The sequence below is a fragment of the Methylobacterium sp. NPDC097929 genome, from assembly GCF_049543375.1.
Taxonomy (GTDB): domain Bacteria; phylum Pseudomonadota; class Alphaproteobacteria; order Rhizobiales; family Beijerinckiaceae; genus Methylobacterium.
Map to the genome: position 1 here is coordinate 1,275,990 of NZ_JBMVEP010000001.1, position 439,428 is coordinate 1,715,417.

Annotated in this window: 387 protein-coding genes, 5 tRNA genes and 14 pseudogenes; 192 read left to right on the forward strand and 214 right to left on the reverse strand. The window is 70.2% G+C overall.

Features of this window, described 5'->3' with window-relative positions; all coding sequences use genetic code 11:
• The first annotated feature begins 251 nt into the window (after positions 1–251).
• The 3 genes from ACPCJR_RS06040 (at position 252) to ACPCJR_RS06050 (ending at position 3,280) form a co-directional block, all read left to right on the forward strand.
• Positions 252–1,259 (forward strand): helix-turn-helix domain-containing protein, encoded by a 1,008-nt coding sequence (locus tag ACPCJR_RS06040; protein WP_391511493.1) that lies wholly within the window; start codon positions 252–254, stop codon positions 1,257–1,259.
• 341 nt (positions 1,260–1,600) lie between these two features.
• Positions 1,601–2,491: a hypothetical protein gene (locus tag ACPCJR_RS06045; protein ID WP_391511492.1), complete on the forward strand. Its 891-nt coding sequence runs from the start codon at positions 1,601–1,603 to the stop codon at positions 2,489–2,491.
• A gap of 228 nt (positions 2,492–2,719) precedes the next feature.
• A complete protein-coding gene (locus tag ACPCJR_RS06050; RefSeq protein ID WP_391511491.1) occupies positions 2,720–3,280 on the forward strand; it encodes a DNA-binding protein in 561 nt (186 codons plus the stop codon).
• 32 nt (positions 3,281–3,312) lie between these two features.
• On the opposite strand, the gene ACPCJR_RS06055 is transcribed toward ACPCJR_RS06050, so the two are convergent.
• Entirely contained in the window at positions 3,313–4,173 is an 861-nt protein-coding gene (locus tag ACPCJR_RS06055; RefSeq protein WP_391511490.1) for a universal stress protein, read from the reverse strand.
• A 319-nt stretch (positions 4,174–4,492) separates the two neighbouring features.
• Between ACPCJR_RS06055 and ACPCJR_RS06060 the strand changes: the two are divergent.
• From ACPCJR_RS06060 to ACPCJR_RS06070, 3 genes and pseudogenes are all read left to right on the forward strand, one after another.
• A pseudogene (locus tag ACPCJR_RS06060) lies at positions 4,493–5,988 on the forward strand (PAS domain-containing sensor histidine kinase).
• Entirely contained in the window at positions 5,978–6,586 is a 609-nt protein-coding gene (fixJ, locus tag ACPCJR_RS06065) for a response regulator FixJ (protein ID WP_391511489.1), read from the forward strand. Before ACPCJR_RS06060 ends, fixJ begins: the two are co-directional and overlap by 11 nt.
• Positions 6,587–6,803: 217 nt before the next feature.
• Positions 6,804–7,454: a helix-turn-helix domain-containing protein gene (locus ACPCJR_RS06070; RefSeq protein WP_391511659.1), complete on the forward strand. Its 651-nt coding sequence runs from the start codon at positions 6,804–6,806 to the stop codon at positions 7,452–7,454.
• Positions 7,455–7,506: 52 nt separating this feature from the next.
• On the opposite strand, the gene ACPCJR_RS06075 is transcribed toward ACPCJR_RS06070, so the two are convergent.
• Positions 7,507–8,364 carry a universal stress protein gene (locus tag ACPCJR_RS06075; protein WP_391511488.1) on the reverse strand — a complete coding sequence of 286 codons (858 nt, stop codon included), beginning with the start codon at positions 8,362–8,364 and terminating at the stop codon, positions 7,507–7,509.
• A gap of 297 nt (positions 8,365–8,661) precedes the next feature.
• Between ACPCJR_RS06075 and ACPCJR_RS06080 the strand changes: the two genes are divergently transcribed.
• Positions 8,662–9,126 carry a hypothetical protein gene (locus ACPCJR_RS06080; RefSeq protein WP_391511486.1) on the forward strand — a complete coding sequence of 155 codons (465 nt, stop codon included), beginning with the start codon at positions 8,662–8,664 and terminating at the stop codon, positions 9,124–9,126.
• Between the two features lie 60 nt (positions 9,127–9,186).
• On the forward strand, positions 9,187–9,585 hold the full coding sequence (locus ACPCJR_RS06085) for a GFA family protein (RefSeq protein ID WP_391511485.1): 399 nt from the start codon (positions 9,187–9,189) through the stop codon (positions 9,583–9,585).
• Between the two features lie 95 nt (positions 9,586–9,680).
• Here ACPCJR_RS06085 and ACPCJR_RS06090 read toward each other — a convergent pair whose 3' ends face one another.
• From ACPCJR_RS06090 to ACPCJR_RS06100, 3 genes are all read right to left on the reverse strand, one after another.
• On the reverse strand, positions 9,681–9,962 hold the full coding sequence (locus ACPCJR_RS06090) for a hypothetical protein (RefSeq protein ID WP_391511484.1): 282 nt from the start codon (positions 9,960–9,962) through the stop codon (positions 9,681–9,683).
• Positions 9,963–10,070: 108 nt separating this feature from the next.
• Positions 10,071–12,734 carry a cation-translocating P-type ATPase gene (locus ACPCJR_RS06095; RefSeq protein ID WP_391511483.1) on the reverse strand — a complete coding sequence of 888 codons (2,664 nt, stop codon included), beginning with the start codon at positions 12,732–12,734 and terminating at the stop codon, positions 10,071–10,073.
• A 104-nt stretch (positions 12,735–12,838) separates the two neighbouring features.
• Complete coding sequence (locus ACPCJR_RS06100; RefSeq protein ID WP_391511482.1) at positions 12,839–13,792, reverse strand: bifunctional enoyl-CoA hydratase/phosphate acetyltransferase; 954 nt, start codon at positions 13,790–13,792, stop codon at positions 12,839–12,841.
• A gap of 291 nt (positions 13,793–14,083) precedes the next feature.
• Between ACPCJR_RS06100 and ACPCJR_RS06105 the strand changes: the two genes are divergently transcribed.
• Both ACPCJR_RS06105 and ACPCJR_RS06110 read left to right on the forward strand, forming a co-directional pair.
• Positions 14,084–14,416 (forward strand): BON domain-containing protein, encoded by a 333-nt coding sequence (locus ACPCJR_RS06105; protein WP_391511481.1) that lies wholly within the window; start codon positions 14,084–14,086, stop codon positions 14,414–14,416.
• A complete protein-coding gene (locus tag ACPCJR_RS06110) occupies positions 14,413–15,228 on the forward strand; it encodes a universal stress protein (RefSeq protein ID WP_391511480.1) in 816 nt (271 codons plus the stop codon). Before ACPCJR_RS06105 ends, ACPCJR_RS06110 begins: the two co-directional genes overlap by 4 nt.
• A gap of 167 nt (positions 15,229–15,395) precedes the next feature.
• Here ACPCJR_RS06110 and ACPCJR_RS06115 read toward each other — a convergent pair whose 3' ends face one another.
• Positions 15,396–16,208 (reverse strand): universal stress protein, encoded by an 813-nt coding sequence (locus tag ACPCJR_RS06115; protein WP_391511479.1) that lies wholly within the window; start codon positions 16,206–16,208, stop codon positions 15,396–15,398.
• 229 nt (positions 16,209–16,437) lie between these two features.
• Positions 16,438–16,914, reverse strand: a complete 477-nt coding sequence (locus ACPCJR_RS06120; protein ID WP_391511478.1) for an Hsp20/alpha crystallin family protein — start codon at positions 16,912–16,914, stop codon at positions 16,438–16,440.
• Positions 16,915–17,181: 267 nt separating this feature from the next.
• Between ACPCJR_RS06120 and ACPCJR_RS06125 the strand changes: the two genes are divergently transcribed.
• Positions 17,182–17,853: a DUF4142 domain-containing protein gene (locus tag ACPCJR_RS06125; protein ID WP_391511477.1), complete on the forward strand. Its 672-nt coding sequence runs from the start codon at positions 17,182–17,184 to the stop codon at positions 17,851–17,853.
• 34 nt (positions 17,854–17,887) lie between these two features.
• Here ACPCJR_RS06125 and ACPCJR_RS06130 read toward each other — a convergent pair whose 3' ends face one another.
• The 5 genes from ACPCJR_RS06130 to ACPCJR_RS06150 form a co-directional block, all read right to left on the reverse strand.
• Positions 17,888–18,490 carry a cytochrome b gene (locus tag ACPCJR_RS06130; RefSeq protein ID WP_391511476.1) on the reverse strand — a complete coding sequence of 201 codons (603 nt, stop codon included), beginning with the start codon at positions 18,488–18,490 and terminating at the stop codon, positions 17,888–17,890.
• Positions 18,491–18,700: 210 nt separating this feature from the next.
• A complete protein-coding gene (locus ACPCJR_RS06135; RefSeq protein WP_391511475.1) occupies positions 18,701–19,537 on the reverse strand; it encodes a TetR/AcrR family transcriptional regulator in 837 nt (278 codons plus the stop codon).
• Between the two features lie 101 nt (positions 19,538–19,638).
• Positions 19,639–20,493, reverse strand: coding sequence for a pyrroline-5-carboxylate reductase (proC, locus tag ACPCJR_RS06140; RefSeq protein ID WP_391511474.1), 855 nt, complete (start codon positions 20,491–20,493; stop codon positions 19,639–19,641).
• Positions 20,494–20,559: 66 nt separating this feature from the next.
• A complete protein-coding gene (locus ACPCJR_RS06145; protein WP_110351983.1) occupies positions 20,560–21,066 on the reverse strand; it encodes a YbjN domain-containing protein in 507 nt (168 codons plus the stop codon).
• A gap of 336 nt (positions 21,067–21,402) precedes the next feature.
• A complete protein-coding gene (locus ACPCJR_RS06150) occupies positions 21,403–21,684 on the reverse strand; it encodes an accessory factor UbiK family protein (protein ID WP_391511473.1) in 282 nt (93 codons plus the stop codon).
• Positions 21,685–21,897: 213 nt separating this feature from the next.
• Between ACPCJR_RS06150 and ACPCJR_RS06155 the strand changes: the two genes are divergently transcribed.
• Both ACPCJR_RS06155 and ACPCJR_RS06160 read left to right on the forward strand, forming a co-directional pair.
• Positions 21,898–22,620 (forward strand): response regulator, encoded by a 723-nt coding sequence (locus tag ACPCJR_RS06155; protein WP_110351985.1) that lies wholly within the window; start codon positions 21,898–21,900, stop codon positions 22,618–22,620.
• Complete coding sequence (locus ACPCJR_RS06160) at positions 22,617–24,119, forward strand: ATP-binding protein (RefSeq protein WP_391511472.1); 1,503 nt, start codon at positions 22,617–22,619, stop codon at positions 24,117–24,119. The genes ACPCJR_RS06155 and ACPCJR_RS06160 overlap by 4 nt, the downstream gene beginning before the upstream one ends.
• Positions 24,120–24,176: 57 nt before the next feature.
• On the opposite strand, the gene ACPCJR_RS06165 is transcribed toward ACPCJR_RS06160, so the two are convergent.
• Complete coding sequence (locus tag ACPCJR_RS06165; protein WP_391511471.1) at positions 24,177–24,833, reverse strand: glutathione S-transferase family protein; 657 nt, start codon at positions 24,831–24,833, stop codon at positions 24,177–24,179.
• 333 nt (positions 24,834–25,166) lie between these two features.
• Between ACPCJR_RS06165 and ACPCJR_RS06170 the strand changes: the two genes are divergently transcribed.
• Together ACPCJR_RS06170 and rpsU are read left to right on the forward strand one after the other, a co-directional pair.
• Entirely contained in the window at positions 25,167–26,381 is a 1,215-nt protein-coding gene (locus ACPCJR_RS06170; protein WP_391511470.1) for a polyhydroxyalkanoate depolymerase, read from the forward strand.
• Between the two features lie 371 nt (positions 26,382–26,752).
• The gene (gene rpsU, locus ACPCJR_RS06175; RefSeq protein WP_110351990.1) at positions 26,753–27,061 is read left to right on the forward strand and encodes a 30S ribosomal protein S21; all 309 of its coding nucleotides are present in this window, start codon (positions 26,753–26,755) and stop codon (positions 27,059–27,061) included.
• A 107-nt stretch (positions 27,062–27,168) separates the two neighbouring features.
• Here rpsU and ACPCJR_RS06180 read toward each other — a convergent pair whose 3' ends face one another.
• Complete coding sequence (locus ACPCJR_RS06180) at positions 27,169–27,564, reverse strand: response regulator (protein WP_391511469.1); 396 nt, start codon at positions 27,562–27,564, stop codon at positions 27,169–27,171.
• A 276-nt stretch (positions 27,565–27,840) separates the two neighbouring features.
• On the opposite strand from ACPCJR_RS06180, the gene ACPCJR_RS06185 reads away from it, so the two are divergent.
• Together ACPCJR_RS06185 and ACPCJR_RS06190 are read left to right on the forward strand one after the other, a co-directional pair.
• Positions 27,841–28,626 carry a class II glutamine amidotransferase gene (locus tag ACPCJR_RS06185; RefSeq protein ID WP_391511468.1) on the forward strand — a complete coding sequence of 262 codons (786 nt, stop codon included), beginning with the start codon at positions 27,841–27,843 and terminating at the stop codon, positions 28,624–28,626.
• A gap of 149 nt (positions 28,627–28,775) precedes the next feature.
• Positions 28,776–29,567 (forward strand): TSUP family transporter, encoded by a 792-nt coding sequence (locus ACPCJR_RS06190; RefSeq protein ID WP_391511467.1) that lies wholly within the window; start codon positions 28,776–28,778, stop codon positions 29,565–29,567.
• 28 nt (positions 29,568–29,595) lie between these two features.
• Here the strand turns inward: ACPCJR_RS06190 and ACPCJR_RS06195 are convergent, their stop codons facing one another.
• The gene (locus ACPCJR_RS06195) at positions 29,596–30,642 is read right to left on the reverse strand and encodes a MaoC family dehydratase (RefSeq protein ID WP_391511466.1); all 1,047 of its coding nucleotides are present in this window, start codon (positions 30,640–30,642) and stop codon (positions 29,596–29,598) included.
• Between the two features lie 194 nt (positions 30,643–30,836).
• Positions 30,837–31,127 (reverse strand): YggT family protein, encoded by a 291-nt coding sequence (locus ACPCJR_RS06200; RefSeq protein ID WP_110351995.1) that lies wholly within the window; start codon positions 31,125–31,127, stop codon positions 30,837–30,839.
• 121 nt (positions 31,128–31,248) lie between these two features.
• On the opposite strand from ACPCJR_RS06200, the gene ACPCJR_RS06205 reads away from it, so the two are divergent.
• A tRNA-Ala gene (locus ACPCJR_RS06205) sits at positions 31,249–31,324 on the forward strand.
• Between the two features lie 295 nt (positions 31,325–31,619).
• Here the strand turns inward: ACPCJR_RS06205 and ACPCJR_RS06210 are convergent.
• The 7 genes from ACPCJR_RS06210 to ACPCJR_RS06240 all read right to left on the reverse strand — a co-directional run bounded on the left by ACPCJR_RS06210 (position 31,620) and on the right by ACPCJR_RS06240 (position 37,069).
• Positions 31,620–32,294: an FRG domain-containing protein gene (locus ACPCJR_RS06210; RefSeq protein ID WP_238307891.1), complete on the reverse strand. Its 675-nt coding sequence runs from the start codon at positions 32,292–32,294 to the stop codon at positions 31,620–31,622.
• Positions 32,295–32,421: 127 nt separating this feature from the next.
• Positions 32,422–33,609, reverse strand: a complete 1,188-nt coding sequence (locus ACPCJR_RS06215; protein WP_096486559.1) for a carbohydrate kinase family protein — start codon at positions 33,607–33,609, stop codon at positions 32,422–32,424.
• A complete protein-coding gene (locus ACPCJR_RS06220) occupies positions 33,606–33,959 on the reverse strand; it encodes a hypothetical protein (protein ID WP_096486560.1) in 354 nt (117 codons plus the stop codon). Before ACPCJR_RS06220 ends, ACPCJR_RS06215 begins: the two co-directional genes overlap by 4 nt.
• A gap of 3 nt (positions 33,960–33,962) precedes the next feature.
• On the reverse strand, positions 33,963–34,607 hold the full coding sequence (locus ACPCJR_RS06225; RefSeq protein ID WP_003604316.1) for a 7-cyano-7-deazaguanine synthase: 645 nt from the start codon (positions 34,605–34,607) through the stop codon (positions 33,963–33,965).
• On the reverse strand, positions 34,604–35,788 hold the full coding sequence (locus ACPCJR_RS06230) for a nucleoside 2-deoxyribosyltransferase (protein WP_166060432.1): 1,185 nt from the start codon (positions 35,786–35,788) through the stop codon (positions 34,604–34,606). The genes ACPCJR_RS06225 and ACPCJR_RS06230 overlap by 4 nt, the downstream gene beginning before the upstream one ends.
• Complete coding sequence (locus tag ACPCJR_RS06235) at positions 35,785–36,186, reverse strand: hypothetical protein (protein ID WP_096486562.1); 402 nt, start codon at positions 36,184–36,186, stop codon at positions 35,785–35,787. Before ACPCJR_RS06235 ends, ACPCJR_RS06230 begins: the two co-directional genes overlap by 4 nt.
• A 61-nt stretch (positions 36,187–36,247) precedes the next feature.
• Complete coding sequence (locus ACPCJR_RS06240; protein ID WP_244573364.1) at positions 36,248–37,069, reverse strand: hypothetical protein; 822 nt, start codon at positions 37,067–37,069, stop codon at positions 36,248–36,250.
• On the opposite strand from ACPCJR_RS06240, the gene ACPCJR_RS06245 reads away from it, so the two are divergent.
• Both ACPCJR_RS06245 and ACPCJR_RS06250 read left to right on the forward strand, forming a co-directional pair.
• A complete protein-coding gene (locus ACPCJR_RS06245) occupies positions 37,028–37,360 on the forward strand; it encodes a helix-turn-helix domain-containing protein (RefSeq protein WP_166060433.1) in 333 nt (110 codons plus the stop codon). The genes ACPCJR_RS06240 and ACPCJR_RS06245 overlap by 42 nt on opposite strands.
• A 376-nt stretch (positions 37,361–37,736) precedes the next feature.
• Positions 37,737–38,471: a type II toxin-antitoxin system PemK/MazF family toxin gene (locus ACPCJR_RS06250; RefSeq protein ID WP_238307890.1), complete on the forward strand. Its 735-nt coding sequence runs from the start codon at positions 37,737–37,739 to the stop codon at positions 38,469–38,471.
• A 300-nt stretch (positions 38,472–38,771) separates the two neighbouring features.
• On the opposite strand, the gene ACPCJR_RS06255 is transcribed toward ACPCJR_RS06250, so the two are convergent.
• Both ACPCJR_RS06255 and ACPCJR_RS06260 read right to left on the reverse strand, forming a co-directional pair.
• The gene (locus ACPCJR_RS06255) at positions 38,772–39,518 is read right to left on the reverse strand and encodes a hypothetical protein (RefSeq protein WP_166060434.1); all 747 of its coding nucleotides are present in this window, start codon (positions 39,516–39,518) and stop codon (positions 38,772–38,774) included.
• Between the two features lie 147 nt (positions 39,519–39,665).
• Positions 39,666–40,223, reverse strand: a complete 558-nt coding sequence (locus ACPCJR_RS06260; RefSeq protein WP_391511464.1) for a hypothetical protein — start codon at positions 40,221–40,223, stop codon at positions 39,666–39,668.
• Between the two features lie 378 nt (positions 40,224–40,601).
• On the opposite strand from ACPCJR_RS06260, the gene ACPCJR_RS06265 reads away from it, so the two are divergent.
• Positions 40,602–41,114, forward strand: coding sequence for a hypothetical protein (locus ACPCJR_RS06265; RefSeq protein WP_012455863.1), 513 nt, complete (start codon positions 40,602–40,604; stop codon positions 41,112–41,114).
• Between the two features lie 975 nt (positions 41,115–42,089).
• On the opposite strand, the gene ACPCJR_RS06270 is transcribed toward ACPCJR_RS06265, so the two are convergent.
• The 5 genes from ACPCJR_RS06270 to ACPCJR_RS06290 are packed head-to-tail and all read right to left on the reverse strand — an operon-like array spanning position 42,090 to position 45,739.
• Positions 42,090–43,370, reverse strand: coding sequence for an MFS transporter (locus tag ACPCJR_RS06270; RefSeq protein WP_012455864.1), 1,281 nt, complete (start codon positions 43,368–43,370; stop codon positions 42,090–42,092).
• Entirely contained in the window at positions 43,360–44,427 is a 1,068-nt protein-coding gene (gene arsB / locus ACPCJR_RS06275) for an ACR3 family arsenite efflux transporter (RefSeq protein WP_012455865.1), read from the reverse strand. The genes ACPCJR_RS06270 and arsB overlap by 11 nt, the downstream gene beginning before the upstream one ends.
• Before the next feature lie 7 nt (positions 44,428–44,434).
• Positions 44,435–44,860, reverse strand: coding sequence for an arsenate reductase (glutaredoxin) (arsC, locus tag ACPCJR_RS06280; protein ID WP_166060435.1), 426 nt, complete (start codon positions 44,858–44,860; stop codon positions 44,435–44,437).
• Positions 44,860–45,387: an arsenate reductase ArsC gene (locus ACPCJR_RS06285; protein WP_166060436.1), complete on the reverse strand. Its 528-nt coding sequence runs from the start codon at positions 45,385–45,387 to the stop codon at positions 44,860–44,862. Before ACPCJR_RS06285 ends, arsC begins: the two co-directional genes overlap by 1 nt.
• Entirely contained in the window at positions 45,380–45,739 is a 360-nt protein-coding gene (locus ACPCJR_RS06290) for an ArsR/SmtB family transcription factor (protein WP_166060437.1), read from the reverse strand. Before ACPCJR_RS06290 ends, ACPCJR_RS06285 begins: the two co-directional genes overlap by 8 nt.
• A 50-nt stretch (positions 45,740–45,789) precedes the next feature.
• Between ACPCJR_RS06290 and arsH the strand changes: the two genes are divergently transcribed.
• The 3 genes from arsH to ACPCJR_RS06305 all read left to right on the forward strand — a co-directional run bounded on the left by arsH (position 45,790) and on the right by ACPCJR_RS06305 (position 48,882).
• Positions 45,790–46,536: an arsenical resistance protein ArsH gene (gene arsH / locus ACPCJR_RS06295; protein ID WP_166060438.1), complete on the forward strand. Its 747-nt coding sequence runs from the start codon at positions 45,790–45,792 to the stop codon at positions 46,534–46,536.
• A 262-nt stretch (positions 46,537–46,798) separates the two neighbouring features.
• The gene (locus ACPCJR_RS06300; protein ID WP_003596795.1) at positions 46,799–48,139 is read left to right on the forward strand and encodes an anti-phage deoxyguanosine triphosphatase; all 1,341 of its coding nucleotides are present in this window, start codon (positions 46,799–46,801) and stop codon (positions 48,137–48,139) included.
• Positions 48,140–48,444: 305 nt separating this feature from the next.
• Positions 48,445–48,882, forward strand: a complete 438-nt coding sequence (locus ACPCJR_RS06305) for an EamA family transporter (protein WP_003596796.1) — start codon at positions 48,445–48,447, stop codon at positions 48,880–48,882.
• A gap of 167 nt (positions 48,883–49,049) precedes the next feature.
• On the opposite strand, the gene ACPCJR_RS06310 is transcribed toward ACPCJR_RS06305, so the two are convergent.
• Positions 49,050–51,638 carry a recombinase family protein gene (locus ACPCJR_RS06310; protein WP_003596798.1) on the reverse strand — a complete coding sequence of 863 codons (2,589 nt, stop codon included), beginning with the start codon at positions 51,636–51,638 and terminating at the stop codon, positions 49,050–49,052.
• A gap of 1,709 nt (positions 51,639–53,347) precedes the next feature.
• Here ACPCJR_RS06310 and ACPCJR_RS06315 point away from each other — a divergent pair.
• Positions 53,348–53,479, forward strand: a complete 132-nt coding sequence (locus ACPCJR_RS06315) for a hypothetical protein (RefSeq protein ID WP_276518062.1) — start codon at positions 53,348–53,350, stop codon at positions 53,477–53,479.
• Positions 53,480–53,569: 90 nt separating this feature from the next.
• Here the strand turns inward: ACPCJR_RS06315 and ACPCJR_RS06320 are convergent, their stop codons facing one another.
• From ACPCJR_RS06320 to ACPCJR_RS06360, 9 genes and pseudogenes are all read right to left on the reverse strand, one after another.
• Entirely contained in the window at positions 53,570–53,818 is a 249-nt protein-coding gene (locus ACPCJR_RS06320; protein ID WP_003596801.1) for a hypothetical protein, read from the reverse strand.
• 66 nt (positions 53,819–53,884) lie between these two features.
• A pseudogene (locus ACPCJR_RS06325) lies at positions 53,885–54,968 on the reverse strand (IS630 family transposase).
• 2,018 nt (positions 54,969–56,986) lie between these two features.
• Positions 56,987–57,466, reverse strand: a pseudogene (locus ACPCJR_RS06330) (hypothetical protein); the annotation flags it as partial.
• Positions 57,467–57,686: 220 nt separating this feature from the next.
• Complete coding sequence (locus ACPCJR_RS06335) at positions 57,687–58,571, reverse strand: 3'-5' exonuclease (RefSeq protein WP_318284237.1); 885 nt, start codon at positions 58,569–58,571, stop codon at positions 57,687–57,689.
• Between the two features lie 144 nt (positions 58,572–58,715).
• On the reverse strand, positions 58,716–60,797 hold the full coding sequence (locus ACPCJR_RS06340; RefSeq protein WP_238307887.1) for an AAA family ATPase: 2,082 nt from the start codon (positions 60,795–60,797) through the stop codon (positions 58,716–58,718).
• A 48-nt stretch (positions 60,798–60,845) separates the two neighbouring features.
• Positions 60,846–61,442, reverse strand: coding sequence for a hypothetical protein (locus ACPCJR_RS06345; RefSeq protein ID WP_238307886.1), 597 nt, complete (start codon positions 61,440–61,442; stop codon positions 60,846–60,848).
• A 269-nt stretch (positions 61,443–61,711) separates the two neighbouring features.
• A complete protein-coding gene (locus ACPCJR_RS06350) occupies positions 61,712–62,392 on the reverse strand; it encodes a metallophosphoesterase (protein WP_318284238.1) in 681 nt (226 codons plus the stop codon).
• A 523-nt stretch (positions 62,393–62,915) separates the two neighbouring features.
• Positions 62,916–64,190 (reverse strand): metallophosphoesterase, encoded by a 1,275-nt coding sequence (locus ACPCJR_RS06355; protein WP_166060446.1) that lies wholly within the window; start codon positions 64,188–64,190, stop codon positions 62,916–62,918.
• A 133-nt stretch (positions 64,191–64,323) separates the two neighbouring features.
• A complete protein-coding gene (locus ACPCJR_RS06360) occupies positions 64,324–65,301 on the reverse strand; it encodes a DUF6634 family protein (protein WP_166060447.1) in 978 nt (325 codons plus the stop codon).
• A 184-nt stretch (positions 65,302–65,485) separates the two neighbouring features.
• Here ACPCJR_RS06360 and ACPCJR_RS06365 point away from each other — a divergent pair, with 184 nt between their 5' ends.
• On the forward strand, positions 65,486–65,845 hold the full coding sequence (locus tag ACPCJR_RS06365; protein WP_166060448.1) for a helix-turn-helix domain-containing protein: 360 nt from the start codon (positions 65,486–65,488) through the stop codon (positions 65,843–65,845).
• A 68-nt stretch (positions 65,846–65,913) separates the two neighbouring features.
• Here ACPCJR_RS06365 and ACPCJR_RS06370 read toward each other — a convergent pair.
• The 3 genes and pseudogenes from ACPCJR_RS06370 to ACPCJR_RS06380 all read right to left on the reverse strand — a co-directional run bounded on the left by ACPCJR_RS06370 (position 65,914) and on the right by ACPCJR_RS06380 (position 69,336).
• Positions 65,914–66,380 (reverse strand): annotated as a pseudogene (locus ACPCJR_RS06370) (VIT1/CCC1 transporter family protein).
• 163 nt (positions 66,381–66,543) lie between these two features.
• Complete coding sequence (locus tag ACPCJR_RS06375; RefSeq protein WP_026105497.1) at positions 66,544–66,972, reverse strand: MerR family transcriptional regulator; 429 nt, start codon at positions 66,970–66,972, stop codon at positions 66,544–66,546.
• Between the two features lie 225 nt (positions 66,973–67,197).
• Entirely contained in the window at positions 67,198–69,336 is a 2,139-nt protein-coding gene (locus tag ACPCJR_RS06380) for a heavy metal translocating P-type ATPase (protein ID WP_003596824.1), read from the reverse strand.
• A 64-nt stretch (positions 69,337–69,400) separates the two neighbouring features.
• On the opposite strand from ACPCJR_RS06380, the gene ACPCJR_RS06385 reads away from it, so the two are divergent.
• From ACPCJR_RS06385 to ACPCJR_RS06395, 3 genes are all read left to right on the forward strand, one after another.
• A complete protein-coding gene (locus ACPCJR_RS06385) occupies positions 69,401–69,823 on the forward strand; it encodes a MerR family transcriptional regulator (protein WP_003596825.1) in 423 nt (140 codons plus the stop codon).
• A gap of 137 nt (positions 69,824–69,960) precedes the next feature.
• Positions 69,961–70,917, forward strand: coding sequence for a cation diffusion facilitator family transporter (locus ACPCJR_RS06390; protein WP_003596826.1), 957 nt, complete (start codon positions 69,961–69,963; stop codon positions 70,915–70,917).
• Between the two features lie 7 nt (positions 70,918–70,924).
• Positions 70,925–71,611: a hypothetical protein gene (locus tag ACPCJR_RS06395; protein ID WP_003596827.1), complete on the forward strand. Its 687-nt coding sequence runs from the start codon at positions 70,925–70,927 to the stop codon at positions 71,609–71,611.
• 59 nt (positions 71,612–71,670) lie between these two features.
• Here the strand turns inward: ACPCJR_RS06395 and ACPCJR_RS06400 are convergent, their stop codons facing one another.
• Positions 71,671–72,075: a flagellar basal body rod C-terminal domain-containing protein gene (locus tag ACPCJR_RS06400; RefSeq protein WP_003596828.1), complete on the reverse strand. Its 405-nt coding sequence runs from the start codon at positions 72,073–72,075 to the stop codon at positions 71,671–71,673.
• A gap of 525 nt (positions 72,076–72,600) precedes the next feature.
• Here ACPCJR_RS06400 and ACPCJR_RS06405 point away from each other — a divergent pair.
• Both ACPCJR_RS06405 and ACPCJR_RS06410 read left to right on the forward strand, forming a co-directional pair.
• Entirely contained in the window at positions 72,601–73,347 is a 747-nt protein-coding gene (locus ACPCJR_RS06405) for a response regulator transcription factor (protein ID WP_017484348.1), read from the forward strand.
• The gene (locus tag ACPCJR_RS06410; protein WP_003596830.1) at positions 73,344–74,675 is read left to right on the forward strand and encodes an ATP-binding protein; all 1,332 of its coding nucleotides are present in this window, start codon (positions 73,344–73,346) and stop codon (positions 74,673–74,675) included. Before ACPCJR_RS06405 ends, ACPCJR_RS06410 begins: the two co-directional genes overlap by 4 nt.
• Before the next feature lie 8 nt (positions 74,676–74,683).
• Here the strand turns inward: ACPCJR_RS06410 and ACPCJR_RS06415 are convergent, their stop codons facing one another.
• Positions 74,684–75,379, reverse strand: a complete 696-nt coding sequence (locus ACPCJR_RS06415; protein ID WP_012455875.1) for a YoaK family protein — start codon at positions 75,377–75,379, stop codon at positions 74,684–74,686.
• Between the two features lie 278 nt (positions 75,380–75,657).
• Here ACPCJR_RS06415 and ACPCJR_RS06420 point away from each other — a divergent pair, with 278 nt between their 5' ends.
• Entirely contained in the window at positions 75,658–75,921 is a 264-nt protein-coding gene (locus ACPCJR_RS06420; protein WP_003596834.1) for a hypothetical protein, read from the forward strand.
• A gap of 223 nt (positions 75,922–76,144) precedes the next feature.
• Here ACPCJR_RS06420 and ACPCJR_RS06425 read toward each other — a convergent pair whose 3' ends face one another.
• Positions 76,145–76,372 carry a hypothetical protein gene (locus ACPCJR_RS06425; RefSeq protein ID WP_003596837.1) on the reverse strand — a complete coding sequence of 76 codons (228 nt, stop codon included), beginning with the start codon at positions 76,370–76,372 and terminating at the stop codon, positions 76,145–76,147.
• A gap of 654 nt (positions 76,373–77,026) precedes the next feature.
• On the opposite strand from ACPCJR_RS06425, the gene ACPCJR_RS06430 reads away from it, so the two are divergent.
• The 6 genes from ACPCJR_RS06430 to ACPCJR_RS06455 are packed head-to-tail and all read left to right on the forward strand — an operon-like array spanning position 77,027 to position 83,756.
• Entirely contained in the window at positions 77,027–78,400 is a 1,374-nt protein-coding gene (locus ACPCJR_RS06430) for an efflux RND transporter periplasmic adaptor subunit (protein WP_003596839.1), read from the forward strand.
• An 11-nt stretch (positions 78,401–78,411) separates the two neighbouring features.
• Positions 78,412–81,660 (forward strand): efflux RND transporter permease subunit, encoded by a 3,249-nt coding sequence (locus ACPCJR_RS06435; RefSeq protein ID WP_003596840.1) that lies wholly within the window; start codon positions 78,412–78,414, stop codon positions 81,658–81,660.
• 5 nt (positions 81,661–81,665) lie between these two features.
• The gene (locus ACPCJR_RS06440; protein ID WP_003596841.1) at positions 81,666–82,019 is read left to right on the forward strand and encodes a hypothetical protein; all 354 of its coding nucleotides are present in this window, start codon (positions 81,666–81,668) and stop codon (positions 82,017–82,019) included.
• A gap of 27 nt (positions 82,020–82,046) precedes the next feature.
• Positions 82,047–82,589, forward strand: a complete 543-nt coding sequence (locus ACPCJR_RS06445; RefSeq protein ID WP_003596842.1) for a hypothetical protein — start codon at positions 82,047–82,049, stop codon at positions 82,587–82,589.
• 42 nt (positions 82,590–82,631) lie between these two features.
• Positions 82,632–83,573: a cation diffusion facilitator family transporter gene (locus tag ACPCJR_RS06450; RefSeq protein ID WP_003596846.1), complete on the forward strand. Its 942-nt coding sequence runs from the start codon at positions 82,632–82,634 to the stop codon at positions 83,571–83,573.
• Between the two features lie 12 nt (positions 83,574–83,585).
• Positions 83,586–83,756 (forward strand): hypothetical protein, encoded by a 171-nt coding sequence (locus tag ACPCJR_RS06455; RefSeq protein WP_003596848.1) that lies wholly within the window; start codon positions 83,586–83,588, stop codon positions 83,754–83,756.
• A 66-nt stretch (positions 83,757–83,822) separates the two neighbouring features.
• On the opposite strand, the gene ACPCJR_RS06460 is transcribed toward ACPCJR_RS06455, so the two are convergent.
• From ACPCJR_RS06460 to ACPCJR_RS06470, 3 genes are read right to left on the reverse strand one after another with little or no spacing between them, the layout of a single operon-like run.
• On the reverse strand, positions 83,823–84,188 hold the full coding sequence (locus ACPCJR_RS06460; protein ID WP_003596849.1) for a hypothetical protein: 366 nt from the start codon (positions 84,186–84,188) through the stop codon (positions 83,823–83,825).
• A gap of 32 nt (positions 84,189–84,220) precedes the next feature.
• Complete coding sequence (locus tag ACPCJR_RS06465) at positions 84,221–87,448, reverse strand: efflux RND transporter permease subunit (RefSeq protein WP_166060449.1); 3,228 nt, start codon at positions 87,446–87,448, stop codon at positions 84,221–84,223.
• A 12-nt stretch (positions 87,449–87,460) separates the two neighbouring features.
• Positions 87,461–89,188: an efflux RND transporter periplasmic adaptor subunit gene (locus ACPCJR_RS06470; protein ID WP_166060450.1), complete on the reverse strand. Its 1,728-nt coding sequence runs from the start codon at positions 89,186–89,188 to the stop codon at positions 87,461–87,463.
• Positions 89,189–90,080: 892 nt separating this feature from the next.
• Here ACPCJR_RS06470 and ACPCJR_RS06475 point away from each other — a divergent pair.
• On the forward strand, positions 90,081–91,592 hold the full coding sequence (locus ACPCJR_RS06475; protein ID WP_166273455.1) for a DUF2235 domain-containing protein: 1,512 nt from the start codon (positions 90,081–90,083) through the stop codon (positions 91,590–91,592).
• Here ACPCJR_RS06475 and ACPCJR_RS06480 read toward each other — a convergent pair.
• Positions 91,565–91,947, reverse strand: a pseudogene (locus ACPCJR_RS06480) (IS3 family transposase); the annotation flags it as partial. The gene ACPCJR_RS06475 and the pseudogene ACPCJR_RS06480 overlap by 28 nt on opposite strands.
• Positions 91,948–92,383: 436 nt before the next feature.
• Between ACPCJR_RS06480 and ACPCJR_RS06485 the strand changes: the two are divergent.
• The 5 genes from ACPCJR_RS06485 (at position 92,384) to ACPCJR_RS06505 (ending at position 98,430) form a co-directional block, all read left to right on the forward strand.
• Positions 92,384–92,794 carry a hypothetical protein gene (locus ACPCJR_RS06485; protein WP_166060452.1) on the forward strand — a complete coding sequence of 137 codons (411 nt, stop codon included), beginning with the start codon at positions 92,384–92,386 and terminating at the stop codon, positions 92,792–92,794.
• An 81-nt stretch (positions 92,795–92,875) separates the two neighbouring features.
• The gene (locus tag ACPCJR_RS06490; protein WP_096486602.1) at positions 92,876–93,286 is read left to right on the forward strand and encodes a FixH family protein; all 411 of its coding nucleotides are present in this window, start codon (positions 92,876–92,878) and stop codon (positions 93,284–93,286) included.
• Positions 93,283–94,764, forward strand: a complete 1,482-nt coding sequence (locus ACPCJR_RS06495; RefSeq protein WP_166060454.1) for an efflux RND transporter periplasmic adaptor subunit — start codon at positions 93,283–93,285, stop codon at positions 94,762–94,764. Before ACPCJR_RS06490 ends, ACPCJR_RS06495 begins: the two co-directional genes overlap by 4 nt.
• The gene (locus ACPCJR_RS06500) at positions 94,761–97,934 is read left to right on the forward strand and encodes an efflux RND transporter permease subunit (RefSeq protein ID WP_238307885.1); all 3,174 of its coding nucleotides are present in this window, start codon (positions 94,761–94,763) and stop codon (positions 97,932–97,934) included. Before ACPCJR_RS06495 ends, ACPCJR_RS06500 begins: the two co-directional genes overlap by 4 nt.
• 19 nt (positions 97,935–97,953) lie before the next feature.
• Positions 97,954–98,430 (forward strand): DUF411 domain-containing protein, encoded by a 477-nt coding sequence (locus ACPCJR_RS06505; protein WP_238307884.1) that lies wholly within the window; start codon positions 97,954–97,956, stop codon positions 98,428–98,430.
• Between the two features lie 93 nt (positions 98,431–98,523).
• Here the strand turns inward: ACPCJR_RS06505 and ACPCJR_RS06510 are convergent, their stop codons facing one another.
• Positions 98,524–99,183, reverse strand: coding sequence for an NYN domain-containing protein (locus tag ACPCJR_RS06510; RefSeq protein WP_238307883.1), 660 nt, complete (start codon positions 99,181–99,183; stop codon positions 98,524–98,526).
• Positions 99,184–99,662: 479 nt separating this feature from the next.
• Positions 99,663–100,064: a MerR family transcriptional regulator gene (locus ACPCJR_RS06515; protein WP_007557643.1), complete on the reverse strand. Its 402-nt coding sequence runs from the start codon at positions 100,062–100,064 to the stop codon at positions 99,663–99,665.
• Positions 100,065–100,164: 100 nt separating this feature from the next.
• Between ACPCJR_RS06515 and ACPCJR_RS06520 the strand changes: the two genes are divergently transcribed.
• The 4 genes from ACPCJR_RS06520 (at position 100,165) to ACPCJR_RS06535 (ending at position 104,787) form a co-directional block, all read left to right on the forward strand.
• The gene (locus ACPCJR_RS06520; protein WP_238307881.1) at positions 100,165–102,360 is read left to right on the forward strand and encodes a heavy metal translocating P-type ATPase; all 2,196 of its coding nucleotides are present in this window, start codon (positions 100,165–100,167) and stop codon (positions 102,358–102,360) included.
• Positions 102,360–102,872: a signal peptidase II gene (gene lspA / locus ACPCJR_RS06525; RefSeq protein WP_003607368.1), complete on the forward strand. Its 513-nt coding sequence runs from the start codon at positions 102,360–102,362 to the stop codon at positions 102,870–102,872. Before ACPCJR_RS06520 ends, lspA begins: the two co-directional genes overlap by 1 nt.
• An 88-nt stretch (positions 102,873–102,960) precedes the next feature.
• Positions 102,961–104,028 carry a L,D-transpeptidase family protein gene (locus ACPCJR_RS06530; RefSeq protein WP_238307880.1) on the forward strand — a complete coding sequence of 356 codons (1,068 nt, stop codon included), beginning with the start codon at positions 102,961–102,963 and terminating at the stop codon, positions 104,026–104,028.
• A gap of 36 nt (positions 104,029–104,064) precedes the next feature.
• Positions 104,065–104,787, forward strand: coding sequence for a cytochrome c biogenesis CcdA family protein (locus ACPCJR_RS06535; protein ID WP_238307879.1), 723 nt, complete (start codon positions 104,065–104,067; stop codon positions 104,785–104,787).
• 127 nt (positions 104,788–104,914) lie between these two features.
• Here ACPCJR_RS06535 and ACPCJR_RS06540 read toward each other — a convergent pair whose 3' ends face one another.
• Together ACPCJR_RS06540 and ACPCJR_RS06545 are read right to left on the reverse strand one after the other, a co-directional pair.
• Positions 104,915–105,238 carry a YnfA family protein gene (locus ACPCJR_RS06540; protein ID WP_003596966.1) on the reverse strand — a complete coding sequence of 108 codons (324 nt, stop codon included), beginning with the start codon at positions 105,236–105,238 and terminating at the stop codon, positions 104,915–104,917.
• A 90-nt stretch (positions 105,239–105,328) separates the two neighbouring features.
• Complete coding sequence (locus tag ACPCJR_RS06545; protein WP_158022301.1) at positions 105,329–105,541, reverse strand: efflux RND transporter permease subunit; 213 nt, start codon at positions 105,539–105,541, stop codon at positions 105,329–105,331.
• Positions 105,542–105,576: 35 nt separating this feature from the next.
• On the opposite strand from ACPCJR_RS06545, the gene ACPCJR_RS06550 reads away from it, so the two are divergent.
• A complete protein-coding gene (locus tag ACPCJR_RS06550; protein ID WP_017484334.1) occupies positions 105,577–105,759 on the forward strand; it encodes a hypothetical protein in 183 nt (60 codons plus the stop codon).
• Here ACPCJR_RS06550 and ACPCJR_RS06555 read toward each other — a convergent pair.
• Positions 105,684–106,247 (reverse strand): annotated as a pseudogene (locus ACPCJR_RS06555) (efflux RND transporter permease subunit); the annotation flags it as partial. The gene ACPCJR_RS06550 and the pseudogene ACPCJR_RS06555 sit on opposite strands and share 76 nt — an antisense overlap.
• A 12-nt stretch (positions 106,248–106,259) precedes the next feature.
• Positions 106,260–107,624 carry an efflux RND transporter periplasmic adaptor subunit gene (locus tag ACPCJR_RS06560; protein WP_238307878.1) on the reverse strand — a complete coding sequence of 455 codons (1,365 nt, stop codon included), beginning with the start codon at positions 107,622–107,624 and terminating at the stop codon, positions 106,260–106,262.
• 867 nt (positions 107,625–108,491) lie between these two features.
• Between ACPCJR_RS06560 and ACPCJR_RS06565 the strand changes: the two genes are divergently transcribed.
• The 8 genes from ACPCJR_RS06565 (at position 108,492) to ACPCJR_RS06600 (ending at position 118,459) form a co-directional block, all read left to right on the forward strand.
• Positions 108,492–108,962: a hypothetical protein gene (locus ACPCJR_RS06565; protein ID WP_017484333.1), complete on the forward strand. Its 471-nt coding sequence runs from the start codon at positions 108,492–108,494 to the stop codon at positions 108,960–108,962.
• An 85-nt stretch (positions 108,963–109,047) separates the two neighbouring features.
• Positions 109,048–110,787 carry an efflux RND transporter periplasmic adaptor subunit gene (locus tag ACPCJR_RS06570; RefSeq protein ID WP_238307877.1) on the forward strand — a complete coding sequence of 580 codons (1,740 nt, stop codon included), beginning with the start codon at positions 109,048–109,050 and terminating at the stop codon, positions 110,785–110,787.
• Positions 110,788–110,799: 12 nt separating this feature from the next.
• On the forward strand, positions 110,800–113,949 hold the full coding sequence (locus ACPCJR_RS06575; RefSeq protein ID WP_003596977.1) for an efflux RND transporter permease subunit: 3,150 nt from the start codon (positions 110,800–110,802) through the stop codon (positions 113,947–113,949).
• 18 nt (positions 113,950–113,967) lie between these two features.
• Entirely contained in the window at positions 113,968–114,333 is a 366-nt protein-coding gene (locus ACPCJR_RS06580; protein WP_003596978.1) for a hypothetical protein, read from the forward strand.
• A gap of 159 nt (positions 114,334–114,492) precedes the next feature.
• A complete protein-coding gene (locus ACPCJR_RS06585) occupies positions 114,493–114,735 on the forward strand; it encodes a hypothetical protein (RefSeq protein ID WP_003596981.1) in 243 nt (80 codons plus the stop codon).
• A 91-nt stretch (positions 114,736–114,826) separates the two neighbouring features.
• Entirely contained in the window at positions 114,827–115,204 is a 378-nt protein-coding gene (gene copM / locus ACPCJR_RS06590) for a CopM family metallochaperone (RefSeq protein ID WP_003596982.1), read from the forward strand.
• Between the two features lie 148 nt (positions 115,205–115,352).
• Positions 115,353–117,752, forward strand: coding sequence for a heavy metal translocating P-type ATPase (locus tag ACPCJR_RS06595; protein WP_003596983.1), 2,400 nt, complete (start codon positions 115,353–115,355; stop codon positions 117,750–117,752).
• A gap of 227 nt (positions 117,753–117,979) precedes the next feature.
• Entirely contained in the window at positions 117,980–118,459 is a 480-nt protein-coding gene (locus tag ACPCJR_RS06600) for a hypothetical protein (protein ID WP_003596984.1), read from the forward strand.
• A 375-nt stretch (positions 118,460–118,834) separates the two neighbouring features.
• Here the strand turns inward: ACPCJR_RS06600 and ACPCJR_RS06605 are convergent, their stop codons facing one another.
• The 9 genes from ACPCJR_RS06605 to ACPCJR_RS06645 form a co-directional block, all read right to left on the reverse strand.
• Positions 118,835–119,173, reverse strand: coding sequence for a DUF6527 family protein (locus tag ACPCJR_RS06605; protein WP_003596985.1), 339 nt, complete (start codon positions 119,171–119,173; stop codon positions 118,835–118,837).
• Positions 119,173–120,567 carry a ThiF family adenylyltransferase gene (locus ACPCJR_RS06610; RefSeq protein WP_238307876.1) on the reverse strand — a complete coding sequence of 465 codons (1,395 nt, stop codon included), beginning with the start codon at positions 120,565–120,567 and terminating at the stop codon, positions 119,173–119,175. Before ACPCJR_RS06610 ends, ACPCJR_RS06605 begins: the two co-directional genes overlap by 1 nt.
• Position 120,568: 1 nt before the next feature.
• On the reverse strand, positions 120,569–121,282 hold the full coding sequence (locus ACPCJR_RS06615; protein ID WP_003596987.1) for a multiubiquitin domain-containing protein: 714 nt from the start codon (positions 121,280–121,282) through the stop codon (positions 120,569–120,571).
• A gap of 144 nt (positions 121,283–121,426) precedes the next feature.
• Positions 121,427–124,858 (reverse strand): ATP-dependent helicase, encoded by a 3,432-nt coding sequence (locus ACPCJR_RS06620; RefSeq protein WP_003596988.1) that lies wholly within the window; start codon positions 124,856–124,858, stop codon positions 121,427–121,429.
• Entirely contained in the window at positions 124,845–125,477 is a 633-nt protein-coding gene (locus ACPCJR_RS06625; RefSeq protein ID WP_166060463.1) for a hypothetical protein, read from the reverse strand. Before ACPCJR_RS06625 ends, ACPCJR_RS06620 begins: the two co-directional genes overlap by 14 nt.
• Complete coding sequence (locus ACPCJR_RS06630) at positions 125,474–126,166, reverse strand: RNA polymerase sigma factor (RefSeq protein ID WP_238307874.1); 693 nt, start codon at positions 126,164–126,166, stop codon at positions 125,474–125,476. Before ACPCJR_RS06630 ends, ACPCJR_RS06625 begins: the two co-directional genes overlap by 4 nt.
• A gap of 483 nt (positions 126,167–126,649) precedes the next feature.
• The gene (locus ACPCJR_RS06635) at positions 126,650–127,126 is read right to left on the reverse strand and encodes a hypothetical protein (RefSeq protein ID WP_096486627.1); all 477 of its coding nucleotides are present in this window, start codon (positions 127,124–127,126) and stop codon (positions 126,650–126,652) included.
• A 1,351-nt stretch (positions 127,127–128,477) separates the two neighbouring features.
• Positions 128,478–129,290 carry a hypothetical protein gene (locus tag ACPCJR_RS06640; RefSeq protein ID WP_238307872.1) on the reverse strand — a complete coding sequence of 271 codons (813 nt, stop codon included), beginning with the start codon at positions 129,288–129,290 and terminating at the stop codon, positions 128,478–128,480.
• Positions 129,291–129,726: 436 nt separating this feature from the next.
• Complete coding sequence (locus ACPCJR_RS06645) at positions 129,727–131,181, reverse strand: tyrosine-type recombinase/integrase (RefSeq protein WP_238307871.1); 1,455 nt, start codon at positions 131,179–131,181, stop codon at positions 129,727–129,729.
• Between the two features lie 569 nt (positions 131,182–131,750).
• Between ACPCJR_RS06645 and ACPCJR_RS06650 the strand changes: the two genes are divergently transcribed.
• From ACPCJR_RS06650 to ACPCJR_RS06690, 9 genes and pseudogenes are all read left to right on the forward strand, one after another.
• Positions 131,751–132,422 carry a hypothetical protein gene (locus ACPCJR_RS06650; protein WP_238307870.1) on the forward strand — a complete coding sequence of 224 codons (672 nt, stop codon included), beginning with the start codon at positions 131,751–131,753 and terminating at the stop codon, positions 132,420–132,422.
• An 854-nt stretch (positions 132,423–133,276) separates the two neighbouring features.
• Entirely contained in the window at positions 133,277–135,430 is a 2,154-nt protein-coding gene (locus ACPCJR_RS06655) for a tetratricopeptide repeat protein (protein ID WP_391511463.1), read from the forward strand.
• Positions 135,411–136,362, forward strand: a pseudogene (locus ACPCJR_RS06660) (DegT/DnrJ/EryC1/StrS family aminotransferase); the annotation flags it as partial. The gene ACPCJR_RS06655 and the pseudogene ACPCJR_RS06660, both read left to right, overlap by 20 nt.
• 113 nt (positions 136,363–136,475) lie before the next feature.
• The gene (locus tag ACPCJR_RS06665; protein ID WP_391516798.1) at positions 136,476–136,673 is read left to right on the forward strand and encodes a hypothetical protein; all 198 of its coding nucleotides are present in this window, start codon (positions 136,476–136,478) and stop codon (positions 136,671–136,673) included.
• 653 nt (positions 136,674–137,326) lie between these two features.
• On the forward strand, positions 137,327–138,067 hold the full coding sequence (locus ACPCJR_RS06670; RefSeq protein WP_391511462.1) for a Crp/Fnr family transcriptional regulator: 741 nt from the start codon (positions 137,327–137,329) through the stop codon (positions 138,065–138,067).
• A gap of 191 nt (positions 138,068–138,258) precedes the next feature.
• Positions 138,259–138,501: a hypothetical protein gene (locus ACPCJR_RS06675; RefSeq protein WP_391511461.1), complete on the forward strand. Its 243-nt coding sequence runs from the start codon at positions 138,259–138,261 to the stop codon at positions 138,499–138,501.
• Positions 138,502–138,552: 51 nt separating this feature from the next.
• Positions 138,553–140,031 carry a methyl-accepting chemotaxis protein gene (locus tag ACPCJR_RS06680; RefSeq protein WP_391511460.1) on the forward strand — a complete coding sequence of 493 codons (1,479 nt, stop codon included), beginning with the start codon at positions 138,553–138,555 and terminating at the stop codon, positions 140,029–140,031.
• 233 nt (positions 140,032–140,264) lie between these two features.
• On the forward strand, positions 140,265–140,516 hold the full coding sequence (locus ACPCJR_RS06685; RefSeq protein ID WP_391511459.1) for a hypothetical protein: 252 nt from the start codon (positions 140,265–140,267) through the stop codon (positions 140,514–140,516).
• 1,233 nt (positions 140,517–141,749) lie between these two features.
• Entirely contained in the window at positions 141,750–143,261 is a 1,512-nt protein-coding gene (locus ACPCJR_RS06690; RefSeq protein WP_391511458.1) for a calcium-binding protein, read from the forward strand.
• Between the two features lie 408 nt (positions 143,262–143,669).
• On the opposite strand, the gene ACPCJR_RS06695 is transcribed toward ACPCJR_RS06690, so the two are convergent.
• Positions 143,670–144,386, reverse strand: a complete 717-nt coding sequence (locus ACPCJR_RS06695) for an integrase core domain-containing protein (protein ID WP_391516799.1) — start codon at positions 144,384–144,386, stop codon at positions 143,670–143,672.
• Positions 144,363–144,653 (reverse strand): annotated as a pseudogene (locus tag ACPCJR_RS06700) (DUF6538 domain-containing protein); the annotation flags it as partial. The pseudogene ACPCJR_RS06700 and the gene ACPCJR_RS06695, both read right to left, overlap by 24 nt.
• Before the next feature lie 479 nt (positions 144,654–145,132).
• On the opposite strand from ACPCJR_RS06700, the gene ACPCJR_RS06705 reads away from it, so the two are divergent.
• A complete protein-coding gene (locus tag ACPCJR_RS06705) occupies positions 145,133–146,383 on the forward strand; it encodes a glycosyltransferase (RefSeq protein ID WP_391511457.1) in 1,251 nt (416 codons plus the stop codon).
• A 163-nt stretch (positions 146,384–146,546) separates the two neighbouring features.
• On the opposite strand, the gene ACPCJR_RS06710 is transcribed toward ACPCJR_RS06705, so the two are convergent.
• The 9 genes and pseudogenes from ACPCJR_RS06710 to ACPCJR_RS06750 form a co-directional block, all read right to left on the reverse strand.
• Positions 146,547–146,915: a hypothetical protein gene (locus tag ACPCJR_RS06710; RefSeq protein ID WP_391511456.1), complete on the reverse strand. Its 369-nt coding sequence runs from the start codon at positions 146,913–146,915 to the stop codon at positions 146,547–146,549.
• 149 nt (positions 146,916–147,064) lie between these two features.
• Positions 147,065–147,805, reverse strand: a complete 741-nt coding sequence (locus ACPCJR_RS06715; RefSeq protein ID WP_391511455.1) for a TIGR02594 family protein — start codon at positions 147,803–147,805, stop codon at positions 147,065–147,067.
• A gap of 468 nt (positions 147,806–148,273) precedes the next feature.
• Positions 148,274–148,768 carry a hypothetical protein gene (locus ACPCJR_RS06720; protein WP_391511454.1) on the reverse strand — a complete coding sequence of 165 codons (495 nt, stop codon included), beginning with the start codon at positions 148,766–148,768 and terminating at the stop codon, positions 148,274–148,276.
• Positions 148,769–148,778: 10 nt separating this feature from the next.
• Positions 148,779–149,252 (reverse strand): hypothetical protein, encoded by a 474-nt coding sequence (locus tag ACPCJR_RS06725; protein WP_391511453.1) that lies wholly within the window; start codon positions 149,250–149,252, stop codon positions 148,779–148,781.
• A gap of 277 nt (positions 149,253–149,529) precedes the next feature.
• On the reverse strand, positions 149,530–149,835 hold the full coding sequence (locus ACPCJR_RS06730) for a phage portal protein (RefSeq protein WP_391511452.1): 306 nt from the start codon (positions 149,833–149,835) through the stop codon (positions 149,530–149,532).
• A gap of 148 nt (positions 149,836–149,983) precedes the next feature.
• Positions 149,984–150,280 (reverse strand): hypothetical protein, encoded by a 297-nt coding sequence (locus tag ACPCJR_RS06735; protein WP_391511451.1) that lies wholly within the window; start codon positions 150,278–150,280, stop codon positions 149,984–149,986.
• Positions 150,240–150,470 (reverse strand): annotated as a pseudogene (locus ACPCJR_RS06740) (P27 family phage terminase small subunit); the annotation flags it as partial. The gene ACPCJR_RS06735 and the pseudogene ACPCJR_RS06740, both read right to left, overlap by 41 nt.
• Before the next feature lie 318 nt (positions 150,471–150,788).
• Complete coding sequence (locus ACPCJR_RS06745; protein WP_391511450.1) at positions 150,789–151,037, reverse strand: HNH endonuclease; 249 nt, start codon at positions 151,035–151,037, stop codon at positions 150,789–150,791.
• A 377-nt stretch (positions 151,038–151,414) separates the two neighbouring features.
• Positions 151,415–151,492, reverse strand: a tRNA-Met gene (locus ACPCJR_RS06750).
• Between the two features lie 417 nt (positions 151,493–151,909).
• Here ACPCJR_RS06750 and ACPCJR_RS06755 point away from each other — a divergent pair.
• Positions 151,910–152,878, forward strand: a complete 969-nt coding sequence (locus ACPCJR_RS06755) for a Hint domain-containing protein (protein WP_391527221.1) — start codon at positions 151,910–151,912, stop codon at positions 152,876–152,878.
• A gap of 118 nt (positions 152,879–152,996) precedes the next feature.
• On the opposite strand, the gene nusG is transcribed toward ACPCJR_RS06755, so the two are convergent.
• From nusG to ACPCJR_RS06770, 3 genes are read right to left on the reverse strand one after another with little or no spacing between them, the layout of a single operon-like run.
• A complete protein-coding gene (nusG, locus tag ACPCJR_RS06760; RefSeq protein ID WP_391511448.1) occupies positions 152,997–153,665 on the reverse strand; it encodes a transcription termination/antitermination protein NusG in 669 nt (222 codons plus the stop codon).
• Between the two features lie 20 nt (positions 153,666–153,685).
• Positions 153,686–154,642, reverse strand: coding sequence for a DUF7146 domain-containing protein (locus tag ACPCJR_RS06765; protein WP_391511447.1), 957 nt, complete (start codon positions 154,640–154,642; stop codon positions 153,686–153,688).
• Positions 154,643–154,644: 2 nt separating this feature from the next.
• On the reverse strand, positions 154,645–155,277 hold the full coding sequence (locus tag ACPCJR_RS06770; protein WP_391511446.1) for a hypothetical protein: 633 nt from the start codon (positions 155,275–155,277) through the stop codon (positions 154,645–154,647).
• On the opposite strand from ACPCJR_RS06770, the pseudogene ACPCJR_RS06775 reads away from it, so the two are divergent.
• Positions 155,239–155,550, forward strand: a pseudogene (locus ACPCJR_RS06775) (integrase); the annotation flags it as partial. The gene ACPCJR_RS06770 and the pseudogene ACPCJR_RS06775 sit on opposite strands and share 39 nt — an antisense overlap.
• Positions 155,551–155,714: 164 nt before the next feature.
• Here ACPCJR_RS06775 and ACPCJR_RS06780 read toward each other — a convergent pair.
• Positions 155,715–155,799 (reverse strand) — tRNA-Leu (locus ACPCJR_RS06780).
• 146 nt (positions 155,800–155,945) lie between these two features.
• Positions 155,946–157,355 (reverse strand): 3-isopropylmalate dehydratase large subunit, encoded by a 1,410-nt coding sequence (gene leuC / locus ACPCJR_RS06785; RefSeq protein WP_391511445.1) that lies wholly within the window; start codon positions 157,353–157,355, stop codon positions 155,946–155,948.
• Positions 157,356–157,649: 294 nt separating this feature from the next.
• On the opposite strand from leuC, the gene ACPCJR_RS06790 reads away from it, so the two are divergent.
• Positions 157,650–158,621 (forward strand): 2-hydroxyacid dehydrogenase, encoded by a 972-nt coding sequence (locus ACPCJR_RS06790; RefSeq protein ID WP_391511444.1) that lies wholly within the window; start codon positions 157,650–157,652, stop codon positions 158,619–158,621.
• A gap of 14 nt (positions 158,622–158,635) precedes the next feature.
• Positions 158,636–159,499 (forward strand): AprI/Inh family metalloprotease inhibitor, encoded by an 864-nt coding sequence (locus ACPCJR_RS06795; RefSeq protein WP_391511443.1) that lies wholly within the window; start codon positions 158,636–158,638, stop codon positions 159,497–159,499.
• Positions 159,500–159,524: 25 nt separating this feature from the next.
• Here the strand turns inward: ACPCJR_RS06795 and ACPCJR_RS06800 are convergent, their stop codons facing one another.
• On the reverse strand, positions 159,525–160,277 hold the full coding sequence (locus ACPCJR_RS06800; protein ID WP_391511442.1) for a sulfite exporter TauE/SafE family protein: 753 nt from the start codon (positions 160,275–160,277) through the stop codon (positions 159,525–159,527).
• Positions 160,278–160,324: 47 nt separating this feature from the next.
• Complete coding sequence (locus tag ACPCJR_RS06805; RefSeq protein ID WP_391511441.1) at positions 160,325–160,567, reverse strand: hypothetical protein; 243 nt, start codon at positions 160,565–160,567, stop codon at positions 160,325–160,327.
• A gap of 138 nt (positions 160,568–160,705) precedes the next feature.
• On the opposite strand from ACPCJR_RS06805, the gene ACPCJR_RS06810 reads away from it, so the two are divergent.
• The gene (locus ACPCJR_RS06810; RefSeq protein WP_110353263.1) at positions 160,706–161,608 is read left to right on the forward strand and encodes a LysR substrate-binding domain-containing protein; all 903 of its coding nucleotides are present in this window, start codon (positions 160,706–160,708) and stop codon (positions 161,606–161,608) included.
• 14 nt (positions 161,609–161,622) lie between these two features.
• Here ACPCJR_RS06810 and ycaC read toward each other — a convergent pair whose 3' ends face one another.
• Both ycaC and ACPCJR_RS06820 read right to left on the reverse strand, forming a co-directional pair.
• Complete coding sequence (ycaC, locus tag ACPCJR_RS06815; RefSeq protein ID WP_391511656.1) at positions 161,623–162,270, reverse strand: isochorismate family cysteine hydrolase YcaC; 648 nt, start codon at positions 162,268–162,270, stop codon at positions 161,623–161,625.
• A 135-nt stretch (positions 162,271–162,405) separates the two neighbouring features.
• Positions 162,406–162,726 (reverse strand): annotated as a pseudogene (locus ACPCJR_RS06820) (SDR family oxidoreductase); the annotation flags it as partial.
• Between ACPCJR_RS06820 and ACPCJR_RS06825 the strand changes: the two are divergent.
• Positions 162,682–162,885: pseudogene (locus ACPCJR_RS06825) on the forward strand (LysR substrate-binding domain-containing protein); the annotation flags it as partial. The pseudogenes ACPCJR_RS06820 and ACPCJR_RS06825 sit on opposite strands and share 45 nt — an antisense overlap.
• A 334-nt stretch (positions 162,886–163,219) precedes the next feature.
• A complete protein-coding gene (locus tag ACPCJR_RS06830) occupies positions 163,220–171,598 on the forward strand; it encodes an ExeM/NucH family extracellular endonuclease (protein ID WP_391511440.1) in 8,379 nt (2,792 codons plus the stop codon).
• 97 nt (positions 171,599–171,695) lie between these two features.
• On the opposite strand, the gene ACPCJR_RS06835 is transcribed toward ACPCJR_RS06830, so the two are convergent.
• The 23 genes from ACPCJR_RS06835 to ACPCJR_RS06945 form a co-directional block, all read right to left on the reverse strand.
• Positions 171,696–171,977 (reverse strand): hypothetical protein, encoded by a 282-nt coding sequence (locus ACPCJR_RS06835; protein ID WP_391511439.1) that lies wholly within the window; start codon positions 171,975–171,977, stop codon positions 171,696–171,698.
• A gap of 63 nt (positions 171,978–172,040) precedes the next feature.
• On the reverse strand, positions 172,041–172,697 hold the full coding sequence (locus tag ACPCJR_RS06840) for a hypothetical protein (RefSeq protein WP_391511438.1): 657 nt from the start codon (positions 172,695–172,697) through the stop codon (positions 172,041–172,043).
• Complete coding sequence (locus tag ACPCJR_RS06845; protein ID WP_391511437.1) at positions 172,694–174,043, reverse strand: hypothetical protein; 1,350 nt, start codon at positions 174,041–174,043, stop codon at positions 172,694–172,696. Before ACPCJR_RS06845 ends, ACPCJR_RS06840 begins: the two co-directional genes overlap by 4 nt.
• A 198-nt stretch (positions 174,044–174,241) precedes the next feature.
• Entirely contained in the window at positions 174,242–175,405 is a 1,164-nt protein-coding gene (locus tag ACPCJR_RS06850) for a VWA domain-containing protein (RefSeq protein WP_391511436.1), read from the reverse strand.
• On the reverse strand, positions 175,402–177,729 hold the full coding sequence (locus ACPCJR_RS06855; RefSeq protein ID WP_391511435.1) for a DUF5682 family protein: 2,328 nt from the start codon (positions 177,727–177,729) through the stop codon (positions 175,402–175,404). The genes ACPCJR_RS06850 and ACPCJR_RS06855 overlap by 4 nt, the downstream gene beginning before the upstream one ends.
• 264 nt (positions 177,730–177,993) lie before the next feature.
• Positions 177,994–179,094, reverse strand: a complete 1,101-nt coding sequence (locus tag ACPCJR_RS06860) for an ATP-binding protein (RefSeq protein WP_391511434.1) — start codon at positions 179,092–179,094, stop codon at positions 177,994–177,996.
• Complete coding sequence (locus tag ACPCJR_RS06865) at positions 179,091–180,674, reverse strand: DUF5691 domain-containing protein (protein WP_391511433.1); 1,584 nt, start codon at positions 180,672–180,674, stop codon at positions 179,091–179,093. The genes ACPCJR_RS06860 and ACPCJR_RS06865 overlap by 4 nt, the downstream gene beginning before the upstream one ends.
• Positions 180,674–182,041: an SWIM zinc finger family protein gene (locus ACPCJR_RS06870; protein ID WP_391511432.1), complete on the reverse strand. Its 1,368-nt coding sequence runs from the start codon at positions 182,039–182,041 to the stop codon at positions 180,674–180,676. Before ACPCJR_RS06870 ends, ACPCJR_RS06865 begins: the two co-directional genes overlap by 1 nt.
• Positions 182,042–182,298: 257 nt before the next feature.
• The gene (locus tag ACPCJR_RS06875; RefSeq protein WP_391511431.1) at positions 182,299–182,607 is read right to left on the reverse strand and encodes a hypothetical protein; all 309 of its coding nucleotides are present in this window, start codon (positions 182,605–182,607) and stop codon (positions 182,299–182,301) included.
• Entirely contained in the window at positions 182,604–183,629 is a 1,026-nt protein-coding gene (locus tag ACPCJR_RS06880) for a hypothetical protein (RefSeq protein ID WP_391511430.1), read from the reverse strand. The genes ACPCJR_RS06875 and ACPCJR_RS06880 overlap by 4 nt, the downstream gene beginning before the upstream one ends.
• 42 nt (positions 183,630–183,671) lie before the next feature.
• Positions 183,672–184,646, reverse strand: a complete 975-nt coding sequence (locus ACPCJR_RS06885; protein ID WP_391511429.1) for a hypothetical protein — start codon at positions 184,644–184,646, stop codon at positions 183,672–183,674.
• A 29-nt stretch (positions 184,647–184,675) separates the two neighbouring features.
• Entirely contained in the window at positions 184,676–185,461 is a 786-nt protein-coding gene (locus ACPCJR_RS06890) for an OmpA family protein (protein ID WP_391511428.1), read from the reverse strand.
• A gap of 155 nt (positions 185,462–185,616) precedes the next feature.
• On the reverse strand, positions 185,617–186,603 hold the full coding sequence (locus ACPCJR_RS06895) for a trypsin-like serine peptidase (RefSeq protein WP_391511427.1): 987 nt from the start codon (positions 186,601–186,603) through the stop codon (positions 185,617–185,619).
• Positions 186,604–186,676: 73 nt separating this feature from the next.
• Positions 186,677–187,858: a hypothetical protein gene (locus ACPCJR_RS06900; RefSeq protein ID WP_391511426.1), complete on the reverse strand. Its 1,182-nt coding sequence runs from the start codon at positions 187,856–187,858 to the stop codon at positions 186,677–186,679.
• 70 nt (positions 187,859–187,928) lie between these two features.
• Positions 187,929–188,441: a hypothetical protein gene (locus ACPCJR_RS06905; RefSeq protein WP_391511425.1), complete on the reverse strand. Its 513-nt coding sequence runs from the start codon at positions 188,439–188,441 to the stop codon at positions 187,929–187,931.
• Positions 188,438–189,829, reverse strand: a complete 1,392-nt coding sequence (locus ACPCJR_RS06910) for a hypothetical protein (protein ID WP_391511424.1) — start codon at positions 189,827–189,829, stop codon at positions 188,438–188,440. Before ACPCJR_RS06910 ends, ACPCJR_RS06905 begins: the two co-directional genes overlap by 4 nt.
• A gap of 155 nt (positions 189,830–189,984) precedes the next feature.
• Positions 189,985–190,500 carry a hypothetical protein gene (locus ACPCJR_RS06915; RefSeq protein ID WP_391511423.1) on the reverse strand — a complete coding sequence of 172 codons (516 nt, stop codon included), beginning with the start codon at positions 190,498–190,500 and terminating at the stop codon, positions 189,985–189,987.
• A gap of 45 nt (positions 190,501–190,545) precedes the next feature.
• Positions 190,546–191,679, reverse strand: coding sequence for a DMP19 family protein (locus ACPCJR_RS06920; RefSeq protein WP_391511422.1), 1,134 nt, complete (start codon positions 191,677–191,679; stop codon positions 190,546–190,548).
• Positions 191,676–192,929, reverse strand: coding sequence for a hypothetical protein (locus ACPCJR_RS06925; protein WP_391511421.1), 1,254 nt, complete (start codon positions 192,927–192,929; stop codon positions 191,676–191,678). The genes ACPCJR_RS06920 and ACPCJR_RS06925 overlap by 4 nt, the downstream gene beginning before the upstream one ends.
• A gap of 302 nt (positions 192,930–193,231) precedes the next feature.
• Entirely contained in the window at positions 193,232–195,310 is a 2,079-nt protein-coding gene (locus tag ACPCJR_RS06930) for a caspase family protein (protein WP_391511420.1), read from the reverse strand.
• A gap of 288 nt (positions 195,311–195,598) precedes the next feature.
• Positions 195,599–195,862 carry a hypothetical protein gene (locus ACPCJR_RS06935; protein WP_391511419.1) on the reverse strand — a complete coding sequence of 88 codons (264 nt, stop codon included), beginning with the start codon at positions 195,860–195,862 and terminating at the stop codon, positions 195,599–195,601.
• 141 nt (positions 195,863–196,003) lie between these two features.
• Entirely contained in the window at positions 196,004–196,366 is a 363-nt protein-coding gene (locus ACPCJR_RS06940; protein ID WP_391511418.1) for a phage holin family protein, read from the reverse strand.
• Positions 196,367–196,418: 52 nt separating this feature from the next.
• A complete protein-coding gene (locus ACPCJR_RS06945; RefSeq protein WP_391511417.1) occupies positions 196,419–196,667 on the reverse strand; it encodes a hypothetical protein in 249 nt (82 codons plus the stop codon).
• 126 nt (positions 196,668–196,793) lie between these two features.
• Between ACPCJR_RS06945 and ACPCJR_RS06950 the strand changes: the two genes are divergently transcribed.
• Complete coding sequence (locus tag ACPCJR_RS06950; protein ID WP_391511416.1) at positions 196,794–197,099, forward strand: hypothetical protein; 306 nt, start codon at positions 196,794–196,796, stop codon at positions 197,097–197,099.
• Positions 197,100–197,329: 230 nt separating this feature from the next.
• Here the strand turns inward: ACPCJR_RS06950 and ACPCJR_RS06955 are convergent, their stop codons facing one another.
• Positions 197,330–197,500: a hypothetical protein gene (locus tag ACPCJR_RS06955; protein ID WP_391511415.1), complete on the reverse strand. Its 171-nt coding sequence runs from the start codon at positions 197,498–197,500 to the stop codon at positions 197,330–197,332.
• A 382-nt stretch (positions 197,501–197,882) separates the two neighbouring features.
• Here ACPCJR_RS06955 and ACPCJR_RS06960 point away from each other — a divergent pair, with 382 nt between their 5' ends.
• Positions 197,883–198,989 (forward strand): glycosyltransferase, encoded by a 1,107-nt coding sequence (locus tag ACPCJR_RS06960; RefSeq protein WP_391511414.1) that lies wholly within the window; start codon positions 197,883–197,885, stop codon positions 198,987–198,989.
• An 18-nt stretch (positions 198,990–199,007) separates the two neighbouring features.
• Here the strand turns inward: ACPCJR_RS06960 and ACPCJR_RS06965 are convergent, their stop codons facing one another.
• The 5 genes from ACPCJR_RS06965 to ACPCJR_RS06985 form a co-directional block, all read right to left on the reverse strand.
• Positions 199,008–199,679, reverse strand: a complete 672-nt coding sequence (locus ACPCJR_RS06965) for a hypothetical protein (RefSeq protein ID WP_391511413.1) — start codon at positions 199,677–199,679, stop codon at positions 199,008–199,010.
• 146 nt (positions 199,680–199,825) lie between these two features.
• The gene (locus ACPCJR_RS06970) at positions 199,826–201,658 is read right to left on the reverse strand and encodes a Hint domain-containing protein (RefSeq protein WP_391511412.1); all 1,833 of its coding nucleotides are present in this window, start codon (positions 201,656–201,658) and stop codon (positions 199,826–199,828) included.
• A 707-nt stretch (positions 201,659–202,365) separates the two neighbouring features.
• A complete protein-coding gene (locus ACPCJR_RS06975) occupies positions 202,366–203,346 on the reverse strand; it encodes a sulfotransferase family protein (protein ID WP_391511411.1) in 981 nt (326 codons plus the stop codon).
• Entirely contained in the window at positions 203,316–203,570 is a 255-nt protein-coding gene (locus tag ACPCJR_RS06980) for a hypothetical protein (protein WP_391511410.1), read from the reverse strand. The genes ACPCJR_RS06975 and ACPCJR_RS06980 overlap by 31 nt, the downstream gene beginning before the upstream one ends.
• On the reverse strand, positions 203,567–204,619 hold the full coding sequence (locus tag ACPCJR_RS06985; RefSeq protein WP_391511409.1) for a GNAT family N-acetyltransferase: 1,053 nt from the start codon (positions 204,617–204,619) through the stop codon (positions 203,567–203,569). Before ACPCJR_RS06985 ends, ACPCJR_RS06980 begins: the two co-directional genes overlap by 4 nt.
• Before the next feature lie 108 nt (positions 204,620–204,727).
• Here ACPCJR_RS06985 and ACPCJR_RS06990 point away from each other — a divergent pair, with 108 nt between their 5' ends.
• Complete coding sequence (locus tag ACPCJR_RS06990) at positions 204,728–205,048, forward strand: DUF6916 family protein (RefSeq protein WP_391511408.1); 321 nt, start codon at positions 204,728–204,730, stop codon at positions 205,046–205,048.
• A gap of 36 nt (positions 205,049–205,084) precedes the next feature.
• Here the strand turns inward: ACPCJR_RS06990 and ACPCJR_RS06995 are convergent, their stop codons facing one another.
• The gene (locus ACPCJR_RS06995; protein ID WP_391511407.1) at positions 205,085–205,678 is read right to left on the reverse strand and encodes a phage tail protein; all 594 of its coding nucleotides are present in this window, start codon (positions 205,676–205,678) and stop codon (positions 205,085–205,087) included.
• A gap of 667 nt (positions 205,679–206,345) precedes the next feature.
• Here ACPCJR_RS06995 and ACPCJR_RS07000 point away from each other — a divergent pair.
• Positions 206,346–207,476, forward strand: a complete 1,131-nt coding sequence (locus ACPCJR_RS07000; protein WP_391511406.1) for a hypothetical protein — start codon at positions 206,346–206,348, stop codon at positions 207,474–207,476.
• A gap of 88 nt (positions 207,477–207,564) precedes the next feature.
• On the opposite strand, the gene ACPCJR_RS07005 is transcribed toward ACPCJR_RS07000, so the two are convergent.
• Positions 207,565–208,428, reverse strand: a complete 864-nt coding sequence (locus ACPCJR_RS07005; protein WP_391511405.1) for an alpha/beta fold hydrolase — start codon at positions 208,426–208,428, stop codon at positions 207,565–207,567.
• 128 nt (positions 208,429–208,556) lie between these two features.
• On the opposite strand from ACPCJR_RS07005, the gene ACPCJR_RS07010 reads away from it, so the two are divergent.
• The 3 genes from ACPCJR_RS07010 to ACPCJR_RS07020 are packed head-to-tail and all read left to right on the forward strand — an operon-like array spanning position 208,557 to position 211,425.
• Entirely contained in the window at positions 208,557–209,609 is a 1,053-nt protein-coding gene (locus ACPCJR_RS07010) for an iron ABC transporter substrate-binding protein (protein WP_391511404.1), read from the forward strand.
• Positions 209,606–210,655 (forward strand): FecCD family ABC transporter permease, encoded by a 1,050-nt coding sequence (locus ACPCJR_RS07015; RefSeq protein WP_391511403.1) that lies wholly within the window; start codon positions 209,606–209,608, stop codon positions 210,653–210,655. The genes ACPCJR_RS07010 and ACPCJR_RS07015 overlap by 4 nt, the downstream gene beginning before the upstream one ends.
• Positions 210,652–211,425 (forward strand): ABC transporter ATP-binding protein, encoded by a 774-nt coding sequence (locus ACPCJR_RS07020; RefSeq protein ID WP_391511655.1) that lies wholly within the window; start codon positions 210,652–210,654, stop codon positions 211,423–211,425. The genes ACPCJR_RS07015 and ACPCJR_RS07020 overlap by 4 nt, the downstream gene beginning before the upstream one ends.
• A 93-nt stretch (positions 211,426–211,518) precedes the next feature.
• On the opposite strand, the gene ACPCJR_RS07025 is transcribed toward ACPCJR_RS07020, so the two are convergent.
• The 4 genes from ACPCJR_RS07025 to ACPCJR_RS07040 are packed head-to-tail and all read right to left on the reverse strand — an operon-like array spanning position 211,519 to position 214,769.
• Positions 211,519–212,277 carry a molybdopterin-dependent oxidoreductase gene (locus ACPCJR_RS07025; protein WP_391511402.1) on the reverse strand — a complete coding sequence of 253 codons (759 nt, stop codon included), beginning with the start codon at positions 212,275–212,277 and terminating at the stop codon, positions 211,519–211,521.
• Complete coding sequence (locus ACPCJR_RS07030) at positions 212,274–212,984, reverse strand: cytochrome b/b6 domain-containing protein (protein ID WP_391511401.1); 711 nt, start codon at positions 212,982–212,984, stop codon at positions 212,274–212,276. The genes ACPCJR_RS07025 and ACPCJR_RS07030 overlap by 4 nt, the downstream gene beginning before the upstream one ends.
• The gene (locus ACPCJR_RS07035; protein WP_391511400.1) at positions 212,971–213,591 is read right to left on the reverse strand and encodes an SAM-dependent methyltransferase; all 621 of its coding nucleotides are present in this window, start codon (positions 213,589–213,591) and stop codon (positions 212,971–212,973) included. The genes ACPCJR_RS07030 and ACPCJR_RS07035 overlap by 14 nt, the downstream gene beginning before the upstream one ends.
• Positions 213,588–214,769: an acyl-CoA dehydrogenase family protein gene (locus ACPCJR_RS07040; RefSeq protein ID WP_391511399.1), complete on the reverse strand. Its 1,182-nt coding sequence runs from the start codon at positions 214,767–214,769 to the stop codon at positions 213,588–213,590. Before ACPCJR_RS07040 ends, ACPCJR_RS07035 begins: the two co-directional genes overlap by 4 nt.
• Before the next feature lie 186 nt (positions 214,770–214,955).
• Here ACPCJR_RS07040 and ACPCJR_RS07045 point away from each other — a divergent pair, with 186 nt between their 5' ends.
• From ACPCJR_RS07045 to ACPCJR_RS07055, 3 genes are all read left to right on the forward strand, one after another.
• The gene (locus ACPCJR_RS07045; protein ID WP_391511398.1) at positions 214,956–215,243 is read left to right on the forward strand and encodes a hypothetical protein; all 288 of its coding nucleotides are present in this window, start codon (positions 214,956–214,958) and stop codon (positions 215,241–215,243) included.
• A gap of 140 nt (positions 215,244–215,383) precedes the next feature.
• Entirely contained in the window at positions 215,384–215,566 is a 183-nt protein-coding gene (locus ACPCJR_RS07050; RefSeq protein WP_391511654.1) for a hypothetical protein, read from the forward strand.
• Between the two features lie 3 nt (positions 215,567–215,569).
• The gene (locus tag ACPCJR_RS07055; protein ID WP_391511397.1) at positions 215,570–215,788 is read left to right on the forward strand and encodes a hypothetical protein; all 219 of its coding nucleotides are present in this window, start codon (positions 215,570–215,572) and stop codon (positions 215,786–215,788) included.
• Between the two features lie 249 nt (positions 215,789–216,037).
• Here ACPCJR_RS07055 and ACPCJR_RS07060 read toward each other — a convergent pair whose 3' ends face one another.
• Complete coding sequence (locus ACPCJR_RS07060) at positions 216,038–217,069, reverse strand: aldo/keto reductase (RefSeq protein WP_391511396.1); 1,032 nt, start codon at positions 217,067–217,069, stop codon at positions 216,038–216,040.
• Positions 217,070–217,397: 328 nt separating this feature from the next.
• On the opposite strand from ACPCJR_RS07060, the gene ACPCJR_RS07065 reads away from it, so the two are divergent.
• Positions 217,398–217,628, forward strand: coding sequence for a hypothetical protein (locus tag ACPCJR_RS07065; RefSeq protein WP_391511395.1), 231 nt, complete (start codon positions 217,398–217,400; stop codon positions 217,626–217,628).
• Positions 217,629–217,735: 107 nt separating this feature from the next.
• Here ACPCJR_RS07065 and ACPCJR_RS07070 read toward each other — a convergent pair whose 3' ends face one another.
• The 11 genes from ACPCJR_RS07070 to ACPCJR_RS07120 form a co-directional block, all read right to left on the reverse strand.
• On the reverse strand, positions 217,736–218,335 hold the full coding sequence (locus ACPCJR_RS07070) for a cysteine hydrolase family protein (protein ID WP_391511394.1): 600 nt from the start codon (positions 218,333–218,335) through the stop codon (positions 217,736–217,738).
• Positions 218,336–218,635: 300 nt separating this feature from the next.
• Positions 218,636–219,913 carry an efflux RND transporter periplasmic adaptor subunit gene (locus ACPCJR_RS07075; protein WP_391511393.1) on the reverse strand — a complete coding sequence of 426 codons (1,278 nt, stop codon included), beginning with the start codon at positions 219,911–219,913 and terminating at the stop codon, positions 218,636–218,638.
• Positions 219,914–219,944: 31 nt separating this feature from the next.
• Positions 219,945–223,175: an efflux RND transporter permease subunit gene (locus ACPCJR_RS07080; protein ID WP_391511392.1), complete on the reverse strand. Its 3,231-nt coding sequence runs from the start codon at positions 223,173–223,175 to the stop codon at positions 219,945–219,947.
• A gap of 299 nt (positions 223,176–223,474) precedes the next feature.
• Positions 223,475–224,827 (reverse strand): NTP/NDP exchange transporter, encoded by a 1,353-nt coding sequence (locus tag ACPCJR_RS07085; protein WP_391511391.1) that lies wholly within the window; start codon positions 224,825–224,827, stop codon positions 223,475–223,477.
• Complete coding sequence (locus ACPCJR_RS07090) at positions 224,824–225,549, reverse strand: NADPH-dependent F420 reductase (RefSeq protein WP_391511390.1); 726 nt, start codon at positions 225,547–225,549, stop codon at positions 224,824–224,826. The genes ACPCJR_RS07085 and ACPCJR_RS07090 overlap by 4 nt, the downstream gene beginning before the upstream one ends.
• Positions 225,539–226,459, reverse strand: a complete 921-nt coding sequence (locus tag ACPCJR_RS07095; protein WP_391511389.1) for an aldo/keto reductase — start codon at positions 226,457–226,459, stop codon at positions 225,539–225,541. Before ACPCJR_RS07095 ends, ACPCJR_RS07090 begins: the two co-directional genes overlap by 11 nt.
• 72 nt (positions 226,460–226,531) lie before the next feature.
• Positions 226,532–227,086 (reverse strand): 16S rRNA (guanine(966)-N(2))-methyltransferase RsmD, encoded by a 555-nt coding sequence (gene rsmD / locus ACPCJR_RS07100; protein ID WP_391511388.1) that lies wholly within the window; start codon positions 227,084–227,086, stop codon positions 226,532–226,534.
• A gap of 10 nt (positions 227,087–227,096) precedes the next feature.
• Complete coding sequence (locus ACPCJR_RS07105; RefSeq protein WP_391511387.1) at positions 227,097–228,992, reverse strand: pseudouridine synthase; 1,896 nt, start codon at positions 228,990–228,992, stop codon at positions 227,097–227,099.
• Between the two features lie 89 nt (positions 228,993–229,081).
• Positions 229,082–229,258: a DUF1328 domain-containing protein gene (locus ACPCJR_RS07110; protein ID WP_110352209.1), complete on the reverse strand. Its 177-nt coding sequence runs from the start codon at positions 229,256–229,258 to the stop codon at positions 229,082–229,084.
• 192 nt (positions 229,259–229,450) lie between these two features.
• Positions 229,451–229,654 (reverse strand): CsbD family protein, encoded by a 204-nt coding sequence (locus ACPCJR_RS07115; RefSeq protein WP_110352210.1) that lies wholly within the window; start codon positions 229,652–229,654, stop codon positions 229,451–229,453.
• Between the two features lie 120 nt (positions 229,655–229,774).
• Positions 229,775–231,871 carry a putative bifunctional diguanylate cyclase/phosphodiesterase gene (locus ACPCJR_RS07120; protein ID WP_391511386.1) on the reverse strand — a complete coding sequence of 699 codons (2,097 nt, stop codon included), beginning with the start codon at positions 231,869–231,871 and terminating at the stop codon, positions 229,775–229,777.
• A 259-nt stretch (positions 231,872–232,130) separates the two neighbouring features.
• Between ACPCJR_RS07120 and ACPCJR_RS07125 the strand changes: the two genes are divergently transcribed.
• A complete protein-coding gene (locus tag ACPCJR_RS07125) occupies positions 232,131–233,048 on the forward strand; it encodes an alpha/beta fold hydrolase (protein ID WP_391511385.1) in 918 nt (305 codons plus the stop codon).
• 4 nt (positions 233,049–233,052) lie between these two features.
• Here ACPCJR_RS07125 and ACPCJR_RS07130 read toward each other — a convergent pair whose 3' ends face one another.
• From ACPCJR_RS07130 to purD, 3 genes are all read right to left on the reverse strand, one after another.
• Positions 233,053–233,754, reverse strand: a complete 702-nt coding sequence (locus tag ACPCJR_RS07130) for an SDR family NAD(P)-dependent oxidoreductase (RefSeq protein ID WP_391511384.1) — start codon at positions 233,752–233,754, stop codon at positions 233,053–233,055.
• Between the two features lie 124 nt (positions 233,755–233,878).
• Positions 233,879–234,322 carry a nucleoside deaminase gene (locus ACPCJR_RS07135; RefSeq protein ID WP_391511383.1) on the reverse strand — a complete coding sequence of 148 codons (444 nt, stop codon included), beginning with the start codon at positions 234,320–234,322 and terminating at the stop codon, positions 233,879–233,881.
• Positions 234,322–235,614, reverse strand: coding sequence for a phosphoribosylamine--glycine ligase (gene purD, locus ACPCJR_RS07140; protein WP_391511382.1), 1,293 nt, complete (start codon positions 235,612–235,614; stop codon positions 234,322–234,324). The genes ACPCJR_RS07135 and purD overlap by 1 nt, the downstream gene beginning before the upstream one ends.
• Before the next feature lie 95 nt (positions 235,615–235,709).
• On the opposite strand from purD, the gene ACPCJR_RS07145 reads away from it, so the two are divergent.
• The 5 genes from ACPCJR_RS07145 (at position 235,710) to ACPCJR_RS07165 (ending at position 240,022) form a co-directional block, all read left to right on the forward strand.
• Positions 235,710–236,447: a hypothetical protein gene (locus ACPCJR_RS07145; RefSeq protein WP_391511381.1), complete on the forward strand. Its 738-nt coding sequence runs from the start codon at positions 235,710–235,712 to the stop codon at positions 236,445–236,447.
• A 176-nt stretch (positions 236,448–236,623) separates the two neighbouring features.
• Entirely contained in the window at positions 236,624–236,758 is a 135-nt protein-coding gene (locus ACPCJR_RS07150; protein ID WP_391511380.1) for a hypothetical protein, read from the forward strand.
• Positions 236,759–236,948: 190 nt separating this feature from the next.
• Entirely contained in the window at positions 236,949–238,523 is a 1,575-nt protein-coding gene (gene xseA / locus ACPCJR_RS07155) for an exodeoxyribonuclease VII large subunit (RefSeq protein ID WP_391511379.1), read from the forward strand.
• A 175-nt stretch (positions 238,524–238,698) separates the two neighbouring features.
• On the forward strand, positions 238,699–238,926 hold the full coding sequence (locus ACPCJR_RS07160; RefSeq protein WP_391511378.1) for a DUF4170 domain-containing protein: 228 nt from the start codon (positions 238,699–238,701) through the stop codon (positions 238,924–238,926).
• A gap of 151 nt (positions 238,927–239,077) precedes the next feature.
• Positions 239,078–240,022, forward strand: coding sequence for a ribose-phosphate pyrophosphokinase (locus ACPCJR_RS07165; RefSeq protein ID WP_110352219.1), 945 nt, complete (start codon positions 239,078–239,080; stop codon positions 240,020–240,022).
• A gap of 128 nt (positions 240,023–240,150) precedes the next feature.
• Here ACPCJR_RS07165 and greA read toward each other — a convergent pair whose 3' ends face one another.
• The 3 genes from greA to ACPCJR_RS07180 form a co-directional block, all read right to left on the reverse strand.
• Positions 240,151–240,612, reverse strand: coding sequence for a transcription elongation factor GreA (gene greA / locus ACPCJR_RS07170; RefSeq protein ID WP_391516796.1), 462 nt, complete (start codon positions 240,610–240,612; stop codon positions 240,151–240,153).
• A 54-nt stretch (positions 240,613–240,666) separates the two neighbouring features.
• Positions 240,667–241,653, reverse strand: coding sequence for an MDR family oxidoreductase (locus tag ACPCJR_RS07175; RefSeq protein WP_391511376.1), 987 nt, complete (start codon positions 241,651–241,653; stop codon positions 240,667–240,669).
• A gap of 90 nt (positions 241,654–241,743) precedes the next feature.
• Positions 241,744–242,343, reverse strand: a complete 600-nt coding sequence (locus ACPCJR_RS07180; RefSeq protein WP_391511375.1) for a hypothetical protein — start codon at positions 242,341–242,343, stop codon at positions 241,744–241,746.
• Positions 242,344–242,884: 541 nt separating this feature from the next.
• Here ACPCJR_RS07180 and fdxA (ACPCJR_RS07185) point away from each other — a divergent pair.
• The 3 genes from fdxA (ACPCJR_RS07185) to ACPCJR_RS07195 all read left to right on the forward strand — a co-directional run bounded on the left by fdxA (ACPCJR_RS07185) (position 242,885) and on the right by ACPCJR_RS07195 (position 245,434).
• Positions 242,885–243,223, forward strand: a complete 339-nt coding sequence (fdxA, locus tag ACPCJR_RS07185) for a ferredoxin FdxA (protein WP_110352223.1) — start codon at positions 242,885–242,887, stop codon at positions 243,221–243,223.
• Between the two features lie 466 nt (positions 243,224–243,689).
• Positions 243,690–244,283, forward strand: coding sequence for a CarD family transcriptional regulator (locus ACPCJR_RS07190; RefSeq protein ID WP_110352224.1), 594 nt, complete (start codon positions 243,690–243,692; stop codon positions 244,281–244,283).
• Positions 244,284–244,561: 278 nt separating this feature from the next.
• The gene (locus ACPCJR_RS07195) at positions 244,562–245,434 is read left to right on the forward strand and encodes an RNA polymerase factor sigma-32 (protein ID WP_110352225.1); all 873 of its coding nucleotides are present in this window, start codon (positions 244,562–244,564) and stop codon (positions 245,432–245,434) included.
• A 249-nt stretch (positions 245,435–245,683) separates the two neighbouring features.
• On the opposite strand, the gene ACPCJR_RS07200 is transcribed toward ACPCJR_RS07195, so the two are convergent.
• A complete protein-coding gene (locus ACPCJR_RS07200; protein ID WP_391516800.1) occupies positions 245,684–246,658 on the reverse strand; it encodes a LysR family transcriptional regulator in 975 nt (324 codons plus the stop codon).
• A gap of 486 nt (positions 246,659–247,144) precedes the next feature.
• Here ACPCJR_RS07200 and ACPCJR_RS07205 point away from each other — a divergent pair.
• The 8 genes from ACPCJR_RS07205 to ACPCJR_RS07240 all read left to right on the forward strand — a co-directional run bounded on the left by ACPCJR_RS07205 (position 247,145) and on the right by ACPCJR_RS07240 (position 261,576).
• Positions 247,145–247,221 (forward strand) — tRNA-Pro (locus ACPCJR_RS07205).
• A 46-nt stretch (positions 247,222–247,267) separates the two neighbouring features.
• Positions 247,268–247,344, forward strand: a tRNA-Arg gene (locus ACPCJR_RS07210).
• A 278-nt stretch (positions 247,345–247,622) separates the two neighbouring features.
• On the forward strand, positions 247,623–250,742 hold the full coding sequence (drmD, locus tag ACPCJR_RS07215; protein ID WP_391511374.1) for a DISARM system SNF2-like helicase DrmD: 3,120 nt from the start codon (positions 247,623–247,625) through the stop codon (positions 250,740–250,742).
• Positions 250,743–250,848: 106 nt separating this feature from the next.
• On the forward strand, positions 250,849–254,796 hold the full coding sequence (locus ACPCJR_RS07220) for a DNA methyltransferase (RefSeq protein ID WP_391511373.1): 3,948 nt from the start codon (positions 250,849–250,851) through the stop codon (positions 254,794–254,796).
• Complete coding sequence (locus ACPCJR_RS07225; RefSeq protein ID WP_391511372.1) at positions 254,789–255,595, forward strand: hypothetical protein; 807 nt, start codon at positions 254,789–254,791, stop codon at positions 255,593–255,595. Before ACPCJR_RS07220 ends, ACPCJR_RS07225 begins: the two co-directional genes overlap by 8 nt.
• Before the next feature lie 194 nt (positions 255,596–255,789).
• Positions 255,790–259,356, forward strand: a complete 3,567-nt coding sequence (gene drmA, locus ACPCJR_RS07230) for a DISARM system helicase DrmA (RefSeq protein WP_391511371.1) — start codon at positions 255,790–255,792, stop codon at positions 259,354–259,356.
• Positions 259,357–259,363: 7 nt separating this feature from the next.
• Positions 259,364–261,250, forward strand: coding sequence for a DrmB family protein (drmB, locus tag ACPCJR_RS07235; RefSeq protein ID WP_391511370.1), 1,887 nt, complete (start codon positions 259,364–259,366; stop codon positions 261,248–261,250).
• A 41-nt stretch (positions 261,251–261,291) separates the two neighbouring features.
• A complete protein-coding gene (locus ACPCJR_RS07240) occupies positions 261,292–261,576 on the forward strand; it encodes a DUF3768 domain-containing protein (RefSeq protein ID WP_391511369.1) in 285 nt (94 codons plus the stop codon).
• Positions 261,577–261,718: 142 nt separating this feature from the next.
• Here ACPCJR_RS07240 and ACPCJR_RS07245 read toward each other — a convergent pair whose 3' ends face one another.
• Both ACPCJR_RS07245 and ACPCJR_RS07250 read right to left on the reverse strand, forming a co-directional pair.
• A complete protein-coding gene (locus ACPCJR_RS07245) occupies positions 261,719–261,922 on the reverse strand; it encodes a hypothetical protein (RefSeq protein WP_391511368.1) in 204 nt (67 codons plus the stop codon).
• 345 nt (positions 261,923–262,267) lie between these two features.
• Positions 262,268–262,780 (reverse strand): DUF892 family protein, encoded by a 513-nt coding sequence (locus ACPCJR_RS07250; RefSeq protein ID WP_391511367.1) that lies wholly within the window; start codon positions 262,778–262,780, stop codon positions 262,268–262,270.
• 255 nt (positions 262,781–263,035) lie between these two features.
• On the opposite strand from ACPCJR_RS07250, the gene ACPCJR_RS07255 reads away from it, so the two are divergent.
• From ACPCJR_RS07255 to ACPCJR_RS07270, 4 genes are all read left to right on the forward strand, one after another.
• The gene (locus tag ACPCJR_RS07255; RefSeq protein WP_391511366.1) at positions 263,036–263,338 is read left to right on the forward strand and encodes a hypothetical protein; all 303 of its coding nucleotides are present in this window, start codon (positions 263,036–263,038) and stop codon (positions 263,336–263,338) included.
• 25 nt (positions 263,339–263,363) lie between these two features.
• Positions 263,364–264,431 carry a phosphoesterase gene (locus ACPCJR_RS07260; protein ID WP_391511365.1) on the forward strand — a complete coding sequence of 356 codons (1,068 nt, stop codon included), beginning with the start codon at positions 263,364–263,366 and terminating at the stop codon, positions 264,429–264,431.
• Complete coding sequence (locus ACPCJR_RS07265) at positions 264,428–265,114, forward strand: SDR family NAD(P)-dependent oxidoreductase (RefSeq protein WP_391511364.1); 687 nt, start codon at positions 264,428–264,430, stop codon at positions 265,112–265,114. The genes ACPCJR_RS07260 and ACPCJR_RS07265 overlap by 4 nt, the downstream gene beginning before the upstream one ends.
• A gap of 86 nt (positions 265,115–265,200) precedes the next feature.
• Entirely contained in the window at positions 265,201–265,455 is a 255-nt protein-coding gene (locus tag ACPCJR_RS07270; RefSeq protein WP_391511363.1) for a hypothetical protein, read from the forward strand.
• Here ACPCJR_RS07270 and ACPCJR_RS07275 read toward each other — a convergent pair.
• Positions 265,430–266,122 carry a hypothetical protein gene (locus ACPCJR_RS07275; protein WP_391511362.1) on the reverse strand — a complete coding sequence of 231 codons (693 nt, stop codon included), beginning with the start codon at positions 266,120–266,122 and terminating at the stop codon, positions 265,430–265,432. The genes ACPCJR_RS07270 and ACPCJR_RS07275 overlap by 26 nt on opposite strands.
• Positions 266,110–266,757 carry a hypothetical protein gene (locus ACPCJR_RS07280; protein ID WP_391511361.1) on the reverse strand — a complete coding sequence of 216 codons (648 nt, stop codon included), beginning with the start codon at positions 266,755–266,757 and terminating at the stop codon, positions 266,110–266,112. The genes ACPCJR_RS07275 and ACPCJR_RS07280 overlap by 13 nt, the downstream gene beginning before the upstream one ends.
• A 110-nt stretch (positions 266,758–266,867) precedes the next feature.
• On the opposite strand from ACPCJR_RS07280, the gene ACPCJR_RS07285 reads away from it, so the two are divergent.
• Positions 266,868–267,851, forward strand: coding sequence for a hypothetical protein (locus tag ACPCJR_RS07285; protein ID WP_391511652.1), 984 nt, complete (start codon positions 266,868–266,870; stop codon positions 267,849–267,851).
• Positions 267,852–268,097: 246 nt separating this feature from the next.
• On the opposite strand, the gene ACPCJR_RS07290 is transcribed toward ACPCJR_RS07285, so the two are convergent.
• The gene (locus ACPCJR_RS07290; RefSeq protein WP_391511360.1) at positions 268,098–269,270 is read right to left on the reverse strand and encodes a glycosyltransferase family 4 protein; all 1,173 of its coding nucleotides are present in this window, start codon (positions 269,268–269,270) and stop codon (positions 268,098–268,100) included.
• Positions 269,270–270,310, reverse strand: a complete 1,041-nt coding sequence (locus tag ACPCJR_RS07295; protein ID WP_391511359.1) for a glycosyltransferase family 4 protein — start codon at positions 270,308–270,310, stop codon at positions 269,270–269,272. The genes ACPCJR_RS07290 and ACPCJR_RS07295 overlap by 1 nt, the downstream gene beginning before the upstream one ends.
• A gap of 58 nt (positions 270,311–270,368) precedes the next feature.
• On the opposite strand from ACPCJR_RS07295, the gene ACPCJR_RS07300 reads away from it, so the two are divergent.
• The 7 genes from ACPCJR_RS07300 to ACPCJR_RS07330 all read left to right on the forward strand — a co-directional run bounded on the left by ACPCJR_RS07300 (position 270,369) and on the right by ACPCJR_RS07330 (position 278,210).
• A complete protein-coding gene (locus tag ACPCJR_RS07300) occupies positions 270,369–272,435 on the forward strand; it encodes an HAD-IIB family hydrolase (protein ID WP_391511358.1) in 2,067 nt (688 codons plus the stop codon).
• 23 nt (positions 272,436–272,458) lie between these two features.
• Complete coding sequence (locus ACPCJR_RS07305; RefSeq protein WP_391511651.1) at positions 272,459–273,295, forward strand: glycosyltransferase family 2 protein; 837 nt, start codon at positions 272,459–272,461, stop codon at positions 273,293–273,295.
• Between the two features lie 13 nt (positions 273,296–273,308).
• A complete protein-coding gene (locus tag ACPCJR_RS07310) occupies positions 273,309–274,451 on the forward strand; it encodes a glycosyltransferase (protein ID WP_391511357.1) in 1,143 nt (380 codons plus the stop codon).
• Between the two features lie 31 nt (positions 274,452–274,482).
• Complete coding sequence (locus ACPCJR_RS07315) at positions 274,483–275,406, forward strand: glycosyltransferase family 2 protein (RefSeq protein WP_391511356.1); 924 nt, start codon at positions 274,483–274,485, stop codon at positions 275,404–275,406.
• Positions 275,403–276,458 carry a glycosyltransferase gene (locus ACPCJR_RS07320; RefSeq protein ID WP_391511355.1) on the forward strand — a complete coding sequence of 352 codons (1,056 nt, stop codon included), beginning with the start codon at positions 275,403–275,405 and terminating at the stop codon, positions 276,456–276,458. The genes ACPCJR_RS07315 and ACPCJR_RS07320 overlap by 4 nt, the downstream gene beginning before the upstream one ends.
• Positions 276,459–276,498: 40 nt before the next feature.
• Positions 276,499–277,191 (forward strand): class I SAM-dependent methyltransferase, encoded by a 693-nt coding sequence (locus ACPCJR_RS07325; RefSeq protein ID WP_391511354.1) that lies wholly within the window; start codon positions 276,499–276,501, stop codon positions 277,189–277,191.
• A gap of 212 nt (positions 277,192–277,403) precedes the next feature.
• Entirely contained in the window at positions 277,404–278,210 is an 807-nt protein-coding gene (locus ACPCJR_RS07330) for a transposase (RefSeq protein WP_391511353.1), read from the forward strand.
• A 78-nt stretch (positions 278,211–278,288) separates the two neighbouring features.
• On the opposite strand, the gene ACPCJR_RS07335 is transcribed toward ACPCJR_RS07330, so the two are convergent.
• A complete protein-coding gene (locus ACPCJR_RS07335; RefSeq protein WP_391511352.1) occupies positions 278,289–279,254 on the reverse strand; it encodes a hypothetical protein in 966 nt (321 codons plus the stop codon).
• Positions 279,255–279,597: 343 nt separating this feature from the next.
• On the opposite strand from ACPCJR_RS07335, the gene ACPCJR_RS07340 reads away from it, so the two are divergent.
• From ACPCJR_RS07340 to ACPCJR_RS07390, 11 genes are all read left to right on the forward strand, one after another.
• Positions 279,598–279,966, forward strand: coding sequence for a DUF971 domain-containing protein (locus ACPCJR_RS07340; protein WP_391511351.1), 369 nt, complete (start codon positions 279,598–279,600; stop codon positions 279,964–279,966).
• 66 nt (positions 279,967–280,032) lie between these two features.
• On the forward strand, positions 280,033–281,775 hold the full coding sequence (locus ACPCJR_RS07345; RefSeq protein ID WP_391511350.1) for a fumarate reductase/succinate dehydrogenase flavoprotein subunit: 1,743 nt from the start codon (positions 280,033–280,035) through the stop codon (positions 281,773–281,775).
• A 41-nt stretch (positions 281,776–281,816) separates the two neighbouring features.
• Positions 281,817–282,050: a 4Fe-4S dicluster domain-containing protein gene (locus tag ACPCJR_RS07350; protein ID WP_015952121.1), complete on the forward strand. Its 234-nt coding sequence runs from the start codon at positions 281,817–281,819 to the stop codon at positions 282,048–282,050.
• A gap of 10 nt (positions 282,051–282,060) precedes the next feature.
• A complete protein-coding gene (locus ACPCJR_RS07355) occupies positions 282,061–283,026 on the forward strand; it encodes a HEAT repeat domain-containing protein (RefSeq protein WP_391511349.1) in 966 nt (321 codons plus the stop codon).
• A gap of 237 nt (positions 283,027–283,263) precedes the next feature.
• Positions 283,264–283,962 carry a Crp/Fnr family transcriptional regulator gene (locus ACPCJR_RS07360; RefSeq protein WP_391511348.1) on the forward strand — a complete coding sequence of 233 codons (699 nt, stop codon included), beginning with the start codon at positions 283,264–283,266 and terminating at the stop codon, positions 283,960–283,962.
• Positions 283,963–284,135: 173 nt separating this feature from the next.
• Positions 284,136–285,554, forward strand: a complete 1,419-nt coding sequence (locus ACPCJR_RS07365; protein ID WP_391511650.1) for an ABC transporter substrate-binding protein — start codon at positions 284,136–284,138, stop codon at positions 285,552–285,554.
• 5 nt (positions 285,555–285,559) lie between these two features.
• Entirely contained in the window at positions 285,560–286,468 is a 909-nt protein-coding gene (locus ACPCJR_RS07370; RefSeq protein WP_391511347.1) for an ABC transporter permease, read from the forward strand.
• 92 nt (positions 286,469–286,560) lie between these two features.
• Positions 286,561–287,421 carry an ABC transporter ATP-binding protein gene (locus ACPCJR_RS07375; RefSeq protein ID WP_391511346.1) on the forward strand — a complete coding sequence of 287 codons (861 nt, stop codon included), beginning with the start codon at positions 286,561–286,563 and terminating at the stop codon, positions 287,419–287,421.
• A 218-nt stretch (positions 287,422–287,639) separates the two neighbouring features.
• Positions 287,640–287,978 carry a ferredoxin FdxA gene (fdxA, locus tag ACPCJR_RS07380; protein WP_391511345.1) on the forward strand — a complete coding sequence of 113 codons (339 nt, stop codon included), beginning with the start codon at positions 287,640–287,642 and terminating at the stop codon, positions 287,976–287,978.
• A 28-nt stretch (positions 287,979–288,006) separates the two neighbouring features.
• On the forward strand, positions 288,007–288,780 hold the full coding sequence (locus ACPCJR_RS07385) for a ferredoxin--NADP reductase (RefSeq protein ID WP_391511344.1): 774 nt from the start codon (positions 288,007–288,009) through the stop codon (positions 288,778–288,780).
• Positions 288,781–288,961: 181 nt separating this feature from the next.
• Complete coding sequence (locus ACPCJR_RS07390; RefSeq protein ID WP_391516828.1) at positions 288,962–289,189, forward strand: hypothetical protein; 228 nt, start codon at positions 288,962–288,964, stop codon at positions 289,187–289,189.
• Positions 289,190–289,247: 58 nt separating this feature from the next.
• On the opposite strand, the gene sucD is transcribed toward ACPCJR_RS07390, so the two are convergent.
• Genes sucD through ACPCJR_RS07410 form a run of 4 tightly spaced genes read right to left on the reverse strand, consistent with a single transcriptional unit; the run spans position 289,248 to position 294,115 of the window.
• On the reverse strand, positions 289,248–290,153 hold the full coding sequence (sucD, locus tag ACPCJR_RS07395; protein WP_391511342.1) for a succinate--CoA ligase subunit alpha: 906 nt from the start codon (positions 290,151–290,153) through the stop codon (positions 289,248–289,250).
• Positions 290,150–291,304, reverse strand: coding sequence for a succinate--CoA ligase subunit beta (locus tag ACPCJR_RS07400; RefSeq protein WP_391511341.1), 1,155 nt, complete (start codon positions 291,302–291,304; stop codon positions 290,150–290,152). The genes sucD and ACPCJR_RS07400 overlap by 4 nt, the downstream gene beginning before the upstream one ends.
• Positions 291,301–292,749, reverse strand: coding sequence for an acylating sulfoacetaldehyde dehydrogenase (sauS, locus tag ACPCJR_RS07405; protein ID WP_391511340.1), 1,449 nt, complete (start codon positions 292,747–292,749; stop codon positions 291,301–291,303). The genes ACPCJR_RS07400 and sauS overlap by 4 nt, the downstream gene beginning before the upstream one ends.
• Positions 292,750–292,807: 58 nt before the next feature.
• A complete protein-coding gene (locus ACPCJR_RS07410) occupies positions 292,808–294,115 on the reverse strand; it encodes an MFS transporter (protein WP_391511339.1) in 1,308 nt (435 codons plus the stop codon).
• Positions 294,116–294,626: 511 nt separating this feature from the next.
• Here ACPCJR_RS07410 and ACPCJR_RS07415 point away from each other — a divergent pair.
• The 6 genes from ACPCJR_RS07415 to ACPCJR_RS07440 all read left to right on the forward strand — a co-directional run bounded on the left by ACPCJR_RS07415 (position 294,627) and on the right by ACPCJR_RS07440 (position 301,487).
• Positions 294,627–294,866, forward strand: a complete 240-nt coding sequence (locus ACPCJR_RS07415; protein WP_391511338.1) for a hypothetical protein — start codon at positions 294,627–294,629, stop codon at positions 294,864–294,866.
• 422 nt (positions 294,867–295,288) lie between these two features.
• Entirely contained in the window at positions 295,289–296,968 is a 1,680-nt protein-coding gene (locus ACPCJR_RS07420; RefSeq protein WP_391511337.1) for a GMC family oxidoreductase, read from the forward strand.
• Entirely contained in the window at positions 296,965–298,332 is a 1,368-nt protein-coding gene (locus ACPCJR_RS07425; protein ID WP_391511336.1) for an MFS transporter, read from the forward strand. The genes ACPCJR_RS07420 and ACPCJR_RS07425 overlap by 4 nt, the downstream gene beginning before the upstream one ends.
• Before the next feature lie 95 nt (positions 298,333–298,427).
• On the forward strand, positions 298,428–299,495 hold the full coding sequence (locus ACPCJR_RS07430) for a YeiH family protein (RefSeq protein ID WP_391511649.1): 1,068 nt from the start codon (positions 298,428–298,430) through the stop codon (positions 299,493–299,495).
• A gap of 170 nt (positions 299,496–299,665) precedes the next feature.
• Entirely contained in the window at positions 299,666–300,964 is a 1,299-nt protein-coding gene (gene soxC / locus ACPCJR_RS07435) for a sulfite dehydrogenase (protein WP_391511335.1), read from the forward strand.
• Entirely contained in the window at positions 300,951–301,487 is a 537-nt protein-coding gene (locus ACPCJR_RS07440) for a c-type cytochrome (protein WP_391511334.1), read from the forward strand. The genes soxC and ACPCJR_RS07440 overlap by 14 nt, the downstream gene beginning before the upstream one ends.
• Positions 301,488–301,523: 36 nt before the next feature.
• On the opposite strand, the gene xsc is transcribed toward ACPCJR_RS07440, so the two are convergent.
• Complete coding sequence (gene xsc, locus ACPCJR_RS07445; protein WP_391511333.1) at positions 301,524–303,299, reverse strand: sulfoacetaldehyde acetyltransferase; 1,776 nt, start codon at positions 303,297–303,299, stop codon at positions 301,524–301,526.
• A 168-nt stretch (positions 303,300–303,467) separates the two neighbouring features.
• Here xsc and ACPCJR_RS07450 point away from each other — a divergent pair, with 168 nt between their 5' ends.
• Together ACPCJR_RS07450 and ACPCJR_RS07455 are read left to right on the forward strand one after the other, a co-directional pair.
• Complete coding sequence (locus ACPCJR_RS07450) at positions 303,468–304,244, forward strand: IclR family transcriptional regulator (RefSeq protein ID WP_391511332.1); 777 nt, start codon at positions 303,468–303,470, stop codon at positions 304,242–304,244.
• A gap of 84 nt (positions 304,245–304,328) precedes the next feature.
• Complete coding sequence (locus tag ACPCJR_RS07455; RefSeq protein WP_391511331.1) at positions 304,329–305,507, forward strand: acetate/propionate family kinase; 1,179 nt, start codon at positions 304,329–304,331, stop codon at positions 305,505–305,507.
• A 212-nt stretch (positions 305,508–305,719) separates the two neighbouring features.
• On the opposite strand, the gene ACPCJR_RS07460 is transcribed toward ACPCJR_RS07455, so the two are convergent.
• The 5 genes from ACPCJR_RS07460 to ACPCJR_RS07480 form a co-directional block, all read right to left on the reverse strand.
• Positions 305,720–306,043 (reverse strand): c-type cytochrome, encoded by a 324-nt coding sequence (locus tag ACPCJR_RS07460; RefSeq protein WP_391511330.1) that lies wholly within the window; start codon positions 306,041–306,043, stop codon positions 305,720–305,722.
• A gap of 38 nt (positions 306,044–306,081) precedes the next feature.
• Entirely contained in the window at positions 306,082–307,305 is a 1,224-nt protein-coding gene (locus ACPCJR_RS07465) for a sulfite oxidase (protein ID WP_391511329.1), read from the reverse strand.
• Positions 307,306–307,366: 61 nt separating this feature from the next.
• On the reverse strand, positions 307,367–308,893 hold the full coding sequence (locus tag ACPCJR_RS07470) for a tripartite tricarboxylate transporter permease (protein WP_391511328.1): 1,527 nt from the start codon (positions 308,891–308,893) through the stop codon (positions 307,367–307,369).
• An 18-nt stretch (positions 308,894–308,911) separates the two neighbouring features.
• Entirely contained in the window at positions 308,912–309,475 is a 564-nt protein-coding gene (locus ACPCJR_RS07475) for a tripartite tricarboxylate transporter TctB family protein (RefSeq protein WP_391511327.1), read from the reverse strand.
• A 1-nt stretch (position 309,476) separates the two neighbouring features.
• Entirely contained in the window at positions 309,477–310,433 is a 957-nt protein-coding gene (locus ACPCJR_RS07480) for a tripartite tricarboxylate transporter substrate binding protein (protein WP_391511326.1), read from the reverse strand.
• Positions 310,434–310,569: 136 nt separating this feature from the next.
• Here ACPCJR_RS07480 and ACPCJR_RS07485 point away from each other — a divergent pair, with 136 nt between their 5' ends.
• The gene (locus ACPCJR_RS07485) at positions 310,570–311,451 is read left to right on the forward strand and encodes a LysR substrate-binding domain-containing protein (RefSeq protein ID WP_391511325.1); all 882 of its coding nucleotides are present in this window, start codon (positions 310,570–310,572) and stop codon (positions 311,449–311,451) included.
• 28 nt (positions 311,452–311,479) lie between these two features.
• Here the strand turns inward: ACPCJR_RS07485 and ACPCJR_RS07490 are convergent, their stop codons facing one another.
• The 6 genes from ACPCJR_RS07490 to ACPCJR_RS07515 all read right to left on the reverse strand — a co-directional run bounded on the left by ACPCJR_RS07490 (position 311,480) and on the right by ACPCJR_RS07515 (position 317,721).
• Positions 311,480–312,613: a metallophosphoesterase gene (locus ACPCJR_RS07490; protein WP_391511324.1), complete on the reverse strand. Its 1,134-nt coding sequence runs from the start codon at positions 312,611–312,613 to the stop codon at positions 311,480–311,482.
• Positions 312,614–312,648: 35 nt separating this feature from the next.
• Positions 312,649–313,650 (reverse strand): alpha/beta hydrolase family protein, encoded by a 1,002-nt coding sequence (locus ACPCJR_RS07495; RefSeq protein WP_391511648.1) that lies wholly within the window; start codon positions 313,648–313,650, stop codon positions 312,649–312,651.
• Between the two features lie 245 nt (positions 313,651–313,895).
• Positions 313,896–314,384 (reverse strand): cyanase, encoded by a 489-nt coding sequence (gene cynS, locus ACPCJR_RS07500; protein WP_391511323.1) that lies wholly within the window; start codon positions 314,382–314,384, stop codon positions 313,896–313,898.
• 130 nt (positions 314,385–314,514) lie between these two features.
• A complete protein-coding gene (locus ACPCJR_RS07505; protein WP_391511322.1) occupies positions 314,515–315,510 on the reverse strand; it encodes an ABC transporter ATP-binding protein in 996 nt (331 codons plus the stop codon).
• Between the two features lie 8 nt (positions 315,511–315,518).
• Positions 315,519–316,358, reverse strand: a complete 840-nt coding sequence (gene ntrB, locus ACPCJR_RS07510; RefSeq protein WP_391511321.1) for a nitrate ABC transporter permease — start codon at positions 316,356–316,358, stop codon at positions 315,519–315,521.
• A gap of 4 nt (positions 316,359–316,362) precedes the next feature.
• Positions 316,363–317,721, reverse strand: a complete 1,359-nt coding sequence (locus ACPCJR_RS07515; protein ID WP_391511320.1) for a CmpA/NrtA family ABC transporter substrate-binding protein — start codon at positions 317,719–317,721, stop codon at positions 316,363–316,365.
• A 207-nt stretch (positions 317,722–317,928) separates the two neighbouring features.
• Here ACPCJR_RS07515 and ACPCJR_RS07520 point away from each other — a divergent pair.
• Both ACPCJR_RS07520 and ACPCJR_RS07525 read left to right on the forward strand, forming a co-directional pair.
• A pseudogene (locus ACPCJR_RS07520) lies at positions 317,929–319,666 on the forward strand (sigma 54-interacting transcriptional regulator).
• 558 nt (positions 319,667–320,224) lie between these two features.
• Positions 320,225–320,416 (forward strand): hypothetical protein, encoded by a 192-nt coding sequence (locus ACPCJR_RS07525; protein WP_391511319.1) that lies wholly within the window; start codon positions 320,225–320,227, stop codon positions 320,414–320,416.
• A gap of 252 nt (positions 320,417–320,668) precedes the next feature.
• Here the strand turns inward: ACPCJR_RS07525 and trmFO are convergent, their stop codons facing one another.
• On the reverse strand, positions 320,669–322,093 hold the full coding sequence (trmFO, locus tag ACPCJR_RS07530; RefSeq protein ID WP_391511647.1) for a methylenetetrahydrofolate--tRNA-(uracil(54)-C(5))-methyltransferase (FADH(2)-oxidizing) TrmFO: 1,425 nt from the start codon (positions 322,091–322,093) through the stop codon (positions 320,669–320,671).
• Positions 322,094–322,309: 216 nt separating this feature from the next.
• Here trmFO and ACPCJR_RS07535 point away from each other — a divergent pair, with 216 nt between their 5' ends.
• Positions 322,310–323,458 carry an FAD-dependent monooxygenase gene (locus ACPCJR_RS07535; RefSeq protein WP_391511318.1) on the forward strand — a complete coding sequence of 383 codons (1,149 nt, stop codon included), beginning with the start codon at positions 322,310–322,312 and terminating at the stop codon, positions 323,456–323,458.
• 106 nt (positions 323,459–323,564) lie between these two features.
• Here ACPCJR_RS07535 and ACPCJR_RS07540 read toward each other — a convergent pair whose 3' ends face one another.
• The 3 genes from ACPCJR_RS07540 to uvrA form a co-directional block, all read right to left on the reverse strand.
• On the reverse strand, positions 323,565–324,539 hold the full coding sequence (locus ACPCJR_RS07540; protein ID WP_391511317.1) for a S1C family serine protease: 975 nt from the start codon (positions 324,537–324,539) through the stop codon (positions 323,565–323,567).
• 328 nt (positions 324,540–324,867) lie between these two features.
• Positions 324,868–325,809, reverse strand: a complete 942-nt coding sequence (locus ACPCJR_RS07545) for a transporter (RefSeq protein ID WP_391511316.1) — start codon at positions 325,807–325,809, stop codon at positions 324,868–324,870.
• Positions 325,810–326,372: 563 nt separating this feature from the next.
• Entirely contained in the window at positions 326,373–329,504 is a 3,132-nt protein-coding gene (gene uvrA, locus ACPCJR_RS07550) for an excinuclease ABC subunit UvrA (RefSeq protein WP_391511315.1), read from the reverse strand.
• Positions 329,505–329,913: 409 nt separating this feature from the next.
• On the opposite strand from uvrA, the gene ACPCJR_RS07555 reads away from it, so the two are divergent.
• Together ACPCJR_RS07555 and ACPCJR_RS07560 are read left to right on the forward strand one after the other, a co-directional pair.
• Positions 329,914–330,948 carry a methyl-accepting chemotaxis protein gene (locus ACPCJR_RS07555; RefSeq protein WP_391511314.1) on the forward strand — a complete coding sequence of 345 codons (1,035 nt, stop codon included), beginning with the start codon at positions 329,914–329,916 and terminating at the stop codon, positions 330,946–330,948.
• A 171-nt stretch (positions 330,949–331,119) separates the two neighbouring features.
• Positions 331,120–333,150: a methyl-accepting chemotaxis protein gene (locus ACPCJR_RS07560; RefSeq protein ID WP_391511313.1), complete on the forward strand. Its 2,031-nt coding sequence runs from the start codon at positions 331,120–331,122 to the stop codon at positions 333,148–333,150.
• Positions 333,151–333,270: 120 nt separating this feature from the next.
• On the opposite strand, the gene ACPCJR_RS07565 is transcribed toward ACPCJR_RS07560, so the two are convergent.
• Positions 333,271–334,476, reverse strand: coding sequence for an efflux RND transporter periplasmic adaptor subunit (locus tag ACPCJR_RS07565; protein WP_391511312.1), 1,206 nt, complete (start codon positions 334,474–334,476; stop codon positions 333,271–333,273).
• 173 nt (positions 334,477–334,649) lie between these two features.
• On the opposite strand from ACPCJR_RS07565, the gene ACPCJR_RS07570 reads away from it, so the two are divergent.
• Positions 334,650–337,796 (forward strand): efflux RND transporter permease subunit, encoded by a 3,147-nt coding sequence (locus tag ACPCJR_RS07570; RefSeq protein WP_391511311.1) that lies wholly within the window; start codon positions 334,650–334,652, stop codon positions 337,794–337,796.
• A gap of 148 nt (positions 337,797–337,944) precedes the next feature.
• Here the strand turns inward: ACPCJR_RS07570 and ACPCJR_RS07575 are convergent, their stop codons facing one another.
• The 4 genes from ACPCJR_RS07575 to ACPCJR_RS07590 form a co-directional block, all read right to left on the reverse strand.
• Positions 337,945–338,361, reverse strand: coding sequence for a response regulator (locus ACPCJR_RS07575; RefSeq protein WP_391511310.1), 417 nt, complete (start codon positions 338,359–338,361; stop codon positions 337,945–337,947).
• Positions 338,362–338,424: 63 nt separating this feature from the next.
• The gene (locus tag ACPCJR_RS07580) at positions 338,425–341,196 is read right to left on the reverse strand and encodes a PAS domain S-box protein (RefSeq protein WP_391511309.1); all 2,772 of its coding nucleotides are present in this window, start codon (positions 341,194–341,196) and stop codon (positions 338,425–338,427) included.
• Positions 341,197–341,469: 273 nt separating this feature from the next.
• Positions 341,470–342,231: a Crp/Fnr family transcriptional regulator gene (locus ACPCJR_RS07585; RefSeq protein WP_391511308.1), complete on the reverse strand. Its 762-nt coding sequence runs from the start codon at positions 342,229–342,231 to the stop codon at positions 341,470–341,472.
• 326 nt (positions 342,232–342,557) lie between these two features.
• Positions 342,558–343,418, reverse strand: coding sequence for a glycoside hydrolase family 25 protein (locus ACPCJR_RS07590; protein ID WP_391511307.1), 861 nt, complete (start codon positions 343,416–343,418; stop codon positions 342,558–342,560).
• 198 nt (positions 343,419–343,616) lie between these two features.
• Here ACPCJR_RS07590 and ACPCJR_RS07595 point away from each other — a divergent pair, with 198 nt between their 5' ends.
• Positions 343,617–344,069 carry a DUF488 domain-containing protein gene (locus tag ACPCJR_RS07595; protein WP_331287428.1) on the forward strand — a complete coding sequence of 151 codons (453 nt, stop codon included), beginning with the start codon at positions 343,617–343,619 and terminating at the stop codon, positions 344,067–344,069.
• A 58-nt stretch (positions 344,070–344,127) separates the two neighbouring features.
• On the opposite strand, the gene ACPCJR_RS07600 is transcribed toward ACPCJR_RS07595, so the two are convergent.
• Positions 344,128–345,369: an FAD-dependent monooxygenase gene (locus tag ACPCJR_RS07600; RefSeq protein WP_391511306.1), complete on the reverse strand. Its 1,242-nt coding sequence runs from the start codon at positions 345,367–345,369 to the stop codon at positions 344,128–344,130.
• Positions 345,370–345,704: 335 nt separating this feature from the next.
• Here ACPCJR_RS07600 and ACPCJR_RS07605 point away from each other — a divergent pair, with 335 nt between their 5' ends.
• The 4 genes from ACPCJR_RS07605 (at position 345,705) to pncA (ending at position 347,916) form a co-directional block, all read left to right on the forward strand.
• Positions 345,705–345,911, forward strand: a complete 207-nt coding sequence (locus ACPCJR_RS07605; RefSeq protein WP_391511305.1) for a hypothetical protein — start codon at positions 345,705–345,707, stop codon at positions 345,909–345,911.
• On the forward strand, positions 345,911–346,135 hold the full coding sequence (locus ACPCJR_RS07610) for a hypothetical protein (protein WP_391511304.1): 225 nt from the start codon (positions 345,911–345,913) through the stop codon (positions 346,133–346,135). The genes ACPCJR_RS07605 and ACPCJR_RS07610 overlap by 1 nt, the downstream gene beginning before the upstream one ends.
• A 96-nt stretch (positions 346,136–346,231) precedes the next feature.
• Positions 346,232–347,206: a quinone oxidoreductase family protein gene (locus tag ACPCJR_RS07615; protein WP_110352267.1), complete on the forward strand. Its 975-nt coding sequence runs from the start codon at positions 346,232–346,234 to the stop codon at positions 347,204–347,206.
• A gap of 83 nt (positions 347,207–347,289) precedes the next feature.
• Positions 347,290–347,916, forward strand: a complete 627-nt coding sequence (gene pncA / locus ACPCJR_RS07620) for a bifunctional nicotinamidase/pyrazinamidase (protein WP_391511303.1) — start codon at positions 347,290–347,292, stop codon at positions 347,914–347,916.
• 8 nt (positions 347,917–347,924) lie between these two features.
• On the opposite strand, the gene ACPCJR_RS07625 is transcribed toward pncA, so the two are convergent.
• The 3 genes from ACPCJR_RS07625 to pabB are packed head-to-tail and all read right to left on the reverse strand — an operon-like array spanning position 347,925 to position 350,798.
• A complete protein-coding gene (locus ACPCJR_RS07625; protein ID WP_391511302.1) occupies positions 347,925–348,782 on the reverse strand; it encodes an aminodeoxychorismate lyase in 858 nt (285 codons plus the stop codon).
• Positions 348,769–349,398: an anthranilate synthase component II gene (locus ACPCJR_RS07630; RefSeq protein WP_391511301.1), complete on the reverse strand. Its 630-nt coding sequence runs from the start codon at positions 349,396–349,398 to the stop codon at positions 348,769–348,771. The genes ACPCJR_RS07625 and ACPCJR_RS07630 overlap by 14 nt, the downstream gene beginning before the upstream one ends.
• Positions 349,395–350,798 carry an aminodeoxychorismate synthase component I gene (gene pabB, locus ACPCJR_RS07635; RefSeq protein ID WP_391511300.1) on the reverse strand — a complete coding sequence of 468 codons (1,404 nt, stop codon included), beginning with the start codon at positions 350,796–350,798 and terminating at the stop codon, positions 349,395–349,397. Before pabB ends, ACPCJR_RS07630 begins: the two co-directional genes overlap by 4 nt.
• A gap of 403 nt (positions 350,799–351,201) precedes the next feature.
• Here pabB and ACPCJR_RS07640 point away from each other — a divergent pair, with 403 nt between their 5' ends.
• The 6 genes from ACPCJR_RS07640 (at position 351,202) to ACPCJR_RS07665 (ending at position 355,123) form a co-directional block, all read left to right on the forward strand.
• Positions 351,202–351,465, forward strand: coding sequence for a type II toxin-antitoxin system RelB/DinJ family antitoxin (locus tag ACPCJR_RS07640; protein WP_391511299.1), 264 nt, complete (start codon positions 351,202–351,204; stop codon positions 351,463–351,465).
• Positions 351,452–351,733, forward strand: coding sequence for a type II toxin-antitoxin system YafQ family toxin (locus ACPCJR_RS07645; RefSeq protein ID WP_391511298.1), 282 nt, complete (start codon positions 351,452–351,454; stop codon positions 351,731–351,733). The genes ACPCJR_RS07640 and ACPCJR_RS07645 overlap by 14 nt, the downstream gene beginning before the upstream one ends.
• Positions 351,734–351,851: 118 nt before the next feature.
• A complete protein-coding gene (gene rimO, locus ACPCJR_RS07650; protein WP_391511297.1) occupies positions 351,852–353,198 on the forward strand; it encodes a 30S ribosomal protein S12 methylthiotransferase RimO in 1,347 nt (448 codons plus the stop codon).
• Positions 353,199–353,273: 75 nt separating this feature from the next.
• Positions 353,274–353,459 carry a hypothetical protein gene (locus tag ACPCJR_RS07655; protein ID WP_391511296.1) on the forward strand — a complete coding sequence of 62 codons (186 nt, stop codon included), beginning with the start codon at positions 353,274–353,276 and terminating at the stop codon, positions 353,457–353,459.
• Between the two features lie 11 nt (positions 353,460–353,470).
• Positions 353,471–353,884: a DoxX family protein gene (locus tag ACPCJR_RS07660; protein WP_391511295.1), complete on the forward strand. Its 414-nt coding sequence runs from the start codon at positions 353,471–353,473 to the stop codon at positions 353,882–353,884.
• A gap of 486 nt (positions 353,885–354,370) precedes the next feature.
• Positions 354,371–355,123, forward strand: a complete 753-nt coding sequence (locus ACPCJR_RS07665; RefSeq protein WP_391511294.1) for a class I SAM-dependent methyltransferase — start codon at positions 354,371–354,373, stop codon at positions 355,121–355,123.
• 1 nt (position 355,124) lies between these two features.
• Here the strand turns inward: ACPCJR_RS07665 and mazG are convergent, their stop codons facing one another.
• Entirely contained in the window at positions 355,125–355,967 is an 843-nt protein-coding gene (mazG, locus tag ACPCJR_RS07670; protein WP_391511293.1) for a nucleoside triphosphate pyrophosphohydrolase, read from the reverse strand.
• 812 nt (positions 355,968–356,779) lie between these two features.
• On the opposite strand from mazG, the gene ACPCJR_RS07675 reads away from it, so the two are divergent.
• Together ACPCJR_RS07675 and ACPCJR_RS07680 are read left to right on the forward strand one after the other, a co-directional pair.
• The gene (locus ACPCJR_RS07675) at positions 356,780–357,868 is read left to right on the forward strand and encodes a replication protein RepA (RefSeq protein WP_391511292.1); all 1,089 of its coding nucleotides are present in this window, start codon (positions 356,780–356,782) and stop codon (positions 357,866–357,868) included.
• Between the two features lie 697 nt (positions 357,869–358,565).
• Positions 358,566–359,090, forward strand: a complete 525-nt coding sequence (locus tag ACPCJR_RS07680) for a hypothetical protein (protein WP_391511291.1) — start codon at positions 358,566–358,568, stop codon at positions 359,088–359,090.
• Between the two features lie 82 nt (positions 359,091–359,172).
• Here the strand turns inward: ACPCJR_RS07680 and ACPCJR_RS07685 are convergent, their stop codons facing one another.
• Positions 359,173–360,591 (reverse strand): patatin-like phospholipase family protein, encoded by a 1,419-nt coding sequence (locus ACPCJR_RS07685; protein WP_391511290.1) that lies wholly within the window; start codon positions 360,589–360,591, stop codon positions 359,173–359,175.
• A gap of 505 nt (positions 360,592–361,096) precedes the next feature.
• Here ACPCJR_RS07685 and ACPCJR_RS07690 point away from each other — a divergent pair.
• The 3 genes from ACPCJR_RS07690 to ACPCJR_RS07700 all read left to right on the forward strand — a co-directional run bounded on the left by ACPCJR_RS07690 (position 361,097) and on the right by ACPCJR_RS07700 (position 363,931).
• Positions 361,097–362,146, forward strand: a complete 1,050-nt coding sequence (locus ACPCJR_RS07690) for an HpcH/HpaI aldolase/citrate lyase family protein (protein ID WP_391511289.1) — start codon at positions 361,097–361,099, stop codon at positions 362,144–362,146.
• Positions 362,147–362,264: 118 nt separating this feature from the next.
• Positions 362,265–362,603 carry a heat shock protein HspQ gene (hspQ, locus tag ACPCJR_RS07695; protein ID WP_391511288.1) on the forward strand — a complete coding sequence of 113 codons (339 nt, stop codon included), beginning with the start codon at positions 362,265–362,267 and terminating at the stop codon, positions 362,601–362,603.
• Between the two features lie 113 nt (positions 362,604–362,716).
• Complete coding sequence (locus tag ACPCJR_RS07700; RefSeq protein WP_391511287.1) at positions 362,717–363,931, forward strand: GGDEF domain-containing protein; 1,215 nt, start codon at positions 362,717–362,719, stop codon at positions 363,929–363,931.
• Between the two features lie 37 nt (positions 363,932–363,968).
• Here the strand turns inward: ACPCJR_RS07700 and ACPCJR_RS07705 are convergent, their stop codons facing one another.
• A complete protein-coding gene (locus tag ACPCJR_RS07705) occupies positions 363,969–364,151 on the reverse strand; it encodes a hypothetical protein (RefSeq protein WP_391511286.1) in 183 nt (60 codons plus the stop codon).
• Between the two features lie 297 nt (positions 364,152–364,448).
• Here ACPCJR_RS07705 and ACPCJR_RS07710 point away from each other — a divergent pair, with 297 nt between their 5' ends.
• From ACPCJR_RS07710 to ACPCJR_RS07720, 3 genes are all read left to right on the forward strand, one after another.
• Positions 364,449–365,696: an efflux RND transporter periplasmic adaptor subunit gene (locus tag ACPCJR_RS07710; protein WP_391511285.1), complete on the forward strand. Its 1,248-nt coding sequence runs from the start codon at positions 364,449–364,451 to the stop codon at positions 365,694–365,696.
• A gap of 12 nt (positions 365,697–365,708) precedes the next feature.
• Entirely contained in the window at positions 365,709–368,867 is a 3,159-nt protein-coding gene (locus ACPCJR_RS07715) for an efflux RND transporter permease subunit (RefSeq protein WP_391511284.1), read from the forward strand.
• Positions 368,868–369,239: 372 nt separating this feature from the next.
• Positions 369,240–370,466, forward strand: a complete 1,227-nt coding sequence (locus ACPCJR_RS07720; protein ID WP_391511283.1) for an HD-GYP domain-containing protein — start codon at positions 369,240–369,242, stop codon at positions 370,464–370,466.
• 20 nt (positions 370,467–370,486) lie between these two features.
• Here ACPCJR_RS07720 and speB read toward each other — a convergent pair whose 3' ends face one another.
• The 11 genes from speB to ACPCJR_RS07775 form a co-directional block, all read right to left on the reverse strand.
• Positions 370,487–371,548, reverse strand: a complete 1,062-nt coding sequence (gene speB / locus ACPCJR_RS07725; protein WP_391511282.1) for an agmatinase — start codon at positions 371,546–371,548, stop codon at positions 370,487–370,489.
• Positions 371,549–371,738: 190 nt separating this feature from the next.
• On the reverse strand, positions 371,739–372,056 hold the full coding sequence (locus ACPCJR_RS07730; protein ID WP_391511281.1) for a hypothetical protein: 318 nt from the start codon (positions 372,054–372,056) through the stop codon (positions 371,739–371,741).
• Between the two features lie 256 nt (positions 372,057–372,312).
• Complete coding sequence (gene coaBC / locus ACPCJR_RS07735) at positions 372,313–373,593, reverse strand: bifunctional phosphopantothenoylcysteine decarboxylase/phosphopantothenate--cysteine ligase CoaBC (RefSeq protein ID WP_391511280.1); 1,281 nt, start codon at positions 373,591–373,593, stop codon at positions 372,313–372,315.
• Between the two features lie 68 nt (positions 373,594–373,661).
• Complete coding sequence (locus ACPCJR_RS07740; RefSeq protein WP_391511279.1) at positions 373,662–373,940, reverse strand: type II toxin-antitoxin system RelE/ParE family toxin; 279 nt, start codon at positions 373,938–373,940, stop codon at positions 373,662–373,664.
• A 12-nt stretch (positions 373,941–373,952) separates the two neighbouring features.
• On the reverse strand, positions 373,953–374,180 hold the full coding sequence (locus tag ACPCJR_RS07745) for a hypothetical protein (RefSeq protein ID WP_391511278.1): 228 nt from the start codon (positions 374,178–374,180) through the stop codon (positions 373,953–373,955).
• A gap of 42 nt (positions 374,181–374,222) precedes the next feature.
• Complete coding sequence (gene ubiB, locus ACPCJR_RS07750; RefSeq protein ID WP_391511277.1) at positions 374,223–375,785, reverse strand: 2-polyprenylphenol 6-hydroxylase; 1,563 nt, start codon at positions 375,783–375,785, stop codon at positions 374,223–374,225.
• Between the two features lie 124 nt (positions 375,786–375,909).
• Entirely contained in the window at positions 375,910–376,689 is a 780-nt protein-coding gene (ubiE, locus tag ACPCJR_RS07755) for a bifunctional demethylmenaquinone methyltransferase/2-methoxy-6-polyprenyl-1,4-benzoquinol methylase UbiE (protein WP_391511276.1), read from the reverse strand.
• A 127-nt stretch (positions 376,690–376,816) separates the two neighbouring features.
• On the reverse strand, positions 376,817–377,224 hold the full coding sequence (locus tag ACPCJR_RS07760; RefSeq protein ID WP_391511275.1) for a dihydrofolate reductase: 408 nt from the start codon (positions 377,222–377,224) through the stop codon (positions 376,817–376,819).
• 154 nt (positions 377,225–377,378) lie between these two features.
• A complete protein-coding gene (locus ACPCJR_RS07765) occupies positions 377,379–378,122 on the reverse strand; it encodes an SDR family NAD(P)-dependent oxidoreductase (RefSeq protein WP_391511646.1) in 744 nt (247 codons plus the stop codon).
• A gap of 20 nt (positions 378,123–378,142) precedes the next feature.
• Positions 378,143–379,618, reverse strand: coding sequence for an amidophosphoribosyltransferase (gene purF, locus ACPCJR_RS07770; RefSeq protein WP_391511274.1), 1,476 nt, complete (start codon positions 379,616–379,618; stop codon positions 378,143–378,145).
• Between the two features lie 169 nt (positions 379,619–379,787).
• Positions 379,788–380,384: a CvpA family protein gene (locus ACPCJR_RS07775; protein WP_391511273.1), complete on the reverse strand. Its 597-nt coding sequence runs from the start codon at positions 380,382–380,384 to the stop codon at positions 379,788–379,790.
• A 360-nt stretch (positions 380,385–380,744) separates the two neighbouring features.
• Between ACPCJR_RS07775 and ACPCJR_RS07780 the strand changes: the two genes are divergently transcribed.
• Positions 380,745–381,971 (forward strand): hypothetical protein, encoded by a 1,227-nt coding sequence (locus ACPCJR_RS07780; RefSeq protein WP_391511272.1) that lies wholly within the window; start codon positions 380,745–380,747, stop codon positions 381,969–381,971.
• A gap of 22 nt (positions 381,972–381,993) precedes the next feature.
• Here ACPCJR_RS07780 and radA read toward each other — a convergent pair whose 3' ends face one another.
• Positions 381,994–383,421, reverse strand: coding sequence for a DNA repair protein RadA (gene radA, locus ACPCJR_RS07785; protein ID WP_391511271.1), 1,428 nt, complete (start codon positions 383,419–383,421; stop codon positions 381,994–381,996).
• Between the two features lie 286 nt (positions 383,422–383,707).
• Here radA and ACPCJR_RS07790 point away from each other — a divergent pair, with 286 nt between their 5' ends.
• Entirely contained in the window at positions 383,708–384,421 is a 714-nt protein-coding gene (locus tag ACPCJR_RS07790; RefSeq protein ID WP_391511270.1) for a hypothetical protein, read from the forward strand.
• A 462-nt stretch (positions 384,422–384,883) separates the two neighbouring features.
• On the opposite strand, the gene alr is transcribed toward ACPCJR_RS07790, so the two are convergent.
• The 13 genes and pseudogenes from alr to ACPCJR_RS07855 form a co-directional block, all read right to left on the reverse strand.
• Positions 384,884–386,065, reverse strand: a complete 1,182-nt coding sequence (gene alr / locus ACPCJR_RS07795) for an alanine racemase (RefSeq protein WP_391511269.1) — start codon at positions 386,063–386,065, stop codon at positions 384,884–384,886.
• The gene (locus tag ACPCJR_RS07800) at positions 385,996–386,808 is read right to left on the reverse strand and encodes a DUF29 family protein (RefSeq protein WP_391511268.1); all 813 of its coding nucleotides are present in this window, start codon (positions 386,806–386,808) and stop codon (positions 385,996–385,998) included. The genes alr and ACPCJR_RS07800 overlap by 70 nt, the downstream gene beginning before the upstream one ends.
• Positions 386,809–386,844: 36 nt before the next feature.
• Positions 386,845–388,332, reverse strand: coding sequence for a replicative DNA helicase (locus tag ACPCJR_RS07805; protein ID WP_391511267.1), 1,488 nt, complete (start codon positions 388,330–388,332; stop codon positions 386,845–386,847).
• Positions 388,333–388,700: 368 nt separating this feature from the next.
• Positions 388,701–389,273, reverse strand: a complete 573-nt coding sequence (gene rplI, locus ACPCJR_RS07810) for a 50S ribosomal protein L9 (protein WP_004446280.1) — start codon at positions 389,271–389,273, stop codon at positions 388,701–388,703.
• Positions 389,274–389,311: 38 nt separating this feature from the next.
• On the reverse strand, positions 389,312–390,340 hold the full coding sequence (locus ACPCJR_RS07815; protein WP_391511266.1) for a DUF2232 domain-containing protein: 1,029 nt from the start codon (positions 390,338–390,340) through the stop codon (positions 389,312–389,314).
• Positions 390,341–390,474: 134 nt separating this feature from the next.
• Positions 390,475–390,729, reverse strand: a complete 255-nt coding sequence (rpsR, locus tag ACPCJR_RS07820) for a 30S ribosomal protein S18 (RefSeq protein ID WP_110352301.1) — start codon at positions 390,727–390,729, stop codon at positions 390,475–390,477.
• A gap of 2 nt (positions 390,730–390,731) precedes the next feature.
• Entirely contained in the window at positions 390,732–391,205 is a 474-nt protein-coding gene (gene rpsF / locus ACPCJR_RS07825; RefSeq protein WP_110352302.1) for a 30S ribosomal protein S6, read from the reverse strand.
• Between the two features lie 247 nt (positions 391,206–391,452).
• Positions 391,453–391,965: pseudogene (locus ACPCJR_RS07830) on the reverse strand (AAC(3)-I family aminoglycoside N-acetyltransferase).
• Positions 391,966–392,003: 38 nt separating this feature from the next.
• Positions 392,004–392,378 (reverse strand): PH domain-containing protein, encoded by a 375-nt coding sequence (locus ACPCJR_RS07835; protein WP_391511265.1) that lies wholly within the window; start codon positions 392,376–392,378, stop codon positions 392,004–392,006.
• An 84-nt stretch (positions 392,379–392,462) separates the two neighbouring features.
• Positions 392,463–392,726, reverse strand: a complete 264-nt coding sequence (locus tag ACPCJR_RS07840) for a hypothetical protein (protein ID WP_391511264.1) — start codon at positions 392,724–392,726, stop codon at positions 392,463–392,465.
• Between the two features lie 271 nt (positions 392,727–392,997).
• Complete coding sequence (locus ACPCJR_RS07845) at positions 392,998–393,378, reverse strand: DUF6481 family protein (protein WP_391511263.1); 381 nt, start codon at positions 393,376–393,378, stop codon at positions 392,998–393,000.
• Between the two features lie 365 nt (positions 393,379–393,743).
• A complete protein-coding gene (locus ACPCJR_RS07850; protein WP_183570101.1) occupies positions 393,744–393,953 on the reverse strand; it encodes a cold-shock protein in 210 nt (69 codons plus the stop codon).
• Between the two features lie 511 nt (positions 393,954–394,464).
• Positions 394,465–394,728, reverse strand: a complete 264-nt coding sequence (locus ACPCJR_RS07855) for a hypothetical protein (protein ID WP_110352308.1) — start codon at positions 394,726–394,728, stop codon at positions 394,465–394,467.
• Between the two features lie 289 nt (positions 394,729–395,017).
• Between ACPCJR_RS07855 and ACPCJR_RS07860 the strand changes: the two genes are divergently transcribed.
• Both ACPCJR_RS07860 and ACPCJR_RS07865 read left to right on the forward strand, forming a co-directional pair.
• Complete coding sequence (locus tag ACPCJR_RS07860; RefSeq protein ID WP_391511262.1) at positions 395,018–395,533, forward strand: peptide deformylase; 516 nt, start codon at positions 395,018–395,020, stop codon at positions 395,531–395,533.
• 88 nt (positions 395,534–395,621) lie between these two features.
• Positions 395,622–396,092, forward strand: a complete 471-nt coding sequence (locus tag ACPCJR_RS07865; RefSeq protein WP_391511261.1) for a hypothetical protein — start codon at positions 395,622–395,624, stop codon at positions 396,090–396,092.
• 13 nt (positions 396,093–396,105) lie between these two features.
• Here the strand turns inward: ACPCJR_RS07865 and ACPCJR_RS07870 are convergent, their stop codons facing one another.
• Positions 396,106–398,271 carry a TonB-dependent receptor gene (locus ACPCJR_RS07870; protein WP_391511260.1) on the reverse strand — a complete coding sequence of 722 codons (2,166 nt, stop codon included), beginning with the start codon at positions 398,269–398,271 and terminating at the stop codon, positions 396,106–396,108.
• Between the two features lie 257 nt (positions 398,272–398,528).
• Here ACPCJR_RS07870 and ACPCJR_RS07875 point away from each other — a divergent pair, with 257 nt between their 5' ends.
• Positions 398,529–399,362, forward strand: a complete 834-nt coding sequence (locus ACPCJR_RS07875) for a DUF3750 domain-containing protein (RefSeq protein ID WP_391511645.1) — start codon at positions 398,529–398,531, stop codon at positions 399,360–399,362.
• Between the two features lie 18 nt (positions 399,363–399,380).
• Here the strand turns inward: ACPCJR_RS07875 and ACPCJR_RS07880 are convergent, their stop codons facing one another.
• Complete coding sequence (locus ACPCJR_RS07880) at positions 399,381–399,881, reverse strand: hypothetical protein (RefSeq protein ID WP_391511259.1); 501 nt, start codon at positions 399,879–399,881, stop codon at positions 399,381–399,383.
• 313 nt (positions 399,882–400,194) lie between these two features.
• Between ACPCJR_RS07880 and ACPCJR_RS07885 the strand changes: the two genes are divergently transcribed.
• The gene (locus ACPCJR_RS07885; RefSeq protein ID WP_391511258.1) at positions 400,195–400,686 is read left to right on the forward strand and encodes a GNAT family N-acetyltransferase; all 492 of its coding nucleotides are present in this window, start codon (positions 400,195–400,197) and stop codon (positions 400,684–400,686) included.
• Positions 400,687–400,771: 85 nt separating this feature from the next.
• Complete coding sequence (locus ACPCJR_RS07890; protein WP_391511257.1) at positions 400,772–402,163, forward strand: GntP family permease; 1,392 nt, start codon at positions 400,772–400,774, stop codon at positions 402,161–402,163.
• A 22-nt stretch (positions 402,164–402,185) separates the two neighbouring features.
• Here ACPCJR_RS07890 and ACPCJR_RS07895 read toward each other — a convergent pair whose 3' ends face one another.
• A complete protein-coding gene (locus ACPCJR_RS07895) occupies positions 402,186–402,563 on the reverse strand; it encodes a winged helix-turn-helix transcriptional regulator (protein ID WP_391511256.1) in 378 nt (125 codons plus the stop codon).
• Between the two features lie 110 nt (positions 402,564–402,673).
• Here ACPCJR_RS07895 and ACPCJR_RS07900 point away from each other — a divergent pair, with 110 nt between their 5' ends.
• Complete coding sequence (locus ACPCJR_RS07900) at positions 402,674–403,735, forward strand: SDR family oxidoreductase (RefSeq protein WP_391511255.1); 1,062 nt, start codon at positions 402,674–402,676, stop codon at positions 403,733–403,735.
• A gap of 13 nt (positions 403,736–403,748) precedes the next feature.
• Here the strand turns inward: ACPCJR_RS07900 and ACPCJR_RS07905 are convergent, their stop codons facing one another.
• Together ACPCJR_RS07905 and ACPCJR_RS07910 are read right to left on the reverse strand one after the other, a co-directional pair.
• On the reverse strand, positions 403,749–405,434 hold the full coding sequence (locus tag ACPCJR_RS07905; protein ID WP_391511254.1) for an aspartate ammonia-lyase: 1,686 nt from the start codon (positions 405,432–405,434) through the stop codon (positions 403,749–403,751).
• Positions 405,435–405,611: 177 nt separating this feature from the next.
• Positions 405,612–407,141 (reverse strand): alginate export family protein, encoded by a 1,530-nt coding sequence (locus ACPCJR_RS07910; RefSeq protein ID WP_391511253.1) that lies wholly within the window; start codon positions 407,139–407,141, stop codon positions 405,612–405,614.
• Positions 407,142–407,579: 438 nt separating this feature from the next.
• Between ACPCJR_RS07910 and ACPCJR_RS07915 the strand changes: the two genes are divergently transcribed.
• The 5 genes from ACPCJR_RS07915 to ACPCJR_RS07935 all read left to right on the forward strand — a co-directional run bounded on the left by ACPCJR_RS07915 (position 407,580) and on the right by ACPCJR_RS07935 (position 411,209).
• A complete protein-coding gene (locus tag ACPCJR_RS07915; RefSeq protein WP_391511252.1) occupies positions 407,580–408,488 on the forward strand; it encodes an amino acid ABC transporter substrate-binding protein in 909 nt (302 codons plus the stop codon).
• Between the two features lie 79 nt (positions 408,489–408,567).
• On the forward strand, positions 408,568–409,290 hold the full coding sequence (locus ACPCJR_RS07920) for an amino acid ABC transporter permease (RefSeq protein ID WP_391511251.1): 723 nt from the start codon (positions 408,568–408,570) through the stop codon (positions 409,288–409,290).
• On the forward strand, positions 409,291–409,983 hold the full coding sequence (locus ACPCJR_RS07925; RefSeq protein ID WP_391511250.1) for an amino acid ABC transporter permease: 693 nt from the start codon (positions 409,291–409,293) through the stop codon (positions 409,981–409,983).
• Between the two features lie 66 nt (positions 409,984–410,049).
• The gene (locus ACPCJR_RS07930) at positions 410,050–410,778 is read left to right on the forward strand and encodes an amino acid ABC transporter ATP-binding protein (RefSeq protein WP_391511644.1); all 729 of its coding nucleotides are present in this window, start codon (positions 410,050–410,052) and stop codon (positions 410,776–410,778) included.
• Between the two features lie 200 nt (positions 410,779–410,978).
• On the forward strand, positions 410,979–411,209 hold the full coding sequence (locus ACPCJR_RS07935; RefSeq protein ID WP_110352322.1) for a DUF6894 family protein: 231 nt from the start codon (positions 410,979–410,981) through the stop codon (positions 411,207–411,209).
• A 30-nt stretch (positions 411,210–411,239) separates the two neighbouring features.
• Here ACPCJR_RS07935 and ACPCJR_RS07940 read toward each other — a convergent pair whose 3' ends face one another.
• Complete coding sequence (locus tag ACPCJR_RS07940) at positions 411,240–411,437, reverse strand: hypothetical protein (protein WP_391511249.1); 198 nt, start codon at positions 411,435–411,437, stop codon at positions 411,240–411,242.
• A 201-nt stretch (positions 411,438–411,638) separates the two neighbouring features.
• Positions 411,639–412,199: a TetR/AcrR family transcriptional regulator gene (locus ACPCJR_RS07945; RefSeq protein ID WP_391511248.1), complete on the reverse strand. Its 561-nt coding sequence runs from the start codon at positions 412,197–412,199 to the stop codon at positions 411,639–411,641.
• 283 nt (positions 412,200–412,482) lie between these two features.
• Here ACPCJR_RS07945 and ACPCJR_RS07950 point away from each other — a divergent pair, with 283 nt between their 5' ends.
• The 12 genes from ACPCJR_RS07950 to ACPCJR_RS08005 all read left to right on the forward strand — a co-directional run bounded on the left by ACPCJR_RS07950 (position 412,483) and on the right by ACPCJR_RS08005 (position 427,904).
• Positions 412,483–413,649, forward strand: a complete 1,167-nt coding sequence (locus ACPCJR_RS07950; protein ID WP_391511247.1) for an efflux RND transporter periplasmic adaptor subunit — start codon at positions 412,483–412,485, stop codon at positions 413,647–413,649.
• Positions 413,646–414,776, forward strand: a complete 1,131-nt coding sequence (locus tag ACPCJR_RS07955; RefSeq protein WP_391511246.1) for an efflux RND transporter periplasmic adaptor subunit — start codon at positions 413,646–413,648, stop codon at positions 414,774–414,776. The genes ACPCJR_RS07950 and ACPCJR_RS07955 overlap by 4 nt, the downstream gene beginning before the upstream one ends.
• Positions 414,777–414,804: 28 nt before the next feature.
• Positions 414,805–417,864, forward strand: coding sequence for an efflux RND transporter permease subunit (locus ACPCJR_RS07960; RefSeq protein WP_391511245.1), 3,060 nt, complete (start codon positions 414,805–414,807; stop codon positions 417,862–417,864).
• A 294-nt stretch (positions 417,865–418,158) separates the two neighbouring features.
• Positions 418,159–419,493: an MFS transporter gene (locus ACPCJR_RS07965; protein WP_391511643.1), complete on the forward strand. Its 1,335-nt coding sequence runs from the start codon at positions 418,159–418,161 to the stop codon at positions 419,491–419,493.
• Positions 419,494–419,572: 79 nt separating this feature from the next.
• Entirely contained in the window at positions 419,573–420,772 is a 1,200-nt protein-coding gene (cyoA, locus tag ACPCJR_RS07970) for a ubiquinol oxidase subunit II (RefSeq protein WP_391511244.1), read from the forward strand.
• 37 nt (positions 420,773–420,809) lie between these two features.
• Positions 420,810–422,816, forward strand: a complete 2,007-nt coding sequence (gene cyoB / locus ACPCJR_RS07975) for a cytochrome o ubiquinol oxidase subunit I (RefSeq protein ID WP_391511243.1) — start codon at positions 420,810–420,812, stop codon at positions 422,814–422,816.
• A gap of 5 nt (positions 422,817–422,821) precedes the next feature.
• Entirely contained in the window at positions 422,822–423,457 is a 636-nt protein-coding gene (cyoC, locus tag ACPCJR_RS07980) for a cytochrome o ubiquinol oxidase subunit III (RefSeq protein ID WP_391511242.1), read from the forward strand.
• Positions 423,454–423,852 carry a cytochrome o ubiquinol oxidase subunit IV gene (gene cyoD, locus ACPCJR_RS07985; protein ID WP_391511241.1) on the forward strand — a complete coding sequence of 133 codons (399 nt, stop codon included), beginning with the start codon at positions 423,454–423,456 and terminating at the stop codon, positions 423,850–423,852. Before cyoC ends, cyoD begins: the two co-directional genes overlap by 4 nt.
• A 64-nt stretch (positions 423,853–423,916) precedes the next feature.
• On the forward strand, positions 423,917–424,621 hold the full coding sequence (locus ACPCJR_RS07990; RefSeq protein ID WP_391511642.1) for an SURF1 family protein: 705 nt from the start codon (positions 423,917–423,919) through the stop codon (positions 424,619–424,621).
• A 303-nt stretch (positions 424,622–424,924) separates the two neighbouring features.
• On the forward strand, positions 424,925–425,323 hold the full coding sequence (locus tag ACPCJR_RS07995) for a hypothetical protein (RefSeq protein ID WP_391511240.1): 399 nt from the start codon (positions 424,925–424,927) through the stop codon (positions 425,321–425,323).
• A 308-nt stretch (positions 425,324–425,631) separates the two neighbouring features.
• On the forward strand, positions 425,632–426,345 hold the full coding sequence (locus tag ACPCJR_RS08000) for a TVP38/TMEM64 family protein (protein ID WP_391511239.1): 714 nt from the start codon (positions 425,632–425,634) through the stop codon (positions 426,343–426,345).
• A complete protein-coding gene (locus tag ACPCJR_RS08005) occupies positions 426,342–427,904 on the forward strand; it encodes a phospholipase D-like domain-containing protein (RefSeq protein WP_391511238.1) in 1,563 nt (520 codons plus the stop codon). Before ACPCJR_RS08000 ends, ACPCJR_RS08005 begins: the two co-directional genes overlap by 4 nt.
• A gap of 174 nt (positions 427,905–428,078) precedes the next feature.
• On the opposite strand, the gene ACPCJR_RS08010 is transcribed toward ACPCJR_RS08005, so the two are convergent.
• Together ACPCJR_RS08010 and ACPCJR_RS08015 are read right to left on the reverse strand one after the other, a co-directional pair.
• On the reverse strand, positions 428,079–429,134 hold the full coding sequence (locus ACPCJR_RS08010; RefSeq protein ID WP_391511237.1) for an asparaginase: 1,056 nt from the start codon (positions 429,132–429,134) through the stop codon (positions 428,079–428,081).
• An 83-nt stretch (positions 429,135–429,217) separates the two neighbouring features.
• Positions 429,218–430,015, reverse strand: a complete 798-nt coding sequence (locus ACPCJR_RS08015; RefSeq protein ID WP_391511641.1) for an endonuclease/exonuclease/phosphatase family protein — start codon at positions 430,013–430,015, stop codon at positions 429,218–429,220.
• 197 nt (positions 430,016–430,212) lie between these two features.
• On the opposite strand from ACPCJR_RS08015, the gene ACPCJR_RS08020 reads away from it, so the two are divergent.
• The 7 genes from ACPCJR_RS08020 (at position 430,213) to ACPCJR_RS08050 (ending at position 436,590) form a co-directional block, all read left to right on the forward strand.
• Positions 430,213–431,118 (forward strand): N-acetylmuramic acid 6-phosphate etherase, encoded by a 906-nt coding sequence (locus ACPCJR_RS08020; protein WP_391511236.1) that lies wholly within the window; start codon positions 430,213–430,215, stop codon positions 431,116–431,118.
• Positions 431,115–432,122, forward strand: coding sequence for an SIS domain-containing protein (locus ACPCJR_RS08025; protein WP_391511235.1), 1,008 nt, complete (start codon positions 431,115–431,117; stop codon positions 432,120–432,122). The genes ACPCJR_RS08020 and ACPCJR_RS08025 overlap by 4 nt, the downstream gene beginning before the upstream one ends.
• A 100-nt stretch (positions 432,123–432,222) precedes the next feature.
• Positions 432,223–433,401 carry an N-acetylglucosamine-6-phosphate deacetylase gene (nagA, locus tag ACPCJR_RS08030; RefSeq protein ID WP_391511234.1) on the forward strand — a complete coding sequence of 393 codons (1,179 nt, stop codon included), beginning with the start codon at positions 432,223–432,225 and terminating at the stop codon, positions 433,399–433,401.
• A 59-nt stretch (positions 433,402–433,460) separates the two neighbouring features.
• Positions 433,461–433,724 (forward strand): hypothetical protein, encoded by a 264-nt coding sequence (locus ACPCJR_RS08035; protein ID WP_391511233.1) that lies wholly within the window; start codon positions 433,461–433,463, stop codon positions 433,722–433,724.
• Positions 433,725–433,860: 136 nt separating this feature from the next.
• Positions 433,861–435,741 (forward strand): glycoside hydrolase family 15 protein, encoded by a 1,881-nt coding sequence (locus ACPCJR_RS08040; protein ID WP_391511232.1) that lies wholly within the window; start codon positions 433,861–433,863, stop codon positions 435,739–435,741.
• A 103-nt stretch (positions 435,742–435,844) separates the two neighbouring features.
• Positions 435,845–436,093: a hypothetical protein gene (locus ACPCJR_RS08045; RefSeq protein ID WP_391511231.1), complete on the forward strand. Its 249-nt coding sequence runs from the start codon at positions 435,845–435,847 to the stop codon at positions 436,091–436,093.
• 86 nt (positions 436,094–436,179) lie between these two features.
• Positions 436,180–436,590: a PilZ domain-containing protein gene (locus ACPCJR_RS08050; protein ID WP_391511230.1), complete on the forward strand. Its 411-nt coding sequence runs from the start codon at positions 436,180–436,182 to the stop codon at positions 436,588–436,590.
• 184 nt (positions 436,591–436,774) lie between these two features.
• Here ACPCJR_RS08050 and ACPCJR_RS08055 read toward each other — a convergent pair whose 3' ends face one another.
• Positions 436,775–437,203: an HIT family protein gene (locus ACPCJR_RS08055; RefSeq protein ID WP_391511229.1), complete on the reverse strand. Its 429-nt coding sequence runs from the start codon at positions 437,201–437,203 to the stop codon at positions 436,775–436,777.
• A 162-nt stretch (positions 437,204–437,365) separates the two neighbouring features.
• Here ACPCJR_RS08055 and ACPCJR_RS08060 point away from each other — a divergent pair, with 162 nt between their 5' ends.
• Complete coding sequence (locus ACPCJR_RS08060; protein ID WP_391511228.1) at positions 437,366–438,382, forward strand: cation diffusion facilitator family transporter; 1,017 nt, start codon at positions 437,366–437,368, stop codon at positions 438,380–438,382.
• A gap of 172 nt (positions 438,383–438,554) precedes the next feature.
• On the opposite strand, the gene ACPCJR_RS08065 is transcribed toward ACPCJR_RS08060, so the two are convergent.
• Positions 438,555–439,428, reverse strand: an 874-nt coding sequence (locus ACPCJR_RS08065; RefSeq protein ID WP_391511227.1) for a hypothetical protein, incomplete at its 5' end; no start/stop codon positions are given.

The following is a 439,428-nucleotide window of genomic DNA, read 5'->3' on the forward strand; positions in this document are numbered from 1 at the left end:
CGATTGCCCATCCGCAGGACGTTAGGTATCTCTTAACCATTAAGACGAACAACCTAAGTAGTCTGGTTAAATCGCAGAAAATCCCGTGATCTACTCAGATACACTTGGAAAAATCCGGCACATCCGGGATATTCAGGCTGTATTTTCTTCAGATCGGGCTACAGCCAAAAAAAGAACCGGGCCGGCCTCCACTCGAAAGGTGGGGAATACGGAACCATGACGACGCGCTCCGACCCAGAGACTTGATCGAAATGTCGGCCATTCTTCACGAACGCTTCGAGGTACCGGCGGATCTGTCCGCGCTCGGCGAGGCCTGGGCCGCCGCCGTCGCGCCGATCTTCCAGGCCACCCTGACGGCCGGGGACCGCCCGCCCGGCGTGATCGCGATGGATCACTACCATCTCGGCGAGATCCTCGTCGGCGAGGTCCGGGCTCCGGCCAACCTCTTGGAGCGGACGCCGCGGATGGTCGCGCAGCAGGGGCTCGATCATCTGCTGCTGCAATTCTACCATTCCGGCACCAGCCGGGTCGAAACGGCCTGGGGCGAGACCGATGTCGGCCCGCGCCTGTGCGTCGTGTTCGATCTGGCCCAGCCCGTGACGATCGTGGCCGAACCGGTGCACGCGACGAACATCCTGCTGCCCCGCGCCCTCGTCGCCGAGACGGTGCCCAACGTCGCCGCCCTGCACGGCCAGGCCTTCGACTACGCCTCCGACCGCCTCGGCCGGCTGTTCTTCACCTGCGTGCACGAACTCGTGGAGGGGGCCGGGGCGCTGGAGGTCGGCCAGCTTCCGCATGTCAGCCAAGCGGTGGCGATGCTCTGCGGCGCCTGCCTGCGCGGCAAGGTCGTCGACCGGCCGCAGAGCGAGGTGCAGTCGAGCATCGCGATCCGGCAGCACATCGAGAAGAACCTCGGCTCGCCCGCCCTCAACGCCGAGGCGGTGGCCGCACGCTTCGGCCTCTCCCGCGCGACGCTCTACCGCCAGTTCTCCGCCGAGGGCGGCGTGCAGCGCTTCATCCGCGAGCGGCGTCTGCTCTGGGCCATGAAGATGCTGACGCAAACCGGTCCGGCGGGCCGGCCGCGCATCTCCACGGTGGCCTACACCACCGGCTTCTCCGACGAGAAGACCTTCAGCCGCGCCTTCAAGCGCCGGTTCGGCTTCCTGCCCCGCGAGACCGAGGCGGGCTCCAGCGTGTGGGGCAACCGGAGCGACACGCTGCCGGTCCTGGAATCGTGGCTCAAGCAGATGGCCGCCTGAAGTGGGGGAGGCTCGGCGCGGCGGAGACCTCGCCCGCCGCCGACCGGGGAAGGATCGTCTCGGCGAGCGCGCGATCGATCGGCGTGCAAAGCCGCGCCCCGCACTGGCCTCGGGGGTTGGGTCACCCCAATAACGCCTCTGTGAAGCGGGGGCACCACTCTCTCATTGCACGTCGGCGACGGTCGGATTAGCAATCCCGCCAGCCCTTATACTTGCCTTTTTCGACAAGCCGGCATGCGTCTGTCCGTCCGCCTCCGCGATGACGCTCTGCCCCGCGCGGCAGCGAATGCGGGGCTCCCCGTCGATCACGAAGCGGAGACCGATCGCGGGCTGGCCGGCCGGTGAGCGATCTCGCCGGCATCGTCCACCTGAGCGCCGAGGACATCCTGGCGCACCCGGATTTCCCGAGCGCGCGCCGGATCTTCGTCACCGAGCACACCAAGGTCTACGAGGTCGGCACCTTCCCCGGCCAATTCGGCGCCGATGTCGGGCGGGTGACGACGCTGGCCATCATCGTCTGCCTCCATGCCGGCTACGAGCCGGCGGACCGCGAGACCTGGCCGACCCTGAGCCGGCTGAAGGACACAGTGGCGCGCTTCGGCTTCGCGAGCCCGCGGCTGATCGACGACTTCGTCACCCGCCTCGTGCAGACCGGCCTTCTCACCCTGGAGCGCCAGCCGGACGACAACCGCGTCCGCCTCCTGTGCCCGACGGAGCCGCTCCTCGCCTGGGACCGCGAGTGGATGGCCGCCCATTACGCGCCGCTGGCGCATCTCTACCCCGATCCCGGCTACGACGCGCCCTTGCGCCGCGACGTCCGGTTCCAGGCGGCCCATGCCCGGGCGGCCATCGCCGCCTTCGACACGATCATCGCGATGACGTGGAGCAACCTGGAGATCGTGTACTTTCTCAGCAGTACGAGCGCGCTGATCTTCCTGCTGTCCTTCTTCGCCATGGGCGGGGCCGATCCCGCGAGCCGGATCCGCGAGAGCGATCTCGCCCGGCTCGCTCCCCGCTTCGGCATCTCCCGCAGCCATATGCGCAACGTCCTGGCGGCGGCGCGGGAGCGCGGCTTCCTGGTGCGCTCCGGGCCGCGCAACGCCTTCATCCACCTGACGCCGCGCTGGATGGCGGCCTTCGACCGCTTCATCGCCGACAGCCTCGTTCAGGGCGACCTGACCTACGCCCTCGCCCGGCGGGCCCTGGAGACCGGGGGCGAGCCGCTCGCTTGAGGCGCGGCGACACGAGACCGAGACGTCGGAGACCGAGACGTCGCAGGGGTCTGCGCGAACGCTCTCCCGCCGGCCCGAAGGTTCGATCGACGGCCCCACGACCTCTGCCGAGATTTTTCCCGCGTCTCTTCTTCGAGCTTTACGTCTCGACAATTGTTCGCGATTATGCATGTGCAGATTGGGAGTGCTCACGGAGCACGACACAAGCTCTCGAACATCAGGACAGGTATGTTGCGCAACCGCGTTCGGCGGCCGTTCACCGTCGAGGCCAAGTCGACGGGACAGAACCGCTTCGTCTCGATCCCCTCCAAGGTGCCGTCGGCCTCCTCGAAGCGCGCGGGCCAGGCCGCGGCGGCGATGCCCTGGCCGCCCTTCGAACCGGCCGAAGCCGGCGCCGCCTCCGGGGCCGAGGTCGCCGCGGAGCAGCGCCGGGTTCTCCCCAATCTCCTCGTCCCGGTCCCGCCGGAACCGGAGCCGGAGCCCGTCGTCGAAGCGGAGGTCTTGCCGCGCGTCCGCCGCGTCCCGGCCCCCGTCCCGGCCGGAGAGGCCCCGCGCCGCCGCGGCAGACCCCGCAAGGTGCCGATTGCCCCCGTCGCCGAGCCGGCGCTCACCGAGCCGCCCGTCGCCGAGCGTCCGGTCGCCGAACCTGCGCTCGCCGCACGGCCGCGCGTCGAGCCCGAGCCGAAGGCCCCGCCCGCCGTCGTCCGGCGGCGCATGGATCGCGAGGGCAGCGAGCGGCTGGGCCGGGCCGAGCGCTGGAAGCGGCGCCTGCCGCGGGCCTGCTGGTAGCTCTGCCCCCGCGACCGGGCCCATGGGGCCGGTCAGTGGGAGAGAAACAGCGGGGCCGGGCTGCTCTTGAGGAGCGAGCGCGTGACGCCGCCGAAGAAGAATTCCCGCACCCGGGAATGCCGGTAGGCGCCCATCACGATCAGTTCGGCCCCGAACCGGACGGCCCCGGCGCGCAGGGTGGCGGCGACGCTGTCCACGAGCGGCAGCGTGTCGACGCTGACCGTGACGCCGTGCCGGGCGAGGTGGGGCGCGAACGCGGTGCCCGGCATCGCGCCCTCGGTCTGCGCCTCGCCGAGGACCGCCACGATCTCCACCGCCTCGGCCGCGCGCAGGAGCGGCAGCGCGTCGTTGGCCGCCCGCACCGCCTGCGCGCTGCCGTCCCAGGCGAGCACGATCCGCCGCGCCGAGAAGGTCGCGTGCTGCGGCGGCACGGCGATGACCGGGCGCCCGCTGCGCAGCAGGGCCGTCTCGATCGTCTCGCGGTCGAGGTCGTAGCTGCTCTGCCCCGCATCCAGGATCGTGAGGTCGTAGAGGCGCGCCCGCTCCGCGAGGCGGTTCACGATCTCCGGGTAGGACAGGCTCGGCGTCTCCGTGGTGCAGACGATCCCGGCCAGCCCCGCCGCCCCGGCCGCATCCTGCGCGAGGGCACGCGCCAGCGCGTCGAGGCGGCGATCGACGATGGTCGTCTCCTTGCTGTCGAAATCGGCGAGCCAGCCGTCGTCGCCCGACAGGCGCCAGGAGGCCGACTGGACCGTCAGGTGGGCGCCGGCCGCCCGGGCCAGTCCCAGGCCGTAGCCGATGGCCGCCGAGGCCTTCTCGTAGCCGCTCTCGACGGTGCTGCCGACGAGGATGTCGCGCAGGCTGGCGAGCGGGGAAGGGGCAGTCTCGGACATGGGCCGTCTCCGGTCTGATCGGGATGCGAGGGTCGGCCGAACGCAGGCGGCCGGCCTTGATCCAGCGCAATGGACGGCTCCGGCGCAAGGCAGGAAGCGGCCCGGCGCGCGAAACCACCCCGTGCGCGAAGTCGATTCACGCGAAGCGCGAACGATCCGCTCGTAGAAGCGGGGAACATCTAGCGCGCGGTAATCGTATCCAACAGCACCACCTGTGGTATTGTTTCCCTGTCGAGGCTCTGCTCCCTCACTCGGGTTGGAAACGGTGACGAACGCCATCGATGTGATCGGCCTCGCACGGGCCGGAGACGCTCAGACGATGCTCGACGATCTCCGGCAGACGCTGGACGAAGTGGGACATTGCATCTGGTCGCTCGATCTTCCGACCGGGCAGGTCACCCTCTCGCCGACCTGCGGCCGGCTCCTCGGCGTGCCCGCCGAGCGCATCGCCACGTTCGCCGCCTTCCAGGCCCTGGTGCATCCGGAGGACCGTCAGGCCCGCTCCGATGCGATCGGGCGCGCCCTGGGGGAGGGCGGCGGCTACGAGGTCGAGTTCCGCGTCGTGCGGCCGGAGGGTGGCATCCGCTGGCTGCGCTCGCGCGGGCAGGTCCGGCTCGGGCCCGACGGACGGCCTGCGCGCCACAGCGGCGTGATCCTCGGCATCGACGAGCAGAAGAAGGCTGAGGCCGACCTGCGCGCCCGCGAGGCGCACATGCAGTCGATCCTCGACACCGTGCCGAGGCCATGGTCGTCACCGACGCGGACGGGCGCATCCACTCGTTCAGCACGGCCGCCGAACGCCTGTTCGGCTATCCGGCGGCGGAGATCGTCGGGCGCAACGTGAGCGTGCTGATGCCCGAGCCGATGCGCGGCGCGCATGCGGGCCATATCGGGCGCTACCGGCGCACGGGAGAGCGGCGCGTCATCGGCACCACCCGAGTCGTCACGGGCCGGCGGCGGGACGGCTCGACCTTCCCCGTGGAGATCACGCTGGGCGAGATGCGCTCGGGCGAGCAGGTCTTCGTCACCGGCTTCATCAACGACCTGACCCAGCACCAGTGGACCCAGGCCCGGCTGCGGGAGCTGCAATCCGAACTCGTGCACATCTCGCGCCTCAGCGCGATGGGCGAGATGGCCTCGGCGCTCGCCCACGAGCTGAACCAGCCGCTCGGGGCCATCGCCAACTACACCCATGGCTGCCGCCGCCTGCTGGCGGACCCCGATCCCGAGGCCATCGCCCGGACGCGGGAGGGGCTCGACAAGACCGCGGAGCAGGCGCTGCGGGCCGGGCAGATCATCCGGCGCCTGCGCGAGTTCGTCTCCCGCGGCGAGACGGAGAAGCGGATCGAGCCGGTCACGCGGCTGATCGAGGAAGCCAGCGCCCTGGCCCTGGTCGGGGCCGGCGAGCAGGGCATCACCGCACACTTCGCCCTCGACCCGCAGGTCAGCGCCGTGCTGGCCGACCGGGTGCAGGTGCAGCAGATCCTGGTCAACCTGATCCGCAACGCCCGCGAGGCCATGCTGCAGAGCGCGCGGCGCGAGCTGACGGTCGAGACGCGGACCCTCGGCCCGGGGAGCGTCGAGATCGCGGTGTCGGATACCGGCCCCGGCATCGCCGAGGAGGTCGCGGACCGGCTGTTCCAGCCCTTCGTCACGACCAAGCCCGGCGGGATGGGCGTCGGCCTCTCGATCTGCCGGTCCATCGTCGAGGCGCATGGCGGCCGCCTGACGGCGGAGCGCAACCGCACCGGCGGCGCGACCTTCCGGCTGACCCTGCCGACCGCGCGCGAGGGAGCGAGCCTCCATGCCGGCTAATCTCGTGCACGTCGTGGAGGACGATCCGGCGATGCGGGATTCCGTCGCCTTCCTGCTCGACACCTCCGGCTTCGAGGTCGCGCTCTATGAGGCCGGCACGGACCTGCTGGACCGCCTCGCGGCGCCCGCCGCGGGCTGCGTGCTCACCGACATCCGCATGCCCGGCCTCGACGGGCTGGAGCTGCTGCGCCACCTGCGCAGGGCCGGCCACACCCTGTCGGTGATCATGATGACGGGGCACGGCGACGTGCCGCTGGCGGTGGAGGCGATGAAGCTCGGCGCCTGCGACTTCATCGAGAAGCCGTTCGACGGCGACGCGCTGCTTCAGGCGCTGCGCGCCGCGATGGAGCGCGGCGGCCCGGCCGCGGCGGCCGACCCCGTCCTGCGGGCCTTTCTGCGCCGGGTGGCGACCCTGAGCGAGCGCGAGCGGCAGGTTCTCGACCAGTTGGTCGCGGGCGGCACGAGCAAGGAGATCGGCCGGGCGCTCGACATCAGCCCGCGCACCGTCGAGATCTACCGGGCCAAGCTCATGGCCAAGACGCAGGCCGGCTGCCTGCAGGAACTGGTGCGCTGGGCGGTGCTGGCCGGCCTCGTCTGACATTGGAGGAAGCGGGACTCCGGGCGGCGCCCGGGGCAGGGCGAATCCGCGGGATCGGGCGCCAAAAAACAACCCTACGTAGATTCCCTTACGCGTCCACCCGGACTGTCGGCGATGGTGGCGGGCGACAGGTTCGCCCTGGTCCGGTCGGTGTCTGCGATCGGCGGGAGTGGAGACGAGGATGCCCGACGCGATTGCTCCGACGGCCTTCCCGGCGATGAAGGCCGCCCCCCGCGCACCGGAGCTCACCGGCGGCTGCCTCTTCGCGGATTGCCCGGACCTGCCCGGGACGCCCTTCGCCTATCTGCGCGAGGAGGAGGTGCACGGCGAGGGCGAGGCGGCCGAGTTCGTCTACAGGGTCCTCGACGGGGGGGTGCGCACCCACCGGGTGCTCAGCGACGGGCGCCGGCAGATCACGGGCTTCCACCTGCCGGGTGATCTGTTCGGGTTCGAGCAGGGCCGGACCCACCGGCACACCGCCGAGGCCCTGTGCGAGGTCCGGGTCCTGATCTTCAAGCGGCGGCAGATCGAGCGCGTCGCGGCCGAGCGGGTCGAGGTGGCCTGCCGGCTCTGGGGCGTGGCGACCGACAGCCTGCGCCTCGCGGAGGATCTCGTGCTGCTGCTCGGCCGGCGCTCGGCGCTGGAACGCGTGGCGGCCTTCCTCCTCGAGATCGACCGCCGCCTGGGCCGGCCCGGCCACTTCGACCTGCCGATGACCCGGCGGGACATCGCCGACTATCTCGGCCTCACCCTCGAAACCGTCTCGCGGACGGTCTCGCAGCTGGAGAGCGAGCGGGCCCTGCTGCGCTCCGGCACCCGGTCGGTCACGCTCCAGCGCGGGCGCCTGCAGCGGCTGGTCGAGGCGTGATTCCCGTGTGATCCGGGCGCGCGTCGACGACCGGTCGGCCGGCGGCCCGGCGTCAATGGGCGAGGAAGAGCGGCACCGGGCTGCTCGCCAGGAGCGCCTGCGTCACGCCGCCGAGCAGCCATTCCTGCAGGCGTGAATGCCGGTAGGCGCCCATCACCAGCATGTCGGCGCGAAACAGGCCGGCCTGACTCCGCAGGGTCTGCGCGACGCCGCCCACGACCGGCAGGTTGTTCACGCAGACGTTCACGCCGTGGCGCGACAGGTGGGGCGCGAACTCGGTCCCGGCGGCGGAATCCGAGAGTTCCTTCTCGCCGACCACGGAGACGATCTCGACCGCCTCGGCCGCCCGCAGGAACGGCAGCGCGTCGTTGGCCGCCCGGGCCGCCTGGGCGCTGCCGTCCCAGGCCACCACGATCCGCCGACAGGCGAAGCCGTCGCAGCCCTGCGGGACCACGAGGAGGGGGCGCCCGCTGCGGAACAGAATCCCCTCGATCAGATCGCGGTCGAGATCGACCTCACGCGGCTCGGCATCCAGCACGGTCAGGTCGGCGAGGCGCGCCCGGGCGGTGAGCCGCGCCACGAGATTCGGATGGGAGAGGGCGGGGGCCTCGGTGGTGCAGGTCACCCCGGCCTGCGCCGCCTCCGCGGCGGCCCGCTCGGCCACCGCCCGCGCGACGGCGCCCAGGCGCCGGTTCTCCGCGGCGACGATGTCGTTGAGGACCCACCACCCCGATCCGCCGACCGCGGTCAGGCGGCGGGCGGCCGATTGCAGGGTGAGGTGGGCGCCCGCGGCGCCCGCGAGGGAGAGCCCGTAGGCGAGGGCGTTGCGGGGCTCGTCGTCGTGGCCCTCCTCGGTGACGCTCACGAGGATGTCGCGGATTCCTGCAAGGCCGGCCTCAGGCATCGTCATTCCCGTCTCTCCCGCATGTCCGGTCCACGGCCGGGAGAGTGCCGCAGCGGTCCGCGGACGCCTTGATCCAGCGCAAGTCGGGCAACGGCGGCGCGTCTCCCGGCCCGACGCGGCATGGCGGGATGCACGCCGTGACCGCAGACCGAGGTCCGCGCGGCGAGCGTCGGCCTGGAGGGCGCGCGGAAGCGATGGACGCCGCATCCGCCGATCGGCCATCCTGGGCCGGACGAGGACGTGCGGCGCCGCGATCCGGCAGCGCAAGGGCCTGGACGGCCCTTCGGGACACAGGAGCTTGGGATGGAGCTACGCGGCTGGGCGACCTTCGCATGGCAGGCCGATTACGGGCAGTTCTACCTGATCGACGGAGAGGATGAGGCCTTCCTGGCGCCCGAGACGATCACGCCCGAGATGGAGGCGCGCCGCGTCGTCGCCCCCGCGGCCGGCCTCGTGGTCTACACGGAAGGCTGCCTGCAACAGCACCTCCGCATCGCCCTCTACGATGCCGAGCCGGATCATCCGCCGTCCGAACCGATGAGCGGCAAGCCCTGGACGCAGGTCGAAACGATCCGGGCGCGCTTCCCCTCGCGACGCTTCACCCTGTCGAGCCCGTCGACGCCCTACCCGCTGCCCGGCGGGCCCCACTTCGTCCTCGACACGGAAGCGGTCACGGTCCGCGTCAGCTGGATGGAATTCCAGGGCAGCCGGGACGACAGCCTGCCCGTCGAGCCCGATGTCATCGAGATCGCGCTCTGGCCGAGCTGATTTTTCGCGGGACGGGACACGAGAACGGCCGAAGGGCCGACGGCGCGAGGGGAGGGACGGATGCGGGGAAGCTGCCTGTGCGGGTCGGTGCGCTACGCGATCGACCGGCTCGATCTGCCGATCACCCACTGCCATTGCGCGACCTGCCGCAAGGCCCATGCGAGTCCCTACGCCACCACGGCGGGCGTCCTGCGCTCGCATTTCCGCTGGCTCGAAGGGGCCGACAACCTGCGGGCCTTCGAGAGTTCCCCGGGAAAGATCCGCTGGTTCTGTGGGACCTGCGGAACCCACCTCATCGCGGACCGCCCGGCGCGGCCGCACGTGCTCGTGCGGGTCGCGACCCTCGACGCCGATCCCGGCCAGCGGCCGGAACGGCACATCTGGACCGCGCAGGCGGTGCCCTGGCTCGTCGACGACGCGGCGATACCGCACCATCCCGAATGGCCGCCGGAGCGCTGAGTGCGGGGCGCCCGTGTCGAAGCGGCAGCGCGCTCGAGGCCGGCACGAACGAAGCCCCGCCGCGGCCGGGCCGGGCCGTCGGTGGCCGGAGGTCCTTACTGGGCGCCGCCGTTGCCGCTCCCGCCGCCGCCGCTGCCCTGGGGCACGGCGCGCTCGGGCTGGTTGGCGTTGCCGCCCGCGGCGGAGTTGCGGGTGATCGTGTCCGCGCCGCTGGGGCCGCGCGAGACCGTGCCACCGCGGTCGCGGCCGCCGGTGACGCTGCCGTCATCGGTGCGCACGGTCCCCGGCCTGGACTGCGCCGTGGCCGGGAGGGACAGGGCGGTGAGGGTCGCGAGCGCCAGCCCGAGGGTGCCGGCGGTCATCAGGGCGGTCTTCATGAAGAATCCTATGGTTGCGTGCACGGGCAACCCGCCCCGGGACGGGGTTGTTCGCGCTCGGTCAGGTACCGCACGGTTCGCCGACCAGCGTTTCGCGTAAAATGAGGCTCAGCGCGGTTCGGGACCAGCCGCGGACCTGCCCCGCCGCTGGGCGCGGGCGCGCAGGGCCTTGTCGAGTTCCATCATCGGCAGGATCGAGAGGGCGAGGGCGGCCAGCCCCAGCCACAGGCCCGGCGAGATCGGCTCGATCTGCAGCACCTCGCGCAGGCCCGGGATGTAGGCGGCGGCGATGTGGAGCGACTGCGCCGCCACCACGGCCACGATCAGCCAGCGATTGTGGCGCAGCGGCACCCGGAAGGCGGAGAGCGTCTCGGAGCGGCAATTGAAGACGTGCACGTTCTCGAACAGCACCATGAGGAACAGGAGCCCGGTGCGGGCCGCCTCCTCGCTCCAGCCCTGCGACAGCGCGAGGGCGAAGACGGCGTAGGCGACCGCGCCCGTATAGAGCCCCGAGACCGCCGTCTCGCGCAGCATCAGCCGGTCGAAGATCGGCTCGTCCGGGCGCCGGGGTGGCCGGTCCAGCATCCCGGCCTCGCGCCGCTCGAAGGCCAGCGCCACGTCCTGGCCCCCGTTGGTGACGAGGTTCAGCCAGAGCAGCTGCACGGCGGTGAGCGGCACCGGCAGGCCGGTCGCCACCGCGAGCAGGAACAGCATGACCTCGGCCGCACCCGTGCTGATGAGCAGGTAGATCACCTTGCGGATATTGGCGTAGGCCGCGCGCCCCTCCTCGATGCCGGCCACCACGGAGGCGAAGTTGTCGTCGGTCAGCACGAGGTCGGCCGCGTCGCGGGCCACGTCGGTGCCGCCGCGCCCCATGGCGACCCCGAGATCGGCCCGCTTCAGGGCGGGGGCGTCGTTGACCCCGTCGCCGGTCATGGCCACGACGTGGCCGGCCGCCTGCAGCAGCTCGACGATCTCCACCTTCTGCGCCGGCTCGACCCGGGCGAACACGGCGGCCTCGGCAAGCCGCGCCTGCGCGGCCGGATCGCCCGCGGCGGCGCGCAGATGCCCGCCGGTGACCGCGCGGCCCTCCTCCCCGGCGATGCCGAGATCCCGGGCGATGGCGAGCGCCGTGGCCGCGTGGTCGCCGGTCACCATCTTCACCGCCACGCCCGCCCGGCGGCAGGCCGCCACCGCCTCCTTCGCCTCGGGCCGGAGCGGATCGATGAATCCGACGAGGCCCAGCAGCGTCAGATCCGACAGCTCGGATTCGAGCGCGGCGGCGTGCGCGTGGGCCTGTCCGCTCACCGGCCGGGTCGCGATCGCCAGCACCTTGTAGCCCTGCGCCGCCATCCGCTCGGCGGCGGCGAGGATGTCGGCGGCGTCAGGCCCCCGGCAGAGCGGCGCCAGGGCTTCCGCGGCCCCCTTCACGTGCAGGCGCAGGCCGTCGCCGTCCCGGTTGAGGCTCGCGGCGTAGCGGCGCTCGGCCGCAAACGGGATCTCGGCGAGCCGCGGACAGGCCGTCCGCAGGGCGGCCGGGTCGAGGCCGTCGGCGCGGGCGCGTTCGAGCAGGGCGATATCGACGCTGTCGCCGCTCATGCCCGCCGCGCCGAGGGAGGGGTCGACGGTCGCGTCGTTGCACAGCACGGCGGAGCGTTCGAGGGCGGCGAGCCCCTCGCCCGGGGGCGCGGCGCCGTCGCGGGCGACCTCGCCCAGGCCCGGCAGCCAGACGCGCCGGGCGGTGAGGCGGTTGAGCGTCAGGGTCCCGGTCTTGTCGGTCGCGACGACGGTGCAGGCGCCGAGCCCCTCCACAGCGGGGAGCTGGCGCACGATGACGTGCCGCCGGGCCATGCGGCGGCTGGCGATGGAGAGGGCGACGGTGACGGCGACCGGCAGGCCCTCGGGAATGACCGAGACGGCGAGCGCCACGGCGACGAAGAAGGTCTCGCGCAGGGGCGTGCCCGCCGCGACCTGGATCGCCATCATCAGGCCGACGAGCCCGAGCGTGATCAGCCCCAGAACCCGGCTGAAGCGGTCGAGGCGGCGCATCAGCGGCGGCTGGGTGGCCGGCTCCGCCAGGGCCTGGGCGATCCGCCCGATCTCGGTGTCGCGCCCCGTGGCGACCACGAGGCCCTCGCCGTGCCCGCGCCGCAGCGTCGTGCCGGCATGCAGCATGCCGAGCCGGTCGCCCAGGGCCGTCCCCTCCGGCGTGACGGCCCCGGCCCGCTTGTCCACGGGCAGGGATTCGCCGGTCAGCGAGGCCTCGTCGGCCTGCAGCTCGACCCCGGAGACCAGCCGCAGGTCGGCCGGGACGCGCTCGCCCGCCTCCACCAGCACGGTGTCGCCGGGCACGAGTTCGGCGCTGTCGATGCGCCGGACCGCGCCGTCCCGCCGGGCGCGCACGGAGGCCTGGATCGCGCGCTTCAGGGCGGCGGCGCTGGCCTCGGCCCTGGCCTCCTGGGCCGTGCCGATGGCCGTGTTGATGACGAGCACCAGGGCGATGAAGGCCGCGTCCTTGAGATCGCCGAGCGCGGCGGCGACGGCGGCCGCGGCCAGCAGGAGCAGGATCAGCGGGCTCGCGATCTGGGCCAGCACGATGCGCCCGAGCCCGCGCCGCGGCGGCTCCGGCAGGCGGTTCGGACCGTGGCGGCGCAGGCGCCGTGCCGCCTCGGCGCTCGTGAGGCCGCCCGCGCCGCAGGCCAGCCGGCGGCGCACCGCCTCGATGTCGAGGGCGTGCCAGCCCGCGGGCGGGGCGCCGTCGGCGTCGGGCAAGGGCTGGGGCTGGGGAGAGGACGGGCTCATGCCGCGAGGATGGAGCGCGCCGCGCGCCGCGCCATGATCCGGATCAACGTCCCCTCGACGCCCCTCCGACGCCCTCAGGCGGGCCGGCTGCGATGATGCGCCAGGAGCTGGGCGATGGCGCAGGACAGGACCCGGGCCTCCTCCCCGTCGGACCGGCTGGTCAGGACGATGGGCACCCGCGCGCCGAGGATCAGCCCGGCGGCGTCGGCCCCGGCGAGGTAGATCAGCTGCTTGGCCAGCATGTTTCCCGAGACGAGATCGGGGGCGACGAGCACGTCCGCCTGGCCGGCCACGGGCGAGACGATGTGCTTGGTCGCCGCCGCCAGCCCGGACACGGCGTTGTCGAGGGCGAGCGGCCCGTCGACGAGGCCGCCGGTGATCTGGCCGCGCTCGGCCATCTTGCACAGGGCGGCGGCGTCGAGGGTCGAGGCGATCCGGGGGGTGATGGTCTCGATGGCGGAGAGCACCGCGACCTTGGGCTCGGCCATGCCGAGGGCGTGGCACAGGTCGATCGCGTTCTGGACGATGTCGCGCTTGTCGTCGAGCGAGGGCGCGATGTTGACGCCCGTATCCGTCACGAAGAGCGGGCGGGGATGGTGCGACACGTCGAGCGCGTAGACGTGGCTCATGCGCCGCTCCGTCCTCAGGCCGGTCCCCTTGCGCAGGGCAGCCGCCATCACCTCCCCGGTATGGAGCGCGCCCTTCATCAGGGCCGCGACCTCGCAGGCGGCGGCGAGCGCCACCGCCGCCTCGGCCGCCGCGTGGCTGTGGGGGGCGTCGACGATCTCGATCCCGTCGAGGCCGACCCCGACCGATCCCGCCACCGCCCGGATCTTGCCCTCCGGCCCCACCAGCACCGGTTCGATCAGGCCCGCCTCCCAGGCCTTGATCGCCCCGACGAAGGAGACGGCGTCGCAAGGGTGGATCACGGCCATGCGGATCGGGTCGAGCCCCTGACCGCGCTCCGCGACGAGGCCGACGAGGGGGCGGCGGATGCCTGCGAGCGCGGTGGAGGCGGGCCGGGTCATGACGGGCTCCGGGTGCGTGTCTGCCGCGATGCTGTCCTGTCCCGGAGGCGGCGGCGTTGATCCACCGCAACCCAGGGCGGCATCGCTCTCGGACGCCTGTGGGTCCGGAGGAGGCGGGACCCTTGAGGTGGATCAAGGCGCTCCGGGGGCGGCGCGGCAGGATGGCTCCCGTCGGCCGGATCGGCCGGGACGGGCGCGCCGGACGATCCCGGGGCGGCGCGTTCCCGCGGGTCCGGGCGCGGCGCCGCGTGCCGGCGCCCCGCATCCCCGATCGAACCGAGGAGACGGGCGATGGACGACATCACCGTACGCCGGCACGTGCTCGCCGAGTTGCGGAACGCGCCCCTGATCGATGCGGAGCGGATCGGCGTCAGCGTCGAGAACGGCGTCGTGACGCTGACGGGCGATGTCCGGAACTTCGCCGAGAAATGCATCGCCGAGCGCGTCGCCTTCCGGGTTCGCGGCGTGCGCACCGTGCTCGGGCGGATCGAGGTCCGCTACCCGGAGGCGCCCGAGATCGGCGACGAGGCGCTGGCCCTGCGGATCGGGCGCGCGATGTCCGGCCTCATCGGAGATCCCGCCGGCGGAACGAGGCGCGCGACCGGGCTCGGGAGGCCGTCATGACACTCTCCAACATCGTCGTCTCGCTCGACCTCGGGGACGCGGCGACCGACCGTGTCCGGCTGGCCGCCGCCCTCGCCGAGCGGTTCGGGGCGACGCTGACGGGCGTGGCCGCGCGCGAGATCCTGGCGCCGATGCTCGCCGACGACACCCTGGCGATCGAGCGGATCTTCGAGGAGGAGGAACGTCTGGCCCGCGAGCAGATCGCGCAGGCCGGGACCCTGTTCGAACGGGCGGCGGGCGCGGCGCCGAGGACGGACTGGCACGCGGCGCTGGCCCCGCCGCTGAGCGTCCTCGTCGAGGGCGCGCGCAGGGCCGACCTCGTGGTCGTCGGCCGCCAGGGGCCGGCGGACGGCGATCCGGGCCTGCTGGCCGTGCCCTCGGGCGCCCTGCTGATGGCGGTCGGCCGGCCGGTGCTCGTGGTCCCGCCGGGCCTCGCGCGCCTCTCGGGCAAGCGGATCGTCGTGGCCTGGAAGGACACGCGCGAGGCGCGCCGGGCCGTGCACGACGCCCTGCCGTTCCTGACCCGGGCCGAGCGGGCCTTCGTGGTGGCCGTCGGGCCGGACGCGCGCCACGAGGGCGCCGAGGGCACGGCCGCCTATCTGGTGGGGCATGGCTGCGAGGCCACCACGCACCTGCTGCCGCGCCCGACCCTCGGCCCCGCCGACGCGCTGCTGCGCTTTTCCGAGCGCGAGGGAGCGGACCTGATCGTGATGGGCGCCTACGGCCACGGCCGCCTGCGCGAGTGGATCTTCGGCGGCGTCACCCGCGAGATGCTGCGCACGACCTCCGTCTGCTGCCTGATGAGCCATTGAGACCGTTTCCGGTCGATCGCTTCGGGTTTGGCCCCCCTCCGTCATCGCGAGGCGGAGCCGAAGCGACCCGGAGCGCGACCTGTCCGGAAGGGACGGAGCCCCGGATTGCTTTCGCTGAGCCTCGCAAGGACGAGGGAAGAGACCGAAGCGATCAAACGGAAATCGTATCAGTGGCTCATCAGGCAGCAGATCGGTGCCCCGGCCTGCAGGTCGCGGGTGACGCCGCCGAAGGCCCATTCGCGCAGGCGGGTGTGGCCGTAGGCGCCCGTGACGACGAGGTCGGCCCCGTGCTCCGAGGCCGCCTCGACCAGCACCGTCCCGACCCGCGCGCCGCCGCTCTCCCGCTGCAGGGCGGTGACGGGGACCGCGTGGGCCTCCAGGAAGCCCAGCACGTCCCGCACCTGTGCCGCCCCGTCGCCCTCGTCGACGGAGACGACGACGACCTGCGCCGCCCGCTTGAGGAAGGGCAGGGCGTCGCGAACGGCCCGGCGCGCCTCCCGGGTGTTCTTCCAACCCACCACGACGTGGCGCGCGTCGCAATGATCGACCTCCGGGGGCACGACGAGGACGGGCCGGCCCAGATGCATCACGGCGTCGCCCGGATCGACCGCGAAGAGCCCGGCGCCGGCCTCGTCCCTGCTCCCGACCACGACGAGGTCGGCCGCGGCGGCCTGGGCGATCAGGAAGGGCAGGGGGAAGTCGAGGTTCGAGCGCCACTCGACCCGGTCGCGCGGCCCGGCCGCCTCCTCGAAGGCCGCGTGCGCGCGCTTGAGATCCTGCAGCACGGCCTCGCTCGAGGCCGACAGGGCGAAGGCGCTGCCGGGCGTCGGGCCCACCGGCGGGACCGCGTAGGCCGGCGTCTCGGCGGCCACGCCGATGAGACGCGCCTGGAAGGCGTCGGCGAGGTGGCCGCTCAGCCGCACGCGGTCGCGCGCCTGCGGGCCGAGATCGACGGCCACCATGATGCTGGCGAAGGTCATGGCACATCTCCGATCTGGAGCGGGACGGCGCCGTGCCCGATCCGCTCGGATCGGGTTCCCCCCGGCCCTCGTTTCGGTGCGCTCCGGCCGCGCGGCGGCGGCCGGGGCCGGTCGTGAGGCGCCTCATACCCAATCCGGTTGGTCCCTTCGGGATGGCGGATCTGGGCTTCGCTCAGGCGCCGCGCGGGCTTGCCGATACGGCTCCCGCTTGGATCGAGCGTGAGCCGGATCAGGAGGCCTTGATCTCGATGCGCTTGGCCTCGGTGGGCTTCACCGCGGCCATGGGCAGCTTCACGGTCAGGACGCCCTTGTCGATGCTCGCCTCGATGTCCTCCGCCTTGATGCCCGCGGGCAGTTCCAGGCTGCGCACGAAGGCGCCGTAGGAGCGCTCGGTGATCCTGCGGGAATCCTTGGACCCGCTCTCCTGCCGCTTCTCGCCGCTGATGATGAGCGTGTCGTCGGCCAGCTCGATCTTGACGTCGTCGCGGGTGAGGCCGGGCAGTTCGGCCGTCACCTCGAGATGTCCGTCCTTCTCGACCACGTCCATGCGCGGCACGGCCATGTCCTGCAGGAGTTGCGGCAGGCCGGAGCGGAGATCGCCGAAGATCGCGTCGGCCCCGCGCTGCAGGGGGAGCATCACGGAGGGGCCGTTGGCCGAGGTTCCGTTGAAGCGGTCGCCGAGGGTGAGGAGAGATCTGAGATTCATGGACCGACTCCCGTCAGGCGGCTCAGCCCGAGCCGCCCGACGATCCTTAGCGCCGGGCCGCCGACCGAGCGTTGAGCTGGATCAAGCGCGCGCCGCCACGGTTCTCGACCACGGATCGAGCGTCCGTGCAGCGTATTCGATGATGTTCATGCGGGGAGAGAGGGCCGGAACATTGCCGATTCCGCCAAGGTTTCGGCGTCATACGCCCGCGCCGCAGATGGAAACCGGGGCTCGGGAGTCGTTGTCCGGACCGGGAGACCCGAACCCATGCATCGCCGTGACTTTCTGACGACCCTGCTGACCGCGACGGCGGCGCTGGCCGTCACCCGCACCGCCCTGGCCCAGCCGGGGCCGGGCGGCACCGTTCCGACGCCCGTCTACCTCGCCATGGCGACGAAGGGCGGCCTGTTCCTCGAGAACACGGCGCGCGACGCCCACGCCAAGACCCGCAACCCGCGGGTGAAGGCGTTCAGCCGGGCCGAGGTCACGGAGCAGGTCGATGTCGCGCGCAAGCTCGACCCCTATCTCGGCGCGGCCGGACCGATGGCGGCCGGGGCGCCTCCCGGACCGGGCGGGCTCGTCGGCGGCTTGGTGGCCGCGCCGCTCGCCGTCGCGGGAGCGACCGTGGGGGCCGTGGGCGGTGTGGTCGGCGGCGTGCTCGGCGCGCCTCCGCCCGGCGGCATGACCACGGACGAGCAGAAGGCGCAGATCCTCTCGCGGCTCTCCGGCATGCCGGGCGGCCCCGAATACGACGCCATGTTCGTCAACGCCTCGCTCCAGGGACACCAGGAGGCGCTCGCCATCCACGGCTCCTACGCGCAGGCCGGCGAGGACCCCGGGCTGCGCCGCATCGCGGCGAGCACGATCCCGCTGATCCGGCGGCACATCGCGCAGCTCTCGCGGATGCAGGCGACGATGGGCGGCGGCCGCGAGGGCTGAGCCCGCGCGGGCGCGACCGGCCGGGCTACGGGCCTCAGACCTCCGTCGCCCGGCGCGCATGACGCTCCGGATGCTGCTCGGGCAGCATCCGGTCGAGCAGGCCGTCCCGGCGGATCGCGACGTGCCACGCGGTGCTGGCGACGTGCAGCAACACCAGCGCGTAGACCGCCCATTGCCCGGCCAGATGCATCGACTGGAAGAGGGTGCGCAGCCCCTCGTTCTTCTCGAAACCGGGAATGGGGAAAAGGTAGAAGAACTGCGTCGTGCTGCCGTTGAAGGCGCTGAGCAGGAAGCCGCTCACTGGCATGAGCAGGAATACCGCGTAGAGCAGCCAGTGGCTCACCCGTCCGATCAGGGCGAGCCCCGCCGGCACGTTCGCCTCCGGCGGGGGCGGGTTGAAGGCGCGCCACAGCAGGCGCGCCACCACCAGCGCGAAGATCGTGATCCCGACCGACTTGTGGAACTGGAACAGGACCGGCTTGGCCGCCGCGTCCCGGGCGAGGCTCGTGGCCACCCAGGCCAGCGGCAGCACGGCGAGGACGAGGGCCGAGGTCAGCCAGTGCAGCGCCTGCGCCGTGCGGGTGTAGCGCGGCAGAGCGGAGGCCGGAGCGGCTCCGGGGGCGGTGGTCGTGGCCATGTCGGATGTCTCCCGTCGGTTCAGGAGATTTAACTCGTACAAGGCTTGGTTGCTTCGACCTTGCGCGAGATCACATTTCGCAACGCGTCACGGCGGCCCCGTCACCGTGGACGCAAGCCGCGGCGCAAACGATCTGTCTGCGCCTTGCCGCCGGGCAAGACCGGGCAAGACCGACCGGGCAAGACGGCCCGGCCGCCCTGATTGCGCCGCTCAGATCGCTGCGGCCGGGTCGCGCTCCTCGGCGTCGTCCGCCGGGGGTGTTCGGTCGCGGCGGGGGCGGCGCTCCATCAGGGCGCGGCCCAATGCGCGCAGCGGCGCCGTGAGGCGGCGGGCGTCGTCGGCACGCTCCATGAACGTCTCGCCGCGGCGGATCTCGCGGTCGAGCGTGGCCATGGTGCGGGCGAGCGCCGGATCCTCGTCCTCCAGCCAGACCTCGACGGTGCGGGCGAAGGCGATCACCGTACCCTGGATCTTGAGCCGGCCGAGCGGCCCCTCCGTGTCGATGCCGGCCGCCGCCAGCATGTAGCGGTGGGAATTGAGGGCAACGCCGTTGAGCGCCAGCATCGACAGGGGATCGCCGCGCAGGGCGAAGGCGATGCGCCGCAGGGCCGGCTTGTAGGGCGTCATCGCGTCGAGGCGGCGCATCAGCACGTCGAACAGGCGCTCGCGGGCCGGCTCGTCGGCAAGGTCGCTGCTGTCGGCCTCCAGCACGGCGCGGTCGATGATCCGCGACAGGCCGCCGAGCACGGCGCCCTTCGACGGGAACAGCTCGCGCAGTTCGGCAAGACTCAGGCCCGCCTCCCGGGCGATGTCGCCGACCTCGATGTCGTTCCAGGGCTGCTCGGCGGCCAGCCGCATCAGCGCCTCGACCGCGGCCTCGCGCGGGTTGGGCTTGCCCTTGCCCGCCGTCGAAGAGGCGGACTTGCCCGTGTCCGACTTGCCCGTGTCGGACTTGCCCGACCCATTCTTGGCCGCGTCGGGCTTGCTGGTGTCGGACTTGCCGGTGTCGGACTCGCCGCCGGATGTGGGCTCGGGGGCCGCTTCCATGATCCGTGCTCCGTGTTCGGTTCCCCCTTCATGTAGGGGCCGGGCGGCGGGCTTGAACCCGCGGCCGATCGCATCGCTCCCCGGAGGCGCGCCGCGCGGGCTCAGCCGGACAGTTCGCCCGCCCGGCGCCGGGCCGCCGCGACGGCCTCGCGCATGAGGCCGGGCAGGCCGCCCTCGCGCATCAGCACGTCGAGCGCCGCCGCCGTGGTGCCGCCCGGCGAGGTCACGTCCCGGCGCAGCTGCCCGGCCTCGCGGGCATCGGCGTCGAGCAGGGCGCCGGCCCCCGCCACGGTGGCGCGGGCGAGCTGCGCGGACAGCGCCGGCGGCAGACCCGCCGCCACGCCCGCCTCGGCCAGCGCCTCGGCCAGCAGGAAGACGTAGGCCGGCCCCGAGCCCGAGACCGCGGTCACCGCGTCGATCAAGGCCTCGTCCTCGAGCCAGGCGACGAGGCCGGAACGGGCCAGCAGCGCCTGCGCGCCGGCCCGCGCGGACGCCCCGACCTCGGGGCTGCCGACGGCGCCGGTCGCGCCCCGGCCGATGCTGGCGGGCAGGTTGGGCATGGCGCGCACCACCGCGCGGGCGCCCGGCAGGCGGCGCTTGAGGTCGGCGATGGTCTTGCCGGCGAGAATCGAGACGACGAGGGTGTCCGGGCCGATCCAGGCGCCCAGCGCGGCGGCCGCCTCGTCCAGCGCCTGCGGCTTGATGCCGAGCACCAGCGCGCCGGCCGGGCTCGCCGTCGCAGGATTGAGGCGCAAGGCCCGCTCGGCGCAGAGCGCGGCGATCTCGGGGGAGGGGTGCGGATCGACGATGCTCACCGCGGCGGGATCGAGCCCGCCCGCGAGCCAGCCCCGCAGCAGGGCCGAGCCCATCTTGCCGGCGCCGGCCAGCACCAGGGGCGTGGGGAAGGCGGCCTCGGGTTCGAGGCCGGGGGCGGGCGGGGCGTAATCCTGCGTCATGGCCCCTCGATCCCATCGCGAGCGCGCGGGATCAAGGGTGCTTCGAGAACGGTCTCGGGGCCGGGGTCAGGCCTCGCCCTCGGTCTCGAACAGCACCGCGTCCAGGGCCTCGCGGGCGCTCCGGCCGGCCCAGAGCACGAACTGGAACGCCTGGAAGTAGCGCTCGCAGGCATCGGTGGCCGTCTTCATCATCATGGCGCACTGCCCCTGCGTCGGAGCGATGCCGTCGGTGAGCAGGAGCGAGTGGCGGAACATCACCACGCTGTCGGACGACCACAGGTCGAAATGGCCGATCCAGAGCTGCTCGTTGACGAGGGAGACGAGCCGCAGGATCTCGGCCCGGCGCCGCTCCGGCACCTTCAGGTCGAAGGCGGCGGCCACGTGCAGCGCCTCGACCTCCTCGATCCACGTGAAGGCGACGTGGTACTCGGCCCAGCGCCCCGCCACCGAGACGGACATCTCGTCGGTCTCGATCCGGTCGAAGATCCAGTCGCGCAGCGAGGCGAGGCGCTCGACGACGTCGATGGGGTGCTCGGGCCGGTCGGTGTCTTCGATGAGGCTGAGCTGGGTCATGGCGATCCAAGTTGTCGGTCCGGTCGAGCGCATCGATCGGGCCGGCGGGCAAAGCAGGGCCGTGACGGGGTTTGCGGCAAACCCCGTCGAGCTCCGTCCTGCGGAGGGTTTCCATCAGATTTCACGGGCCCGGGGTTCGGTTCCACCTGTCCACCGGGGCGAATCAACTTCGCTCCGTTTATAGCCCGCGGCCCCCGCGGGCTTCAAAGCGTCGTCCCGGCATCAGCGGTGGGCAACGCGACTATCCACCGCTGCTTCCTGTGCAAAGAAATCCGGATTCCGCGTTTTCCCTCAGGGTGAGTCTTCGATGACTACCCGGCGACGTCGCGCCGCTGCTCAGACCGATTCCGTGCTGCCGGCGCCCCCCGCCTCGGCCCCGAGCCGGGCCTCCAGGGCGCTGACCCGGGCGGCCAGGGCGTCGTTCTGGCTGCGCAGGGCGGCCACGAGGTCGCGCAGCACGTCGACCTCCTCGCGGGTCGCCACGTCCATGTCGCGGATCAGGCGCTCGACCTGTCCCTTGAACATCGTCTCGGCCTCGCGGCGCACCCCCTGTGCCGCCCCGGCGGCGTCGGTGAACAGGCGGGCGACGTCGTCGAAAAGGCGGTTCGAGCTCTGCATGGGGGTCTCCTTCGGGTCTCCTCCCGCGCCCGAACCGGTCGAGCACGTCGTCCCGACATAAGAATCGGCGCCTGCCAGGGCAATCGAGCGACTTCCCGCCGGATCGGATTGTTACCGAGCATGTCCCGGGGCGCATGGGAAACGGGCGCTTACAATCGCGCGCCGCGCCCGTGCTTTCGGCCGGGGTGCGAGCGGGCGTAAGACTGTCGTGTCATGACCACGAACCTGCCGACGCCCCACATCCTCGTCGTCGAGGACGACCGCGAGATCAGCGCGCTGGTGGCGCGCTACCTGCGCGCCAACGACTGCCGGGTGAGTCTGGCCGGCGACGGGCGCGAGATGGACCGGGTGCTGGCCGATGCGCGGGTCGATCTCATCGTGCTCGACCTGATGCTGCCCGGCGAGGACGGCCTGAGCCTGTGCCGACGCCTGCGGGCCTCCTCGCAGGTCCCGATCCTGATGCTCACGGCGAAGTCGGAAGAGATCGACCGGATCGTCGGGCTCGAGATCGGCGCCGACGATTATCTCGGCAAGCCGTTCAACCCGCGCGAACTCCTGGCCCGCATCCGGGCGATCCTGCGGCGCAAGGGCGCCGAGCCGCAGGACGGGGACGGCGTGCGCCGCTTTCACTTCGCCGGCTGGACCCTCGACGTGGGCCTGCGGCAGGTGCTGAGCCCGGAAGGGGCGCGCATCGCCGTCACGGGGGCCGAGTTCGACCTGCTGCACGCGCTGTGCCTGCGCCCGGGCCGGGTGCTCTCCCGCGACCAGCTCCTCGACCTGACCCAGGGGCGGGCGGCCGGGCCGTTCGAGCGCAGCATCGACGTGCTGGTCTCGCGCATCCGCCAGAAGATCGAGCGCGACCCGCGCAACCCCGAGATCATCCGCACCATCCGCTCGGGCGGATACCTGTTCGCGCCGGAGATCGGCCGCTCATGAGCCCCGCACGAACCGCGCCCGAGCCAGCCGCCGGCGACGCCCCCGCGCGGCGCCGATCCGGGCCGCGCCTGCCCAGGCTCCGCACCCCGTGGCTCCGCACGCCCTGGCCGCGCCCGAAAAAGGCCGCCGGGCAGATCGCCCTCCTCGTGGTCGCGGCCCTGCTCGTCGCGCACGTTCTCGCGGCGGTCGCGGTGCTGGCCCTGCGCGAGCCCTGGCGGCCGGACGAGCGGCCGGGCGTCGCCGCCACCCGCCTCTCCACGGTGGCGCGCCTGCTCGACGCCGCCGAGCCGGACCAGCGCGAGGGCATCCTCCGGGCCGCCGCCCGCAGCCTGCCGACCCTGCGCCTCGCGCCCTGGGACGGCAGCGCGCCGCCGGCCGGGGCGAAGGCGGAGGAGCCGATCGAGCGTCACCCCCTGATCGAGCGCCTGCGCGACGGCTTCGGGCGCGCGCTGCCGGTGACCGACCTCGCCCCCGGCCGCAACCGCAGCGAGACCGGCCTCCAGATCGGGATCGCCACGCCCGCGGGCGCGCGGCTGCGGGCGGTCCTGCCGGACGATCACCCGCGCCCGCCGACGGAAGGGGTGATCATCTTCACCCTCGCCTTCCTGGGGCTCAGCCTCACGCTGCTCTCGTTCTGGGCCACGCGGGCGCTCACCGCGCCGCTGGCCGGGCTGGCGGCCGCCGCGGAGGCCTTCGGCACGGCCGAGGAGCCGCCGCCGCTTCCGAAGCGCGGACCGGAGGAGGTGCTGGCGCTGGCCCGCGCCCTCGACCGGATGCGCGCCCGCGTGCTGCGGCTGCTCGACGACCGCACGCAGATGCTCGCCGCGATCAGCCACGACCTGCGCACCCCGATCACCCGCCTGCGGCTGCGGGCCGAGTTCATCGAGGACGAGCGCGCCCGGGAGATGACCCTGCGCGACCTCGACCAGATGAACGGCCTCGTGGAATCCGCGCTCTCCTATGTTCGGGACGGGCAGGGGGCCAAGCCCGATTCCGAGACCTCGCTGATCGACCTCGCCTCGGTGGTGCAGACGGTCTGCGACGGATTCAGCGACATCGGGGCGGCGGTGAGCCTGGAGCGCAGCCGCCACGTGCTCGTGCGCGGGCGGCCCGACGACCTGCAGCGGGCGATCACCAACCTCGTGGACAACGCCGTGAAGTATGGCGGCGGCGCCCGGCTCTCCATGGAGCCGGCCGGGCAGGGGAGCGACGTGGCGGTGGAGGTGGTGGATGACGGGCCGGGCATCCCCGACGCCGAGCGCAGCGCCATGCTCCAGCCCTTCGTGCGCGGCGACCGTGCCCGCAACCTCGACGGGGCGACCGGCTTCGGCCTCGGCCTCTCGATCGTGCTCGCCATCGTCGAGGGCCATGGCGGCCGCCTGCGCCTGCAGAACCGGCCGGGCGGCGGCCTCTGCGCCCGCATCGAACTGCCGCTGGCCAGTTCGGAGCGCCCGGGCAGGGCGGATCGCTCCGGCAGGACCGGGCGCGCGGCCTCCTGAAGCTCCGCGTCCGGCCGGCGCTGCGTGCGCGACGACGCGGGCGCCTCGGAACGCCCTTCAGAACTCCATGTCGAGTTCCTCGATCTCCTCCGGCTCCGCCTCGGCCAGCGCCGCCCACTCGTTCATCAGGTCCCAGGCCAGGATCGTGTCGCGGTAGGTCGCGGCGGTGAAGGGGAGGGGCACGTCGTAGGTGCGGAAGCGCGTGCAGACGGGGGCGTACATCGCGTCCGCCAGCGTCGGCCGCGCGCCGAACAGGTAGGGCCCGCCGGAGCGCGACAGGCAATCCTCGAAGATCGCGCAGATGCGCTCGATGTCGCCCTTGGCGCCGTTGAAGATGCGGAAGCCGCGATGGAGGCTGCGCAGGTTCATCGGCAGGGCCGAGCGCAGGTTGACGAAGCCGCCATGCATCTCCCCGCAGACCGCCCGGCAGCGGGCGCGCTCCGCCGGCGCCTCGGGCAGGAGAGCCGCCTCCGGGCGGATCTCGTTGAGGTACTCGGCGATGGCGAGCACGTCCCACACCACGATGGCGCCGTGCTCCAGCCGCGGCACCAGGAAGGAGGGCGAGAGGTGGAGCAGTTCCGCCCGGGTCGAGGCGTCCGAGCCCGGCAGCACCTCGACCGCGAGGTCGAGCCCCGCCATCCGGCAGAGCAGCCAGCCGCGCAGAGACCAGGAAGAATAATTCCGGCTGGAGATCGTCAGCGTTGCCTCGGCCATGCCCTTCCTCCGGAGATCCGCCCGCCGGCGATGCGGCCGGAAGGGCGATCCAGGACTCGATTCAAGACTCGTGCCGGGTGCGCCGCGGGCCGGCGATAGAATTCTTCCACCCCGAGGCCCCCATGAAAAGTGATGCATCCACATCACAAGGGCGCCGTATGTACTTTTGATAGGTTGCGCCCAATCCTGAACGGCTTAGCCTGTTCAACCCGGGATCGCGGCGTGAGGGCGGCCGACGCGGTCCGGGGAAGCAAGGCGGACGAAGCCGGGCCCGTCCCGGACGTTCGCGAGAGGATGATGCGTGCAGGAGACTGTGCGCGGGAGTTGCGCCCGATGCTGTATCAAGCCTTCGATGTCCAGTCGGACATCGCCCGGCAGACCCGCCAATGGGGCCGCATCCTGCACGATGCTGCAACTCCCTGGATGCGCACGCCCTGGCACGACACCGCCAAGTGGTGGTCGGCGGGCGCGCGCATGATGATGCGCGCCGGGCTCACCTTCGCCCGTCCCGCCTACGGCATCCACGCGGTGCGGGTCGGCAACCGCGACGTGCCGGTGATCGAGGAGCCGGTGCTCGCGACACCCTTCGGCACGCTGCTGCGCTTCCGCAAGGACATCGACAGCCCCCAGCCCAAGGTGCTGGTGCTCGCTCCGCTCTCGGGCCACTTCGCCACGCTCCTGCGCGGCACCGTGCGCACGCTCCTGCCCGATCACGACGTCTACATCACCGACTGGCACAACGCCCGGGACGTGCCGCTCTCGGCCGGGCGCTTCGGCTTCGACGACTACGTCGATCACGTCGTGCGCTTCCTCGAGACGATCGGCGAGGGCGCCCACCTCATGGCCGTGTGCCAGCCCGCGGTGCAGGCGCTCGCCGCCACCGCGCTGATGGCGCACACGAAGAACCCGGCCCAGCCCCGCAGCATGACGCTGATGGCCGGCCCGGTGGATTGCCGCGTCAGCCCGACCTCGGTGAACGCGCTCGCCAATTCCAAGCCGATCGAGTGGTTCGAGCAGAACCTGATCGCCACGGTGCCGGGCCGCCACAAGGGCGCGGGGCGGCGGGTCTATCCGGGCTTCATGCAGGTGACCGCCTTCGTCTCGATGAACGCCAAGCGCCATTCGGACGCCCATTCCGACCTGTTCTGGCACTACGTCTCGGGCGATACGGAGCGGGCGCGGGCGGTCGAGAGCTTCTACGACGAATATTTCGCCGTCCTCGATCTCACCGCCGAGTTCTACCTCGAGACCGTCAAGACGGTGTTCCAGGACTACACCCTGGCGCGCAACGAACTCACCTATCGCGGCGAGCGGATCGACATGGGCGCGATCCGCCGCACGGCCCTGATGACGGTCGAGGGCGAGCGCGACGACATCTGCGCGGTCGGCCAGACCATGGCCGCCCACGATCTCTGCTCGGGGCTGCCGCCGCACATGAAGAGCCACCACCTTCAAGCCGGGGTGGGCCATTACGGCGTGTTCTCGGGCCGCAAGTGGGAGGCGCTGACCTACCCGCTGGTGCGCAACTTCATCGCCTCGCACGCCTGAAGCGACCCCTCTCCGTCCTTGCGCGGCCCAGCCGAACACGCGCGGGCGCGACCTTTCCGGACAGCACCGCGCCCTGGATCGCCCCGGCTTCGCCTCGCGATGCCGGGGTGGAATCCGCGGCGGCCAGCCGGGCACCGCCCGGTCCAAGGCCGGCAGGGCGCTTTCGAGAGGCTTTCGCGCACTTCCAACCCGGGCGCGCTTCGTGTATGCCGCGCGCTCAGGTGCAATTCTTTCGCACCGATTCGGCTGCCGTCGCGACGCCTCCCCCGGAATGCAGCCCGGGGATCGGGGCGCCTGACGGCTTTTTCCCGGTTCTGCCGGGGATCCGGGGCCGGTGCGGTTCGAAACAACAGATCCAGGGGTTGATTCCGTTGCAGGTACTCGTTCGCGACAACAACGTCGATCAGGCGCTCCGCGTCCTCAAGAAGAAGATGCAGCGCGAGGGCATCTTCCGCGAGATGAAGCAGCGCAAGGCCTACGAGAAGCCCTCCGTGCGCAAGGCTCGTGAGAAGGCCGAGGCCGTCCGCCGCGCCCGCAAGCAGGCCCGCAAGACCGCGATCCGCGAGGGCCTGATCGCCGCTCCGAAGCCGAAGCCCCGTACCGGCGCCCCGCGCCGCCCCGGCGCCCCGAGCTTCTCGCAGGCCGCTCCCGCCGCCGCTCCGGCGCCCGCCGCCTCCTGATTTCCGCGCCGGCCGCCCTTTCGGCGGCCCGCAGCGTCGGATACGAAAAGGCCCCGCCGGTTCGACCGGGCGGGGCCTTGTCGTTGGCTGGGCAGGGCGCCGCGTCGTCAGGCCGCCCGGGCGGTGAGCGTCGCGCGCTCGGCCTGCCGCAGCAATTCCAGCGGAAGCCAGGGCTTGCGCATGTAGACGGCGTGCGGCGGGATCTCCCCATTCCGCGCCTCGCGCGCCTCCGAGGTCACGACGAGCCGGACGTCCGGCCAGCGATCCTCCACCGTCCGCGCCAGCGCCGCGCCGTCCATCACCCCCGAGAGATGCGTGTCGGCGATCACCATCGCGACGGTGACGTCGTCGCGTTCGAGGATCGCGAGCGCGTCCTCGGCGCTCGAACAGGCGATGACGTCGAGATCGGTCTCCTCGATCAGGGCGGTCGCGAGGTCGCGGGCGGCCTCGTCATCCTCCACGACGAGCGCGACCGGGCTGTCGGCGGTTCGGGCGTGAGCCATGATGTCTCCCTGATGCTGTGCGAACGGGTCGAGAGCAGCCGCCCGGCAAGGGGCGCGCGGCGGCGGAATCGGCGGTGGCCGATCGATGCTTTCCCTGCGACAACAAGCGGAGGGATGTTCGGTTCAGGGACAATCGTACCGGATCTCCGGACCACGCCCTTAACGGATCGTTCACTTTGACGATCGAATTGTTACGATCCGGCGACGCGAGGCGGTCTGAACGGACCGAGCCTTGCATCTCCCGCCCCGGACCGCAAAGGAGGCTCTCGTCCCGCCATGTGCCGCTTCCTCGCCTATCTCGGTGAGCCGGTTTTCCTGAACGAGCTGGTTTGCGCGCCGACGCACTCGCTGGTCCACCAGTCGCTGCACGCGGCCGAGGCGAAGACCGAGACCAACGGCGACGGCTTCGGGATCGGCTGGTACGGCGAGCACGCCGAGCCCGGCCTCTACCGCGACATCTGCCCGGCCTGGTCGGACGAGAACCTCGTGAACCTCTGCCGTCAGGTCCGGGCGCGGACCTTCTTCGCGCATGTGCGCGCGGCGACCGGCACGGCCACGACGCGGGCCAACTGCCACCCCTTCGCCCAGGGCCGGCACCTGTTCATGCATAACGGCCAGATCGGCGGCTATCACCGGATCAAGCGGCGCCTGGAGGCGATGATCCCGGACGAGCTGTACGACACCCGCCGCGGCTCGACCGACTCCGAGGCGATCTTCCTGTTGGCGCTGGCCAACGGCCTCGACGCCGATCCCGTCGGCGCCATGGAGGCGACCTGCGCCACCGTGCGCGGCCTGATGCAGGAGGCGCGCATCAGCGAGGCCTTCCGCTTCACCGCCGTGCTCACCGACGGCGAGAGCCTCACCGCCTTCCGCTGGGCCTGCGACGGGCGCCCGCCGAGCCTCTATTATCGCGAGAGCGAGCGCGGCCTCACCGTGGTCTCCGAGCCGATCGACGGCTGCAAGGAGGGCTGGAAAGTGGTGCCCAAGGGCGGAACGCTGCGGGCGAGCCGCGGCACCCGCGCCCGCGTCACCCCACCGCGCGCGGAGCGGGCCGCCGCCTGAGACTTGTCCGGGCGGAGCAACCATGGTCATGGATTCGAAAGGACGAGTCCTTTCGCGGGTGCGGGGCTGAGGCCCTGCACATCGGCTCCGCCGACGTCAGGGCGCTGCCCTGACGACCCACCAGAGGGCTGAAAGCCCTTTGGAATCCCATGATGATCGAGTTCGAGACGGTCGCGGGCCTGTTCGGCGTGGCCGTGGTGGCGGGTGCCGTCGATGCCATCGCGGGCGGGGGCGGGCTGATGACGCTGCCGGCCCTGCTGCTGGCCGGGCTCGATCCCGTGAGCGCGATCGCCACCAACAAGCTCCAGGGCAGCGCCGGCTCGGTCTCGGCCACGATCGCCTTCGCCCGGCGCGGGCTGATCCGCTGGCGCGAGGCCGGACCCGCCGCGCTCGGCGCCGGCCTCGCCTCGGTGGGCGGCGCGCTCTGCGTCAGCCTGCTGCCGCGCTCCGTCCTCGACGCCCTGGTGCCGCTCATGCTCGTCGGCATCGCGCTCTACTTCGCGACCGCGCGGCGGATGAGCAACGAGGATGCGGCGGCGCGCATCACCCCCGGCCTGTTCGCCCTGACGCTGGCGCCGGCGGTCGGCTTCTACGACGGGGTGTTCGGCCCCGGCGCGGGCTCGTTCTACATGATCGGCTTCGTGACCCTGCTGGGTCTCGGCGTGGTGCGCGCCACCGCCCACACCAAGCTCTCCAACGCCGCGAGCAACCTGGGCAGCCTCGCCCTGTTCACCCTCCAGGGCGCGGTGATCTGGCCCGTCGGGCTCGCCATGGCGGTGGGCGCCTTCCTCGGCGCGCAGGCCGGCTCGGCGCTGGCCGTGCGCCTCGGCGCCCGGCTGATCCGCCCGCTCCTCGTCGTCATCGCCTGCGCGATGGCGCTGCGCCTCCTGTCGAATCCGGCCAACCCGTTGCGTCAGGCCGTGGCCGGGTTCTTTTCATAGGCTCGTCGGCCCTTTACGGGCGGACGCTTCAGCGCGGAATGAAGGCCCAATAGTCGAGATCGAGGATCACCGACGGGTCGTAGCCCTCACCCTGCTTGTCCGGATAGGCGCCGCAAGACTGGTTCTTGGTCGCCACGGTGCGCAGGCGCAGCGCGCCGAGATCGCTGCGGCCGGGCAGTTCGGCCGTCTCCAGCACCTCGGACCAAGCGTAGACCGTATCGCCGGCAAAGAGCGGGGCGACGTGCCGTCCGGCATTGATGCCGCCGATGGCAAACGCGTTGGCGAGCCCGTTGAAGCTCAGCGCTCGGGCGAGCGAGATGACGTGGCCGCCGTAGATCAGGCGCTTGCCGAACTTGGTCTCTTTGGTCGCCACCGCGTCGAAATGGACCTTGGCGGTGTTCTGGAACAGGCGGGTGGCGATCTGGTGCTCGGCCTCCTCGACGGTCATGCCGTCGACGTGATCGATCTTCTCGCCCACCGCGTAATCCGAGAAGCGGTGCGGGCTGCCCGCGAGCGCGGTGTCGTAGGCCGCAGGATCGAGCGGGGGCAGGGCGTGGGCGAGGTCGGCCGGGTTCACAACCTTGGCGAGGCTCGGCACGTGCTCCTCGGCGATCTTGGCCTCCGGGGCGCGCTTGCGCACGAGAACCCAGCGGCAATAGCTCAGCACGGTCCGGCCCGAGGCGTCGGAGCCGGTGGAGCGCACGTAGACCACGCCGGTCTGGCGGTTGGAGCTCTCCTTGAGGCCGATCACCTCGGAGACGGTGGAGAGCGTCTCGCCGGGATAGACCGGACGGTGGAAGCCGCCCTCGGCATAGCCCAGATTGGCCAGCGCGTTGAGCGAGACGTCCGGCACGGTCTTGCCGAACACGACGTGGAAGGTGAGCAGGTCGTCGAGCGGGCTCGCGGGATAGCCGATGGCCTTGGCGAAGGCGTCCGAGGACTGCACGGCGAAGCGCGGGCCGTAGAGGGCGGTGTAGAGCGCGACATCGCCCGTGGTGACGGTGCGGGGCGTGGCGTGGCGGATGGTTTCGCCGAGGCGGAAATCCTCGAAGAAGCGGCCCGGATTGGTCTTCATGGCTTGCGCGTCGCTCCCGTCACGGCTCTTCCTGGCCGGGGCGCCCATCCTGAATACGATATTCAGTCGAGGCCCTAACGTCCTGATTTGTCACCGGCTTTTCGGACGGGTCGGTGACCTTTCGAGAAGCCGGTGCGCCTCCGCCTTAGCAACGGGGCCGGCCCGCGCGCAATGCCGCGTGCCGCGCCCCGCCGTCAGAGGGCGATCTGGATGTAGAGGTCGGTGACGAGCTTCTGCACGAAGAGCAGCAGCAGGATCAGGATGATCGGGGAGATGTCGACGCCGCCGAGATTGGGCAGCAGGTTGCGGATCGGCCGCAGCACCGGCTCGGTGACGCGATAGAGGAACTCGCCGATCTGCGACACGATCGGATTGCGCACGTTGACCACGTTGAAGGCCACGAGCCAGCTCAGCACGGCGCTCGCGATGAGGACGTAGATGTAGAGCTGGATGATGGTGTTGAAGAGCCAGAGCAGGGCGTTCATGCGGGGGGTATCGGTCCTCGTCGCCCCGCACGTGCTCCGAGCGTCGGGACGCGGGCGCGGCGGGAAATTTCCGGAATTGACAGGCCGAAGCGGACAAGCCTACAAGGCCCTCGCCTCGGACGGGGCTGTAGCTCAGATGGGAGAGCGCCGCAATCGCACTGCGGAGGTCAGGGGTTCGATTCCCCTCAGCTCCACCACCAACTTTCGCTTGAAAATTGGTGTGTGGCATCAAGGACTTGGGGAGTGGTAGCTCCCGGAAAAATCCCAATTCCTCCCACGCTTCCGTTTCGCTAAATCCTAGGCGCGGTCCGGTTTTCGACAGGATATCCACAACACCCCCGCGCGGCGACGGCGGGCAAGCCTTGCTGTGCCTGACCCACGCCGTGCGCGTCGGTAGAGGGCGCGCCGGCCGGTGAATGTCGAAGCCTGCGCCGCCTTGGCGGGACCGCCGCCGTCCGGACCGGATGCTCCGAGGATTCCGAGCGGCGGGGGCTACAAGGCCGCGCCGAGCCCGATGCGGAGGCGGTACTGCCACGTCAGCGAGAGGCAGACGCCTTCGAGGCTGGCCCAGATGTGGGCCGCATCCACGCCGAGCTGGAACAGGTTGCGCTGGAAGACCGCGCGGGTGTCCCGCGGGATCTCGAAGCTGTTCTCCGCCATGCCGGGCGGCGTCCACGCCGAGGCCGGATCGGGGTGGGCCGAGAACAGGCCCTTCTGGCTCGCGATGCGGGGCGCCAGGGCGGAGGGCAGCAGGAAGCCGACCTCGGCGATCTCGAAGGGGCCGGGACCCCGCTCGGGGTCGATCATGGAACTGCCGCCCAGCGGGTGCGCGTACACGATGGCGTCCTCGTTCGCGGGCTGGCTGGCAACGGCGAAGAAGCAGGCGATGAGCGGATTGGTCGTCCAGTCGAGCAAGCGGGTCGGGAGACCGTAATGCTGACCCAGCGCCAGCCAGTCCCAATCCGTCGCCCCGGGCATCGCGACGTGCAGCCTGGCCTCGCGCTTGAAATCCTGGAACAGTTGCCGTTCGTGGCGCGGGTCGAACTCGGCGCCCCGGCCGGCGCTGGGCTTGCACTCGAAGGCCTTCGACGCGCAGCCGCGGAACACCCATCGTGAGTTCATGCGTGCCGCCAGGAAGGCGTGGAACGCCTGCCAGCGCTCCTGCACCGGACCGCCCTCTCCATCGCCGGACCCCAATGGTCCGGGCGGGGACGGCGTGCGCTCAGGCGCCCGCAGGCGCGCCGGGGCGGGCGGAAACCGAGGCGGCCTCAACGGGTGCCCTCCCGGCCGCCGATCACCGAAGGCATGCCATACACGTCCGGTAGAGCGCCGTGGCGAGATCGTGCGTCACCTCGCAGCCGCTTCCCGAGAACATCGTCAAATCCCCGCCGGAGGCCGTCTCGGCGAGCAGCACCACCGGCATGCCGTTGGCTTGCGCGTAGCCGACGTGAAGGTTCGTCCCGAGGTCGGCGACGTCGCCCAGGGCGAGGAGGGCCGAATGGGGCACGCGGGGCCGGGGCGGCCAATGCGCTCGCGTGGGTGAGCGGGGGCCGTCGTCCGCGAACGCCGTCTCCGTCCTGAACCCGAGCGCGTCGAGGTAAGCGGCCGCCTCGTCGAAGAGCCATCTTTGGGCCATGGTCCGGCGCGGTCCGGACAGGTAGACCCGGCAACCCGACGCGGGGCGCCCGGGCACCGCCTCCATCCCTTCGAGCTCGTCCGGCGGAGGCAGCGGCAACCGAGCCCCGTCGTTGAACCACGCCACGCAGCGGGACGCGAGGTCGGCCGCCCCCACGGCGTCGAAGCCACGCTCGCCCCAATAGTGCGCGAAGGCCGCGCAGAAGACGTCGCCGGCCCCGATCCTGAACCAGCGGCGGGCGGCGTACGCCGGCACCGGGATGCCGGGGGCGTCGCCCCGGTACACCGTGGCACCGCCGAACGCGTGGCGCGACACGACGAGCGTGGCGCCCTCGCGGGCCATGACGCCGGTCGCGGCGTCGCGCGGGTCCGGGAGCGGACCGAGCCGGACCAAGTCGGCATCCTGCACCACGTAGGCGAGTTGCTCCGTCGCCCGCGAGCCGGAACGCACGAAGGAGGACGCGGGGTCGGCGGAGCGTGGGTCGTAGACCGCCCGGCCGGCCGTGAGCCGGGCCGTGCCCTCCAGCATGCCGAACCCGAGCACGACGTCGCCGGTGACGGCCAGGTCGGCGTAGCGCCGGCCGGCCTCGGGAACCCAGCTCTTGCGAAGGGGATGCCAATACTCGAATTCGAGCCGCTCCCCGATGGCGACGATATCCGTCTCGACCTCGAAGGCGGCCATGGTCGCCCGGAGGTCGCCGGCCGACTCGGCGTAAGCATACGTGCTCAGGCGGGTGCCCGGGGACAGCGCGCTCACCGCCATGGCGGCGCGCGCGCCCGAACCGAACAGGCCGGCCCAGGCGGGGAACGCGCAGCTCTCAAAATATGTGCCGCCGACGACGTTCACGTCTCGGCCCTCGTGACCGTAACGGTGCAGCGCGTCGCGCCGACATCCTCGATGAGGGCCTCGAACCGCACCCCCTGGTCGAGGCAGCCGAGCAGGCTCACGAGGCCGCGGAACGCGGCGAGGGCGCCGACGGTCGCCCCGTCGGCGGTGCGGCAGACTGCGGTGCTGGCGCCCGCGCCGGCCACGAGGTCCACCTCCAACACGTCTCCGGCCTGCAGGCCGCGCGTGGCGTCGCGGCGGACACCGATCAGGTCGACCGTGAAGGTCAGGTCGCACTCGTCGGACCCTGTCCGGACCTGTCCCATGCCGTACGGCATGCGGCGGCGTTTGGGTGGGAGCCCTCCGCCCATTCGTCAACCCTCCGCCCGCGCCGCGTCCGGTCGGTCCGGGGCCGCGCGGGATGCCTTCACGTCGGACCGCAGGCCGAACGACCGCAAGGTCTCGCGATGCTTCTCGCATCCGCGGCACTGCCCGCAGGCATATTCCATGACGTGACAGGAGAATGTCGCACCGAGCGCCGAGGCGGGAAGGCCGGACGCCGCGAGAAGGGCCGGCCCGCTCAGGTGCCGTGCGGGCGCCACGACGCGCACCCCACCCTCCTGGAGCCGCATCAGTCGGTCGAGCGTCCGCAGGAATGGGGCGCGTCCGTCGGCGTGGACATCGGTCGCCACCGTTCCGATGAGGATCTCCGACAGGCCTTCCGCGACGAAGCGCATGCCTGCGAGGGTGACCAGGATCTGGTTGCGGTAGGGCCACCATTCGGGGGCACGCGCGAGCGCGGCGGGCTCCCCGCCGGCCAGGGGCCCGAGGCCAAGCCCGGACAGGTCGACCTGAAGCGTTTCGAGCCGCAGCCCGAACTCGGCCGCGATGGACGTCGCAGCCGCCCTTTCGCCCGCCGCCGGCCGCTGGCCGTAATCGACGAACAGGCAGGCGTCCGGCCTCTGCCACCAAGCGAGGGCGGTCGAATCGAGGCCGCCGGAAAACAGCAGAACCCTCATCGCAGCGAGGCCCACACGACCCGATAGAGGGCGGAGGCGAAATCGTCGACGACCTCGCAGCCGGTGCCGGCCAGCATGGTCAGGTGATGCTCGTCGAGGCGTTCGGCCAGCACGACCACTGGGATGCCGCGCGCCCGCGCATGTCCAACCTCGAAGATCGAGCCCGGGTCCGCCCCGTCGAGCAGGGCGAGCACGGCTTGGCAGCCGTCGAGCCCCGCGAGGTCGGCGGTGGCGAGGGCGACGGCGCCGCCCCCCGTGCCCACGTCGTGCAACGGCGAGAAGACAGACGCGCCGAGGGCGTGCAGCCGGTCCCGTGCCTCCTCGACGAGCCAGCGTTGGGCGATGTGGAAGAACGGGGCCGCGAGGTAGACGCGGCCGGGCTCCCCGCCCACGGGTGCGAGCGCCTGGTCGGCGAGGTCGGCGGCCGCGGGCAGCGGCAGCGAGCGCGTGTCGACGAAATGGTGGACCGCGCGCGACGCCAGGTCGGCCGCCGCCGCGGCGTCGAGGCCGCGCTCGCCCCAGTGATGCGCGAAGGCGGCGCTGAAGACGTCGCCCGAGCCGATCTTGAACACGCGGGCGGATCGATAAGCGGGCACCGCGACGGGGTCGCGACCAGGCCGGTGGACGGTCGCGCCCGAGCAGCCACGCTTGACCACGACCACGTCGGCCGCGTGCAGGGCGAGAACGGCCTCGCCTGCGGCCGGCCCCTCCTCGCCCGTCGCCCCCTCCGCCTCCCCCTCGTTCAGGACTACGGCCAGGGCCTCGGCCCGGGACCCGTTGGCGCGGAACGGGACAACGTCGTCGCCCTGCGGGTCGTGGACCGCCCGCTCCGCGGACACGACCGCGTCGCCCTCCACGAAGCCGAAACGCAGCACGACCCGCCCGTCGACCGAGAGGGCCGGGTGTCGCGTCGGCACGGCGGGCCGCAACGTGGCCGGCGACAGGGCATGGAAGTAGCCGAAGCTGATCTCCTCGGCGATGGGCATTACCGTCGCCGTCACCCCGCAGGCGTGCATCGAGCTCTCGACGTCGCGGGCCCAGCCTGCGAAGGCATAGGTGTGAAGGCTGCTGCCCGGCGAGAGCTGCCCGACCGCCGCGGCGGCGCGGCCGCCCGAACCGAACAGCCGGCGCCAGCGCGGGATCTCGCAGATCTCCAGGTAGGACCCTCCGGCGACGATCAACCCAGCACCGGTGCGATGGCGACGCGACAGAGGAGGCGGCCGACCTGCGTCACGGTCGCCGCGTAGCGGTGGTGGGTGCGCAGGCAACCGAGAAGTTCGTCGAGGCCTTCGACGTTCGCCAGCGTGCCGACCACCTGCCCGGCGGGGCGGGTACGGCACACGGCGGTCTCGAACGCACCCGCCCTGTGCAGCGCGACGTCCAGGACGTCGCCGATGCGCACGACGGCGACGACGTCGGCCCGGACCCCGGTCAGTTCGACGTCGTAACTGAGGTCGCAGGGCGAGCCCGTCGGCGCGTTCCCGCCCTCCGATCCGGCGGTCGAGCCCGGCGCTCCCGGCCCTGCACCGGCCGGCGCGACCAGGCGACGGCCCGAACTCTTCTTGCTGCCCCCCGACATCCCGCTTGCCCGGCCACTGGTGAAGGAGACCTGATTTCTTATCGGCCTCCGCCGTCGCCGGTCAAACCGGTCCCCGGCCGATGTTGCGCATCGCCCGCCACATGACGGCATCGACCAGCGACGGCTTCGCGTCCAGGGCCACGCAGAACTGCAGGAAGCGCCGTTCGAGCGCCTCGTAGTCCCGCGGGAGGCGGATCGGCCGCTCGAACAGGCCGATCAGGAGGCCTGCACGGATGATGTGAATGTCGAGGATGGCGACCTCGTCCGAGCCCAGCCAGTTCCGGGTGACCCACGAGGCGGTCTTCGGACCGACGCCGGGCAGGCGCATCAGGTGGCGTCGGAAGGCCAGGGCGTCGCTCGACGGCGGCGGATCGGTCTCGATCAGCGTCAGCGCGTCGGCGAGCCTGCCCGCCCTCTGCTTCGGGAAGCGGTAGCGCACCGACCTTTCGCCGATGCGGACCGGCCTGCGCAGGAGGGCCTCGATCTCATCGGCCCCAGGACGACGGCCAGGCTCGAAGATCCCATCCGCGGCCAGCGCGCGATGGACCGCGTGGTTGACCTCGGCCGTGATGCCGTAGCCCCCGAGCAGACAGAAGCCGATCTCGTGGGCCAGGCTGACCTCCCGCCCCACGAACCCGTCGACCGGCTCGCTGGCCCGACCGACCATGAAAGCCCAGAACGCGGCACTCGGCACCCATTCCGGGCGCCCCCACCGCACCCCCGGCATCAATTCGGCCTCCGGGTCCGCGGGAATCGTCGCGACCGACCGCGGCCTCCCGGACGTCTGAGCCTGCATCCTGCGTGCCTTGATTATTCGTTTCCATTCGATTTTATTGACTTCATGAGCGGAAGCAAGCGGGCGGCTGACGGCGGGGATGCGCATGCGCTGGCGATTGCCCTCGGTCGCGCGCGTCGAGAGCGCGGGCTTACGCAGGCTGCCCTTGCCAAGATCCTCGGCGCGAGCCAGGCGACCGTATCGAAGCTGTTGGCTGGGCAACATAAGCCTAGACCCGGGCTGCATCTCGCCGCGGTTCGGTTCATCGGTGCGCACCCGTCGGAGGATCCCGCGGCTTCCTCGGACCTGACGCGGCGCGTGGAGGCGGCTGCAGGTCAGTCGGTCGCGTTCCGAGCGCTCCTGGAGGCCGCGGTGGGGCTCTTGAATGAAAACGAATAGCCGCTCCGAGCGGTGCGGCAAGGTCGGGGACCGTCGTTCTCGGCGCCGGATGGAACGTGCCCCGGGACCAGGCCGAGGCGGCGCGCCCGGGCGGCGGGACCCGGCGCCTCGATGACGAGCGCGGGTGCCGCCCCCCCGGGCCGGGTCGCTCAAACCAAGGCACCCACGGCGGGCAGGCCCCGACAAGATCGCGGCGCCCGGGCGCCGGCGGCGCTCGGCCCCTTCGGCGTGGGATGACAATGGTCCGGCGTGCGGATACGGCGTCGGCCGAGGTGTTTGCCGACTTCGAACGGATCAGCTCGCCCTCGGCCTGCCCGACGCGACGTCGCCCGGGCTACGCCATCGCCTTCCCATCGGCAGGAGCATTTGTCTCGGGGTGCCCCACGCCTTTCGCATGTTCAAGGCCATGACGGATCTCGGCTTCGCCCAGGGCGAGGCGCTCGCCGTCGGCGGATTGATGGAGATTTCCCGGCATCCCGATACCCGCTTCAACGGCGAGGCTTGCCTCGACCGGCTGTGCGAGGGAGGCTTCGCCGAAGAGACCGCCGAGGCGGTGGCCAGCGCGTTGCGCCACTGCTTCCTGTCGGAAAAGGCCACCGCGCAGTACGAGCGGACCAAGCTGAAGACGGCGCTGGTTCGCGGCGGCATCGCCGCCGCGAAGGCGGACGCGTTCCTGACGACGCTGGAAGGTTCGGTCGTCACGCGCCGCACGGCCGAGGTCAGGCGGCCGGTTCCGCACGCTCCGAGCCCCGGCCGGGTCGTGATGTGCGATTTCACCTACCTCGTGAAGCCGGAGATGCAGAAGGAACGGCGGGCGATCGTCGTGTCCTCGCGCTCGGCCGGCGCCGCCGGGCGCTGCACGGTGGTGCCGGTGAGCAAGAGCCCGCCCCGGGAGAACAACACCCATCATTTCCGGTTCGAGCCGGGCACGTATCCCTTCTTCCACCAGACCGACCCGGTTTGGGCCGTCTGCGACCACATCTACACCGTTTCCTTGGTCCGGCTGTGGCAGGTCAACGTGAACCGCCGCCCGGCGCTGCCGTCCATCTCGCCCGCCGAGCTCGCCGGCATCCGAGCGCTCCTCGGAACCGTGCTAGGCCTCGATCATTGACCCGGCGAGGCGGATATGCGATATCCCTCTCACTTGCTGGAGGCGGGTCACACCGTCTTTTCAGCTGACCGAAGATGCTCGCCATCCGAGGTCGGGGTTTGCCCGCGGGTATTCCCCTCAAACGAAAGCCCCGCTCAGGCGGGGCTTTTTCGTTGGTGGTATGCGCTTCGAACGCACAACGACCGCCGTACACCCAAGCTGCGCTCCCTCCTGGCACACGTCACGGCCCGAGAGGCGAGAGCTTAAGCTTGGCGAGGGCCGGCCCTGCATCCGGGCGTCGGCGCCATCGGCCGACGTGGGCTAGGGCCGATCCGAGGCGGCACCCTGGCAGAACCGAACGAGGTCTGCAGGATCGACATCGTCGGACACGGCCCAGAACCAATCCAACAACTCGGGCAGCCACTGGCGGCCGATGCAGCAGCGCGTGCGTCCGGGCCGACTCAGGTCGAGGCGCGACAGGGTGCCGGCCATGACCAAGCGCCGCTCTCGATGGACCAGGACGTGAAGTTCGGCACCGCTGCACGCGATCCGAACTCGGGTCTCCGGCGTGCCGACGACGAGGGCGATCTCATCGCCGCGCATCGAGTCCTTCGCTCCAAGGGAAGCGGTGCACTCGGCGAGGAACCGAACGAGCTTCGGGCCCGTGAGGCGGGCTTGGCGCGCCGGGAACCGTGCGATGAAGGGTGAGCGCTCGGAATGCGACCGGCGCGGCGGTCCGAAGTTCCGCGGCGAGGTCTCGCCGGCGAACGCGCACCATGGCGCAGCCACTGCCTCCAGCACGGACAACCACTCTCCAACGAGGCAGTACCCGGTCGGCGGCGCCCCATCCCTCGCGGTCAAGGAGGCAACGAGCGTTCCCCGCACGATCAGGCGAAAGGCCCGCGCGCCCGCGGCGGTGACCAGGCCGCGGATGACCATGCCGGGAGCGATCTCGTGCTCGCTCATGGTTCCGTCGGCGGCCCGGCTGCGCGGCGGCGTCACGACCGAGAGCAGGGCGACGAGAGACAGGACGTGCAGGCGACGCGCGTCGCCGAACGAGGTGGTCATGTGCGCTCCGAATTCATGTTTGCGGTGGATGGTCGAACGGGCGGTAGGCCGCGGGCTTGCCGGGTCTCGATCTCCGCCAGCGCCCAGCCTTCTTGCGCGGGGAGCCGATGTGCGCGGCGATGGATTGGCCTTGCCATGGGCGGGCGATCAGACCCGACCCGGCCCGGCGGGATCGGACCTGCCTTTGCTGCGGGGCCTCTTCGCCGACGGGCTGTAATGCGTCCCGTCGAAGTCGACCCAACCGGCCTTGCGAAGCCGCCGCATCGCGGCCAGAAGGGAATTGTCGCGCGCCTCGGTCCGCTCGCCCCCGTCCCAGTCCCTCAGCTGTCCGAGCAGCTCCCGGGATGTCAGGGGCTTGCCTGCGCGCTTGACGAGGTCGTACGCAGCGGCGCTCACCCCCTTGAGCGGGCGGGGGGACCTCTTGGGCCGAGGACCGGCTTGCGGTGCCGCGACCTCCTTGGCGCCGGGCGGCACCTGCTGCGCAGGCTCCGGGGGTGGAGGCGGCGTGACAGCCTCGGCACCGCGCCCGATGGGCGCCAAAGCCAGCCAGTTCGCCAAGGCAGGGGGCACGGCCGCCGTTCCGGACAGGAAGGCGTCGATGACGACGCGCTTGAGCACGGGCTCCGCGTGGAGCCGCCAGTATTCCTCCGCCCGCTCCGCCGCCCAATCCGAGTCGCCCATGGTGCCGTACCTCCGTTGCGCCACACTAACCTCCGACGGTTACACGTCCACATGGATATCTAAGCGGGGTTCGAGGCGACGCGATTTATCCACAGGGAGTTTCGCGTCACGGCGGAGGGATGGCCACAGCGAATTGCAGAGATCCTGGTGGACGTGGGTCGGCCGCCGCCGAGGAGCAGGCGACAACATACCCGACCGCTTCCGCGCTCGGCGACGGAACCGTCGCCCAGGTCGCGGACCAAGTCGCCGCCTGGGCGGCGGCGTTGAAGGGGCAAGGCGCCTTTCCAGCCGGACCTCGTCCTGGCCGGGGCGACCCGACGAAGCTTCCGACGCGGCGTTGCCTTGACCGCTCCGTAGCGAGCTGAATCCATTGGCTCACCGTACGCAGTCCCATGGTCCGCGATGTTCCGCCCGTCCTCGATCTTCTTCGCAAACCGCAAGGTGCACGCCCTGCGCGCGCAACTCGCCAATGTCCGGCAGCCTATCGCCGAGGCGACCGCTCGACAGGTCGTCGCGCTGGCGTGGGGGTGGCAGTCCTGGAGCGAGTTGCTTTCGGCGCTTGAGACGCCCGGCACGCCCACGCCGCTCGACGAGGAACTCGTCGGCCCGGATGCCCGGGCCGGGGCCATGGGCCTCCTCAACACGCGTATCGTGGGACAGCGCAGCAAGAGTTCCAGCTGCGCTCTCCAGACCGTCGTCGGCCTGCCGCCGCCGGTTTGCCTATCGCTGAGCGCCTTCCTGCGCCTGACCGGACGTCATCCCGTCGGCACTTGGCTGACACCTGAAGCATACCGTGAATTGTATGAGGCGTCCGTCGCGCCGAGGCCGGATTGGGCCCTGGATCTCCTGGACCATCAGCGACGGTCGCGGGAGGCGCCGCAGCGGTTTCCGCTTCCGCCGGATCGACCACGCTGATCGAAGGGCTCCGACGTGCCGGTCACGTCGCCCGGGGCGGGCCAGCGGTTTCGGGCGGAACGGTCACGACTTGGATCGAGTGGTCGAGCCATCGCCAGCCCCCCCGCGAGCCGCGGATCGTGGCAAGCTGCCGAGATGGCCGGCCGGTCTGCCGGGTTCCGCTCGCGACCGACCGTACGGGCGTGGCTCATGCGCTGCTATACCCATATCGACGCCTCGCTGGCTTGAGACCTGCGCATGCGTCGTCGGCGAGGACGACGGCATCATCAGCGAAGCCAATATCGCGCGTGCGCGGCGGCGTCGCTGGGTGGCCTCGGCCTGTCGCTGATCGGCTGCGGACAGGAGACGGGCGCTGGCGGGCCGGCCGTGCGGGCGGATGACCGAAGTCGCGGTGTTCCACGTCGTGTGCATGGACGTGCGTCGCGCCCGCGGGGCGATGGCCCATGAGGGCGCACGGGATCACACGGATGCTGCGCACTGGCTGGTTTCGGTAAGCGCTCGGCCGCGGTGCTCCGATTGCTGCGGTTAGCAGACTTGAACACCAATCTAGCGACAAGGCGGCGGCAGCCATGCATCACACGAAACTGCCGAGATGCCGTTCTTCGTTTCGGTTTCCGGGCCCGGGCGTAGGAGGCCAGTTATCTACTGCAGGATCCTGAGGACACATAAACACCCAACATCAAAAAAACGCGCATGTACAGATAGATATCGCAGAGAGCAGACATTTGGGCGACCGGTCTCCGCTGGCTCCCAAGCGGAGGCTCGGGAGCCAGCGGAGACCGTTCGCCCAATTGCGAGATGTCTGCCAAAAATTATTCAAAGATCAATGACATCGGGCGATTTGCGAGGACTTGCGGTCGCCAGAGGCCGACGTGGACGGATCATTGCCGCCAGGAGTGTGGTGCCGAACCGGCCACCTCATTTGGTCAACCCGGCATTCCGGTGCCGAGCACCATTATTCTGCACTGAAGCAACCTAGAGCGAAGAAGGGGGGCCGTTTCGAAGGCGGCCCTTCGGCTTGGCTGCTGAAGCGAAGCACCTGTTCTTCGAGCCCGCCTCGGCCTCGCCGGGGATGCCGACCGCTTCCGGTCGTGTGCCCCACAAGGCGCCTGCCAAACCGACGTTCGCGAGCGCGAGCACCGCCAGAAGGGCATAGGCCAAATCGGGGCCGCCGTAGGTGAGGACCGTGGCCCCCAGCGACGGAGCAAGAGCCTGGGCGATCAGGCTCGGCCGGGCGAGCCGCCCCGCCAGAACCGGGTAGCGTTCCGACCCGAACAGGGCGAGCGGCACCGTGCCTCTCGCGATCGAGTAGATCCCGTTGCCGGCACCGTAGAGCACCAAGGCGATGCCGACCGCAGGAATGCCCACTGCCAGGATTGCCAGCCCGAGCGCCACGAGGGCCATGGCCACGTTTAGCGTCCAGAGCGGGTGGTGCCGCCCCTTATTGGCCATCTCGATAACGCGGGCTCCGACCTGGGACGGCCCGATCAGGGCGCCGTAGGATACGGCGGCGGCAAAGGCCACGCCGCGTGCCTGCAGCAAGGTAATCAGGTGGACCGAGATCAACGTCATCACGGTGCCGCCGAAAACCAACACGCCGGCCATCAGCGCGAAGGCGCGCCGTTCCCGCGAGGTGAGCGGCGCTTCGCCAAGGTGTTTTACGTCCCCGCCGTTAGCCAAGGCAGGCGCCTCAGGGATCAGACCGAGCACCAGGGGAAGCGTGACGAAGAGGTGCAGCCCGGCATAGGCAAGACATGTCGAGCGCCAGCCGACCTGCTCGACGAGAAGGGCCGAGAGCGGCCAGCAGACGGTGCTGGCGAACCCACCCCATAGGGTCAGGGTGGTGATGGCCGGGCGCGCCTCGTCGCCGTAGAGCCGGCCGAGGGTGGCGAAGGCCGGGTCGTAGAGGCCGCAGCCCATCCCGAGCCCAATGACCAGCCAGCCGGACAGGAACACCGGAAGGTTCGGTGCCAGTCCGATCACCAAGTGGCCACCCGCTAGCAGCAAGGCCGCCGATACAAGGACCGGCCGACCCCCGTGCCGGTGGATGGCGATTCCGACCCGGGGCGAGGCGATTGCCGCCACCAGCAGGCCGATGGACAGCCCCCCGACCACCCATGCGAGCGGCCAACCCGTGTCGGCGGCGATGGGCCCCGCCAGCACCGCCGGCAAGTAGAAGGACGAGCCCCAGGCGAGGATCTCCACCACGCCCAGGGCCGAGATGACGACGAGGCGGTTGTGGACCTCAGACCTCACGGGAGGCAGGCTTCAGCGCCGCTGCCTTGCCGGCCGCGCCACGCTCGTACCAGCCCTGCGAGCGGTTCACGATCCATACGACGGAAAGCATGACTGGGACCTCGATGAGGACGCCGACCACGGTGGCCAGCGCCGCGCCCGAGTTGAAGCCGAACAGGCTGATCGCGGCCGCCACCGCGAGCTCGAAGAAGTTCGAGGCGCCAATCAGTGCCGAGGGCCCGGCCACGCAGTGCTGCTCCCCGGCGACCCGGTTCAGGAGGTAGGCCAGCCCCGAGTTCAGGTAAACCTGGATGAGGATGGGGACCGCGAGCAGCCCGATGACCGCGGGCTGGGCCAGGATCTGCTCGCCCTGGAAGCCGAACAGCAGCACCAGGGTCGCCAGAAGTGCGGCGAGCGAGGTGGGCCCGAGCCTGGCGAGCAGCCGGTCGAGGGCGGCCCGCCCGCCGGAGGCCAGGAGGCCACGGCGGATCACTTGCGCGACGACGACCGGGATGACGATGTAGAGCGCCACCGACAACACCAGCGTCCCCCAAGGCACGGTGATGGCCGAGAGCCCGAGAAGCAGGCCAACGATGGGGGCGAAGGCCACCACCATGATGGTGTCGTTGAGCGCCACCTGGCTCAGGGTGAAGTACGGCTCGCCTCGGGTCAGGTTCGACCAGACGAACACCATGGCGGTGCAGGGGGCCGCCGCCAGGATGATGAGCCCGGCGATGTAGCTGTCGACCTGGTCGGCCGGCAGGTAGGGCCGGAACAGGGTGCCGATGAACAGCCAGCCGAGCGCGGCCATCGAGAAGGGCTTCACCGCCCAGTTGATGAACAGCGTCACGCCGATGCCGCGCCAGTGCCGCCCGACGTGGCGCAGCGAGGCGAAGTCGATCTTGAGCAGCATGGGGATGACCATGAGCCAGATCAGGACGGCGACCGGCAGGTTCACCTTGGCGACCTCGGCCGCGCCGACGGCGTGGAAGAAGCCCGGCATGACGTGGCCGAGCGCGATGCCGGCCACGATGCAGAGGGCGACCCAGAGGGTCAGGTAGCGTTCGAAGGTGCTCATGGTGTCCTCAAGCGGTGGCGACGCGGCGGCCGCGCTCGTCGACGACGCGCTCGCCGTCCTCCTTCACGAACTCCCCCTGCTGGTCCGGCAGGAGGTCGAGCACCGCCTCCGACGGCCGGCACAGGCGCACGCCCATCGGGCTCACCACCAACGGACGGTTCAGCAGGACCGGGTGCGCCTCGACCGCGTCGAGGAGCTGCTCGTCGGTCAGCGCCGTGTCGCCGAGGCCGAGCTCGGCGTAGGGCGTGCCCTTCTCGCGCAGGGCGTCCCGGACCGAGAGGCCCGCGCGGGCGAGCAGTTGCTTGAGGAGCGCCCGGCTCGGCGGCGACTTCAGGTACTCGACGACGTGCGGCTCGATGCCGGCATTGCGGATCATCGCCAGCGTGTTGCGGGACGTGCCGCAGGCGGGGTTGTGGTAGATGACGACGTCCATCACGCGACCTCCGGGCGGGCCGAGGTCGCGCCGGCCATCTGGCCGATCTCGCGGACCTTCGACGACAGGGCGACCTGGTCGAGGCTGCCGAGCGGCAGGGCGACGAAGGCCGCGATCCGATTTTTGAGGTAGCGCTGGGCAGTGACGAAGGCGCGCTTGCGCTCCATCTCGGAGCCTTCCGCCGCTGCGGGGTCCTCGATGCCCCAGTGGGCCGTCACCGGCTGGCCCAGCCAGTACGGGCACGTCTCGCCGGCGGCGTTGTCACAGACGGTGAAGACGAAATCCATGACGGGGACTTCGGGACCGGCGAACTCGTCCCACGACTTCGAGCGCAGGCCCTCGGTCGGGTAGTCGCTTTCCCGCAGGACCTGCAGCGCCAGCGGGTGCGGCTCGTCCTTCGGTTGGCTGCCGGCGGAGAAGGCGCGGAAGCGCCCGCCGCCCTCCTTTTTGAGCATGGCCTCGGCCAGAATCGAGCGGGCCGAGTTGCCGGTGCAGAGGAACAGGACGTTGTAGACTGGCTCAGGCATGGAGGGTGTCCCCGGTGGTGCAGTCGCAGGCGGCGAGCGCGGCGACGGCCGGGGCGCACACCTCGGGGTGGCCCTGGCAGCAGTCACGCATGAGGAACTGGACGAGGTCGGACAGGCCGGCGTAGGCGGCGCTGTAGATGACCGACTTGCCCTCGCGCCGGGAGGTGATCAGCCCGGCGTGCGAGAGCTCCTTCAGGTGGAAGGACAGGTTGTTGCCGGCGACGTTCACCGTCTCGGCGAGGACGCCCGCGGCGAGGCCGTTCGGACCGGCGGTGACCAGGGCGCGCACGACCCGGAGCCTATGCTCCTGGCCGAGGGCGGCGAAGGCGGCGAGGGCTTGCCGTTCGTCCATCGAATGACCTACATATCAACTATCGTTGAAACGTAGAGGAGTTAAACGCCTTGAACAAGCCCCAGCAGCCGTTCGCCGACGGGGTGCCGAACCTCTCCGAGGCGCATTTCGAGGTGCCGACCGAGGAACGGATGGCGGCGCCGACGCCGCTCGACCATGCGCCTCGGTTCCTCGTCCTCTACGGGTCGCTCCGGGAGCGTTCGTTCAGCCGCTTCCTGGCCTTCGAGGCGGCACGGCTGCTGGAGGCGATGGGCGGGGAGGTCCGCATATTCCACGCGGACGGGCTACCGCTGCCCGACGACGCGCCCGTCGAACATCCGAAGGTGCAGGAACTCCGGCAGCTCTCGATCTGGTCGGAGGGGCAGGTCTGGGTCAGCCCGGAGCGGCACGGCAACATGACCGGGGTGATGAAGGCCCAGGTCGACTGGCTGCCGCTGAGCGAGGGCTCGGTGCGCCCGACGCAGGGGCGGACGCTTGCGGTGATGCAGGTCTCGGGCGGATCGCAGAGTTTCAATGCGGTCAACAGCATGCGGGTGCTGGGGCGCTGGATGCGGATGATCACCATCCCGAACCAGTCGTCGGTGCCGATGGCCTACAAGGAGTTCGACGATGCCGGCCGCATGAGGCCAGGGCCGCTCTACGACCGGGTAGTGGACGTCTGCGAGGAGCTGATGAAGTTCACTCTCCTGACGCGTGGACGGGCCGACTACCTCGTCGACCGCTACTCCGAGCGTAAGGAGCGCGAGCCCGAGCGCTTCAAGGGCGTCGCCGCCGACATCGGGTTCGTGAAGCGGTAGACGGACCGTTCCCCCGTGGAGCGAGCCTCGGTCCCGGCCTGCGGATTGCGCTGTCAGCCTCCCTTACGGGCGTAGCGGCCCTTGTCCCGCGGCTCGAAACACCGACGGTGGAAGACCCGCACATCCAACTGCCGAGGCTCCTAAGAGGACGGAGGCGCCGTGTGCAAGGAACCGCGGCGGCATCGACGCTTTCCGTTGGTATTCAGCGCAGCCGAGAGGTACCGGCTGCCTGGATCGAGTTTAGCCGCGAAAGTGATTGCATATGGATTGGTACGACCGCCGCGAACCATGGCAGGCCCAGGCCGACGACGCCCGCGATGGGGCCGCCACCGATTACAGCCGGGTCATCCACTCCGCGTCGTTCCGGCGTTTGCAGGGCAAGACGCAAATCCTGAACCTCGGCGACAGCGACTTCTACCGGACGAGGCTCACCCATTCGCTTGAGGTCGCGCAGATCGCCGGCGGGATCGCGCGGCGGTTCGAGAAGGTTTATGCCGACCATTCCGCCCGGCAATACATCCCGGACCTCAGCATGATCCAGGCCGTGGGCATGACCCACGACCTCGGCCACCCCCCGTTCGGCCACGGCGGCGAGGTCGCCCTGAATTTCTGCATGCGCGGTGCCGGCGGTTTCGAGGGCAACGGCCAGACCCTGCGCATCCTGTCCAGGCTGGAAAAGTTCTCCAAGGCCGCCGGCGCGAACCTGATGCGGCGCACCCTGCTCGGGGTTCTGAAGTATCCCGTGCCCTTCAGCCTCGCGATGAACGCGGACATCCGCCCCGCCCTCCACGTCGGCCCGGAGTCGATCCGGATCATCGACCGCGAGGCCTCCAAGCCGCCCAAGTGCTACCTGGATTGCGAGCAAGACGTCGTCGACTGGATCCTCGCCCCACTCAGCGAAAAGGACCGCAACGCCTTCACCGAGGCCCGCGATCAAGAGGGCAAGCACCGCAAGCCCCTCCACAAGTCGTTCGATTGCAGCATCATGGACGTCGCCGACGACATCGGCTTCGGCATCCATGACCTGGAGGATGCCCTCGCCCTTGGCCTGGTAACGCAGGTGGATTTCGAAGCGCACGTGACCGAGGAGAAGAGCTCAAGTTTCCTCAACAGTCTCAAGGAGAAATACCCGGAGGAGTTCGGCAACAACGTCTATGAGGGATTCCTTGATCGGCTGTTCGGTGCCGGCGATACCCGGAAGAGGTGCATCGGCCGGATGGTCCATCACCTGATCACGAACTGCGTGATCGAGACCAGGGAGGAGTTCGACGAGCCCCTCGTTCGATATCGGGCTGCCATCGAAGCCGGAGCGAACACCTTCCTGGAAGCGCTGAAGGAACTGGTCCGGGAGGTCGTCATTCGCAGCCCGGGGGTCCAGCACCTCGAATTCAAGGGTCAGGGTATGGTCGTCGCGGTGTTCGAGGCCCTCGCCTCGGAGCCGAAGTCGTTCCTGCCGCGGTCGACCTACGAGGCGTACGAAAAGGCGCCTGACGGTCGGCGCGTAATCTGCGACCACGTGGCCGGCATGACCGACGCCTTCCTCATGCGCACTTACGAGCGCTTGTTCAGCCCGAGGATGGGTTCCGTGTTCGACCGCCTCTGACCGACCCGCCGCCCGGTTTAAGCGAGCAACCCGTGATTCCTTCCTGCTCCCGGCCCACGTCAACCCCAGATGCGTGAGGGCCTCACCGATGCCGAAGGGGCGGGCAGACCGGGACGACCTCCCTTCCGGCGCCGGCGGAATGCTGAGGCGGCAGCCTCGCCCCGCTCCATCTTGCCGGGGCGCGGCAGCGCTACGGCGCCGTGGATCATCGGCATCCGCATAAGACCGTCGAACAGCGTTGCATGTTGCTCGGTTCGGCGGCTGCTCGTCACGACCCCTTTCGTTTCCGACTTTCGGAGATGCCCATGAAAGCCGTGCTGGCCTCCTGGCAGTTCTGGGCGTTGTTCTCGGCGGCATTTGCCGCGCTGACGGCGATCTTTGCCAAGATCGGGATAGAGAACATCAACTCGGACTTCGCCACCTTCATCCGTACGGTGGTGATCCTGTGCGTCCTCGGCGCGCTTTTGGCCGGCACGGGCCAATGGCAACCACTCGATTCAGTTTCGGGACGAACATACCTGTTTCTTGTCCTATCGGGGCTCGCCACCGGTGGATCGTGGCTCTGTTACTTCCGCGCCCTGAAGCTCGGGGATGCCGCCCGCGTGGCGCCCATCGACAAGTTGAGCGTCGTCCTGGTGGCGGTCTTCGCGACCATCTTCCTCGGAGAACGCCTGACCGTCCCCAACTGGTTGGGCGTCGGTCTGATAGCGGCCGGCACGATCCTGGTCGCCTACAGGAGCTGAAGGCTGGCCGCGTGCCCTTTCGCCCGGAGGCGTACGCAGGATAGCGCCCGGGACGCCGCGACCAGCACGGGCGTTGGCCGATCGCCATCGAGCACTCTCTGCATTCGTTCCTGCGCCCAACGTCCAGACCCTTGACGCTCGCCGTCCAAGAACACGGCTGGCGGCGCCTAGGCCGCGTCCCTCTTCCGCCCGGCAGGCGACTTGCGTCGGCGCGCTCGATGGACGGCCGGGGCCACGCCGCCGTTCCTGGCGTAGCGCGAGCGCCTGGGTGACGGGCCCTGCCACTGCGCCGAACCCCGGAGCATATTGGCCAAGCGCCCGACATCCAAGTCATCGAGAAGCTCAGGGAAGCGCAGCGCCCATAGCTCCAGCAACCGGTCCCAACTTCCGCTGCGGACCAGCCGGCGCACGGAATTCGTGAGGTTCCGTTCGTCACCGAACCGCTCCGGCATCCTGCGCCATGAGAGGCCGGTCCGCAGCGCCAGGATCACCGCCTCCAGAAGCAGCCGGCCGGGAATGCCCGGGGTGCCCTTGAACGAGATCTCGATGGACGAATGCAACAGCGGCTTCGAGGCCAGCCATTGCTCGTCGGTGAGCGCATCCTGGCCATTCAGGGCGTGGAAGCGTGCGGCCGGCCCCCTGCGCTTGCGCCAATCATCACCGCCAACCTTCCAGCGCGCCCGCGCGGCCTCGACCGGACCGAGGTCCAGTCCGGCCACGAAGGAAGGGTCCGCCTCGCGAAGGAGGTCAATCAGGATCTGGTCCCCTGCGGCATAGACGAACCGCGAGAGTGCACGCCGCATCTCCAGCGCGTCGCCGAACGCCGCCGACAGCAAAGGCAGGCCCGTCCGGAGCCGGAGCAGGAGGGCGTCGACCAGAGCCCGCGTCGGGATGTGGCGCGAGTCATTCCTGTGGCCCGTGACGTCCGGGAGGTGCTTGGCGACGAGGGCCCAACGCGCGTCGTCGATCCGATAACCTCCGGTTGCCATAAGCCGCTGGGCGTCTTCGCGAAGGCGGACATGGCGTCCCATCGGCTGCTCGACATCGACATGGATCACGTCCAAGCTAACACCGGGCGAGCCGCAGCTCCCGTCCTCCTGTAGGAACGCCAAGAAGTCCAGGTGGATGGCCAGGCCCAAGGTCCCCGCCGGCCGGCCATCCCGTATGACCACCACCCGCTGGACGAGGCGGGCAAGGGCGGCGGAGACCTTCGCCTCCGCCTCCGTCAAGGCCCTGAATGGCACCCGCTCGATAAGGTGATCCAACGTGGCGGAAAGTGTTCGAAGCCTCTCACCGGCTTCGTCCACCTCGGGCAGTTCGGCGAGGCCCGCCGAACGGGCCTGAAGGTCTGCGAGCTCCCCCGTCAGCCGGCTCCTCTCCTCGGACAACAGGTCGGATGGATAGGTCGATTCAAGCTCCTTGACGAGCGCCCGGCGAAGCTGTTCGCGGGTGACCGCAATCTTACGCGCAACATCCGCACGGGCGGCGCGGCGGGCGGCGGAGGCCTCACGTAGCGAGCGGTCGACGGCAGCCGCGAAATCCTCCTCGCCGACGAAGGACCGCAGCTTGCCGCAAACGGCGGTGAGGACGGCGCGCTCCACGGTCTCGTGCATAACGGAGTGACGCCTCGCCGGGCAGCAGCCCCCGTCCGACCAGACGTTGCAGGTTAGCTGTCGACCACCCAAGGTGAACCGCTGGCCTTCGACCCCGGCGCAGTCGCACGTCGCCTTTCCGGCCAAGAAGTGGCTGTGCTCGAACTTCTGCTTCCCCCGGGGGCGTCGCTTCTCGTTGACAGCGAAAAACAGATCGTCTGGCACAATTCGAAGGTGATCGAAGTAGTTGCGCGTCATCTCGCTCGGATGCCGACGCTGGACGGTGACCTTCCCCGATTTGCGGTCGAACGTATTCAAGGTAAATGGATAGTACCATCTACCCGTATAGGCCAACTGGCCCAAAACGTTCGCAACGGTCGATTTCGTCCATCTGCAATCCTTCGTCGGTCCTGCAACCCCGCGTTCCTTCATGATCCGGCCGATGCTTCGGTAGGAAATTCCCGCGGCTGCCATTTCAAAGATTGAAAATATGGTCTTCTCTTCCTCGGGGTGACGCACGAGGAAGCCCCTTTCTTCGCCGTACCGATATCCGAAGAACGCACCGGAATGGGCGCCGCCCTGGGCAGCGTGCTGGAACCTGCCCATGCCCATGATCAGGGTGCGACGGTCCCGATCCGCCTCGGCCTTGAGTGCCGCTTCGATGACCTCCTTCTTGTTCAGTGCCTTGAAGTCGCCGGCGCTATGAAATTCCACGCCAAGCTCATTCAATTCCTCGCATACTTCGACCGCATCGTAAGTTTCGCGGGACCACCGGTCAAAGTCCTCAACCATGATGACTTTTATCTTGCCAGACCGACAGTCTTCGAGCAAACGCTGCAGGCTTTCACGATCACGCATTGATCGGGCACTTCGAGCAGGGTCGTCATACAGCACGTAAATCGCGTAACCAAGCTTCCTCATGTAAGCGGTTACAACCTTGACCTGACGCTCGATGCTCATCTCCTTCTGCTTATTAGACGAGTAGCGAGCGTAGAGGCCCACGGGCACAAGCTTGTCCGGTGGGCCGAAGCCGTCACGGCGTTCGACATCCAGGTTCCGTCGAAGGGCCAACCGGTCCAGAGGGCACAATGCCGTCGTATCGACCACCTGCCGCAGATCCACGGCGCCAGGCATCAGGTCGGTCGTCCGTTCACCGTGGGCCATCGCAACGCCGCTCCATGCGAAGAGAAGGGAGAATTGCTTGCCTGAGGACGCGATAGCCGGGACGTGCGCGGGTTCGCTTTACGTCCATCTCGGTGCGCCGGATGGCTTTCCTTTGACTCCGCCCGAGACCGTCACGTTCTCCTCGACGCACCTGGCCGGGTCGCAAGCGGTCATCCTTCCAGGCATCCCGGTAGCGACCGGCGTTCGAATCCATGCCGCGCGACGCCACGTACGCTTCGGCTCGCTCCCGCCGACAAGCGACTTCGGGCGCTTGGCCGTGATTTTCGTCTCTCCCGTCCACGGGGCCGGGTCTCCGCTGCACCATCGCGACGTGAATTTCGCATCCTGGCCGGAGCATTTCGCGTCACGGCGACATCTAATTCCAGGTCGCCCGCGTACAAGTCCCGACCGGCAACTTTCCTATTCTGTCCGCGCGCGACCAGCCTTTGGGCGTCCGACCGTTCGGCGGCCATCCCCACCAAGCCCTCGAACAATGCGTCTAAGACCGTGAGCGGCCGTCCTGAACTGGACGATTCGCCCCGAAACCTCTGGATGCCGAACGACATCGTTCGCTCCCCCTGTTCCATTGAAATTACCCCTGGATCGCGCATGGCGGCTGGCGTACGAGAAACGCGCGTCGGCCGCCCCTTCTGGGACGGCCGCGCCGCATCGACGAAACGTGGGTGAAGTCTCTAATTATACCGCAGGTATATACAACTGCAATACCGGAGGCCGATCCGGAACTCGTCGCCATGTGCGGCGACCGACGGGACGAAAGGGCATCGCGGCCGCACGCGGTGCCGAAGGTAGCCTGTCCAGTTGCAAGAGACCGTTTCCGTTCTCAATGAACCTCAAAGGTCGATGCGGAAGCGGTATGGCGCGTTACGACGCCGCGGAACCGCCACCTGACTTGCGATATCCGCGAGCGCCACCTCCGACCTTGTCGTCCCAGTCCCCGTTGCGAATGCTCCGTCGGTACGGGCAGGTGTCCAGGGCGTCGGCTTCGGTCCGTACCAAGCAGCCCGTGAAGGGCATTCACGACGTTTGCCGGGCGGCTAGGCTCGGAGCAATCGGCCTGCTCCTGAGGAGCAAAAGCACAGCCGCTGACCGAGATGACGTGGGAACCGATGGCCCCCAGGGCCATCCCGGAGAGCACTGACCCTATGCCTGTCGTCGGTGCTGCCGGGCCGTTGCCGAATTCCCCTTACCGAAGTTCCCGCAATCCACAGGTCGACACGACCATCCTGGTCCGGCGCGGCGAGGGTGATGGTCAAGCAGGCGGATCGGCGGTAGAATATACTGGCGATATAAATACGACGCTGGTGCCGCCAAGTGCCGATAGGGTTTGGCTGCCCCTGCGCCAGTGGTCGGACGGTATCGCGACGTCGAAGTCCCCCGGGCGGTAGGCTGCCCCGCCCTGCAGATCAACCGCACCGACCGCGAGCACATGGCCGCGACCGGTGTCAGACGATTTACGACTCCGGTTCCCCAGACACGAAGCGCACTCTAGCAACGGGAGTGAGACGATGAGGCACGCGAGTCCGCGCGACGTTGAGCAGGATAAGGCTCCGTCAAGCTCAACCGGAAGGGCCACACGCCGGCGCCTTCCGCCGACCAGGGAACGGTTGGGCAGGCTGAGGGCGGTATCAGATCGCGTCGTCGAATCCACCGAATACGATGAGGAGACCCAAGGAGCCTTCGTCGAGGTGATGGGTCCCGAACTGCTCGACGTCGCGTTCGACGAACTCGGGGACCTCGCCTTGGTCCGAGGCGAGCTATCGGACAGCTTGCGGCTGCATGTTTCGGCCCTGCAGCGTCTCGACGAGGAGGACCTTTGGTGACGCAGGGCCGAAGCTGCGCCAATCCTTCCTGAGGTCCAGGTGAGTTTAGCCCGCCGGCGCTCTCGGGAGGCGCCGGACACTTCGCCAACCCTACCCGGCGCGCGTCCGCTTGCCCAGCGCGCCGTCCCAGCCTGGGAGGCGCGCATAGGCGTCCTTGCCAACCCTCTGGAAGTATCGCTCGTATTCGACGCTGATCTCGATCTTCTTGCGCGGCATCCCCTCGGATAGCGCTTCCTTGACCAAGCGGCCGCCCTTCAGCGTCGTCATTCGCAGCCGAACCATGATGTCCGCAACCGACATGCTGCCTTGCGCAGGCAGGATCTCGTAGGCTTCGTGCATCACGCGATCCCAGAACTCCTCAGAACGCACGTGGTCCAAGCGCCGGCTAATACCAATCGGCATGGTTCATAACCGATAGGCCCATTCGCGCAGTCCGAGCGACATGATCATCCAAGGCTGTGCGACGAGCTTGTTCCAAGCCTCGCAGCATTGATCGAGGATGTCCTCGTAGGAGTCGAAGATCCGGTCGCCGAGCCAGTTCTCGCGCAGGAACTGCCAGACATTCTCGACCGGGTTGAGTTCGGGCGCATGAGACGGCAGCGTCAGCAAGGTGAAGTTGTCGGGGACGACGAGGTCGGCGGCGACGTGCCAGCCGGCGCCGTCGAGGATTTGGACGGCGTGCGCGCCTGGATCGACGGCGCGGCTGATTTCGGCCAGATGCGCGTTCATGGCCGGTGTGGCGCAGCGGGGCAGGACGAGACCGGCGTCCTTGCCCTTCTCGGGACAGGATCGCCCCGAAGATGTAGGCGGACGCCGTGCGCTGATCCTTGGGCGCCGTGGGCCGGCTGCCCTTGCGCGCCCACCGGCGCGGGACCGTGTTCTTCTGACCGACGCGGGCTCTCATCCTGAGGCTCTCGAAGGACGTCCTGCCACCAGAGTTCGAGCGGCGTGTCGACTGGCAGTTGGGCGCGGATCGCGCTCACGCGGGCGGGGAGGTTTTTTTAAACGCCGTCAGCGCCGCCGGGTCCTGCTGATGATGGCGCGGACGGGCCGACAGCTTGGCATAGCCCATCCGCTTCACCTCCCGTCCGACACTGCTCTCGTCGAGGCTGACGCCGAAGCGCGCGAACAGCCAAGCCGCCAAGTCCTTCAGCCGCCAGCGCACCACGCCGTCCCGTTGCAGGTCCGGCCCTTCCTCGATGGCAACCGCGAGCGCCTGCCGCTGGGCCGCGTCGAGCTTGAACCGCGGGCCGGGCTTCTTGCGCTCGATCAGGCCGTCCGGCCCGGCCGCGTTGAAGGCCAGCACCCAGTCGCGCACCGTCTGCAGGCCGACCGCGCCGATCCGCGAGGCCTGCGTCCGGCTCCCACCCTCGTAGATCGCGGCCAGCGCGAGAAGCCGCCGGCTCTGACCGGCATCGCGGCTCTTCCGCGCCAGACGTCGCAGGGTATCCGCATCGAAATCCTCGCGCAGATCCACGGCCTTCGACATGGCAAACCTCCTAGCTTGCCACATCGAATCACATCCGCCGCTTCCGCGTAAACCCGCGAGTCCTCACCCGTACCGATTGGTATTATGGGTACGCTGATTGTGCAGCAGAGATGCGGGACAATTTAAGCGCAGCAATTCCTGGTTGCCTCGCTCGTCGCCGGCTTTGCGCCGAAAACGGCCGTTTGCGGATCATTTTGGAACGAGACTTCGACTTTTCCGTCCCGTCGAGCGTTACGTGCCTGTAGGAAATGCGCACCCGCCGCCGCTCGCTGTTCACATCGTCTTCGGCGGCGGTCGTTGAACCTGCCAAGGTCGCCACACGAAATCGATCCCCGTAATTGCGGAGTTTATTCCATGACACGTACGTCTAAATTCAGAGCCTCACTCATCGCTGGCTTTGCTGCGCTCGCACTAGGCTTTGGCTTGGCAACAATCCCCGAACCGGCAGCCGCCCAAGGCCATGGCTACGGTCATTCCCGCGGTCATGGTGGCGGCTACGGCGGTCACGGTGGCGGCGGTCGGCACGGCTATGGCGGCGGACATCGCAGATCGTACAGTGGGCACGGCGGCGGTCGGCGACATGGCTATTCCGGTGGGCACGGACGCTCGGGTGGCGGCGGTCATCACAGGGGTGGTGGCCACTAGGGACACAAACTAGAAGCTTGATCCCGCAAAGATTGTCTTGAGCCCAAGCATTAGGCGAGGTTGGCGGGACTCAGTCATCGGATGACGGCAAATAGTTCGTTACTCAGAATAATTCTCCGACGTAACGAAATCCGATCCGGAAGCAAAGCACAGCCATGTTTTTTCTTCCAAATCCGAGCACAGGAGAATGATGTCGTGATGAAAAAGTCAGCAAGAGCAATGATCGCTGCGGCCTTTGCCGTATCTCCAACAGCAGTCTTCGCTCAGCATATCGATGTCAATCCGGGCGGGGTTCGGGTGGAAGGCGATAGCCACGGACGACGCGTTGTCGAAGAGCGTAGCGAGGGCGGCCATCATGAACCTCGCAGAGAGCACCACGAAGAGCGTCGAGAGGGACACCATGGCGATGCCCCGCGGGAACGTCACTGACGCCTTGAGATAAAAAGAGCTGTGAATAAGCGACGGGTGGCCATTACAGGTCGCCCCTCGTCTACATTTCAACGATATTGTCTAGGCCGACTAGCACAGATCAATTCAGTTGCTTCTGAAGCTGACGTACAAACAAGGGGAATTTACAGCTTAGCTGTGGCTATAAAATATATTTTTATTACTGTATAACTCTTCACCTTATTTGCTTTCTTCGAAGTCATGTGATGGAACGCTCCTGCCAAGCGCGCGGGCGAGGTGGGATGAAAACACCATTCAGCAGAGCCTGCCAGATCGCACCCGTGCGTTCAGGCGTTGGGCAAGGCAGAGGGCCTTGACCCGCTCAAACGAGTCTTCGGGAAGGGACGCGCAACGCAAAGGAGAAATAGTTATGGCTCGTCTTGGTAGGGTGAAGACGGCACTGAGTGACGGTCACGCTCGTCGGCAGCCTCGTGGCCATTCCGAGTGCGGCCCAGGCTCAAGGCCATCATGGCGGCCATGGCGGAGGACATGGGTTTTATGGCGGCCATGGCGGAGGCCACAGGTACTATGGCGGCCACGGTCGCACTTATGGGTATGGTGGTTTTGGCTATGGGCGCCGCTACTATAGCGGTCGCGGCTACCGCAGAGGACACGGACATTACGGCCATAGGCGGGGTTACTACGGGGTCCCCGTTGCAGCTGGATTGATCGGTGGCTTGGCGCTCGGTGGGCTCGTGGCGCACAGCCCATACTACGGCCACTACGGTTGTGGTTACGCTCCGAGCTTTGATTACCACTACGGTTACTGAGCACGGTCGAGTGTGCCTGCTATACTATTATTTGTCGTCGGGGCCGGATGCTCAACGGTAGATCCGGTTTCGGCTCAGTCTAATATCGATTTTGCGATCTAGTTGTGTCATCATCTGCGAGGCGACTTCTCATAGTCTTCATTTGTTCGTCGTCAGTGTCGCCCGGCTGAGCTCGACCGCAATGCTCAAGGCTTCGGTTGTCTGAAGCTGGGTTTGCGCGGTGATCACGTCTGAGCGAGCAGCGACACCGGCAGCGTACTGGTTCTGAGTGATCACGAGGCTGCTGTCGCCGTTCCCGTCCAGGACCAGCATCACGCCGAGGTCCCTGGCGCTCGCGGCACGGTCGAACAGGATCATCTGCCGTGCCTTCGGGCTCGCTTCCCCGGTCTCGGGCGCGCGCAGGTTGTCGACGACGGCCCGCAGCGAAAGGTCGATGATCTCGACGTTGCGCACGATGTCGCGCTCGATGACCTGCATGAGGTTCCTGGAGGTCTGCTCGGCCTTGTCCTAGGCATCGCGACGAAGATCGAGGAGCATCGATGCCGACACGATCAGCATGCTGATAGGTGCCAGGACCCCGAGCGCCACCCAAGCGCGGCTATGTTCAAGTGGTCGCGAGAGGCGCGGCAGGGTCATCGGCTGTTTCCCCTGGGCTTGCTGGCCGTTGCCCGATCGTTCGCACGCCAGCCATTACGGTCGATTTACCCCGATGGCTTTCGACGCCTTCGACTCACGCATGGCTAACGCCCGGTTTTATCGCGCACTCACGCCGGACCGGCGGATCCGGGCGCGGGACCTGCGTCCCGCCGCCCGCTCATGGCGCATCCCGAGGATTGGCTACCCCGCGACCCGGCCCTCAGGCCCCGAGCGAGCTCCGTCGCGCTCCGTGACAGGCGTCCGGACCAGCCACCACCGCACCCGACCCGGTCGTTCGACCCACATGCATCGGCGCGCGCGATCCAGTCCGTCGCCATTCCCGCGCGAAGGCTGCCAAGTGCGGACGGGCCGGCCCCTCCGCATCAAGGTAGCGCAGGAATCCCTCCACGGCTGCATCGTGGCCCGCGGCATCCGTCCTACCCGTCAGATGCGCCCAGCGCATGAAGATGACGTAGAGGTTCGCCACGTCGGTCTCGCAGTAGTCCCGCACCCGACTAAGTTCGTCGCGCGCGACCAATTCGGCGACGCAGGACCCGTGCTCGCCCATCTTGCCCGGTGCGCCGACCGCCGCCGCAGCCTCCTCCAGGGTGAGACGCGAGGCCGCCCCGAAGGATGAGATCGCATCCATGAGGTCGAGGTGCCAGTCCTGGGCGTAGCGCTGCCCGTAATTGGCCCAGCGCGTTCCGCGAAGAAACCATGCGGGGGCCGCGAGACCGTGCATCAACGAGCGGGCGAGGACCACCGGCATGTCGAACGCCCTGCCGTTCCAGGTGACGAGCCTGTACCGTCCACCCTCGAAGAGCCTCCAGAAGGCGCGCAGCAGACGTGCCTCGTCCCATCCCGGTTCGCCGCCGCTGCGACAGGACCGCAACTCGTAGGTCTCGACGCCCGTGCCCGCGTCGCGACCGACCCCCGCCTCGATCACCGAGATGGCGACGACCTGATGCCACATGGCCTTTGGAAACCGGTCGGCCGGCCAATCCGCGGGCGTCAGGGTCGGGTCCGGAACGGTCTCGATGTCCAGCATCATCAACGTGTCCGGGCTGCCCTCGTCGAAGTCGCGGCGGCGCAAGGGATGTCGCATGGTGTCGGGGCGCGCCTCCGCCCCGGGTGTGGCGGCGTCGAACAACGTCCGTTCCGCGAGCGGGCGACGGGCGGGTGAGCGCGACGCGGACGGGTCCCGGCATGCAATCGGTCGGCGTACGAAGGACGTCATGGCCTCTCCATTTCAGGTGTCGTGCGTGCGGCGGGCACCGCGGCCCGGACCGGCGCGGCGTCGGGGGGAGGCGGCCTTTCCCGAGAACAACGCCCGGGTGGCCGCGTCGTCGAGGTAGGCCGTGCGGAACAGGGCCTCCGCGATCCGTTCGAGGGCGAGGCGCTCGGTCCGCATGAGGTCGCACGCGCGCTCGTAGGCCAGCCGGAGCCGCTCAAGGACCGGGCGCATCAGCCAGGGCATCCGGGCCAGGTCGATGTCCTGGGCGGGGGCCAGGGACAGCAGCGGGAAATCGGCCGAGAACCCCCACGACGCCTCCATCGCCGCGGCGCATCGGGTCGCCTCGGCGAGATCCGAGACCGCGCCGGCGGAGACGTCGCCCAGGAGCACCTCCTCGGCCGCGCGGCCCGACAGGATCATCACCAGGGACCGTTCGAAGTCGCCCTCGGTCAGGGCTCCGTAGGCATCGACGAGCGCATGCTCGGTCAGGCCGCCGGTCGGGGCGATGGTTAGCGTCACCGGTCCGCTCGCGCCGCTGGCCAGGAGCGCGACCGCATGCCCGGCCTCGTGGACGGCGCAGCGCATCCGGAGCCCATCCCCGAGCGCCGGCGTCCCATCCGAGGAGCCTGCCAGGATGTCGTCCACCGTGAGGGTGCGGCCGGCCCGTCGCGCGCTGCCACGCGCCCGCCGCACCAGCGCCTCGACGTCGGCACCCGTCATGCCCCGCAGCAGCGGGACCACCGGCGCAAGGTCGAGGTCATCGGCGTCGGTCCCGAGATACTGGACCAGCATGCCGGTCAGCGCGTCGAGACCGGGAAGCTCGATCCGAAAGTGCCGTTCAAGCCGCCCCGAGCGCAAGATCGCAGGATCGATCCTCGAAGGATGGTTGGTCGTGCCGACGACGACGACCCCTTCGCGGCCGACGGCGCCGTCGAGGTGTTCCAGGAGGGCGTTGACGACCTGGCTGGAGTAGTCACGATGATGTTCTAAGAAAGTATTCCTATCACCAAAGGAGTCGAGCTCGTCGATCAGGACCACGCAAGGCGAGCGCCGCGCTTCCTCGAAGAACTGCCGCATGGCGCCCAGGGTATGGCCAAGATGTCCGTCACGGGAGCCCTGCCACTGCGCGAGGGAGCCCGGATGAAGCGGTAGGTTTGCACTTCGGGCCAGGGCCGCCGCGAACCGCGTCTTGCCCGTGCCGGGCGGCCCGCTGACGAGGACGGCCGATTCACAGGCCGCGAACGGGATGATCCCTTCCTGCCACGACCGTAGGTCCGCCACCAAGCCGAGCCCCCAATCCCGGGCGGCTCCGAGACCGAGCGTATCCTCAAGGCGGGGCGCGTTCGCGGTGCGCTGCCTCTCTCGCTGGCGCGAACGCCCGAGGCGCTCCAGGGCCTCGGATGCTCCACGACCCGGGCGGATACCGAGCCGAAGGTCGGCAGCGGCCCGGACCGACACGCAGTCCCCGAGCGCGGCGAGAGGCGGAACCTCGCCGGTCACCGCCTCGATCACCAGGCTCAGCACCTCGGCGTCGAGCGGAGCGACGAGAACCTCCCGGTCGACGGCGCGCAGGAAGTCGCGCGGCAGCGTCCTGGCGGGATCCGACGCGACGCCGATGAGCGGGACGCCGGCAACCACGGCCGCGCCGACGGTTTCGTTGCCGCGGTCGGGCCTATGCTCGCGCGAGGCCCCGTCACGCGCGAACACGACGACCTCCCGCCGGCTGCGGTCGTTCCAGGCCCCGCGCCCGCCCTCGCCATCCCGAACCCTCCATCCCAGTCCGAGGAGGCAGGGTCCCACGACGCACCGCATCGGCTCCACCCAATCCGGAGAGGATACGCGCACCAGTAGGACGGGGAAGCCGTCATCGGCCGCGGGAGGTCCTGCCGGAGCGAACGCGCGCCCCAGCATGACCGCGGCGGCCACGACGTCGGCGGCCAGCCGGGGCATGGGTGATGCCTCCCGCCGGCCGAGCGCGAGCGCGTCGAGCTCGGCTTCGTCCAGGCACCATGATGGATCCGGGCTCGCGGCTTCCTTCCGCAACGCCTCGACGAAGGCGCGCGCCATCGCGCAGGCCGCCTCGTTCGGTTCGGGCATGGCATCCTCCGGCTTCGCGTGGGACTTCGATGGTGAGGGGCCCATGGTTCAGCGGCGGCGAGGCTTGCGCATCCTCGGTCGCGCCCATCGCGCCGCGAGGCGCATGAGCCGGCGCTCGTCGGCGCTGCGCCGTGCCAGCGCGCGCAGGGCGTAGGCGATGACCGCCGGCGCGGTCGCGTCGCCGCGCTCGGCCATCAGCAGGAGATTGCCCATCACGAGATCCGACGCGACCGAAGCCGCGCCGCACGTGCGGACGTGACGGATCGCGAGCGCCGTGGCCGCGGCCGCGTCCCCGTCCCTTGCCGCGGACCAGCGTGGTTCGCCGAGTATCGACGTCGTCGCCAGCAGCCGCGCGAGGGCCGTTGCTTCCGCCCGGTCGAGGCGTCCGGGCGGGTACGTACGCCAAGCCGCCACCACGCCGACTTCGACCACGGGCGGCACGCCGCGCCGCGGGGTTCGGATCGCGTGCCGCAAAACCGAAGTCGAAACCACTCGGCCAGGCTCCGATGCCATGTCCACCTCCAGCGGCCCCGCCCGTTCCAAGGCGGTCAGCGAATCCGTCACGCTTTCGAAAAACTTGGCCCGTGCCCCCACGGGGAGCCGGAACGACCCGATGGGCGAATAGGCGGTCGCCGCGCTGCGCACGGGCTCGGTTTCACAGCGCCCAGCCCGGTTGGCCCGGCTGTTGGAATGCCCACGACGTTCGAGAATGCTTATATTATACCTGCGGTATATAAGACGATCAAGCCATTGCTGTCTTTGGCGGCCGGGAAAAGTCGTGGCGGCGGCAGCCCGAGGCGGGAAGTCAGCGATGGGCGCCGTACCGGCCCAACCTTTCCCGGCTCCCGATGCCCGTCGGCCTGTCCGGGGAGCTTGGTGCGGGCGGCCCTGGGCCGTAGGTCGACGTTCCCATCTCAGGCCTCGACCACCAAGGCTGGGTCGAAGGCATCGGCCGCATCCCACCGCCGCAAGGGATTGGCGACGACCCTGGTCCGGCCGATGCGGTAATCCGCCGGGGCGACGGCCCGGCCGTGGACCCAGAGCGTCGGCGCCCCCCAGGCGTGCATGACATCCTCCAGGTCCGAGGCATGCGAGGCTGCCAGCCAGGCGTCCCCGAGCCATCCCGTCCAGGCGTCGGGCAGCGAACGGCGTGAAGGCGCGAAGTGGGTGAGCACGACGGCGCGGTCCCCGGGGCGAACACCGGGCACGAGCGTCCCGGGTCCCCTCGCGACGTTCAGCGATTGACACACGATGCTGGTGAGGGCGTCCTCGATGTATCCCCGCGACCTTGCATGGGCCCCGAGGGCGTCGAGCGGCGACCACGGGCGCCCCCGCCGAAGCAGGACGCGCCGGCAATCCGCCCAGCTGTGGCGGGCCGCGACCCTGGCTAGGCGGCCCTCGAAGCTCCCTTCGAGGCACCAGTCGGTCCACAGGGTCGCCCCGACCACCACGGTCCCGCCGCCGGCCTCGGGACCGATGCGTACCGCATCGTCGGCGAGCAGGTGGATGCCGAGGTCCCGGGCGAGGTCCCGGCCGCGGGCGACCGCCTCCACCATGGGCGTCTCGGACCACAGCTCCGCGCTGCCCGCCACCATCAGGACGGGCCTGTTTCCCTGTCTGCCGTCCAGGGCGCGCGCCAACCAGTTCAACGCGACGTCCAGCCCTATGGCCACTCCGCCCGCCACCAGCAGGACGTCGAACTCGGGAAGCGGATCGGGGAGCCGGAACCCGGGATTGCGGTCGATGAGCAGGTCGGACAGGATCCAGAACCTCGCGTTCTCCCTTCGGCTCCCGACGGAGGCCGGTCCTGGACAGGCCGTCCGCACCTCGGGCGTCGGGTCGATCCGCGCTCGGGGCCGAAACGGAAGCGGCAACGGCTCCGGGACCTCGGCACCCGGAACACGACGAGGGGGGCGAACATGCCGCGTCATCGTAGGCCCCCGGCGGCCGCCGATCCCGTTCCGGTCGAGCCCTGGGAGCGGAACGGAATGGGATGCGGCGGAGGTGCTCCCCGGCATCCTAGCGCACGAGGCTCACGGGCGAAGTCCGGCAAGGGCGTCTCCATCGGTTCTCGGCTTGCGGGAGGCAGTCAGGGCGGGGCGGCCGCCCCGGGCGGTCTCAGACCTCGACGACCAGCCCGGGCTGGAAGCGCGGGTTCTCGCCGGGATATCCTCGCGGGTTGCAGAGCACGCGGGTCCCGCCGAGGCGGTAGTCGAACGGCGTATGGGTGTGCCCGTGGACCCAGAGCGAAGGCCGACCGGCCTCGATCAGGTCGTCCAACCGCGACGCGTAGGCGGCATTGAGCGGCTTGCCGAGGAACCGCGGCGCGACGCTCCCCGCCGCGGGAGCGTGATGCGTGACCACGACGTGCGCCCGCGTCGTCGCGTCCGCGGCGGACCGGAGCGCGGTTTCGAGGAAGCGGCGTGACGCGAGGTGCAGCGCGAGCGCCTCCTCCGGCCGGAACCGCCGCCACTCCGGCTTGCGGCTCCAGGCGATGAGGCGGTGATCGTTGAGGCCCACGCGTGCGTCCCGCATGGCGGGGACCCGCGTCGCCGGTCCGTCGAGCTCGTAATCCGTCCACAGGGTGCATCCCGAGACCACGACGTCGCCGAAGCGGACGGTGTCGTTCTCCAGGAGGTGAATTCCGGCCTCCATCGCGGCCGCGCGCCCCGCCTGCAACTCGTCCGGCAGGCATCGACGGTAGAATTCATGGTTTCCGGCCACGAACGCGACCGGCATATGCGGCCGGACCGTCGCGGCGAGCCACGCGATTGACTTGACGAGGCCCTCGCCGACGTCGCCGGCGACCACCGCGAGATCGGCCCTGGGGATCGAGGCTGGGGTCCATGGACTCCCGATGTCGATGTGCAGGTCCGAAAAGATCCATAGGCGCATCGGTTCTCCCTCGGTGTCGTCACCCGGAAGCCGCAGCCGGTCCGGCGCCCCGTCGTCGCTCCCGGCGGAGACGCCCGCCGGCTTAAGTTCCACCCGGGACCGCCACGCATAGGCGAACCGGGCATGGTGCGGTCCGCCCGTCCCGTCGGCGGCGAGACGGTCGAGCGCATCGGCGAGGAACGTCGCGGCAGCCTTTTCGCCGCGAAGCGCCAGCGCGAGCGCCGCGGTGGCGACCACGTCGACGTCGGGATGCGCCGGACCGCATCGTCCGAGGACCGCCCGGGCGTCGCGGAGCGCCGCCGGGGCGTCTTCCCATTCCGAGGCGGCCACGGAGGGACCGGACCCTTGGAGGGCAGCCGTCGCCGCAGCCAGCAACGGCTTGGCCAGATCGGGCGCGAGGGCGCCCGGCCCGACCGTCCGCCACAACCTGGTGAGGGACGTCGAACCGCCCGCCGCCGGCAGCGCCCAGCGACGTTCGCCTTGGGGGTGCACGGGCATCTCCTGACATCCTCGCATGGCCGCCCGGACAGGCGGCGAGGGCTCCCCCGCCCACATCTCGACGGGCGGGACCGGCTTCCGCCTTTCGAGCGAGGGAGGGGCGACCCGCCTCGACGGAAAGGGAGACGGTGCGCTACTGCAGGGAGGGACGCGGACCGGCGGGCCGTCCCAGGCGGTAGAGCCTGGAATAGGTGCGCGCCCAGGTACGACGGTCGGAAACGTAGACTTCCGAGGTTCGGACCCGGCGACCTGGGGGAAAGTCCGGATGGTGCGTGACGCGACCGACGAGCGCCGCGACCGGCCGCATCCCGAACTCCCATTCCTCAAGGACGGGGGCGGCGGCGAGTTCCTCCGCGGACGGGTATTCGCCGTCCTCCGCGGCGTCCAAGGCATCGGCAAGGTCCCGGAGCCGGTCCTGCGCGTCGCGGCGGTCCGCCTCGCCCATCCCGGCCAGGACGGGAGCGATCACGTCGCCGGGATGCCCCGGCATCGGGACCGCACCGGGTACGACCGCGTTCAGCACGCGAAGCGCAGCGCGAACGGACAGGGACGCGAGCAGGGATCCATGGGCCGGGGCGGCGGCGTCCCGCAGCGGAGCCGGCAGGCCGCGAGGGATTACGCGGATCGAGGTGTCGTCCAGGCCCGCGGCCGCCGCCGTGTCGCGCACGGTTCGGTCGGACGCTCCGAGTGAGGGGAAACCGCACCCCAGCAGCCAAGGGACGGCGGCATGCGCGGTCGCGCGCAGCATGGACACGGCCATGGCACGTTCGAGGACGGACGGTCCGACGGCGATCACCCTGGGACATTCCCCGAGATCGACCGGGCAGTCCGCCGCCCACCCCGGCGGCAGGTCGAGCACCACGAGGCGTCGCGCGGGATCGGCGGCCGTCTCCCGCGGGAAGTCCTCCGCGAAGGAGGGACCGTCCCTGCAAAGCTCGACAACGCGCAGCGTGTCCGGCACGCTGTCGAGACGAGGCAGCCGGGATTCGTGAGCGCCTACGACGCGCAGGAGCGTCGTGGCGGTGCCGACCGAGGCTGCGGCAAGGGCAATCAGGAAGGCGGCGTGCGTGCCAACGGCACGGCCATCGCCGCCGAACAGCGCGATGATCATGGCGGAACCCCAAAGGCGGAGAGCGGCCCTCCCGCTCGACAATCGGTCGGGCGGGGGCGGGCAGGCTGCGGTGCTTGTTGAAGACCCTAATTATACCTGTGCTATAAAAGTATTTCAAGCCTCGCCCGACGCGTCTCGGGGAGTGGACTTCGCCTCGGCTGCGGATTTCCCTCCGGACCGGACCGTGCCAGGGTACCTATGCCAAGCCGCCCGCCTGCTGGTCGGTCTCACCCAGCAAGAGCTTCACCTGCTGGCGCGCGTCTCGAAGAAGTCGATCAACGACTACGAGAACGGCTTCATCGCAATCCGGGTCGCGCTTGCGGAGCGTCTGGTCTCGGCCCTTCGCGACGCGGGCGCCCGTTTCATCGCGGGCGAGGGATACGTCGGCGTGGTCGTGAGCGGGCGGAGAACCGAGGCGGGCGTCCCGGCGGTTCCCTTCGGACAGGGAGTCCAGGAAGCCGGGATCGTCTCCGACCCGGGTCCCTCGGGCGGTTCCGCCAAGCCGCGCCCCGCCCGCGGCAGGCGTGGGTCGCAGGGGGATTGAGGCTCGAAATCCCTCGGTGGCGGTTCTCGGCGCGTTCCAGGCTCACCCCGTCCTGCCTTCGAGCCTCGTCACACGACCTTGCCGACGAGGCTCCCGATGCCTGCGGTGACGCCCACGGCGAGTGATCCCCGGAACGTCACCTGTACTGTACCGTCGCCCGCGGCACTGCGGCACCACCCGCCTTCGCCCCGAGGGCGCCGAGAATGGCGAGGAACACCAGCGAGGCCGCTACCTCCGTGTATTCGGGCCCGCGCTCGACGTAGATGCGAGCGAGATTTTGGCGCTTCGCCAGGGGTCGTCGGCGAGTTCGAGCCGCTCGCGGTCAGCCCGCTCGGTCTCGGACCGGGAATTGACCGAAGGGCACTTCCCGACCGCCATCGACATCGCGCCAGCCATCAGGATCTCCCCGTTTGTGCGTGGCGGACACCGCGACGCCGACGCTGAGGCTCGCGGTCGATACGGGTCCATCGTTGGCGCCAAGCGCCGCGACGCGAAGCCAGCCGGCACGGTCGATAAGGTGCTGTGCGGGTCCTATTTACGGCTACGGCGAGAACAGCAAGGGTCGGCAGGCCCAACGTGTTCATCCGAAAGACCTTTGACCGCAGCACGAGCTGAAACTTTCGTGGCGGATAAACCAGCGCTGCGTCATGGCCGACACGGCGCAAGCTTGCCCGGCTTTTCCTGAGCAGGTCCCGGATTCAGGAGATGCGGCCGTGCTCATGCGCGCACTGTCGATGGTCGGCCAGCGTCTCGATCACCCGACACTCCCCCACCCGACCGTGGCCACATGCCTCGACCATGCGCCGCAACTCTCCGCGCAAAGCCACGAGTTGCCCGATTCGACGCTCGACCTCGGCCATGTGTCGACGGGCGATGCCGTCCACCTCCGCGCAGGACCGGTCCGGCTCGGTGGACAGAGCCAGCAACTCGCGAATCGCCTGGATCTCGAATCCGAGTTCGCGCGCATGACGGATGAAATTGAGCCGGGATATCTCTGTCTCCAAATAGCGACGCTGCTTGCCCTCGGTGCGGGTCGGGGCCGGCATCAAGCCTGCTCCCTCGTAGTAGCGGATGGTTGGCACCTTCACGCCCGTGCGGCGCGACAGCTCTCCGATTGAAATGTTCATATCCCGGCCAAACCTCCAGTCCTTAGAGGTTGCACTCTCCTTCCTCCTCGATGGGAAGGGGGCACGAAAGCGGATGGCTCCGACGAACTGTCCGAACGCCATCCGTCACTCGACCGTTTTAAGCCGCCGCAGCCCATCCTTTTGACCTTGAAGCTTTGCGTGACGCTCTCCCGTTGATGACGTCGCACACGGATGGGACCTCCCATGGTGGGAACGTGAAGGGCCTCAGGCGCTCGATCTTCCCTCTCCAAGGAGCCGCAGCGCGTTTGCCGTCACCAGCACGGTTGCCCCGGTATCCGCCAGGATGGCAGGCCATAGGCCGGTGACCCCTAGAACCGTCGTGACCAGGAACACTGCCTTCAAGCCGAGCGCCAGGGCGATGTTCGTCCTGATGTTGAACAGCGTCCGGCGCGAAAGCTCGATCATCCGGGCGATGTCTGCGACGCGTCCGTGCAGGGCCGCCGCATCCGCCGTCTCAAGCGCCACGTCGGCGCCCCCACCCATCGCGATACCGACGTCCGCGGCCGCGAGCGCCGGCGCGTCGTTGATGCCGTCGCCGACCTTGGCCACCACGGCGCCAGTGGCTTGGCGCTCCCGCACGATCCGCTGCTTGTCCTCAGGCAGGAGCTCGGCCCACACCTCGATGCCGAGCGCGGCCGCCACGGCCCAGGCCGTCCGCGCGGTGTCGCCGGTCAGCATGATCGCGCCGACGCCGAGCGACGCAAGGCGGTCGACCCCCTCCCTCGCGTCGGACCTGGGCTCGTCTCGCATCGCGAGCAGCCCGGCTACCGCCCCGTTCGCGAGGAGCACGGACACGGTCTTACCCTCGCCCTGGAGCCCGGAGACCCGCTCCTCCTGATCGGGCGTGAACGGCACGCGCGCGCCGGCTTCCCTCGGCGAGCCAAGGAACAAGTCGAGCCCCCCGACCTTGCTGGCGATGCCCTTGCCGCCGAATGCCTGGGCCCCGAATGCCGGGGGCACCGGCGCTCCGGCCTCGGCGGCCTTGGCCAGCACGGCCCGGGCGAGCGGGTGCGAGGAGCCACCCTCAAGGGCGCCCGACAGCGACAGCACGTCCCGCTCGGACCTCCCGAATGCCACCACGTTCGTCACGACGGGCTTGCCCTCCGTCAGGGTTCCCGTCTTGTCGAAGGCGACCGTCGTCACCGAGGCCAGCCGCTCCAGGACGGCGCCGCCCTTGATGAGAAGCCCGCGCCGGGCCCCGGCCGAGAGGCCGGCCGCGATGGCCGCCGGCGTCGAGATGACGAGCGCGCAGGGGCAGCCGATCAGCAGGATCGCCAACCCCTTGTAGACCCAATCCCCCCACGCGCCGCCCGTGAGAAGCGGCGGGACCACCGCCACCAAGGTGGCCACCGCGACGACGGCGGGGGTGTAGACCCTGGAGAACCGGTCGATCAGGCGCTCGGTCGGCGCCTTCGCCTCCTGCGCTTCCTCCACCAGCTGCACCACCCGGGCGATGGTGTTGTCCTTGGCAGCCGCGGTCACCCGGACGCGGAGCGCCCCGTCGCCGTTGACCGTCCCGGCGAAGACTGCGTCGCCAGGCTCCTTGCGCCTCGGCACGCTCTCACCGGTGACCGACGCCTCGTCGACGTCGCTCCCGCCGTCGAGGATGGTCCCGTCCGCCGGGACGCGGTCACCCGGCCGCACCAGCACGGTGGCGCCGACCTTGAGGCTCGCGGCGGGCACAGATTCAGTCGTGCCGTCGCGTTCCAGCAGCGCCGTCTCCGGGACGAGACCGGTCAACCCACGGATGCTCGCCCGGGCTCGACCGGCAGCGACGCCCTCCAGAACTTCGCCGATCAGGAACAGGAAGACGACGGTCGCCGCCTCCTCGGTCGCCCCGATGACGGTCGCGCCGACGGCGGCGATCGTCATGAGCATCTCGATGGAGAAAGGCGTCCCATGCCGGGCGGCCAAGATAGCTCGTCGGGCAACCGGCACCAGCCCAACCGCCATGGCCGCGAGGAAAGCCCAGCGCTCGGTAATCGGCGCGACGTGCCCGAGCGCGTAGGCTGTCACCAGGGCCGCGCCGCAGGAAGCCGCCAGCAGGGCTTTCGGCGCCCTCCACCAAGGTGTCTCAGCGGTATCCCCCAACGCCACGGCGTCCGGGTCCTCGGCCCCGTAGCCGAGGCCGCGGACGGTGTCAGCGATCATTCTCGCATCGGTCCCGGGTCCGTGACGCACCGCGAGCGTCTCGGCGGCCACCGAGACCTGCACCTGCGCGATGTCGGGCAGGCGGCGCACGGCGGCCTCGACCTTCGCCGCGCAGGACGCGCAGTCCATGCCGGTCACCCGCAGGCGGGTCGTCGGGACGTCGGTCCTGTCCAGGGTCGCTGCTTCGGTCACGGCGGGTGCCTTCCTTGTGGTTAAGGCGACCCTACTTCCTCTAGCGACTAGAGGAGCAAATATCTTGAAGCCCATCGCAATCGGGGAATTGTCGCGGCAGGCAGCCGTGAAGGTGCCGACCATCCGATTCTACGAGGAGCGCGGACTCCTGCCGCGCGCGTCCCGAACGGAAGGCAACCGGCGGACCTACGGCGCGGCCGACGTCCGCAGGCTTCGGTTCATTCGGCACGCGCGTGAACTCGGATTTGAGATCGAGGACATCCGCGCGCTGCTCGATCTCGCCGAGCAGCCGGAACGCCCGTGCGGGGAGGTAGACGCAATCGCCCGCCGGCATCTCGCTGACATCGACGACCGGATTGCGCGGCTCACCGGGTTGAGGGTGGAGGTCCAGGCGATGCTGGATCAATGCTCGCGGGGCAGTGTCCGGGAATGCCGCATCGTCGAGGTGCTGGCCGATCACGGTGAATGCCTGCACGAGGTTCACTGATGCCTACGGCCACGCGGAATTGGATTTTATGCGCTCACCACGTTCGAAACCCCTTGCTCCTCCAGTCGCTAGAGGAATTAGGCGTGCCGCATATGTCGGACGCCCCGCCGAGGGCATGAAGCCGAGCGGATTTCCCAATGACCGGACACGCAGATCGCTCCGTCCGTGCCCTCCGTGACGGAGGTGGACACGAACACGGCCATTCCGGCAATGCTCAGGCATCCTTCGGTTTCGGAAGGGCCTTCGCCGTCGGCATCGGTCTGAACGTCGCCTTCGTGATCGTCGAGGCGGTCTACGGGTTCTTGAGCAATTCCCTCGCCCTCGTCGCCGACGCAGGCCACAACCTCTCGGACGTACTCGGGCTCGCCGTCGCCTGGGCCGCGGCCATTCTCGGGAAACGGGCGCCTAAGCCGCGCTACACCTACGGCATGAAGAGCTCCTCGATCCTGGCCGCCTTGTTCAACGCGGTCATCCTCCTCGTCGCCATGGGCGCCATCGCCTGGGAGGCCGTCCGGCGCTTCGGTGAGCCCGCACCGGTGGCCGGGACCACCGTGATGGTGGTCGCGGGCATCGGCATCCTGATCAACGGCATCAGCGCTTGGCTGTTCGCATCGGGGCGCGAAGGCGACCTCAACGTGAAGGGGGCCTTTCTGCACATGGCCGCCGATGCCGCCGTCTCGGCGGGCGTCGTCGTCGCCGGCCTGCTTATCGCCCTGACGGGTTGGCGTTGGCTCGATCCGGTGACCAGCCTACTCATCGCCGCGGCGGTCGTATGGAGCACTTGGGGACTCCTGCGCGACAGCGTGCGGATGTCGCTCGCCGCCGTGCCCCCCGGCATCGACCCTGACGCCGTGCGCGCGCATCTGCGGGGCTTGGAGGACGTCACGGCCGTCCACGACTATCACGTCTGGCCGATGAGCACGACCGAGGTCGCCCTGACGAGCCATCTCGTAAGGCCGGACGGCACGGACGACGCTTTCCTTATACGAGCCGCACGCGAATTGAGGGGCCGCTTCGGGATCGTCCACGTCACGTTGCAGGTCGAGACGAGCGAGACGACCGCCTGCGCCCTGGCCCCGGACGGCGTGGTCTGAACCTGCGATGCAAGCCTGGCTCTATACCCTCATCCCGGCAGCCGCCGCCGTCCTCGGCGCCGCGGTCGCCGTCAACATGCGGCCGGGACCCGTCTTGGTCAGCGCCATCCAGCACTTCGCCGCAGGCGTCGTATTCGCCGCGGCGGCGGGCGAGATCCTGCCTGACCTCAAGCATGCCGGATCGCCTTGGGCCACCCTGGTCGGCGGCGGCGTCGGTGTTGCCGCCATGCTCGCGGTCCGCACTCTGGAGCGTCGGGTGAAAGGACCAGTCGGTCTACTGACCGTCACCGGAATTGATATCTTGGTGGACGGGCTCGTCCTCGGCATCGCCTTCGCAGCGGGCGCCAAGGCCGGTTTCCTGCTTACGGTCGCCCTGACCATCGAGGTGCTGTTCCTCGGCCTGACCGTCGCGAACGAACTCGGCGAGGGCGGAACCTCGAAAGCCAGGGTGGTCGGCTTGACCGCCGCCCTCGTCGTCCTGCTGCCGCTCGGTGCGCTGCTCGGCGGCCCGGTCGCCACGCTGCCCGCGGCCATCCGCGGCGGCTTTCTCGCCTTCGGCCTGATTGCGCTCCTCTACCTCGTGACGGAGGAACTTTTGGTCGAGGCACACGAAACGGAGGACCGTCCATGGGTGACCGCGATGTTCTTCGCAGGCTTCCTGCTATTGCTCTTGCTCGATGAGCTTGTCGGTTGATGGCGCACGTGCCGGCCGCGTTTGATGCGTCATCACGAAAGGCTTTCGGGTCGATGACATCAGCTCTTCAGTAGCGCGAGCGTCTTTCCTTTCAGGTCGTCAAAGGTCGCGATAGTGCGCAGATTGGCCTCGTACGCTCGCATCGCAGAGCGAAGTTCGGACATCTCGACCGTAGGGCGGACATTGGGAAGCTTGAGGTTGCCGCCAGCATCGGCGGCGGGGTGTCCAGGACTATGAACCGTCGGGAATTCGGTCTTGTCGCGTACGATACGGATGGCCGGTGCCTCTTCGGTGTTGCCCGTGATCGGCTCGAACACTGCAATCTTGCGCCTATAGGGTTCGCCGTCTGGGGCGGACGCCGTGGAACGCGCGTTGGCAATATTCTCGACCGACACGCGCATGCGACCCTGATGTATGCGTAGGGCGGCAGACGCCAAGCTTGGCCCGGAAATGTCGTCCTTCATCGCCGCCAGCCTCCCTCTTGCCGGCATCCTGTCCCGGCGTGCACAAATTTGTTAATCAAATCTAATGAGTTAGAGTTAAAAAAAGGTTAATTCACGCCTCATGGTGTTAGAGTAATCCGAGCGCCGGCCCGTCCGAATTCAGGAGTATTCGGCGATGTCTTCGAACCACCGTTCAGCTCTTTTCCGGGAAATCGGGCGAACGAGCATCGGATCGCTCCATTCGCACCTCCGCGACAGCCGGATCCATAGGCCGATTTGTACTCACCCGGCATCGACCGCTTCTGACTTCAAAATTTTGATATCCTCGTAAATTACATTTAATTATGTATAGAGCATACTATCAAATCAAATTGGTCGTATTTTTGGTCGAGCAGTCGTATCGACAATATAAAATATGCAAAATTTATACAAGTGACTTCATTGACGTTCGTGGCCCACTCGATGAGAGTCCCCTGATGCGTTATCTGAATCTGACGGAGACTTTGTTCGCAATGGACCCCGCGGCGATGGATGAAACGGTGGCTGATGGAACGCGATGACAGGCCGGGAGCGGGCTGCGCACAGGAGCACATCCTCCTGATCGAAGACGACGACGGCATGCGGGTGTTGGTCACGCGACTCCTGAGGGAGAGCGGCTACCGCGTCACCGGTTGCCGCAGCGGCGCCGAGATGTGGTCGCTTCTGCCCGGGAAGTCGGTCGATCTCGTCTTGCTCGACGTGATGCTGCCCGGCGCCTCCGGCTTCGATCTGCTGCGGGCGCTGCGCAGCAAGGGCACCGTGCCGGTCATCATGCTCTCCGCCCGCAACGAGGAGGCGGACCGGGTACTCGGACTCGAACTCGGAGCCGACGACTACGTCGCCAAGCCGTTCGGCCGGCCGGAACTCCTTGCCCGCATCCGCGCGGTGCTGCGTCGGACCACCATCGCGCCGGCCGCCACCGCGGCGGAGAGGGCACAGGTTCTGACCTTCGCCGGCTGGCGGCTCGATTTGCGCAGCCGGCAGCTGACCGATCCCGGGGGGGCTGCCGTAGACCTCTCGGGGGCCGAGCACGACCTACTCATGGTGTTCCTAGAGCATCCCGGGCGCGTGCTCGGCCGCGAGCAGATCCTGGAGATGAGCCGCGGACGGCTCGCCGCCCCGTCCGACCGTAGCGTGGACACCCTGGTCAGCCGCCTGAGGCGCAAGCTCGAACCGCCCGAGGGCACGCTCCCCGTGATCAAGACGGTTCGCGGCTCCGGCTACATGATGGCCGCCAAGGTCGAGCGGGCGTGAAACAACTGGTCGATCTTGCCCGCAGCCTGGAGGGGCGCACCGTCGCCGTGCTGTTGCTGGCGGTACTCGTGGTCCACGGGGGCGCGTTGTTGCTGTACCGTCAGTCGGCGTCGGCCGCGGCCGACGAGGCGTTCGCGAACGAAGTGGCGCGACAGCTCGTCTTGGCGCGGGAAGCGGTACTGCGGCGACCGCCGGGGGAGCGCGGCATCGAGGCAAAAGCCCTCTCGTCGGGTCATTTCGAGATAGGCTGGGAGCGGGGGGAATCCGCCGAGACGGGCAAGACAGACCCCGCCTTGCGCGATCTGCGCGAACGCGTCCTGGAGATCGAGCCCGTGCTCGGCCCAGGTCTGGCGCTCGCCCTGGCGGCGCCGGACGAGCCGCTGCACCAACAGGACCTGCGCGGCGCCTTCCCGCTGCCGGACGGCAGTTTCCTGACCTTCCGGTCCGCCCATTCGCCTCACCTGGTCCACCTTGCACCCTGGGCGTACCTCGCCACCGCGATGGCGATCCTGGTCGGCGTCGCCGCCGTCGTGCTGGTGCACCGGATCGCCGGCCCGCTCAGGGAACTTACGCACGCCACCGTCCGGATCGGGCACGGTACGGTCGTGTCCGTGCCTGAGGTCGGACCGGACGAGACGCGCGGGATCGGTCGGGCGCTGAACGCGATGCAAGGGCGCATCCACCGCCTCGTCGCGGAACGGACGCAGGCTTTGGCGGCGGTCTCGCACGATCTGCGCACGCCGATCGCCCGGCTCCGTCTTCGCCTGGACAAGGTCGATGACCTTGCGGACCGCCGTGCCATGGCTGCCGACCTCGACGACATGCAGGCCATGATCGACGCGACGCTGTCGTACCTGCGTGGCGAAGCCGACCCGGAAGCACGGCAGGTCGTCAACGTGGCGAGCGTGCTGATGAGCGTCGCCGACGCCTCCGCGGACGTGGGCCGCGAGGTGGGCTACGACGGCCCCGGCCGGGCGCTGGCGTCGGTACGTCCCGTTGCCTTCCGCCGCGCGGTCGAGAACCTTGTCGACAACGGTGTGCGCTACGGGATCCGGGTCCGGGTCGGCATCGAGATCGAAGAGGCGACCCTGGTGGTGCGCATCGACGACGACGGCCCCGGCATCGCGCCGGAGGACGTCGCCCGGGCCTTCCAGCCCTTCACCAGGCTGGAGGGGTCGCGTAACCGCAACACGGGCGGGACGGGGCTCGGACTGACTATCGCCCGGCGCGCGGTCGAGGCGGACGGCGGCACGCTCGTCCTGTCGAACCGGCCAGAGGGCAGCCTGCGGGCCGAGATCCGCCTGCCGAGGGCGAAGGGACGCGATTGAGACGCGGCCTACCGGGCGGTCGCCGGTGCGTCGGGGTGCGCGTCCGGCTGCGCCGACCGCTCGTTCGAGACATAGCCGCTCCCAGGCAGTGCCACCGTGAGGATGATGCCTGCGACAGCCAGCGACGCGGACAGGGCCGCCGGAACGAGGAAGGCATCGGGACCAAGGGCCTTCTGGATGAAGCCGCCGGCGACCGCGCCAAGCGTCAGGCCCGCCCAAAGCGGTGCCTGGAGCCAGAACGACGGCGCGGGCTTGTGCAGGACCATGTTCGCCAAACCGGTCCCGAAACGTACGACGGTTCCGGTGACGTAGGTCAGGGCGAGGCTCCGCCCGGCCTCATCCTGCAGCGTCGCATTCAGCATGCCGAGGGCAAGGACGACGGGATAGGCATGAAGAGGAAACGCATCGGAAGCTTCCGGCAGGAGGTTGCCGATGGACAGCAGGACGGCCTGCGCGCCGAGCAGGACCGAAAGACGCCACCGCCCAGCCCAAGCCGCAACAAGGGTGCCGGCGAACGCACCGAAGCAGAACAGCGCGATGGTGCTGCCGAACCTGGTGACGCCCGACCAATCGAAGGAACTGGCCGCGACGCCGAACCGGGTCGTGTTCCCACTCATGAACGACATGAACAGTTGAGAGTGTTCCAGGAAGCCTATCGAGTCGGCCGAACCCGCCAGGAATGCCAGCGCGACGGCCAGGGGCACGCGGGTCTCGGGTCTCGACGGGAAAGATCTGTCCACTTGGCCACCTGTCGCTGCCGCGTCGGATCTCGCCGGGGTCGCGTTCGACCCGGCGTCCGGTCCTGCGGGGAGCCGGTAGGGATACGTCGACCCCATGGCCGAGGCTTTGCTCGACCTTGACGAAGTGTGTCGGCACGCGCGCCTGACACACTTCGTCACGAACGCGGCGAACGGCAGTCAAACGGGTCGGCTATCTCCACTCCTCAAGCGGCCGATGTGGCCGATGGAAGGGATACAGATCGATGAAGCGTACGCTTGCCGCCGTTCTCACCGCCGCGATGCTGGCCGGAGCGGCCACGCCCGCCCTCGCGGTCGACGGGCACGGCAACGCCTCCAATCCGGAGCGCAGCGTCCCGAACTCGGGCGACGTCTCCGGCGGACCCGCCCACCGTGACGATCCGCGGGTGCGGGAGGCGCAGGAGAAAGGCCCGGACGGCAAGCCCGCGCACCGCGAAGGCGACGGCCACGCGCACGGGCACAGCCAGGATAAGCCCGGCAAGAAGTAAGCTTCCCACGAGGTGACACGATGAGCGGGAGACGCGCGATGCGATTGCTGCCCCTGCTCGTCGTCTTCGCGCTCCTGGCAACGGGCCTCGGCTACGCGCTCGCGGCGTCCCCTTGCCCGGACGACTTTTCACGGTGCGATACAGCCCCCTCACGCATCGTGGAAACGCCCGCCTCGACGCAAGTCGGGGCGGGCGTCCGCCTTGGTTCGGTCGACCGAAACGTTCAGTCGTCGAACTCGCGGTGATCGTGGCGCTCAAAGCCGTGGCGGTTCTCGTCCCGGTCGTCGTGATGATGGCGACGAACCTCCACGTGGTCGTGGTCGCCGTGATGGTGGCGGCGCACCTCCTCATGATGGTGGGGAGGTGGTCCGTAGCCGTAATGTTGGGCCGACGCGGTCATGGGGACCGATGCGAGGGCAGCGGTCGTCAGGGTGATCAAGCGACGTTTCATGGACGAAAATTCCTTGCTGGTCGCACAAGGCTCTGCCGACGGCTTTGAACGGGGCGTGAAGCGACCATTCAGTATCCTCCGACCAGGGAAGCCTTCACCACAACGGGCGACCGCAGCTTGCGACACAGCCTCGGAATCGCAGATAAGGACGGTGATGACTTCGGCGCGGCGCCATATGAGCTTCGGAGCGATGACGGGGTGGTGGGCAACCGCCGCCCTCGCGCTCGTCCTGGCGCTGGCCATCGCGATGCCCGGCGCCGGTCTCATGGACGACCTTGTCTCTCACCAGGGCCGTCAAGGCCATGACAGGAGCGAACTCTCGCTCGTCCCGCATACGGTGTCTGGCCTGGATCATGCCTCCGACCCCGGGTCAGCCGACCACGTCCATTGCGGTTGCCACGTCGCCTTGAGCACGACCGTCGCCGGCGATGCCCCGCTCCCCGACGGAACGCGCCCCTCCTACGCCAGATTGTCCGAGAGGATGCCCTCGGTCTCTCCCGACCGCCTGCCAAGGCCGCCGCGCGCCTGAGGTGACGCCGCGAAGGCGGCGCGTCACGAACCCGGGTCCGACCGACCCGAGCCGTCTCCTCACGTCACCGACCGCGATTGTCCGGCATGTCCGTCATCGGCTTCCGGCACGCCCGAGCAGGCATCATGCGCATCATCCTGACCGCCCTCATCCTGGCCGTCGGCGTCCTCGTGGGCGCTGCGGTTCCCGCCGTCTCCGGCTTCGTCCAGGGGCTGTTGATATCGGCTGGCCTGCCGCCGACCGTCTTCAACCTCGCCAGCGGCCCCACCGCCGCGAATTCCGCCGAGGCTTCCCCCGGCGAGGCGGGCCACGCCGCGGGCGACGGACACGGTCACGGTCACGGCAAGCCGGCCAGTAAGCCCGGGGCCGAGCAGACCCAAGGCGAGCATGACCACTCCGAGGCCGAAGGCGAGGAAGGTCATGTCAAAATGACCGCCGAGCAGATCGAGAACCAGGACATCAAGGTGGCCAAAGCCGAGGGCGCCATGCTGTCTCGCCATATCCTGGTGCCCGGTACGATCACGCCCGACACCGACCGGATCGCGCGGGTCCCTGCCCGGGTCGTCGGCACCGTCGCCGAGATGCGCAAGCGCCTGGGCGACGCCGTCAAGAAGGACGAGGTCGTTGCCGTCCTGGATAGCCGCGAGGTCGCGGACTCCAAGAGCGAGTACCTCACCGCCTCGGTGAAGGCCGACCTGGAGAAGACCAATTTCGAACGGCAGCAGGCGCTCTGGGACAAGCGGATCTCGGCCGAGAGCGCCTTCTTGAATGCCAAGGCGGTCTATTCCGAGGCGACGCTGCGCCAGGATCTGGCGCGGCAGAAGCTGTCGGCGCTGGGGCTCGACGCGACGGCGGTGGCCAAGCTGGCCAAGCGCGACGAGACCACCCCGAACCTGTCGAGCCTGCGCCAGTACGAACTGCGCTCGCCGATGTCGGGGCGCATCGTCGAGCGAAAGGTCGACGTCGGCACCGCGGTGGGCAAGGAAGGCGACCCTTCCGACCTCTACACCGTCGCCGACCTCTCAACGGTGTGGATCGAACTTGCCGTTCCGACCTCGGAACTCGCCAAGGTCAAGGAAGGCGCGTCCGTCACGGTCGCGCCGGGCCAGGAGGGCGGCGTGCAGCACGAGAAGGGCAAGGTCGTCTTCGTCAGTCCTTTCCTCACCGCCGACACGCGTGCCGCCAAGGTCATCGTCGCCCTGCCGAACAAGGACATGGCCTGGCGTCCGGGCACCTACGTCACCGCCGAGGTCGAGATCTCGCGGGATGCCGTTCCGGTGAGCGTGCCCAAGGCGGCCCTCCAGACCGTCGAGGGCAAGCGCGTCGTCTTCGTCCGCACAGACGAGGGCTTCGAGAAGCGCGAGGTCGAACTCGGGCGCTCCGACGACGACGCCTACGAGGTCGCCTCGGGTCTCAAGCCCGGCGAGGCCATCGCCGTCGGCAACACCTTCCTCCTCAAGGCCGAGCTCGGAAAGAGCGAAGCCGACCACGCGCATTGAGGGGACGGGCCATGATTTCGAAGATCCTCGACTTCTCCGTCCACCAGCGCTGGCTCGTGCTGCTGCTGTCGCTGCTGGCGGCCGGATTCGGTGGCTATGCCGTGACCAAGCTGCCCATCGACGCCGTCCCGGACATCACCAACAACCAGGTCCAGATCAACACGACCGCGCCCTCGCTCTCGCCCGTCGACATCGAGAAGCAGGTCACCTACCCGGTCGAGACCGCGCTCGCGGGCATCAAGGGGCTGGAATACACCCGCTCGCTCTCGCGCAACGGCTTCTCGCAGGTCACCGCCGTCTTCGCGGAGAAGCTCGACATCTACTTCGCGCGCCAGCAGGTCGCCGAACGCCTCTCGCAGGTGAAGCAGGACCTGCCGCCCGGCGCCGAGCCCGCCATGGGCCCGATCTCGACCGGCCTGGGCGAGATCTACATGTGGTCGATCCACTACGCCAAGCCGGGCGAGCGCCAGGTCTCGGCCGCGGGTAAGCCCGGTTGGCAGCCGGACGGCAGCTACCTGACGCCGGAAGGTCAGAGCCTCAGGACGGAACTGGAGCAGACCGCCTACCTGCGCACGGTCCAGGACTGGATCATCCGCCCACAGATCAAGACGGTCCCGGGGGTCGCCGGCATCGACGGCATCGGCGGCTTCGAGAAGCAGTACCACGTCCAGCCGGACCCAACGAAGCTCGCCGCCCGCGACCTGTCCTTCGGTGACGTCGCCCGCGCCCTGGAGACGAACAACGCCAACCAGGGCGCCCGCTACCTGGAGGACAACGGCGAGGGCTACGTCGTTCGCGCCGCCGGGCGCCTGGAGAGCATGGACGAGATCGGCGACGTGGTCGTCGCCACCCGTGCCGGCGTCCCGGTGCGCATCCGGGACATCGCCGAGGTCCGCATCGGAAAGGACTTGCGCACCGGCTCCGGCAGCGAGAACGGCCAGGAGGTCGTGATCGGCACGGCCCTGATGTTGATCGGAGACAACAGCCGTAAGGTCGCCGCCGCGGTCGACGCACGCATGGAGCAGATCCGCAAGTCGCTGCCGCCGGGGGTCGAGGTGCAGACCGTCCTCGACCGTACCCGCCTCGTCGAAGCCACCATCAAGACCGTGGCCAAGAACCTGTCCGAGGGCGCCGCCCTCGTCATCGTCATCCTGTTCCTGCTGCTCGGCAACATCCGCGCGGCCATCATCACGGCGCTCGTCATCCCGGTCGCCATGCTGATGACCATGACCGGGATGGTCGAGGCGAAGATCTCGGCCAACCTGATGAGCCTCGGCGCGCTCGACTTCGGCCTGATCGTCGACGGGGCGGTCATCATCACCGAGAACGCCCTGCGGCACCTCGCCGAGAAGCAGCACGAACTCGGGCGGAGCCTCGACACCGAGGAGCGCCTGCAGACGGTGCGGGCCTCGGCCGAGGAGATGATCAAGCCCTCCCTCTACGGGCAGGCCATCATCATCCTGGTCTACGTCCCGCTCCTGACCTTCACCGGGGTGGAGGGCAAGATGTTCGAGCCGATGGCGCTGACAGTCATCATCGCGCTCGTGGCCGCCTTCGTCCTCTCGCTGACTTTCGTGCCCGCCCTGATTTCCATCGTCATCACCGGCAAGGTCACCGAGGAAGACAACTTCATCATCCGTGCGTTCAAGGCAGCCTACCGCCCGGTGCTGGCCGCTGCGGTCCGCGCGCCCGTCGCCTTCGTCGTCGGAGCGCTCCTGCTCCTCGTCGGTGCGGGAATCCTCTCCACACGCCTGGGCACCGAGTTCATCCCGCAGCTCGACGAGAAAAGCATCGCGCTCAACGCCACACGCATCCCCTCGACCTCGCTGACCCAGTCCCAAGCGATGCAGCTGAAGGTCGAGCAGGCCGTGTCAAAATTCCCGCAGGTTGCCTACGTCTTCTCGAAAACCGGCACGGCGGAGGTCGCATCGGACCCGATGCCGCCGAACTCGTCGGACACTTTCGTCATCCTGAAGCCTCAGGAGGAATGGCCCGACCCGAGCCTGTCCAAGGCGGACCTGCAGGAGCAGATCGAGAAGGCGGTCGGCGAACTCGCCGGCAACGTCTACGAGTTCTCCCAGCCGATCCAGCTGCGTTTCAACGAGCTCTTGGCCGGCACCCGCGGCGACCTCGCCGTGAAGGTGTTCGGCGAGGAGTTCGAGCCGATGCTCAAGGCGGCCAATCAGGTCGCCCAGGTGCTGCGCGGCATCACCGGGGCCGAGGACGTCAAGGTCGAGCAGACCGCCGGCCTGCCGTTCCTGGAAATCAAGATCAACAAGGCCGAGGCCGCCCGCTACGGGCTCAGCGTCGGCGCCATCCAGGAGGTCATCGGCGCGGCCATCGGCGGCAAGGATGCCGGCGTGGTGTTCGAGGGCGACCGGCGCTTCCCCATCGTCGTGCGCCTGAACGACAAGGTGCGCGAGGACCGCGAGGCATTGGAGAACATCCCGGTGCCGCTTCCTCCGGGGCTGAACGGACGGGCGAGTTCGGTCCTGCTCAAGCAGGTGGCGTCGTTCTCGGTGACCGAGGGGCCGAACCAGATCTCGCGCGAGAACGGCAAGCGTCGGGTCGTGGTGACGGCCAACGTGCGCGGCCGCGACATCGGCTCGCTGGTGGCGGAGGCGCAAGGAAAGGTCGCCGCACAGGTCCAGCTTCCGTCCGGTTACTACGTCACCTGGGGTGGCCAGTTCGAGAACCTCGCCTCCGCCAAGCAACGTCTCATGATCGTGGTGCCGGTCTGCTTCTTCCTCATCTTCCTGCTGCTCTACTCGGCGCTGGGCTCGCCCCGGGACGCCCTGCTGGTGTTCAGCGCGGTGCCCCTGGCCCTGACCGGCGGCATCGCGGCGCTGTGGCTGCGGGGCATGCCCATCTCGGTGCCGGCGGCGGTCGGGTTCATCGCGCTCTCGGGCGTGGCGGTGCTGAACGGCCTCGTGATGCTGACCTTCATCAAGCAACTCGTCGCCGAGGGACGGCCCAAGCGCGAGGCCATCCTCGAAGGCGCCATGATCCGGCTGCGGCCGGTGGCGATGACGGCGCTCGTCGCCTCGCTCGGCTTCGTGCCGATGGCCATCGCCACGGAAACCGGCGCCGAGATCCAGCGGCCGCTCGCGACCGTGGTCATCGGTGGCCTGATCAGCGCCACCTTGCTGACCTTGGTCGTCCTGCCGGCCCTGTACGCGCGCTTCGGCAGGGTCGAGACCACGGCAGCGGCTGAGCGCCCGGCGCCGTCGGTTCCTCGCCAACTCAAGGCGGCGGAGTAGCCCCGATGGGAAGGGTCCGGTCGGGCATGCTCGTGTGGTTCGGCTTGACCATGGCCGTTCAGGCCGAGCCGACCAAGATCGTCGGCATCGGTGCCGCCTCCTGTGCCCGGTTCGGCGCGGATGCCGCGGCGCAGCCAGCCATGGAGCGCGACTACTTCGCCTGGGCGCAGGGGTTCATGAGCGGCGCGCTGATCCGGGCGCCGGACGGGGTCGACGAGGGCTTGGACCTCGCGCCGCCCTCCATGCCCTTGGCCGCCCAGGCGGACTTCCTACGCACGTTCTGCGCGGCCAATCCGGCCACCGATTACTCGGACGCGGTTCGTGCCCTCTACCACCGACTGCGTGGACCCGCGTCCTAGGAACCGGGTCCGACGGGAGACCGAGCGATGAGGTGGCACCTGCGCGTCCTTCACGCGGCCGCATTCGCGGTCGTCCCGGCCCTCGCCGCCGATGCGGGCGAGGCGCCGTTCGGCCTTGCGTGGGGACCGCTCTCCGAAGTGCCCCGTCCGCTGAAGGTCGACCGCGAGGCGAACTTGACGGCCCTGTACTACCCGCAGGGTTGGCGGCCGGCCACGGGACCCGGGACGGCCGAGGTCATCCTGGTGATCTGCCGGACCGAGGGGCTGCAGCAGGTGGTCTGGGTCGGCGTGCCACTCTCCGGCGACGACCTCGCGAAAGCGCGTCGGGCCATCCACGACGAAGGCGTTCGCCGTTACGGCGAACCCGAGCCGGGACCGACGGCGGATGCGGAACTCTGGCCCGGTGGGCAGGCGCTGCTGGCCAGCCGCGAAACCGCGGACGGACGGCGCGAACTCGTCATGACGACGTTCGGCCCCGGATACCAGGCCTGTTCCGGGACGCACCACGTCGAGGCCGGGCATCCGGCTGGCGCACACGTGGCCGACCTGATCGGCGGAATCGCGCCCTGAAACCCGCGGTCGGACACATCATCGCAAACCTGGGATCGGCATATGGGACACGGACACGCACACGGCGGCGGCCATGGGCATTCGCACGGCGGCGGCATTCCCTCGGGCTCGGCTGCGGCCCGCAACAAGGGACGCCTCGCCTGGGCGCTCGGGCTGACCTTGACCTACATGTTCGCCGAGGTCGTCGGCGGCCTGCTCACCGGCAGCCTCGCGCTCCTGGCGGATGCCGCGCACATGGTCACGGACGCCGGCGGCCTCGCCCTGGCGTTGCTCGCCATTCACTACGCGGCCAAGGCGCCGACGGCGGGCAAGAGCTTCGGGTATATGCGCTTCGAGATCCTCGCGGCGCTCGCCAACGCCGTCGTGCTGCTCGGGGTCACCGCCTACATCCTCTACGAGGCCTATCGGCGCTTCGTGGAGCCGACCGAGATCCTCGGCTGGCCGATGATGCTGGTGGCGCTGGTTGGGCTGGGCGTGAACCTCGCCAGCATGAAGCTGCTGTCGGGCGGCTCGTCCGAGAGCCTCAACGTGAAGGGCGCCTACTTCGAAGTCTTTTCGGACATGCTGGGCTCGGTCGGCGTCATCCTCGCGGCCCTCGTGGTGATGGGCACGGGCTGGACCTGGGTCGATCCTCTCATCGGCGCCGGCATAGGCCTGTTCATCGTACCCCGGACCTGGCGACTGCTGAGCGAAGCCCTTCACATCCTGTTGGAGGGCACGCCTCCCGGCGTGGACCTCGCCGCCCTGAAGACCGAGATCGAGGCGATGCCGGGGGTGCGCCGCGCCTACGACCTGCATGCCTGGACGTTGACGTCGGGCTTCGACGCGATGAGCGGGCACGTGGTGGTCGACGACGTCGCCGGCGGGCCGGCGGTGATCCGTGCCGTGCGGGGCCTAATGAAGGAGCGGCACGGCATCGAGCACGTCACCGTCCAGGTCGAGGACGAGGCACTCTCCGCGGAGTTCCCGCACCTTCCCGTCTGAGGCGGCGCGGCCATGGTAGGCAAGAAGCTGGCCCGGGAAATCGAGAGATGGGAGTCCAAGCCGCGCGGCAGGCGTCGTGCCCGTCCGCACGTCAGAAGGCGGGCGGGACGCGACCTCGTCAAGGTGCTGGCGGTGTGCTTCCTGCTCCTGGGCTTCCTGGTGCTCCTGGGCCATTTGTCCTGACCCGGAGGTAGCCGGGCCGAGGCGGCCTGCGCGGAAGGAACCGCACGGGCCGCCCCACCGACGGCCCTACTGCTTCTCGAACCGCGCCTGGATGTTGTGCCCGTGCATCTTCGCGGACAGCACGACCTTCGCTCCCGCCGCCAGCGGGGCCTTAAGGTCGGCCATGAGCTTGTTCGGCGCCCCCGGCTTCAGGGTCAGCGTCTCCGTCTTGCCTCCGACCTGCACGAATGCCTTGGCCGAGAGGCCGGCGGTCTCGACCGGCTTGCCGTCCTCACCGGTCACGAAGAAGGTGATGCCGGTCTCGGTCGCGACGAACTCGACGGGATGTCCATCGGCGACCGTCGTCTGGCCGCCGTTCGGGCCGGCGGCGAGGCAGGGCGACGCGAGGGCGATGGCGACGGCAACGACGGCGAGGCGGAAGGGGGAGCGCATGACGATGTCCTTTCTCGGGGGTCGGGAAGGTCTCAGAACGCCTCGACGGGCGAACTTCTCGGTGCCTCGGGTGAAGCCTCGGGGCGGTGACGGGCCTCGTCCCGCAGCCGCTCCAGGGGCTTGCGGCCGAAGGTCAGGAACAGCACCGGGGTCAGCACGGTGTCGAGCAGCGTCGCACTGATCAGGCCGCCGAAGATCGTCACCGCCACGGGGTGCAGGATCTCCTTGCCCGGCGCGTCGGCGCCGATCATCAGCGGCACCAGGGCGACGCCCGCCGAGAGCGCCGTCATCAGGACCGGCGCCAGCCGCTCCAAGCTGCCGCGGATGACGAGGTCGCGCCCGAACGGCATGCCCTCGTGGATCGCCAGGTTCAGGTAGTGGCTGATCTTGAGGATGCCGTTGCGGGTGGCGATGCCGGTCAGCGTGATGAAGCCGATCATCGAGGCGACCGAGAGTGGCTGCCCGGCTATCCAAAGGGCGGCCACCGAGCCGATCAGGGCGAGCGGGATGCTGCCTAGGATGATCAGCGTGAAGACGACCGAGCGGTAACGGGAGTAGAGCAGCGCGAAGACCAGGGCGAGGGAGAGCAGCGACAGCAGGCCGATGGTCCGGCTCGCCTCTGCCTGGGCCTGGAAAGAGCCCTCCAGGCTCGTGGCGTACCCGTTGGGCAAGTTCGCCGCGGCGACCTTCTCCTGGATGGCCTGGACGATCTTTCCCATGTCGGAGCCGGGTTGGGTGTTGGCCTGCACGACGATGCGGCGCCGGGCGTTCTCGCGCAGGATCTGGTTCGGCCCGTCGGTCTCGCGGATGTCGGCGATCTGGCGGGCCGGCACCCAGCCGGACGGGGTCTCGATGAGGAGGTCGCCGAGGCGCTGGGTCGTGCGCATCGTGTCGGAGAGGCGCATCACCACGTCGAAGCGGCGGTAGCCGTCCACCACCCGCGAGACCACCTGCCCGTTCGACAGGCGGCTCAACTGCTCGACCAGGGCCGCGGGTTGGACGCCGTAGAGGGCCGCGCGGGCATAGTCGACGCGAATTTCCAACTGGGGGATGAGCACCTGCTTCTCGACCTGGAGGTCGGCGAGGCCGGGGATGTCCGAGAGCCGCGCCCTCGTGTCCTCGGCGAGCGCGCGCAGGGTGTCGAGATCCTCGCCGAAGATCTTGAGCGCGATCTCGGCGCGCACGCCCGAGAGCATGTGGTCGAGCCGGTGCGAGATCGGCTGGCCGACGTTGACGCTGACGGGCAGCACCGCGAGGCGCCCGCGGATGTCGGTGACGAGTTCGGGCTTGGGTCGCGACCCCGGCTTCAGGTCGATCTCAAGGTCGGAGGAGTGGACGCCTTCCGCGTGCTCGTCGAGCTCGGCCCGGCCGGTGCGGCGACCGATGGACTTCACGTCCTGCATCTCCAGGAGCAGCCGTTCCGCCACCAGTCCGATCCGGTTGCTCTCGGCCAGCGAGATGCCGGGGTTGAAGGTCATGTTGACCGTGAACGAGCCCTCGTTGAACGGCGGCAGGAAGGTGCGTGGCAGGAAGGTCGCCGCGAGCCCGGCCGCCGCCACCGCCAGACCGGCGACCGCCATGACCGGCCGGCCATGCCCGAGCAGGCCGCGCAGCAGGGCGGCGTTCCCGCGCTTAAGCCACTTGAGGAATCGGCTGTCATGCTCCTCCAGTCGCTTGAGGCCCGGCAGCAGGTAGTAGGCCAGCACCGGCGTCAGGGTGATGGAGACGAGGAGGCTCGCCAGGATCGAGACGATGTAGGCCTGACCCAGCGGGGCGAAGAGCCGGCCCTCGATGCCCGACAGGGCGAAGAGCGGCACGAACACCAGCACGATCACCATAGTGGCGTAGACGATGCCGGAGCGCACCTCGTTCGAGGCCTCTACCACGACTGTGAAGACGCTTTTGGGGTTACCCGCTTTACGGTTCTCGCCGAGTCTCCGAAAAATGTTTTCGACGTCGACCACCGCGTCGTCGACGAGTTCGCCGATGGCGATGGCGAGGCCGCCAAGGGTCATCGTATTGATCGACAGCCCGGCGAGGTGGAACACGACCGCGGTCGCCAGGATCGAGACCGGGATCGCCGTGAGCGAGATCGCGGTGGTGCGCACGTTCAAGAGGAAGGCGAACAGCACCACCGCGACGACGACGACGGCCTCCATCAGCACCGTCTCGACGTTGCGTATCGAGGTCTCGATGAAGTTCGCCTGCCGGAAGATGAGCTGGTCGGCGCGCACGCCGCGAAAGGCGCAGGCCTCGCCGACGGGTTCGGCCACGGACGGACCCGTCCGATCCGAGCTGCCCTTGCCCGCGTCGGGGCCGCAGGCGTTCAGGCTGGCGGTGATCTCCGCGAGGGCCGCCTCGACCTCGCGGGTGAGCCGCACCGTGTCGACGCCCGGCTGCTTCTCGACCGAGACCACGACCGCGGGCGCGCCCATGTAACCGGCATCACCCCGCTTCACCCGGGCCGCGAAGGAGACCTCGGCCACCTGCCGCAGGTAGATCGGTCGGCCGTTGACGGTGGCGACGACCATGTTGCGCAGGTCGTCGAGGCTCATGCTCCGGCCGAGGTTCCGGATCAGGTACTCGCGGGCGTACTGGTCGGTGAAGCCGCCGCCGGTGTTGGTGCCGAACTGAGCCAGCGCCGTCTCCAGTTGGCCGTGGGTGACGCCGAGCGCCCGCAGGGCCGTCGGCTGGGGCGCGACGCGGAACTGGCGCACCTCGCCGCCCATCGGGATCACCTGGGCGACGCCGGGGATCGAGAGCAGGCGTGGTCGGATGGTGAAGTCGGCGAGTTCCCGCAATTGCATCGGCGAGACCGTGCCGCCGTTGAGGGCGACCATCACGATCTGGCCCATGATCGAGGAGACCGGACCCATCATCGGGTTGACGTTTGGGGGTAGTTGCGGGCGCACCATCGCGAGGCGCTCGGCGACCTGCTGGCGGTTGCGGTAGATGTCGGTGCCCCAGTCGAACTCGACGTAGATCACCGAGAGGCCGACGCCGGACACGGAACGCACCCGGGTCACGCCCGGCAGGCCGTTCATCTGCGTCTCGACCGGGAACGTGACGAGCTGCTCGACCTCCTGGGGGGCGAGTCCCTCGGCCTCGGTCATGATCGTCACCGTCGGCCGATTGAGGTCCGGGAATACGTCGACCGGAAGCTTGGTCGCGGTGAAGGCACCGTAGATGACGAGCACCGCGGCGAGCGCCAGTACGAGGAGGCGGTTGCGCAGGGATTGCGTGACGAGGAGCGTGAACACGGGTTGGCCTCCTCAGCGGACCTGGTTGAGGAGTTCGGCGCCTTGGGTCACGATCCGCTTGCCCGCGGCGAGCCCGGAGACGACCAGAACCTGCCCCGCATCGAGCGGCTCGACCCGCACCTCGCGGGGCTCGAAGCGCTCCGGCGCGGTGTGCTCATAGACGATGCTTTGGCCGTTGCCGCCACGCACCACGCTCATGCGCGGAAGCGCCAACCCCTTCTGCTGTGCGTCGGTTGCGGCCAGCACGGTGACGAACTGCCCGGTCCGCAATTCCGACGGCGCGCCTTCGACGGCGAAGTGCATCGGCACGGCTTGGCTGCGGTCGGCGAGCCCTGCGCCCATGTAGGCGAGGCGCAGCATGCGACCGTCGGCAAGGCGGGCGGTGGCGTGCTGGCCGCCGGTGAGGGCGTCGAAGCTCAGCGCCTCGACCCAGAGGCGGGTCGGGTCGACGATCTGGAACACCTGCACGCCGGGGCTCGCCATCTGCCCGGCCACGGCGGTCGCCTCGGCGATCACGCCGTCGACCGGCGCCTTGAGTGCTTCGGGCTGCTGGCGGATTGTGTCGAGGGCGGCGCGGCGGTCGAGCAGACCCTTCAGCTCGGCCTGGGCGTCCTCCAGTTGCACCTGCGATACGGCGCCGCCCGGTGCGAGCTTGCGGTAACGTTCGACCCGTCGCTCGGTGACTGCGATCTGCTGGTCGAGTTCGCCCTGGCGTTGGCGCATGTCGGAGGCGTCGACCGCCTGCACCGGCGGCGTGACGTAGGCCAGCACCTCGCCCTTGCGCACCCGCGTGCCGAGCCGCGGGAAGATCCCGGATTCCGGCGGCGAGAGCCGGCCGCCGACCGAGGACTGCACGACCCCGCTGGCACTCGGATCGGGCACGATGCGCCCCGGCAGCTCGACGGTGCGGCGCATGATGTCGGAGGATGTCACCACCGTGCGCACGGCCAGTACCCTCTGGGTGGGCTTGGGCACGAAGATCGACCCGTCCGGTTGACGTCGCGCCAAGTCCTGTCCCCCCGGCGCCGGGGCGGCCATGATGGTGGTTTGCGATCCGGGGGCACTCCCGTGACCGTGCCCCTCGCCCGCGAAGGCGCGCGGCGCGAACGCGAGGGCGACGATGAGGGCGACGAGGGCAGTGGCCGGCAAGTAACGGCGCCCCTTCATCAGGAGCGTGACCGCGATGCCGAGAAGGAAGCCGGTGCCGCCGATGGCCAGCGGCAGCGGGTCGGCCTCCTTCAGGTGGCGCTGAAAGTCGTGGGCCGCGGCGAGGCCGGATGCCCACGCGGAGACACCCGCCTCAGACTTCGGCGGCGGTGCCTCCCGCACCGTCAACGTAACCGGAAACATGTCGGTTGAGCCTGCCGCGGTCACGGTGAAGAGCACCTCGTGCTCGCCGGGGTGCAGGCTCCAATGTGCATCGACCGCGTAGCTGCCGTCCGGCATGGGCGAGGCGGTGACGGAGCCGTCCGGCGTCTCGGCTCGGACGACGGCGTCCGTCACAGGCTCGTTGGTGCCCACACGGTCGAGGAACACGGCCAAGCGGCCGCTTCGGACGATGGCGACCAATTCGAGCGCGTCGGTGCTCGACGTACTGCGCGGCGCTGTAGCCGCCGCCGGAGCCTGCGCCTCGTTGCCGTGGTCGTGCCCCTCATGGGCGACGGCGAGCGTCGGCGCACCGGCCCAGAGGCCAAACGCCAGGAGAGCCGTCCGCAGGGCGGAGGCGTAGAGAACACGCATGGGATGATCGAGCCTTCGCGTAAAGGAGGCTGGCGGCTGTCGTTCACGGACAGCCGCTCAGGGCGCGCGTTGGAGCGCGGACCTCAGGCGAAGGTTCGAGGGGGTTTAGGAAGCGTCTCAGGAACCACGCTGTCGAACGTGACTTTGCGGACGCCAGCCAACGTTCGCTCGGGCTTCCAGGCAACCACGACGGTCAAGCAGTCCCAGCGCGCGAACGACGCTGGGCAGCAAAGGCCGCAAGGACCAGCCACCGACTCTTCGGCGCTTCGGTCGGCATGGCCCACCATGTCGTCAACCTGACCTGGCCCTCCAGTCACTTGGTACCCGACCGAGACGGACGTGTCGTGTCCGACGTGAAGCTCCCCCGCGTGCGAGTGTCCAGCACCCGCCACCGAAAAGGCGGCAAGCGACACGATCTGGAAGACCGTGAGCAACGAACGCCAAAAGGACCGGGTGGCCGACATGATACGGGGTGCATAGCACATCCACGCGGGCAGACCATGAGCTTTTTGGCGCTCAACGAGTGGCGCCCCGACGAAAGTCCTTGGATGTATCCGCCCCAACCGTTCGGTCCGGTGAGCGAGGTTCAAATCCGGGCACCGGCGGGGCCGGCCGCCGGTAGGGGGTTAGGTCCCGGCCGCCATTCCGGCCGCCTTAGTGTCAGGGGTGAGGTTGTTCGCGTGCAGGGCGCGACTTCGCCCGCCGGGCTTCCTGCTCGGAGGCCATGGCCTCCGTCACCGCGTACACTCTGGTTTCAGATTGGGAACAAACAAAGAACCTAGCGGTTGCGACTCTCGAAGCTGGGCTTAACGGGTCTGACTGGGCGTCGGACGCGATCCAGCCTCGCAAGATGGGTTCCATTCCAGGACCATCCCGGCTGCAGGAGGGGGGCGTGGCCAAGAACATCGTGGTCTTCTCGGATGGCACCGGCCAGGAAGGTGGCCTCCGCGAGGAACAGCGCCTCAGCAACGTCTACAAGCTCTACCGCGTCTGCCGGGTCGGGCCGGACAGCGGCATTGACCCGCGCGAGCAGGTCGCCTTCTACGACGCCGGCCTCGGCACGGACGGCTCGGCCCCGGGTTTCGTCGGTGCCTACCGCCGACTGCAGAAGCTGCTGTCCTCGGTGACCGGCCTGGGCATCACGAAGAACATCGCCGACTGCTACGAGTTCGTCATCAACCACTACGAGCCCGGCGACCGCATCTACCTGATCGGCTTCAGCCGAGGGGCCTACACGGCCCGTTGCGTGGCCAACGTTCTGTTCCTGTGCGGCGTCCCGACGAAAGTGCCGGGCGGAGACCTTCCACGCTTCCGCAAGGCGACGCGGGACATCGCGGATGAGGCGGTGATCAAGGTCTATGAGTACGGCGCGGGTTCACCGCGGGGCGGCGACTACGAGAAGGACCGGTTCGAGTTGGCGAGGCGATTCCGGCGCAAGTACAGGTCGGGTGACGACCTTTCCTCGAACGTGGCACCGCACTTCATCGGCGTGTTCGACACCGTCGCCTCGCTCGGCGCGACCGGACCCAAGTGGTGGGGCATCGCGGCCGGCCTGACGATCCTGGCCGTGCTGGTTGCAGCCGTGCCCGCCGTCCTGTCCGACCTAGCGTTCGGCACCGGCTACTGGCGCCCGTTCCTGGCCACCCTCTCGCTCACTGCGGCGTTCGTCCTCTGGCGTTGGCTGCCGACAGCGGTCAAGACCATCACCGACTCACCGGTGAACGGGAAGGCGCGCTGGCACATCGCGCAATGGCGCTCCGGGAACTACGACCAACTGCTGAGCGGCCATGTCGGCTATGCCCGGCATGCCCTCTCCATCGACGAGACCCGCGCCGACTTCCCGCGGGTCAGGTGGGGCAGCCGGGACGGGGTGCGGAAAAAGGTCCAGGGCGAGCCTGATCCGCTCATCCAGATGTGGTTCGCCGGCAACCACTCCGACATCGGCGGCAGCTACCCCGAAGCCGAGAGCCGGCTGTCCGACGTCGCCTTGCAGTGGATGGTGGAGCAGGCCACCAAGATCCCGGATCCGCTTCGGGTCGACGGGATGGTGTCCGGAGAGCCCGGTACCGGCCGGCTGCACCTGCATCCGGCGTCCGATGGTATGCAGCACTGCGAGGTCGCCGGCATGCACGACTCCATCGCCGGCATCCTTCCCCGCTGGCTGTCCCGTCGCATGGGATGGCTGGGATGGCCGGTGAAGGTCCGGGAGATCCCGGAGGATGCCCTGGTCCACCCGAGCGTCAGGGAAAGATTCGATCTGGCCGAGGTGACCCAATGTGATGGGAAAGGTCCCTATAGGCCGTTGGCGTTGGCGAACCACCGGGACTTCCGGACCGCTTATGCGCCGGGCTCGCCAAACCCAGGGGCAGCGAAATCCGGATACCTCATGCCTCGTCGTCCATAGCCCCGCTCATGCATTTCTTTGAGCAGGCGGTTCTCCAGAACGAGGTCGGCCACGACCTCCTTCAGCGCGCCCGCCTCGCGGCGCAGGTCCTTGACCTCATCCGCAGTTGCGGCACGGGCGTGTCGCCGGCAAGCCGCCGCTTGCCAGTTTCCAGGAACTCCATGGACCGGCCGTAGTACATTGACGAGACGATGCTCTCGCGCCGACACAGTCCGGCGATGCTGTCCTCACCGCGCAGGCCCTCCAGCACGATGCGGATCTTCTCCTCCGCCGATAACTGCCGGCGCGTGGCCCGGCGGATGTCCTTGAGCACGGTCTCTGCCGGCTTTTTCACCAGCCTGGATGACTGTTTCATCTTCGCTCCTGGGGCTACGATGAACCAGCCATCCTCCGTTCGTGCAGGGGCCTCAATCCGTCTCACGAGCGCTGACGGCGGACACATGGACAATGTGGGTCGTGTCTCCCGGCCCGACCTGAAGGTGCCGTTCACCACCGGCTACGCCGCGAATTAGATTCTCGAAAACAAGCATCTCGTACCGGGCATGGCGGTCTTGACCAAGCCATTCGCCGTCGACACGATGGCCGCCCGCATCCGCTCCATGATCTAGCCATCTAACGCAGAGCCGATCGGGCGACGCATAGTCCCCTAGGGCGTGATTCTCGACGACCGTAAGGCAGGCTACCCTCACAGGGTTGACCTTCCCATCGTGGAAAGCCTTATCCGGGCCAACTGCTACGTGCGGGAGGCCGGAAGGCTTTATGCTTACCCTAAAAACTGGCATCGTCGATTCGTGACGTTCTGGCTCGCCCTCTGGCGGCTGCTTCCGCTCCTGGCGGTTCTCAGCCTAGCCCTGACGCCGGTGACCGCCTCCGCGGCCGCCGCGGGCATGCACGCGTTCGCGACGGTTCAGGCCCGCGGCTCGCACGAGCCGATGCCCGCCATGGACCATGCCGGCATGGACATGGGCGGCATGAACATGGACGACATGCCCTGCTGCCCGCCGGAGAAGGCGGACAAGCCGGACTGCGCCAAGTCGGGCTGCCCGTTGATGGCGCTCTGCCTCGCCAGCGTCGCCTCTCTGCTGCCGATCGCGATCACCATCGCGGCGCCAAGCGCGACGCGTGCGGCACCGGCTTGGCCCGACACGGCGTCCTTCGCCAGCCTGCACGGGCCACCGCTACCCGAGCCACCCCGAGCCTGAACCCGATGCCGCCGGCGCTCGCGCCGGCACGGTGACACGCATCCGCGCGTCGCCATCCATCGTGTTCAGGAGATGAGATCCGTGACCAAGAACCCCTTCGCGCGCGCCGTGCCGGCCGCGCTGCTCGGCGCCGCACTGTCGGTGTCGACGTTCGCCCCGCCCGCCTTGGCAGACATCAAGGATTACCGCTTCGAACTCCTGCAGCAGGAGGCGAAGGTCGGCGAGGCCGTCATCGCCGTCCGGCTCGTCGACCAGCGGAACGGCAAGCCGGTGACCGACGCCGTGGTCTTCGCCAAGCGCCTCGACATGGCCCCCGACGCCATGGAGGAGATGGCCACCAAGGTGGAGCAGGTCCCCTCGACCGAGCCCGGCGTCTACCGCTTCAAGGCCAAGCTCTCGATGCAGGGCCGCTGGCGCCTGTCGCTGGCCGCCAAGATCCAAGGCGAGACCGGCACGGTCGAGGACAGGCTGGTCCTTCAGGCCGCGAGATGACCCGCCAGGCATGGTTCGCCGGCACCCTCGCCGCGCTCGCGGCGGGGGGCCTCGGCTACTGGGCCGGACAGCAGGACGGTCCCGTGCCGGCGCTGGTCGAGCGGGCCCGGCACGGCGTCGCCCGCTTGCTGCCCGCCGCGCAGGCGCCGGCTCCGTCCAAGCCCGCGTCCGGACCGGTGGTCTACTACCGGGACCCGGACGGGAAGCCCGCCTACTCGGCGTCGCCGATGGTGACGGCGGACGGCCGGGAGTTCCGGGCCGTCCGCGCCAGCGAGGACGTGCGCTTCGACGACGAGGACGGCGAGTCTATGCCCGCGGACATGGCCGGGCACGACGCGGAGCCGGTCGAGGCGGCCAAGCCCGGCGGCGACGCCCGGCGCGTCCTCTACTACCGGAACCCGATGGGGCTGCCGGACACCTCGCCGGTGTCGAAGAAGGACTCGATGGGAATGGACTACATCCCCGTCTACGCGGGCGAGGACGAGGGCGGCGTCGTGACGGTCTCGCCGGGCAAGGTCCAGCGCACGGGCGTGCGGACCGAGCTCGCGGAGCGCCGCGTCCTGTCGGTTCTGGTGCGGGCGCCGGGCAGCGTCGAGGAGGACGAGCGCCGCGTCTCCGTCATCGCCATGCGCACGGACGCCTTCATCGAGAAGGTCGAGCCGGTCACCACGGGCGACCACGTCCGCAAGGGCCAGCCGTTGCTGCGCCTGTTCGCGCCCGAGATCAACGCGGTCGCGGCCCAGTACCTGACCTCCATCGGCTACGAGGGCGGCCGTCGGCGCCTGGAGAACCTCGCCATCCCGCCGGAGGTCATCGACGAGATCGAGCGAACCCATAAGGTGCCACCCTCCATCACATGGTTCGCGCCCCGGGACGGCGTCGTGGTCGAGCGCAACGTCTCGGACGGGATGAAGGCCAAGTCCGGCGACGTCCTGTTCCGCATCGTCGACCACACTCGTGTCTGGGTGCTAGCCGACGTGACCGAGCGCGACTTGGCCGGGGTAGCGGAGGGGCAGAGGGCGACGGTCCGGGCGCGGGCCTTCCCGGACCGGACCTTCAGCGGGACGGTGACCCGGATCTACCCCCACCTCAACATGGAGACCCGAACCGCCCGGCTACGTATCGAGTTGCCGAACCCCGACGGCGCCCTGCGCCCGTCGATGTACGCGGACGTCGAGATCGCGACAGGCGACGCCAAGCCAGTGGTGGCGGTGCCCGACGACGCGGTCATCGACACCGGCGAGCGCCAGGTCGTGCTGCTCGACCACGGCGAGGGGCGCTTCGAGCCGAAGCCGGTGACGGTCGGCCTCCGCGGCCGGGGCTACGTCGAGATCCGCGAGGGGGTCACGGCCGGTGACCGCGTGGTTACCGCGGCGAACTTCCTGATCGACGCCGAGAGCAACCTGAAGGCGGCGCTGCAGGGCATGACCGCGCCCAAGGATGACCGGCAGGCGGCGAGCGCGGGAGGCACGCCGTGATCGCCCGCCTGATCGGCTGGTCGGCCCGCAACCTCGTCCTGGTGCTGATCGGGACCGTGTTCGCGGTGGCGACCGGCGTCCTGGCGCTCAAGACCCTGCCGCTCGACGCCATCCCCGACCTCTCGGACGTGCAGGCCATCGTCTACACCGAATACCCCGGGCAAAGTCCGACGACCGTCGAGGACGTCGTCACCTTCCCCCTCACGACCGCCATGCTGACGGTTCCGAAGGCGAAGGTGGTGCGCGGCTTCTCGTTCTTCGGGGTGTCCTTCGTCTACGTCATCTTTGAGGACGGCACCGACCCGTACTGGGCGCGCTCGCGCGTGCTGGAGTTCCTCAACGGTGCAGCGAGCCGCCTGCCGGTCGGCGTGACGCCGACCCTCGGACCCGACGCGACCGGTGTGGGCTGGGTCTACCAGTACGTCGTCGTCGCGAAGGAACGGACGCTCGCCGAGCTTCGGTCGCTGCAGGATTGGGTCATCCGGTTCGGGGCCTCGCGCGCGGAGGGCGTGGCCGAGGTCGCGGGCGTCGGCGGGTTCGTGAAGCAGTACAACGTCGTCGTGGACCCGAACCGGCTGCGCGCGCAGGGCATCAGCCTCAACAAGCTCCGGGACGCCATCCAGTCGAGCAACGCCGACGTCGGCGGGCGCACGGTCGAGCTGTCCGAGTTCGAGTTCATGGTGCGCGGGCGCGGTTACCTGAAGAGCGTCGCCGATATCGAGAACATCGTGCTCAAGACCGTGGGCGGCACGCCGCTGCGGCTCCGGGACGTCGCCCGGGTCGAGCTCGGGCCGGACGAGCGCCGCGGCATCACCGAGATGAACGGCGAGGGCGAGGTCGCCGGCGGCATCGTCCTGCAGCGCTTCGGCGCCAACGCACTCAACGTCATCGAGGGGGTGAAGGCGAAGCTCGCAGAGGTCGCGAAAAGCCTGCCGGCCGGCACCGAGATCCTGCCGGTCTACGACCGCTCGCAGCTCATCGACGCGGCCATCGACACCCTGCGCCACACGCTGGTCGAGGAGAGCATCGTCGTCTCTCTCGTCTGCATCGTGTTCCTGCTGCACGTGCGCAGCGCGCTCGTGGCCATCCTGATGCTGCCGGTCGGTATCCTGATGGCCTTCGCCGGCATGAGGGCGCTCGGAATTGGCGCCAACATCATGAGCCTGGGCGGCATCGCCATCGCGGTCGGCGCCATGGTCGACGCCGCCATCGTGATGATCGAGAACGCCCACAAGCACCTGGAGCGGGCGCCCCCGGGCAAGCCGCGGGTCGAGGTCCTCGTCGAGGCCGCTGCGGAGGTCGGGCCGTCCCTGTTCTTCTCGCTCCTCGTCATCACGGTGAGCTTCCTGCCGATCTTCACCCTGGAGAGCCAGGAGGGACGGCTGTTCGGGCCGCTCGCCTTCACCAAGACCTTCGCCATGGCGGCGGCGGCGCTCCTCTCGGTCACGCTGGTGCCAGCCCTGATGGTGCTGTTCGTGCGCGGGCGCATCGTCCCGGAGCACCGCAACCCGCTGAACCGGCTCCTGATCTGGCTGTACCGGCCTCTCATCGCCGGCGTTCTGCGAGCCCGACTCCTCACCATCCTGCTCGCCGTCGGCGTACTGGCCGCGACCGCTTGGCCGGCCCGGCAACTCGGATCCGAGTTCATGCCGGAGCTCGACGAAGGCACGCTGCTCTACATGCCGACGACCCTGCCGGGCATCTCGGTGACCAAGGCCGGCGAGCTCCTCGCCACCCAGGACCGCATCATCAAGAGCTTCCCCGAGGTGGCCTCGGTCTACGGCAAGGCTGGGCGCGCCAACACGGCCACCGACCCCGCGCCGATGGAGATGTTCGAGACGGTCATCGCCTTGAAGCCGAAGGCGGAGTGGCGCCCGGGCGTGACGCTCGCGAGCCTCAAGGCGGAGATGGACGCGGCCCTGCAGTTCCCGGGTGTGTCGAATGCCTGGACGCAGCCGATCCGCGCGCGCATCGACATGCTCTCGACGGGCATCCGCACCCCGGTGGGCGTGAAGGTGCTGGGCACCGACCTCAGGGCGATGGAGGGGGTCGCCCGCCAGGTGGAGACGGTGGTGCGGGCCGTGCCGGGCACGTCGAGCGCCTATGCCGAGCGGGTCATCGGGGGCTACTTCCTCGACATCACGCCGGACCGCGAAGCGCTCGGGCGCTACGGCCTGATGGTCGGGGACGTGCAGGACGTCGTCGCGACGGCCCTGGGTGGGCAGTCCGTGACGAACACGGTCGAGGGCCGCGAGCGCTACACCGTCAATGTGCGCTACCCGCGCGCCTTCCGCTCGGACCCAAGGGCCATCGCGACAGAGGTCCAGGTGCCGCTGCCGACCGGCGGCACGGTGCCGCTCGGTGAGGTGGCGAAGGTCGAGCTCACCCGAGGGCCGACCTTGATCCGCACCGAGAACGGGCATCTCGCGGTCTACCTCTTCGTCGACATCGCCGGGCGAGACCTCGGCGGCTACGTCGCCGAGGCGCGCAAGGCGGTGGCAGACGCGGTGCGGCTTCCCCAGGGCACGACCCTGCAGTGGAGCGGACAGTACGAGTACCTGGAGCGTGCGGAGGCGCGCCTCGCGGTCGTGGTGCCGCTGACGCTGCTGATCGTGTTCCTGCTGCTCTACCTGAACTTCCGGCGCCTGACCGAGACACTCATCGTGATGCTGTCGCTGCCTTTTGCCCTGGTCGGCGGGGTGTGGCTGCTCTGGTGGATGAGCTTCAACCTGTCGGTCGCTGTGGCGGTCGGCTTCATCGCCCTGGCCGGCGTCGCTGCCGAGACCGGGGTGATCATGCTGGTCTACCTCGACCACGCCCTCGACGAGGTCCGCGCCCAGTGCGAGCGCGAGGGACGCCCGCTCGCGCGCCCGGACCTGCGCCGGGCCATCATGGTCGGCGCGGTCGAGCGGGTCCGGCCCAAGATGATGACGGTCGTCGCCATCATGGCGGGCCTGCTGCCCATCCTCTGGAGTACCGGTTCAGGCTCCGAGGTCATGCAGCGCATCGCGGTGCCGATGATCGGCGGGATGGTCTCCTCGACTGCGCTGACCCTGGTGGTCATCCCGGCGGTCTACGCCCTGGTGAAGGGGCGGGGCCTACCCCCGGCCGGCGCGGTCCGCGAGGGGACGGATGGTGAGGCGATGCGGCTGCCGCAGGCGGCCGAGTGAGAGCGAACGGGAGATGACGATGAGGAGCGATGCGATGCCATCCAGACGTACCGTGCTCGTGGGTTTGGCGGTGGGGCTGGTGCTTGGACGGGGCGCCTTGGCGGAGGGGCCGCCGACGGTCGCGGTGACCAAGGACCCGAGCTGCGGCTGCTGCGAGAGATGGGTCACCCACCTGCGCGAGGCCGGCTTCACCGTCACCGTGACCGAGGGCCCGGTGAACCCGCTCAAGATCCGCCTGGGGGTGCCTCGCGAGCTTGCCTCCTGCCACACCGCCCAGGTCGGCGGCTACGTGATCGAGGGGCACGTCCCGGCCGGGGCGATCAAGCGGCTCCTCGCGGAGCGGCCCGAGGGAATGGGTCTGGCCGTGCCGGGCATGCCGGTCGGTTCGCCCGGCATGGAGGTCGAGGACATGCAGCCTGATACCTACGACGTCGTCCTGTTCGGGAAGGACGGTCGGTCGACGTTCGCGCGGTACCGCGGCGGGGAACTGGCCTGAGGCCACGGCGGATTCAGCGCTCGGGCATCGCCGCCGCCGGCGCGGCCGCCTTCGCCCCCGACTTGGGCGCGGGCTTCGGACGCTGATCCCACATCACGTAGCCGGCCGGCGGGTCGTACTCGTGCGGGCGCATGACGGAGGCCTGCCCCTCCGCGGTGACGAGCCCCGGGAACAGCGCCCTCTCGATATGCTCCCGGTAAGCGCGATCTTGTGCGGGGTGTGCGACAGGATGTGCTGCGAGTGGGTCCGGCCCGGGGGGCTGACGCTGACGAGCTTCTTGCCGGGAAAGCGCTTGGCGAACAGCTTGGCTGTCGCCGCCTGGTCCGTATCGGCGGTCAGGAGATATGCAGTATCCATGACATCCTGTACTACATCGTCATAGACGCTAAGCGCGAGATTGATGTCCGTCGCCTTCTCGGTCGGCTTCTGCCAAATGGAGCCGCAATCCCGGCACTTGGCATCTTCATGACTGAAGTGGCCAAGGACGGTCTCGACGCCGACCAGCTTGAGCGCCCGGACCAGGCGTTCATAGCGGATTTTCTTGCTGTGATCGCCCGGGTAATAGGCCGTGCAGAACACGACGCGGACGAGCTCCTCCGACTGGCGCGGGATGATCGACTCCCCCAGCTTCCAGAAGTTGCACCACTTCAGAAAGGGCTCTCCTAAATCATTGACGGAATGATACAAACTAAAGCCGTCGATGTAGAGTGCAGCCCGGATCCTGGATTTTCCCGCTTGACTATCCAGCTCCATGCACTCATATCCGATCCGTCAACGCTGAACGGTGCGCCGTCAGCAACCCATGGGCTCCGGCCCGTGTGAAGCCCACAGGTTCCAACCTGTGGGCTTCTTGGTTTCCGAGGCTGTTCTATTCTGAGTTCGCCTCGCGTGGTACTGTCTTTTTGTCTCTCGCGAGTTGACCGCGCCGGCCCTTCCGGCTTTGGCCGCCGGCATGGTATCCCCGGGCCTCGTAAGGTCGCGGTGGCAAGCCTGCGATGCTCGTCGGGCGGAACGGGGCGGTTCGCGTGGAACGCCATTCCTGGGGCCAGAGGAACGCGGGCCGCCGCCGTCGCATCAGGCCGCACGTCCGGACCGCCGCGCGCCGAGCCTTCGTCGCGATCACGGTCGCTGTCCTCGCCGTCGCGTGCTGCGGGTTCGCGGCCAAGGGGCTGTTCGCGAGCCGAGTGCTGATGACGCCCTACGTCGCTCGCTGACCCCCGCGCCCAGATCGCTCACGCGGGTTCACCCAACGGCGATAGCGCCTCGATGATGCGGCAGTCGGCGACCGACCCGCAGCCGCACTGGCCGATGACCTCGCGGAGTTCCGAGGCGAGCCGGGTCAGGTCGGCCAGCTTGCGCTCCACGTCGGCGAGATGGGCGCGGGCGATGGTGTCGACCTCGCCGCAGGAGCGATCCCGGTCGTCCGCCAAGGCGAGCAGGTCCCGGATCTGCTCCACGGTGAAGCCGAGGGCGCGACCGCGGCGGATGAAGCTCAGCCGGCGCAGGTGTTCGGGCCCGTAGAGCCGGTAGTTCCCGCTCGACCGCGCCGGCGGGGGCAGCAACCCGACCTTCTCGTACCACCGGACCGTTTCGACACGGGTCTGCGTGGCCTCCGCGAGGCTGCCGATGGTCATGGAAGAAGCGGTCCGCACGGCCTTGACCCTGTAGTGACTACAGGGTGCATGTAGGGGGCCTTCCCAGTCCGGACCAGGAGCCCGGCGAACGGAGCGCACCATGAGCCAGGCCGCCGGCGCGGACCGCACATCCTTCCCCACGAACGGTCCGCAGGCCCTGCGCTACAGGGTCAAGGGCATGGACTGCCCGACCTGCGCCGGGAAGATCGAGACCGCCGTCTCCCGGCTGCCGGGCGTCGCGGACGTGCGCGTGAACTACGGCAGCCAAGTCCTCGACCTCGCGCTCGATGAGGCTGCGACGCCGAGGACCGAATTGGAGGGGCGGATCGAGCGCCTGGGCTACGGCGTCGCGCTGCTCCCCACGGCCGCGGACTTAGCCATGGCCCAAGCCTCGGGCGGCGCCCCGCCCGCCGGGACCGCGGAGGAGCCTGAGCCGCCGCTCTGGCGGAGCCGGAAGGCGCGGCTGGGCATCCTGATCGGCGCCCTGTTCGCCGCCGGCTTCCTGGTCGAGCGGATCGCGCCGGGCCTGGCGGGCGAGTACGCCTACTGGCCAGGGGCGCTCGTCGGGCTCGCCTATTACGGCCGCCGCGCGGCCGTGGCGGCGTTGGCCGGCACGCCCTTCTCCATCGAGATGCTGATGTCGGTCGCCACCGCGGGGGCGCTCGCCATCCACGCCGCCGAGGAGGCCGCCATCGTCGTGCTGCTCTTCACGGTCGGCGAGATGCTGGAGGTCGTGGCGGCGGGCCGGGCGCGTGCCGGCATCAAGGCGCTCGCCGCCCTGGTGCCGAAGACCGCCCGCCTCGTCGACGAGGCCAATGGCACCATCCGCGAGGTGGCCGCTGCGTCGCTGGCCATCGGGCAAGTCGTGGTCGTGAGGCCGGGCGACCGTGTGCCTGCCGACGGGGTGATCACCGACGGCGCGTCGAGCCTCGACGAGTCCCCCATCACTGGCGAATCGGTCCCGAAGCCCAAGGAGGTCGGCGACCCGGTCTACGCCGGCAGCGTCAACGCCGATGGCGCGCTCCAGGTCCGGGTCACAAAGACGGCGGCCGACAACACAGTCGCCCGCATCCTGCACCTCGTCAAGGAGGCGCAGGCGTCGAAGTCGCCCACGGCGCGCTTCATCGACCGGTTCAGCGCGGTCTACACGCCCATCGCGTTCGCGTTCGCGGCCGCCGTTGCGGTCGTGCCGCCGCTGCTCGGCGCCGATTGGGGCACCTGGATCTACCGGGGCCTGGCGCTCCTCCTCATCGCCTGCCCCTGCGCGCTGGTGCTCTCGACCCCCGCGGCCATCGCCTCCGGACTGGCCGCCGGTGCGCGACGCGGGCTGCTCGTCAAGGGCGGCGCCGCACTGGAGGTCATCGGGCGGGTGCACACGGTCGCGTTCGACAAGACCGGGACGCTGACCGCCGGACGGCCGCGGGTCTCGGACATCCTGGTCTTCGCCCCGGACGCGTCGGAGCGCTCGCTTCTCGGGTTGGCTGCCGCGGTCGAGAGCGGAAGCGGCCACCCCATCGCCCGGGCCATCCTCGACCGGGCGAGCGCGGACGGGGTGCCGCTGCGCCCGACGCGGGACGCCCGCGCCATCCCCGGCAAGGCGGTGTCGGCCACGGTGATGGGTCAGACGGTGCTCGTCGCCTCCCCACGCCACGCCGCCGAGAGCGCGCGGCTCGGCCCCGAGGCCGAGCGCGCGGTCGCGGACCTGGAAGCCGGCGGCAAGACGGTGGTCATCGTCGTCCGCGGCGCCGAGGCCTTGGGCGCCATCTCGGTCCGGGACGAGCCCCGCGCCGACGCGGCGGCCGGCATCTCGGCCCTGCGGAAGCTCGGCGTCCGCAGCGTGATGCTGACCGGCGACAACCGGCGCACGGGCGAGGCGGTCGCGTCCGAACTCGGGCTCGACGTGAAGGCCGAGCTCCTGCCCCAGGACAAGCTCGCCGAGATCGCGGCCCTGAAGGCGGCGGCTCCGGTGGCGATGGTCGGCGACGGCATTAACGACGCGCCGGCGCTCGCCGCCGCCAGCGTCGGCATCGCGATGGGCGGCGGCACCGACGCGGCCCTGGAAACGGCGGACGCGGCGGTGCTGAACGACCGGGTGGGCGACGTGGCGGCGCTGGTCTCCCTCTCTCGGGCGACCCTGGGCAATATCCGCCAGAACGTCGCGATCGCCCTCGGCCTGAAGGCCGTGTTCCTAATGACGACCGTCGCAGGCATCACCGGCCTCTGGCCGGCCATCCTGGCCGACACCGGCGCGACCGTCCTGGTGACGGCCAACGCGCTCCGTCTCCTGAGGGCCTGATGATCTCCCTGTCAGGGTGGGCCGGCCGGGCGGCGACCGTGGCCGGGGTGGCGGGGGCCGCCGCGGCCATAGACCTCGTCGCCAAGGCGGTGGCCGAGGCGTGGCTGGAGGAAGGCGCCGTCAGGGGCGCACTGCCCTTCGTCGACCTGAGCCTGTCATTCAACTACGGCATCAGCTTCAGCCTGTTCCCGGCGCACGACCCGTCCTCCCTGGCACTGCTCCTCGCCATCCAGGGCACGCTCACCTGCCTCGTGGCCGGCTGGGCCCTGGCCGCGGGCGGCGGGCTCGAACGCCTCGGGCTCGCCGCGATAGCGGGCGGGGCCGCCGGCAACTTCGTCGACCGGCTCGTGGACGGCGTCGTCACGGACTACCTCGACCTGCACACCGGCGGCATCCGCTGGTTCACCTTCAATTTGGCGGACGTCTGGATCTCGACAGGCGTGGTGCTGCTGCTCCTCGACGGACTTCCCCTGCGGCGGAGGCATCGCAGCGCCGGGGATCCGATCCCGTAAGCGGCCCGCTTCCGCCGAACCACAGCCACGGCAACCTGTCATCAACCCTTCGAGCCCAGGCTCGGAGGCCGACCTCGGCGAGGCCGACATGCTGAAGACGACAACGTTCGGTCTGGCCCTCCTCCTGGCGCTGTCCGCCTGCCAGGACGGCCAGTACGCGGCCTCGACGCGTCACCTCGCGCCGATCCCGCCGGCGACCCTGGCCCTGATGTCGGCCAAGGGTGTCTCGCCGGCGGATCCGATCCTGATGCGGGCCTACAAGAAGGAGTCCGAGATCGAGCTCTGGAAGCGCGGCACGGACGGCAAGTACGCCCTCCTGAAGACCTACGCGATGTGCCGCTGGTCGGGTCAGCTGGGGCCCAAGACCCGGGAGGGGGACCGGCAGGCGCCGGAGGGCTTCTACGCGGTGACGCCCGCGTCCATGAACCCGAATTCGAGCCTTTATCTCTCGTTCAATCTCGGGTACCCGAACGAGTACGACCGCTCCCTGGGACGCACCGGCGCGCACCTGATGGTGCACGGCTCGTGCTCGTCGCGGGGCTGCTTCGCGATGACGGACGAGGTAATCTCGGAACTCTATGCCGTGGTGCGGGAGGCCTTCGCGGGCGGCCAGCGCGCCGTCCAGTTCCAGTCCTACCCGTTCCGCATGACGCCGGAGAACTTGGCCCGGCATCGCCAGGACCCGAACATCGCGTTCTGGAGGAACCTCAAGGAGGGGTCCGACCGGTTCGAGGTCACGGGGGCCGAGCCGGGCGTCGGCGTCGCCGATGGCCGATACGGGTTCGATGCCGGCGACGAGGCCACGGCCGGCGCGGTCGCGCGGAAGCAGGCGGATGACGAGCGGCAGGTCGCCGCCCTCGTGGCGAGCGGGACGCCGGCCGTCCGACTGGTGTACGAGGACGGCGGCCAGCACCGGTCGTTCCGGGAAACCATGGTCGCGGCCGGAGGCGGTCTCGGCGAGGTGAGCCGCCCCGAGGCTCTGGCCGCAGGGCCGCGTGAGGTCGCTATGCCGGCCGCGGGCCCAGTTGCTCTCGCCGGCAAGCGCGAGCCGGTCCGGGGCGCGGCGGCGCTCAAGCCGACGGGGCCCGGCGGGACCGAGGCGGAGCGCCAACGCCTTCTCAAGATCTTCGCCGCGGCCGGGGCCGGTCAGGAGTGACGATCCTGCGTCCATCATTCCGCCGGGGCTGAACCGATGGCCATCGACGCCTCAAGCGTGGGCTTCCTCGCGGCCTTCGCGGCCGGCGCCGTGTCGTTCCTATCGCCCTGCGTGCTGCCTCTCGTTCCGGGCTACGTGTCTTACGTCGCCGGGCAGTCGGCCGCCGGCGAGCGCGACAGCCTGCGCACGCTCGGCCTGAGCCTTTGCTTCGTGCTCGGGTTCACGACCGTCTTCGTCGCGTTCGGCGCGGGGGCGAGCGCGCTCGGCTTCGCCCTGCTCGCCCATCGCGAGGCGCTGAACCTCGCCTCGGGCTTGCTGGTGATCCTGTTCGGCCTGTTCACGGCCGGTCTGCTGCGGCCCGCCTGGCTGCAGCGTGAGCTGCGCTGGCACGGCGATCCGCCGGGTCGGGGGCCCGTCGCCGCCTATCTCCTCGGAACGGCCTTCGCCTTCGGATGGACCCCGTGCATCGGTCCCGTCCTCGGTGCCATCCTGGCAGTCACGGCCTCCTCGGCCTCGGGCAAGGGCGTCGCCCTGCTCACCGTCTACTCGCTCGGGCTTGGCGTGCCGTTCGTGGCGGCGGCCCTTTTCCTGTCAGGCTTCGTCGCGCGCCTTCGGACCCTACGCTGGTTCGGTCGTGCGCTTCAGCTCGTCGGCGGGGGCGTGATGGTGGCGATGGGGCTGCTGATGGTGACCGACCGCATGAGCGCCGTGGCTTCCCTCCTCGTGGAGGCCTTCCCCGTGCTTGGGCGGATCGGTTGAGGCATGGTCCTCCGCAGGCGTGCTGTTGAGCATGCGACTGCAGGCTGCCACGAGCGTGAGCCGGCCCTTGTTGAAGAACAAGATTCGGCACTATCCTGGGTAAGCCGCGCACATCGCCGCGAGGGCCTCAGGGGCGTGGGCCGAACAGGATCACCGTCATGCCGACGAGGCAGATCGCACCGCCCGTAACGTCCCATCGGTCCGGACGGTAGCCTTCCGCACCCCATAGCCAGAGGATGGCCGCCACGATGTAGATGCCTCCGTAGGCCGCATAAGCCCTGCCTGCCGCCTCGCTCTCGACTAAGGTAAGCAGGTAGGCGAAGAGCGCAAGCGATGCCATGCCGGGGAGCAACCAGAGGGGTGATCTGTCCAGGCGCAGCCAGGCCCAGAACGCGAAGCATCCAACGATTTCGGCGAGGGCCGCGCCCGCATAGGCGAGGAAAGTCGTCATTTCTGAGTGGTCTCGTTGCTCTTGAAGTCTGTCAAGCTTGCAATGCGAGGTCCGCGATCCTGATAGGACTGCCGCTGGTTCGCGTGGTGCTCACGGATACTGTTCGGCGACCTGCCGGAACAGAGCGGCGCCACCGTCGTCCTCGTCATGGCTGACCGGCGCCGTGGCGCGGGCGCCGCCGAAGCGCGCATAGAGGGCCGGAAGTACGACCAGGGTCAGCATGGTGGCGCTGATCAAGCCGCGGATGAACACGGTCGCGAGCGGCTTCTGGACCTCCGTGCCGGTCCCCGCCGCCAGCGTCACCGGGACGAACCCGAGCGAGGGCAACAAGCGCGGTCATGGCGTCCTTCAGGATGGCGATCAGCGCCGGCACGAAGGTCAGCGACAGGACGAAGGCGGCAACGAGCGCGATGATGACGGTCGGCGCCATCGGCTCGAACATCTTGCCCTCGACCCTGGCCACGCCCGGCACGGTCTTGATCTGCGGCCGGACGATCCATTCCTGGAAGGTCCGCAGGTAGGCGGCCTTCTCCAGCTCCGTCCTCAGCCCCAGTCCCTCAGGTGTCAGGTATATGTCGTCCGATTGCCAGCCCGGTTCGCCTAAACACGACGCCTTCCACGCGTCGGGCGCCGTGTAGCGCACGGTCCACATGAATATCTCGTCGAGGCCGGTCATGATCGGCCCCATATGAGGCTGGAATTCGGACGGCCGCCCCTCGCGCGCCTCGCCTAGGCGCTCCACCAACTGGCGGCGGGCGAAGTAGACCTTGACCTCGTCGGCGAAGACCGCCGTGACCTGGGAGAAGTCGTTACGCGAACGCAAACGGATGTATTCCGAACCCTTGATGCCGGCGAGCGTGGTCTCGACCGGTCAGGTCACCTGCTTCTCGATATCGAAGGGCGAGAGCGTGGGCGCGACGGTGTTGAACAGCACCTGGTTGCTGTTGATATCGGGCACGAAGTCGAGCCAGCCCTGTCGAACGGGGAAGGCGAGGATACGGGAGATCAGGTCCGGTCGCCCTCAGTCGTCGCCCGCTTCGGATTTGCGGAGCTCGGCCTTGAGGATGAAGGAGTTGGCAACCGCGATGGTGGCGCCCGACTTCAGTCCGGAGACGACCTCGTAGGAATCGTCGTCCGAGCGTCCGAGCTCGACCTCCCGCTTCTCGAAGCCCTCCTCAGTGCGCACGAAAACGACGCGCTCGCCCCCGACCGTCTGCAGGGCGGCCTTCGGGACGTGCACCTCGACCGCGTCGTTCGCGATCTCCACCCCGGCAGTGACGAAGGCGCCGGGGCGCCATGCAAGGTCAGGGTTCGGCAGGGCGACGATGACCCGCGCCGAGCGGGTGTCCGGGTTCAAGAACGGGCTGACGAAGACGACCTTGCCGTCGGCATGGCGGCCGCCGGCCTCATGGGCATGGGTGACAGCTACGGGTGCGCCCTCCCGAACCATGGCGAGCTCGTGTGTCGGCACCGACAGCTCGATCCATACGGTCGAGAGGTCGGCGACGGTGTAGATGTCGGCGGGGTCGCCCTTGCCGCCGACCGTCGTCCCGACCTCGACCTTGCGCTCGACGACCCGGCCGGCGAGCGACGAGCGGAGCTCGTACCGGCGCAGGGTGGATTGGTTCAGGGTGGCACCTTCTCGTTTCTGTGCGGCTGCGACATCGGTCGCGCTCAGCCCGAGGGCGGACAGCTTCTGGCTGGCGAGGTCGACGCGCAAGGTGGCTTCCGTGTAGGTTGCCCTGGTCCGCAGGTAGACCTGCTCCGACGAGATGCGCTTGTCCCAGAGCGCCTGCTGCCGGTCGAAGTTGGTCTTCTCCAGCTCGGCGCGTACCGAGGCGATGAGGTACTCGCTCTTGGCGTCGGCGACGTCACGGCTTTCGAGGACGGCGACGATCTCGTCCTTGGCAACCCGGTCGCCGAGGCGCTTGCGCATCTCCGTGACGGTACCCACGACCCGGGCCGGGACGCGCGCGATCCGGTCGGTGTCGGGGGTGATGGCGCCGGGTACCAGGAGGTGCCGGGCGAGCGTGCCGCCCTCGACTTTCACGACCGAGATGTTGAGCGCCGCCACCTCCTCGGGTCCCATCCTGATTGCGCCCTTCTCGGGGTGCTCCTCGCCCGGCTCGTACCCGTGCTTCCCGATCTCGTGGCCGTTCGTGGCCTTGGGGGTTCCCGGCTTCTTGACGTCGTCATCTCCGTCGGGCGGCGTCCCAGCCTTCGAGGGTTCATGGTTGGCGGTGATGGGTGGCACGATGATGGTGAACAGGTCTTTCGGCAGCCCGGCGGCGGCCAGATTGTCCTGGACGAAGCGGGCGACGGCGGGGACGGCTGCGCCTATGGCGATGCCGGTGGCCAGGAGGACCGCGAACAGGAGGATGCGCATGGGGGCCGCTCGACAAGGACGCCGGACGGCCCGCTTGGGCGGTCACGGTCGTTCCCGTTGGATCAGGTGATGGACGAACCGGCGCCGAGATGTGGGCCGGGCGAACGCGCTCTTGGGAGCGCGGCGTCACCTTACGCGCGGGGCGGTCTCGCCAGTCGGTCGGGAGTGACGGAGGTCGGAACCTCGGCCACCCAGGAAAAGCCCAGGCCGGCGAACTCCGTCGACGGCGTGACGTAGGAGGAGACTTGGAGAGGGGCCACCTGATGGCAGCCACAAAGGAGGCGGCAGGCCAAACCCGGATTGCCGGCCTCGGTGGGCATGGGCGTGACTAGCGTCCCCACATCGATTGCGTTGTGGTAGCGGCCGCCATGATCAGCAAGATCGTCGCCGGAGCCCGCAACGGTCGAAACGATGAACATGGCCAGGGCGAGCAAGAGCGCGCGGGCACCGAATGCGCACCACTCCTGCAACACGGCACAACGCCTATGCCAACCGCCGACACCCATCGAGGTTCTTATGCGCGATTTTGGTTTGTTCGCACAAGAACAACCATCACGCCCCGACCCTCCCAAATCGGGAAGCCCCACTACCCGCGGCACGTCATCAAAGAAAGCGCGTCCTGTTCCGTTACAAGATCGGATGCGGCGGCTGCACCAAGCCCATCACCTGCACCATCCAAGCCATCGAGCCGTGCGTTCAAGTCGGGATCGATTTGCGGGCCAATCTCGTGTCCGTGGCCGCGGATCCGGCTGAGCCGCTGCTCGCGGCAGCTTGAAATGCCGCAGCGGCAACCAAACCTTCATCCCCCCATTTTCGTTTCACATGCGGACATGGTCCCGCCACCGAAATCGGTGTAAGCCAGACCTCATGAGCCTCGACCGGCAAATCATGCGCCTGACGGCGGTGGTGATCCTCGCGATCATCGCCTACGTCGCGCCGTCTGCCGTCCAAGCCCACGACGGCCATGCCCACCACGGTCGTCATCAATCAACGACTCAGGCGAACGCAGCGCCTCCCGTCGCGACGAGGCCGATTACCCTCCCGTCCCGCATCGTCGGTGGCCCTGCCGAAACCCGGCTTGCGCTCGACGGACAATCCCCGGCAGCCGAGCCGCTGTCTTCGCTGCAGGCTGACGATGCCGGTGGGAGATGCTGCCCTGTCGGCTGCAGGGGCTCATGCTGCGGGACGATGGTATGCTGCCCGTCCGGCGTCGTCGCCGGCGCCGCGTCGCTTTCCAGGCCCCTGTCTGGGAACGTCGTGCTGATCCCGCACGACGTCGACGCCCGTTCAGGCGTCGACCCCGAGGCCCTGCCCGAGCCCCCACGAACCCTCGCGTGAAGTAGGGCGCGCCTGAGGCGCGCGACGCCCGGAATGCGCCCGCTATCGGCGCCGTCCGGACTTCCCGACGCGAGGATTCCTATTCATGTCGACCCGTTTTGCCGCCGCCTATGGCGTGGTGGCGCTGCTTGCTGCCGTCCTAACGGGGCCTGCGCTTGCCCACGAGGGCCACGACCACGGCGCCGTGCCGCCGCCCCTCTCGAAGACCATCGCGCCGCGCGGCGAGGCGCTTTCGGACGCCTTCGAACTCGTCGCCGTCCCGCGCGACGGCACCCTGACGCTGTTCCTCGACCGCTTCCGGACGAACGAGCCGGTGCCCGGCGCGACCATCGAGGTCGAGACGCCGGACGGTCCCAGGGTCGCGACCGCCACGACCGACGGCGGCTACGCGCTGCCGGTCCCGTGGCTGTCGAAGCCCGGCCGGCACGAGCTCCTCGCGACCGTCACGGCCGGGGACGCGGTCGATGTGCTGACCGTGGCGATCACAGTGCCCGACCCGAAGGTCGCCGCGGCCGCGGCGCCTGCCAAGCCGGCCCCGGCTCAGGCTGCCCTGGCGCGCGTCTCCGAGGTCGCCCACGGCATCAGGGAACGGCTGATGGCCAAGGACCCGGCCCTGGTGGCCGCGGTCGCCGTCGCCTTCCTGCTCGGCGTGCTCGTGACGGCGCTCGCACGCGGGCGCCGTGGCGCGCCGGCGGTGGCGCTGGTCGCCATCGGCATCACCCTCGTCCTCGGCACCGCCGCCTTCGCGCACGGCGACGAGGACCACGGCTCAACCGTTGAGGGCGCCGCCCTGATCGAGCCGCGCCAGACGACGCCGGCCTCGTCGGACCTCGCGCAGCGCCTGCCCGACGGCTCCGTCTTCGTGCCGAAGCCGACGCAACGGCTGCTGGTCCTGCGCACCATCATGACCGAGCAGGGCAGCTTCCACCGCTCGGTCGAGTTGCCGGGCCGCATCATCCCGGACCCGAACGCCAGCGGCGTCGTCCAGTCCTCGGTCGGCGGACGGATCTCGCCACCGCCGTCCGGCGTCTTCCCTCGCCTCGGCACGAAGGTTCGCAAGGGCGACGTGCTCGCCACGGTGACGCCGCCGGTCCAGGCCGTCGACGTCTCCGACATGCGCCAGCGCCAGGGCGAACTCGACCAGCAGATCGCCATCGTCGAGCGCCGGGTCGAGCGCTACCGGAAGCTCGCCACGACCGGCGCCGTCGCCACGACCCAGCTCGACGACGCGGTCGCGGAGCTCAATGGCCTGCACGACCGCCGCGCGGCCCTCGACAAGATCCGCCAGCAGCCCGAGGCCCTGGTCTCGCCCGTCGACGGCGTGGTGGCGCAGGCGACCGCAGTGGCCGGGCAGATGGCGGCGCCCGGCGCCATGGTCTTCCAGATCGTCGATCCAAACCGCCTCTGGGTCGAGGCCCTCAGCTTCGACGCTCTGACCGCGGCGCAGAACGCTACGGCCCGTCTCGCCGACGGACGGACCCTGAAGCTCGCCTACCAGGGCACGGGGCTCGCCGACCGCAACCAGGCCATACCGGTCCAGTTCGCGGTCCAGGGCGACGCCTCCGGCCTGCGGGTCGGCCAGTTCGTCACGGTGCTGGCCGGGACCGACACCGAGCAGGCCGGCCTGGCGCTGCCGCGCTCTGCCGTGGTGCGCACCGGCAACGGGCAGGACGTCGTCTACGAGCACACCACCGCCGAGCGCTTCGAGGCGCGGCCCGTTCGGGTCGAGCCGCTCGACGGCGGCCGGGTGCTCGTGGCCGAGGGGATCGGGTCCGGTAAGCGGGTCGTGACCCAGGGCGCCGAACTCCTCGACCAGGTTCGCTGAGGAGGCCGCCCGATGTTCACCTTCCTCGTCAGCCAGTCGGTCCGCAACCGCCTGCTCGTCCTCGCGCTCGCCGCGGTGCTGGTACTGTACGGCGCCTTCACCGCGACCAAGCTGCCGGTCGACGTCTTTCCCGACCTCAACAGACCCACCGTCACGGTCATGACGGAGGCGGAAGGGTACGCCCCCCAGGAGGTCGAGCAACTCGTCACTTATCCCATCGAGACCCGGATGAACGGTCTCCCCGGCGTGACCCGCGTGCGCTCGGTCTCGGGCGTGGGCCTGTCCATCACCTACGTCGAGTTCGACTGGGGGACCGACATCTATCGGAACCGGCAGCAGGTCGCGGAGCGCCTGTCCCTCGTCCAGGACCAGCTGCCCCGCGGCGTCACCCCTGTGATGGGCCCTGTCTCCTCGATCATGGGCCAGATCCTGCTGGTGGCGGTCACCAGCGAGACCGCGACCCCCATGCAGGTGCGCGAGGTCGCCGACTTCACCATCCGGCCGCGCCTGCTGACCATTCCGGGCGTGGCGCAGGTCATCCCCATCGGCGGCGAGGTGCGCCAGTTCCGGGTCAGCCCCAACCCAGCGGCGATGCGCGCGCTCGGGGTGACCAATGCCCAGCTGGAGACGGCGCTGGCGCAGTTCGGCACCAACGCCGGCGGCGGCTTCACCGATCAGAACGCCCGCGAGTACCTGATCCGGAGCATCGGCCGGACCATGAGCCTCGACGACCTGCGCAACCTCGTGGTCGCGACGGTCGCCGACACGCCTGTATACCTGCGCCAGGTCGGGGAGGTGTCCTTTGCCGCGAAGGTGAAGCGGGGCGACGCCGGCTACATGGCCAAGCCCGCGGTCATCGTCTCGGTCGAGAAGCAGCCCGACGTCGACACGGTGCGGCTGACCCGCAGCATCGAGACCGCACTGAAGGAACTCAACCCGAACCTGCCCGGCGGCATCAAGGCCGACCAAGTGCTGTTCCGGCAGGCAGACTTCATCGAGACCTCGATCCGCAACGTCGAGCGCGTCCTCGTCGAGGCCGTGCTGGTCGTGGCGGTGGTGCTGTTCGCCTTCCTGCTGAACGTGCGCACCACGGCGATCTCGCTGCTCGCCATCCCGGTCTCGGTGCTGACGACCGCGGTGGTGTTCCACCTGTTCGGGCTGTCCATCAACACGATGACGCTCGGGGGCCTGGCCATCGCCATCGGCGAGCTCGTCGACGACGCGGTGGTCGATGTCGAGAACATCTACCGGCGGCTCGGCGAGAACCGAAAGGCCGGCAACCCGAAGAGCGTGTTCCAGGTGGTGGTGGAGGCCTCGAACGAGGTGCGCTCCGGCATCGTCTACGCGACGCTGATCATCATCCTGGTGTTCGTGCCGCTCTTCGCCCTCTCGGGCATCGAGGGCCGGCTCTTCGCACCCCTGGGGCAGGCCTACATCATCTCCATCCTGGCGAGCCTGCTCACCTCCATCACCCTGACGCCGGTGCTGGCGTCGCTGCTGCTCCCGGGGCTCAGGAACCTTGAGGAGCACGACAGCCGCTTCCTCAAGCTGCTCAAGCGGGGCAACGCCGCCCTGCTGCGGGTCGCCTTCCGGCACAAGGGCTGGCTCGTCGGAAGCGTCGCCGTGGCGGTCGCCGCCGCGGGCGTCGCCGCCTGGAACCTGCCCCGGGCCTTCCTGCCTCCGTTCAACGAGGGCTCGTTCACGGTCAGCATGACCTTCAACCCGGGCATCTCGCTCGCCGAGAGCAACCGGGTCGGGCTGATCGCCGAGAAGCTGCTCCTGGACATCCCGGGCGTGAAGGCGGTGGGCCGCCGGACCGGTCGGGCCGAACTCGACGAGCACGCCGAGGGCGTCCACTCCTCCGAGATCGACGTGGCGCTCGACGAAGGTACGAAGCGTCCGAAGGAGGCGCTGGTCGCCGACATCCGCGGGCGCCTCGCCGCCCTTCCGGTGGCGGTCAACGTCGGCCAGCCGATCTCGCACAGGCTCGACCACATGCTCTCGGGCGTGCGGGCCGAGATCGCGCTCAAGGTGTTCGGCGACGACCTCGACGCCCTGCGGCGGGTCGCGAACTCCCTGCGCGACCGCATGGCCTCGATCCCGGGTCTCGCGGACCTGCAAGTCGAGCGGCAGGTGCGCATCCCGCAGCTTGAGGTGCGCGTCGACTACACCCGGGCGGCCCTTTACGGCGTCCAGCCCGCGGCCGTCGTCGAGCAGATCAGCCGCCTCTCCAACGGTCGGGTGGTCTCGACGGTCGTCGACGGCGTGCGCCGCTTCGACGTGGTATTGCGCCTCGCCGAGAACCGCCGGACGACGACGGGGCTGGGCGACCTCCTCCTGGAGACGCCCTCGGGCTGGGTGCCGGCGCGCCAGGTCGCCGACATCCGCGAGACCGACGGGCCGAACCAGATCCTGCGCGAGAACGCCCGGCGCCGCATCGTGGTGCAGGCCAACACCACGGCCGGCACCGACATGGCGACCGTCGTGGCCGCCATCCGCGAGGCGGTGGCGAAGGAGCCGATGCCGCCCGGCTTCTTCACCAGCCTGGAAGGCACTTTCCAGGCGCAGGAGGAGGCGAGCCGGACCATCGCGGCGCTCTCGGCGCTCTCTCTGGCCCTGGTCTTCGCCATCCTGTTCAGCCGCTACCGCTCGGCCGCCCTGGCGCTCATCATCATGGGCAACGTGCCGCTCGCCCTGATCGGCTCGGTGGCCGCGCTCTGGCTGGTGGGGCAGCCGCTCTCGGTGGCGTCGATGATCGGCTTCATCACGCTGACCGGCATCGCCGCCCGCAACGGCATCCTGAAGATCAGCCACTACCTGAACCTGTCACTGCACGAGGGTATGCCGTTCGGGCCCGACCTCGTGGTGCGCGGCAGCCTGGAGCGGCTGACCCCGGTGCTGATGACGGCGCTCTCGGCGGGCGTGGCGCTGGTGCCGCTGCTCTACGACGCCGCGAGCCCGGGCAAGGAGATCCTGCACCCGGTGGCGGTGACGATCTTCGGCGGCCTCGTCAGCGCGACGCTGCTCGACACCTTCCTGACCCCCGTCCTGTTCCTGCGCTTCGGCCGCAAGCCGCTGGAGCGGCTGCACGCCCTGCACGCCGAGGCGCCGGCCGACCCGTCCCCGGACGGCGCGCGACCGCGCCCGGCCGAGGCCTACTGACCCCCGAGGAGAACCAGCATGATCCTGCACAGACTGACCCTCGTCGCCGGCCTGATGGCGGCGACCGCGGCGTACGCCCACGAAAGCGCCGGCCAGCACGGCGGCCGGGTAGCCGACGCCGGGAAGTTCCACGTCGAGCTCGCTACCAAGGGCGAGACCGTCGACGTCTTCCTGTCGGACGGCGGCCAGAAGCCGGTGCCGGCCACGGGCTTCAAGGGCACGGCCATCCTCGTCGTCGGCGGCAAGCCGACCCGGGTCCCCCTGCAGCCGGCCGACGGCAACCGACTGACAGGGACGGCCCCGGTGGCGCTCGGGGACAGCCCGAAGGGCGCCGTGCAGCTCACCGCGCCCGACGGTGCCACGGCCAGCGGCAAGTTCGACTGAACATCGCCCCCTGTCGCGAGCGCGACCGGAAGGGGGCCTGAAGATCCCACGCAGGGATGCAGGGGGAGCCGCCCGAGGCGGGTGCCCGTGCCGGAGCCATCGGTCGACGAGCTGCACGCCGGCGACCGGCCAACCTCAATGAGCCAAGGAGTTCACCACATGAAAATCGCCGCTCTCGCCACCCTTCTGATGGCCTTCGGTGCGGCATCGCCCGCCTTCGCCGACGACCAGGGCAACGCGAACGCCGAGCAGCAGACGCAGCCCACGCCGAGCCGCGGCGGCACGGCGGGAGGGCCTGCCCACGACATGCGTCTCGGGGACACGGCCCCCGCGAAGTCCGGCGAGCGGATGGACCACGGACGTTCCGACGGAACGGCCACCAAGCCTCCCCACGGTCACTGAACGCCGCCGCGCCTCACGACGCCCCGTCGCGCCGGAGCGGACGTCCGTTCCGGCGCGACGGCATCCCACGCCATCGAAAAAGGTAACGACCATGAAAATCCCGAACACGCTCGCCATCGCCGCCATTCTCGGTCTCGGTTTGGCCGGTACCGCCCACGCGCAGGACATGAAGGACCACGGTTCGATGTCCTCCATGAAGCCGGACCCGAAGGACGACGCCTCGACCAAGGACTTCAAGGCCGCCGACATGGCCATGATGAAGGACATGGCCGTCGCTTACACCGGCAACCCGGACGTCGATTTCCGCACCCACATGATTCCGCACCACAAGGGCGCGGTCGCGATGGCCAGGGTTGCCCTGAAGCACGCCAAGGACCCGTCCACCAAGGCTATGGCCCAGAAGATCATCGACGACCAGGAGAAGGAGATCGGCGAGATGGAGGCGTGGCTGAAGCAGCACGCCAAGTAGGTCGGCCGCGCCCCGATCCGGGGCACCCATCCCGACGGGGACGCCCGCCGTCCCCGTCACCTGTTCGACGTCCTTGGACAGCCTCGGCCTGCTTCCCGTCACCGGAAGCCGGTGACCGAAGGCGATGCGAACCCACGGGAGCCAGGTCATGCCGCATAGCGTCCCCCCCTCGCACGAGCGCCACGGCCATCATGCCGGGCACGACCATGCGCAACTTGGGCACGGTGATCACGAGACCCAGGCTTCCGGCACCGGGACGGTCAAGGATCCCGTCTGCGGGATGACGGTCGATCCGCACGCCGCGAAGCATCGGGCCGAGCACGCCGGGCACCCGTACTACTTCTGCTCGAACGGATGCCGGACCAAGTTCGAGGCCGATCCGGTCCGCTACCTCGATCCGGGGCAGGCGAGGGTGGAGCCGGTGCCGGAGGGTACGATCTACACCTGCCCGATGCACCCGGAGGTGCGGCAGGTCGGCCCGGGAGGCTGCCCCATCTGCGGGATGGCGCTTGAGCCGGCCGTGGTCGGCGCCGACACCGGCCCCAGCGAGGAGTTGGTCGACATGACCCGACGCTTTCGGGTCGGGCTCGTGCTGACGCTCCCCGTCTTCGTCCTGGAGATGGGTGGCCACCTGTTCGGGCTGGCGGAACGCCTCGGGCAGCAAACCTCGAACTGGATACAGTTCGTGCTCGCCGCGCCTGTGGTGCTCTGGGCGGGCTGGCCGTTCTTCGTGCGTGGCTATCGTTCCGTGGTCTCGCGCAACCTCAACATGTTCACGCTGGTTTCGCTGGGGACGGGCTGCGCCTTCCTCTACAGCGTCGTCGCCACAGCTGCCCCGGGCCTGTTCCCGCAGGCCCTGCGCGGGCATGGCGGGGCCGTGCCTGCCTACTTCGAGGCGGCGGCCGTCATCACGGTTCTGGTGCTCCTCGGGCAGGTACTGGAACTTCGCGCCCGCGAGAGCACCGGCGGCGCGATCCGTGCCCTGCTCGACCTGACGCCGAAGACGGCCCACCGCATTCGACCGGACGGCTCCGAGGAAGAGACGTCCCTCGACGCCATCGCGGCCGGCGACCGGTTGCGGGTGCGCCCGGGCGAGAAGGTGCCGGTCGACGGCTTCGTCGCCGAGGGGCGGAGCTCGGTGGACGAGAGCCTGGTGACGGGGGAATCGATGCCGGTCACCAAGGCGGCGGGCGCCCCCGTGGTCGGCGGCAGCCTGAACCAGTCCGGGGCCCTCGTGATCGAGGCCACGAAGGTCGGGCGCGACACCATGCTGGCCCGCATCGTCCAGATGGTGGCCGAGGCCCAGCGCTCGCGCGCACCCATCCAGCGCCTCGCCGACCAAGTGGCCGGCTGGTTCGTGCCCGCCGTCATCGGCGTGGCGGTCCTCGCGTTCCTCGCCTGGATGGTCTTCGGGCCGGAGCCGCGCTTCACCTTCGCGCTCTTGGCCGCCGTCGCGGTGCTCATCATTGCCTGCCCCTGCGCGCTCGGGCTCGCCACGCCGATGTCCATCATGGTCGGCGTCGGACGGGGTGCCGGGGCCGGCGTCCTGGTCAAGAACGCCGAGGCCCTGGAGCGCATGGAGCGGGTGGGCACCCTCCTGGTCGACAAGACAGGCACGCTGACCGAGGGCAAGCCGGCGGTCACCCGGATCGTGCCTTCAGCTAGCTTCGATGAGGCTACGGTGCTGCGCCTCGCGGCGAGCGTCGAGCGGGCGAGCGAGCACCCGCTGGCCACGGCGGTCGTGCGGGCCGCGGAGGAGCGCGGCGTCGCGACCGCCGCCGTCGCCGACTTCGAAAGCCCGACCGGCAAGGGCGCGTTCGGCACCGTGGAGGGGCGCCGGGTTGCGCTCGGCAACGCGGCCTTCCTGCGCGAGCATGGCGTGGACGTGTCGGCATATGCGGCAGGGGCGGACGAACTGAGGCGAGACGGCGCGACCGCGATCTTCGCCGCCGTCGACGGACGGGTGGCGGGCGTCATCGCCATCGCCGACCCCGTCAAGGCGACGACCGCGGAGGCGCTGGCGGCGCTCCGGACCGAGGGCATCCGGGTGGTGATGCTGACCGGCGACAACCGCACCACCGCCGAGGCCGTCGCCCGCCGCCTCGGCATCGAGGAGGTCGAGGCGGAGGTGCTGCCCGACCGGAAGGCCGCCGTGGTCGAGCGCTACAAGGCGGCCGGGCAGGTGGTCGCCATGGCGGGCGACGGCGTCAACGACGCCCCCGCGCTCGCCGCGGCGGACGTCGGCATCGCGATGGGCACCGGCACGGACGTGGCCATCGAGAGCGCCGGCCTGACGCTGCTCAAGGGCGACTTGATGGGGATCGTGCGGGCGCGGCGCCTTTCGAAGGCGGTGATGGGCAACATCCGCCAGAACCTGTTCTTCGCCTTCGTCTACAACGCCGCCGGCGTGCCGGTCGCGGCCGGGGTGCTGTACCCGTTCCTGGGTATCCTGCTCTCGCCCGTCATCGCCGCCGCTGCCATGGCGCTGTCCTCGGTCAGCGTCATCGGCAACGCCCTGCGCCTGCGGACGGCCCGGCTCGATCCTTGAGGCTACGTGTCGGCCGAGCAGGGTCTGCGCGTGAGCATGATCGCGGCAGCACCATGGGTCCGCAGACCCGGCATGTGAGCCGCGCACGGGCCCCCGCGGCCTCGGGACGAAGCACAGAAAGGTGATCGTCCCCTCGCTCGCACCGGCCGGGGTCAATCTTGAACGGCGTGTGAGGCCAGGCCACCTGACGGGCCGCGCCTGCGGATGGGCGCCCTACGGAGAAGATCATGCCGCACCACGACACGACGGCCCTCTCGGGGGTCATTCAGCACGTTTTTGCCCATCGCTTCACGGTGGAGGCCGGCGGCGGGACGCATCTGGCCGATCTCGGCCCTAAGGGAGCGGAGGCCTTCCCGCTCGTGGCGGGCCTGCATGTGGACATCGAGGGCGAGCGTCGCCCGTCCGAGATCAAGGTGACGCGGATCGCAGCCGAGAGCCGGGAACCCGTGCACATCCAGCATAAGAAGCCTTGTCACCCGCCTGGCGATAAGCGACCGGACATGCCGGCCGACCCATCGCGCGTGCTGGAGGCGGTGAAGGCCGCGGGCTGGACCCCGTCGGGGGACCTTCGCCGCAAGCCGAAGCACTTCGAAGTTCTCGCGCGCCAGGCTGGCGGGGCGTGGGCCGAGCTTCACGTGGATTTCGGCGGGACGATCTACAAGAACAAGTCACCCGATCCTACGAAGTGGGCCGCTGCCCTGGCCTAACGGCTTCGACGGGGCGGCGCACGTGCGCCGCCCCGTTCAGAGTTCGTCCTGCCGCCGACGGCCGGGGATCACGCGTTCGGGCGGGCGGCGCTTATCCGGCCCTCGGCTTGGTCCGGACCGCAACGATGGAAGCGACATCCCTCCGCCGGTCAATTTTTCCGGCGTGATATGGCCGAGGCAACGGCCTCCAAGCGGCACCGTTCGTCGCAACGAGGGCCTCCTGAACGGCCCCATGTCCGGAATTCACCCCAGTCCGGCCAGCGGCGACCTAGCTCCGGGTCGACCTCACCTCCGTTCACCGCGGCGGAATCCTCCCCGCTCCGGAGGCGACAGGTTCGGCGTCGGCGGAACCGGCGCCGCGGCGGGCGAAGGCGGTCAGCACCAGTCGGTCCGGCCCTTCCTCAGCCAGAAGTGACTCTGGCATCCCACTTGACGCCAGACGCTCGGCGTCAGCGACGCGGTCCCGTCCCAGTGTCGGCGGATGCGCCAGCCCGGCCGGTCGCCGGGAACGAGCGAGAGCTTGATCGTCTCGCCGCAGCCGCACGGGCACCCGAAGGCCGCGAACCACTGATGGCCATCCTCACCCACGACGTAGACCGTGCGAGGCGCGGGCGTATCGGGCTCCTCGTCGACGAAATCCACGGTGTGACGCCCGAGGCGGCGGGCGACCCAGGACAGGGACGCCCGGAGCAGCGTAACGGGAAGTCCCGCCATCACGCCGCCCTCATGAGCATGTCGAGATGCGGTCGGTTCAGGAACGGCCTCATGTCGCCTCGACCGAGGTATCGCGCGAGCGCGTCGTCCGTGCCCTCTTCCGGCGCGAACTGCCAGAACCCGGCCGTCAGGCTTAGGGTCTGGACGGCGAAATCGCCGTTCGGGTCGAGCCGCGACGGATGCAGCCTCAGCAGCAACTCGACCACCGCGAGGCTGGAGAACAGGCCGTTCACCGCACCCACGGCCGGCCGCTCCTGCGGCACGCCGCGGATGTAGCCGCGCGCGAGGCGGTCCTCGTAGGCCGCGGGGTCCTGCCTCCTCAAACTTTCGGCCTCAAGCATCCCGTCCGTGTAGAGACCGCGCCCCCGGAGGCTGGAGCGCCCCGGCTGCAGGTAGTGGACCGACCCGCAGATCTGGTCGATGCCACCCTCGCCATCGGCGTCGAGCATCACCCCGATGTCCAGGTAGGCCAGGACGTAGAACGTCGCGAGGCGATTCAGCAGGTCGCGGCCCTCGACCCCGTCCATGCACCCGAACACGACGTCGCAGGTCGAAACGGCCCTGAGCGCGTCCGGTCGGGACAGGTCGCAGGGAAAGGCCTCCACCCTCGCACCGAGCCCGAGGCGTTCGACGAAGGCCGCCAGAACCTCCACCTTCGGCCGACCCACGTCGGCGAGCGTCGTGTTGACGATGCGGTTGAGGTTCTTGTCCTCGACCAGGTCGGGGTCGACCAGCACGATCTCGCCGACGCCGAGGCGGGCGATCTGGTCGACGACCGGACCGCCGGTCCCGGAGCACCCCACGACCCCGACGCGGAGGTGCCGCATCGCCTCGAACGTCGCGCGTCCGAAGGCTTGGGCGTGCCGCCGCGCGAACTCGGGAACGGCCTGGGCAGCGTGAACGGGGGGCCGGTGGAAGCGGAGGTCATCGCCGACGACGCCGACGTGGTCGAGCGGCGCGTGCGTGCCGTCCTCGCCATGGGCCCGGGCGATCATCGTCCCGTCCGGGACCATCACCGCGCTGAGGTGCGGCTGGCCGTCGTCGACCCAGGCATGGACCCCGCCGAACAGGTCGGCATCCGCGGCGTCGTCCACCTCGCTGAAGCGCAGGTCGCCGCCCGGATGGCTGTGGACCTTGGCCACGGCCATGCCGCGCTTCGCCGCCTCCGCGAGCAGGGGCTCCAGGTAGGCGGTCGGCCAAGTCACGCGCCTGTCGGTGCGCTCGCAGGCATGGTGCGGGATCGGGACGATCCGGTTCACGACGAATTTCGTCCGTCCGGGCGAGACGGCGCGCCCGCAGAGCATCAGGGCGACCGCCTCGCGGCCGTCGCCGGGGAAGAGGTGGGCGCAAAGCGCGGCGTGTTGCGCGCCGGTCAGGGCGAGGGTGGTGCGCATGTCAGGCGGCCCCCACTTCCTTGGCGAGGCAATGCTCAACCAGCGCGAGGTGCGTGCCGATGTCGTCGACGTCCGGGCGCCAGGGGTTCTCGCCGGTGCGGTGACGCGACCAACCCTGCCAGTGCTTGCCCTCGAAGGTGTCCCCGACCAGGGCGCGGATCGGAACCCCGTCGGCCCGGGCGAGCGGGGGGTGGAAGTAGAACATGTCGATCTGAGTCGAGGGATACCCCGGCAGCAGGCGCAGCATCAGGTCCGCCTTGGCCGGGGCGTACCCGGTGCGGACGGGATAGTCGCGGACGACGACGCGGGTGGCGCCCGCCTCCTGGATCGCCTCCCAGCGGTGGCCGGCCGCGTCGAGCGTCTCCTCGTCGCCTTCGGGAAGCGCGAAATCCCGGCGGCGGGGGAGCGGCTGCTCCCCCTCCGTCTGGTCGAGCGGCAGGGTGACGAAGCGCTCCTCGCCGCTGTCGCTCACGTGCACGACCTCGTCGAGGCCGATGCGCTTCAACTGGGCGCCGACCTTCTGGAAAATCTTCCAGCGATCCGGGTGCGCCTTGCCCGCGATAACGAGCAGGTCTCGGCCGGTGAGGTCCGGCAGCGGGTTCTCGTAGCTCTTCTTGTCGATGCGGAAGCCGTAGACCTTGACCGCGCGGACGCCGTCCTCGTCCGTGCGGGGGGCGTCGTCGTCGTGGTGGCCGTGGTTCTCGTTGGTGTTCATCCCGTTGCCTTTCGATCATCCCGGGAAGCCATCCTTCCCGGCCCGTCGAGGGGTTGATCGAAAGGGGCCGGCCAAGCCGGAAACGGCCGGGCCAAGTTTTTTTCGGCCGCGGGCCGAGCAGTCTGTTAGGGGCTCCGGGCCGCGCTACCGGCCCCACGCCAGGGGTCGCCGCACCACCGCCGAGCCGCCGGGAAGGCCGGGGCAGGCGAAGTGATGCGGGCAGCGCGGGCAGCGGGATCCCACGCTCGGGGCGAACAGTCCCGCCCCGATGCCGGACATGTGAGCGACGACGGCGGCACGAAGCTCGTCCCGCTTCTTCGGCGGGATCTCCACCGGTTGCCGGCTGCCGCCGGTGAGATGCACCGCCTCGACCACAACGGGTTCGCCGAACGTCACCTCCGCCGCGGCATCCAGGACGATGTACTCGATCTCCTTCAGCAGCGCCGACGGTGCCTTCCTCGTCGCGACGCGGCGCACGACGAGGCGTCCGTCCGCGTTGCGGACCACGTCGTGCGCCCTGGAAAGGACGCTTCCTCCCGCAACGGCCAGGCTCAAGGCCTCGGGAGGCAGCCTGCCTTCCTCGTCACGCAGGCCGAGGAGGAACCGCAGCATCTCGTCCGCGATGGTCCTGTAAGCCTCGGCGTGCCCGTGGTCGACCGGGCCGTGCTCGGTCCAGGCCGCGGCGAAGGCCTCGCCGAAGCCCTCCGGCTCAGCGCGCCCGGCGTCGAAGTTGCGGTCGAGCCAACGGACCGTCTCCGCCACGGCGTTGTGCATCCGCATGTACGGCGTCTCGTCGCGGCGTCCGCCCAGGCCGAGCAGGTAGGTGTAGAGGAAGCGCAGCCCGCATTTCCCGTAGGAATCGAGGTGCTGGTGGTCGAGCGCGAACGGCGTCTCCCATGTGATGGGAACGGCGGCCGGGCCGGATGGCGGCGGAGGCGACGGGAGCCGGACGAGTGCGGGCGGCCGGCCCAGCGTGGCGGCGATCCGGGCGTTGTAGTCGGACGGGTTCCGCTTCTTGGTCCCGCCGGCCATCATGGTGGACCGGTAGAGGCGCAGGTCGTCTCGCGCGCGGGAGAGCAGGACGAAGAAGAGGCAGGCCTCCTGCTCTTCGTGGCCCGTCAGGCAGGCCTGCGGGCCGGTGAGGCCGTCGCTGCCCTCGATCAGCGCGTCCGGCGGCGGGCAAGGCGGCGGCTTGGCCGTTCGCGGCAGGCCCGTCTTGATCATGCCGGGCGCATGGACGAGCTGGAACTCCAAGCCCTTGCAGGCGTGGATCGTCATGATGCGCACCGCGTCCAGTTCGAGGGCGGCGTCCGGGACGTGCCTGAGCGATTTCTCCTCGCCGAGGACGACCAGCCTCTTGATCCGGCGGAGCGCCTCGAAGGTCGGGAACTGACCCTCGACCGGCAATGACCGCAGGAAGTTCAGGAATTGCCAGATCGCAATGCCCGCCATCCGTTCGGGCAGGGTACCTGAGGCCGCGATCCTCCGGCCGATGCCGAGCCGGTCCAGCACCAGCGCGCTCGCGATGCGCCACGGAGGCGTCCGATCCGCGAAGCCCCCGCAGACCTCTCGCAGGCGCCGCAGCGGCGCCGTCGCCGAGGGGCCGAGGCCGGGGATGGCGTCGGCGGCGGCCAGCCAGTCGAGGGGCGGCCCTGAAGCGTCCCTCAGATGGGCGGCGACCGCGGCGACGTCGCCGAGCTCCATCTCGAACCCCGGCATCGTGGCGACGCGGACGAGCGTTGCGGCGCGGGGATCGTGGAAGAGTGCGAGCAGGCAGAGCAGCTCCTTCACCTCCGGCCGTTCGAACAGCGGCCCGAGGTAGAGGACCGGTACGTCCCGGGCGATCAGGCCTGCGGCGAACTCCGCGAGGCGGTCGTTGGTCGTGCACAGGACCGCCTGTTCGCGGTAGTCCACCCCCGCAGCCTTCGCCTGCGCCGCGGAGGCGGCCACCAGCGCGACCTCGTCGTCGGGGGTGCCGGCGTCGTGCAGCACCGGTTTGAGGCCGGACGCCCCCCTGTCGGGGGCTAGGCCGAGCGCGCCGAGCGGGCGGAAGGCGTCGACGCTCGCGGCGAAGCTCGTGAAGGTGTCGATGATCTCCTTGCGCGACCGGTAGTTGACGTCGAGCGCCCCGAGGGTCGCCCCGGGATAGTGCGCCCGGAACGCGGCCATGCTGGCCGAGGTGGCGCCCCGGAACCGGTAGATCGATTGGCGGGCGTCGCCGACGACCCACAGCCGCTCGCCCTCGTCGGCCGCCAGCGCCCGGATCAAGCGCACGGTGGCGAGGTTGACGTCCTGGTACTCGTCGACGAGCAGGTGGCGATGGCGGAGCGACAGCGCCTTGGCCACGTCGGGATGCTCGGCCGCAAGTCGCACGGGCCTCATGACGAGGTCACCGAAATCGAGGGCATCGGCCTCCGAGAGCAGCCTCTCGTAAGCCTCGTAGACGATGGCTTCCTCATGCGCCCGCGCCGCCCTCAGGCGCGTCGCGTCGTCCGTGGCGGCACGCTGCATCGCATCGGCCAATTCACGGTAGCGCACGTGGTCGACGAGTTCGTCCTTGGCGCGGGAAATGGCCGAGAGGATGTTCGAGAGATCCTGCACCGGGTCCCAGAGGTCCCGGTAATGCGCCAGCGGCAGGCTCGCCAGAACCCCCTCCAGCATCGTGATGGCCGTGGGCTTGTCGACGAGCTTCGGGCTCGCGCTTCGTCCGAGGCGTTCGTGGAAGCGGCGGATCACGTCCAGCCCGAACGCGTGGAAGGTGCCCGTCCAGACCGAGGCGGCCGCCTCGGGCCGCGACAGGGCGAGCCGATCCATCAGCTCGGCCGCCGCCTTGTTCGAGAAGGTCAGGACGAGGATTCCGTTCGGGTCGATCCCCTCGTCGACGAGGCTCTCGATCCTTCTGACCAACGTGCGGGTCTTGCCCGTCCCGGGCCCCGCCTGGAGCAGGTAGGGGCCGCCACGATGGGCGACCGCCGCATCCTGGCTCGGGTCCGGCCGCATCGTGGCCGCGGGGGCGGGGGCGGCGTCCGGCACGACGGGAAGCAGTAGCGCGTCCAGCAGTTGCTGGGTCACCACGTCCGGGCAGATGCCGAGCCGCCCGGCGATGTCGGCGACGCTCATCCCGTCTTGGTGATGGCGACGCGCGACGGCTCGCGGCAGCACCAGTTCGCGCGCGAACAGGTCGGCCTGGACCTCGCGGCGCTCCCCACGCCCGTAGTCGGCCAGCCGCTCGACGGCGCTGCCGCTCTCGGAGGATCGGCTCGGGTCGGTATGCGTGGTGACGACGGGAGCGGTCCCGCCGTGCATCACCACGTGCCCGAGCTCATGTCCGAGCAGGAGCGCATCGCCTCCGGGAGTGCCCGTCTCGCCGTACAGGATGCCCTTCGACTTCGGGTCGAGCCGTGCCCGGCCTCCGTTCAGGGAGACGTCGCCCGCGTGGACGGGCTGGTGCCAGAGGCCGTGGCCCTCAATGGCCCGCACGGCAAGGTCGAACGGCTGCCAGGGATCGGCTCCCTCGGCGACCATCTCGGCATGGATGCGGGCGGCCTGCTTCCGCCCCGCCTCAATCGGATCCACGTTCGGCCTCTGCCATCGCGAGCAGACGCCGCCGTTGATCCGCCGTCAGGCCCGAGCTCGCCACCGCCTCCTCGAAAGTCTGCTTCACGCCGACCTCCGGCTTGCCGTCGGCCTTGGCCATCGTTCCGGCCGGCATGGATGCGGGGCGCTCCAACAGGGCGATGACCGTGTCGACGCCATGCCCGACCTCGTCCGCGATGTCCCGGGCCAGCGCCTTGGGGAAGGACGCGGCCTCGATCAGGCCGTCCCGGACCTTGATCAGGAAGGCGGGGGTCACTCCGAGCCGGGCCGCGAGCCGTGGGAATGACGGGCCGGCGAAGCCCGCGAAGACGTCCGGCGAAGGCTCGACCACCGCGCCGGCCCGGGACTTCGCCGGGGGGCTGGCGATGCCTGCCTGGAAGCGAGCCCATGCCGACGACACGGTGCGCGCCGTCGCGGCGTCAGCCGCGGGGACCGGCCGCGAGGGTTCCAGCACCAACTCGACCGCAAGGTCGGTGAGCTCGCGGCGGAGGTCCGGGTACTCCTTCGTAAAGGCCTCCAACCGCTTCGGGGTGGGTTCGCCTTCCGCCGCGAAGGTCATGAGGATTTCTTGCGCGCGGTGCGAGGGGCTGGTCGTCATCGTCTCTCTCCGAGTTCCCGACGCAGCGTCTCGTACGCATTCCTGAGGCGATAACGTACCGCCCGGTCCGAGACGCCGCAAAGCTTCGCTATGGTCTCCGTGTCTTCTCCCTCGATGCGGTGGCCTTCGAGGAAGAGGGCTACGGCCTCCCGTTGAAGGGGTGGCAGACGGTCGATCGCGCGAAGCAGCTCGTTCCGGAAATGTTCTTTTTCCTGTTCGGACTCGTCGGCGGCGAAGGCTTGGCTGATACGGTTCGTCAGGTCCGGGACGGCATCACCTTCACCGTCGCCCATGTCTTCGATGTGGTCGGTCCCCTCCGCCTGGCTTTCGGAACGCCGCAGCACGCCGATGCGCAAGGCGGCCATAGCGCGGGCGAACCGCACCTCGAAGAAATCCAGCTTGATGCCCGGAGACTGCCTGTCCTCGACGAGGAGATCGACGAGGCGGTTGACGACCTCGGTCCGCAACTCCTCCGCGTCGTAGCGGCGGCTGGTCCGGATCGAGCCCTTCAGGGAGCGCTCGACCCTCTCGATCAACACCTCGAACAGTCTCTGGAAACGGGTGTCCGTGTTGTCGTGGCGTGTCGAGCGCAGCAGATGGACCAAGCATTCGCTCTCGACGTAGCCGGGCGCCTTGGGGTCCTCCGCCCGTGCCTCACGCACGATCCCATCCAGGTCGAGGGCGGCCAATCGGTCGAGGGCGGCTTCTATCGAAGGGGGGCGCACATACGGCTCTCCCTTCTTGGTTCGTCGGTTGAGCGGGGGAGCCATCGCGAAGTCGGGATCAAGCCATGGAAACGGGGATCGCCCGGCTCACGTGGCTACTTAGAGTGGCCGAAATTCGGCAGCGCCGACACGGTTGTGCAATGGCTTGGGGATCTTGCGCGCCTCCATGAACTCAATCGCCCCAGGATATCGAGGAGCGGAATGCCCGCTCCGGCGGGGACCGCGGGTTCGAGACGGCGGGCCTCGTATCGTCGGCGCCGACGCAGCCGATGATGGGCGCTCAAGGTGTCGCGGGCCGGCTCGGCGGAGTAGTCGCTACCCCGATCCAAATCAGGCTCATCCGACGCGCGGGGGCACGGCGGCAACCCTCTTCCCCGAGCGCGACCGTGAGGCGTCCGCCTCATGCCCGGGAGGGCGCAACCCGGCGCCCTCCCGACACGCGGTCTCCTACCGTCGCGGACTTGGCTCCCGCGGACCGCCGAGGGTGTGGACCCAGGGCCTCTCGGGGGGGCGCCGCGCCTTGGAGCCGACCAGCCTTTTGCGCTCCGACGGCGGCGGCAGGACCTTGACCGACGGCGGCCCGAAGAAGGCGAGTTGAACGGCCAGGGACGTGCCCATGGCGAGCTCCTGGTCGACGGCCGCCAGACGGAAGGTGCGCCCCGCCACCATCGCTTCGATCTGGCGAAGGTCGGCGGGGTCGACCACTGCGGCGACCTCGAAACGGCCGCCGGGATCCTCGCCATCCAGGAACTCGATCCACTCGTCGGACCGGTAGGCGAGGCCGACGACCATCAGGTCGGCCCCGGCAACCTTCGTCGGCGGATACAAGGGTTCGGGCACCCCCGGGCCGACGGCCGACGCGCCGGCGTCATCGGGCGTCTCCCGCGCTTCGCGTGCGGGATCTCGATCATGCTTCGTGTTCAATGACAGCTCCGCGCTGGCGACGCACGGCCGGTCGATGCCTGTCGGCTGGCGTCGTTCGAGCCGGAGCGGAACGGGGACTCTTGCCAAGGGCGGCGGGAGATGCGAATCCACTGCCCATGCGCCGAAGCGCCCGTTTCCGCCCTCGGCGGTTCGGGGTTGCTGACCGGGGTGCCTTTGGCCTCGTGAGGGCGCATCCCGGTCGATGGATCGCAAGGAGGCGTGTGTGGGCGGCTACCCGCACACGCCTACCTGCGCGACGGCGGTTCCGGCACGGTCATTCCCTTACTCCTGGTCGGCTCGGGCCGATGCGGCCCGGGCAGCGCCTTGTACCGCGAGCACGGCCCTGGGAGTCAAGTCTGGACCCCGCCTTTTACTGCAGGATCGGCCTGCGATCTGCTATGATCGCGAGATGATGCTCGATTGAAGCAGGACATCAGAGGGACGTCGAAGCATTCCAAGGATCGAATAGCCTATTCTTTCGGATTTGATATTGAAATATGAAAAAGATCAATCCGGACAGCCACTTATGCAGAATGCCCGACCAATGAGGCGACGGAAGGAGCAACGACGCAATCCTTGCCCCCTGCTCCGGCAATCCTTCGCTGGCGGGTGGAGGAAACCGCAGGCAGGCTTGGCACGGCCGCACCGGCCTCAAGGGCGATCCGCGTGTCGGAAGCGGGGCAGCTCCTGGTGCGCGATGTGGGCTTCGTCGGCCGCCGGTCCCATCCGGCCCAAGTAGCGAGGCGGCCAGGGCGACGGTGGCACATAGCCGTCTCCGGAGCGGCCGGTGCCGCGCGAAGGCGTCATATCCGGTTGGATGCCCGGCGCGCGATCCGGGGGGAGGGCCCGCGCTTAGCCCTGCGGGCCGTCTGCCGGGGGCGTGCCTTCCCCGAGCGGGGATACTTTTTCCGCCTGGTGGTTGCCGGACACCGTCCCGGCACGCTTTCTTCGGCTCCCGTGGTCGCCCGGAGCGCCTGCCGCGGGGGTCCCCAGGATGGTCGCGGCCGTGAGGCCCGTCAGCGGTCGGTCGTCTGGCCGCGCGCCGGCCCCATAGCCGACAACGGTCAGTGCAGCCGCGCAGATCGCCGTCGCCGCAAGGATCGTCATGAGGAGCCTCATGACGGCTCAACGGGCAATCAAGCTCGGCCGTTCCGTGGCCGCGGGGCAGACGCGTTCCGCCACGGCACGGACCAGTGCCTCGGACCTTGGGCGGGGCGCAGCGGGCTCCCGATGCACCGTGGCCGGCTCGCGTCCCTCCCGGAACCGGATCGGGCAGGGGCGGAGCGGTTCTTGAGACCGGATCGGCGGGTCAGGTGCCGACGCACGGTCGCGTAGCGGGAAGCGATTCCGGCTATCGACGTCCGGCGGCGGATGCGCTGCCCGTCGGCCAGGATGCCGTCGGCAGTTCCGGGACGGCGTCGCGACAGGACCTGGCAATCCTCCGCATGCCCCGATCCCGCCTGTTGGAGGCGGCCGGCGATGCCGGCGTACCCAGCGCCCGTTCGATGTCGACCAGTCGATCCGCCAGATCGGACAGGCGTCCGGCCAGGGCTTGGTCAGCCGGATGAGAGGCCGGGGACATCAGGTCGGACATCGTCGCGAGTTCGACGGCGGCCGCGTCGGGAACCGCAGCGGCGACCTCAAAGGTCGCCGCCAGCAGGATCCCGATGCGTAGGGTCTCAAGTGTCGGAAGCCCGCGGTCCATGGCGGCCTTCACGGATCGGCCGGGCAAAGGCACCCGGACCGGCAGCGTCCTCGCGGCGGCTTCGGTGCCGCGTCCCTGCAGGCCATGCTTGGGCGATGCGGCAGGCCCATGAGGCCGCCCCGCCCCGAACGTCAGGAGCCACGGGCGCCGCGCGCAGCAGTCGGATGCGTTCCGACGTTTCGCGCCGGACGCGAGCTCTCCGCCGTCAGCGTGACCGGCGGACCGCCTAGCGCGCCTGGCTTGCAGGGGGTCCCCTCCGGAGACCACGGCCACGTCGAGGTGGGTCCAGACGCCGCCCTCATGCAGGAAGCCGAGCGGGGCGACGAAGGCGACGTCGGCTTGGCCGCCGACCGCGGCCCGCGCGAGCGTCGCGGACATGTCCGCCCGGGATGCCGCCGCGTCCTCCATGGATGGACCGCAGGTCGGCCGCCCGATCTCGTGTCCGTCGATGACGGTCATGAACCGTCCTACGCACGCGAGCCCGCAGCTGGCCAGCAGCGCGGCGTAAAGAGCGGAACCATCGTCAGAAAAGAACCCCACGACCATTGCCACCTCCGTCAGTGCACGCTCGAACCTCGTCCCTCAGCGACGCTTATTTATACCATCGGTATAATATCTGCGACAAGGTGGAGGTGGCGCGGAGCCGACCCGAAGCCGCCATGAAGGTTACCGCAAACCTCCAGGATGCAGACAAATGACCTTGGGTCACGTCGCGTGGCTGGCAACGACCAGGCGCTTGCTCCCGGGACGAGGCCATCACGCGAGGGCGACGCCGATGGGCGAGGCGAGACTCGATGCCCATAACGGTTCCTTGGGGGGGACGGAGCAAGCCGGTCGCGCGGACGGTTGCCCGTGCGGATGCCGGATGCGCCTGCCCGCCCGTCGAAACCGCGCCCTACCTGGGATGCGCCCGCGGCCTGAGGGTCATCTCATCGCGGATCGGGCTGCCGTCCAGCGGGGGCAACTTGAGCTTGGCGATGGCTCGGCGCGCCGCGCGCATGTGCGGCCCCTCGCTGTACACGTCCAGGGTGATGCTGCTGCGCTTGTGCCCGACGATCGCGGAAATCATCTCGCCCGGCACCCCGGCCTGCTCCATGCGGCTGCTGAACCAGCGCCGGAAGGAGTGGAAATTCACCAGGGACCGCCGCTTGCCGGGCACCACCTCGTCGACCCCGACGCTTCGGCGGTATTCCGTGAACCGGTTCGAGGCCTTGAAGCTGCGCTCGCGCATCGAGCCGGCCTTCTTGACTGGGGGCCATTCCGGAAAAAGGTCGTCCTCGGGCTGCTTGCCGGCCGTTCGCCGGGCGACGAGTTCCGCCAGGTCGGGATGGATCGGGACGTAGCGGGCCGACGCCTCCTGCTTCTGAGGCTTGAACAGGAAGCAATTGTACGCCGTGTCGCGGACCTTCAGGTCGACGATGGCGTCGAGCCGCGCCCCGGTCAGCGCCCCGATCATCATCAAGTCTCGCAGCTTCGGCGGGGCGGGCCCGCGTAGCAGGTCCGCAACTTCACTGTCCTTGAAGGGCCTCTCCTTCTGGTCGTGCTTCTCCTTCGGGCCCTTGAGGCGGACGTTGGCGAACACGTTGCCCGACACGGCCGCCGTCCTCGGCACCATCCACTGCCAGTAGCCGGAGAGCCGGCCGATGTACTTGTTGAGCGTCACGTGGTGGAGGCCGGTCATCTCGACCAGCGCGTCGGCGAAGGCGTGCGCGCGCCTCACGTCGATCTCTTGTAGCGTGGCCGGGATGCGCTCGCGCTTGCACCATTCCTGCAGGAGGCGCAGCGCGCGGGCGTCGTCCGCCCGGGTCCGGTCCTTGACGAAGAGCTGCTTGCGGTAGTCCTCGTGCATCAGGTCGACGGGAGTCGCCCGACCGTGCGAGATCGCCGAGAAGAGCATGGCCTTCTCGGTCTGCTCGGGAAGCGCCTCCTCGACCTCGTTCGGACCTTCCTCGGGATCTTCGACCCTAACCCAACGCGCGTCCTTCCAGCGGATCTCCGCATGGCGCTCGTAGACCGCCTCCTGAAACTCCTGCCAATCCTCGGCACTGCCGTTCCGCTTGAGTTCCTCGGCGACCTTCGAGAACTCAACGGCGATCTTCATGTCGTCCACGCTGGGACGCCCCACCGCCTCCATGGCCTCCGCGATCCGCCGCTTGAAGCGCTCCACGTGCTTCCTCTTGAGCACGTTCGCCTCCCTGAGGCTGTCCGTGCCGAGATTGTGCACGAGCTTCGTGGCCCCGAGGGCGCGCCGCACCGGTACCGGAACCGAGACCGTGACCCGCCACGTGCCGCCGTGCAATTCCAGGTAAGCCTTCTTCGGGTCGGGCGTGCGGGCCAAGACGTACTCCATGCGGAGTCCAGCGCGGCGACGCTTCACTCCTGCCAAGCGGGATGCCGGGCACCTCAGACAGTCAATCGTCGGTCCGCTGCAGTGCCGATGATGGAGCGAGTACCTTGATCCAACGCTAACGCGTCGTGCTGCCGCCACCCGGTTCCGCCCCGGTCCGCAAACCGTTCGCCGTGCTATTCGTGGATGGTAAATTATACCGGAGATAAAAAACGATGGCCACCGCCCGGCGCGCAGCTCGGACCGATGCGCGTCGGCGAGAGCGAGCTCATGTCACTTCATGCCCACCGAATTACAGGGCCGATGACACGACCGGACCCGTCATGCCGGTGCTTTGCTCCCTTTTGGCAGGACGCATCACGCGCCGAGGGGCGCCTCGTGCACCGGGATATGGATGTGGGTTTCTCCGGAAGCCTCGGGACCGTGCCGACGCGGGTATGCAGCAGCGTCCACAGGGTCCGAGACCGGTTACGCGCTCTCAACCACGCCATCGTTTTTGCGGCGCGGGTAGCCTGGGCGTTCACGACTGCGAGTCTTGTTCCGTGCACCCTGTTCGCAACTTGGGGGGATACATGGACCAGCGGCTCCTGGCACAGCTAACCGGAATGGCCAACAAGCACGCTCAGGCGTTGAACGCCTTACCCGTTCGGGAACGCATGGAATACATGCGCTCGCTCGTCGGGTCGGCTGACTGTGCCTGGGCCGTGTTCCCGGACGGGGAGGGATCGGGCGTCCCGCACGTGATCCTCGTCAAGGGGAAGCGCGTGGGCCGGCGTATGGAGAAGTCCGGCCGGCTCAAGGGGAAGGTGACCGCGGTTCCATGCATCGACCGCTTCATGGCGGAGGCGTTGAACGATGCCTACGGCGACGGATCCACCACCTTGTCAGGAACTGCGCAACCCTCTCCTGAAGTCGCGGCCTTGCTGCGTGCGAACACGACCGAGATGCGCCGCCTCGTCGATGAGGCGAACCGAAACGGCGATCTGGTGAGGGACGGAAAGGTGACCGTGGAAGACCTTTTCCTCCGGGCCGACGTGGTGCACGCGGTCTGGTCGGACCCATCCTCTCCCGGTGGGGTCGGCAAGATGCTGGCCAAGGGCGAAGGCCGGCTCATGCTCATCAGCCAGGGCACCAAGGGCGTTCCCACCAGAGCTGTGGCCCTCCGGTTCCTCGACCGCATGCAGGCCGAGCAAGCTTGGCTCACTTACGGCGACGGACGCGGCGCGATGAGCCAGGCATCCTGAACCGGCCTTCGCGTTCGGCTTCACCCGTAGTCGCGGGCGAGCGGCGTGGCATTGCCGACCCGGGGTCACACGAGCCTTCGGCGCATGGGCTTGCGGTTCTCGCCGGGGACGAGGAGGCGGCATGACCTGCACGCGCCCGGGATCGAGGACGGTCGGCAGGCTTCGCGGTCTGCCACCCTCCTCAGGCGGACGAACCCAAAACACGAACACGGCGATGCGTTGTTCCGGGGACGGGTCTCTCGAAGCGTCGCCGCGCCGGCATCCGAGCCGGATGGAACCACGACGGACCGGGTCGAGCATGACCACGGGATCTGGCGGCGAAGGCCGCTGATCCACATCCGAGGCGGGGAACCCCTGGGGGTGGTAAGACGAGGCCCAAGGGTCCATAAATCCCACGGCCCTCCCAAGCCATCTCCCGACAAGTCACGGAGGGGAAAGAGTATTTTTTCAGTTCAATGGCTTAGCTCCGACCGGGGTAACGGTCCCCTCAGCTCCACCAGGTTTTCCCGCGAGGAAAACCGCATGGTGACAACGACTTATAAAACTTAAGCCCCGGGTCTTCGAGCCGGCCGGATCCGCGCAGGCGGTCGTTTCGGATCCGCCTCAGCGCTCGAAAAGATCGACAGATCCGTGTGATCGGCGCCTGCCGCAGGGCAGGATCACCCTTCCGGCTGAACCTCTCAACATTGGGCTCAATCTGCAGGACCGCCTTGGGGCGCGACCGACCGATCGACGAGAAGCCGCCGCAAGGCGGCTTTCGTCGTTTCCGGGGCTGCCCGGCGAGGCAGGCGCGCAGCGTTAACGATCCGTTAGCCATACAAATCTTAACTGTGTCCGGTGCAGGAAGGCCGGGCATGCTCGAACGTCGTACAAAGCGCGCAAGCGGGCTTCCCAGCGCCGCGCAGCCGGCCGATCGCTTCCTCGCCAAGGCGGCGGCGCATCGGGCGGCCGGCCGGACCGAGAAGGCGCGAAGCAACCTTCAGCGGGCGCTCGAGGCCGATCCGGGTCATGCGGGCGCGCATTTCGAGATGGGCGTGCTGACGAGCCGGACCGAGGCGCCGGGTCCGGCGGTGCCGCACTTCGTGGCCGCCCTGAGGGCCGAGCCCGACTATCCCGGCTACTGGCTGGCGCTGGCCGGCACGCTCCTCACCCTGAGCCGGTTCGCCGAGGCCGGCGCCCTGATGGAGCGGTTCCGGAAGCAGGGCCTTCCCGACGAGACGACCCGGCCGGTCTTCAAAGCCTTCCTCGACCAAGCCTTCGCCCTCGGGCAGGAACGCTACGGCGCCGGCGACCTCGCGGCCGCCGAAACCCTGGCGGAACTCGTCATCGGCCTGGACGAGACCCACGCGAACGCGACCCATCTCGGCGGAGCCGTCGCCGCCGGCAGGGGCCGCTACCAGCAGGCCTTCGACCTGTTCAGCATCGCGATCTACCGCGAGCCCGACAACGCGGGCTATTTCAGCAGCCTCGGCGCGCTCCTCGTCACCATGGGCGACTATGCCGGCGCGATCTCGGCCCTGGAGAAGGCCATCGATCTCGATCCGGCGCGCGCGCTCGCCCATTCGAACCTGTCCGGCGTCTACCAGCGCGTCGGTCAGCACGGCGGCGCGGTGATGCACGCGCGCCAAGCGATCCTGCTCGATCCCGGGCTTGCCGGCGCCCACAACAATCTCGGTTGCAGCCTGAAAAGCCTCGGCCGGCTGGCGGATGCGATCGCGAGCTTCGACCGGGTGCTGGAACTCGATCCCGGGCACGTCACCGCCCATTCCAACCGGCTCTTCGCCAAGCTCTACGCCGAGGGCGTTCCGCCCGCCGACTACGCCGCGGATGCGCGCCGCTTCGGCGAGCGCTTCGCCGAGCCGCTGCTGCGGCGGCGCCTCTTCGCGAACGACCGCGACCCGGAGCGGCGGCTTCGGCTCGGCATCGTCTCGGGCGACCTCTGCACTCACGCCGTCGCCCGGTTCATCGAACCGTTCCTGCAGCATCTCGACCGGACGCAGTTCGAGGCGCGCGCCTACATGACCCATGCCGGCGAGGACGCGGTCTCGGAACGCCTGCGCCTCCTGTTCGAGGGCTGGCACAACATCGCCGCCCTCGATGACGACGCGGCGGCGGATCTCATCGAGGCGGAGGCGATCGACGTGCTCGTCGATCTGTCGGGTCACAGCGCCGGCCACCGCCTGCTCGTCTTCGCCCGCAAGCCGGCCCCGGTGCAGGTGACCTGGATCGGTCACCCCGCGACCACGGGCCTCTCCGCGATCGATTACCGCCTCACCGATTTCATGATCGACGCCCCCGGACTGTCGGACACGCTCCACACCGAGACCCTGTGGCGGCTGCCAGGCTTCTCCGCCACCTATCAGCCGCCGACGAACCTTCCGCCCGCGCGCGAGCGCCTGCCGTTCGAGGTCAACGGCTTCGTCACCTTCGGCGTCACCAACCGTCTCGAGAAGATCGGCGACCGGGCGCTGCAGACCTGGGGCGAGATCCTGCGGGCGCTTCCCGAGGCGCGCCTGTTCATGGTCGTCGCCGACGTGGAGACACCCGAGATCAGGGAACAGGTGGAGGCGCGCCTGTCGCGGGCGGGCGTGCCGCTCGACCGGCTGGACCTGCATCCGCGCGTCCTGGCCGGCTATTTCGAACTCTATCACAAGTTCGACATCGCCCTCGATCCCTTCCCCTACAACGGTGGGACGACGAGCTGCGACACGCTGGCGATGGGAGTCCCCCTCATCGCGCTGGCCGGCACCCACGCCGCTGCACGGACGGGCATCGCCGTCCTGCGGGTGGTCGGGCTCGAAGATCTCGCGGCCGAAACGCCCGAGGACTACGCCGCCTGCGCCATCGCCCTCGCGCGCGATCCGGACCGCCTTCGGGCGATCCGCGCGGGCCTGCGCGAGCGCGTCTTCGCCAGCCCGCTCATGGATCACGCGCGCTTCGCTGCCGATGTGGGCGAGGCCTTCCGCGCCATGTGGCGGCGGTGGGTCGATGCGAACCGCCCCGCTTGAACCGACCGCTCCGGACGCGGGCCAGCCCGAGCGCCCGCTGCAGGCGACGCTGCGCCGGCTGGAGCGAGAATTCGCCGGCATCTTGAGTGCGGCCGAGCCGACGCTCGATGAGCCGGCGGACGCGACGGTCTACGTCACGCGCCCCTTCCTGCCGCCCATCTCGGCGTGCCGCAGGTCGCCCTGTTCAACAACGCCACGACCGCCCTGATCGTCGCCCTGCGGGCGCTCGAACTCACGGGCGAAGTGATCACCACGCCCTATTCCTTCGTGGCGACCTCGCACGCGCTGCTCCGGAGCGGCCTCACGCCGGTCTTCGTGGACATCGATCCGGTGAGCCTCAACCTCGATCCCGCCCGGATCGAGGCCGCCATCACGCCGCGCACCACGGCGATCCTGCCGGTCCACTGCTACGGGCAGCCCTGCGACGTGGAGGCGATCGCGGCGATTGCCGAAAGGCACGGGCTCAAAGTGATCTACGATGCGGCCCACGCCTTCGGCGTGCGTCACCGCGGCGGAAGCGTCCTCACTCATGGCGACCTGTCGGTCCTGAGCTTTCACGCCACCAAGGTCTTCAACACCTTCGAGGGCGGCGCCATCGTCTGCGCCGATCCGGCCATGAAAGACCGCGTCGACAAGCTCAAGAATTTCTGCCACGACGGCGAGACCTCGGTGATCGAGGTAGGCCTCAATGGCAAAATGAGCGAGTTGAACGCGGCGCTCGGCCTCGTGCAACTCCGGCACATCGACACGGCGCTGGCGCGGCGCAAAGCCGTCGATGCGGCGTACCGGGCGGGCCTGCAGGGCATCCCCGGCATCCGTTGCCTCGATACGCCGAGGAGGACGCGGCCAACGACGCCTACCTCACGATTCTGATCGGGCTCAACTACCCGATCGGCGGCAGCGGCAGCTTCGACGAGTTCGGCGTCTATCCGGTCTCAGTGATCCGCACGGGTGAAGAGGTGCGCGCCTACTATGCCGGGTGGACGCGCTGCGTCTCGGTTCCCTTCGACTCGGACGCCGCCTTCTCGAAGAGGCGATCGCGCATGTGCGCGGCCTCGGCTTCGCGCACCTCGCCCTCTGCGTCGATCGCTCGGCCGCCGCGCTCGATCTCTATCGGCGCCTCGGCTTCGTCGCGGACGGCGCGGCGGGCGAGACCCTGCAGCTCTCGCTCGACCTCGGGCCGCCCTGTCCCGGAACGAGCCCCCACGAACCTTGCCGAGAGGCCCGACCACGAACGCGGTGAAGATGGGCCCGATCTCCCACAACGCCGCCGTCACCGAGGCCGAGCGTCAGCACGGACACCGCTGCACCGACAGCCTCGACACGCTGGAACGCGATGCCGCCGCGGCGGGCTGGACGGCGGATGCGCGCGCTTTGAGCTGGGTCAAAACCTCCCGGTCCCATCCGCGATATGGAGCAAGCGTCTCCACCTGCCCTCCGCAGCAGCCGACGCGCAGACGGCTACGGTGATCGGATAGAGTACGCCCAAGATCGACGCCGCAGGCCTCGAAAAAGGACTGCACACTCCTGGCGAATACAAACGCGCCCCTCGAGAGCGACATATGGAATTGGAAACGACACCACTTATACGCGGAAAATACGCGAAGATTTGATCGAACGCATTGCATGATTTCTGAATTTTGCAGAGTACGATAGCGTACTTTCGAGACCGGCGATGCGAACCTCCAACCTGCGAAGTGCCGTGTGCCGGCGCGACATCCGTCCGGAGCCGGCGAACCTCCGGCCCATGCCGCGGTTCGGCCGATGGACGGCGCAGCCGGCGACCGGCCTCCTCGCGGGAACGGACGGTCCCGGTGCGGGCCTCGCGCCTTGGCCGGAGGAAGGCCCGCCGGCACCGGCGCGGAAGGCCGCGGCCGAGCGCGCGGGAAGCGCGTCATGACCGCCAACGAAGCGGCGGCGGACGGGGCCTTCGAACGCAAGCTGCGCGGCTTCGGGCCCCTACAGGACGCGGACAGGCAAGCCCTGGCCGCGATCGAGGCCGCCGCCCGGACCGTTGCGCCCGAAACCGACCTCGTCCGCGAGGGAGACCGGCCCGAGGGGATGGTGGTGATCCTCGACGGCTTCGCCTGCCGCTACAAGCTGCGGCGGAACGGAGCACGCCAGATCATGGCCTATCTCGTTCCCGGCGACAGCTGCGACCTCGCGGCCTCCCTCCCGCACCGGATGGACCATGCCATCGGCGCCCTTTCCGCCTGCCGCGTGGCACAGATTGCACCGGAGGCCGGAAGGGATCTGCTGCGGCGCCCGGCCATCGCCCGCGCCCTGCGGAATGCGGCCCTCGCCGAGGAGGCGACCCTGCGCGAATGGCTCGTGAACATCGGCCGCCGCTCGGCCGTGGAGCGCCTCGCCCACCTGTTCTGCGAGATGTACGTGCGCCTGGGCGCGGTCGGCCTGACGGAGGGTCATCGCTACGTGCTGCCGGTGACGCAGCTCGACCTTGCCGACACCACCGGCATGACCAGCGTGCACGTGAACCGCTCGCTCGGTGAATTGCGGCGCCTCGGGCTGATCGAGCGCAAGGGCAAGCGCCTGACGATCCTCGACCTGCCGCGCCTGATGGACATCGCCGAGTTCCAGGCGGACTACCTGCATCTGGCGCAACAAGCGGCCGTCTGAACGTCCCTCACGGAACGCCCGCTCCCCCGGTATCGTCCGGGTGCGAACCGTCCGTCATCGGATGGCTTCGAGGCCCGCCGAAGCCGGGCCGTGGCGCGGGCCGACGGGACGCGCCCCCCGAATGAGCCGGGCGCAGGCGGCCTCACCCACTGCGCCTGTCGAGCTCACTTCATCCTGCGGCGGAGCATCACATGTTCGTGATCCCCGAGCAGCAGAAGTTGCCGCTTCCGGCTGCGACGACTGGATTTCAGGGCCACGTCTTCGAGAACGAGAACCGCCCGCCAATGAAACCGGGAATCATGCACCGTCCCGCTCTTGAGAAGAACAAAATTGGCGAGAAAAGAAATCCCGTCATAACATTGATCATGTGCCAGTCATTGATCGAATTAAGACCCCTGAAATCATTGGCCGAGAGTATGCCCGCATGGCCGTGACGGCGCCGGCCTGCTTCATTCTTAAACGCAGAATTTTTCAGCAGGGCGACTATGCTTTCTTTACGGGACGACATCGCCGGCGCACAACTTGCAGCACTCAGCCGCTCGCAATCGATCATCGAATTCACGCCGGACGGCACCATCCTGACTGCCAATGCCAACTTCCTGGAGGCGACCGGCTACACGCTCGACGAGGTGAAGGGCAAGAAGCACGCGATGTTCGTGGAGCCGGCGGAAAGGGAGAGTGCCGCCTACCGCGCGTTCTGGGAGGATCTGCGCCGGGGCACCTTCCAGATGCGCGCGTTCAAGCGCTTCGCCAAGGGCGGGCGGGAGATCTGGATCCAGGCCTCCTACAACCCGGTGCTGGACAAGCGCGGGCGGGTGATCCGGATCGTCAAGTTCGCCACCGACATCACCCTGCAGCAGCAGCGGAGCATGGAGGCGGCAGCGCAGATCGCGGCGATCGACCGCTCGCAGGCGATCATCCGCTTCACGCTCGACGGCACCATCACCGCCGCCAACCCGAACTTCCTGGCCACGATGGGCTACGCCCTCGGCGAGATCGAGGGGCGGCATCACAGCCTGTTCGTGAGCCCGGAAGAGCGGGAGAGCGAGGCCTACCGCTCCTTCTGGCAGGCCCTCGGACGGGGCGAGTTCCGGACCGGCGAATTCCGGCGGATCGGCAAGGCCGGCCGCGAGGTCTGGATCTACGGCTCCTACAACCCCGTGCTCGACGGCGACGGCCGGCCCTGCGCCGTGGTGAAGTTCGCCAGCGACATCACCGCCCACGTTCGCGAGCGGATGCAGCGCATGTCCTCGCTGCGCGGCATCGAGTCCGATCTCGGCACCATCACGCAGGCGATGTCCGCGGTCAGCCGGCAGGTCGCGACGACTGCCGAGGCCGCCGTGCAGACCTCGGGCGACGTGCAGGCGGTCGCGGCCGGCGCCGAGGAATTCTCCGCCTCGATCGAGGAGTTGAACCGGCACGCCGGCGAGGCGTACCGGGCCTCCGGCGAGGCGGTCCGTCGCGCCGAGGAGGCGAGCGTCATCATCGGCAGCCTCACCGCGGCGGCGGAGCGGATCGGCACCGTCGTCACGGCAATCCGCACCCTCGCCGACCAGACCAACCTGCTGGCGCTCAACGCCACGATCGAAGCCGCCCGGGCAGGCGAAGCGGGACGGGGCTTCGCCGTGGTCGCCAGCGAGGTGAAGGCGCTCGCCACGCAGTCCTCGAAGGCCACCGAGGAGATCGGGGCGCAGATCGCGGGCGTCCAGCACTCGACCGGGCAGGCCGTGCAGGCCATCGATGCGGTCGCCGGCACGATCCGGCAGCTGAGCGAGATCTCGCTCAGCGTCTCGACCGCCGTGACCCAGCAGGCGGCGGCCACGAGGGACATGTCCGCGAACATGCAGGCGGCGGCCCGGAGCGTCGCCGTCGTGCACCGGACCATGGACGAGATCGCGCAGGCATCGCAGGAGGTCGATCAGTCCGTGCAGAAGGTTTCGAGCGCCGCCCTGGCCCTGGCCTGAGCCGGCCTTAGGACCGACCGGGCGGCCCGCCGGCCGCGGCGGCGAGCCTCTCCCCACGATCGGCTGCCCCGCGGTGATCGGGACGGCCCTGGCGCGCCGGATCCTCCCCCACGCGCGTTTCCGTCGGACGCGCGGGCCGGTGCGAGGCTGCGTTCTCCGCTTGCGCTCGCCGCCGGCGGGACTCAGCATCGGTCAGCCGGTTCCGGTGGATCAGCCGCGTGGAGTCCCAGCCCTTGACCGCTTCAGCACCCGCCGCACGCCGCACGGCCCTCGCCGCCCGCCTCTCGCGCGAGATGGAGCGGGCCGAGCAGCAGGGCTTCGGCACGTCGACGGTCTGGCTGACCCGCGAGGAGACCGATCTGATCTGCGCCGCGCTCGCACAAGATCCGGCGCCGAGCGCGACACGGCGCGGCTGGACTTCCTCGACCGCTGTGCGGCCGCGATGGGTGCACGGGACGGAGCGGAGCGCGGCTGGCAGCTGGTGATCGAACCGGACCGCCTGCTGCTCGGGGCCACGGCCGGGCCGCATGGCGGGTCTTTCGGCGGGTCTTTTGGCGCCCCCCTTGGACCGGGCGGACCTCATCCCTCCTGCCGCGCCGCCATCGACGAGCGCGTGGCCGAGCTGGAACGCGCGCGCAACGCCCCGGCGACGGAGGAACAGGGCGCTGCCCGCGCCGCGCGGGGCCGCCCTCCGTAGCGCCGGGCGCACCTGGAACTCGCCGCGCCGACCACCGAGCGGCAGGTCGGCGGCACGGCGCTGATAGCGGCTTTGGATGCGACGCGACGGGGTCCGGCAGTCTGGGCGGATCGTCACCGCGGCTCCCGACCTCACGATCAGATCGGTCCGGTCGGCGCCGACATCGAGATGATCGACGACGAATCCAGCGGGTACGAGGTTCGACGACCTGAATCGAGGGCGCATGCTGCGGCTCCGTCGTGGATGTCCGCAACCTCAACGCCGTCGGTATCAGCCAGAGTGAATCAGAGCCAACGTTGCACGCCGAAAGGTGGGCTCCTGAGTCCCACAAAGAAATCGTGTGCGCAATACATGACGAAACAGCGCACTTTCATGATTTACTTGCAACAAATAAAGCACTTTTGCCATAACTAGATCGCAATTATACGGAAATATAACGTATATCAACACCCAAAGCATCGACGCTTTGCTTGATAATCGAGAGTTTCTACATGTATTTAATTGCAAATATCGCCAAAATTCTACGCATTTTCGCCAACACCAGCACGCAATCTAAGGATTTGCTTGCTGCCGTGCGTGAGCGACACCCAAATGCGACCAAGAAGGAGATCGTTCGCGCCGCCTTCCCTGCTCGCTGCTCGGTTCGGCCAAGAGAACGCCTTCTGCAACGTGGAAACATTGTCGGCCACCTTGATAGTGCCGAGCATAGCACGCCGAGGCATGAGCGGCATCGACCAACCCAAACGTGGCCCGACTACTGCTATGAGGGGGCTTTTGTTCGCCACCATACAGACATGTCTCAAGAGGCTTAGCTGGCACAGCAGCTTGGGCCGCCCATGCCAATCGATATGGTTTCCAGAAAGTAATCCTTCGGCTCACCTAAGATATACAGAAAACAGATTTCCATTTAAGAGCACTAGCTAAGCAAGAAACATATTTTCGAGAATTAGGCTGTATCGCCTTTTTGTGACTTCTATCCTGGCGCCGTACGCACTGCGTTTGCTTTGGAGTTGCAAATACAATGGCTACGGTAAACATCTCCGGATCGAATGGATTTAACACAAATTCTTTCTGGATTGAAGACTCAGGCGACTCGCAGAACGAAACTTTCACGGGCTTACTCAGCTCTTCCGGCAGCCCGCTGGTCGGCCGTCAAGAGCAGACATACTCAACCTTCAGCTTTCTCAGCAACGGGTTGAGCTATCGCTACATTGGCGAGTTCACGATTACGGCGGACCGCGGCGTCCTGTCCGGCACGATCAGCGCACAAGGTTTCTACAGCCGGATCGAAGTGCTCTCGGGCACCACACCGATCGCCACGTATCAGGGCGATCCCCTCACGGTGAACTTCGGAACCAACAGCGGTCCCGGAATCCTGGGATTGCTCGGCGACCTCGTCGGCGGCGTCACCGGGCTTTTGTTCGGAGGAACCCAAGCCGAAAGCAGCTATGCCAACCTTCACTTGGCTGCCACGTCGAACCTGCCCGAGATCGCCTTTGCGGGCGGACTGGTGGCGACCGGCGGGATCGGACCCGATACCATCACGGGATCGATTGGGAGCGACAATCTCACCGGCGGTGCCGGCGATGACCTCCTCGTCAGCGGCGCCGGCAACGACCTGCTTGTCGGTCAGGCGGGAAGCGACTGGCTGTATGGCCAAGATGGAAATGATTACTTGTACGGCCAGGAGGGGAACGACTTCCTTTATGGAGGCGCCGGCAACGATTTCTTGACCGGCGGAGCGGGAGCGGATCTCCTCGACGGCGGTGCCGGGCTCGACTACGCCGGCTATGCCGAGGCTGCATCGGGCGTGGTCGCGCGCCTGGACACACCTGGCCTCAACACCGGCGAGGCTGCCGGCGATACCTACATCAGCATCGAGGGCTTGGTCGGCTCGCAGTTCCAGGACGTGCTCGTCGGTGACGATCAGAGCAACGTCCTGCTCGGCCAGGGTGCAAACGACTACCTCTACGGTCAGACCGGCAACGACTACCTCTACGGTGAGGATGGCAACGACATTCTGGTCGGCGGGAAGGGGGCGGATTACCTCGACGGCGGCGCCGGCTTCGACTTCGCCAGCTACGAGACGGCCGATGCGGGTGTGACCGTCCGGCTCGACCTCGGCGTGGGGCTCGCTGGCGAAGCGGCCGGGGACACCTACGTCAGCATCGAGGGAGCGGTCGGCTCGGTCTTTGCCGACATCCTCGTCGGCACGAGTGCGGGCAACTACCTGTATGGGGGAGGCGGCAACGACGCGATCTACGGCTTCGGCGGGTTCGATGAACTCTATGGCGGCGCGGGGGCGGATGGGTTCTACTTCCGCGCCGTCGACCTGCCCGGCGCCTTCGCCACGGTGCGCGACTTCAATGCGAGCGAGGGGGACGGTATCATCTTCCAGGGCGTGGCGCCGACGAGCCTGGCCACCTACCAGTCCGGCGCCGACGCAGTAATCCAGCTCGCGGACGGAACGGGCGGGGTGGTCGTGTCCAACACGACACTAGCGCAGCTCGAAGGCCATCTGTTCTTCGGCTGAAGCTAAGTCAGGCGACTTACGAAAGAGCGGCCAGCCCCTAACCAGAGGCTGGTCGCGAATGCAGCGTCACAAAGCAAAAGCTGGAGCCACATGCGAGCTTTCAAGCACCGGCTGAGACTCTCTGCGGAAGCTGGAAGCGAGGGCATCGACGTTGCCGGATTGTCCGGCGGGCACCAGTGATGCCACAGCAAACTGGCGCTCGGCACAATAGCATCAGGGAGACATTGGATCTACGCGCACCTTCGTTCCGGCTCCAGCGGACCTTCTCTTTTGCGGCTGCTTCAGAAAGCGACAGCCTGCATGACGCGCTCGTCGGCGGTTGGGACCTTCAGCCACAGGACGGCGCCGGGAAGGGCATAGCTGCCCTGTCGGTGGACCGAGCTGACCTTGCCCCCTGTTTACCCCCGTTCATAACCAGAGTCCGTTCTGGTTCTGGTCCTGTCGGGACCGGGTTGCAAACGCGTTCGGGTTGAGCCCCCCGAGGCTCGTGTGAGGGCGGCAGGTGTTGTCGTCCACCCGCCACGCCTCAATGAGGGTCCGGGCCGCCGGCAGGCTCCGGAAGGCGAGAAAGCTCTCACAGTGCTTGCGCCACTGGTCCACCGTGCTCTGAGACGGCTTCCGCTCTCTCGCCCAGCCGTCGAAGAGGTCCAACAGGTTGACGCTGGAAGAGGCTTTGGTCGCCTCCGGGAAGGCAGGGAAGCGGCCCGCCTCAGGGTCCGGAGAGTAGTCCCCTTCGGCCCGCCGGAGGTTCAGGAGCGAGGCTTGCCGGTCCGCCGACAGGAGTTGCTCTAGGAGGCGCACACGGCTCTCCGCGTCGATGATGAGGCCACGGCGCGACAGGAAGCCGTCAGCCACGGCCCCCAGCAACTCTTCCAGGCTCTCGCGCCGTCTCTCTGCTTCGCCCACTCCGATCTTGAGCCCCGCCCGGCCAAGGCCGAACCTGCCGAACTCGGCCTGTAGGTTCCGAGCTTCCCGATTGGCCCACCCTGCCACGGGGCCGGGGTCCTCCTCCGCGCGCTCGACTAGCGTCCGGTACGCCTCGCCAGCAAGCGCCACGGCCTCCTTGTGGGTGAGCCTTCGGGGGCCCTCGCGCACGGAGCGCCAGACTGCTCCGAGATAGGCCACAGCGACCGCCTGCCGCTCGCGCGCCTCTCGCGGGTCACGGGTGCGGAGCGACGTGCGGATGTCCTTGCGGCCGGGCGTGATGAGGATGTCCGCGGTCTCGCCGCCTACGGGGATGGCGAGGCGCATTCCGACTGCGCGCCCCGCAATGTCAGCGGGGATGCGTTGAACGAGCTGATGGAATGTGGGGCCGGGACGCTTTATCGGACGGGGCATCCGGAGGGGCATATTGCACATCGCTGTTGTACAGCGTGGCAATCCCAAACTCATTCAAAATCAGATGCTTATTACTGCTCAGTAGCTTAGCGGGCCGATGATACTTAGGAAAAAAGTAAAATAACTCAATGATTTCAATTCTGATCGGCATAGGTGCGGGAGGGCAGCCACCATTGCAGCCTAAGGGCTACTTTCTGCGGCTCTTGCACCATCCGGCGCCGATCGGCCCTTATCTCAGCACTCTCGCCTCATGGCATCCCGCAAGCGTGAAGCAATCTGCCCTGATGCGTCGGCCCCGTCGTCAGCCGGCAACCGCATTGCTCCTTCCCGAACTCGCCCCTACCCAGAGCCGACCGTGCGGGAGATCGACGAGGCCGTCGGACTTGAGACCATGGCGACGGGCGCCAGCGATGACGACCGCGTGGCCGAGGCGCCTTTCCAAATCACTAAAACTGTATCTCAATCCAAGTTGTTCTCCGACTATTATTTGAGCGGTAAAACCATTCCTCCAGAAAATATCTCAATGTTCCGTGATGAACATCTGCATGGTGGCGCTGGGCACTTACGGGGATGTTTTGCCCTTTCTGGCAATAGGGCACCAGCTGTCGCAGCGGGGGCACGATGTTTCGCTGTATGCACCCGAACCATTTCGACAATCGGCCATACGCGCCGGCCTCGACTTCGATGCGATGTGCACGGAGGCGGAGTATGACGAAGCATTGAGCGCTCCCGACCTCTGGCATCCCCTGCGCGGCCTCGCCCCTCTGTTCGAAATGATGGTCTCCCTGGCAGGAAGAACCATGCGGTGGCTGGAGGAAAGAGCTCGCGGACGTCCTGGCCTTATCATCGCCTCACCGAATGCGTTCGGCGCACGATTGGCCCAGGACAACAGCGGACTGCCCGTCATTACCGTCCACGTCACTCCGTTCTTGATCGAAAGCCGATACGCAGCCCCCAGGCTCCCGGGATTGCCGCTGCAGGCCCTCATGCCATCGCGCCTGCGGCATTGGTTCGGGCGCGGCGCGGACCGCGTCCTCATCGATCCCGTCAGCCTGCCGCCGCTCAACGACCTGCGCACCGACCTGGCTCTGCCGCCCGTCAAGCGCCTCCGATACTGGTGGAACAGCCCCTTGCGGGTGCTCCTGATGAGCCCGCCCTGGTACGTGCCGCCTCAAACGGATTGGCCGAGACAGGTGATGCAGGTGGGCTTCCCCATGGCCGATCGCCTTGGCGATGTTGGCGACCTTGCACCTTCGCTCGACGCGTTTCTCGACGCCGGGTCACCGCCGCTGATCTTCACCTACGGATCGGGGATGCGCCAAGGCGCGCGCTTCTTCGAGGTTGCCGTGGAGATCTGCAGGCGAATGCGCCGAAGGGGTATCTTGCTCGCTCGCGAAGCCGACCAAGTGCCGGCCTCGCTTCCTGCGGACGTGCTGCACGTCCGCTACGCACCGCTCAGCCTGCTCCTGCCCCGCAGCGCGGCCCTGATCCACCATGGCGGCATCGGAACCGTCGCGCAGGCATTGGCCGCGGGGGTGCCTCAGATGGTGGTGCCTGTCGCCTTCAATCACTTCGATGACGCGCAGCGCCTGTCTCGTCTGAGGCTCGGCGCCGTGCTGCGACCGCAGGCCTTCCGCCCAAGGCGCGCCTGCCGTGAAATCGAGAAGATGCTCGCCTCTCCAAGTATGATCGGCGCTCGCACGGCCGCCCATACCCGCATGGAAGCGGACGATGGTGTCGCGTCAGCCTGTGACGAGATCGAGCGCGTTGGCGCCCTGCTGTGACGGTCCGCAGGGGCCGCAGAAACAGGGCTTCATTCCCGGATCTTCGGCACCCCCCGCTCCACGCACGGCGCCCGCACCACCTCATCCGGCGTCTCCCGGGCGAAGGTCGTCAGCGGCCCGATGGTGATCTCGGATCGGGCATGCGGCCTCTCGCTCGGCGCGGTCACCACCGGGCTGATGCGCGTGCTCGGCCCGATGGAGAGGTAGGCCCTCGCGTCCTTGGCCGGCTTCCCGCTCGCGAGCATGCCGGCCAGGGGCCGACGCCTGCCTCCAGCATCATCTCGACGCGCCGCTGCGTCAGGAACAGCACCGCCATCGGATAGACCTTGCGGATGGCCTGGATGACGTAGGCCGCCACGATCGGCAGGAGGAGCGTCAGGATGGGCTCGCGCAGGGACACGGCAAGCGCCACGAGCCAGTCGCCCCAGGGCAGGATCACGGCCTTGTCGCCGACGGTGGCGACCTCGGCGGCGAGGGCAGGAGACGCGACACAGGCGAGCGCCAGCGCCGCGAGCAGAAGCACACGGGTCATGGTGATGGTCCTGATGGTGAAGGTGCGCGGCGGGCCCGGCCGGCGCGGGAAACACTGTTCAGATCTGGCAGCTTGAGCGTGCGCAGACGCCAGACGATGCTGTCTTGCCGTCGTGCCGAAGGCTCCCTCACGGGCTTAGCGGCAATCGGTCAGCGGGTCGGTGTACGCCCCCTATTCACCGACCCGCCGCTCTCACGCCTCGCTGAACCCCCGAGCGCGCCCCGGCGATCGTAGGCGGCAGCGTGTGCGGCGCCGGTAGCGGCATGTCGGCCGGCCAGCGAAACGCGGTGAATTCCTTGCGGGAAGGCGGCGACGGACCACGCATCGCCCTGGTTGCCGCCGAGCAGGAAGATCTGGCTCGCGTTGGCACCGACGACGAAGCCGACATCGCCCTGCCAGGACGAGTTGTCCCGCTTCTTCGTGGCGATGGCGTCCAGAGCCGGTTCCTTCAGCCCGACGCCCCAGGACTCGTAGGAGCGCGCCGCGAGGCTGCCCGAGGGCTTGTGCCCGGCCCTCTTCAGCATGGCGCCGACCGCCGCCGCGCACCACACCACCGAGTCCTGCGTGATGCCGGAGAAACCCGCATCGGCGAAGAGCTGCACGACGCGCGGGTTGCTGATTGCGCCCGCGCCCTCGCGCACCCCGAGTTCGCCCTCGGCCAGGACCAGCCAGCCGGGCTTGTCGGGCGCCTCGCGCCGCTCGCTGATGTCCGCCTTCTGCAGGGCAGCCTGTGTCTTCGGCCCGGCGATGCCGTCGGCCAACAGGCCGGCTGCGCGCTGGAACGCGGTCACGGCGGCGAAGGTGCGCGGTCCGGCATCCCCGTCCGCTCCCGAGGGTCCGAGGTCGTACCCGCGCGCCAGGAGAGCGCGCTGAATGTCAGCGACGGTCATGGTGTTCTCCGATGTCGAGGGAAGGGGTGGGTCGCCTACGCCTACTGGTGCGCGACCAAGAGTAGCGACACCCGAAGGGATAAATTGTTGGGATCTAGATTGACTACGAAGATACTCGGCCCACCACCGACTGCCCGGGGTCGATGATGCCAAAGCTTAAGGTCTCGCAGAACGAAAAAGACGGGCTTTGGACAGTCTTTTGTCAGGGCCTTGTCGTAACCGGCCTTACTCGCGAGGCCGCTCACAGCTTCGCCGAAGCCTATGAGCGTTGTTGGGTGGCGGTAAAAGCCCGGTCAGATCGAGCGCGCTCAAGACTGGCTCTGTGGCTTGGAAACTCGATTGTCATGCCGGATGCGCTGGCGACCATCGCTGCGGTGATCTGATCAAACTCCGCTTTGCACGACGTCTGAGCGACCTTCGGGATGGTGTCGGGCTCGGGCCGGGCGGCGCGCCGAGCGGGTCGTCAGTTCAGAGAGCGGCGGCGCGGGTCCACAGCGCGTCGAGCGCCGCGGCGTCGCAGCCGAGCAGCGCGCCCAGCTGTTCGGTGGGGGGAAGGCTGCGTTCGTAGGAGGTCGCCGCTGCCAGCATCATGCGCGCGCCGAAGCGCTGGCCATCCGCCTCGGGGATGTCGCCAAGGGCGTCTTCCAGCGCGTCGGGCAGCTCGCCGCGCGCGGCCCAGGCCGGCGCCTCGGCCTCCGTGATGGTGCCGTCGAGCGCGAGCGCCTGGGCGAACTGGCGGTCGGAGATGCCTTCCGGCGGCCCTAAGGGCGGGGCCACGAAATCCTCGATCTCGATGCGCCCGCCGTCGACAAGCTCGATCAGCGCATCGTGCTCGGCGTTGTCCGGTGACGGCAGGGTCAGGGTGAACTCGACCGGGCCCGTGAGGTTGCCGAGCATATCGCCGTCACCGACCCGCACCGCGACGACGCTGCGGTCGGACGTGGCATAGCGTGCCTGGATCATGGGGGACCTCCTACAGTTCGGCCGACAGCGTCACGCCGTCGGCCCGGGTGAGCGCGACGACGACGCCGGGGGCTGGGTCGGGACCGCGAAGGCGACGTAGCCGCCCTCGGTGTCGATGGCGCTGAAGCGGATGCTGGTGGGCGTGATGTTGGCGATGTTGGCGATGTTGGCTCGCGAAGGGATCGCTCTTGGTCCGGTCGGTGCGGTAATCTAGGTTGGTGATGTCGACCCGGATCCGCCCAATGTCCCGGCGCGCGCCATAGATCGCGAGAAGCCGAGCCGCCTCGGCCGCGGCGGCGGCCTGCTCCTGCAGGCAGGTCTCGAACACCATCTCCTGTGCCATCAGGTGGCGCGCCTTGATCCCGGCATCCTCGGCGACCGCCTGCCGCCATTCCAGCGCCAGGGCGGCCCGGCGCGCGGGGGCGACCGCACCCGCGATCTCGTTGTCCGAGAGCGCACGGCCGATCCGCCCGTAGCGCACCACCGCCCGGAAGGCCGGGACGCCGCGGCTGGCGTCCGACGGCGCAAGGCGCTCCAGATCGCCCCGTACCTACCACTCGTCGAACGGCGCGACCGGCGCGCCGGCCGGCGCCTCGAGCCGCCCGACATGGTAGACGCCGGCACCGTCCGGCACGATCCAGCCGCCGATGCTGCGCAGCACGTCCGAGACGGCCGCGAGCGCGGTCTGCTCACCGTCCGCGCATCGTCGGCGACCTCGACCGCGTCGAGGGGCATGAACTTGAATTCCATGGCAGGCCCCGTCAGGCGTCGACTTCGTCGGGATCAGCTGGCGCTTGGCCCGGATCGGGTTCGGCTGGCGCGGTGGGTTCGGCGTTCTGCGAACCACGGAACAGCTCATCGCCGCCGGGCAGCGGGTCGAGGTCCTCCAGGACCCGGACCTCGTTCTGCGTCAGCCAGCCCGCCGCGCCGCCCGAGCCGAGCGCCCTGGTGTAGTATTCGGCCCGGTCCTTGGCCGCGCCGCGCATCAGGCCTTGCAGCACGAAGTTCGCGTAGGCCGCGGGATCCTCGATCAGGTCGCGGTCGAGGGCATGCTCCCAACGTTTCACACAAGGGTTGAGCGTGTGGACGACGTGGGCGACGAGGAATTGCTCGGATGAGGTACAGGCCGATCGCCACCATCAGCGGGCTTTTCGCCTGCCCCTTCCCGGTCTCCAGCCAGCCCGACCGGAACCGCATCCGGCCACTGTCCTTGCGTCAGCCGAACAGCGAGCCGATCACGAAGCGATGCCAGGGCAACGAGTGGAAGGGCTCGCCCACCTTCGCGCCGGCCGTAATGCTCAGGACCGCCGGGAAGAACCCAAGCGGGTGGGCTGCCTTCTCCGGACGCCAGTGCAGCCCGCGCACCGGGCCGTCCCGAAGGTCGCGCAGGTGCCGCTCGGCGGCGTGCCTGACCAGTTCCCCCGCGAGGATGCGGCCGGCGACGACGTCCTGCGCCCAGGCGGTCGTCGGGTCAGCCGTTGGCGGCGGGCTTGATGTACTGGTCCGCCGCACGGGCCTGCCTCACCTTGCGCTCGACCTTGGCCACCTTCGCGCGGCGGACCCGTGCGAGACCCAACTCGGCCTCAAGCACGCGGATCGCCTCGTCGGCCTTCGTCATCACGGACCAGTAGGGGTTCCACTGGCCGGTCTTGGCCCGCTTCGCCGGCAGGATCGCGCCGTTCTCGACGACGTGCCGCGAGGCCCGCTCGAACTGGACGCGGAACTAGACGAGCCGCCCGATGGCGTGCCCGTTCTCCACTGCCAGGATGCCCCGGCCGGACATCTCGCGGACGATCGCACCCCACTGCTCCGACGCGAAGGCGAGGTCCATCTCGTCGGCGTAGATCTGGGACCAGTCCGGCTCGGGCGGCGTCCCGTCCCCTCCCTAAATCGCCGTCACCGTCATGGCTCATCCCCGTAGGGGATACTCGACATCCCCCCATTCCGTTTTTGCTCTCGGTGCGAAGGCAGGAGCCCTGACGGTCGCTGCTCCCCCTACCCGCCGGACTTTGACCGCCCCCTACCTCGGTCGGTTCCAGGGGTGATCCGGGTCGAGGGGCCGCCCATTCGCGTCGGAGCCGATCGCGTAGCCCCGAATCTCCTCCGCCTTGATGAGGCCGTCGTGGCACTCGGCGCAGGTGCTCTCCAGGTTCTCCGGGTCGGCGAACAGCGCCCGGTCACCCTTGTGCGGCACCTTGTGGTGCACCGTATCGGCCGGGACGACGAGACCGCGCTTGAGGTGGCGCTCGCACAGAGGCTGCTTGGCCAACTGCCCAGCCCGCAGTCCCGTCGTCGGCCGACGCCAGATCGCGAGACTGTAGAGGCTGTGCCACGTCTCCGCTTCGGGAGATCGTTGGTCGCGCCTGCGTCGGCCGCTCAATCGCCACCACCTCCGCCGCCACCATCACCACCGGAGCACGACGACCCGCTATCCGAATGGGACGACGAGACCGGGCTGCAGGAAGGCGAGTGGGCCGGGCTACTGTCGCTGATCGCAGTGTGCCCGTAGGCAACGGGATTGTAGCCGCCGTCGCCGCTCGAAGCAGACCGATCCCGGCTGGCCCACGCCTCACGGCGGCGCTCTTCCTCGCGACGCTTGCGGCCGAAGATATCGAACAGGCCCATGCGGCAGACCTCGCGGTGAAATGGTTGCGGCAGTCGGATACGAACCGACGACCTTCAGGGTATGAACCTGACGAGCTACCGGACTGCTCTACGCCGACATGGAAGACTTGGGTCAGTCGTGCCCTCAGAGGGCACGATCAGGGGGACCAGCCTCCAAAGTGGAAAAGCGGTGCAACCTGTCTCCGTCGCGGCTCCACATCGATCCCATCAGGGAGAGTTAAGCGGGGACATCTACTGATATCGATGAGACTGAAATTTGCAAGCGCTCATCGTTGAATGACTTCATCGTAGTTGCAATTTTATTCGCGCCTCGATGATTGTAAATCGATCGAAATACCTCCATCATTTCGCTTTGCACCCACAACCTGCATCTTCGAAATCAGTTGTGTGGCGAAATCGGCACAGACTCTTCTCACGTGAGCCGATACCTTTGCACAATGCGCTCCTCCGCGAATGCTGATGACGCGCGCCATCATAAGATCGTTTCACGCCGAACACTGTTCGAAAGAGGCCAAAATGTCTTCAGGTCCAGCGCCGTCGATTTCTACATCAAGACTGTATGTTGTTCAGCAGACACCGGGCACCGCCAATTACACGATCGTCGACGGGTTTCCTTTCGCATATACAATCACGGACGTTTCGGACGGCGCGGGCGACAACACTGCGCTTCTCGAAGCGAGCGGTAGGGATACCATTCAGCTCACAAGCGGTACTGGAGTTGGTAGCGGCCAGGGAACCTACCTGGGAAGAACCTCGAACCCCGGAGACATCTTCGCCTTGAGCGGCGGGCAAATCTCCCTCTTGTCGAACAACACCTACGCCAACGGAACAGTCGTCACGTTGACGACAGGATCGACCGTCCTCTGCTTCGTCACCGGCACTCTGATCCGCACCGCGCGGGGCGAGGTCGCGGTCGAGGATCTGCGCGTCGGCGATCGGGCCGTCACCGCCTCGGGCCTGCTGCGCCCGATCACCTGGATCGGCAACCGCGATCTCGATGGCGAGGGGACGGCGCTGCCGCACGATCAGCAGCCCGTGCGCATCCGCGCCGGCGCCTTCGGCCCGGGTCTGCCCGCCCGGGACCTGCGCCTCTCGCACGGCCATCCGGTGCTCGTCGGAGCCGACGCGAACGGCGAGGGCGGGGCGCTCGTGCCGGTCATGTGCCTGATCAACGGCACCACCATCGTCCGCGAGCCGGCAACGCAGGTGACCTACTGGCACGTCGAGCTGGATGCCCACGACATCCTGCTGGCCGAGGGCCTGGCCGCCGAGAGCTACTACGACATGGGCAGCCGCGTGTGGTTCGCCGGCGAGAACGGCCCGCTGACCGATCCGGACTTCGTGCCGGCCGGCGCCTACGGCCGCTGCCGCCCGGTGGCGGTGGACGGCGCTCCGGTCGAGGCGGCGCTGCAGCGGCTCGATACCGTGTTCGCTGAATATCTAAGCGAGCATTGCGGCTGGCCAGCACTTCAGGAAGGCCTCTGACCCAGCACGTTCCGCGGGACGATCATCGGGCGCGGTGAGGGGGAAACCATCCCCCTTGCCGCACTCGCTTCCGCCGCAGCGAAGGACAGCGTCGCTGTGGTGTGGCAGCGCGACTGTCTCAGACCGACTGGACGTGCGCGAGGTCGAGCATGATCGGCGACATGCGGCCGAACAGGCTCACCCCCACCCTGATCCGGTCGTTCGGCAGGATCGCCTCGACGGTAGCTGGAAAGCCTGCAAACGGCCCCTCACGCACGAGCACGCTCTGCCCGACGCTGATGCCGGTAGGTTGAGCAATATCAGCCTCGGCAAGCCGGTCGGCGAGGCGCTGAAGTTCGTCCGGATCGAGCCGGGCCGGGCGCATGACCAGGGATATGATGTTCCCCTCAGGGCCGTCCTCCGGCTCCGGATGAGAGACGATCTCCGCCACGCCGGTCCGTGAACGAGCCTCAGCGAGGTGGTCCGCGTCCCGAACGCCGATGAACACCGTGCGCATCAGCAGGGGCGTGGAGCGCACTACGCGGCGACCGCGGCGGACCACCACTTCGGAGAGGTGCGGCAGGTAGTAGTCGACCTGAGCCTCCTCCAGCGCCTTCAGCGCCCTCGTGCCCATCCGCGGCAGAGTGCGGGCAATGTGCCAGGATAGACCAGGGTCGATCTGCACGGCCGTAGCGCCGAGCACGGGCGCCGTGACGCTCGGAGCTGCAATTCGGACACCCGCAGCCTTTCGCTCGGCCCTGCGCTGCTTGCGCGCCCGTTCGCGCTGCTTCTTGCCGGCTCGGTTCATGCTGCTCCCCCAGTTCGTTCTCAGGCCACGATCTCGAACCGGCGGGCGCGCTTGGCGCTCAACTCGGCTTCCATCACGTCGGCCCAATCCGTCCCAATCTGCGGCGGCAGCTCCACGCGGACGGTGCGATCACCGACCGCGAGGCGGTGAGCGAGCGTGTAGGCCGCAGCCTGCCCACCGAACGCGTGGTCGACATCGCCGAACACCACGACCTCCCGCGTGCAGTCCGGCGGCTGCCACTTGGCCAGCATCGTCGCGTTCGTGGCCGCCCACACCGGCATGTCGAACAGGCGGGCAGCCGCGAGCGCCGTCTCGATGCCCTCCGCGATCCCCAGCCTCTGAGCCGGTGAGAACAGGCGGACCGCAGCGCCGTCCGGCACCTTTCCCGGCATCAGGCGGCGTGGGATCTCGACCGCAGCCTTGCGGCCGTCATGGGTCAGATAGGTCCGGTGCAGCGTGGCTGCTTCACCGTCGGGACCGGACACCTTGGCGACCATGGCCGGGTGGTAGGATGGGACGTCGTCCTGGTAGCGCAGATGATCCACGATCCGCAGGCAGCGGGGGAACGTGGTCAGCCCAAGCCGAGCCTGCAGGTAGCGGCCGGCCGGATCGTCGCGCTGGATCAGGCGAGCCTCGGACCACAGCCGGTTCAGGGCCGATCGGCAGTCCTCGGGCGAGCGCTCTACCGCCGTGGGCATGACGGGGGCGTCGTCAATCAGCGGCTCCAGCCGTTCGGCCAGTTCGCGGAAGTCGATGGCGAGCACCCGCATGGCGAGGTCGATACCATCCCCCGCACCGCAGTGATTGCAGATCCAGGTGCCACGCCCCTCCTTGTCGTCGAAGCGGAAGCGGGTCTTGCCACCGCACATCGGGCAGGGACCGTTCTTGCGGCCGGACAGGAACTGGCTGTCCACGCCGATCATGGGCAGCAGGCTCGCCCACCGATCGCGGGCGCGGTCTCGCAGCGGCACGAGCATGCTCAGGCGGTCCTCCGTTTGGCCGAGGCGATCTGTTTGGACTTCAACCAGCCGAGGATGCGTCGCTCCGGTTCACATTCCGGTGCGTGCTGGTAGCGGTTGGGCCAAACACCGGTGAATTCCTTGAACTGGTGCGCGGCCCAGCCCGGGGCGTAGCCGCGGCGGCGGCCGTACAGCTTCAGCTGGCCGAACAGGGCGATCTTCTCCTCGACCTTGGCCTTCGCACGCTCGCACTTCATCTCGACGAGGTTACCCTCCTCGCACCGGATCTTGCTCTGGTGCTCCGGCTTGAAGCCGCAAGCGGGACAGATCGGGGTCTTCGCTGGCTTCAGGAAGGCACAGGACGGGCACTTCTTCGGCAGCGACACCGGTCGATCCCGAGCCTCCCGCTTCCGCGGTCCATGGCCGGTGTCGAGGGCATCGTGGTGGATGTCGGTGACGAAGCCGACCCGACGCTCCGCGTGAAACCCCTGTCCGGCTCCAACGACGATGAAGGCTTCCACGCCTGGACGGAGGAGGAGCTGGCCCGCTTCGAGGCGCACTGGCCGCTCGGCACCCGTCAGCGCCTCGCCTTCGACCTGCTCCTCTACACCTGCCTGCGCCGCGGCGATGCCGTGCGTCTCGGGCGGCCGCACGTCCGTGGGGGCGACTTCACGATTCGAACGGAGAAGACGGGCATGGTCGTGGTCGCGCCGATCCGACGGGCGCTGGCCGCCTCGATCGCCGCGACCCCAACGGGTGAACTGACCTTTATCGCGACCGAGCGCGGCCGGCCCTTCACCAAGGAGTCGTTCGGCACGTGGTTCGGCAAGGTCTGCCGTACAGCCGGTTGCCCCGGCTCTGCGCACGGTCTGCGCAAGGCCGGAGCCCGCCGCGCGGCCGAGGACGGCGCCACGGAGGCGCAGCTCAACGCGCTGTTCGGATGGGCCGATGGAAGCCGGGAAAGCGTGATCTACACGCGAACCGCCAACCGGGCGAAGCTGGCGCGTCAGGCAAGAAAAAATCCCGCACCCTTCGAAGGTACGGGATCGAAACTTAGAAGACCAAGGATCTCAACAACTTGGAGATCAGATGGTGCCCAGGAAAGGACTCGAACCTTCACCTCTTGCAAGACTGGTACCTGAAACCAGCGCGTCTACCAATTCCGCCACCTGGGCGCCGGACCGTTGCCGGTCGGCGATGGGGTTCGTTTAGGCGGCGGCGGCGGGGGCGTCAATCGCTGTTTCGCCGCCGGCTGCCAAAAATCCCGAAGCGGGCTTCGAGCGCGGCGCAGGGGCAACAGGCCCGCGCCGCGCGGTCCGTCTCAGCCGCGCCAGGCGCGGATGTCGACGAAGCGGCCGGCCACCGCCGCCGCCGCCGCCATGGCCGGGGAAACGAGGTGGGTGCGCCCGCGCGGGCCCTGACGGCCCTCGAAGTTGCGGTTCGAGGTCGAGGCGCAGCGCTCGCCCGGCCGCAGCTTGTCCGGGTTCATGCCCAGGCACATCGAGCAGCCGGGCTCGCGCCAGTCGAAGCCGGCATCCTTCAGGATGCGGTCGATCCCCTCGGCCTCGGCCTGCGCCTTCACCAGGCCGGAACCCGGCACCACCATCGCCGAGACGCCCTCGTGGACCTTGCGGCCCTCGACCATCTTCGCGACGATGCGCAGATCCTCGATCCGGCCGTTGGTGCAGGAGCCGATGAAGACCCGGTCGAGGGTGATGTCGGTCATCCGGGTGCCCGGCGTCAGGCCCATATAGGCCAGCGCCTTCTCCTTGGACTGACGCTTGTTCTCGTCGGAAATCCGCGCCGGGTCGGGCACGGTGCCGAGGATCGAGACGATGTCCTCAGGCGACGTGCCCCAGGAGACCAGCGGGGGGAGGTTGGCCGCGTCGAGGCGGATCTCCCGGTCGAAATGCGCGCCCTCGTCGCTGACGAGGCTCTCCCAGTAGCGCCGGGCGTCGTCGAAGGCGGCGCCCTTGGGCGCCTTCGGGCGATCCTTGACGTAGGCGTAGGTCGTCGCGTCGGGGGCGACCATGCCGGCCCGCGCCCCGCCCTCGATCGACATGTTGCAGATCGTCATCCGGCCCTCCATCGAGAGGGCGCGGATCGCCTCGCCGGCATACTCGATGACGTGGCCGGTGCCGCCGGCGGTGCCGATCTCGCCGATGATCGCCAGCACGATGTCCTTGGCGCTGACGCCCGGGGGCAGGGTGCCGTCGACGGTCACCCGCATGTTCTTGGCCTTGCGCTGGATCAGCGTCTGCGTGGCGAGCACGTGCTCGACCTCCGAGGTGCCGATGCCGTGGGCCAGCGCGCCGAAGGCGCCGTGGGTCGAGGTGTGGGAATCACCGCAGACGATCGTCTGGCCCGGCAGGGTGAAGCCCTGCTCCGGCCCGATGATGTGGACGATGCCCTGGCGCTGGTCGAGCGCATCGTAGAACTCGATGCCGAAGTCGCGCACGTTCTCGGCCAGAGCCTCGAGTTGCGTGCGGCTCTCGGGATCCTCGATGCCCTTGGAGCGGTCCGAGGTCTGGACGTTGTGATCGACCACCGCCAGCGTCTTGTGCGGCGCGCGCACCCGGCGGCCGGCGACGCGAAGCCCCTCGAAGGCCTGGGGGCTCGTCACCTCGTGCACGAGGTGGCGGTCGATGTAGAGGAGGGCGGAGCCATCCGGCTCGACATCGACGACGTGGTCGTCCCAGATCTTGTCGTAGAGGGTGCGCGGCGCGGTCATGATGCGGGTGTCTTGCGGGGTTTGAAGGGCTCCGTCACGGACGACGCCCCCGCCGGGCCGCATCGCGCGCGGCCGGACGGCAGGGAGGATCCGGAAGAGACCCATGTGTAATGCGCTCCGGCCGATTTCGGAAGGGCGGCTGCGCACATGACAGGTTTGCCGCGTTTCGATCGCGCCGCGGCCTCGGCGCCGGCCGGCCGCTGGACCGGGGCGCGGCGCGGCATTACTCCGGTTTTCCCTCCTACGATCGCCCAACGATCGCCCCCGTGATCTCCTCCTTGAGGCCGTGAGCCGGTGCCGCCAGACGAGACGCCCGAGATCCTGCTGATCCGGCAGACCCGCCCCGACGTGGCCGAGCGGCTCTCCGGGCGGTTCCGGCTGCACCGGATGGAGGAGGCGCCCGACCGCGAGGCCTTCCTCGACGCGGTCGGCCCGCGCATCCGGGCGCTCGCGGTCGGGGCGATGTGCCCGATCGGCGCCGCCCTGTTCGACCGGCTGCCGCAGCTCGAGATCGTGGCGAGCTTCGGCGTCGGCTACGACACCATCGACGTGGGCGAGGCCCGCCGCCGGGGCATCGTCGTCACCCACACGCCGGACGTGCTCTCCGACGAGGTCGCCGACCTCGCCGTGGGGCTGCTGCTCGCCACCCTGCGCCGCATCCCGCAGGCAGACCGCTACCTGCGGGCCGGGCGCTGGCGGGAGGGGAGCTTCCCGCTCACCACCAGCCTGCGGGAGCGCCGGGTCGGCATCCTCGGGCTCGGGCGGATCGGGCGGGCCATCGCCCAACGGCTCGAAGGGTTCGGCGTCGCGATCGCCTATCACGGCCGCACGCCCCAGGCCGACGTGGCCTACGCCTATCACGACAGCCTGCTCGGGCTGGCGCGGGCGGTGGACGTGCTCATCGTGGCCGCCCCCGGCGGGCCGGGCACGAACGGGATCGTCGATGCCGCGGTTCTGGCCGCGCTCGGGCCCGAGGGCATCGTCGTCAACATCGCCCGCGGCAGCGTGATCGACGAGGCGGCGCTGGTCGCCGCCCTGACGGCGGGGACGATCCACGGGGCGGGGCTCGACGTGTTCGCCAACGAGCCGCACGTGCCGCAGGACTTGATCGACCTCGACCAGACGGTGCTGCTGCCGCATGTTGGCTCGGGCTCGCACTACACCCGCGCGGCCATGGCCCGGATGCTCGGCGACAACCTGCTGTCCTGGTTCGACGGCAAGGGCCCGGTGACGCCGGTCCCCGAGACGCCCTGGAGCGGGCGATGACGAGGGGGCCGAGGATGGGACGATGGGTGGTCGCGGGGGCGCTGGCGGCGCTGGCCCTGACGGGGCAGGCCGCCCGCGGGCAGGACACGTCCCCCGCGCCGGATGTGCCCGTCACCGAGCCGGCTCCGGCCGCCCCCGCACCCGCGGAGGGCGCGCCCGCACCGGCGGGCCTCGCGACGCTGCCCGAGACGCTGGCGGGAGCCGCCGGCACCTGGGATCTCTCGCTCGCCGGCGGCAACCGCCGCTGCGTGCTGACGCTCGCGACAGATACCGGCCCGAGCGGGCGGGTCGTGCGCTTTCCCGCCGGCTGCCGCCGGGCGCTGCCGCTCATGGCCGGGATCACCGGCTGGCTGTTTCCGGGCGAGGGCATCCGCCTCGTGGACCGCAACGCGCGGCCCCTGCTCGCCTTCTCCCGCAACCCGGACGGGATGAGCCTCGGGGCGAGCGCCGAGAACGGCGAGCGCTACAACCTCGTGCCGCTTCAGATCGCGGCGATGCGGCCGCCCGACCCGGCCGCCGCAGCGGGATCGCCCGCGCCGGCGGCCTCGGCGGAGGCTGCGGCGCCCGCGCCCCCGCCGGAGGGGCCGGCGCCGGGCCTCTACGCCCTGGACCGGGCCACGCAGAAGGATGTCTGCCGCATCGAACTCGCGGGGTCCGCCGGGACCGAGCGGGAAGCGGCGCCCGTCCGGCTGCAGCCGGATTGTCGCGACAGCGGGATCACGGTGTTCGATCCGGTGAGCTGGCGCTTCGCCAACGGCCACCTCACCCTCAAGGCGCGGCGCGGCCACGCGGTGAACCTCGTGGCGACCGGGGACGGGCGCTGGCGGCGTGATCCCGAGATCGGCGTCGCCTTCGTCCTGCGGAAGGTGGAGCCGTAGGGGGAGGGCGGCGTCCGGCGGGCTCTCAAAGGAGCGGGCGCAGGGCGAGGTGCAGGCCGAGCCCCAGCAGGCCGACGAAGAAGCAGCGCCGGAACACCCGCTCGCTGACCCGGCCCCGCACCCAGCCGCCGAGCACCATGCCGAGCAGTGCCGGGACGAGAGCGATCAGCGAGACGCCCGCGATGCCCGGCGAGAGGGCGCCCCCGCCCGCCAGCGCGACCGCCAGCGCCAGGGTGGAGACCGTGAAGGACAGGCCCAAGGCCTGGATCAGGTCGTCCTTGGTCAGTCCGAGCGCGCCGAGATAGGGGGCGGAGGGAAAGGAGGAGACGGCGGTGGCCGCCGTCACCAGCCCCGTCGCGACGCCGACGAGCGGGCCGAGCCAGCGCTCCGCCGCGGGCGGTACGTGCAGCCGCAGGGCGGCGAGGCCGACCACGGCGTAGGCGATGAGGGCGAGGCCTAGGAAGACGGTGGCCTCGACGCCGTAATGGCCGTGCAGGATCGCGGCCGCCGCCAGCGTGCCGACCACGCTCGCCGCCAGCATCGGCCAGAGGCGGCGCAGGAGGACGCCGAAGCGGGGCCCGGCCGCGAGTTGCCAGACATTCGTCACGAAGGCGGGCACGACCAGCAGCGCCGCGGCCTGGACCGGCGCCATGACGAGGCTCAGGAGGCCCATGGCGACGGGCGGCAGGCCGAGCCCGACCATGCCCTTGACGAAGCCGGCGAGCAGGAAGGCCGAGGCGGCGACAGCGAGGGAGAGCGGGTCCAGGGTGAAGGACATGGGCAGTCCTGCGGCTCGAAATGACGCGAAAAGGGGGAGGGGTCGGCTCAGTCGTGAAGCAGCATGTCGCGCAACCGGGCGTCGTGATCCGCCGGCTCCGCGGCGGCGGATGCGCGCGCTGCCGGTCCGGCCTGGGAGGACGGGAGGGGTGCCAGCGCGGCGCCGCAGGCCGGTGCGGCAGCTTCGGAGCGGGCGAGGGCGGTCAGCGCGGTCACGGCCGCCAGGAGGAGCGCCGCGCCTTCGAGCAGGCCGACGCCCGGGCGCGTCGTCGTGTGTGCATTGCGTGCCATGACCTCGAGTCTGGCATGGTGACGGCGCGCGACAATGCGGAAGTGGCCCCGGATAGCCTTCGGATGAGCCGAAGCCTTTGCCCGAAGCCCTTGCCTGAACCCCTTGCCCGAAGCCGCCTTCCGCTGGAAGCATGAGGCATGCGCTTCGACCTGACCGATCTGCGCCTGTTTCTCCACGTCGTCGAGGCCGAGAGCATCACGCGCGGCGCCGACCGGGCGGGGCTGGCGCTCGCCTCGGCGAGCGAGCGCATCCGCGGCATGGAGCTGGCGGGCGGCGTGCCGCTGCTGGAGCGCCATCCCCGCGGGGTGCGGCCGACGCCCGCGGGCCTCGCCGTGGTCCACCACGCCCGGCTCGTGCTGGGCCAGCTCGAACAGATGCGCGGGGAACTCGGCCAGTACGCCCACGGCTTGCGCGGCCATGTCCGGCTGCTGTCGGTCACGGCGGCGGTCGCGGCCTTCCTGCCCGACGCGCTGTCCGGCTTCCTCGCCGCCCACCCGACCATCGACATCGATCTGGAGGAGCGCACCAGCCGCGAGACCGTCGATGCGCTTGCCGGGGGGCTTGCCGATATCGGCATCGTCGCCGACACCACCGATCTCGGCGCCCTGGAGACCCTGCCGCTCTGCCTCGACCGGATCGTCCTCGTCGTGCCGGAGGGGCACGCCCTGGCGCAGCGAAGCGGCGTCGCGTTCCGGGAGGTGCTGGACGAACCCCTGGTCGGGCTGAGCCACAACCGCGCGCTCCAGGCCCATCTCGCCACGCACGCGGCCCGGGCCGGCCGGCCGTTCAAGCTGAGGGTGCGCCTGAACGGACTCGACGCGGTCTGCCGGATGGTCGAGCGGGGCGTGGGCGTCGCCATCGTGCCCGAGGCCGCGGCCCGGCGCGCGGGCGAGACGATGGCGATCCGCTCGATCGCCATCGACGAGCCTTGGGCCCTGCGCCGCCTGACCCTGTGCGCCCGCAGCATCGCCGCCCTGCCGCCCCATGCCCGCAGCCTCGTGCAGCATCTCGCGGCGCATCTGGGCGCCGCGCCCGCCTGAACACCGCCGCGGAGTCAGGCGCCGTGCGTCGATGGCGGGATCGTCCCCTTCAGCGCCGCGTAGCTCGTCATCAGGTTGCGGTAGTCGGGGATGTGGTCCGACAGGAGCGAGGCCAGCCCCTCGACGTCCCGGCGCCAATCGCGGTGCAGCTCGCAGGCCACGGCGAACCAGTTCACGAGCTGGACGCCGGCCGCCGACATCCGGTTCCAGGCCCCGTCGCGCACCACCGGGTTGAAGGTGCCCGACGCGTCGGTGACGGCGAAGACCTCGTAGCCCTCGGCGATGGCCGAGAGGGCGACGAAGGCGACGCAGACCTCGGTGACGACGCCGGCGATGATGAGCTGCTTGCGCCCGGTCGCCTTCACCGCGGCGACGAAATCGGGATTGTCCCAGGCGTTGATCTGGCCGGGACGGGCGATGAAGGGCGCGTCGGGAAACTTCGCCTTCAGCTCCGGCATGATCGGGCCGTTGGGGCCGTCCTCGAAGCTGGTGGTCAGGATGGTGGGAAGCGCGAAATAGGCGGCGAGGTCGGCCACCGCGAGCACGTTGTTCTTGAAGCGGTCCGGATCGACGTCGCGCACGAGCGACATCAGCCCGGCCTGATGATCCACGAGCAGGACCACGGCCTGGTCGAGGTCGAGGCGCTTATAAGGCTTGCTCATGGTCGTCTCCGTCGGTGCTGCGCGGCGGCGCTGTGCCGGTGACGAGAGAATGCCCCGCCGCACAGCGCCGAGAAACAGAAACGATGGAAACGGATTATTTCTCAAAATACGATCAAAAGGTCTGCCCCCGTCGACGACCAGAGGATGCCCGACGACGAAGGCCGCCGGCCCGGAACAGAGATAGAGGACGGCCGCCGCGATCTCCTCGGGCCGGCCCATCCGTCCGACCGGCTCCTGAGCCACGACCCGCACCACCCCGTCCGGGGTTCCCCCGGTGAAGCGCGGCATCAGCGGCGTATCGACGATGCCGGGGCAGATCGCGTTCACCCGGATGTTGCGGGCCGCATCGTCGAGGGCGGTCGCCTCGGTGAGGCCGATCACCCCGGCACCGGAGGAGGTGTCGACGATGGCGCCGCCCTGGCCGGGTTCGGGCTGGCCTACCTGCCCGAGGGTCAAGTGCAGGACGACCTGACCCGGGGCAGGCTCGAGCGGGTTCTGGCGGATTGGTGCGAGCCGTTCTCCGGCTATCACCTGTACGATCCGAGCCGGCGTCAGCACGCCGCCGCCTTCGCCGTCCCGGTCGAGGCTCCGCGCTACCGGCCGTCGGGGCCGTAGCGCCGGTTCATCGAACGTCAGATCCGGCAAAGACCGGGTTCGGCGCGCAAGCGAAAGACTTGCAACAGTCGATCGGCGAGGAAGTCGATCGGCGGGGATGCAGGGAAATCGCGAACAGTCGGCAAAGTTTCACAGTCCTGTGATGTGGCGACCGTAGCGGAAAGCGGGGCCGGCCATCCGCCGAAGCACTCCGTCTCCGTGCCGCGATCACCGCTCTCCCGGTGTGATCGCGAACGGCGGCGCGTGCTCGCGATCCGGCCCGCGACCGATCCTTCTGCTTCGCTGCGCAGGGGCCGTCCTGAGACCGGCCCGCGACAGCCGTCTGGAGTCGTACATGGCCACCTCGCTTGCCGCCGGCGACATCGCGCTGGTCGGGTACGATGCGGACAATCCGGACGATTTCGCCTTCGTCGTCCTGCGCGACATCGAGGCGGGGACGGCGATCACCTTCACCGACAACGGCTGGACCGCGGCCGGCGGCTTCCGCGGCGGCGAGGGCAGCTACATCTACACGGCCCCGACCGCGCTCGCGGCCGGCACGGTGATCCGCCCGACCACCGACGGCACGGCGGGCGGCCCGAACGCCCCCGTCTTCACCGCGGCGAACTTCGCGCTCAACGCCTCGGGCGATCAGATCATCGCCTATCAGGGGCCGGCGACCGGCCCAACCTTCCTCTACGCCATCGATTTCGCCGACGACAACGCCAGCTTCGCCGCCGACGCGACCAATGCCAGCACCTCGGCGCTGCCGCCCGGCCTCGTACTCGGCCGGACCGCGATCGCGCTACCGGCCGACAACGGCACCTATGCGGGTCCGCTGACGGGCACGCGCGAGTCGCTGCTCGCCGCGATCGGCACCGCCGGCTCCTGGCGCCAGGACGACGCAAGCCGCATCGGCGACCGGAGCTACGCGGCCTTCACGGTCACCCCCGAGCAGGTCCTGCCCGCCCTGTCGATCAACGACGTCCAGGCCGCCGAGGGCAATGCCGGGCGCACGCAGCTCACCTTTACGGTCTCCCTGGATGCACCGGCCCCCACGGGCGGCGTGACCTTCGACGTCGCCACCGCCGACGGCAGCGCGACGGCCGGCACGGATTACGTGGCGCGCAGCCTCACGGGCCTGACCATCGCGGCGGGCGAGAGCCGGACCAGCGTCACGGTCGACCTGATCGGCGATACGCGCGACGAGGCGTCCGAGACCTTCACCCTCGCCGTGCGGAACGTCAGAGGGGCGAGCGTCGCCGACGGCGAGGGCACGGGCACCATCCTCAACGACGATGCCGGGCTGCGGATCAACGGCATCACGGTCTACGACGCCGCCCCCTCCCTGCAGGGGCTCTCGGGCGCGACCGCCACGGCGGCCCCCGTCGCCACCAACGCCCTCAACCTGGTGCGCCTGGGCGCCTTCGCCGCCACGAACGATCCGGCGACCACCGCGTCCCCGAACGCCGAGGTCGTGGCCTACGACGCCGCCGCGAACCGGCTCTACATCCAGAACACCGGCGAGAACCGCATCGAGATCGTGGCGATCTCCTCGGCGGGCGGGCTGGAGAAGACCGGCGAGATCGCGCTCGCGGGCCTCGAGCGCTACGGGTCGGTGAATTCGGTCGCCGTCTCGAACGGGATCGTGGCGGTGGCCTATGCCGACGCGGCGGGCGACCAGCCGGGCCGGGTCGCCCTGTTCGACGGCGCCGGCACCCTGCTGCGCTCGATTCCCGTCGGCGTCGGCCCCGATCAGATCGTGTTCACCCGCGACGGCACCCGGCTCCTCGTCGCCAACGAGGGCGAGCAGGCGAGCGCCGCCAGCAACCCCGTCGGCAGCGTCTCGATCATCGACGTGTCGGGCGGCGCGGCTGCCGCGTCGGTGGTCGCCACCGTCGGCTTCGAGGGCCTGAACGGCAGCGAGGACGCCCTGCGCGCCCGCGGCCTCGCCCTCACCCCCGGCAAATCGGCCGCGGCCGACATCGAGCCGGAATACATCGCGATCTCCCCCGACAACCGCTTCGCCTACGTCACCCTGCAGGAAGTGAACGGCGTCGCGGTCATCGATCTGACCAATCCCGGCACGGCCCCCATCGCGATCCAGCCGCTCGGGTCGGTGAACCATTCGCTGGCGGGCAACGAGTTCGACGCCTCCGACCGGGACGGCGCCGGCGGCGGCACGGCGATCCGCATCGCCAGCACGCCCGCCAACGCCCCGATCTACGGCCTGCTCCAGCCGGACGCGGTGGCGAGCTTCTCGACCGGCGGCGCGACCTACTTCGTCACGGCCAACGAGGGCGACCAGCGCGTCATCGGCGGCGTCGACGACGGGGGCGACGTGGCGCGCCTCAGCAGCATCGCCAACAACCGCCTCACGCCGGAGCTTCAGGCTCTGAAGGCCGATCCGGCCTATGCCCGCCTCAACGTCCTGCTGCGCACGGGCGACACCAACGGCGACGGCGTCATCGACCAGCTCCACACGCTGGGCGGGCGCGGCCTCTCGATCTTCCGCCAGAACGCCGACGGCACGATCACCAAGGTGCGCGAGACCGGCGGCGAGTTCGAGAAGATCTTCGCGCAGATCGCGCCGGAGCGGTTCAACAACGATCAGGTCACCGGCAACACGCCGGACGACCGCTCGGACAACAAGGGGCCGGAGCCCGAGGGCATCACGATCGGCACCGTCAACGGGCGGACCTACGCCTTCGTCGGCCTGGAGCGGCAGAGCGGCGTCATCGTCTACGACGTGACCGATCCGGCCAACGCGTCCTACGTCTCCTACGTCCCGCCCCAGCCGGGCGCGACCACGGATCTCGGCCCGGAGGTGCTCACCTTCATCGCCGCCGACCGCAACCCGACGGGCACGCCGCTCCTCGTCAGTGCCAACGAGGTCGCCAATGGCGGCGTCGTCCTCTACGCGGCCCTGCCCCAGGGCTTCACCCAGGAGGTCGCCTTCTCCGCGAACGCGCTCGCGGTGAGCCGGGCCGAGGGCGACACGGGCGAGACCGTGTTCACCTTCACGGTCGAGCGCAGCAACGGCACCCTGGGCGCCGTCACCTTCACCGCCGAACTCACCGGCAGCGGCGCCAACGCGGCCAATGCCGCCGACTTTTCCGGCGCGCCGGCCCTGCCGCTGACGATCGCGGGCACGATCCCCGCCGGGGCCGCCTCCGCGCAGGTCAGCGTCCGCGTCCAGGCGGACGCCGTGCCGGAGGCCGACGAGACCTTCGCCCTGACCTTGCGCACGGCGGGTTCGGACCAGCCCGGCATCGCCGCGGCCGTGCGCGCTGCGGCGGGCACCGCCACGGGCACCATCGTCAACGACGACGTGACCCTGATCTCGGCGGTGCAGGGCGCGGGAGCGGCGAGCCCGCTCGTCGGCCGGACCGTGATCGTCGAGGCGATCGTCGTCGGCGACTTCCAGAACGGCGACGCCGACGCCCGGCGCAACCTCGGCGGCTTCACCCTGCAGGAGGAGGCGGCCGATCAGGACGGCAACCCGCTCACCTCCGAGGGCGTCTTCGTCTACGAGGGCACGGGCAACCGCCTCGTCGACGTGAACGAGGGCGACCGGGTCCGTGTCACCGGCACGGTCACCGAGTTCAACGGCGAGACCCAGATCACCGTCTCCAACGCGGCGGCGATCCAGGTGGTACGGGCCGGCGCGCTGAGCCCGGCCGAGGTCAAAGCCTCGGCGGTCGCCGTCGACCTGCCGGCGGCGGGCGTCATCGGCACCGGCACGACCGCGCAGCCCGACCTTGAGCGCTACGAGGGCATGCTGGTCCGCCTGCCCCAGACGCTGACGATCACCGAGCAGTTCAACCTCGACCGCTTCAACGAGATCCGCCTCGCCGCCGGCGGACGGACCGAGACCTTCACCAACGCGTTCGAGCCGAACGCGGCCGCCTACGCCGCCTATCTCGCCCAGACGGCGGCGCGCTCGATCACCTACGACGACGGCCTCAACGCCCAGAACCAGCCGATCGAGTGGCTCGACGGCTTCGGCCCCACCTACGGCACGGGAACCGCCCCGCGCATGGGCGACACCGTGACCGGGCTCATCGGCACCCTCGGCTTCGGCCCGACCGGCGCCTACCGGGTGCGGGCCATCGACGACGGCGACAACCGCTTCGTCACGGCCAACCCGCGCCCCGCCGAGCCCGATCCGGTCGGCGGCACGCTCAAGGTCGGCAGCCTCAACGTCCTCAACTACTTCACCACCCTCGACACCGGTTCGGCCGCCCGCACCGCGATCGGTCTCGCGCCGCGCGGCGCGAACAGCGCAACCGAACTCGACCGGCAGACCGAGAAGCTCGTCACGACGCTGATCGGCACCGGGGCGGACGTGCTCGGCCTGACCGAGATCGAGAACCAGTTCCGCCCGGGCGACCCCGGCAACGCGCTGGAATACCTCGTCGGGCAGCTCAACCTGCGCGCGGGCGCCGGCACCTACGCCTACGTGAATCCGGGCGCCCAGCTCGATCAGGGCCAGTTCCTCGGCGGCGACGCGATCGCGGTCGGCTTCATCTACAAGCCGAGCAAGGTCAGCGTGGCGATGAACACCACGATCGAGCGGCTCGACGACGCCGACGTGGCGGCCTTCAACCCGGCCCTGCTGCAGCAGAGCACGATCGGGCACATCTTCAACGGCGCCAATACCAGCCGCGCCGCGCTCGCGGTGACCTTCAACGAGATCGCCACGGGTGAGGACTTCACCGCCATCATCAACCACTTCAAGTCGAAGAGCGGTGCCGGCACGGGCGCGGATGCCGACCAGGGCGACGGCCAGGGCGGCTGGCAGCAGCAGCGCGAACTGGCGGCCACGGCCCTCGCCCAGTGGGTGGCATTGCGGCCGACGGGGACGGGCGACAGCGACGCGATCCTGCTCGGCGACTTCAACGCCTACATCAAGGAGGATGCCCTCGACATCCTCAAGGCGGGCGGGTTCACCAACCTCGCCGAGGACCGCCTCGCCAACCCCTATTCCTACGTCTTCGACGGGGCCTACGGCGCGCTCGACCACGCCTTCGCCATCGGGAGCCTGAACCGGCAGGTCACCGGCGTCACCGAGTGGCACATCAACGCCGACGAGGCGGACGCGATCGACTACAACCTCGATTTCGGCCGCTCGCCCAGCGACTTCGACGGCCGCTCACCCGCCCGGGAATCCGATCACGACCCGGTCCTCGTCGGCCTGCGCCTCGACCAGAGGGCTCCGGTCCTCGTGTCCTCCACACCCGCCGACGACGCCGCGGGGGTGGCGGTGAACGCCGACATCGTCCTGCGCTTCAGCGAGGCGGTCCGGGCGGGCACCGGCAGCATCACCCTCACCGACGGCGCGGGCGACGTGCGCACCATCGCGGTCGCTGACACCGTGCAGGTCGCGATCGCGGGCGACACCGTCACGATCAACCCGAGCGCCGACCTGCGGCCCGGGACCGCCTACGACGTGATCGTGCCGGCCGGCGCCTTCACGGACGCCGCCGGCAACGCCTCGGCCGCCATCCCCCAAGACCGTCTCGACTTCTCGACCGAGCAGGCCAAACCGATGACCTACACGCTCCAGATCCTCCACGCCTCCGACTGGGAGGGCGGGCTGCTCGCGACACAGCGCGCGGCGAACTTCGCGGCCATCGTCGACCGGCTCGAAGACACGACGCCGAACTCGATCACGCTCTCGACCGGCGACGGCTGGATTCCGAGCCCGTTCTACATCGCGGGCGCCGACCCGCAGATGGCGGCGACCTATAACGGGGTCTACAACCAGTTCTTCGGGCTCTCCGGCGCGGCCGCCTACGGGCGGCTGGCCGCCTCGCCGGGGCGGGCCGACATCACCATCCAGAACATCATCGGCGTCCAGGCGGCGGTGTTCGGCAACCACGAGTTCGATGCCGGCCCGACGGAGGTCGCCAACATCATCGGCGCCAATCTCGGCACGGCGGCCGGCGCGGCCGACGACACCTGGGTCGGCGCGCTCTTCCCCTACCTGTCGGTGAACCTGAACTTCTCCCGCGAGGCGGCCCTGTCGGGCCTCGTCCACCGCGACGGCGATCTCGCGACCTTCGCTCAGACCGGCCCGACCTCGACCCAGACCGGCACCGGCGCCGACAAGATCGCCCGCTCCACGGTCATCGTCGAGAACGGCGAAAAGATCGCCTTCATCGGCGCCACCACGCAGCTCGAACCGCTGCTGACCACGCTGGGCAACGTCACCCTCGACGGCTTCACCGGCCGCGACGAGATCGCGCTCCTCGCGAGCCAGATCAACGCCGAGGTCGACCGGGTGCTCGCGGCCAATCCGGGCCTCAACAAGGTGATCGTCGGCACGCACCTGCAGCAGCTCGCCAACGAGCAGGCGCTGGCCCCGCTCCTGCGCAACGTCGACGTGCTGATCGGCGGCGGCTCGCACACCCTGCTCGCCGATGCCGACGACCGGCTCCTGCCCGGCGACACGGCGGGCGGCGGCTACCCGCAATTCTTCACCAACGCGAGCGGCCAGACCCTGGCCCTCGTCAACACCGCCTCCGAATACGCCTATGTCGGCCGCCTCAACGTCACCTTCGACGACCAGGGCAACGTCATCCGCGACTCGATCAACCCGGCCACCTCCGGCGCCGTCGCGGTGGACGACACCACGGTGACGCAGCTCTACGGCTCGACCGCCGCCGCCTTCACGCCCGGCTCCAAGGGCTTCCTCGTGCGGCAGGTGATCGAGGGCCTCGACGTCAACAACGACGGCATCCAGGAGACCGCAGGCATCGCCGACATCATCCGCCAGCAGGACGGCAACATCCTCGGCCGCTCCAGCGTGTACCTGGAAGGCCGCCGCGGCGAGGTCCGTACCGAGGAGACCAACCTCGGCAACCTCACGGCGGATGCCAACCTCTGGTACGCCAAGCAGTTCGACGGCGCGGTCACCGTCTCGATCAAGAACGGCGGCGGCATCCGCGACTCGATCGGCTCGTTCTCGACCACCGGCGGCAGCACCGCCGAGCTTCCTCCGGCGGCCAACCCGACGGCGGGCAAGGCGGCCGGCGACATCTCGCAGCTCGACGTCACCAACTCGCTGCGCTTCAACAACGCGCTCGCCCTCGTCACGGTCTCGGCCTCCGAGCTGGAGCGGGTGCTCGAACACGCCGTCTCCTCGGTCGCCCCGGGCGCCACGCCCGGCGCCTTCCCGCAGATCGGCGGCATCAGCTTCGCGTTCGACGCGACCCGGCAGGCCCAGACCCTGGACGTGAACGGCAACGTGACCCGCGAGGGTCAGCGGATCGTCTCGGCGGCGATCGTCGATGCCGACGGCTACATCCTCGACACCCTGGTCCGGGACGGCCAGCTCGTGGGCGATCCGAACCGCGGCATCCGCACAGTGACCCTCGACTTCCTGACCACGGGCACGAGCACCGCCCCGGGCCTGGGCGGCGACAACTACCCCTTCCCGGCCTACGGCGAGAGCCGGGTGGCGCTGAGCAGCGCCGCGCCGACCTCCCTGCCGAACGCGGCGACCTTCGCGGCGCAGGGCTCCGAGCAGGACGCGCTCGCCGAGTACCTCAAGGCGTTCCACGCCGTGACGCCGTTCGGGCAGGCCGATACGGGACCGGCCGCCGACACCCGCATCCAGAACCTCGCCGTGCGCGGCGACACCATCCTCCAGAACGGCGTCAGCCGCACCGGAACGAGCGGCAACGACGTGCTGCAGGGCACGGCCTTCAACGACCGGCTCGTGGGCGGCGCGGGCGACGACATCATCGTCAACAGCGCGGGCAACGACATCCTGATCGGCGGCCAGACCGGCTCGGCGCGCGGCAACGACACGCTCGTCTTCAACACGAGCTTTGCCTCCGTCACCGTCGAGGACGCCGGCCGCTTCACCGCCATCACCGGACCGGAGGGCCGCGACCTCGTCGTCGGGTTCGAGCGCTACCTGTTCTCGGACGCGACGATCGTGGTCGATGACGGCCAGCCGCTGGTGGACGACCTGTTCTACCTGTCGCACAACAAGGACGTGTTCCAGGCGGGTCAGGACGCCGACGCGCATTACGCCGCCTACGGCGCCCGCGAGGGACGCGACCCGAACGCCTTCTTCTCGACGACGGGCTACCTCGCCGCCAACCCGGAGGTGCGGGCCTCGGGCGTCAACCCGCTCCAGCACTACGATCAGAGCGGCTGGAAGGAGGGCCGGGATCCCGGCGCCCGCTTCGACAACGAGTTCTATCTGGCCACCCACGCGGACGTGAAGGCGGCCGGAATCGACCCGCTCGAGCACTACCTCGAATACGGCCAGGCCGAGGGCCGCGCGATCCACGACGCCGTCGGGCGGTCGGGCGACATCCGCGGCGGCTTCGACGCGGAATACTACCTGCTCGCCAACACGGACGTGGCGCGGGCGGCCGTGGGCAGCGACACCTTCGCCTTCGCCGCCCGCCACTTCGAGCAGAACGGCTGGAAGGAAGGCCGCAACCCGAACGCGGTGTTCGACACCAAGGGCTATCTGGCGGCCTACGGCGACGTGAAGGCGGCGGGCCTCAACCCGCTCACCCATTACGACCAGTACGGCTGGAAAGAGGGCCGCGACCCCTCGGCCGGCTTCGACTCCTCGACCTACCTCTCGACCTATACCGACGTGGCGGCGGCCAAGATCGACCCGATGCAGCACTTCCTGCAATACGGGCTCTACGAGGGCCGCTCCCCCTTCGCCGACGGCACCTTCGGCGGCGGCACCCTCGGCTGAGGAGGCCGCGCGGCGCACCGGTCCGTCCGATCGCGGAGGGCCGCCGGCGCCCGGGCCGAACGCCCGGCGCGGGCGGTCCCCCGGGCCGGGCCGGCGGTCAGTAGCGGTAGTCCCGGCGCGGGTAGGCCTGCGGGGCCGCGTAGCCGGCCCCGCGGGGCTGAACGCGCGACCCGTACTCGATCTCCCGCCGCGCCCGCCGGTTCGCCAGGGCCCGTCCGGTCAGGCAGCCGGCCACCGCGCCGACCACGCCGCGCTCCGCCAGGTAATGCCCGGCGAGGCCGCCGATGATCGCCCCCTTGATGCATCCCTTCGCCTCGGCCGTCCCGACACTCAGAAGTGTCGCGACCGTCAGCGCCGATGCCGTCGCCATGATGCGCATGCTGTTCCTCCCGGATGGTGGCGAGGTTAACAGCGCCGGCACGGCCGTGTTCCGCGGATGCGCCTACCGCGCCGCGGATCGCTCCACCCGCCGGAGGCTCGACAGCAGGGCGCGCGCGGCGGCGTGGCGGACCGCGCCGGTTTCGCAGGTCTTGCAGATCGCACCGAAATAGCGGTTGTCGACCACCGTCTCGGCGAACAGACCCGACTTGAAGCGCGGCGCCGCCTCGGTCTCGACGGCGATCCAGTCGCGCGTCCCGAAGCGCTCGGGTCCGAGCGGGCGGCGGATGGAGGCGCCGGGACTCGTGCTCTTCAGGACCGCGCGCAGGCGGACGTAGCGGGAGAACGGCGAGGCGTGGAGCCCGGCGAGGCGGGCCGCATCGTCCTCGCCCTCGACCGCCTTCAGGCGCAGGCGCAGGGTGCAGGCCTCCTTGGTGCGGGCGCAGGCCGGGGTCTCGCACACGATCCGCACGACGCGCCGGCCGGTGGCGTCGTGCGGATCGTCGGCATCCTCCAGCACCCAGCCCGCGGGCAGATCGAGCACGAAGCCCTGGTCGAGGCGCAGGGTCGTCGGTCCCGGAAGGGGCTCGGCTCCGTCGGTGCTCGCCTCCGGTGCGGGTTCCTCGGTGGAATTCGGCATCTCCTCGGCCCGGGCCGGAGCGATGGCGAGCAGGCACGCCAGGAGAAGAGCCGCACGGCCGTGTCGGAAACAATCGGTCATCGGGCGCGGGCCTCCGGGAGGTGGCGTTCGATCAGGGCCTCGGCGCGGGCGCGCGCCTCCGGCGCGAAGATCCGCAGCGGCACGGGCAGCACCTCGTCCCAGCGCATCGGCAGGATCATCAGGTCGCCGACGCGCTCGCACCGGCGAAACAGCGGCCAGCCGAGACGGGCGTGGGCGCCGTCCTTCACGGTCGTGATGCCGGCCTCGTCCATCACGATCTCGGCCTCGCCGGGCGGCGCCTCGGCCTCGAGCTGGCTCGCGAGACTCCGCGCGAGCCAGCGGCGCGCGGCGGGGTGGACCGCGAAGAACCCTGCGATCACCACGGCGGTGAAGGCGGCGGGCTTCCAGAGATCGCCCGCAACCATCTCGGCGAAGAGCGGCAGCGCCTCGGACAGCGGCACCCGGTAGGGATCGACCGCCCAGAGCATCGCCAGCAGAACGGGGTAGAGCAGGGTCAGGCCCACGAGCCACGCGGCGGCGCCGGTGAGCCGGGCGCGCCGCGCCCAGGGATTTTCCAGCGCGCGCAGGATGAGCGGCACCCGCTCCTCCGCGGTCAGGCGCATCGTGGCGCGCACGGCCTCGGGTCCCACGGCCGGCTCGGGCGGCGGCGTGGGCGCGGTCCGGTCGGCACAGGCCTGCACCCAGCGCCGGATGCCGGCGACGGTCTCCGGGCTCAGGGACGCCTTGGGCAGGATGACCGGGACGTCGCCGATCCCGGTCGGGAGGAAGAGGTGGTGCCGGTCCTCCGCGAGGCTGCCGATGCGCGGCCACGGCACGAAGCTCACGAGATCCGGCGCGGTCTGGGTCAGCCCGGCGCCGTCGAGCCGGTAGCGCACGGGCAGAGGGCCCGGATCGTGGCCGTCTCCGCCCGGCGGTCCCATCAGGGCGCGCACCCGGCGGCGGGCGAACCAGGGGTGGAGCGCGTAGAAGCTGAGCAGGGCGAGCGTGACCAGTCCGAGATAGGCGGCGAGCGGCAGCGGATCGAAGTCCGACAGGTCGCGCCAGAATGCGGACAGGGTGCGGCGCCCGCCCGCCGTCGCCCAGCCCGAGACCGCGCCGAGCAGGATGAGAAACCACGCCACCGGCAGGCCGAGCGTGAGGATGCGCCGCCTCTGCGCCGCGAGCGGCACCCTCTGTGCGTACAGATTGCCGGTGACCCGGTGCGCGAAGGTGAGCGGGGCCTCGAAGGTGAGCGGCGCCTCCGGAACGGGCGGGCGGCCGGAGAGGGCAGGGACGACGGGCAGGGTCGGACCTCGTGGGTTACGGGGCTCGGTGCGCGGGATCGCACCGGTTATGGCCAGGGGTTGGGTTGCGGGACACTGCACCCGCTCGACCTGCGCCGGCATGCCGACCCACCGCTCGTCCGCCTCGCTCCGCCGCCTTCGAGTCGGGTGGTCGGCCGGGGCGCTGCTCCGGGCGGGCGCGGCGCAATACCTCGAACGGACGCGGGAATTCTGGGCGGAGATCCGCGCCGCCGAGCCGAAGATCGAGCCCGGAACCGATCCTAAGACGCAGTGAGCGGCGGGTGGGCAGCGCCATCGCTCTCAGCCGTCATGGGCGGCCGGGACGGCGGCGATGCCGGCGCCCGCGGCCCAGGCGTTGAGATCCTGCTTGCGGATCGCCGCCGCCATCATGTCGGGGAAGAGGTCCGGCGTGCAGGCGAAGGCGGGCACGCCGAGTGCGGCGAGGCGCGCGGCCAGCCCCCGGTCGTAGGCCGGCGCGCCCTCGTCGGAGAGGGCGAGCAAGGCCACCACCTGCACGCCCGCCCCGACGAGGCGCTGCGCCTGGGCCAGCAGCCCGGCCTCGACCCCGCCCTCGTAGAGATCGGAGATCAGCACCAGCACCGTGTCCTCGGGCCGGGTGATGCGCGAGGCGCAGTAGCCGACCGCCCGGTTGATGTCGGTGCCGCCGCCGAGTTGGACCGAGAACAGCACCTCGACCGGATCGTCCATTTCGTCGGAGAGATCGACCACCTCGGTGTCGAACACCACGAGCCGGGTCGAGACCGCCGGCAGCGAGGCCATCACCGCCCCGAAGATGCTGGAATAGACCACGGAATTGGCCATCGAGCCGGACTGGTCGATGCACAGGATCACGTCTTTCAGCGATCCGCGGCTTTTCCGCCCGTGGCCGAGGCGGGTCTCGGGGATGATGGTGCGGTACTCCGCCTGGTAGTGGCGCAGGTTCGCCCGGATGGTGCGGTTCCAGTCGATCTCGGCGTGGCGCGGGCGGCGGTTGATGCTGGCGCGGTCGATCGCCCCGGTCACGGCCTGGCGCAGGGGCTCCTCCAACCGCTTCATCAGCGCGTCCACCACCTTGCGCACCACGAGCCGCGCCGTCTCCTTGGTGCGCCCGCCGAGCAGGCCGCGCATCGAGATCAGGGTCGAGACGAGGGAGACATCGGGCTGGACCGCCTCCAGCATCTCCGGCTCGGTCAGCATCCGCTTGAGGTCGAGCCGCTCGAAGGCGTCGCGCTGCATCACCTGCACCACGGAGGCCGGGAAGTAGTCGCGGATGTCGCCGAGCCAGCGCGGCACGGAGGGCGCGGAGGCACCCAAGCCCCCCTTGCGGTCGGAATCGTAGAGGGCGCCGAGCGCCCGGTCGAGGCGCCCGTCGCGCTCGCTCAAAGTGCAGCCGGTGCCCTCGGCCGCGCCGCCGCCGAGGACGAGGCGCCAGCGGCGCAGGCGTTCCGCTTCGCTCGCGCTCATGCGGCGTCTCCCGTGGTTTCGTCGGCGGTTCGGGCCGGCTCGGGGCCGAGCAGCAGGCGCAGGATCGGCAGCACTTTTGCCGCACGCGTTGCATCGAAGCCGTGAGACCCCTCCGCTTCGCCGGGCGACGCGCCGCCCGGTCGGGCCAGGGCCTCGCCGACCGCCCGGCGCTCGGCCGGCGCCAGGGTCGCGAAGGTGCGGCGCACCAGCGGCAGCAACTCGGTGAAGAGATCCGCGTCGAGGCCGCAGAGCCATTCATCGACGACCGCGAGCAGTTCGCGCCCGTGGATCAGCACCGTGCCGCTATCCTCCAGAAATCCCTCGATCCAGGCGGCGGCCGGGACGGCGCCCGAGGCCCGCGACAGGGCAAGGCGCAGTCGCTCCCCGGCCTCCGCCGCCGCGATGGCGCGCTCGTCGAACAGCAGGCGCACGGCGCGGCCGACGACGCGGCCGTGGACGTGCTCCTGATCGGCCAGCGCCCGCAGTGCCTCCTGCCACACCGCCTTCAGCTCGGGTTCCTCGATCAGCGCGACCGCGCCGGAGACGGCGACGATGCGCGCCTTGGCCGCCGCCGCCGCGTCGTCGTCGAGGCTCTGGCAGGCGGCGACGAGCCCGGCGGCGGCGCGCGGCACGAGGCCCCGCACCACGGCGAGCACCGGTTCGGTGTCGGAGGAGCGCACGGAGCCGTAGCGGGCAAGCTCGGCGAGCGGGGGCAGCGCCTCCATCAGGTCGAACACGTCGGCCGAGACCGCGGCGCGGTCGTTGAGCGCGCGGATCACCTCGGTGCTCGCGTCGGCGAGGTCGGCGTCGAGCAGGGTGCCGATCAGGCCGGAGAGCTCGGCGACGCGGGTCGCCTCCCGCGCGCGGACCCGCACCCGGCCGGCGGCGGCCTCGGCGACCGTGCCGCCCTCGGCCGAGGCCGCCACCAGCTCCACCACCCATTCCGGCCGCCAAGCCAGGAACCAGCCCTCCTTGAAGGTGCCGCGCCCCCGCGCCTCGCGCCGCTCCCCCCAGGGGATGCCGATCAGGCTCAGCCGGTTGAGGAAGTGGCTGCGGGCGAGATCCGTCTCTTTCCGCAGGTCGAGGGTGATCTCGCCGGCCGCCGCGCCGGGCTTGAGGCGCAGGCGCCGGCACTGCGCCTCGAAATCCGCCTCGACCGGGGTGCCGGGGCTGTCCGGCGGGGTGGCGCCGAGGCGCTCGCCGATGACGAGCTTGCGCCGGATCAGCCCCATCGGCGCCGGGTCGGCGAAGCAAAGCGTGGCCTGCGCCGCCTCGTCGAGATCGTCGAGGGAGGGCCGGGACCGGCCGCGGAAGCCGGCCAGCGCCTCGGCGAGCCGGGCCGCCTCGATCACCGAGGCCGGCGAGGCGTCGAGGTCGTTCTCGCGCAGCAGCGCGGCGGCCCTCGCGAGCCAGCGGGCGGCGACCCGTCCCTCGTGGTGCCACAGGGTGTCGTACCATTCCGGCGAGAGCACCCCGGCGCGGTAGCCGGAGGCGAAGGCCAGCCGCTCGTAGGACCAGGGCGCCCAGGCGGCGGCGACCTTGGTCTTGGCCAGGCTTTTCAGGGTCGCGGCATCCGCCGTGGCCTGGCCCTTGGCGTCGTGGCGCATGAGCGCCGGCACGTGCCACGCGCCGCAGATCACGGCGATGCGCTCGAATCCCTCCTTGGCCGCCCGCCGGATCGCGCTGCGCATATGCGCCTCGCGCGCTTCCTCGCGGAACGCTTCGTCGGGGTCGGTCTCGGCGCCCTCGCGCAGCGCGCCCATCGCCTCATGAATCGCGGCGAACACGTCGCCGTCGGCGCCCGCGCGGCTCTCGACCAGGGCGTCCCACCAGCGCTCGCCGTCCGGATAGCCGGCAAGTGCCGCGAGTTCGCCGAGCGGATCGCGCCGGATCGCGGCCGCAGCCGGGGCGGGCTCATGCTCGGACGGCGCCTCGGTCGCCTCGGAGACCGGCTCCGCATCGATCGGCGCGGCCTCGGGCGGGGCTTCCGGTGTGCCGAAGCCGTCGGCGAGCTGGTTCGCGTGCGGCAGGTCGATGAAGCGCACGCTCGCACCCGCCGCGACGCCGAAGCGCATCGCCACCCATTCCGGCGAGAAGGCCGCGAAGGGGAAGAAGGCGCAGTCCCGTGGCCGGTCCGGCCGGTAGACGAGGAGCGCGACGGGGGGCGCCATCGCCTCGTGGGCGGCCAGGGGAATCAGCGCGTCGGCGTCCGGCGGGCCCTCGATCAGCAGGCAATCGGGGTTGAGCGCGTCGAGCGCCGCCCGGAGCGAGCGGGCCGAGCCGGGGCCGTGGTGGCGGATGCCGAAGAGGCGGATGTCAGGCATCACGGCTCGGTGTGGTGGCGCGAAGAGTCATGGCGAATCATCCTCGGTTTGGCGGCCGGTTCGCATGCGGGGCTCCCGCTCGCCGCCGCGTCGTCCCTCGCCCCTCTGCGGGAGAGGGTGGCCCCCGAAGGGGGTCGGGAGAGGGGAGCGCCGCTTCCGCTGGTCCGACGCCAGCAGAAAGGGGCACCGTCGCGCTGCCCCTCTCCCGCCCTGCATCCGCAGGGCACCCTCCCCCGCGGAGGGGGGAGGGTTAAGGTTCGGCGATCACGCGCTCGCGCGGGCGGCCTTGTAGAAATCCTTCCAGCCGTCCCGCTCCTTGACCACGGTCTCGAGATACTCGCGCCAGACGATGGCGTCCTGCACCGGGTCCTTCACCACGGCGCCGGCGATCCCCGAGACGAGGTCGTGGGCCGAGAGGCGGCCGTCGCCGAAATGCGCGGCGAGCGCGAGCCCGCTGCCGACGACGCTGATGGCCTCCGCCGTCGAGAGCGTGCCCGAGGGCTGCTTCACCTTGCTCTTGCCATCCGCCGTGACGCCCTCGCGCAACTCGCGGAAGATCGTGACGACCCGGCGGATCTGCTCGGCGCCCGGCGGCTCGGCCGGGATCTCGAAGGCGCGCCCGAGCGAGGCGACGCGGGTCTCGACGATGGCGATCTCGGCCTCGATCGTGGCGGGCGGCGGCAGCACCACGGTGTTGAAGCGGCGCTTCAAGGCGCTCGACAGCTCGTTGACGCCGCGATCGCGGTTGTTGGCCGTGGCGATGAGGTTGAAGCCCTTCTGCGCCGCCACCTCCTCGTTCAGCTCGGGGATCGGCAGGGTCTTTTCCGAGAGGACGGTGATGAAGCTGTCCTGCGTCTCGGAGGGGATGCGGGTCAGCTCCTCGACGCGGGCGATGCGGCCCTCGTTCATCGCCCGCATGATCGGCGAGGCCACCACCGCCTCGCGGCTCGGGCCCTTGGCCAGCAGCAGCGCGTAGTTCCAGCCGTAGCGGATCGCCTCCTCGCTGGTGCCGGCGGTGCCCTGCACGATCAGGCGCGAAGTGCCGCAGATCGCGGCGGCGAGATGCTCGCTGACCCAGCTCTTGGCGGTGCCCGGCACGCCGAGCAGCAGCAGGGCCCGGTCGGTGGCGAGCGTGGCCACCGCGACCTCCATCAGGCGCCGGTCGCCGATGTATTTCGGGCTGACCTCGAAGCCTGACGGGAGTTTGCCGCCGAGCAGGTAGGTGACGACGGCCTGCGGCGACATCTGCCAGTTCGGCGGGCGCGGCCGGTCGTCGGATCCGCGTAAGGCCGCGATCTCCTCGGCGAAGGCGTCCTCGGCGGCCTGGCGCAGCTGCGCGGTCTTGACGGTGTTCGTCGATGTCATCCTTGAGCCGTTCCCCCTGTGGTGGTCTCCGGTCGGAAGTCGCGCCGGATCGCGGCGCGTAAGTCCAGCACGCCCGTCAGTCCCGTGAGCTGCGTGCGCAGGCGGTCGCCGTCCCCCTCCGGCAGGCGCGCCAGGATGGCGGCGGCGGAAGCAGCAGCGTCGTCGCCCGGCCAGAGCCGGTCGCCGAGGCGGGCGATCACCCAGGGCTTGGCCAGATCGCGCCGCAGGGCGTCGGAGCCGCGGGTGACGAAGGCGAGCCAGTCGAGCAGGGCGGCGCTGAAGCTTTCCGAGAAATGCTCCGGGCCTTGGGCCAGCACCGCCAGCACCACCTCGATCTTGCGGGCGCGGATCAGGGCGCCGACCCGGGCCTCCCATGCGGCGTCGGGCAGGAGGTCGAGCGCCTCCGCCCACATCCCCAGAACCTCGTTGGTGCGGCGGACGCCGGTGACCTTGCCCTCGTAGGCTTCCGCCGTGATGTCGGCCATCGCCTCCGCCCAGGCCGGATCGAGCGTGCGCTTGGCCGCCGAGAACAGGCCGTGGAAGACCGGGTCGGCCCACTCGCTGCGCAGGGCGAGCTCGATCCAGAGCCGCGGCGGATGCTCGGCGAAGGCGTGGAGCGGCGCGCGCGCCAGGATCGCCCGCAGCAGGCCGGCTCGGGCACCCCCGCCGCGCCGCTCCCAGTGGTTCGCCTCGATGCCGTCGCGGGCGAGCTCCGGGCTCTCCTCCGGCAGGGTGACGACGAGAGTGTGCGTGGTGCCGCCGAGCAGCCGGCGCTTGCTCTCGACGCTCAGCGCGGCCCGGGCGCGGGCCGCCATGCGCTCGGCGTAGCGCGAGCCGGGAAGCCCCGGCAGCAGGTGCTGCGCGGCCAGCCGCACGCCGCTGGCGCGGTCGTCGAGGCAGGCTTCGAGAAAGGGCTCGTCGGCCGCCGACAGGCCGGTCGCCAGGGCATGAACCAGGGCTTCGCGCGCGTCGGCCTTCTCCTTGCGGAAGACCGGTTCCAGGGCGGCGCGCGCGCCCTCGGGATCGCGGGCGCGGAAGGCGGTGAAGGCGGCGCGCCGCTCGGTCACCGTGCCCTCGGTCCAGTCCGAAGGGTCCGCCGCGGACCCTGCTTCGGCCGGGGCCTCGCCGCAGGCGCGGGCGAGCCAGTCGAGTTCGGCACCCACGACCGCCTGCGCCGTGGCGGGCAGGGTGCCGCGCTGGAGCATCAGGGCCTGGAGCAGCCAAGCGGGCGGGCGCGAGCCCGTTGCGGCGGCGCGTTCGAACCACTCCTCGACGCGGTTGCGCGCGCTCGCGCCCTCGGTGAGGAGGCCGTAGAGCCGCGTCGCGGCGGCGGGCGGGCAGTCCGGCCCGAAGCGGCCGCGCTCCTCCAGCGGCGCCAGCGCCTCCGGCCCGAGTTCCAGGCCGGCGAGGTGGTGGGCACCCTCGGCGGCGAGCCGCGCCAGCAGGGCGGCGCCGGGATCGGCCTCGGCGACGAGGGCGGTCAGCGCCGAGGGCGCCGAGGGTGGGGCGCGCTCGGCCCCGAGCAGCGCGGCGGCGAGCGTCGGCTCCCAACCGTCCGGGGCACGTTCGGTCGCGTCCATCAGGCCACCTGCAGCAGGACGGGCTGCGAATCCTGGGCCGGCATCGCGTAGAGGCGGCCCTCCGCGATCAGGGCGAGGGGGCTCAGGCCGTAGCCGTCGTAGAGGCCGAACAGATCGACCGGGCGGCCCGCCGCCACCGCGAGCAGGCTCGGCAGGCGCGGCTCGGCCCGCAGGGCGAGGCTGCCGGTCGCGTCGCCCGCCGCGAAGGCCGCCGCGCTGCCGGCGGCGAGGCGCCCGAGCCGCACGCGCCCCAGCCGCACCGGCCAGCGCTCGAGCCAGGGCGCGCGCGACAGCGCGTCGGCGAAGGCGTCCCGCGCCGCCGCGACGCTGGCCGCACCGGGCAAGACCGCGCTCGCGGCCGGGCCGGCGCGGCCCTCGCGAAAGACGGCCCGCAGCGGCGGATCGCCGGGCTGGAAGGCGAGCGCGCCGGAAAAATCCTGGCCGGCGGCGGGCGCCGGCGGCAGGGGCGAGCCCGCGGTTCCGTAATCGATGACCTGGGCCAGCGCGCCGCTGGTGCGGCCGACGAGCCAGACCGAGCGGGCCGTCAGCCGGTCGTCCTCCTCGACCGCGTGGGCCAGCACCGCCCAGGTATCGGCGTGGTCCGGCCGGGCCGCCATCTCCTCGGCGGTGACGGGGTAGCCGAGCGCCGCGCGCACGCCCGCCGCCTGTTCGGGCGCCAGCGCATCGAGGCGGCGCGCGGCCCGGAGCAGCAGGGCGAGCCGGCCGAGGCCGAGGCCGAGCGCGGCTTCCGGCCGGGGGGCGCCGGCCTGAGGCGCCGCCGCGATCAGCCCCGGCAGGGCGCGCACCCGGCGGGCGAGGCCCGGCGCCTGCCCGTCCACGAGGCGCCCGGCCATGCGGTCCCAGAAGGCGTAGGGTTCGGTGCGCCCGGCGCCGAGCCCCCGCCGCATCAGGTCGCGAAGCCAGAGGTCGAGTTCGTCGAGAGCCGCCGCGACCCGGTCCTCGCGGGCCTGACGCCGCTTGGCCTGCGCCCGCTCGTCGACGGGCTTGGCGGGTTCCTTCGCCCGGGTCTCGGCCGCGGCGGCGCGGCTCTCGCGCCCCTTCATCCAGGCGGCGGCCCAGTCCGGCGGCTCGCCCTCCGCGATGGGCGCGGCGGCATCGACCAGCATCAGGCCGAGGCCGTGCTTGCAGGGGAACTTGCGGCTCGGGCAGGTGCATTTCGAGGACGGCCCGGCGAGATCCGCGACCGTGCGGTAGGGGCTCGCCCCGCTGCCCTTGATCTCGCCCCAGATCACCGTGCCCGCCCGGCCGAGGCCGGCCCATTTCTGCGGTTTCGCCTGATCCTGCCCGGCCTTGCGGCTCGACGCGTCGGGGGCGAGATCGAGGATCTGGGCAGTCGTCAGGCTCATGCGGCGGGGCGGCTTGAATGTCCGTTCATCGATACAGGCGTGAGATCAGTCTGCATAAATTCAATTGCCCCGCAAGCTTGACGCGCATCGCATAGTCGGCTCAGATGTATTGTTGGATTTCTCCTTAGACCTATTCGACCCTATTTCCTTGCGCCCAACCCGGTGGGACGAATCCGGCCGCGCCGGTGCTTTCCGGCTGTTTCGCTTCTGTCCGGCGGGTCTTGAACCGCGCCGATCCCGTGAGCCGAACCCTCGCCTCAACGCTGCCCGGACGCGGTGCAAGGCCGCCAGCGCCGCTGGTATCCGGCCTCGCCGGGGCGCCCGTAGCACCAGCCGGCGGCAGTGAGCCGCTGATCGAGGGCGTCCCGGCGGGTGCAGGCCTCAAGGGTCCGCGGATCGTCGCCGCGCCCGCCGCGGCAGGCGCTGTTGAGGGCGGCCCAGTCCTCCAGCAGCGAGGGCTCGGCGGCGGCCGGGCCCGACAGAGCGGCGGCCGCGAGGAGGATCAGGCATCGTCTCACGCTGCGCCTCCCGGTCACGACCGGGATGGAGCGGGCGAAAGGCGTCATCGGGCGTCCCCGTTCCGGCGCGGCGCGATCGAGGCGGCGACGCGCTCGGCACGGGCGAGCGCGTCGGGCCGGTCCGCGCCCGTGAGGCCGAGGACCCGGATGTAGCCCGGCCCCTCGAACAGCATGGTCTGCGTCACCGCGACCGGACGGCCCGAGCGCGCATCCGCGCCCGAGCCGCGCAGGCGCAGGACGACCGCCCCCCCGCGGGTCGAGCGCTCCTCGTCCGTGATCGTGAGGTCCTTGACCTCGCGCAGGGTGCCGAGCGCCTTGCGGGCGAAGGCGCTTTCCTGGCCGGCGCCCACGGCGGCCCGGCCCAGGGAGGGCGCGACGATGACCATGGTCTGGCTGCCCTCGGGATCGACGTCCTTGGGGCCGTCGGTGAGCAGCAGGGCATTGCCCATCAGCGTGCGCACCGGGCGGAAGCCCGCCATGTCGCCGACCGTGTAGGGCAGGGCGGCGATCTGGTCGGCGACGCTGCCGGGCGCCCGGAAGGCGACCGTGCGCAGGGCGGCCTCGACGGCGGCCTCCGGCACCTGCTCCGCCGCGCTCTCGGGAACCTGCACGGTGACGAGCCCGGTGCCGGCCCCGCCCCGCACGACCGCGACCCACTTGGCGTAGCTGAGCCCGTTGGCGCCCTGCGTGCCGCGCAGGACGAAGCCCTCGCCGCCGGCCACCGGCAGCGCCTCCGAACCGCCCTTCACCCGGAAGCCGGTCGCGGCCAAGGCCTCGGGCGTGAAGCGGCCGTTGATCTGCGCCCAGGCCTCGGGCGGCATCTCGACGAGGACGATCGAGGCGCCCGAGCGGTGCTCGAAGCCCGCGAACTGTTCGGATGGGGTCATGCCGGGCGGCGGCACGAGGCCGAGGGAGCCGGCGGGCGGGAAGACCGGCTCGGCCGCGTGCGCCAGGCCCGGCGCGGCGGAGGCCAGGAGCGCGCTGGCGAGGCCGGCGAGCAGGGCGCGCAGCCCCGCGCGGCGCGGGACGAAGCGGGCGAGCAGGCCGCGCGGCGGATGAGGGTCGGTCATGGCGGGCTCCTCGTGAGGCAGGCGCGGACGGCCGGTGCCGGCTCAGCGCGTCGCGACGCGGCTGATGACGAAGGTGTTGCCGGAGAACTGGACCTGCCCGGGCGCGCTCATGTGCTCCAGCATCAGGCGCAGGTTGCGGCCGAGGCGGGCGGAATCGGAGCGGGTCTCGTACCAGTACTCGGCGCTCGCCCCGCTCGCGCGAACCGGGCGGTGGTGCTCGTAGCAGCGGAAGGCGGCCATGTACTCCTCGGCGGCCTGGACCTCCTGGGCCGAGAAGCCGTTCAGCTTGACCGAGTAGGCCGTGGGCAGGCCGCCGCAGGCCTCGCCGCCGGGCGCCGCCGCGACCGCGCCGGGGGAGGGCGGCGGAGCGCCGGGAGCGCCGTCGAGGACGGGGCCGGCATCGGCGCCCCGGCGGGGAGCCACGACGCCGTCGAGCTTGGCCGTCAGCGCCGCCGCGACGTCGCCCGCGATCCCCTTCGCCTCGGCGCCGACCCGCTCCAGCAGGCAGTCGCGGTCGCACCCTTGCGGCAGGGGCGGGAGCTGCACGCCCGCGACTTCGAAGGATCCGAGCGACTGGCCGGTGCGCACGTTGAGGAGGCGGCCGGGAATGCGCACCTCCGGCCGCACGATGTCGGAATAGCCCGATTTCGAGGCCGAGGCGTAGATCTGGAACACCGCCACCACGTCGAGCGGCGGGTTCTGGACGGCGCGGGCCACCTCGATCAGCTCCGCGTCCCGGCGGCGCACGCGGTTGGGCCCGGTGAAGCCCATCGCCACGGCGGTCTCGTCGTAGACGTTGTAGCCGCGCAGGTTCATCGTCTCGGCGAGTTCGGCGATCACCCGCTGGAAGATGCGGTTGCCGCGCGGCACCGAATCCTCGTCGGCATCCTCGCCCATCACCACGACGTTGGGCTTGGCCTGGGCGAGGGCGGGAGCGGCGAGGCCGAGGAGGCCGAGCGAGAGAAGGGCCGAGGCGGTAAAGGCGCTGCGGAGGGCCTTGAGACGGGCATAGGACATCGGGAGTCTCCTGAAGGGCAGATCGGCGTTCATTCGGTGCAGGGGAGCGGCGTCGGGGCCGCGTCGAAATCGTCGAGGTCGAGCGCGCGGGCCGAGCGCGGATCGGCGAGCCCGGAGCCGGTGCAGGCCTGCTCCGATGCGGGCAGCACGAAGCGCAGGCCCCCGCTGCGGGCCGGCGCGATCAGGCTGACCTCGACCCGGCGGTTGACCCGCGAGCGGGGCGCGGCCGGGTCCTTCGGCCGGCCGGGTCCCCAGCCGTGGACGCGCAGGCGCTCCGGGGCGATGCCGTAGGTCTCGACGAGGAGCGCCTTCACGGCCCGCGCCCGGGCGAGCGACAGACGGCGGTTGTAGGCGAGGGCCCCGGAGGCGTCGGTATGGCCGGCGATGAGGAAGCCGTGGCCGGCGAGCGCCCGGTCGCGCAGGGCTTCGCCCAGCGGCTCGAGCTGGATGCGCGCCTCCGGCGTCAGGCGGGCGCTGTCGTAGGCGAAGAACACCGTGAGATCGACCGAGCGGGCGGGATCGACCCGCAGGGGCGGGCCGCCATCGCCGGGCGCCACCGCGAGCGGGGCGCCGGGATTGCCGTCGGCGAAGGGGGCGAGCGAGCGGATGATCGCGGTGGCGCTCGGGTTCACCGCCCGCGCCTCGGTCTCGGCCTCCGCCCGCTCCGCCGCCTCGTCCCGGGGCGGGGGCGCCCCCTCCGGCGCGGGCGGCCGGGACCCCGGCACCTCGGTCAGCGGATTGGCCTGCGCGGGCACGGCGAGCGCCAGGACGAGGCCGGCGGCCAGCATCAGGCTCGCGCGGCGCGGGCGGCGCATGGACGCCCCTCGGTTCTGCATGGGCACATCGTGGGTCCGCATCGTTCCCCCCCCCCTCGTCCGTCCCGGGCCTTGCTCCGGCCCCTCACACCCTGATCCGTGGGCGAGCCAGAGCGGCTTTCGCGCTCGGGCGACGAAAATTCTTCGTGGTGCGCTCAGCGCCCGCGCAGGATCGCGTTCATCCGGGCCGGGTCGAGCGGGCCGTCGGCGGCGGGGGCCGGCTGGGCCGCGGTGGACGGCGAAGCGGGCGGCGTGGCAGGCCGCGCGCCCGGGTCGGTGGCGGCGACCGGGCGCCCTTGCGCCGCCGCGATCCGCGACAGGACCGGGCTGCGGCCCAGGATGGCCGAGAGCCGGGTGGCGTTGTTGAAGCTGGTGGTGTCCTTGGGGTCGAGGCCACCCTCCTTGTGGAGGGCGATGCCGGCGACCGAGGCGTCGAACATCAGCGAGCCGGAGGAGCCGCCGAGCGTGTCGCAGCGGTGGCGCAGGTCCGGCCCCTCGGCCTGGTCCTTCAGGGCGAAGCAGCGGAAGCGGCTCATCACCTTCGGGCGCCCGAGGGGGTGGTGGATGACGAGCATCGAGCGGTTGCCGGGCACGGCCTCGCCCGAGAGCCGGGCCGCACCGTAGACCGCCGTCGGGTTTCCGGCCACGCGGGCCAGCGCGTAGTCGAGCCGCGCATCGTGCTCGACGGGCCTGGGGTCGATCTCGAAGCGCCGCGAGCCTTTGCCGTCGAGGGTGAGGTAATCCATCAGGATCGAGGCCTTGACCGGGGTCAGCTCGCCCGATTGCGGCAGGCAATGGTGGTTGGTCAGCACGTAGTCGCCGGGCAGGAGCGTCCCGGTGCAGGAGGCGCCGACGAGCTGACCGCTGCGGGTGTTGCGCAGCACGATGTCGACCCGGCCGATCGGGCGGGCGAGCGCGGCCAGCCCGTCCTTCGGGTCGAGTTCGGCAATGGGCTCGAACGCGCCCTTGTTCTGATCGACATAGGCCGCCGCGTCGCCCGTGGTCTGGCGCAGGGGCAGCTGCGCCCGGCCGTAATCGGCGGGATCGAAGCCGACGCTCTGCGCCCGCGCGGGACCGGCCGCGCCGAGCGCGAGCAGCAGGCAGGCGCCCAGCCGGGCGCGCCTGCGCCGGATCGGACCCATCGTCTTCCTCCCTCTCCCCGGCATCGCGGTCCGGTCGGACGGCGCGGGGGCGGACCGCATTCCCATCATCGTGTCACCGTGTCAGTGCGTGGAGGAGGCGGGAGCCGGGCGTCGGCGCGCCCGCCTCCGGGACTGCTTGGACGGCGTAGACGAGGTTCTGCCGGGCGCCCTCGCGCAGGAAGTAGCCCTGCGCGCCGTCCGCGAGCCGCACCGGGGGCAGGGCGGCGCCCCGCAATTCCGGCCCCACCTCGATCCGCAGACCGGGCGCCTCCGCCCGCACGGCGAGGCCGCACAGCTCCGGCGCGAGCCGGCTCGGGGCGAGCCGCCCCTCGCCCTCGACCGCCACCGGGCGCCGCTCGGGCGGGTCGGCGCCGAAGGCGACGCGGCGGCAGGACGAGCCGGGCGGCGCGCGCAGTTCCTCGACGCGGAGCGTGGCCGGCTTCTCGACCGGAGCGGGGTCGGGACCGTTCGGCGCCGGAGCCGTCGCGGCATTCGCGGCCTGGGGCGGAACCGCCTCCGTCACCGGAGCCTCGACCGGGCCGGCGACGGGGGCCTGCCGGGCGCCGAGGGCGAGGGCTGCCGCGATCCCGGCTGCGGCGAGGGCGCCCGCCGGTAAGGCGAGGCGCCGGACGGAGCGCCGCGGGGCCGCCGGCCGAACCGCTTCCGCCGGGCGCATCCCCGTCTCCAGCGCCGCCAGCGCGGCCATGATGGAGCCGGCCGGCAGGAAGAGCGGCTCGCGGGCACGGCCGAGGGCGCGGATCGCCGCCTCGGCCTGCGCCCGCTCCAGCCCCTCGGGCAGCAGCACCGCGAGGGGCGCGTCCGGCGCCTCGGCCAGCAGGGCGCGGGAGCGCTCGATCTTGTCGAGGAGCGCGTAATCGCCGGGCCGCACCGCGAGGTCGAGATCGACCGCGCCGGTGGCCCAGAGGATCAACCCGGCCTCGGCCGGCTCCGCGGCGAAGCCGGCGCCCCGCGCCGCCAGCCCGTGGGCGAGGCAGACCGGCACCTCCCAGGAGCGGCCGGCATCGAAGGAGCCCGAGAGGCGCAATTCGTGCGGCGGGAGCGGGCCGTCCGTGAGCCGGGCGAGCGGCCCGCCCGCCGCGCAGAGCCGGGCATAGTCGGCCGACCAGGGCAGGGGGCGGTAATCGCCGTCGGCGAAGGCGGCCGGCGCCGGCAGGCCCGGCCGGGCCTTGAGGGCGCGCAGGTGGAGCGGGCCGCGGGTCGTCGGGATCACGACGAGGATGGCGGGTCCGCTCATGCGGCGGCAGGCCCGCAGCGACGCGCGCACCCGATGGCTGTCATCCGAGGGGTGGGACCGGGCCGGACGCTCACAGCAGGAACACCGTGCAGGCCGGGTCGCGCAGCATCCGGCCGAGCAAGGCGACCTCCGGCACGGCCGGATCGAGGGCGAGCAGGATCGCGCCCTCCACCAGTTCGCCGAGGTCGAGCCGCACCGCCGCGTCGCCGAGCCACGCCTCGATCGTGCGGGGCATCGGCGCTTCCGCCCCGCGCAGGATCAGGAGCGGGGGCGCGCCGTCCTCACCCTCCAGGATCTCCAGCTCGAACGGGCCGACCCGGCGCCGCAGGAGGGCGCCGTCGGAGGCGGCGGCAGCGAGCGGCGCGTGGGCGAGCGCCTGGGCGCCGAGCAGGGTCCGGTAGCGCCGGGCGGTGTCGGGATCGCTGCGGATCGCCCGCTCCAAGGCGAGGTCGACCGGCTGCCCCGGCGCCCGGATGGCGTGCGCCCAGAGCGCGGCGTGGCTCGGCCGGACGGCCGGGCCCTTCGCCCGCACCAGGGCGCGGGCCGCGTGGAGTTCGGCGAGAAGCCGGGCCTCGTCGCTCACGCCGCCGCCTCCCCCGCATAGGCCGCGGTCAAGGCCTCGGCGAAGACCGCCCGGTCGGCCGCGAAGGCCGCCTCCAGCGGGCGCTGCCGGTCGAGCGCGGCGAGCGCCCGCTCCAGCCGCCCGGCTTCTTCCGCGAGGCGCAGCAGGGCGGATTCGGCGGCGGCGAAACCCGCGGCGAGGGCCGCGCGGTCCTCGAAGCCGGCACGGCGCACCCGGCGCAGATCCGCCTCGGCCGCCTCCAGGGCGGCCTGGGTCTGAGGGGAGAGCCCGTCGCGCTCGGCGATGGCGAGCGCCGCGGCGATGCGCAGCATCCGGGCGAGATGCGCCGCGAGCGCTCCGGCGCGGGCCTGCAGGTCCGCATAGCTCTCGGCCTCCGTGCAGGCGGCGCGCTCGGCGAGGTCGGCCCCGCCGCCGCCCCGGCGCAGGCGGTTGGCGATGCCCGATTGCACGCGCCCGAAGCTCGCCGCCCGCAGGGTCGTCAGCGGGCGGGTGCGGTGGAACGGCTCCAGGCGCAGGAAGTCGGCCAGATCCTCGCGCTCGGCCCCGGTGAGGATCTTGGGGCCGTCCGGCCACGCGGCGAGCAGGGCGGCCAGGGCCTCGGCGGGCTCGGCGGCGGTGAGGTCGGCCAGGCTCGCGTCGAGGCGCTCCTCCCAGCCGTCGGAGGCGGAGAGCGAGGCGGCCGAGGACAGGCCCTCCAAGCCGTCGAGCAGGTGGGCGCCGGCCTCGAAGGTCACGAAATGCTCGGCCACGGTGCGGAAGCCCGGCCGCTCGCCCCCGCGCATCTCCTCGCGCCAGAAGGCGAGGATGTCGTCGTCGCCGAAGGCGCGGCGCCCGGCCAGGAAGACGAGGATGGCGCGGAAGCGCCGCTCCAGGGGCGCGAGCGGCAGGTGGGCGTTGCGGTAGGCCGCGCTTTGCCGGGCGAGGCGCTTGGCCAGGAAGGCGGCGCCCTCCGCGTCGGGCGCGGCGGCCAGCTCGTCGAGCCAGCCGGTGACGGTCGCGAATTGCGCCAGATCCTCCGCCGTCAGCACGAATTCGGCCAGCGCCAGGAGCCGGGCGAGGCCGGACCAGCCGGTGCGCCAGCCCCCGTCGAGCACGAGGCCGCGGGCGTCGGTGGCCGCATTCCCGGCAAAGCGCGCCTCGACCGCGGCGGGCGTGGCGAGGCCCGGATCGAGGGCGAGGGAGACGAGGGCGCGCCCGTCCCGGGCGCCGCCGGCCCGCGCCAGGGCGGCCAGCGCGTGGGCAAGGTCCCAGAGCGGCTTGTCGCGGTTGGGGCGCACGGCCCCGGTCACGACGCGGGCGAGCCAGGCGCGGTCGGCCCGGGAGAGGTCGCGGCCCTCGCCCACACCCGCAAGGTCGGCCGCGCAGCGCTCGTCATATCCGCCGGTCATGCGCCTCCCGGTGCCGGGGCTGCGCGCAACCCCTTGTGATTCCTCGATTCGCCGTATGGTTATCCCGAGCCCGGCCATCCGTCACCCTCCGGCGGCGCCCGGAAGGCGCGGCACGCTTCGTCCTGGGCCGGCCAGAGCCCGATCCGCGTAGGGCCTCAGACGAGCAGGAAGACGAGGAGCGCGGCCACGATGAGGAAGGCGCTCCAGGCCAGGACCGGGCGCCGCCCGCCCGAGAGGACGCGCAGGATCATGAAGATCAGCAGTTGCGCGATCACGAGGAGCCGCAGCAGCCGCAGGAATGTGCCGGCCGCGTGCCGGACCGTGCGGTCCCCGGGCACGAAGCGCGCCTCCTCGCTCGCGGCCCCCAGGGCGGCGAGCGCCACCGTCAGGATCGCCACGAGGACGAGCCGCCCGCCGATGGCGACCCGCTCGCCGGCGGCCCGGCGGCGCCACAGGGCGGCGATCTCGACGGCGTAGAAGCTCAGCACCGGCGTCGCGAACGCCGCCGCGACGGCCAGGGCTCGCATCGGCGCCGGCCGCCCGGCGAGGCCGGGGCCGCGGGCGAGACGGACGATCCAGAGGAGATGCGCGACGAGCACGCCCGCGAGCACGACGAGGGCGAAGAGGAGGAGCCAGAGCGTGACGGCCAGCGCCGGACCGTTGACGAACATGCCTGAAGCGATCCTCTCCCCCGAGCCCGGGACGGCAGCCGGACATCAGCGCGGGAGGATGTCGGCCTCGCGGGCGATCCGGACCATCGCCTCCTGCATCTTCCCGTCGTCCACGTCGCCCGTCAGTTCGTAGAGGGCGTCGTCGAAGGCCTTGTCCTGGCGGGCCATGAAGGCGCGGCGCGCGTTCAGATCCCGCGGGAAGGGGCTCGGGAACGTCGCGATGCCGCGCCGCAAAGCCGCGGCGTGGCCGGGCAGGTCCATCGCGTCCAGGGCGTCGGCGACGTCGGGGGCGAGGCCGCCGGAGGAGTTGAAGAAGAACTGGTGCACCGAGCCGTTCAGCATCTCCGCCTGGAAGATCTCGGTGACGATGATCCGCCCGTGCGCCGTCGGCAGGGCGGCGAGGCGGGCGGCCACGGCCGGCGGCGTTCCGTAATGGTCGAGGCATTGCCACAGGCCGCCGGTGAGGAAGTGCAGGCGGTCGTCCGCGTCGGTCCCGGCCCGAAGGGTCTCGTAGGATGGCGCGAGATCGGGGGAGCGCTCGACGCGCCGCACGGCCTCGTCCAGCGGGCGCGGCAACGCCCGGAAGCGCTCGGCGAGGCGGTCGAGGGCGGCATTGAGCGCCGCGTCGCGGATCTCGCCCCCGCCGTCGCTCCAGCGGGCGTAGCGCTCGGCCTGGGTGCCGTAGCGGGGGCCGAACAGCGCCGCCCCCTCGCGCACCAGGGCCGCGTGCTCGGCGAGCCCCGCGCCGTCCAGGGTCTCCAGCACGTCGTCGAGGAAGACGCCCTCCGGCAGGACGAAGAAGCGCTTGAGGCCGGCCCCTTGCGCGGTCCAGTGGTCGAAGGCGGCGAGCATCAGCACCGGCCGCTCGCCGGGTCGGAAGCCCGCGAGCCCCCGCTCCAGGGCGGCCCTGAGCTTCGCCGCCCCCGCCGCATCGAGGCTGTCACGGTCGAGGCCCGGATCGCCCCCTGCCGGATCGGGGAAGTACACGTCAGGCTGGCGCAAGGGGAGCGCGCGGCTCTCCACCACCCTCGTCAGGGGATAATGGCGCAGGCGCTCGAGGTCGCAGGACGCCGTCGGCGTCGGCGCGCAGGCACCGGGCAGCGCGAGGCCGGCCCCCGCCAGCGCGACGAACGCCGCCCCGACGGCGCGGGGGCGCCAGCAGAGGAGGGACCGCCTCACCGCACCACGATCCGCGCGCTCGCCTCGGTCACGCCCGGCGTCGCCCGGATCTTTTCCAAGAGGTCGAGCACGTCCGGCGGCTGCAGCAACGCGGCGTCTGCCCCCGTCCCCGGCGCCGCCGCGCGCCAGCGGGCCTCCAGCTCCGGCGGCAGGCCGCCCTCGACGCCGAAGCAGGCGAACAGGTTCTCGAAGGGCTCGGCGGCGACGATCTCCTCCAGGCCGTAGCCGCGGGGATAGCGCCGGGTGTCGCCGGGCCCGAGCGGCGCCTCCGAGACCGCGTTGCCGCGCACGGGCAGGGCGACGAAGGCGGTCTCGTCCGGGGCCACCACCCAGCAATAGAGGTTCTGGCGCGCCTTCGACTCGATGCGCATCTCCAGGCGCTGGCCGCGGGCGAAGGGCGCGGCGACCGCCGAGACCGCGAGCCGCCCCCCGTCCGTGCGGGCGCTGGCGGCGAGGTGATCGAGGAAGGGGCGCGGGGTGGGGTCGCAGCCCAGGCCCTCGGTGCCGATGCGGCGGCGCCCCGTGGGGGCGAGCACGGCGCCCTCGCGCCCGAACTCCAGCTCCAGATAGGAGGCGCCGTCCCGCTCCGTGCGGAAGCGCCCGCTCGCCGTCAGGACGCCCTCGGCGCTTCCCTGGCAGGCGGTGCCGGGCGGGCGGCGGCGCACGTCGAGGCGGGCGCCCTTGAGGATGCGGTTGGCCGAGCGGGCCTCGGCATCGAGCGCGATGACGAGGCGGTCGGTGAGAGCACCCGCGCAGCTCGAATGGCCGCCCTCGGCCACGAAGGGGCAGACCTCGATCGCCCGCGCGTTCGGCGCGGCCTGCCCGAGCGCCCGCACCGCGCCCTCCATCACCGCGTCGACGTCGGAGACGCCGGCCCCGACGCGGATCGGCACGATCAGGGGCTCGCTCGTCGCCTTGCAGGCGGCCGACTTGGTGATCGCCTGGAGGCGCAGGGCGGCGGTCTCGCCGGCCCGCCGCGGCTCCACGAGGAAGACGCTGGCATCGCCCGCGAAGGCCTGCCGGATCTGCGCCTCGGCCTCGGCTCCCGAAAGCCCGGTCGTGCCCTCGCGCAGGGCCTTGATCCGCACCACGTCGGCGGCGGCCGCGAGCCGCACGCGGCCGCTCGCCTGGAGCCGGCTCTCGACCGCGAGGCGCACCTCCTCGGCCTGCTCGCGCGAGAGCGCGGTCTGGCCCGGCTCGACGCCGACCACCGCCAGGGTCAGGTCGGGCCGCCCGGCGCAGGCCGCCACGGCGTCGAGGAAGGGGGTGAGCGCGGCGGTAGCGGGATCGGCGCGGGCGGGCGCGGACAGGCTCAGGAGCGCGGCGAAGAGGATCGGGAGCCAGCCGCCTCTGCGTGCGTTCCCTCCCCCCTCTGCGGGGGAGGGTGGCGCCCGAAGGGCGACGGGAGAGGGGAGCGGCGCGAACGAAAAGGGCGAAGCCGACGGGACGGCCGCAGCCCTATCCTGCCCCGCCGCTCCCCTCTCCCGACCCTCGCCGACGCGAGGGCCACCCTCCCCCGCAGAGGGGGGAGGGAGTATGGCCCGGACCCCTCTCATTCGGTCTCGTTCGCCCGAGCGTACTGGTCCAGCGCCCGCACGAAGACCGGGTTGAAGCGCCCGTCCAGCGCCCCCGAGTAATAGTCCGCCTCCTTCACCGCGCGCTGGACGCTGCGGATCGTCTCCGGCTTCAGCTTCTGCGCCGCCGTGTCGGTGGCCGAGACGGAAGCCGCGCCGAGTTCGCCCTTCTTCAGGGCCCGCAGCACCATGTCGGCGGAGCGCACGCCCGGGAAGAAGCGGCCGAAGCCGTTGTCGATCAGCGTGGCCATCGTCGCCATCGCCACGGGATCGCCCTTGTCGGCCGCGCGCCGGAACAGATCGAAGCCCTGGCGCAGGTCCTTCGGGAAGCCGTAGGCGCCGGTGGCGTAGTGGGGCACCAGCTTCGAAATCGAGGGCACGTCGCCGCCCTCGGCCGCGCGCTTGTAGAGCGCCACCGCCTGCGCCTCGTTCTTGGGGATGCCGTTGCCGTATTCGAGCATCCGGGCGGCGTTGGCGAGCGCCACCACGTTGCCGCCCTCGCCCGCCTGCCGGTAGAGCCGGAAGGCTTCCGCTTGCGCGCGCTTCACGCCCTGGCCGTTCTCGTAGAGCGTGGCGAGGTTGTTCATGGCCGAGACGCTGCCCGCCTTGGCCGCCCGGTCGTAGGCGGAGAACGCCTCCTTGGAGCGGTCGGCCCGGTCGTAGGCCCGGCCGAGCTGGTAGGCGAGGCGGCGCAGCTGCGGATAGGCGGCGGAGGCCCCGCGGCAGGCCTCGATCGCGGCCGACGCCTCGATCCGCCCGAGCTTGACCCCGCTCACGCCGTTGGGGCGGTCGGGATCGTCGGTGCCCGCGGCAAGCTCATCGCAGCGCTTCACCCGCGGGTCGGTGCTCGGGTTCGCGCCGCCGAGATAGCCTTCCGCGATCGAGCGGTAGGCGCAGACCTCGCCGCAGGAATCGAGATAGGCCTGATACTGCCGCTGCGCCCCGAACCGCGTCCAGTTCTCCTGGTCGATCGCCGCCGCGTCGCGCTTGCGGCCGGCGAGCAGCCGGTCCATCGCCTGGGGGCGGTAGGCACAGGTTTCGCCGCAGGCGCCGACATAGGCCTCGAAGGCCTCGCGGGTGCCGAGACTTTCCGCGCGGCGCCACGCCGCCTCGTCGCGGATCGCGGCGACGCCGCCGGACACCGCCGCCACGGGCAGCGAGGCCTTGAGCACGATCGGCGCGTCGTCGATCTCCGGCACCTGCTCGCGGCCCGAGGCGCGCCGCGCCGCCTCCTCGACCTCGCGGGCGAGGTAGCGCTTCAGCTCCGGCCACTCGACAAGTCCGTCGCCGCCGCTCGGCCCCTCCTTGGCATCGGCCAGCCCCGAGACGCCCATGAGGAAGCGGCTGGTGAGGAGGCCGAGCCGGTTCGGCTCGTCCCAGTTCGCGGGGCTGGCGCCGGAGGTGGCGACCAGCCGCACGATCCCGCTCTGCGCCTTCGGCCGGGCCGGCGCGAAGCCGGGTGCCGAGACCGCGAGCAGGCTCTCGCCCTTGCGGCCGGTCTCACCGGTGAAGCAGGCATCGACCATGACCACGAGCTGGCGCTCCGCGCCGATCTTGCGCTTCACGAGGTCGAGGTTGCGGTAGAGCGTCTCCAGGCTGTAGCCGCTCTCGCCCTGGTTCGGGTTGCCGTCCTCGGGCAGCAGGAAGGGCTGCTTGGTGGCCAGATCCGGCACGCCGTGGCCGGAATAGTAGACGAAGACGTTGGAGCGGCCCTCGCGCACGTTGCGCCAGAGCCGGCCCGATTGCGGGTTGCGCTCGGTGCCGAAGACTTGGTTGAATTCGTTGAGCGTCGCGTCCTTCAGGACGAAGACGTTGCTCTCGCGGTAGCCGAGGCGCTCGATGAGATACGCACGGATCGCGTCGGCGTCGTTGTGCGCGAAATCGACCGGGACCGTCTGCTTGTAGCTGCGGTTGCCGATCACCACCGCGACCGAGTCGGCGTTGTCGGCGAAAGGGGCCGGATCGGGGGCCGCCCGCGCCGGCAGGGCGAGGCAGAGCATCGTCAGAAGCGCCGCCGCGGCCGATCGGATGGCCCGGATGGATGCCTGTCTCGCCACACTCGTCTCCCCGTCTGTGTTCGGGATTTCTGTCCTCGATCGGAGCGCTCACCCGGCGCCGTCCCTGCCCGGGGCAGGGTTAGCCCGGCGAGGATTGGGAAACAATGTCGCCCCCGGGGCCCGACGGGCGGCTCGATCGCGGCCAACCGCGGAACGCGCCGAGCGCATCGGCTGCGCGCCCGACCTGGGTCGAATCCGGCCTTCAGCATCCCGCGATCACCGCGAAGATCAAGCCGAGGGCGGCCAGATGGAGGGGCGAGAGCGCGGCCAGCAGCATCGCGCTCTCCCCTACGGCAGGTAGAGGCCGCGCCCGCAGCGGCGGACGCGTCGGGCCTCGACATAGCCGGTGTAGCGGTTGAACACCTCGACGGTGCGGTAGAGGCAGTACCGGCCCGAGTTGCGGCCGTTGTAGTAGACGCCGCCGTTGTCGAGATCGACGCCGAGGAACTCCTGGTTGCCCCGGCTGGCCGGCTCCCCGGCCGCTTCCTGCGAGAGGGCCGGCGCCGCCGCGAGGACCAGACCGACGAAGGCGAGGATCGAAACCGTTCTCATGGTGCATCTCCCTGACGAGGCGGCATCGGCCGCCCTCGCCTGGGCCATGGACCGGCCAGACCGGTTTTCGCGGGGGGCGCTTTCGCGGAAGCGATTTTTCTCGCGCGGACCGGTCCGGCGATCTCCGGCGGGAGGATCCGCTCAGGCCCGCGACGCGCGCAGGCTCATCCGCCGGACGCCCGCCCAGGTCAGGATCGCCGTGGCCGTGAGGAAGGGCAGGGCGACGATCAGGCTCGCAACCGCCTCGTTGCCGATCAGCACCGCCAGGGCATCCCGCAACGCGATCAGCAGCAGGGCCAGCGTGACGAGGACGAGCAGGAGCGCGCCGCCGAACAGCAGGACCAGCGCCGCGAGCGCGCGCAGATTGCCGCGGATCTCGATGCGCGCCAGCCGAAGCATCCGGCCGAGATGGGCAGCACTCTCCCGGACGGCGACGAGGATCAGGACGGCGGTCGTGCGCGGGTCTTCGTCCGGTCGGACCTTCCGGTCGCTGCGCTCGCTCACAGGCGCTTCCTCGGCCGCATCCCACCCCCCTCGCGCTCCCGGGGAGCGCCGCTCAGTTCATGCTCCGCCATAGCAGAACGATGATCGCAAATCCGAAGAGGTTGTAGCCCAGTGCCCACAGGAGAACGATCTGCAGGGCCCGCTTGGAGGAGGAAGGCTGGGGGCCGGGCGGCTTGGCGACGGCCGGCCTCTCCGCCACGCGTTCGGGCGGCCGGCGGACCGGCTGCCGCGGTCCCGGCTCGGCGAGGAACCGGGTCAGGCATTCGGGCAGGGGGCGTTGAGGCGAGACATCGTCGGCCATGGCTTCAACCTGAGCGATGTCCTGCGGGGGCGCAACGCCCGAGATCGGCGCTTGCGCGGGACCGATGCCCTGAACGATATTTCAGGGCGCGAGGTTGAAGAGAAAAATACTTCCGAGGAGGCACCGATGCCCCGAGAGTGCTGGCTGTACGACACCTTCCAGGGCGAGTTCCGGATCGAGCCGACCTCTCTGGCCGGCCGGCCCTGCTACGCCGTGCTCTGGGACAACGAATTGCTCGGCTGCTTCGAGAGCCCGGAGATCGCGGCCACGCATCTGGCCTACGGCCAGATGCGCCGACCGAGCTGCGGCCTCGATCTCAGCCGCCTCGGCCTGCCGCCGGCGCTGGCCGCCTGGGTCTACGTGCCGCCCTGCCACGCCTCCTATGACCGTCAGGTCGGTCCCGAGGCGGCCCGGTATCCGCTCGGCCGCTAGAGCATCGTCCCGAAAGGTGGCCGCCGGCTTTCGGAAAAAGACGATGCGAAACAAGAGGCTGGAACATCGTGCCGGATACGGTATCCGGCACGATGGTCTAGAGCGCATTCCGACGAAGCGGACACCGGTTCGTCGAAAGAAAGCGCGGCACAACAAAGACTGAGAGCTGCGCCCCGCCCCAACGTGGTCGGGCGCAGCGCTCGCGCGCGTCCCGGTGGGGCCGAGCCCGCTCAGCCCTCCGCCTTGTCGCCCTGCCCCTCCTTCGCACCGCCCCGCGGATCGGTGCTGTCCTCGCCCGAGACCGTGCCGGAGCTATGGCCCTGCGGGGTCAGGCGCGGACGATCCGGCGCCTCGACCTCGTCCGGCTTGCCGCTCTCGTTCCGCTTCGACGGATCGCTCATGATGCACCTCCGCCGGGCCAACCGGGCGGAGGGCGGAAGGGTTCATGAAGGGTTGATGAGGCGCCGCGCCCGGAGGCAGAGAGCCGCAGGCGCTGGGCGGCCGGTCTCGGGCCGTGTTCCCCGGGTCGCCATCCCGGGCGGGCGCGTCCGAAACCGGGCATGAGGGCCGACCGGGCGTGGGGGCCGGAGCGTGCCGGCCCAGGACCTGTCGTCGTCGGTGCGGGCGGAGGGCCACGACACCCGCAAAAACACGCCGCGAACCGGCGCGCCGCTTAACGTTCTGGTTGTCTCGCTCCGACAATCACGGCAGGAACCGGTCCGGCGGCGCGCGAACGCCAAGCTCCGGCAGCCGCGCCCTCTTCCACCTGTGAGGCCTCCTCCCGTGACGCCGACTGGCCAGACCGTCTGCCTGTGCATGATCGTCAAGAACGAGGCGCACGTCATCCGGCGCTGTCTCGCCTCGGTCCGGCCGATCATCGACCGCTGGATCGTCGTCGACACCGGCTCGTCCGATGGGACGCAGGAGCGCGTGCGCGCGGCGATGGCCGGACTGCCCGGCGCGGTGATCGAGCGGCCCTGGCGCGACTTCGCCCATAACCGCTCCGAAGCCCTGGCGCTGGCGCGGGGCCACGGCGACTACACGCTCATCATCGACGCCGACGACGAACTGGTCCTCGCCCCCGGCGACGCGCTTCCCGCGCTCTGGGCCGATTCCTACACGATCGACATCACCTATGCCGGCACGGCCTATCGCCGGCCGCAGCTGATCCGCAGCGCGCTCCCCTGGCGCTATCGCGGCGTCCTGCACGAGTTCCTCGACTGCCCGGAGGCGGTGACGCAGGACCATCTGCCGATCCTGATGCGCATCCACCACGAGGGCGCGCGCAGCACCGATCCGACGACCTATGCCAGGGACGCCGCCGTGCTGGAGCGGGCGCTGCGCACGGAAACCGATCCGCTCCTCGTGGCGCGCTACACCTTCTATCTCGGGCAGAGCTACCGCGATTGCGGACAGTTCGCCGAGGCGCTGGAGGCCTATCTGCGCCGGGCCGAACTCGGGCACTGGGTCGAGGAGGTCTATGTCAGCCTGCTCCAGGCCGGGCGGATGATGGAGCGGCTGGGCCGCCCCCCCGACCTCATCCTCGCGACCTATGCCCGGGCCAGCGCGGCCGTGCCGGGGCGGGCCGAGGCCGCCCACGCCGCCAGCCGCCTCTGCCGCGCCCTGCTCCGCTACGCCCAGGGACGGTCCGTCGCCGAGCCGGCACTCGGCCTGCCGGCACCGGCGGACGGGCTCTTCGTCGAGAGCTGGATCTACGCCTACGGCCTCTACGACGAGTTCGCGGTCAACGCCTATTGGTGCGGGCGCTACCGCGAATGCCTCGACGCCTGCCTGCGCGCCCTGCAAGGCGGAGGGGTGCCGGAGGCCGAGCACCGCCGCTTCCTGGCCAACATGCGCTTTGCTCTCGACAGATTGCCGCCGGCCCCGTGACCGTGACGGGCGCGGCCCTCAGCGGCGGCGCTCCCGCGCGGCGAGGGCGTGCACGAGAGGCACGCGCAGATCCGCCGCCGCCCAGGGCGTGCGCGCCTCGGGCGGCGGACCCGCCATCCTGGATCGCCGGTAGCGCCCCGCATCGAAATGCGGCGACGGGTCGAGGTCGCGCGCCGCCCCGAAGCGCAGGTGGTGCGCGAAGGGATCGCGGTTCGGGCCGATCTCGGCCCCGTAGCGGTCGAGGTAGAAGGCGAGATCGAAATCCGGGTTCGGCGCGACGCGCTGGCTGCGCCGATGGGCGAGGTAATGGGCCAGCGCGCAGGCCCGGCGCGGCAATCCGTAGGTCCGCGCGTACCAGTGCGGGTCGAAGTAGCAGACCGGGCGGCAGCCGGCCCGCTCGCCGGCCGTGAGGTAATGCACGAGTGGGTTGCGGTCGGTGCCTTCGAGATAGCGCTCGCGATACCAGAGCGGATCGAAGTAGAGGTTGGGCCGCCGGCCCTCGCGCCAGCCGAAGCGGCAGAAATGCTCGATCGGCTCCGCCGCCTCCCGCATCACGTCGGGGGCTTCGAAGAGGTAGAGCGACTCGTCGAACAGCCCGGAGCCGGCGATCAGGCGCCGCTCCCTGAGCAGCCGGACCTGCGCGGCCCAGGCACGGGCCGCCGCTCTCCACCGACGAAGCCGCAGGACCATCACATCCGTCTGGGCTGAGGCCGCACGGGGTTGTGCGCGGCGGGGGACGGCCCCCGGGCCGGGATGCGGGCGAGCCCGGCAGCGAAGCGCGCCTCGCCCGCGGGGTGCGGCGCGGCGCCGGGAAAATCCGGCGCCGCGCGGTCTGGTCAGGCGACGCGGCGCCCGAAGCCGAGGCGTGCCCGCCAGCCGGTGCCCGCCGGCTGCTCCGCCACCCGTTCCGTAGCCCCGGCCTGCGCCAGCCGGTCGAGGCGCGCCCGCACCGCCTTCAGCTTGGCCCCGGCGATCACGTAGGGCGCGCAGCCCCCCTCATGCGCCATCGCCGCGAAGGTCGGGTGCAGGATCAGCGGCGCCCCGCCGTTCTCGAAGAAGCCGCGGTTGTCCACGTCGAGATAGCTTTCCGTGGGCAGCCCCTCGGCGAGCAGGAGCGCGTGCTGCGCCAGCTCGACGTGCAGGTACTCGACCGACGGGACCGCCACGCGCGTGATCGTGCGGTCGTTGACGAGGCAGATCGCGGGGATGAGGCTGCCGTCGCAGTAGAGGCCATGGCCGGGGGAGACGACGAGGTCGCGCCGCGGCAGGCCCCCGCCGAAGGCCCCGGCGGCGATCCGCACCGGGTGGGCGCTCGCCGGCTGCGGATGCGTCCGCAGGTCGAGGCGGCGGCGGCCGATCCAGCGCACGATGGCGACGGCGCCGTCGGCGAGGCGCACGGCGTCGCCGGGCCGCAGGGTCTCGATCGCCGCCTCGCCCTCGGGCGTCGCGATGCGGGTGCCGGGCGTGAAGCAGATGACCGGACCCGTGGGTCCCTCCGGACCGGTCGCCCCCGTGGGGCCGGTGGCACCCGTCGCGCCTGTATCGCCCGTGGCTCCGGTTGGGCCCGTCGCTCCGGTTGAACCGACGGCGCCCGTGGCACCCGTCGGACCGGCCGAGCCGGTGGCACCCGTGGCGCCGGTCGCACCCGTCCCCGTGGCGCCCGTCGAGCCCGTTGCTCCGGTGGCGCCCTGGATACCCGTGGCACCGGTCGCACCCGTCGGACCGACCGAACCCGTCGCGCCCGTATCACCGGTCGCACCCGTGGGCCCCGTAGCACCGGTCGGACCGACCGAACCCGTTGCGCCCGTGGCACCGGTCGCACCCGTGGCACCCGCCCCCGTGGCGCCCGTCGAACCCGTTGCTCCGGTGGCGCCCTGGATACCCGTGGCACCGGTCGCACCCGTAGCACCCGCTCCCGTGGCGCCCGTCGAACCCGTCGCGCCCGTTGCTCCGGTGGCGCCCTGGATACCCGTGGCACCGGTCGCGCCCGTGGCACCGGTCACACCCGTTGCGCCCACTCCTGTCGCACCCGTGGCGCCCGTGGCACCGGTCGCGCCTTGGATACCCGTAGCTCCGGTCGCGCCCGTGGCACCCGCCCCCGTGGCGCCGGTCGGACCGACCGAACCCGTCGCGCCCGTGGCACCGGTCACACCCGTCGCTCCGGTCGCGCCCACTCCTGTCGCACCCGTGGCGCCCGTCGCTCCGGCGGCGCCTTGGATACCCGTGGCACCGGTCGCGCCCTGAATACCTGTGGCGCCCGTGGCACCGGTCGCCCCCTGAACACCCGTGGCACCCGTGGCACCGGCCACACCCTGAAGACCTGTGGCGCCCGTGGCACCGGTCGCGCCCTGAATACCCGTGGCGCCGGTGGCACCGGTCGCACCCTGAATACCCGTGGCGCCGGTGGCACCGGTCGCGCCCACTCCCGTAGCACCGGTCACGCCCGTGGCACCGGTCGCGCCCGTGGCTCCGGTTGCGCCTGTGGCTCCCACTCCTGTGGCACCGGTCGCTCCCGTCACGCCCGTGGCTCCGGTTGCACCCGTCGCTCCGGTCGCACCCGTCGGCCCGGTGGCGCCGGTCGGCGTCACGGTGATCGCGCCATACTCGATTTTGTAGAAGGGATTGGTGGAGTTGTTGGGGCCGCCCAGTGCAGTCGTCCCCTGGGACAACGTAGCAAACCCCGCCGTAGACCCGTCTTGCCCCTGAATCGAGTAGTCACCGGAGCGGGAAGAAAAGCTGGCAGTCGTCAGCAACTGTTGTGCGTTGTTAGACACGACGTAGGCGACAATTCCCGTTCCGGCGCTCGGATCGTAGGTGCCGACCGGCAGGGAGGCCGTGTACGAGAAGATGTTGATCGTTGTCTCGTTACCGCCTGCCGTGGAGGTTCCGACCGGAAACTGCGAGAGCGTCGACCCCAGATAGACCCCAAGATCGGTCGCAGTGGAATTTCTGTAGAACAGGACGGTCGAAGCCGCAAAGGTACTGGTGTCGGCCGCATTCTGGGCACTGATAAACGACCCTTTGATATTGATGATGCCGCTTGCCATCCAAGTCCAGCCCCTGCTTCCGCCGTTGACCGAATAGACATCAGTCTTATCGCTACGTCAGATCGCACAGGTGCCATCTTCCGAAGCGGATGATTAGCACGTTATCAGACCGCACCGGTGATTGAAATCGAGGCGGGAAACGATCCGCTGATTGTGGCTCTCTCGCAACATCGAGTTGTGGCCACGGGCCGGCTTCGCGCGGCGCGGCGGCAACGCGGAAGCCCCCTGGGATCGATCCGGCGGCCGAACGCCCGCCCGGCACTGATGCCGAAGGCGTCGGCGGGTCGCCATCGCCCCTCAGGCACCGTGCCCCGCCTCGATCCAGGCCGTCAGGCCCGCCCGCGGGCGGCATCGAGAGCCTCGAGGATCGGCCCGAGGATCGCTTCGGCGCCCGCGATCAGGGGGGCGCCCTCGCTCCGCTTTTTCGCGCGGTCGTCGCGGTAGGCGAGGGCGGGCCGCTTGGCGTTCCGCGCGGCCGCCGCCCGCATCAGCCCGGCCTCTTCCGCATCGGGAGCCATGCCGAAATGGGCGGTCATCCGCGTCAGCAAGGCCTCGGGCAGGTCGTCGTGGCGCAGAAAGAGGCCGCGATCCCGGCGCGGATGGGCCAGGGCGAAGCGGCCGAACGCCGCGAGGCAGCGGGCGCGGTAGCCGGCACGCGGCAGCGTGAAGAGGTCGGCGGGGTCGAGGCCGAGCGCTTCGGGCGGGATCGCGCCGCGCATGAACGCGTCGCCGGGCTGCCGGGCGAAGGAAGCGAGGATCTCCGCCGGGTCGCGGTAGAGGAACAGCCAGGGCACGTCGGGAAAGGCGCGCAGGATGCGGTCGAGGGAGAACAGGTCGGCGGCCGAGAACTTGACGAAGAGCCGCGCCTGCCCCGCGTGACACGGCTGCCCGTAGGCGTTGACGAGGCCGGCGAACCAGGCCGCGCACGACTCCGCGCCCGCGGGACCGTGGCGGTCGGCCTGCAGGGCGGCCTGCAGCGGGGCGGCCTCGGAGATCACGATGTTGCGCGGCGAGGCGGCGAGGATCTGGGCCGCGAGCGTCGAGCCGCAGCGCGTCATGTGGAAGATGAAGCCGTCCGGCCGCAGGCCCGGGGGAAGGCGCGCCAGGATGCCGGCCTCCGTCCGGCGCTGGAACGCCATGTTGAAGGGCCGCGTCATCGCCAGCGCCACGCTCTCGTAGAAGAACGGCTCGGTCAGCCGGCGCTCGCCGAGGCGGCACCAGTCCACGACCATCCGCCCCTCGCACCACCCTGCGCGGAACGGCGTCCAGCCGGCCAGGGTCAGAGGATCGGGAGCCAGGGCGTCAGCCACGTCGTCTGTCCCGCGCGCAGGCGCGCCGCCACCTCGGCCGTCGTGAGGGCGTGGCCCCGCGCCCGCGCCAGCGCGGCGGCCTCCGCGCAGAACGCGTCGATGTCGGCCAGCGGCAGAAGGCGGTCCTGCAGGGCCGGATCGGCGAAGACCTCCCGGCGGAAGGCCTCGAACGGGTCGGCCTCCTCCGCTCCGCTCATGCCTGCGCCCGCGCGATCGGGGCTCATGCCTGCGCCCGCCCGAACAGGTCGGCGAGCCACGGATTCACGCCCGCGTCGATGACGAGGTGGATGCGCGCCGCCGCGCCGCGGTTGGCGACGGCGTGCGGATCGGACAGCCGCAGATACCAGGCGCTGCCGGGCTCCATCGTCACCGGCCGGCCGTTGAGGCGGAACTCGACCTCGGGATTGGTGACGACGGGCACGTGGATGCGCACGCTGCCCTGCTCGAAGGCGAGATCGTGGTCGCGGTGCTCCCGGATCACCGCGCCGGGGCCGAGCCGCATCAGCCGCACCGCCTGGAGCGGGCAGGCGAAGGCCGTCAGGACCGCGGCGAAGGCGGGGCATTGCGCCAGGAAGGGCGTGTCGGCGAAGGCCGCCGCCGCGGGGTCGGAATAGGCCATGGCGACGGGATGGGTCGCGCCCGCCGGGCCGCGCAAGGGGATCACGCTCCAGTCGCCCGTGTAGTTGCCGGTGACGAAATGCGCGATCCAGCCCGAGGCCGCCAGCGCATCGAGATCCCGCCGGAGGGGCGCAGGATCGAACACGAGCGGCAGGCGCAGCCGGTCGGGAACGGGGCTGCCGGACGCGGCCGGCGCCCAGACCAGGGCGATGTCGGGCCGGTCGGCGCGCGGATGCGCGCGGAAGCCCAGGCCCTCGAACAGGCGCAGCGAGGCGGTGTTGCCCGCCAGCACGCTGGCCTGCCCCGCCTGCCCGGCGCGGCACCAGCGCGCCTGCGCCTCCGCGAGAACGGCCCGCGCGACGCCGTGGCGGCGGCGAGCCCGCAGGACGGCGATGTCGACGATCCGGGCCGCGGCCTCGTCCTCGACGAGGCGGCCGACCGGCACGCCGTCGTGCAGGATGATCGAGAAGCGCGCCTCTGGGAACTGAGCGCGATAGCCCTCGCTGCGCGCCCGGTGCTGGATCGCCGCGAGCTGCTCGGCCTGACGCCCGTCGAGTCCCGCCGCGCACAGGGCGGGCACGGCCTCCTCGGCGAAGAGGGCGCGGAGGAAGGCCTCGTCCTCCGGCACCTCGGGGCGCAGGGCCGGCCCACTCACCGGTGCGGCCCGAACGGGGCAGGGGCGAAGACTTTTTGTGCGACCGACTTTTCTTTCGCTGCACTCATCTCTACAGATTTATCCATAAGATACGAGAGAGAAAGAAGCATGCTCGACCAGCTGACCTACGAAGACTTCAAGGATTACCGCGGAAAAGCCTTCGATCTCCATGGCAGCGGTGGGCGCGTCGAGATCACCCTCCTCGATGCGCGGCTCTCGCCCTACCTGCGGACCTCGCTCGTGCGGCGCCAGCCCTTCGCCATCCTGTTCGCGGCCCCGCGCGAGCCGGCGCTCGGCAGCACGCTCTACACCATCGCGCATCCCGGGCGGGGCCTGATCGAGGGGATCTTCCTGTCCCCGGTCGTGCCGCCGGAAGAGGACATCGCGCGCACCCGGCACCTGCGCTTCTACGAGGCGGTCTTCAACTGAAGGGCGCGGCCCCGCCGGGGCGGGGCCGCCGGACGCTCAGTTCCGAGACGGGAAGATGCCCTGCAGGCAGATGATCGACTGGAGCACCAGATAGGGCTGCATGATCGGCAGCGGCTGGGAGCCGCCGGCCATCCCGACGGTGATGGTGCCCGTGACGTGTCCGGCCGGCAGCGTGGTGTTGGCGGTGCTGGCGGGCGCGTAGCCGTTGACGGTGACGGCTACGCCATCCGAAGTCTCGCCGCTCAGCCCGGCCGGGATGTTTCCGTTGCCCGGACCGGCCACGGTGGCCGCGGCGGTCGTAGCGGGGATCGCCCCCCCGGTCAGGTTCGGCATCGCGGTGTGCGTGTGCATCGGCATCTGGCTCATCATTATCGTCACGCTGTCGGAGCCACCGGCCTCGCCTTGCACGTGAGAAGCGCCTCCCGGGGCTTGGCCGACGGTCACCGCGACCCGGCCCAAGAGATTGGGCAAAGCGAAGGTGGTCTGCCCGTTGCCGCCATAGGTCGTGCCCAGGAGCGAGAACATTGCGGTCTGCTGGGCGACGGGGAGCAGTTGCCCCTGGCAGAAGGCCCATCCGCGCGGCGCGAAGTTCGGCGCCCAATTACAGATCAATCCCATAAACGCGTCCAAGGGTCCCTCCTCCCGCAAGCCGGACGGCACGAATCGCCGATCCGCCGCACCTTCATCAATCAAACTTCGATGTTGACTGCTATCGTCGCCAGATCATCAATGGATATTATTTGACGATGTGAATAATTTACTTTACATACAAATTTATGCCAATCATATCAATTATAAATCATGACGAAATCGATGCACGGGAAGTTGACATCAGACATATTATAAAGTTCTTGAAAACTTAATTTCCAAATTATCGTCATTGCTGAAACATTACATAGTGCTCAAAAGCAATTATCTCTGCATGAGCAAATTGATAATTGATAATTATTATCCATTATTCCGGACGAATCTTGTCGGCACTGAGTCCGTACTTCAAGATACAATGCTAAGGTTGCATTGGCAAGGCGCATTTCACCGGGCCGCGAGAGACTCCAGATCGGCGGGCGACACACGTCCCGGACCCGCACGCCGGCCCAGGTCGGGCGGATCGCGCCGCAATCACCGCAAGACGAAACCCGGCGCCATTGCCAGAATTCGGGCACGAACGGCCAAGCTTACGCAACATCCGCCGCTTCGCGTCGCCGCGAATAGCCTTCTTTCGACCCCGGATTTTTTGCGCGAACCCTTTCGCCGCTTCCGACGTTTCGAGGCGTCTTACAAATTCGGAGGTGACGTCATGAAGACCGTTGCAATGGGGTTGGCTGCGTTGCTGATGAGCACGTCGGTCTATGCGCAGAGCGCGGCGACGGGCGGCGAGCGCGGCGGCGCCCGGGCCGGAGCCGAGCAGTCCCAGTCCTCCGGCGGGGAGCGCGGTGCGCAGGCCAGGGGCGGCGAGGCGAGAGGCGGCGAATCCCGAGGCGGGGAGGGCGCCATGGGCGGCGAGCGCGGCGCCTCCCGCGGCGACACGGCGAGGGGCGAGATGGGCCGAGCCGAGGGCACACGCGGCGAGATGGCCCGCGGCGAGCGCGGCGCGGAGCGGGGCATGGACGGCCGCGGGGAGCGCCGCGAGAGCGCCGCGCGCGGCGAGCGGCGCGACGAGATCCGCAGCGGATCGCGCAGCGAGCGCGTCGAGCGGGGCCACGACCGCGTCCATGACCGCACGCATGTCAGCAGCCGCACCGACGTGCGCTCGACCACGGTCGATGGCGGCTACCGCCGCGAGGGCCGCACCGTCTTCATCGGCGGCCGGCGCGTCGTCTACGGTTCGCCCGAGTACCGCCGCCTGATCGTCACCGAGCGCCGCAGCACCGGCCCGCGCCGTTACGTGACCATCCGCGGCCAGCGGGTGATCTACGGCTCGCCCGAGTACCGCCGCCTCGTCAGCGTGGGCGAGGAGCGCCGCTACGTCACCATCCGCGGCCAGCGCGTCGTGTACGGCTCACCGGAATATCGCCGCCTCTCCACCACCGTCTCGACCACCGAGCGGCGCGGCGGCACGGTGAATGCGGGCTTCCGCGAGCGCAGCGAGGTCCGCGGCTCCGCGACCCGCACCGACCTGCGCAGCAGCGAGAGCCGTCGCAGTGAGACGCGCGGCAGCGAGCGCGAGGGGATTCGCGCCTCCGATCAGGCCCGCGGCGAGCGCGGCGGCCGGTCGATGGAGCGCGGTCAGGGCATGGAGCGCGACGGCGTGCGCAATGCCGGCATGCGGGGCGAGGGCGGCGCGCGCGAGGGCGTCCGCAACGCCTCCGAGCAGGGCGGCGGCATGGGTGGCCGCACGGGCGGCGAGCGTGGCGGCGCCCAGCGCGGCGGCATGGAAGGCGGCGCCCGCGGCGGCAGCGAGGGCGGCGGCGGCATGAGCGGCCGCTGATCGAAGACCGGCCCCTCATTCCGGGGGCCGAAGGAACAGGGGCGCCGGAGCCTGCCGCTCCGACGCCCCTTCTTCGTCGAAGCGCGCGTCAAGCGTGCAGGAAGTCGATCAGCGCCGCGTTGACCGCCTCGGGCGCCTCGTGCTGCACCCAGTGGGTCGCGTCCGGAAAGCGCTGCAAGCGTCCCCGTTCGCACAGGGCGAGGCTCGCGGTCGCCAGGCCCGGCTGGAGCGCCGCGTCGCGCTCGCCCCACAGGATCAGCGTCGGCGCGGTGACCGGGCGCGGGTGGCGCGCGCGGGGCAGGCGGGCCAGCGCCCTGTACCAGTCGAGCATCGCCGTGACCGCGCCGGGGCGCGCCCATTCCCGGGCGTAGCGGTCGAGTTCGGCCGGGCCGAAGGTACCGGGGCGAGCCGAGCGCCGCATCAACGCCCGCAGGAGAGCGCTGTCCCGCGCCGTCAGGAGCCGCTCGGGCAGTCGCGGCACCTGGAAGAGTCCGGCATAGGCGCTGCGCAGAAGCTGGCCCGGATGGGCCCGGAGATAGGGGCCGAACACGCCCGGATGGAACGCGTTCAGCACCGCGAGCCGCTCGACCCGCTCCGGACGGAGGCTCGCCACCCAGAAGGCGACGAGCCCGCCCCAATCGTGCCCGACGAGGCGGAAGCGGCCGGCGCCGCAGGCATCGGCCAGGGCGACCACGTCGGCGGCCAGCCGGTCGAGATGGTAGGCGGCAATCCCCCGCGGCCGGTCGCTGAGACCGTAGCCGCGCTGGTCGGGCACGAGCAGGCGCAGGCCGCTTCCCGCGAGCGGCCCGATCTGGTGGCGCCAGCCAAACCAGAATTCGGGAAAGCCGTGCAGCAGGATCGTCGGCGGACCGTCCTCCGGTCCCGCCTCGGCGAGGTGCAGGCGAAGCCCGTCGAGGGCGACGTGGCGGTGGCGGACGGCCGGTTCGAGCATCGGTGGGGCGCTCTCGCGGGAGGAACGGTGCCGGAGCAACCGGGCAGGGCGAGCGCGGTTCGGACGCGACGCCAACCGGGCGCGCAGGCGCTATAGGTGGGGCGATACCACGGGAGAGATCCGCCCCGATGCCCTCGCTCCGTCTCCGGCTCGCCCTGGCGCTCGCCTGCCTCTGGCCCTGCCTCGCCCCCGACCCCGCGGCTGCGCGTCCGGTCACCGACGCGGCCGGGCGCCGGGTCGAGGTGCCGGAGCGGGTGAGCCGCGTGCTCGCCGCCGGGCCGCCCGCGGCGGTGCTGCTCTACACCCTGGCGCCGGACAAGATGGTCGGCTGGCCCCGCGCGCCGAGCCCCGACGAGCGCGACTTTCTGAGCCCGGAGGCGCGAGACCTGCTCGCCACCGGGCGGCTGACGGGCCGGGGCAACACGGCCAATGTCGAGGCGGTGCTGGCCCTCAAGCCCGACCTCATCATCGATGTGGGCAGCACGGGCGCGACCTACGCCTCCCTCGCCGACCGGGTGCAGGCCCAGACCGGCATTCCCTACCTGCTGCTCGACGGCCGCTTCGGGGCCACGCCGGAGACCTACCGCACCCTCGGCGCCCTGGTCGGCGCGCCGGAGGAGGCGGAAGCGCTCGCCGCGGAATCGGAAAAGATCCTGCGGGCGGTGGCGGAGGCCGTCGCCGCGGTGCCGGAGGAGCGACGCCCGCGGGTCTATTACGGGCGGGGGCCGCGGGGCCTGGAGACGGGGCTCGCCGGCTCGATCAACACGGAGATCATCGAGGCCGCGGGCGGGCGCAACGTGGCGGGGCCGGGCGCCGGCGGGCTCGCCGCGGTCTCGCCCGAGCAGGTGCTGGTCTGGAACCCGGACGTGATCCTCGCCCTCGACCCCGACTTCCCGAAGCTGGCCGCCGCCGACCCGCTCTGGAACGGGCTGAAGGCCGTGCGCGAGGGCCGCGTCCACGCCACGCCCGTGCTGCCCTTCGGCTGGATCGACGCGCCGCCCGGCGTCAACCGCCTGATCGGCCTGCGCTGGCTCGCCGGGCTGTTCTATCCGGAACGCTTCCCGCAGACCCTGGGGGACGCCGTGCGCGACTTCTACCGGCGCTTCTACCGGGTGGAACTGAGCCCCGCGCAGCTCGACCGCCTCCTGCGCACGGCCGCCGGGCCCGGGGCCACCCGGTGAGTGGAACGGCGAGCACCGCCGCGGCCCGGCCGGCGCGCTGGCGCGGCCTCGGGCTGGCCGTGCTGGCCCCGGCGGCGCTGATCCTCCTCGTGCTGGTCTCCCTCGGCATCGGCCGCTACCCCGTGGCGCTGGCCGACGTCTTCTCCGTCCTCGCCGCCAAGCTGTTCGGCGGCGCCTCCGTGCTCGACCCGACCGTCGCGACCGTGGTCTGGCAGGTGCGCCTGCCCCGGGTGCTCGGGGCGCTCGTGGTCGGCGCCGGGCTCGCCGCGGCGGGGGCGACCTATCAGGGATTGTTCCGCAATCCCCTGGTCTCGCCGGACATCCTCGGCGTCTCGGCGGGGGCGAGCCTCGGCGCGGTGCTCGGCATCGTGCTCGCCCTGCCGGTGGCGGCGATCCAGGGGCTCGCCTTCGCGGGCGGGCTCGCCGCCGTCGGCAGCGTCTACGCCGTCGGGCTCGCGGTGCGGCGGCACGATCCGGTGCTGACGCTGGTGCTCGCGGGCGTCGCGGTCGGGGCGCTGCTCGGCGCGGGCATCTCGCTCCTGAAGGTGCTGGCCGACCCCTACAACCAGCTGCCCGCCATCACCTTCTGGCTGCTCGGCAGCCTCGCCTCCGTGACCCCGGGCGATGTCGGCGCGATCCTGCCGGCGATGCTCGCCGGGCTGGCGCCGCTGGTGCTGCTGCGCTGGCGCGTGAACCTGATGAGCCTCGGCGACGAGGAGGCGCGGGCGCTCGGGCTCGAGACGCGGGTGATCCGCCCCGTCCTGGTGACGGGCGCGACGCTGGTCACCGCCGCCGCGGTCTCGGTCACGGGGGTGATCGGCTGGATCGGGCTGATCGTGCCGCACGTGGCCCGGCTGCTGGTCGGGCCGGATTTCCGGCGCCTGCTGCCGGCCTCGATGCTGCTCGGCGCGGGCTACCTCACGGCGGTCGATCTCCTGGCCCGCACGATCGCCCCGATCGAGGTGCCGCTCGGCATCCTCACGGCGCTCGTCGGCGCGCCGTTCTTCCTCTGGCTGCTGGCGACCGCCCGGCGGGGATGGGCCTGATGCTGGAGGTCCAGGATCTCGCCTTCGGCTACGGCGCCCGCGCGGTCGGTTCCGAGGTTAGCCTGACGCTGGCCGAGGGGGAGGCGCTGTGCCTGCTCGGGCCGAACGGCGGCGGCAAGACCACCCTGTTCAAGACCCTGCTCGGGCTGCTGCGCCCGCTCGCCGGCCGCGTCCTTCTGGACGGCACCGACCTGGCCGAGCTGCCGCGCCGCGAGATCGCGAAGAAGATCGGCTACGTGCCGCAGGCGCACGCGGCCTTCTTCCCTTTCAGCGTGCGCGACGTGGTTCTGATGGGCCGCGCCAGCCGGCTGCCCGCCTTCGCCGGGCCCGGCCCCGCAGACCGGGCGGCGGCCGAGCGGGCGCTGGCGATGCTGGGCATCGGGCATCTGGCGGAGCGGATCTACACCGAGATCAGCGGCGGCGAGCGCCAGCTCGCCCTGATCGCCCGGGCGCTGGCGGGGGAGCCGCGCCTCCTCGTGATGGACGAGCCGACGGCGAGCCTCGATTTCGGCAATCAGGCCCGGGTCCTGACCCAGGTGCGGCGCCTGTCCGAGCGCGGCATCGCCGTGGTGCTCTCGACCCACGATCCCGGCCACGCCTTCCTCTGCGCCGACCGGGTGGCGCTGCTGCATGGCGGGCGCCTCGTGGCGCTGGGTCCCCCGGCGGAGACGGTGACGCCGGAGAGCCTGCGGCTGCTCTACGGGGTCGAGGTGGCGGTGGTGCCGCTGCCGGGGCAGGGCCGGACGGTCTGCACGCCGCTGATCGGGTGAGCAGACCGGATCATACCGTCCGGTTGAACGCTTCGGGTTCGACCCGCTTTCGTCGTCGCGAGGCGAAGCCGAACGGACCACCTGAAACCAATCTCAAATCCCCGCGTACCAGGAAAATCCGAGCTCCGAGACCATGCTGCCCCGGCCCTGGCCGAGCCCGTCCACGCGGTCGGTGGCCTCGATGCTGGCGAGGTATTTCAGCGACTTGTAGCCGAGCTGGCGCTCCACCCGCAGACGCACCGGCGCGCCGTGGGCCACGGGCAGGTCGCCGCCGTTCATGCCGTAGGCGAGGATCGTCTGCGGGTGCAGGGCGTCGAACAGGTCGTAGGTGTCCCACCAGCCGTCCACGCTGCGGATGACGATGAAGCGGGCCTCGCGCTTCAGGCCGACGCTGGCCAGCACGTGGGAGAGCGGCACGCCGGTCCAGCCGCCGATGGCCGACCAGCCCTGCTCGCAGGCGTGCAGCGTCACCTGCGTGCGGGCCGGCATCGCCCGCAGCTCGGCCAGCGTGAAGGCGCCCGGCCGCTCCACGAGCCCGCTCACCGGCAGGCGCCAGTCGGAGAACCCGACCGCCTTCGAGCGCCGGTAGGCGGGATCGTCCGGATCGGTGGTGTTGATGGTGGGAAACACCGCCGAGATCGCCTCCGGCCCGAACTCCCGCACCAGCGGCTGGTCGCGCAGGAGGAAGCGTTGCGTCGCGAGCGTCAGGGTGTCGCTCAGGCCGTAGAGGCCGGATCGGCGCGGGCCGCCGTTCTCGATCAGCTCGCAGCCGCCCAGAGCGCTGCCCAGGACGCCGCCGAGCCCGAGCGCCGAGGAGCCGAGAACCAGCCTGCGGCGCGTGAGATCGCTCATCGCACGTCCTCTCTCGCTTGGATCGGCCCCGACTTGGCCTGGGCAGCGCGTCCGGTGATCATGCCCCGCATCAGGGCGAGCGGCCCGTTGGCGAGCACCTGCCAGATGTGGATGAGGAGGAAGCCGACGAACAGGGCCGCCGCCAGGAAATGGATCGTGCGCGCCGATTGCCGGCCGCCGAACAGGGTGAACAGCTCGGGGTAGGCCGCCGTGACGCCGGGCGACATGGTGAGGCCCGAGAGCAGCATCACCGGCCCGAGCACGAGGATGACGCCGAGATAGGCAAGCTTCTGCAGGACGTTGTAGCGGCTCGCCACGCCCGGCCCCTTGAGATGCAGGTGCGCGCGGATGTCGGCCGCGACGTGCCGGGGCCGGAGCTGATCGCCGTCGGGGGCGAGGCGGCGCAGGAGATGCCCGCTGACCAGCGCGAGGAGGAGATAGAGCGCGCCGTTGAGCACGAAGATCCAGGCGGCGAGGAAGTGGAGGTTGCGGCCCCAGCCCGTCTGTTCGAGGTTCACCGGCAGCGGCAGGACGATCCAGGCCGGAGCGGCGTTGGCGCCGGTCTCGCCCCAGAACAGGCGGGGCAGGGCGAGCAGGATGGCAAAACCGCTGACCACGAGGGCCAGGAAGGCACCGGTGTTGATCCAGTGGGTCAGGCGCACCCAGAGCGGGTGACGCGGGGTCGAGGTTCCCTCACGACCCGCCATCGCGCCCCGCCTCCCCGCCGCCGAACCGCCGCAGCACGTCGAGGCGGTACTGCGCCGTGCGCGCGCCGGCCAGCGGATGGCAGAAGGCCCGCGTCCCGGCGATGAAGCCCTCCGACGCCGCGTCGCCGGAGAGGGGGTAATCCGTCTCGCCGAGCCAGTGCACGAGGATGCAGTCGCCGCCCGGCTCCAGGCTCGCCGCCACGCGCGCGACCAGACGCTCCAGGTCCGGCGGGCTGAGGAAGTACAGGACCTCACCGAACACCATGAGGTCGAACCGGCCCTCCGGCCAGACCTCCGGCACCGCGCCGCGGACGAAGCGGACCTGAGGGAACTCGGCGCACCGCGCCCGGGCCGCCGCGAGGGCCGCCTCGGCCGGGTCGAGGGCGGTCAGCGACGCGCAGCGGGGGGCGAGCGCGCCGGTGAAGACGCCGATCGAGCAGCCGATCTCCAGGGCGTGGCCGTAGCGCGCCCGCGGCAGGGCGCGCAGGGTCGCGGCGTATTTCTCCGCCTCGTAGGGGCTGGAGGTGAAGCGCCAGGGATCGGGATCGGAGGCGTAGATCTCCGAAAAGTAGCGCTCCGGCAGCGTCTCCGTCCGCCGCCCGCTCATCCGAACACCTTCGTCGGGCGGGGCGACGGCTCGGGGGCGGGCGCGTCGGGCCAGAGGGCGTGAAGCGGCTCGCGGGCCGCCATCACGTGCGCGGCCATGCCCGTCAGGGCGGCGTCCGGGGCGGGCTGGCGCAGATAGGTGGCGAGGTCGCGCATCAGGCCCTCCAGCGGATGCGATTCGAGGAAGCCCGCCAGCCCGATCGAGCGCTGGGCCAGCGCGATCACGTCGAGCCCGGCCTGCTCGACCGCGGCGCGGGCGAGGTTGACGTAGGCGATGATCCGCTCGGGCGCGCCCTCCTCGGCCGCGGCGAGCCGGGCGGCGCGCTCCACGAGCAGCCGGCTCGTCTCCGCCGCGACCATGGCCCGCCCGAACCGGGCCTGCTGGTGCGGGTCGCCCGCCCGGTCCGTGGCGGCCAGATGCGCGCGGTGGGTCTCGATCACCGCCTCGATGCCGCCGAGCTGGACCGCCAGGAAGCGCCACGCCCCCGCGAAGAAGAAGGGCTGGCGCCCGTAATCGTCGGCGGCGCCGATCACCGCCCCGTCCCGCAGGCCGAGGCCCGAGAAATCGACCGTGCCGGTCGCGGTCGCCCGCATGCCGTGGACGCGCCACGCCGACAGGTCGGCCCGCCGGCCGGCCTCCATCCGCATCACCAGCATCAGGCGGCGCCCGTCGGGAAGCCGTGCCGTCACGAGCGGGCGGGTAACGAAGCCGGCCCCCGAGGCGTAGCTCTTGGCGCCGTGCAGCCCGCCCCCGGCGTCGAGGGTGAGACCGCCCTCGGCCGGCTCGGTGTTCCAGACGCCGAAGAGGTGACCCTCGCGGGCGTCGCGGGCGAAGGCCTCGATCACGGCGGCGTCGGCGTAGCGCAGCACGAGGGCGAGCGCGTTGACGTGCCCCTCGTAGAGCCGCCCGACCGCGAGGTTCTCCCGGCCGACCTCGGTGAGCAGCGCCCGCAGCGCGTCCACGCGCTCGGGCGCGCACAGGCCGGTGCCGCCGAGCGCGGCGGGAAGCGGTGCGGTGAGGTGCCCGGCGCGGCGCAGCCGCGCGATCGACGCGGTCGGAAAGCCGCCGGGGCCAGCCTCCGATGAATCCTTCGATGCCGCCTCCGCTCTCGCGTCGCACGATTCCTCGTCGGACGCCGTGCGGGGCCAGGCAAGGGGAAGGAGAGCGGAGGGCGGCAAAGGGGGCTCGATGTCGAGGGGGACACCGGGAACAGCCCGAGAAGCGTCGCGGGAGTTCCCAGTCCCGCTTACACGAACCCGTGAACGATGCACGCGCGACGGGAGCCGGGAACCGGGAGGCTCGCCCTCGGCGTTCCCCCGTCGACCGGGGCGTGATCGCCATGCCTTGGCCGGGCGGAGGGATGCATGGCGGACGAGACCGAGCGGCTCGGCCTTCTCGTGGGCGTGTTCGAACTGGCGCTCACCCGGCTATTCGAGGTGAGCCCGGGGGGAGGGCAGGCACGGGAGCGGTTCGTGGAGGACGTGCAGCGCCTGCTCGCCGACACCCGCGCAATCCAGACCGATTCCCCGGCGGTGCAGACCTACACGGCGCTGCTGCGGCGCCTGGGCGCCGCCGATCCCGGCGACCCGGGCGGCCTCGGCGTCATCCCGACACCCGAGCACGGCCTTCCGCCGTCCGGGTCGGGCCAATGAAGCGGGGAGGGCGAGAGAGCGTGCAAGAGACTGTTCAAGAGCAAGAGACTGTCCAGGAGGGCTCGCAGGAGAGCCCGCAAAGGAACCCGCAAAGGAACCCGAGCGACGGCGAGCCCCCGTCCGGGCCGAAGCTCGCCGGCATCCTGACCTTCCCGCCGGAGGTCGTGGCGGCGCTCGACGAGCATTGCGCGGTCGAGCGCCTGGCCCGGGACCGGGCGATCTGCGAGATCGTCGCCGAGTACCTGCGCGTCAAGGGCTACCTGCGGGCCCGCCCCGTGCGCGCGCACCACGCGCCCCCGGGCGAGAAACCGGAGGGAGGCTGAGCGATGGCCGCCTCGTTCAAGGGCCTCTTCCTCTGCCCGCCGAAACAGCCGCGCCCGACCCATGTCCGGGTGCGGGATGCGGAGGGCGGCGAGACCACCCTGCCGCTGGAAGAGTACGAGGCCCGCGCCGGCCAGCCGCCCTGGCAGAGCCTGCCCTGGCAGGGCGAGGCCGGCCCGGTGCCGGATGACGGCGACAAGCACGGCCCCGAGATCAGCCTGTAGTCTCGTTTCAAGTCGAACGCTTCGGGTCCTGCCCGCTTCGTCATCGCGAGCATGCACGAAGCGATCCAGGGCGCGACGCTTCCGGAAGGGTCGCGCCCTGGATTGCCACGGCTTCGCCTCGCCATGACGAAAGGGGAGGAACGGATCGGCCGGAAGCCGTCCGACCCCAACCGGCGTCGGCGCGAGGCTTCAAGCCGAAGCGATCCGGCACGGCCGGCCTGTCCGGAGACGCCGCGGAGTCGGATCGCCTCACCACGCCGTGGGCTTGGGGTTGCGCTCGTCGAAGCCGGTCTGGTGCCAATAGGGGTAGATCGGCTGCTCCCGGCTCGCCGCGTCGAGGCGGGCGATCTGGTCCTCGGTCAGCGACCAGCCCACCGCACCGAGATTCTGCGTCAGCTGCTCCTCGTTGCGGGCGCCGATGACGATGTTGCACACGGTCGGGCGCGTCAGCAGCCAGTTCAGCGCCACCTGCGGCACGCTCTTGCCGGTCTCGGCGGCGACCGCGTCGAGGGCATCCACCACGTCGTAGAGGTACGCGTCGGGAACGGTCGGCCCGCCCTCGGCGCCGCCCGCGGCGATGCGCCCGCCGGAGGCCGCCTGTCCCCGGCGGATCTTGCCCGTGAGCCGGCCCCAGCCGAGCGGGCTCCACACCATCAGGCCGACGCCCTGGTCGAGGCCCAGCGGCATCAGCTCCCACTCGTAGTGGCGGCCGATCAGCGAATAGTAGCCCTGATAGACGACGTAGCGGGCGAGCCCGTCCCGCTCCGAGGTCGCCAGCGCCTTCATCAACTGCCAGCCGGAGAAGTTCGAGGCGCCGATATAGCCGATCTTGCCGGCCCGGGTGAGGTCGTCGAGCGCGCGCAAGGTCTCCTCGACGGGGGTGAGCGCATCGAAGCCGTGCATGAAGTAGACGTCGATGTGGTCGGTCTTCAGCCGCTTCAGGCTGGCCTCGCAGGCGCGGATCAGGTGGTGGCGCGACGAGCCCACGTCGTTGGGGCCCTCGCCCGCGCGGAAGGTCGCCTTGGTGGAGATCAGCACCCGCTCGCGGCGGCCCTTGAGGGCCTCGCCGAGGATCGTCTCGGAATCGCCGCCCGAATAGATGTCGGCGGTGTCGAGGAAGTTGACGCCCGCGTCGAGGCAGAGATCGATCAGGCGGCTCGCCTCGGCCACGCCCGTGCTGCCCCATTTCTGGAAGAAGGCGTCGGTGCCGCCGAAGGTGCCCGTGCCGAGGCTGAGCACCGGCACCTTGAGGCCCGAGCGTCCGAACTGCCGGTATTCCATGGCTCTGCTCCGCGATGGCTGTCTGGATGCGGTCCCGAGAGGCCGCTCACCCAGGACTGCCCACTTAGGTCTTAGGAGCCCGGCGCGTCCCGGCAATGCGGCGGACGGGACCGGGACCCCTGCGGGACGCGAATGGCGCCGCTGCCATCGTACCGCCACGGCCCTTCCGCGGTTCCGTCACGGAAAGGGTCAAATGCCGCAAAGAAATCGTCAACCAAGAACCACTATTTCCCATCAAGTTTTACGGAACTCGGATCGGGGCCGGGTCTTGTTCGACAAGCTCGGCCGCAGCGTCGCCGGCCGGCCTCCAACATCGGGAATGCGTTTCGTGAGCTTCACCGTCAGCGCCGACACCGCCTCGCGCGTCTATTCCTGGCAGCACGGCTCGTTGCTGAGCGCCCTGGAGCAGGGCCTGTCGCTGACCACCTCCGGCATGAGCGATGTCCGCATCGTGGACTCGGAAGGCCGCAGCCACAGCCCGGCCGCCCTCTACCAGCGCCTGTTCGGCGGCGCGCAGCCGACGCAAGCCGCCGAGCAGCCCCGCGCCCGCGCCGCCTGATCGGCCCAGCACATCGTCCCGGATGCTGGATCCGGGACGATGTGCTGGGCTCTTGTTTTTGCATCATCTTTTTCCGAAAGCCGCGACCCACCTTTCGGGATGATGCTCTACCCCCGGATCGCCGCCGCGTCCGGTGCCACGACCGCGAACAGGTCGCCCAGTGCGGCGAGGCTCGCCGCCTGGACCGCCGAGGCCGGCACGGTCGCGCCGTCCGGCCCCGGCAGGGCGCGGGTGGCGGTGGCCGCGGCCACCACGGTCGGGCGGAGGCCGAGGTTGAAGGCGCTCCGGGCCGTCGAATTCACGCACATGTGGGTCATGAAGCCGGCCAGGATCACGTCCTTGACGCCGGCCGCCTCCAGCTGCGCCTGAAGGTCGGTGCCGACGAAGGAACTCGGATAGGCCTTGGTGATGACCGGCTCGCCTTCGCGGGGGGCGACCTCGTCGCTGATCTGGCCGATGGCGGCGGTGAGGTCGTAGGGCGAGCCCGGCCCGGCATCGTGGCGCACGTGGAAGACGGGGATGCCCGCCGCCCGCGCCCGCTCCAGCAGCACCTGCGCCTCGCGAAGCGCCGGCTCGACGCCGTCCAGGCGCATCACGCCCTCGCGATAGGTGTTCTGCAGATCGATCATCACCAGCGCCGAACCGGCGAGGGCGGCGGGCTCCGGCGGCAGCCCGGAGAGGCTGCGGAGGGTCTTGAGATCGGTCATGGGCGGCGCCTTCTCGGCAGGATGCGTTTTCCGGGCGGGATGTGAGCCGAGCGAGGCCGCCCGCGCAACCCGCCGATTGGGCCAACGGGCGGCATGTGGCCGCCCATCGGGCTCCGATCGCTCCAGCTCCGCCGTCATCGCGAGCGCCAGCGAAGCGATCCAGCGGCGCGACGTGTCCGGACAGGGCGGCGCACTGGATGGCTTCGGCTCCGCCTCGCAAGGACGGAACCATCTCTCGCGGTCTTCGCCACGCACCTCGGGATGGGGGCGCGGCTGCCCTCATCGCTGCGCGGCGTTTCTCTATCGCTGCGCGGCTTGCACCGGCTTCGGGGCCTGGGGGGCGATGCGGCCTCCTTCCTTGAGGTCGGCGGGCGGGCTGAGCACGAGGCGCTCGCCGCCCGAGAGGCCCTTGTCCACCTCGACCACCGTGCCCTTGTCGCGGGCGACGTGAACCTCGGCCCAGGTCACGCGGTCGTCCTCGCGGGCCACCGCGACGCGGGTGCCGGACTGGTTGAACACCAGGGCCTCGGCGGGCACCGCCACCGTGGTGCCGCCGGTGCGCGGGATCGCCAGCGTCACGTAGACATAGAGGCCCGGCCGGAGGGTGCGGTCGGGGTTGGGCACGTCGACCTGCGTCGTCAGCGTGCGCGAGGAGGCGAGCAGGGCCACCGAGCTGCGCTCGACCTCGCCGGAGAAGCGGCGGTCGGGCATCTGCGGCACCTTGATCGTGGCGGCGATGCCGGGCCGCACGCCCACCGCCGCGTTCTGCGGCACGTTGACCGAGATGCGCAGCACGTCGTCCCGGTCCATCGACAGGAGCGGCGTGCCTGAGCCCGCATCCGCCTGGACGAGGTCGCCGACATCGACGTTGCGGGTCGTCACCACCCCGTCGAAGGGCGCGGTGACGATCTCGAAGCCGGTGAGCGCCTTGAGCCGGCCCACGGTCGCCTGCTGCGCCTTGATGTTGGCCTGCGCCACCTTCACGTCGGCCTCGGCCGAGGCGAGGTTGGCCGACTGGGAGAGCACGCCGGCCTGGGTGTTGTCGGCGGTCTGCTTCGAGGCCCAGCCCTGGCCGGCCAGCGTCGATGTGCGCGAATTGGTGACCTGGGCGAGGTTCACGTTGGCTCGGGCCTGATCGACCATGGCTTTCGCCCGCAAGAGCTGGGCTTCGAGCTGACCGAGCTGCGCCTCGGCTTGCGCCAGTTGCTGGTCGAGATCGGGGGCGGCGATGCGCAGGAGCACGTCGCCCTTCTTCACCCGCGAGCCGAGATCGACGTGCCGCTCGGCGATGTAGCCGGTGGCGCGGGCGTAGATCCGCGCGGTGGCGAAGGGCTCGGTCTGGCCCGGCAGGGTGAGTTCCACCGGCCCGTCGAGGCGCTTGGCCTCCTCGGTGCGGACCTTGGGCACGAACTCCATTTGCCGGGCGCGCGTCGCCTCGGCCCGGGCCGAGCGCTGCCAGTGGCCGTAGCCGCCATAGGCCAGGAGGCCGAGCGCGATCAGCCCGGCCAGCACGAAGCCGCCCTTGCCCGGCGGCGGCGGGATTTTCTTGTCGTCCCCTGTCCGGACGGGCTGGCTCACGGAACGATCCTTCTCTCGATACCCACGCACATCAGACGTAATCCTCGAGCGGCTTGGCCTCACCCCGCCGCAGCAGGCTGTAGAGGAACGGCACGAACAGAAGCGTCGAGGGCGTGCCGAGCGCGATGCCGCCCATCACGGCGCGGGCGAGCGCCGCGTTCTGCTCGCCGCCCTCGCCGGTGCCGAGTGCCATGGGCACCAGCCCCAAGAACATCGCGCTCGCGGTCATCAGCACCGGCCGCAACCGCGTCTCGCCCGCGACGATGGCCGCCTCGTGGGCCGAACAGCCCGTCGCCTCCCGGTGTTCCTTGGCGAAGGTGACGAGCAGGATCGAGTTGGCCGACGCGATGCCCACCGACATGATCGCCCCGAACAAGGAGGGAATCGAGAAGGTGGTGCCGGTGATGAACAGGCTCGCCACGATGCCGCAGAAGGCGATCGGCAGGGCGGCCAGCACCACGAAAGGATCGCCCCAGCTCTGATAGTTCACCGCCATCAGGAGGTAGACGGCGATGACCGCGATGGCGAGGCCGATGCCGAGCCGGAAGAAGGCGGCGCGCATGTTCTCGATCTGCCCGCGCACGGTGATCTTGTCGGGCGCCGGCAGGGTCTTCTGCTCCTCGGCCACGATCCGGTCGATGTCCCGGGCGACCGCGCCGAGGTCGCGGTCCTGCACCGCGGCGTAGACGTTGAAGGTCGGCTGCGTGTTGACGTGGTTGATCACCGTCTGCGTCGGCTGGCGGGTGATCGTGGCGATGCTGGAGAGCAGCGTCAGCGCGCCCGGCCCGTTGCCGGCGTTGGCCCGGGCGAAGAGCGGGGTGTTCTGGAGCGCGGTGAGCGAGTCGTTGCGGTATTCCGGCGTCTGCACCCAGAGCTGGTAGGGGATGCCGGTCTTCGGATCGGTCCAGAAGTTCGGATTCACCTGGAAGGAGCCCGAGAGCGAGACGTTGAGGCTCTGGGCCACCTGCTGCTGGGTCAGGCCGAGTTCCGCGGCGAGCCGCCGGTCCACGTCCACGAAGAATTGCGGCGTGTCGACGATCTGGTGCAGGTGCACGTCGACGAGGCCGGGCGTCTCCTTCAGCCGCGCCTCGATGCGCCGGGCGGCCTCCAGGTCCTTGACCGTGTTGCGCCCCGAGACCTGCACGTCGATCTGCGCGATCACCCCGAAATTGAGGATCTGCGTGATGATGTCGGAGGGCTGGAAGTAGACGATCATGTCGGGGAAGCGCTCGCGCAGGGTCTCGCGCAGGCGCCGCTGGTACTCGGCGACGGAGCCGTGCTCGTCCTTCAGGTCGATGAGCATCTGCCCGTCGTTGTAGGAGACGAACGAACCGTCGGAGAAGGCGAAGTTGTAGTTGTTGGAGGGGATGCCGATGTTGTCGAGGATCTGGTCGATCTCGCCCTCGGGGATCACCTCGCGCACCACCTTCTGGACCTCGGCGAAGGTCTGCTCGGCGGTCTCGATGCGCATGCCCGGCCGGGTGCGCAGGTGGAGCGTCATCTGGCTCGATTCGACCTGCGGGAAGTAGTCCTGGCCCGTGAAGACGAAGAGCCCGCCGGTGCCGGCCAACAGCAGGACGACGCCCGTCACCGTCGCGACCGGGTGGCGCAGGACGGCGTGCAGCAGCCCGACATAGCCGCGGTGGAACCGGTCGAAGCGCGCCTCGAAGCCCCGGCGGAAGGCGCCGGCCAAGCGGAAGACGGGGGAGAGCAGCCAAGCCAGCGCCCGCTCGATCCGGCCGCGGCGCGGGGCCTCGCCCTCACCGCCGTGGTGCTGGAGGTATTCGCGCGCCACCAGCACGTCGATCATCACCGGCACCAGGGTGCGGGTGAGGAGATACGAGGTCAGCATCGCGAACACGACCGCGAGCGCCTGCGGCGTGAACAGGTACTTCGGGGTGTCGGTGAGCGCGAAGACCGAGACGAAGGCGGCGCAGATCGAGAGCGTCGAGATCAGGGCGGGCTTGGCGATGCCCGCCGCGCCCTCGACCACGGCGTTGCGGAAGGGCTTGCCCTCCTCGAACAGGCGGTAGGTGTTCTCGATCGCCACCGTCACGTCGTCGACGAGGATGCCGACGGCCAGCGCCAATCCGCCCAGCGTCATCACGTTGATGGTGTGGCCGAGTGCCGCCAGCAGCGCCAGGGAGGTCATCAGGCAGAGCGGGATCGAGACGAGCACGATCAGGGTGGAGCGCCAGGAGCCGAGGAAGAGCAGGATGGTCAGGCCCGTCAGCGCGGCGGCGATCACCGCCTCGTGCCACACCCCCTCGATGGCGTTCGAGACGAACACCGACTGGTCGAACAGCGGCTTGAGCTCCAGCCCCTCGGGCGCGGCCGCGCGGATGTCGGGAAGCGCCGCCTTGACGTTGTTGACGACGTCCAGCGTCGAGGCGGTGCCGTTCTTCAGAACCCGCATCAGCACCGAGGAGGCGCCGTCGGCCCGCACCACGTTGACCTGCGGCGGGCCGCCGTCGCGGACATAGGCCACGTCGCGCACCAGCACCGGCTGGCCGTTGACCACCTTGATCGGAATCTCGTTCAAGGCCGCGATCGCGTCCGGCGTCGCGTTGAGCTGCACCGGATATTGCTGCTCGCCAATCTTGGCGAGGCCCGAGGGGATCGTCAGGTTCTGCGAGGTCACCGCGTTGGTGACCTCCAGCGGCGTGATCCCGAGGGCCCGGAGCGCGTGCAGGTCGAGATCGACCATGACTTGGCGCGGGGCGCCGCCGAAGGGGGAGGGCAGGGTCGAGCCCGGCACCTGGGTCAGGCGCTGGCGGATGCGATACTGGGCGTAATCGTAGACCTTGTTGAGGCTGTCCTTGGTGGAGGTCAGCGCGAGCTGGATCACCGGCACCGAAGAGGCGGAGAAGCGCACGATCACGGGCGGCTGCACGCCCGGCGGCATCAGGGCGCGGATCGAGTTCGTGGAGGAGACGACCTGGGCGATGGCCAGATCGATGCTGACGCTGGGGTCGAAATAGATCTTCATCACCGACGTGCCCTGCAGGCTCGTCGATTCCATCCGGGCGATGTTGTTGACGTTGTTGGAGATTCCGAATTCGGAATAGGTCGTGATCCGCTTCTCCATCTCCGGCGCGGACAGGCCCGTATAGGTCCAGACCACCACGACGACGGGGATGTCGACCGCCGGCAGCACGTCCTTGGGCGTCACGACGATCGCGCTGACGCCGCCGAGCATCATCAGCACGGCGAGCACGTAGGTCGTGATGCGGAACTTGAGGGCGTACTGGACGAGTCCCATGGGTCTCCGGTCGATGTCCGGTAAGAGTGCCTCACGAAACTCCCGGTCGCCAGCGGCCCCGACCCTGGCGATGCCAGTGCGGCGGGCGTTTCGTGAGAAACACGCGCCTGCCGGAGCCGCGGAACGGGCTGTGACCCTGCGGATACCGCACGGCACTGTTTCTGTTCTATGTCCGATCGCCGGAAGAAAGACACGCGTGCCGCGATGCCGCATCGCCGCCTGTCCCCGGCCGTCGAGGCGCGGCGCAGCGACCTGCGGATACGAGGCTAGACTGAAAATAACCTTTGAAACAATGCGCCTCAGCCCGTCCGCGCTGGCATCGGCGCCGAACTGTCGTCCGCGGCCATCGCCGCCTGCCGCCGCACCTGCGCCCGGCCGAGCCAGAGCGCGTTGAGGAGCCACGCCGCCGAGAGCGGCACCGCCACCACGGCCGCGGCGTGGCCGCCGAAGCCGAGCGCGGCGAGCCCGGTATAGGACCACGCCCCGACCTGATCGCCGAGGCGGTAGACCACCGTATCGATGAAGCTTTTGGCCTTGTAGCGATCCTCGCGCGGCACCACCGTGAACAGCACCTCGCGCACCGGCCGGGCGATGGCGAAGTTGCCGGCGCGGCGCAGCACGTAGATCAGCACCACCGAGGCGACCGTCGGCGAGAGCGCCAGCGCGGCAAACCCGATGATGCTCGCCGCCGGCAGCAGCGCCAGCGTGACGCCGACCCCGAGCCACTTCGTGATGCGGCCTGTGAGGAAGAGCTGCACGCCGAGGGTCAGGGCGTTCACCGCCAGATCGACGTTGGCGAAGAAGGCGGTCTGGGCGCCCCGGCTGGAAAAGTTGTTCTTGGCCACCGCCGCCTGCTCGAAATACAGGAAGGTCGCGGTGACCGAGAACAGCGCCAGAAACAGCGCGATGTTGAGGAGGTAGGGCGAGGCGAACGTGCGCCGGATGCCGGCCCAGACGTCGCCGCCGATGGTCTCGCCCTCCCGCGCATCCTCCGGCACCTCGTGGAGGCGCCCGATCAGGCGGGCGAGGCCGCGCATGGCAAAGACCGCCGCCTCCAGGAGCAGAGCGGCGGCCAGCAGCAGCGCCCAGGTCGGCACGTCGCGCGCCAGCGTCGCCGTCACCGCCGAGCCGCAGATCGCGCCGAGCGTGGCGCCCGCGGCGATGAAGCCGAACAGGCGCTTGCCTTGGCTCGTCGAGAACACGTCCACCACCGTGGCCCAGAAGATCGAGACCACGAACAGGTTGAAGATCGAGAGCCAGACGAAGAAGGCGCGGCCGACCCAGACCGCCGTCTCGCCCTCGGCGAAGGCGATGAGGCCGGCAAAGATCAGGATGTTGAGGATGAAGAAGCGGTAGGTGAGGGGTACGAAGCGCGCCCGCGGCAGCCGCTTGACCAGCCAGGCGAAGGGCAGGTTCAGCGCCAGCATCCCGACGAGGGTCGCCAGGAACAGCCAGGGCAGGTTCTCGAGGCCGCCCGCCACGCCCATCTGGTCGCGGATCGGGCGCAGCATGTAGTAGCTCGCGAGCAGCGCGAAGATGTAGGCCCAGGACCAGGCGAGCGCCGGCCCCTCGCCCGGCCGCACGTCGACGAGGCGGGCGAGCCGGGAGGCCGGACGCGGGTGGGGAGGCGAGGCCGGCGCCTCTGGGCTCAAGGCTTCACCCCGAGCTTGGCCTTCAGCTCGGGCGCGGACAGTTCGTGCCCGAAGCCGGGCGAGCCCATGGCGAAGGTGTCGGCCGCCTTCAGTTCGCCGACCACCACGGGATCGAAGCCGGCATCCGAGACCAGGGTGCGGGCGGTCTCCAGCGCCTTCGGGTCGTCGCCGGCGATCGGCACCGCCATGCGCGGCTCGGGCCGCCCGGCATTCTTCTGGAAGATCTTGTAGTTCGCCGCGTTGAAGGCCCGCACCACCCGGGCGCCGGCGAGATACCTGGCGGAGGTCGCGCCGATCCCGTCGCGCTCGACCTCGTCGGCGACCGCGCCGTCGCGGGCCTTCACCGCGTTGCCGGCATCGATCACCACCTTGCCCTTCAGCCCGGCGGCGTTCTCCTTGGCCAGCTCCGGATAGGCCTTGTAGGGCACCGCGAGCAGCACGGCGTTGCCGAAGGCGATCGCTTCGGCCGGCGTGCCCGCCCGCGCCTTCGGGCCGAGTTCCTCCACGAGCGCCTTCAGCTGCTCGGGATGCCGCGAGGCGAAGAACACCTCGTAGCCAGCCTTGATCCAGAGCCGGCCGAGCGTGCCGCCGATATTGCCCGCCCCCACGATCCCGACTTTCTTGCTCGTTTCGGATTGGGCGAGCGCGGGTAGGGCCAGAGTACACAGAATGGCCGCGAGGGCGCCGCGCCGCGCGAACGTGGCAAAAGAATCAGATCGCATCGATGAAGGCCTCCATCTTGCGCCGCTCGGCGGCGTCCGGCAGCCGCCCGGTCGCGGCGGCGAGGTTGTCCTCGACGTAACTCGCCTTGGCCATGCCCGGGATCGGGCAGGTGACGGCCTCGTTGGCGAGCACGTATTTGAGAAAGAACTGCGCCCAGCTCTTGCAGCCGAAGGCGGCGGCGAAGTCCGGCAGGGGCTTGTCCTTCACCGCCTTGAACAGGCGGTCGCGGCCGAAGGGCACGTTGACCATCACCGCCACGCCCCGCTCGGCGGCCAGCGGCAGGATGCGCTCGGCCGCGGCGCGGCTGTCGAGGGCGTAGTTCACCTGCACGAAATCGAGCTTTTCGCGTTTCATCACCGCTTCGAGGTCCGGGAACTGGTCGTCGCGCCAGACCGTGACGCCGACATAGCGGATGCGGCCCTTGTCCTTCAGGGCGCGCAGGACCGCGAGGTTCACCTCCGTGTCGATCAGATTGTGCACGGCGATCAGGTCGATCCTGTCCGTGCGCAGGCGCTGGAACGAGCGCTCGGTCTCGGCCTGGGCCGCCTCCCGGCCGCGGGCGGCGACCTTGGTGGCGAGGAAGATCTTTTCGCGCAGGCCTTCGAGGATCAGGCCGAGCACGTCCTCCGCCGTGCCGTAGCTCGGGGCGGTGTCGATCACCGTCCCGCCGAGTGCCACGAAGCGCTCGACCGCCTCGCGCAAGGGAGCGGTGGCCTCGGGCGTCACCGCGACCTCGTAGCGGCGCGAGGTGCCGATGCCCATGGCCGGCAGGCGCTCGCCGGAGGAGGGGATCGGCCGGGTGATCAGGGCGTCCGCGGCACGGGCCGGGCGCGGAAGGAGACTCGCCCCGGCGGCGAGGGCCGCACCGTGCAGGAGGGTTCGGCGGGAGAGCGGCGGGACGAGGAGCATGGGTGCGGGCCTCCTTCGCGGACGGGCGAGACCCGAGCGAGATAGGGCGACCTCACGACACTGGCGAAGGGATCAGCCCGCGAACCGTCCGAACGTCACCGCCGTCTCGCCGTAGCTGCGCCGCTCCAGCTCCGCGAAACCGGGCGGCAGGACCGGGCCGGCCCCGGCGGCCTCCTCGACGAGGACCAGCGCGCCGGGGCTGAGCCAGCCCCCCCCGGCGGCGGCCGCGAGCGCCGTCGGCGCGAGATTCTTGCCGTAGGGCGGATCGCAGAAGGCCAGCGTCGCGGGCGCGTCCAGGGCGGGCCCGAGCCGGGTCGCGTCGCGGGGGATGAGCCGGGCGCGGGCCTCGCAGCCGAGGGCGGCGATCCCATCGCGGATCAGCGTGCCGGCCTGGCGCCCCTCGTCCACGAAGAGCGCGCGCGCCGCGCCGCGGGAGAGCGCCTCGAAGCCCAGCGCCCCGGTGCCCGCGAACAGGTCGAGAACCACCGCGTCCTCGACCGCGTCGTCGTAGGCGTGGGCGAGCACGTTGAACAGGGCCTCGCGCAGGCGGTCGGAGGTGGGGCGGATGCCCTCCGCCTTCGGTCCGGCCAGCCTGCGCCCGCGCCATTCGCCGCCGACGATCCGCACGCGTCAGGCCTCAGGCCTCGCCGCGCGGCGGACGGCTCGGGCGGCCGCCTCCGCGGGGGCCCGGCTTGCCGCCGCCGGGGCGACCGCCGGGAGCACCGCCGGGCTTGCCGCCGGGACGGCCCGCGCCGCCACCCGGGCGCCCGCCGGGCCGGCCGCCGCCGCCGGGCTTGAAGTCGCCTCGGGCGCCCCCCTTCGGACCGCCCTTGAAATCACCCCGGGCCCCGTCGCGGGCACCGCCCTTGAAGCCGGGCTTGGCGCCAAACTCCTTGCCCGGACCGGCTCCCGGTCCTTTGCCCGGACCCTTGCGGAAGCCGGGGCGATCACCCTCGGCGCCCCGCGGGGGACGGGCCGGACGCTCGCCCTCGGCGGTACGGGGCCGGTCGCGGGGCGGACCGCGCCGCTCGGGCGCGCGCCCCTCGTCCGGGCGCTCACGGCGGGGCGCTCCCTCGCCGCGGTCGTACGGGGGCCGGCCCTCGCTGCGCTCGCGCGGCGGACGTCCCTCGAACGAGGACGGACGCTCGCGGGGCGGCCCACGCCGCTCGGCAGGCGCGGCGTCCCCGGCCTCGCGGCGGCGGGGACGGGCGTCGCCCGAGGGCGCGGCGCGGCGGAACTCGTCCCGACCCTGGCGGTCCTCGCGGGGCCGGCTCTCGCGCGGCCTCTCGCGGCCCTCCGGCCGCTCCTCTTCCTTGCGGAAGCGGACGCGGCGATGCGGCTCGGCGGCCGGGGTCTCCGGCGTGGGCTGGAGCCGCTCCACCAGCACCCGGCGCTCGCCGGCGGCCTGGATCGCGCCGACGCGCTCGCGGCCGCGCTCGGCCGCCGCCGCGCGGGCGGTCTTGGGGTCGAGGCCCCGGCGCGGCACCTTGGAGGCGCGCGGCCGCGTCTCCTCGTCGGCGCGCCACACGGTCGGGGAGGGCGCCCGCTGCGCCGGGCGCGCCGAGGCACGCGCCGGGGCGGCGGGCCGGGCCGGATCGCGGGGCGGGCGGCCCGCCGGGGCGGGGCGGGCGGCACCCGCGCGGCCACGAGCCGCGCCCTCGGAAGAAGCGGGCTGCGCGGCGCGGGCGGCCTTCTTCGGGCTGCCGAAGGGAGCGATGGTCTCGCGCACCGGGCTCTCGAAATCGACGCCTGCCTGCTCGGCGAGGTTCTTTCCGAGCTGCTCCTTCAGCACCTTGGTGCGGATCTCCTCGACGAGGCCGACTTCGAGGTCGCCGAGCTGGAACGGGCCGAACGAGAGCCGGATCAGCCGGTTCACCGAGAGGCCGAGATGCTCCAGGATGCGCTTGACCTCGCGGTTCTTGCCCTCGCGCAGGCCGAGCGTCAGCCAGACGTTGTCGCCCTGCGCCCGGTCGAGGGTGGCCTCGATCGGGCCGTACTCCATGCCGTCGACGGTCAGGCCCTTCTTGAGCTTGTCGAGATCCGGCTGGGTCACGTCGCCGAAGGCGCGCACCCGGTAGCGGCGCAGCCAGCCGGTATCGGGATGGGCGATGACCTTGGCCAGCCCGCCGTCGTTGGTGAGGAGCAGCAGCCCTTCGGTGTTGATGTCGAGCCGGCCGATGGCGACGACCCGCGGCAGCTCGTCGGGCAGGCCGTCGAAGACCGTCGGGCGGCCCTCCGGGTCGCGGGCGGTGGTGACGACGCCCCGCGGCTTGTGCAACAGCCACAGCCGGGTCCGCTCGCGGGCGGGCAGGGGCTCGTCGTCCACCGTGATGCGATCGGCATCGGTGACGTTGATCGCCGGCGAGGTCAGGACCTTGCCGTTGAGGGTGACGCGTCCGGCCTCGATCATCGCCTCGGCGTCGCGGCGGGAGGCGATGCCGGCGCGGGCGATCGCCTTGGCGATGCGCTCGCCCTCGGGCGCGGCGGGTTGGTCCGCGGGCACGGCCGGGGAAGGATCTGGAATGTCGGTCATCCGCGCCCCTTATCAGAGCAACGGGTCGCACAAAAGGAAAAGGCGGCCCGCCGGGGCCGCCCTTTCATCGAACCGCGCGGTTCAGGTCGTCACAACCGCGGGGAGCGCCCGCGCACCGCGCCCATCACCGCCGAGATCAGGAACAGCGCGATGGCGACGAAGAAGACGATCTTGGCCGCTTCCATCGCGGTGCCGGCGATGCCGCCGAAGCCGAGCAGCGCGGCGACCAGAGCGACGACGAGAAAGGTGATAGCCCAACCGATCATGGTAACCTCCTGACGTCCATTTCGAACGATGTCTCGAAGCTTGCGGTCCGTCCGAAAGCTTGTCTGGCTTTGAAAATTGCCAAGCTCCCGGATCGTTCCCCTCGACAGCGCTGAAAATTGCTGCCGCCCGCAAAGCGTTCCGAGCCGAGGGGTCGGACCCCGGGCCTCGGACCGCTCGTGTCAGACCGTGCCTCAGACCTTGCCCTTGACCGCATCGGCGGCATCGCCCGCCGTCTTCTTGACGTCGCCCTTCACCTGCTGGCCCTCGCCCTTGAGCTCCTGGGCCTTGCCCTCGGCCTGCATCTTCTCGTTGTCGGTCGCCTTGCCGAGGCCCTGCTTGACGTTGCCGGCCGCCTCGTTGGCGAGGCCCTTCACCTTGTCGGTCGTGCTGGACATGGCGTTCTCTCCCGTTCCGTGATGCCCGCTCGAAGGCGGGGGCTGAGAGAGCAACGGTCGCCTCGGGCCGCATGTTCCGCCCTTTAACATTCCGGCCCCGGAGAGCAGGGGGCGGGAGGCTCAGGCCGCCAAGGTCCGTCGCGGCGCCTCGCCGTCCCGCGCGTCGGCCTCGAGCATCGCGGCGATCTCGTGGGCGGGCCGGGGCGGACTGAACAGGAATCCCTGCACCTCCCGCGCGCCCTCGGCCCGGACGGCGGCGAGCTGCGGCTCGGTCTCGACGCCTTCGACCAGCGTCGTGATGCCGAGGCTCGCCCCGAGGCTCACGACGGCGCGGATGATCGCCCCGGCCTCCGACTGGGCGGCGCAATCGCGCACGAAGGAGCGGTCGATCTTGATCTTGTCGAAGGGGAAGCGGCGCAGGTAGCTGATCGAGGAGTAGCCCGTGCCGAAATCGTCCATGGAGATGCGCACCCCGAGCCGGCGCAGGCTGTGGAGCGTCTCCAGGTTCGCCTCGGTGTCCTCGAGCAGCACGCTCTCGGTGATCTCCAGTTCCAGCCGGGTCGCCTTGAGGCCGCTGACCGCGAGCGCGGTCAGCACGCTCTGGGCAAAGCCCCGGTGGCGCAGCTGCAGCGGCGAGACGTTGACGGCGACGCTGATGTCGGCCGGCCAGTCGGCGGCGTCGCGGCAGGCCTGCCCCAGCACCCACTCGCCCAAGGGCACGATCAGCCCGGTCTCCTCGGCCAGCGGGATGAACACCGCCGGGCTCACGAGGCCGCGCTCGGGATGGCGCCAGCGCACCAGCGCCTCCAGGCCCGTGATGCGGTTGGCGGAGAGATCGACGAGGGGCTGGTAATGCAGCTCGAAGCGGTCCTGGGCCAGCGCCTCGCGCAGCTCGCGCTCGAGCCCGAGCCGCTCGCGCGCGGTCTCGTCCATCTGCGGCTCGAACAGGCGGAACGTGCCGCGCCCGTCCGCCTTCGCCTCGTAGAGGGCCATGTCGGCCTCCTTGAGCAGGCGCTCGATCTCGCCGGCCCCGGCCGCGGCCAGCGCGATGCCGACGCTCATGCCGATCTCCACGGTCAGCCCGTCGAGGCGATAGGGCGCGCTGATGACGCCGATCAGGCGCTGCGCCAGGGCCGCGGCGCCGGCGGCGTCCTCGACGCGGTAGAGCACCGCGAACTCGTCGCCGCCCAGCCGGGCCACCACGTCGCGCCCGCGCACATGCGTGCGCAGCCGGTCGGCCACCGCCCGCAGCAGGCTGTCGCCCACCGCGTGGCCGAAGCTGTCGTTGATCGGCTTGAAGCGGTCGAGATCGAGGCAGAGCACGGCGAGGCAGGCCTCGCCGCTCGCGGGCAGCATCTCGATCAGCTCCGTGCCGATCTCCCGCAGGCAGGTGCGGTTGGGCAGATCGGTCAGCCCGTCGTGGCGGGCCATGTGGACGATCTGCGCCTCGGTGCGCCGCCGCTCGGTGATGTCCTCGAAGGTCGAGACCCAGCCGCCGCCCTCCATCGGGCGGTGCATCACGGCGACGACGCGCCCGTCGGCCAGTTCGCGCAGCACGGCCTTTGGCCCGTCGGCGGTGAGCGAGGTGCGGGTGCTCTCGCTCACCGAATCGACCGTCGCCCCGGGCTTGTAGCGCTTGAGCGACACCAGCGAGGCGATCACGTCCCGCTGGCTCATGCCGACGCGAAGCGCGTCTTCCGGCAGATCGAAGATCTCCCGGTAGCGCCGGTTCCACACCAGCAGCCGCTGCTCCGCATCGAACAGGCACAGGCCCTGGCTCATGTTCTCCAGGGCCGCGTCGAAGAGCCGGTTCTGCTCGCTGAGCCGGGCATGGGCCGCGACGAGGGCGAGGCGGGTACGGTGCTGCTCGCTGACATCGCTGCCGAAGCCGCGATAGCCCAGGAACTCGCCCTCGGGCGAGACATGCGGCCGGCCGCTGATCGCGAACCAGCGCGGCGCGCCGTCGGGGTGACGGTAGACGTAGGTCATGTCCCGGAACGGGCGGCGCGCGGCCAGGGCCTCGCGGTAGGCGGCGAGGTTGTCGGCATCCTCCGCGCAGGCGAAGGCCGCGCGCGGAAAGCCGATCATCTCCTCCGGCTCGCGGCCCAGCAATCGCTCGGCGCCGACGGAGAGATAGCTGAAGCGGTCCTCGGCGTCGGTGGCCCAGAGCCAGTCGAACGCGATGCGTGCAAAGTCTTCGAGGTCGTTCAAGGGCATGTCGTCACCGCAGGCTCGACCCAACCTTACGCGGAATTGTAAATATTTCTTCCTGCTCACGACTTGAGCAGCATGATCGTCTTTCGATCACTCGTGATCGCCACAAGACAAAGGCCCAAGCCCACCTTGGTCGAAGCTCGGCAGCGCTCCCCGCGAAGCCGGCCCGGAGCCATCGCCGGCCCGAGCCGTTGCCTCCGGCGACCGGCCGGGGCAGCATCGTGCAGCGACAGACCGGGCGACATGTCGGGGAGGCGAGGGGATGGCCGAGGGCGACGACCTGTTTCCGGGCTTCGAGCCGCTCTGGATCGAGGGGCCGGCGGGCCGCTGGTTCGGCCGGGCGGGGGGCCCGGCGGAGGGCCCGCCGCTTCTCCTCCTGCACGGTTTCCCGCAGAGCCACGCGATGTGGCACCGGCTGGCCCCGACGCTGGCCGAAACGCACCGGGTGATCGCCCTCGACCTGAAGGGCTACGGCTGGTCGGCCGCCCCGGATTCCGGGAGCGGCGGGAACGCCTACGCCAAGCGGCAGGTCGGGGCGGAGATCGTTGCGGTGATGGAGCGGCTCGGCCATGTCCGCTTCGCGCTCGCCGGACACGACCGCGGCGCCCGCGTCGGCTACCGCCTGGCGCTCGACGCGCCCGGCCGGGTCGAGCGCCTCGCCATCCTCGACATCGTGCCGACGCAGGTGCAGTGGACGCGCATCGAGGCCAAGCCCGGCGCCAACCCGCACTGGCCCTTCCTGGCCGGCCCGGCCCCGGAGCCGGAGCGCGTGATCGGCCGCGACCCGGACGCCTATTTCGAGGGGTTGCTGCGCGGCTGGAACGCCGCGGGCGACCTCTCTCCCTTCGACCCGCGCGCGCTGACGCTCTACCGCCAGGCCTGGAACGTGCCCGAGCGCATCCACGCCTTCTGCAAGGATTACCGGGCCGGGGGCCCCGACGGGCCCGACCGCGCCGCCGACCGCGAAGACCTCGCCGCGGGGCGCACCCTGGACATGCCGGTGCAGGTGCTCGCGAGCACGCATTACCTCGATCGGGACAAGCCGGAGCCCGCGCTCGCGGTCTGGCGCCGGACCTTCGCACCGCGGGCGGACGGCGTCTCGATCCCCTCCGGCCACTTCATGGCCGAGGAGGCGCCGGAGGCCACGCTTCAGGCGCTGCGGGCGTTTCTGGGGGCGTGACCGGTCAGAACGTCTCCACCCAGGGCCGCAGGGCGATCTCGTCGCTCCAGGCGCTGCGGTCCTGGCGCAGGAGGGCGAGGTAGCTTTGCGCGATGGCGTCCGGGTCGAGGCTGGCGTCGGGGCGCCCCTCCGGGTCGGGCCGGGCGGCGGAGCGGATGGCGCCGTCGATGACGATGTGGGCCACATGGATGCCCTGCGGCTGCAGCTCGCGGGCGAGGCTCTGGGCAAGGCCCCGCAGGGCGAATTTGCCCATGGCGAAGGGGGCCGAGCCCGCAAACCCCTTCACGCTGGCCGAGGCGCCGGTGAACAGGATCGCCCCGTGGCGGTGGGGGAGCATGCGGCGCGCCGCGGCCTGGGCCACGAGGAAGCCGCCATAGGCCGAGACCGCGAGCGAGCGGGCCACCGCCTCGGGGTCGAGATCGACGGTGGCGCCGCGCAACCGGCCGCTGGCATTGTAGATCACGACGTCGGGCGAGCCCCCGAGCGCCGGCTCGAGCCGGGGGAACAGGGCCTCGACCGCGCTCGGATCGGTGGCGTCGCAGGCATGCAGGGCCGCACCCGTCTCCCGGGCGAGGTCGGCGAGCTTGTCGGTGTGGCGCGCGGCGAGCCCGACCCGGAGCCCCTCCGCCGCGAACAGCCGCGCCAGGGCGGCGCTCAGGCCCGGGCCGGCGCCGACGATCAGGGCGCGCTGGTAGGTCGGGACCATGGGGCGGGGCTCCGTCGGAATGTCGGGGGATCAGGTCCGAACGCGCCGGGCGGGGCCGCGGTTCGGCCGGTCGATCGTCGCCTGCGCGGGGATTTCGCCTGCGCGGGGAGGGGAGGCCGGCGGCTCAGCCCCGCCGCTGCGCGAAGAATTCCCGCAGCAGCCCCGCCGCCTCGCGCTCGCGAAAGCCCGAATAGACCTCCGGCGCGTGGTGGCAGGTCGGCTGGTTGAACACGCGGGGGCCATGCTCGACCCCGCCGCCCTTGGGGTCGGAGGCCGCGTAGTACAGCCGCCGGATGCGGGCGAAGGAGATCGCGCCCGCGCACATCGGGCAGGGCTCCAGCGTCACGTAGAGGTCGCAGTCGGTCAGCCGCTCGTCGCCGAGCCGGGCGCAGGCTTCGCGGATCGCCAGGATCTCGGCATGGGCCGTGGGATCGTGCAGGGCGCGAGGCCGGTTGCCGGCCACGCCCAGAACCGCGCGGTCGCGCATCACCACCGCGCCGACCGGCACCTCGCCGAGCGCCGCGGCCTCACGGGCGGCGGCGAAGGCGAGGTCGAACGGGTCGGCCATCAATCGCCCGAAGCCGCCTCCCGGGCGACCTCGCGGCTGCCGATGTCGCTGCGGAAAAAGCCGTCCGGCCAGTCGATCCGCGCGACCGCCGCGTAGGCGCGCTCCTGCGCCTCCCGCACGCTCGCCCCCAGGGCGGTGACGGCGAGCACCCGGCCGCCATCGGCGAGCAGGCGCGCGCCCTCCCGGCGGGTGCCGGCGTGGAAGACGACGACCGTATCGTCCCCGGCGCTCTCGGTGCCGCGGATCTCGCTGCCGCGGGTGACCGGGCCGGGATAGCCCTGCGCCGCCATCACCACGGCGAGCGCCGCGCGGGCATCATCGAAGCCGATGGCGACGCCGGAGAGGTCGCCCCGGGCCGCCGCCAGCAGCGCCGGCACGAGGTCGCCGGTCAGGCGCGGCATCAGCACCTGCGCCTCGGGATCGCCGAAGCGGGTGTTGTACTCGATGAGCTTCGGCCCCTCCGCCGTCAGCATCAGCCCGGCATAGAGGATGCCGGCGAACGGCGTGCCGCGGGCCGCCATGCCCTTCAGCGTCGGCGCGATGATGCGGGTCATCACCTCTGCCGCGATCTCCGGCGTGACGATGGAGGCGGGCGAGTAGGCGCCCATGCCGCCCGTGTTGGGTCCGCGGTCGCCGTCATGGACGCGCTTGTGGTCCTGCGCCGTGCCGATCGGGATCGCCCGGGTGCCGTCGCAGAGCGCGAAGAAGCTCGCCTCCTCGCCGAACAGGCATTCCTCGATGACGAGGGCGCCGCCCTCGCTCCCGTCGAGGATCGCCCGCACCGCGGCCTCGGCCTCGGGCAGGCTCTCGGCCACCGTCACGCCCTTGCCGGCGGCGAGCCCGTCGGCCTTGACCACGATCGGCGCAGCCCGCTCGCGCAGATAGGCCAGCGCCGGCTCGAGCGCCGTGAAGCGGGCGAAGGCAGCGGTGGGGATGTCGTGCTCGGCACACAGATCCTTGGTGAAGCCCTTCGATCCTTCGAGCTGCGCCGCGGCCCGCGTCGGGCCGAAGGCCGGGATGCCGGCTGCCGTGAGATCGTCGACGAGGCCCGCCACCAGCGGCGCCTCCGGCCCCACCACCACGAGGCCGATGGTCTCCGCCCGGCAGAAGGCGACGACGGCCGCGTGGTCGGAGACCGGCAGCTCCGGCCGGTTCTCGCCGTGCTGCGCCGTGCCGGGATTGCCCGGCGCGATGAAGAGCCTGCCGCAGAGCGGCGACTTCGCGATGGCCCAGGCCAGCGCGTGCTCGCGCCCGCCGGAGCCGATGAGCAGGATGGAAAGGGGCTCGGTCATGACGCGACCCCTTCCCAAAAAACGCCGGCCGGGAAAAGGGTGTTTCGCATCGGCCGGCCCGCTTCGGCCGGAATCGGACCGGGAGAAGCGCCAGCATGAGCCCGCAGACGCCATCGGACAAGCCGCCGGAGAAGCGGCGCCGCCTCGGCCTGGAGGGCGCCAACACCCTGGTACAGACGCTGGCGATCCTCGGGGCAGGGGCCTGGGGCGTCTACACCTTCGTCTACGAGGCGCGGATCAAGCCGGGGCTCGCCCCACCCTCGGTCTCGGTGAAGACCGACCTCGCCCGGGTCGGCGAGCGGGGCGACCGGGTGGCGATCCGCTCGACGGTGACGCGCACCAATGTCGGCCAGGCGGGGGTGCGCGTGCTCGGGCTCACCTACACCGCGATCGGCATCCGCACCCGCTTCGCCGAGCCCGGCGCGGACGAGGCGGCGCGGGCCGCAGAGGGGGAGGCGGCCTTCCGCGCCGCGCTCACCGGCACGGCGAGCCTCGATGTCGCCCGCGACTACACCCGGGAGAGCGGCGGGACGCCGATCCTGCGCCAGGGCCTGCTGTTCTCCGGGGCGACGCCGCTTCCGAGCGAGCCCTCCGACCTCAATCCGGGCGAATCCGTCTCCCGCGACGTGATCGTCTACGCCGACCGCAAGGCCTACGATGCCGTGCGCTTCGAGGTGCGGCTCGCCTACGCCAAGGAGGACGATCCGCCGGTGCGCCTGCGCTTCGAGGCGGGGGCGGACGGGGTGCTCGCCGCCGTCCCGGCCGAGCCCTGCCCCGCGCCGAAATGCCCGATGCGGACGACCGATTTCGCCACCGAATTCTCGCTGTGGTGAGAGAATCGTCTCCGCCCGCGCGGCGGCGTGCGTGAAATTGCGTTTCTTGCCGGCTCCGGGGCGGAACGGTTGGCCGGGCTCGCCTGTTGTCGTCTGCCATGCCGATCTGTCGCCACTCGATCGCCTTCTCCCCTCGCCCGCAGCGCGAGCAAACGGGCGTACGACTGTCGAATTACGTGGTCCGCCGCCGCCCCGGCCCGCGGCCGGCCAACGACAACCGCCGCTCCCGCCTCATCCCCGTCTGGCCCTGGGCCGTCGCGGCAGCCGCACCAGCGGTGATGGCGGCGCTGATCCTCACGCGTCTGATCTGATCGCCGGCGTTCTCGCGCCGCCCGTCATCGCCGGCCGTATCCGGCGCCCTTCTGCGCGCGGTTGCCGTAAGGGTTCGCCCCTGCGCCGGCCGGGGCTCTCGGCATCGGCGCCACACTCCCGGCCTCTTCCCCAGCCGATGCCCGCGGTGCCCTTTACCCGCTCCGGGCCTTTCCCGTAGCGTCCGGCCCCATGCCGCTCGTGCCCCCGCCGCGCCCGTCCGCCGTGCCGCCGCCTCCGCCGCTGGGGGAGCCGGCGCCCTCGGCGCTGCTCCAGGCCAACGCGCCCGAATGGTCGGTCGGCGATCTGGCAGCCGCCCTCAAGCGCACCCTGGAAGACGCCTTCGGGCATGTGCGCCTGCGCGGCGAGATCTCGGGCTATCGCGGGCCGCACGGCTCGGGCCACGCCTATTTCTCGCTCAAGGACGGCTCGGCCAAGATCGATGCCGTGGTCTGGAAGGGCGTGCTCGGGCGCCTGCGCCAGCGGCCCAAGGAGGGGCTGGAGGTCGTCGCCACCGGCAAGATCACGACGTTTGCCGGGAAATCCTCCTACCAGATCGTGATCGACTCGATGGAGCCCGCCGGCATCGGCGCCTGGATGGCGCTGCTGGAGGAGCGCAAGCGCCAGCTCGCGGCCGAGGGGCTGTTCGCGGCGGAGCGCAAACGGCCGATCCCGTTCCTGCCGCGGGTGATCGGCGTCGTCACCTCGCCGACCGGCGCGGTGATCCGCGACATCCTCCACCGGCTGGAGGACCGTTTTCCCCGCCCCGTGCTGGTCTGGCCGGTGCGGGTGCAGGGGGAGGGGGCGGCGGACGAGATCGCCGCCGCGATCCGGGGCTTCAACGCGCTCACCCCCGGCGGCCCGATCCCGCGGCCGGACGTGCTGATCGTCGCCCGCGGCGGCGGCTCGATCGAGGATCTCTGGGCCTTCAACGAGGAGGCAGTGGTGCGCGCCGCCGCCGAGTCCGAGATCCCGCTGATCTCGGCGGTCGGCCACGAGACCGATACCACGCTGATCGACTTCGCCTCCGACCGCCGCGCCCCCACGCCCACGGGTGCGGCCGAGATGGCGGTGCCGGTGCGGGCCGAACTCGCCGCCCAGGTCCACGATCTGGGCGCCCGGCAGGCGGGCACGATGCTGCGGCGGATCGAGCGCGAGCGCTCGGATTTCCGCGCGCTGGTGCGGGCGATCCCCGGCGCCGACGCCTTCCTCGCCGCCAAGCGCCAGCGCCTCGACCTCGCCGACGCGCGCCTGCGCCCGGCGCTCGCTGCCAATGCCCGCGATTCCCGCGAGCGCCTGAGCCGGATCGCCGACCGGCTCACCCGGCGCTCGCCGGCCATCGCCCTGGCCGAGGCGCGCGCGCGCCTCGCCGCGATCGACCACCGCCCGCGCACCGCCATGGCCCGCGCGGTCGAGCGCCGCCGCGACCGGCTCGGGGCGCTCACCGGGTTGCTCGGGGCGCTGAGCTACAAGGCCGTGCTCGCCCGCGGCTACGCCCTCGTGCGCGACGCCGACGGCCAGCCGGTGCGCTCGGCCGCCGCCGCCGCCCAATCCGCCCGGCTCCAGTTGCAGTTCTCCGACGGCGCGGTCTTCGCGCGCCCCGAGGACGCGCCGGCCGCCGCCCTGGCCGACGCCCCGCCCTCGCCGCCGCGCCCGAAGCGCGCCCCCCGCCGGGCCGCACCCGAGGCCGCACCGAAGCCCAAGGAGACGGCGCCCAAGAAGAAGACGGCGCCCGAGCCCGCCGCGCGCCAGGGTTCGTTGTTCTGATCGGGCCAAGCCCGGTCGGTGAAGTCCGGTCGGTGGAGCCTGGTCGGCCCCGCCCCCGCATCACCCCCTCCCTGCGCCAGGGCGGCTTGACCGGCCCCGTTACCTCTGCGACCGAGCGGCACGGCTCGTGCCTGTGGGGGCGACAGGCCGGCCCTTTCATCCGCAGGAGAGGCGCGTGACCACGACGATCGATTCGGACCAGAAGCTCCACCTCGTGTTCGGCGGCGAGCTGGAGGACGTGTCCGGCGTGCGCTTCCGGGACATCAAGGATCTCGACGTCGTCGGCATCTTCCCCGACTACGCCTCGGCCCAGACCGCGTGGCGCTCCAAGGCGCAGGCCACCGTCGACAGCGCCCAGACCCGCTACTTCATCGTCCATCTCCACCGCCTGCTCGAACCGTGAGCCATCCGCGGCAGGGCTCGTCCGATGAAACCATTGTGACGGCCTTCCCCCGCTGGTATGAGCCGCGCGGCCGGATGCGTGTGCGGTCTCGGACGTGATGTTTCGCGTGCGTCCCGCGAGTGACTGAGAAAAGAGCCGAGAGACGCCCGGCATGACGTCGTCCATCAAGATCATCGCTGGCAATGCCAGCCGCCCGCTCGCGGAATCGATTGCCGCCTACCTCGAACTGCCGCTCGCGAGTTGCATGGTCCGGCGCTTCGCCGACATGGAAATCTTCGTCGAGCTGCAGGAAAACGTGCGCGGCGAGGACGTCTTCATCGTCCAGTCGACCTCGTTCCCGGCCAACGATCACCTGATGGAGCTGCTGATCATGATCGACGCGGCGCGTCGGTCGTCGGCGCGGCGCATCACGGCGGTGATTCCCTATTTCGGCTACGCCCGGCAGGACCGGCGCACCTCGGGCCGGACGCCGATCTCGGCCAAGCTCGTCTGCAACCTCATCACCGAGGCCGGCGCGGACCGGGTGCTGACGCTGGACCTGCATGCCGGGCAGATCCAGGGCTTCTTCGACATCCCCACCGACAACCTCTTCGCCGCGCCCGTGATGGTGCGCGACATCAAGGAGCGCTTGGCGCCGGGCGAGCGCATGGTGGTCTCGCCGGACGTGGGCGGCGTGGTGCGCGCCCGGGCGCTCGCCAAGCGCATCGACGCGTCGCTGGCCATCGTCGACAAGCGCCGCGAGCGGGCAGGCGAGTCGGAAGTGATGAACATCATCGGCGACGTCGAGGGTCAGTCCTGCATCCTCGTGGACGACATCGTCGATTCCGGTGGCACCCTGGTGAACGCGGCCGAAGCCCTGCTCAACGCGGGCGCCAAAGAAGTCTCCGCCTACATCACCCACGGGGTGCTCTCGGGCGGCGCGGTCTCGCGCATCGCCGCCTCGCGGATGAAGGAGCTGGTCATCACCGACTCCATCCTCCCGACCCAAGCCGTGAAGCTCGCCCGCAACATCCGCGTGATCTCGATCGCGCCGCTGCTCGGCGAGGCGATCGGGCGCACGGCGACGGAATCGAGCGTGTCGAGCCTGTTCACCTGAACCGGTCGCAGGTTTCCGAAGAGATCATCCCTTCGGCGGGGCCTCGGGGTGGAACCCAGGCATCCCTCCAGGGCTCCGCCCTGGACCCGCGAAAGGACTCGTCCTTTCGAAACCTCTGACGCGCTGCGTCAGCGGATTTCCGCGATCTCGAACTCGTGCTCGTTCACCGTCACGGTGTCGCCGACGCTCTTGCCGGTGAGCGCCCGGGCGAGCGGCGCCACGTAGGAGATCGATCCGGCATGCGGGTCGGCCTCGTCCTCGCCGACGATGCGGAAGGTCTGGCGCGTGTCGTCCTCGCGCAGCACCGTCACGGTCGAGCCGAAATGCACCGTGTCGCCCGCGACCGCTTCCACGAGCTGGGCCGAGTTCTTCCGCGCGCTCCAGTAGCGCAGGTCGCGCGACAGGCGGGTGTGGTCGGCCTTGTCCTCGGGCGAGACCCCAGCCAGCTCGCGCTCCAGCCGCGCCACCTCGGCCTCGATCTGCGCGAGCCCCTCCGGCGTCACGAAGTTGGGCTGGGACGAGATGGGGCGGTCGGGAAGGTCTTCGAAGGCCTCACCACCCTCGGGTTCGCGGACGAATGCTCTGCTCATGAGAGCCGGAATGCTCAAGCCCGCGTCCCGGTTCCCGGAAGCGCCCCACCGGGCTCAGGTGACCGCGACGACCGTGCGGCCCCGCACCCGGCCCTCGAGCAGCCGCTCGGCGAGGCCGCCCGCCTCGGACAGCGGAACCGTCGCGGTCATCCGCTTCAGGAGATCGCGGTCGAGGTCGCGGGCGAGCCGGGCCCAGGCCTCGCGGCGCGGGGCCTGCGGGGTCGTCACGCTGTTGATGCCGAGCAGCGCGACGCCGCGCAGGATGAAGGGTGCGACCGAACCCGGCAGGTCCATGCCCCCGGCATTGCCGCAGGCGGCGATGGCGCCGCCGCCCTTCGTCATCGCGAGGGCGTTGGCGAGCACCTTGCCGCCGACCGCGTCGATGCCGGCGGCCCAGCGCTCCTTGGCCAACGGCCGCGGCTCGCCCGAGAGCGCCTCGCGCTCCAGGATCTCGGCGGCGCCGAGGCTCTTGAGGTAATCGGCCTCGTCACCGCGACCGGTCGCAGCGATCACGTGCCAGCCGGCGCGCTTGAGGAGCGCCACCGCCACCGAACCGACGCCGCCCGAGGCACCCGTCACCAGGGCCGGGCCGGCCTCTGGCGTCAGGCCGTGCCGCTCCAGGGCGAGCACCGAGAGCATGGCCGTGTAGCCCGCAGTGCCGATCGCCATGGCCTCGGCGGGGCTCAGGCCCTCGGGCAGGGGTACCAGCCAGTCGCCGCGCACGCGGGCGCGCTCGGCCAGCCCGCCGAGATGCGTTTCGCCGACGCCCCAGCCGGTGAGCACGACGGCGTCGCCGGGGCGATACCCGGGATGATCCGAGGCTTCGACGGTGCCGGCAAAATCGATGCCGGGGATCATGGGGAAGCGGCGCACCACCGGCATGCGGCCGGTCATGGCGAGCCCGTCCTTGTAGTTCAGCCCCGAATGGCTGACCCGCACCGTGACGTCGCCGTCCATCAGGTCGGCCTCGTCGAAGTCGCGCAGGGACAGCGTCTGACCGGATTCGGCCTTCTCGATCACCCAGGCCTTGAACGCCGCCATGAGCCGCTCCTCCCGTCTTGAGACCGGGAGGGAGCTACGGCGGCGCGGCCCCGATTCAAGGCCGCACCGGCCGCCGGGCGGCCAAGAGGCTCAGTATCCGTCGTAGATGCTGCCGCGCGAGAAGCCGAGGCCCACCGCCACATCCGCCGAGGACGCGCCGGCAATACCGAAGGCGTCGGGAATGGAACCGATGCCGAGGGGGCCGTACCCGGCGCCGGAGGCGTAGGCGGGCGCGGCGGCCGGCACCCAGGCGGTGCGGGCAGGCTGCACCAGCACCCGGCGCTGCGTCGTGGCATAGACCGGCGGCAGGGTGTGCGGGATCGTCTCCGGCGGGCGCACCAGCACGCGCCGGGTCTGCACGGCGTAGCGGGGCGGCGTGGTCACCCAGCAGCCGACGAGCTGCCCGTAGGCATCGACGCGGGTCTCCCAGCGCCGGCCGCCCGGGGCGACCAGCACCTGCTCGGACACCGTGTCGTAGACCGGCGGCGTCGTGCGGTAGACCGTGCGCGGCGGCTGCACCAGCACGCGCTCGGAGACGGTGTCGAACACCGGCGGCGTGGTGACGCGGCGGTAGCATTCGGCGCTCACGCAGCTGCCGCCCGCCAGCGCGGGTGCGGCGAGGGCCGGGAGCGCCGTCGCGGCGGCGAGCGATAGGAGCAGGAAACGCGGGCGCAGGGCGGGGGCGGCCATCGGAAAACCTCGGAACTCGACGCGGCTTCGAAACACGATCTCGGAGCGCCGCCCGATCGACACGGGACGCAAACGACGCACCTTTCGACGTGCAGATAGCCGCGAAGGTTGCTCTCCCGACAAGCTCGATTGTCGAAGACAGTAAAATTAACCAATGACTAAGACTACGCAGAACTGAACACGGTCGCTCGATTGTCGAGGCCCGAACCGGACAGCGGGCGGGCCGCCTGTGGCCGGAAAGGCCCTGCCCGCGGGATGCGGGCGCGCGGGCGGGACGGCACGCTTGTCAGCCCAACGGCCAAGGGCTAGAGCGCTTCCAAATCGGGCGGTGGCGGCGCCCGGCTGGCACGACACCGCCGCGCGAGGGGATCGCATCCGCACCTCGGTATCCCTCACGAGAACTCCCGCCGCCCGTTCGGGCCGGCGCGGGGCGCCCCCGGTCCATCGGAGGCTTCGTGAGGCGCCCTAAGGCGGGTGGCGGGCCGGCCAGAGGCGCGCCCGATCCCGTCACGGCAAGCGGATCTTAAGGACCGAACGGCCCATGACCTACGTCGTCACCGACAACTGCATCAAGTGCAAGTACATGGACTGCGTCGAGGTGTGTCCCGTGGATTGCTTCTACGAGGGCGAGAACATGCTCGTCATCCATCCCGACGAGTGCATCGATTGCGGCGTATGCGAGCCGGAATGCCCTGCCGAGGCGATCAAGCCCGACACCGAGGGCAACCTCGAGAGCTGGCTGAAGCTCAACGCGGATTACGCCAAATCCTGGCCCAACATCACCCAGAAGAAGGACGCCCCCGGCGACGCCAAGGAGTGGGACGGGGTGAGCGGCAAGCTGGAGGCGCATTTCTCGCCCAATCCCGGCTCCGGCGACTGATCGCCTCGTCGCGCGGCATCGCCAGGAGAGCCGCAGGAACGCACTGGGGCGCGCCGCCCGTCCCCCTTGCAACCGCCCCCCTGAAACCGGCGGCCGGGGCTGTGCGGAGCCGTGCAAAACCGACGATCCTCCCATGCGGGGAAGCGCTTGCGCGCCGGCAATCCTTTGATTTGCCGGCCCGTTTGTGTTACATGAGGGTCTGCCGTCGCTCACGCCCGATGCGCTCCCTCCTCCCGCCCGCAAGGCGGGTTCCATTTTCCTGGAAACGAGGTTGGCTGCGATCGACCGCCGGAAGCATTTTGCTCCCGGCGCGTTCCTTCGTGTGGTGGGAGCAACGCAAGAGCCCGGGAACCGGCCGGCGTCTCGCGACGCGCCGCCGAACAGGGGCATGCGCCGGGTGTCCCGCCCCGGAAGTGACGAGCGCGGGCGTTCGACCCGCGTGGATGACAGTGGAGGCTCATTCCGCATGACCACAGCCAAGAAGACGACGGCAGGCCGCCAAGGCTTCAAGACCGGCGAGGCGGTCGTGTATCCGGCGCACGGCGTCGGGCGGATCACCGCGATCGAGGAGCAGGAGATCGCGGGCTACAAGCTCGAGCTGTTCGTCGTCTCGTTCGAGAAGGACAAGATGGTCCTGCGCGTGCCCACCGCGAAGGCCAACAGCGTCGGCATGCGCAAGCTCGCCGAGCCCGAACTCGTCAAGAAGGCGCTCGACGTGCTGACCGGCCGCGCCCGCGTCAAACGGACGATGTGGTCGCGCCGCGCCCAGGAATACGAGGCCAAGATCAATTCCGGCGACCTGATCTCGGTCACCGAGGTGGTGCGCGACCTGTTCCGCTCCGAGGCCCAGCCCGAGCAGTCCTACAGCGAGCGCCAGCTCTACGAGGCCGCCCTCGACCGCGTCGTGCGCGAGATTTCCTCGGTGAACAAGATCACCGAGACCGAGGCGCTCAAGCTGATCGAGCAGAGCCTCGCCAAGTCGCCGCGCCGCGCCAAGGGCGAAGCGGAAGCCGAGGCGGATGCCGAGGGCGACGACGACGTGCAGGAGGAGGCCGCCTGAGGCGGGAACCACCCGCGTCTCCGCCGCGAGACGCGCGATCGCTGATAAAGGGCCCGGCGCCATACCGGGCCCTTTTTTCATGCGCTGTGGATGACCTCTTGATCCTTTCGTCCCCGGCGCCACACGCCCGCAGGGAACCAGCGTCGCACGGATGTGTTGTGCCTCTGCCACGGATGGCTTGACCCAGGGTCCGGCCCGGCGCGCTGCCGGCCAGCGAGACCCATGCGGTTGGATCCGACAACGCTCGAACCAAGAACGCTCGAACGAGAGAGGCGGGGATGGCAGAGATCGCGGGGATGCGGCGTCAGTTCATTCGGACAGCGATGGAGGCGCCCTTCCTTGCAAGGGACGAAGAGCGGGGACTGGCGGTGGCCTGGAAGGAGGAGCGCAACGAGCGCGCCCTCCACCGGTTGATCTCCGCGCATATGCGCCTCGTGATCGCGCTCGCCGGCCGCTTCCGGCATTACGGCCTGCCGATGGCCGACCTCGTGCAGGAGGGGCATGTCGGCCTGATGGAGGCCGCCGCCCGCTTCGAGCCGGAGCGCGACGTGCGCTTCTCCACCTACGCCACGTGGTGGATCCGCGCCTCGATCCAGGACTACATCCTGCGCAATTGGTCGATCGTGCGCGGCGGGACGAGTTCGGCCCAGAAGGCCCTGTTCTTCAATCTGCGCCGCCTGCGCGCCCGCCTCATGCAATCGACCGAGGAGCAGGTCGGCTCCGAGATCCACGGCCGGATCGCCACCGCCATCGGCGTGTCTCGCGAGGACGTGGCCCTGATGGATGCGCGCCTGTCCGGCCCCGACATGTCGCTGAACGCGCCCGTGGGCGAGGAGAGCGAGGCGTCCTCGGAGCGGATGGACTTCCTGGTCGACGATGCGGCCCTGCCCGACGAGACGGTCTCCGCCCTCGTCGACGGCGAGCGGCGTCTCGTCTGGCTGCGCCAGGCGCTCACCGTCCTGTCGGAGCGCGAGCTGCGCATCCTGCGCGAGCGGCGGCTGGCGGAGGATCAGGCGACCCTGGAGGCGCTGGGTCACCGCCTCGGCATCTCGAAGGAGCGCGTTCGCCAGATCGAGAACCGGGCCCTGGAGAAGCTGCGTCGAGCCCTGGCGGAGAAGTTCCCGCAGGCGCCGAGCAGTGTTTACGCCTGAGGCCTGCCTCGTCGGCCGAGTCCCGCATCCTGAGGCATGGAGCGAAGAGGAGCCTCGGAACGGCGCTTCAGCCGGCCGTGTGCTTCCTGGGGCCATCCTGCGAACGGGATGAAGGCCAGATCTCGAGACGCGGAAGGAAGCGCGCCCGGGAAGGTCGAAAGACCCGTCCCGCGCCTTGGACGCGCTCCAATGCCTCAGACGATGGCAGACAGACGACGGGGCGGGTCCGCAGGGCCCGCCCGTTCTTTTTCAGGAAGAGAGGACGTCCTGCCCGACGCGGCGCGGCGTGCCTCCGCCCGACCGCGGGTTGCCCGAGGCGGCGGCGAGCACCGTGGCGAGCCGCTTCGTCGCGAAATCGATGAAGCTGCGGGCCTTGGCGGGCAGCAGGCGCGAGGTCGTGACGAAGTAGACCGGCGTCGAGGGCAGGCTCCAATCCGGCAGGACGCGCTGCAGGCGGCCCGTGGAGACATCGCTGTCGACGCTGATGACGTTGGCCCGGGTGAGGCCCTGTCCGGCCACGGCGAAGCGCCGGGCGAGGCTCAGCGAGTTGCAAGAGAGGGGGCCCGCCACGGTGATGGCGACGGTCTCGCTGCCGCGGGTGAGCGCCCAGTTGGCGGAGGTGCCCTGGGCCGGCACGATGACCTGGTGCGCCTCGAGGTCGAGCGGCGCCGCTGGCGCGCCGCGCTCGGCGAGATAGGCCGGCGCACCGAAGATGCCGTTCTCGACCTCGGCCACCTTGCGCACGATCAGCGAGGTCTCGCGCGGCTCCTCGATGGCCACGGCGAGATCGTAGTTGTCGCCCACGAGATCGACCGGAGCGGGCTTCAGATCGACGTGGACGTGGATGTGTTCGTGGAGGGCGGAGAACTCCGTGATCACGCCCGAGAGGTGGCGCAGCACCCAAAAGTCCGGCGGTGCGGCGATCTTGAGGAACCCGCTCGGCCCCTTGGCCACCGCCATCATGTCGTCGAACGTCCGCTGGGCCTCGTCCACGAGCAGCGACACCTGGGCGAGATAGGCCTCGCCGTAGGAGGTCAGCGCCAGCTTGCGGGTCGTGCGATCGAGAAGCCGAAGGCCGACCGTGGACTCGAACATCGTAATTCGGCGCGACAGGGAAGAGATCGGCATGCCGAGGGCAGCTGCCGCTTGGCTGAAGCTCTTGCGCCGAGCGACTTCGACGAAAAGCGCCATGTCGCGCAGCAGTTGAGGATGCGGCATTTTCATCCGGTCCGCCCAGTCGTTACGTGATTGCACGTGTACCTCTCGACGAGAGGCGACGCACAACCCTACGAGCCCTCTAGCACATCTGCCTATAACCGTAGCGGGCGCTCTGGGCTCCGACCGGAAAAATCGTTTCGGCCGATGGAATAAACGTCCCGCACCGAACGTGGCCTTTTGCACGGGGAGAGGCGCCGCATCTCCGACCCGGCCGTCCTTCGGAGAGGCAGCCCAACCGGCCGCTGCCCGAAGGGACAATGGTCGCCCGTGATGCCTCAAGCCCCTTCGGACCCCGCGGAACGGAGAGGTGTGCGGCGAGAGCAAATTTTTTTAAAATCTCTATTTCTCAGCTGCTTAGGCAGAATTCCGGCGCTTCTCGAGGGGTTGGAGCGCCCCTCGCAGCAAAAGAAGCGCCGTTGGACCCGCCGACCCGCTTGCGACTGCCAAGAGTGCCGGCTATAAGCCCGCTCGCTGGCCCTTCGGGGGCGGCATCGGAGTGTAGCGCAGTCTGGTAGCGCACCACGTTCGGGACGTGGGGGTCGCAGGTTCAAATCCTGCCACTCCGACCAAGCAAGAAGAGAAACGCCTCCCGAGGGCGTCGAGACGAAAAAAAGGGCGCCCGTAGCTCAGCTGGATAGAGCACCAGACTACGAATCTGGGGGTCAGAGGTTCGAATCCTTTCGGGCGCGCCACTTATTTAGTGTTTTTAGCAGGGGGGGTTGGCTGTTTGGCTGGCCCCTTTTTCATTGCTTTATGCTTCCTAGAAAATCTGCCCAGGAAGCAGATAGGAAGCAAATCGCTGGCACAGGCTTCCCGAGGTGCTAAACCGCGGCGAGTACTGCGCCGGACCAGCGGTATGCGGGCAGGTAGCGCTCCATCCTGAGATTGAACTAACCTCGTCCTGTCTCAATGCAGCGACCCGCACGGGAGGCGTGGTTTGGGCGAACATGGTCTGTTGGAGGACATCCAAGTGGCGCCCGGCTCATTTCTGAAGGCGCGATCGAAAACTTGGTTTGTGGACGGGAACAACATCATCGGTCGAACGCCGGTGCTAAATCTTGTCTCCGTTGAGGATGATTCGCAGGGCGAAGCAATTCGGCTCACTTTACTCCCCGAGGTTGGAGTGGAGGTTGTGGACCCGCAGGACTGGACTCCGCTGCTCCACACCGCGTTCGAGGGCCCCGAGCGGCTCGGCGCTTATCTGCGTGCCACGGAATGGCGAACCGCATCGGCAGCGGATCGCAAACTGTTTCAGGCACCCTTTCGGGCCGGCATCCGTCTCGACGCCTACCAGCTCCTGCCGCTCGCCAAGGCGCTCGCACTCCCGCGCGTCAACCTGCTGATCGCGGACGATGTCGGCCTCGGAAAGACGGTTGAGGCCGGCCTCATCGTGCGGGAGATGCTGCTGCGCCGACGCGTCGAGGTCGTCGTCGTCGCGGCGCCGGCCTCCATGCTACTGCAGTGGCAGGACGAGCTGGCCCAGAAGTTCGGCCTCGACTTCACGATCGTCGATCGCGACCACCTCCTAGAGACTCGGCGAACCCGCGGCTTTTCGGCCAATCCGTGGAGCATCGGCTCGCGCTTCATCGTGTCCCACAGCGTGCTGTCGGACGATGTCTACATGACGGGCCTGCGCGACCTCCTCGGCGACTTCCGGGGGCGGTCCATGTTCATCCTCGACGAAGCCCACCACGCCGCGCCCTCGGCCGGCGCCGCCTGGGCGACCGAGAGCCAGATGACGCGCGCCGTGCGCGACATCGCGGGCCGCTTCGAGCACCGCCTCTTTCTGTCGGCCACGCCCCACAACGGGCACTCCAACTCCTTTGCGACCCTTCTGGAGATCCTCGACCCGCAGCGCTTCCATCGCGGCATCGACGTCGAGCCGGGCGATCTTGAGCCGGTAATGGTGCGCCGCCTCAAAGAGGACCTGCGCCGCCTCGGCCAGCCCTTCCCCGTGCGTGTCGTCGAGCCGATCCGGATCGAGGGCCTGCCCGCCGATGCGCCGGAGCTGCGACTCGCCGCCATGCTCGACGAGTACCGCGGCGCCTCGGCCGGCGGCAGTCGAGCCCGCTTCCTCTTCGCCAACCTCCAACAACGCTTGTTCTCCTCGATCGCCGCCTTCGATCGCACGCTGACGACGCATCGCAAGACGTTGCTCCGCAGGCGGGACGCGGACGCCAACGGTACCGAGTCCGAATTGCTCGACGACGAGTCGATCGACGCCGCGACCGAGAGCGCGCGAACCGAACTCGGCGACATCGACGGTGCCATCGCGCATGTCGATCGCATGCTGGCCGTCAGCGGCAAGGCGCGCGACCTGCCCGACGCCCGTGTCGCGGCGCTGCTCGATTGGATCGAGGCCGAGATGCTGGAACCGGGCGCCCGGGCTTGGCAGGAGCGCCGACTGATCCTGTTCACCGAATGGGACGACACGCGCCGTTGGCTGGTCGAGCGCCTGAAGGAGGGACTGCTTGCGCGGAGCCGAGGCAAGATCGACCTCGACGGGCGCATCCTGGTCTTCACCGGCCAGACGAGCCTGGAGGAGCGCGACCGGATCAAGATCGCCTTCAACGCCCCCTTCGACCGCGAGCCCGTGCGCATCCTTGTCTGCACCGATGCGGCGCGCGAGGGGCTGAACCTCCAGGCGCGCTGCCGCGACCTCGTCCACGTCGACTTGCCCTGGAATCCGTCGCGCCTGGAGCAGCGCAACGGGCGCATCGACCGCAAGCTGCAGCCCGCGAAGCGCGTCAGCTGCCGCTACTTCGTCTACGCCCAGCGCGAGGAGGATCGCGTCCTCGAAGCCCTGGTCCGCAAGACCGAGACGATCCGGCGCGAACTCGGCGCCTCGGGCGAGGTGCTGCGGCAGAACCTCGAACGGAAGCTGACGCGCGACGGCATCCGCCGGGGCGAGGCCGCAACGCTGGCCTCCGCCATCGCGGGGGAGACGTCGCGCGGCGTCACGCTGGCCGAGCGCGAACTCGGCGACGAGGCGGACCGGCGCGTCGCCCGGCTGAAGACCGAGGAGGAGCGGCTGCAGCGTTTGCTCGATCAGGCCAAGCGCCGCGTCGGCGTCGCTGGTGAGGATATCCGGCGCGTGGTCGAGATCGCCCTGAAGGACGACGGTGCCGCGCTCCAGCCTGGCGGCTTCAGCGTGCCGGAGGCCCTCCTGCTCGACCCCGCGAGCCCGGCCTTCACGCGGGACGGAAGCTGGGCGCCGCTGTTCGACGAGCTGCGCCCCGGCCGCCCCGGCAAGCCTTGGGAGCGGGCGAAGTGGCGCAGGGAAACGCCCGTGCGCGGCCTCGTCTTCGCGCCGCCGCGCATCGCCGACGGCGCGCCCGAGCCGCAGGACGTGGTGCAGCTCCACTTGGAGCACCGGCTGGTCAAGCGGCTGATCTCGCGCTTCGCCTCGCAGGGGTTCCGGGCCACGGTCGGCCGCGTCACCGCGGTGATCGGCGCCGCGGCCGAGCCGCGCGTCGTGCTGGCCGGGCGCCTGTCGCTGTTCGGCCCCGGGGCGCGGAGGCTGCACGAGGAGATCGTGCTGGTGACGGCCCGCTGGCGCGACACGCGGCGCGCGGAGGCGCCGCTCACCCCCTTCGCCGAGGTGGGCGAGCAGGCCACCGTGCGCCAACTCGACGACGCCCTGCGCGAAGGCGCCTCGCCGGGCTCGGGCGTGATCGAACGGCTCTCCGCCTGGACCGAGCGCGACATCGCCGATCTGCGCCCGCATCTCGAAGCCCGGGCCGCCGCCGCCGAGGTCGAGGCCGTGGCGGAACTCGCGGAGAACGGCGCGCGCGAGGCCGAGGCGCTGGCCGCCCTCCTGCGTCGGCAGATCGGCAAGGTGCGCGAGGCGATGCGCGAGAAGGTGGCGCCGCCGCAATTCGCCTTCGACTTCCGTTCGGACGAGCAGCGCCAGCAATCCGAGAAGGAGCTGCGCCAGTTCGAGGCGGACCGCCGCTCCTGGGACGGCAAGCTGCTGCGCCTCCAGGCCGACCTCGACAGCGAACCCGGCGCGGTGCGGGACGGCTACGCCGTGCGGGCGCGCCAGCTCGAACCGCTCGGCCTCGTCTATCTCTGGCCGACGACCAACTGAGGGGCGCCAAGGTAGCCCGCACCGGCCCGCACCGGCGCGCACGGCCCTGCGCCCGGTCTCCATTCCGACGAGCCGCGCCACGCGGACCGGCTCCAGCGAGAAGTCCATGACCTATCACGCCCGCCCGGACGAGACCGCGGAATGGCTGAACTACCTTCAGCCGGAGGGGCTCGTCGTCGGGCCGAACGTGCTGCGCGAGGCCGGGCGACCGCCCGAACGCCAGACGCCCCGCGACACCGAAGTCGCCGCCGCAGCGCTCGGCCTCGACCCTGAAGCACCGCGCGACGACGACCGGCGCTTCGTCCTGGCCGATCCCTGGCGCTTCCTCAACGAGGTGCTGCGCTGGCCGGCGGCCTCCGTCGCCGGCGCGCCGGGCGGCCCCGCGCTCGCCCGCACGGTGCCCGAGCAGGACACGCTGATCGCCCCCGACCTGGCCCTGCTCTGGGCGGATACCCCTGAGACGGACGTGCCCGCGCAGGCGCTGGTGCTGCTCCATCCGACGCTCGATGCCGACGCGCGCAACGCCTTCGGCGAGGAGTGGGAGGCGAGCCCGCACCAGCGGCTGGAGCGACTGCTGCGCGAGACGGGCATCGGCGTCGGCGTGCTGGTCGCCCGCAACGTGCTGCGGCTGGTCTACGCCCCCAAGGGCGAGACGGCCGGCTGGCTGTCCTGGCCGCTGGCGGCGCTCGGCCGCGTCGAGGGGCGGCCCATGCTGGCGGGGCTCAAGCTCCTGCTCGGGCGCCAAGCCTTCTTCACCGGCGCGCCGGCGACGCGGCTGCGTGCCCTGCTCAGGGCCTCGCGCGAGGCGCAGAACGCCGTCTCGGAAAAACTGTCCGGCCAGGTGCTCGGCGCCCTGCACGAGCTGATGCGCGGCCTGCACCGCGCGGCGCCGGACACCGTCGAGGCGATGGCCGAGGCCGAGCCGCACCACCTCTACGAGGGGCTGCTGACCTGCCTGATGCGCCTCGTCTTCCTGCTCTACGCCGAGGACCGCGACCTCCTGCCGTCCACGGCCGATCCCGGCATGCGCCAGCTCTGGGAGAGCGGCTACTCGATCAAGACCCTCTATGCGCGCCTGCTCGTCGACGAGGCCCTGAACCCCGACACGATGGATCAGCGCCGCGGCGCCTGGGGGCAGCTCCTCGCCACGTGCCGTCTCATCCATGACGGGCACGACGACTTCGTCGCGCGGCGCGGCGGCAAGCTGTTCGATCCCGACGCCTTCCCCTTCCTGGAAGGCCGCACGAAGGGCAGCCCCCGCAAGGCCGGGACGGTGCTGCCCGTGGGGGACGGCACCGTTCTGCGCATCCTGCACGGGCTGATGACGATCGAGGGGCGGGCTCTCGGCGGCGAGCGGGTGCGCGAGCGCCTGTCCTACCGCGCGCTCGACGTCGAGAGCATCGGCTCGGTCTACGAGACCGTGATGGGCTTCACCGCCCGGCGCGCCACCGAGGCCATGCTGGCCCTGCGCGACGACAAGCGGCTGCCGACCTTCGTGGGCCTCGACGCTCTCCTGACGCTCAAGCCAGCCGACCGGCAGAAGTCGCTCAAGGAGCAATCCGTCTCGCTGAGCCCGAGGCAGGCCAAGGCCGTGAAGGAGGCCGGCTCCGTCGCCGACCTCGTCGCGGCCTTCGGCACGCTGGTCGATGAGCGCGCCTCGCCCGAACGCGAGCCGATCCCGGCGGGCGCGCCCTACCTGCAGCCGACGGAGGAGCGCCGCCGCTCCGGCTCGCACTACACGCCGCGCTCGCTCACCGAGCCGATCGTGCGCCACGCGCTGGAGCCGGCCTTCGAGCGCATCGGGAAAAACGCCTCGCCCGAGGCGGTGCTGTCCCTCAAGGTGTGCGACCCGGCCTGCGGCTCGGGCGCCTTCCTGGTCGAGGCCTGCCGCCAGCTCGGCACCCGGCTGGAACAGGCCTGGGACATGTTCGCCGCCGAGAAGCCGGCGATCCCCGCCGACGAGGACGAGGCCACCCACGCCCGCCGCCTCGTGGCGCAGCGCTGCCTCTACGGCGTCGATCGCAACCCCATGGCGGTGGATCTCGCCCGCCTGTCGCTGTGGCTCGCCACGCTGGCGCGCGAGCACGAGTTCTCCTTCCTCGACCACGCTCTCAAGAGCGGCGACAGCCTCGTCGGGCTGACGCTCGCCGAGATCAAGGCAGCGCACTGGGACGCGTCGAAGCCCGGCCTGCCGCTGTTCCGCGAGGCGATCGCCAAGGCGGTGGCGCGCGCCACCGAGGGGCGCGAAGCGATCCGCACCGCCGGCAACGACGTATTGACGATCGTGCAGGCCTCGCGCCATCGCCGCGTCGAGGACGAGGTGCAGCTCGCCCGCGACGTGGGCGACGCCGTGGTGGCGGCGTTCTTCTCCGCCGACAAGCCGAAGGCGCGCGAGACGGCGCGGCAGACGGTCGAGAGCTGGATCGGGGGGCAGCTCTCGGTGGACGGCGAGCGGATGGCCGCCGAAGCGCGGCGGTTCCGGGCCACGCAGGGGTGGCGGCCGTTTCATTGGGAGATCGAGTTTCCGGAGGTGTTCTTGCGAGAAAACGCTGGTTTCGACGCAATCGTCGGCAACCCGCCCTTTGCAGGTAAGAGCACAATCAGCGAGGGCTCAGGGTCTCGCTACCTACCGTGGCTGCAAATTCTGCACAAGGGCGCGCACGGAAATGCCGATCTCGTAGCTCATTTTTTCCGTCGCGCCTTTAACTTGCTTCGACAAGCCAGTGCTTTCGGGCTGATCGCCACAAATACGATTGGCCAGGGAGACACAAGACAGACAGGACTAGCAACGATCATAGGACAGGGCGGCAGCATCGCTCGGGCAACCAAGCGGTATCAGTGGCCGAACGAGGGTGCGGCCGTAATAGTCTCAATTGTGCATGTTCACAAAGCCAACAAAGTACGCTCAGCGATACTAAACGGGCAACAGGTTCCGCGTATCTCAGCTTACCTTGTCGGAGGAGATTTTGACGAGAATCCAAATCGCCTGTTGGAGAATTTAAATAAAGCTTTCAATGGGACAAAAATCTACGGCCAGGGCTTTCTTTTTGCAGACAATGACGATGAAACAACACCAGTCTTCGAGATGCGCCGCCTAATTGATGCGCATCCAGTTTATAAAAATTATATCAGGCCATACTTAGGTGGCGATGACATGAATAATTCGCCCGATTGCAGCCCTTCGCGATTTGTTATTGATATTTCATCTTTATCGCTATGCGAAGCAGAATCTCTTCCTGATCTGATCGAGATTGTTAGAAATAAAGTATTACCAGAGCGCCTCAAAACAAAGGATAACGCGGACGGCAGGATTCTCAAGCGCGATTGGTGGAAATTTTTTCGACCAAAAAATGAACTCTACAAGGCGGTTGCACTTGCAAATGGGGCGATTGTTACGCCAGAGACTTCACCACATCTGAATTTTGCCCAACTTCAGGTTGGTATAACTTTTTCGCACGCTCTAAAAATAATAGCGATGAACGGGAAGTCACCATTCGCCACTCTTCAATCCCGCACTCACGAAACGTGGGCGCGCTTTTTTGCCTCTACACTAGAAGATCGTCTCCGCTACACCCCCTCCGACTGCTTCGAAACCTTTCCGTTCCCGCCCGGCTACGAGACCGATCAGACGCTCGAAGCCGCTGGCCAGACCTACCACGACCACCGCGCCGCACTGATGGTCGCGGCCGACGAAGGCATGACCAAAACCTACAACCGCTTCCACAAGTCAGACGAGCACGCCCCAGCCATCGTCCGCCTGCGCGAACTCCACGACGCGATGGACCGCGCCGTGCTGCGAGCCTACGGCTGGGACGATCTCGCCAACACGCTGCGCCCCGAGTTCCTCACCCCCGAGACGGAGGACGACCACACCTACCAGGGGCGCTATTTCTGGCCCGCGGAGGGGCGCGACCTCGTCCTGTCGCGCCTCCTGGCGCTCAACGCCGAGCGCCATGCCGAGGAGGTCGCGGCCGGCCTGGTTCCCGTGAAGGGGCGTGCGCGCCCGTCCGAGTCCGAGCCCGGCGAGAACCCGGGGTTGTTCGACGATGCCTAAAGCCGAGACGGTGCGGCGCGGCCAGGCCGGCAAGATCGAACTGAGGCTGGTCCACAGCGAAGGCCGCTATCACGGGATGGCGGACGGCAAGCCCATCGTGATCGGCGCGGACGCCGACGACGTGTGGCGGCGGCTGCACAACGAGGTCGGCCGCGCCGATTCCCGCTATTTCGGGTTCGACGGCGCGCGCAACCGCTTCCTGCACTGGTTCGAGGGTGGGTTTCGATCCGAGCGCTTCCTCGCCGAGGAGCGCGACTACAAGGTGAGGGCGAAGGCTAAGCTGGACGCCTCGGCTCCCGTCGAGGCGGCGGCGACCGGGTCCGGTTTCAGAGAAGCCGCTCTGTCCGCGTTCCGAGCCACGAACCTCCTCTCCCCGTTCGAGAAGACCCGTCTGACGGCCATGCTGCGGAGCCCTGAAGCCGATGCCTTCGTGCGCGGCGCCGCGCACTTCGCGCTGGGTGAGGTGCGCAACGGTCTGGCCCACATGCAGGCGGCGTCGAAGCCGCACGACAGCGCGAAGTGGACGGTGGCGACCTACCTGCCGTTCCTGTGGCGGCCCGAGAGCCACATGTTCCTGAAGCCGGAGGTCACCAAGGATTTTGCAGTTCGCGTCGGCCATTGCTTCGCCCGGGACTATCAGGCCGGCCTTCACCCGTCGGTCTACGACAGCCTCCTCGATCTGACGGAGGAGACGTGCCGCGAACTTTCGTCGCTCGAGCCGCGAGACCGGATCGACGTGCAGAGCTTCATCTGGGTGATCGGCGACTACGCCGAGGGCCGGGAGACGCCGGCTCCGTGAACGCGTGCCGAAGCGCGCGCCCCCACGCCGGGATCCTGATTTGCCCGGCTCGGTCGCCGTCCGGGTCGTGCGCGACATCGCCTCGATCGAGGAGATCGAGCGCACCGCTTGGATCAGACCGAGAGAAACCGGTCATTCCAGGTTGCGCTTCCCCCATCCGTTGATAGCTTCCGCCGCCCGCGGGAGGAGGTTGTATGGACGATTCGAGTTCGCCCGGCCGGAGTGATGCGCAGCCGGAACTCGACCGCCTGTCGATCCTGCCGCGGCCGACCACGGCCGAGGGCGTGCGCGACCGACTGCTCGACATGATGCGCCGCGACCTCGTCGGCCCCTGCCCGGACCGCGACCCCGATCTCGCCCGCGAGGTGCTGGCCGGCGCGAGCCCCTCGACCTTCTATCTCACGGGCTTCCTCGGCCCGCGCCGCGGCGCGGGCGCCACGGCCGCGCGGGCGCCGGCGCGCGCCGCCAGTGAGGGGGCCGCCGAGGAGCAGGCCGAGCTGCGACTGGAAGAGCTGCGCGGCAGCGAGGCCATGGAGCAGGGCGCGACCGGGCGCGGCGTAGCGGCCGACGAGGGCGCGAACGAGCGCCCGCCGTCCCGCTCCTTCGAGCCCTCATCGCTCGGTCTCACCGTGCTGCTGCCCGAGGGCACGCGCGAGCTGCAGGCCCGCATCACCTGGGGCGACTACGTCACCGAGCCGCCCCTCGACCAAGCCGTGCTGCTGCCGGCCCGGCGCGAGGCCGCGATGGCCGCTGGCGAGCGGCCCCAGGAGCCCCGCAAGGAGACTCTGGCCTGGCGCCGCATCCCGCGCGAGGAGCGCGTGACCATTCCGCTCGGGGCGGCCCACGACGGCGAGACGCAGACCATCGACCTGTGGGACAGCGCTGCGCCGCAGGTGCCCGGCGGCTGCCTGCGGCTCGTCGTGTCGGCCCGCCCGACCCGCACGGCCGGGATCGACGGCGTGCGCAGCGACCTGCTCGCCGTCTCGGTGTTCCTGGTCAACGCGCGGCCGGAGGCGGTGCGCCGCTTCGGCGATGTCGCCTTCGCGTTCCAGGCGCGGCTGGAGCTGACCGCCGCCTCCGGCTTCGCGCCGCGCGACGACCGCGCCTCCTACGACGCGCAGGATTTCGACGCACGCCTCGCCGACCTCCATTACCGCGACGTGGCGTCCTACGCGGTCGGCCACAACACCTCGGGCGACTGGACGCCGCCGGACGCCGAGGGCCGGGTGACGCGAGTCTTCACCAACCCGATCCCGGTCCAGGACGTCGAGAAGCTCGGCGCAGACCTCGACGTCGCCGGCGTCGAGCGCGGCATGGAGAGGCTCGCCGAAGCGGCCCTCGACCCGGACGCGCTGGCGGCGGCTCTTGACGCCCTGCCGGCCGACTACGCGCGCTGGGCGGCCGGGCAGGCCGCGGTAGCCCTCGACGGGGCGCGGCGGCGGGATGTCGCCCGCGAATGCCTCGCCAACGTCGAGGCGGCGCGGCACCGCATCGCTGGCGGCATCGCTCACCTTCTCACCGACCCGCTCAGCCGCGAGGCCTTCGCGATCGCCAACCGTGTGATGGCGCGAGCCAACATCCAGCGTGCGACGGCGCAGAATGGTCAGCCGCCGAAGAGGCCGCCGAGCTGGCGCTTGTTCCAGCTCGCCTTCGTGCTGCTCAACCTCGAAGGGCTGGCCTCGCCGGCCCACCCCGACCGGCCGATCGTCGATCTCCTGTTCTTCCCCACCGGTGGCGGCAAGACCGAGGCATATCTCGGCCTCGCGGCCTTCGCGATCGCGCGACGGCGGCTCGCCAACCCGGGCCTTGCCGGCGCGGGTCTGTCGGTCGTCATGCGCTACACGCTGCGCCTGCTGACGCTCGACCAGCTCCAGCGCGCGGCCGGCCTCGTCTGCGCCCTGGAGCTCGAGCGGCAAGAGAAGGGGCGCCTCGGGACTTGGCCAATCGAGATCGGCCTCTGGGTCGGTGGCGGCGCGACGCCCAACACCTTCGGCTCCAGCAAGAGCCCGAAGGAGGGGACGGCAGTCCGCTGGCTGCAGGATCACAGGAAGGGAGGTCCCGCGCCGGCCCCCGTGAAGGACTGCCCCTGGTGCGGCACGCCTCTGCGCAAGGACAGCTTCCACATCCATCCCAACGTCGCGGCGCCGCAGCGGCTCGACATCACCTGCGACGGCCTCGAACGGGGTTGCCCCTTCACGGGGAAGCAGCGTCTGCCGGTCGTCGTGGTGGACGACGAAATCTACCGCCGCCTGCCGGCCTTCATGATCGCCACCGTCGACAAGTTCGCGGGCGTGCCGTGGGAGGGGCGCAGCGGCGCCTTCTTCGGCAACGTCCGCCGGGCCGACGAGCAGGGCTTCTATGGCGCCGAGGAGAAGACGGCTGGGCGTCCGCTGGAGGCGGAGCTGCGCCCCATCGACCTCGTCATCCAGGACGAGCTGCACCTCATCTCCGGCCCGCTCGGCACCGTCGCGGGTCTCTATGAGACCGCCTTCGACCTTCTGTCCTCGCGACAGGTGAACGGCGAGCGGCGCGGCCCCAAGATCGTCGCCTCGACCGCCACGGTGAGGCGCGCGGACGCGCAGATCCGCAACCTGTTCGGCCGCCACCGGACCGCGATCTTCCCGCCGCCGGGTGTCGGCCGGGACGACTCATTCTTCGCGGAGATCGACCGCGTCACTCCTTCACGCCTGTACGTCGGCATCGCGTCGCCGGGGCGAGGACCGAAGCTCGTCTTCTTGCGCACCCTGCAGACCCTGCTAGCAGGTGCGCAGGCGCTGTCGACGGGTGGTGGCAAGGACGACCCCGCCGACCCGTATCTGACGGCGCTCTGCTACTTCAACGCCCTGCGTGAGCTCGGGGGCGCGCGGCGCATCGTCGACGACGAGGTGCGCACGCATCTCACCACCTACGGCGTCGATCGCGTCCGCCGGGCGCCGGAGGGCCGGCCCTTCGCCGACCGCGTCCTGCGGGAGATCCAGGAGCTGACTTCGCGCTACAGCACCGACAAGGTCTCCGAGGCCCGCACACGCCTCGGCCTCCCCGTACGCGACAGGAACGCCGTGGACGTCGCCATGGCGACCAACATGATCTCGGTCGGCCTCGACATCGGCCGGCTCGGCCTCATGGTGGTCCAGGGGCAGCCCAAGACCGCGGCCGAGTACATCCAGGCGACATCGCGCGTCGGCCGCGTGGCCGAAAAACCCGGGCTCGTCGTGACGCTGCTCAACATCCACAAGCCGCGAGACCGGACGCATTACGAGCAGTTCCGCGCCTTCCACATGAGCTTCTATCGCGCCGTCGAGGCCACGAGCGTGACGCCCTTCGCGGGGCGCGCCCTCGACCGCGCGCTGGCCGCGACCCTCGTTGCGGGAGCGCGCCACGTCGAGCCGGCGCTGACGCCCCAGACGGGCGCCGAGCATCTCGCCGAGCACGTAAACGCCTTCGACGCCGTGAAGGCCATCGTGGCGGAGAAGATGGGCGTCGCCGGCCAGGACGCGGAAACCAGGCATCGCTGCCTCGCCCGCCTCGACGAGCTGCGGGATGCCTGGATCGAGATCGCCGACCGGCAGACCCGGAACGGCGACGCCTTCGTCTACGGCAAGGGCGATCCGGTGAAGCGCCTGCTTCAGGAGCCGCTCTCGCAAGGCGGCAACATCACCGGCAACAGGACGTGGTTCGAGGCGGGGCGGTCGATGCGGGACACGGAGCCAGTCTCGCTCCTGAAGCTCCGGAGCCCCGACGGCGCAGCATTCGAGAACTGACCCCGACATGGCCGACATCACTCAGAGCTTCAGCCAGCTGCTGTTGACCTATGGGCCGGGCGCGATGCTCGACTTGCCCGAACACGCCGTCGTTGTCGGAGGTCTGCAGGGTTGGCGCTACGCCGACTGGAAGCCGGTCGAAGAGGACCGTCTCGTGCCGCTCCTCAGGCAGCAGCTCGGCGACAAGCTCAGCCCGACCTTCCACGGCCTTCGGCAGCCGCCCGTCTACGACGAGGATCGCAAGGACAAGGGCGCGCCGGGCGTCGACGTCATGATCTTCCCGAGTTGGTTCACCGCGGACGACGTGAGAGCGGACGGGACTGCCGAACGGGGCGCAGAGCCCGGTCCGGCCCGGGCCGAGAAGCGTCGGCGCATGATCGAGTATCGCGACCTCGACGTCACCAAGGGCGGCAAGCTCTCCTACCAGGGCGAAGGCAAGAGGAGCGCCGTCAACCCGATCCGCTTCGTCGCGGCCTGTGCCGGCGGCCACCTCCAGGATATCGACTGGCGCGGGCTCGCCCATCGCGAGGGCGACCGGAACTGCCGCAAGGCGATGTTCTGGGTCGAGCGCGGCGTGAGTTCGGATCCGGCGGACATCTCCGTCCGCTGCACCTGCGGCGCGTCCGTCTCGCTCGGGGACCTCTACAAGCCCAAATTCCTCGGGCGATGCAGCTGCCACAGCCCCTGGCTCTATCCTCGGCGTCTTCCCGACGACACCTGCGACAAGGATCTGAGGCTGCTCCCCCGCTCGGCGACCAACACCTATTTCGCCCAGACGGTGACGGTGATCTCGCTCAGCAAGTCCGACAGCCGCGTGCGACAGGCGGTCCAAGAGCACCGCACAATGATTGATAAATTTCGCGCTCGCCTGCCGAACTGGCTCGATGCGCTCCGCACCATGCCGGTGACCGAGGAGGCCTTCGCGCCCTTCTCGGACAGCGAAATCCTGAATGCGGTCGAGGAGGGCGGCGCGGGGGCGGCGCAGGGCGCGGCCCATCCGAAGCTCGCCGAGTTCGACCTTCTCGCGTCGGGCCAGCGCTGGATCGGTCACGACGGCCCGTCCTCGTTCCTTTTCGCCGAAACGATCGACCGCGACCGCCTTGAGCTGACCGCTCCGTGGAATAAACTATTGCGGGGCGTCGTCAGGGTTCATCGGCTCCGCGAGGTGACCTGCCTTTACGGCTTCACCCGCCTGGAGCCGCCGCCCACCTCGGCCGAAAGCGACCTTGACGAGATCCAGCTCGCCGTCGATGGCGCCGACCTCGCCCGCAGCGTCGAGTGGCTCCCGGCCGTGGAGCAATTCGGCGAGGGCATCTTCCTCCACATCGCGCCCGAATTCCTGAAGACGTGGCTGCAGGCGCCGGACGTCATGCAGAGAGGGGAACATCTGAAGGCGGGCGAAGCACGCGATGCCGCCCGCTTCAATCGACCGCCCAAGCACCTCGGCACTGCCTACTGGGCGCTGCATTCCCTTTCGCACGCATTGCTGGCGGAATTGGCTTTGGACTGCGGTTACCCGCTCTCGTCCCTCAAGGAGCGCATCTACGCGAGTGGGACGGAGCAGACCGACCGCTTCGGCATCCTGATCTATACGTCAACTGCCGGCGGGCAGGGGACGCTCGGTGGCCTCAGCAGCATGGCCGATCGCGTCCCGGCTCTCCTCGCCGCCACGATGGCTAAACTGCGACTTTGTTCGAACGATCCGATCTGCGCCGAACACGGCCCAGACAGCGACCACGACGACAGGCCGCTGCATGGCGCCGCCTGTCATGCCTGCCTTCTCATTCCGGAGACATCCTGCGAGGCACGCAATACGCGCTTGGATCGCAGCCTTCTTGTTCGAACCGTTATTGATACGGCACCGCCGCTCTTCCCCGAAGAATTTCAAAATTAGGCAATTTTCCAGCAGAACCGAGTAAAATCATACATATTCACTTGCCGTATCTCAGCGGCGGGGCGCTGGTACTCACCGCTGGCATTGTCGCGCTCGGCCGCGAGCGCCAGCAGATGATCCTCGACGCCATCGCCGCCTTCGACCGGTTCGAGCCTGAAAACGACCCCTACGGGGAGCGCGACTTCGGCGCCATGGAAGCCGCGGGCGAGCGAGTATTCTGGAACATCGATTGCTTCGACCGCTCCGGCCGGTTCACCTCGCCCGACCCGGCCGACACCAGCGTCACAGCCCGCGTGCTCACCGTCATGCTCGCCAGGGAGCATTGAGGTGGCCGCTGCGATGGCTCGCGCTCCGTTGACCGAATGGCCAAGCGTGACGATTTCGCGCTCCCAGGGCATGGTGCACGGCTGAACAAGCGGCGTGCGAACTCGTGACCCAATCCGGACCCTCAAAGCGTCCGGTTTCGGCCTACACGGCGGCGGGCAACAACTTCGACACAGCGGCGACGATCTGCTGGAATGCGAGCGGCCTCTGCAAACGCGCGGCGCCGTCGACTTCGGCTGAAATGACCTCCCCTTCGTATCCCGTGGTGAAGTTGAAAGGGAGGCCCCAGTCCCTCAGCGTCTCCGCGAGCTTGAGCGCAGACCCCGCGCCGAGATTGATGTCGAGCACGGGCGCGTTGGGCCAATCTCCCAGAGTGTCGGTTTGTCGGTCCAAAAGGTCCCGGTACGACCGGTAAATGCCAAACTTGCCTCGACCGAGCTGGGGGGCCCCGAAAACCCGGAGTGCGGCAGCGCCAGCCGTGCCCGCGTCTTCCGGCGAAACACAAGACTCCGGAGATGCCCGGACGGAGACACCGTCGTCATCAGTCAGATGCCAGCGGTAGCGCTCGTGATGGTCTGGAAAGGTTTCGACGGTGACGGCGATTGGGGGCGGGATCGTCCATGGTCTGCGCTTTCGGCGTGCGGCCTCAAACTGAAGGGGCGGCCCGCGGCGGGCCGCCCCCCGGAGTGGTCGTCAGCTGTCGGCCTTCGCGCCGCTGAGCGTCAGGTCAAGATAGGTCTTGGTGACCGGCTCGATCAGCGCGGCGATCGCCTCTGCGGCCTTCGTCTCCTCATCGACCGCGGCACGGAAGAAGGCGACCTGATCGGTCTTGCCAGCCCGCTCGGCGATCACCGCGAGCGAGCGATAGGCGGCGACCTGATCGTACTGGTAGGCGTAGCCCGCGTAGAGGTTCTTCAGCGTCTCGTCCTGCGCGGTGGCGTGGACGGCCGCGCCGATGGAGCCGGCCACGCTCGTGACGGTTTCTTTGAGCGTCGAGCGGCTCTCACCGATCGCCTCCAGCGCCGTGTCGAGGCGATCGATCTGCACCTTCGTGGTCTCGACATGGCGGCGCAGGACGGCCGCGTAGTCAGGGTAGCGTTCGAGGCCGGAGAGCTGACGCTCCATCTGCTCCAGGCCCTGCTTCTCGAGGGCGCGCGTATTGCGAAGGGCACCCGCGTAGATCGTGCCGATGTCGGTCGTGGCCATGCTGTCGTCGCTCCGGATATTTTTGCGATCCGGCGGCCAACCCAGGTAAAATACGGCTGTTTCCCACCCTTCGCTGCGACGGAAGCGCCCTGCCGAGCCTCGCCCTTCGACACCGGCCGCTCTCGTCCGACGGGATAGATACTGCGCGGCGCAGGCCGCGGCGGAGCCTCCATGCGTCAAGTGGCGCCGCAACCCGGCCGCAGGGGCTCCGGTTGCCGCCCGACATCGACAACGTCATCGTCGGAGGCACATCGCATGTCTGAGACCAGCCACAGCCGATCCGCCAAGTCCCAGAAGGCCGAAGAGGTGCAGGCCGCCGGCAGCGCCAAGGCCGGGGCCGGCCATCCGGACGTCACCGAAGGCGGCCCGGCCCCATCTCCGACCGAGGGCAAGGGGCATCCGAAGCCCGCAGCCTCCACCGCCGACACCGACGGCTCGCCCGAGGCCGGCACGTCGTCGGCCACCGCCGGCAAGGCCGAGAAGCTGGCCGCCGCCGAGAACGCGGCCCTGACCAAGGATCAGCACGGCCGCGGGCGGCGCAAGGCGGAGGAGGCGTGAGCCGGATCGTCCGGGGCGGTCTCGCGTGAGCACGCTCGCCGCGCATGGGGCCGCCTTCACTGAAGCCGTCTCCGGCTTCGGTCCGGGTGCCCCCGTCATCCTCTGTCACGACGATGCCGACGGGCTGTCGGCGGGTGCCCTCCTGTGGCGGGCGCTGGCCCGCGCCGGCCATGAACCCGGGCCGGTTCGGGTGATCGGGCGCGGCGAATCGGCGTGGTCACCGGCGATCCGCGATGAACTCGCCGCGCTCGCCCCCGCGGGCCTCGTCGTGACCGATCTCGGCGTGCAGGCCGACACCATCCTGCCGGGCGTGCCGACGGTGCTCGTCGATCATCACGTGCCGCGCTCCTGGCCCGAAGCCTCCGAGGCCACCGTGATCAGCGGCCATGCCGACGCGCCGATCCCGACCTCCAGCCTGCTGGCTCACGCCTGCGCCGCGGCGCTCGGGGCGGCGGACGATCTCGCATGGCTCGCCGGCATCGGCCTCGTCGGCGATCTCGGCGAGCGGGCGGCGAGCGCCGACTTCCCCGAGACCATGGGCCCGCTGCGCAAGGCGCACACCGCCCGGGCACTGCGCGAGGCGGTCAGCCTCGTCAACGCGCCGCGCCGCTCGGCCTCGGGCGATGCCGGGCCGGCGCTGCGGATGCTGCTGCGGGCGGACGGGCCCCGTGACATCGTCGCCGGCACGGATCCGGACGCGGCGGCGCTGCACGCCGCCCGGGCGGAGGTGAAGGCGGCGCTAGAGGCCGCCCGCGCCGTTCCGCCGCTCTTTGCCGGTCCGGTCGCCCTGATCCGCTGCGACTCGCCCTGCCAGATCCATCCGCTCGTCGCGCAATCCTGGACGCTCCGCCTGCGGCGACAGGTGGTGATCGGCGCCAATGCGGGTTTCCGTGCCGGCTACGTCCACTTCGCGGCGCGCAGTCTGGGCGTCCCGGACCTGATCGGCTTCCTGGAGGAGCGCGCACCGCCGCTCGGGCCGGACGACCAGTTCGCGCAGGGGCACCGCCGCGCCACCGGCGGCCAGGTGCGGGTCGGAACCTGGAACCGGTTCGCCGCGCAACTCGGCTTCGGGCCGGAGGCGCAGGTCCCGTGAGGCGCCGCGCGCTGATCGTCGGGGCCTCGCGCGGGCTCGGTCTCGGGCTGGCGGCGCGGTTCCTGGCCTGCGGCTGGGACGTCACCGCCACGGTGCGGCGGCCCTCGCAGGCCCTCGCCGACCTCGCCGCCGCCGGTGCCCTGCGGATCGAGGCGGACGTCGACATCGACGACGATGGAGCGGTCGCCGATCTCCGCGCGCGGCTGGCGCAGGCGCCGGACTTCGACCTCGTCTTCGTCGTGGCCGGCATCGCCACGCAGGCCGGCACGCCCGCTTCCCTCCTGCCGCGGGAGGTCGTCGGCGCGGTGTTTCAGACCAATGCGGTAAGCCCGATCCGCTTCGCCGAGGCCTTCCATCGCCGGGTGGCGCCGGGCGGGCTGATCGTACTGATGACCTCGAAGCTCGGCTCGGTCTCGCTGAACCGCGGCGGCGGCTGGAGCAGCTACCGGGCGAGCAAGGCGGCGCTCAACACCCTCGCGCGCTCCTTCGCCGGCCAGCACAAGGGAGCGGATTGGGGCGTCGTGCTCATGCATCCGGGCTGGGTGCGCACCGATCTCGGCGGACGGCGCGCCACCCTCGACGTCGAGACCAGCGCGCGCGGCATGGTCGCCGTTCTGGAATCCCGCCTCGGCCAGCGCGGCTGCGTCTACCTCGACCATGCCGGGGAGACGGTGCCCTGGTGAGGGGACGCGCCGATTCTGGGCTCGCTCCGGAGCGGCTGCGGCATCGGCGCCTGCGAACCCGAGCGAGATCCGCAGGTTGATCGCGCATGAGCGCATCCGAGCCGACCGCAGCTTCCTTCGACACCGCCGAGGTGATTGCCGCGCGCCGCCGCGAGATGGCGGTGGAGCACATCCTGTTCGGCGCCCTGCGCCATCTCGCCGGCCGCCATCCCGAAATGCTGGACGAACTCGAAGCCAGCCTGCCCCATCTCTGGGATCGATCGGAAGGCACGGCGCGCGACGACGAGGCGGTGCGTGAGATCGCCCGACGATTCATCAGGAGCCTGCGGGCCGAGGCCTGACGCGCCGGCGTGAGGTGCCAGCCCAGGCCGCGTGGACCGATCCGCGGGCCGTGTCGGGCTTGGACGCGCCGATGAAGATCACGACGGGGCCGTGGGCGTCGCGCCGGGGATCGTAGAAATCGAGCAGGCCCGGCGCGATGGCCTGGAAGAAGCGCGGGTGCAGGCCATCGCGGCGGAGCAGGTGGTCGATCACGACCTGATCGCCGTGCACGGCGTTCGGCACCGGGCCGCAGGAGCCGGCCGCCATCCAGCGCTCGGGCTCGGCCGCGAAGCGGGCGTAGAGCCCGGCGAGGGCATCGCCGTTCCAGCGCAGAAGGGCGCTGGAGAGGCGGCCCTTGTGGAAGTAGTCCTCCATCGCCGCGAGGCCGGGCTCGGCCAGGGGGGCGGCCAAGGCGTCGGCGGGGCCGGTGAAGACGGTGTCGAGATCGCACAGCAGCGTCGTGCCGTCCGTGAGGCCGGGGCGGAACGCCTCCATCTTCGCCCACCAGGCCGGCCAATCGTGGCGCAGGGGCACCCGCTCGACGCCCGGAACGGTGAGCGGAAGATCGGTGAGGCAGAGGATGCGCGTGAAGGCCGGCGCGTGGCGGCGCACGCCGCGGGCGAGCCGCTCGACCCAGGTCGCGTCGTAGCGACCGCCGCCCTTCAGCACCGTGATCAGCGTGGGCATGGGGCGCTTTCGAGGGGGTGGAGGTGCAGGCGTCCGGCCGCTTCGTGTTCCGCGAACCACGCGCGCTCGGCCGCCCAGGGATGGCCGGGCCAGCCGTCGAAGCCGAAGCCGAAGGCCTGGACCGGGGCGGCCCCGTGTCCGCGCGCGAGCAGGAGCGCCAGCGTCACGAGGAAGCCGGTGCTCGGGTTCGGGCGGCCTTGCGTGCGGGGCGCGAGCAGATCGCGCGCCCGCTCGTGCAGCGCCTCCGGCAGGACGTGGACCGGGCGGCCCGTCGGGCGCAGCAGGGCCAGGGCCTCGCGGGTCCAGCAGATCGGCTCGGGGCGGTTGTGCTCGTCCGGCAGCATCGGGAAGGGCAGGATGAAGGCCTGCGCCGCCCGGACCACCGGGCGTTCCAGGAAGTGCCGGTCCTCCAGCCATTCGCGCATCTGGCCGCCGCGGTTGACCAGGGCGAGATGCGTGACGCGGGCACCCGTGGCGCCGCCGAAACCGGCGGCGTTGTTGAAGCGCACGACGCACTCCGCGGCATCGATCGCCGCCGCCGCGCCGGTCCCCGGTGCGTTGCCGACGACGGCCAGCGACGCGGTCGCCGCGGCAGCCGCCGGTTCCGATCGGAAGAGAGGGATGTCGGGGGGCACGGGCGTCGGGGGCTCGGTGAGATCGTGCGGGGAACCGCCAAGGTCGGGCGCCGGTTCGATGCATCCGGATGCACGCGCCGCCGCAGGGGACACCGTTCGACGTGACGACCATGCGCCGGTGCTTCGTCTGCGCGGCCGACATGCTGAGCCCGAGCGAGCGGCACCTGACCTTTTCGGACGGGCGTCGGCGCGCCTTCGCGCTCGCCTGCGGTTCCTGCGGCGTCCTGCTCGACGGGCAAGCGGACGCCGCCCGCTGCCGCGCGCATCTGAGGGCGGCGCTGGCCGGGGAGACCTTCGTGTCCGACGAACAGGCGCCCTACGGGCTCGACCTCTACACGCTGCGCATCGCCGCGACCGGGCAAGGCCGCGGCATCCGCCCGCTCGACGCGGCGGATCGGGCCGCTCTGCTGCATCCGCATGCGGAGCGGGCCGCGCGGGCCGCGTTGTACGACTTGGACCGTGCGGGGACGCCGCCCGTCTCCCTCGGGCTGCTGTGCCGCCCGTTCGAGCTCGACGGGGTGCTGGCCGGTCTGTCGGCGCAGGCGGGCTGGAGCGACGACGTGGCGATCCTGCTCGATGCCGCGGCGGCCCCGCCGCGGGCGGTGGCGGTCTCGGGGTTCGCCGAGGGTGCGGTGCGGGTGGCGGCCCGGCCGCTCTCGGGCGACTTCGCCGCGCAGCGCAACGCGCTGCAGCGGCTCGCCCGGTACCCGTGGATGCTGCAGCTCGATGCCGACGAGAGCCTCGCGCCCGCTGCCGGCCGGGTGCTGCCCGCGCTGGCGGCGATGGCCGAGGCCGGCGACGTGCGCTCGATCGGGCTGGCGCGGGAGAACCGCGTCGACGGCGTTCTCGCGGACGTTTTTCCGGACGTGCAGTACCGGCTCAACCGCCGCGACGTGACGTACGCCGGACGCGTCCACGAGCGGCCGCTGCTCGCGGGCGGGTGGCGCGAGAGCTTCATCACCCTGCACGGCGCGATCGAGCATCGTCTGAGCCGTGCCCATGTCGAGGCCCGCTCGCGCCGCTACGAGGCGATAGACCCTGGCCGAGGCCGTCTGGAAGAGACGGAAGCGCTGCTGCGCCCCTACCGCGACTGAGAGCCAGCTCGGCCGGATGCTCCCATCCAATCCCCTCATCCTGAGGTGCGGAGCGAAGCGGAGCCTCGAAGGTGGGCTCCAGGGATCGCGCGTCTACTGGAGCCCTCCTTCGAGGCTGCTGCGCAGCACCTCAGGATGAGGGGGTTTGTTGGGATGAGCCTGTCGAACAGGCGCTGAGTCCTGGATTCCAAAGGTCGAGACCTTTGGTGGGTCCAGGGCAAAGCCCTGGTGGTTCGGCAAAGCCGATCATCTCCTTCTCGCGGCCTCATACAGCGCCAGGGTCTCCCGCCCGAGCCTCGCCCGATCGAAACGCCCGGCCGCCGCCAGCGCGCGGGCGCGGTAGGCGCGGCGCAACACGGGATCGACGAGAAGAGGGCGTACGGCGTCGGCCAGCGCCGGACCGGTGGCGGCCCGCGCCAGCGGCCCCGCCCCCGGTTCGCCGACGAAGGCGCGGGCGCTCGCATCCTCGGCGCAGGCGACCACCGGCCGGCCGTAGGCCATGGCCTCCTGATACACGAGGCCGAAGCTCTCGTAGCGCGAGGGGGCCAGCACGGCGTGAGCCTCGGCATAGGCCTGCGCCAAAGCCGCCGCGTCGATCCGGCCGCGGGCGCGGATGCGCTGGCGCGCGGCCTCGGACAGACCCGGCGGTAGGTCGCCCGGCGGCACACCGACGAGGTCGAGCCGGAACGGCGGCAGGGCGCCCCGCGCCTGCTCTTCGGCCAGGATCGCGACCGCAGCCAGCAGCGCGTCGAAGCCTTTCCGCAATTCCGCACGGCCGACGAAGAGCAGGTGCAGAGGCGTGTCCGTGTCCGGGTAGGCGGCGGCGCGGGCACTTCGAACAATCTCCGGCGGCAGGCTGAGGCCGATGACGGCGGCGGGCTGCCGTCCGGTGAGGTGATAGGCCTGGGCGATCACCGCCTCATGCGCTTCGGTGTTGGCGATGAGCCCGGCACTGCCCCTGGCCTGCCGCCGCTCCAGCGCGTCGGCGGCGCGGCCGTCGAGGCGGTCACGCACGCTCGCCTCGCCCCCGCGGGTGAAGGCGGCGGGCGTCGAGCTTCGCGTCACGAGCGGCAGGTCGCGCCGGCCCGCCAGCAGCACGGCGGGCGCGTACCAGTTCGTCGCCTCGACCACGTCGAAGGGCGCCTGCGCATGGGCCGCCAGGACCGCCCGGCGGAAGGCTGCGGGCGCCGCGAGATGCCCGAGCGCCCCCCACAGGCGCAGGCGCGCCAGCCCGCCGCCGGGCGGCAGCGCGAGGCCTTGGACCGTGACGCCGCCGGCCCGCGCCCGGCCGGTGCGGTCGAGGGTGAAGACGGTCACGTCCGCGCCGGCCTCGACGAGGCTTTCGGCGATCTCGCGGGCGGCGGTCGAGAGCCCGCTCGGGGCCGGCGGGTAATCCCAGGCCAGGAGAGCGACGCGCATCAGGCGGCAAGGAGACGCTGGTAAATCGCGAGGTAGTCGCGGGCCATGCGCTCGGACGTGAAGCGCGCCTCGAAGCGGCGACGCACCTGCGAGCGGTCGAGCCCGTCGATCCGGGCCAAAGCCGCGACCGCCTCGTCCTCCGAGGCGACGACGAAGCCCGTCACCCCGTCCTCGACGATCTCGGGGACCGAGCCGTTGTTCCAGGCGATCACCGGGGTGCCGTGGGCCATCGCTTCGATCATCACGAGGCCGAAGGGTTCGGGCCAGTCGATCGGGAACAGCAGCGCGCGGGCCCCGCCGAGCAGGTCGCTCTTCGCGCGATCGTCCACGGGGCCGAGATAGCTGGCATCGGATCCCAGCAGGGGGCGCACTCTGCGCTCGAAATAATCCGGGTTGCCGACATCGATCGTGCCGCCGAGCCGGATCGGAAGCCCGGCGGCGCGGGCGGTGCGGATCGCCACGTCCGGCCGCTTCTGGTCGGTCATCCGGCCGACGAAGGCGACGTGTCGGCCCGGATCGCGGGACAGCGCGTAGCGGTCCCCGGCGAGGCCGTGATGGACGACGCCCGCCCGGTTGGCCGGCGGGATGCCGGCCTCCTGCGCCGCCGAGATCGCCGCCACCGGCAGGTCGGGAAAGCCGGCGAAGAACAGCGCGCGGTCGAGTTCGTCCACGCGCCAGTGCACCGTGGTGAGGCTGTGGCGCCGACGCGATCCGAGGAGCGCCGCATGGGCGAACTCGCCGTGGGCATGCACGATGTCGAAGTCGCCGAGCCGCAGGCGCAGGGCCTCCAATTGCAGGGCGTCGAGGGCGGCCGGCACGCCGGGCGCGACCCGGCCGAACTGGTGCTCCAGGGCCGCCAGACTGGGATGATCCCCGACGCGCGGAAGGTCGGTCACGCTGTCGCAGGGCGCGAACAGCGTCACATCGACGCCGAGCTTTTGTAAGGAAACGGACAGATCGTGCACGATCCGCTCAGTGCCGCCGTGATGTTGCGGCGGAACAGGAAAGATATTCGGAGCGACCTGTGCGACGCGCAGCAACAATTCCACCTACATATGATGTGACCCGTGCAGGACGATCCGGTCCATAGACCTTCCTATGTTCGTCCTACACGTCGCCCTTCAGGGCTGCCTGCGCGGCAGCGACGTCGTCTACGGACTGACAGCCGATACCGGCGGCCATATCCGCTACCTGCTCGATCTGGTCGGCGCCTCGGCGCGGGATGAGGCCGTCACGCGGATCGTGGTGGCCACGCGCCTGTTCCACGGGGCGCCGGGCCCCGACTACGCCGTGCCCGAAGAGCGGATCGCCGACAAGGTCGCGCTGTTGCGGCTCGCCAGCGCGTCGCCGGGCTACCGCTCGAAGGAGGAGATGCACGGCGAGGTCGCGAGCTACGCCGAGAACCTCGTGGCCTGGATCGGGCGCCAGCCGCACCGCCCTGACATCGTCCACGCGCATTACGCGGAGGCCGCCGCGGTGGCGGCGATCGTGGAGGAACGGCTCGGCATCCCGTTCGTGTTCACGGCCCATTCCCTCGGCCGGGTGAAGGCGGCGATGCTCGGCGAGGCCGCACTCCGCCCCGATCTGGCGCGCCGGATCGCTACCGAGGAGGCGGCGCTGACGCGTGCCGCCCTCGTGGTCGCCTCCTCGCGCGACGAGGCCGAGGTGCAGTACGGCGGCTACGACGCCTACGATCCGGGCCGGGTACGCGTCCTGCCGCCGGGCAGCGACCTCGCGCGCTTCGCCGCGAGCCGCCCGCATCCGCGGGTCGATGCCGCGATCGACCGTTTCCTGAGCGATCCGGACAAGCCGGCTCTGCTCGCGCTCGCCCGGCCGGTAGCGCGAAAGAACCTCGCGGCGCTGGTGCGGGCGTACGGGGAGAGCCCGGAGCTTCAGGCGCACGCCAACCTCGTGATCGTCGCGGGCACCCGCGAGGACATCGACGCGCTCGACGGCGACATGGCCGCGACCATGCGCGACCTGCTCGTCCTGATCGACCGCTACGACCTCTACGGCCGCGTGGCCTACCCCAAGACCCACCGCCCCGACGACGTGCCGGCGATCTACGCCTATGCCCGCGAGCGCGGCGGCCTGTTCGTCAACCCGGCGCTGAACGAGCCGTTCGGCCTCACTTTGTTGGAAGCCTCCGCCGCCGGCCTGCCATTGGTCGCCACCGACAGCGGCGGGCCCAACGACATCGTCGAGACCTGCGGCAACGGGCTGCTCGTCGATCCCCGCGCGCCCGCCTCGATCGCGGCGGCCTGCCTGCACATCCTCACCGACGAAGCCTTCCGCGCGGCCTGCATCGCGGGCGGGGCGCGGGCGGCCGCCGCCTACGACTGGGACCGGCACGCCGCGCGCTACCACGCGCTGCTCGCCGCCCTGCTTGCCCGCGAGCCGCCGCTGCGCAGCCCGCGCCAGCTCCTGATCTGCGATATCGACAACACCCTGGTCGGCTGCTCGTCCGCGCTCGCGACCTTCCGGCGCTGGCGCAGCCGCCAGACCGGGCTCGCCTTCGGGGTCGCCACCGGCCGCTCGTTCCACAGCGCCATGGCGGTGCTGGAGCAGCAGGACAGCCCGCGCCCGCAGGTGATGATCACCTCGGTCGGCTCGGAGATCTACCATCTCGACGCCAACGGCGTGACCTACACGGCCGACGCCGCGTGGCGCGCGGCGGTCTCGGCGGCTTGGAACCGGGACGGGATCGACGCGGCGCTCGGTCGGCTCGACGGGCTCGTGCCGCAGGGGCCGCTGGAGCAGCGGTCACACAAGCTCAGCTTCTTCGGCGACGGGGAGACCGCGCAGCAGGTGCGCGAGCGGCTGACGCAGGCGGGCTTGAGCGCGAACGTGATCCACAGCCACGGCCGCTACCTCGACGTGCTGCCGGCGACCGCCTCGAAGGGCTCGGCGGTCGATCACGTCCGCACCCTCTACGGCCTGCCTGAACGGGCGGTGTTCGTGGCGGGTGATTCCGGCAACGACGTCGAGATGCTGCGGGATCGCGCCCAGGCGATCATCGTCGCCAACTACTCCGATGGGCTCGCCACCCACGCGGCGCTCGCGCATTCCTACGTCGCCCGCGCCTCGCATGCCCGCGGCATCATCGAGGGCGTGCTGCATTTCCGCCGGGCGGTGGCCTATGCGGCGCCGGCCACCACCGCGTGACCCGTCCCGACGTCCCGGTGAGCGTGCTCACCCTGGTCCGCGGCCGGGCCGACCGCCTGCGCCACCTGATGCACGGCCTCGCCCGCCAGAGCGTGGCCCCGCGCGAACTGGTGATCGCCTGGATGCAGCCGGAGCGCGCCCCCGACCTGCCCGATCCCGGTTGCCCCGTGCGCCATTGCCACGTGCCCGGCGAGCCGATGCCGCTCGCCGCCGCGCGCAACGGGGCCGCCGAGGCGGCGTCCGGCGATTTTTTGATATTCCTCGACGTGGACTGCATCCCGTCGCCCGGCCTCGTGGCGGCCTACGCGGAAGCGGCGAAGGTCGAGCGCGGCCTGTTCCTCGGCGAAGTCCTCTATCTGCCGCCCGGCGTCACCGACCCGGCGGCGCTCGACCGGCTCGGCCGCGTCCATCCGGCCCGGCCCCCTTTGCCCGAGGCAGGGCTGCGGCGCGAGCCCGATGCCGGCCAGCTCTGGGGCCTGTCCTTCGCCCTGCCACGAGAAGCGTGGCGGGCGGTCGGCGGCATGGACGAGGGTTACATCGGCTACGGCGGCGAGGAGACGGATCTGGCCGCCCGGCTCGCGGAGTCCGGGCTGCCGACCTTCTGGGTCGCGGGCGCGCGGGCCTACCACCAGCACCACCCGGTCCACGTGCCGCCGCTCCAGCATTTCTCCGCGATCCTCGCCAATGCGGCCCGCTTCCACGCCCGGCACGGGCGCTGGTGCATGACCTACTGGCTCGACCAGTTCTCCGCCGCCGGCCTCATCGCCTGGGACGAGACTGCCCCGACGATCCGGCTGCTGCGCCATCCCGAACCGCCCGAGATCGCCGCCGCCCTGCGGCCCGACGCCCTGTTCTCCTGACGACGGCGAGACCATGAAGAAACCCATCGCGTTCTTCGTCCACCACCAGGGCCGGGGCCATGCGCACCGCACCATGGCGGTGGCCGCCGAATTCGCCCGCGACCGCCCGGTCTCGGTGCTGACCGCCGGCCCGCACCTGTTCGACGGATTCTCCCGCGACATCGAGATCGTGACGCTGCCCAACATGATCGGCGCCGCGGTGCCGACCCCGCGCCTCTACGCCGAGCCGACGCCGCCGGTGATGCATTGCGTGCCGCTGGGCCTCGCCGAAATGCGCCGGACCATGCGGACGATCCTCGACCATCTCGACGCCCGCGAGGTCGGGCTGTTCGTGGTCGACGTCTCCGCCGAGATCGCGCTGCTCGCCCGCATCGCCAGCGTGCCCGCGGTGCAGATCCGCATGCACGGCGACCGGGGCGATATCGGCCACATCGGCGCCTACGAGGCCTGCGTCGGCATGCTCGCCCCCTTCGACGAGCGGCTGGAGCAGGACGATTACCCGGCGCATCTGCGGCAAAAGACGTTCTACAGCGGCGGCCTCTGCACCAGCGTCGATCGCGTGCCCGAGCGCGCCGAGGCGCGCGCCCGGCTCGGCCTCGACCCGGACCGCGAGATCGTCGTCGCCGTCACCGGCGGCGGCGGCAGCGGCACGCCCTACGCGCCGCTGACGGTGGCCGCCCGCGCCGTGCCCGACGCCCTGTGGCTGACGCTCGGGCCCACGCACCGCGAGGGCCACGAGACCGACTTTTCCAACTTGCGCGAACTCGGCTGGGTGCCGTCCGTGACCGATTATTTGGCCGCCGCCGACATCGTCGTGGCCTCGGCAGGCGACAACACCGTGCACGAGGTCGCCCGCGTCGGCGGGCGCCTGATCGTCATGCCCGAATGGCGCTATTTCGGCGAGCAGACCCGCAAGGCCGAGGCGCTGGTGCGCCTGGGCGCCGCGGTCCAGGACCCGCAATGGCCCGGCGACCTTCAGGGCTGGCGCGATCTGCTGGCCCGCGCCCGCAGCCTCGACGGGAGCGTCTTGCGCGGCCTCTACGAACCCGACGCGGCCGCCCGCGCCGCCGGCTGGCTCGAAGGGCTGACCGACGAGCTTTGGCAGGGCGCCACCGCCGAGGCGCCCGCCCCGCTGCGCGTCGTTGCAACGAACTGAACCGACCGTCCCCGCCATCGCCGGAGCCCACATGCCCACCGTTTCCGTCGTCACCCTGGCCAAGGGGCGATCCTCTCACCTGCGCAACGTCCTGCGCGGGCTGGAGCGCCAAACGCAAAAGCCCGCCGAGTTCGTCGTCGCGGTGATGCAGGATGCATTCTACGACCTGCCCGAGGTCGGCTTCCCGGTGCGCCAGATTCTCGTACCCGGCACCGAACTGCCGCTCGCCGCCGCGCGCAACCGCGGCGTCGCAGCCTCCTCCGGCGATGGAATCGCCTTCCTCGACGTGGACTGCATTCCCACACCCGGCTTCGTGGCGGACTACGCGCAGGGCCTGTCGGCGCTCGACGGCCTGTTGATGGGCGAGGTGCTGCACCTGCCCGAGCACGCGACGCTGGGCGCGTGGGACTATGACGACCTCGCGCGGGTCGCGGAAAAGCATTCCGACCGGCGCGGCCCCCCGGCCTCGGGCATCGAGATCTGCAACGACTACCGCTGCTTCTGGTCGCTCAACTTCGCAATTTTACGGGCGACGTTCGAGGCGGTCGGTGGTTTCGACGAACGCTACACGGGCTACGGCGGCGAGGACACCGATTTCGGCAAGATGATCGACCGGCGCGGTATCCCGATCGCCTGGATGAAGGGCGCGCTGGCCTATCACCAGTACCACCCGCACCACATGCCGCCGATCCACCACCTCGACAGCGTGGTGCGCAACGCCGAGCTGTTCGAGGCCAAGTGGGGCTACCGCACGATGGGCCACTGGCTCTACGCCTTCAAGGTGATGGGCCTGATCGACGACACGCCCGACCGGCCGATCCGCATCCTGCGCCGGCCCGACGCCGCCGACCTCGCGCTCACCGGCCAGCAGAGCCACCAGCCCTATACGAATTCGGCCTCGGTCATCCGCGCTCTCGAGGCGCGGGCCCGCGAGGCTGAGGCCGAGCCGGCGTGAGGATCGCCCTCCTCGCCCACCTGCGCCACCCGATCGCCCCGCCCTTCGCCGGCGGGCTGGAGGCCTATACCTGGCACCTCGCCGAAGGCTTGAGCGCGCGCGGCCACGACGTCGTCCTGTTCGCCGCCGGCGACAGCGACCGGCGCTTTACCCTCGACCCGGTGATCCCGGTGCATCACGAGGCAAGCTTTCCGGGAATGGAGCATCGCGGCGACGCGGGGCTGAAGGCCCATCTCGATGCCGGCTATACGGCGGCCCTCGACCGCATTGCTGCGGGTGGCTTCGACGTTCTGCACAACAACAGCCTGAGCCGCCTGCCGCTGGAGCGCCGCCGCCTGGAGGCCGTGCCGACGGTGACCTCGCTGCACGTGCCGCCCTACGACGCGCTGCGCTGGTTCGTGCACGAGAGCCTGAGCCCCGGCCACCGGATCACCGCGACCTCGCAGGCCCACGCGCGGGGCTGGTGGCCGGACGGGGTGCCGCCGGACGTGTCGGTGCTGGCCAACGGCATTGATCCCGCCGCATGGCCGTTCCAGCCGCAGGGCGACGGCAGCGCCGTCTGGTGCGGGCGGATCGCGCGGGTGAAGGGCCCGCACCACGCCGTCGCGGCCGCCCGGCGGGCCGGCCTGCCGCTGACCCTGTTCGGCCCGATCGAGGAGCCGGATTACTGGCAGGCCGAGATCGCCCCAGGTCTCGGCGGCCCGATCCGCTACGGCGGCCATTGCGACGGCGCGGCGCTCGCTCGCGAACTCGGCCGCGCCTCCGTCTTCCTGTTCACGCCGTGCTGGGACGAGCCGTTCGGGCTCGTCGCCGTCGAGGCGATGGCCTGCGGCTTGCCGGTGGCCGGGTTCGCCATGGGCGCGGCCGAGGAAGTCGTCGGCGAGGCCGGATGCCTCGTGTCCTGCGGAGACACGGCGGCCCTCGCGGAGGCGGTCGGCGCGGCGCTGGCGATCCCGCGCGCGGTGCCGCGGGCGCGCGTCCTGCGCCTTTTCACCCGCGAGCGGTGGCTCGACCACTGCGAGGCGCTCTACGCGCAGGCCCGCGCCGGCTGAGCCCCATGCCTGCCCCGCAACCACCCATGGTCGAGAAAAAATGACCCGTCAGGACCTCATCGCCGCCCTGTGGCACGGCCGCGACCCCTTCGCCGAACCGCCGGAGACGTTGCGCCCCCTCGATCTGCAGGGCTGGCGCAGCCAGCACCCTTATCTCGACGAGGCAGTGGAGCAGTTCCGCCCGAGCGTGGTCGTGGAGATCGGTACGTGGAAGGGCGCGAGCGCGTTGCATCTCGCCCGCGCCATGGCCGAGCGCGATGTGGCCGGCACCGTCATCGCCGTCGATACCTGGCTCGGCGCCGTCGATCACTGGGCGGACGCGAGCCTGTTCTCGGAACTCGCCACCGAGCACGGGTTCCCGAGCCTCTACCGCACCTTCCTGGCCAACGTCCTGCGCGCGGGACAGGCCGAGCGGGTGATCCCACTGCCGCTCGATTCGGTGAACGCCGCCGCGCTGATGCGCCTGCGCGGCGTCACCGCCGACGTGATCCACCTCGATGCCGGGCACGAAGAGGCCTCGGTCGCCGCCGACCTCCGGGCCTGGTGGCCCGTGCTGCGGCCCGGCGGCCTGTTCATCGCCGACGATTACGACAGCCTCGGCGGCAGGTTCCCCGGGGTCACCCGTGCGGTCGATGCCTTCTGCATCGCGTTCGGCGTGCGAGGACCTTGGTCTTTTCAGGGTAAGTGCAAGTTCATCAAGTCCGGCGATCACAGTGACGCTCATGGCACATAGTCAGTGAGCGACCTGTGATGAGGGCCGGCAGGAATGGAGCCTGAGAGGTCCGCTCTCAGAGCATGCCCTGAGGTCTGCTGTTGGCGCACAGCCGAAGAAGCAGCGTGCGCACTTATCTCGACTTTGGCCAATCGGAAAGGCTGTCGAGGGTGCGAGGTGACGAAGCGGGCGTGATGGATAGGCTGGTGGCGTCCCCGCCAAGAGACACCGCCATGCTGCCCCTGCCCACCCGCTTCGCCGGGCTCATCCTGGCGTTCGCGCCGCTGTTCGTCCACCGCTCGTGGCAGCACGCCCAGTTCCTGCTGATCGGTACGATCCTCACCCCCGGTCGGCGCACGGTGGCCAGCGTCCTGCGGATCATGGGTAGGGCGGACGAGCGGCGGTTCGTGAACGTCCACCGCATCCTCAACCGCGCGGCGTGGTGCCCGCGCACCGGTGGCCGTATCCTGTTCGGGTTGCTGATCGGCGCGTTCGCGCCGCACGGCCCCGTAGTGCTCGGGCTCACCGCGGTGTGGCGGCACGGCGGCTTGCCCGTCGTGCCGATCCGCTGGGTGCTCATCCGCGATCCCGAGGCACGCTTCCCGCCCCAGGCCCTGCTCTGCACGGATACGACCCGCGAGCCCGCACAGATCGTGGGTTGGTTCGTGCGGCGCTGGAGCGTCGAGGTAACCTTCCAGGAAGTGCGCGCCCATCTTGGCGTCGAGACGAGAGCGGCAGTGGTCCGACATGGCGATCGCCCGCACCACGCCCTGCCTGCTCGCCCTGTTCTCCATCGTCACGCTGCTGGCCGCACGGCTCCCGGCCCGTCAACGGCGATGCATCGCAACCGCCGCGTGGTACCCCAAACCACGCCCGACCTTCGCCGATGCCCTGGCCGCCGTGCGCTGCGCAATCTGGCGCGAGCGGACTTTGGCGACATCACCGCGCCGACGCGGCCGAACAAAACCCCGCTTCCGCTTGCCCGCGCCCTGGGCCTATGCCCTCTGCCACGCAGCATGAGTGGCCAAAGTCGAGCTTAGAGTGCCTCACAAAACTCCCGAGCACAGGCCGTTCTCGCTCTGGAGACGACAGCGCAGCGGGAGTTTTGTGAGAGACACTTAGCCCGGCGAGTTCGTCGGCCCGGCCTTCGTAGGGTCGCCGAGATGTAGTCCACGACGGGGCCGGCGCTGGGCCTCGCCCTGCAGAGCCACCACGAGCAAATGCCGAACCGGCGGCTCGACCGCGACGAGATGGAGGCAGTCATCGACTTCAGCCTCAAGACCGAGAAGACGGCTCTTGCGGGCGCGAACTACGGGGATTGAGGCGGCCGTTGCTGCGGGCGCTGCGGTTGGCAAGAAACCATGACCTCGACGTGGCCCTAGTGAGCTACGGACCCCTCGGGTGAAGGGGGTGTTGAAGGCGATCTTGATCCGGTCGCGTTCCTCCAGGCTCGTCTGGCCGGTGAAGACCAGGATGCGCCTGTTGAGGTCAATCTTGCCCCGGCTCCGCGCAAGCAGTCCCTCCTTCAGGCGCTCGACCAGCCAACGGCGCGTGTCGTCCCATTCGGTGAACAGGATCAGTCGGCGCTCCTGCCAGGCTCGGGCGCCCGGTTCCAGCATCTCGGCCTCGATCCAGTCGATCAGCGCCGCGACGCGGGCGTCGGGCAGGTCGCGCGCCTTACCGCTGACGGCCAGCATGCGGTCGACGTGTGCGATGGCGCCGTCGATGTCGCCGAGTTCGGTTCGCGCGCTCTCGGTCGCGGCATCGATCGCGTCGTCGTCGTCGAGCAATTCGGACTCGGTACCGTTGGCGTCCGCGTCCCGCCTGCGGAGCAACGTCTTGCGATGCGTCGTCAGCGTACGATCGAAGGCGGCGATCGAGGAGAACAAGCGCTGCTGGAGGTTGGCGAAGAGGAAGCGGGCTCGACTGCCGCCGGCCGATGCGCCGCGATACTCGTCGAGCATGGCGGCGAGTCGCAGCTCCGGCGCGTCGGCGGGCAGGCCCTCGATCCGGATCGGCTCGACGATGCGCTCGGGGAAGGGCTGGCCGAGGCGGCGGAGATCCTCCTTGAGACGGCGCACCATCACGGGCTCAAGATCGCCCGGCTCGACGTCGATGCCGCGATGGAAGCGCTGCGGGTCGAGGATCTCCAGAAGGGTCGCAACAGATACGGCATTAAGCGACGGATCGGGGTGGTCTTGTGAAGGGGGACGCTTCGACGATCTGATCTGAGCATCGGCCCGAAAATTGGGTGCCAGCTTTCGGCTTAGCCGACGCGGCCGGCGGGCCTGTCACAAAGGCCCGTGAATTCCGACGGTCATGCCACCGAACCTTTCGACCGCGTCCGGCAACTAATTGCTCGCTGGTCCGGCACCCGCCGGCTCTAATCCCTCTGCCTGCGGACAGCAGCGGAAACGGACAGAGCCGATGAGCCCGCCCGACCAACCCCCGTTCGATCCCGAAGCGGTCCCGACCGAGGCGATCGTCTCCCGCGGCGGTCGCGATCTACGCTTGACTTGGGCGAACGGCGAGGCGGCCGTACTGCCGTCCGAAACGCTGCGGCTGCGATGCCGCTGCGCGTGGTGCACCCGCGACCGGATCCAGGGCCGCTTCCCCGAATCCTTCCCGGCGGTCGCAATGACCAAGATCGATCCGCTCGGCGGCTACGCCGTGAACCTCGGTTTCTCCGACGGGCACGCCCGCGGGATCTTCCCTTGGGTCTACCTGCGCGCTCTCGCCCGAGAGGCTGCCGCGCCGACGACCGGCGCCACGGAGCGCACGCCCCGAGCGGCGTGATCGCCCGACCTTCATCTTTCCTTGAGCGCGCGGCCGCGGCCGGCGCCCGACCAGTGAGTCTTCCTCATGAGCGACACCGGCCCGAAGGTCGACATCGTCGAGACCGACCTCCTCGTCATCGGCGGCGGCACCGGCGGCCCGATGGCCGCGATCAAGGCCAAGGAGGCCGACCCGAAGCTGCGGGTGCTGCTGATGGAGAAGGCCAACGTGAAGCGCTCCGGCGCCATCAGCATGGGCATGGACGGGCTGAACAACGCCGTCGTGCCGGGCTACGCCACCCCCGAGCAGTACGTGAAGGAGATCACGGTCGCCAACGACGGCATCGTCGACCAGAAGGCGGTGATGGCCTATGCTCAGGGCTCGTTCCCGATGATCCAGTACCTCGACCGGCTCGGGGTGAAATTCGAGAAGGACGGCTCGGGCGAGTATAACATGCGCAAGGTCCACCACATGGGGACCTACGTGCTGCCGATGCCCGAGGGGCACAACGTCAAGAAGGTGCTTTACCGGCAGCTGCGCCGGCTCCAGGTCGCGGTCACCAACCGCTACATGGCGACCCGGCTCCTCAAGGACGCGGACGGGCGCATCGCCGGGGCGATCGCCGTCAACACCCGCACCTCCGAGTTCCTGATCGTGAAGGCCAAGGCTGTGGTTCTGGCCTGCGGCGCCGCCGGTCGGCTCGGCCTGCCGGCCTCCGGCTACCTGTTCGGCACCTACGAGAACGCGGCCAATTGCGGCGACGGCTACGCCATGGCCTACCATGCCGGCGCGCAGCTCGCGAACCTCGAATGCTACCAGATCAACCCGCTGATCAAGGACTATAACGGCCCTTCCTGCGCCTACGTCACCGGCCCGTTCGGCGGCTTTACTGCCAACAACAAGGGCGAGCGCTTCATCGAGTGCGACTACTGGTCCGGCCAGATGATGCTGGAGTTCTGGCGCGAATTGCAGGGCGGCAACGGCCCGGTCTTCCTGAAGATGGACCACCTGCGCGAAGAGACGATCTCCGAGATCGAGACGATCCTGCACTCGAACGAGCGGCCCTCGCGCGGGCGCTTCCATGAGCGGCGCGGCACCGATTACCGCAAGCGGCCGGTCGAGATGCACATCTCGGAGATCGGCTTCTGCTCCGGCCACTCGGCCTCGGGCGTGTTCGTGGACGAGAACGCCCGCACCACCGTGCCCGGCCTCTACGCGGTGGGCGACATGGCGAGCGTGCCGCACAACTACATGCTCGGCGCCTTCGTCAACGGCGGCATCGCCGGGGCGGACGCCGCCGCCTATTGCGCGGCCACCAGCCTGTCGGCCTACGACGAGGGCGACGTCTTGGCCGAGCAGGCGCGCGTGCTCGCACCCACCCGCCGCGACGACGGCCTGACCCCGCACGAGATGGAGTTCAAGACGCGGCGCCTCGTGAACGACTATCTCGAGCCGCCGAAGGTCACCGCCAAGATGGAGCTCGGCCAGCGCCGCTTCGCCGAAATCCGCGACGACCTCGACGGGCTCTGCGCCCGCGATCCGCACGAGCTGCACCGCGCCCTGGAGATGCAGTCGATCCTCGATTGCGCCGACATGGCCGCCCATGCCTCACTCTTCCGCACCGAGAGCCGCTGGGGCTTCTATCACCTGCGCGTCGATCACCCGGAGACGCGGCCGGAATGGGCCTGCCACACCGTCCTGTTCAAGGACGAGAAGGGCCGGATGGCGAGCGCCAAGCGCGCGGTCGATCCGTTCATCGTTCCCGTCGCCGACGAGGAGATGAGCGCCTACCACCAGCTCCGCATCAAGACGCCGGTCGCCGCCGAGTAATTCTTCGCGACTTCTCTCTCAATAAGACACGGAGGCGAACCATGCCCATCATCACTCAGGCCAAGAGTGCCGCGGTCGTCATCGACGACGACAAGTGCATCGCAGAGAAGGGCTGCCGCGTCTGCGTCGATGTCTGCCCGCTCGACATCCTCGCGATCGATGAGACCCGGCAGAAGGCCTACATGAAGTACGACGAGTGCTGGTACTGCATGCCCTGCGAGGTCGACTGCCCGACGAACGCGGTCAAGGTCAACATTCCCTACCTGCTGCGCTGAGGTCTCGATCATGGCACCGGTCTTCGACACCTTCGACGACGACATCGACGAACTGGCCGAGCGCGCCGCCGATCCCGATCCCGGTATCCGCCGCGTGGCGATGATGGAACTGGCCGAGGCGGTCGGCACGGATGCCAAGGTGCTGCTGCTCAAGGGGCTCGCCGACGACGACGCCACCGTGCGCGCCGCCGCCGCCAAGGCGCTCGACGAGCATGACGGCGCGGACGTGGTCGAGGGCCTCGTCCGCTCCCTGGAAGATGCCGACGAGGACGTTCGGCGCGTGGCCGCCGAAACGCTCTCCGAGAAGAAGGAGCCGACCTGCGGCCCGCTGCTGATCGAGCGGGCCGAGCATGCCGACCCGTTCGTCCAGGCCGCGGCGCTCCGCGCCTTGCGCGAACTCGTCATCCCCGACGCGCTCTCGGCGGCCCTGAAGGCGCTGCAGAGCCCGGCGCCGGAGGTGCGCCGCGAGGGGCTCGGCGTCATCGGCTACCTCAAGGCCGAGGAGGCGCTGCCCGCGCTCCTCGCCACGGCCCGCGACGGCGACGCCACCGTGCGGCGCGCGACGATGGCCGCCCTCGTCTTCCTGCGCACCGGCGGCCCCGGCGTCGCGACCCTGCTCGCCGGCTTGCAGGACGAGAACTGGCAGGTGCGCGAGGAGGCTGCGATCTCGGTCGCCAAGAGCCGGTTGCCCGAGGCGGTCGAGCCGCTGATCGCCGCCATGGCCGATCCGGTCTGGCAGGTGAAGACCAAGGCGGCCAACGCGCTCGGCCGTATCAAGTCCACCGCCGCCATCGACGTGCTCGGACGTGCCCTCGATTCCGAGGTCAGCAACCTGCGCAAGGAATCCGCCGCAGCGCTCGGCGAGATTGCTCACCCGCAGGCCCTGTCCTTCCTCGAACGCGCGGCCGACGATCCCGACCCGGACGTGCGCAAGCTGATCCGCTGGGCGATCGGCCGGTGCCGGGCGGAGATCTGACGCCCGGGGCACGACGGGATGGCGAAGCGAGGCGGCGGATCCGATGGGGTTCGCCGCCTTCGTGCGTTCGGCAGCAGGCCAGCCGAGGCCTTGCAGTTTGGAACTGGTACAGGGTTTGCGGCACTGCGCCCGGTCATCGCCCAGGAGCAGCCCATGCAGCCCATCCCAGGTCCGACGGACACGGCCCACCTCTCCTCGGGGCTCTCGCTTCCGACATGCGCGCGAGGCACGAGCCCGATGGAATCTTTCCCCCAGCCCGCCGGCCCACGTCCGCTGCTGGAAGGCTTGAGCGAGGCCGAGCGCAGCCAAGTGATGGAGCGGGGGCGGCGCCGCGTGCTCTATCGCGGTGCCACCCTGTTCACGCAGGAGACGCCGAACGACGGCATCTGGCTGATCGAGACCGGACGCATCCGCGTCTTCTACGCCGCACCGACCGGCCGCGAGATCACGCTGGCCTATTGGTACCCCGGCAACTTCGTCGGCGGCCCCGAGGTGTTCGGCGCCGGCACCCATAGCTGGTCCGGCATGGCCGCGAGCAATTCCACCGTGCTGCATCTGCCGGGCGCGGCCTTGAGGCAGCTCGTGGCCCGCATCCCGTCGCTCGCCTTTGGCCTCATCGACGGGCTGACCTTCAAGGGCCGCTGCTACTCGGCGCTCGCCCAGATGCTGGGCACGCGCTCGATCACCGACCGCCTCGCCTTCCTGCTGATCCACCTGTCGAACCTCTACGGCGTCGAGGAGGAGGGCGGCGTGCTGATCGCGGCCGACTTCACTCACGCGGATCTCGCCCACATGGTCGGGGCCACCCGGCAATGGGTGACGATCAGCCTGAAGCGCCTGTCGGAGCAGGGCGTGGTGACGACGCGACGCTCGCAGATCCTGATCCAGCGGCCCGACATCCTCGCTCGGATGCCGGGCGGCGACGAGGCCGCTTAATTCGAATGCTTCTCGCTCAAAACTGCATCACAGATCCGGGCCGCCGGACGATTTTTGCAACTAATCGACTCGACTTGCGGGTCTCTGTTTGATCGGCGCCGACTGCGCACCCGATCATGCCTGTGATGTCGAGCCGGCATCGCGAGACGAGACGGAGTGCACGGATGACCGCGATGGTGTCGAGACGAAGCACGGTGTCGGCTCTGGCGCTCCTGGCGGCGGCCGGCATCGCGACGGGCGCGCCCGCCCGCGCCGAGACGATCCTGAACGTCGGGATCGGCACGCAGGACACGACCACCAACACCGCCACGGTCGGCGTGGTGGTGCGGCAGTTGAAGCTCATCGAGAAGCACCTGCCCAAGACCGGCAAATATGCCGACGTCAAGATTCGGCTCGATTGGCAGAACTTCACCTCCGGCCCGCCCGTCACCAACGGGATGATGGCCGGAAAGCTGCAATTCGGCGCCATGGGCGATTATCCGCTCGTCGTGAACGGCTACACCTTCCAGAACAACCCCGAGAGCCGGTCCCGACTGATCGCCGTGGCGGCCTACAACCTCCATGGTTCGGGCAACGGCATCGTCGTCAACAAGGAGACCGACGCCTTCTCCTTCGACGACCTGAAGGGCAAGGTCGTCAGCGTGCCGTTCGGCTCGGCCGCCCACGGAATGGTGCTCAAGGCGTTGCAGGACAAGGGTTATCCGCAGAGCTTCTTTCGGCTGGTCAACCAGAGCCCCGAGGTCGGCTCGACCAACCTGCAGGAGAAGAAGATCGACGGGCATGCCGACTTCGTGCCCTTCGCCGAGCTGCTGCCGTTCCGGGGCTTCGCCCGCAAGGTCTTCGACGGCGTCGAGACCAACCTCCCGACTTGGCACGGCGTCGTCGTGCGCACCGATTTCGCCGAGAAATACCCCGAGATCGTCGACGCCTATCTCCAGGCGATCCTCGACGCGCAGGCCTGGGTGAAGGCCGATCCGAAGCGCGCCGCCGAGCAGATCGCCGCCTGGACCGGCACCGACAAGGAAGTCGTCTACATCTTCCTCGGCCCCGGCGGGATCATGACGATCGATCCGACCCTCAAGGCGCCGCTCATCGACGCCGCGAAGGAGGACGTGAAGGTCCTGCAGAAGCTCGACCGGGTGAAGGAATTCGACGTTGCGTCCTGGGTCGACGACGCGCCCTTGCGCAAGACCTTCGCCGTGCGCGGGCTCGATTACGAGGCGCAGCGCGCCAGCACCGCCAATTACGAGGTCTCGGGCGAGGACGGCTTCTGCAAGAAGCCGATCACCGATCCCCGTAAGGCCGGCGAGATCTGGGTGAAGGACGGAGACATCCTGCCCTATGCGAGCGCCGTCTGTACGCTCGGCGCGGTCAACGATCTCAAAGCCAAGGGCCGTGAGATCAACGTCGCCTACGTCTTCGATACGTCGCGCGGCATCAAGCTGTTTGCCAGAGAGGCCTTCTACGTCGTCGGCGGGGGCGAGATCGCACCCTTCCTGCTGAAGCGCGATGCCGAGGCCGCGGCGGCGAAATCCGGCGCCAAGGTTCTGCCCTACGACGAGGCCGTGAAGGCCGCGGTGGCGGGGGGCTGATGACGATGGAAGCGGCCCTTCGCACCCTGCCGGAGGCGGTCGCCCGCCCGGCCCCGACGACCGAGGCGCGGCCCCCGGTCAAACCCCAGCCGGCGCCGCCGGTCGTGGTCCCGAGCAGCCGCCTGGCCCGATGGCTGCGCCTGCATCGCGGGCAACTCCGGTCCGCCGCCCTCGGCTTGATCTCGATCGCCCTCTTCATCGCGGTCTGGCAGGTTCTCACGGAGAACCGCGCGACGTTCTACGTGCGCTTCACCAACGTCCCGAGCCCGGCCGACGTGCTGGCACGCGCGATCCTGGCCTTCCACAACCCGATCTTCGGCGACCACATTGGGATGAGTTGCCGCCGCATCCTCTACGGCTTCACCCTGGCCAGCGCGGTCGCGATTCCGCTCGGGCTGCTGATGGGCCGCTTCCGCCTCCTGCGCGAGATCGTGTTCCCGATCTGCGAGGTGACGCGGCCGATCCCGGCCATCGCCTGGGTGCCGATGGCGATCATGCTCTGGCCGACGAACGAGGAATCGATCGTCTTCATCACCTTCCTCGGCTCGTTCTTCCCGATCCTGATCAACACGCTCCAGGGCATGGCCACCGTCGATCCGGTGCTGGTGCGGGCCGCGCGCTGCCTCGGCGCCAGGGAGGCGGCCCTGTTCCGCGAGGTCTACCTGCCGGCCTCCCTGCCGCAGATCTTCACGGGGCTGACCGTCGGCATGGGCGTCGCCTGGGTCTCGCTGATCGCCGCCGAGATGATCTCGGGCCAGTTCGGCATCGGCTACTTCACCTGGGAGGCCTATTCCCTGGTCCAGTATTCCGACATCGCGCTCGGCATGATCACCATCGGGGTGCTCGGTCTTGCTTCCAGCCTCGCCATCCGCCTCGTCGGCCGCCTCGCCATGCCCTGGGGGGCGGCCCGCTAAAGCATCGGCCCGAAAGGTGGGAACCGGCTTTCGGGCCGATGCGGCACAACAACCTCGAGCAGACGTCGATCCATCGAAGGAAGGGACACGCCATGGCCGGGACGGCTCGGGGCCTGATCGAGGTCCAGGATTTCTGCCTGCGCTACGAGACCATGGAGGGGGCGGTCGAAGCCGTCTCCGACACCTCGCTCACCGTCCGACCCGGCGAGTTCGTCTCCATCGTCGGCCCCTCGGGCTGCGGGAAGTCGACGCTGCTGAACGCGCTCGCCGGCTTCCTCACGCCGTCGGGCGGGCGCGTGACGGTCGATGGCGAGGCGATCTCAGGGCCCAGCGCCGACCGAGGCATGATCTTCCAGCAATACTCGCTGTTTCCCTGGAAGACCGTGCGTCAGAACGTCGAGTTCGGGCTCAAGATGAGCGGCGTGTCGCGCAGCGAGCGCGAGCGCCGGGCCCGCACCCTGCTGGGGCTCGCCGGCCTCACGCCCTTCGAAAACTACTACCCCGACCGCCTCTCGGGCGGCATGAAGCAGCGCGTCGGCATCGTGCGGGCGCTGGCCACCGGCCCGCGCATCCTGCTTCTCGACGAGCCGTTCGGGGCGCTCGACGCCCAGACCCGGCTGATCATGCAGCAGATCCTCACCAACATGTGGCAGCAACTGAAGATCTCGGTGCTGTTCGTGACCCACGACATCGACGAGGCGATCTTCCTGTCCGACCGCATCTACGTGATGACGGCGCGCCCCGGCAGCATCAAGGCCGAGATCGTCGTGCCGCTGCCGCGCCCGCGCGAGCCCGCAATGACGCTCTCCTCGGAGTTCCTCGGCCTGCGCCGCGGGCTGATGTCGCTGATCCGCGAGGAGAGCATCCGCGCCATGGGCGGCGAAGTCAGCCTCGACGCGCTCAAGGGGCTGGCGATCAACCTCGAGGGACAGGATCTCGCGACGGTCCTTTGATGGACACCCGCTCGACCGTGAACGGCGCGTGCCACGGCTTCCGATCCGTCTTCCATCATTGCGAGGCGGAGCCGAAGCAATCCAGCTCTCCGCACCATCCGGAAAAGGTCACGCCTTGGATCGCATCGGCTCCGCCTCGCGATGACGGTGTGCCGTAGAGGCCGGGCCGAGCAGCCCTCCCGCTATGCCTCCATCAACCACATCGACGGATCATCGCCATGACCTACGTCGTCACCGACAACTGCATCCGCTGCAAATACACTGATTGCGTCGAGGTCTGCCCGGTCGATTGCTTCTACGTCGGCGAGACCATGCTGGTGATCAATCCCGACGAGTGCATCGATTGCGGCGTGTGCGAGCCGGAATGCCCGGCCGACGCGATCAAGGCCGACACCGAGCCGGGCCTCGACGGATGGATCGCGCTCAACACCAAATATGCCGCCCTCTGGCCCAACATCAGCGAGAAGCGCGACCCGCTCGATGATGCCGCCGCGTGGGACGGCCGCCCCGGCAAGCTCGAATCCGTGTTCGGCGTCGCCGATCCGGCCGCCGCCTGATCTTCCCTCGGTCTTTGCAGAGGATGCCATGAGCAAGTACAACGAAGAGCAGGTGCTGTCGGTGCATCACTGGACCGACACGCTCTTCTCCTTCCGCACGACGCGCGATCCCTCGTTCCGCTTCCGCAACGGCGAGTTCACGATGATCGGCATCGAGGTCGAGGGCCGGCCGCTGCTGCGCGCCTACTCGGTGGTCTCGGCCAACTACGAGGAGGAGCTGGAGTTCTTCTCCATCAAGGTGCCGAACGGCCCGCTGACCAGCAAGCTCCAGCACCTCAAGGTCGGCGATTCCGTGATGATCGGCAAGAAGCCGACCGGCACGCTGGTGCTCGACAACCTCTTGCCCGGCCGCCACCTCTACCTGCTCGGCACCGGCACCGGGCTCGCCCCCTTCCTGTCGATCATCAAGGACCCGGAGACCTACGACCGCTTTGAGAAGGTTGTGCTCGTCCATGGCTGCCGTCAGGTGCAGGAGCTGGCCTACGGCGAGACCATCACCGAGACCCTGCCTCGCCACGAGTTTCTGGGCGAGATGATCGCCAACCAGCTCATCTACTACCCGACGGTCACCCGCGAGCCGTTCCGCAACCGCGGCCGGATCACCGACCTGATGACCTCGGGCAAGCTGTTCGAGGATATCGGTTTGCCGCCGATGTCGATCGAGAACGACCGGTTCATGCTCTGCGGCAGCCCTGAGATGATCAAGGACACCCGCGAGATGCTGACGGGGCTGGGCTACGCGGAGGGCAACCACGGCGAGGCGGCCCACTACGTCATCGAGAAGGCCTTCGTCGAGAAGTGACTTTTTTAAGGGGCAGGTGGGCACGGAGCGGAACAAAGCGTCTCGGAGAGAAAAATTCTCCGCCCACATTCCGACATGGAAGGACTCTCTCTCCCGCGCCGGAAATACGGAAAACGCGGCCATTGCGTTCGGGCTATGGTGAGCCGACATCTCGCTGTAGTTTCAAACTCTTCCGGTCGTCATGTCCCGCGTTCAATACGACTCCTTCGGCGAGCCTATCCTGCCGGTGAGCGACAAGGAGCCCACCGCGGCTTCGCGGGTCGCCCTGCGCTCCGGCGTCGGCCTGTTCTGGGCGATGGTCGTCGCCATCGTCGCCGCGCGCGCGGCCTATTTCGATCCGGCCCTGAGCGAGAAGGTCGCCAGCGTCGCCGCGTTGTTCGGCCATCTCCGGACCGTCGTCGGGGTCTGAACCCGCCCCGTTACGAGTTCGAAGGCGCCGCGACGGCTCGCGGCGCCTTTTTCGTGCGTCAGGCCGGGAGCGCCCGGGCGGCCGAGTCCGGCCGGGTCTCGCCGAGGCCGAGCAGGCCTGGAATCTCGGCCGGCGTGTCGGCGACCGCGACGCCCGCCGCCTCCAGCGCCCGGCGCTTGCCGTCGTAGCTGCCGAACGACCCCGACACGATCGCGCCGGCATGGCCCATCTTCTTGCCCGGCGGCGAGGCGCGCCCGGCGATGAAGGACACGACCGGCTTCGACATGCCGGCCGCGTAGTCGGCGGCAGCCTCCTCCATCGCCCCGCCGATCTCGCCGACGAGCACCACGGCGCGGGTGCGTGCATCCTCGTCGAGCGCCTGGAGGGCGTCGCGGGTCGTGGTGCCGATCATCGGATCGCCGCCGATCCCGAGGAAGGCCGACTGGCCGAGGCCGGCGCGGGTGAGGTTGAGGCAGATCAGCGTCCCGAGGCTGCCCGAGCGCGAGATCACGCCGACCTCGCCCGGCTGGAAGATGTTTCCGTTGTGCCCCGGCATGATGCCGACGAACCCCTCGCCGGGCGTGACGATCCCGGCGGTGTTCGGCCCGACGATGCGGGTGCCGTGCCGCGCCGCCGCGCGGTGGATCGCCATCACGTCGCGGGCCGGGATGTGCTCGGTCAGGATCACCACGGTGCGGGCGCCGGCTTCGATCGCATCGAGCGCCGCCTCGCGCGCCATGGCGGGCGGGATGAACATCACCGCCACGTCGAACGGGCTTTCGGCCATCGCCGCCTTGGCGGTCGCGTAGACCGGCACGCCGAGATGCCGCTCGCCCGCCCGCTTCGGGTTGACGCCGGCGACGACTTGCGTGCCGCACTCCATCATCTTCTGCGTCCAGAAGGTGCCCTGCTTGCCCGTGATGCCCTGGACGAGGACGCGGGCGGACTGACGATAGATGATCATCGGGCGGCTCCCCGGCTGGCCGTCGAGTGGGCGGCATCGACGGCGGCCTGGACCGCGTCCTCCATCAGGTCGAAGGGCTCGCAGCCGAGCCCTTCGCGCACGAGGCGCACGGCCTCGTCCTCCCCGGTCCCGTGGATCGAGAAGAACACCGGGATGTCCGGGTCGAGCCGCTTCCAGGCGGTGACGACGCCCTCGGCCATCACGTCGGTGCGGGCGAAGGCGCCGCAGAAGTTGACGACGAGGCTTTTGACGCCGGGATTGGACAGGACCAGTTTCAGCGCGGCCTCCGACTTGGTGTAGGCCTCGCCGCCGATCTCGAGGAAGTTCGCCGGGCGCCCGCCGCAATGGCTGATGACGTCCATGGTCGTCATCGTCAGCCCGGCGCCGTTGGCCAGCACGCCGACATCGCCGTCGAGCTGGATGAACTTGAGGCCGTGGGCGGCGCCCTCGCGCTCCAGCTCGGTCATCGGCTCCTCCGCCGCCGCGTCGGCGAGGTCGCCCTGGCGGAAGGCGGCGGCATCGTCGAGCGTCAGCTTGCAGTCGAGGGCGACGACGCGGCCGTCGGCCAGCACGGCGAGCGGGTTGATCTCGATCAGTTCCGCATCGATCCGGCCGCTCGCCTCATAAAGTGCCGCCAGGATGTCGGCGACCTGCGCCTCGGCGCCCCCGAGGTCGAGGCCCGACAGCAGCGCGCGGGCGGCCGCCCCGTCGAAGCCCCGGTCGGGATCGACGGCGTGGCGGCGCAAGGCGTCGGGCCGGGTCGCGGCGACCTCTTCGATGTCCATCCCGCCCTCCGTCGAGAACAGGACCAGAGGACAGCGGCTCGCAGTGTCGATCAGCACCGCGGCGTAGAACTCGCGGGCGATGGTCGCCTGCTCCTCCAGCAGAACCGCGCCGACCGCGTGGCCGTCGATGCTCATGCCGAGGATGCGCTCGGCGACGCTGCGCGCCTCTTCCGCCGAGTTGGCCGGCTTGATGCCGCCGGCCTTGCCGCGCTTGCCGGTCGGTACCTGGGCCTTGACCATGCAGGGGCCGAGTTCGGCGAAGGCGGCGACTGCCTCCTCCGGGTTCCGGCACAGCACCGCGCGGGGAACCGGGATGCCGGCGGGCGCGAGGACCCGCGCCTTGGCGACGTGCTCCAGAAAATTCATCGCGCAGCCTCCGCGTAGCCGATCCGCTTCCAGTGCGGCCCGAACAGCTCCGCCTCGCTCGGCTTGTCCTCGGGGATCGGCGTGACGAGGTGGGTGATGTTGAGCATGTGCCGGTAGCTCAGGTTCTCGGAGATCGAGTTCTTCTGCCAGGAGCCGCAGCCCATGCTGAGGGTGAAGCCGAGGCCGGAATTGAAGCCGCCGCCGTTGCCGAAGGTGTGGGCGAAGTTCACCAGCACCCGCACGACGTCGAGGTCTTCCGCCAACTCGCGGGCGCGGTCCATGTCGGTGGTGTGCAGGCCGCAGGAATGGCCCTTGCCCTGGTGTTCGAGGATTTCGCGCACCCGCTCCTTCGCCGCCGCGAAGTCGCTCGCCCGGTAGACGGTGAGCACGAGGGCGAGCTTCTCGCCCGAGAGCGGGTAGCCCTTGCCGACGCCCGCCTCCTCCACGAGGAAGAAGCTCTTGCCCTGCGCCTGGGGCGGCAGCTCGAAGGCTTGCGCCAGCACCGCGGCGTCGCGGGCGATGAGGTCGCGGTTGAGCTTGCCCTTGGCCCAGAGCCGCCCGATCACCCGCTCGCGCTCCTCCGGCGTGCAGAGATAGGCGCCGGCCCGCTCCAGCGCGGCGATCGCCTCGTCGTAGACCGCATCGACGATGACGACGGCGTTCTCCGAGGAGCAGGAGGTGGAATTGTCGAAGATCTTCGAGTCGCGGATGCGCTCGGCCGCCGCATCGAGGTCGGCGGTCTCGTCGATGATCACCGGCACGTTGCCGGCGCCGACGCCGATGGCCGGCGTCCCGCTCGAATAGGCGCGGCGGACATTGTCCTGCGAGCCCGTCACCACGATCAGGTCGCAGGCCTTCATCAGGCTTTCCGTCGAGTCCTTCGTCACCGGCGAGGGCAGGATCTGCACGAGGTCCGCGGGCAGCCCGATCTGCTCGAGTTCCGCGCGCATCAGATCGACGATGCGGGACGTGGTGCGGTAGCCGAGCGGCGACGGGGCGATGACGATGGCGTTGCGGCCCTTGACCGCCATCATCGCCTTGTTGACCGGGGTCGCGCCCGGATTGGTCGAGGGCGTCACCGCGCCGATCACCCCCATCGGCTTGGCGTATTTGACGAGGCCCTTCGCCTCGTCGCGCTCGATCACCCCGACCGACGGCGCGCGCAGCAGGTCGCGCAGGGTGCCGAAGGTCTTGCGCTGTTTTTTCCGGATCTTGTCGGCGACGTTGCCGAGGCCTGTGTCCTGCACGGCGAGTTCGGCGAGTTCGCGCGCGTGCTCTGGGTTGTAGAGCGACCACGCCAGCGCCCGGACGGCCGCGTCGGCGGTCTCCTGATCGACGTTGGCGAACGCCCTCTGTGCGGCGCGCGCCCGTTCCATGACGGCTTCGACGGAGGCCGGTTCCGGACGATCGACCGGTTCCGGCTCCTTGAGATTGACGACGGCCATCGCGGTGTCCTCTTGCGGCGATCGGAAGGGGAAGTTCGAAGGGGGTGGGGTCCCGCGCTCAGGCCTGCGGCCGGACCGCCGCCGGACCGGTCGCGACGGGCGGCGTTTCCTCGACATCGTCGAGGAACGGCTCGTCCGGCCGCATCCGCAGGGCGAGCACCGCGCCGAGCAGCAGCAGGCCGAGCGAGGCGACGAAGGGCAGGTCCCAACGTCCGGTCGCGTCGATGACGGCGCCGAACACGACGGGCGAGATCATCCCGGCCAGCCCGAAGCCGAAATTCATGAAGCCGGAGGCGGTGCCCGAATGCTGGGGCGCGATGTCCATCGGCACCGCCCAGATCGGCGCGACGATGAGTTCGGCGAAGAAGAAGGCCCCCGACAGGCACAGGGTGATCGTGACGAGCTCGGTCGCGAACAGCACCGGCAGCATGAACAGGAACGCGCCGAGGAAGCCGACCACGATCACGCTCACCCGCGCCTTCGAGACGCTGCCGGTCTTCTTGAGGATGCGGTCGCTGACGACCCCGCCGACGGTGTCGCCGACGACGCCGGCGAAGAACACGCCCGAGGCGAAGATCGCCGACTTCTTGATGTCGAGCTGGTACTGGTGGAGGAAGTAGGACGGGATCCAGTTGAGGAACAGCCACAGGGTCCAGCCGTAGCAGAAGTCGGTCATCGTCACCGGCAGCATGCGCTTGAGCAGGCGCCGCCACGGCACGGCCTTGCGCTCGCCCGCGATCTTCACCGTCGGCAGGACGGCGATCTCCTCCGGCGTCACGTGCCGATGGTCGCGCGGATCGTCCCGGAAGTACCAGAACCACAGCGCGACCCAGGCGAAGCTGATGAGGCCGACGATGACGAACGAGTCGCGCCAGGACAGGGCGACGATCAGCAGCGCGATCAGCGGCGGCGTCAGCGCGTTGCCGAGCCGCGCGAAGGCGTGGGTGATCCCCTGCGCGAAGCCGCGCCGGTCGGCCGCCATCCAGTTCGCCAGCGCCCGCGTCGCGGTCGGGAAGGCCGAGCCCTCGCCGACACCGAGGACGAAGCGGGCGATGACGAGCGAGACCGCCCCCTCGACGAAGCCGATCGCCACGGTGGCGGCCGACCAGATCGCGCCGCAGATCAGCAGCGTCTTGCGCGGTCCGAGCCGATCACCCAGCCAACCGCCGGCGATCTGGAAGAACGCGTAAGGATAGGCGAAGGCCGAGAAGGCGAGGCCGAGTTCGAAATTGCTGAGCCCGAGTTCCTTCTGCATCGCCGGCGCGGCGGTGCCGATGTTGACCCGGTCGATATAGGTGACCAAGTACATCAGGCAGATGATCAGAAGTACACGGTCGGTGGCTTTGAAGCGGACAAGCCTCGACATTCCGGCCCTCCTGCTGCCTTCGGGCAGCTGTCTTCGGCTCGGCGCATGGCACGATGCGCGGCCGAAGAAGCACCCTGGCATGCGTTGAGCGTTTCCCATCGCTGAGACGGTGGGTTGTCCAGGGTCGTCGATCGCCCTGAATCGTTGTCGATCCATCGTCTCGACCCGATCCTAGCGAGCACCGGAGGATCGGAAAAATTCATTGTCTGCATCCGAAGCATGCAGAATATTGATCGATATTTTTCCGGTTTGCACGCTTCCGCGCTTGCGCAGCGGCGTGGCGGGCGCAATGCCTGCATTATAGAGCTGATGTCGAGGAGGTCGGGCGCACCCGGCCGGCCGTGACCCACGAGATGCAGGGACGGGCGCTCGCCGATCCGCTTTTTCAGGAGGGCTGGCGTCACCACACCTCAAAGGTGGAGGGGGCGATGCTGTCTCGATCCGCGCACTCGCGGCAGGGCTCGCATGAAGCCATCGCCGTTGCGCTGCACAATGCTGGGACGTAGATCTGGTGCATCGCAGCAATCAGCGTCCGCCCATGCCCCCCGCCGAGCGCCTCCGCCAGTTCCTCCCCTTCGCCATGGCCGCCTCTCTCGCCGCCAGCGTGGCCCAGTTCCAGGCTGTCCAGCCGAGCCACGCCGCCCCGCGCGGCGTCTCGATCGAGACGCTGGTCGCCGGCCTCCAATGGCACATGCTCGAAATGGCCAGGAACGAGCAGGCCGAGATGGCGGTCGGCACGCCTGACCACTGATTGTTTTGGGACTTTGCTTCGGCGCCCGCCCGTAGGCCTCCATCCGCTCCCTCCGCCGTCATTGCGAGGCGGAGCCGAAGCAATCCAGCGCTCCGCATTGTCCGGAAAGGGCGCACGAGACCGCCTCGTCGGCTCGGTCTCGCCTTTTTTCGAAAACGTCGAGCCCTGGGTTGCTGCGGCTCCGCCTCGCAATGACGGCGTGAGGCGAACCTCGCGGCGATCAGCCGGAAACGGGATTTCCCGCCCTCATTTCTCCTCGTCCCGGAACCGGCTACGCACCGCGTGAGACCCGACGCTCTCGCATGCGTGATTGACACGGCGGGAAATCCTTCATCTAATCGAACATAACGTTCCGTTTTTTGAGACAATAGCACTCAAAGCCGGGAAAGAACTGAGGAAACGCAGTCGGCGAGGTACAGGCGATGACGGTCGCCCCCTACGACTTCATCATCGTCGGCGGCGGCACGGCGGGCTGCGTGCTCGCCGACCGGCTCTCGGCCTGCGGTCGTCACCGCGTGCTGATGCTGGAGGCGGGGCCCCGCGACCGCTCGCCCTGGATCCATCTTCCCATCGGCTACGGGAAGACGATGTTCCACAAGACGCTCAACTGGGGCTTCTACACCGAGCCCGAGCCGACCATGGGGGATCGGCGCATCTACTGGCCGCGCGGCCGAACGCTCGGCGGCTCCTCCTCGATCAACGGCCTGATCTTCGTGCGCGGGCAGCGCGAGGATTACGACCACTGGGCCGCGCTCGGTAACGAGGGCTGGTCGTGGCGGGACGTGCTGCCCTACTTCATCCGCTCCGAGCACAACACCAAGGGCGCAGGACCCGCCCACGGCGCCGACGGGCCGCTCTGGTGCTCCGATATCGGGCGGCGCCACGAGCTGATCGAGGTGATCATCGCGGGCGCGGGCGAACTCGGCGTGCCGCGCACCGATGACTTCAACACCGGCGACCAAGAGGGCGCCGGCTATTACCAGCTCTTCACCCGCAACGGCCGGCGCTGCAGCACCGCGGTCGCCTACCTGCGCCCGGCGCACGGACGCCCGAACCTGCATGTCGAGACCGATGCGCAAGCCGCCGGCCTGATCTTGGAGGGGCGCCGCGTCGTCGGCGTCCGCTATCGGCGGGGCGGACGGATGCGGGAGGCGCGCGCGGGCGCCGAGGTGATCCTCGCGGCCGGCGCGTTGCAGAGCCCGCAACTGCTGATGCTGTCGGGCATCGGGCCGGAGGAGGAACTGGCCCGCCACGGTATCCCGGTCGCGCACGCCCTGCCCGGCGTCGGCGCCAATCTTCAGGACCATCTCCAGATCCGGCTGATGTACCGGGTCGCCAAGCCCATCACCACCAACGACGACCTGCGCTCTCTGTGGGGCAAGGCGCGCATCGGCCTGCAATGGCTGCTCACCCGCAGCGGGCCGCTGGCGGTCGGGATCAACCAGGGCGGCCTGTTCACCCGCGTGATGCCCGGCCCCGGAACGCCGGACGTGCAGTTCCACTTCGCCACGCTCTCGGCCGACATGGCCGGGGCTAAGCCCCATCCCTGGTCCGGCTGCACCTTCTCGGTCTGCCAGTTGCGGCCGGAATCGCGCGGCAGCGTCACGCTGCGCAGCGCCGACCCGTTCGCGGCCCCGGTGATGCGGGCGAACTACCTCGCGACCGAGACCGACCGGCGTTGCACCGTCGAGGGCATCAAGTTCGCCCGGCGCCTCGCCGCGACCGCCCCGTTGCGCGATCTCCTCACCGAGGAGGTGAAGCCGGGCGCGGACACGCAAGGCGATGCGGCGCTCCTCGCCTTCGCCCGCGCGTCCGGCGCCACGATCTTCCATCCCGCAGGCACCTGCCGGATGGGCACCGACCCGCTCGCCGTCACCGACGCGCGGCTTCGCGTCCACGGCGTCGGAGGCCTGCGCGTCGTCGATTGCTCGATCATGCCGACGCTCGTCTCCGGCAACACCAGCGCGCCCGTGGTGATGATCGCCGAAAAAGCCTCCGAGATGATCCTGTCCGACGCGCGCGCCGGATCGACCCCGGTCCCCGCCGCCGCGCCGGGATTGGAGACACTCTCCGAGGCGGCGCGCGAGGGGAGCCCGGCATGACGACGAGCGAGACGCATCCCAAAGGCGGTCTCGGCCGCGTCGTCACCGCCGCGCTGATCGGCGCGACGATCGAATGGTACGATTTCTTCCTCTACGGCGTCGTCGCCGGCATCGTTCTGAACAAGCTCTACTTCCCCGCCGACGATCCCCTCGTCTCGACGCTGCTGGCCTATGCGACCTTCGCGGTCGGCTTCGTCGCCCGGCCGCTCGGCGGCGTGATCTTCGGGCATTTCGGCGACCGGGTCGGCCGCAAGAGCATGCTCGTCATCACGCTGATGCTGATGGGGGTCGCGACCTTCCTGATCGGCCTCGTGCCGACCTACGCGCAGATCGGCGTGGCGGCGCCCGTGCTGCTCCTCCTCCTGCGCATCGTCCAGGGCATCGGGCTCGGCGGCGAGTGGGGCGGGGCCGTGCTGATGGCCTTCGAGTACGCCCCGCCGGACAAGCGCGGCCTCTATGCCAGCATCCCGCAGATCGGGCTGGCGCTCGGGCTCTGCATGGCCTCGGGCGTCGTCGCGGGTCTCTCCTGGGGGCTCTCGGACGAGCAGTTCCTGATCTGGGGCTGGCGCCTCGCCTTCCTCCTGAGCGCGGCGCTCGTCGCCGTCGGCGCCTATATCCGCCTCAACGTGATGGAGACGCCGGAATTCTCCCGGGTGAAGGAGACCAACCGCGAGGCGGCGATCCCCTTCGTCTCGATGATCCGCGACTTTCCCGGCAACGTGATCGCCGGCATGGGCGCGCGCACCATCGACGGGGTGTTCTTCAACGTCTTCGCGGTGTTCTCGATCGGCTACCTCACCGGCACCGTGAAGATGCCGCGCACGGAAGCGCTGCTCGGCGTCACGGCTGCCGCCCTCCTGCTCTGCCTCACGATTCCGCTGGCCGGCTGGCTGTCCGACCGGCTCGGGCGCACCCGCGTCTATGCCTGGGGCTCGCTGCTGACCGGCTTCTCGGCTTTCCCGGCCTTCTGGGTGTTCCTCAACAGCGGCGGCGACACCGCGGCGATCTGGCTCGCGCTGATCGTGCCGTTCGGCATCCTCTACGCCTCGGTCTACGGGCCGGAGGCGGCTCTGTTCTCGGAGCTGTTTCCAGCGCGGGTGCGCTACACCGGTATCTCCTTCGTCTATCAATTCTCCGGAATCTTCGCGAGCGGCCTGACCCCGATCGTCGCCACTGCACTGCTGCAATATTCGGGCGCGGACCGGCCGTGGCTGGTCTGCGCCTATTGCGCTTTCGCCGGCCTCGTCAGCGCGGCCTCCGCGATCTGGATCGGCCGCCGGGCACGGGCGGCGGCGGGTCTCCCGGCCCAGCCCTTGCCTACCGCGTCGATGCGAAGGACATTCCGCGATGTGGGCTCAACGTAGAAAATCACTCTATTTTTCGCATGCGCGGCAGATAAAATTTGCCATGGAGGCGATGTGAGGGCGACACCGAGATTGGGTGTCGAGGACCGAGGATGCTGCAGAAAAACCGCCTGATGAAGCCGCCCGAGTCCCACTCCCCGGTCTCTCGAATCCGGGAACTGGCGCCGGGCATCGCGCTCTGCGTCGCGGTCACGCTGGTCTCGATCGGGCTGCAGCATCTCGAGGAGGGGGCGTTCGAGCACCCCTATATCGAGGCGCTGGTGATCGCGATCCTGCTCGGCATGGCGATCCGCACCGCCTGGACGCCGAGCCCGCTCTGGCGCTCCGGCATCGCCTTCAGCGCCAAGCAGCTTCTCGAAGTCGCCGTGATGCTGCTCGGCGCCTCGATCAGCTTCGCGGCGATCCTCGCCTCCGGGCCGGTGCTGCTCGCGGCGATCGTCGCGACCGTGGTGGTGACGATCGCCGCGAGCTTCGCCATCAGCCGCCTGCTCGGGCTCGCCATGCGGATCTCGATCCTGATCGCCTGCGGCAACGCGATCTGCGGCAACTCGGCCATCGCGGCGGTCGCGCCCGTCATCGGCGCCAGCAGCGACGACGTCGCCTCCTCCATCTCCTTCACGGCGATCCTCGGCGTGCTGATGGTGCTCGGCCTGCCGCTGCTGATCCCACTTTTGGATCTCGGCGCCGGCCAGTACGGGATTCTTGCCGGCCTCACCGTCTACGCGGTGCCGCAGGTGCTCGCCGCCACCGTTCCGGCCGGGCTCGCGGCGACCCAGATCGGCACGCTGGTCAAGCTCGTGCGCGTGCTGATGCTCGGCCCCGTCGTCGTCGGCCTCTCGCTCTTGGCGCCCCGGCTCAGCGACGCCGCACCTCAGGCGGCCCCGCGCCGGTTCGATCCGTTCAAGCTGGTGCCGTGGTTCATCGTCGGCTTCCTCGTGCTGGCCGCGTGCCGCTCGCTCGGCCTCGTGCCCGACCTCGTGGTCGGCCCGATCACGCGGGTCGCCGGCCTCCTCACCGTGGTCTCGATGGCCGCCCTCGGGCTCGGCGTCGATGTCCGGGTGATCGGCCGCGTCGGCGGGCGCGTCACCGCCGCGGTGACGCTCTCCCTCGTGCTCTTGCTGCTGATCAGCCTCGGGCTGATCCACGCGCTTCGGCTCGGCTGAAGCCTCGGAAAATCAAGACGGCAGGCCCGACACGAAGTCTGCCCGAGGGCGTAGGCCAAAACCAAGGCGATCGCGAAATAAATGGCGGCGACCGACTGATCTCTGGCGAGAGCGAAGTACCATCGGGGCCGCGGGCGCCGCGGCGTCCGTCCGAGCGGCAGGAGGAGACGATGCGCGACGAAGCGGAACCGGGCGCGAACGGACGGACGGCGCGCTCGCGGCGGCAGATCCTGGCAGCGGGGACCGCCCTCGTCGGCGGCAGCCTCGCCGGAAGGGCGATGGCCGCCGGGACCGGAGGCGAGGACACGCCGCCCCAAGGACCGCTCCAAGGACCGCCCCATGTGCCGCGCTGGATGAAGGAGCCGGGCGCCGATGTCGGCAGCCAGCCCTACGGCCAGCCCTCGCCCTACGAGAAGGATGTCATCCGCAACATTCCGAAGGGCGGCAAGCAATACACCTCGTCGGCCAGCCGCACGCCGTTGCAGGACCTCGACGGCATCATCACCCCGAACGGCCTGTTCTACGAGCGCCATCACGGCGGCATCCCGGCGATCGATCCGTCCGCGCACCGGCTGATGATCCACGGCTTGGTCGAGCGCCCCCTGCTGCTGACCATGGACGAGCTGCGGCGGTTTCCCAGCGAGTCGCACATCTACTTCCTCGAATGCTCCGGCAATCCCGGCTTCGAGGCGATCAAGCAGGGCAGGACGGCCTCCGACCTCGTCGGCCTCGCCAGTTGCTGCGAATGGACCGGCGTGCGGCTCAAGACGATCCTCGACGAGGTCGGCGTGAAGCCCGAGGCGCGCTGGGTCGTCGCGGAAGGGGCCGACGCCGCCGCGCTCACCCGCAGCGTCCCGCTCGAAAAGTGCCTGGACGACGCACTCCTCGTCTTCAGCCAGAATGGCGAGCGGCTGCGCCCGCAGCAGGGCTATCCGTTGCGCCTGCTGCTGCCCGGCTTCGAGGGCAACATGAGCGTGAAGTGGCTGCGCCGCCTCAACGTCGTGGCCGAGCCCGCCTATTCCCGCGAGGAGACGGCCAAATACACCGACTCGATGCCCGACGGCACGGCGCGCCAGTTCACCTTCGTGATGGAGGCGAAATCGATCATCACCCGCCCCTCCGGCACGCAGCGGATCGCCAAGGGCTTCAACGAGATCACCGGGCTCGCCTGGAGCGGGCGCGGGCGCATTACCGGGGTCGAGGTGTCGGTCGATGGCGGCGCCACCTGGCGGGCGGCCCGGCTGCAGGAGCCGGTGCTGAACCGGGCCTTCACCCGTTTCCGCCTGCCCTGGACCTGGGACGGGCAGCCGGCGACGATCCTCAGCCGCGCCATCGACGAGACCGGCTACATCCAGCCGAGCTTCGCCGACCTGACCGCGGTCCGTGGGCTGAAGTCGTTCTACCACAACAACGCGGTCGTCCCCTGGCGGATCGCCGCCGACGGGGAGGTGTCGAATGGCTCCGTCTAGGCTTCTCCGTCTCCTGCCGCTGCCCCTGGCGCTGCTCGCATCCTCGGCGCAAGCCGAGGGCCGCTTCGGCTTCGGGCGGGCGCCGAGTCCGGAGGAGATCGCGGGCTGGAACATCGACATCGACCGCGACGGCCGCAAGCTGCCGCCCGGTCGTGGCAGCGTCGCGGAAGGAAAGGCACTGTTCGAGGCGCAATGCGCCGGATGCCACGGCGCGAAGGGGGAGGGCGGCATCGGCGACCGGCTGGCCGGCGGCCAGGGTTCGCTGGCGACGCCGAAACCGCTCAAGACGGTCGGCAGCTTCTGGCCCTACGCGCCGACGCTCTACGACTACATCCACCGCGCCATGCCGATGAACGCGCCGCAATCGCTCAAGCCCGACGAGGTCTACGCCCTCGTCGCCTACGTGCTCAACCTGAACGGCCTCGTGCCCGACGACGCGGTGATGGATGCCGCCACGCTTCCCAAGGTGACGATGCCCAACCGCGACGGGTTTGTGCCCGACCCCAGGCCCGACGCCCGCTGAAGAGGGCGCGGCGCGAGAAGCGCCGCGCCTCAAGCCTCAGGCCACGCGCTGCGGGCGCATGTCGGCGCGATCGATGCCGGCGACGACGACCGGCTTCTTCATCGCGTCGCGGCGGAAGGGCTCGCCGAGTTCCTGGTTCAGCATCACCTCGATGAAGGTCGTGACGCCCTCGGTCTGCGCCTCGCCCGCCTGCTGGATCGCTTCCGTGAGCGCCCGCTGGGTCTCGACCCGCACGCCGCGGAAGCCGCACCCCTCGGCGATCTTGGCGTAGCTGAGCTTGGTGTCGAGTTCGGTGCCGACGAAGTTGTTGTCGTACCAGAGGATCGAGTTGCGCTTCTCGGCCCCCCACTGAAAGTTGCGGAAGATCACCATGGTGATCGCCGGCCACTCGTCACGGCCGATCGAGGTCATCTCGTTCATCGAGATGCCGAAGGCGCCGTCGCCCGCGAAACCGAAGACCGGCACGTCCGGGCAGCCGATCTTGGCGCCGATGATCGCCGGGAAGCCGTAGCCGCAGGGGCCGAACATGCCCGGCGCGAGGTATCGCCGGCCCTGGTCGAAGGTCGGGTAGGCGTTGCCGATGGCGCAGTTGTTGCCGATGTCGGTCGAGAGGATCGCGTTCGCGGGCAGGCCCGCCTGGATCGCCCGCCACGCTTGGCGCGGCGACATCTTCTCGCTCTCGCGCTCGCGCGCCTCGACGTTCCAGCGCGTGCCCTCGTCGTCGTCCTCGTGGTCGAGCGAGGTGAGCGCCTGGGCCCAGGCGGATTTCGTGCGGTGGATCACCGCTTTCCGCTCCTCGCGGCCGGCATCGCCGGCCTCCGGCGTCAGCTGGTGCAGCAATTCCTGTGCGACGTGCTTGGCGTCGCCGCAGATGCCCACCGAGATCGGCTTGGTCAGGCCGATCCGGTCGGGGTTGATGTCGACCTGGATGATCTTGGCGTCTTTGGGCCAGTAATCGATGCCGTAGCCCGGCAGGGTGGAGAACGGGTTGAGGCGGGTGCCGAGTGCCAGCACCACGTCGGCCTTGGCGATCAGCTCCATCGCCGCCTTCGAGCCGTTGTAGCCGAGCGGCCCGACGGCCAGCGGATGCGAGCCGGGGAAGGAATCGTTGTGCTGGTAGCCGCAGGCCACCGGCGCATCGAGCCGCTCGGCCAGCGCGACGGATTCCTGGATCGCGTCGCCGATGACGACGCCCGCACCGTTGAGGATGACCGGGAACTTGGCCTTCGACAGCAGCGCCGCGGCCTCACTGATCGCTTGGCGCCCGCCGGTCGGCCGCTCCAGCCGGACGATCTGCGGCAGCGCGATGTCGACCTGATGCGTCCAGAAATCGCGGGGCACGTTGATCTGCGCCGGCGCGCAGCCGCGCCACGCCTTCTCGATCACCCGGTTGAGCACCTCGGCGACGCGGCTCGGGTCGCGCACCTCCTCCTGGTAGCAGACCATGTCCTCGAACAGGGCCATCTGCTCGACCTCTTGGAAGCCGCCCTGGCCGATCGTCTTGTTGGCCGCCTGCGGCGTCACCAGCAGCATCGGCGTGTGGTTCCAGTAGGCGGTCTTGATCGCCGTGACGAAGCCGGTCACGCCCGGCCCGTTCTGGGCGACCGCCATCGCCATCTTGCCGGTCACCCGCGAATAGCCGTCGGCGATCAGAGCCGCGTTGCTCTCGTGCGCGCAGTCCCAGAAGGTGATGCCGGCCTTGGGAAACAAGTCGGAGACCGGCATCATCGCCGAGCCGATGATGCCGAAGGCGTGCTCGATGCCGTGCATCTGAAGGACTTTGATGAAGGCCTCCTCGGTCGTCATCCTCATGGCGCGCTCTCCCACCCTGGTTCTGCTGGTTCGTTGCGATCGGCCGCTCGTCGGCGCGGGCGGACCCACGTCCGCCGCATCCTCGCTTCAGCGAAACCTAATGCCTCGCCGCGCCTCGGTGCAACAAAAATCTCGTTTTTTAGCTTCTAACATTCAGGAAATCGGAATATGAAGTCGATCACAATGGACGACGCCGCCGAATCCTCACCCGCCCTCAAGGCGTTCAGCCTGCTGGAGATCGTCGCCGGGATGGATCACCCGCCGACGCTGGCGGAGCTGACGGACGCCGCCGGCCTGCCGAAACCCACGCTGCACCGCTGGCTCAGCATGCTGGAGGGGGCCGACCTGCTGCGGCGGATGCCCGACGGGCGCCGCTACGAGCTGGCCGCGCGCGCGACCGCGCTCGCCTTCGCGATCCTGTCGAACAATTCCGGCTCGACTCAGCGCCACCAGATCCTCGAACGCGTGGTCCGCAGCTTAGGCGAATCCTGCAACCTCACGGTGCTGGAGGGCAGCGAGGTGATGTATCTCGACCGCGTCGAGGCCGCCGCCCCCCTGCGGGTCGCCTTCCAGAAGGGCTCGCGGGTGCCTGCCCACGCCTCGGCCAGCGGCAAGCTTTTTCTGGCGATGATGCCGCCGGCCAAGCGCGACCGGCTGATCGGCACGCTGACGCTGGAGCGCCACACCGCCAACACGCTCGCCGACGCGGAGGCCTTGCGGACCGAACTCGGCCGCATCCGCCGCGACGGCTACGCCTTCGACGACGAGGAATTCCTGTCCGGCCTGTTCTGCGTCGCGGTGCCGATCTTCGACCGTACGGGCCGCGACTGCATCGCCGCCCTCGCGCTCCAGGCGCCGGTGGTGCGGGTGTCCCGCACGAACGCCGCCGAGCGCCTGCCGACCCTGCGCGAGGCCGCCGAGGCCCTGGCCGTCACGCTGCGATGAGCATCGGCCCGAAAGGTGGAAGCCGGCTTTCGGGAAAAGCCGATGCTCCACCGCCCGAAGGGCACTGAGAGAGGGGAATCGCCCATGACACGCTCGAACGACACCATCCTCGTGCTGAACGCCGGCTCGTCGAGCGTGAAGTTCGCGCTGTTTTCGGCCGAGACGCTGCAGCCGCTCTGCCGCGGCGGCATCGAGGGCATCGGCAGCCGGGCGCGGTTCGGGGGCGCCGCGGGCGCGCAGGCGCACCTGTTCGACGGGGCCCTGCCGGAGGCGAGCGACCACGCCGCGGCCACGCACTGGCTGCTCGATCGCATCCGCCGCGCCGACGGCCTCCGCTTGAGCGCGGCCGGCCACCGCGTCGTCCATGGCGGCCCGGATTTCGCGGCCCCGGTGACCATCGACGAGGCCGTGATGACGGCCCTCGACGCCCTGATCCCGCTGGCCCCGGCGCACCAGCCGCACAACCTCGCGGCGATCCGCGCCGTGAAGAACGCGTGGCCGGACCTGCCGCAGGTCGCCTGCTTCGACACGGCGTTCCACCGCACGATGCCGCGACTCGCCCAGATCTTCGCGATCCCGCACGCGCTGACCGAGCAGGGCCTCGTTCGCTACGGCTTCCACGGCCTGTCGTACCAGCACATCGCCGACGTTCTGCCGGGGATCGCGGGCGAGCGCGCCAAAGGCCGGGTCATCGTCGCCCATCTCGGCCACGGGGCGAGCCTGTGCGCCCTACTCGAGGGGCGCAGCCTCGCCACCACCATGGGCTTCACCGCGCTCGACGGCCTGATGATGGGCATGCGCTGCGGCGCGATCGATGCCGGCCTCGTGCTCCACCTGATCGAGCAACGCGGCATGGCGCCCGCGGAGGTGTCCGAGATGCTGAACCGGCGCTCGGGCCTGCTCGGCGTCTCCGGCCTCAGCAACGACGCCCGCACGCTGCTGGCGAGCGACGACCCCCGCGCGGCGGAAGCGCTCGACCTGTTCGCCTACCGCGTGGTGCGCGAGGCCGGCTCGATGATGGCGGCGCTCGGCGGCCTCGACGCCTTCGTCTTCACCGCCGGCATCGGCGAGCGCTCGGCCCGCATCCGCTCGGCCATCGCCGAGGGCCTGGCCTGGACCGGCCTGCGCATCGACGCGGCGCGCAACGCGGCCAACGAGACCCGGATCAGCAGCGACGATGCGGCGGTCCCGGTCTACGTCGTTCCGGCGGACGAGGAATTGCCGATCGCCCGCGCCGTGCTGTCGCGAGTGCCGCCGGTTTGAGAGCCGGTTCGACCTGCCTCTTCGAGACCGACCGGTGTGATGCTGCGATGATCCCAATCCTCACCCTCATCCTGAGGTGCTGAGCGTCAGCTCAGCCTCGAAGGAGGGCTCCAGGGATCGCTGAGACTTCTGGAGTCCTCCTTCGAGGCTGCTGCGCAGCACCTCAGGATGAGGGGATTTGTTGGGATAAGCCGGTCAAACAGGCTCGGAGACTACTCCTTCCCGCCCGTCACGGTCTGCACATACAGCGCGACGGCTTTGACCTGTTCCTCGGTCAGGTCCTCGAAGGCCGGCATCACGCCGATCCCGTTGGTCACGGCGGTCGCGACGCGGCTCGCGCTCGGCTTGAGCGTATCGAGAGCGGGCCCCACTTCCCCCCTGGTGCCGGCATCGGCGAGTGTGTGGCAGGCGCCGCAGCGCGGCTCGGCCAACTCGGTGAAGACGCGCTTGCCGAGTTCGAGCTGGGCCGGGTCCGCCGCGGCAGGGGTCGCCAGGAACGCGAGCAGCACCGCAGCGAGGGGCCATCGAACGCTCATCGCGGTCTCCCGGAGAGGGTCATCGGCACCGCCCGACATCAAGCCGCCTCGAACGGGACGGCGGGCCCGCGCCAGCCGTTGTAGCTGTAGCCGCCGCCGTTCGGCGGCGTGTCCTCGGGCTGGACGGTGCCCAGCGCGTCGGTCGCCCGGCTGGCCAGGAGGTGGCGCCCGGCGGGCAGGTCCATCCGCAGGGCGAAGAGCCGCCACGCGTAGCGCCCGAGATCGGGACCGACGAGCGGCGCCTCGACCCAGGTCGTCCCGCCGTCGGCGCTCACCTCGACACGCGCCACCGCGTTCATGCCGCCGAAGGCCACGCCCGTGACGACCGTCGATCCGCCGGGGCCCGCCCCCAGAGGTGCCGTGATCCACGAGCGCACCGGCTGCTCCCAGATCGAGGGCTGGCCGGGGGCGCCCTTCTCGCCGACCCCGTGCATCCGGTAGCTCGTGGCCTGGATCTTGGCCTCCGTCTCCCGCTCGGTGAGCGCGACGGCCTTCACGTACTTGACGTTGTTCACGCCCGAGTAGCCCGGAACGATCATGCGCAGCGGGCCGCCATGGGCGAGCGGGATCGGCTCCCCGTTCAGCTCCCAGGCGAGCAGCACCGTGTCGAGGGTGGAGAGCGGCACCGAGCGCTCGACCATCACGTCCTTGGGCTTGAGGCCAGCGGGCAATTCCTCGCCCCCCGTGCCGGTGACGAACGCCGCCCCCGGCACGGGACCGCCCAGGGCATCGACGACGGCCCGGAGCGGCACGCCGGTCCAGATCACGCAGCCCGCCGCACCCACCGTCCAGGGCGTTCCGGAAATCTTCTGACCCGGCTGGAGGGCGTCCTGCATGTATTTCCGGCCGTTGCCCGAGCATTGCAGCACGGTCGCCACGCTCGCCAGACCCATCCGCTTCAGTTCACCCAGCGTCAGCGTCCGCGGCTGCGTCACGCCCGCGATCTCGATGCGCCACGCATCGCGGTCGGCGACGATGGCGTCGGAGGGAGGATTGACGTTGTTGCGGATGAAGAGGCGCTCGGTGGGTGTGACGATCCCGCTGCCGATCCAGGCGCGCTTGGTCTCGAGCGTCTGATTGGAGTGGACGACGAAGGCGTCCGCGTCCTTCCAGGCGACGTAGCCGGGCAAGGCCTTCGCCGCGGGCTGAACGCCCCCATCGGCCGGGGTCTGGGCGGAAGCCGGGCCGGCGAGCCCGAACGCGGCGGCGGTGCCGCCGACCAGAAAATGGCGTCGTTGCAGGGCGGACAGATCCGTCGTCATGGAACCACTCCTCTTCCGGGCCGGTCGATCGTGAACGGAAAACAGTTCGGGATGCGCGTCCTCAACGGGCCGCCGGCTTCAGCGCGCCCGAGGCCTCGGCCCGGCGTTCGCGCAGCATGCCGACGAGGGGAAGCGCCATGGTCAGCAGGGCGAGCGCCATGATCGTCCCGGAGATCGGCCTCGTGAAGAACACGGTCCAATCGTTCGCGTAGCTGATCATCGCGTTCATGAACGATTCCTCGGCGAGCGGCCCGAGGATGACGCCGAGCACCAGCGGCGCGATCGGGAACTTGAGGCGCTCGAACAGGTATCCGAGCACGCCGAACCCGAGCATCAGCCACAGATCGACCGTGTTGCTGCGGATCGCCAGCGCCCCGACGAAGCAGAACAGCATCACGAAGGCCGAGACGATCGCCTCGGGAAAGTCGAGGATCGCTACGAGCGGCCGGATCGCGAAGTACCCCAGCACGCACATCACGGCGATGCCGATGAAGATCGAGGCGAAGATGGTGTAGACCATGGCCGAGGACGTCACCATGATCTGCGGCCCCGGCTGGATGCCGTGCAGCATGAAGGCGCCGAGGATGACGGCGGTCGCGCCGCTTCCGGGAATCCCGAGGGCGAGCAGTGGGATCAATCCGCCGCCGACGGAGGCCGTCGCGGCGCTCTGCGGCGCGACGATCCCCTCGGGGATGCCTGAGCCCATCTCCCTTCGGCGGCGGCCGAACTGCGATTCGACCCCGTAGCAGACGAACGAGGCGATGGTCGCGCCCGCGCCCGGGATGATGCCGATCACGTGTCCGAGCAGCGTCGAGCGCAGGAACATGCCCTTGAGGCGGACCATCTCCCCCAGCGACGGCAGCTGCGTCCGCGCGTTGGCGACCTTGTCGAGGGGCTTGCTGGAGAAGCCGTATTCGAGCCGCGACAGCACCTCGCCGACGCCGTAGGCGCCGACCATGACCACGAGGAACTCGATGCCGTCCGCGAGAATCGGCTGGTCGAAGGTGAAGCGGTAGGCCCCGTAGGTCGCATCCGTCCCGACCGAGGCGATGAGCAGGCCGAGGCACAGGCTGATCAGGGCATTGGCGAGCGATCCCTTGCCGAGGGCGATCACGCTCATCAGGCCGAACAGCAGGATCGCGAAGTATTCCGGAGAGGAGAATTGCAGCGCGAAGCTCGCCACGGGCTTCGTCAGCAGCACCATGGCGACCGCCGAGAGCATGCCGCCGCCGAAGGCCGCGACCAGCGTCCAGCCGAGCGCGCGGGCCGGCTCGCCCTTTCGCGCCATCGCGTAGCCGTCCCACAGCAGCGGCACGTGGATCGGCTCGCCGGGGATTCGGAACAGGATCGAGGTGAAGGCGCCGCCGTAGGTGCCCGACACGTACATCGCGCTGAGCAGCACGATCGCGTTGGTCACGTCCATCTTGTAGGTGAAGGGCAGGAAGAGGACGACGCCCATGACGAGCGTCAGCCCCGGCAACACGCCGACGAGAAGGCCGACCACGATGCCGGCAACGAGCATCAGCAGCGTGACGGGGTGGAGGCAGGCGAGGAAGCCCGCGCCGAGTTGGGTGAGGATGTCCCACATGGTCCGCCTCCCGTCCGCTCAGAAGCCGGAGATGAGATCGATGACGCGGTCGAAGGGCGGCGCCCCCCGGGGCAGCGACACGTAGACGACCTTCGTCAGGAGCACCGTGACGAGCGCGACGCCGAGAAGGCTCGAGACCCAGACCGCGAGATGCCGGCGCGATCCGCCGAGATACATGAACGCGACGAGGAACAGGGCGGTCGCGAGCGGGAAGCCGATCGTGTTCAGAACGAGGCCGTAGGCGAGGGTGAGCGCGATGCCGAGCCCGAGCAGGATCGGGCGGCGCGGGCCGGTCTCCTCTTCCTCCTCCTGGCCGCCCGTGATCGCCGCCCCGATGCCGCGGGCGGCCGCGCCGCCGGTGGTGAGAACGGTGGCGATCCGGACGAGGCAGAGCAGGCCCATGAGGCCGATCGCGACCCGCGGCCAGAAGTCCGGCCCGAGCGTGCCCGGCCGCTCCTGATAGTCGATGCGCCCGGCCACGCCCCAGAGCCAGATCGTGACGGCCAGCAGCAGGATGTAGGGGATCGCGGGCGCGATGCGTGCGCCCCATCCGTTCGCGCGCCCGGCGCTCTCGCTCGCCATCTCAGGATGCCTGCTTGATGGCGGCCTTCATGTCGTCGAGCTGCCTGCGGACGAAATCGCCCGCCTGCGCGGCCGGGAGGAAGCTGGCCTCGTCCGCGAACTGCTCCTTGAGGAACGCCTTGTACGCGTCGCTCCCGGCGACCTTGGCGAGCGTGGCCGACAGCGTCTCGACGCGATCCTGCGGGGTTCCGGCGCGGACCACGAGCGAGCGGAACTGCGGAAGCGCGATGTCGAAGCCGGCTTCCGTCGAGCACGGTATGTCGGGGAAAGCCGGGAACCGCTGCCGGCCGAACACCAGGAGAGGCCGCATCTGCCGGCCCGCGAGGAAGGTCCCGACGTCGCCGGCCTGCTCGTAGAGCGCATCCGCGTGCCCGCCGAGGATCGAGACGTAGCGCTCGCCCGGCTTGGCGAACGGCACCGGATTGACCTTGACGCCCTTGGCGCCGAGGAATTTCAGGGTGAAGTCGTCGACGCTGCCGAAGCCCAGGGTCGCGACCTTGAGCGTGCCCGGCTTCGTTTGGGCCTCCTGCGCGAACTCGGCCCAGGTCTTGAAGCGGCTGTCCTGTCCGACGAAGAGGAAGGACGGCGCCTGGATCAGCACCGCGGCCGGGACGATGTCCTCGATCTTCCAGCGCGCCCCCGTCCCGGCCAGCAGCGCGTGCGAGTCGGCGATGTAGATCGCCGCCGTCTGGCCGTCGGCGGGGTTGGCGAGCAGCTTGGCCATGCCGGTCGCGCCCGTGCCGCCGGGGACGTTCACCACCGGGAGGCCCTGGCCGAGCATCGGCTCGGCGAGCTGCGCGATCTTGCGGGCGAGCTGGTCGGCGCCGCCGCCCGGCCCCCAGGGAACGACGAGTTCGATCGGGCGGCTCGGATAGGTCTGCGCGAAGGCCCTGCCCGCCGCCGTCGCCGCGACCGCGGCGGCGCCGCAGCCGAGGACGTTCCGTCTCGTCCAACCCATGGCGCTTCTCCCGTTGCGCGGGTCTCTGCCGGTTTGTCCCGATCCGTCGCCGCGTCACCGGAGCGCAGATTAACGACGACAGGACCGGCAATAAAGTTCATAGTGTGCATTCCGTACATGAAATAAATTGATCGACATGAGCGACCTCGACCTCGCGCTCCTGCGGACCTTCGTGGCGATCGTGGATACCGGCGGGGTGACCTCGGCGGGCCGCGCGGTCGGACGCACCCAATCGGCGGTCACCCATCAGATCGGCCGCCTGGAAGCGCAGCTCGGCCGTCCGGTGTTCGGCCCCGACCGGCGCCGGATCACCCTGACGGCGGACGGCGAGATCCTGCTCGAATACGCCCGCGCCATGCTGCGCCTGTCCGAGGAGGCGCGGGCGCGTTTCGCCGTGCCCGGCGTCGCCGGGCGGGTGACGCTGGGCACGCCCGACCTCTACGCCGCCTACCTGCTGCCCGAGGTGCTTGGCCGCTTCTCGCGCGCCTATCCGGAGATCGAGATCCAGTTGCATTGCCGCCGGAGCGTGTACCTGCACGCCGAACTGATGCGCGACAAACTGGACATCGCGATCCTGACCGAGCAGCCGGATCTGCATCGCGGCGAGGCCGTGCGCACGGAACCGCTCTCCTGGGTCGCGGGGCGCGGTGGTCGGCCGGAGACCGACGACCCGATTCCGCTGGCCGTGCTGCCCGCCGGCAGCGTCTATCGCCAGCGCGGGCTCGAAGCGCTCGGCGCGGCCGGGCGCCGCTGGACGATCCGCTCGGTCAGCGACACGATCGCGGGGCTGCAAGCCGCGGTGTTCGCGCGGCTCGCCGTCTCAGTGTTTCCGCATTGCGCGATGTCGGGCGGCATGCGCCGGCTCGGCGAGGAGGACGGCATGCCGAGGCTGCCGAACATCGACCTCGTGCTGGTGCGCCGCCCGACCGGAATCTCGGATGCCGCCGAGCACCTCGCGCATTACATCTCGCGCGAGTTGCGGACGGCGGCGCCGTTCCGTCCGGTGCGCGATATCTGACGGGCCAAGGTAGAGCCCGGCGCCGCGATCACGTCGCGGGAGGTCGAACCCTGGCTCGCAGCGTGATGCGCGTCAGCTCGGAGGGAGGGCCCAACCGGAGGGCGAAGCCCGGCCAGAGCGCCGTGCCGTTGTTGACGTAGAGCGTCATGCCCCCGACCGCGTAGGCGCCCGAGACGAAGCCGCCGTTCGCCCGCGCGACCAGCCGGTCGAGACCCGCGACCATCCCGCCATGCGTATGACCGGAGAGCTGCAGGGCCACGCCCTTCGCGGCCGCCCTGGGGGCGCCCCTCGGCTGATGGTCGAGGAGGAGGACGGGGGCACGGGCCGGAGCGCCGGCCAGCGCCGCGTCGAGGTCGTGGGGCGGCTGGCCCGCATGCGCGGCCGAAAGGTCGGTCACGCCGGCCAGGACGAGCGCGTCGTCGCCGCGCCGCAGGACCGTGTGCCGGTTGGCGAGCACGCCCAGCCCCAACTCGGCATAGTGGCGCATCCAGGCCGCGTATTCGAAGAAGTATTCGTGGTTGCCGGGGATCGACCAGACCCCGTCGGGGGCGCGCAGATCGCGCAAGGGTTCGACGTCGGCGCGACGGGCCGCGAGGGACCCGTCGATCAGGTCGCCGGTGATGACGATGAGATCGACGCCCAGCGCGTTGGATCGCGCCACGACCTCGCGCGCCCAGTGCGCCGGGAACAGGCGGCTGAGATGCAGGTCGGTCAGCTGGAGGAGCGTGTAGCCTTCGAAGGCGGGCGGGAGGTTCTCGATCTCGACGGTCACGTCCTTGAGCGGCGGCACGCGCACGGCCTGCTGCACGGCGAACGCCGACAGGAGCATGGCCAGGCCGGCCTCGGCGTAGCGCCATCCCACGGGGATCGCCCAGCCCCCTCCGGGCACGAGCTTGCCGGCCAGCGCCACGAGATCGAGCGCCACCTGCATCGCCGCCAGCAGGACGATCGCGCCGAAGGCCCAGTTGAACAGGATGACCAGCGCGCGCGGGAACTCGGGCGAGAACACCGAGCCGGACGAGAGACGGCTCCACAGGTGGTACTGGGACGCGACGAGCAGGAGGACCGCGACGCCCGCCTTCACGGCGAACGGCCAAGGCAGCGGCCACAGCACCCGGACGACGACGTAGAGGCTGGGCAGACCGAAGATCAGGTGGAACATGGACCGTCCGGGCGGGGCGAGGGTCGGGGCGGCCGCTACGAGCGGGAACGGTCTCGGCGTGACGGAGGCCGCGACGACGCCGCGACCGGGTAGGCTGTCGGCGCCACGGCCAGGATCGGCCGCCACGTCTCGCTCCACGACGCCAAGGGTCCGGGATCGCCCCGGAAGGCCAGGTCGAGGAAGGCCAGCCCGCCTTCCGCGGTCGCCCGCTTCACCTGCGGGTTGAGCCTCGCCCCGCCCGTCAGCGCCCGATCGGTGAAGATGCTGTGCGACCCGCCCTGGAAGACCGCCAGCGCCTTCCGCGTCGTCCCGACCGCCTCGTAGACGTCGAGACGGTCCTGCACGGGCGAGCGCCGGCCCGGCAGCGCGATCACGTCCTCCGTCGCGGTCACGTGGAAGGTCGGCATGGCGACGGCCGCCAGCACGGCCTGCAGGTCGCGCTCGCCGTAGAAGGGCGGCGCCGAGATGACGATGCCGGCCTTGAAGCGCAGATCCCGACGGTCGAGCGTCCGCCCATCGCGGACGACGCGCGCGCCGCCGAGGAGCAGGGTCGTGTTGGCGCCGTAGGAATGCCCGGCGGCGACTATGCGCGCCCGGTCGATGGATGCGGCGAAGGCGCCGTCTCGGTCGAGAATGCGGTCGAGGGCAAAGCTCATGTCGGCAGCCCGGGCGATGGCCTCGCGCTCGTCCGCCGCACCATTCACGCGCTCGAGGATTTCGAACGGATTGCCGGCCCACACGCTGCCGTCGCTCCCGACGTGCTGCACGTGCAGGCTGGCATAACCGTTGGCCGCCCAGTGGCGCCCGAGATGGCTGTAGCCCATCCGCGACTGGCCGAGGCCGTGCGAGAAGACGATCAGGGGCATGGGCCCCACCGGTGTCGCCCCTTCGGGCGGCCAGTACAGGCGCGCCGGCACCCGACGGTCGCGACGGGCATCGACCCAATCCAGGTCGGCGATGCGGACGTCCTCGGAAGCCGCCTCGACGGGGCGGATCGCCCGTGTCGCCACGCCGGCCGCGAAACCGCCGACGAGCATGGCCCCGAAGCGACGCCGGCTGAAGCCGGGGCGCGGGCGTTCCTGATCCCTCAAGGGGGCCTGCCTTCTCAAGACGGTGGCGACAGCCACGCAAACCGATGGCTAAGCCGTTGTCGTCATGATTGCGGTGAGGAGGCGCACACCGCGTGCGTCCATGGTCACCGCGAAGCGGCCGATGGCGACCGCCCGCGATATTTCGGTCTGGGATCCGGCCGGCTGCGATCCGCCGGCCGGGAGCGATGCGCTCAGCCTTCCTTAAAGCCGTATTCCGGCACGCCCTCGTCGTTACCGTAATACTTGTACGGCAGGAACTTGCCGGAAAGGTTCATCTTCACCCGGTCGCCCTTGTTGTTGGGCTCGCGCTCCATCGTCATGTTGAAGTCGATCGCCGACATGATGCCGTCGCCGAAATCTTCCTGGATCAGCTCCTTCCAGGTCGTGCCGTAAACCATCACCAGCTCGTAGAATCGGTAGATCAGCGGGTCGGTCGGCGGCATCTGTGGAATCGAACCGCGATAGGGGGCCTCGTTGAGCATCCGTTCCTCGGCCTTCGTCAGGCCGAACAATTCAGCGGCCTTGGCGGCCTGGGCCTTGGGGAGCTTCATCTGGCCCATGCAGGCAGCGGTGATCAGGATCGGGGAGATGCCGCCGATCTCGTCTTGGATGTATTTCCAGGTCCAGCCCTTCTCGCGCTTGATGTCGAGCAGCTTCTCGGTGAGGTCTTCGCGCTTCATGCTTGGCTCCTGTTGATCGAGAGCTTTCAGGATCGTGGTCGGCCGACCGGACGCCGGGGGCATGACCTCCGGACGGCGATCCCGTCTCCGGCGGTTCGCCTGGGGGCGGGAGGGAAAAGGGGCAACTGCGTCAGGCGCGGCGCGGGGCCGGCTCGGTTGTTGCCGTGGCCGTGGCCGCGATCGCCTCGGCGTCGGCCTCGCTGAGGGAGGGGCGAACCACGAGCGGGTGACGCGGGTCGTAATCGGCCGGCATCGCGTCCCGCATCGTCCGGGAACGCGACACGAGGAAGTCGATCAGGTGGTTGCGGAGGGCGTAGTAGCCCGGCGCGTGGTGGAGCTGGGTGCGGTCGCGGTCCTTGGGCAGCGGATTCTCGACGATCTCGGCGACCTTCGCCTCCGGCCCGTTGGTCATCAGCACGATCCGGTCGGCGAGGTAGATCGCCTCATCGACATCGTGGGTGATCATGAACACGGTCTGCCCGGTCTCTACGCAGATCCGGCGCACCTCGTCCTGCAACGTGCCGCGGGTGAGCGCGTCGAGCGCCGAGAACGGCTCGTCCATGAGCAGGATCTTGGGATCGATCGAGAGCGCGCGCGCAATGCCGACGCGCTGCTTCATGCCGCCCGACAGCTCGGACGGCCGCTTGTACTCGGAGCCCGCGAGCCCCACCGTGGCGATCGCCTTCCTGGCCTTTGCTTCGATCTCGGCCTTCGGCGCCTTGCGCCAGCGCGACGAGACCGCGTAGGCGACGTTGCCGAGCACGGTGCGCCAGGGCAGCAGGGCGTGGCCCTGGAAGATCACCGCCCGGTCGAGGCTGGTGCCGGCGATAGCCTGCCCATCGACGATCACCGCACCCTCGGAGGGCGCCTCCAGCCCGGCCAGGATGTTCAAGACCGAGGTCTTGCCGCAGCCCGAATGGCCGATCATGCAGACGAACTCGCCGCGGCGCATCGGCAGCCACAGGTTCTCGAAGATCGTGGTCGTCTTGCCCCCCGGTGCCGGGTAGCGCCGGGCGATCCCCTCGATCGAGATGAATTTTTCGGAATTCGACATGCGGCCGGTCCCGGCGTTTGAGTCGGGAGCGGCGCCGGACGCGCGCCGCACGAAGGGGAGGAGCGTGCTCATCGGCGGCCTCATTCCGGGAAGGTGACGAGGGCTTGCGCGCGGGCGAGCAGCTGGTCGAGGACCATGCCGACGAGGCCGATCACGAGGATCGAGGTGATCACGTTGGTGATCGAGAGGTTGTTCCACTCGTTCCAGACGAAGTAGCCAATGCCGGTCCCACCCACGAGCATCTCGGCCGCGACGATGACGAGCCAAGCGATGCCGATCGAGATGCGCATGCCGGTGAGGATGGTGGGGGCGGCCGCGGGCAGGATCACCGTGAAGGCGCGCCGGATCGGCCCGACCTCCAGCGTGCGGGCGACGTTGAGCCATTCCTTGCGGGTCGAGGCGACGCCGAACACCGTGTTGATCAGCATCGGCCAGACCGAGCAGATGAAGATCACGAAGATCGCCGACAGGCTCGAATCCTTGATCGTGTAGAGGGCGAGCGGCATCCAGGCGAGCGGCGAGACGGGTTTCAGGATCTGGATGTAGGGGTCGAGCGCCCGGCTCATGAGCGGCGACATGCCGATGAGGAAGCCGACCGGGATCGCCACCAGCACGGCCAACCCGTAGCCGAGCGCGACGCGCCCGACCGAGTAGGCGAGCTGGATGCCGATGCCCTTGTCGTTGGGGCCCCGGTCGTAGAACGGGTCCTTCAGGTGGCCCCAGATGGTGGCCGCGACATCGAACGGCCCCGGCATCGCCGACTTGCCGGTGGTGGCGGTGGCCCCCATCAGGGCGGCGTATTCCGGGTCCATCGCCTCGGTCTTGGCGGTCCCGCTGACCGCGACCTGCCAGACGAGCAGGATCGCGGCGAGGATCGCCAGCGAGAGCACGCCGGCGCGGAGGTTGAGGGCGCGCGTCATGGCTCTAGCTCGCCCGCTTGATCTTGAAGGAGTCGAGGTATTCCTTCGGCTTGGCCGGGTCGAAAGTCTTGCCCATTACCGAGAAAGTCTTGCTAGTGGCCTCGGGTGGGGTGAAACCATCCTGCTTCATCAGTTTCGCGGCGTCGGTCGCGAGATAGACCTGGCGGGCGACCGCGGCGTAATCGACGTCACCCTTGAGCTGGCCCCAGCGCTTCATCTGGGTCAGGATCCAGACCGCGAAGGACTGCCAGGGGAAGGCGTCGAAATCGACCCGGTCGGGCACCTTGCGCACTTGCCCCAAGCCGTCCGCGAAGGTGCCGGTGAGCACCTGCTCGATGACGGTCAGCGGCTGGTTGAGGTAGTTCGCCGGCGCGATCGCGGCGGCGATCTCCTTGCGGTTCTCCGCCTTCGAGGCGTAGGCCGTCGCCTGGATGATCGCGCGCAGGAGCGCCGCGTAGGTGTTCGGCGTCTCCTTGATGAAGGCTTCCGAGGCCGCGAAGGCGCAGCAGGGGTGCCGGTCCCAGATCTCCTTCGACAGGATGTGGATGAAGCCGACGCCGTCGTAGACCGCGCGCTGGTTCACCGGATCAGGGGCGAGGAAGCCGTCGATGTTGTCGGCGCGCAGGTTCGCGACCATCTCGGGCGGCGGCACGGCGCGGATCTGCACGTCGGTGTCGGGATCGATGCCGGCTTCCGCGAGGTAGTACCGCAGCAGGTAGTTGTGCATCGAGTAGTCGAACGGGACGGCGAGCTTGAAGCCCTTCCAGTCCTTCGGGTCGCGCCTGTCCTTGTGCTTCATCGCCAGGGTGATGGCTTGACCGTTGACGTTCTCCACCGCCGGCATCGTGTAGGGCTGCGGGTTCGAGCCGAGGCCGAGCGAGATCGCGATCGGCATCGGCGCCAGCATGTGGGCGGCGTCGTATTCCTTGTTCAGGGTCTTGTCGCGGATCACCGCCCAGCCGGCGGTCTTCACCACCTCCACGTTCAGGCCCTGCTTCTCGTAGAAGCCCATGGGCTTGGCCATGATGATCGGTGTGGCGCAGGTGATCGGGATGAAGCCGACCTTCAGGTCGCTCTTCTCCGGCTTGCCGCTTTCCGCGAACGCCTCGGCGGCGAACTTCGTCGGAAAGAACTGGCTCACCGCCGCGAGCGCGGTGGCGGCGCCGACGCTCCGCAGGAAGGCGCGGCGCTCGGCGTCCTGCGGAAACAGCGCGCGCATCACCGCGCCCTCGACCGCCCGCTCCAGCGCGGCCTCGCCCGTCGGCGCGGCATCGTGTTCGGCCTGGCTCGCATGGGCGCCGCAGGAGCAGCTGCTGCGGGCGAGGCGACGTTTGACGTCGAAGGGATTGTCGAACAGGGCCATGGGCGCCTCGCGCGGTTCGGGACGCTCGAAGTGTGGCAAGGGATGTGCCAAGCGCGCAAATGAGCCAAAATCTCTACTCGTCAACGACTTGGCATGGTGCATAGAACTACGAAATCTCGTGTATCATGAGATTTCGTAGTTCAGCGACGAGATCTCGTGATGCCGGAGGCAGGGTGCGGCCCGGGAGCGGAGGCGGGCGCCGAGGCCATGCTGGTGCTCGATCCGGCTGGGGACCGGATCTTTGAGGCCAACGAGGCCGCAGCGCGCCCGCTCGGCACGCCGCGGGCGATGCTGCGCCGCATGGCGGCGAGCGCCCTGCATTCTGGGCAAGTGCCGGCGCTGATCGTGTTCACGCAGGGCGTCGAGGCCAAGGGGCGCCGGTGGACCCACAGCCTCACGCCCCGGCACGGGGCGGGCCGCGCCCTCAGCGTCGAGACCGTGGGCACGGTGCTGCCCGGCGGGCTCGTCCTCGTCACGCTGTTCGATCTCGACGAGCGCAGCCAGCGCCAAGTGGATCGCGAGGCCGATCGCCACATGCGCGCCGGCCTCTCGGAATGGCAGTGCATGGAGCGGATTTTTCGCGATATCGGGCGGGAGAACCAGCTGATCCTGCGTGCCGCGGGCGCGGGCCATCTACGGGGTCAACGCCGAGGGGGTGACGACCTTCGTCAACCCGGCCGCCGAGCGCATGCTGGGCTGGTCCGCTGCCGACCTCGTCGGCCGGGACATGCACGCTTCCGTGCATCACACCCACCCGGACGGCTGCCACCATCCGCACCGGGACTGCCCGATCTACGCGGCCTTCCGCGACGGGGCCGTGCATCAGGTCGATGACGAGGTGTTCTGGCGCCGCGACGGCACGTCGTTCCCGGTCGAGTACACCTCGACGCCAATCCGCGACCGCGGCGCGCTGGTGGGCGCCGTCATCGTGTTCCGCGACATCAGCCAGCGCCGCGAAGCGGACGAGCGGTTGTGGCAGGCTCGCGCCGAGGTCGTGTCGCTGCGCCAGCAGCTCGAACTGGAGAACACCTACCTGAAGGATGAGATTCGGGCTGGCAGCCACCATCAGGGCATCATCGGCCGCAGCCCGGCCATCAAGGTGATCCAGCGCCAGATCAATCTTGTAGGTGGCACCGATGCCACGGTGCTGATCACGGGCGAGTCCGGCACCGGCAAGGAGCTGATCGCCCGCGCGATCCACGAGGCCAGCCGGCGCCGCGACCGGCCGCTCATCCGCGTCAACTGCGCCGCGATCCGGCGGGAGCTGTTCGAGAGCGAGTTCTTCGGCCATGCCCGCGGCGCCTTCACCGGGGCGCTGCGCGACCGGGTCGGGCGCTTCGAACTCGCCGACGGCGGCACACTGTTCCTCGACGAGGTCGGCGAGATCCCCCTCGATCTCCGGGGCAAGCTCCTGCGGGTGCTGCAGGAACGCTCGTTCGAGCGCGTCGGCGAGGAGCGCACCCGCGCAATCGACATCCGCCTCGTGGCGGCGACAAACCGCGACCTGAAGGTGGAGGTGCGCCGCGACCGCTTCCGCGGCGACCTTTACTTCCGTCTCAACGTCTTCCCGATCGGCGCGACGCCCTTGCGCGATCGGCCGGAAGACATTCCCCTCATCGCCCAGCACATGCTCAGCGGCGCCGCGCACCGCCTCGGCGTGCCCGAGTCCCGCCTGACCGAAGGCGATGTCCGCCGCCTCGACCTGCTGGACCTCGACGAGGCCGGCCCGAGCGAAGCCGGCGCCGACGACGCTCCGGCGAGCGCCGCGCCCGGACACCGCCCGCGCACCGAGACCGAGCGGCGCGCCCGCGACCGGGCCGAGATCGTCAAGGCTCTGGCCCGGTGCGACGGCAAAATCTTCGGGCCGGGCGGCGCCGCCGAAATGCTCGGCCTGCGCCCCACGACGCTCGCGTCCCGCATCAAAGCCCACGGTATCAAAAGCTAAATTTTCCTGTATTTAAAAAAATATTAACATAAATAACTAAATTTCCGCTTCGAAGCTCAATCTCGAAGTCACACAAAATATTTCTGAAAAACGATTGCTCCAGTGTTGGTCCATGTCTCTGCAGATAGGTAGCGGACCGCAGGATCAGGCGGCTCAAGAGTGGAAACCGGGAGGTAGGCGGCCCGCCGGCCCCTACGCCTACTCGATTTGCAGCGCTGCGCCGCATTTATGTGAATGTCGGCAAGCGTCACCAAAGCGGGCGTGTATGCAGCGAACTTGGATTTATCCGGAAATTTCAATCATATACGTGTTCGCAGTTCTGTCCGAGCTGGAGCGCCATTCGTCTTTTATCTGAAGATACATCTTAATCATCAGCATCTCAGGCCTGCGGCCCAGGTGAGCCGGCGGCACAGCCGGTCTCGGCTTTGGCGCGCTTGATCCCGGACATGCGCTTGCGCCCGGTGCAGACCGGAAACGGGGAGCGCGCTTTGCAAATCGTCCTGAGACGGCTTATCCCAAGCTCGGCCGTATCAGCGACCGATTCCCCGAGGAGTTTGGATGACCATAGACAAGCAGCCCGATCGCACCGCCTCGCCGCTCGCCTTTGTCTCTGACCAGAACTACCCGAAAGATCTCGACCGTACGCCCGATCAACCTGTTGCCGACGAACAAGACAACGGCGACGAGTGCGCGAGGGTGACCACGCCGCCGACCAACACCTTCGAAGGATTCGGCTCCTTTTCGAGCTGACACCCTGAGGCCGCCTCCACGCTCCCCGGCGCAGGAGCCCGCTTCCCGGCCAGCCTCCGGAGCCCCGGGTGAGACAAGGGAGGCCGTCGGACGGGCAGACCGCCGCGATGCGTGCCCGTCCTGATCAAACCTGCTGCGGATGCGTATCCCCGCGGCAGCCCCCGTCGACAGGGGCCGGCCTCCGTTTCCATCGCACCGGCAGAGGCCTTCGAACGCGGGCGATGCCGTCGTCGCGGCGAAGGCGTGAAGCCTCTACTCGGCCGCCTGCGAAAATCCCTCGCCCGCGATCCAGGCGGCGAGGTCGGTCCGGGCACGGTCGGTCAGCGCCCGCTTCTTGAGCGCCGCCTTCTCGGGGCCGCGCAGGCGCCGGCCCGTCTCGTTGCGCGGCATCCGCTCCAGCGGCGGGAACAGCCCGAAATTCACGTTCATCGGCTGGAACGAGCGGGGCGCGTTCGCGTCCGCTTCCGCGCCGGCCTCGAGATGGCCGCCGGTGATGTGGCCGATCAGGGCGCCGAGCGCCGTGGTCGGGGGCAGGGGAGCGAGCGCCTGCCCGGCCGCTTCGGCCAGCGCGTAGCGGCCGGCCATCAATCCGACCGCGGCGCTCTCGACATAGCCCTCGCAGCCGGTGATCTGGCCGGCGAAGCGCAGGGACGGTCGCGCCTTCAGCCGCAGGGTGGCGTCGAGCAGCCGCGGGCTGTCGAGATAGGTGTTGCGGTGCAGCCCCCCGAGCCGGGCGAATTCGGCGTTCTCCAGCCCCGGAATCGTGCGGAAGATGCGGGTCTGCTCGGCGTGGCGCAGCTTGGTCTGGAAGCCCACCATGTTGAACAGGGTGCCGAGCGCGTTGTCCTGGCGCAGCTGGACGATGGCGTAGGCCTTCACGGTCGGGTTGTGCGGGTTGGTCAGGCCCACCGGCTTCATCGGCCCGTGGCGCAGGGTCTCGGGGCCGCGCTCGGCCATCACCTCAATGGGCAGACAGCCGTCGAAATAGGGGGTCGAGGCCTCCCACTCCTTGAACACGGTCTTCTCGCCCGCGATCAGCGCGGCGACGAAGGCCTCGTACTGCTCCCGGTCCATCGGGCAGTTGAGGTAATCCGCACCCGTGCCGCCGGGCCCCGCCTTGTCGTAGCGGGACTGGAACCACGCCTTGCCCATATCGATCGAGTCGCGGTGGACGATCGGGGCGATGGCGTCGAAGAAGGCCAGCGACTCCTTGCCCGTCAGGGCGCCGACCGCCTCGGCCAGCGCCGGGGAGGTGAGGGGGCCGGTGGCGAGGATGGTCGGGCCCCACGCCTCGGGCGGAAGCCCCGCGACCTCCTCGCGAACGAGGGTCACGTTGGGATGGTCTTCGAGCGCCGCGGTGACGGCCCGCGAGAATCCCTCGCGATCGACGGCGAGCGCCCCGCCCGCGGGCACTTGGTTCGCGTCGGCCGCGCGCAGGATCAGCGAGTTCAGGCTGCGCATCTCCTGATGCAGCAGGCCGACGGCGTTGCCGTTGGCATCGTCCGATCGGAAGGAGTTCGAGCAGACGAGTTCGGCCAGCCCGTCGCCCTGGTGGGCGTCCGTGCCGCGGGTGGGCCGCATCTCGTGCAGCACGACGGGCCGGCCGCCCTGCGCGATCTGCCAGGCCGCTTCGGAACCGGCGAGGCCACCGCCGACGATGTGGATCGGGTTCGTCATCGCCACGGGATAGAACCGCACGGGCCGGCGATCAATGCGGGCAGGGTCCGGCCTTTGGGCGCAGCCCTTCGCCGAGCGCCGCCCATGACCTATGCCGGTGACCTACGCCGATGGGCGCAGACGCGCCGATTCGGGGCCGACCCGGGAGCGGCGCGCGATCCCGCCCGAAGCCGTTCGAGGAACGGTGACCTTGGTCCAAGAACGGTGACGTGGCCGATGGAGCAGCGACAGACCGGGCGGGTCCTCATCGCCGGCGGCGGGATTGCCGGCCTCGCCGTGCGGCGCGCCCTGCACCGCCAGGGCATTTCCTCGCTCACCCTGGAGCGGCGCGGGGCGCCCGCGGATGGAGGGCTCGCCATCAACCTGCCGGGCAACGCCGTGCGGGCGCTCGGCCAGCTCGGACTGGCAGACGCCCTGCGCAGGGTCGGTTCCCCGGTCCGGCGGCGCGAGTACCGCACGGCGCGCGGCGGCCTGCTCTTCGCGGTCGACGAGGAGGCGTTCTGGGGCGCCGAGGCGCGGCCGCGCTGCCTGCGCCGCGCCGACCTCCTGCAGCTCCTCGCGGACGGCCTACCGCCGGACGATCTCCGGCGGGACTGCGCCGTCGCCGGGCTGCGGCAGGACGGGGCAAGCGTGGCGGTCGAACTCGCGGACGGCACGCGCGAGTCCGGCGGGCTGCTCGTCGGCGCGGACGGGGTGCATTCCAGGGTCCGGCACGCCCTGTTCGGCGACCAAGCCCTCGGCGCGGCGATGCTGGCCCCGGCGAGCTGGCGCTTCATGACGCCGAACCCCGGGATCGAGGCCTGGACGCTCTGGGCCGGGCAGGGCGGGCTGTTCCTGCTCATCCCCGTCGACCGGGGCGAGGCCTATGCCTGGGTCTCGGTCGCGGGTGCCGCCACGAGCCGGCCCGATCCGGCGCTCCTGCGCGCCGTGTTCGCCGGCTTTCCCCGCCCCGTCCGCGAGGCGCTCGACGCGGCGCTGGCCCGGCCGGAGACGATCCATCACGCGCCGCTGGAGGAGGTGCGCCTCCCGCAATGGAGCCGGGGCCGCGCCCTGCTCGCGGGCGATGCGGCCCACGCCACCGCGCCGGTCTGGGCGCAGGGGGCGGCGCTGGCGCTGGAGGATGCCCTGGTGCTGGCGGAGCTGCTGGCCGGACGGTCGGCCTGGCGCGGGATCGGACCGGAGTACGAGGCGCGGCGCCGGCCGCGCGTCGCGCATGTCCAGGCCATGACGGACCGGCTGTCGCGCACCGCCCGGCTGCCGGATTGGGCCAGACGCCTCGTCCTGCCCGTGGTCGGGCCGCGCAGCTACCGCGCGACCTACGGACCGCTGCGCGAGCCGGTCGTCACGCCGCCGGACGGGGCGTGACGCTCTGGCCCCCCGCCCGCGCGGGCCGCATCGGCCGCGGGCGGGCAGGACGGGCGGGCAAGAGGGGAGGGCAAGAGGGGAGGGACATCCGGCCCGGGGCGCCCGATCAATGCAGCCTCGGCCCCATCAGGAACCGGTCGCGGTCGACCGAGGTCAGCGCGAGCCGCAACAGGCGACCGTCCCGGTTGATCGTGAGCGGCACGCGCACGCCCGCCTCCCCCAGCGCCCAGACCTGGCGGAAGAAGCCGGCGAGGTCGGCGACGGGCTCGCCTGCCACCTCCGTCAGCAGATCGCCCGGGCGTAGGTCGGCGCTCTCCGCCGGCCCCTTCTCGGCGACGCCCATCACGACGACGCCGTCCTCGGTCTCCGTGGCGTAGAGGCCGAGCCAGGGGCGGGGCGGGCGGTCGGCCCGGCCGCGGGCCTCCAGATCGGCCAGGATCGGCGGCAGGAGTTCGATGGGCACGACCATGTTGATCGCCCGGCCGCCCCCCGAACCACCCTGCTGGAGCTGCAGCGAGCCGATGCCGATCAGCGTGCCGTCGGGGCCGATCAGGGCGGTGCCGCCCCAGTGGGGATGGGAGGGCGCGATGAACAGGGCCTCGTCGAGCACGTATTCCCAGTAGCCGGCGAATTCCTGCCGGGCGACGAGTTCGACCGCGAGGCTGTGCGAGCGCCCCCCCGCCCCCGCGATCACGGCGCGCTCGCCGATTTCGAGCACGTCCGAATGACCGAGGCTCATGGCCGGCAGGTCGAGGCGGCCGAGCGCCTGGACGAGGCCGAAGCCGGTCTCCCCGTCGTAGCCGACGACGTGGGCCGGCACGGAGCGCCCGTCATGCGTGGTGAGCCAGACGCTCTCGGCTTCGAGCACGAGGTAGCCGATGGTGAGCACGAGCCCGTCCTCGCGGATCACCACGCCGTTGCCGGCCCGCTCGGTGCCCAGGGTCTCGGCGGTGAAGGCCTCCGCCGGCACCCGGGTGGAGAGCGAGACGACCGAGGTCAGCGCGCGCTCCAGGTCGTAGGCGTAGTCGCCGGCCTTGGGCTGCAGGGCTGCCGGGATTCTGAATTCGCCTTGCGCGGACATGTTTCGAGCCCCTCCGATCCGCTCCGCCGCCCCTCAAGACGGTCCGCGAACGGAAACGCCGCGGGCTGCGCCCCCCGGCCGCCGAACCCGTTCCGGCGTCATCCCGACTCACATAGGCGGCACCGTTCCCGCCGACACCCGGCGCGAGGCGTCGCAGCCGCACTCCGTGCGCGGCGGCGGCGCGAGAAGGCAGAAGTCCGGGAAGGCAGAAGTCCCAAAAGGCGAAAGCCGCCCGGCCTTGCGGCCGGACGGCTTCGTTTCGTCGCGGACCGGGCCGCCGCAAGGCGCCCCGGTTCCGTTCGGATGGTCCCGATCAGTACTGGTGAAATCAGTACTTGCGAACCAGCGGGGCCGGGGCCGGAGCCACGGCAGCGGCCGGGGTGTAGAGCGGGGCGATGATGCGGAACCAACCGTCGGTGCTCTCGCGAACACCGACCGAGGTCACGACGTCGCGGGCGACGTAGGCCTGGACCGAGAAGGGTCCGAAGTCGTAGCCGATGAGGCCGCCGAGGGCGAACCGGCCACCGCGGCCGATGCGGCTGGTCGGGTCGTTCACGAAGGCGAGCAGGTTCGGGTCGAGGTTGACCGTGCCGTAGCCGATGGCGCCGATCTCGAACTTGCCGAACTTCTTGGTCGCGGTCAGGTCGAGGTTGAACGCGTCCGAGATCTGCACCGGGCCGAAGAAGCCGGGGATGCCGTTGCGGCCGGAGAAGCGGCTCGGCGAGTCGTAGAAGTTGTAGGTCAGGTTGGCGGTCAGGTTCCAGCCGTCGCCGGTGTAGCTGACGGCACCGCCGACGCGGTAGGTGTTGGAGGCCAGGATGTTCAGACCGCCGCCGCGACCGGCATTGAGCTCGTTGAGGTAGGAACCGCCGAGCAAGCTGACGCCGATGTTGCCGCCGAGGTCGAACGCCCAGATGCCGCCGACGAAGGTGCCGACGTTGATCGAGGTGTCACGGCCGCCGGCAGCGCGGCTGAAGGTGAACACGGTCGGCGGGGCGACGAGCAGCTCGAGGCGGCCGCCGAGCGGAACGTACGGGGTGGCCCACACGAGCACCGGAACGTTGACGGCGGTATCGACCGAGAGGGCGTCCGGGCCGTCCGGGCTACGATAGGTAAAGGTGTTGATGGCATACACGCCCTCGGGGAGCGGCGCGCCGGTGGCGAGACCGACCTGCTCGCCGGGAACCGTGGTCGTCTGGGCCTGGGCGACGGTCGTCGTCATTCCGGCCGTGAGCGCGATCGCGCCCGCGGCGAGCCAGTTCTTCATCATTTTCTCGTTCCTTCCCAAGGATTTCAGGCGTCCGCCCCGTAGCCCCCACACCTCCTGCCTCCCTTGCTCCCCAGAGCGGGATGGCCGGGCCGGTGCCGGTGCCCCCTTACGGCCGCACCTCAAGTCTCGACGTCGGGAACTATTCTACAGACCGACCGCGAATGACAGGGGATTGCCTTCAATCTCGGCAGTTCCAACCCTACCGTTGCGCAAAAGCCGCATTTTTGCTGCGGAGCAACCAAACCGTTAATGCTTCCTTACCATGCTTTACGCAGGTCTCCTTCGGCTCCGAGGCACGGATGTCGGTGAAATAGTACATTGCAATCAAGCCATTGCACGTCACGACCGCCCAGGACGCTTCGGCAGGCAGGGCGGGGCAGTTGCGCAACCGCGAAGGGCGCTTGGCCTCCGGATCGCGCCGTCCCGGCCCTGCCGGCGCCCGGGACGGGGTGGCCGGGGAGGCCGCGTGAGCCGAATCGGCACAACGGCCCGCCGCGCCCCGGGGTCGAACCGGGGATGCTGCTCTCGCGATCAGGTTGTACCGGCCCGCGCCGGGGCGTGGACTACTCGGCCGCCTGCCGCCCCCGGCCGGTGGCCGAACCCCGGCGGCCCGGGGCGGTCGCCTTCGATCCGGGTGCCGACTTGGAAGGCACCTTGGAAGGCGCTTTCGGAGCCACCTTCGAGGATGTCTTTGCGGCCCCCTTGGCGACCCCCTTCGCCGCTCCCGCGGCGGGGCGCCGGGCGAGCACCTCGCGCAGGAAGCGTCCGGTGTGGCTCGCCGTGCTCGCGGCGATCTCCTCGGGCGTGCCCTGGGCCACGACGCGGCCGCCGCCGTCGCCGCCCTCGGGACCCATGTCGATCACCCAGTCGGCGGTCTTGATGACCTCGAGGTTGTGCTCGATCACCACCACGGTGTTGCCCTGGTCGACCAGTTCGTGGAGCACCTCCATGAGCTTGGCGACATCGTGGAAGTGCAGGCCGGTGGTCGGCTCGTCGAGGATGTAGAGGGTGCGGCCGGTGGCTCGCTTCGACAGCTCCTTTGAGAGCTTCACCCGCTGCGCCTCGCCGCCCGAGAGCGTCGTCGCCTGCTGGCCGACGCGGACGTAGTGCAGGCCGACCCGGGCCAGCGTCTCCATCTTTTCGCGAATGGACGGCACGGCCTTGAACAGGTCGGCGGCCTCCTCCACCGTCATGTCGAGCACGTCGGCGATGGACTTGTTGCGGTAGCGCACCTCCAGCGTCTCGCGGTCGTAGCGCTTGCCCTTGCACACGTCGCAGGTGACGTAGACGTCGGGCAGGAAGTGCATCTCGATCTTGATGACGCCGTCGCCCGAGCAGGCCTCGCAGCGCCCGCCCTTCACGTTGAACGAGAAGCGCCCGGCCTGGTAGCCGCGGGCCTTGGCCTCGGGCAGGCCGGCGAACCAGTCGCGGATCGGGGTGAAGGCGCCGGTATAGGTCGCCGGGTTCGAGCGCGGGGTGCGGCCGATCGGCGACTGGTCGATGTCGATGACCTTGTCGAGATGCTCCAGCCCCTCGATCCGCTCGAACGGGGCGGGGTGCTCCAGGGCGCCGTTCAGCCGCTTGGCCGCCGCCTTGTAGAGCGTGTCGATCACGAGCGTCGACTTGCCGCCGCCGGAGACGCCGGCGATGCAGGTGAAGGTGCCGAGCGGGATCTGCGCGGTCACGTCCTTCAGGTTGTTGCCCCGCGCGCCGACCACGGTGAGCATACCCCGGCCGGGATCGCGCCGGGCCTTGGGCGTGTGCACCGACAGTTCGCCGGTCAGATACTTCGCGGTGAGCGAGGCCGGATCCTTGAGGAGTTGTTCCGGCGTGCCCTGCGCGACGATCTCGCCGCCGTGGATGCCGGCACCCGGCCCGACATCGACCACGTAGTCGGCCTGGAGGATCGCGTCCTCGTCGTGCTCGACCACGATCACCGAGTTGCCGAGATCCCGCAGGCGCTTGAGCGTGCCGAGCAGGCGCTCGTTGTCGCGCTGGTGCAGGCCGATCGAGGGCTCGTCGAGGACGTAGAGCACGCCGGTGAGACCCGAGCCGATCTGCGAGGCGAGGCGGATGCGCTGGCTCTCGCCGCCGGACAGCGAGCCCGAGCCGCGGGCCAGCGTCAGGTATTCGAGCCCGACATCGACGAGGAAGGTCAGCCGGTCGCGGATCTCTTTCAGAATGCGGACGGCGATCTCGTTCTGCTTGTCGGTCAGCTTCTCCGAGATCTCCGAGAACCAGCGATGGGCCTCGCGCACGGAGAGCGCGGTGACCTCGCCGATGTCTTGGGCGGCGATCTTGACCGCGAGCGCCTCGGGCTTGAGCCGCTTGCCGCCGCAGGCGGCGCAGGGCGTGGCGCTCATGAAGCGCCCGATTTCTTCCCGGCTCGCGTCGCTCTCGGTCTCCTTGTAGCGCCGCTCCAGGTTCGGGATCACGCCCTCGAACGGCTTGTTCACCGCGTAGGCGCGCAGGCCGTCGTTGTAATCGAAGCGCACCGATTCCTTGCCCGTGCCGTAGAGGATCACCTCGCGGGCGCTCGCGGGCAGGGCCGACCACGCCACACTGGTCTTGAAGCCGAAATGGCGGCTGAGGGCGTCGAGCGTCTGGTCGTAGTAGGGCGAGGTCGATTTCGCCCAAGGGCCCACCGCGCCGCGCTTCAGGGTCAGCGCGGGATCGGAGATCACCAGTTCGGGGTCGATCCGCATCTCGTGGCCGATGCCGCCGCAGGTCGGGCAGGCGCCGAACGGGTTGTTGAACGAGAACAGCCGCGGCTCGATCTCGGGAATCGTGAAGCCGGAGACCGGGCAGGCGAAGCGCGACGAGAACGTGATCTTCTTCGGGGTTTCCCCTTCCGGCGTGTCGGCGAACTCGATGTCGGCGATGCCGTCGGCCAGTTCGAGCGCGGTCTCGAAGGAATCGGCCAGCCGGCTGGCGATGTCGGCGCGCACGACGATGCGGTCCACCACCACGTCGATGTCGTGCTTGAGCTTCTTGTCGAGCTTCGGCACGTCGTCGATCGGATAGTACTCGCCGTCGATGCGAAGCCGCTGGAAGCCCTTCTTCTGGAACTCGGCGATTTCCTTGCGGTACTCGCCCTTGCGGCCGCGCACCACGGGCGCGAGCAGGTAGAGCCGCGTCTTCTCCGGCAGCGCCAGAACCCGGTCGACCATCTGGCTGACCGTCTGGCTCTCGATCGGCTCGCCGGTGGCGGGCGAGTAGGGAATGCCGACCCGCGCCCAGAGCAGGCGCATGTAATCGTAGATCTCGGTGACCGTGCCGACGGTGGAGCGCGGGTTCTTCGAGGTGGTCTTCTGCTCGATGGAGATGGCCGGCGAGAGCCCGTCGATCTGATCGACGTCGGGCTTGCTCATCATCTCCAGGAACTGGCGGGCATAGGCGGAGAGCGACTCGACGTAGCGGCGCTGCCCTTCCGCGTAGATCGTGTCGAAGGCCAGCGACGACTTGCCCGACCCCGACAGGCCCGTGAACACCACGAGCCGATCGCGCGGGATCGTCAGGTCGACGTTCTTGAGATTGTGCTCGCGGGCCCCGCGCACGGAGATGACGCGGGTGTCGCGCGCGCCTGCACCGCCGGCCGCGTCGAACAGGGCCGAGAGCTGTGCGTCGGTCCGTTCCTCGGCCTTTCCCTTGGACTTGGCCGCGGTCTCAGGCTTGCGGGCTTTGGCTTTGGCCATGGACGACAAATTCTCTGCGACGATCCGGGCGGCCCAGTTGCGGCGCCCTCGTTTTCTGCTCGGGCGGGCAACGGGTGTGCCGCGCGGGAACAGTATCCGGGGACGGAGATGGGTTCCGGGCGGCGCGAAACCACTAGAACGGAACAGGTACGACGGCAATGCCGGCCTGTCGCGCCCGCAACGCCCTGCTCGAATGGGCCGGATCGCTTCCCGTCCGAGAGCCGCCGGAGGGCGGGTTCGGCTGCGCAGATTCCGATCCGATCGGCGCCCAAAAACGCGCCACCCGCCGAAACAAGCATCAAGCAACGCCACCGATACGTTAGGCTCGATTTAAGATAAAGATCGCTAGAGTTGGTCAAACATCGATCAGAGCAAAGTATCTCTGCCGTAGAATACGCTCGGGGGTTGCATGAACGACTTGTCCCTTGCCGACGTCGTCGGTGCGTCGGCGCAGGCCCTGAAGTCCAGGGCCTCTTCCAACCTCGGCGCCATCCAGTCGATCGCCAACCGCATGAAGCTGCTGGCGCTGAACGCGCTCATCGAGGCGGCCCATGCCGGCGAGAAGGGAGCGGGCTTCTCGGTCGTCGCGCAGGAGGTCCGGACCGTCTCGACCGAGGTCGAGACGCTGGCCACAGCTCTGAAGGCGGGCCTCAGCACCGGCGTGGACGACCTCACCGAGGCCGTCGCGCGGCTCACCGGCGAGGCGCGCGCGACCCGCTGCGTGGACCTCGCCCTGAACGCCGTCGAGCTGATCGACCGGAACCTCTACGAGCGCACTTGCGACGTGCGCTGGTGGGCGACCGACGCCGCCTTGGTCGCCTGCGGCCGGGATCCTTCGCCGGAGAGCGCGGCCTATGCCGGCGAGCGGCTCGGGGTGATCCTGTCGGCCTACACGGTCTATCTCGATCTCTGGCTGTGCGATCTTCAGGGCCGGGTGATCGCCCATGGCCGCCCCGACCCCTATCCGGACGTCCTCGGCGCGCAGGTCGAGGCCGAAACTTGGTTCCGGGACGCGCTCGCCCTGCGGAGCGGCGACGCCTACACGGCGGTCGACGTGCGGACCGAGGCACGCCTGGGCGGCGCGCAGGTCGCCACCTACTGCGCGAGCGTGCGGGAGGGCGGTCGCCCGGAGGGGGCGCCGCTGGGCATCCTCGCCATCCATTTCGACTGGCAGCCGCAGGCCCGCGCCATCGTCCAGGGCGTCCGGCTGGGCGCGGGCGAGCGGGAGCACACCCGCGTGATGCTGCTCGATGCCCGCAACCGCGTGATCGCCTGCTCCCGGGACGAGGGGGTGCTGAGCGAGATCTACCGGCTCCGCACCGACGGCCGGTCCCAGGGTCACTACCGGGATAGGGACCGCCTCGTGGCCTTCCACGACACCCCCGGCTACGAAACCTATGCGGGCCTGGGCTGGCGCGGCGTGATCGAGCAGCGGATCGAATAGCCTGCCGTGACGGCACCGAAGCTATTCGATCCGCGAATTGGCTCTGATCAGCACTGAGATGATGAAATCGTAGCGTATCTGCCCCAAATTTGAGCAACGCATCTCCAGCGAAATCTTTACTTTACGTTCGCCTTCCATGGTCCGGCCGCAACCCGTCCGGATCGTTCCGTCATGAAACTGCCCTCTTCCCTGCGCGCCCGTATCGTCACGGTGGCGCTGATCCCCTGCCTCGCCTTCGGTGCCGCGGCGGGCGTGGCGGTCGCGGAGCGGGCGGAGCAGGGCCGTGCCATGGCCCGGACCGAGGAAGGGGTCGGCCTGTCGGTGCGGATCGGCGCCTTCGTGCACGAGGCGCAGAAGGAGCGCGGGGCCTCGAGCCTCTATCTCGGATCGAAGGGAAGCCAGTTCGCCCCGGAACTCGCCGCGCAGCGCGGGCTGACCGACGCCGCGCGGACGGCCCTCCTCGCCGGACTCGATGCCGCCGGGGACCGCTCCGCCCGGGCGACGGCCCTGCGCGCGCGGCTCGCGGAGATCGACCGGCACCGCGGCGCGGTCGATCGGCTGGAGGCCTCGGTGCCCGCCAACCTCGCCCTCTATTCCGGCGTCATCGCCGAGGCGCTCGGCGCCGTGCGCGCGGTGGCGCAGGTCTCCGCCGACCCCACCCTCGGCGCCCGGGTCTCCGCCCTGTCCGCCTTCCTCTCGCTCAAGGAATTCGCCGGCCAGGAGCGGGCGGCGGCCTCGGCCCTGTTCGCCGCGGGCACGATCGATCTGGCGGGCCTGCGGCGCCTCGCCGGGCTCGCGGCGGATCAGGCGACCTTCGAGGGGCTGTTCCGGGCCGCGAGCCCGGCCGGGGACGTCGCGGCGCTGGAGAGCGCCAACGCCGCGGAGGCCGCCCGCGAGGTCGCGCGCATCCGTGCGCTCGCGCTCGACACCGCGCCGGGCCAAGTGCCCGCCTTCTCCGACGCCAAGGGCTGGTTCCGGCTCGCCACCCAGCGCATCGACGGATTGAAGGCGATCGAGGACCGGCTGACGGCGGCCCTGGCGCGGGACGCGGCCGCGGCCCGGTCGCAGGCCGAGCGCGCCGTCGCGCTCTGGGCCGGGGCGGCGCTCGCCACCCTGCTGCTCTCGGCGGCGCTGGCCTTCGGCCTCGGCTCGGCCATCGCCCGCCCCTTGAGCCGGATGGCGCGGGCGCTGACCGCGATCGGGCGCGGCGAGACCGAGGTCGAGATCCCGGTGAAGGGCCCGAGCGAGCTGCGCGCCATCGCCGCGGCGGCGGTCGCCTTCCGCGACAGCGTGGCCGAGCGCACCCGCATCCGCGCGGCGCAGGAGCGCGGCGCCGAGGAGGAGAGCGCCCGCCGCCACGCGGCGATGATGGCGGTGGCCGACGGCTTCGAGGCGCGGGTCGGCGGCATCGTCGAGGCGGTCTCGGCGGCCGCCCTCCAGTTGGAGGCCGCCGCGCGGGGGATGAGCGCGGCGGCCGGCGAGACCTCCGCCTTGAGCGCCTCGGCGGCCGAGGCTTCGGCCCAGGCGGCGCGCTCCTCCGACGGCATCGCCGCCGCCACCGAGGAGCTGTCGGCCTCGATCCGCGAGATCTCCGCGCAGGTCGGCGCCTCGGCCCAGGCGGCCGGCGCCGCCGAGGAGGAGGCCGGGCGCACGGCGGGCGAGGTCGCGCGCCTCGCGGAGGCCGCGGACAGCATCGGCCGGATCGTCGGGCTGATCTCGGAGATCGCCGGGCAGACCAATCTCCTGGCGCTCAACGCCACGATCGAGGCGGCGCGCGCGGGCGAGGCGGGTCGCGGCTTCGCGGTGGTCGCGGCGGAGGTGAAGGGGCTGGCCGCACAGACCGCCCGGGCCACCGAGGAGATCGCGGGGCGCATGGCGGAGATCGAGGCCGCCACCGGCGCCTCGGTCTCGGGCATCACCGGCATCGCCCGCACGATCCGCGACCTGTCGCGCATCTCGAACGACATCGCCGCCGCGGTCGAGGAGCAGGGCGCGGCCACCGCCGAGATCGCCCGCACCACGGCCGAGACCTCGGCGGGAACCCGGCGCGCCTCGGACGACGTGGCGGGCGTGGCCCGCACCGCCGACGACGCGAGCAGCGGCTCGGCCCAAGTGCTCGGGGCGGCGAGCGACCTCGCCCGCCAAGCCGCGGCGCTGCGCACGGAAGTCGGCGGATTCCTGAATCAGGTTCGCGCAGCCTGAAGCCGGGTTTCGAAAGGGCGGGCCCTACTCACAGGGTCCAGGGCGGAGCCCGGGTTGAAGGCAACTCGGGGCGCTGCCCCGAGACTCCGCCAAAGGGATGATCGCTTCGGAATCCCGGGCTCAGTGCCGCGCTTCGCCCTGGGCGGGGGTGTTCTGCACGGCGCGGACCTCCTCGGCGATGCGCGGCTCGACCTTGAGGTTCTGGCGCAGGCTCTGGAGGTGGTCGGTCACCACCAGCGTGTCGGGCTTGAGGCCCTTGAGCACGGCGGTGTTGTCGCCGTAGACGTCGCCGACCTCGATCGCCGTCATGTGGACGGTGCCGGCCTCGTCCACCGTCCAGACCACCTGCTGGTCGAGCTGGGCCGAGAGCGCGACCGTCGGCACCAGCAGGCGTTCCTGCTGGCCCACCTCGATGCGGGCGCGCACGAAGCGGCCGGGCAGGTAGCGCTCGTCCGCGTTGTCGAGGAAGGCCTGGATCAGGCGGCGGCCGGTGCGGGGGTCGAAGCGGTTGTCGAGCCGGTAGATCGTGGCCTCGCGCACGGGCTCGCGCCGCACGTCGAGGAGCTGGACCTTCACCCGCCCCTCGGCTTGCGCCACCCGCACGGCCTCCGCGTCCTCGGAGGAGAGCGCCATCTGCACGTCGATCGGGTTCACCTGCACCACCGAGACGAGCTTGGTCTGGTTCTCGATCACCATGTCGCCGATATTGGCCAGCGACAGGGAGGAGCGCCCGTCGAAGGGCGCGCGGATCACCGCGTAATCGAGGTTCAGCCGCTCCCGGGCGATGGCGGCCTCCGCCTCGTTGAGCTTGGCATTGGCGGTGGCGAGGTTCGACTGGTTCTGCTGGGCGCGCTGCTCGGTGGCGAAGCCCTTGTCGGCGAGCTGCTCGGTGCGGTTCACCTCGGCCTGGGCGAAGTCGAGGGTGGCCTTGGCCTGGTCGCGCAGGGCCTCGGCCGACTTCAGGGCGACCTCGAAGGGGCGGGGGTCGATGCGGAACAGCACCTGCCCCTTCTTCACGTGGCCGCCGGGCTCGAACGGGCGCTCCACCACGAAGCCGGTCACCCGCGTCTGCAGCTCGGCGTCGCGGGGCGAGATGATCGTGCCGGTATATTCGAAGGCGACCGGCACGTCCTGGCGGCTCGCACGCACCGCCCGCACCGTGAGGCGCGGCGCCGCGCGGTCCTTGGAGGCGGCGCGGCTCGACACCTTGAGGTGATGGGCGAGGAAGCCCGGGATCGGGTGGCCCATCCCCCACCACGCGCCTCCGGCGATCCCGAGCGCCCCGACGACGAGGCCGGTGATGACGAAGCCGACGCCTGACCGCACGTTATCCGCTCTCCGGGACCGACCGGGCCCCGTGAGGCCCGGTCTCGTTCGGGCGCCCTTGCCCCGGGAGGGAACACGCTCGGGCGCGAGACGTTGCATGCGGGTCTTCGCGGCATCCTCGCGCGGCAACCCTCGTCCCCGCCCCGTCTCGCACCGTGGAGTCGGCCCACCGGATGTTCGCCGCATTCGTCGACCGGCCGATCCTGGCCGCCGTGATCTCGATCGTCATCACGACGATCGGCATCGTCGCCGGGGTGACCCTGCCGGTGGCGCAATATCCCGAGATCGCGCCGCCCATCATCAACGTCCAAGCGACCTATCCCGGCGCCTCCGCCCAGCAGGCCTACGAGTCGATCGCGATCCCGCTGGAGCAGGAGATCAACGGGGCGCCCAACCTCATCTACATCCAGTCGACGAGCTCGACCGACGGCAGCGTCTCGATCGACGCCACCTTCGACGTCGGCTCGAACCTCGACGCGGCCGCCGCCGAGGTGCTCACCCGCGCGAGCCGGGCCGAGGCGAAGCTGCCGGAGGCGGTGCGCGCGCAAGGGCTGGAGATCCAGAAATCCTCGCGCCAGCGGCTCGGCAACGTCGTGCTCTACGCCGACGAGAGCACCGGCTTCGACGAGCTGTTCCTGGCCAACTACGCCGAGACCCAGGTCATCAAGCCCCTGCGCCGCGTCACCGGCATGGGCCGCATCCTGAACTTCTCCAACATGCGCTACGCCATGCGCGTCTGGCTCGATCCGGCCAAGATGGAGGCCCTGTCGCTGCCGACCGAGACGGTGCTCCAGGCGATCCAGGCGCAGAACGCGCAGGTGACGACGGGCTCGCTCGGCAAGCTGCCGATGGACCGGGCGACGCCCTTCGAGCTGCAGCTCGTCACCAAGGGCCGGCTGACGAAGCCGGAGGAGTTCGGCAACATCGTCCTGCGGGCCAATGCCGACGGCTCGGTGGTGCGCGTCTCCGACGTGGGCCGGGTGGAGCTGGGCTCGGAGCAGTACGGCGTCACCTCGAACTTCGACGGCAAGCCCTCGGCCACGCTCGGCATCTTCCAGAACCCGGACGCCAACGCCGTCGAGGTGATGAACGGGACGCGCGAGACTATGGCGGACCTCGCCAAGCGCTTTCCCCCCGGCCTGCACTACTCCATCGCCCTCGACTCCACCGAGTTCGTGAAGGAGGCGATCTACGAGGTGGTGCGCACCCTGGTCGAGGCGATCCTCATCGTCACGGTCGTCACCTACCTCTTCCTGCAGAACTGGCGCGCCACCCTGATTCCGACCATCGCGGTGCCGATCGCCCTGATCGGCACCTTCGGGCCGATGGCGCTCCTGGGCTTCTCCTTCAACACCCTGAGCCTGCTCGGCCTCGTGCTCGCGGTCGGCCTCGTGGTGGACGACGCGATCATCGTCGTCGAGAACACCGAGCGGCTGATGGAAGAGGGCATGGAGCCCAAGCCCGCCTCCCGCGAGGCGGTCAACGAGATCGGCGGCCCCGTCATCGCCACGACGCTGGTGCTCGCCGCACTCTTCGTGCCGGTGGCCTTCATCCCCGGGCTCACGGGCCAGCTCTACAACCAGTTCGCGCTCACCATCGCCATCTCGGTGATGATCTCGGCCATCGTCTCGCTGACCCTGACGCCGGCCCTGTGCGGCCTGCTCCTGAGGCCGCACGGGCAGCGCAAAAAGCGCTGGTGGCGCAAGCCCCTCGACTGGTTCAACACCGCGCTGGAGCGCGCGGCCACCTTCGTCGCCGGCTCGATCGGCTGGCTCGCCCGCCACGTCGTGCTAACGCTCGCCGTCTTCGTGCTGTTTGCCGGAGCCACATTCCTGCTGCTGATGCAGCGCCCCACCGGCTTCGTGCCGGAGGAGGACCAGGGCTATCTCTATGCCGAGGTGGCGATGCCGCTGGGCGCCTCGGTGCAGCGCACGGAGGCCATGAACGCCCGCTTCGGCGAGGTTCTGCGCGCGCGCGACGACGTCGATCACACCATCGGGGTCAGCGGGCGCTCCTTCCTCGCCGACACGGTGGCCCCGTTCTACGGCTTCAACATCCCCGTCATGAAGCCCTGGGACGAGCGCAAGACCACGGTCGACGACCTGATCCGGGACATGGAGGAGCGCTTCCGGCACGATCCCGACGGGCAGGTGCGCATCGCCAACCCCTCGCCCCTGCCGGGCCTGGGCTCGCGCGGCGGCCTGACCCTGGAGATCCAGGACCGTTCCGGCAACGGCGGGATCGGGCTGGCGAAGACGGCCAGCGACTTCATCGAGCGGATCAAGGCGCTGCCCGGCGTGGCCACGGCGACGCCGACCACGGATTGGGGCGTGCCGCAGATCCGCCTCGACATCGACCGGGCCAAGGCCGAGCAGCTCGGCGTGCCGCTCGCCCGGCTGTTCGAGGCGCTCGGCACCTATGTCGGGTCGAGCTTCGTCAACCTCTTCAACCGCTTCGGCTTCGTCTACCAGGTCTATGTCCAGAGCGACCCCTCCGGGCGGCGCCTGTTCCAGGACCTGGAGTCGCTGACCGTCATCAACGCGCAAGGGGAGCCGGTGCGCCTCGGCTCCCTGGTCCAGGCCAAGTTCACCACGGGGCCGACGGCGGTCCTGTCCTACAACACCTATCCGGCCATCGAGGTGGCGGTGACGGTCGAGTCCGGCTCCAGCTCCGGCACGGTGATCGCGGCCGTCGAGGAGCTGGCGGGCGCGTTGCCGACCAACAACTCCATCGAGTGGACCGAGGTCGCCTACCAGGAGAAGATCGCCGGCAACTTCGCGCCGATCATCTTCGGGCTCGGCGTGTTCATGATCTTCTGCTTCCTGGCCGGGCAGTACGAATCCGTGCGCCTGCCGCTGGTGATCCTGCTCGCCACGCCGCTGGCGATCTTCGGCGCGGTCGGCTTCCTGGCCCTGCGGGGCATGCCGCTCGACGTGTTCGGGCAGATCGGCCTGCTGCTGCTGGTGGGGCTGGCGGCCAAGAACTCGATCCTGCTCGTCTCCTTCGCCGAGGAGCTGCGCGCGCGGGGCGAGGGCGCGCTGGAGGCGGCCCAGCACGCCACGCGGCTGCGCATGCGCCCGATCCTGATGACCTCCTTCGCCTTCATCCTGGGCTCGGTGCCGCTCGCCATCGCCAGCGGGGCAGGGGCGAATGCGCGCCTCTCCATGGGCACGGTGGTGATCGGCGGATTGCTGGTGGCCACCATCCTGACGCTGTTCGTCACCCCCGTCTTCTACGTCGCCGCCGAGCGGCTGCGGGGCGAGGCGGGGCACGAGGACGAGGCCGCGAGCGGGGAGGGGCGGGCGCAGCCGACGGGGTGAGGGTGGCCGGCGGAAAACGAGGCCCTCGAAGCGCCTCTTTCCGTCCTCGCGGGGCGAGGCCGAAGCAATCCAGGGTCCGGCCCGCTCCGGAACGGTCGCGCGGCCAAATCGCCTCGCTGATCGCTCGCGATGACGGCGGAGGCTGCCTTCAGCGCGCGATCCGCTCCCAGGCCTCCCGGGCGAGGGCGCCTTTGAGGGGCTTCTGAGCGAAGCGGACCCGCTCGGGCAGGTCGCCGGGCTCGGGCGAGAGGCCGGCCGAGAGCACGATCAGGGACAGGTCCGGCCGGCGCGCCGCGATCTCCCGGGCCAGGGCGAACCGTCCCTGCGGACCCGCGAGGTCGGCGTCGATGATCGCGAGGCGCAGACCGGGGTGAAGCTCGATCTGGCGGGCCGCCGTCGGCGCGCTCCAGGCTTCCAGCACCTCGAAGCCCGCCTCCGCCAGAAGGTCCGCCGTCGCGATGCGCAGGACCGTCTCGCTCTCGACGACCAGGGCGAGAACGCGCGGGTCGTTCGTCCCATCGGGCCGCGCATCGCTGCGCGGGGCGGGGGGAGCGGGTTGATCCATGGGGTTCCTCGGCCGGGCTCCCCCCTTCAAGCGGCGAAACGCGGGTTCGTTGCCCTCGAAGCCTCACTCTTTTTCGAGGAGCCCCGGCAGCGGCGCCAGGATGCGGCAGATCACGCCCTCCGGAGCGTAGGTCGTGTGCGTCTCGCCGCCGACCGCCCCCGAGAGCCCGCGCTCGATCAGGCGCGAGCCGAAGCCCCGGCGCGTGGGGATGGCGACCGGCGGCCCGCCGCTCTCCGTCCAAGTCATCGCCAGAAGCGGTTCCCCGGCCGGAAGCGGCTCCCCGCCCGGCACGACCGACCACACCACGCGGACCCGGCCGCCGGGCACGGAGAAGGCGCCGTACTTGGCGGCGTTGGTGGCGAGTTCGTGGACCATCAGCGCCAGCGACAGCGCCGCCTTCGGCCCCACCTCGATCGGCGGACCGGACAGCGCGATGCGGCCGGGCTCGCCGTCGTCGTGGATCGCGAGCGCGCCCGCCACCACTGCCTCGAGTCCGGCGCCCTCGCCCTCCCCGGAGAGCAGGATGTCGTGCGCCTTGCCCAGGGCCACGAGCCGGGCCACCAGCGCCTCCTTGACCGTGGCGACGTCGGTGACGTTGCGCAGGGTCTGCGAGGCGATGGCCTGGGCCATGGTCAGGGTGTTCTTGAGGCGGTGGCTCAGCTCGCGGTTGAGAAAGCGCTGCTGCTCCTCCGCCTGAAGCCGGGCGAGCGCCGCCGAGGCCCGCCCGGCCACCTCGCGGACGAAGTCGATCTCGCCCCGGCTCCAGGCCCGGACTCCCGCGGCATGGACGTAGACGAGGCCGACCAGCTCGCCCCGGCGCAGCAGCGGCACCGTGATCCCGGCCCGGGCGGCGATGGCCGCGTAGGTCGGCGCGTCGGCCGCGAGATCCGGGTCGGCGGGAAGATCTGCGACCGCGAGGACCGTGCCGCGCCGCAGCCGCGCGACCGTGGCCGCGAACAGCGCCAGGGGATGGCTGCCCGCGAGGCTCGCGGTTCCGTGCGACCAGTCGCGCTCGATCACGAGGCGCTCCGCGCCCGCATCGACCGCCGCGTAGCCCGCGCGGGCGCAGCCGAGGGTGCGCCCCAGGATTCCGGCAGCGATCTGCGAGATCTCGGCGGGGGCGGCGGCCTCGCGCAGCCGGTCGCCGAGTTCGATCAGCGCCCTCTGGCGCGCCTCGACCCGCTTCTCCTCGCTGATGTCCTCGATCATCGCCGTGGCCAGGATCGTGTCGCCGCGGATCTGCGACACGAGGTTGACCCGGCACCAGATCAGGCTGCCATCCCCCCGGCGGTAGCGCTTCTCCAGGGTCTCGCGCACGATCTCGCCGGCCGCGATCCGGCGGTGCAGCCGGTCGCGCTCCGCCGCGTCCTCCTCGGGCGTCCACTTGGCGATGGAATGCCCGACGATCGCGCTCTCCGGCGCGCCCCAGATCGCGCAGAGCTTGGCGTTGACCTCCACCGCGACCATGCTGCGCGGATCGATCTGGACGATGCCGACATTGGCGCCCTCGACCACCGCCCGGAGCTGGGCGGCGACGCGGTTGCGCTCGGTCAAGTCCAGCATGGCGCCGATCATGCGCAGCGGCGCACCGTCGGCCCCGCGCACCATGGAGCCGCGGTCGAGCACCTCGGCGTAGGAGCCGTCGGCGCGCCGGAAGCGGTACTCGTGGCTCCAATCCTGCCCGCCCCCGCCGATGACGCGGCGGATATCGGCCTCCACCCTCTCCCGATCCTCCGGGTGGATGTGATCGAGCCACCAGCCGCCGGTCGGCTCGACGGCCTCCGGCGCCCAGCCATAGGCGACGTGCAGGGCCTCGTTCCACAGCACGTGGTCGGCCAGGAGGTCCCAGTCCCAGATCGCGTCGTTGGTGGCGCGGGTGACGAGGCGGTAGCGCTCCTGCGTGGCGGCGACCGCGGCCTGGGCCGTCCGCTCGGCGCTGACGTCGCGCACCGTGCCGACGAAGCGCAGCGCCCGCCCGCCCTCGGTGACGAGGGCGCCGCGGGCGGCGACCCAGGCGATCGCCCCGCCATCGGGCGCGCAGGTGCGGTAGGTGCAGTCGAACAGGCCGGGGCCGGCAGGGTCGAGCGCCGCCTGCACCGCGGCGTGCGCGCGTGCGCGGTCCTCCGGGTGGAGGCGGGCCAGGAAGGTGCCCTCGTAGCTCACGGCCTCGTCCGCACCGATCCCGAACAGGGCACGGGTGCGTGCGTCCCAGCTGAGGGTGCCCGCCACGAGATCGTAATCGAAGATGCCGATGCCGCCCGCCTCGATGGCGAGTCGCAGGCGCAATTCGCTCTCGGCCAGGGCCGCGGTCTCCGCCCGCCGGCTCAGGCTGCCCCGGCGCAGTTCGAGCTGCGTCATCACCATGCGGGCCAGGGCCGCGAGTCCCTTGGCCTGGGCGGGGCTCAGTCCCTCCGGCCGGGGCTTGGCGTCGATCACGCACAGGGCGCCGATCGTCACGCCCTCCGGGGTCGTGAGCGGCGCCCCGGCATAGAAACGCAGTCCCGGCTCGCCCGTCACCAGCGGGTTGGCGCGGGTGCGGGGATCGGCGGTCAGATCGGGGATGACGAGGAGGCCGCCCTCGCTCAGCGTGTGCATGCAGATCGATCGGTCGAGCCCGGTCTCGCCGGGCGCGAAGCCGATCCGTGCCTTGAACCATTGCCGGTCGCCGGTCACGAGGCTGACGAGCGCGGTCGGCGCCTCGCAGAGCTGACAGGCCAGCGCCACGGCATCGTCGAAGGCTTCCTCGGAGGGCGTGTCGAGGATGCCGTAGCGGGCCAGGGCGATCAGTCGCCGGGCCGCCCCGTCCGCGAAGGGAGCGTCGGGCTGCCGGCTCATCGGCGGATGCAGCCGGTCGCGTTGCCTGAGCGGGCGCGCGGCGCGGACCTCGTCCGGACGGGACGGCGCGCAGGAGCGGCCGATCCCGCCATCGGTGCCGGCGTGAGGACTCCCGGAGCGGGGGGAGTTTCGTGAGGCACGCGAAACGCCTGCTGGAACGGCCGTGACGAGAGAATGCCTAAAGCGCGCGTGGCGGAAGGGAAAGACGCCGTCGCGCGCCGGGGCACATCGGAACGGGAGCGTCGGCCGGTCTCGGGGAGCGCGGACACGGGCTTAACCGGGCGGCTCGATCGCGACGAGGCGCCCGTTCGGGCCGTAGATCGCGCCGAGCACGGTCTCGAAATGGCGCCGGACGCTGGCATGGCACTCGCAGGCGACTTCCTCGATCACCGGACGGTTGAGGACCGTGATGCGTCCGCGCCCGACCTCGATCAGGCCCTGCTGCTGGAGCATCCGCAGGATGCGGGTCAGATAGGTGCGCTGCACGCCGAGCATCGCGGCCAGGGATTCCTGGGTGATCGGCAGCACGTTGCTGTCGAGCCGGTCCTGCAGGGTCAGCAGCCAGCGCAGGCAGCGCTCCTCGATCGGGTGCAGGGCGTTGCAGGCGACCGATTGCAGCACCTGCGCGAGCAGGCAGTCGGAGTAGCGCGTGAACAGGTTGCGCAGGGACTCGGACTGGCGTTTGGCCTCCTGGAGGCGCGCCGAATCCATCCGCAGGACCGGGCCGGCGATCTGGATCAGGGCGTGGGTCGAGGCGGGCAGGCCGCCGTTGCTGACCACGCCCCCCACCGCGCCCTCGCGGCCGATCGTGGCGGTCTCGGCGCTGCGCCCGTCGATCATCGAGATCACCAGGGTGACCACGGTCTGGTCGAGGGGGAAGCTGATGAAGTCCACCTCGCGGCCGGCGGCGAACAGCGTCTCGCCGCGCTTGTACTCGATCCGCTCCAGATCGGGCAGAAGGCGGCGGCGGTCCTCGGGATTCAGGCAGTTCAGGAGCAGGTTGCCTTCGAAGCAGCGCTCAAGGGCCGAAGGCATGTAAGGCTCAAGATCCGTCGTGTCGGTGGAGCGGTCCCTATCGCAAAGCTCCCGCGCCCGTCTGTCCACAAGTAGACACAAGCAGGGCGGGATACGAAAAAATTCGGATCAGCCGCGCGTCTCGCTCCCGCCTTTACGAAGACGGGCCGAAAAAGCAACACAACATAAGTTACGCTCAACTTGGCAGTAGCCGATTGAGCCTTGGTGCCGCTCGCGAAACGTCCGCTTCATCGGCACCCTCGCAGCGCGAACCGTCCGCGACCGGACGCTTCGCAAAGGCCGTCCCGCCGGCACCCGCGCCGGCAGGACGGTCCTACTTGCCGATCCTACTTGCCGGTGCAGAGACCCTGGCCGGACAGGCGCCGGTGCTCGCGCGGATCGCAATCGGTGGCCAGGAACGAGGCCCACTCGGTCGGGCTGCCGTAGAAGGCGTTGCGGTCGACGTCGCCGCGCACGCCGGGCACGCGCCCGGTCGAGGTGAACTGCCAGAGCATCCACTTGCGGTTGGCGTAGCGCTGCTCGGGCTCGGCCGCGGTGGAGCGGACCCAGTGGGGGTAATCGGGCAGCTCGTCTTCCAGCACGTCCTTGTGGAAGGTGATGTCCGTATAGATGATCGGCCGCTTGCCGGTATAGGCCTCCATTTCATCCAGCATGTAACGGATCATCGACAGCGCCTGAGCCTTGGGCAGCTTCTTCGGGCACTTGGCCGAATGGCCGTTCCACTCCACGTCGAGCACCGGGGGCAGGGCGGTCGGATCGTTCGGCACGTTGCGCTTGAACCAGGCCATCTGGTCCTCGGCCGAGCGGCACCAGAACACGAAGTGATAGGCGCCCCGCGGCACCCCGGCCCGGCCCGCCCCGTCCCAGTTCTCGCGGAAGCGCTCGTCCACGTGGTCGCCGCCCTCCGTCGCCTTGATGAAGGCGAACTGCGTGCCCGCAGCCTTGACCGAGGCCCAGTTGATCGGCCCCTGCCACTTCGAGATGTCGATGCCCTGGATCGGGTGGCTCTTGGCCCGCGCCACGCCGGGATGGGGCTTCACGTCGCCCTTGGTGGGATAGAAGTCGTTCTGCGAGGCGCAGGCCGCGAGCCCGGATACGAGCAGCGCGGCGAGCCCGCGCTTCAGCCAGGCGCGGGGCGCCGAGAGGGTTCGTGCGGGGTTCGAGGAAAACCCGGTGTCCTGCGACATCGATGGCCCGCCACTTCTCGCGTGCGACTTCAATGGGTATTCGATGCCTGTTGCGGGGTTAACAGAGCTTTGCTGGCATTGCGGCAGAATTCCGGAAGGCGTTGCGCCACAGGCACATGAGCGCCCGCGGCGGCCTCCGGCGGCCGTGCGGCGCGGCTTCAAGAGACTGGAAAACCTGATGTTTCGTCCGGGACGATCATGAGCAAGACTCTGTTCACCATCGGCTACGAAGGCCTGTCGCCGGACCGTCTGCACGGCGCGCTCAAGGAAGCCGGCGTCACCGTCCTCGCCGATGTGCGGGCGGTGGCCAATTCGCGCAAGCGCGGCTTCTCCAAGGGCGCGCTGAAGGCGGGGCTGGCCGAAGCCGGCCTCGGCTACGAGCACTTTCGCAGCCTCGGCACCCCGAAATCCGGCCGCGAGGCGGCCCGCGCCCACGATGCCGGGCTGATGCGGCGGATCTACTGCGAGGAGGTGCTCGACACCGCCGATGGCGGGCTCGCCCTCGACGCCCTGGCCGAACTGGCCGCGCGCCAGCCGATCTGCCTGCTCTGCTTCGAGCGCGACCCCGCCCGCTGTCACCGCCGGGTTCTGGCGGAGCGCCTGAGCCCGCGCGGCTTCACGACCGTCGATCTCTACGGCGATTTTCTGTAGGAATCTTCGCGCCTTGGCCGTCCGCCCGCCGGGCCGGCCCAGCGACGAGTCCAAGGAATCAGCGCATGAGCTGCGGCGCCCCCAGCCGCGGCTGCACGCCCTCGCGCATGACGAGGCGCCGCAGGGGCGGGATGGCGCCGAGCGCCACGAGGCCGAGGCCCCGCAGGGCATCGACCGGCAGCAGGCCCGTGAGCAGCGAGCGGTTGAGCCAGTCGACCGCCGTGCCCCGCAGGCGCGCATCTACGCTCCGCGTCCGGGCGAACCCCGCCAGCGAGGCCGGGGCCCCCGGATCCCGGTTCGCCTCACGGGCGGAGAAGACCGCGTCCCGCAGGGCGGCGGCGTCGCGCAGGCCGAGATTCAGCCCCTGCGCCCCGATCGGCGGGAAGACGTGGGCGGCCTCGCCGATCAGGGCGAGGCGCTCGGCCACCGGATTCGCCACCGAGAGGCCGCGCATCGGCACGAGCCCGCGGGGACCGTCGATCCGCATGGCTCCCAACATCGAGCGGGCCTGATGCTCCACCGCCGCGGCCAGGGCCGCGTCGTCGAGGCCCGAGAGGCGCTTGGCCGCCCGCTCGGCGGTCACCCAGACGAGGCTGGAGCGGTGGCCGCCGGGCAGGGGGACCAGGGTGAAGGGCCCGTTGCGGGTGTGGAACTCGGTGGAGATGTCCCGGTGCGGCCGGTCATGGGCGAGCAGGGTGGTGAGCGCCGCCTGCGGGTAGGACCATTCGCGGGTGCGCAGGGACGCGGCCGTCCGCAGGGGCGAGCGCCCGCCATCGGCGCCGACGACGAGCCGCGCCTCCAGGCCGCGCCCGTCCTCCAGCGCCAGCGCGGCGGCCCCGTCCGCCCGGTGCATCCCGGCCGAATCCGCCTCGAACAGCGTCAGGCCCGGCGTGGTGCGGGCCTGCCGGCGCAGGGTCTCGACGAGGCGGGCGCTCTCGACGTTCCAGCCGAAGGCGTCGAGGCCGATCTCGGAGGCCGAGAAGCGGGCGGGCGGCGGACGGAACAGGCTGCCGGTGTCGTCGACGATCTGGAGTTCGGCCAGCGGCGCGGCGTGCGGCGCGATCTCGTCCCAGGCGCCGAGCACCCGCAGGAAGCGCACCGAGCCGTCGAGCAGGGCCACGGTGCGCCCGTCCGCGACCGGCGCGTGGCGCCCGACGAGGGCGGTCTCCACGCCGTCGCGGGCGAGCGCCAGGGCCGCGGCGAGCCCGGCGGCGCCCGCTCCCACCACCGCCACCTCGAAGCGGGGCGGCGGGCCGGCGGGATGCGCGCGCGGGGGAGATGTCGGCACCGGGACCGTCACGGCGGGAAGCTCCTTCGGGCCGCCGCCGAGAGGATGCGGGGCTCCACCGTTCCTACAGAGGCGGGAGCGCGGCGGGGTCAAGTGCGACCGAGAGGGCGGGCCGGCCGTTCGCTCGGAGCCCGAGCCCGCGCAGGGGTGCGACGGCGCCTCGGGGCCGGCGGGGAAATCAGGGTGATGGCTCCGAGCGTTCGCCCTGAAAGATAAGATCCCGGGCCGTCTGACGTGAAACCAAATCGATCCTCCGGCATTGGCGACCTATGTTGGAGGCTGCGCGGTCTCGTCGCGGGGTTCCAAGATTCACATCGTCCATCGGCGTCCGGGGGGCGTCTCATCACATGAAGAACTTCATCACCACGCGGCCCGAGGCCGAACCGGCGCGGTTCGATTCGTCCTTCGATTCCGTCCTTTCGGGCGTCGCCCAGGGCCTCGCCCGGCTGTTTCCGCCCGTCGAGCACACGCGCAAGCCGCAGGACGGCAGCGAGCACCCGCATCCGGCGCAGGGGCTGGACGACGAGGCCGGCGGGGAGGGCGAGCGCGGGTGATGCGTCCGGAGCTGATCGAGCAGCACATCACGGCGATGACGACGGCCAGCAGCAACCTGCTGCGCCAGATGGAGGATGAGGGCCTGCACTACCGGCTCGTCATGCATCCCGACGATACCGGCACCCTGCACGTCCACGTTCGGGCGCTGACGCCGGAACTCGACACCCGCATCCGCCGCTGCCTGTCCGGCACCGGCATGCGGCTCGCCGTGCGCGAGGGATAGGGCGCACGCATTCGTCGGAGGGCGGCGTCCGACCCCTTGCCTGCGCTCGCCGGGCCGATATCTCGCGTCCTGTTCGGGAATGACGAGGAGGATGCGATGCCGAAGGCAATCCGGGTGCACGCCTATGGCGGGCCGGAGGCGATGGTCTACGAGGACGTGCCCTCGCCCCAGCCGGGTCCGGGGCAGATCCGCGTCCGGCAGACCGCCATCGGCGTCAACTTCATCGACATCTACTTCCGCTCCGGCGCCTACAAGGCCCCCTCGCTCCCCTTCACCCTCGGCAAGGAGGGCGCGGGCGTGGTCGATGCCCTGGGCGAGGGCGTGACCGACTTCCGCCTCGGCGAGCGCGTGGCCTATGCCGGCGCCACCGGCACCTATGCCGAGGAAGTCGTGGTGGACACCAAGGGCGTCGTCCACGTGCCCGACGCGATCTCCGACGAGACCGCCGCGGCGATGATGCTGAAAGGGCTGACCGCGCAGTACCTGCTGCGCCGGACCTACCGGGTCCAGCCCGGCGACACGATCCTGTTCCACGCCGCCGCCGGCGGCGTCGGGCTCATCGCCACGCAATGGGCCAAGCATCTCGGCGCCACCGTGATCGGCACCGTGGGCTCGGAGGAGAAGGCGGAGCTGGCGCGCGAACACGGCTGCGACCACGTCATCCTCTACCGCGACGAGGACTTTGCCGCCCGCGTGCGCGAGATCACGGGCGGGAAGGGCGTGCCGGTGGTCTATGACGGCGTCGGCAAGGCGACCTTCCCCGCCTCCCTCGACTGTCTCTCGCCCTTCGGCATCTTCGCGAGCTTCGGCTCGTCCTCGGGGGCGATCGAGGCCTTCGACATCGGCATCCTCGCCGCCAAGGGCTCGCTCTACGCCACGAGGCCCACGCTCTTCACCCACATCGCCACCCGCGAAAGCCTCGACGCCAATGCCGCCGAGCTGTTCGAGGTCGTGGCGAGCGGCGCGGTGAAGATCCCGGTCCACGCCCGGGCCAAACTCGCCGACGCGGCCCAGGTCCATCGCGATCTCGCTGGGCGGCAGACGACGGGCGCGACGGTGATGACGCCGTGATCCTCGTATCCTAGGACCAAAGGATTCCGGGCTCCGCCCGGACCCGCCGAGGGACTGGGTCCCTCGGAACCCTGGATCTCGCGATGAAGCCGACCGAACACGACGTTCTGCTCGTCATCGACGTGCAGAACGATTTTCTGCCTGGCGGAGCGCTGGCCGTGCCGGAAGGCGATGCGGTGATCGCGCCGATCAACCGGCTGGCGGCGCGCCTGCCCCACGTCATCCTCACCCAGGATTGGCACCCGCCCGGCCACGCCTCGTTCCACGCAAGCCATGCGGGCAAGTCTCCCTACGAGACGACGCTGCTGCACTACGGCGAGCAGGTGCTCTGGCCGGAGCATTGCGTGCAGGGCACGCCCGGCGCCGCGCTGGCCGAGGGCTTGGAGACGGACCGGGCCGAACTGGTGATCCGCAAGGGCTACCATCCCGGCATCGACAGCTACTCGGCCTTCCTCGAGGCCGACGGGCGGACCCGCACGGGGCTCGCCGGCTATCTCGCCGAACGCGGCCTGACCCGCCTGTTCCTGGCCGGCCTCGCCACCGATTTCTGCGTGCTCTGGAGCGCCCTCGACGCCCGCGAGGCCGGGCTTGAGGTCGTCGTGGTCGAGGATGCCGTGCGGGGGATCGATCTCGACGGCTCGCTGGCGCGGGCCTGGGCGGCCATGGAGCGCGCGGGCGTCGGGCGCATCGCCAGCACGGCGCTCGGCTGAGGGCCGGACTACGGGTCGAGCGCCTCCGGCCCGACCCCACACGACTCCGCCACCGCCGCCCGCAGGGCCGCGCAGAGGCGCCGGACGGTTCCGTGCCCGGCGCTGTCGTAGGCCCGGGCACCGAGCGCCGTCACCGGCGCGAGCAGGCGCAGGGAGTTCGTCACGAACAAGGCCTCCGCGGCCTCCAGCTCGGAGGGCGGGAGAGGGCGCTCCGCGATCGCCAGGCCGAGCGCGGGCGCGATCTTCGTCAGAATCTCGGCCCGGACGATGCCCGGCAGCACGCCCTCCTCGGAGGGTGGGGTCACGATCGCATTCGGGAAGACGGCGAAGACGGTGCCGGTGCCGGCGCAGGCCACGCGGCCCTTGGTGTTGAGGAACAGCGCCTCGTCGAAGCCCTGCGCCTGCGCCTCCCGGGCGGCGAGCACCGCGTCGAGATAGCCCAGCGTCTTGAGGCGGGCGGCCGGCGAGGTCTCGTTGCGGGCGATCGGCGTGAGGATGAGCCGCAGGGGCGCGAAGAACAGCCCGGCCCGCGCGGGCGCGACGCTGCCGAACAGGAAGGGCGTCGGCTCCGGCGGCGGGGCCAGCCCGCGGGGGCCGGGGCCGCGGGTGAGGGTGGTGCGGATCGCCGCGAGCGGGACCGCGCCCGCGAGCGCCTGCATCGCCGCGACGATGCGCGCCCGGTCCACGGGGAAGCCGAGCGCCGCCGCGGCGGCGGCGAGGCGGTCGACATGGGCCGCCTCGAAGGCGACCCGGCCCTGGAGCGCGAGCGCCGTGTCGAACACGCCGTCGCCGAGCAGCAGGCCGCGGTCGCCCATGGCGAAGGGCAGGGTGCCGCCTTCGACCAGCCGCCCGTCAGACCACAGCATCGGCGGGCCTTCTCGTGCGCGCCGGGTCGCGATCCGCCCGCCACGCGCGGGCGCCCTTGAGGAAGTTGGCGAACAGGGCGTGGCCGTTCTCGGTCAGCACCGATTCCGGGTGGAACTGGATGCCCCAGGTCGGATGCGCGCGGTGGGAGAGCGCCATCACCTCGCCTTCCGCCGAGACGGCATCGACCGCGAGCTGTCGCTCCATCTCCGGCGTCGGCGCCACGATCAGCGAGTGGTAGCGCCCGACCTGCATCGGCTGCGGCAACCCCGAGAACAGCCCTGCACCCTCGTGGCGGATCGGCGTGGCGTGGCCGTGGAGCGGGCGGCCTGCCCGCTCGACCCGGCCGCCGAAGGCCGCGCCGATCGCCTGATGCCCGAGGCAGACCCCGAGGATCGGCACCTCGCCCGAGAGTTCGCGGATCGCGGGCAGGCTGACGCCCGCCTCCTGCGGCGTACACGGGCCGGGGGAGATCACCACCGCCTCGGGCTTCAGCGCGCGGATGCCGGCAACGTCCAGCGCGTCGTTGCGCACGACCTCGACCCCTTCGCCGAGTTCCTCGAAGTAGCGCACCACGTTGAAGACGAAGGAATCGTAGTTGTCGACGACGAGGATCATGGCGCCTCCTCCCCGAAGGCCGCGAAGACGCGCGCCGCCTTGGTCAGCGTCTCCTCGTATTCGGGGCCGGGCTCGGAGAGCAGCGTCACGCCCCCGCCGGCCTGGAGCACGGCCTGGGCTCCGTCCATGAACACGGTGCGGATCGCGATCGAGGTGTCGAGCGATCCGTCGAAGCCGAGCGCGCCGATCGCCCCGCAATAGAGCTCGCGCGCATCCGTCTCGATCTCGGTGATGATGTCCATGGCCCTGAGCTTCGGCGCGCCGGTGATCGAGCCGCCGGGGAATGTCTTCTCGATGAGGTCGAGGGCGTCCGCCCCCTCCCGGAGCGTGCCGGTCACCACCGAGACGAGATGGTGGATGCCGGCATAGGATTCCACCCCGCACAAGGTCGGCACCCGCACGCTGCCCGGCTCGCAGACCCGCGAGAGGTCGTTGCGCAGCAGGTCCACGATCATGATGTTCTCGGCCCGCTCCTTCGGGTTGGCCTGGAGCGCGGCGGCGACCGCGGCGTCGCGGGCCGGATCGGGATCGCGGCGCACCGTACCCTTGATCGGCCGGGTCTCGACCGCCCGGCCCTCCAGCTTCAGGAAGCGCTCGGGCGAGGAGGAGGCGACGGCGAGACCGTCGAAGGCGAGATAGGCGCCGAAGGTCGCCGGGTTGGTGGCGCGCAGCCGGCGATAGAATGCGAAGGGGTCGAAGCCGGGCGGCAGGTCGGCGGCGAAGCGCTGGGCGATGTTGGCCTGATAGATGTCGCCGGCACGGATGTAATCACGAACCCTTTCGACAGCGATTTCATAGGCTTCGCGCGAGAAGTTCGAGCGCCATGCGAGCGGCACTCCGACCCAGGCGGGCACCGGCTCGGGCGCGTCGGCCAGCAGCGCCGCGAAGCGCTCGAGCCGCTCCCCGGCCCGCCGCTCCCGCGCGGCCGGGTCGGTCTCGGGAAAGCCGGTCGAAATCAGCAGGCAGGTGCGGCGCCCGTGATCCACGGCGAGCAGCGTGTCGTAGAGGTTGAAGGCAGCGTCGTCGGTGAGCCCCGCCCGGCGGGCCGGGGCCGCGACCCGCTCCAGGCTCGCGCCGAGATCGTAAGCGAAGTAGCCGATCGCCGCCCCGGGAAAGGCCGGCAGGTCGGCCCGCGGCGCGAGGCGGTAGGGCGCGAGGCAGGCCCGCAGGGCGGCGAGCGGGGGGCCGGGGATCTCCCGTCCGTCCAGCGTGGCGCGGCCGTCGCGATACCGGAACCGCGCGAACGGCTCGGCGGCCAGCACCGAGACGCGGCCCAGCGTGTCGTGCTGCATGGCGCTGTCGAGGAAGGCGAGTCCGGGCAGCCGGGCGAGCCGCGCGGCGGCCGCGACCGGGTCGGTGTAGGGAATCTCGCGGGTCCAGACCATGGGCTCGGCCGTCATGCCTCGTGCGGCGCTCGTTCGGGTTTAACCAAGGGCGCGCGGCGCGCTCCCGTCAATCGCCCCCGCCTTCCGGACCTGCGGGAGGGGTATGCGCGAGGGCCGGCGGGAGGTTGATCCATTCTCTCAAAAATGTAATTTAAGCCATTCTTTTGATTGTAAATTTTTGGAATCCAAAAGTGGCGGTATCGGGACTCGGGTGATTGGCGAGTGCCTGACGGTGCAGTGACTCAACCTCGGGCCTGGAACTCCCATTCGAACGGACCATCGGGAGTGCCCCTCCCTGGATAAGCGGGCGGCGTGCGACAGGACCGCGTCGTGACCGGCCGTCGGTATCCCACACCGTACGATCCCTTGTATCTCGTTCCAGGCTGTATGACATTGTCGTGCAGATCGAGGACCACTCATGCCGACCAAGCCGTTGATCCAGGCGCGGATCGATGCCCACACCAAGGAAGAGGCCACGATCGTCCTCCGGGCGATGGGTCTGACCGTATCGGATGCGGTTCGCATGATGCTCGTGCGCGTAGCGCGCGAGAAAGCGCTTCCCTTCGAGCCCTTGTTGCCCAACGAGACGACCGTCGCGGCCATGCGCGAGGCGCGATCCGGCAACCTGCCGGGCTTCGCCAGCGTCGGTGCGCTGATGGCCGATCTCGATGCGGACGCTTGAACGCACGACGCAGTTCAAGCGTGACTATAAGCGGGAGATGAAGGGTCGGCACGGGGCCATCCTCCAGACCGAGCTGACGGCGGTGCTGACGGAGCTGGCCGCGGATCGCCCCCTCGCGGCACGCCTGCGCGACCATGCGCTCACCGGCAACTGGGCCGACCATCGCGACTGCCACGTGAGGCCGGATCTGGTGCTGATATATCGGCTCGTCGGCGCGGAAACGATCCAGCTGGTGCGCCTCGGCTCGCATGCCGAACTCGGCTTCTGAAGATCCCGCCGGCCACGCTCGCAACCGCGCCACGATGCGGTTATATCGGCCCATCCACCGCCATCGATGCAGGACGCGCGGGCCTCCGATCCGGAAGCGCCGCCCCCAACGGGCCGTCATGACCGCAACCGCCTCCCCCTCGGACACCAAGGGCGCCGCCGCGCCGCGGATCTCCTTCGTGTCGCTGGGCTGCCCCAAGGCGCTCGTCGATTCCGAGCGCATCCTCACCCATCTGCGCGCGGAGGGCTACGAGTTGAGCCGCCGCCACGACGGGGCGGACGTGGTGATCGTCAACACCTGCGGCTTCCTCGATTCTGCCAAGGCCGAGTCGCTCGCCGCGATCGGCGAGGCCATGGCCGAGAACGGCCGGGTGATCGTGACCGGCTGCATGGGCGCGCAGCCCGACGAGATCCGCGAGAAGTACCCGAACCTGCTCGCCGTCACCGGCCCCCAGGCCTACGAATCGGTGGTCGCCGCCGTGCACGAGGCGGTGCCGCCCGCCCACGACCCCTTCCTCGACCTGATCCCGCCCCAGGGCGTCAAGCTCACCCCGCGCCACTACGCCTATCTGAAGATTTCCGAGGGCTGCAACAACCGCTGCACCTTCTGCATCATCCCCTCATTGCGCGGCGATCTCGTCAGCCGCCCGGCGGGCGACGTGCTGCGCGAGGCGGAAAAGCTGGTGAAGGCCGGCGTGAAGGAACTGCTCGTCGTCTCGCAGGACACCTCGGCCTACGGCGTCGACACCCGCTACGCCACGAGCCCGTGGCGGGACCGGGAGGTGCGCGCGCGCTTCTACGATCTGGCATCAGCGCTCGGGGAGCTCGGGGCCTGGGTACGGCTGCACTACGTCTACCCCTACCCGCATGTCGACGAGGTCATCCCGCTGATGGCCGAGGGCAAGATCCTTCCCTATCTCGACATGCCGCTCCAGCACGCCAGCCCCTCGGTGCTCAAGCGGATGCGCCGGCCCGGCAACCAGGAACGCCAACTCGACCGCATCCGGCGCTGGCGCGAGATCTGCCCGGATCTCGCCATCCGCTCGACCTTCATCGTCGGCTTCCCCGGCGAGACCGATGCCGAGTTCGAGGAACTGCTCGACTGGATCCGCGAGGCGCGGCTCGAGCGGGTCGGCTGCTTCGAGTACGAGCCGGTGAAGGGCGCTCCCGCCAACGATCTCGGCCTGCTGGTGCCGCCGGAGGTGAAGGCCGAGCGCAAGCGCCGCTTCATGGAGGCGCAGAGCCACGTCTCGCTGCGCTTGCAGCGCGCGAAGGTGGGCAAGCGCTTGTCCGTCATCATCGACGAGGCGGGCCCGAGCGGCGCCCGCGGCCGCTCCAAGGCCGACGCGCCGGAGATCGACGGCAGCGTCCACGTCGCCTCGCGCCGCCCGCTGCGGCCCGGCGACATCGTCACCGTGAAGATCGAGCGGGCCGACGCCTACGACCTGCACGGCATCGCCGTGTAGGGGAGGGCGCGCAAAGCGAACCCTCCGGCGCACGGCACGTTGCCCCGTTACGATCACCGAGCGGGCGAGGGATGGATGGCGAACGAGCAGCGCGACCAGAGCAACACGGCGGCGGTCTCGCCCAAGGACCCGGCGACGGGCCGGTTGACGTCGCAGCAGGGTCCGATGGAGCGCGCCGGCACCGAGGCCGAGGAGGCCGCGCGCGGCAACACGAAGTCGGGCGAGGACAAGCGGCAGGCCGAGGACGACCGCTCCGCCTGAGCCCTCTCGAGATGGGCGACGACCGCCGCTGGCTGCGCTTCGGCCTGATCGGCCTCTACGGCGGCATCGGCGTCGTCCATCTCGCTGCCACCGACCGCTTCCTGCCGATCATGCCGGACTGGGTGCCGCAGCCGCGCCTCGTGGTGATCGCCACGGGTCTCTGCGAGATCGCGGGGGCGCTGGCGCTGTTCGTGCCGCGGCTGCGGCGCCTCGCCGGGATCCTGCTGGCGCTCTACGCGGTCTGCGTGGTCCCGGCCAACATCAAGCAGGCGGTCGAGGGCATCCCGGTCCCGCCGATCCCCGACACGTGGTGGTATCACGGGCCCCGCCTCGCCCTGCAGCCGGTCATGGTGTGGTGGGCGCTCTACGCCGTGCACGTCGTCGACTGGCCCTTCAAGGCCGCACGAAGAAGCGGCGGCGGGTAATTCTGGGGAACTTAATTCAGTCGTAGCGTGGCCGTGCACCAGTCGCACGTTAAGCATCTCGTAAGAATAAGAATGTGTTTTCGCTGAGGACAACGACGTTCGATCGGGCTGAATTTGTCGCGTCCGGTAGTCCCGGGCCGACGAACCTGTCTAGGCTCGGTCCATGCCGAAGCGTCGTGATCCGAGCCCGACCCGACCATCCCGCGCGGCGGACGAGGCGGAGCCTCGGCCCGAGCAGGCGGCGGTCGAGCGCGCCCTCGAGCAGGTCGTCGAGCGCTTGGCGCCGAAGCCGCCAAGTGCCAAACCATTCGGTGCCAAGCCGGCGGGGAAGGGCAAGCCCCGCGCGCAGCGGTGAGCGGCGCCCCCGATCCTGCGCGTGCCGTCGACTTGGGCGCACCGGGTCGGGGCCTCGCGATCCCCGTTGCAACGCGCCTTCTTTGACGAACCGGTTTCCCCTTCGCAGGGATGCGCTCTAGGCTGGCGCCGATGCCGGCCTTCAAGGACCACTTCTCGACCGCTGCCGCGGGCTACGCCGCCCACCGGCCGCGCTACCCGCAAGCCCTGGCCGACTTCCTCGCCGACGCCGCCCCGGCCCGCGACCTCGCCCTCGATGCGGGCTGCGGCAGCGGCCAGCTCTCCCTCACCCTGGCCGAGCGCTTCGCGAGGGTGGTCGCCACCGATGCCAGCGCCGCGCAGATCGGCGGCGCGAGCCCGCATCCCGGCATCGCCTACCGCCTCGCCCCGGCCGAGCGCAGCGGCCTGCCGGGGGCCAGCGTCGATCTGATCACCGCGGCGCAGGCCGCCCACTGGTTCGACCTCGACGCCTTCTACGCCGAGACCCGCCGCGTCGCCCGCCCGCGGGCCGTGGTCGCCCTGATCAGCTACGGCGTGCCGCGGATCGAGGATGCGACCGCCGATGCGGTGCTGGGACAGTTCCACCACGGCACGCTCGCGCCCTACTGGCCGGCCGAGCGCCGGCACGTCGAGGACGGCTACCGCGCCCTGCCCTTTCCCTTCGCGGCGCTGGAGGCGCCCCAGCTCGCCATCGCGGTGGCCTGGAGGCTGGCGGAGCTGATCGGCTACGTCGAGACGTGGTCGGCAGTCCGGGCCGCCGAGCGGGCCGTCGGCCGCGCTCCGGTCGAGGCGTTCCGCGCGGCCCTGGCCGGGGTCTGGGGCGATCCCGAGGCGGCCAAGCCGGTGCGCTGGCCGCTGGCCCTGCGCGTCGGCCGCGTCCCGTAGCTCAGCCCTTCTCGTCGCGCTTCACCGCCTGCCACGCCGCCTCCATGGCGGGGAGGGCGGCGGCGTCCAGTGCCTGCCCCCCGGCCGCGAGGCGGGCGGCCATGGCGGTGAAGCGGCGCTCGAACTTGGCGGTGCCCCGGCGCAGGGCCTCTTCCGGATCGACGCCCGCGTGCCGGGCGAGGTTGGCCACCGAGAACAGCAGGTCGCCGATCTCCTCGAACACCGCCTCCGGCGCGCCCATTCTCAGGCTCTCCTCGACCTCGTCGGTCTCCTCGCGCACTTTGGCCAGCACCTGGGCGGCATCCGCCCAGTCGAAGCCGACGGCGGCGGCGCGCTTCGAGATGCGGTCGGCCCGGGCCAGAGCGGGGAGGGCGCGGGACACCCCGCCCAGCGGGCCCACCGCCTCCGCCTTGCCGGACGCGCGGCCCTCCGCGGCCTTCCGCGCCCGTTCCTGCCCCTTGATGATGTCCCAGGCCGCCTTGATCGCCTCGGGGTCGGTCGGGCGCCGCTCGGGGGGCAGGAACGCGCCGGAAGCGTCGAACACGTGCGGGTGGCGCCGGATCAGCTTGGCGCGGATCGCCTCCGCCACGTCGTCGAAGCGGAAGGCGCCGGCCTCTTCCGCGATCCGGGCCTGGAACACGACCTGGAGCAGCAGGTCGCCGAGTTCGTCGCGCAGATCCTCCGGGTCCCCGCGCTCGACCGCGTCGGCGACCTCGTAGGCCTCCTCGATCGTGTAGGGGACGATGCTGTCGTGCGTCTGCCGCACGTCCCAGGCGCAGCCCCGCTCCGGATCGCGCAACCGCGCCATCAGCGTCAGCAGCCTGTCGATCGGTGCCTCGTCCATCGCTCCCCGCCTCACGCCCGCTCGCCCGTTCCGGGCCGCTCCCGCTCATAGACGCTCCACCGCGCCTTGCGCAGAGCCCGGCGGATAGGGGGAAAAGCGGGTGAAGCTGTGCAAAATTCCCTTCATTCCTTTTGAAAACCAGCGAACAAGGCCTGTTCGTTTTAGCGGACGCACCGCGACATCCCTTAGGAAAGCTATCTGTTAAGGATTCTCAGAGAGTCAGTTCGGCAAGTTATAGGGGAACGGAAAATCCTCTTTCTGCTCCGTTGCTTGAGGCCTGTTCGCGCATTCAACTCTGCGTGGCGGCGCATCCGACTCTGCGTGCCGGTGCATCGGAGTCTGCGCGCGGGAGGGAGCCTCGCGCATCGGATTCTGCGCAGGCCCGTACCGGATTCGGCGTGCAGAACCGCGTCCCGCGGTGGATCGTGGGGACAAGCCGGCGGGGGAGGGGCGTATCGAACTCTGCGCGGGCCGATCCGGGCGGGATGCGCGCGCATCGGATTCTGCGTGCCGGCCCGGCCCGCCCGCCGCGCCCGAACCGGCGGGCCGCACCACGCGCCTGTGCAGGACTGCCCCGGCGAAGCGTGGATTCCCGGGAAAACTTCGGAAGCCCTCGGGACTCCGCGGAGCCGAATCGTGACAGATCGGTTGGCGCCCCGGGGGATTGCGCGGGGACCGGGCAGGCCGCCCCGCGGCGGCCCGTCCGCCCGAACAGTCCGGGCTCGAGGAAAGACAGGCGACGTGACACGGGACGGCAGCACGCAGCACGACCGGCCCCCGGGCTCCGGAAGCGGGAGGCGATAGGGGAGGCGATGTCGGGGCTGGAGGCCAAGATCGCCGCGATCCGCGACGCGGATCTGCGGGCGGAGCTGGAGGCGGCGCGGGGCGGATTCCTGTTCGCGCCGATCGTCGAGCACCTGCTGTTCCGTCAGCGCGAGCGCGATGCCGCCCGGGCGCAGGAGGGCGCGCAGGCCGAGGCCCGCGAGGCCATGGGCCGCGACCGCCGCCGCCGCGACGCCGTGCGCGAGGTGATCGAGAACGAGCCGACGGCCCCGGAGAACCTCCAGCACCTGCATTCGGTGCTGGCGCTGTGCGGCCTGCCCTACCGCGATCCGGGCGCGGCCCGCGACTTCGTGCGCGAGTACGGCCGCAACTCGCTCAGCCTCTCGGCGGGGCGCCTGAAGAACCCGGTCACCGGCGAGATGGAGCTGCAGGGCCTGCCCTACGGCCCCAAGGCCCGGCTGGTGCTGCTGCATCTCTGCACCGAGGCGGTGCGCCAGCGCAGCCCGGTCATCGAGGTCGCCGACAGCCTCTCCGGCTTCATGAAGGCCATGGGCTTTGCCGTCACCGGCGGCGAGCGCGGCACCATCGGCGCCTTCAAGGAACAGCTCAATCGGCTCGCCGCCTGCTCGATGCAGATCGGCCTGTGGGACGGGGAGGGGCAGGCCTCGACCCTCAACGTGCCCCCTTTCCGCCAGCTCGAACTCTGGCGCCGGGGCGATGACGGCCTGGTCTGGCAGCGCACCGTCTCGTTCCATCAGGATTTCTACGACAGCCTGATCCGCCACGCCCTGCCCGTCGATATTCGCGCGGCGCGCGCCTTCTCCGGCTCGGCGCGCAAGCTCGACCTGCTGTTCTGGACCGGCTACCGCCTGCGCGCCCTGCAGCGCCCCCTGCGGCTCACCTGGGACAACCTGCACCGCCAGTTCGGGGCGGAGAACGCCAGCCTGCGCAGCTTCCGCCAGGCCTTCAAGGCGGATCTGGCCGGCCTGCTGGAGGTGTTTCCGCGGCTGCGGATCGATCTCGACGAGGGCGGCATGCTGCTGCACCCGGCCGATCCCGGCAGCCTGCTGGTGCCGCCCAAAGCCGCCCGCACCGCCCGTGCGGCGGCGCGCGGCTGACGAGCGTCGCTTCCGGCGACGGGTCGGGAATATTCCATAAGAACGGGTCGGCGTGTTCCAAAGCCCAGCGCGGCCGATAAGGAATATTGTCGCGAACTCGGAATAGGCGCCGCATTCCTTCGACGCGGAACAGCCCGCCGGTTTCAGGGCCGGCCGGTGCATGCGAATGAAGCGATCCCTCGTTCCCCATCACGGCCCCATCCCATCCACTTCCGCCTCCTGATATCGTCTCCGTTTGATCGCCTCGGCCCTTGCCCCGCTCCGTCATCGCGAGGCGGAGCCGACGCGACCCAGAGCGCGACTTGTCCGGACAGTGCGGAGCCCTGGATTGCACGGCTTCGCCTCGCAAGGACGAAGGAAGAGACCAAAGCGATCAGCCGGAACCGTCTGAGGTACCGCGTCGGCGGCCTCGGAGGATGCTCCAGGGATCGCCGCGGCCGGTTGGAGGGTCCTTCGGGGCTGCGCGATCCTTCGCACCGCGGGATGAGGCGGTGGACGGGACGATCGCGCTCGAACGGGCTCCGGACGATCGGGGTGCAGCCTGTCGCGGGCTCGGCCCCCGCGCCCATCCTCCTCAAACGGAAGAACCTTTCGGAAGAGCAGGGAATGGAAATTCCTTGCGCTCCGTTCCGGGGCGCGGCATTCTCCATTCCGAAGAACGTTCCCTCGAAGGGAATGACCACCCGGAAAGCCGAGCATGGTTCTGTCGGAAGCCGAGGCCCTGGGGCGGCTGGAGGCGCTGCGCCGGGAGCGCGAGACGATCGACCGGCAGATCGCCGAGCTCCTTCTCTATCTCGATCTCGGGCGGCGCCTGGGCGGGCCCTCAGCGCCGCGGGCGCCGGAGAGCGCTGAGCCGCCCCCCGCCCCGCCTCCGCCCCGGCGGGAGGCTCCCCCCGCTCCGCCGGAGCCTGCCACCCCGGCGCCGTCCCGCCCGCCGGTCGCGCAGCCCGCCCCGGCCGAGCCCGGCCTGTCCGAGACGGTGCTGGCCCGCCGCTACGGCCGGGCGGTGATCGAGGCGTCGCTGGCGGTTCTGGAGGAGGCGGGCCGCCCGCTCCACGCCAGCGAGATCCTGGCGCGGCTGGCAGAGCAGGGCTTCGCCCTGCCGGGTCAGGACCCGGTGGCGGCGCTCAACACCCGGCTCTGGAAGCGCTCAGGGCCCGGCGGCCCGCTCAAGCGCCTGGGCGAGGCCGTCTACGCCCCGGCCGATGCGGAGGAGGGATAGACGGCCCCATCGTCGTTGCGGGATGCCGGTGAAGCGATGACGGGGAGCCGTCATCGCGGCCGGGCGGGTCGGCCGAGGCCCGTCAGCGCGAGGCGGTGACGGCGCCGGCCGGCTCGGAGGCGCGGCGGTTCTCGCGGCCCGCGGCGGCGGCCGGGGGATGGGCCTGGGTGAAGGCGCTGCCCTCGCGCGCCAGGGCTTCGCCGTGGGCGAACAGCGCCCGCATGTAGCCCTGGTCGAACGGCCGGTCCGAGGTCTTGGTGAAGCGCTCGTCGATGAGCGCCACCCGCAGGTCGAGGCCGGTGCGCCCGGCATAGGCCTTGGTCAGGGCCAGCGCCGCACGCGTCTGTGCCTTGATCGCCGCCGACATGGTGCGGCCGAGCACGGAGAGCGTCGTGCGCGAGGCCATCTGGAATTCCGGCTCGAGCCGGTTGTTGACGACGAGGTAGACCCGGCTCGTCGGCAGGTGCAGCCGGGTCTCGCCCTCCAGCGCGGCGGCCGGCGCGAGGTAGAACGGCGCCATGGCTCCGCCGTCGTCGTGCAGCTCCTCGAACGGCTTCGCCTTCGCTTCCCCCTTCCCCTCGCCCTTCGCAGCGTCCTTGACGCCGTTCTTGGCGCTATCCTTGGCGCCATCCTTGGCGCCGTCCTGGGGCTCGGCCGGGATCGCCACCGGCGGGAAGACGCCGGGCACCGCCGTGGAGGCGAGCACGATGGCGCGGAACAGGGCGAGTGCCCGCGGGTCGCCGGTCGCGGCGCTGCGCGCGGCGATGGCGCCCATGTCCCACAGCACCGGCCGCTCGCTGTCGACCTGGGTCGTGGCGATCAGCAGGCGGCGGCCCTTGGCGTGCTCGGCCGCCACCGCCTTGAGCAGGTCGGGCGTCACCGTGCGCGCGATCCGCTCCTTGAGCGGCCACGTGTCGGTGAGCGAATCCCGCGTGGCGCCGAACTCGAACACGTCGGCGGCCGAGATCTCGGTGTAGTTCTCCTTGAGCGCCGCGTCGGCCCTGGCTCCGAGTGCGGGCGCGACGAAGGCGAAGGGCGCGATCAGGGCGCCGGTCGAGACGCCGGTGATCACGCCGAAATCCGGTCGGTCGCCGCGCTGGCTCCAGCCCGCCAGCAGGCCGGCGGCGAAGGCCCCGTTCTCGCCGCCGCCGGAGAGCACCAGCCAGGGATCGGAGGCCCGCGCCGCCCCGTCGATCAGGGCCTGGAAGGCGGTCGCGTCGTCGCCCGGGATGCGCACCGAGGCCGGCAGGCCCTCGGGCCGCGCCGTCAGGGCCTGGGCGGCGGTGTAGCTCGGCCGCTCGTCGGCCGGCTTCCTCGCCTTCTCGGCGGCCAGCGCCCCCTGGGAGGGGCCGGCGGCCAGGCCGAGGGCGAGGGTGGCGAGGGCCAGGGTGCGGCCCCAGCCCGGATGGCGACCCGGCCCATGCTTCGGCACGGCGCGCCGCGTGCGTCCCGGGTCGGGCAGGATCGGTTGCAGGATCGGTTGATTGAACAGTCTTGGCATCGACGCACGTCTCCCGACGGTGTTCGACAGCCCGCCTCGCCCAAAAAACACGGGCCGCGGCAGTCCGTTCCGTTCCCCCGCCCCCGGTTCGTGCGCCGCCGTTCCTTCGCCGGGCAAGCTTTGTCCTGCCTGCCGACGCGTTCGGTGACCGGGCCTATACTTCCAGAACCCGGCGGTCCGCTCGAATTCTTGGCGAAGACTTCGCGACGTCCGTCGATCATCCTCCGAACCCGGTTCCGGCGCAATACGCCAACATGCGTATCCCAGGGATCTCGCCTGAATTCCCGTCGCGCGGGCAAAGTGTTCGAGCGCACGGAGCGCGACGCGCGGCTCCGGCCCGGCTCGACCAAGGTCGGCTTTACGCCGGGGGGCGCGGTGCTCTAACCCGATGGGTCAAGGGTGCCTCACGAAACTCCCGGTCACCGACGCCTCTCGCTCTGGCGACGCAAGCCCGGCGGGAGTTTTGGGAGAGACACCAAGACACCAGACCGGAGACCGAGAGCCGATGAAACTTCCGCGCCGCTTCTTTCAGCCGCTCGCCGCGGGCGCGCCCGAGCCGTTCCGCGAGCTGCCGATCAAGCTCGAGCGGATGATCCACTTCGTGCCGCCCCACAACGACAAGGTCCGCGCCCGGGTGCCGGAGCTGGCCAAGACCGTCGACGTGGTGCTCGGCAACCTGGAGGACGCGGTTCCCGCCGACCAGAAGGAGGCGGCGCGCAAGGGCTTCGTCGAGATGGCCCGGTCCACCGATTTCGCGGCCTCCGGCACCGGCCTGTGGACGCGCATCAACGCCCTGAACTCGCCCTGGATTCTCGACGACCTGTTCACCATCGTCGCCGAGGTCGGGGACCGGCTCGACGTGGTGATGGTGCCCAAGGTCGAGGGGCCCTGGGACATCCACTACATCGACCAGCTGCTGGCCCAGCTGGAGGCGCGCCACGGCGTCACCAAGCCGATCCTCGTCCACGCCATCCTCGAGACGGCGGAAGGTGTCGCCAACGTCGACGCCATCGCCTCGGCCTCCCCCCGCATGCACGGCATGAGTCTCGGCCCGGCGGATCTGGCGGCCTCGCGCGGCATGAAGACGACCCGGGTCGGCGGCGGCCACCCGGATTACCGCGTCCTCTCCGACCCCAAGGGCGAGGAGGCCCGCGCCTCCGCCCAGCAGGATCTCTGGCACTACACCATCGCCCGGATGGTCGATGCCTGCATGGCCAACGGCATCAAGGCCTTCTACGGCCCCTTCGGCGACTTCTCGGATTCGGCCGCCTGCGAGGTGCAGTTCCGCAACGCCTTCCTGATGGGATGCGCCGGCGCCTGGACGCTGCATCCGAGCCAGGTGGCGCTGGCCAAGACCGTGTTCGCCCCCGATCCGGCGGAGGTGAACTTCGCCTCCCGCATCGTCGAGGCGATGCCCGACGGCACCGGCGCGGTGATGATCGACGGCAAGATGCAGGACGACGCCACCTGGAAGCAGGCCAAGGTCATCGTCGATCTCGCCCGGCTGGTGGCCGAGAAGGACCCGGATCTGGCCAAGGTCTACAATCTGCCCTGATCGGCGCGAAGGAATGCGGGGGCCCGCGTTTGGCGCGGGAACCCGCAGCGCAGCCGCCCGGATTTCGCATGCGGGCCCCGCGTTGGAACGGAAGGGGCGGGAAGCCTATCTAACGGTCATGACCCAGACCAGCATGAGAACCGCCAAATTCGGCCTCGGGGCGGTGGTCCGGCACCGGATCTACCCGTTCCGCGGCGTGGTGTTCGACGTCGATCCGGAATTCGCCAACACCGAGGAATGGTGGCTCGCCATTCCCGAAGAGGTTCGGCCGCGCAAGGACCAGCCCTTCTACCACCTGCTCGCCGAGAACGCGGACAGCGAGTACGTCGCCTACGTCTCCGAGCAGAACCTCCTGCCCGACACCTCCGGCGAGGCCCTGCGCCACGCCGGCATCAACGAGGTGTTCGAGCGCAGCGCCGACGGGGTCTACCGCATGCGGGCCAGCCACGCGAACTGATCCGCCGGGCGGGTCGGGGCGGGCGGGGACGGAACCCTTTGTTCAAGCGTCTTTGCTAGCGAAGCCGTAACCTTACCGTTGCGCGGGGCCCGTTGGCGATGGATGTGGTCACCATGCTGCTCATGAGCCTCGCGGCGGCGGCCGCCGCCGCGGGCTTTCTCGCCTTCGAGTGGCGGACCCTGCGCGACGGCGCGCTGCTCCTCTGGTGCGCGGGCTTTGCCACCATCGTGGTCGGCTGCGGGCTCTCGCCGCTGCGCTCCGCCTCCTTCCTCCTCGGCGTCTGGTTCGCCAACGGCCTGCTCGTCGTCGCCCATCTCGCCTTCCTCTACGGCACCGCGCGCTTCACCGGGCGCCGGATCGGGCCGCTCTGGTGGGGGCTGCTCCTGCCCTGGGCCGGTCTGCTTCTGCTGCCGGCGGGGCTCGACCCCACGCCGGCCTTCGCCGTGACGAACAGCGCCCTGGTCGCCGCCGCGGCGCTGAAGGCCGGCCATCTCCTCCTGTCCCGGAGCGGTGCGCCGTTTCCCGAGCGCATGGCCGCCTCGGACGGCCTGGGCGCCGTGTTCCTCGTCCACGGCGCCTTCTACGGCCTCAAGGCGCTGCTCGTGCCCCTGCCCGGCGCCTTCGTCAGCCTCGTCGGCTTCAAGGGGATCATGATCCAGATCTCCCTGTTCGAGGGCATCCTGGTCGAGATGCTGCTCGCCCTGCTGATGGCCACCGCCGTGCGCCGCAGCCGGGAGGAGGCGATGACGCGGCTGGCCGAGCGCGATCCCCTCACCGGCGCCTTCAACCGCCGCGCCTTCGAGAGCCGGGCCGCCGAGACCCTGCGCGCGAACGCCGATCGGCCCGGCGCCCTGCTGCTGCTCGATGTCGACCGCTTCAAGACGATCAACGACCGCCTCGGCCACGCGGCCGGCGACCGCATCCTGGTGGCGCTCACCCGCGTGCTCGACGCGCTGCTGCCGCGCGGGGCGATCCTGGCGCGGCTCGGCGGGGACGAGTTCGTGATCCTGATTCCGGAGGCGGAGGAGGCGGCGATCCGCGCGTTCGGGGTCGCGATCCGCACCGGCCTGGCCCGCGAGGGAGCCCGCGACCTGCCGGTGGCCGCTACGGTGAGTCTCGGCGCGGCCCTGTTCGAGGGCGAACCGGCCGGGGGCCTCTCCGCCCTGCTGGCCGGTGCCGACATCGCGCTCTACGCGGCCAAGGGCGAGGGCCGCGACCGGCTCCACGTCCGCCGCCTGGAGACGCCCGCCGAACCGGCGGCGCGGCGGCGGCCGCCGGACGCGGTCAATGCCGTGCGGGTGCCGCCGGGCGACGGCTGCCGCGCCTGAGAGACCGGCCCGGGGACCGGTGCCGATTCCGCTCGGATCAGGAGATCAGGTCGAGCTTGGCCGTCTCGAAGCCCGCCGCCCGCAGGCCGTCGGGAAGCGCGGTGTAGTCGGGATAGCCGGCCTCGCGGGCCATGGCGTCGAGGGCGGTGCGCTCGTCGTCGGCGCTGCCCGTCCAGAGAACCGCGCCGCTCGTCTTCTGCCGAATCTGGAAGATGCTCATGCCGTCCTGCCCATCGAGGAAGAGTGTTCTGACGGGACAACCCGGCCAAGCCGGGCCGGTTGCACGGCCCGGTGCAGGTGGTGGCGCCCGCGATGACTTGAGACCCGTGCCGCGCCCGGCCGGAGCGGGCGGGGAAGTCTGATTCCGACCGCTCGAACGGGCTGTTGCCGCCGCGCGACACTTCGGGCAGGCTCTTTGCGGATCGGCCATCTCCGGCGGGACGCGCCACGAAATCGCCGATCGCAGCGCGGAAAGCGGGATGCGGCGCATCGGCGCCCCCCCGAAAGGCCCTTCCCGATGCCGGCCCATTCACCCTTGCGTCCGCTCGCGGTCTCGATCGCGGCGGCTTGCACACTCGGGACTTGCCTATTCGGGACTTGTCTCCTCGGGGCCGACTCCCTCCAGGCCGCCGAGGCGCCGCCCGCCTCCTCGGTGCCCGATCCGGCCACGCTCCTGCCCGCGGTGAGCGTGGTCCCGGCGGAGCGGCGCGAGATCGTCGAGCGGGCGATCGTCACCGGCACGCTGGTGCCCCGCGACGAGATCCTGGTCGCCCCCGAGGTCGAGGGCCTGCGCATCGTCGAACTCGCCGCCGAGGAGGGGGACCGGGTCGAGCGCGGCGCGGTGCTGGCCCGGCTCTCCCTGGAGATGATCGAGACGCAGGAAGCGGCCAACCTCGCCGCGACCGCGCGGGCCGAGGCCGCCATCGTCCAGGCGAAGAGCCAGATCGTCCAAGCGGAGGCGGCCCAGGTCGAGGCGCGCCAAGCCCTGGAGCGGGCGCAGGCGCTGGTGAAGACCGGCAACGCCACCGCCGTCACCCTGGAGCAGCGGGTCTCGGCCGCCCAAGGGGCGCAGGGCCGGCTCGATGCCGCGCGGGCCGGGCTGGCGCTGGCCGAGGCCGATCGCGCCACGGCGCGGGCGCAAGGCCGCGAGATCGCCCTGCGCCGGGCCCGCACCGCGATCCGCGCCCCGGAGGCCGGGATCGTCAGCCGCCGCACCGCCCGGGTCGGCGCCACCGCGAGCGCGGTCGGCGAGCCGCTGTTCCGCCTGATCGCCCGCGGCGAGATCGAGCTGGAGGGCGAGGTGCCCGAGACCGCCCTGCCGCGTCTCCGGGCCGGCGCCCCGGCGCGCCTGGAAACGGAGGACGGGCGCGTCGTCCCCGGCGCGGTGCGCCGGGTCTATCCGGAGGTCGAGCGCGCCACCCGGCTCGGCAAGGTCCGCATCCGACTGGAGCCCGACCCGGCCCTGCATATCGGTGCCTTCGCCCGGGGCCGGGTCGAGGTGGCCCGGCGCACGGGCGTCGCGGTCCCCCTCGCCGCCGTGCTCTACGCCGCCGACGGCTCGGCGAGCGTGCTCGCCGTGGCGGAGGGCCGCGTCGCCGCCCGCCGGGTCGAGACCGGGCTCTCGGCGGAGGGGTTCACGGAGATCCGCTCCGGGATTGCGGCGGGAGAGAGCGTGGTGGCCCGCGCCGGCTCGTTCCTGCGCGACGGCGACCGGGTGCGTCCCGTGCCGCCCGCCGCGGCGCAGGCCGCCGCCGGCCCGCGCTGAGGAGCCGGGATCATGCGCCTCAACGTCTCGGCCTGGGCGATCCGCAAGCCCATCCCCTCCCTCGTCCTGTTCCTCGTGCTGATGGTGCTCGGCCTCGTCAGCTTCCGCAGCTTGCCGATCACCCGGTTTCCCAACATCGACATCCCGATCGTCTCGGTGACGGTCACGCAATCGGGCGCCGCCCCCTCCGAGCTGCAGACCCAGGTCACGAAATGGGTCGAGGATTCGGTGGCCGGGGTGAAGGGGGTCAAGCACATCCTCTCGACCATCTCGGAGGGCTCCTCGATCACCACGATCGAGTTCCGCCTGGAGGTGAACCAGGATCGCGCCGTCAACGACGTGAAGGACGCGATTTCCAAGATCCGCATCAACCTGCCGCGCACCATCGACGAGCCGATCATCAGCCGCGTCGAGATCGCCGGCCTGCCGATCATGATCTACGGCGCCTCGGCGCCTGCCATGGCGCCCGAAGACCTCTCGTGGTTCGTGGACGACGTGGTCGCCCGCTCGATCCAGGGCGTGAAGGGGGTGGGCGGCGTCGAGCGGCTGGGTGGGGTCGCCCGCGAGATCCGCGTGACCCTCAAGCCCGACCGGCTGCTCGCGCTCGGCATCACCGCCGCGGACGTGAACCGGCAGCTGCGCCTCACCTCCGCCGACATGGCGGGCGGGCGCGGGGAACTCGCAGGGAGCGAGCAGTCGATCCGGACATTGGGCGCCTCGTCGAGCCTGGAGACGCTGGGGGCCACCTCCATCGTCGTGCCGGGCGGGCGCAAGGTGCGCCTCGACGAACTCGCCACCCTCATGGACGCGGCCGAGGAGCCGCGCACCTTCGCCCGCTTCAACGGCGAGCCGGTGGTGGGCTTCGCGATCTCCCGGGCGATGGGGGCGAGCGATGCCGAGGTCGCCGCCGCCGTGGCCAAGCGCGTCGAGACCCTGCACGCCGAGAATCCGGGCGTGCGCTTCGACCTGATCGACACCAGCGTCGTCAACACCATCGGCAACTACCACTCGGCGATGCTGGGCCTCTTGGAGGGGGCCGCGCTCGCCGTGATCGTGGTGTTCCTGTTCCTGCGCGACTGGCGCGCCACCCTGATCGCCGCGGTGGCGCTGCCGCTCTCGGTGCTGCCGACCTTCTGGGTGATGAGCGCGCTCGGCTTCTCGCTCAACGCGGTCAGCCTGCTCGCGATCACGCTGGTGACCGGCATCCTCGTCGACGACGCCATCGTCGAGATCGAGAACATCGTCCGCCACATGCGGATGGGCAAGTCGGCCTACCGCGCCTCGCTCGAGGCCGCCGACGAGATCGGGCTCGCGGTCATCGCCATCACCGCGACCATCATCGCGATCTTCGCCCCCGTCTCCTTCATGCCCGGCATCGCCGGCCAGTACTTCAAGCAGTTCGGCCTCACCATCGCGGCCGCCGTGTTCGTCTCGCTGCTCGTCGCGCGCCTCATCACGCCGCTGCTCGCCGCCTACTTCCTGCGCGACCACGGCCCGGACCACGCGCGCGAGGGGCCGGTGATGCGGGCCTATACCCGCCTCGTGGCGTGGTCGGTGCGCCACAAATATCTGACGCTGATCCTTGGGCTGGCCTGCTTTGCCGGCTCGATCGCCTCGACCCGGCTCTTGCCCGCGGGCTTCATCCCGGCGGAGGACGCGGCGCGCACGATGTTCGTGGTCGAACTGCCCCCCGGCGCCCGGCTCGACGACACGCAGCGCCTCTCCGACGGCATCGTCGATGCCTTACGCGGGATGCCGGAGGTCCGCTCCGTCTTCGTCGATGGCGGGCGCCAGCTGCCGGGCAAGAAGGAGGTGCGGCTGGCCAGCCTCACCGTGAACCTCACGCCGAAGAGCGAGCGGGCGCTGACCCAGAAGCAGGTCGATCTCAAGATCTCGAGCGTTCTGCGGCAGGTGCCCGACATCCGCTTCTGGTCGCTGCAGGAGGGCGGGCAGCGGGAATTCGCGCTGATCGTGTCGGGACCCGACAAGGCGATCGTGGCCGATGTCGCCGCCCGCCTGCAGCGCGAGGCCATGGGCGTCCCCCACCTCGTCAACGTGATCTCGACCGCCCCTCTCGACCGCACCGAGATCCGCATCACCCCCAAACCGGGCGTCGCCGCCGATCTCGGCGTCTCGACCGATGTCATCGCCGAGACCGTGCGGGTCGGCACGATCGGCGACATCGCCGCCAACCTCGCCAAGTTCAACGCGAGGGATCGTCAGGTCCCGATCCGAGTCATGCTGCCCGAGCGCCTGCGCGGGCAATTGCCCGAGATCGCGACCCTGAAGGTGCCGGTGAAGGCGGGCGCGGCGGTGCCGCTCTCGACCGTGGCCGACCTGACGCTGGGGCGCGGCCCCACGGCCATCGACCGCTACGACCGCACCGTGCGCGTCGCCGTCGAGGGCGACCTCCAGGGCTCGGACGCGCTGGGCTCGATCATCGAGCAGGTGATGGCCCTGCCCGCCGCGACCAACCTCCCCGAGGGCGTCACCATCCGGCAGACGGGTGACGCCGAGATCATGGGCGAGGTGTTCGAGGGCTTCGCGCTCGCCATGGGCGCCGGGCTGATGATGGTGTTCGGCGTCCTCGTGCTCCTGTTCGGCAATTTCCTCCAGCCGCTCACTATCCTGTTCTCGCTGCCGCTCTCCATCGGCGGGGCGATCCTGGGGCTCCTCGTCTTCCAGATGCCGATCTCGATGCCGGTCGTCATCGGCATCCTGATGCTGATGGGCGTGGTGACCAAGAACGCGATCATGCTGGTCGATTTCGCCATCGAGGAGATGGCCCGCGGCGTGGACCGGGTCACCGCCATCGTCGATGCCGGCCGCAAGCGGGCGCGGCCCATCGTCATGACCACCATCGCCATGGCCGCCGGCATGGTCCCCTCGGCACTCGCGCTCGGCATCGGCGGCGAGTTCCGCGCCCCCATGGCGGTCGCGGTGATCGGCGGCCTCATCGTCTCGACGGGGCTGTCGCTGATCTTCGTGCCGGCGATCTTCCTCCTCGTGGATGACCTGTCGCGCCTGTTCGTGCGCCTGTTCGGCCGCTTCGTCGGCTGCACGGACGACCCGGAGGCCGGGCAGGGACATGACGAAGGGGACGGACCCTATCGCCCGGGGGCACCCGCCAACGCGGCCGGCGCCTATGGAGGCCGGGCCGCGGCCGAGTGAGACGGTTTTCCGCTTGATCCATGCGGGAGCCGTATCGGCAAGCCGGCGCGGCGCCTGAGCGAAGCCCGAATCCGCCATCCCGAAGGGATCAACCGGATTTGGTATCTGGCGCCCGCGGCCGCTGATGCCGGGACGCCTCAAGCTTTCGCGGCCCCGCGGAGGCGGACGTGACCGTGTGCCCGAGGCTAAGCCGATCGATCCGCCGCTGCGGGAGCTTGGCCGCCGCCGCCGGCCCGACGGCAATTCTCTGCCTGCCGCGACGACGCGAGGGTTGTAGGATCGGGACGATGCGAAGCATTTCGCAACATTTTTGATATAGCAGGAGGAATGCGCTTCGCGTCCGACATGGCACGTGCGGCCGACGGATGATCGATGCAGGAACCGCGGGACCGATCCGGGCGTCGGAACGGCTCAGAGAGCCGCGAAGACGCACGCGCTGCGACGCCGCGCGAGGGTGTCGTCGTCCTCGTCTCGGACCGGCGCGAGCGGGCGGAGCGCCTGGCCCGGGGCATTGCCCTCGTCCTGCCCTGCCGCGTGATCGAGCCCGGTGCGGCCCTGCCCGCCGGGCGGCCCGTCGCCTTCATCGTCGATCTCGCCGCCGAGCACGGGAACACGACGGCCTGGATCGCGTGGCTCGCCGGCCGCATCCGCGAGAGCGGGCTGCCCTGCCTCTATCTCGCCCGGGGCCGGGCCGCGCAGGACGCGGCCGCCATCGCCATGCTCGGCGCGCCGACGGTGATCGATCCGCGCCAGTCCTCCGGCATCGTCCCGACGCTGCTGCGCCTCGTCGCCGAGGGAGGCAAGGGGGCCTTCACCGCCGGTGAGCGGTCGCCCCCGGCCAAGGGGCGGGCGCCGGAAGCGGCCGGAACGGTCGAGCGCCGGGCGGGAACGCCGCTGGCCCGGGTGGAGACCGCGACGACCCTCGTCACCCGTCTGTTCGACGCCGCCGCCGCCGGGCGGCCCCCGAGCCCCGAGGAGGCCGAGGCGGGCACGCAGATCGTGCTCGACACGGTGTCCGAGGTCGGCATCCGCGGCTGGCTCGACCTCGTCTGGCGCCACGACATCCAGGTCTACCAGCACTCCCTGAGCGTGGCGGGCTTCGCCGCCGCCTTTGCCGCCGAACTCGGCTTCTGCCGGGCCGACCGGGAGCGGCTCGCCCGGGCCGCCCTGCTGCACGATGTCGGCAAGGCCCTGATTCCGCTCGCCATCCTCAACAAGCCCGGCCCCCTGACGCCCGACGAGATGCGGGTGATGCAGACGCATGCCGCGCTCGGGGCCGACCTGCTGGCCCGGGACGGTGCCTTCGCCCCCGAGATCCTCGACGTGGTGCGCTACCACCACGAGCGTCTCGACGGCTCGGGCTATCCCGAGGGCCTGACCGGGCCGCGGATCGGCGACCTCGTCCGCCTCGTGGCGATCTGCGACGTGCATTCGGCGCTCACCGAGCGGCGGGTCTACCGCCCGGCTCTGTCCGCCGGGCAGGCGCTGGCGATCATGGAGAGCCAAGCCGGCCAGCTCGATGCCGACCTGCTCCGGGTCTATCGCCCGGTCATCGCGCGCGCCGGTTCCGCCGCGGACCGCCCGGGCCCGACGGGCTGAGTCGGGTCCGCGCGGCAGCCTCAATCCGTCCCCTCGTCCATCCCTTCGCCCGCCCGCTGCCGCGCCGCCTCCCGCTCGGCCAGCAGGCACAGGATCTCGAAGGCGATCCCCGCGCCGGCGAGCGCCGTGATCCCGGTGGGGTCGAGGGAGGGCGCGACCTCCACCACGTCCGCCCCGACGAGATCGAGCCCGCGGAAGGCCCGCAGCAGGTGCAGCGCCTCGCGGGTCGTGAAACCGCCGATCTCCGGCGTGCCGGTGCCGGGCGCGAAGGCGGGATCGAGGCTGTCAATGTCGAAGCTGAGATAGGTCGGGCCCTCGCCGACCACCGCGCGGGCCTCCGCCGCCACCTCGGGCAGGCCGCGGGCGCAGACCTCCTCCATGGCGATGATCCGCAGGCCCTGGGCCAGGGCCCAGTCGCGCTCGTCGGCCGCGTCCATGCTGCCGCGGATGCCGATCTGCACGCAGCGGCGCGGATCGAGCGCGCCCGCCTCGATCGCCCGCCGGAACGGCGTGCCGTGGGTGAGCCGCGTCCCGCCGTACTGCGCGTCGTCGGTGTCGCTGTGGGCGTCGATGTGAATCAGGCCGAGGCGTTCCCCCTGCGGACGGGCGGCGCCGAGCGCCCGCAGCACCGGATAGGTGACGAAATGGTCGCCGCCCACGGTCAGTGGCACGATCCCGGCCTCGGCGAGGGGCCGGTAGAAGGCCGCGATGCGCCGATCGGTCTCGGCGGCATCCACGGGGTTGACCGGCACGTCGCCGAGATCGGCGCAGACCGCCAGGTCGTAGGGAGCGATGCCGGTGGCATGGTTGAGCGCCCGCGTGCCGGTGGAGGCCTCGCGCACGGCCCGCGGCCCGAGCCTTGCCCCGGGCCGCCCCGTGGTGGTGCCGTCGAAGGGGATGCCGATCAGGCCGATTTCGACCGCGCCCGGCGCCGCACCGGGATCGAGGACGGGCAGCCGCATGAAGCTCGCGACCCCCGAGAAGCGCGGCGTCTCCATCCCGGAGGCCGGGCGGAACCGGGCCAGCCGCTCCGCCCGCGCGCCGACGCCCCCTCCATCAACCCCCGTTGCCTCGTCCGGCATGATGGTCCTCCCCGGCGCCGGCCCTGCACGGCACGTCCTGCCCGCATCAAGCCGCCGGGGCCGTCCGCCCGCAAGCCCCGCCGTCGGTCGAGGGACTAATCCCGACCGATGCCCTGCGCGGGGCCTGATCGGCCGCGCTTCCGTCGCCAGAGCGAGAGGGGTCGGTGACCGGGAGTTTCGTGAGGCACCTTTAGCCGCGCTGCTTCGAGCGCAGGGCGCTGGCATCGCCCGAGGTGTTCGTCGTCGGCCCGGCCAGCCCGCTGGAATGGGCCGCGTCCCCGCCCTCGCCTTGATCCTCGGTTTGGCGGGCGCCGACATGGTCGTGGTACTGCTCGGTCTGGACGTGGCGGCTGTCGAGGCCGCGCTCGTCGGAGTGCCGGGACTTGTCGCGGTTGCTCAGCACCTCGTTCTCCCCGAGGATGCCCTCGGGCAAGTCGGTCATGGCGCCGGTCCCGTCGCCCTTGCCCTGCGCGCCGGGGCCCATGCTGTGCCGGTCGGCCTTGGCCATGATGTCGCTCCTGTCGCTGTGATGGCGTGGAGGATGGATCTGGGAAAGGGGGCGGGGAGAGCAAGCTGAGCGGGAGAAAACTTAAAGGTCTCTGCGCCTGGAACATTTCGCGCCGCGTCGATCTCAGCGGCGTTGTTGCGCCGAAGGGCGATGCGCGGGCCGCGATCCTTTGGCGAATGCCTCACGGCTGCGGCCAAGACGGGCTGAGCAACTTGGCTTTTCCCGCCAAAGGCCCGCTGCCCCGCCCGCGCGAGGCTCAGCGCAAGCGTCCCGCGAGCAACTCCGCGAACCGCGCCACCAGCCGCCGCCCGACCTCCTCCTTGCCGAGCTTCGGCCAGGTCTCGACCCCGCCCTCGCGCGCCACGAGGTGGACGGTGTTCTCCAGCCCGCCCATCACGCCGCCCTCCGCCGAGACATCGTTGGCCACGATCAGGTCGCAGCCCTTCCGCGCGATCTTTTTCCGCGCGTTGTCGATCACGTCGTCGGTCTCGGCAGCAAAGCCCACGACGAGGGGCGGGCGCCCCGCGCTCCGCCCGGCGATGGTGGCGAGGATGTCCGGGTTCTCGACCAGGGCCAGGGGGGCGGGGAGGCTGCCATCCTTCTTGATCTTGCCCGCCCGCGTCTCGGCGGGGCGCCAGTCGCCGACCGCGGCGGCGAAGATCGCCAGATCGGCCGGCAGGGCCGCCTCGACCGCGGCCAGCATCGCGCGGGCGCTCTCCACCCGCACCACGGCGACGCCCTCCGGATCGGGGATCGCCACCGGCCCGGAGACCAGGGTGACCCGCGCCCCGGCCTGCGCGGCGGCGGCGGCGACCGCGTGGCCCTGGCGGCCCGAGGAGCGGTTGGCGAGGTAGCGCACGGGATCGATCGGCTCGTGGGTCGGGCCCGAGGTCACGAGCACGTGCCGCCCGGCCAGCGGCTTCTTCGGGACCTCGTGGCCCGCCAGAAACCCGATGCCGGGGCTCGCGGCGCGTTGCCTCAGCAGCGCTTCGAGGGCGTCGGCGATCTCGTTCGGCTCGGCCAGCCGTCCGGGGCCGAACTCCGCCTCGGCCATCGCCCCCTCGTTGGGACCGACCACCGCGACGCCGTCGGCCTTCAGGGTCGCGAGGTTGCGCTGTGTCGCCGCGTGCTGCCACATCCGCACGTTCATGGCCGGGGCGATCAGGATCGGCAGGGTGGTGGCGAGCAGCACCGTCGAGGCGAGGTCCGGCGCGTGGCCGGTCGCCATCCGCGCCATCAGGTTGGCGGTGGCCGGCGCCACCACGATCGCGTCCGCATCCCGGGCGAGCTTGATATGGCCGATATCGGCCTCCGTCTCCCGGTCGAACAGGTCGGTATGCGCCCGCTCCCCGGCGAGCGCGGCGGCCGCCAGCGGCGTGACGAATTCCTGCGCCGAGTCGGTGAGCAGCGGGCGCACCCGCGCCCCGCGCTCGCGCAGGCGCCGGATCAGGTCGAGCGCCTTGTAGGCGGCGATCCCGCCGCCGACGATGAGGAGGACGCGGCGGCCGGCGAGGGGCTTTGCGGATGAAGCGGACATGGGCGCAGAACGGGGATTTGCGGGGCGCGCGTCAAGGGCGGGACGTTCGGCGCAGCTTGGGCCGAGGTTCAGGACAAAGGACGACGCGCGCTGTGGCGCACGCTGCGGATGATGATCTCGCCGTTCCCGACGCGGTAGGTGACGACGTAAGGATAGGGGGAGGCGACGATACGCCGAACGCCGCGCCGTGCGGTCGCCTGCCCGGCAAAAGGATGCTGCAGCAACAGGAGCATCAGGTCTTGCAGGCGTGCCTGCACATGGTTCGCACCCTGCGGATTATGCTGGGTGATATAAGCAAGTGCCTGATCGAGTTGACGCGCGGCGGGGCGTGTGAGGCGCAGTCTCACAAGTCACATGCCTCATAGGCCGTACTTGGCCCAGATGGCGCGCACTTCCGCGTCGGTCGCGAAATCGCCGCGCGCTTCGGCGGCATCGGCCTCATCCTGCTCCGCCTCCTCCTCCGGGGTGAAGTGGTAGACGGCCTGTTCCTCGCCCGCATAGCTCAGCACCATGCGGGCGATGGCGTCCTGCACCTCGGGCGGCAGGTTCCGGGCGGCGGTGATCGCCTTGTCGAGAAGGTCGGTCATGGAAGGGAAGTGTAGGGGAAACCCGGCGGTTGAGAAGGCCCCTCAGCGGAAGGCCAGCACCAGCGCCCCCACCGCGATCCCCCACAGCGCGACCGTCGACCAGATCGCCCGCCGCCGCTCCTGCCGGGCGATCCGCTCCATCACCTGGATGTTCTGCGAGCCCTCCTCGTCGAGGCGGATCATGATGCGGCGGATGCGTTGGGCGATGTCGGGGATGTCGGAGACGACCTCGGCGAGCGTCAGCGCGGCCCGGGCCCCGCCCTCCAGCCGGCCGACGGGGCCGAGATGGCGGGTGATCCACGAGCGCACCACCGGTTCGGCACCGGTCCACATGTCGAGCTGTGGGTCGAGCGAGCGGGCGACGCCCTCCACCACCACCATGGTCTTTTGCAGCATCACCAGTTCGGTGCGGGTGCTCATGTCGAACAGGGCGGTCACGTCGAAGAGGAGGGTCAGCACCTTGGCCATCGAGATCTCGTCGGCCCGGCGCTGGTGGATCGGCTCGCCGATCGCCCGGATCGCCTGCGCGAAATCGTCCACCGAGTGGTGGCGCGGCACGTAGCCCGCCTCGAAATGCACCTGCGCCACCCGGCGGTAGTCGCGGGTGATGAAGCCGAGCAGGATCTCGGCCAGGAAGCGCCGCTCGGCGTGGCCGAGCCGGCCCATGATGCCGAAATCGACCGCCACCAGCCGGCTCTGAGCATCGACGAACAGGTTTCCGGGATGCATGTCCGCGTGGAAGAAGCCGTCGCGGATCGCCTGCCTCAGGAAGGACTGGATCACCACCCGGCCGAGCGCCTTCGGGTCGTGGCCCGCCGCGACGATGCCGGCGCGGTCGTTGAGGCGCACGCCGTCGATCCACTCGGAGGTCAGCACGTCGCGCGCGGTCAGCGCCCATTCGGGGCGCGGCGTGCGGAAATCCGCGTCGCCCTTGGTGTTCTGGGCAAGCTCCGACATCGCCGCCGCTTCGAGCCGGAAATCCATCTCCATGGTGACGGAGCGGGCCAGGATCTCGACGACTTCGCGCGGGCGCAGGCGCTCGGCGTCGGGCAGCAGCGCGTTGACGATGCGGGCCATGAACCGCATCGCCTGCAGGTCCTTGGCGAAGCGCTCGCGCACGCCGGGTCGCATCACCTTGACCGCCAGGTTGCGCTGCGTGCCGTCGGCGTCGAGCACGGTCGCCTTGTGGACCTGGGCGATGGAGGCCGCGGCGATCGGCTCGCTGAAGGCGGTGAACAGGGCCGAGACCGGCTTGCCGAGTTCCCGCTCGACCACGCGCAGGGCGATCCCCTGCGGGAAGGGCGGCACCCGGTCCTGAAGCCGTTCGAGATCGCGCGCGGCGGCCATGCCGACGATGTCGGGGCGGGTGGCCAGGAACTGGCCGAACTTGACGTAGGAGGGCCCGAGCCGGGTCAGTGCCCGCTCCAGCGGGCTGGCGCCGGGCGCCTGCGCGATGCCGCGCCGCTCCAGAAGGCGGCCGACCTTGAGGGCGAGCCGCAGGTGCGGCGGCAATTGCGCCGCGTCGATCAGCGCCAGCCCGCCCTCGCGGGCGAGCACGAAGCCGACATGGGCGCCGCGGGCGAGGTGGAAGACGGCGCCGAGCATCATCGAACCCTGAAAGGCGTTTGCTCGAAGAGGGATCGCACCGGATCACCGACGCAGGGCGTGCCCTGCGCCGCGGAGCCCGGCCCTGCCGAGGTGCCCGTCAGCGCTCGAGATCGGATCGAAATCAAGAAATCTTCCAGCCGGAATGGATCGCGACGATGCCGCCCGAGAGCCGGCGATGGCTGACATGCGCAAAGCCCGCCGCCTCGATCATCCGGGCGAAGCTGTCGGGGGAGGGGAACTTGCGGATCGACTCGACGAGGTACTGGTAGGACTCGCGGTCGCCCGCCACCCGCTCGCCGATGCGCGGGATCACGTGGAAGGAATAGGCGTCGTAGATCTTCTCCAGCACCGGCAGGTCGACCCGGGAGAATTCCAGGCAGAGGAAGCGCCCGCCGGGCTTGAGCACCCGGTGCGCTTCCGCCAGGGCCACATTGATGCGCGGCACGTTCCGGATGCCGAAGGCGATGGTGTAGCTGTCGAAATGACCCGCCGGCAGGGGCAGCGTCTCGGCGTTGCCGGTGACGAAGTCGATGCGGCCGTCGTAGGTGTGGCCTGCCCGCTCGGCGCCGACCCGCAGCATCGCCTCGTTGATGTCGAGCACGGTGACGTGGGTCTCGGGGCCGCCCGCCGCCAGCGTGCGGAAGGCGATGTCGCCGGTGCCGCCGGCCACGTCGAGATGCCGGTGGGGCCGCGTGCGCGACGGGCGCAGCATCGAGATCAGGTGCGACTTCCAGGCCCGGTGCAGCCCGCCCGACATCAGGTCGTTCATCAGGTCGTAGCGGCGCGCGACCGAGCGGAACACGTCGTCCACCCGCGCCTGCTTCTCGGAGAGGCGCACGCGCTCGTAGCCGAAATCGGCGGTGGCTTCGCTGTCGCCGGCTCCTCTGCCCGTTCCGCTCATCCGATCCTACCCCGCGCTCGCCCGGCCCCGCTCCCGGTTCCGGCCGAGCCTCCTTAGCGAATGCCGGCCGGAACCGCCATGCGGCAGGGGGGATGCGCGAAGCGGGCGGCGCCGGATCGGAAAAGGATCAGCTCCGCAGCGGGCCGCCGACGAGCCAGGCCGGGTCGAACCAGCGGTCGGCCTCGCCGTCGTAGGGCAGGCGGGTCACGTCCCAGTGCTGGATGTAGCGCGCGTAGACGTTCCAGACCGCGATGCCCCCGCCGACGAAGATGCGCCTGCCGGGATAGCGGGCCAGCACCGCTTCCGGGTCCTCGTGCGAGCGGATCACGTCGATGGTGCGGTCCCGAAACGCGAATTCCGGCACCGAGGCCACGGTCTTCGGCCCGGCGATCAGCACGTGGCCCATGGTGAGCGCGAAGAAGCGCGTCACGTCCTCGACGAAGAGCGGATCGGTGTTGCCCTCCCAGGGCAGCTGCCCGTTGAGGCCGAGCTGGCCCCGCTGGCCGATGGCGCAGATGCAGCGGACGTCGATCATGGCTGAACCCGGAAAAACGAAGAAGGCGGGCTCCGCCCGCGACCCGCCGGGGCCTTCAGGCCCCGGACCTCCTTAAAGGGCCTCACAAAACTCCCGGTCACCGACCGTTTCTCCACCGCCCGCGACAGCGCAGCGGGAGTTTTGTGAGAGACACTTACTGAGGACTCTGGAAATCCAGAACCCGGTCGCTGGGGAAATCGTAGAGTTTGCCCGTCTCGTTCCAGGCGGGCGCCACGAGCCGCACGAAATGCGGCGCCAGATCCTCCGGGGTCTTCAGCGTCGCCGGGTCCTCGCCCGGCATCGCCGCCGCGCGCATGCGGGTGCGCAGCGGGCCGGGATTGAGCAGCATGGCGCGCACCCCCGTGCTCGCATTCTCGGCGGCGTAGGTGCGCACCATCGCCTCGAGCGCCGCCTTCGAGACGGCGTAGGGGCCCCAATAGGCCCGGCACTTCGCGGCAGCCCCTGAGGAGACGAAGACGGCGCGTCCCGCATCCGAGCGCTGCAGCAGCGGGTCGAACGAGCGGATCAGGCGCCAGTTGGCGGTGACGTTGATCGCCATCACCTGATCCCAGGCCTTCGGCGTGACGTGGGAGACGGGCATCAGGTTGCCGAGGATGCCGGCATTGCCGATCACGGCGTCGAGCCGGCCCCAGCGCTCGTTGAGCGCAGCACCCAGGCGGTCGATGGCGTCGTAATCGGTGAGGTCGAGGGGCACCAGCGTCGCGCGGCCGCCGCCCGAGCGGATCGCGTCGTCGAGTTCCTCCAGGCCGCCCTGCGTGCGGGCCACCGCGACGACGTGGGCGCCGGCCCCCGCCAGGGCGAGCGCCGCGGCGCGGCCGATGCCGCGGGAGGCGCCGGTGACGACGGCGACGCGGCCGTCGAGGATCGTGTCGGCCATCATCTTCTCAACCACGGGCTTCAGTCCGCCTCGGCCAGCATCGCGAAGCGCTTGGGCCCGGCAATCGCCAGATCCGTCAGGCCGGTCGGGTAGTCGCCGGTGAAGCAATGGTCGGTGTATTGCGGGCAGGCGGCGTTGCGCTCGGTCTCGCCCATCGCCCGGTACAGGCCGGGAATCGAGAGGAAGGCGAGCGAATCGGCGCCGATATATTTCCGCATGGCCTCCAGGTCGTGGGTGGCGGCCAAGAGCTTCTCGCGCTCGGGCGTGTCTATGCCGTAGAAGTCGGGATAGGTGATCGGCGGCGAGGCGATGCGGAAATGCACCTCGCGGGCGCCGGCATCGCGCATCATCCGCACGATCTTCACCGAGGTGGTGCCGCGCACGAGGCTGTCGTCCACGAGCACGATGCGCTTGCCCTCGACCGCGGCGCGGTTGGCCGAGTGCTTCATGCGCACGCCGAGTTCGCGCACGGTCTGGGTCGGCTGGATGAAGGTGCGCCCGACGTAATGGTTGCGGATGATGCCCATCTCGAAGGGCAGGCCCGCTTCCTGCGCGAAGCCCAAAGCCGCGGGCACGCCGGAATCGGGCACCGGGATCACCACGTCGGCCTCCGGCGCCGCCTCGCGGGCGAGTTCCTGGCCGATGGCCTTGCGCACGCCGTAGACGCTCTTGCCGTTCACCACCGAATCGGGGCGGGCGAAGTAGATGTACTCGAAGATGCAGGGGCGCATCGGCCGCTGTTCGGCGAAGCGGATCGACTCCACGCCCTCCTCCGAGATCACCACCACCTCGCCGTTCTCCACGTCGCGGATGAAGCGGGCGCCGATGATGTCCAGCGCGCAGGATTCCGAGGCCAGGATGTAGCGCCCGTCGAGTTCGCCGAGCACCAGGGGGCGGATGCCGAGGGGATCGCGGGCGCCGATCAGCTTCTTGTTGGTCAGCGCGACGATGGCGTAGGCGCCCTGGATCTGCTGCAGCGCGTCGATGAAGCGCTCGACGATGCGCGGTTTGCGCGAGCGGGCGGCCAGATGCAGGATCACCTCGGTGTCCGAGGTCGACTGCGTGATGGCGCCGTCCTTGACGAGGTCGCGGCGGATCGAGAGCGCGTTGGTCAGGTTGCCGTTATGCGCGACCGCGAGGCCCCCGCTGGCGAGTTCGGCAAACAGCGGCTGGACGTTGCGCAGGATGGTGCCGCCGGTGGTCGAGTAGCGCACGTGGCCGATGGCCGAGCGCCCGGCCAGCCGCTCGATCGTGCCGCGGTCGGAGAAGTTGTCGCCGACGAGGCCCTGACGGCGCTCGGAGTGGAACACCCCCTCGTCGTAGGAGACGATGCCCGCCGCCTCCTGGCCGCGATGCTGCAGGGCGTGCAGCCCGAGCGCCGTGATGGCCGAGGCGTCGTCGTGCCCGTAGATGCCGAAGACGCCGCATTCCTCGCGAAGCGTGTCCCCGTCGATGTCCCAGTCCTGGGCATCGGCGCTCGCGCAGACAGCTGACATGTCGATCTCGAATCCTGGAGGCGCGAAACCGCGGGCCTCACGTCCGGCACGGCGGGAGACGGCCGGGCGCTGCCGCCCGCAGCCTCTGCCGCGAGGGGTTACGCCGGGACCGTCGTGAAACCGTTACCTAGGTGCGGATCGCGTCGCAACCAAGACCGATTCCAGCATATCAGCGTTTCGGTGCAGGCCCGGCATCGCTGCGGCGCTGGGCGGGGAGTTCGGTCTCCGGCGGCGGCTCCTCGGCCGGCGTGTCGCCCTTGGGCTTGCGGAACTGCTTGAGGAAGCCTTCCGGGTTGTCGGGCAGCTGCGCCACCAGCGCCTCGCCCGAACTCTCCAGGATCGGCCGGCTCTTGGCCTGCGCGGCCCAGTCCGGCACCTTGCCCTGGACGAGCCAGGCCAGGAACACCCAGCCGATCACGCAGATCAGGAAGCCGCGGCCCGCCCCGAACAGGAAGCCGAGCGAGCGGTCGACGGCGCCGATGCGCGAGTCGAGCACGAGGTCGGACACCTTCACCGTGATCAGCGAGACCACGATCAGGGTGCCGAGAAAGATCGCGGCGATGGAGGCGACGAGCGCCACCGTGTCGCTGGAGACGTGCTGCTTCACGGTGGGCAGGAGCAGCGGGTGGAGCGACCACGCCACCGCGGCGGCGGCCACCCAGGCGATGATCGCGAGCACCTCGCGGGTCACGCCGCGCACGGCGGCGAGCAGCGCCGAGATGAGCACGATGCCCAGCACCGCGAGATCGAGGACGGAGAACGGCATCGCAGGTTACGCTAATCGGGGGCGGGACAGGGCGGCGTCGCCCGGACGGCGACGGCTCCCCTCGGGCCGCGCGTCCGCTGTGGTCGTTAACGATATACCCCGACGAACCTCGGCCGTCACCTTCGGGCCTCGAATCCTGGACCAGCCATGCTCCTTGCCATCGGAATCCCGGCGTGCCGGCGCGGCGCACTCCCCTGGAATACCGCGCCTGTGGCGCTAGCCCTGCTGATCCTGTCCGCTCCGCTCCGCGCGGAGCCGGCGAGGCCGGTCTCGCGCGAGGGCGGCCTCGAAGTCCTCGACGCACTTATCCCCGGCCGGATCAGGGACGGCGTCCCGGTCCTGATGCCCGGAGCCATCACGATGGCGCAAGGCTTGTCGCCCCTCGACACCTCGCTCGCCGGCCGCAAGAACCCCAATGCCATCATGCTCGGGGTCGGAAACCGGATCTCGTTCTGTCCCGCCCTGTCGTGCATCCACGGGCCGTCGGACGGCCGGATCGACCCGGCCTTTTTCGACCACCAGCGCACCTCCCTGCTGATCTCGGCCAGCACGCAGATCGACAATGCGGCGGAGGAGCAGACGCTCGCCGTCACGACGACCATCGGTACCGGCCGGCAGAAGGCGTGGGCGGCCCGGACCAGCTTCGCGCTCGGCGACAACGTGTCGAGCGGCAACGCCACCTATCGGGTCGTGCAGGCCGGAACCTCGGGCGCGAACAATCCGCTGCCGGGCTCGCGGCCCGCCTCGGTTCCGTTCACGGTCTCCGACGGGTCGGTCAAATGGCTCTGGATCAACGATGCCAGCATCGCCGCGAAGGTCGGCAGCTACTTCGAGACGGAGGTCGTCGAGGGGGCCGGCGCGGCCTGGAACGCGGCGTTCAACTATCACCTGCGGATGCCGCCGGTCGCGCCGGGATTCTTCCCCAACGTGGAGCTCGATTACGGCAACGATTCGGGCCGGGACTGCCCGCTCGGCATCGATTGCACCAACCTGCGGCTGGCCGCGAGCGGCAAGGCGATCACCACCAACCTCGCGATCGTCGGAAACGAGACGGCGGCGCACGGGTACTCGACCATCTGGGGTATGCGCCTGAACGGCGATGGGCTCGCCTCGCAATCCGCCATCGAGATCGACGCGGCCTCGCCCGTCGGCATTGGCTTCGGCCTGTCCGGGCTGGGCGGGCAGTCGCATGCGATCGCCACCATCAGCGACGCCTCGTCCGGCCCTGTCTCCTACCTCGTCACGGGCGCCCATACGACGGCGAGCATCCTCGACGATTCCTCCGCCCCGGTCTCGCTCAGCATCGGCGGCGCCAAGTCGGTCGCCGGTATCCGGGAGGGGTCGAAGAGCCCGGCCGGCATCGTCCTGCAGGGGGCCTACGGCGTCGCCCAGATCCAGGGCAACGGCTGGTCGGTCGATCCGGCCGGGCGCATCATCACCCGGGCGGGCGTGGTGGAAAGCGCTTCCTCGCCCCCGGCGAGCAGCGCGGCGCCCTGCCGCGTCGGCGAGCGCGCCTGGGACGCGGACTGGGAGTATCGCTGCGTCGCCCCCAACCGGTGGAAGCGGTCGGCGCTGCAGGATTTCTGAGGCGAGTCCCGCCGCGCCCCGGCTACATCTCCTCCTCGTAACTCACGGCCTTCTGCCTCCCAACCCGCCGCGGCGCGCCCGAGGCGATGCCGGCCACGAGATCGGCGATGTGGCGCAGGGCCTCGGTCGGCAGCGCCCGGTCCCCGGCCTCGCCGCGCCCCTGCGGGGTGATCGCCTTGCCGAAGCCGAGCTTCAGCGCCTCCTTCAGCCGGGCGGGCGCCTGCGAGACCGGCCGCACCGCCCCCGACAGGCCGAGTTCGCCGAAATAGACCGAGTCGGAGGGCAGCGCCGCCCCGGAGAGCGAGGAGACGAGCGCGGCAGCGACCGCCAGATCCGCGGCGGGCTCGGAGATGCGCAGGCCCCCCGCGACGTTGAGGTAGACGTCGTGCCCCCCGAGCCGGATGCCGCCATGGGCCTCCAGCACGGCGAGCACCATCGAGAGGCGGTTCGGGTCCCAGCCCACCACCGCCCGGCGCGGCATGCCGAGCGAGGAGGGGGCGACCAGCGCCTGGATCTCGACCAGCAGCGGCCGGGTGCCCTCCATCCCGGCAAAGACCGCGGTGCCCGGGGCGGCGTGGTCGCGGCCCGCCAGGAACAGGGCGGAGGGGTTGGGGACTTCCGCGAGCCCGGCATCGGTCATCTCGAACACGCCGATCTCGTCGGTCGGTCCGAAGCGGTTCTTCACGGCGCGCAGGATCCGGAAATGGTGGCCCTGGTCGCCCTCGAACGAGGCGACCGCATCGACCATGTGCTCGACCACGCGGGGGCCGGCGATCTGCCCGTCCTTGGTGACGTGGCCGACGAGGATGACGGCCGTGCCGGTGGTCTTGGCGAAGCGGATCAGGGCCTGGGCGGAGCTGCGCACCTGCGTGACGGTGCCCGGCGCCGATTCCACGGTCTCCGTCCACATGGTCTGGATCGAGTCGATGATGACGAGCGCGGGCGGGTGACCCTGCGAGAGCGTCTCGACGATGTCCTCGACATTGGTCTGCGCGGCGAGTTCGACCGGGTGCTGGGTCAGCCCGAGCCGCTCGGCGCGCAGGCGCACCTGTCCCACCGCCTCCTCGCCGGAGATGTAGGCGACGCGCTCGCCGCTCCGCGCCATGGCGGCCGACGCCTGCATCAGCAGGGTCGACTTGCCGATGCCGGGATCGCCGCCGAGCAGGATCACCGAGCCGCGCACGAAGCCGCCGCCGGTCACCCGGTCGAGCTCGTTGATGCCGCTAGCGCTGCGCGGCGCCTCCTTGGCCTCGCCGGTCAGGCCTTCGAGGGGGAAGACGCGGCCCCGCGCCCGCGAGGGCCGGGTCGCGGCCGGGCCGGATTGGGGGCCGGCGCTCGGCACCTCCTCCTGGATCGTGTTCCAGCCGTTGCAGGCCTCGCAGCGCCCGCGCCAGCGGTTGTAGACCGCCCCGCAGGACTGGCAGACGAAGGTCTGTTGGATCTTGGCCATGGGACTTTGAATCTACTGCTATTTTCCCAGACAGCTAAGCTAGATAGGTGCGTTGCCTTTAGAGCTGTACGAGGCCTCAAGGAACTGCCTCTCTGAGCGCCTAGGGCGATCCTACAAACCTATCACGATTTTGAACAAAAAGTGAACACCGCGGCTTTCTCGACCGCATGGACTCCAGCTCGGCGGTCTGATCTAAGAGTATAGCAAATTTTTGTGGAAGCTGGTAAATGTCAATTTTTGCCAAATGCGAACGCGTATTTATAATATAATTTTTGGAATTGACGTCATGAACTATCTTCAAAATGCCGCGGAACTGGCATGGAACTACAAGGTTTCCCTCGTTCCCGTTTTATTTACGTACCTTATCTTTGATCTTCAGGCAATTTATAGGCGCATTACCAAGATACACTATGTTCCTATATACTTCATCGTCTTTCCTAGTGGGCACTCAGATAAGTTATATGCTGAATATTTTGGAGAAGACGATTATTTTGGTGTAGGAATAAGTTTGTCAGAGCAAGAGAGGATTGAATTAAGGCGAAAGATTATCGCATCTGCAATTATATCGATGGTATTTTCTGCGGTTTTTGCTCCATATGTGTGCGGCATCATTTCTGCATTTTACTTGTCTGCCCAGCAATTTAGGGAGTTTGTTATATTTCTGATGCTGGTGAAAACGTATAATATTTTCAGGGCTCTATACAGAATACGCCTCGAAAGTGAAGTTGTCGGGAGTGGAAAGTCATTTTTATACGTTTTGCTGGTATACGCCGCATATTTATTATCAATCTGTTATGCACTCAATACAGCGTTTGGATGGGCAGCCACGAATCTTGAGAAGTCAGGTGCTTTGGGACTTGCATCCGCGGCAGGAAGCTTTTTATACGAAGACGTATTCATCAATATTTTTATTGTTGCGGCGATTACTTGGGTAATACAAAGAAGAATCACAAGGCCGGAAAATATATCTTATTCGCGGCGCGCGGAGAGCGAAACTTGACGCTATCAAAGCGATTTCTAAATAAAATGCTAGAGGATGATTCTGTCAACGAAATAGCTATAGCCCTTTTGATGACAGAATGTCGCTTCCGCACTCTGCCAATCCGGATAGCCGAAATTTTTGCTACTATTTTTATATTGTACTACAAAAAACAAGAACCGAAATTCACCATTGGAAAGTGCCAAGTCGAATTCAGATATTGGAGGATAATGTTCGGAAGTAATAACATCAAACTAATTTTTGCGACTTTTGACGATACTTGTAACTACAATGTTTGTTGTGAATTTTTGAGAGAAATTAAATGCGATTATAGTAACGTACTTGTAAGTTACAATGGGCGGCCAAGTGCATTGTATGCTAAAACATATCAAAGAAATTTAGCCGCAGTCAGAAGGGTACAGTCGAACATAGGCTAATTTGATTTCGCAGGTTGAGTGCGTTTCAAATCATAACAAATCGAATTTACTCGTATTTCCGGATGTATCGGGAACCCAGCCCCGTCAGGATCTCGTAGCCGATGGTGCCGGCGGCTTGCCCCACCGTGTCGATGTCGAGGGCATCGCCGATCAGCGTGGCGGTGCCGCCGCGCCGGGCCTGGATTGCGTCGGTGACATCGAGGATGATGAGGTCCATCGAGATCAGGCCGACGATCGGGCAGGGCACGCCGCCGACCAGCGCGTGGCCGCTGTTGCTGGCGGCGCGGGGATAGCCGTCGGCGTAGCCGAGCGAGAGCGTGGCGAGCCGGCGCGGGGCCGGGGCCTGCCAGCGGGCGTTGTAGCCGCAGGTCGCGCCGGCCTCGACGTCACGGACCTGCAGGATCGTCGCCTCCAGCCGAACCACCGGCCGCATCGGATTGGGTTGGCCCGGCTCCGGGTTGCCTCCGAAGAGCGCATAGCCCGGCCGCAACAGGTCGTGGCGGGCATCGTTCGCGAGGCAGGTGCCCGAGGAATTGGCGAGCGAGGCGCGCATCTGCGGAAAGGCCGCCCTCACACGAGCGAAATCGGCAGCTTGGCGCGCGTTGAGCGGGTCGTCGGATCGTTCCGCGCTGACGAGATGGCTCATCACGAGGTCGATGCCGGCGCGCGCGATCACCGGATCGCCCGCCCGCGCCAGGGCCTCTGCGACGGAAAGGCCGAGCCGGTTCATGCCGGTATCGACGTGGAGCGCGGCCGGCCACGCGCCCTGCGTGGCGGCGGCCCATTCGAGGAGTTCGTCACGGTCGCCGAGGACGGGGCGCAGGCGGTGGGCGCGAAACGCCTCCGCGCTGCCCGGCGGCAGACCGTTGAGCACGTAGAGCGCGGCCTCCGGCAGGATTTTCCGCGCGGCGATGCCCTCGGAGAGGTGTGCCACGAAGAACGTCCGGCAGCCCGCCCGCCACAGGGCCGGCGCGACCGCCGAGAGGCCGCAGCCATAGGCGTCCGCCTTCACCACGGCACCGCACTCGGCCTGCGGGGAGTGGGCTCCGAGGGTCCGCCAGTTGGCGACGAGGGCCGCGAGATCGACCGTCAGGCGGCCGCCGTGGCCCGGGGCGCTCGGATCGGTACGGCTCGGCGCGGGACTGTCTTCTAAGATGGTCAGAACGTCCCGCCCTCCGGCGGCCAGGGCACCGGCCGGTTCATGATCGCCTCGAAAGTGTAGGGGCATTCGGCGGGGAAGACATCCTCGTCGAGCCCGGTCTCGCCGGCGGCGTCGATGCGGGCCCGGCGGTAGGCTTTGGCAAGGGCGCCGGGAAGCCTGCGCTTGAGGCTCGGATGACGTTCCAGCACCTCCTCAGCGTCGAGGCGACCGTTGCGGATCGAGAGATGCCAGCTCCGCGTCCGCTTCTCCGGCTGATGATCCCACTTCAGGAGATGCATCAGCGTGATCCGCAGTGCACTCTCCATCCGGTTGTAGATCTCGCCGCCCAAGTCCTCGATCTCCTCGGCCAGATTGAGCGCGTCGAGGGCGGCGAACTGCCCGCGGCGGAGCGCCTGGGCCTGCTCGTAGGCCCAGGCGTAGAGATCCCGATCGAGGTGATCGGGCCCCGTCCGGGCATGGGCGGCCTCTGCGAGGAGGTGCGCGAGCGGCTCGGCCCGGGCCGATGGGGGGGGCTTATCGGCAAGCGCGGCAAGGTAGAGGTCGGCGGGTCCGCCGTCCGGCGCCACGTCGCTGACCCGCGGCAGAACGGTCTCGAGAAGGAGCGGTCGGCCTTCTTCGGCGAGGCGTCCCGCCACCTCGAAAACGCCCCGGTGCAGATTCTCGGTCCAATCGTCGTCGCGCAGGATCGCGGCGACCCGGCCGTAGATGGCGGGCTCGGCCAGGATGAGGCCGACGAGCTGCCGCTCGGCCTCGAAGACCTCGTTCAGCGTCGGCGGCGCGGGCGGCCGCGCCTTCGGTGCGAGAGCCACGTCGTCTCTCCGATCGGTCAGCACTGACCGATCCTATCACATCTGCTCGGGCATCCGATCGCTCTGCGCCAGGTTCGAGAACCGGGTGATGTTGGCGTCGAACTGCAGCTCCACCGTGCCGGTCGGGCCGTGGCGCTGCTTGCCGAGGATGACCTCGGCCTTGCCGTGGACGCGCTGCATCTCGGCCTCCCAGGCGAAGAACTCCTCCGTGCCCTCGCGCGGCTTCTTGTTGCCGACGTAGTACTCCTCGCGGAACACGAACATCACCACGTCGGCGTCCTGCTCGATCGAGCCGGATTCGCGCAGGTCCGAGAGCTGGGGCCGCTTGTCGTCGCGGTTCTCGACCTGACGCGAGAGCTGCGACAGGCCGATGATCGGCACCGCCAGCTCCTTGGCCAAAGCCTTCATGCCGGTGGTGATCTCGGTCATCTCCTGCACGCGGTTGTCGCTCTTCTTGCCGGAGCCTGAGAGGAGCTGGAGATAATCGATGATGAGGAGGTCGAGGCCCTTCTGGCGCTTGAGGCGCCGGGCGCGGGCGGCGAGCTGGGCGATCGAGATGCCGCCGGTCTGGTCGATGTAGAACGGGATCGTCTGCATGTCCCGGGCGGCGTCGGTGATCTTATAAAAGTCTTCCGGGCGGATGTCGCCGCGGCGGATCTTGTAGGAGGGCACGCCCGACTGCTCGGCGATGATACGGGTCGCCAATTGCTCGGCCGACATTTCGAGGGAGAAGAAGCCGACGATGCCGCCGTTGACGGTCTGCATGGTGCCGTCGGGCTGCTTCTCGCCGCGATAGGCCTTGGCGATGTTGAAGGCGATGTTGGTCACGAGCGAGGTCTTGCCCATGGCCGGGCGCCCCGCGAGGATGATGAGGTCGGAGGGCTGCAGGCCGCCCATCTTGGCGTCGAGGTCGGTCAGCCCCGTGGAGATGCCCGAGAGCTTGCCGTCGCGCTGGTAGGCTTTCGCCGCCATGTCGATGGCCGCGGTCAGCGCGTCGGAGAACTTCTGGAAGCCGCCGTCGTACTTGCCGGATTCGGCCAGTTCGTAGAGCCGGCGCTCGGTCGCCTCGATCTGGTCGCGCGGCCGGGACTCGACCGGCGCCTCGTAGGCGCCGTTGACCATGTCCTCGCCGATGGTGATGAGGCGGCGGCGGATGGCCAGATCGTAGATGGTGCGGCCGTACTCGCCCGCGTTGATGACGGTGGTGGCCTCGGCCGCGAGCCGGGCGAGGTACTGCATCGGCGTGACGCCGCCCAGATCGATGTCGCCGAGATAGGTCTTCAGCGTGATCGGCGTGGCGAGCTTGCCCGCCTTGATCAGCGAGACCGACACCTCGAAGATCTGGCGGTGCACCGCCTCCATGAAGTGCTCGGGCAGCAGGAAGTCCGAGACGCGGTAATAGGCGTCGTTGTTGACCATGATCGCGCCGAGCAGGGCCTGCTCCGCGTCGATGTTGTGCGGCGGCACCCGGTACTCGGGCTGCACCGTCTCGAGATTGGCCGTGAGGGCGTTGGGCAGGGCCATGGCGCTTGTCCGTCGCTCCGTTCCGGGCGGCCCCGCTCGGCTGCCCCGTTTCATGCCCGCCGGACCTTGCCTCGGGATAGTGAAGCCTTCCTTAGCCGACCCGGCTCGGAACGGCTGCGACGCCGACGCCACGGGCCCCGAAACGCGAGACGCCCGCGTTTCCCTTGCGGGAATCGCGGGCGTCATGCTGGAACGGATTGGGAACAAGTCAACGCCGAAGCCCGGCGCATCCCCGTTCTCCACCGCAGAAGTCAGGGGTTTCGAAAGGACGGGTCCTTTCGCGGGTCCAGGGCGGAGCCCTGGTGAAGGGAGCTTGGGGCGCTGCCCCGAGACCCCGCCAAAGGGATGATCCCTTTGGGAACCCGGACTCAGCCGCGATCGTCGGCGCCCTCGCCGGCATCGGCGAGCGCCTGGCCGACTTCGAGGCCGAGGTCGTCGAGGTTGAACTGCTCGCGCTCGGTCACCGACTCGCCGCGGGCCTGACGCTCGGCCTCTTCCGGCGAACGGGCGATGTTGACGGTCACCTTCACCTCGACCTCGGGGTGCAGGGTCACCGGCACGGTGTGCAGGCCGAGCGTCTTGATCGGCTGGTTGAGCACGAACTGGCCGCGCTCGACCGAGAAGCCCTCCTTGGTGACGACTTCGGCCAGATCGCGGGTCGAGACCGAGCCGTAGAGCACGCCGGTCTCGCCGGACTGGCGGATCAGCACGAAGCTCTGGCCGTCGAGCTTCTCGGCCACCGTCTGGGCCTCGTTGCGGCGCTCGAGGTTGCGCGCCTCGAGCTGGGCGCGCTGGGCCTCGAAGTGCTTCTTGTTGTTCTCGGTGGCGCGCAGGGCCTTGCCGCGGGCGAGCAGGAAGTTGCGGGCGTAGCCGGGACGCACGTTCACGGTTTCGCCCATCTGGCCGAGCTTGGCGACGCGTTCGAGCAGGATGACTTCCATCTGACTTCTCCTTGAGTGGCTTGGAAGCGGGGATTCGATCAGGCGCTGCCGCTGGCTCGCGGGCGGCGCCGGTCGAGGACGGTGTCGGCGATGCCGAACAGGATCAGGGCGAGCATGGCCACGCCCTGCGTGAGGAAGAGCAGCACGTAGAGGCCGGCGAGCAGGGCGAAGCGCCCGGGCCGGCCGCGGCTGCGGTCGTGGAAGGCGGCGAGCCCCTGGAGGGCGAAGGCCGCGCTGAAGGCGCCCATCAGGGCGATGCCGAGCACGCCGGCATAGCCCGACAGCAGCGAGAGCGCGAAGGCGCCGGCCAGCACCAGCAGGGCGGCGCGCGGCATCATGGTCGAGGGAAGGTCCGGCCAGGGCCGGAGCAGGCGCCCCGAGATCTGCACGATGCGGGCGGCGGCCCAGAGGTAGAAGGTGAACAGGATCGTCAGGCCCTGGGCGGCGAGCGCCGGGGCGACGGTGGCGAGCGCGTCGGCGACCTCGCTCGCGAGATCGTCGGACTTTTCCGCGCCGCCCGCCTGCGGAGCGGTCTCGGCCGGCTTGTCGGTCGTGTTGGCGGTGCCCTCGCCCGCGGTGCCGCTCTGAGGCGGCGCCGGAATCCGGCCGCGCTGCACCTGGACCTGCACCACCCGGCGGCTCATCGCCGAGAGCTGCGAGCGGAAGGTGTCGTAGTCGGGCGAGGCGATCACGGCGATGGCGACGAAGGCCAGGGCCGCGGTGCCGGCGACCCAGGCCAGCAGGCGCCCCGTGGGATACCACTCGATCCCCCCGTCCGGGCCCGTCCGGCCGAGCACGGCGAGATAGGCGAGCCACCAGGCGGGCAGGGCGAGATAGGCCGCAAAGGCCAGGCCGAGATAGGGCGAGACGAAGAGGGCGAGCGCGAGCGCGCCCGAGACCACGGCGGCCAACGCTCCGCGGTGGCTCCAGCCCAGGCCGACGATCAGGATCGGCAGCGGGGCGAGCAGGTAGAGCAGGATGGCGAGCGTGGTGGCCTTGAGCAGCACGCCGAACAGGAGCGCCGCGACGAGGCCGGCGCCGGCGCCGACAGGAATGTCCTTGGTCATGAAGTCCGCTGTCCCGCTGCCGAGGAAGGGCAGGGTTAGAGGCCGAGTGCGACGCCCCAACGATCGGGCGGCCCCTTCAGGGGAGGCCGCCCTCGCGGTGATGACCGGCCCCGCGAGGGGGCCGGCTGAGAGCCCTACTTGATGACGTAGGGCAGCAGGCCGAGGAAGCGGGAGCGCTTGATCGCCTGGGCGAGCTCGCGCTGCTTCTTGGCCGAGACCGCCGTGATGCGGGACGGCACGATCTTGCCGCGCTCGGAGACGTAGCGCGAGAGCAGCTTCACGTCCTTGTAGTCGATCTTCGGGGCGTTCGCGCCCGAGAAGGGGCAGCTCTTGCGACGACGGAAGAACGGACGACGGCCACCGCCGCCACCACCAGCACCGAATGCCATGATCAGTTCTCCCCGCCGAAGGTGCGCTCAGGACGGTCGCCGCGATCCCCGCGGTCGCCACGGTCACGGTCGCCGCCGAAGCCGCCGCCACCGAAATCGTCGTCGCGGCGACGCGGACGGTCACCGCGGTCGCGGTCCTTGCGGTCGTCCCGGTCGCGCTTCTGCATCATCGCGGAAGGCTCGGCCTCCAGCTGCTCGACGCGGACGGTCATGAAGCGCAGCACGTCCTCGGAGATCTGCATCTGGCGCTCCATCTCGGCCAGGGCGGCCGGGGGGGCGGAGATGTTGAGGAGCGTGAAATGCGCCTTGCGATTCTTCTTGATGCGGTAGGCGAGGGACTTGACGCCCCAGGACTCGATCTTCTCGATCGTGCCGCCGCCCGCCTCGATGACGCCCTTGTAGGTCTCGACCATGGTCTCGACCTGCTGCGACGTCACGTCCTGGCGCGCCAGGAAGACGTGCTCGTAGAGAGGCATTTTTGGGCCTTTCCTTGCCAAAGGAGGCCCGGCCCGCGCGGATGGCGGGCTGATCGGGCCGGTTCTCTCGCATTCTCTCGGCGCCAAGCCCTTCGAGCCGTTGTGATGGCCCGAGCGGTTGATCGAAGGCGGAGACACGGGACGACGGGTTTTTTTGGAGGAACCCTGTGCCGCGCGGGGCGGCACCGTCCGTTCAGCCCCCGGCCGGAGCGAACGCGAAGGCCGGGCCCTTAAAGGCATTTTCTCGTTATGGCAAGGGCGGGATAGGGGGCGAGGACAGGGCCGGATCGACCGCGATGTCGAAATGCAGCACCTCTTCCCGGGTGCCGAGCCGCTCGTAGAGGGCGAGCGCCGGTCCGTCGCCGGGGTCGCCCTGGACGAAGATCACCCAGGCGCCCCGGCGGGCGGCGTGGTCGCGCAGATGTGCGATCAGCGCCGTGGCGATGCCGCGGCGGCGGTGCTCGGCCGCGACGGCGAGGTCGTAGAGGTAGATCTCCCGGCGGGCGCGCTCGAACTTGTCGAACTCGTAGGCGACGAGGCCGCCCAGGACGGCACCATCGCCCGCTTTCGCGCGCTCCTGCGCGACGAGCACGGCGACGTGCGGTTTCGCGAGTCCCTCGGCGAGCTAGGTGTCGTCGGGCGGGGCGCCGCCATAGGTGTCGGGCTCGGCAAAGGCGCGCCCGAACAGGGCGTTGAGCGCGCGCATCGCCCGCACGTCGCCGGGGCCGAGGCGCCGGATCGTGACGGCCGGCTCGGTCATGGTCTCCGTCTCCCGATGGAAGCGCCGGATGGGGCCGCCTATTTCAGCGAGCCGGCGATGGCCTGCTGGATTCCCAGGATGTCGGCGCCGCGCTTGAGCGTGCGCTGGATCGGATCGGGGCGGCCCGAGACCCAGATCTTCAGCTCCGAATCCATGTCGAAGCTGCCTGCGGTCTCCACCGCGAAGGAGGTGATCGCCCGGTAGGGCACGGTCAGGTACTCGACCTTGCGGCCGGTCATGCCCTGGCGGTCGACCAGGATCAGCCGCCGGTCGGTGAAGATCATCAGGTCGCGAATCACCTTGAAGGCGACGCGCACGCTCTCGCCCGGGGCCAGGACGCCGGCGATCTGCCGGTCCACCTCGTCCGCGGAGAGGTCGCTGCCATGTCCGAGCAGTCCGTCGAGAAGTCCCATGATGTCCCTGCCTCCAGCCCGAGCCGAGGGATGTGGGCATGCCTCGGCCCGACGGCGAGGGGGCGGGCCGAAGCCCCGCGCGCCTCAGCGAGGGCGGCGACGGCCGGCCTTCCGTGTCTTCGCCTTGCCGCGACCGCGCTCCATGCAGCTCGCCCAGATGCGGCGGCCGATTTCGCGCAGGCCGAGATTGAGCGGATCGGGCGCGGAGAAGACCTGCGCCCGGGCCTCGCTGCGGCAGAACGCGTCCTGCGGGTTGAGGATCGGCGGCTCGGCCCGGGCGTCGCCGGGATGGGCCGCGAGGCACAGGCCGAGAAGACCGATCCCGGCCATCGATCGGATGATGTGCAAGGCCCGCCTCCCTCGTCGACGCCTCGCCTCGACGAGGGAGGCCGCGGCGCGTCTGCCGGAAATTGGCGGCAAAGCCGGGGAGTGCCAAGCAGGCCCGAGGTCTTTTCCAGCCCCGAGCCGGTGTCAGGCCGGACAAGTTGAAATCAAAGAAAACGCGCCGGGCTCGAAGCGTCCGGCGCGCGATCTCGTCGGGAGATGATCGGGGCGAAACGATCGTTGGCGGAGCATCTCCACTCGCTCGGCGCCCGATACGGCGCCGAGCGGAGAGGCCTCAGCGGCGGATCTTCACCTTGGCCTTGCGGGCGGCGTAGCGCGCGTCGCGCTGGGCCTTCTTCTCCGCGGCCTCGGCCGCCTTGCGCTCGGCGAGCGCGGACGCCTCGGCGGCCTCGCGGGCGATCTGGGCGGCGAGTTCCGCCTCCTCGCGCACGCGCTTCTCTTCGGCCGCCTTGCGCGCGGCCTCGACGCGGGCACGCTCGCGCTCGCGCGCGCGGTCCTCGCGGGCGCGGGCGACCTCGGCACGGGCCTGGGCCTTGGCGATCATCTCCGGATCGTCGGCCGGCGGACGGGCCTTGAACTTTTCGAGCAGTGCCGCCTTGGCGGATTGGGAGTTCTGACGGCGGTCTTCGAAATTACGAAAGTCGAATGCGCTCATATGACCTTTCTCAGCGGTGACAGAGCCAGCCGTCGGAGCGATCAAAGTCCGAGCGGCCTGGAATCGGCGCGAACCCTTTTAAACCGGCGCAGTCGATGCACGAGTGCGTCGCAACACGCAACAGAGACCGTGCTCATCCGAGCCGGTTCCTGTCGGATTTTTCGGCCTGTTGCGACAAAGCACGCGGTGACGGGCCACTCCCGAGTTCAAGTGGGCGGTGGAGCCGTCCCGGACGGCAATGCGGGGACGTCCGGGACGAGTTAGGCGCTGCGACGCATCGGCCCGAAAGGTGGATGCCAGCTGACGGGCCGAGTCCGCAAGATCCGTGGGACGCTCGCCCCGGAGGCGAAGTCCGGGGCGGGCGACTAGCCTGCCTGAAGATTGATGGCCGCCGGCTTGCCGCTGCGGCGATCGTTCTCGATGTCGAACGTAACCTTCTGGCCCTCGGCGAGGCCGCGCAGGCCCGCCTGCTGCACGGCGGAGATGTGCACGAACACGTCCTTGCCGCCGGAATCGGGCTGGATGAAGCCGTAGCCCTTGATCTCGTCGAACCACTTCACGGTACCAGTGTTCATCCGGATTCCTCCTTCGCCGCGCCGCGGCACCCCGTACGGAACGCGTGCCGGCATCGGCCGAAAAAGCCGTCCCGTTCGTCGAAGCGAGCGAGGGAATGAGCCGGTGCCGCGTCCCTTCCAGGGACATCGAAGGCCTTGTCAGGGTCGGCCACCGATCGACAACGCATAGTTAATTTCGTTGATCCAACCGTGCAAGCCGCGCGAAGGTTTCCTCGTCGTTCGCCGATGGTCCGACGCTTCGGGAAAAGCATCGAAGCCCGATGGAACCTTGGCCGTTCCGCGGCACGCCGCCGCCGATGCTTGAGGGCAGGAGCGAAATTCTCTCGGCGTCTCGGGTGCATTAAACTTTTGTTGTTATCGCGGCGTGCCGGAGATCGAGGGCGGGTCACGACTCCGTGAGTCACGTCCATAAAAAAAGGGGCCGGTTTCCCGGCCCCCTGCTCCGTTTTCAGCTGATTGCGCTTCGCCCGTTCCCACCCCGGCTCTCCGTGCCGGCGGCTCGGTCGCGTCGTCAGTAATCGTAACCGCGCCGGCCGGAGCCGCGCCCGTCATAGCGGTCGCGATCACGGAAACGCTGCTCGCGGTAATAATCGTCCCGGTCGCGCATGCGGCTGTCGCGGCGGTAATCGCGATCACGCTCGCGCTGGGCCCGGGAGCGCAGGTCGATGCCCGGCCCGTCCGGCCCGATGGTGATGGACTGCGCGAAGGCCGGGGCGGCGACCGCCATGGTCGCCGCGACGACGGTTCCGGCGAGCAGGGTCGTCATGGTCTTCATGAATTCTCGCTCCTTTCAGGTTCGGTGACCAATGCATCGCCGCCGGGCATGTTCCGATATTGAGCGAATCTGTACGGCGGCCGAGCAACCCCGGGGTCGGGGCCGGGCCTGATCTGAGCATCGTCTCCAGAGCCTCCTGCGCGAAACGAATCCGGCCCTTTCCGTAGCGCGATGATGTGCGGGCGCCGGTCCGCCGCGCGGTCTGGTATGGGGGGCGAGAGGCCTGCCGCGCCGTCGATCGAAGCGGCGGGTCGCCCTGCTCCGAAAGCCTGCCCGCGAAAGCCTGCCCATGCCCGTCCGCCCGCTGGTCCTCTATCCCGATCCGCGCCTGCACCGCGCGGCCGAACCGGTCACTACCGACGGCGCGGCGCTGCGGGCGCTCGCGGCGGACGTGCTCGACACCCTCGGGGCCGTCTCGGCGATGGGGCTGACCGCCCCCCATATCGGTCGGCCGGAGCGGCTGGTGGTGATCCGCCTCCAGCCGGACGAGGCGCCCGCCACCTATGTCGATCCCGTGATCGCCTGGGCCTCGCCGGAGCGGGCGGCCCATCCGGAGGGCAGCGTCTCGATGCCGGGGGTGATCGAGCCCGTGGAGCGGCCGGCGCGGGTGCGGGTGCGCTACCGAGACCTCGACGGGGCGACGCAGGAGGAGGAGGCCGAGGGCCTGCGCGCCGCCTGCCTGCAACACGAGATCGACCAGCTCGCGGGCATCTTCTGGATCGAGCGGCTGACCCGGCTGCGCCGCGAGCGCGCCCTTAAGCGCTTCGCCAAGCTGAGGGCGCAGCAGGCGCGGGCGGGCGCGTAGGGCCGGGATCCTCGGGGGCGGCCCGGTCCGGCCTTCGGTGCCGGGGGGCGGGCGTGGTATGGGAGCGGGCCTCGCCCGAGACCCGCCGATGCCTCGTCTGCCGCTCACCCTTCTCCGGACTTTCGCCGCCCTGGCCCTCTGCGCCTCCGCCGCCGCGGCGCAGGGGACGGCCGCGCGCCCGGGCGATCCGAAGGCCCCGGCCAAGACGGCGGGCGACAGATCCGCGGGCGACCGGGCGGCCGGCGGGCCGGTGATCGGCTGCACCTCGCTGGCCAACCTGCGCAGCCTCCTGCGCAGCACCGGCGAGGACCGCGCCGCCGCGCTCGCCATCGTCAGCGACCCCAAATCCGACCTCGGCTGCAGCCCCGTCGACCGCGCGGCGGTGACGGAGGTGGCCGACCACCTCGCCCTCAACGGCCGGGCCTACGATTGCCTCGCCCTCAAGGGCACGGCGGTGTGCCACTGGACGGTGGCGGGCGCCGTGACCCCCGCCGCCCGCCCGGCGGCCAAGCCGGCGCGGGGCAAGGAGGCGCCGGGCAAAGAAGCGCCAGGCAAGTAGACCGCGCCGCGCCTCAGAACCGCGCCGTCAGGAACAGGCGGACGTTGCGGCCCGGCAGCAGGATCTCGTCCTTCTTGAACGAGGCCGAGTTGCGGATGTCGTCGTCGAGCAGGTTGCGGCCCTGCAGGCCGAGCGTCACCTCGGCGGCGCCGTAGAGCGCCGGATCGAGCGCCTGGGTGTAGGCCAGTTCCGCGCGCAGGTCGTTCCAGCCCTTGGTCGGGGTCTCGAAGGTGGCGATCTCGGTGTGGTCGAAGGCGTGGAGCAGGTTGATCCGCGCGAACCAGCCGTTGGCCCTCACGAAGGCGCCGCCGCCGAGCCGGTGGGGCGGGATGCGCGGCACGTCGCTGCCGTCGTCGAACTGGGCGCGCACGAAATCGTACTGCGCCTCCAGGCCCGCCCAGCCGTCGCCCACGGGCAGGAGGTCGAGCTGCGCCGCGATCTCGGCGCCGTAATAGGTGGTGTTGGCCTGCGAGTAGACGACCTGACGCAACTCGTCGCCGCTGCCGCAGGAGCCGAAATCGTCGTCGCAGCGGTTGCCGGTGTCGCGCCGGAAGATGAAGCCGGTATAGCGCGTGAGATAGCCGGTGGCGTCGAGGCGCAGCGGCCCGACGCCCCGGCGCAGGGAGAGCTCCATCGTGCGGGCGCGCTCCAGCCGCAGGGTCGGGTCGCCGATCTCGAAGGTCGCGGAGGCGTGGTGCGGCCCCTGCGAGAACAGCTCGTAGCCCGTGGGCGCGCGCTCGACATAGGAGCCGTTCAGGCTCGCCACGAAGCCGTAGGGCAGATCCTGCAAGGCGCCGATGCTCGCGCTTTTGGGCGCGAAGCGGCGGGTCCGGGCGTAGCTGAAGGGCTCCCCATCCGTCGGCAGGTAGCTTGCCGGAAACTGCGTCGCGATGCTGTTGAGGCGATCGCCCTCGATCCGGCCCGCCGCCTGGAAGCGCAGGCCCCCGCCGACGGCCAGTTCCTCGAACAGGTAGGCGGCCAGCACCCGCGACTCGGTCGGCGGCAGGAAGGCTTCGAGCTGCGTGTTGAGCACGCGCCGGCTCGCCTGCACGCCGGCCGCGCCGGTGAGCGTGCCGAAGCCGGTCTCGACCGGCACGTGCTGCGCCTCGAAGCGGGCCTCGACCTCCCGGTTCTTGAAGATCGCCTGCACGCCCTCGGCCCCGCCGCCATGGTCGTGATCGTGATCGTGGTCGTCCCCGTGATCGTGGTGATCGTGCCCGATACCGATCTCCTCGTGGCGGTAGACCGAGGCCCCGGCCCAGAAGCGCAGCACCTCGAAGGGACCGTCCAGCGGCCGGTACTCGCCGCGGGCGAGCACCCGGTCCTGGTTCGGGGTGAGGCGGGTGCGCGACTCCTCCGCCTCGCCGCCGGGGATCTGATAGAGCGCGGTGAAGTGGCTGTAGGCGATGCCGAGGAAGCCGCGGTCGCCGACCGCCGAGATGCCGACCGAGCCCCCTTGGGTCTCGGTGGCCGAATTGCGCTGGATGCCGCCGGGGATCGCGTAGGAATCGGTCGCGGTCGCGAAGCCGTCGGCGTGGACGGCGATGCCGTTCGCGCCCGCATCGACGCTGGCCGCGCCGAGCCGGCCGTTGTCGACGGTGGTGTAGCCGGTCGTGACCTGCCCCGTGACCCCGCGGGCCGGGATGAAGGTCGGCACTTGGTTGTTCTCGGCCGAGACCACGCCGCCGATCGCGCCCGAGCCGTAGCGCAGGGTCGCGGGGCCGCGGATCACCTCGATCCGGCTGGCGTTGAGCGGGTTGACCGGCACCGCGTGGTCCTCGCCGAGATCCGAGACGCCGCCGTTGACGATGCCGTTCTCCTGGATGCGCACCCGGGCCTGGTCGAGGCCGCGGATGATCGGCCGCGAGGCCGCCCCCGGCGCGTAGGTCGAGGCCGAGATGCCGGGCTGGTCGAACAGCGCATCGCCGAGCGTGCGCGGCTGGTCGCGGGCGATCCGCTCCTGCGGCACCACGGTGACCGGCGAGAAGGTGTTGGTGGCCACCGGCAACACCTCGGCCGCCCGTGCGAACGGCGCGGTGGGGGAGGGGCCGGCCGCCGGGGCGGCGGCCCGCGCCTGGACCGGGCTGACGGAGGTGACGCTGATCTCTTCTAGCGTGGTGCTCTCCTGCGCCCGCACCGCCGGCGCGACGGTCAGCACCGCCCCCGTCACCAGCAGCATCCGTCCCGAACGTCCGCCCCGCATCCCACCGCCCCGACCCGCCGTGTCGCCATGACACGTTACAATGTTTCATCACCGAGATGTTACAATGTTGCAAGTCTGATGCGGGCGTCCGGACGCGACGGGAGCGGACTGTGACAGGTCTGCATCAGGGGCCGAGCCTGGTGCGCTCCCGCACGGTGCCGGTCCTCCCCCGCTGCCCGTACGCCGCCGCGGTCCTTGTGCCGGCCGGGGTGCCGCCTGACATGACGGGCTTCATGCTCGCCGACCTGCTCCTCCCGACCCTTCGCGTCGCCCTCCTCGTCCTCCTCGCCCTCGTCCTGCTCTTCCTCGTTCCGCTCGCGACCCACGCCCTGTGGTGGAACGCGAAGGGGAATCGTGCGGAGAACTGGTCGAGCGCGGATTGGTCGAGCGCCGGCCTCCTGCCGCCGGCCGGGGCCGTGCCGGAGGCGCTGGTGCGGGTCTACGCCGCCCGGGTCGGGCGCTGGCGGGGCATCTTCGCCCATCACAGCTGGGTGGTGATCAAGGCGGCGGGCGCCGCCCGCTACACCCGCTACGACGTGGTCGGCTGGGGTCCGCCCGTGCGCACCGACGCCTACGCGCCGGACGGGCGCTGGTTCGGCAACGAGCCGGAGATCGTGCTCAGGCTCGACGGCGCGGCCGCGGCCCGGGCGATCCCCGAGATCCGCGCGGCGGTGGCGGACTACCCCCATCGAAGCCTCGGCTCGTACCGGGCCTGGCCGGGACCGAACTCGAACACCTTCGCCGCCCACGTCGTCGCGCGCATCCCCGACAACGACGTGCCGCTGCCCCCCACCGCGCTGGGCAAGGACTGGACGCCGCCGGGCCGCTTCGCCGAGCTCACGCCGAGCGGCACGGGCCTGCGCCTGTCCTGGCGGGGCTATGTCGGGCTCACGATCGGCTGGGTGGACGGGCTGGAACTCAACCTGCTCGGCGCCGTGGCGGGGCTCGACTGGCGCCGCCCGGCCCTCAAGCTGCCGGGCTGGGGCCGCATCGCCCTGATCCCCGGCGGCGATGCGGGCAAGGAGACGCCGCCGGAGCGCCCGGCGACGCAGCCCGTCTCCGGCTGATCCTTCGTCCGGCCGGCCTCAGCGCTTCGAGGAGGTCTGGCCGGGAAGCGTGATCTCGCCCTGCCACTGGCCGGAAAAGTCGGTCTTCGAGCCGTAGGCGACCGAGTAGGTCCCCTTGCCCTTCACGCCCGCGAACGCGCCCGTGGCCGCGCTGTCCCGGTAGGTGCCCGTCGCCGTGACGCGCCCCTGCGCATCGGTGGCGACCATGCCCTTGTAGACGCTCGAGGTCGTGCCGGTCGGCGTCGTGAAGGTGATGGTTCCCTCCACCGGCCCCTGGCCGTTCTTGAGCGTGACGGTCTCCACCCACTGCACCCGGGCGCCGTCGAGCGGCGTACCGGGGCCGGTGTTGATCCCGGAGGCGGTCTGCTGAAGCCTGACTTCGTTCGGTCCGAGCACCTGCGGCGTCTGGCTCTCGACCCGGCCCGTATAGCTTCCGCCCATCGGCATCGCCAGGGCCGCAGACGACAAGCCGATCATCAAGAAGAGCGCGGCGGAAAAGATCATCGAATGTCGAGTCATCGCGTTTGCTCCCTCCGAATCTTATTGCGAGCCTGGCCGTGGATAGGCGACTCGATCCGAGGGTGAATTTGAAAGTATTTGCCTGTCAATGGCGGGATCTCGCGGGTCGGCGGGCTCGTCTTCGCGAGCGAGACCCGCTCTCCCTGCGGCGCGATCCCTCTTTCGACGGTGGCCTCCGCGGGGGGCTCTAAGCCTTTTTCCCGATCCCGGTCCGATCGACGGCGGGGCCGTTCCGGCGAGATCCGGGGCGCGGCCGATCCGTGATAGGGCCGGGCCGGCCGAAGCCCGGCATGAATCCCCATCCGCGGACGCGATGACCAACCTCACCCTCCGCCCGGCGCAAGCCGCCGATCACGACGCGATCTGGGCGATCCTGGAGTCGATCCTGCGCGAGGGCGAGACCTACGCCCTGCCGCGGGACTGGGACCGGGCGCGGGGGCTGGCCTACTGGTTCTCGCCGGCTCACCGTGTCTTCGTCGCGGAGAGCGCGGGCGCGGTGCTGGGCAGCTACTATATCCGTGCCAACCAACTCGGGCCCGGCGACCACGTCGCCAACGGCACCTACGCCACGCATCCGGCCGCGCGGGGGCGGGGCATCGCCCGGGCCATGGGCCTGCACTCCTTCGAGACCGCGCGGGGGCTGGGCTTTTGCGCGATGCAGTTCAACCTCGTCATCGCCACCAACACCCGCGCCGTCTCCCTGTGGACGAGCCTCGGCCTGCGCGAGGTCGGCCGCCTGCCCGGCGTGTTCCGCCATCCCATCCTCGGGCCGGTCGACGCGCTGGTGATGCACCGCAGCCTGTAACCCCGCCTCCATTGAACACGGCGGCGCTTGGGGCAGATGGATCACCGCGCATCGCGGGAGAAGCGATGCGGGGAGGGCGCCTGCCTTGAGCTTCCTGATCTGCCTCGCGGCGCTCTTCTTCCTGATGGGGATCGCCTATCGCGGCTTCTCGGTCATCCTGTTCGCCCCCATCGCCGCCATGGGCGCGGTGCTGCTGACCGACCCCACGGCCGTGCCGACCCTCTTCTCCGGGCTGTTCATGGAGAAGCTCGTCGGCTTCCTGAAGCTCTACTTCCCGGTCTTCCTGCTCGGCGCCGTGTTCGGCAAGCTCATCGAAATCTCGGGCTTTGCCCGCTCCATCGTCGGCGCCGTCACCGGGCTCTTAGGCGAGGGGCGGGCGATCGTCGCCATCGTGCTGGTGGGGGCGATCCTCACCTATGGCGGCGTCTCGCTGTTCGTGGCGGTGTTCGCCGTCTACCCCTTCGCCGCGGAGCTGTTCCGGCGCTCGAACATCCCCAAGCGCCTGATCCCCGGCACGATCGCGCTCGGCGCCTTCACCTTCACCATGGACACCCTGCCGGGCACGCCGCAGATCCAGAACATCATCCCGGCCTCCTTCTTCAAGACCGACGCCTACGCCGCCCCCTGGCTCGGGATCATCGGCGCGCTCTTCGTGTTCTGCGTCGGGGTGACCTATCTCGAATGGCGCCGCCGCAGGGCCGGGGACGAGGGCTACGGCGAGGGTCATACCAACGAGCCGCAGGCGGTCGAGGACCGGGTCGTCATCCATCCCGCGGTGGCGATCCTGCCGCTCCTCATCGTCGGGATCGGCAACAAGCTCCTGCTCGCCTGGATCACCGCCGCTTACGGCGAGCAGGCGAGCGCCGCGCTCACCCCGGAGATGGCGGCCCACCCCGTCACCGTACAGGTCAAGACCGTGGCAGCGATCTGGGCGGTGCAGGGGGCGCTGCTTCTCGGCATCCTCGCCACCGTGATCCTCGGCTACCGCAACCTCGCGGAGCGCTTCTCCGAGGGCTCGAAGGCGGCGGTGGCGGGCTCGCTTCTGGCGGGCATGAACACCGCCACCGAGTACGGCTTCGGCGCGGTCATCGCCGCGCTCCCCGGCTTCAAGGTGATCTCGGACGCGCTCTCGGCGATCCCCAACCCGCTGATCAACGAGGCGGTGACGGTCAACGTGCTGGCCGGCGTCACCGGCTCGGCCTCGGGCGGGCTCTCGATCGCGCTCGGAGCGCTCTCCGGCCGCTTCGTCGAGGCGGCGCAGGCGGCCGGCATCCCGCTGGAGGTGATGCACCGGGTCGCCTCCATGGCCAGCGGCGGCATGGACACCCTGCCGCATAATGGCGCCGTCATCACGCTGCTCGCCGTCACCGGGCTCACCCACCGCCAGTCCTACGGCGACATCTTCGCCATCACGATCATCAAGACCGTGGCCGTCTTCTTCGTGATCGGGGTCTACTACGCGACCGGGCTGGTCTGAACGGCCCGGTTCGCGCCTGCGCTCAGCGCCGGGTGTTCGAGCGGGCGCCGAGGCTGTCGAGGGCATCCGGATTGGCTCGGCTCCAGGCGTAGAGAAGTTCCACCGGCTCCACGAAGCGCTGCCCGAGCGGGGTGATCCGGTACTCCACGGCCGGCGGCACCGTGCCCTCGACGTGGCGGGTGACGAGGCCGCTGCCCTCCATCTCGCGCAGGGTCTGGGTCAGCATCTTCTTGGAGATGCCGGGCAGGCTGCGATGGAGCACGCCGGTGCGGGCGCGGCCATCGTGACGGGTGTGCAGCGTGTGCAGCACCATGCTCGTCCACTTGGTCGAGAACAGCGCCAGGATCCGGCGCGGCGCGCAATCCTCCCGCCCCGCCTCGTCCGGACTTCCGGGCTCCATGGTGGTGACCTTTCGGTGCCTATGACCCCAAACGGTGCCGTCTAGCGCCGTCCGGACGGGACGCCTAGCTCCTGTCGGGACGGGGCCAGGGACGACACCGGAGACGAGACATGACGGGAACGGCACTGATCGCGGGGGGCGGCGGCATCGTCGGCAACAACCTCGCCCGGCATCTGGTCGGGCAGGGCTGGACGGTGGAGGGGCTCGCCCGGCGCCCGCCCGAGATCGCCGGCGTCACGCCGGTCGCCGCCGACCTGCTCGATCCGGACGCGCTCGCGCGCGCGCTCGACGGGCATCGGCCCAGCCACGTCTTCCTCGCCACCTGGCTGCGCCAGCCGACGGAGGCCGAGAACATCCGCGTCAACGCGGCGATGGTCGCAAACCTCCTCGACGCCCTGCGTCCGGGGGCAAGCGTGCGCCATGTGGCGCTGGTGACGGGGCTCAAGCACTATCTCGGGCCGTTCGAGGCCTACGGGAAGGGCAGCCTGCCGCCGACGCCGTTTCGCGAAGACCTGCCGCGCCTGCCGGTCGAGAACTTCTACTACGCGCAGGAGGATGCCGTCTTCGAGGCGGCTGCGCGCCAAAACTTCACCTGGAGCGTGCACCGCCCGCACACCATCGTCGGCTATGCGCTCGGCAACGCCATGAACATGGGCGTGACGCTTGGCCTCTACGCCACGCTCTGCCGGGAGACCGGGCGGCCCTTCCGCTTCCCCGGCTCGGCGGCGCAGTGGGAGGGGCTCACCGACGTGACCGACGCGCGGTTGCTCGCCCGCCACCTCGAATGGGCGGCGCTGACGCCGGCCGCGCACAACGAGGCCTTCAACGTCGTCAACGGTGACGTCTTCCGCTGGAAATGGATGTGGGGGCGGCTGGCCGAATGGTTCGGGGTCGAACCCGCCCCCTTCGACGGCACGGTGAACCCGCTGGAACAGCAACTGGCGGGCGCCGCACCGCTCTGGGCGGAGATCGCGGCGCGCCACGGCCTGATCGAGCCCGACCTGAACCGCCTCGCCTCGGCCTGGCACACCGATGCCGATCTCGGCCGTCCGGTCGAGGTCGTCACCGACATGAGCAAGAGCCGGCGCCTGGGCTTTCTCGACTACCAGCCCTCGGACGATGCGTTCTTCGACCTGTTCGCGCGGCTGCGGGCGGACAGGGTCATTCCCTGAGCCGAGGCCGTCCTCACCCGGCCGTGCCGGCCTTCTGCCGGCGGGTCGGGTGGGTCATGGCCTCCAGTTCGAGCAGCCCGTTGAGCTGGGCCTCGGTCAGCAGACCCTCCTCCAGCACCAGTTCGGCGACCGAGCGGTTCTCCTTGAGCGCGCGGCGGGCGATGCGGGAGCTGGCCTCGTAGCCCAGCGTCGGCGCCAGCGCGGTGACGAGGCCGATCGAGCCCTGGACGAGGCTGCGGCAGCGCTCCCGGTCGGCCTCGATGCCCTCGACGCAGCGCTTGGTCAGGGTGTCGATGGCCGCGCTCAGCATGCGCAGCGAACTCAGCACGCAGTAGCCGATGGTCGGCTCGAAGGCGTTGAGCTGGAGCTGGCCGCCCTCGGCGCAGAGGGTCACGGTCAGGTCGTGGCCGATCACCATGTAGGCGACTTGGTTGACCACCTCCGGGATCACCGGGTTGACCTTGCCCGGCATGATCGAGGAGCCCGCCTGGACCGCCGGCAGCCGGATCTCTCCGAAGCCCGTGCGCGGTCCCGAGGAGAGCAGGCGCAGGTCGTTGCAGATCTTGGAGAGTTTCACCGCGACGCGCTTGAGCGTGCCGGAGAACAGCACGAAGGCGCCGAGATCCGAGGTCGCCTCGATCAGGTTGGAGGCCAGCACCATCGGCTGGCCGGCGAGCCGCGACAGCTCCTCGACCGCCAGCGCGGCGTAGCGCGGGTCGGCGTTGATGCCGGTGCCGATCGCGGTGGCGCCGAGATTCACTTCGCGGAAGAGGCCGACAATCTCGGTCAGCCGCGCCACGTCCTCCTTGATCGTGGCGTGGAAGCCGTCGAACTCCTGGCCCAGCGTCATCGGCACCGCGTCCTGGAGCTGGGTGCGGCCCATCTTCAAGACGTCGGCGAATTCCACCGCCTTGCTCTTGAAGGCGTAGGCGAGGTCGTCGAGCGCCTTCACCAGCGGCTGCGTGGCGAAGATCACCGCGAGCCGGAGCGCCGTCGGGTAGGCGTCGTTGGTCGATTGCGCCATGTTGACGTCGTCGTTGGGATGCAGGGCGGCGTAGTCGCCCGGCGCCTTGCCCATCAGCCGCAGGCCGACATTGGCGATCACCTCGTTGGCGTTCATGTTGGTCGAGGTGCCGGCCCCGCCCTGGATCGCATCGACGACGAAGGCTTCGGCGTAGACCGGATCGGTCGCGACGAGGGTGCAGGCCTCGTCGATGATCTTGGCCTTCCCCTTGGGCAGGTAGCCGAGCCGGTGGTTGGCCCGCGCGGCGGCCTGCTTCACCAGGGCCAGCGCCCGCACCAGTTCCGGGTAATGGCCCACCGACACGCCGGTGATCGGAAAGTTCGCCACCGCCCGCTTGGTGTGGATGCCCCACAGGGCGTCGACCGGCACCTCTGCATCCCCGAGCAGGTCGTGCTCCGAGCGGGTCTTTGCCCCTTCCATCGCCACCTTGCGCACGGTGGCGACGGCGAGATCCTCCTCCTGGGGCGGCTTCTCCGCGGTGGCTCGCGCCGCGGGCCCGCGGGCGTTCGGGCGGGCGGCCTTCTCGGCCGCCGCAATGGCCGCGGCCTTCATCTCGGCCTTGGCCGCCTTCTTTCCCGGGCCGTCCGCGCCTTTGGCCTTCCTGACCGCGCCCTTGCCTCCGGCCGCCGCCTTCGCGGAGCGCTTGGCCTTGGTGTCGGATGCCGTCTTCGCCACGGAAATCTCCCCGATGCGTCGGATGATCCGGCCGAATCGTCGATCTGGGCGGCCGGTGACCGTCGGGTCGGTGTTCAGATCGCCGCGTGCCGGGCTGTCAACGGTTCGCGGCCTGTCAGCGTGTCAGGAGCCCCGCGTCGTCAGCATTCGCGCGGACGCGGCGGGGCCGATCGCGTTTCAGAAGAACAGCGTCGTGTTGAGGTAGCCGTAGAAGGTGTCGCCGGTGTCCGGCGCGTTGGGCGCGTTGCGCAGGAAGTCGCCCTTGGCGAGGTAGGCGAGACCCGTGTCGAGGATCATCTCGTTGGGAATGATCCAGTAGCGCAGGCGCCCCTCGATCTGGTGGCCGGCGAAGGTGCCGGAGCGGCCGGTGCGGTCGCGGATCAGCGTCGCGGCGAAGGTGTCGGTGGCGCTCTCCAGCCAGAGCGGCCGGTAGGCGATGAAGGCATCCCAGACCTTGCTCGGGGTGATCTCGGCGCGGATCGAGGGCGAGATCAGGTTGGCGCGCTGCACCGGGCCGTAGAGCCCGGTCGGGCCGTACTCGAAGCGCCGGGCGCCGAACAGGGTGTCGAAGCGGCTGAATTTGCCGTCGTTGGCCCGGTCGCCGCTGGCGTGGTCGTAATGCAGCGAGAGCCGCGGCTTCCATTCGTGCGCGAAGGTGTAGCCGACTTCGGCGTGGACGAAGTAGGCCGAGACGGTGAGGTCGCGAAGGTCCGTGGCCGCCGCCGTCTCGCGGGCGAGCCCGGTCTGGTAGATCGCCTCGAAATCGTAATCGAAGGCGCCGACCTGCGGCTGGCGCGCCAGCCGCATCCCGGGGGTGAACAGGCGCCGGTCGCGGGTCTGGACCGAGCGCAGGCCGGTGCCCGAATCCTGCTCGTAGAGGCCGTAGCCGTAGAGCTCGAACGTGCCGCCGAAGATGTTGGCGAAGGTGTAGGAGGCGCCGAAGAGCTGCAGGTCGAGGCTCTCGCGGTCGAACTCGATGCCGTTGTCGAGGATGCCGTTCACGTCGTCGGGGAGCCGCGTGTGCGGCATCACCCACAGGGCGGTGAACTTGTCCTTGTCCAGGCCCTGCCAGTCGAAGGTCAGGCCGGTATAGGCGTTGATGGTGTTGCGGAACTGCTGGCGCGAGACGAGGCGGCGCGAACCGATGTTCTTGGTGAAGCGGCCGACCGTCAGGCTGCTCTTCGAGCCCTCGCCGCCGAGATCGCCCGTGTCGACGTTGAGATAGGCCTGGCCCGGTTCGAGGGCGTTGATCTCCGTGGTGAAGGCCGAGGAGTTGCGCTGCTGGAAGGTGCCGCGGCTGTCGAACAGCTCGACGCCCAGCCGCACCGGACCCTTGACCCCGTACTCCACGTGCAGGGTGGTGAGGTACGAGTTCAGGATGTCGTTGGCGGCGAAGGTCGGCACCGGGCGGAACTGGTTGGCGATGCCCTCCACCCGCGGCCGGAACGAGCCGCTGATGCGCCAGTTCTCGGGCTCGCCGAGCGCCTTGTAGAGGAAGTTCGGCGGCTGGGCCGGCGCCGCCGCGAAGTAGGGCCCGTCCTGCTTCCGCCGCGCCGCCGCGGTCCCCACCTGCGTCCGGGCGGTCGAGACCTCCGTCGCGGCGGGAGGGGGCCCGCCGGCCGGCGCGCCCTGGGCCAGGGCGGGGCCGGCGAGGGGAGGGGCGAAGGCGCCGGCAAGCAACGACGCGTACAAAACCGACTGCTTCACGGCGTTGCCTCTGTTTTCAAGGAAAATTTGCTTCGAGAGGGCTAGAGATCACCTAATATTTTATACAAGTGCAAGAAGCGTCGCGGTTGTCATGGCATTTTCCGGACGGGACGATGCCTGCCGCTCCGGCGCGATGCCGGTTTTCCACATCGGGCGCATCGGCATAAAATCAGCAATATCAGGTATATAGCCTCGAATCGGATGCCGCCTTCTGCAGCTGGCGCCTTGTCCCCCTGAGGCAACGCGGCGATGAAAACTCAAGTATTGCCTGCGGATCTCGGGATTAAATCGGGAGATGACCGGTGCGGGCGGGGCGCACGGCCGGCGCGCAACCATTCCGTGCGGCCTCGACCGCCGGCTTTCGCGGATGACAAGCGCGGTCGCCCGCCCCACTATGGCGTGCTGCCGCCCGCCGGGCGGTTCAAGGAAGGTTCGCCGATGCGCCTCACGGACGCGCTCCTGCTCGTCGCCCTCGCCGCCGCCGCGGCGACGCCGGTTCGCGCGCAGGATCTCACCGGGACGCTGAAGAAGGTGAAGGAGACCGGGGCCCTCACCATCGGCACCCGCGACGCCTCGGTGCCCTTCTCCTATCTCGACGGCAACCAGCGGTCGGTGGGCTACGCCTACGAGATCTGCCTGAAGGTGGCGGATGCGGTCAAAGCTCATCTCAAGCTCGACAAGCTGGAGGTGCGGCTCAACCCCGTCACCTCCGCGACCCGCATCCCGCTGATCGCCAACGGGACGATCGACCTCGAATGCGGCTCGACCACCAACAACGCCGACCGCCAGCGGCAGGCGGCCTTCACCAACACCCACTTCCTCACCGCGACGCGCTTCGTCGCGAAGCGGGAGAAGGGGCTCGACAAGACCGACGACCTCAAGGGCCGCACCGTGGTCTCGACCTCGGGCACGACCAACATCCGCCAGATCAACGAAATCAACGCGGCCCGCGGCCTCGGCATGCGGATCCTGCCCGCCAAGGACCACGCGGAGGGCTTCCTGATGATGGAGACGGGCCGCGCCGATGCCTTCGTGATGGACGACGTGCTGCTCGCCGCCCTGGTGGCCGGCTCCAAGACGCCCGAGGCCTACGCGATCTCCTCGGAGGCTCAGTCGCGACCGGAGCCATACGGCATCATGCTGCGCAAGGACGACGCGCCCTTCAAGGCCGTGGTCGATGCCGCCACCGCCGCCCTCTACAAGAGTCCCGAGGGGCCGGCGCTCTACGAGAAGTGGTTCACGCAGGCCATCCCGCCGCGGGGCATCAACCTGAAACTCCCCATGAGCGAGGCGATGCGCAAGGCCTTCGCCAACCCCAGCGACAGCGCCGACCCGGCCGCCTACTGAACGCGTGCCGCAGCCGCGTGGCCGGGCGGGCAGGCCGGCCGGTCCCGGGGGAGCGCGTGAGGGTGGGCGAGGGGGAGCCGTGAACTACCACTGGAACTGGGGCATCTTCCTGGAGCCCTCCCCGGAGGGCGCCGGCACCTATGCCGACATGCTGCTGTCCGGGCTCGCCTGGACCGTGGCCACGGCCCTGTGCTCCTGGGTCATCGCCTTCTGCCTCGGCTCGCTGGTCGGCGTGATGCGCACGGTCCCGTCGCGCGCCGCCAACGCGGTCGGCGCGGCCTATGTCGAGCTGTTCCGCAACGTGCCGCTGCTCGTGCAGATGTTCCTCTGGTACTTCGTGCTGCCGGAGCTTCTGCCCGCGGGGCTCGGGGCGGCCGTCAAGCAGCTGCCGGACGCCCCCTTCTACACGGCGGTGCTGTGCCTGGGCTTCTTCACCGCCGCGCGGGTGGCCGAGCAGGTGCGGGCGGGCATCCGCGCGCTGCCGCGGGGACAGGCGCAGGCGGGCACGGCGCTCGGGCTCACGCGGGCGCAGACCTACCGCCACGTGCTCCTGCCCAACGCCTACCGGATCATCCTGCCCCCGCTCACCTCGGAATTCCTGAACAACCTCAAGAACACCTCCGTCGCGCTCACCATCGGCCTGCTGGAGCTGACCGCGCGGGCGCGGGCCATGCAGGAATTCTCGTTCCAGGTCTTCGAGGCCTTCACGGCGGCCACGATCCTGTACGTGGCCGTCAACCTCGTGGTGATCGCGGCCGCGACCCTGCTGGAGCGGCGCGTCGCCGTGCCGGGAGGCCGCTAGATGTTCGGGAATCTCGACCTCTCCGTCGTCACCGCCTCGCTGCCCTACCTTTTTGCCGAGGGCATGGTGTTCACGGTGACGCTCACCGCGCTCGCGGCGAGCGGCGGGATCGTGCTCGGCACAGGCCTCGCGCTGCTGCGGCTCTCCGGCGTGCCGGGCCTGACGCACGCGGCCAAGCTCTACGTCGAACTGATGCGCGCCCTGCCGCTCGTGCTGGTGATCTTCTGGTTCTACTTCCTCGTGCCCTATCTCGGCGCCTGGGCTACGGGCTCGCCCACGCCGATCCCGGTCGGCGCCTTCGCCAGCGCGCTGATCACCTTCACCCTGTTCGAGGCGGCCTATTTCGCCGAGATCGTGCGCGCGGGCATCCAGTCGATTCCGAAGGGGCAGAGCGCGGCGGCCCAGGCGCTCGGCATGAGCTACGCGCAGACCATGCGGCTCGTGGTGCTGCCGCAGGCCTTCCGCAACATGGTGCCGCTGCTGCTCACCCAGACCATCGTGCTCTTCCAGGACACCTCGCTCGTCTACGTCCTCTCGCTGACCGACTTCCTCGGGGCCGCCTCCAAGGTGGCGCAGCGCGACGGGCGGCTGGTCGAGATGTATCTGTTCGCAGCTGCCGTCTACTTCGCGGTCTGCTTCACGGCCTCGCTGCTGGTGCGCCGCCTCCAGGCCCGCACCGCGATCCTCCGCTGATCCGATGAGGACCCGTTCATGAATCCGTCCTCGATCCCGACCGCGGCGCCGGCCCCCGGCGGAACCATGATCGCCATCGAGTCGGTCTCGAAATGGTACGGCGACCTCCGGGTCCTGACCGGCTGCACCACGGCGGTGGCGCGGGGCGAGGTGGTGGTGGTCTGCGGTCCCTCGGGTTCGGGAAAGTCCACGCTGCTCAAATGCGTGAACGCCCTGGAGCCGTTCCAGGAGGGGCAGATCACGGTCGACGGCACCCGGGTCCGGGACCGAGCCACCAACCTGCCGCGGCTGCGCGCCCGGGTCGGCATGGTGTTCCAGCATTTCGAGCTGTTCCCGCACCTGAGCGTGACCGACAACCTCACGCTGGCCCAGCGCAAGGTGCTCGGGCGCCCGCGGGCCGAGGCGGCCCGGCGCGGCCTCGAACTGCTCGACCGGGTCGGGCTCTCGGCGCATGCGCGGAAATATCCGGGCCAGCTCTCGGGCGGCCAGCAGCAGCGGGTGGCCATCGCCCGGGCGCTCGCCATGGACCCGATCGTGATGCTGTTCGACGAGCCGACCTCGGCGCTCGACCCGGAAATGGTCGGCGAGGTGCTCGACGTGATGGTCGAACTCGCCCGCGAGGGCATGACGATGATGGTCGTGACCCACGAGATGGGCTTCGCCCGCAAGGTGGCCGACCGGGTGGTGTTCATGGATCGCGGCGAGATCGTCGAGGACGACCGCAAGGACACCTTCTTCGACCGGCCCCGCAGCGAGCGGGCTCAGCAGTTTTTGTCGAAGATTCTCGCGCATTGAACAGATTCTGTGCCCGCTCGGTTCTCCCAAGGAGGGCATCGCGGCTGTATGCTGGGGCATCCACGGCCGAAACCGGTCTTGTCGAGCGCGCGTTGATCTGTGGGGTGTGCCTCTGATCCGCGCCGAGCGGGCAGGGACCACGTCACGAAGAGGCCCGTCTTCGGTCGGGGCTGACCACCACCTCTCACGGCGCTTGCGTGATGCCGCGTTACTTCTTCGACATCAACGACGGCACCGATCTGAAGGATGAGGTGGGCCGCGAGATCCGGGAGCCCCTGGCTCTGCGCCGGGAGGCCCTGCGCGTCATGACCGCGCTGATGGCCGCCGAAGCCGAGGACAGCCAGGACTGCACCCTGGTCCTGACGGTGCGCAACGGGAACGGGGACAGCGTCATGACGATCCGGCTCGTCTGCCAGATCGACGACGGCTGATCCGGACGGCAACGACCCGGGGGCCGGCCCTCAGCGGCGGTCCGGCTCCTCCGCCGGGCCGGGGGGCGGGGCGTTGCCCTGCGAGGCCGGTCGTTCGCGGGTGAGATCGACCAGGATCATGTCGAGCAGGACGCGGAGCCGGTGGAAGCCCGAGGCCGGAAGCTTCGCCCGGGCGGCCGCGCAGAGCGTGGCAGCCTCGGCGATGGCATCGGCGTCGTTCGTTGGCATCGTCCTTCCCGATCCGAGCCTGTCGAGGGCGGCGGAGGCGCGTCATGCACGATCCAGCCGATTCGATCACGTCCCACGACGCACGAAATCACGCTGATCGAACATTTGTTGCCCCGATTCGGCTCCTCTGACGACGCGGCCGGACTGAATTTTCCATCACAATCTTGTGTACAACCGGCTTGGGCCGCGTGCCGCGCGGCGTCAGTCGAGATCCCGGGCCGCGCGCTCCAGGGCGCTCAGAAGCGGCTCGATCTCCGCCGCGTCGAGATTGTGGAAGCCGAGCGTGCGTCCCATCACGACGCCGAGGATCGCGAAGAACAGGGCCGCCCCGACGCCCGGCGCCCCCCGCGCGGCGTCGAACCGCTCCAGCCGCTCGGCCACGAAGGCGCGGTAGCCGGCCAGCGCCTCCGGATTCTCGGCCGAGGCGAGCAGGAGGGCGCGGGTGAAGTCGTCGTCCTCGCAGTAGCTGCGGCGCAGATGGGTAATCATGCCCAGCGCGAGCCCCGACGGCCCTGGCGGCTGCTCGGCCTCGCAGGCGGCGATGCCGGCGCGCAGATCCGCGAGCTTGCGCGCGACGAGGGCGAGGATCAGCGCGTCCTTCGAGCCGTAATGGTGCAGCACGCCGCCCTTGCTCAGGCCCGCTTCGGCGGCCACGGCGTCGATGGTCAGCCCCCGCGCTCCGCCCCGGAGCAGCACCGCACCGGCCGCGTCGAGAATCACCTCTGCACGGTCGTCGCGCCGGCTGCGCGTCTTCTGCGACATGAACGCTCCCGAAACGCCGCTTCCGGCCCAGTGTCTGGATACAAGATCCGAGGTGGTGCGCGAGAACATTGTCTTTTTCCGAAAGCCGGCGGCCACCTTTCGGGACGATACTCTAAGTTCCTGACGAGACGGGGGATTTCTCCGGCGGGTCCGGCGCACCGCCGCGCCGATACAGAAAAATACCGTCTGGACGGTCGGTAAGATACGCGATAGGCCTGCGCCGCGAAAGCCGCCCGCTGCGCCAAAGCCGCGTGCCTCGCCCCGTTGTCCGGAACCTCGGCCGATGTTCTCACGGCTCCGTCCCGCCGTTCTCCTCTCCGCCGCCCTGGCGGCCGTCTCGGGCGCCGCCGTTCTGACCGCTCTGCCCTTGAGCCGGCCGGCGGGCGCGCAGGCCCTTTCGGCGGTGCGCGCCGAGGCCCCGGCCGCCCTGCCGGAGGCGGACGACCCCTCCGTGGTGCTGGTGCGGGTGCGCGAGGCGCGCAAGGGTCCGGTCGCCTCGGACGTGGTGCTGACCGGCGACATTCAGGCCCAGGCCCAGACCAACGTCGCTTTCCGCACCAACGGCAAGGTCGCCGAGCGCCTTGTCGAGGTCGGCGACCACGTCACGGCCGACCAAGTGCTCGCCGTGCTGGAGCCGCTGGTGCAGCGGGCCAACCTCGACAACGCCCGCGCCGCCCTCGTCTCGGCGGAGGCGCAGCTCACCCAGGCCAAGGTCACCTTCGAGCGTCAGAAGCAGCTCATCAGCGGCGGCTACACCACGCGTCCGTCCTACGACAACGCCGAGCAGCAGCTGCGCACCTCCCAGGCCGCGGTCGATTCCGCCAAGGCGGCGCTCGGAACCGCCGAGGAGCAGCTCTCCTACACCGAGCTGCGCGCGGGCGTGCCCGGCATCGTGCTGAGCCGGACCTTCGAGGTGGGACAGGTGGTGCAGGCGGGCCAAGCGGTGATGGTGCTCGCCCAGGACGGGCCGCGGGACGCGGTGTTCAACGTCTACGAGGCCCTGACCGCCAACCCGCCCGGCGACAAGACGATCCACGTCACGCTCCAATCCGACCTCGCGGTGGGGGCGACGGGCTCCGTGCGCGAGATCTCGCCGACCGTGGATGCGTCGAGCGGCACCGTGCGGGTCAAGGTCGGGCTCGAGCACACGCCGCCCGCCATGTCGCTCGGCGCCGTGGTGATCGGCCGGGGCCGGTTCGCCTCCCGCGAGGCGGTGGTGCTGCCCTGGTCGGCGCTCTACCGCTCCGACGACCGGCCGGCGGTGTGGATCTACGATTCCGCCGCGCGCACCGTCTCGATCCGGACGATCGAGATCGACCGCTACGGCTCCAACGACATCGTGCTCAGGGGCGGCGTCGAGCCCGGCGAGAACGTGGTGGTGGCCGGCATCCAGTTCCTGCGTCCCGGCCAGCGGGTCGCCCTGGCCGCGCAAGGGGAGGGTGGACGATGAGGCCTGCGGCCGTTCCGGGCGCTTCCGCCCACATCCTCGCACCTGTCCTCGCCCTTGTGCTCGCCCCCGTTCTGGCGGCCTGCCAGCCCGCGCAGGAGGCCCCCCCGCCCCCCGTGCGGCCGGTGCTGACCACGCTCGCCAAGCCCACCGACAGCGAGGTCTTCGGCCCCTTCGCCGGCACGGTCGAGCCGCGCTACCAGTCCCAGCTCGGCTTCCAGATCGGCGGCCGCGTGGTGGCGCGCGACGTCACCGTCGGCGACGTCGTCAGACGAGGCCAGCGGCTCGCCGCCCTCGACCCGATCGTCTCGCGCTTCGATCTCAGCCGGGCCGAGGCGGAACTCGCCGACGCGAAGGCTCAGGCCGAGAACGCGACGGCCACCGAGGCGCGCACCCGGCGCCTGATCGAGGGCGGCAACGTGGCCCAGGCCCAGCTCGACGGGGCGGTGGCCCGGCGCGACACCGCCCAAGCCCGCCTCGCCCAGGCCGGCGCCAGCCTGCAGAAGGCCCGCGACCAGATCGGCTATACCGAGCTGCACGCCGATTTCGACGGCGTCGTCACCCAGCGGCTCGCCGAGATCGGGCAGGTGGTGAGCCCGGGGCAGGGGATCGTGACGCTGGCCCGGCCCGAGACCCGTGAGGCCGTGGTCGACATCCCCGAGACGCTGGCCGGCGCCATGCCGAAAGACGGGCTGTTCACGGTGGTGCTCCAGAGCGCGCCGGAGATCACCGCGCGGGGCCGGGTGCGCGAGGTCGCCCCCTTCGCCGAATCCGGCACCCGCACCCGCCGCGTGCGCCTGACGCTGGAGGAGCCCGGCCCCGCCTTCCGGCTCGGCGCGACCATCACCGTCTCCCTGGAGCGCCGCACCGAGGCCCGCATCAACCTGCCCGCCACCGCACTGCTCGAGGCCGACGGGCGCCGCTCGGTCTGGATCGTGCCGGGGGCGGGCGAGACGGGCGGCGAGCGGCGCGTCGAGCGCCGCGACGTCACCCTCGCCGAGGGCGGGCCGGACGGGGACGGGCGCATCGCCGTGCGCGCGGGGCTGAAGCCCGGCGAGCGGGTCGTGGTGGCGGGCGTCCACTCCCTGCGCGACGGCCAATCCGTGCGGCTGGCCGACGACCGGCCCTGAACGGCAGGTTCTGCGAGAGGTTTCGCGCGTGAAGGATTTCAACCTTTCCGACTGGGCGCTCGGCCACCGTTCGCTGGTCTGGTTCCTGATGCTCGTCTGCCTGGTGGCCGGGGTGATGGCCTATTCGCGGCTCGGCCGCGAGGAGGACCCGCCGTTTGCCATCAAGACCATGGTGGTCCAGGCGAGCTGGCCCGGTGCCACGATCAAGGACACCCTCGATCAGGTCACCGACCGGATCGAGAAGGAACTCCAGCAGATCAACGCCCTCGACTACGTCAGGAGCTACACCACGCCGGGCCAAGCGACGGTGTTCGTCCAGTTCCGCGACACGACGAAGAAGGAGGAGATCCAGCCCGCCTTCTACCAAGTGAGGAAGCGCCTGGGCGACATCGGGCACACCTTCCCCGAGGGCGTAAGGGGGCCGTCCTTCAACGACGAGTTCGGCGACGTCTACGGCAACGTCTACGCCTTCACCGCCGACGGCCTGACCCACCGGCAATTGCGCGACTACGTCGAGGGCGTGCGCACCGAGGTGCTCAAGGTGCCCAATATCGGCAAGACCCTGCTGATGGGCGTGCAGGGCGAGACGATCTATCTCGACTTCTCCACCCGCAAGCTCGCGGGCTACGGCATCGACATCCAGGCGCTGATCCGGGCGCTGCAATCGCAGAACGCGGTGGCCGCCTCGGGCGTGGTCCAGGCGGGGCCGGAGCGGGTCTCCCTGCGGGTGAGCGGCCAGTTCTCCTCCGAGGACTCGCTGCGCAACGTGAATCTCCGCTTCAACGACCGCTTCTTCCGCCTCGCGGACGTGGCCGAGATCTCCCGCGGCTACGAGGACCCGCCCGCCGCGATGTTCCGCGTCGGCGGCCGGCCGGCCATCGGGCTCGCCATCGCCATGCGTCCCAACGCCAACCTCCTGAAGTTCGGCGAAGACCTCAAGGAGCGCATGCGCGTCATCGAGGGCAAGCTGCCGATCGGCGTCGGCATCCACCTCGTCTCCGACCAGCCCAAGATCGTCGAGGAGGCGGTCGGCGGCTTCACCAAGGCCCTGGTCGAGGCGGTCGTGATCGTGCTGGTCGTGAGCTTCGTCAGCTTGGGGCTGCGCGCCGGGCTCGTGGTGGCGATCTCGATCCCGCTCGTGCTCGCCATCGTCTTCGTGGTCATGCAGGTGATGGGCGTCACGCTCCAGCGCATCTCGCTGGGCGCCCTCATCATCGCCCTGGGGCTGCTGGTCGACGACGCGATGATCACCGTCGAGATGATGGTGGCGCGGCTCGAACTCGGCGACAACCTCAAGAAGGCGGCGACCTTCGCCTACACCTCCACCGCCTTCCCGATGCTCACCGGCACCCTGGTGACCGTGGCGGGCTTTCTGCCGATCGGCTTCAACGGCTCCTCGGCGGGCGAGTACACCTACTCGCTCTTCGTCGTCATCGCCGCCTCGCTGCTGGTCTCCTGGGTGGTCGCGGTGCTGTTCGCGCCGCTGCTCGGCGTGACCATCCTGCCGAAGACCATGAAGCATCATGCGGAGCGGCAGGGCCTGTTCACCCGCGCCTTCATGGCGAGCTTGCGGGTGGCGATGCGGCTGCGCTGGATCACCGTCGTCGCCTGCGTCGTCCTGATGGGGCTGGCTGTCGTCGGGATGGGGCACGTGCAGCAGCAGTTCTTCCCCTCCTCCGACCGCTCCGAGGTGCTCGTCGACCTGACGCTGCCGCAGAACGCCACCATCGCCGAGACCCGGGCGCAGATGGACCGCTTCGAGGCGCATCTGAAGGACGATCCCGACATCGAGCGCTGGTCCTCCTACGTCGGCCAGGGCGCGGTGCGCTTCTACCTGCCGCTCGACCAGCAACTCGCCAACGCCTTCTTCGGCCAGATCGTGATCGTCACGCGGTCCCTGGAGGTCCGCGACGGGGTCGTCGCACGGCTGCAGAAGGTCGGCCGGCACGATTTCGTCGGCACCGACGTGCTGGTGCAGCCGCTCAATCTCGGCCCGCCCGTGGGCCGCCCGATCCAGTACCGCCTCTCGGGACCCGACGTGCAGGAGGTGCGCCGGCTCGGGCTCAAGCTCGCCGACGTGGTGGCGAGCGACAAGCGGCTGGCCGTGCCGACCTTCGACTGGAACGAGCCGGGCAAGGTGCTGCGCGTCGAGATCCTGCAGGACAAGGCGCGCCAGCTCGGCGTCACCAGCCAGGACATCGCCGGCATCCTCAACGGCGTCGTGGGCGGTCAGGCGATCACGCAGGTGCGCGATTCGATCTACCTCGTGAACGTGGTGGGGCGCGCCCGCACCGTGGAGCGCACCTCCCTCGACACGCTCCAGAGCCTTCAGGTCGCCCTTTCCAACGGCTCGGTCGTGCCGATCCTGGCCTTTGCCCGGATCGACTACGATCTGGAGCAGCCGATCGTCTGGCGCCGCGACCGGGTGCCGACGCTGACGGTGCGCGCCACCATCACCGACGCGACCCAGCCGCCCACCGTGGTCGCCGCGCTCCAGCCCGCCATCGACGCCTACGTCAAGGCGCTGCCGGAGGGCTACACCCTGGCCACCGGCGGCGCGGTCGAGGAGGCGGGCAAGGGTCAGGGGCCGATCGCCGCCGTGGTGCCGGTGATGCTGCTGGCCATGGCCTTCTTCCTGATGATCCAGCTCCAGAGCTTCCAGAAGCTGTTCCTGGTGTTCTCCGTCGCGCCGCTCGGCCTGATCGGCGTGGTCCCGGCCCTGCTGCTCTTCGACAAGCCGATGGGCTTCGTGGCGATCCTCGGCATCCTGGCGCTGATCGGCATCATCGTGCGCAACGCGGTGATCCTCGTGAGCCAGATCGAGGAATGCGAGGCCGAGGGGATGGAGCCCTGGGACGCCGTGGTCGAGGCCACGCGCCACCGCATGCGGCCGATCCTGCTCACGGCCGCAGCCGCCAGCCTCGGCCTGATCCCGATCGCCCGCGAGGTGTTCTGGGGCCCGATGGCCTACGCCATGATCGGCGGCATCCTCGCGGCGACCCTGCTGACGCTGCTGTTCCTGCCCGCGCTCTATGTCGGCTGGTACCGGATCAAGGCGCCGCGGCGGGAGCCGGCCGGAGGGCACTGAGCCGGCCGCGCGTCTCCCTGATGCTGCCCGCAGGGCGCGAGCGAGATTCGCGCCCTGCACGGACGCGTCGCTGTCCAATCTTGCGGCTTGGCGACATCATGCATTCCGTGCGCAACACAATGCTTTATATCCCGGGCGAACGCGTCAGATCTGCTTTCGTTGCATGGCCGGCCTGTGCCGCCTGTTGCGACGCCAAATACTCTTTGCGGATGTAAGCCCATCCGCTAGGCACGTGCCGAACGCCGCGCCAAGGTGGCGGCTTCGATGCACCCTCAGTCGAGCCGGCTGCCCGCGATGACCACCGACCACGCCACGGCCAATTCCCATCCCCTGGAGCGGGACGCGCAGGTGGCCATGAGCCACCACGACGTCAGTCCCAACGACATCGCGCTCGGCGTGGTGATCGGCCGGGCCTCGGAATATTTCGACTTCTTCGTGTTCGGCATCGCCTCGGTGCTGGTGTTCCCGAAGGTGTTCTTCCCCTTCGCCGATCCCCTCATGGGCACGCTCTACGCCTTCGCCATCTTCGCGCTGGCCTTCGTCGCCCGCCCGCTCGGGTCGATCTTCTTCATGTGGGTGCACAAGCGGCACGGGCGCGGGGTGAAGCTCACCGCCGCCCTGTTCCTGCTCGGCGGCTCCACCGCGGCGATCAGCTTCCTGCCGAGCTACAACTCGATCGGCGTCGTCGCCATCGAGCTGCTCGCGGTGCTGCGGGTCGCGCAGGGCTTCGCGCTCGGCGGCGCCTGGGACGGCATGGCCTCCCTGCTCGCCCTCAACGCTCCCCGGGAGCGCCGCGGCTGGTACGCGATGATCCCGCAGCTCGGCGCGCCCATCGGCTTCATGGTGGCGAGCGCCCTGTTCGCGTTCTTCTCCGTCAACCTCACGCCGGAAGACTTCATCGACTGGGGCTGGCGCTTCCCGTTCTTCTGCGCCTTCACCATCAACGTCGTGGCCCTGTTCGCGCGCCTGCGCCTCGTCGCCACTCCGGAATTCACCCGGCTCCTCGACAAGGGGCGCCTGGAGCCGGTCGGCATCGTCGATCTCGCCCGCCACCACGCCCTCGACGTGTGGATCGGCGCCTTCGTGCCGCTGGCGAGCTTCGCCCTGTTCCACCTCGTGACGATCTTCCCGATCGCCTGGCTCGCCCTGTCGAGCGAGCGCTCGGCGGGCGACTTCCTGATGGTGCAGTTCTCCGGCGCCATCATCTGCGCCGGCGCGGTGGCCGCCTCGGGCCTGATCGCCGACCAGATCGGGCGGCGCAACCTGCTCATCATCAGCGCCGGGCTCATCGCCGTGTTCGCCTGCGGCAGCATCCTGGCGCCGCTGATCTTCGGCGAGAACGCCATCGGCCAGACGATCTACGTCAATATCGGCTTCATGCTGCTCGGTCTGTCCTACGGCCAGACCGCGGGTGCCGTGACCTCGCGGCTCGGGGCGCGCTACCGCTATACCGGCGCGGCTCTGACCTCGGACCTCGCCTGGCTGTTCGGCGCGGGGTTCGCGCCGCTGGTGGTGCTGTACCTCTCGACGGCCTACGGGCTGGCCATGGTCGGCGTCTACCTGCTGTCGGGCGCCCTGGCGACGCTGCTCGCGCTGTATCTCGACCGTTCCGAGATGCGTCAGATGTGATGTGTCCGCTCCGCGGGGGCACCCGCGGGAGGAGACCCGAACCGTCGCCGCGCGGGACGAGACCCGCGCGGCCCTTGCGATGGAACGAAGATTCGTGGCCATGACCGCCCTCCGTCCGCCAAAGGCACGCGCGCTCTCCCGCGCTGCGGCCCCTTCCGTGGCACGCTCCCCGATCCGCTCCGCCTCCCGGCTCCTGCGGGGCCTCGTCCTGCTGCCCCTGTTCGGGCTTCTCGCCGGCTGCAACCTCGTGGTGATGCAGCCCTCCGGCGACATCGCCATGCAGCAGCGCAACCTCGTCCTGGCCTCGACGGGGCTGATGCTGCTCATCATCGTGCCGGTGATCGCGCTGACCCTGCTGTTCGCGTGGCGCTACCGCGCCTCGAACACGCAAGCCCGCCACGACCCCGACTGGGACCACTCGACCGGGCTCGAGGTGGTGATCTGGACTGCGCCGCTGATGATCATCATCGCGCTCGGCGCGCTGACCTGGATCAGCACCCACACCCTCGACCCGTTCCGGCCGCTCTCGCGCATCGAGCCGGGCAAGCCGGTGGCGGCGGACGTGAAGCCGCTGGAGGTGCAGGTCGTCGCCCTCGACTGGAAGTGGCTGTTCTTCATTCCCGAATACAACATCGCCACCGTCAACGAGCTGGCCGCGCCGGTGAACCGGCCGATCACCTTCAAGATCACCGCCTCCTCGGTGATGAACGCCTTCTACATCCCGGCTCTGGCCGGCATGATCTACGCCATGCCCGGCATGGAGACGAAGCTCCACGCGGTGATCAACCGGGCGGGCGCGTTCGACGGCCTGTCCTCGCACTACAGCGGCACCGGCTTCTCGCGCATGACGTTCAAGTTCCACGGGCTCGACGGCGACGGCTTCGACCAGTGGGTCGCCAAAGTGAAGCAGCAGGGTTCGGAACTGACCCGCGATGCCTATCTGGAACTGGAGCGCCCGAGCGAGCGGGTGCCCGTCACCTATTACGGCTCCTTCACCGACGGCCTGTTCGGCTCGATCGTCAACATGTGCGCCGTGCCCGGCAAGATGTGCATGCGCGAGATGATGACGATCGACGCCAAGGGCGGCGCCGGCAAGGACAGCCGCGAGAACGCCGCGCGGCTCCAGTACGACAACCGCCACACGGAGCGGGGCGACGAGGCGCCGGGCGCGACCACGCCCGCCTCGCACCGCGCGCCGAAGAGCGAAACGCCCGACGCCGACAAGACCCACGAGGGCAGCGGCCAGGGCCGCACTGCCCCCGACCAGACCAACAACTGATCCGTCGCCGCCCCGGATTCACGGACGAGTTCGACCCATGTTCTCAAACCCGGATCTGCAGAAGCTCCTGTTCGGGCGCCTCACCCTCGAGGACATCCCGTTCCACGAGCCGATCCTGCAAGTCACCTTCGCAGGCGTCGTGGTGGCCGGCATCGCCGTGCTCGCCACGATCACCTATTTCCGCTTCTGGGGTCCGCTCTGGCGCGACTGGCTGACCTCGGTCGATCACAAGAAGATCGGCATCATGTACGTCGTGCTGGCGCTCGTGATGCTGCTGCGGGGCTTTGCCGACGCGCTGCTGATGCGCTCGCAGCAGGCGATCGCCTTCGGCGCCAACGAGGGCTACCTGCCGCCGCACCACTACGACCAGATCTTCACCGCCCACGGCGTGATCATGATCTTCTTCGTGGCGATGCCCTTCGTCACGGGCCTGATGAACTACGTCGTGCCGCTGCAGATCGGCGCGCGCGACGTCGCCTTCCCCTTCCTCAACAACTTCTCCTTCTGGATGACGGTCTCCGGCGCCGTCACCGTGATGATCTCGCTCTTCATCGGCGAGTTCGCCCGCACCGGCTGGCTCGCCTACCCGCCGCTCTCGGGGGCCGACATGAGCCCGGGGGTCGGCGTCGACTACTACATCTGGGGCCTGCAGATCGCGGGCATCGGCACGACGCTCTCGGGCATCAACCTGATCGCGACCATCGTGAAGATGCGCGCGCCGGGCCTGTCCATGATGAAGATGCCGATCTTCACCTGGACCTCGCTGTGCACCAACGTGCTCATCGTCGCCGCCTTCCCGATCCTCGCCGCCGTTCTCGCGCTGCTGACCCTCGACCGCTACGTCGGCACGCACTTCTTCACGAACGACCTCGGCGGCAACCCGATGATGTACTTCAACCTCATCTGGATCTGGGGCCATCCGGAGGTCTACATCCTCATCCTGCCCGCCTTCGGCATCTTCTCCGAGGTGACCTCGACCTTCTCCGGCAAGCGCCTGTTCGGCTACACCTCGATGGTCTACGCGACCGTCGTCATCACGATCCTCTCCTACCTCGTGTGGCTGCACCACTTCTTCACGATGGGCTCGGGCGCCAACGTGAACTCGTTCTTCGGCCTCACGACGATGATCATCTCGATCCCGACGGGCGCCAAGATCTTCAACTGGCTGTTCACGATGTATCGCGGCCGGATCCGCTTCGACGTGCCGATGCTCTGGACGGTGAGCTTCATGGTCACCTTCACCATCGGCGGCATGACCGGCGTGCTGCTCGCCGTGCCCCCGGCCGACTTCGTGCTGCACAACTCGCTGTTCCTGATCGCGCACTTCCACAACGTGATCATCGGCGGCGTGCTGTTCGGCATGTTCGCCGGCGTGAACTACTGGTTCCCGAAGGCCTTCGGCTTCAAGCTCGACGAGTTCTGGGGCAAGGTCAGCTTCTGGTTCTGGACGATCGGCTTCTACGTCGCCTTCATGCCGCTCTACGTGCTGGGGCTCATGGGCGTCACCCGCCGCGTCCAGCACTTCGAGGACACCTCCCTGCAGCCGTGGTTCGTCGTCGCCGCCCTCGGTGCGGGCCTGATCGCGCTGGGCATCGGGGCGATGATCGTGCAGTTCGCCGTCTCGATCAAAAACCGCGAGGCGCTGCGCGACGTGACCGGCGATCCCTGGGGCGGCCGGACGCTCGAATGGGCCACCTCCTCGCCGCCGCCGGACTACAACTTCGCCTTCACGCCCGTGGTGCGCGGCCTCGACGCGTGGTGGGAGATGAAGGCCCGCGGCTTCCAGCGGCCGATGACCGGCTACAAGCCGATCCACATGCCCAAGAACACCGCCACCGGCGTGATCCTGGGCGTCATCAGCATCGCCTTCTCCTTCGCGATGATCTGGTACATCTGGTGGCTGGCGGCGCTTGCCTTCGCGGCGACGCTCGTCGTCTCGATCGTCCACACCTTCAACTACGACCGCGACTTCTACATCCCCGCCGACACGGTCGCCCGCACCGAGGCGCAGCGGACCGAGGCGCTGGCGGCGGTACGGGCCTGAGCACCATGGCATCTCACGCGACTCAAAGCCTGGGCGACGGCGCGGACGCGCCCGTCTTCCTCGACCTCGAAGGCGAGCATCACCCGGAAGGGAGCACGATGCTCGGCTTCTGGATCTACCTGATGAGCGACTGCCTCATCTTCGCGGTGCTGTTCGCCACCTACGCCGTGCTCGGCCGCAACTACGCGGCCGGGCCCGCCCCCAAGGACCTGTTCGACCTGTCCCTGGTGGCGGTGAACACGTCGATGCTGCTGTTCTCCTCCATCACCTACGGCTTCGCCATGCTGGAGATGGCCAAGGACAACATCGCCCGGACGCAGCTCTGGCTCGCGGTGACCGGCCTGTTCGGCGCGGCCTTCGTCGGGCTCGAACTCTACGAGTTCGCGCACCTGATCCACGAGGGCGCCACGCCCCAGCGCAGCGCCTTCCTGTCCTCGTTCTACACCCTGGTCGGAACCCACGGCCTGCACGTCACCTTCGGCATCATCTGGCTCGTGATCCTGATGATCCAGGTGCGCCAGCGCGGGCTGATCGCCGAGAACCAGCGCCGGCTGATGTGCCTGTCGATGTTCTGGCACTTCCTCGACGTCATCTGGATCGGCGTCTTCACCTTCGTTTACCTGATGGGAGTCCTGCAATGAGCGGGGCAGCGCACGCCGACGACCACGGCCATGGCCATGCGCATGGTCACGGGCAGGACGCCCACGGCCACGGCTCGTTCAAGGACTACGTGACGGGCTTCGTCCTGTCCGTCATCCTGACCGCGATCCCGTTCTGGCTGGTGATGGGCGACGTTCTCGGCGACAAGCTCGTCACGAGCGTCGTCGTCCTCGGACTGGCCGTGGTGCAGATCGTGGTCCACATGATCTACTTCCTGCACATGAACACGAAGTCGGAGGGCGGCTGGACCTTCCTGGCGCTGATCTTCACGATCACCATCGTGGTCATCACGCTGTGCGGCTCGATCTGGGTCATGCACCACCTGAACACCAACATGATGCCGACCTCCGTCGAGGACATGCGCCACGCCCCCTGACCCCTCGCCCGACCCCTCCATCCCCGGGCGGGGACGCTCGCTCCTCGCCCGGATCCTGCTGGTGCTGGCGGGGTTCGCCGTCACGGGCGTGTTCCTCGCGCTGGGCACCTGGCAGCTTGAGCGCCGGGTCTGGAAGCTCGACCTGATCGCCCGCGTGGACGCCCGCATCCACGCCGAGCCCGTCGCCGCACCGGGGCCGCAGGAATGGCCCGGCCTCACCGCGGCCTCCGCCGAGTATCGCCGGGTCCGGCTGACGGGCCGCTTCCTCCATGACCGGGCGACCCTCGTCCAGGCGCTCACCGAGCGCGGCGCCGGCTTCTGGGTGCTCGTGCCGCTGGTCACGGATCGCGGCGTCACCGTCCTCGTCAACCGCGGCTTCGTGCCGGGCGAGGCTCGCACCCGCGCCGCCCGCGCGGCGGGCGAGCCGGAGGGCAGGGTGACGGTGACCGGCCTGCTGCGCCTGTCCGAGCCCGGCGGCGGCTTCCTGCGCGCGAACGATCCGGGGGCCGAGCGCTGGTTCTCCCGCGACGTCGCAGCCATCGCCGCCGCCAGAGGGCTCGACCGGGAGCGCGAGCCGGAGGGCGCCGTCGCACCCTACTTCGTGGATGCCGATGCCGCGCCCAATCCCGGCGGCCTGCCGGTCGGCGGCCTCACGGTCGTGGCCTTCCCCAACACGCACCTCGTCTACGCGCTGACATGGTACGCCCTGGCGCTGATGAGCGCCGGCGCCCTCGTCTACGCTCTGCGCCGCCCGAACCCCGCGCGGTAGGCGGGCGGGACGCCTTGCGGCTCCGCGCACGGGACGGGGCAAGCAAGGGCTGGCGGGAGCCTCATGGAAAAGTGATTTCCGATGGGCGGAATCGCGCAAGCGATGGCCGACACAGAGTATTCGCAGTTGTGCTTGCTTCGGATTCATATCGAGGCAAGACTGTTTTCCACCGATTCGGGCGCGGGAGGGATCTGCCGCGGCCGTGCCGGTCTTTGTGCCCGGGAGACCGGCGCCCGTCGCGCCGGCTGGAATCGAGGATCGCGGCGCATCCGCGCCGTCCGCCATCGAGCGAGCGGAGCCGCCATGCAGGGGCCTGCAGGAGATGTTTCCACCGGCCCGGCAGGGCTGGGCGCGGCGCGTTCGGTGCCGGAACCGCTCGTCGGGCTGCTCGTCGCCATGGACGGCACGCTCGCCGCGTTGGCGGGGGAGGGCGGCGGCCGTAACGAGCTGCACGCCCTGCGCAACCATCTCTCCGACCTCTGCGTGCTGACCGAGGAGACGCCGCCGATCCGGCGGGCGGTCGACCGCCTCGTCGCGGCCGGGGATCGTCTCGGCGAGGCGGTGATCCCCGCGCGCGGCGCCGCGTGCCGCTGGCGCAGCCCCCGCCTGGGTAAGGCCCGCCAAGCGCTGGCCTCCCTCGAACGCGCTCTCGCCGGCGCGCGCCCGAGCCGGATCGCGGCGCGGCTCGACCGGGACTGGTAGGGGCGGAACCGGTCGAGGACGGAGCGCCCGGCCCTCGCTCCGGGACCGTGCCGCCGGGGTGCACCGCCCTTCCGGTGCAGAACGGCGACGCTTCCCGGGAACGGATGGGCCGGCCGGCGGTTTGCGCTCGCGTCCGGCAAACGCCTTCCGTCCCCTTCGCGCCCGAGCCTTCGATGGACATCACCCGCCGCTCGGCCAGCCCGTCGGCCCAAGCCGAGTCCGAGCGAGCTGAATCCAGTAGAGCCGAACCCGAGGGGGGCAGGGGAGCCGGGTCGGCCGCAACCCGATCGATCGGGAGCTGGGCGGCCATGGCCGCGGCGGCCGCCCTCGCGGTGGCGGCGTGGCACTTCCTGCCGATCGAGAATTGGCTGCGTGCCTTCTCCGCCTGGGCCAACGGCCTCGGTCCCTACGGGCTCTTCGCCTTCGGCGTGCTGTTCTTCGTCGCGACGCTCCTCGTCATCCCGGGCACGCCGCTGACCATCGCCGGCGCCGTGGCCTTCGGCTGGGCGGTGATGCCGGTGGTGCTGCTGGCCGCGACGCTGGGCTCCTGGCTCGCCTTCGCGGCGGCGCGCCACCTGTTCCGGGACCGGGTGCGCGCGCTCATCGAGCGCCGGCCCAAGCTCAAGGCCACCGTCGAGGCGGTGGGCGACGGCGGCTGGCGGCTCATGACCCTGATGCGGCTGAGCCCCTTCGTGCCGTTCAACGCGCAGAACTACGCCCTCGGGGTGACGGAGGTCGGCGCGGGCGCCTATCTCGTCTCGACGGTGATCGGCATGCTGCCGGGCACGGTGGTCTGCGTCTATCTCGGGGTGATCGGCCGCCACGCGGGCAGCGACGAGCCGACCCATTGGATCACCCTCGGCCTCGGGCTCGTCGCCACCGTGGCGGCGGTGGAGCTGACCCGGCGGCGGGTGCGGGCCAAGCTCGAAGCGGGCAAGCCGGTGGGCAAGAAGGGGTCGGGCGAGGCGGCGGGCAAGCCGGTGGGCAGGCTCGAGACGGGAAAGGCTGGCGCGGGCGCATGAGGATGGATTTCGCGGGCGGGCAGGGCGTGTCCGAGGGCCGGCAACCGGCGCCGGCGCAGACCTGGCTGCAGCCGGGGCTGACCTGCTGGCGGCGGGAGCGGGCGGGGCGCGTCGCCGTGCTCCACGACGGCGCCGCCTACTTCGCCGCCGCCCGGGCCGCGCTCCTGCGGGCGCGCCGCCACGTCACCCTGATCGGCTGGAGCTTCGACCCGCGGGTGCGCCTGCTGCCAGCGGCCTCCGACCCGGAGGCGGGCCAGACCCTGGCCGAGCTGCTGCGCGCCCTGAAGGCCGAGCGGCCGGATCTCGCCATCCGCATCCTGATCTGGGACATGCCCTGGCCGATCTCGGCCGGCAACGACCACACTCCGCAGACGGTGCGCGAGAGCCTCGGGCCGGAGATCGACTTCCGCATCGACGGCACGCTGCCCTTCGGCGCCTGCCAGCACCAGAAGATCCTGGTGATCGACGATGCGATCGCCTTCTGCGGCGGCAGCGACTTCGAGGTGAACCGCTGGGACACCCCCGCCCACCGCGACCGCGATCCCCGCCGCCGCCTGCCCTCCGGCGAGGACTACCCGCCGCGCCACGACGTGATGATGCTGGTCGACGGCCCCGCCGCCGGGGCGCTCGCCGAGCTCGCCCGCGAGCGCTGGCGCCGGGCCACCGGCGAGAGCATCGCCCCGGACGGCGCCGCAGCTGCCGATCCGGAACACGATCCCTGGCCCGAAACCCTCGCGCCGCACCTCACCGACGCGACGGTGGCGGTCTCGCGCACCGATCCGCCGCTGGCCGGGCGCCCGGCGGTCACCGAGAGCGCCGCGCTCACCCTCGCCGCGATCCGCGGGGCGCAGCGCTTTATCTACCTGGAGAACCAGTACCTGACCTCGCCCGTCGTGGCGCGGGCCCTGGCCGACCGGCTCAGGGAGCCCGAGGGGCCGGAGATCGTGATCGTGCTCTCGGAGCGCAGCCCGAGCGGCTTCGACCGCCTGACCATGGACGGCGCCCGCCGCGGCCTGATCGTGGGCTTGCGCCGCGCCGACCGTCACGGGCGCCTGCGGATCGTGGCGCCGCACACGCAGAAGGGCCGGCCGATCCTCGTCCATTCCAAGGTGGCGATCATCGACGAGCGCCTGCTCCGGGTCGGCTCGACCAACCTCAACAACCGCTCCTTCGGCTACGACACCGAGTGCGACCTCGCGCTGGAGGTGCCCGCGGACGATGTCCGGGGCCGCGCCGCCCTGCGCCGGCTGCTCTACGGGCTGCTCGCCCATCACGGCGGCTGCCCGCCCGAGGTGTTCGCCCAGGCCGTGGAGGCGCGCGGCTCCCTGCGCGCGGCGCTCGACTCCGACCTGATGCCGGGCTCGCGGCTCTGCCCGATCGTCCCCTCCCGCCGCGGCCCCGTCGCCCGCCTCGTCGAGGCCTTCCATCTCGGCGACCCGGCGAGCCTCGCCGACGCGTGGCGCCCCTGGCGCCGCCGGGCGGTCCTGCGCCGCGCCGGGAGCGGGGATTTTTCGGCGTTCGAGCCGGCCTCGCGGGGTGAGGCCCTGGGCGCTTCCTGATCCGCGCGATCTGCCTGATCGGCTCGCATCCTCTCCCATCATCGCGAGGCGAAGCCATCCCGCGCTTCGCACGATCCGGAGATGTCGCGCCGCTGGATCGCTTCGCTGACGCTCGCGACGATGGTAGAAGGCGGCACTCGCTCGAGATGCCCCCTTCAGCCGCCGGCGGCGCGCCTACTTGTCGAAGACGCGCTGCAGGCTCGCCTGATCCTTGCCCGCCGAGAGGGCGAGCAGGGCGAGGATGCGCGCCTTGTCCGGGGTGAGGTCGCCCGCGAAGACCGCGCCGGCCTTGCGCAGGGTGCTGCCGCCGCCCTTGAAGCCGTAGACCGGCAGGGCCCGGCCGTCATAGACCTTGGTCGCCACGATCACCGGCACGCCCTTGGCGATCGCCTCGGCGATGGCGTCGTGCATCTCGGCGTTGACGTTGCCCCAGCCATAGGCCTCGACCACGATCGCCTCGGCCCCGCTCCCGGCGGCGTGCCGCACCTGGGAGCCGTCCGCGCCGGCATACATCGCCACGAGATCGACCCGCGGCATGCGCTCGGGCAGCGGCAGGGTCTGGCGCCGCAGGGAGCGGCGGCCGAACACCACGCGGTCCTCGTCCACGGTGCCCAGGATCCCGGCATCGCCCGAGTTGAAGGTCTCGACGTTGCTCGTGTGCGTCTTGCGCACCTCGCGCGCCGCGTTGATGCGGTGGTTGAGCGTCACCGTCACGCCCTGGCCCGCCGCGCCGTCGGCCAGGATCTGGCGCGCCGCGTTCAGGAGGTTGCGCGGGCCGTCCGCATCCGCGTCGGAGGCGTTGCGCTGGGCCCCCACCAGCACCACCGGCTTGTCGCTCTTGAGCGTCAGGTCGAGGAAGTAGGCGGTCTGGTCGAGGGTGTCGGTGCCGTGCAGGACGATCGCCCCGCGGATGCCGGGATCGGCCAGCAACGCGTCGATCCGCTGGGACAGGGCGGGCCAGCGGTCCGGGCCCATATAGTCGCTCGGTACGTTGCTGAACTCGGTCACCTCGATGGTGGCGATGTCCTTGAGCTTCGGCACCGCCGCGACGAGATCCTCGCCCGACAGGGCCGGGACCGGCGCGTGGGTGGTGGGATCGAGCTTCATGGCGATGGTGCCGCCGGTCGCGACCACGGCGATCCGCGGCGGCTCGGCGCGGGCCGGATCGACCGCGAGGAGGGCGAGGGCGCCCAGCCCCAGCGCGGTGAGGTGTTTTGGGATGATCGTCATCTCTCGGAGCCGCGTCCTCTTCCTGCCCCGGGCCTCCGCCGGGGCGGCCCGGAGTGACACCATGCGCGGCTCCGGCCCTGGGCTCAACCCGGTTCGATCCGGATCTCGGCCAGGATCGGAAGGTGGTCCGAGGCCAGCCGCGTCGGCGGATCGTTCACGACGCGCATGCGCTCGACCGCGATGCCGGCGCTCACGAAGACATGGTCGATGCGCAGCAGGGGAAAGCGGCTCGGGAAAGTCGCGCGGCCCTGCCGCCGCTCGGGGCCGACGAGCCTCCGGGCATCGGTGAGGTGCCGGCTCAGGCGGCGGTAGGCCCGCGACCAGCCAGTGGCGTTGAAATCGCCGAGCAGCACCACCGGCTCCCGGCAGGCCGGATCGCCGAGCCAGTCCGGCCCGAGCAGGGCCTCGGCCTGGGCGACGCGCTCCGCCCCCAGCAGGCCGAAATGCGTGGTGACGACCTGGAGCCGCGCCGTGCCCACGGTGATCTCGACCCAGAGCGCCCCCCGCGGCTCCAGGCCGGGGCGCCGGACGAGGCCGGGCAGGGCATCCGCCCGGCGCAGCCGCGAGGGGAGGTGGGTGAGCAGGGCATCGCCGTAGCGCTCCTCCTCGATGTGCAGGGCGGGGTGGAAATGCGGGTCCATGCCGACGAGCCGGGCGATCTCCTCCGCCTGATCGAGGCCGCCGGTGCGCTTGCGCCCGACATCGACCTCCTGCAGCGCGACGATGTCGGCCCGCGTCGCGGCGATCACCCGCGCCACCCGCTCCGGCGCCACCTGGCCGTCGGTGCCGCGGCAATGGCGGATGTTGTAGGTGAGCAGGCGCAAGGTTTGCGACCGCGCCGGCTCCTCCTCGATGGACGGCCCGCCCGGCCGCCGTCGGATCTGCCCCTCGCTCACGCCCTCTCCCTTGCGCTGCACCGCGCACGCGCCAACCGAACGCCGGTCCCGGCCAACCGATCCCTGATCCGGCGCGCCCGTGTTCCGGCCACGGTTTTCCGCTCCCCGCGGAACCGGGCCGGGGGTGACCTCTTTCGAAGAGGCGGGGGCTCGAGCGGAAGGGGCCGGACACGGATGAGCGGATGTCGGACGAGAAGGGCATGAGGACCGAGGACGCCAGCGCCCGCTACGTCGATCTCGACGCCTGGGCCGGGCCCGACATCCTCCAGGCGCTCTGGGAGGGCCAGCTCGCGGCGGTCGCCGCCGTGGGGCCGGCCCTGCCGGCGATCGAGGCCGCGGCCCGGGCCGCCGAGCCGGGCCTGCGCGAGGGCGGGCGGCTCGTCTATGTCGGGGCGGGCACCTCGGCCCGGATCGGCGTGCAGGACGGGGCGGAATTGCCGCCGACCTTCGACTGGCCGGAGGCGCAGCTCGGCTTCGCCATCGCCGGCGGGGAGGGCGCCCTGCTGCGCGCCGTGGAGAATGCCGAGGATTCGGGCGCCGACGGTGCGGCCTGGGTCGCGCGGGCCGGGCTCGGCGCCCGCGACGTGGTGGTGGGGCTGGCCGCCAGCGGCACCACGCCGTTCACGGTCGAAGCCCTCAAGGCGGCCCGCGCGCGGGCCGCCGTCACCGTCGGAATCAGCAACAATCCCGCCGCGCCGATCCTGCGCGAGGCGGCCCATGGCATCCTCGCCGTGACCGGGGCGGAGGTGCTGGCGGGCTCCACCCGCATGAAGGCGGGCACCGCCCAGAAGGTGATCCTCAACCTGTTCTCGACCCTGCTGATGATCCGACTCGGCCGGGTCTATCGCGGCCGGATGGTGGCGATGCGCGCGACCAACCGGAAGCTGCGCGCCCGGGGCGTGGCCATGGTCGCCGAACTCGCTGGCTGCCATGCGGAGGCCGCCGCCGAGGCCCTGGGCCGGGCGGAGGGCGAGATCAAGCGCGCGGTGCTGATCGCGGGCGGGGCCAGCCCGGCGCGGGCCGCGGACCTGCTCCTGCGCCACGACGGCAACCTGCGCCGGGCGCTGAACGAGGCGGGGCCGGCATGACGACCTTCATGGAGCGCGAGATCGCCGAGATCCCCGCCGCGGCGGACGCCGTGCTGGCGGCCGGGGAGGCGGCGCGGATCGGGGCCACGCTGCGCGACAAGAGATTTCCCTTCGTGGTGGTGTGCGGGCGGGGCAGTTCGGGCCATGCCGGCGTCCACCTGCGCTACCTCGTCGAGACCCGGCTCGGCCTGCCCGTCTCGGCGGCGGCGCCCTCGGTGGTGACGGGCTACGACCGCCCGCCGAGGATCGCGGGCGCGCTCTTCGTCGTGGTCTCGCAATCGGGCCGCTCGCCCGATCTCGTGGCGGCGACGCGGGCGGCACGGGCCGGCGGGGCGCTCACCCTCGCGCTCGTCAACGACCCCGATTCGCCCGCGGCCGCGGCGAGCGACCTCGTCCTGCCGATCCTTGCCGGGCCGGAACGGGCGGTGGCCGCGACCAAGACGGTGACGAACTCCCTGGTCGCGGGCGCGGCCCTGGTGGCGGAATGGGCCGGCGACCGGGCGCTCCGGGAGGGGCTCGCGGCCTTCCCCGAGCGCCTCTTCGCGGCGTTGGCCCTCGACTGGTCGGCCTGGAGCGCGGATCTGCGCGGGGCGCCGGCCGCCTTCGTGACCGGGCGCGGCCACGGGCTCGGCCCGGTGCGGGAGATCGCGCTCAAGCTCGCCGAGACCCTGCGCCTGCCGGCGCTGGGCTATTCCGCGGCGGAGCTGCGCCACGGCCCGCGCGCCTCCGTTTCCGCCGCCACCCCGGTTCTGGCTCTGCGCCAGGCCGACCCGCTGGCCGAGGGCGTCGACGCGCTCGTGCGCGACCTCTCCGGCGACGGCCTGCGCGTGCAGGCCTGCGGCGGGCCGCTCGGCACCCTACCCTGGCTCGACGACGGGCATCCCGCCTGCGATCCCATCGCCATGCTGGTGCCGGCCTACCGCGCCATCGAGGCGGAGGCGCGCCGCCGCGGCCTCGACCCGGACGCCCCCGCCGGCCTCACCAAGGTCACGGAGACGCTGTGATGGGAGATGTCGGGGGTTTCGAAAGGGCGAGCCCCTTCGCGGGTCCAGGGCGGAGCCCCGGAGGGATGCCGGGGTTCCACCCCGGCGCCCCGCCAAAGGGATGATCCCTTTGGAATTCCGGAACCATCACGCGATTGCCGCCGAGCGCGTCTTCGACGGCGAGCGCTTCCTGTCCGACCGCGTCGTGGTCCTGCGCGAGGGGCGGATCGCCGACCTCGCCGCCGAGCCGCCCGCAGGCCTGCCCGTCACCCGCTTGGCCGCGGGCGCGATCCTGGCGCCGGGCTTCGTCGACCTGCAGGTCAACGGCGGAGGTGGCGTGCTCCTCAACGACGATGCGAGCGTGGCGGGGATCGCCCGCATCGCGGCGGCGCACCGCCGGGGCGGCACCACCGCGCTGCTGCCGACCCTCATCACCGACACGCGGAGCGCGATCGCCGCCGCGATCGAGGGCGTCGCCGCGGCGATTCGCGCCGGCGTACCCGGCATCCTCGGCATCCATCTCGAAGGGCCGTTCCTCAGCCCCGCGCGCATCGGCATCCACGATCCCGCGCGGATCGCGGAGTTCGGGCCGGGCGACGCGGACCTGCTGAGCGGGCTCGGCGCGCGCGGCCTCACCCTGGTGACGCTGGCGCCCGAGCGGGTGCCGCCGGGCGCGGTGGCCGATCTCGTCGCCCGCGGCGTCCGGGTCTGCGCCGGGCACACGGCGGATGACGGCCCGGCGATCGAGGCCGCGCTCGATGAGGGGCTGGCCGGCTTCACCCACCTGTTCAACGCCATGTCGCAGATGGGGCCCCGGGCGCCGGGCGCGGTCGGCCTTGCGCTCGCCGAGGGGCACGCCTTCGCCGGGATCATCGCCGACGGCCACCATGTCGGCGACGCGCAGCTTCGTCTGGCGCTTCGCCTCAAGGGCCGCGAGCGGCTGATGCTGGTGAGCGACGCGATGCCCCCCGTGGGCCGTCCGGCCGGCGACCCGCGCGGGGAGGGCGCCTTCACCCTGTTCGGCCGCCGCATCACGCTCTCGGGTGACCGCCTCACCGGAGCGGACGGGACGCTGGCCGGCGCCGCGATCACCCTGGCGCAGGCCGTGCGCCACATGAGCACCCGCGGCGGCGCCTCGCTCGAAGAGGCCCTGAGCATGGCCTCGCTGACCCCCGCCCGCTTCCTCGGGCTCGAGACCCGCCTCGGCCGGATCGCCCCGGGCTACGCCGCCGACCTCGTCGCGCTCTCCCCCGATCTGAGCGTGCTCGGCACCTGGATCGGCGGGGAACATGCACCCTGAGGCGCGGTTCGCTCCATCACGAAGCCCATCGGGCTGAACGTCTTGGAAGGATCGAACCCATGAACCATCCGCTTCGCAGCGGCCTCATCGCGCTCGCCGCCGCGCTCACCCTGGGGATCGCCGGCCCCGCCGCCGCGCAGGACACCGGCGGCAATTCGGGCAGCGGGCTCTCGCCCTCGGCGAGCGCCACCGGCAACGACCGCTCGGCCGGGGTCAACAACGGCAATTACCGGCGCCCCGGCGGCTACGGCACGCGGCGCGCCTACCGCCCGATCGCCGGGCAGCCGCGCCGGCTCATGCGCGGCAGCGCCCGCCGCTACTGATCGGTCGCCCGCAACGCCCGTTGTGCCCGGCGGGGCGGCCGTCCCGGCTGCCCCGCCGCCTGTTCCCCGGTGTCGCAGGGTCGAACACCCGTCCGTATCGGAGCGTTGCCGCGGCGCGACTCGACCGGGAGCGACCGTGACGGACAGACCCATCGCCGACTACGCCGTGATCGGCGATACCTGCACCACGGCGCTGATCGCCCGCGACGGTTCCCTCGACTGGCTCTGCTGGCCCCGGCACGACGGCCCGGCCGTGTTCCTGGCGCTGCTCGACGACGAGCGGGGCGGCACCTGCCGCCTCGTCCTCGAGCGCACCACCGACATCGCGCGGCGCTACCTGCCCGGCACCAACATCCTCGAGACGACCTTCACCACCGAGACCGGCCGGGCGGTGCTCACCGATGTCATGCCGCTTCACCCGCACGAAACGGTGCCGGAGGAGGGGCCGGACGGCGATGCCCGGGGCCGCGTCGTGCGCCGGCTCGTCTGCGTGTCGGGGCAGGTCTCCGGCCGCTGGCTCCTGCGCCCGACCTTCGATTACGCCCGCGCGCCGAGCGAGGTGAGCGGAGAGGGCCAGGGCCGGGTGCGCTTCCGCGGCGGGGGCGACACGATCCGCGCCGCCTGCGCCGTGCCGCTCACGCTCGGCGACGGCGCGGCCGAGGGCCGCTTCGCTCTCGCGCGGGGGGAGCGCGCCGACCTCGTGATCGCCCACGGCGCGGGCGAGGCCGGCGAGGATCTTCTCGGCGAGGTCGAGGCTTCGCTTGCCGCGACGCGGGCCTATTGGGAGGAATGGTCGGGCCGCTGCACCTACGAGGGACCGTATCGGGAGACGGTGCTGCGCAGCGCGCTGACCCTCAAGCTGCTCACCCACGGGGTCTCGGGCGGCATCGTCGCCGCGGCGACCGCGGGGCTGCCGGAGGCGGTGCCGGGCAACCGCAACTACGATTACCGCTACGTCTGGATGCGGGACGCGAGCTTCACCGTCACCGCCTTCGTCAATCTCGGCTACGACCGGGAGGCGGCCGAGTTCCTGCGCTTCCTGCGCGAGGCCGACCCGAGCCGGGGCCGCGAACTCCACCTGATGTACGCCCTCGACGGCGCGGTGCCGGCCGAGGAAGCCCTCGATCACCTGCGCGGCTGGCGCGGGACGGGCCCCGTGCTGATCGGCAACGCCGCCGCGGAGCAGGAGCAGTACGACATCTACGGTGAGTTCCTGGTGGCCCTGCACGGCTATCTGGAGGCGGTAGAGTTCGACCCGCCGGTCAAGGTCAACGACCACCTGCCCGAGGCGCTCGCCCACCTCACCGGCCACATCGTCCGCTCTCGCCACGCGCCCGATCACGGCCTCTGGGAGTTGCGCACGGACAAGCGCCAGAGCCTCCACACCAAGGCGATGCTCTGGGTGGGGCTCGACCGCGCCGTGCAGATCGCCCGCGCCGATCCCCGGCACCGGCTCGCCGACCCGGACACGGTCGCGGGCTGGGAGCGGGCGGCGCAGGAGATTCGCGCCGAGTACCACGCGCGGGGTTGGAACGCGGCCCGCGGCGCCTACACCATGGCCTACGACTCGGACGATCTCGACGCGGCGGTCTTGCGCGCCGTGCTGTTCAAGGCCTTCGAGCCCCGCGACCCGCGGGTGGCCGCGACCCTCGACCGGGTGAGCGCGGAACTCGGCGCGGGCGACCTCCTCTACCGCTACCGGCTCGACGACGGCCTGGAGGGGGAGGAGGCGACCTTCACGGCCTGCGCCTTCTGGCGGGTCGGCTGCCTCGCGCTGGCCGGCCGCATGGAGGAGGCCACGCCGCTGTTCGAGCGGCTGATCGCCCGGGGCAACGACCTCGGCCTGTTCGCCGAGGAGATCGATGCGCGGAGCGGGGAGCAGCGCGGAAACCTGCCCCAGGGCTTCACCCACATGGCGGTGATCAACCACGCCGTCCGCCTCGCCGCCACCCACGCGGGAGAGACCCCGACCGAGGAACCGGATTGCCGGGCGGACGTCGCACCCGCTCCGGCGTGACCCTTCCGGGAGCAGGATCGGGGCCGGGCCGGCCCGCTCGACACAAACCCGACCGATTGTCGGGCTAGCTCCTCCGCCGGGGCGGCGAAGCGGAGGATGTCCGATGCGAAGCTACAACCTGTTCCACCGCCGTGGCCGGGAAGCGCTCTGCTGCGCGGTGCCGGAGAGCTGCGCCGTGCCGCGCTTCGTCGGCGGCCGCCGCTGGACCTTCGGCGGCCGGATCGACGGCAGCGCCAGCCCTCCCCCCGGCTTCGACGACCGCGCCGCGGCCACCGCGGTGCGCTTCAACGGCTTCTACCTGTTCCAGTGCCTCGACGAGCGCCCGGCGGATCGCACGGCCGGCCGGTCCTGAGCGCGATCCCGGCGAGCATTCCTTAACGGCCGGCATGCGAGAACGGCCGTCAGCACGGGTGGAACCATCCGGGACGAAGGCCGGTCATGAGCAGCGAGAAGCGCCAAGAGGTCCGCAAGCGGACCTTCCTCAAGGGACGCATCCACTTCAACAAGGGTGCGTCCAGCATGGACTGCCTGATCCGCGACTTCTCGGAGATGGGCGCCCGGCTGGAGCTCAGCGAGACCAACACCTTGCCGGAAGTGTTCGACCTCTACATCCCGCAGAAGGAGCTGACGCTCCGCTCGAACCTGCGCTGGCGCCGCGGCGACGCGGTCGGCGTCGCCTTCTCGGAGGCGTCGAAGCCCGTCTCCGAGCCGGCTCCGGCGGCGGCGGACCCGTCGCTCGCCGTGCTGCTGCGCCGGATCACGGAGCTGGAGGCCGAGAACGCGGCCCTGCGCTCCGTCCTCGCCACGATGGGCGCCCGGCCCGCCTCCGCAGCGCCGCCCCTCGCCTGATACGATTTCCGTTCGATCGCTTCGGTCTCTTCTCTCGTCCTTGCGAGGCGAAGCCGAAAGCAATCCAGGGCTCCGTCCCTTCCGGACCCGTCGCGCTCCGGGTCGCTTCGGCTCCGCCTCGCGATGACGGAGAGGAAGGCCGAGGCGATGGACCGGAGACGATATGAGGGGTCGAGCCGTCCGGTCAGGCCTCGTCCAGCGCCGCGCGGATGCGCGCGGCATGCTCGGCGAGCACCGCGTTGTCGGCCATGCCGCCCTCGTGGCGCTTGAGCGGCACGCCCTCGTGCCGCGGCACGAGGTGGACGTGCAGGTGGAACACCGTCTGCCCGCCGGCCGGCTCGTTGTACTGGAACACGCTCAGCCCGTCCGCCGCGAAGGCCGTCTTCACCGCGCGGCCGACCCGCTGCACCGTGCCGATCAGGGCGCTGAGCGTCTGCGGCTCGGCATCGAGCAGCCCGCGGGACGGCGCCTTGGGGATCACCAGGGTGTGGCCCTCGCCCTGGGGCATCACGTCCATGAAGGCCAGCGTGTGCGCGTCCTCGTAGACCGTGTGGGCGGGAATCTTCCCGCGCAGGATTTTTCCGAAGATGTTGTCCGGATCGTAGGGCGTCATCGCGCGGCTTCTCCCAAATCGGGCGGCAGGTTGCACGGGCGGCCCCGCTCCGTCCACCGCGGCCGGGCTCTCGATTCTCCCGGGCAACCGACGCGGCAACCTCGGCCGAGGCGGCGGCGTTGTTGAGCCCGTGACGGCGGTGGACGCCGCGGAGAGCGGGACATGGCCGAGAGCACGGGTGCGATCTACACGGCGGCGGGCGCCAACCTCGCCATCGCGGCGGCGAAGTTCGTCGGCGCCTTTCTCACCGGCTCGACGGCGATGCTGGCGGAGGGCGCGCACTCGCTGGTCGACACCGCCAACCAGATCCTGCTGCTGGTCGGCCTGAAGCGGGCCAAGCGGCCGGCGGACGCGCGGCATCCCTTCGGCTACGGGCGCGAGGTCTATTTCTACGCCTTCATCGTCGCTCTGTTCATCTTCCTCGGCGGCGGCACCTTCGCGATCTACGAGGGCGCCCACAAGATCGAGCATCCCGAGCCCGCCGCCGACGCGACCGTCTTCGGGGTCCAGCTCTCCGGCTTCTGGGTGAACGTCTCGATCCTCGGCTTCGCGATCCTGGCAGAGGGTTATTCCTGCGCCGTCGCGCTCAAGGCGTTCTGGGCCGAGAAGGGCCGGCGCGGCGCCATCACCGCGATCCAGCGCAGCAAGGACCCGGCGCTCTACACCATCCTCGTGGAGGACGTGGCGGCGCTGATCGGCCTCGTCATCGCCATGGCCGGCGTCGTGCTCGCGCACCTGCTCGACATGCCGGTGCTCGACGGCTGGGCCTCGATCGGCATCGGCCTCGTGCTGATCGGCATGTCGATCTTCCTGATGGTCGAGACCCACGGCCTGCTGATCGGCGAGGCGGCGGACCCGGAGGTGGTGCGCGCCATCCAGGACGCGGTGCGCGAGGAGCGGGCGGTGCAGGCGGTCAACGAGGTGCTGACCCAGCATCTCGGCCCCTCCGACATCCTGGTGAACCTGAGCCTCGACTTCGCCGACGAGGTGCCCGCGGGCGAGGTCGAGCGCACGGTCGCCCGGCTGGAGCGGCGCATCAAGGCGCTGAACCTCAACGTCACCCGCGTCTTCATCGAGATCCAGGCCAAGGGTGCCCACGCCGCCGAGGCCCCCGGCTCGTCGGCGCCCGCGCCCACCGGTCACGACGCGGCCCCGCCCGGCTCGGCCGTGCCGGCCTGAGGGCCCGGGGTTGAAACCCTTCAGCTTGATGCTCTGAATGGCCGCTGTGGCTTGCAGAAGTTCAAACCGCGGCCTGTTGGGTCAGATGATCTGCCAAGCACTGCGGACGATTGGATTATATTCAGGTATTCCCGACAGACTAGACTGTGTAATAACGCCTATACGCGATATTTTAGAGGTAAGGTCTCAAGCCTTTTCCATGGCAATATCGGTACTTTTTTCCGCTATCACATTCGCATGTGCGGTTGCCGCGAATGCTTATCCACTGTGGTAAAAGTGTATTATAGACCTCAAAGCCAATTTGCCGGACGCAGGCTTTTTCCAAGTCTAAAAGCGGTCTCTCAATCTCTCCATACTTAGATATCCATCCGGCCTCATTTGCTTTCGCAATTTTGTAAAAATCTTCGTCAATTTGTGGATCAACGTGAGCGCCCCCAGCCTGATTTGCGGTATGGAGAATAAATCCAGATCGTGCCATCGAGACTCGGCCGGGAGAGCAGAATACTTCCTCATTCCACCAGTCATTGAAAGAACAAGATCGGGGTATTTTCAGGAAATGATCTAAAATTGGCCAGTATATTGCACCATCTGATTTTACGCTCAGTCCTACCAGCGTATGCGAGGGCATCAAGTTCCTTGGGTTTACCGGCGGACTAAACGACAAGAATGGAATGCTCTTAAGCCCGATTTGGCCGACGACAGATTTCGACTGTCTGTGGTCATAGATAAGAACGCGAATGGCAAGCGCAATTCGGCGGAATTCATCGCTGTCGCCAGCGTCGTAGGCATCGCATGATTTCTTTAGTAGTTTGAGTTGCGCACGGAATTCTTCCTGAATTTCGGTCAGGGCAACCTGAACACGCGGACGAGGGGGATTTTTAGCGTGCTTCGCGGACATCTCTTTTGCCACAACCTTCGTCGCTGCCAACTTCGGTATCTTGAGGTCGCCGACTAGGGCCTGTCGTCGCGTGAACGGACTGCGAGATCTGGCGTTTTCTCGTTTTCCGGTGAGGAGGCGTGATGCTGTCAGACGCGCAGTGGGGTGA

Excerpts from the sequence above, each read along its gene's own strand:
- ACPCJR_RS07835 (WP_391511265.1), bottom strand. The coding sequence starts at position 392,378 with ATGGGACTTCTCGACGGACTGCTCGGACATGGCAGCGACCTCTCCGCG.
- ACPCJR_RS06435 (WP_003596840.1), top strand. The coding sequence starts at position 78,412 with ATGATTTCGAAGATCCTCGACTTCTCCGTCCACCAGCGCTGGCTCGTG.
- ACPCJR_RS07815 (WP_391511266.1), bottom strand. The coding sequence starts at position 390,340 with ATGACCAAGGACATTCCTGTCGGCGCCGGCGCCGGCCTCGTCGCGGCG.
- ACPCJR_RS07220 (WP_391511373.1), top strand. The coding sequence starts at position 250,849 with ATGACCTATCACGCCCGCCCGGACGAGACCGCGGAATGGCTGAACTAC.
- ACPCJR_RS07690 (WP_391511289.1), top strand. The coding sequence starts at position 361,097 with ATGAAACTTCCGCGCCGCTTCTTTCAGCCGCTCGCCGCGGGCGCGCCC.
- ACPCJR_RS06935 (WP_391511419.1), bottom strand. The coding sequence starts at position 195,862 with ATGAGAACGGTTTCGATCCTCGCCTTCGTCGGTCTGGTCCTCGCGGCG.
- ACPCJR_RS07345 (WP_391511350.1), top strand. The coding sequence starts at position 280,033 with ATGAGCGACACCGGCCCGAAGGTCGACATCGTCGAGACCGACCTCCTC.
- ACPCJR_RS06170 (WP_391511470.1), top strand. The coding sequence starts at position 25,167 with ATGCTGTATCAAGCCTTCGATGTCCAGTCGGACATCGCCCGGCAGACC.
- ACPCJR_RS06895 (WP_391511427.1), bottom strand. The coding sequence starts at position 186,603 with ATGGGTCCGATCCGGCGCAGGCGCGCCCGGCTGGGCGCCTGCCTGCTG.
- ACPCJR_RS06225 (WP_003604316.1), bottom strand. The coding sequence starts at position 34,607 with ATGAGGGTTCTGCTGTTTTCCGGCGGCCTCGATTCGACCGCCCTCGCT.
- ACPCJR_RS06160 (WP_391511472.1), top strand. The coding sequence starts at position 22,617 with ATGAGCCCCGCACGAACCGCGCCCGAGCCAGCCGCCGGCGACGCCCCC.
- leuC (WP_391511445.1), bottom strand. The coding sequence starts at position 157,355 with ATGACCGCGCCGCGCACCCTCTACGACAAGATCTGGGACGACCACGTC.
- ACPCJR_RS07110 (WP_110352209.1), bottom strand. The coding sequence starts at position 229,258 with ATGATCGGTTGGGCTATCACCTTTCTCGTCGTCGCTCTGGTCGCCGCG.
- sauS (WP_391511340.1), bottom strand. The coding sequence starts at position 292,749 with ATGGCCGTCGTCAATCTCAAGGAGCCGGAACCGGTCGATCGTCCGGAA.
- nagA (WP_391511234.1), top strand. The coding sequence starts at position 432,223 with ATGATCCCTTTGGAATTCCGGAACCATCACGCGATTGCCGCCGAGCGC.
- ACPCJR_RS06515 (WP_007557643.1), bottom strand. The coding sequence starts at position 100,064 with ATGACCATCGGCAGCCTCGCGGAGGCCACGCAGACCCGTGTCGAAACG.
- ACPCJR_RS07895 (WP_391511256.1), bottom strand. The coding sequence starts at position 402,563 with ATGGAGCCCGGAAGTCCGGACGAGGCGGGGCGGGAGGATTGCGCGCCG.
- ACPCJR_RS06860 (WP_391511434.1), bottom strand. The coding sequence starts at position 179,094 with ATGACATCGACGAACACCGTCAAGACCGCGCAGCTGCGCCAGGCCGCC.
- ACPCJR_RS08050 (WP_391511230.1), top strand. The coding sequence starts at position 436,180 with ATGAGCAGCGAGAAGCGCCAAGAGGTCCGCAAGCGGACCTTCCTCAAG.
- ACPCJR_RS07455 (WP_391511331.1), top strand. The coding sequence starts at position 304,329 with ATGACACGCTCGAACGACACCATCCTCGTGCTGAACGCCGGCTCGTCG.
- ACPCJR_RS06055 (WP_391511490.1), bottom strand. The coding sequence starts at position 4,173 with ATGTCCGAGACTGCCCCTTCCCCGCTCGCCAGCCTGCGCGACATCCTC.
- ACPCJR_RS06285 (WP_166060436.1), bottom strand. The coding sequence starts at position 45,387 with ATGCCTGAGCCAGTCTACAACGTCCTGTTCCTCTGCACCGGCAACTCG.
- ACPCJR_RS07710 (WP_391511285.1), top strand. The coding sequence starts at position 364,449 with ATGCCGGCCCATTCACCCTTGCGTCCGCTCGCGGTCTCGATCGCGGCG.
- ACPCJR_RS07440 (WP_391511334.1), top strand. The coding sequence starts at position 300,951 with ATGGCTCCGTCTAGGCTTCTCCGTCTCCTGCCGCTGCCCCTGGCGCTG.
- ACPCJR_RS07870 (WP_391511260.1), bottom strand. The coding sequence starts at position 398,271 with ATGCTGCTGGTGACGGGGGCGGTGCTGACCGTCGCGCCGGCGGTGCGG.
- ACPCJR_RS06125 (WP_391511477.1), top strand. The coding sequence starts at position 17,182 with ATGCATCGCCGTGACTTTCTGACGACCCTGCTGACCGCGACGGCGGCG.
- ACPCJR_RS07420 (WP_391511337.1), top strand. The coding sequence starts at position 295,289 with ATGACGGTCGCCCCCTACGACTTCATCATCGTCGGCGGCGGCACGGCG.
- ACPCJR_RS06595 (WP_003596983.1), top strand. The coding sequence starts at position 115,353 with ATGCCGCATAGCGTCCCCCCCTCGCACGAGCGCCACGGCCATCATGCC.
- ACPCJR_RS07090 (WP_391511390.1), bottom strand. The coding sequence starts at position 225,549 with ATGCGATCTGATTCTTTTGCCACGTTCGCGCGGCGCGGCGCCCTCGCG.
- ACPCJR_RS06315 (WP_276518062.1), top strand. The coding sequence starts at position 53,348 with ATGGGTCCCGAACTGCTCGACGTCGCGTTCGACGAACTCGGGGACCTC.
- ACPCJR_RS06990 (WP_391511408.1), top strand. The coding sequence starts at position 204,728 with ATGCTCGACCAGCTGACCTACGAAGACTTCAAGGATTACCGCGGAAAA.
- ACPCJR_RS07660 (WP_391511295.1), top strand. The coding sequence starts at position 353,471 with ATGGGCGACGACCGCCGCTGGCTGCGCTTCGGCCTGATCGGCCTCTAC.
- ACPCJR_RS07475 (WP_391511327.1), bottom strand. The coding sequence starts at position 309,475 with ATGGCGAGCGAGAGCGCCGGGCGCGCGAACGGATGGGGCGCACGCATC.
- ACPCJR_RS07225 (WP_391511372.1), top strand. The coding sequence starts at position 254,789 with ATGCCTAAAGCCGAGACGGTGCGGCGCGGCCAGGCCGGCAAGATCGAA.
- ACPCJR_RS07585 (WP_391511308.1), bottom strand. The coding sequence starts at position 342,231 with ATGCCTTCGGCCCTTGAGCGCTGCTTCGAAGGCAACCTGCTCCTGAAC.
- ACPCJR_RS06360 (WP_166060447.1), bottom strand. The coding sequence starts at position 65,301 with ATGATCATCGCGCTGTTCGGCGGCGATGGCCGTGCCGTTGGCACGCAC.
- alr (WP_391511269.1), bottom strand. The coding sequence starts at position 386,065 with ATGCCCCTACACTTTCGAGGCGATCATGAACCGGCCGGTGCCCTGGCC.
- ACPCJR_RS07450 (WP_391511332.1), top strand. The coding sequence starts at position 303,468 with ATGAAGTCGATCACAATGGACGACGCCGCCGAATCCTCACCCGCCCTC.
- cynS (WP_391511323.1), bottom strand. The coding sequence starts at position 314,384 with ATGAAGCGCGAAGACCTCACCGAGAAGCTGCTCGACATCAAGCGCGAG.
- ACPCJR_RS07875 (WP_391511645.1), top strand. The coding sequence starts at position 398,529 with ATGCTCGCCGACCTGCTCCTCCCGACCCTTCGCGTCGCCCTCCTCGTC.
- uvrA (WP_391511315.1), bottom strand. The coding sequence starts at position 329,504 with ATGGCCAAAGCCAAAGCCCGCAAGCCTGAGACCGCGGCCAAGTCCAAG.
- ACPCJR_RS07685 (WP_391511290.1), bottom strand. The coding sequence starts at position 360,591 with ATGCCAAGACTGTTCAATCAACCGATCCTGCAACCGATCCTGCCCGAC.
- ACPCJR_RS06075 (WP_391511488.1), bottom strand. The coding sequence starts at position 8,364 with ATGACGATGCCTGAGGCCGGCCTTGCAGGAATCCGCGACATCCTCGTG.
- ACPCJR_RS07465 (WP_391511329.1), bottom strand. The coding sequence starts at position 307,305 with ATGACGACGGATCTGTCCGCCCTGCAACGACGCCATTTTCTGGTCGGC.
- fixJ (WP_391511489.1), top strand. The coding sequence starts at position 5,978 with ATGCCGGCTAATCTCGTGCACGTCGTGGAGGACGATCCGGCGATGCGG.
- ACPCJR_RS07865 (WP_391511261.1), top strand. The coding sequence starts at position 395,622 with ATGCCTCGTCTGCCGCTCACCCTTCTCCGGACTTTCGCCGCCCTGGCC.
- ACPCJR_RS06220 (WP_096486560.1), bottom strand. The coding sequence starts at position 33,959 with ATGGGCGGAGGGCTCCCACCCAAACGCCGCCGCATGCCGTACGGCATG.
- ACPCJR_RS07070 (WP_391511394.1), bottom strand. The coding sequence starts at position 218,335 with ATGACCGATCTCAAGACCCTCCGCAGCCTCTCCGGGCTGCCGCCGGAG.
- ACPCJR_RS07665 (WP_391511294.1), top strand. The coding sequence starts at position 354,371 with ATGCCGGCCTTCAAGGACCACTTCTCGACCGCTGCCGCGGGCTACGCC.
- rimO (WP_391511297.1), top strand. The coding sequence starts at position 351,852 with ATGACCGCAACCGCCTCCCCCTCGGACACCAAGGGCGCCGCCGCGCCG.
- ACPCJR_RS07780 (WP_391511272.1), top strand. The coding sequence starts at position 380,745 with ATGGCGCAAGGCTTGTCGCCCCTCGACACCTCGCTCGCCGGCCGCAAG.
- ACPCJR_RS06320 (WP_003596801.1), bottom strand. The coding sequence starts at position 53,818 with ATGCACGAAGCCTACGAGATCCTGCCTGCGCAAGGCAGCATGTCGGTT.
- ACPCJR_RS07495 (WP_391511648.1), bottom strand. The coding sequence starts at position 313,650 with ATGCTCGTCGGCGGTTTCGCGGCCGGCGTGGCGACACGGGCGATCCGC.
- cyoA (WP_391511244.1), top strand. The coding sequence starts at position 419,573 with ATGGAACGAAGATTCGTGGCCATGACCGCCCTCCGTCCGCCAAAGGCA.
- ACPCJR_RS07190 (WP_110352224.1), top strand. The coding sequence starts at position 243,690 with ATGACCACAGCCAAGAAGACGACGGCAGGCCGCCAAGGCTTCAAGACC.
- ACPCJR_RS07275 (WP_391511362.1), bottom strand. The coding sequence starts at position 266,122 with ATGCCCACGCTGATCACGGTGCTGAAGGGCGGCGGTCGCTACGACGCG.
- ACPCJR_RS07025 (WP_391511402.1), bottom strand. The coding sequence starts at position 212,277 with ATGAGCGATCTCACGCGCCGCAGGCTGGTTCTCGGCTCCTCGGCGCTC.
- ACPCJR_RS07720 (WP_391511283.1), top strand. The coding sequence starts at position 369,240 with ATGCAGGAACCGCGGGACCGATCCGGGCGTCGGAACGGCTCAGAGAGC.
- ACPCJR_RS07940 (WP_391511249.1), bottom strand. The coding sequence starts at position 411,437 with ATGCCAACGAACGACGCCGATGCCATCGCCGAGGCTGCCACGCTCTGC.
- ACPCJR_RS06305 (WP_003596796.1), top strand. The coding sequence starts at position 48,445 with ATGAAAGCCGTGCTGGCCTCCTGGCAGTTCTGGGCGTTGTTCTCGGCG.
- ACPCJR_RS07535 (WP_391511318.1), top strand. The coding sequence starts at position 322,310 with ATGGAGCAGCGACAGACCGGGCGGGTCCTCATCGCCGGCGGCGGGATT.
- ACPCJR_RS06885 (WP_391511429.1), bottom strand. The coding sequence starts at position 184,646 with ATGTCCTATGCCCGTCTCAAGGCCCTCCGCAGCGCCTTTACCGCCTCG.
- ACPCJR_RS07555 (WP_391511314.1), top strand. The coding sequence starts at position 329,914 with ATGAACGACTTGTCCCTTGCCGACGTCGTCGGTGCGTCGGCGCAGGCC.
- ACPCJR_RS07630 (WP_391511301.1), bottom strand. The coding sequence starts at position 349,398 with ATGATCCTCGTCGTCGACAACTACGATTCCTTCGTCTTCAACGTGGTG.
- ACPCJR_RS06600 (WP_003596984.1), top strand. The coding sequence starts at position 117,980 with ATGCCGCACCACGACACGACGGCCCTCTCGGGGGTCATTCAGCACGTT.
- ACPCJR_RS06470 (WP_166060450.1), bottom strand. The coding sequence starts at position 89,188 with ATGCGTGTTCTCTACGCCTCCGCCCTGCGGACGGCTCTCCTGGCGTTT.
- drmA (WP_391511371.1), top strand. The coding sequence starts at position 255,790 with ATGGACGATTCGAGTTCGCCCGGCCGGAGTGATGCGCAGCCGGAACTC.
- ACPCJR_RS06830 (WP_391511440.1), top strand. The coding sequence starts at position 163,220 with ATGGCCACCTCGCTTGCCGCCGGCGACATCGCGCTGGTCGGGTACGAT.
- ACPCJR_RS06870 (WP_391511432.1), bottom strand. The coding sequence starts at position 182,041 with ATGAGCCTGACGACTGCCCAGATCCTCGATCTCGCCCCCGACGCGTCG.
- ACPCJR_RS07335 (WP_391511352.1), bottom strand. The coding sequence starts at position 279,254 with ATGGTGCGCCGTCTCAAGGAGGATCTCCGCCGCCTCGGCCAGCCCTTC.
- ACPCJR_RS06455 (WP_003596848.1), top strand. The coding sequence starts at position 83,586 with ATGGTAGGCAAGAAGCTGGCCCGGGAAATCGAGAGATGGGAGTCCAAG.
- ACPCJR_RS06115 (WP_391511479.1), bottom strand. The coding sequence starts at position 16,208 with ATGACCTTCGCCAGCATCATGGTGGCCGTCGATCTCGGCCCGCAGGCG.
- ACPCJR_RS06520 (WP_238307881.1), top strand. The coding sequence starts at position 100,165 with ATGAGCCAGGCCGCCGGCGCGGACCGCACATCCTTCCCCACGAACGGT.
- ACPCJR_RS07610 (WP_391511304.1), top strand. The coding sequence starts at position 345,911 with ATGCGTCCGGAGCTGATCGAGCAGCACATCACGGCGATGACGACGGCC.
- ACPCJR_RS07580 (WP_391511309.1), bottom strand. The coding sequence starts at position 341,196 with ATGAGCCGGCAGCCCGACGCTCCCTTCGCGGACGGGGCGGCCCGGCGA.
- ACPCJR_RS06560 (WP_238307878.1), bottom strand. The coding sequence starts at position 107,624 with ATGCGCATCCTCCTGTTCGCGGTCCTCCTGGCCACCGGCATCGCCATA.
- ACPCJR_RS06690 (WP_391511458.1), top strand. The coding sequence starts at position 141,750 with ATGGCTACGGTAAACATCTCCGGATCGAATGGATTTAACACAAATTCT.
- ACPCJR_RS07355 (WP_391511349.1), top strand. The coding sequence starts at position 282,061 with ATGGCACCGGTCTTCGACACCTTCGACGACGACATCGACGAACTGGCC.
- speB (WP_391511282.1), bottom strand. The coding sequence starts at position 371,548 with ATGCCGGACGAGGCAACGGGGGTTGATGGAGGGGGCGTCGGCGCGCGG.
- ACPCJR_RS07470 (WP_391511328.1), bottom strand. The coding sequence starts at position 308,893 with ATGTGGGACATCCTCACCCAACTCGGCGCGGGCTTCCTCGCCTGCCTC.
- ACPCJR_RS06835 (WP_391511439.1), bottom strand. The coding sequence starts at position 171,977 with ATGCGCATCATGGCGACGGCATCGGCGCTGACGGTCGCGACACTTCTG.
- lspA (WP_003607368.1), top strand. The coding sequence starts at position 102,360 with ATGATCTCCCTGTCAGGGTGGGCCGGCCGGGCGGCGACCGTGGCCGGG.
- ACPCJR_RS06195 (WP_391511466.1), bottom strand. The coding sequence starts at position 30,642 with ATGAAGACCAATCCGGGCCGCTTCTTCGAGGATTTCCGCCTCGGCGAA.
- ACPCJR_RS07745 (WP_391511278.1), bottom strand. The coding sequence starts at position 374,180 with ATGACCGACCTTCTCGACAAGGCGATCACCGCCGCCCGGAACCTGCCG.
- ubiE (WP_391511276.1), bottom strand. The coding sequence starts at position 376,689 with ATGAGCGGAACGGGCAGAGGAGCCGGCGACAGCGAAGCCACCGCCGAT.
- ACPCJR_RS06840 (WP_391511438.1), bottom strand. The coding sequence starts at position 172,697 with ATGACCGATTGTTTCCGACACGGCCGTGCGGCTCTTCTCCTGGCGTGC.
- ACPCJR_RS06605 (WP_003596985.1), bottom strand. The coding sequence starts at position 119,173 with ATGGCGGGACTTCCCGTTACGCTGCTCCGGGCGTCCCTGTCCTGGGTC.
- ACPCJR_RS06655 (WP_391511463.1), top strand. The coding sequence starts at position 133,277 with ATGCTCGAACGTCGTACAAAGCGCGCAAGCGGGCTTCCCAGCGCCGCG.
- ACPCJR_RS08055 (WP_391511229.1), bottom strand. The coding sequence starts at position 437,203 with ATGACGCCCTACGATCCGGACAACATCTTCGGAAAAATCCTGCGCGGG.
- ACPCJR_RS06425 (WP_003596837.1), bottom strand. The coding sequence starts at position 76,372 with ATGAAACGTCGCTTGATCACCCTGACGACCGCTGCCCTCGCATCGGTC.
- pabB (WP_391511300.1), bottom strand. The coding sequence starts at position 350,798 with ATGACGGCCGAGCCCATGGTCTGGACCCGCGAGATTCCCTACACCGAC.
- ACPCJR_RS06615 (WP_003596987.1), bottom strand. The coding sequence starts at position 121,282 with ATGAACACCAACGAGAACCACGGCCACCACGACGACGACGCCCCCCGC.
- ACPCJR_RS06165 (WP_391511471.1), bottom strand. The coding sequence starts at position 24,833 with ATGGCCGAGGCAACGCTGACGATCTCCAGCCGGAATTATTCTTCCTGG.
- ACPCJR_RS07575 (WP_391511310.1), bottom strand. The coding sequence starts at position 338,361 with ATGGATCAACCCGCTCCCCCCGCCCCGCGCAGCGATGCGCGGCCCGAT.
- ACPCJR_RS07290 (WP_391511360.1), bottom strand. The coding sequence starts at position 269,270 with ATGCGCGTCGCTCTCCTGGCCTGGGATTACCCGCCGGCCCCGAGCGGG.
- ACPCJR_RS08005 (WP_391511238.1), top strand. The coding sequence starts at position 426,342 with ATGAGGATGGATTTCGCGGGCGGGCAGGGCGTGTCCGAGGGCCGGCAA.
- arsC (WP_166060435.1), bottom strand. The coding sequence starts at position 44,860 with ATGGACGTCGTCATCTACCACAACCCCGCCTGCGGCACGTCCCGCAAC.
- ACPCJR_RS07310 (WP_391511357.1), top strand. The coding sequence starts at position 273,309 with ATGAAGAAACCCATCGCGTTCTTCGTCCACCACCAGGGCCGGGGCCAT.
- ACPCJR_RS06440 (WP_003596841.1), top strand. The coding sequence starts at position 81,666 with ATGGGAAGGGTCCGGTCGGGCATGCTCGTGTGGTTCGGCTTGACCATG.
- ACPCJR_RS07705 (WP_391511286.1), bottom strand. The coding sequence starts at position 364,151 with ATGAGCATCTTCCAGATTCGGCAGAAGACGAGCGGCGCGGTTCTCTGG.
- purF (WP_391511274.1), bottom strand. The coding sequence starts at position 379,618 with ATGTCAGCTGTCTGCGCGAGCGCCGATGCCCAGGACTGGGACATCGAC.
- ACPCJR_RS06390 (WP_003596826.1), top strand. The coding sequence starts at position 69,961 with ATGACCGGACACGCAGATCGCTCCGTCCGTGCCCTCCGTGACGGAGGT.
- ACPCJR_RS06540 (WP_003596966.1), bottom strand. The coding sequence starts at position 105,238 with ATGACGACTTTCCTCGCCTATGCGGGCGCGGCCCTCGCCGAAATCGTT.
- ACPCJR_RS06900 (WP_391511426.1), bottom strand. The coding sequence starts at position 187,858 with ATGAGCGGACCCGCCATCCTCGTCGTGATCCCGACGACCCGCGGCCCG.
- ACPCJR_RS08020 (WP_391511236.1), top strand. The coding sequence starts at position 430,213 with ATGTCGGACGAGAAGGGCATGAGGACCGAGGACGCCAGCGCCCGCTAC.
- ACPCJR_RS07525 (WP_391511319.1), top strand. The coding sequence starts at position 320,225 with ATGACCATAGACAAGCAGCCCGATCGCACCGCCTCGCCGCTCGCCTTT.
- ACPCJR_RS07760 (WP_391511275.1), bottom strand. The coding sequence starts at position 377,224 with ATGATCGACGTCCGCTGCATCTGCGCCATCGGCCAGCGGGGCCAGCTC.
- ACPCJR_RS06565 (WP_017484333.1), top strand. The coding sequence starts at position 108,492 with ATGAGCCTCGACCGGCAAATCATGCGCCTGACGGCGGTGGTGATCCTC.
- ACPCJR_RS07490 (WP_391511324.1), bottom strand. The coding sequence starts at position 312,613 with ATGTTCCACCTGATCTTCGGTCTGCCCAGCCTCTACGTCGTCGTCCGG.
- ACPCJR_RS07365 (WP_391511650.1), top strand. The coding sequence starts at position 284,136 with ATGGTGTCGAGACGAAGCACGGTGTCGGCTCTGGCGCTCCTGGCGGCG.
- ntrB (WP_391511321.1), bottom strand. The coding sequence starts at position 316,358 with ATGACGCGCGCCCTCAACCTCCGCGCCGGCGTGCTCTCGCTGGCGATC.
- ACPCJR_RS07775 (WP_391511273.1), bottom strand. The coding sequence starts at position 380,384 with ATGCCGTTCTCCGTCCTCGATCTCGCGGTGCTGGGCATCGTGCTCATC.
- coaBC (WP_391511280.1), bottom strand. The coding sequence starts at position 373,593 with ATGTCCGCTTCATCCGCAAAGCCCCTCGCCGGCCGCCGCGTCCTCCTC.
- ACPCJR_RS06395 (WP_003596827.1), top strand. The coding sequence starts at position 70,925 with ATGCAAGCCTGGCTCTATACCCTCATCCCGGCAGCCGCCGCCGTCCTC.
- ACPCJR_RS06120 (WP_391511478.1), bottom strand. The coding sequence starts at position 16,914 with ATGAATCTCAGATCTCTCCTCACCCTCGGCGACCGCTTCAACGGAACC.
- purD (WP_391511382.1), bottom strand. The coding sequence starts at position 235,614 with ATGACCGAGCCCCTTTCCATCCTGCTCATCGGCTCCGGCGGGCGCGAG.
- cyoC (WP_391511242.1), top strand. The coding sequence starts at position 422,822 with ATGGCATCTCACGCGACTCAAAGCCTGGGCGACGGCGCGGACGCGCCC.
- ACPCJR_RS06180 (WP_391511469.1), bottom strand. The coding sequence starts at position 27,564 with ATGGCTCACGCCCGAACCGCCGACAGCCCGGTCGCGCTCGTCGTGGAG.
- ACPCJR_RS07125 (WP_391511385.1), top strand. The coding sequence starts at position 232,131 with ATGGCCGAGGGCGACGACCTGTTTCCGGGCTTCGAGCCGCTCTGGATC.
- ACPCJR_RS06865 (WP_391511433.1), bottom strand. The coding sequence starts at position 180,674 with ATGGACGCGACCGAACGTGCCCCGGACGGTTGGGAGCCGACGCTCGCC.
- ACPCJR_RS06800 (WP_391511442.1), bottom strand. The coding sequence starts at position 160,277 with ATGTCCTTCACCCTGGACCCGCTCTCCCTCGCTGTCGCCGCCTCGGCC.
- ACPCJR_RS07480 (WP_391511326.1), bottom strand. The coding sequence starts at position 310,433 with ATGGGTTGGACGAGACGGAACGTCCTCGGCTGCGGCGCCGCCGCGGTC.
- ACPCJR_RS06105 (WP_391511481.1), top strand. The coding sequence starts at position 14,084 with ATGGACGACATCACCGTACGCCGGCACGTGCTCGCCGAGTTGCGGAAC.
- xseA (WP_391511379.1), top strand. The coding sequence starts at position 236,949 with ATGCCGCTCGTGCCCCCGCCGCGCCCGTCCGCCGTGCCGCCGCCTCCG.
- ACPCJR_RS07195 (WP_110352225.1), top strand. The coding sequence starts at position 244,562 with ATGGCAGAGATCGCGGGGATGCGGCGTCAGTTCATTCGGACAGCGATG.
- ACPCJR_RS07515 (WP_391511320.1), bottom strand. The coding sequence starts at position 317,721 with ATGGCCCTGTTCGACAATCCCTTCGACGTCAAACGTCGCCTCGCCCGC.
- ACPCJR_RS06680 (WP_391511460.1), top strand. The coding sequence starts at position 138,553 with ATGCTTTCTTTACGGGACGACATCGCCGGCGCACAACTTGCAGCACTC.
- ACPCJR_RS07130 (WP_391511384.1), bottom strand. The coding sequence starts at position 233,754 with ATGGTCCCGACCTACCAGCGCGCCCTGATCGTCGGCGCCGGCCCGGGC.
- ACPCJR_RS08060 (WP_391511228.1), top strand. The coding sequence starts at position 437,366 with ATGGCCGAGAGCACGGGTGCGATCTACACGGCGGCGGGCGCCAACCTC.
- ACPCJR_RS07250 (WP_391511367.1), bottom strand. The coding sequence starts at position 262,780 with ATGGCCACGACCGACATCGGCACGATCTACGCGGGTGCCCTTCGCAAT.
- ACPCJR_RS07400 (WP_391511341.1), bottom strand. The coding sequence starts at position 291,304 with ATGAATTTTCTGGAGCACGTCGCCAAGGCGCGGGTCCTCGCGCCCGCC.
- ACPCJR_RS06355 (WP_166060446.1), bottom strand. The coding sequence starts at position 64,190 with ATGCCCGTGCACCCCCAAGGCGAACGTCGCTGGGCGCTGCCGGCGGCG.
- ACPCJR_RS06255 (WP_166060434.1), bottom strand. The coding sequence starts at position 39,518 with ATGACCACCTCGTTCGGCGACGCGCGTCGCCTGCACGTCCTGTCTCTC.
- ACPCJR_RS07715 (WP_391511284.1), top strand. The coding sequence starts at position 365,709 with ATGCGCCTCAACGTCTCGGCCTGGGCGATCCGCAAGCCCATCCCCTCC.
- ACPCJR_RS06100 (WP_391511482.1), bottom strand. The coding sequence starts at position 13,792 with ATGACCCGGCCCGCCTCCACCGCGCTCGCAGGCATCCGCCGCCCCCTC.
- ACPCJR_RS07845 (WP_391511263.1), bottom strand. The coding sequence starts at position 393,378 with ATGAGCGCATTCGACTTTCGTAATTTCGAAGACCGCCGTCAGAACTCC.
- arsB (WP_012455865.1), bottom strand. The coding sequence starts at position 44,427 with ATGAGCACCTTCGAACGCTACCTGACCCTCTGGGTCGCCCTCTGCATC.
- trmFO (WP_391511647.1), bottom strand. The coding sequence starts at position 322,093 with ATGACGAACCCGATCCACATCGTCGGCGGTGGCCTCGCCGGTTCCGAA.
- ACPCJR_RS06310 (WP_003596798.1), bottom strand. The coding sequence starts at position 51,638 with ATGGCCCACGGTGAACGGACGACCGACCTGATGCCTGGCGCCGTGGAT.
- ACPCJR_RS07120 (WP_391511386.1), bottom strand. The coding sequence starts at position 231,871 with ATGCCCTTGAACGACCTCGAAGACTTTGCACGCATCGCGTTCGACTGG.
- ACPCJR_RS07115 (WP_110352210.1), bottom strand. The coding sequence starts at position 229,654 with ATGTCCAGCACGACCGACAAGGTGAAGGGCCTCGCCAACGAGGCGGCC.
- ACPCJR_RS07485 (WP_391511325.1), top strand. The coding sequence starts at position 310,570 with ATGAGCGACCTCGACCTCGCGCTCCTGCGGACCTTCGTGGCGATCGTG.
- ACPCJR_RS07950 (WP_391511247.1), top strand. The coding sequence starts at position 412,483 with ATGTTCTCACGGCTCCGTCCCGCCGTTCTCCTCTCCGCCGCCCTGGCG.
- ACPCJR_RS08045 (WP_391511231.1), top strand. The coding sequence starts at position 435,845 with ATGCGAAGCTACAACCTGTTCCACCGCCGTGGCCGGGAAGCGCTCTGC.
- ACPCJR_RS07035 (WP_391511400.1), bottom strand. The coding sequence starts at position 213,591 with ATGAGCGGGCGGCGGACGGAGACGCTGCCGGAGCGCTACTTTTCGGAG.
- ACPCJR_RS07055 (WP_391511397.1), top strand. The coding sequence starts at position 215,570 with ATGGCCGCCTCGTTCAAGGGCCTCTTCCTCTGCCCGCCGAAACAGCCG.
- ACPCJR_RS06290 (WP_166060437.1), bottom strand. The coding sequence starts at position 45,739 with ATGGACGAACGGCAAGCCCTCGCCGCCTTCGCCGCCCTCGGCCAGGAG.
- ACPCJR_RS07270 (WP_391511363.1), top strand. The coding sequence starts at position 265,201 with ATGAGCGCATCCGAGCCGACCGCAGCTTCCTTCGACACCGCCGAGGTG.
- ACPCJR_RS06240 (WP_244573364.1), bottom strand. The coding sequence starts at position 37,069 with ATGCGCATCCCCGCCGTCAGCCGCCCGCTTGCTTCCGCTCATGAAGTC.
- ACPCJR_RS06675 (WP_391511461.1), top strand. The coding sequence starts at position 138,259 with ATGTTCGTGATCCCCGAGCAGCAGAAGTTGCCGCTTCCGGCTGCGACG.
- nusG (WP_391511448.1), bottom strand. The coding sequence starts at position 153,665 with ATGAACCGAGCCGGCAAGAAGCAGCGCGAACGGGCGCGCAAGCAGCGC.
- ACPCJR_RS07010 (WP_391511404.1), top strand. The coding sequence starts at position 208,557 with ATGCCCTCGCTCCGTCTCCGGCTCGCCCTGGCGCTCGCCTGCCTCTGG.
- hspQ (WP_391511288.1), top strand. The coding sequence starts at position 362,265 with ATGACCCAGACCAGCATGAGAACCGCCAAATTCGGCCTCGGGGCGGTG.
- ACPCJR_RS07880 (WP_391511259.1), bottom strand. The coding sequence starts at position 399,881 with ATGACTCGACATTCGATGATCTTTTCCGCCGCGCTCTTCTTGATGATC.
- ACPCJR_RS06150 (WP_391511473.1), bottom strand. The coding sequence starts at position 21,684 with ATGCAGAGCTCGAACCGCCTTTTCGACGACGTCGCCCGCCTGTTCACC.
- ACPCJR_RS06755 (WP_391527221.1), top strand. The coding sequence starts at position 151,910 with ATGTCTTCAGGTCCAGCGCCGTCGATTTCTACATCAAGACTGTATGTT.
- ACPCJR_RS06430 (WP_003596839.1), top strand. The coding sequence starts at position 77,027 with ATGCGCATCATCCTGACCGCCCTCATCCTGGCCGTCGGCGTCCTCGTG.
- ACPCJR_RS08035 (WP_391511233.1), top strand. The coding sequence starts at position 433,461 with ATGAACCATCCGCTTCGCAGCGGCCTCATCGCGCTCGCCGCCGCGCTC.
- ACPCJR_RS07570 (WP_391511311.1), top strand. The coding sequence starts at position 334,650 with ATGTTCGCCGCATTCGTCGACCGGCCGATCCTGGCCGCCGTGATCTCG.
- ACPCJR_RS07700 (WP_391511287.1), top strand. The coding sequence starts at position 362,717 with ATGCTGCTCATGAGCCTCGCGGCGGCGGCCGCCGCCGCGGGCTTTCTC.
- ACPCJR_RS07315 (WP_391511356.1), top strand. The coding sequence starts at position 274,483 with ATGCCCACCGTTTCCGTCGTCACCCTGGCCAAGGGGCGATCCTCTCAC.
- ACPCJR_RS07615 (WP_110352267.1), top strand. The coding sequence starts at position 346,232 with ATGCCGAAGGCAATCCGGGTGCACGCCTATGGCGGGCCGGAGGCGATG.
- ACPCJR_RS06080 (WP_391511486.1), top strand. The coding sequence starts at position 8,662 with ATGGAGCTACGCGGCTGGGCGACCTTCGCATGGCAGGCCGATTACGGG.
- ACPCJR_RS06400 (WP_003596828.1), bottom strand. The coding sequence starts at position 72,075 with ATGAAGGACGACATTTCCGGGCCAAGCTTGGCGTCTGCCGCCCTACGC.
- ACPCJR_RS06070 (WP_391511659.1), top strand. The coding sequence starts at position 6,804 with ATGAAGGCCGCCCCCCGCGCACCGGAGCTCACCGGCGGCTGCCTCTTC.
- ACPCJR_RS07930 (WP_391511644.1), top strand. The coding sequence starts at position 410,050 with ATGATCGCCATCGAGTCGGTCTCGAAATGGTACGGCGACCTCCGGGTC.
- ACPCJR_RS06950 (WP_391511416.1), top strand. The coding sequence starts at position 196,794 with ATGCCCCGAGAGTGCTGGCTGTACGACACCTTCCAGGGCGAGTTCCGG.
- ACPCJR_RS06805 (WP_391511441.1), bottom strand. The coding sequence starts at position 160,567 with ATGGCACGCAATGCACACACGACGACGCGCCCGGGCGTCGGCCTGCTC.
- ACPCJR_RS07285 (WP_391511652.1), top strand. The coding sequence starts at position 266,868 with ATGCGCCGGTGCTTCGTCTGCGCGGCCGACATGCTGAGCCCGAGCGAG.
- ACPCJR_RS07005 (WP_391511405.1), bottom strand. The coding sequence starts at position 208,428 with ATGCTCGAACCGGCCGTCCGCCACCGCCACGTCGCCCTCGACGGGCTT.
- ACPCJR_RS06845 (WP_391511437.1), bottom strand. The coding sequence starts at position 174,043 with ATGCCGGCGCAGGTCGAGCGGGTGCAGTGTCCCGCAACCCAACCCCTG.
- ACPCJR_RS07095 (WP_391511389.1), bottom strand. The coding sequence starts at position 226,459 with ATGCTCCTCGTCCCGCCGCTCTCCCGCCGAACCCTCCTGCACGGTGCG.
- ACPCJR_RS07560 (WP_391511313.1), top strand. The coding sequence starts at position 331,120 with ATGAAACTGCCCTCTTCCCTGCGCGCCCGTATCGTCACGGTGGCGCTG.
- ACPCJR_RS07885 (WP_391511258.1), top strand. The coding sequence starts at position 400,195 with ATGACCAACCTCACCCTCCGCCCGGCGCAAGCCGCCGATCACGACGCG.
- xsc (WP_391511333.1), bottom strand. The coding sequence starts at position 303,299 with ATGAGGATGACGACCGAGGAGGCCTTCATCAAAGTCCTTCAGATGCAC.
- ACPCJR_RS06580 (WP_003596978.1), top strand. The coding sequence starts at position 113,968 with ATGATCCTGCACAGACTGACCCTCGTCGCCGGCCTGATGGCGGCGACC.
- ACPCJR_RS06795 (WP_391511443.1), top strand. The coding sequence starts at position 158,636 with ATGGGACGATGGGTGGTCGCGGGGGCGCTGGCGGCGCTGGCCCTGACG.
- ACPCJR_RS06530 (WP_238307880.1), top strand. The coding sequence starts at position 102,961 with ATGCTGAAGACGACAACGTTCGGTCTGGCCCTCCTCCTGGCGCTGTCC.
- ACPCJR_RS07425 (WP_391511336.1), top strand. The coding sequence starts at position 296,965 with ATGACGACGAGCGAGACGCATCCCAAAGGCGGTCTCGGCCGCGTCGTC.
- ACPCJR_RS06980 (WP_391511410.1), bottom strand. The coding sequence starts at position 203,570 with ATGAGCCCCGATCGCGCGGGCGCAGGCATGAGCGGAGCGGAGGAGGCC.
- ACPCJR_RS07860 (WP_391511262.1), top strand. The coding sequence starts at position 395,018 with ATGCCCGTCCGCCCGCTGGTCCTCTATCCCGATCCGCGCCTGCACCGC.
- rpsF (WP_110352302.1), bottom strand. The coding sequence starts at position 391,205 with ATGCCTCTCTACGAGCACGTCTTCCTGGCGCGCCAGGACGTGACGTCG.
- ACPCJR_RS06420 (WP_003596834.1), top strand. The coding sequence starts at position 75,658 with ATGAAGCGTACGCTTGCCGCCGTTCTCACCGCCGCGATGCTGGCCGGA.
- ACPCJR_RS06350 (WP_318284238.1), bottom strand. The coding sequence starts at position 62,392 with ATGGTGGCGGGCAGCGCGGAGCTGTGGTCCGAGACGCCCATGGTGGAG.
- pncA (WP_391511303.1), top strand. The coding sequence starts at position 347,290 with ATGAAGCCGACCGAACACGACGTTCTGCTCGTCATCGACGTGCAGAAC.
- ACPCJR_RS07640 (WP_391511299.1), top strand. The coding sequence starts at position 351,202 with ATGCCGACCAAGCCGTTGATCCAGGCGCGGATCGATGCCCACACCAAG.
- ACPCJR_RS06405 (WP_017484348.1), top strand. The coding sequence starts at position 72,601 with ATGGAACGCGATGACAGGCCGGGAGCGGGCTGCGCACAGGAGCACATC.
- ACPCJR_RS06235 (WP_096486562.1), bottom strand. The coding sequence starts at position 36,186 with ATGTCGGGGGGCAGCAAGAAGAGTTCGGGCCGTCGCCTGGTCGCGCCG.
- ACPCJR_RS08000 (WP_391511239.1), top strand. The coding sequence starts at position 425,632 with ATGGCCGCGGCGGCCGCCCTCGCGGTGGCGGCGTGGCACTTCCTGCCG.
- ACPCJR_RS06110 (WP_391511480.1), top strand. The coding sequence starts at position 14,413 with ATGACACTCTCCAACATCGTCGTCTCGCTCGACCTCGGGGACGCGGCG.
- ACPCJR_RS07200 (WP_391516800.1), bottom strand. The coding sequence starts at position 246,658 with ATGAAAATGCCGCATCCTCAACTGCTGCGCGACATGGCGCTTTTCGTC.
- ACPCJR_RS07540 (WP_391511317.1), bottom strand. The coding sequence starts at position 324,539 with ATGTCCGCGCAAGGCGAATTCAGAATCCCGGCAGCCCTGCAGCCCAAG.
- ACPCJR_RS07965 (WP_391511643.1), top strand. The coding sequence starts at position 418,159 with ATGACCACCGACCACGCCACGGCCAATTCCCATCCCCTGGAGCGGGAC.
- ACPCJR_RS06890 (WP_391511428.1), bottom strand. The coding sequence starts at position 185,461 with ATGCGCCGCCCGCGCCGCGCGAGCCTGATGCTGGCCGCCGGCCTCGTC.
- ACPCJR_RS07330 (WP_391511353.1), top strand. The coding sequence starts at position 277,404 with ATGCTGCCCCTGCCCACCCGCTTCGCCGGGCTCATCCTGGCGTTCGCG.
- ACPCJR_RS06945 (WP_391511417.1), bottom strand. The coding sequence starts at position 196,667 with ATGGCCGACGATGTCTCGCCTCAACGCCCCCTGCCCGAATGCCTGACC.
- ACPCJR_RS07180 (WP_391511375.1), bottom strand. The coding sequence starts at position 242,343 with ATGGCCGCCCCCGCCCTGCGCCCGCGTTTCCTGCTCCTATCGCTCGCC.
- soxC (WP_391511335.1), top strand. The coding sequence starts at position 299,666 with ATGCGCGACGAAGCGGAACCGGGCGCGAACGGACGGACGGCGCGCTCG.
- cyoB (WP_391511243.1), top strand. The coding sequence starts at position 420,810 with ATGTTCTCAAACCCGGATCTGCAGAAGCTCCTGTTCGGGCGCCTCACC.
- fdxA (WP_110352223.1), top strand. The coding sequence starts at position 242,885 with ATGACCTACGTCGTCACCGACAACTGCATCAAGTGCAAGTACATGGAC.
- ACPCJR_RS07855 (WP_110352308.1), bottom strand. The coding sequence starts at position 394,728 with ATGAAGACCATGACGACCCTGCTCGCCGGAACCGTCGTCGCGGCGACC.
- ycaC (WP_391511656.1), bottom strand. The coding sequence starts at position 162,270 with ATGAGCAAGCCTTATAAGCGCCTCGACCTCGACCAGGCCGTGGTCCTG.
- ACPCJR_RS07340 (WP_391511351.1), top strand. The coding sequence starts at position 279,598 with ATGAGCCCGCCCGACCAACCCCCGTTCGATCCCGAAGCGGTCCCGACC.
- ACPCJR_RS06715 (WP_391511455.1), bottom strand. The coding sequence starts at position 147,805 with ATGACCGTCGCTGACATTCAGCGCGCTCTCCTGGCGCGCGGGTACGAC.
- ACPCJR_RS06550 (WP_017484334.1), top strand. The coding sequence starts at position 105,577 with ATGGCGTCCTTCAGGATGGCGATCAGCGCCGGCACGAAGGTCAGCGAC.
- ACPCJR_RS07375 (WP_391511346.1), top strand. The coding sequence starts at position 286,561 with ATGGCCGGGACGGCTCGGGGCCTGATCGAGGTCCAGGATTTCTGCCTG.
- ACPCJR_RS07645 (WP_391511298.1), top strand. The coding sequence starts at position 351,452 with ATGCGGACGCTTGAACGCACGACGCAGTTCAAGCGTGACTATAAGCGG.
- ACPCJR_RS07765 (WP_391511646.1), bottom strand. The coding sequence starts at position 378,122 with ATGGCCGACACGATCCTCGACGGCCGCGTCGCCGTCGTCACCGGCGCC.
- ACPCJR_RS07000 (WP_391511406.1), top strand. The coding sequence starts at position 206,346 with ATGAAGACCGTTGCAATGGGGTTGGCTGCGTTGCTGATGAGCACGTCG.
- ACPCJR_RS06200 (WP_110351995.1), bottom strand. The coding sequence starts at position 31,127 with ATGAACGCCCTGCTCTGGCTCTTCAACACCATCATCCAGCTCTACATC.
- ACPCJR_RS07680 (WP_391511291.1), top strand. The coding sequence starts at position 358,566 with ATGGTTCTGTCGGAAGCCGAGGCCCTGGGGCGGCTGGAGGCGCTGCGC.
- ACPCJR_RS06495 (WP_166060454.1), top strand. The coding sequence starts at position 93,283 with ATGACCCGCCAGGCATGGTTCGCCGGCACCCTCGCCGCGCTCGCGGCG.
- rpsR (WP_110352301.1), bottom strand. The coding sequence starts at position 390,729 with ATGGCATTCGGTGCTGGTGGTGGCGGCGGTGGCCGTCGTCCGTTCTTC.
- ACPCJR_RS06625 (WP_166060463.1), bottom strand. The coding sequence starts at position 125,477 with ATGACGACCAGCCCCTCGCACCGCGCGCAAGAAATCCTCATGACCTTC.
- ACPCJR_RS06335 (WP_318284237.1), bottom strand. The coding sequence starts at position 58,571 with ATGCGACATCCCTTGCGCCGCCGCGACTTCGACGAGGGCAGCCCGGAC.
- ACPCJR_RS07730 (WP_391511281.1), bottom strand. The coding sequence starts at position 372,056 with ATGGCCAAGGCCGACCGGCACAGCATGGGCCCCGGCGCGCAGGGCAAG.
- ACPCJR_RS07675 (WP_391511292.1), top strand. The coding sequence starts at position 356,780 with ATGTCGGGGCTGGAGGCCAAGATCGCCGCGATCCGCGACGCGGATCTG.
- ACPCJR_RS07655 (WP_391511296.1), top strand. The coding sequence starts at position 353,274 with ATGGCGAACGAGCAGCGCGACCAGAGCAACACGGCGGCGGTCTCGCCC.
- ACPCJR_RS06645 (WP_238307871.1), bottom strand. The coding sequence starts at position 131,181 with ATGGAGTACGTCTTGGCCCGCACGCCCGACCCGAAGAAGGCTTACCTG.
- ACPCJR_RS06450 (WP_003596846.1), top strand. The coding sequence starts at position 82,632 with ATGGGACACGGACACGCACACGGCGGCGGCCATGGGCATTCGCACGGC.
- ACPCJR_RS07590 (WP_391511307.1), bottom strand. The coding sequence starts at position 343,418 with ATGTCGCAGGACACCGGGTTTTCCTCGAACCCCGCACGAACCCTCTCG.
- ACPCJR_RS07390 (WP_391516828.1), top strand. The coding sequence starts at position 288,962 with ATGTCCCGCGTTCAATACGACTCCTTCGGCGAGCCTATCCTGCCGGTG.
- ACPCJR_RS06850 (WP_391511436.1), bottom strand. The coding sequence starts at position 175,405 with ATGAGCGCGAGCGAAGCGGAACGCCTGCGCCGCTGGCGCCTCGTCCTC.
- ACPCJR_RS06090 (WP_391511484.1), bottom strand. The coding sequence starts at position 9,962 with ATGAAGACCGCCCTGATGACCGCCGGCACCCTCGGGCTGGCGCTCGCG.
- ACPCJR_RS07325 (WP_391511354.1), top strand. The coding sequence starts at position 276,499 with ATGACCCGTCAGGACCTCATCGCCGCCCTGTGGCACGGCCGCGACCCC.
- ACPCJR_RS07625 (WP_391511302.1), bottom strand. The coding sequence starts at position 348,782 with ATGCTGTGGTCTGACGGGCGGCTGGTCGAAGGCGGCACCCTGCCCTTC.
- ACPCJR_RS06340 (WP_238307887.1), bottom strand. The coding sequence starts at position 60,797 with ATGCCCGAACCGAACGAGGCGGCCTGCGCGATGGCGCGCGCCTTCGTC.
- ACPCJR_RS06050 (WP_391511491.1), top strand. The coding sequence starts at position 2,720 with ATGTTGCGCAACCGCGTTCGGCGGCCGTTCACCGTCGAGGCCAAGTCG.
- ACPCJR_RS06880 (WP_391511430.1), bottom strand. The coding sequence starts at position 183,629 with ATGACCGACCCTCATCCGCCGCGCGGCCTGCTCGCCCGCTTCGTCCCG.
- ACPCJR_RS07805 (WP_391511267.1), bottom strand. The coding sequence starts at position 388,332 with ATGGCCCTGCCCAACGCCCTCACGGCCAATCTCGAGACGGTGCAGCCC.
- rplI (WP_004446280.1), bottom strand. The coding sequence starts at position 389,273 with ATGGAAGTCATCCTGCTCGAACGCGTCGCCAAGCTCGGCCAGATGGGC.
- ACPCJR_RS07255 (WP_391511366.1), top strand. The coding sequence starts at position 263,036 with ATGTCTGAGACCAGCCACAGCCGATCCGCCAAGTCCCAGAAGGCCGAA.
- ACPCJR_RS07175 (WP_391511376.1), bottom strand. The coding sequence starts at position 241,653 with ATGGCGGCGTTCAAGGCCTGGGTGATCGAGAAGGCCGAATCCGGTCAG.
- greA (WP_391516796.1), bottom strand. The coding sequence starts at position 240,612 with ATGAGCAGAGCATTCGTCCGCGAACCCGAGGGTGGTGAGGCCTTCGAA.
- ACPCJR_RS07030 (WP_391511401.1), bottom strand. The coding sequence starts at position 212,984 with ATGGCGGGTCGTGAGGGAACCTCGACCCCGCGTCACCCGCTCTGGGTG.
- ACPCJR_RS07410 (WP_391511339.1), bottom strand. The coding sequence starts at position 294,115 with ATGTCGAGGCTTGTCCGCTTCAAAGCCACCGACCGTGTACTTCTGATC.
- ACPCJR_RS06640 (WP_238307872.1), bottom strand. The coding sequence starts at position 129,290 with ATGACCGTCATCGACGGACACGAGATCGGGCGGCCGACCTGCGGTCCA.
- ACPCJR_RS06145 (WP_110351983.1), bottom strand. The coding sequence starts at position 21,066 with ATGACCCAGCTCAGCCTCATCGAAGACACCGACCGGCCCGAGCACCCC.
- ACPCJR_RS06085 (WP_391511485.1), top strand. The coding sequence starts at position 9,187 with ATGCGGGGAAGCTGCCTGTGCGGGTCGGTGCGCTACGCGATCGACCGG.
- ACPCJR_RS06510 (WP_238307883.1), bottom strand. The coding sequence starts at position 99,183 with ATGGAGCTGGATAGTCAAGCGGGAAAATCCAGGATCCGGGCTGCACTC.
- ACPCJR_RS06155 (WP_110351985.1), top strand. The coding sequence starts at position 21,898 with ATGACCACGAACCTGCCGACGCCCCACATCCTCGTCGTCGAGGACGAC.
- ACPCJR_RS07460 (WP_391511330.1), bottom strand. The coding sequence starts at position 306,043 with ATGAGCGTTCGATGGCCCCTCGCTGCGGTGCTGCTCGCGTTCCTGGCG.
- ACPCJR_RS07595 (WP_331287428.1), top strand. The coding sequence starts at position 343,617 with ATGAGCAAGACTCTGTTCACCATCGGCTACGAAGGCCTGTCGCCGGAC.
- ACPCJR_RS07360 (WP_391511348.1), top strand. The coding sequence starts at position 283,264 with ATGGAATCTTTCCCCCAGCCCGCCGGCCCACGTCCGCTGCTGGAAGGC.
- ACPCJR_RS06875 (WP_391511431.1), bottom strand. The coding sequence starts at position 182,607 with ATGACGCCTTTCGCCCGCTCCATCCCGGTCGTGACCGGGAGGCGCAGC.
- ACPCJR_RS07945 (WP_391511248.1), bottom strand. The coding sequence starts at position 412,199 with ATGTCGCAGAAGACGCGCAGCCGGCGCGACGACCGTGCAGAGGTGATT.
- copM (WP_003596982.1), top strand. The coding sequence starts at position 114,827 with ATGAAAATCCCGAACACGCTCGCCATCGCCGCCATTCTCGGTCTCGGT.
- drmB (WP_391511370.1), top strand. The coding sequence starts at position 259,364 with ATGGCCGACATCACTCAGAGCTTCAGCCAGCTGCTGTTGACCTATGGG.
- ACPCJR_RS06190 (WP_391511467.1), top strand. The coding sequence starts at position 28,776 with ATGATGATCGAGTTCGAGACGGTCGCGGGCCTGTTCGGCGTGGCCGTG.
- ACPCJR_RS06585 (WP_003596981.1), top strand. The coding sequence starts at position 114,493 with ATGAAAATCGCCGCTCTCGCCACCCTTCTGATGGCCTTCGGTGCGGCA.
- ACPCJR_RS07545 (WP_391511316.1), bottom strand. The coding sequence starts at position 325,809 with ATGATGAAGAACTGGCTCGCCGCGGGCGCGATCGCGCTCACGGCCGGA.
- ACPCJR_RS06300 (WP_003596795.1), top strand. The coding sequence starts at position 46,799 with ATGGATTGGTACGACCGCCGCGAACCATGGCAGGCCCAGGCCGACGAC.
- ACPCJR_RS07790 (WP_391511270.1), top strand. The coding sequence starts at position 383,708 with ATGAACTATCTTCAAAATGCCGCGGAACTGGCATGGAACTACAAGGTT.
- ACPCJR_RS07145 (WP_391511381.1), top strand. The coding sequence starts at position 235,710 with ATGAGCCCGCAGACGCCATCGGACAAGCCGCCGGAGAAGCGGCGCCGC.
- ACPCJR_RS06915 (WP_391511423.1), bottom strand. The coding sequence starts at position 190,500 with ATGTTCGTCAACGGTCCGGCGCTGGCCGTCACGCTCTGGCTCCTCCTC.
- ACPCJR_RS06965 (WP_391511413.1), bottom strand. The coding sequence starts at position 199,679 with ATGGTCCTGCGGCTTCGTCGGTGGAGAGCGGCGGCCCGTGCCTGGGCC.
- proC (WP_391511474.1), bottom strand. The coding sequence starts at position 20,493 with ATGACGCAGGATTACGCCCCGCCCGCCCCCGGCCTCGAACCCGAGGCC.
- ACPCJR_RS07955 (WP_391511246.1), top strand. The coding sequence starts at position 413,646 with ATGAGGCCTGCGGCCGTTCCGGGCGCTTCCGCCCACATCCTCGCACCT.
- ACPCJR_RS06040 (WP_391511493.1), top strand. The coding sequence starts at position 252 with ATGTCGGCCATTCTTCACGAACGCTTCGAGGTACCGGCGGATCTGTCC.
- ACPCJR_RS06135 (WP_391511475.1), bottom strand. The coding sequence starts at position 19,537 with ATGGAAGCGGCCCCCGAGCCCACATCCGGCGGCGAGTCCGACACCGGC.
- ACPCJR_RS06910 (WP_391511424.1), bottom strand. The coding sequence starts at position 189,829 with ATGACCGGCGGATATGACGAGCGCTGCGCGGCCGACCTTGCGGGTGTG.
- ACPCJR_RS07370 (WP_391511347.1), top strand. The coding sequence starts at position 285,560 with ATGGAAGCGGCCCTTCGCACCCTGCCGGAGGCGGTCGCCCGCCCGGCC.
- ACPCJR_RS07850 (WP_183570101.1), bottom strand. The coding sequence starts at position 393,953 with ATGAACACTGGTACCGTGAAGTGGTTCGACGAGATCAAGGGCTACGGC.
- ACPCJR_RS06185 (WP_391511468.1), top strand. The coding sequence starts at position 27,841 with ATGTGCCGCTTCCTCGCCTATCTCGGTGAGCCGGTTTTCCTGAACGAG.
- ACPCJR_RS06855 (WP_391511435.1), bottom strand. The coding sequence starts at position 177,729 with ATGCCTGACATCCGCCTCTTCGGCATCCGCCACCACGGCCCCGGCTCG.
- ACPCJR_RS07080 (WP_391511392.1), bottom strand. The coding sequence starts at position 223,175 with ATGGGACTCGTCCAGTACGCCCTCAAGTTCCGCATCACGACCTACGTG.
- ACPCJR_RS06955 (WP_391511415.1), bottom strand. The coding sequence starts at position 197,500 with ATGAGCGATCCGTCGAAGCGGAACGAGAGCGGCAAGCCGGACGAGGTC.
- ACPCJR_RS07045 (WP_391511398.1), top strand. The coding sequence starts at position 214,956 with ATGGCGGACGAGACCGAGCGGCTCGGCCTTCTCGTGGGCGTGTTCGAA.
- ACPCJR_RS06505 (WP_238307884.1), top strand. The coding sequence starts at position 97,954 with ATGAGGAGCGATGCGATGCCATCCAGACGTACCGTGCTCGTGGGTTTG.
- ACPCJR_RS06375 (WP_026105497.1), bottom strand. The coding sequence starts at position 66,972 with ATGAACATTTCAATCGGAGAGCTGTCGCGCCGCACGGGCGTGAAGGTG.
- ACPCJR_RS06445 (WP_003596842.1), top strand. The coding sequence starts at position 82,047 with ATGAGGTGGCACCTGCGCGTCCTTCACGCGGCCGCATTCGCGGTCGTC.
- ACPCJR_RS07605 (WP_391511305.1), top strand. The coding sequence starts at position 345,705 with ATGAAGAACTTCATCACCACGCGGCCCGAGGCCGAACCGGCGCGGTTC.
- ACPCJR_RS07915 (WP_391511252.1), top strand. The coding sequence starts at position 407,580 with ATGCGCCTCACGGACGCGCTCCTGCTCGTCGCCCTCGCCGCCGCCGCG.
- ACPCJR_RS06705 (WP_391511457.1), top strand. The coding sequence starts at position 145,133 with ATGAACATCTGCATGGTGGCGCTGGGCACTTACGGGGATGTTTTGCCC.
- ACPCJR_RS06650 (WP_238307870.1), top strand. The coding sequence starts at position 131,751 with ATGGACCAGCGGCTCCTGGCACAGCTAACCGGAATGGCCAACAAGCAC.
- ACPCJR_RS08010 (WP_391511237.1), bottom strand. The coding sequence starts at position 429,134 with ATGACGATCATCCCAAAACACCTCACCGCGCTGGGGCTGGGCGCCCTC.
- ACPCJR_RS07900 (WP_391511255.1), top strand. The coding sequence starts at position 402,674 with ATGACGGGAACGGCACTGATCGCGGGGGGCGGCGGCATCGTCGGCAAC.
- sucD (WP_391511342.1), bottom strand. The coding sequence starts at position 290,153 with ATGATCATCTATCGTCAGTCCGCCCGCGTCCTCGTCCAGGGCATCACG.
- ACPCJR_RS08025 (WP_391511235.1), top strand. The coding sequence starts at position 431,115 with ATGACGACCTTCATGGAGCGCGAGATCGCCGAGATCCCCGCCGCGGCG.
- ACPCJR_RS07105 (WP_391511387.1), bottom strand. The coding sequence starts at position 228,992 with ATGACCGACATTCCAGATCCTTCCCCGGCCGTGCCCGCGGACCAACCC.
- ubiB (WP_391511277.1), bottom strand. The coding sequence starts at position 375,785 with ATGCTCGGCGCCGTCTTCCACCTCGCCCGCGGCGCCCATGTCGGCTTC.
- ACPCJR_RS07385 (WP_391511344.1), top strand. The coding sequence starts at position 288,007 with ATGAGCAAGTACAACGAAGAGCAGGTGCTGTCGGTGCATCACTGGACC.
- ACPCJR_RS06710 (WP_391511456.1), bottom strand. The coding sequence starts at position 146,915 with ATGACCCGTGTGCTTCTGCTCGCGGCGCTGGCGCTCGCCTGTGTCGCG.
- ACPCJR_RS07135 (WP_391511383.1), bottom strand. The coding sequence starts at position 234,322 with ATGGCCGACCCGTTCGACCTCGCCTTCGCCGCCGCCCGTGAGGCCGCG.
- ACPCJR_RS06460 (WP_003596849.1), bottom strand. The coding sequence starts at position 84,188 with ATGCGCTCCCCCTTCCGCCTCGCCGTCGTTGCCGTCGCCATCGCCCTC.
- ACPCJR_RS06130 (WP_391511476.1), bottom strand. The coding sequence starts at position 18,490 with ATGGCCACGACCACCGCCCCCGGAGCCGCTCCGGCCTCCGCTCTGCCG.
- ACPCJR_RS07925 (WP_391511250.1), top strand. The coding sequence starts at position 409,291 with ATGTTCGGGAATCTCGACCTCTCCGTCGTCACCGCCTCGCTGCCCTAC.
- ACPCJR_RS07165 (WP_110352219.1), top strand. The coding sequence starts at position 239,078 with ATGACGTCGTCCATCAAGATCATCGCTGGCAATGCCAGCCGCCCGCTC.
- ACPCJR_RS06570 (WP_238307877.1), top strand. The coding sequence starts at position 109,048 with ATGTCGACCCGTTTTGCCGCCGCCTATGGCGTGGTGGCGCTGCTTGCT.
- ACPCJR_RS06610 (WP_238307876.1), bottom strand. The coding sequence starts at position 120,567 with ATGCGCACCACCCTCGCCCTGACCGGCGCGCAACACGCCGCGCTTTGC.
- ACPCJR_RS06535 (WP_238307879.1), top strand. The coding sequence starts at position 104,065 with ATGGCCATCGACGCCTCAAGCGTGGGCTTCCTCGCGGCCTTCGCGGCC.
- ACPCJR_RS06810 (WP_110353263.1), top strand. The coding sequence starts at position 160,706 with ATGCGCTTCGACCTGACCGATCTGCGCCTGTTTCTCCACGTCGTCGAG.
- ACPCJR_RS07995 (WP_391511240.1), top strand. The coding sequence starts at position 424,925 with ATGCAGGGGCCTGCAGGAGATGTTTCCACCGGCCCGGCAGGGCTGGGC.
- fdxA (WP_391511345.1), top strand. The coding sequence starts at position 287,640 with ATGACCTACGTCGTCACCGACAACTGCATCCGCTGCAAATACACTGAT.
- ACPCJR_RS06670 (WP_391511462.1), top strand. The coding sequence starts at position 137,327 with ATGACCGCCAACGAAGCGGCGGCGGACGGGGCCTTCGAACGCAAGCTG.
- ACPCJR_RS06575 (WP_003596977.1), top strand. The coding sequence starts at position 110,800 with ATGTTCACCTTCCTCGTCAGCCAGTCGGTCCGCAACCGCCTGCTCGTC.
- ACPCJR_RS06765 (WP_391511447.1), bottom strand. The coding sequence starts at position 154,642 with ATGCTCGTGCCGCTGCGAGACCGCGCCCGCGATCGGTGGGCGAGCCTG.
- ACPCJR_RS07505 (WP_391511322.1), bottom strand. The coding sequence starts at position 315,510 with ATGAGCACGCTCCTCCCCTTCGTGCGGCGCGCGTCCGGCGCCGCTCCC.
- ACPCJR_RS07060 (WP_391511396.1), bottom strand. The coding sequence starts at position 217,069 with ATGGAATACCGGCAGTTCGGACGCTCGGGCCTCAAGGTGCCGGTGCTC.
- ACPCJR_RS06720 (WP_391511454.1), bottom strand. The coding sequence starts at position 148,768 with ATGATCCAGGCACGCTATGCCACGTCCGACCGCAGCGTCGTCGCGGTG.
- ACPCJR_RS07935 (WP_110352322.1), top strand. The coding sequence starts at position 410,979 with ATGCCGCGTTACTTCTTCGACATCAACGACGGCACCGATCTGAAGGAT.
- cyoD (WP_391511241.1), top strand. The coding sequence starts at position 423,454 with ATGAGCGGGGCAGCGCACGCCGACGACCACGGCCATGGCCATGCGCAT.
- ACPCJR_RS06265 (WP_012455863.1), top strand. The coding sequence starts at position 40,602 with ATGTTCCGCCCGTCCTCGATCTTCTTCGCAAACCGCAAGGTGCACGCC.
- ACPCJR_RS07300 (WP_391511358.1), top strand. The coding sequence starts at position 270,369 with ATGTTCGTCCTACACGTCGCCCTTCAGGGCTGCCTGCGCGGCAGCGAC.
- radA (WP_391511271.1), bottom strand. The coding sequence starts at position 383,421 with ATGGCCAAGATCCAACAGACCTTCGTCTGCCAGTCCTGCGGGGCGGTC.
- ACPCJR_RS07350 (WP_015952121.1), top strand. The coding sequence starts at position 281,817 with ATGCCCATCATCACTCAGGCCAAGAGTGCCGCGGTCGTCATCGACGAC.
- ACPCJR_RS06245 (WP_166060433.1), top strand. The coding sequence starts at position 37,028 with ATGAGCGGAAGCAAGCGGGCGGCTGACGGCGGGGATGCGCATGCGCTG.
- mazG (WP_391511293.1), bottom strand. The coding sequence starts at position 355,967 with ATGGACGAGGCACCGATCGACAGGCTGCTGACGCTGATGGCGCGGTTG.